The sequence below is a fragment of the Ramlibacter humi genome (genome assembly GCF_004681975.1).
In the GTDB taxonomy this organism is placed as follows: domain Bacteria; phylum Pseudomonadota; class Gammaproteobacteria; order Burkholderiales; family Burkholderiaceae_C; genus Ramlibacter; species Ramlibacter humi.
Map to the genome: position 1 here is coordinate 277926 of NZ_SMLK01000002.1, position 449139 is coordinate 727064.

At 68.8% G+C, this 449139-nt stretch carries 432 protein-coding genes, 3 tRNA genes and 2 pseudogenes (1 of these 437 cut by a window edge); 246 read left to right on the forward strand and 191 right to left on the reverse strand.

From position 1 onward, the window contains the following. The first annotated feature begins 95 nt into the window (after positions 1 to 95). Complete coding sequence (gene greB / locus EZ216_RS08725) at positions 96 to 668, forward strand: transcription elongation factor GreB (RefSeq protein ID WP_135249358.1); 573 nt, start codon at positions 96 to 98, stop codon at positions 666 to 668. Positions 669 to 672: 4 nt separating this feature from the next. Here the strand turns inward: greB and EZ216_RS08730 are convergent, their stop codons facing one another. The 4 genes from EZ216_RS08730 to EZ216_RS08745 all read right to left on the reverse strand — a co-directional run bounded on the left by EZ216_RS08730 (position 673) and on the right by EZ216_RS08745 (position 4961). Beyond that, complete coding sequence (locus EZ216_RS08730) at positions 673 to 2940, reverse strand: RelA/SpoT family protein (RefSeq protein ID WP_135249359.1); 2268 nt, start codon at positions 2938 to 2940, stop codon at positions 673 to 675. Positions 2941 to 3077: 137 nt separating this feature from the next. Then, complete coding sequence (gene rpoZ / locus EZ216_RS08735) at positions 3078 to 3281, reverse strand: DNA-directed RNA polymerase subunit omega (protein ID WP_061496933.1); 204 nt, start codon at positions 3279 to 3281, stop codon at positions 3078 to 3080. Between the two features lie 45 nt (positions 3282 to 3326). Then, the gene (gmk, locus tag EZ216_RS08740; protein ID WP_135249360.1) at positions 3327 to 3947 is read right to left on the reverse strand and encodes a guanylate kinase; all 621 of its coding nucleotides are present in this window, start codon (positions 3945 to 3947) and stop codon (positions 3327 to 3329) included. A 96-nt stretch (positions 3948 to 4043) separates the two neighbouring features. Further along, positions 4044 to 4961 carry a YicC/YloC family endoribonuclease gene (locus EZ216_RS08745; protein WP_135249361.1) on the reverse strand — a complete coding sequence of 306 codons (918 nt, stop codon included), beginning with the start codon at positions 4959 to 4961 and terminating at the stop codon, positions 4044 to 4046. Positions 4962 to 5027: 66 nt separating this feature from the next. Between EZ216_RS08745 and EZ216_RS08750 the strand changes: the two genes are divergently transcribed. The 5 genes and pseudogenes from EZ216_RS08750 to hemW all read left to right on the forward strand — a co-directional run bounded on the left by EZ216_RS08750 (position 5028) and on the right by hemW (position 9617). Then, positions 5028 to 6032 (forward strand): serine/threonine protein kinase, encoded by a 1005-nt coding sequence (locus EZ216_RS08750; protein ID WP_135249362.1) that lies wholly within the window; start codon positions 5028 to 5030, stop codon positions 6030 to 6032. 16 nt (positions 6033 to 6048) lie between these two features. Further along, positions 6049 to 6950 (forward strand): annotated as a pseudogene (locus EZ216_RS08755) (PP2C family protein-serine/threonine phosphatase). 101 nt (positions 6951 to 7051) lie between these two features. After that, positions 7052 to 7783, forward strand: coding sequence for a ribonuclease PH (gene rph / locus EZ216_RS08760; RefSeq protein WP_135249363.1), 732 nt, complete (start codon positions 7052 to 7054; stop codon positions 7781 to 7783). Positions 7784 to 7854: 71 nt separating this feature from the next. Continuing rightward, entirely contained in the window at positions 7855 to 8400 is a 546-nt protein-coding gene (locus EZ216_RS08765) for a non-canonical purine NTP pyrophosphatase (RefSeq protein WP_239024338.1), read from the forward strand. Next, positions 8397 to 9617, forward strand: a complete 1221-nt coding sequence (gene hemW, locus EZ216_RS08770) for a radical SAM family heme chaperone HemW (RefSeq protein ID WP_439126723.1) — start codon at positions 8397 to 8399, stop codon at positions 9615 to 9617. The genes EZ216_RS08765 and hemW overlap by 4 nt, the downstream gene beginning before the upstream one ends. Here hemW and EZ216_RS08775 read toward each other — a convergent pair. Next, positions 9583 to 9936 (reverse strand): hypothetical protein, encoded by a 354-nt coding sequence (locus EZ216_RS08775; RefSeq protein ID WP_135249366.1) that lies wholly within the window; start codon positions 9934 to 9936, stop codon positions 9583 to 9585. The genes hemW and EZ216_RS08775 overlap by 35 nt on opposite strands. 141 nt (positions 9937 to 10077) lie before the next feature. Here EZ216_RS08775 and EZ216_RS08780 point away from each other — a divergent pair, with 141 nt between their 5' ends. The 3 genes from EZ216_RS08780 to EZ216_RS08790 all read left to right on the forward strand — a co-directional run bounded on the left by EZ216_RS08780 (position 10078) and on the right by EZ216_RS08790 (position 11194). After that, positions 10078 to 10482: a hypothetical protein gene (locus EZ216_RS08780; protein WP_135249367.1), complete on the forward strand. Its 405-nt coding sequence runs from the start codon at positions 10078 to 10080 to the stop codon at positions 10480 to 10482. A 26-nt stretch (positions 10483 to 10508) separates the two neighbouring features. Continuing rightward, a tRNA-Ser gene (locus tag EZ216_RS08785) sits at positions 10509 to 10598 on the forward strand. Between the two features lie 17 nt (positions 10599 to 10615). After that, complete coding sequence (locus EZ216_RS08790; RefSeq protein ID WP_135249368.1) at positions 10616 to 11194, forward strand: hypothetical protein; 579 nt, start codon at positions 10616 to 10618, stop codon at positions 11192 to 11194. Positions 11195 to 11311: 117 nt separating this feature from the next. Here the strand turns inward: EZ216_RS08790 and EZ216_RS08795 are convergent, their stop codons facing one another. The 8 genes from EZ216_RS08795 to EZ216_RS08825 form a co-directional block, all read right to left on the reverse strand. After that, complete coding sequence (locus EZ216_RS08795) at positions 11312 to 11713, reverse strand: GreA/GreB family elongation factor (protein ID WP_135249369.1); 402 nt, start codon at positions 11711 to 11713, stop codon at positions 11312 to 11314. A 240-nt stretch (positions 11714 to 11953) separates the two neighbouring features. Next, the gene (gene ureG, locus EZ216_RS08800; RefSeq protein ID WP_135249370.1) at positions 11954 to 12604 is read right to left on the reverse strand and encodes an urease accessory protein UreG; all 651 of its coding nucleotides are present in this window, start codon (positions 12602 to 12604) and stop codon (positions 11954 to 11956) included. Beyond that, the gene (locus tag EZ216_RS08805; protein WP_135249371.1) at positions 12601 to 13275 is read right to left on the reverse strand and encodes an urease accessory protein UreF; all 675 of its coding nucleotides are present in this window, start codon (positions 13273 to 13275) and stop codon (positions 12601 to 12603) included. Before EZ216_RS08805 ends, ureG begins: the two co-directional genes overlap by 4 nt. Next, a complete protein-coding gene (gene ureE, locus EZ216_RS08810; RefSeq protein WP_135249372.1) occupies positions 13253 to 13813 on the reverse strand; it encodes an urease accessory protein UreE in 561 nt (186 codons plus the stop codon). Before ureE ends, EZ216_RS08805 begins: the two co-directional genes overlap by 23 nt. Further along, the gene (gene ureC / locus EZ216_RS08815; protein WP_135249373.1) at positions 13813 to 15591 is read right to left on the reverse strand and encodes an urease subunit alpha; all 1779 of its coding nucleotides are present in this window, start codon (positions 15589 to 15591) and stop codon (positions 13813 to 13815) included. Before ureC ends, ureE begins: the two co-directional genes overlap by 1 nt. Position 15592: 1 nt before the next feature. Continuing rightward, positions 15593 to 15898 carry an urease subunit beta gene (locus EZ216_RS08820; protein ID WP_135249782.1) on the reverse strand — a complete coding sequence of 102 codons (306 nt, stop codon included), beginning with the start codon at positions 15896 to 15898 and terminating at the stop codon, positions 15593 to 15595. Positions 15899 to 15905: 7 nt separating this feature from the next. Beyond that, entirely contained in the window at positions 15906 to 16073 is a 168-nt protein-coding gene (locus EZ216_RS21310; protein ID WP_167772861.1) for a hypothetical protein, read from the reverse strand. Positions 16074 to 16097: 24 nt separating this feature from the next. Beyond that, a complete protein-coding gene (locus tag EZ216_RS08825; RefSeq protein ID WP_135249374.1) occupies positions 16098 to 16400 on the reverse strand; it encodes an urease subunit gamma in 303 nt (100 codons plus the stop codon). Positions 16401 to 16443: 43 nt separating this feature from the next. On the opposite strand from EZ216_RS08825, the gene EZ216_RS08830 reads away from it, so the two are divergent. Together EZ216_RS08830 and EZ216_RS08835 are read left to right on the forward strand one after the other, a co-directional pair. Next, positions 16444 to 19887, forward strand: a complete 3444-nt coding sequence (locus EZ216_RS08830) for a hybrid sensor histidine kinase/response regulator (RefSeq protein ID WP_135249375.1) — start codon at positions 16444 to 16446, stop codon at positions 19885 to 19887. Then, positions 19884 to 20855, forward strand: coding sequence for a response regulator transcription factor (locus EZ216_RS08835; RefSeq protein WP_135249376.1), 972 nt, complete (start codon positions 19884 to 19886; stop codon positions 20853 to 20855). Before EZ216_RS08830 ends, EZ216_RS08835 begins: the two co-directional genes overlap by 4 nt. 109 nt (positions 20856 to 20964) lie before the next feature. Here EZ216_RS08835 and EZ216_RS08840 read toward each other — a convergent pair whose 3' ends face one another. Then, complete coding sequence (locus EZ216_RS08840; protein ID WP_239024319.1) at positions 20965 to 21588, reverse strand: hemerythrin domain-containing protein; 624 nt, start codon at positions 21586 to 21588, stop codon at positions 20965 to 20967. Positions 21589 to 21807: 219 nt separating this feature from the next. Here EZ216_RS08840 and urtA point away from each other — a divergent pair, with 219 nt between their 5' ends. The 5 genes from urtA (at position 21808) to urtE (ending at position 27773) form a co-directional block, all read left to right on the forward strand. Next, positions 21808 to 23088 (forward strand): urea ABC transporter substrate-binding protein, encoded by a 1281-nt coding sequence (gene urtA, locus EZ216_RS08845; protein WP_135249377.1) that lies wholly within the window; start codon positions 21808 to 21810, stop codon positions 23086 to 23088. A gap of 174 nt (positions 23089 to 23262) precedes the next feature. Further along, positions 23263 to 24831: an urea ABC transporter permease subunit UrtB gene (urtB, locus tag EZ216_RS08850; RefSeq protein ID WP_135249378.1), complete on the forward strand. Its 1569-nt coding sequence runs from the start codon at positions 23263 to 23265 to the stop codon at positions 24829 to 24831. A gap of 8 nt (positions 24832 to 24839) precedes the next feature. After that, positions 24840 to 26060 (forward strand): urea ABC transporter permease subunit UrtC, encoded by a 1221-nt coding sequence (gene urtC, locus EZ216_RS08855; RefSeq protein ID WP_135249379.1) that lies wholly within the window; start codon positions 24840 to 24842, stop codon positions 26058 to 26060. Continuing rightward, the gene (urtD, locus tag EZ216_RS08860; protein ID WP_135249380.1) at positions 26057 to 26938 is read left to right on the forward strand and encodes an urea ABC transporter ATP-binding protein UrtD; all 882 of its coding nucleotides are present in this window, start codon (positions 26057 to 26059) and stop codon (positions 26936 to 26938) included. The genes urtC and urtD overlap by 4 nt, the downstream gene beginning before the upstream one ends. A gap of 142 nt (positions 26939 to 27080) precedes the next feature. Next, the gene (urtE, locus tag EZ216_RS08865) at positions 27081 to 27773 is read left to right on the forward strand and encodes an urea ABC transporter ATP-binding subunit UrtE (protein ID WP_135249381.1); all 693 of its coding nucleotides are present in this window, start codon (positions 27081 to 27083) and stop codon (positions 27771 to 27773) included. A gap of 233 nt (positions 27774 to 28006) precedes the next feature. Here urtE and EZ216_RS08870 read toward each other — a convergent pair whose 3' ends face one another. The 6 genes from EZ216_RS08870 to EZ216_RS08895 form a co-directional block, all read right to left on the reverse strand. Next, complete coding sequence (locus tag EZ216_RS08870) at positions 28007 to 28282, reverse strand: hypothetical protein (protein ID WP_135249382.1); 276 nt, start codon at positions 28280 to 28282, stop codon at positions 28007 to 28009. Between the two features lie 175 nt (positions 28283 to 28457). Beyond that, a complete protein-coding gene (locus EZ216_RS08875; RefSeq protein ID WP_135249383.1) occupies positions 28458 to 28985 on the reverse strand; it encodes a hypothetical protein in 528 nt (175 codons plus the stop codon). A 139-nt stretch (positions 28986 to 29124) separates the two neighbouring features. Beyond that, positions 29125 to 29955: an urease accessory protein UreD gene (locus EZ216_RS08880; protein WP_135249384.1), complete on the reverse strand. Its 831-nt coding sequence runs from the start codon at positions 29953 to 29955 to the stop codon at positions 29125 to 29127. Between the two features lie 4 nt (positions 29956 to 29959). Further along, positions 29960 to 30730: an ABC transporter permease gene (locus EZ216_RS08885; RefSeq protein ID WP_135249385.1), complete on the reverse strand. Its 771-nt coding sequence runs from the start codon at positions 30728 to 30730 to the stop codon at positions 29960 to 29962. After that, the gene (locus EZ216_RS08890; RefSeq protein ID WP_239024320.1) at positions 30727 to 31545 is read right to left on the reverse strand and encodes an ABC transporter ATP-binding protein; all 819 of its coding nucleotides are present in this window, start codon (positions 31543 to 31545) and stop codon (positions 30727 to 30729) included. Before EZ216_RS08890 ends, EZ216_RS08885 begins: the two co-directional genes overlap by 4 nt. An 83-nt stretch (positions 31546 to 31628) precedes the next feature. Next, positions 31629 to 32663: an ABC transporter substrate-binding protein gene (locus EZ216_RS08895; RefSeq protein ID WP_135249387.1), complete on the reverse strand. Its 1035-nt coding sequence runs from the start codon at positions 32661 to 32663 to the stop codon at positions 31629 to 31631. A 333-nt stretch (positions 32664 to 32996) separates the two neighbouring features. On the opposite strand from EZ216_RS08895, the gene EZ216_RS08900 reads away from it, so the two are divergent. After that, positions 32997 to 33263 carry a GlsB/YeaQ/YmgE family stress response membrane protein gene (locus tag EZ216_RS08900; RefSeq protein WP_135249388.1) on the forward strand — a complete coding sequence of 89 codons (267 nt, stop codon included), beginning with the start codon at positions 32997 to 32999 and terminating at the stop codon, positions 33261 to 33263. Positions 33264 to 33475: 212 nt separating this feature from the next. Here the strand turns inward: EZ216_RS08900 and EZ216_RS08905 are convergent, their stop codons facing one another. The 4 genes from EZ216_RS08905 to EZ216_RS08920 are packed head-to-tail and all read right to left on the reverse strand — an operon-like array spanning position 33476 to position 38181. Next, the gene (locus EZ216_RS08905; RefSeq protein ID WP_135249389.1) at positions 33476 to 34723 is read right to left on the reverse strand and encodes a M20 family metallopeptidase; all 1248 of its coding nucleotides are present in this window, start codon (positions 34721 to 34723) and stop codon (positions 33476 to 33478) included. Position 34724: 1 nt separating this feature from the next. Continuing rightward, the gene (gene uraD / locus EZ216_RS08910) at positions 34725 to 36506 is read right to left on the reverse strand and encodes a 2-oxo-4-hydroxy-4-carboxy-5-ureidoimidazoline decarboxylase (RefSeq protein WP_135249390.1); all 1782 of its coding nucleotides are present in this window, start codon (positions 36504 to 36506) and stop codon (positions 34725 to 34727) included. A 5-nt stretch (positions 36507 to 36511) separates the two neighbouring features. Continuing rightward, positions 36512 to 37489 (reverse strand): allantoinase PuuE, encoded by a 978-nt coding sequence (gene puuE, locus EZ216_RS08915; RefSeq protein WP_135249391.1) that lies wholly within the window; start codon positions 37487 to 37489, stop codon positions 36512 to 36514. A gap of 20 nt (positions 37490 to 37509) precedes the next feature. Next, a complete protein-coding gene (locus EZ216_RS08920) occupies positions 37510 to 38181 on the reverse strand; it encodes a GntR family transcriptional regulator (RefSeq protein WP_439126725.1) in 672 nt (223 codons plus the stop codon). Between the two features lie 72 nt (positions 38182 to 38253). On the opposite strand from EZ216_RS08920, the gene uraH reads away from it, so the two are divergent. Then, positions 38254 to 38604 carry a hydroxyisourate hydrolase gene (gene uraH, locus EZ216_RS08925; protein ID WP_135249393.1) on the forward strand — a complete coding sequence of 117 codons (351 nt, stop codon included), beginning with the start codon at positions 38254 to 38256 and terminating at the stop codon, positions 38602 to 38604. 108 nt (positions 38605 to 38712) lie between these two features. Here uraH and EZ216_RS08930 read toward each other — a convergent pair whose 3' ends face one another. Beyond that, positions 38713 to 39222, reverse strand: a complete 510-nt coding sequence (locus tag EZ216_RS08930) for an energy transducer TonB (RefSeq protein WP_135249394.1) — start codon at positions 39220 to 39222, stop codon at positions 38713 to 38715. A gap of 155 nt (positions 39223 to 39377) precedes the next feature. On the opposite strand from EZ216_RS08930, the gene xdhC reads away from it, so the two are divergent. The 4 genes from xdhC to EZ216_RS08950 are packed head-to-tail and all read left to right on the forward strand — an operon-like array spanning position 39378 to position 42976. Continuing rightward, the gene (gene xdhC, locus EZ216_RS08935; RefSeq protein WP_135249395.1) at positions 39378 to 40187 is read left to right on the forward strand and encodes a xanthine dehydrogenase accessory protein XdhC; all 810 of its coding nucleotides are present in this window, start codon (positions 39378 to 39380) and stop codon (positions 40185 to 40187) included. Positions 40188 to 40204: 17 nt separating this feature from the next. Further along, positions 40205 to 41404: a urate hydroxylase PuuD gene (locus tag EZ216_RS08940; protein ID WP_135249396.1), complete on the forward strand. Its 1200-nt coding sequence runs from the start codon at positions 40205 to 40207 to the stop codon at positions 41402 to 41404. A 13-nt stretch (positions 41405 to 41417) separates the two neighbouring features. Continuing rightward, entirely contained in the window at positions 41418 to 41645 is a 228-nt protein-coding gene (locus EZ216_RS08945; protein WP_239024321.1) for a YjbQ family protein, read from the forward strand. A gap of 11 nt (positions 41646 to 41656) precedes the next feature. Then, positions 41657 to 42976, forward strand: coding sequence for a glycerate kinase type-2 family protein (locus EZ216_RS08950; RefSeq protein WP_135249398.1), 1320 nt, complete (start codon positions 41657 to 41659; stop codon positions 42974 to 42976). A gap of 11 nt (positions 42977 to 42987) precedes the next feature. On the opposite strand, the gene EZ216_RS08955 is transcribed toward EZ216_RS08950, so the two are convergent. Continuing rightward, positions 42988 to 43263: a YkvA family protein gene (locus EZ216_RS08955; RefSeq protein ID WP_135249784.1), complete on the reverse strand. Its 276-nt coding sequence runs from the start codon at positions 43261 to 43263 to the stop codon at positions 42988 to 42990. Between the two features lie 188 nt (positions 43264 to 43451). Here EZ216_RS08955 and EZ216_RS08960 point away from each other — a divergent pair, with 188 nt between their 5' ends. Beyond that, positions 43452 to 44591 carry a glycosyltransferase family 9 protein gene (locus EZ216_RS08960; protein ID WP_205959644.1) on the forward strand — a complete coding sequence of 380 codons (1140 nt, stop codon included), beginning with the start codon at positions 43452 to 43454 and terminating at the stop codon, positions 44589 to 44591. A gap of 30 nt (positions 44592 to 44621) precedes the next feature. Here EZ216_RS08960 and EZ216_RS08965 read toward each other — a convergent pair whose 3' ends face one another. The 6 genes from EZ216_RS08965 to EZ216_RS08990 all read right to left on the reverse strand — a co-directional run bounded on the left by EZ216_RS08965 (position 44622) and on the right by EZ216_RS08990 (position 51822). Continuing rightward, positions 44622 to 45035, reverse strand: coding sequence for an acyl-CoA thioesterase (locus EZ216_RS08965; RefSeq protein ID WP_135249400.1), 414 nt, complete (start codon positions 45033 to 45035; stop codon positions 44622 to 44624). Beyond that, on the reverse strand, positions 45035 to 46339 hold the full coding sequence (locus EZ216_RS08970; RefSeq protein WP_135249401.1) for a TRAP transporter large permease: 1305 nt from the start codon (positions 46337 to 46339) through the stop codon (positions 45035 to 45037). The genes EZ216_RS08965 and EZ216_RS08970 overlap by 1 nt, the downstream gene beginning before the upstream one ends. Beyond that, positions 46339 to 46860: a TRAP transporter small permease gene (locus tag EZ216_RS08975; RefSeq protein WP_239024322.1), complete on the reverse strand. Its 522-nt coding sequence runs from the start codon at positions 46858 to 46860 to the stop codon at positions 46339 to 46341. Before EZ216_RS08975 ends, EZ216_RS08970 begins: the two co-directional genes overlap by 1 nt. 73 nt (positions 46861 to 46933) lie before the next feature. Continuing rightward, entirely contained in the window at positions 46934 to 47953 is a 1020-nt protein-coding gene (locus EZ216_RS08980) for a TRAP transporter substrate-binding protein (protein WP_135249403.1), read from the reverse strand. A 43-nt stretch (positions 47954 to 47996) separates the two neighbouring features. Next, the gene (locus tag EZ216_RS08985; RefSeq protein WP_135249404.1) at positions 47997 to 49664 is read right to left on the reverse strand and encodes an indolepyruvate oxidoreductase subunit beta family protein; all 1668 of its coding nucleotides are present in this window, start codon (positions 49662 to 49664) and stop codon (positions 47997 to 47999) included. Between the two features lie 4 nt (positions 49665 to 49668). Next, a complete protein-coding gene (locus tag EZ216_RS08990; protein ID WP_135249405.1) occupies positions 49669 to 51822 on the reverse strand; it encodes a thiamine pyrophosphate-dependent enzyme in 2154 nt (717 codons plus the stop codon). A gap of 98 nt (positions 51823 to 51920) precedes the next feature. Between EZ216_RS08990 and EZ216_RS08995 the strand changes: the two genes are divergently transcribed. Next, complete coding sequence (locus EZ216_RS08995) at positions 51921 to 52874, forward strand: LysR family transcriptional regulator (protein WP_135249785.1); 954 nt, start codon at positions 51921 to 51923, stop codon at positions 52872 to 52874. Here EZ216_RS08995 and EZ216_RS09000 read toward each other — a convergent pair. Together EZ216_RS09000 and EZ216_RS09005 are read right to left on the reverse strand one after the other, a co-directional pair. After that, on the reverse strand, positions 52840 to 54201 hold the full coding sequence (locus tag EZ216_RS09000) for a DUF3999 family protein (RefSeq protein ID WP_135249406.1): 1362 nt from the start codon (positions 54199 to 54201) through the stop codon (positions 52840 to 52842). The genes EZ216_RS08995 and EZ216_RS09000 overlap by 35 nt on opposite strands. Continuing rightward, positions 54198 to 56993 (reverse strand): DUF2339 domain-containing protein, encoded by a 2796-nt coding sequence (locus EZ216_RS09005; RefSeq protein ID WP_135249407.1) that lies wholly within the window; start codon positions 56991 to 56993, stop codon positions 54198 to 54200. The genes EZ216_RS09000 and EZ216_RS09005 overlap by 4 nt, the downstream gene beginning before the upstream one ends. Before the next feature lie 129 nt (positions 56994 to 57122). Here EZ216_RS09005 and EZ216_RS09010 point away from each other — a divergent pair, with 129 nt between their 5' ends. Beyond that, positions 57123 to 58268, forward strand: a complete 1146-nt coding sequence (locus tag EZ216_RS09010) for an alpha/beta hydrolase (protein ID WP_135249408.1) — start codon at positions 57123 to 57125, stop codon at positions 58266 to 58268. Here the strand turns inward: EZ216_RS09010 and EZ216_RS09015 are convergent. Together EZ216_RS09015 and EZ216_RS09020 are read right to left on the reverse strand one after the other, a co-directional pair. Next, a complete protein-coding gene (locus EZ216_RS09015) occupies positions 58265 to 58636 on the reverse strand; it encodes a hypothetical protein (protein WP_135249409.1) in 372 nt (123 codons plus the stop codon). The two genes, EZ216_RS09010 and EZ216_RS09015, sit on opposite strands and share 4 nt — an antisense overlap. 4 nt (positions 58637 to 58640) lie before the next feature. Further along, complete coding sequence (locus tag EZ216_RS09020; protein ID WP_135249410.1) at positions 58641 to 58997, reverse strand: hypothetical protein; 357 nt, start codon at positions 58995 to 58997, stop codon at positions 58641 to 58643. A 218-nt stretch (positions 58998 to 59215) separates the two neighbouring features. Here EZ216_RS09020 and EZ216_RS09025 point away from each other — a divergent pair, with 218 nt between their 5' ends. Together EZ216_RS09025 and EZ216_RS09030 are read left to right on the forward strand one after the other, a co-directional pair. Beyond that, positions 59216 to 59476, forward strand: a complete 261-nt coding sequence (locus EZ216_RS09025) for a hypothetical protein (RefSeq protein WP_135249411.1) — start codon at positions 59216 to 59218, stop codon at positions 59474 to 59476. Between the two features lie 163 nt (positions 59477 to 59639). After that, positions 59640 to 59822 (forward strand): hypothetical protein, encoded by a 183-nt coding sequence (locus EZ216_RS09030; RefSeq protein ID WP_135249412.1) that lies wholly within the window; start codon positions 59640 to 59642, stop codon positions 59820 to 59822. Here EZ216_RS09030 and EZ216_RS09035 read toward each other — a convergent pair. The 3 genes from EZ216_RS09035 to xdhA are packed head-to-tail and all read right to left on the reverse strand — an operon-like array spanning position 59813 to position 64174. Next, on the reverse strand, positions 59813 to 60154 hold the full coding sequence (locus tag EZ216_RS09035) for a hypothetical protein (protein WP_135249413.1): 342 nt from the start codon (positions 60152 to 60154) through the stop codon (positions 59813 to 59815). The two genes, EZ216_RS09030 and EZ216_RS09035, sit on opposite strands and share 10 nt — an antisense overlap. A 58-nt stretch (positions 60155 to 60212) precedes the next feature. Continuing rightward, a complete protein-coding gene (xdhB, locus tag EZ216_RS09040; RefSeq protein ID WP_135249414.1) occupies positions 60213 to 62600 on the reverse strand; it encodes a xanthine dehydrogenase molybdopterin binding subunit in 2388 nt (795 codons plus the stop codon). Further along, complete coding sequence (xdhA, locus tag EZ216_RS09045; protein WP_135249415.1) at positions 62597 to 64174, reverse strand: xanthine dehydrogenase small subunit; 1578 nt, start codon at positions 64172 to 64174, stop codon at positions 62597 to 62599. Before xdhA ends, xdhB begins: the two co-directional genes overlap by 4 nt. 92 nt (positions 64175 to 64266) lie before the next feature. Here xdhA and EZ216_RS09050 point away from each other — a divergent pair, with 92 nt between their 5' ends. The 5 genes from EZ216_RS09050 to EZ216_RS09070 all read left to right on the forward strand — a co-directional run bounded on the left by EZ216_RS09050 (position 64267) and on the right by EZ216_RS09070 (position 70156). Then, the gene (locus tag EZ216_RS09050; RefSeq protein ID WP_135249417.1) at positions 64267 to 65205 is read left to right on the forward strand and encodes a LysR family transcriptional regulator; all 939 of its coding nucleotides are present in this window, start codon (positions 64267 to 64269) and stop codon (positions 65203 to 65205) included. Then, entirely contained in the window at positions 65202 to 66818 is a 1617-nt protein-coding gene (locus EZ216_RS09055) for an ABC transporter ATP-binding protein (RefSeq protein ID WP_135249418.1), read from the forward strand. Before EZ216_RS09050 ends, EZ216_RS09055 begins: the two co-directional genes overlap by 4 nt. Continuing rightward, a complete protein-coding gene (locus tag EZ216_RS09060) occupies positions 66811 to 67878 on the forward strand; it encodes an ABC transporter permease (RefSeq protein ID WP_135249419.1) in 1068 nt (355 codons plus the stop codon). Before EZ216_RS09055 ends, EZ216_RS09060 begins: the two co-directional genes overlap by 8 nt. A gap of 145 nt (positions 67879 to 68023) precedes the next feature. Continuing rightward, complete coding sequence (locus EZ216_RS09065; RefSeq protein ID WP_135249420.1) at positions 68024 to 68944, forward strand: ABC transporter permease; 921 nt, start codon at positions 68024 to 68026, stop codon at positions 68942 to 68944. Positions 68945 to 68983: 39 nt separating this feature from the next. Next, the gene (locus EZ216_RS09070) at positions 68984 to 70156 is read left to right on the forward strand and encodes a BMP family ABC transporter substrate-binding protein (RefSeq protein WP_135249421.1); all 1173 of its coding nucleotides are present in this window, start codon (positions 68984 to 68986) and stop codon (positions 70154 to 70156) included. A 63-nt stretch (positions 70157 to 70219) separates the two neighbouring features. On the opposite strand, the gene EZ216_RS09075 is transcribed toward EZ216_RS09070, so the two are convergent. Then, positions 70220 to 70597, reverse strand: coding sequence for a surface-adhesin E family protein (locus EZ216_RS09075; protein WP_135249422.1), 378 nt, complete (start codon positions 70595 to 70597; stop codon positions 70220 to 70222). A gap of 11 nt (positions 70598 to 70608) precedes the next feature. Beyond that, entirely contained in the window at positions 70609 to 72924 is a 2316-nt protein-coding gene (locus tag EZ216_RS09080) for a type IV pilus assembly protein FimV (RefSeq protein ID WP_135249423.1), read from the reverse strand. A 178-nt stretch (positions 72925 to 73102) separates the two neighbouring features. Between EZ216_RS09080 and EZ216_RS09085 the strand changes: the two genes are divergently transcribed. Further along, a complete protein-coding gene (locus EZ216_RS09085; protein WP_135249424.1) occupies positions 73103 to 74143 on the forward strand; it encodes an adenosine deaminase in 1041 nt (346 codons plus the stop codon). Between the two features lies 1 nt (position 74144). On the opposite strand, the gene EZ216_RS09090 is transcribed toward EZ216_RS09085, so the two are convergent. Continuing rightward, a complete protein-coding gene (locus tag EZ216_RS09090; protein ID WP_239024323.1) occupies positions 74145 to 75260 on the reverse strand; it encodes a M14 family metallopeptidase in 1116 nt (371 codons plus the stop codon). Next, complete coding sequence (locus EZ216_RS09095; RefSeq protein WP_135249425.1) at positions 75257 to 76453, reverse strand: M20 aminoacylase family protein; 1197 nt, start codon at positions 76451 to 76453, stop codon at positions 75257 to 75259. Before EZ216_RS09095 ends, EZ216_RS09090 begins: the two co-directional genes overlap by 4 nt. 106 nt (positions 76454 to 76559) lie before the next feature. Between EZ216_RS09095 and argE the strand changes: the two genes are divergently transcribed. Further along, a complete protein-coding gene (gene argE, locus EZ216_RS09100) occupies positions 76560 to 77726 on the forward strand; it encodes an acetylornithine deacetylase (RefSeq protein WP_135249426.1) in 1167 nt (388 codons plus the stop codon). A 128-nt stretch (positions 77727 to 77854) separates the two neighbouring features. On the opposite strand, the gene EZ216_RS09105 is transcribed toward argE, so the two are convergent. Then, on the reverse strand, positions 77855 to 78235 hold the full coding sequence (locus tag EZ216_RS09105) for a hypothetical protein (protein ID WP_135249427.1): 381 nt from the start codon (positions 78233 to 78235) through the stop codon (positions 77855 to 77857). Positions 78236 to 78358: 123 nt separating this feature from the next. Further along, complete coding sequence (locus EZ216_RS09110) at positions 78359 to 79456, reverse strand: ABC transporter substrate-binding protein (RefSeq protein ID WP_239024324.1); 1098 nt, start codon at positions 79454 to 79456, stop codon at positions 78359 to 78361. A gap of 63 nt (positions 79457 to 79519) precedes the next feature. Between EZ216_RS09110 and EZ216_RS09115 the strand changes: the two genes are divergently transcribed. Genes EZ216_RS09115 through EZ216_RS09130 form a run of 4 tightly spaced genes read left to right on the forward strand, consistent with a single transcriptional unit; the run spans position 79520 to position 84327 of the window. After that, a complete protein-coding gene (locus EZ216_RS09115) occupies positions 79520 to 81610 on the forward strand; it encodes a molybdopterin-containing oxidoreductase family protein (RefSeq protein ID WP_135249429.1) in 2091 nt (696 codons plus the stop codon). After that, positions 81607 to 82710 carry an aminopeptidase gene (locus EZ216_RS09120; RefSeq protein ID WP_439126726.1) on the forward strand — a complete coding sequence of 368 codons (1104 nt, stop codon included), beginning with the start codon at positions 81607 to 81609 and terminating at the stop codon, positions 82708 to 82710. Before EZ216_RS09115 ends, EZ216_RS09120 begins: the two co-directional genes overlap by 4 nt. Then, the gene (locus EZ216_RS09125; RefSeq protein ID WP_135249430.1) at positions 82703 to 83125 is read left to right on the forward strand and encodes a polyhydroxyalkanoic acid system family protein; all 423 of its coding nucleotides are present in this window, start codon (positions 82703 to 82705) and stop codon (positions 83123 to 83125) included. The genes EZ216_RS09120 and EZ216_RS09125 overlap by 8 nt, the downstream gene beginning before the upstream one ends. Further along, on the forward strand, positions 83122 to 84327 hold the full coding sequence (locus tag EZ216_RS09130; protein ID WP_135249431.1) for a CaiB/BaiF CoA transferase family protein: 1206 nt from the start codon (positions 83122 to 83124) through the stop codon (positions 84325 to 84327). The genes EZ216_RS09125 and EZ216_RS09130 overlap by 4 nt, the downstream gene beginning before the upstream one ends. A gap of 7 nt (positions 84328 to 84334) precedes the next feature. Here EZ216_RS09130 and EZ216_RS09135 read toward each other — a convergent pair whose 3' ends face one another. After that, entirely contained in the window at positions 84335 to 84589 is a 255-nt protein-coding gene (locus EZ216_RS09135) for an acyl-CoA-binding protein (RefSeq protein WP_135249432.1), read from the reverse strand. A gap of 92 nt (positions 84590 to 84681) precedes the next feature. On the opposite strand from EZ216_RS09135, the gene EZ216_RS09140 reads away from it, so the two are divergent. Continuing rightward, positions 84682 to 86208 (forward strand): wax ester/triacylglycerol synthase family O-acyltransferase, encoded by a 1527-nt coding sequence (locus tag EZ216_RS09140; protein ID WP_338050535.1) that lies wholly within the window; start codon positions 84682 to 84684, stop codon positions 86206 to 86208. A gap of 6 nt (positions 86209 to 86214) precedes the next feature. On the opposite strand, the gene EZ216_RS09145 is transcribed toward EZ216_RS09140, so the two are convergent. From EZ216_RS09145 to EZ216_RS09160, 4 genes are all read right to left on the reverse strand, one after another. Further along, positions 86215 to 86682: a hemerythrin domain-containing protein gene (locus tag EZ216_RS09145; protein ID WP_135249433.1), complete on the reverse strand. Its 468-nt coding sequence runs from the start codon at positions 86680 to 86682 to the stop codon at positions 86215 to 86217. Positions 86683 to 86753: 71 nt separating this feature from the next. Next, positions 86754 to 87527, reverse strand: a complete 774-nt coding sequence (locus tag EZ216_RS09150; RefSeq protein ID WP_135249434.1) for a tetratricopeptide repeat protein — start codon at positions 87525 to 87527, stop codon at positions 86754 to 86756. A 20-nt stretch (positions 87528 to 87547) separates the two neighbouring features. Then, positions 87548 to 88219 carry a TetR/AcrR family transcriptional regulator gene (locus tag EZ216_RS09155; protein WP_135249435.1) on the reverse strand — a complete coding sequence of 224 codons (672 nt, stop codon included), beginning with the start codon at positions 88217 to 88219 and terminating at the stop codon, positions 87548 to 87550. Between the two features lie 152 nt (positions 88220 to 88371). Beyond that, positions 88372 to 88875, reverse strand: a complete 504-nt coding sequence (locus EZ216_RS09160; RefSeq protein WP_135249436.1) for a phasin family protein — start codon at positions 88873 to 88875, stop codon at positions 88372 to 88374. 192 nt (positions 88876 to 89067) lie between these two features. On the opposite strand from EZ216_RS09160, the gene EZ216_RS09165 reads away from it, so the two are divergent. After that, positions 89068 to 91053, forward strand: coding sequence for an SDR family oxidoreductase (locus EZ216_RS09165; RefSeq protein WP_135249437.1), 1986 nt, complete (start codon positions 89068 to 89070; stop codon positions 91051 to 91053). An 18-nt stretch (positions 91054 to 91071) separates the two neighbouring features. Here the strand turns inward: EZ216_RS09165 and rffA are convergent, their stop codons facing one another. From rffA to EZ216_RS09225, 12 genes are read right to left on the reverse strand one after another with little or no spacing between them, the layout of a single operon-like run. After that, positions 91072 to 92214 carry a dTDP-4-amino-4,6-dideoxygalactose transaminase gene (gene rffA / locus EZ216_RS09170; protein ID WP_135249438.1) on the reverse strand — a complete coding sequence of 381 codons (1143 nt, stop codon included), beginning with the start codon at positions 92212 to 92214 and terminating at the stop codon, positions 91072 to 91074. Beyond that, complete coding sequence (locus EZ216_RS09175; protein WP_135249439.1) at positions 92204 to 93034, reverse strand: phytanoyl-CoA dioxygenase family protein; 831 nt, start codon at positions 93032 to 93034, stop codon at positions 92204 to 92206. Before EZ216_RS09175 ends, rffA begins: the two co-directional genes overlap by 11 nt. A 12-nt stretch (positions 93035 to 93046) precedes the next feature. Beyond that, positions 93047 to 94180, reverse strand: coding sequence for a class I SAM-dependent methyltransferase (locus EZ216_RS09180; protein ID WP_135249440.1), 1134 nt, complete (start codon positions 94178 to 94180; stop codon positions 93047 to 93049). Then, positions 94177 to 94797, reverse strand: a complete 621-nt coding sequence (locus tag EZ216_RS09185; RefSeq protein ID WP_135249441.1) for a class I SAM-dependent methyltransferase — start codon at positions 94795 to 94797, stop codon at positions 94177 to 94179. The genes EZ216_RS09180 and EZ216_RS09185 overlap by 4 nt, the downstream gene beginning before the upstream one ends. Positions 94798 to 94801: 4 nt before the next feature. Continuing rightward, positions 94802 to 95635: a class I SAM-dependent methyltransferase gene (locus tag EZ216_RS09190; protein WP_167772862.1), complete on the reverse strand. Its 834-nt coding sequence runs from the start codon at positions 95633 to 95635 to the stop codon at positions 94802 to 94804. Positions 95636 to 95681: 46 nt separating this feature from the next. Then, complete coding sequence (locus EZ216_RS09195) at positions 95682 to 96050, reverse strand: DMT family transporter (protein WP_135249443.1); 369 nt, start codon at positions 96048 to 96050, stop codon at positions 95682 to 95684. Continuing rightward, a complete protein-coding gene (locus EZ216_RS09200; RefSeq protein WP_135249444.1) occupies positions 96047 to 96955 on the reverse strand; it encodes a glycoside hydrolase family protein in 909 nt (302 codons plus the stop codon). Before EZ216_RS09200 ends, EZ216_RS09195 begins: the two co-directional genes overlap by 4 nt. 7 nt (positions 96956 to 96962) lie before the next feature. Beyond that, the gene (locus EZ216_RS09205; RefSeq protein WP_135249445.1) at positions 96963 to 97628 is read right to left on the reverse strand and encodes an acetyltransferase; all 666 of its coding nucleotides are present in this window, start codon (positions 97626 to 97628) and stop codon (positions 96963 to 96965) included. Further along, the gene (locus tag EZ216_RS09210) at positions 97625 to 98242 is read right to left on the reverse strand and encodes a class I SAM-dependent methyltransferase (protein WP_439126727.1); all 618 of its coding nucleotides are present in this window, start codon (positions 98240 to 98242) and stop codon (positions 97625 to 97627) included. The genes EZ216_RS09205 and EZ216_RS09210 overlap by 4 nt, the downstream gene beginning before the upstream one ends. Positions 98243 to 98253: 11 nt before the next feature. Next, on the reverse strand, positions 98254 to 99180 hold the full coding sequence (locus EZ216_RS09215; protein WP_135249447.1) for a glycosyltransferase family 2 protein: 927 nt from the start codon (positions 99178 to 99180) through the stop codon (positions 98254 to 98256). Next, positions 99177 to 99875 (reverse strand): WbqC family protein, encoded by a 699-nt coding sequence (locus tag EZ216_RS09220; protein WP_135249448.1) that lies wholly within the window; start codon positions 99873 to 99875, stop codon positions 99177 to 99179. The genes EZ216_RS09215 and EZ216_RS09220 overlap by 4 nt, the downstream gene beginning before the upstream one ends. Continuing rightward, positions 99872 to 101686: a hypothetical protein gene (locus EZ216_RS09225; RefSeq protein WP_135249449.1), complete on the reverse strand. Its 1815-nt coding sequence runs from the start codon at positions 101684 to 101686 to the stop codon at positions 99872 to 99874. The genes EZ216_RS09220 and EZ216_RS09225 overlap by 4 nt, the downstream gene beginning before the upstream one ends. 214 nt (positions 101687 to 101900) lie before the next feature. Here EZ216_RS09225 and EZ216_RS09230 point away from each other — a divergent pair, with 214 nt between their 5' ends. The 18 genes from EZ216_RS09230 to EZ216_RS09315 all read left to right on the forward strand — a co-directional run bounded on the left by EZ216_RS09230 (position 101901) and on the right by EZ216_RS09315 (position 125494). Further along, entirely contained in the window at positions 101901 to 103184 is a 1284-nt protein-coding gene (locus EZ216_RS09230; RefSeq protein ID WP_135249450.1) for a nucleotide sugar dehydrogenase, read from the forward strand. Between the two features lie 16 nt (positions 103185 to 103200). Then, entirely contained in the window at positions 103201 to 104256 is a 1056-nt protein-coding gene (locus EZ216_RS09235; RefSeq protein ID WP_135249451.1) for a Gfo/Idh/MocA family protein, read from the forward strand. Continuing rightward, positions 104256 to 104834: an acyltransferase gene (locus EZ216_RS09240; RefSeq protein ID WP_135249452.1), complete on the forward strand. Its 579-nt coding sequence runs from the start codon at positions 104256 to 104258 to the stop codon at positions 104832 to 104834. The genes EZ216_RS09235 and EZ216_RS09240 overlap by 1 nt, the downstream gene beginning before the upstream one ends. A 56-nt stretch (positions 104835 to 104890) precedes the next feature. Beyond that, positions 104891 to 105979 (forward strand): DegT/DnrJ/EryC1/StrS family aminotransferase, encoded by a 1089-nt coding sequence (locus EZ216_RS09245; RefSeq protein WP_135249789.1) that lies wholly within the window; start codon positions 104891 to 104893, stop codon positions 105977 to 105979. Positions 105980 to 106005: 26 nt separating this feature from the next. Then, complete coding sequence (locus tag EZ216_RS09250) at positions 106006 to 107004, forward strand: glycosyltransferase family 2 protein (protein WP_135249453.1); 999 nt, start codon at positions 106006 to 106008, stop codon at positions 107002 to 107004. A 3-nt stretch (positions 107005 to 107007) separates the two neighbouring features. Further along, a complete protein-coding gene (locus EZ216_RS09255) occupies positions 107008 to 108324 on the forward strand; it encodes an oligosaccharide flippase family protein (protein WP_135249454.1) in 1317 nt (438 codons plus the stop codon). Between the two features lie 2 nt (positions 108325 to 108326). After that, positions 108327 to 110279 (forward strand): hypothetical protein, encoded by a 1953-nt coding sequence (locus tag EZ216_RS09260; RefSeq protein ID WP_135249455.1) that lies wholly within the window; start codon positions 108327 to 108329, stop codon positions 110277 to 110279. Between the two features lie 4 nt (positions 110280 to 110283). Continuing rightward, a complete protein-coding gene (locus EZ216_RS09265; protein ID WP_135249456.1) occupies positions 110284 to 111042 on the forward strand; it encodes a hypothetical protein in 759 nt (252 codons plus the stop codon). A gap of 76 nt (positions 111043 to 111118) precedes the next feature. Then, a complete protein-coding gene (locus EZ216_RS09270) occupies positions 111119 to 112183 on the forward strand; it encodes an acyltransferase (RefSeq protein WP_135249457.1) in 1065 nt (354 codons plus the stop codon). Between the two features lie 31 nt (positions 112184 to 112214). Next, positions 112215 to 114734 (forward strand): ArnT family glycosyltransferase, encoded by a 2520-nt coding sequence (locus tag EZ216_RS09275; protein WP_135249458.1) that lies wholly within the window; start codon positions 112215 to 112217, stop codon positions 114732 to 114734. Further along, positions 114731 to 117271 (forward strand): glycosyltransferase family protein, encoded by a 2541-nt coding sequence (locus EZ216_RS09280; protein WP_135249459.1) that lies wholly within the window; start codon positions 114731 to 114733, stop codon positions 117269 to 117271. Before EZ216_RS09275 ends, EZ216_RS09280 begins: the two co-directional genes overlap by 4 nt. Beyond that, positions 117259 to 119127, forward strand: coding sequence for a hypothetical protein (locus EZ216_RS09285; RefSeq protein ID WP_135249460.1), 1869 nt, complete (start codon positions 117259 to 117261; stop codon positions 119125 to 119127). The genes EZ216_RS09280 and EZ216_RS09285 overlap by 13 nt, the downstream gene beginning before the upstream one ends. Continuing rightward, positions 119124 to 119786: a GNAT family N-acetyltransferase gene (locus EZ216_RS09290; protein WP_135249461.1), complete on the forward strand. Its 663-nt coding sequence runs from the start codon at positions 119124 to 119126 to the stop codon at positions 119784 to 119786. Before EZ216_RS09285 ends, EZ216_RS09290 begins: the two co-directional genes overlap by 4 nt. Before the next feature lie 23 nt (positions 119787 to 119809). After that, positions 119810 to 120970 carry a LegC family aminotransferase gene (locus EZ216_RS09295; protein ID WP_205959646.1) on the forward strand — a complete coding sequence of 387 codons (1161 nt, stop codon included), beginning with the start codon at positions 119810 to 119812 and terminating at the stop codon, positions 120968 to 120970. After that, positions 120970 to 122151, forward strand: a complete 1182-nt coding sequence (locus EZ216_RS09300; protein ID WP_135249462.1) for a UDP-N-acetylglucosamine 4,6-dehydratase — start codon at positions 120970 to 120972, stop codon at positions 122149 to 122151. Before EZ216_RS09295 ends, EZ216_RS09300 begins: the two co-directional genes overlap by 1 nt. 12 nt (positions 122152 to 122163) lie before the next feature. Continuing rightward, positions 122164 to 122814, forward strand: a complete 651-nt coding sequence (locus EZ216_RS09305; RefSeq protein ID WP_239024339.1) for a sugar transferase — start codon at positions 122164 to 122166, stop codon at positions 122812 to 122814. A gap of 9 nt (positions 122815 to 122823) precedes the next feature. Further along, positions 122824 to 123915 carry an MraY family glycosyltransferase gene (locus EZ216_RS09310; protein ID WP_135249464.1) on the forward strand — a complete coding sequence of 364 codons (1092 nt, stop codon included), beginning with the start codon at positions 122824 to 122826 and terminating at the stop codon, positions 123913 to 123915. A gap of 49 nt (positions 123916 to 123964) precedes the next feature. Next, positions 123965 to 125494 carry a methyltransferase regulatory domain-containing protein gene (locus EZ216_RS09315; protein ID WP_135249465.1) on the forward strand — a complete coding sequence of 510 codons (1530 nt, stop codon included), beginning with the start codon at positions 123965 to 123967 and terminating at the stop codon, positions 125492 to 125494. 3 nt (positions 125495 to 125497) lie between these two features. On the opposite strand, the gene EZ216_RS09320 is transcribed toward EZ216_RS09315, so the two are convergent. The 3 genes from EZ216_RS09320 to EZ216_RS09325 all read right to left on the reverse strand — a co-directional run bounded on the left by EZ216_RS09320 (position 125498) and on the right by EZ216_RS09325 (position 128888). Further along, positions 125498 to 127588 (reverse strand): hypothetical protein, encoded by a 2091-nt coding sequence (locus EZ216_RS09320; RefSeq protein ID WP_135249466.1) that lies wholly within the window; start codon positions 127586 to 127588, stop codon positions 125498 to 125500. Further along, positions 127585 to 127761, reverse strand: coding sequence for a hypothetical protein (locus EZ216_RS21315; RefSeq protein ID WP_167772863.1), 177 nt, complete (start codon positions 127759 to 127761; stop codon positions 127585 to 127587). The genes EZ216_RS09320 and EZ216_RS21315 overlap by 4 nt, the downstream gene beginning before the upstream one ends. Before the next feature lie 95 nt (positions 127762 to 127856). After that, positions 127857 to 128888, reverse strand: coding sequence for a S1C family serine protease (locus EZ216_RS09325; protein ID WP_135249467.1), 1032 nt, complete (start codon positions 128886 to 128888; stop codon positions 127857 to 127859). 163 nt (positions 128889 to 129051) lie between these two features. Between EZ216_RS09325 and EZ216_RS09330 the strand changes: the two genes are divergently transcribed. Together EZ216_RS09330 and EZ216_RS09335 are read left to right on the forward strand one after the other, a co-directional pair. Then, complete coding sequence (locus EZ216_RS09330; RefSeq protein WP_135249468.1) at positions 129052 to 129420, forward strand: H-NS histone family protein; 369 nt, start codon at positions 129052 to 129054, stop codon at positions 129418 to 129420. 237 nt (positions 129421 to 129657) lie between these two features. Then, positions 129658 to 129996 (forward strand): hypothetical protein, encoded by a 339-nt coding sequence (locus EZ216_RS09335; RefSeq protein WP_135249469.1) that lies wholly within the window; start codon positions 129658 to 129660, stop codon positions 129994 to 129996. A gap of 116 nt (positions 129997 to 130112) precedes the next feature. Here EZ216_RS09335 and EZ216_RS09340 read toward each other — a convergent pair. After that, a tRNA-Leu gene (locus EZ216_RS09340) sits at positions 130113 to 130199 on the reverse strand. 38 nt (positions 130200 to 130237) lie between these two features. On the opposite strand from EZ216_RS09340, the gene cysM reads away from it, so the two are divergent. Next, positions 130238 to 131149, forward strand: coding sequence for a cysteine synthase CysM (gene cysM, locus EZ216_RS09345; RefSeq protein ID WP_135249470.1), 912 nt, complete (start codon positions 130238 to 130240; stop codon positions 131147 to 131149). Then, a complete protein-coding gene (locus EZ216_RS09350; RefSeq protein WP_135249471.1) occupies positions 131146 to 131679 on the forward strand; it encodes an NUDIX hydrolase in 534 nt (177 codons plus the stop codon). The genes cysM and EZ216_RS09350 overlap by 4 nt, the downstream gene beginning before the upstream one ends. Before the next feature lie 13 nt (positions 131680 to 131692). Here EZ216_RS09350 and rfbC read toward each other — a convergent pair whose 3' ends face one another. Genes rfbC through rfbB form a run of 4 tightly spaced genes read right to left on the reverse strand, consistent with a single transcriptional unit; the run spans position 131693 to position 135119 of the window. After that, positions 131693 to 132244, reverse strand: coding sequence for a dTDP-4-dehydrorhamnose 3,5-epimerase (rfbC, locus tag EZ216_RS09355; RefSeq protein ID WP_135249472.1), 552 nt, complete (start codon positions 132242 to 132244; stop codon positions 131693 to 131695). Positions 132245 to 132251: 7 nt separating this feature from the next. After that, positions 132252 to 133139 (reverse strand): glucose-1-phosphate thymidylyltransferase RfbA, encoded by an 888-nt coding sequence (gene rfbA, locus EZ216_RS09360; protein ID WP_205959647.1) that lies wholly within the window; start codon positions 133137 to 133139, stop codon positions 132252 to 132254. A 1-nt stretch (position 133140) separates the two neighbouring features. Next, entirely contained in the window at positions 133141 to 134061 is a 921-nt protein-coding gene (rfbD, locus tag EZ216_RS09365) for a dTDP-4-dehydrorhamnose reductase (RefSeq protein WP_135249473.1), read from the reverse strand. Beyond that, complete coding sequence (rfbB, locus tag EZ216_RS09370; protein ID WP_135249474.1) at positions 134058 to 135119, reverse strand: dTDP-glucose 4,6-dehydratase; 1062 nt, start codon at positions 135117 to 135119, stop codon at positions 134058 to 134060. Before rfbB ends, rfbD begins: the two co-directional genes overlap by 4 nt. Positions 135120 to 135228: 109 nt before the next feature. Here rfbB and EZ216_RS09375 point away from each other — a divergent pair, with 109 nt between their 5' ends. After that, positions 135229 to 135456, forward strand: a complete 228-nt coding sequence (locus EZ216_RS09375) for a sulfurtransferase TusA family protein (RefSeq protein WP_135249475.1) — start codon at positions 135229 to 135231, stop codon at positions 135454 to 135456. 66 nt (positions 135457 to 135522) lie between these two features. On the opposite strand, the gene galU is transcribed toward EZ216_RS09375, so the two are convergent. Next, on the reverse strand, positions 135523 to 136410 hold the full coding sequence (gene galU, locus EZ216_RS09380; RefSeq protein WP_135249476.1) for a UTP--glucose-1-phosphate uridylyltransferase GalU: 888 nt from the start codon (positions 136408 to 136410) through the stop codon (positions 135523 to 135525). 106 nt (positions 136411 to 136516) lie between these two features. Between galU and EZ216_RS09385 the strand changes: the two genes are divergently transcribed. Next, complete coding sequence (locus EZ216_RS09385) at positions 136517 to 137530, forward strand: NAD(P)-dependent oxidoreductase (protein WP_135249477.1); 1014 nt, start codon at positions 136517 to 136519, stop codon at positions 137528 to 137530. A gap of 12 nt (positions 137531 to 137542) precedes the next feature. Here the strand turns inward: EZ216_RS09385 and EZ216_RS09390 are convergent, their stop codons facing one another. Then, entirely contained in the window at positions 137543 to 138604 is a 1062-nt protein-coding gene (locus tag EZ216_RS09390; protein ID WP_135249478.1) for a CDP-6-deoxy-delta-3,4-glucoseen reductase, read from the reverse strand. Positions 138605 to 138650: 46 nt separating this feature from the next. Between EZ216_RS09390 and EZ216_RS09395 the strand changes: the two genes are divergently transcribed. Both EZ216_RS09395 and argB read left to right on the forward strand, forming a co-directional pair. Then, positions 138651 to 139568, forward strand: coding sequence for an NAD-dependent epimerase/dehydratase family protein (locus EZ216_RS09395; RefSeq protein ID WP_135249479.1), 918 nt, complete (start codon positions 138651 to 138653; stop codon positions 139566 to 139568). Between the two features lie 16 nt (positions 139569 to 139584). Next, positions 139585 to 140472: an acetylglutamate kinase gene (gene argB / locus EZ216_RS09400; RefSeq protein ID WP_135249480.1), complete on the forward strand. Its 888-nt coding sequence runs from the start codon at positions 139585 to 139587 to the stop codon at positions 140470 to 140472. A 7-nt stretch (positions 140473 to 140479) separates the two neighbouring features. On the opposite strand, the gene EZ216_RS09405 is transcribed toward argB, so the two are convergent. Then, positions 140480 to 141352, reverse strand: a complete 873-nt coding sequence (locus EZ216_RS09405; RefSeq protein ID WP_167772865.1) for a phytanoyl-CoA dioxygenase family protein — start codon at positions 141350 to 141352, stop codon at positions 140480 to 140482. 88 nt (positions 141353 to 141440) lie between these two features. Here EZ216_RS09405 and EZ216_RS09410 point away from each other — a divergent pair, with 88 nt between their 5' ends. From EZ216_RS09410 to EZ216_RS09430, 5 genes are all read left to right on the forward strand, one after another. Continuing rightward, complete coding sequence (locus tag EZ216_RS09410; RefSeq protein WP_135249482.1) at positions 141441 to 142145, forward strand: response regulator transcription factor; 705 nt, start codon at positions 141441 to 141443, stop codon at positions 142143 to 142145. Between the two features lie 38 nt (positions 142146 to 142183). Beyond that, positions 142184 to 143554 (forward strand): sensor histidine kinase, encoded by a 1371-nt coding sequence (locus EZ216_RS09415; protein WP_135249483.1) that lies wholly within the window; start codon positions 142184 to 142186, stop codon positions 143552 to 143554. Positions 143555 to 143658: 104 nt separating this feature from the next. Then, positions 143659 to 144309 carry a nucleoid occlusion factor SlmA gene (gene slmA / locus EZ216_RS09420; protein ID WP_135249484.1) on the forward strand — a complete coding sequence of 217 codons (651 nt, stop codon included), beginning with the start codon at positions 143659 to 143661 and terminating at the stop codon, positions 144307 to 144309. 1 nt (position 144310) lies between these two features. Beyond that, positions 144311 to 144997: a ligase-associated DNA damage response endonuclease PdeM gene (pdeM, locus tag EZ216_RS09425; protein WP_135249485.1), complete on the forward strand. Its 687-nt coding sequence runs from the start codon at positions 144311 to 144313 to the stop codon at positions 144995 to 144997. Positions 144998 to 145094: 97 nt separating this feature from the next. Next, positions 145095 to 145913: a hypothetical protein gene (locus EZ216_RS09430; RefSeq protein WP_135249486.1), complete on the forward strand. Its 819-nt coding sequence runs from the start codon at positions 145095 to 145097 to the stop codon at positions 145911 to 145913. On the opposite strand, the gene EZ216_RS09435 is transcribed toward EZ216_RS09430, so the two are convergent. From EZ216_RS09435 to EZ216_RS09445, 3 genes are read right to left on the reverse strand one after another with little or no spacing between them, the layout of a single operon-like run. After that, entirely contained in the window at positions 145910 to 146968 is a 1059-nt protein-coding gene (locus EZ216_RS09435; RefSeq protein WP_135249792.1) for a malate/lactate/ureidoglycolate dehydrogenase, read from the reverse strand. The two genes, EZ216_RS09430 and EZ216_RS09435, sit on opposite strands and share 4 nt — an antisense overlap. Further along, positions 146968 to 148482 carry a UxaA family hydrolase gene (locus EZ216_RS09440; protein ID WP_135249487.1) on the reverse strand — a complete coding sequence of 505 codons (1515 nt, stop codon included), beginning with the start codon at positions 148480 to 148482 and terminating at the stop codon, positions 146968 to 146970. The genes EZ216_RS09435 and EZ216_RS09440 overlap by 1 nt, the downstream gene beginning before the upstream one ends. 6 nt (positions 148483 to 148488) lie before the next feature. Next, complete coding sequence (locus EZ216_RS09445; RefSeq protein ID WP_135249488.1) at positions 148489 to 149211, reverse strand: FadR/GntR family transcriptional regulator; 723 nt, start codon at positions 149209 to 149211, stop codon at positions 148489 to 148491. A gap of 123 nt (positions 149212 to 149334) precedes the next feature. On the opposite strand from EZ216_RS09445, the gene EZ216_RS09450 reads away from it, so the two are divergent. The 14 genes from EZ216_RS09450 to EZ216_RS09515 all read left to right on the forward strand — a co-directional run bounded on the left by EZ216_RS09450 (position 149335) and on the right by EZ216_RS09515 (position 162804). After that, on the forward strand, positions 149335 to 150069 hold the full coding sequence (locus EZ216_RS09450) for an SDR family oxidoreductase (RefSeq protein ID WP_135249489.1): 735 nt from the start codon (positions 149335 to 149337) through the stop codon (positions 150067 to 150069). After that, on the forward strand, positions 150066 to 150812 hold the full coding sequence (locus EZ216_RS09455) for an SDR family NAD(P)-dependent oxidoreductase (RefSeq protein WP_135249490.1): 747 nt from the start codon (positions 150066 to 150068) through the stop codon (positions 150810 to 150812). Before EZ216_RS09450 ends, EZ216_RS09455 begins: the two co-directional genes overlap by 4 nt. Before the next feature lie 30 nt (positions 150813 to 150842). Continuing rightward, positions 150843 to 151691 (forward strand): fumarylacetoacetate hydrolase family protein, encoded by an 849-nt coding sequence (locus EZ216_RS09460; protein ID WP_135249491.1) that lies wholly within the window; start codon positions 150843 to 150845, stop codon positions 151689 to 151691. Positions 151692 to 151707: 16 nt separating this feature from the next. Continuing rightward, complete coding sequence (locus EZ216_RS09465; protein WP_205959648.1) at positions 151708 to 151950, forward strand: RraA family protein; 243 nt, start codon at positions 151708 to 151710, stop codon at positions 151948 to 151950. A gap of 199 nt (positions 151951 to 152149) precedes the next feature. Then, entirely contained in the window at positions 152150 to 152851 is a 702-nt protein-coding gene (locus EZ216_RS09470; RefSeq protein WP_135249492.1) for a TetR/AcrR family transcriptional regulator, read from the forward strand. A gap of 2 nt (positions 152852 to 152853) precedes the next feature. Further along, on the forward strand, positions 152854 to 154650 hold the full coding sequence (locus EZ216_RS09475) for an acyl-CoA dehydrogenase C-terminal domain-containing protein (protein ID WP_135249493.1): 1797 nt from the start codon (positions 152854 to 152856) through the stop codon (positions 154648 to 154650). A 53-nt stretch (positions 154651 to 154703) separates the two neighbouring features. Next, entirely contained in the window at positions 154704 to 155078 is a 375-nt protein-coding gene (locus EZ216_RS09480; protein ID WP_135249793.1) for a DUF2147 domain-containing protein, read from the forward strand. A 79-nt stretch (positions 155079 to 155157) separates the two neighbouring features. After that, positions 155158 to 157557, forward strand: a complete 2400-nt coding sequence (locus tag EZ216_RS09485; RefSeq protein WP_135249494.1) for a 3-hydroxyacyl-CoA dehydrogenase/enoyl-CoA hydratase family protein — start codon at positions 155158 to 155160, stop codon at positions 157555 to 157557. 210 nt (positions 157558 to 157767) lie between these two features. Next, positions 157768 to 158973 carry an acetyl-CoA C-acyltransferase gene (locus EZ216_RS09490; RefSeq protein WP_135249495.1) on the forward strand — a complete coding sequence of 402 codons (1206 nt, stop codon included), beginning with the start codon at positions 157768 to 157770 and terminating at the stop codon, positions 158971 to 158973. Positions 158974 to 159051: 78 nt separating this feature from the next. Further along, positions 159052 to 159918, forward strand: coding sequence for an alpha/beta hydrolase family protein (locus EZ216_RS09495; protein WP_135249496.1), 867 nt, complete (start codon positions 159052 to 159054; stop codon positions 159916 to 159918). A gap of 1 nt (position 159919) precedes the next feature. After that, positions 159920 to 160720 (forward strand): acyl-CoA thioesterase, encoded by an 801-nt coding sequence (locus tag EZ216_RS09500; RefSeq protein ID WP_135249497.1) that lies wholly within the window; start codon positions 159920 to 159922, stop codon positions 160718 to 160720. A 4-nt stretch (positions 160721 to 160724) separates the two neighbouring features. Next, positions 160725 to 161450 (forward strand): SDR family oxidoreductase, encoded by a 726-nt coding sequence (locus tag EZ216_RS09505; protein WP_135249498.1) that lies wholly within the window; start codon positions 160725 to 160727, stop codon positions 161448 to 161450. After that, positions 161450 to 162043: a 2-hydroxychromene-2-carboxylate isomerase gene (locus tag EZ216_RS09510; protein ID WP_135249499.1), complete on the forward strand. Its 594-nt coding sequence runs from the start codon at positions 161450 to 161452 to the stop codon at positions 162041 to 162043. The genes EZ216_RS09505 and EZ216_RS09510 overlap by 1 nt, the downstream gene beginning before the upstream one ends. Next, positions 162040 to 162804 carry an enoyl-CoA hydratase gene (locus tag EZ216_RS09515; protein ID WP_135249500.1) on the forward strand — a complete coding sequence of 255 codons (765 nt, stop codon included), beginning with the start codon at positions 162040 to 162042 and terminating at the stop codon, positions 162802 to 162804. The genes EZ216_RS09510 and EZ216_RS09515 overlap by 4 nt, the downstream gene beginning before the upstream one ends. Before the next feature lie 29 nt (positions 162805 to 162833). On the opposite strand, the gene EZ216_RS09520 is transcribed toward EZ216_RS09515, so the two are convergent. Then, positions 162834 to 163322, reverse strand: coding sequence for a hypothetical protein (locus tag EZ216_RS09520; RefSeq protein ID WP_135249501.1), 489 nt, complete (start codon positions 163320 to 163322; stop codon positions 162834 to 162836). 113 nt (positions 163323 to 163435) lie between these two features. Between EZ216_RS09520 and EZ216_RS09525 the strand changes: the two genes are divergently transcribed. Continuing rightward, positions 163436 to 164545: a substrate-binding domain-containing protein gene (locus EZ216_RS09525; RefSeq protein WP_135249502.1), complete on the forward strand. Its 1110-nt coding sequence runs from the start codon at positions 163436 to 163438 to the stop codon at positions 164543 to 164545. Positions 164546 to 164554: 9 nt separating this feature from the next. On the opposite strand, the gene EZ216_RS09530 is transcribed toward EZ216_RS09525, so the two are convergent. Both EZ216_RS09530 and EZ216_RS09535 read right to left on the reverse strand, forming a co-directional pair. Further along, positions 164555 to 164794, reverse strand: coding sequence for a hypothetical protein (locus tag EZ216_RS09530; RefSeq protein ID WP_135249503.1), 240 nt, complete (start codon positions 164792 to 164794; stop codon positions 164555 to 164557). A 294-nt stretch (positions 164795 to 165088) separates the two neighbouring features. Then, positions 165089 to 166231, reverse strand: a complete 1143-nt coding sequence (locus tag EZ216_RS09535) for an IS4 family transposase (protein ID WP_135249504.1) — start codon at positions 166229 to 166231, stop codon at positions 165089 to 165091. 463 nt (positions 166232 to 166694) lie between these two features. Here EZ216_RS09535 and EZ216_RS09540 point away from each other — a divergent pair, with 463 nt between their 5' ends. The 7 genes from EZ216_RS09540 to EZ216_RS09570 all read left to right on the forward strand — a co-directional run bounded on the left by EZ216_RS09540 (position 166695) and on the right by EZ216_RS09570 (position 170667). Next, positions 166695 to 167051 carry a YciI family protein gene (locus tag EZ216_RS09540; RefSeq protein ID WP_135249505.1) on the forward strand — a complete coding sequence of 119 codons (357 nt, stop codon included), beginning with the start codon at positions 166695 to 166697 and terminating at the stop codon, positions 167049 to 167051. Between the two features lie 100 nt (positions 167052 to 167151). Beyond that, on the forward strand, positions 167152 to 167622 hold the full coding sequence (locus EZ216_RS09545; protein WP_135249506.1) for a VOC family protein: 471 nt from the start codon (positions 167152 to 167154) through the stop codon (positions 167620 to 167622). A 35-nt stretch (positions 167623 to 167657) separates the two neighbouring features. After that, positions 167658 to 168056 (forward strand): VOC family protein, encoded by a 399-nt coding sequence (locus EZ216_RS09550; protein WP_135249507.1) that lies wholly within the window; start codon positions 167658 to 167660, stop codon positions 168054 to 168056. Positions 168057 to 168066: 10 nt separating this feature from the next. Further along, the gene (locus EZ216_RS09555) at positions 168067 to 168486 is read left to right on the forward strand and encodes a YciI family protein (RefSeq protein ID WP_135249508.1); all 420 of its coding nucleotides are present in this window, start codon (positions 168067 to 168069) and stop codon (positions 168484 to 168486) included. Next, a complete protein-coding gene (locus tag EZ216_RS09560) occupies positions 168486 to 168917 on the forward strand; it encodes an SRPBCC domain-containing protein (RefSeq protein ID WP_135249509.1) in 432 nt (143 codons plus the stop codon). Before EZ216_RS09555 ends, EZ216_RS09560 begins: the two co-directional genes overlap by 1 nt. An 18-nt stretch (positions 168918 to 168935) precedes the next feature. After that, complete coding sequence (locus EZ216_RS09565; protein WP_135249510.1) at positions 168936 to 169346, forward strand: VOC family protein; 411 nt, start codon at positions 168936 to 168938, stop codon at positions 169344 to 169346. A gap of 49 nt (positions 169347 to 169395) precedes the next feature. Continuing rightward, positions 169396 to 170667, forward strand: coding sequence for an RNA polymerase sigma factor (locus tag EZ216_RS09570; RefSeq protein WP_135249511.1), 1272 nt, complete (start codon positions 169396 to 169398; stop codon positions 170665 to 170667). Here the strand turns inward: EZ216_RS09570 and EZ216_RS09575 are convergent. Further along, positions 170664 to 170933 carry an H-NS family nucleoid-associated regulatory protein gene (locus EZ216_RS09575; RefSeq protein ID WP_135249512.1) on the reverse strand — a complete coding sequence of 90 codons (270 nt, stop codon included), beginning with the start codon at positions 170931 to 170933 and terminating at the stop codon, positions 170664 to 170666. The genes EZ216_RS09570 and EZ216_RS09575 overlap by 4 nt on opposite strands. Before the next feature lie 114 nt (positions 170934 to 171047). Between EZ216_RS09575 and EZ216_RS09580 the strand changes: the two genes are divergently transcribed. Both EZ216_RS09580 and aroD read left to right on the forward strand, forming a co-directional pair. Then, positions 171048 to 171536 carry a thioesterase family protein gene (locus tag EZ216_RS09580; RefSeq protein WP_135249513.1) on the forward strand — a complete coding sequence of 163 codons (489 nt, stop codon included), beginning with the start codon at positions 171048 to 171050 and terminating at the stop codon, positions 171534 to 171536. Between the two features lie 2 nt (positions 171537 to 171538). Then, entirely contained in the window at positions 171539 to 172300 is a 762-nt protein-coding gene (gene aroD, locus EZ216_RS09585) for a type I 3-dehydroquinate dehydratase (protein WP_239024325.1), read from the forward strand. Here the strand turns inward: aroD and EZ216_RS09590 are convergent. Both EZ216_RS09590 and EZ216_RS09595 read right to left on the reverse strand, forming a co-directional pair. Continuing rightward, positions 172286 to 173383, reverse strand: coding sequence for an AI-2E family transporter (locus EZ216_RS09590; protein ID WP_135249514.1), 1098 nt, complete (start codon positions 173381 to 173383; stop codon positions 172286 to 172288). The two genes, aroD and EZ216_RS09590, sit on opposite strands and share 15 nt — an antisense overlap. 40 nt (positions 173384 to 173423) lie before the next feature. Beyond that, positions 173424 to 173852, reverse strand: coding sequence for an acyl-CoA thioesterase (locus tag EZ216_RS09595; RefSeq protein ID WP_239024326.1), 429 nt, complete (start codon positions 173850 to 173852; stop codon positions 173424 to 173426). Positions 173853 to 173889: 37 nt separating this feature from the next. On the opposite strand from EZ216_RS09595, the gene EZ216_RS09600 reads away from it, so the two are divergent. Next, complete coding sequence (locus EZ216_RS09600; RefSeq protein WP_135249796.1) at positions 173890 to 175758, forward strand: ABCB family ABC transporter ATP-binding protein/permease; 1869 nt, start codon at positions 173890 to 173892, stop codon at positions 175756 to 175758. Positions 175759 to 175862: 104 nt separating this feature from the next. On the opposite strand, the gene EZ216_RS09605 is transcribed toward EZ216_RS09600, so the two are convergent. The 6 genes from EZ216_RS09605 to EZ216_RS09630 all read right to left on the reverse strand — a co-directional run bounded on the left by EZ216_RS09605 (position 175863) and on the right by EZ216_RS09630 (position 183931). Beyond that, positions 175863 to 177137 carry a M20/M25/M40 family metallo-hydrolase gene (locus EZ216_RS09605; protein WP_135249515.1) on the reverse strand — a complete coding sequence of 425 codons (1275 nt, stop codon included), beginning with the start codon at positions 177135 to 177137 and terminating at the stop codon, positions 175863 to 175865. Positions 177138 to 177163: 26 nt separating this feature from the next. Beyond that, positions 177164 to 178129 carry a Bug family tripartite tricarboxylate transporter substrate binding protein gene (locus tag EZ216_RS09610; protein ID WP_135249516.1) on the reverse strand — a complete coding sequence of 322 codons (966 nt, stop codon included), beginning with the start codon at positions 178127 to 178129 and terminating at the stop codon, positions 177164 to 177166. Between the two features lie 191 nt (positions 178130 to 178320). Then, positions 178321 to 181188 (reverse strand): valine--tRNA ligase, encoded by a 2868-nt coding sequence (locus EZ216_RS09615; RefSeq protein WP_135249517.1) that lies wholly within the window; start codon positions 181186 to 181188, stop codon positions 178321 to 178323. A gap of 204 nt (positions 181189 to 181392) precedes the next feature. Next, a complete protein-coding gene (locus tag EZ216_RS09620) occupies positions 181393 to 181599 on the reverse strand; it encodes a DUF2783 domain-containing protein (protein WP_135249518.1) in 207 nt (68 codons plus the stop codon). After that, positions 181596 to 183317, reverse strand: coding sequence for an FAD-dependent monooxygenase (locus tag EZ216_RS09625; protein ID WP_135249519.1), 1722 nt, complete (start codon positions 183315 to 183317; stop codon positions 181596 to 181598). The genes EZ216_RS09620 and EZ216_RS09625 overlap by 4 nt, the downstream gene beginning before the upstream one ends. Beyond that, positions 183317 to 183931: a VOC family protein gene (locus EZ216_RS09630; RefSeq protein ID WP_135249520.1), complete on the reverse strand. Its 615-nt coding sequence runs from the start codon at positions 183929 to 183931 to the stop codon at positions 183317 to 183319. Before EZ216_RS09630 ends, EZ216_RS09625 begins: the two co-directional genes overlap by 1 nt. Before the next feature lie 327 nt (positions 183932 to 184258). Here EZ216_RS09630 and EZ216_RS09635 point away from each other — a divergent pair, with 327 nt between their 5' ends. From EZ216_RS09635 to EZ216_RS09645, 3 genes are all read left to right on the forward strand, one after another. Continuing rightward, positions 184259 to 184681: a rubrerythrin family protein gene (locus EZ216_RS09635; RefSeq protein ID WP_135249521.1), complete on the forward strand. Its 423-nt coding sequence runs from the start codon at positions 184259 to 184261 to the stop codon at positions 184679 to 184681. A 79-nt stretch (positions 184682 to 184760) separates the two neighbouring features. Beyond that, positions 184761 to 186110 (forward strand): (Fe-S)-binding protein, encoded by a 1350-nt coding sequence (locus tag EZ216_RS09640; RefSeq protein WP_135249522.1) that lies wholly within the window; start codon positions 184761 to 184763, stop codon positions 186108 to 186110. Between the two features lie 2 nt (positions 186111 to 186112). Continuing rightward, a complete protein-coding gene (locus EZ216_RS09645; RefSeq protein WP_135249797.1) occupies positions 186113 to 186703 on the forward strand; it encodes a DUF3501 family protein in 591 nt (196 codons plus the stop codon). On the opposite strand, the gene ugpQ is transcribed toward EZ216_RS09645, so the two are convergent. The 5 genes from ugpQ to ugpB all read right to left on the reverse strand — a co-directional run bounded on the left by ugpQ (position 186696) and on the right by ugpB (position 191596). Further along, entirely contained in the window at positions 186696 to 187427 is a 732-nt protein-coding gene (gene ugpQ, locus EZ216_RS09650) for a glycerophosphodiester phosphodiesterase (protein ID WP_135249523.1), read from the reverse strand. The genes EZ216_RS09645 and ugpQ overlap by 8 nt on opposite strands. Positions 187428 to 187429: 2 nt before the next feature. Further along, on the reverse strand, positions 187430 to 188437 hold the full coding sequence (locus EZ216_RS09655; RefSeq protein WP_135249524.1) for a sn-glycerol-3-phosphate import ATP-binding protein UgpC: 1008 nt from the start codon (positions 188435 to 188437) through the stop codon (positions 187430 to 187432). 13 nt (positions 188438 to 188450) lie between these two features. Beyond that, on the reverse strand, positions 188451 to 189305 hold the full coding sequence (gene ugpE, locus EZ216_RS09660; RefSeq protein ID WP_135249525.1) for a sn-glycerol-3-phosphate ABC transporter permease UgpE: 855 nt from the start codon (positions 189303 to 189305) through the stop codon (positions 188451 to 188453). Beyond that, complete coding sequence (gene ugpA / locus EZ216_RS09665) at positions 189305 to 190186, reverse strand: sn-glycerol-3-phosphate ABC transporter permease UgpA (protein ID WP_135249526.1); 882 nt, start codon at positions 190184 to 190186, stop codon at positions 189305 to 189307. Before ugpA ends, ugpE begins: the two co-directional genes overlap by 1 nt. 99 nt (positions 190187 to 190285) lie before the next feature. Next, positions 190286 to 191596: a sn-glycerol-3-phosphate ABC transporter substrate-binding protein UgpB gene (gene ugpB / locus EZ216_RS09670; protein ID WP_135249527.1), complete on the reverse strand. Its 1311-nt coding sequence runs from the start codon at positions 191594 to 191596 to the stop codon at positions 190286 to 190288. Between the two features lie 247 nt (positions 191597 to 191843). Between ugpB and EZ216_RS09675 the strand changes: the two genes are divergently transcribed. From EZ216_RS09675 to EZ216_RS21330, 24 genes are all read left to right on the forward strand, one after another. Then, positions 191844 to 195734 (forward strand): DUF3683 domain-containing protein, encoded by a 3891-nt coding sequence (locus EZ216_RS09675; protein ID WP_135249528.1) that lies wholly within the window; start codon positions 191844 to 191846, stop codon positions 195732 to 195734. Positions 195735 to 195902: 168 nt separating this feature from the next. Continuing rightward, complete coding sequence (locus EZ216_RS09680) at positions 195903 to 197225, forward strand: FecR family protein (RefSeq protein ID WP_167772866.1); 1323 nt, start codon at positions 195903 to 195905, stop codon at positions 197223 to 197225. A gap of 89 nt (positions 197226 to 197314) precedes the next feature. After that, positions 197315 to 198958 carry a ShlB/FhaC/HecB family hemolysin secretion/activation protein gene (locus tag EZ216_RS09685; RefSeq protein ID WP_135249530.1) on the forward strand — a complete coding sequence of 548 codons (1644 nt, stop codon included), beginning with the start codon at positions 197315 to 197317 and terminating at the stop codon, positions 198956 to 198958. 13 nt (positions 198959 to 198971) lie between these two features. Beyond that, positions 198972 to 199388 (forward strand): gamma-butyrobetaine hydroxylase family protein, encoded by a 417-nt coding sequence (locus tag EZ216_RS09690; RefSeq protein ID WP_135249531.1) that lies wholly within the window; start codon positions 198972 to 198974, stop codon positions 199386 to 199388. Positions 199389 to 199433: 45 nt separating this feature from the next. After that, positions 199434 to 200165 carry a bifunctional demethylmenaquinone methyltransferase/2-methoxy-6-polyprenyl-1,4-benzoquinol methylase UbiE gene (ubiE, locus tag EZ216_RS09695; RefSeq protein ID WP_135249532.1) on the forward strand — a complete coding sequence of 244 codons (732 nt, stop codon included), beginning with the start codon at positions 199434 to 199436 and terminating at the stop codon, positions 200163 to 200165. 46 nt (positions 200166 to 200211) lie between these two features. After that, entirely contained in the window at positions 200212 to 201219 is a 1008-nt protein-coding gene (locus tag EZ216_RS09700) for a TIM44-like domain-containing protein (protein ID WP_135249533.1), read from the forward strand. Between the two features lie 111 nt (positions 201220 to 201330). Then, positions 201331 to 201900, forward strand: a complete 570-nt coding sequence (locus EZ216_RS09705) for a hypothetical protein (protein ID WP_135249534.1) — start codon at positions 201331 to 201333, stop codon at positions 201898 to 201900. Then, a complete protein-coding gene (gene ubiB, locus EZ216_RS09710; protein ID WP_135249535.1) occupies positions 201897 to 203462 on the forward strand; it encodes a ubiquinone biosynthesis regulatory protein kinase UbiB in 1566 nt (521 codons plus the stop codon). The genes EZ216_RS09705 and ubiB overlap by 4 nt, the downstream gene beginning before the upstream one ends. Positions 203463 to 203525: 63 nt before the next feature. Further along, positions 203526 to 204983 (forward strand): high affinity choline transporter 1, encoded by a 1458-nt coding sequence (locus EZ216_RS09715; RefSeq protein WP_205959649.1) that lies wholly within the window; start codon positions 203526 to 203528, stop codon positions 204981 to 204983. A gap of 90 nt (positions 204984 to 205073) precedes the next feature. Continuing rightward, complete coding sequence (locus EZ216_RS09720; RefSeq protein ID WP_135249536.1) at positions 205074 to 205430, forward strand: FmdB family zinc ribbon protein; 357 nt, start codon at positions 205074 to 205076, stop codon at positions 205428 to 205430. A gap of 22 nt (positions 205431 to 205452) precedes the next feature. Further along, positions 205453 to 206109, forward strand: a complete 657-nt coding sequence (locus EZ216_RS09725; protein WP_135249537.1) for a DUF502 domain-containing protein — start codon at positions 205453 to 205455, stop codon at positions 206107 to 206109. A gap of 51 nt (positions 206110 to 206160) precedes the next feature. Then, entirely contained in the window at positions 206161 to 207966 is a 1806-nt protein-coding gene (gene aspS / locus EZ216_RS09730; protein ID WP_135249538.1) for an aspartate--tRNA ligase, read from the forward strand. Between the two features lie 75 nt (positions 207967 to 208041). Beyond that, positions 208042 to 208512 carry a dihydroneopterin triphosphate diphosphatase gene (gene nudB / locus EZ216_RS09735; RefSeq protein WP_135249539.1) on the forward strand — a complete coding sequence of 157 codons (471 nt, stop codon included), beginning with the start codon at positions 208042 to 208044 and terminating at the stop codon, positions 208510 to 208512. Further along, complete coding sequence (locus EZ216_RS09740) at positions 208509 to 209237, forward strand: endonuclease/exonuclease/phosphatase family protein (RefSeq protein WP_135249540.1); 729 nt, start codon at positions 208509 to 208511, stop codon at positions 209235 to 209237. The genes nudB and EZ216_RS09740 overlap by 4 nt, the downstream gene beginning before the upstream one ends. 5 nt (positions 209238 to 209242) lie before the next feature. Next, positions 209243 to 210442, forward strand: coding sequence for a cardiolipin synthase ClsB (gene clsB, locus EZ216_RS09745; protein WP_135249541.1), 1200 nt, complete (start codon positions 209243 to 209245; stop codon positions 210440 to 210442). Positions 210443 to 210446: 4 nt separating this feature from the next. Continuing rightward, positions 210447 to 211481, forward strand: coding sequence for a ligase-associated DNA damage response exonuclease (locus tag EZ216_RS09750; RefSeq protein ID WP_135249542.1), 1035 nt, complete (start codon positions 210447 to 210449; stop codon positions 211479 to 211481). Further along, the gene (locus EZ216_RS09755) at positions 211478 to 213223 is read left to right on the forward strand and encodes an ATP-dependent DNA ligase (RefSeq protein WP_135249543.1); all 1746 of its coding nucleotides are present in this window, start codon (positions 211478 to 211480) and stop codon (positions 213221 to 213223) included. Before EZ216_RS09750 ends, EZ216_RS09755 begins: the two co-directional genes overlap by 4 nt. 469 nt (positions 213224 to 213692) lie before the next feature. Beyond that, positions 213693 to 214424, forward strand: coding sequence for a GTP cyclohydrolase I (gene folE / locus EZ216_RS09760; protein WP_135249544.1), 732 nt, complete (start codon positions 213693 to 213695; stop codon positions 214422 to 214424). Between the two features lies 1 nt (position 214425). Then, positions 214426 to 214848, forward strand: a complete 423-nt coding sequence (locus EZ216_RS09765) for a BLUF domain-containing protein (RefSeq protein WP_135249545.1) — start codon at positions 214426 to 214428, stop codon at positions 214846 to 214848. Positions 214849 to 214852: 4 nt separating this feature from the next. Beyond that, a complete protein-coding gene (locus EZ216_RS09770; protein ID WP_135249546.1) occupies positions 214853 to 215734 on the forward strand; it encodes a DMT family transporter in 882 nt (293 codons plus the stop codon). Between the two features lie 2 nt (positions 215735 to 215736). Continuing rightward, the gene (locus EZ216_RS09775; protein WP_239024327.1) at positions 215737 to 216555 is read left to right on the forward strand and encodes a DUF429 domain-containing protein; all 819 of its coding nucleotides are present in this window, start codon (positions 215737 to 215739) and stop codon (positions 216553 to 216555) included. A 124-nt stretch (positions 216556 to 216679) separates the two neighbouring features. Beyond that, complete coding sequence (locus EZ216_RS09780) at positions 216680 to 217711, forward strand: glycosyltransferase family 2 protein (RefSeq protein WP_135249548.1); 1032 nt, start codon at positions 216680 to 216682, stop codon at positions 217709 to 217711. A gap of 13 nt (positions 217712 to 217724) precedes the next feature. Continuing rightward, positions 217725 to 219191 carry a hypothetical protein gene (locus EZ216_RS21325; RefSeq protein ID WP_167772867.1) on the forward strand — a complete coding sequence of 489 codons (1467 nt, stop codon included), beginning with the start codon at positions 217725 to 217727 and terminating at the stop codon, positions 219189 to 219191. Then, positions 219188 to 219598 (forward strand): GtrA family protein, encoded by a 411-nt coding sequence (locus EZ216_RS21330; protein WP_167772868.1) that lies wholly within the window; start codon positions 219188 to 219190, stop codon positions 219596 to 219598. Before EZ216_RS21325 ends, EZ216_RS21330 begins: the two co-directional genes overlap by 4 nt. Here the strand turns inward: EZ216_RS21330 and EZ216_RS09790 are convergent. The 5 genes from EZ216_RS09790 to EZ216_RS09810 all read right to left on the reverse strand — a co-directional run bounded on the left by EZ216_RS09790 (position 219588) and on the right by EZ216_RS09810 (position 225649). Continuing rightward, the gene (locus EZ216_RS09790; RefSeq protein WP_135249549.1) at positions 219588 to 221243 is read right to left on the reverse strand and encodes a SulP family inorganic anion transporter; all 1656 of its coding nucleotides are present in this window, start codon (positions 221241 to 221243) and stop codon (positions 219588 to 219590) included. The two genes, EZ216_RS21330 and EZ216_RS09790, sit on opposite strands and share 11 nt — an antisense overlap. A 129-nt stretch (positions 221244 to 221372) precedes the next feature. Beyond that, positions 221373 to 222701, reverse strand: coding sequence for a sulfatase family protein (locus EZ216_RS09795; protein ID WP_135249550.1), 1329 nt, complete (start codon positions 222699 to 222701; stop codon positions 221373 to 221375). Next, complete coding sequence (locus EZ216_RS09800) at positions 222698 to 223657, reverse strand: Bug family tripartite tricarboxylate transporter substrate binding protein (protein WP_135249551.1); 960 nt, start codon at positions 223655 to 223657, stop codon at positions 222698 to 222700. The genes EZ216_RS09795 and EZ216_RS09800 overlap by 4 nt, the downstream gene beginning before the upstream one ends. 11 nt (positions 223658 to 223668) lie before the next feature. After that, positions 223669 to 224676, reverse strand: a complete 1008-nt coding sequence (locus tag EZ216_RS09805; RefSeq protein ID WP_135249552.1) for a Bug family tripartite tricarboxylate transporter substrate binding protein — start codon at positions 224674 to 224676, stop codon at positions 223669 to 223671. Between the two features lie 16 nt (positions 224677 to 224692). Beyond that, positions 224693 to 225649 carry a Bug family tripartite tricarboxylate transporter substrate binding protein gene (locus tag EZ216_RS09810; protein ID WP_135249553.1) on the reverse strand — a complete coding sequence of 319 codons (957 nt, stop codon included), beginning with the start codon at positions 225647 to 225649 and terminating at the stop codon, positions 224693 to 224695. Positions 225650 to 225715: 66 nt separating this feature from the next. Between EZ216_RS09810 and EZ216_RS09815 the strand changes: the two genes are divergently transcribed. The 3 genes from EZ216_RS09815 (at position 225716) to EZ216_RS09825 (ending at position 229355) form a co-directional block, all read left to right on the forward strand. Then, positions 225716 to 226258, forward strand: coding sequence for a MarR family winged helix-turn-helix transcriptional regulator (locus EZ216_RS09815; RefSeq protein WP_135249554.1), 543 nt, complete (start codon positions 225716 to 225718; stop codon positions 226256 to 226258). Further along, complete coding sequence (locus tag EZ216_RS09820) at positions 226255 to 228705, forward strand: ligase-associated DNA damage response DEXH box helicase (protein WP_135249555.1); 2451 nt, start codon at positions 226255 to 226257, stop codon at positions 228703 to 228705. The genes EZ216_RS09815 and EZ216_RS09820 overlap by 4 nt, the downstream gene beginning before the upstream one ends. Before the next feature lie 125 nt (positions 228706 to 228830). Next, the gene (locus EZ216_RS09825) at positions 228831 to 229355 is read left to right on the forward strand and encodes a BON domain-containing protein (protein WP_205959650.1); all 525 of its coding nucleotides are present in this window, start codon (positions 228831 to 228833) and stop codon (positions 229353 to 229355) included. 9 nt (positions 229356 to 229364) lie between these two features. Here EZ216_RS09825 and EZ216_RS09830 read toward each other — a convergent pair whose 3' ends face one another. The 6 genes from EZ216_RS09830 to EZ216_RS09855 form a co-directional block, all read right to left on the reverse strand. Next, positions 229365 to 230519: a zinc-binding metallopeptidase family protein gene (locus tag EZ216_RS09830; protein WP_135249557.1), complete on the reverse strand. Its 1155-nt coding sequence runs from the start codon at positions 230517 to 230519 to the stop codon at positions 229365 to 229367. A gap of 60 nt (positions 230520 to 230579) precedes the next feature. Then, entirely contained in the window at positions 230580 to 230897 is a 318-nt protein-coding gene (locus tag EZ216_RS09835) for a BON domain-containing protein (RefSeq protein ID WP_135249558.1), read from the reverse strand. Between the two features lie 83 nt (positions 230898 to 230980). Then, complete coding sequence (locus tag EZ216_RS09840; RefSeq protein ID WP_135249559.1) at positions 230981 to 231436, reverse strand: hypothetical protein; 456 nt, start codon at positions 231434 to 231436, stop codon at positions 230981 to 230983. Continuing rightward, positions 231433 to 231813: a hypothetical protein gene (locus tag EZ216_RS09845; protein ID WP_239024328.1), complete on the reverse strand. Its 381-nt coding sequence runs from the start codon at positions 231811 to 231813 to the stop codon at positions 231433 to 231435. The genes EZ216_RS09840 and EZ216_RS09845 overlap by 4 nt, the downstream gene beginning before the upstream one ends. Positions 231814 to 231826: 13 nt before the next feature. After that, the gene (locus EZ216_RS09850; protein ID WP_135249560.1) at positions 231827 to 232126 is read right to left on the reverse strand and encodes a DUF883 family protein; all 300 of its coding nucleotides are present in this window, start codon (positions 232124 to 232126) and stop codon (positions 231827 to 231829) included. A gap of 192 nt (positions 232127 to 232318) precedes the next feature. Next, positions 232319 to 233680 carry a CHASE3 domain-containing protein gene (locus EZ216_RS09855; RefSeq protein WP_135249801.1) on the reverse strand — a complete coding sequence of 454 codons (1362 nt, stop codon included), beginning with the start codon at positions 233678 to 233680 and terminating at the stop codon, positions 232319 to 232321. A 119-nt stretch (positions 233681 to 233799) separates the two neighbouring features. Between EZ216_RS09855 and EZ216_RS09860 the strand changes: the two genes are divergently transcribed. After that, complete coding sequence (locus EZ216_RS09860; RefSeq protein ID WP_135249561.1) at positions 233800 to 234432, forward strand: response regulator; 633 nt, start codon at positions 233800 to 233802, stop codon at positions 234430 to 234432. A 175-nt stretch (positions 234433 to 234607) separates the two neighbouring features. Here EZ216_RS09860 and EZ216_RS09865 read toward each other — a convergent pair whose 3' ends face one another. Next, a complete protein-coding gene (locus EZ216_RS09865) occupies positions 234608 to 234994 on the reverse strand; it encodes a response regulator (RefSeq protein WP_135249562.1) in 387 nt (128 codons plus the stop codon). A 241-nt stretch (positions 234995 to 235235) separates the two neighbouring features. Between EZ216_RS09865 and EZ216_RS21975 the strand changes: the two genes are divergently transcribed. Both EZ216_RS21975 and EZ216_RS09870 read left to right on the forward strand, forming a co-directional pair. Then, entirely contained in the window at positions 235236 to 235358 is a 123-nt protein-coding gene (locus EZ216_RS21975; RefSeq protein WP_275405142.1) for a hypothetical protein, read from the forward strand. A 5-nt stretch (positions 235359 to 235363) separates the two neighbouring features. After that, positions 235364 to 237598, forward strand: coding sequence for an AsmA family protein (locus EZ216_RS09870; protein WP_135249563.1), 2235 nt, complete (start codon positions 235364 to 235366; stop codon positions 237596 to 237598). Here EZ216_RS09870 and EZ216_RS09875 read toward each other — a convergent pair. The 3 genes from EZ216_RS09875 to gpmA form a co-directional block, all read right to left on the reverse strand. Continuing rightward, complete coding sequence (locus EZ216_RS09875) at positions 237577 to 238353, reverse strand: HesA/MoeB/ThiF family protein (RefSeq protein WP_135249564.1); 777 nt, start codon at positions 238351 to 238353, stop codon at positions 237577 to 237579. The genes EZ216_RS09870 and EZ216_RS09875 overlap by 22 nt on opposite strands. A gap of 204 nt (positions 238354 to 238557) precedes the next feature. Next, on the reverse strand, positions 238558 to 240000 hold the full coding sequence (locus tag EZ216_RS09880; RefSeq protein WP_135249565.1) for a S41 family peptidase: 1443 nt from the start codon (positions 239998 to 240000) through the stop codon (positions 238558 to 238560). 154 nt (positions 240001 to 240154) lie between these two features. Further along, positions 240155 to 240898 carry a 2,3-diphosphoglycerate-dependent phosphoglycerate mutase gene (gene gpmA, locus EZ216_RS09885; RefSeq protein WP_135249566.1) on the reverse strand — a complete coding sequence of 248 codons (744 nt, stop codon included), beginning with the start codon at positions 240896 to 240898 and terminating at the stop codon, positions 240155 to 240157. Between the two features lie 82 nt (positions 240899 to 240980). Between gpmA and EZ216_RS09890 the strand changes: the two genes are divergently transcribed. The 5 genes from EZ216_RS09890 (at position 240981) to EZ216_RS09910 (ending at position 243986) form a co-directional block, all read left to right on the forward strand. Continuing rightward, positions 240981 to 241388 carry a rhodanese-like domain-containing protein gene (locus EZ216_RS09890; RefSeq protein ID WP_135249567.1) on the forward strand — a complete coding sequence of 136 codons (408 nt, stop codon included), beginning with the start codon at positions 240981 to 240983 and terminating at the stop codon, positions 241386 to 241388. Positions 241389 to 241406: 18 nt separating this feature from the next. Then, positions 241407 to 241667, forward strand: a complete 261-nt coding sequence (gene grxC, locus EZ216_RS09895; RefSeq protein WP_135249568.1) for a glutaredoxin 3 — start codon at positions 241407 to 241409, stop codon at positions 241665 to 241667. A gap of 105 nt (positions 241668 to 241772) precedes the next feature. Continuing rightward, positions 241773 to 242228 carry a protein-export chaperone SecB gene (secB, locus tag EZ216_RS09900; protein ID WP_135249569.1) on the forward strand — a complete coding sequence of 152 codons (456 nt, stop codon included), beginning with the start codon at positions 241773 to 241775 and terminating at the stop codon, positions 242226 to 242228. An 18-nt stretch (positions 242229 to 242246) separates the two neighbouring features. Next, on the forward strand, positions 242247 to 243239 hold the full coding sequence (locus EZ216_RS09905) for an NAD(P)H-dependent glycerol-3-phosphate dehydrogenase (RefSeq protein WP_135249570.1): 993 nt from the start codon (positions 242247 to 242249) through the stop codon (positions 243237 to 243239). A 72-nt stretch (positions 243240 to 243311) separates the two neighbouring features. Next, the gene (locus EZ216_RS09910) at positions 243312 to 243986 is read left to right on the forward strand and encodes a hypothetical protein (RefSeq protein WP_135249571.1); all 675 of its coding nucleotides are present in this window, start codon (positions 243312 to 243314) and stop codon (positions 243984 to 243986) included. 137 nt (positions 243987 to 244123) lie between these two features. Here EZ216_RS09910 and EZ216_RS09915 read toward each other — a convergent pair whose 3' ends face one another. Then, positions 244124 to 244447, reverse strand: a complete 324-nt coding sequence (locus EZ216_RS09915) for a thioredoxin family protein (RefSeq protein WP_135249572.1) — start codon at positions 244445 to 244447, stop codon at positions 244124 to 244126. Positions 244448 to 244531: 84 nt separating this feature from the next. On the opposite strand from EZ216_RS09915, the gene nadC reads away from it, so the two are divergent. Both nadC and nadA read left to right on the forward strand, forming a co-directional pair. After that, complete coding sequence (nadC, locus tag EZ216_RS09920; protein WP_135249573.1) at positions 244532 to 245392, forward strand: carboxylating nicotinate-nucleotide diphosphorylase; 861 nt, start codon at positions 244532 to 244534, stop codon at positions 245390 to 245392. Continuing rightward, positions 245392 to 246507 (forward strand): quinolinate synthase NadA, encoded by a 1116-nt coding sequence (nadA, locus tag EZ216_RS09925; RefSeq protein WP_135249574.1) that lies wholly within the window; start codon positions 245392 to 245394, stop codon positions 246505 to 246507. Before nadC ends, nadA begins: the two co-directional genes overlap by 1 nt. A 139-nt stretch (positions 246508 to 246646) precedes the next feature. Here nadA and nadB read toward each other — a convergent pair whose 3' ends face one another. The 3 genes from nadB to EZ216_RS09940 form a co-directional block, all read right to left on the reverse strand. Further along, positions 246647 to 248230 (reverse strand): L-aspartate oxidase, encoded by a 1584-nt coding sequence (nadB, locus tag EZ216_RS09930; RefSeq protein ID WP_135249575.1) that lies wholly within the window; start codon positions 248228 to 248230, stop codon positions 246647 to 246649. 100 nt (positions 248231 to 248330) lie between these two features. Beyond that, entirely contained in the window at positions 248331 to 249128 is a 798-nt protein-coding gene (locus EZ216_RS09935; protein WP_239024341.1) for a segregation and condensation protein A, read from the reverse strand. 58 nt (positions 249129 to 249186) lie between these two features. After that, on the reverse strand, positions 249187 to 249420 hold the full coding sequence (locus EZ216_RS09940) for a DUF3460 family protein (RefSeq protein ID WP_135249577.1): 234 nt from the start codon (positions 249418 to 249420) through the stop codon (positions 249187 to 249189). 42 nt (positions 249421 to 249462) lie between these two features. On the opposite strand from EZ216_RS09940, the gene EZ216_RS09945 reads away from it, so the two are divergent. Further along, a complete protein-coding gene (locus EZ216_RS09945; protein WP_135249578.1) occupies positions 249463 to 249939 on the forward strand; it encodes an outer membrane protein assembly factor BamE in 477 nt (158 codons plus the stop codon). A gap of 13 nt (positions 249940 to 249952) precedes the next feature. On the opposite strand, the gene EZ216_RS09950 is transcribed toward EZ216_RS09945, so the two are convergent. Then, positions 249953 to 251569: a SulP family inorganic anion transporter gene (locus EZ216_RS09950; RefSeq protein WP_135249579.1), complete on the reverse strand. Its 1617-nt coding sequence runs from the start codon at positions 251567 to 251569 to the stop codon at positions 249953 to 249955. 359 nt (positions 251570 to 251928) lie between these two features. Beyond that, complete coding sequence (gene metG, locus EZ216_RS09955; RefSeq protein ID WP_135249580.1) at positions 251929 to 253977, reverse strand: methionine--tRNA ligase; 2049 nt, start codon at positions 253975 to 253977, stop codon at positions 251929 to 251931. A gap of 68 nt (positions 253978 to 254045) precedes the next feature. Between metG and apbC the strand changes: the two genes are divergently transcribed. The 12 genes from apbC to EZ216_RS10015 all read left to right on the forward strand — a co-directional run bounded on the left by apbC (position 254046) and on the right by EZ216_RS10015 (position 265769). Then, the gene (apbC, locus tag EZ216_RS09960) at positions 254046 to 255134 is read left to right on the forward strand and encodes an iron-sulfur cluster carrier protein ApbC (protein WP_135249581.1); all 1089 of its coding nucleotides are present in this window, start codon (positions 254046 to 254048) and stop codon (positions 255132 to 255134) included. A 10-nt stretch (positions 255135 to 255144) separates the two neighbouring features. Further along, the gene (locus tag EZ216_RS21610; protein ID WP_135249582.1) at positions 255145 to 255690 is read left to right on the forward strand and encodes a DUF3305 domain-containing protein; all 546 of its coding nucleotides are present in this window, start codon (positions 255145 to 255147) and stop codon (positions 255688 to 255690) included. Beyond that, positions 255683 to 256303: a DUF3306 domain-containing protein gene (locus EZ216_RS09970; RefSeq protein ID WP_205959651.1), complete on the forward strand. Its 621-nt coding sequence runs from the start codon at positions 255683 to 255685 to the stop codon at positions 256301 to 256303. The genes EZ216_RS21610 and EZ216_RS09970 overlap by 8 nt, the downstream gene beginning before the upstream one ends. After that, entirely contained in the window at positions 256230 to 258326 is a 2097-nt protein-coding gene (locus tag EZ216_RS09975) for a 4Fe-4S dicluster domain-containing protein (protein ID WP_205959652.1), read from the forward strand. The genes EZ216_RS09970 and EZ216_RS09975 overlap by 74 nt, the downstream gene beginning before the upstream one ends. Further along, positions 258319 to 258936 carry a TorD/DmsD family molecular chaperone gene (locus tag EZ216_RS09980; RefSeq protein ID WP_135249584.1) on the forward strand — a complete coding sequence of 206 codons (618 nt, stop codon included), beginning with the start codon at positions 258319 to 258321 and terminating at the stop codon, positions 258934 to 258936. The genes EZ216_RS09975 and EZ216_RS09980 overlap by 8 nt, the downstream gene beginning before the upstream one ends. A 119-nt stretch (positions 258937 to 259055) precedes the next feature. After that, complete coding sequence (locus EZ216_RS09985; RefSeq protein WP_135249585.1) at positions 259056 to 259268, forward strand: formate dehydrogenase; 213 nt, start codon at positions 259056 to 259058, stop codon at positions 259266 to 259268. Between the two features lie 22 nt (positions 259269 to 259290). Next, positions 259291 to 262272 (forward strand): formate dehydrogenase subunit alpha, encoded by a 2982-nt coding sequence (locus EZ216_RS09990; protein WP_135249586.1) that lies wholly within the window; start codon positions 259291 to 259293, stop codon positions 262270 to 262272. Positions 262273 to 262287: 15 nt separating this feature from the next. Beyond that, positions 262288 to 262905, forward strand: a complete 618-nt coding sequence (fdh3B, locus tag EZ216_RS09995) for a formate dehydrogenase FDH3 subunit beta (RefSeq protein WP_135249587.1) — start codon at positions 262288 to 262290, stop codon at positions 262903 to 262905. After that, a complete protein-coding gene (locus EZ216_RS10000; protein ID WP_439126728.1) occupies positions 262905 to 263120 on the forward strand; it encodes a hypothetical protein in 216 nt (71 codons plus the stop codon). Before fdh3B ends, EZ216_RS10000 begins: the two co-directional genes overlap by 1 nt. Further along, complete coding sequence (locus EZ216_RS10005) at positions 263104 to 264339, forward strand: formate dehydrogenase subunit gamma (protein WP_135249589.1); 1236 nt, start codon at positions 263104 to 263106, stop codon at positions 264337 to 264339. The genes EZ216_RS10000 and EZ216_RS10005 overlap by 17 nt, the downstream gene beginning before the upstream one ends. Before the next feature lie 24 nt (positions 264340 to 264363). Next, positions 264364 to 264894 carry a hypothetical protein gene (locus tag EZ216_RS10010; protein WP_135249590.1) on the forward strand — a complete coding sequence of 177 codons (531 nt, stop codon included), beginning with the start codon at positions 264364 to 264366 and terminating at the stop codon, positions 264892 to 264894. 38 nt (positions 264895 to 264932) lie between these two features. Next, positions 264933 to 265769, forward strand: a complete 837-nt coding sequence (locus EZ216_RS10015) for a formate dehydrogenase accessory sulfurtransferase FdhD (RefSeq protein WP_135249591.1) — start codon at positions 264933 to 264935, stop codon at positions 265767 to 265769. On the opposite strand, the gene EZ216_RS21335 is transcribed toward EZ216_RS10015, so the two are convergent. After that, a complete protein-coding gene (locus EZ216_RS21335) occupies positions 265766 to 266590 on the reverse strand; it encodes a polysaccharide deacetylase family protein (protein ID WP_167772869.1) in 825 nt (274 codons plus the stop codon). The genes EZ216_RS10015 and EZ216_RS21335 overlap by 4 nt on opposite strands. Positions 266591 to 266786: 196 nt before the next feature. Here EZ216_RS21335 and EZ216_RS21340 point away from each other — a divergent pair, with 196 nt between their 5' ends. The 5 genes from EZ216_RS21340 to EZ216_RS10040 are packed head-to-tail and all read left to right on the forward strand — an operon-like array spanning position 266787 to position 281669. Next, the gene (locus EZ216_RS21340; RefSeq protein WP_167772870.1) at positions 266787 to 267548 is read left to right on the forward strand and encodes a 4'-phosphopantetheinyl transferase family protein; all 762 of its coding nucleotides are present in this window, start codon (positions 266787 to 266789) and stop codon (positions 267546 to 267548) included. Positions 267549 to 267564: 16 nt separating this feature from the next. Next, a complete protein-coding gene (locus tag EZ216_RS10025; RefSeq protein ID WP_167772871.1) occupies positions 267565 to 272145 on the forward strand; it encodes a MupA/Atu3671 family FMN-dependent luciferase-like monooxygenase in 4581 nt (1526 codons plus the stop codon). Positions 272146 to 272173: 28 nt separating this feature from the next. Further along, positions 272174 to 278473 (forward strand): type I polyketide synthase, encoded by a 6300-nt coding sequence (locus EZ216_RS10030; RefSeq protein ID WP_135249594.1) that lies wholly within the window; start codon positions 272174 to 272176, stop codon positions 278471 to 278473. A 47-nt stretch (positions 278474 to 278520) separates the two neighbouring features. Further along, on the forward strand, positions 278521 to 281040 hold the full coding sequence (locus EZ216_RS10035) for an ABC transporter permease (RefSeq protein WP_135249595.1): 2520 nt from the start codon (positions 278521 to 278523) through the stop codon (positions 281038 to 281040). Beyond that, positions 281037 to 281669 carry an HAD family hydrolase gene (locus tag EZ216_RS10040; protein WP_135249596.1) on the forward strand — a complete coding sequence of 211 codons (633 nt, stop codon included), beginning with the start codon at positions 281037 to 281039 and terminating at the stop codon, positions 281667 to 281669. The genes EZ216_RS10035 and EZ216_RS10040 overlap by 4 nt, the downstream gene beginning before the upstream one ends. Here the strand turns inward: EZ216_RS10040 and EZ216_RS10045 are convergent. Next, positions 281659 to 282507, reverse strand: a complete 849-nt coding sequence (locus tag EZ216_RS10045) for a class I SAM-dependent methyltransferase (RefSeq protein ID WP_135249597.1) — start codon at positions 282505 to 282507, stop codon at positions 281659 to 281661. The two genes, EZ216_RS10040 and EZ216_RS10045, sit on opposite strands and share 11 nt — an antisense overlap. A gap of 138 nt (positions 282508 to 282645) precedes the next feature. Between EZ216_RS10045 and EZ216_RS10050 the strand changes: the two genes are divergently transcribed. After that, the gene (locus EZ216_RS10050; protein ID WP_135249598.1) at positions 282646 to 283671 is read left to right on the forward strand and encodes an AraC family transcriptional regulator; all 1026 of its coding nucleotides are present in this window, start codon (positions 282646 to 282648) and stop codon (positions 283669 to 283671) included. Here EZ216_RS10050 and radC read toward each other — a convergent pair. Beyond that, positions 283668 to 284345, reverse strand: coding sequence for a RadC family protein (gene radC / locus EZ216_RS10055; protein WP_135249599.1), 678 nt, complete (start codon positions 284343 to 284345; stop codon positions 283668 to 283670). The genes EZ216_RS10050 and radC overlap by 4 nt on opposite strands. 78 nt (positions 284346 to 284423) lie before the next feature. Here radC and EZ216_RS10060 point away from each other — a divergent pair, with 78 nt between their 5' ends. From EZ216_RS10060 to EZ216_RS10070, 3 genes are read left to right on the forward strand one after another with little or no spacing between them, the layout of a single operon-like run. Further along, the gene (locus EZ216_RS10060; protein WP_135249600.1) at positions 284424 to 284891 is read left to right on the forward strand and encodes an FKBP-type peptidyl-prolyl cis-trans isomerase; all 468 of its coding nucleotides are present in this window, start codon (positions 284424 to 284426) and stop codon (positions 284889 to 284891) included. Next, positions 284888 to 285820 carry a 4-hydroxy-3-methylbut-2-enyl diphosphate reductase gene (gene ispH, locus EZ216_RS10065; protein WP_135249601.1) on the forward strand — a complete coding sequence of 311 codons (933 nt, stop codon included), beginning with the start codon at positions 284888 to 284890 and terminating at the stop codon, positions 285818 to 285820. Before EZ216_RS10060 ends, ispH begins: the two co-directional genes overlap by 4 nt. Continuing rightward, positions 285817 to 286758 carry a threonine/serine dehydratase gene (locus tag EZ216_RS10070; RefSeq protein WP_135249602.1) on the forward strand — a complete coding sequence of 314 codons (942 nt, stop codon included), beginning with the start codon at positions 285817 to 285819 and terminating at the stop codon, positions 286756 to 286758. The genes ispH and EZ216_RS10070 overlap by 4 nt, the downstream gene beginning before the upstream one ends. A 4-nt stretch (positions 286759 to 286762) precedes the next feature. Here EZ216_RS10070 and EZ216_RS10075 read toward each other — a convergent pair whose 3' ends face one another. Together EZ216_RS10075 and EZ216_RS10080 are read right to left on the reverse strand one after the other, a co-directional pair. Continuing rightward, positions 286763 to 287353 carry an outer membrane beta-barrel protein gene (locus EZ216_RS10075; protein WP_135249603.1) on the reverse strand — a complete coding sequence of 197 codons (591 nt, stop codon included), beginning with the start codon at positions 287351 to 287353 and terminating at the stop codon, positions 286763 to 286765. Positions 287354 to 287476: 123 nt separating this feature from the next. Beyond that, complete coding sequence (locus tag EZ216_RS10080) at positions 287477 to 287782, reverse strand: hypothetical protein (RefSeq protein ID WP_135249604.1); 306 nt, start codon at positions 287780 to 287782, stop codon at positions 287477 to 287479. A 62-nt stretch (positions 287783 to 287844) separates the two neighbouring features. On the opposite strand from EZ216_RS10080, the gene EZ216_RS10085 reads away from it, so the two are divergent. Both EZ216_RS10085 and EZ216_RS10090 read left to right on the forward strand, forming a co-directional pair. Further along, positions 287845 to 288246, forward strand: coding sequence for a group II truncated hemoglobin (locus EZ216_RS10085; RefSeq protein ID WP_135249605.1), 402 nt, complete (start codon positions 287845 to 287847; stop codon positions 288244 to 288246). Then, positions 288243 to 288884 carry a Smr/MutS family protein gene (locus EZ216_RS10090; RefSeq protein ID WP_135249606.1) on the forward strand — a complete coding sequence of 214 codons (642 nt, stop codon included), beginning with the start codon at positions 288243 to 288245 and terminating at the stop codon, positions 288882 to 288884. The genes EZ216_RS10085 and EZ216_RS10090 overlap by 4 nt, the downstream gene beginning before the upstream one ends. Positions 288885 to 288899: 15 nt before the next feature. On the opposite strand, the gene EZ216_RS10095 is transcribed toward EZ216_RS10090, so the two are convergent. The 9 genes from EZ216_RS10095 to EZ216_RS10135 all read right to left on the reverse strand — a co-directional run bounded on the left by EZ216_RS10095 (position 288900) and on the right by EZ216_RS10135 (position 301038). Next, positions 288900 to 289913 (reverse strand): branched-chain amino acid ABC transporter permease, encoded by a 1014-nt coding sequence (locus EZ216_RS10095; RefSeq protein ID WP_135249607.1) that lies wholly within the window; start codon positions 289911 to 289913, stop codon positions 288900 to 288902. Position 289914: 1 nt separating this feature from the next. Next, positions 289915 to 290799 (reverse strand): branched-chain amino acid ABC transporter permease, encoded by an 885-nt coding sequence (locus EZ216_RS10100; RefSeq protein ID WP_135249608.1) that lies wholly within the window; start codon positions 290797 to 290799, stop codon positions 289915 to 289917. A gap of 71 nt (positions 290800 to 290870) precedes the next feature. Continuing rightward, positions 290871 to 292073, reverse strand: coding sequence for an ABC transporter substrate-binding protein (locus EZ216_RS10105; protein ID WP_135249609.1), 1203 nt, complete (start codon positions 292071 to 292073; stop codon positions 290871 to 290873). Positions 292074 to 292109: 36 nt separating this feature from the next. Continuing rightward, positions 292110 to 292817: an ABC transporter ATP-binding protein gene (locus tag EZ216_RS10110; RefSeq protein ID WP_135249610.1), complete on the reverse strand. Its 708-nt coding sequence runs from the start codon at positions 292815 to 292817 to the stop codon at positions 292110 to 292112. A 1-nt stretch (position 292818) separates the two neighbouring features. Next, entirely contained in the window at positions 292819 to 293592 is a 774-nt protein-coding gene (locus EZ216_RS10115) for an ABC transporter ATP-binding protein (protein WP_135249611.1), read from the reverse strand. Between the two features lie 186 nt (positions 293593 to 293778). Next, entirely contained in the window at positions 293779 to 297072 is a 3294-nt protein-coding gene (icmF, locus tag EZ216_RS10120) for a fused isobutyryl-CoA mutase/GTPase IcmF (protein WP_135249612.1), read from the reverse strand. Positions 297073 to 297239: 167 nt separating this feature from the next. After that, positions 297240 to 299213 carry a TRAP transporter large permease gene (locus tag EZ216_RS10125; protein ID WP_135249613.1) on the reverse strand — a complete coding sequence of 658 codons (1974 nt, stop codon included), beginning with the start codon at positions 299211 to 299213 and terminating at the stop codon, positions 297240 to 297242. Further along, positions 299210 to 299830, reverse strand: coding sequence for a TRAP transporter small permease subunit (locus EZ216_RS10130; RefSeq protein WP_135249614.1), 621 nt, complete (start codon positions 299828 to 299830; stop codon positions 299210 to 299212). Before EZ216_RS10130 ends, EZ216_RS10125 begins: the two co-directional genes overlap by 4 nt. A gap of 92 nt (positions 299831 to 299922) precedes the next feature. Continuing rightward, the gene (locus EZ216_RS10135) at positions 299923 to 301038 is read right to left on the reverse strand and encodes a TRAP transporter substrate-binding protein (protein ID WP_135249615.1); all 1116 of its coding nucleotides are present in this window, start codon (positions 301036 to 301038) and stop codon (positions 299923 to 299925) included. Between the two features lie 142 nt (positions 301039 to 301180). Between EZ216_RS10135 and EZ216_RS10140 the strand changes: the two genes are divergently transcribed. From EZ216_RS10140 to EZ216_RS10160, 6 genes and pseudogenes are all read left to right on the forward strand, one after another. Further along, positions 301181 to 301972, forward strand: a complete 792-nt coding sequence (locus EZ216_RS10140; protein ID WP_135249616.1) for a fumarylacetoacetate hydrolase family protein — start codon at positions 301181 to 301183, stop codon at positions 301970 to 301972. 7 nt (positions 301973 to 301979) lie between these two features. After that, positions 301980 to 302480: pseudogene (locus tag EZ216_RS21770) on the forward strand (MBL fold metallo-hydrolase); the annotation flags it as partial. A 174-nt stretch (positions 302481 to 302654) separates the two neighbouring features. Beyond that, positions 302655 to 303083: a rhodanese-like domain-containing protein gene (locus EZ216_RS21775; RefSeq protein ID WP_239024342.1), complete on the forward strand. Its 429-nt coding sequence runs from the start codon at positions 302655 to 302657 to the stop codon at positions 303081 to 303083. 31 nt (positions 303084 to 303114) lie between these two features. Beyond that, positions 303115 to 304341: a bifunctional glutamate N-acetyltransferase/amino-acid acetyltransferase ArgJ gene (gene argJ, locus EZ216_RS10150; protein ID WP_135249618.1), complete on the forward strand. Its 1227-nt coding sequence runs from the start codon at positions 303115 to 303117 to the stop codon at positions 304339 to 304341. Continuing rightward, positions 304338 to 305210 (forward strand): ATP-binding protein, encoded by an 873-nt coding sequence (locus tag EZ216_RS10155; protein ID WP_135249619.1) that lies wholly within the window; start codon positions 304338 to 304340, stop codon positions 305208 to 305210. Before argJ ends, EZ216_RS10155 begins: the two co-directional genes overlap by 4 nt. Continuing rightward, positions 305207 to 305677: an NUDIX domain-containing protein gene (locus EZ216_RS10160; RefSeq protein WP_135249620.1), complete on the forward strand. Its 471-nt coding sequence runs from the start codon at positions 305207 to 305209 to the stop codon at positions 305675 to 305677. Before EZ216_RS10155 ends, EZ216_RS10160 begins: the two co-directional genes overlap by 4 nt. Positions 305678 to 305681: 4 nt before the next feature. Here the strand turns inward: EZ216_RS10160 and EZ216_RS10165 are convergent, their stop codons facing one another. The 9 genes from EZ216_RS10165 to EZ216_RS10205 form a co-directional block, all read right to left on the reverse strand. Next, positions 305682 to 305894 carry a DNA gyrase inhibitor YacG gene (locus EZ216_RS10165; protein ID WP_135249621.1) on the reverse strand — a complete coding sequence of 71 codons (213 nt, stop codon included), beginning with the start codon at positions 305892 to 305894 and terminating at the stop codon, positions 305682 to 305684. A gap of 5 nt (positions 305895 to 305899) precedes the next feature. Next, entirely contained in the window at positions 305900 to 306655 is a 756-nt protein-coding gene (zapD, locus tag EZ216_RS10170; RefSeq protein WP_135249622.1) for a cell division protein ZapD, read from the reverse strand. A 36-nt stretch (positions 306656 to 306691) separates the two neighbouring features. Continuing rightward, positions 306692 to 307288, reverse strand: coding sequence for a dephospho-CoA kinase (coaE, locus tag EZ216_RS10175; RefSeq protein ID WP_135249623.1), 597 nt, complete (start codon positions 307286 to 307288; stop codon positions 306692 to 306694). 8 nt (positions 307289 to 307296) lie between these two features. Continuing rightward, on the reverse strand, positions 307297 to 308253 hold the full coding sequence (locus EZ216_RS10180; protein WP_135249803.1) for a prepilin peptidase: 957 nt from the start codon (positions 308251 to 308253) through the stop codon (positions 307297 to 307299). Continuing rightward, on the reverse strand, positions 308250 to 309467 hold the full coding sequence (locus tag EZ216_RS10185; protein ID WP_135249624.1) for a type II secretion system F family protein: 1218 nt from the start codon (positions 309465 to 309467) through the stop codon (positions 308250 to 308252). Before EZ216_RS10185 ends, EZ216_RS10180 begins: the two co-directional genes overlap by 4 nt. 34 nt (positions 309468 to 309501) lie before the next feature. Then, positions 309502 to 311241, reverse strand: a complete 1740-nt coding sequence (gene pilB / locus EZ216_RS10190) for a type IV-A pilus assembly ATPase PilB (protein ID WP_135249625.1) — start codon at positions 311239 to 311241, stop codon at positions 309502 to 309504. Positions 311242 to 311452: 211 nt separating this feature from the next. After that, positions 311453 to 313186, reverse strand: coding sequence for a hypothetical protein (locus tag EZ216_RS10195; protein WP_135249626.1), 1734 nt, complete (start codon positions 313184 to 313186; stop codon positions 311453 to 311455). A 257-nt stretch (positions 313187 to 313443) separates the two neighbouring features. Beyond that, positions 313444 to 313520, reverse strand: a tRNA-Pro gene (locus tag EZ216_RS10200). 56 nt (positions 313521 to 313576) lie between these two features. Beyond that, on the reverse strand, positions 313577 to 314506 hold the full coding sequence (locus tag EZ216_RS10205) for a polyprenyl synthetase family protein (RefSeq protein WP_135249804.1): 930 nt from the start codon (positions 314504 to 314506) through the stop codon (positions 313577 to 313579). Positions 314507 to 314711: 205 nt separating this feature from the next. On the opposite strand from EZ216_RS10205, the gene rplU reads away from it, so the two are divergent. The 4 genes from rplU to proB all read left to right on the forward strand — a co-directional run bounded on the left by rplU (position 314712) and on the right by proB (position 317597). Continuing rightward, positions 314712 to 315023, forward strand: coding sequence for a 50S ribosomal protein L21 (rplU, locus tag EZ216_RS10210; RefSeq protein ID WP_135249627.1), 312 nt, complete (start codon positions 314712 to 314714; stop codon positions 315021 to 315023). A gap of 12 nt (positions 315024 to 315035) precedes the next feature. After that, positions 315036 to 315293 carry a 50S ribosomal protein L27 gene (rpmA, locus tag EZ216_RS10215; RefSeq protein WP_135249628.1) on the forward strand — a complete coding sequence of 86 codons (258 nt, stop codon included), beginning with the start codon at positions 315036 to 315038 and terminating at the stop codon, positions 315291 to 315293. A 79-nt stretch (positions 315294 to 315372) separates the two neighbouring features. Next, positions 315373 to 316446 (forward strand): Obg family GTPase CgtA, encoded by a 1074-nt coding sequence (cgtA, locus tag EZ216_RS10220; protein WP_135249629.1) that lies wholly within the window; start codon positions 315373 to 315375, stop codon positions 316444 to 316446. A gap of 11 nt (positions 316447 to 316457) precedes the next feature. Then, a complete protein-coding gene (gene proB / locus EZ216_RS10225; RefSeq protein WP_135249805.1) occupies positions 316458 to 317597 on the forward strand; it encodes a glutamate 5-kinase in 1140 nt (379 codons plus the stop codon). Positions 317598 to 317615: 18 nt separating this feature from the next. Here proB and EZ216_RS10230 read toward each other — a convergent pair whose 3' ends face one another. Both EZ216_RS10230 and EZ216_RS10235 read right to left on the reverse strand, forming a co-directional pair. Continuing rightward, on the reverse strand, positions 317616 to 318035 hold the full coding sequence (locus EZ216_RS10230) for a CNP1-like family protein (RefSeq protein WP_135249630.1): 420 nt from the start codon (positions 318033 to 318035) through the stop codon (positions 317616 to 317618). Positions 318036 to 318099: 64 nt separating this feature from the next. Then, entirely contained in the window at positions 318100 to 318756 is a 657-nt protein-coding gene (locus EZ216_RS10235) for an RNA pyrophosphohydrolase (protein ID WP_135249631.1), read from the reverse strand. A gap of 124 nt (positions 318757 to 318880) precedes the next feature. Between EZ216_RS10235 and EZ216_RS10240 the strand changes: the two genes are divergently transcribed. Further along, positions 318881 to 320626: a proline--tRNA ligase gene (locus tag EZ216_RS10240; RefSeq protein ID WP_135249632.1), complete on the forward strand. Its 1746-nt coding sequence runs from the start codon at positions 318881 to 318883 to the stop codon at positions 320624 to 320626. Beyond that, positions 320626 to 321267 carry a lytic transglycosylase domain-containing protein gene (locus EZ216_RS10245; RefSeq protein WP_135249633.1) on the forward strand — a complete coding sequence of 214 codons (642 nt, stop codon included), beginning with the start codon at positions 320626 to 320628 and terminating at the stop codon, positions 321265 to 321267. Before EZ216_RS10240 ends, EZ216_RS10245 begins: the two co-directional genes overlap by 1 nt. 13 nt (positions 321268 to 321280) lie before the next feature. Here the strand turns inward: EZ216_RS10245 and EZ216_RS10250 are convergent, their stop codons facing one another. The 5 genes from EZ216_RS10250 to hemA all read right to left on the reverse strand — a co-directional run bounded on the left by EZ216_RS10250 (position 321281) and on the right by hemA (position 326134). After that, positions 321281 to 322279, reverse strand: coding sequence for an AAA family ATPase (locus tag EZ216_RS10250; RefSeq protein WP_135249634.1), 999 nt, complete (start codon positions 322277 to 322279; stop codon positions 321281 to 321283). A 141-nt stretch (positions 322280 to 322420) separates the two neighbouring features. After that, positions 322421 to 322759 carry a Grx4 family monothiol glutaredoxin gene (gene grxD, locus EZ216_RS10255; protein ID WP_135249635.1) on the reverse strand — a complete coding sequence of 113 codons (339 nt, stop codon included), beginning with the start codon at positions 322757 to 322759 and terminating at the stop codon, positions 322421 to 322423. A gap of 51 nt (positions 322760 to 322810) precedes the next feature. Continuing rightward, positions 322811 to 323638, reverse strand: a complete 828-nt coding sequence (gene prmC, locus EZ216_RS10260) for a peptide chain release factor N(5)-glutamine methyltransferase (protein ID WP_135249636.1) — start codon at positions 323636 to 323638, stop codon at positions 322811 to 322813. After that, on the reverse strand, positions 323635 to 324732 hold the full coding sequence (prfA, locus tag EZ216_RS10265) for a peptide chain release factor 1 (RefSeq protein ID WP_135249637.1): 1098 nt from the start codon (positions 324730 to 324732) through the stop codon (positions 323635 to 323637). Before prfA ends, prmC begins: the two co-directional genes overlap by 4 nt. Before the next feature lie 130 nt (positions 324733 to 324862). Continuing rightward, positions 324863 to 326134: a glutamyl-tRNA reductase gene (hemA, locus tag EZ216_RS10270; RefSeq protein WP_135249638.1), complete on the reverse strand. Its 1272-nt coding sequence runs from the start codon at positions 326132 to 326134 to the stop codon at positions 324863 to 324865. Positions 326135 to 326195: 61 nt separating this feature from the next. Here hemA and EZ216_RS10275 point away from each other — a divergent pair, with 61 nt between their 5' ends. Genes EZ216_RS10275 through queF form a run of 5 tightly spaced genes read left to right on the forward strand, consistent with a single transcriptional unit; the run spans position 326196 to position 329859 of the window. Beyond that, entirely contained in the window at positions 326196 to 326468 is a 273-nt protein-coding gene (locus EZ216_RS10275) for a hypothetical protein (protein ID WP_135249639.1), read from the forward strand. An 8-nt stretch (positions 326469 to 326476) separates the two neighbouring features. Beyond that, positions 326477 to 327253, forward strand: a complete 777-nt coding sequence (gene yaaA, locus EZ216_RS10280) for a peroxide stress protein YaaA (RefSeq protein ID WP_135249640.1) — start codon at positions 326477 to 326479, stop codon at positions 327251 to 327253. Continuing rightward, a complete protein-coding gene (locus tag EZ216_RS10285; protein ID WP_135249641.1) occupies positions 327250 to 328110 on the forward strand; it encodes a 2OG-Fe(II) oxygenase in 861 nt (286 codons plus the stop codon). The genes yaaA and EZ216_RS10285 overlap by 4 nt, the downstream gene beginning before the upstream one ends. A gap of 13 nt (positions 328111 to 328123) precedes the next feature. Next, positions 328124 to 329011 (forward strand): alpha/beta fold hydrolase, encoded by an 888-nt coding sequence (locus EZ216_RS10290; RefSeq protein WP_135249642.1) that lies wholly within the window; start codon positions 328124 to 328126, stop codon positions 329009 to 329011. Continuing rightward, positions 329011 to 329859, forward strand: a complete 849-nt coding sequence (gene queF / locus EZ216_RS10295; protein WP_135249643.1) for an NADPH-dependent 7-cyano-7-deazaguanine reductase QueF — start codon at positions 329011 to 329013, stop codon at positions 329857 to 329859. Before EZ216_RS10290 ends, queF begins: the two co-directional genes overlap by 1 nt. Here queF and EZ216_RS10300 read toward each other — a convergent pair. Next, positions 329827 to 330120 (reverse strand): hypothetical protein, encoded by a 294-nt coding sequence (locus EZ216_RS10300; protein WP_135249644.1) that lies wholly within the window; start codon positions 330118 to 330120, stop codon positions 329827 to 329829. The two genes, queF and EZ216_RS10300, sit on opposite strands and share 33 nt — an antisense overlap. 34 nt (positions 330121 to 330154) lie before the next feature. Further along, on the reverse strand, positions 330155 to 331237 hold the full coding sequence (locus EZ216_RS10305) for a hypothetical protein (RefSeq protein ID WP_135249645.1): 1083 nt from the start codon (positions 331235 to 331237) through the stop codon (positions 330155 to 330157). Between the two features lie 196 nt (positions 331238 to 331433). On the opposite strand from EZ216_RS10305, the gene EZ216_RS10310 reads away from it, so the two are divergent. Further along, a complete protein-coding gene (locus EZ216_RS10310; RefSeq protein WP_239024330.1) occupies positions 331434 to 331889 on the forward strand; it encodes a DUF1569 domain-containing protein in 456 nt (151 codons plus the stop codon). Between the two features lie 12 nt (positions 331890 to 331901). Here the strand turns inward: EZ216_RS10310 and EZ216_RS10315 are convergent, their stop codons facing one another. Next, positions 331902 to 333083 carry a Y-family DNA polymerase gene (locus EZ216_RS10315; protein WP_239024344.1) on the reverse strand — a complete coding sequence of 394 codons (1182 nt, stop codon included), beginning with the start codon at positions 333081 to 333083 and terminating at the stop codon, positions 331902 to 331904. 108 nt (positions 333084 to 333191) lie between these two features. Between EZ216_RS10315 and EZ216_RS10320 the strand changes: the two genes are divergently transcribed. After that, positions 333192 to 333539, forward strand: coding sequence for a GFA family protein (locus EZ216_RS10320; RefSeq protein WP_135249648.1), 348 nt, complete (start codon positions 333192 to 333194; stop codon positions 333537 to 333539). A 9-nt stretch (positions 333540 to 333548) separates the two neighbouring features. On the opposite strand, the gene EZ216_RS10325 is transcribed toward EZ216_RS10320, so the two are convergent. The 3 genes from EZ216_RS10325 to argH form a co-directional block, all read right to left on the reverse strand. Continuing rightward, positions 333549 to 334370, reverse strand: a complete 822-nt coding sequence (locus tag EZ216_RS10325) for a 2-keto-4-pentenoate hydratase (RefSeq protein ID WP_135249649.1) — start codon at positions 334368 to 334370, stop codon at positions 333549 to 333551. Between the two features lie 2 nt (positions 334371 to 334372). Beyond that, positions 334373 to 335545, reverse strand: a complete 1173-nt coding sequence (locus EZ216_RS10330) for an alpha-hydroxy acid oxidase (RefSeq protein WP_135249650.1) — start codon at positions 335543 to 335545, stop codon at positions 334373 to 334375. A 100-nt stretch (positions 335546 to 335645) separates the two neighbouring features. Next, complete coding sequence (gene argH / locus EZ216_RS10335; protein ID WP_135249651.1) at positions 335646 to 337037, reverse strand: argininosuccinate lyase; 1392 nt, start codon at positions 337035 to 337037, stop codon at positions 335646 to 335648. A gap of 98 nt (positions 337038 to 337135) precedes the next feature. Here argH and EZ216_RS10340 point away from each other — a divergent pair, with 98 nt between their 5' ends. From EZ216_RS10340 to EZ216_RS10350, 3 genes are read left to right on the forward strand one after another with little or no spacing between them, the layout of a single operon-like run. Further along, entirely contained in the window at positions 337136 to 338179 is a 1044-nt protein-coding gene (locus EZ216_RS10340) for a sensor histidine kinase (RefSeq protein ID WP_135249652.1), read from the forward strand. Then, positions 338176 to 338919, forward strand: coding sequence for a LytR/AlgR family response regulator transcription factor (locus EZ216_RS10345; RefSeq protein WP_205959653.1), 744 nt, complete (start codon positions 338176 to 338178; stop codon positions 338917 to 338919). The genes EZ216_RS10340 and EZ216_RS10345 overlap by 4 nt, the downstream gene beginning before the upstream one ends. Before the next feature lie 40 nt (positions 338920 to 338959). Then, positions 338960 to 340147 (forward strand): AI-2E family transporter, encoded by a 1188-nt coding sequence (locus tag EZ216_RS10350; protein WP_135249653.1) that lies wholly within the window; start codon positions 338960 to 338962, stop codon positions 340145 to 340147. Here the strand turns inward: EZ216_RS10350 and ppc are convergent. Then, positions 340144 to 342999 (reverse strand): phosphoenolpyruvate carboxylase, encoded by a 2856-nt coding sequence (gene ppc, locus EZ216_RS10355; protein ID WP_135249654.1) that lies wholly within the window; start codon positions 342997 to 342999, stop codon positions 340144 to 340146. The genes EZ216_RS10350 and ppc overlap by 4 nt on opposite strands. 86 nt (positions 343000 to 343085) lie before the next feature. On the opposite strand from ppc, the gene hemC reads away from it, so the two are divergent. Genes hemC through EZ216_RS10375 form a run of 4 tightly spaced genes read left to right on the forward strand, consistent with a single transcriptional unit; the run spans position 343086 to position 347098 of the window. Continuing rightward, on the forward strand, positions 343086 to 343988 hold the full coding sequence (gene hemC, locus EZ216_RS10360; RefSeq protein WP_135249655.1) for a hydroxymethylbilane synthase: 903 nt from the start codon (positions 343086 to 343088) through the stop codon (positions 343986 to 343988). A 9-nt stretch (positions 343989 to 343997) separates the two neighbouring features. Next, the gene (locus tag EZ216_RS10365) at positions 343998 to 344756 is read left to right on the forward strand and encodes a uroporphyrinogen-III synthase (RefSeq protein WP_135249656.1); all 759 of its coding nucleotides are present in this window, start codon (positions 343998 to 344000) and stop codon (positions 344754 to 344756) included. After that, positions 344753 to 345841: a uroporphyrinogen-III C-methyltransferase gene (locus EZ216_RS10370; RefSeq protein WP_135249657.1), complete on the forward strand. Its 1089-nt coding sequence runs from the start codon at positions 344753 to 344755 to the stop codon at positions 345839 to 345841. Before EZ216_RS10365 ends, EZ216_RS10370 begins: the two co-directional genes overlap by 4 nt. Before the next feature lie 3 nt (positions 345842 to 345844). Continuing rightward, on the forward strand, positions 345845 to 347098 hold the full coding sequence (locus tag EZ216_RS10375; RefSeq protein ID WP_135249658.1) for a heme biosynthesis protein HemY: 1254 nt from the start codon (positions 345845 to 345847) through the stop codon (positions 347096 to 347098). Between the two features lie 81 nt (positions 347099 to 347179). Here the strand turns inward: EZ216_RS10375 and EZ216_RS10380 are convergent, their stop codons facing one another. From EZ216_RS10380 to EZ216_RS10390, 3 genes are all read right to left on the reverse strand, one after another. After that, positions 347180 to 348193: a hypothetical protein gene (locus tag EZ216_RS10380; RefSeq protein ID WP_135249659.1), complete on the reverse strand. Its 1014-nt coding sequence runs from the start codon at positions 348191 to 348193 to the stop codon at positions 347180 to 347182. Positions 348194 to 348363: 170 nt separating this feature from the next. Then, the gene (locus EZ216_RS10385; protein WP_135249660.1) at positions 348364 to 348726 is read right to left on the reverse strand and encodes a DUF805 domain-containing protein; all 363 of its coding nucleotides are present in this window, start codon (positions 348724 to 348726) and stop codon (positions 348364 to 348366) included. Between the two features lie 156 nt (positions 348727 to 348882). After that, complete coding sequence (locus EZ216_RS10390) at positions 348883 to 351822, reverse strand: Rne/Rng family ribonuclease (RefSeq protein WP_135249661.1); 2940 nt, start codon at positions 351820 to 351822, stop codon at positions 348883 to 348885. Between the two features lie 522 nt (positions 351823 to 352344). On the opposite strand from EZ216_RS10390, the gene EZ216_RS10395 reads away from it, so the two are divergent. From EZ216_RS10395 to EZ216_RS10410, 4 genes are read left to right on the forward strand one after another with little or no spacing between them, the layout of a single operon-like run. Next, entirely contained in the window at positions 352345 to 353352 is a 1008-nt protein-coding gene (locus tag EZ216_RS10395) for an RluA family pseudouridine synthase (RefSeq protein WP_135249662.1), read from the forward strand. Then, positions 353324 to 353992 carry an HAD family hydrolase gene (locus EZ216_RS10400; protein WP_135249663.1) on the forward strand — a complete coding sequence of 223 codons (669 nt, stop codon included), beginning with the start codon at positions 353324 to 353326 and terminating at the stop codon, positions 353990 to 353992. Before EZ216_RS10395 ends, EZ216_RS10400 begins: the two co-directional genes overlap by 29 nt. Beyond that, positions 353985 to 354356 (forward strand): Rieske (2Fe-2S) protein, encoded by a 372-nt coding sequence (locus EZ216_RS10405; protein ID WP_135249664.1) that lies wholly within the window; start codon positions 353985 to 353987, stop codon positions 354354 to 354356. Before EZ216_RS10400 ends, EZ216_RS10405 begins: the two co-directional genes overlap by 8 nt. Positions 354357 to 354367: 11 nt before the next feature. Beyond that, positions 354368 to 355366, forward strand: a complete 999-nt coding sequence (locus EZ216_RS10410; protein WP_135249665.1) for a S49 family peptidase — start codon at positions 354368 to 354370, stop codon at positions 355364 to 355366. On the opposite strand, the gene EZ216_RS10415 is transcribed toward EZ216_RS10410, so the two are convergent. Then, positions 355363 to 356118, reverse strand: a complete 756-nt coding sequence (locus EZ216_RS10415) for an SAM-dependent methyltransferase (RefSeq protein WP_135249666.1) — start codon at positions 356116 to 356118, stop codon at positions 355363 to 355365. The genes EZ216_RS10410 and EZ216_RS10415 overlap by 4 nt on opposite strands. Continuing rightward, positions 356118 to 356720: a Maf family nucleotide pyrophosphatase gene (locus EZ216_RS10420; protein WP_135249667.1), complete on the reverse strand. Its 603-nt coding sequence runs from the start codon at positions 356718 to 356720 to the stop codon at positions 356118 to 356120. Before EZ216_RS10420 ends, EZ216_RS10415 begins: the two co-directional genes overlap by 1 nt. Positions 356721 to 356746: 26 nt before the next feature. Here EZ216_RS10420 and EZ216_RS10425 point away from each other — a divergent pair, with 26 nt between their 5' ends. The 22 genes from EZ216_RS10425 to nagZ all read left to right on the forward strand — a co-directional run bounded on the left by EZ216_RS10425 (position 356747) and on the right by nagZ (position 375802). Next, positions 356747 to 357289, forward strand: coding sequence for a YceD family protein (locus EZ216_RS10425; protein ID WP_135249668.1), 543 nt, complete (start codon positions 356747 to 356749; stop codon positions 357287 to 357289). A 153-nt stretch (positions 357290 to 357442) separates the two neighbouring features. Then, positions 357443 to 357625: a 50S ribosomal protein L32 gene (gene rpmF / locus EZ216_RS10430; RefSeq protein WP_135249669.1), complete on the forward strand. Its 183-nt coding sequence runs from the start codon at positions 357443 to 357445 to the stop codon at positions 357623 to 357625. Between the two features lie 106 nt (positions 357626 to 357731). Next, positions 357732 to 358784, forward strand: a complete 1053-nt coding sequence (gene plsX / locus EZ216_RS10435) for a phosphate acyltransferase PlsX (protein WP_135249670.1) — start codon at positions 357732 to 357734, stop codon at positions 358782 to 358784. After that, a complete protein-coding gene (locus EZ216_RS10440; RefSeq protein WP_135249671.1) occupies positions 358781 to 359758 on the forward strand; it encodes a beta-ketoacyl-ACP synthase III in 978 nt (325 codons plus the stop codon). The genes plsX and EZ216_RS10440 overlap by 4 nt, the downstream gene beginning before the upstream one ends. A 16-nt stretch (positions 359759 to 359774) precedes the next feature. Next, on the forward strand, positions 359775 to 360725 hold the full coding sequence (fabD, locus tag EZ216_RS10445; RefSeq protein ID WP_135249672.1) for an ACP S-malonyltransferase: 951 nt from the start codon (positions 359775 to 359777) through the stop codon (positions 360723 to 360725). Beyond that, the gene (gene fabG / locus EZ216_RS10450) at positions 360722 to 361471 is read left to right on the forward strand and encodes a 3-oxoacyl-ACP reductase FabG (RefSeq protein ID WP_135249673.1); all 750 of its coding nucleotides are present in this window, start codon (positions 360722 to 360724) and stop codon (positions 361469 to 361471) included. The genes fabD and fabG overlap by 4 nt, the downstream gene beginning before the upstream one ends. Before the next feature lie 92 nt (positions 361472 to 361563). Continuing rightward, a complete protein-coding gene (acpP, locus tag EZ216_RS10455; RefSeq protein ID WP_055900628.1) occupies positions 361564 to 361803 on the forward strand; it encodes an acyl carrier protein in 240 nt (79 codons plus the stop codon). A 6-nt stretch (positions 361804 to 361809) separates the two neighbouring features. After that, the gene (gene fabF / locus EZ216_RS10460) at positions 361810 to 363057 is read left to right on the forward strand and encodes a beta-ketoacyl-ACP synthase II (protein ID WP_135249674.1); all 1248 of its coding nucleotides are present in this window, start codon (positions 361810 to 361812) and stop codon (positions 363055 to 363057) included. A gap of 34 nt (positions 363058 to 363091) precedes the next feature. Continuing rightward, complete coding sequence (locus tag EZ216_RS10465; RefSeq protein WP_135249675.1) at positions 363092 to 363535, forward strand: hypothetical protein; 444 nt, start codon at positions 363092 to 363094, stop codon at positions 363533 to 363535. Then, positions 363532 to 364167: an RNA polymerase sigma factor RpoE gene (gene rpoE / locus EZ216_RS10470; RefSeq protein WP_135249676.1), complete on the forward strand. Its 636-nt coding sequence runs from the start codon at positions 363532 to 363534 to the stop codon at positions 364165 to 364167. The genes EZ216_RS10465 and rpoE overlap by 4 nt, the downstream gene beginning before the upstream one ends. A 28-nt stretch (positions 364168 to 364195) precedes the next feature. After that, entirely contained in the window at positions 364196 to 364807 is a 612-nt protein-coding gene (locus tag EZ216_RS10475; protein WP_239024331.1) for a sigma-E factor negative regulatory protein, read from the forward strand. 2 nt (positions 364808 to 364809) lie between these two features. After that, positions 364810 to 365823 (forward strand): MucB/RseB C-terminal domain-containing protein, encoded by a 1014-nt coding sequence (locus EZ216_RS10480; RefSeq protein WP_135249678.1) that lies wholly within the window; start codon positions 364810 to 364812, stop codon positions 365821 to 365823. Positions 365824 to 365927: 104 nt separating this feature from the next. Beyond that, positions 365928 to 367421 carry a DegQ family serine endoprotease gene (locus tag EZ216_RS10485; protein WP_135249679.1) on the forward strand — a complete coding sequence of 498 codons (1494 nt, stop codon included), beginning with the start codon at positions 365928 to 365930 and terminating at the stop codon, positions 367419 to 367421. Positions 367422 to 367932: 511 nt separating this feature from the next. After that, positions 367933 to 369741 carry a translation elongation factor 4 gene (lepA, locus tag EZ216_RS10490; protein ID WP_135249680.1) on the forward strand — a complete coding sequence of 603 codons (1809 nt, stop codon included), beginning with the start codon at positions 367933 to 367935 and terminating at the stop codon, positions 369739 to 369741. After that, positions 369741 to 370709 (forward strand): signal peptidase I, encoded by a 969-nt coding sequence (lepB, locus tag EZ216_RS10495; RefSeq protein WP_135249681.1) that lies wholly within the window; start codon positions 369741 to 369743, stop codon positions 370707 to 370709. Before lepA ends, lepB begins: the two co-directional genes overlap by 1 nt. Before the next feature lie 30 nt (positions 370710 to 370739). After that, complete coding sequence (locus EZ216_RS10500; protein ID WP_135249682.1) at positions 370740 to 371093, forward strand: DUF4845 domain-containing protein; 354 nt, start codon at positions 370740 to 370742, stop codon at positions 371091 to 371093. A gap of 7 nt (positions 371094 to 371100) precedes the next feature. Beyond that, on the forward strand, positions 371101 to 371793 hold the full coding sequence (rnc, locus tag EZ216_RS10505; protein WP_135249683.1) for a ribonuclease III: 693 nt from the start codon (positions 371101 to 371103) through the stop codon (positions 371791 to 371793). Next, positions 371790 to 372743: a GTPase Era gene (gene era, locus EZ216_RS10510; RefSeq protein WP_135249684.1), complete on the forward strand. Its 954-nt coding sequence runs from the start codon at positions 371790 to 371792 to the stop codon at positions 372741 to 372743. Before rnc ends, era begins: the two co-directional genes overlap by 4 nt. Positions 372744 to 372806: 63 nt before the next feature. Then, positions 372807 to 373580 carry a DNA repair protein RecO gene (gene recO, locus EZ216_RS10515; RefSeq protein ID WP_135249685.1) on the forward strand — a complete coding sequence of 258 codons (774 nt, stop codon included), beginning with the start codon at positions 372807 to 372809 and terminating at the stop codon, positions 373578 to 373580. Continuing rightward, on the forward strand, positions 373577 to 374329 hold the full coding sequence (locus EZ216_RS10520) for a pyridoxine 5'-phosphate synthase (protein ID WP_135249686.1): 753 nt from the start codon (positions 373577 to 373579) through the stop codon (positions 374327 to 374329). The genes recO and EZ216_RS10520 overlap by 4 nt, the downstream gene beginning before the upstream one ends. A 13-nt stretch (positions 374330 to 374342) precedes the next feature. After that, on the forward strand, positions 374343 to 374744 hold the full coding sequence (gene acpS / locus EZ216_RS10525) for a holo-ACP synthase (protein ID WP_135249687.1): 402 nt from the start codon (positions 374343 to 374345) through the stop codon (positions 374742 to 374744). Further along, positions 374741 to 375802 carry a beta-N-acetylhexosaminidase gene (nagZ, locus tag EZ216_RS10530; protein WP_135249688.1) on the forward strand — a complete coding sequence of 354 codons (1062 nt, stop codon included), beginning with the start codon at positions 374741 to 374743 and terminating at the stop codon, positions 375800 to 375802. Before acpS ends, nagZ begins: the two co-directional genes overlap by 4 nt. Here nagZ and EZ216_RS10535 read toward each other — a convergent pair. Next, positions 375799 to 377067 (reverse strand): Hsp70 family protein, encoded by a 1269-nt coding sequence (locus tag EZ216_RS10535; RefSeq protein WP_135249689.1) that lies wholly within the window; start codon positions 377065 to 377067, stop codon positions 375799 to 375801. The genes nagZ and EZ216_RS10535 overlap by 4 nt on opposite strands. 4 nt (positions 377068 to 377071) lie before the next feature. After that, on the reverse strand, positions 377072 to 378652 hold the full coding sequence (gene lysS, locus EZ216_RS10540) for a lysine--tRNA ligase (RefSeq protein WP_135249690.1): 1581 nt from the start codon (positions 378650 to 378652) through the stop codon (positions 377072 to 377074). 87 nt (positions 378653 to 378739) lie between these two features. Between lysS and EZ216_RS10545 the strand changes: the two genes are divergently transcribed. From EZ216_RS10545 to EZ216_RS10600, 12 genes are read left to right on the forward strand one after another with little or no spacing between them, the layout of a single operon-like run. Next, positions 378740 to 380194, forward strand: coding sequence for a lipid II flippase MurJ (locus tag EZ216_RS10545; protein ID WP_135249691.1), 1455 nt, complete (start codon positions 378740 to 378742; stop codon positions 380192 to 380194). 13 nt (positions 380195 to 380207) lie between these two features. Further along, on the forward strand, positions 380208 to 381011 hold the full coding sequence (locus EZ216_RS10550) for an aldolase/citrate lyase family protein (RefSeq protein WP_135249692.1): 804 nt from the start codon (positions 380208 to 380210) through the stop codon (positions 381009 to 381011). Continuing rightward, positions 381008 to 381562, forward strand: coding sequence for a sugar transferase (locus EZ216_RS10555; RefSeq protein WP_135249693.1), 555 nt, complete (start codon positions 381008 to 381010; stop codon positions 381560 to 381562). Before EZ216_RS10550 ends, EZ216_RS10555 begins: the two co-directional genes overlap by 4 nt. Next, the gene (gene asnB, locus EZ216_RS10560; protein ID WP_135249694.1) at positions 381563 to 383365 is read left to right on the forward strand and encodes an asparagine synthase (glutamine-hydrolyzing); all 1803 of its coding nucleotides are present in this window, start codon (positions 381563 to 381565) and stop codon (positions 383363 to 383365) included. Next, positions 383362 to 384585, forward strand: coding sequence for a UDP-glycosyltransferase (locus EZ216_RS10565; RefSeq protein ID WP_135249695.1), 1224 nt, complete (start codon positions 383362 to 383364; stop codon positions 384583 to 384585). The genes asnB and EZ216_RS10565 overlap by 4 nt, the downstream gene beginning before the upstream one ends. Beyond that, positions 384575 to 385591, forward strand: a complete 1017-nt coding sequence (locus EZ216_RS10570) for a GNAT family N-acetyltransferase (RefSeq protein WP_135249696.1) — start codon at positions 384575 to 384577, stop codon at positions 385589 to 385591. The genes EZ216_RS10565 and EZ216_RS10570 overlap by 11 nt, the downstream gene beginning before the upstream one ends. A gap of 5 nt (positions 385592 to 385596) precedes the next feature. Next, positions 385597 to 386271, forward strand: a complete 675-nt coding sequence (locus EZ216_RS10575; RefSeq protein WP_167772872.1) for a class I SAM-dependent methyltransferase — start codon at positions 385597 to 385599, stop codon at positions 386269 to 386271. Then, complete coding sequence (locus EZ216_RS10580; protein WP_135249698.1) at positions 386268 to 386969, forward strand: acylneuraminate cytidylyltransferase family protein; 702 nt, start codon at positions 386268 to 386270, stop codon at positions 386967 to 386969. The genes EZ216_RS10575 and EZ216_RS10580 overlap by 4 nt, the downstream gene beginning before the upstream one ends. Beyond that, the gene (locus tag EZ216_RS10585; RefSeq protein ID WP_135249699.1) at positions 386966 to 388015 is read left to right on the forward strand and encodes an N-acetylneuraminate synthase family protein; all 1050 of its coding nucleotides are present in this window, start codon (positions 386966 to 386968) and stop codon (positions 388013 to 388015) included. Before EZ216_RS10580 ends, EZ216_RS10585 begins: the two co-directional genes overlap by 4 nt. Then, positions 388012 to 389154 (forward strand): UDP-N-acetylglucosamine 2-epimerase, encoded by a 1143-nt coding sequence (neuC, locus tag EZ216_RS10590; protein ID WP_135249700.1) that lies wholly within the window; start codon positions 388012 to 388014, stop codon positions 389152 to 389154. The genes EZ216_RS10585 and neuC overlap by 4 nt, the downstream gene beginning before the upstream one ends. Then, positions 389144 to 390643 carry a DegT/DnrJ/EryC1/StrS family aminotransferase gene (locus EZ216_RS10595; RefSeq protein WP_275405143.1) on the forward strand — a complete coding sequence of 500 codons (1500 nt, stop codon included), beginning with the start codon at positions 389144 to 389146 and terminating at the stop codon, positions 390641 to 390643. The genes neuC and EZ216_RS10595 overlap by 11 nt, the downstream gene beginning before the upstream one ends. Beyond that, the gene (locus tag EZ216_RS10600; protein WP_135249701.1) at positions 390630 to 392432 is read left to right on the forward strand and encodes a polysaccharide biosynthesis protein; all 1803 of its coding nucleotides are present in this window, start codon (positions 390630 to 390632) and stop codon (positions 392430 to 392432) included. The genes EZ216_RS10595 and EZ216_RS10600 overlap by 14 nt, the downstream gene beginning before the upstream one ends. Positions 392433 to 392439: 7 nt before the next feature. Here EZ216_RS10600 and EZ216_RS10605 read toward each other — a convergent pair whose 3' ends face one another. After that, positions 392440 to 393075, reverse strand: a complete 636-nt coding sequence (locus tag EZ216_RS10605; RefSeq protein WP_135249702.1) for an LON peptidase substrate-binding domain-containing protein — start codon at positions 393073 to 393075, stop codon at positions 392440 to 392442. 56 nt (positions 393076 to 393131) lie between these two features. On the opposite strand from EZ216_RS10605, the gene EZ216_RS10610 reads away from it, so the two are divergent. Continuing rightward, complete coding sequence (locus tag EZ216_RS10610; protein ID WP_135249703.1) at positions 393132 to 393677, forward strand: YggT family protein; 546 nt, start codon at positions 393132 to 393134, stop codon at positions 393675 to 393677. A 12-nt stretch (positions 393678 to 393689) separates the two neighbouring features. Here EZ216_RS10610 and EZ216_RS10615 read toward each other — a convergent pair whose 3' ends face one another. Beyond that, the gene (locus EZ216_RS10615) at positions 393690 to 396749 is read right to left on the reverse strand and encodes an ATP-binding protein (protein ID WP_135249704.1); all 3060 of its coding nucleotides are present in this window, start codon (positions 396747 to 396749) and stop codon (positions 393690 to 393692) included. Between the two features lie 166 nt (positions 396750 to 396915). On the opposite strand from EZ216_RS10615, the gene EZ216_RS10620 reads away from it, so the two are divergent. Further along, the gene (locus tag EZ216_RS10620) at positions 396916 to 397209 is read left to right on the forward strand and encodes a hypothetical protein (RefSeq protein WP_135249705.1); all 294 of its coding nucleotides are present in this window, start codon (positions 396916 to 396918) and stop codon (positions 397207 to 397209) included. Positions 397210 to 397310: 101 nt separating this feature from the next. Here the strand turns inward: EZ216_RS10620 and accD are convergent, their stop codons facing one another. The 11 genes from accD to EZ216_RS10675 all read right to left on the reverse strand — a co-directional run bounded on the left by accD (position 397311) and on the right by EZ216_RS10675 (position 410280). Further along, on the reverse strand, positions 397311 to 398183 hold the full coding sequence (gene accD / locus EZ216_RS10625) for an acetyl-CoA carboxylase, carboxyltransferase subunit beta (RefSeq protein WP_135249706.1): 873 nt from the start codon (positions 398181 to 398183) through the stop codon (positions 397311 to 397313). A 30-nt stretch (positions 398184 to 398213) separates the two neighbouring features. Next, entirely contained in the window at positions 398214 to 399023 is an 810-nt protein-coding gene (trpA, locus tag EZ216_RS10630; protein ID WP_135249707.1) for a tryptophan synthase subunit alpha, read from the reverse strand. Continuing rightward, on the reverse strand, positions 399023 to 400267 hold the full coding sequence (gene trpB, locus EZ216_RS10635; RefSeq protein WP_135249708.1) for a tryptophan synthase subunit beta: 1245 nt from the start codon (positions 400265 to 400267) through the stop codon (positions 399023 to 399025). The genes trpA and trpB overlap by 1 nt, the downstream gene beginning before the upstream one ends. Continuing rightward, a complete protein-coding gene (locus EZ216_RS10640) occupies positions 400245 to 400964 on the reverse strand; it encodes a phosphoribosylanthranilate isomerase (protein WP_135249709.1) in 720 nt (239 codons plus the stop codon). The genes trpB and EZ216_RS10640 overlap by 23 nt, the downstream gene beginning before the upstream one ends. Further along, a complete protein-coding gene (truA, locus tag EZ216_RS10645) occupies positions 400961 to 401743 on the reverse strand; it encodes a tRNA pseudouridine(38-40) synthase TruA (protein WP_135249710.1) in 783 nt (260 codons plus the stop codon). The genes EZ216_RS10640 and truA overlap by 4 nt, the downstream gene beginning before the upstream one ends. Positions 401744 to 401768: 25 nt before the next feature. Next, positions 401769 to 404573 carry a motility hub landmark protein FimV gene (locus tag EZ216_RS10650; RefSeq protein ID WP_338050536.1) on the reverse strand — a complete coding sequence of 935 codons (2805 nt, stop codon included), beginning with the start codon at positions 404571 to 404573 and terminating at the stop codon, positions 401769 to 401771. A 313-nt stretch (positions 404574 to 404886) separates the two neighbouring features. Further along, positions 404887 to 406035 (reverse strand): aspartate-semialdehyde dehydrogenase, encoded by a 1149-nt coding sequence (gene asd, locus EZ216_RS10655; RefSeq protein ID WP_135249712.1) that lies wholly within the window; start codon positions 406033 to 406035, stop codon positions 404887 to 404889. 79 nt (positions 406036 to 406114) lie between these two features. Then, positions 406115 to 407206 (reverse strand): 3-isopropylmalate dehydrogenase, encoded by a 1092-nt coding sequence (leuB, locus tag EZ216_RS10660; protein WP_135249713.1) that lies wholly within the window; start codon positions 407204 to 407206, stop codon positions 406115 to 406117. A 21-nt stretch (positions 407207 to 407227) separates the two neighbouring features. After that, on the reverse strand, positions 407228 to 407878 hold the full coding sequence (gene leuD, locus EZ216_RS10665; RefSeq protein ID WP_135249714.1) for a 3-isopropylmalate dehydratase small subunit: 651 nt from the start codon (positions 407876 to 407878) through the stop codon (positions 407228 to 407230). 8 nt (positions 407879 to 407886) lie between these two features. Further along, positions 407887 to 409308, reverse strand: coding sequence for a 3-isopropylmalate dehydratase large subunit (gene leuC, locus EZ216_RS10670; protein ID WP_135249715.1), 1422 nt, complete (start codon positions 409306 to 409308; stop codon positions 407887 to 407889). A gap of 27 nt (positions 409309 to 409335) precedes the next feature. Next, positions 409336 to 410280, reverse strand: coding sequence for a LysR family transcriptional regulator (locus tag EZ216_RS10675; protein WP_135249716.1), 945 nt, complete (start codon positions 410278 to 410280; stop codon positions 409336 to 409338). Between the two features lie 172 nt (positions 410281 to 410452). Here EZ216_RS10675 and EZ216_RS10680 point away from each other — a divergent pair, with 172 nt between their 5' ends. Further along, positions 410453 to 410935, forward strand: coding sequence for a BON domain-containing protein (locus tag EZ216_RS10680; RefSeq protein WP_135249717.1), 483 nt, complete (start codon positions 410453 to 410455; stop codon positions 410933 to 410935). 49 nt (positions 410936 to 410984) lie between these two features. Here EZ216_RS10680 and EZ216_RS10685 read toward each other — a convergent pair whose 3' ends face one another. The 7 genes from EZ216_RS10685 to EZ216_RS10715 all read right to left on the reverse strand — a co-directional run bounded on the left by EZ216_RS10685 (position 410985) and on the right by EZ216_RS10715 (position 416944). Continuing rightward, positions 410985 to 412295, reverse strand: coding sequence for a citrate synthase (locus EZ216_RS10685; RefSeq protein WP_135249718.1), 1311 nt, complete (start codon positions 412293 to 412295; stop codon positions 410985 to 410987). A gap of 26 nt (positions 412296 to 412321) precedes the next feature. Further along, positions 412322 to 412588, reverse strand: a complete 267-nt coding sequence (locus tag EZ216_RS10690) for an FAD assembly factor SdhE (RefSeq protein WP_135249719.1) — start codon at positions 412586 to 412588, stop codon at positions 412322 to 412324. A gap of 8 nt (positions 412589 to 412596) precedes the next feature. After that, positions 412597 to 413301, reverse strand: a complete 705-nt coding sequence (locus EZ216_RS10695; protein WP_135249720.1) for a succinate dehydrogenase iron-sulfur subunit — start codon at positions 413299 to 413301, stop codon at positions 412597 to 412599. Positions 413302 to 413366: 65 nt separating this feature from the next. After that, positions 413367 to 415175, reverse strand: coding sequence for a succinate dehydrogenase flavoprotein subunit (gene sdhA / locus EZ216_RS10700; RefSeq protein ID WP_135249721.1), 1809 nt, complete (start codon positions 415173 to 415175; stop codon positions 413367 to 413369). A 13-nt stretch (positions 415176 to 415188) separates the two neighbouring features. After that, entirely contained in the window at positions 415189 to 415575 is a 387-nt protein-coding gene (gene sdhD, locus EZ216_RS10705) for a succinate dehydrogenase, hydrophobic membrane anchor protein (protein WP_135249722.1), read from the reverse strand. A gap of 16 nt (positions 415576 to 415591) precedes the next feature. Continuing rightward, positions 415592 to 416026 carry a succinate dehydrogenase, cytochrome b556 subunit gene (gene sdhC, locus EZ216_RS10710; RefSeq protein WP_135249808.1) on the reverse strand — a complete coding sequence of 145 codons (435 nt, stop codon included), beginning with the start codon at positions 416024 to 416026 and terminating at the stop codon, positions 415592 to 415594. Positions 416027 to 416155: 129 nt separating this feature from the next. Then, positions 416156 to 416944, reverse strand: a complete 789-nt coding sequence (locus EZ216_RS10715) for a GntR family transcriptional regulator (RefSeq protein ID WP_135249723.1) — start codon at positions 416942 to 416944, stop codon at positions 416156 to 416158. Between the two features lie 185 nt (positions 416945 to 417129). On the opposite strand from EZ216_RS10715, the gene EZ216_RS10720 reads away from it, so the two are divergent. From EZ216_RS10720 to acnB, 5 genes are read left to right on the forward strand one after another with little or no spacing between them, the layout of a single operon-like run. Then, on the forward strand, positions 417130 to 418116 hold the full coding sequence (locus tag EZ216_RS10720; protein ID WP_135249724.1) for a malate dehydrogenase: 987 nt from the start codon (positions 417130 to 417132) through the stop codon (positions 418114 to 418116). Positions 418117 to 418139: 23 nt separating this feature from the next. Continuing rightward, entirely contained in the window at positions 418140 to 418916 is a 777-nt protein-coding gene (gene tam / locus EZ216_RS10725) for a trans-aconitate 2-methyltransferase (protein WP_135249725.1), read from the forward strand. Next, on the forward strand, positions 418913 to 419908 hold the full coding sequence (locus tag EZ216_RS10730; protein WP_239024333.1) for an HpcH/HpaI aldolase/citrate lyase family protein: 996 nt from the start codon (positions 418913 to 418915) through the stop codon (positions 419906 to 419908). Before tam ends, EZ216_RS10730 begins: the two co-directional genes overlap by 4 nt. Before the next feature lie 38 nt (positions 419909 to 419946). Beyond that, positions 419947 to 420639, forward strand: coding sequence for a hypothetical protein (locus tag EZ216_RS10735; RefSeq protein ID WP_239024334.1), 693 nt, complete (start codon positions 419947 to 419949; stop codon positions 420637 to 420639). Positions 420640 to 420659: 20 nt separating this feature from the next. Beyond that, a complete protein-coding gene (gene acnB, locus EZ216_RS10740; protein WP_135249726.1) occupies positions 420660 to 423245 on the forward strand; it encodes a bifunctional aconitate hydratase 2/2-methylisocitrate dehydratase in 2586 nt (861 codons plus the stop codon). Positions 423246 to 423404: 159 nt separating this feature from the next. Here acnB and EZ216_RS10745 read toward each other — a convergent pair whose 3' ends face one another. Then, complete coding sequence (locus EZ216_RS10745) at positions 423405 to 423902, reverse strand: pyridoxamine 5'-phosphate oxidase family protein (RefSeq protein WP_135249727.1); 498 nt, start codon at positions 423900 to 423902, stop codon at positions 423405 to 423407. Positions 423903 to 424061: 159 nt separating this feature from the next. Between EZ216_RS10745 and sbmA the strand changes: the two genes are divergently transcribed. Beyond that, positions 424062 to 425069, forward strand: a complete 1008-nt coding sequence (sbmA, locus tag EZ216_RS10750; protein WP_135249728.1) for a peptide antibiotic transporter SbmA — start codon at positions 424062 to 424064, stop codon at positions 425067 to 425069. Positions 425070 to 425075: 6 nt separating this feature from the next. Here sbmA and EZ216_RS10755 read toward each other — a convergent pair whose 3' ends face one another. After that, positions 425076 to 425900, reverse strand: coding sequence for a helix-turn-helix domain-containing protein (locus tag EZ216_RS10755; RefSeq protein ID WP_239024335.1), 825 nt, complete (start codon positions 425898 to 425900; stop codon positions 425076 to 425078). A 107-nt stretch (positions 425901 to 426007) separates the two neighbouring features. Here EZ216_RS10755 and EZ216_RS10760 point away from each other — a divergent pair, with 107 nt between their 5' ends. The 5 genes from EZ216_RS10760 (at position 426008) to EZ216_RS10780 (ending at position 433375) form a co-directional block, all read left to right on the forward strand. Further along, positions 426008 to 426415, forward strand: a complete 408-nt coding sequence (locus EZ216_RS10760; RefSeq protein ID WP_135249730.1) for a hypothetical protein — start codon at positions 426008 to 426010, stop codon at positions 426413 to 426415. Positions 426416 to 426791: 376 nt separating this feature from the next. Beyond that, positions 426792 to 427874 carry a 3-phosphoserine/phosphohydroxythreonine transaminase gene (gene serC / locus EZ216_RS10765; RefSeq protein WP_135249731.1) on the forward strand — a complete coding sequence of 361 codons (1083 nt, stop codon included), beginning with the start codon at positions 426792 to 426794 and terminating at the stop codon, positions 427872 to 427874. After that, positions 427867 to 429048 (forward strand): phosphoglycerate dehydrogenase, encoded by a 1182-nt coding sequence (locus tag EZ216_RS10770; RefSeq protein WP_135249732.1) that lies wholly within the window; start codon positions 427867 to 427869, stop codon positions 429046 to 429048. Before serC ends, EZ216_RS10770 begins: the two co-directional genes overlap by 8 nt. Before the next feature lie 223 nt (positions 429049 to 429271). Further along, positions 429272 to 432139, forward strand: coding sequence for an aconitate hydratase (locus tag EZ216_RS10775; protein ID WP_135249733.1), 2868 nt, complete (start codon positions 429272 to 429274; stop codon positions 432137 to 432139). Positions 432140 to 432202: 63 nt separating this feature from the next. Then, the gene (locus tag EZ216_RS10780; protein WP_135249734.1) at positions 432203 to 433375 is read left to right on the forward strand and encodes an FAD-dependent oxidoreductase; all 1173 of its coding nucleotides are present in this window, start codon (positions 432203 to 432205) and stop codon (positions 433373 to 433375) included. Here EZ216_RS10780 and kynA read toward each other — a convergent pair. The 4 genes from kynA to EZ216_RS10800 form a co-directional block, all read right to left on the reverse strand. Beyond that, positions 433372 to 434220, reverse strand: coding sequence for a tryptophan 2,3-dioxygenase (gene kynA / locus EZ216_RS10785; protein ID WP_205959654.1), 849 nt, complete (start codon positions 434218 to 434220; stop codon positions 433372 to 433374). The two genes, EZ216_RS10780 and kynA, sit on opposite strands and share 4 nt — an antisense overlap. Beyond that, positions 434217 to 435476, reverse strand: a complete 1260-nt coding sequence (gene kynU / locus EZ216_RS10790) for a kynureninase (protein ID WP_135249736.1) — start codon at positions 435474 to 435476, stop codon at positions 434217 to 434219. Before kynU ends, kynA begins: the two co-directional genes overlap by 4 nt. Beyond that, positions 435473 to 436099 carry an arylformamidase gene (kynB, locus tag EZ216_RS10795; protein ID WP_135249737.1) on the reverse strand — a complete coding sequence of 209 codons (627 nt, stop codon included), beginning with the start codon at positions 436097 to 436099 and terminating at the stop codon, positions 435473 to 435475. Before kynB ends, kynU begins: the two co-directional genes overlap by 4 nt. An 88-nt stretch (positions 436100 to 436187) precedes the next feature. After that, entirely contained in the window at positions 436188 to 436511 is a 324-nt protein-coding gene (locus EZ216_RS10800; protein ID WP_135249738.1) for a YkgJ family cysteine cluster protein, read from the reverse strand. Between the two features lie 79 nt (positions 436512 to 436590). Here EZ216_RS10800 and EZ216_RS10805 point away from each other — a divergent pair, with 79 nt between their 5' ends. Beyond that, positions 436591 to 436980: a hypothetical protein gene (locus EZ216_RS10805; RefSeq protein ID WP_135249739.1), complete on the forward strand. Its 390-nt coding sequence runs from the start codon at positions 436591 to 436593 to the stop codon at positions 436978 to 436980. Between the two features lie 24 nt (positions 436981 to 437004). Here the strand turns inward: EZ216_RS10805 and argF are convergent, their stop codons facing one another. After that, entirely contained in the window at positions 437005 to 437928 is a 924-nt protein-coding gene (argF, locus tag EZ216_RS10810) for an ornithine carbamoyltransferase (protein WP_135249740.1), read from the reverse strand. Between the two features lie 4 nt (positions 437929 to 437932). Next, entirely contained in the window at positions 437933 to 439126 is a 1194-nt protein-coding gene (locus tag EZ216_RS10815) for an aspartate aminotransferase family protein (protein WP_135249741.1), read from the reverse strand. Positions 439127 to 439353: 227 nt separating this feature from the next. Between EZ216_RS10815 and EZ216_RS10820 the strand changes: the two genes are divergently transcribed. Beyond that, positions 439354 to 439653, forward strand: coding sequence for a DUF3579 domain-containing protein (locus EZ216_RS10820; RefSeq protein ID WP_135249742.1), 300 nt, complete (start codon positions 439354 to 439356; stop codon positions 439651 to 439653). A gap of 220 nt (positions 439654 to 439873) precedes the next feature. On the opposite strand, the gene rpsT is transcribed toward EZ216_RS10820, so the two are convergent. After that, entirely contained in the window at positions 439874 to 440176 is a 303-nt protein-coding gene (rpsT, locus tag EZ216_RS10825; protein ID WP_135249743.1) for a 30S ribosomal protein S20, read from the reverse strand. 110 nt (positions 440177 to 440286) lie between these two features. Here rpsT and murJ point away from each other — a divergent pair, with 110 nt between their 5' ends. Next, positions 440287 to 441840, forward strand: a complete 1554-nt coding sequence (murJ, locus tag EZ216_RS10830; RefSeq protein WP_135249744.1) for a murein biosynthesis integral membrane protein MurJ — start codon at positions 440287 to 440289, stop codon at positions 441838 to 441840. 70 nt (positions 441841 to 441910) lie between these two features. Further along, positions 441911 to 442762 (forward strand): SirB1 family protein, encoded by an 852-nt coding sequence (locus EZ216_RS10835; RefSeq protein WP_135249745.1) that lies wholly within the window; start codon positions 441911 to 441913, stop codon positions 442760 to 442762. On the opposite strand, the gene EZ216_RS10840 is transcribed toward EZ216_RS10835, so the two are convergent. The 4 genes from EZ216_RS10840 to purM all read right to left on the reverse strand — a co-directional run bounded on the left by EZ216_RS10840 (position 442759) and on the right by purM (position 446107). Next, entirely contained in the window at positions 442759 to 443733 is a 975-nt protein-coding gene (locus EZ216_RS10840) for a GlxA family transcriptional regulator (RefSeq protein ID WP_135249746.1), read from the reverse strand. The genes EZ216_RS10835 and EZ216_RS10840 overlap by 4 nt on opposite strands. Before the next feature lie 2 nt (positions 443734 to 443735). After that, positions 443736 to 444296, reverse strand: coding sequence for a cysteine hydrolase family protein (locus EZ216_RS10845; protein WP_135249747.1), 561 nt, complete (start codon positions 444294 to 444296; stop codon positions 443736 to 443738). Positions 444297 to 444395: 99 nt separating this feature from the next. Then, on the reverse strand, positions 444396 to 445070 hold the full coding sequence (locus tag EZ216_RS21615) for a GNAT family N-acetyltransferase (RefSeq protein WP_205959655.1): 675 nt from the start codon (positions 445068 to 445070) through the stop codon (positions 444396 to 444398). 5 nt (positions 445071 to 445075) lie between these two features. Next, entirely contained in the window at positions 445076 to 446107 is a 1032-nt protein-coding gene (gene purM, locus EZ216_RS10855; protein ID WP_135249748.1) for a phosphoribosylformylglycinamidine cyclo-ligase, read from the reverse strand. A gap of 100 nt (positions 446108 to 446207) precedes the next feature. Between purM and EZ216_RS10860 the strand changes: the two genes are divergently transcribed. The 4 genes in view from EZ216_RS10860 to pcnB are tightly spaced (each overlapping or abutting the next) and all read left to right on the forward strand, a layout consistent with a single transcriptional unit that may run on beyond the window. After that, positions 446208 to 447278: an AI-2E family transporter gene (locus EZ216_RS10860; RefSeq protein ID WP_135249749.1), complete on the forward strand. Its 1071-nt coding sequence runs from the start codon at positions 446208 to 446210 to the stop codon at positions 447276 to 447278. Next, complete coding sequence (gene hda / locus EZ216_RS10865) at positions 447275 to 447949, forward strand: DnaA regulatory inactivator Hda (RefSeq protein WP_135249750.1); 675 nt, start codon at positions 447275 to 447277, stop codon at positions 447947 to 447949. The genes EZ216_RS10860 and hda overlap by 4 nt, the downstream gene beginning before the upstream one ends. Further along, a complete protein-coding gene (locus EZ216_RS10870; RefSeq protein ID WP_135249751.1) occupies positions 447946 to 448632 on the forward strand; it encodes an HAD family hydrolase in 687 nt (228 codons plus the stop codon). Before hda ends, EZ216_RS10870 begins: the two co-directional genes overlap by 4 nt. After that, a protein-coding gene (gene pcnB / locus EZ216_RS10875) for a polynucleotide adenylyltransferase PcnB (protein WP_135249752.1) crosses the window boundary here: on the forward strand, positions 448629 to 449139 show its 5' end (the start). 1079 nt of this gene lie beyond the right edge of the window; 511 of the gene's 1590 nt are visible here — the first part of the coding sequence; its start codon is at positions 448629 to 448631; its stop codon lies off the right edge, out of view. The genes EZ216_RS10870 and pcnB overlap by 4 nt, the downstream gene beginning before the upstream one ends.

Here is a 449139-nt window from a genome sequence, read left to right on the forward strand (position 1 = left end):
GCGAACACAGCGGGGGTTGTAGGACGTGTCTCTCGGTGTGCTATCGGCCCGCTCCCACAGCGGCCCGGCTGCCGGGCGCGGGCTATGCTTGCGGCATGAGCAAGGCTTTCACGCGCGAGAGCGAAACCGAAGAGGACGATGACGAAGCCCTCCCTTCGCTGCCCGCGGGCGGGCGCAACTACATCACGCCGCAAGGCTATGCGCGCCTGCGGTCCGAGCTGCTGCAGCTGATCGACGACGAGCGGCCCAAGGTGGTGGAGGTCGTGCACTGGGCGGCGAGCAACGGCGACCGGTCCGAGAACGGCGACTACCTGTATGGCAAGAAGCGCCTGCGCGAGATCGACCGGCGCATCCGCTTCCTCACCAAGCGGCTGGAGATCGCCGAAGTGGCCGATCCTTCGCTGCACCACGGGCACACGCAGGTGTTCTTCGGCGCGACGGTGACCTACGCGGAGGAATCCGGCGCCGAGCGCACCATCACCATCGTCGGCATCGACGAAGCCGACAGCCTGAAGGGGCAGGTGAGCTGGATCTCGCCGATCGCGCGTTCGCTGCTCAAGTCGCAGGAAGGCGACGTGGTGAAGCTGGCCACGCCGGCGGGCGTGCAGGAGATCGAGGTGCTGGCGGTGAAGTACCCGGCGCCCGGCGATGCGGCCGTCCCGGGCTGAAGGCTCAGGCCGGCTGGCCCGCGCGCAGACGCTGCGCCTTCATCACCGAAGGCGTGCGCTTCAAGGTGCGCATCACGGTGTCCAGGTGGGCGCGGTCGCGCACCGCGATCAGGAAGCGCAGGTCGGTGGCGTCCTGCGCGCGCTCGTCGTCCATGTCCACGTGCGTGATGTCCGCTTCCACGCTGGCCAGGGCCGAAGCCACGCGGGCCAGCACGCCCTTGGTGTTGGCCACGGTCACCAGCACCGTGGTCTCGAACGGCCGCACGGGCTCGTCGGACCATTCCACGCCGATGAAGCGTTCCGCGTCCTTGTGCAGCAGGCGCCGCGCCACCGCGCAATCTTCCTGGTGCACCACCAGGCCTTCGCCGCGGCCCAGGTAACCCACGATGGAATCGCCCGGCACCGGCCGGCAGCAGGCCGCGAACTGCACCGATGCGTTTTCGCTGCCGTCCAGAACCACGGCGCCCTGTGACACGTTCTCGTGGGCGGTGTAGCGCTCGCGCGTGATGAGCAGCGCGTTGGGTTTCTCGCCGCGCTCGGTCATCAGCAGCATCAGGCGTTTGGCCACGATGCTGGCGATGCGCTTGCCCAGGCCCAGGTCGGTCAGCAGCTCGGCCCGGCTCTTGTTGCCGGTGAAGCGCAGCAGCTTTTCCCAGATGGCACGGTGGTCCTCGTCCTCGGCGGGCAGCCTCTCGATGCCCTCGGCGCGCAGTGCCTGCGTCAGCAGCTTCTCGCCCAGTTCCTGCGACTCGGCCTGCGCCAGCGACTTCAAATGGTGGCGGATCTTGGAGCGCGCGCGGCCGGTGCGCACGAAGCCCAGCCAGGCCGGGTTGGGCGTGGACACGGCCGCCGTGACCACCTCGATCACGTCGCCGTTCTTCAGCTCGGTGCGAAGCGGCACCTGCACGCCGTTGATCTTGGCAGCCACGGTGCGGTCGCCGACGTTGCTGTGGATGGAATACGCGAAATCGACCACCGTCGCGCCGCGCGGCATGGCCAGGATCTGGCTCTTGGGCGTGAACACGTACACCGCGTCGGGGAAGAGGTCGATCTTGACGTGGTCCCAGAACTCCGCCGCGTCGCGCGTCTCGTGCTGGATGTCCAGCAGCGACTGCAGCCACTTGGTGCCCAGGCGCTCGGCGCTGTCGGTGTCCGGGTGGCTGGCCTTGTAAAGCCAGTGCGCCGCCACGCCCGATTCGGCCACCACGTGCATGGCCTCGGTGCGCATCTGGAATTCGACGTTCACGCCCGAAGGGCCCACCAGCGTGGTGTGCAGCGACTGGTAGCCGTTGACCTTCGGGATGGCGATGTGGTCCTTGAAGCGGCCCGGCACCGGCTTGTACATCTGGTGCAGGATGCCCAGCGCGGTGTAGCAGTCGGTGACCGTCGGCACGATGACGCGGAAGCCGTAGATGTCCGTCACCTGCGCGAACGACAGGTGCTTCTCGTCCATCTTCTTGTAGATGGAGTACAGCGTCTTCTCGCGCCCCGCGATGCGCACCTTCATGCCGGCCTGCTCGAAGGCCGCCTCCACTTCCTTCTGCACCTTCTGGATCAGGTCGCGCCGGCGGCTGCGCGCCTTGGCCACGGCCTTGTCCAGTATCTTGTGCCGCCACGGCATGAGGTAGCGGAAGGCCAGCTCCTGCAGCTCGCGGTAAGTCTGGTTCAGGCCCAGGCGGTGCGCGATGGGCGCGTAGATGTCCAGCGTCTCGCGGGAGATGCGGCCCCACTTCTCGCGCGGCACGTCTTCCAGCGTGCGCATGTTGTGCGAGCGGTCGGCCAGCTTCACCAGGATGACGCGCACGTCGCGCGCCATCGCCAGCAGCATCTTGCGGAACGACTCGGCCTGGCTTTCCTCGCGCGTGTTGAACTGCAGCTTGTCCAGCTTGGTCAGGCCGTCCACCAGCTCGGCCACCGCGGCGCCGAAGCGCTCGATCAGCTCCGGCTTGGTGACGCCGCAGTCCTCGATGGCGTCGTGCAGCAGCGCGGCCATCAGGGCCTGCGCGTCCAGCTTCCATTCGGCGCATTGCGCCGCGACGGCGATCGGGTGGGTGATGTAGGGCTCGCCGCTGGCGCGGATCTGGCCCAGGTGCGCCTCGTCGGCGAAGCGGTAGGCCAGGCGGACCTGCTCGACGTCGGCCGGGTCCAGGTAGTCCAGCCGTGCCGTGAGCGCGGCAAAACTCGCGGCCGCCGCGTTGGCGGCCGCCGGGCTGGGCAGCGCCGCGGTGGGGCGCTTGGCCTGGCCGGCAGCGTTGGGGAGCACGGCACTCATGCCCTCAAATGTAGCGTGAGCGTGCGCTCGCTGCGACGGGCAAGAAAAAAGCACCGGCCTGCGGTGCTTGTTTTCGTGTGGGATCGTGGATCCCGGCGTTCGCCGGGATGCCCGGCAAACGCATCGCAGGGCGATGCTTAACCGGGCACTTTCTTCAGCATCTCCAGGCCCACCTTGCCGTCGGCGATTTCGCGCAGGGCGGTGACGCCCGGCTTGTTCTTGCTCTCGATCTTGGGCGCGTGGCCCTGGCTGAGCATGCGGGCGCGGTAGGTCGCGGCCAGCACCAGCTGGAAGCGGTTGGGGATCTTTTCGAGGCAGTCTTCGACGGTGATGCGGGCCATGGTGAACTCTCTCGCGGTGGGATTCAGGGGCGAATCGCGGGTGATTCAGGGAATATGCAAGGCCTGGAAGGTGTCGGCCCGGGCCCGGCGCTGGGCGGAATACTTCAGCCGCTGGGCGTGAACGATGGCTTTCAGGTCGAAAAGCGCTCGCTCGAATAACTCGTTGATTATAACGAAATCGAACTGCGGAGCCTGGGCCAGCTCCTCGCGGGCGTTTTCCAGCCGCATCTCGATGATGTCGGGCGAGTCCTCGCCGCGGCGTTCCAGCCGCGAGCGCAACTCCTCCCAGCTGGGCGGCAGGATGAACACCAGCACCGCGTTGGCGAACACCCGCTTGATCTGCAGCGCGCCCTGGTAGTCGATCTCCAGGATGACGTCGGCGCCGCGGGCGATGCGGTCCTCGATCATCTTCTTGGACGTGCCGTAGCGGCGGCTGTGCACGTGCGCCCATTCCACGAAGGCGTCGGCCAGCACCATGCGGTCGAATTCCTCGTCCGACACGAAGAAGTACTCGCGCCCGTGCTTTTCCTGCCCGCGCGGCGGGCGGGTGGTGTGCGACACCGAAGGCAGCACCTGCGAGTCGAGTTCCAGCAGCGCCTTCACCAGGCTGGACTTGCCGGCGCCGCTGGGGGCCGCGACGACGAAGAGATTGCCGGGGTAGTCCATGGGCAGGTCAGGCCTCCGACGAGCCGCCTCTGGGAGGCCGGGGCCCCCTTGGGGGACAGCGAGTGACACGAAGTGAAGGAGCGTGGGGGCTCATGTTCATTCGATGTTCTGGACCTGCTCGCGCATCTGCTCGATCAGGACCTTCATGTCGACGGAGATCTTGGTCAGCTCCAGCGCCGCCGACTTCGAGCCCAGGGTGTTGGCTTCGCGGTGCAGCTCCTGGATGAGGAAGTCCAGCCGCTTGCCGGCTTCGCCGCCCTTCTTCACCAGGCGCTCGATCTCGTCCAGGTGGGCCGCCAGCCGCGTGAGTTCCTCGGCCACGTCGATGCGGATGGCGAAGGCCGTGGCTTCGGTCAGGGCGCGGTCCTGCGCGGCTTCGGGCGACGCGGTGCCTTCGGCCAGGCCCATCGCTTCCTTCCAGCGCTCCAGGAACCGGGTGCGCTGCTGTTCCACCAGCTGGGGCACCAGCGGCCGGGCCTGCTCGGCCAGCGCGCGCAGCTGCTTCAGGTGGCCGAGCAGCATCTGCGCCAGCCGGGCGCCTTCGCGTTCGCGCGAGGCGACCAGTTCGTCCAGCGCCTGCTTGGCCAGGGCCTGCAGCGGCTCGGCGAAGTCGGCCGTGGGCGCTTCCTCGGCCGCGCCCAGGCGCAGGATGTCGGCCACGCTCAGCGGCCGCGCGTCCGGCAGCCAGCCGCGCACCGTGTCCTGCACGGCCGACAGGCGCTGCAGCAGCCGCGCATGCGGCTCGCGCACGGCATCCGAGGGGCCGGATTCCAGTCCGGCGCGGATTTCGACCTTGCCGCGGCGCAGGCGGGCCTGCACCATCTCGCGCAGCGCGGGCTCGTGCTGGCGAAGTTCCTCGGAAAGCCGGAACGAGAGGTCCAGGAAGCGGCTGTTGACCGAGCGGATCTCAAGACCGATGCGGCCGGGCGAGGAGGGCCGGGCGTCCTGACCGGGCGCGGCCTGCGGCACGCTCAGTTGGCCGCTCGCGTAACCGGTCATGCTGTAAACTGGCATCGACTCAGGGGGTAGTGCGGATTAGCGAGGATACCGGGCCACGTAGGCGGCCCCAGACTTGAAATTATGTCAAAGGTCAAGCCGGCGCCCTTGCCCCCGGACACCGTCATCGGTGGCTACCGGGTGGTGCGCAAGCTCTCCGCCGGCGGCTTTGGCGTGGTGTACCTGGCGGTCGACAACGAAGGCCAGCAGGTCGCCATCAAGGAATACCTCCCCGCCTCCCTGGCCACCCGCGCCCCCGGCGAGCTGCTGCCGCAGGTGCAGCCGGAAAAACTCTCCCTCTACCGCCTGGGCCTCAAGAGCTTCTTCGAGGAAGGCCGCTCGCTCGCGCAAATCTCGCACGCTTCCGTGGTCAGCGTGCTCAACTTCTTCCGCGAGAACGAAACCGTCTACATGGTGATGAACTACCTGGAGGGCGCCACGCTCCAGGACTTCATCATCACCGCGCGCGAACTGAAGAAGCAGAAGGTGTTCCGCGAGTCCACCATCCGCTCGCTGTTCGACGAGATCCTGCGCGGCCTGCGCATCGTGCACCAGCACAAGATGCTGCACCTGGACATCAAGCCGGCCAACATCTTCATCACCGACGACAACAAGGCGGTGATGATCGACTTCGGCGCCGCGCGCGAAGTGCTGTCCAAGGAAGGCAACTTCATCCGGCCCATGTACACGCCCGGCTTCGCCGCGCCCGAGATGTACCGCCGCGATTCGTCGATGGGCCCGTGGACCGACATCTACGCCATCGGCTCCTGCATCTACGCCTGCATGCAGGGCTACCCGCCCAACGACGCGCCGCAGCGGCTGGAAAAGGACCGCCTCGCGCTGGCCCTCTCGCGCTTGCGCGGCGTCTACTCCGACAACCTGATCGAGGTGGTGGAGTGGTGCATGTCGCTCGACCCCCTGTCGCGCCCGCAGTCGGTCTTCGCCCTGCAGAAGGAGCTCAGCCGCGAAGGCGAGCGCCGCTACACCAAGCTCACCGTGGGCGAGAAGATGCGCCTGCAGTTCGACAACATGGTGTCCGATTCGCGCAAGGGCCTGCGCCGCGCCACGGGCGGCGCCAAGCTGAAGTAGCCCGCCGGGATCTCCGATGAAGTTCTCCGTCTTCCAGATCAGCCGCAAGGGCTCGCGCGAGAAGAACGAAGACCGCATGGGCTACTGCTACACGCGGGAGTCCGGCCTTTTCGTGCTGGCCGACGGCATGGGCGGCCACCCCGAAGGCGAGGTCGCCGCGCAGCTGGCGCTGCAGACCATCTCCGCGCTGTACCAGAAGGAAGCGCGCCCCACGGTGCGCGACCCGTCCGAATTCCTGACCATGGCGTTGATGGCGGCGCACCACCAGATCATCCGCTACGCCAGCGAGAAGGGCATGCTGGACACGCCGCGCACCACGCTGGTGGCGGCCATCCTGCAGGGCACCTCGGCCACCTGGGTGCACTGCGGCGCTCGCGCCTGTACGTCGTGCGCAACAACGAGCTGCTCACGCGCACGCGCGACCACTCGTACCTGGAACAGCACAGCTCGGGCGTCATCAAGCTCGAGCGCATCAACCGCAACATCCTCTTCACCTGCCTGGGCTCGCCCACCAAGCCGGTGTTCGACGTCACCGGCCCGGTGGTGCTGCAGCAGGGCGACAAGATCCTGCTGTGCTCCGACGGCCTGTGGGGGTCGCTGGACGAATCGGAAATCGTGCAGTACCTGGCCGCGCAGCCGGTGTCCGAAGCCGCTCCCGACCTGGTGGAGCTGGCGCTGCGCAAGGGCGGCCCTACCTGCGACAACGTCACCGTCATCGCGCTGGAGTGGGAAACGCCCGACGCCTTCGAGTCCACGCACGGCGTGTCCACCGACAGCATCTCCGACGGCGTGTTCGCCTCCACCATCCAGGCCGGCGTGATGGACACGCTGATCGACGACCTGGACGACGCCGCCATCGAGCGCTCCATCGCCGAGATCAACGAGGCCATCAAGCGCTCCGCCGCCCGCAAGGGGTGAATGACGAATGACCGCGCCACTGCGCGGCGGCGATGACGGATGACAAAATCCCGCCTTTGTCATTGAAGCGAAGCGACGTCATTCGTCATTTGTCATTTGCCATGAGTTTCCAGAGACCCAACGGCCGCGCCGCCGACCAGCTTCGCTCCGTGCGCATCACGCGCGGCTTCACCATCCACGCCGAAGGCTCGGTGCTCATCGAGTTCGGCCAGACGCGCGTGCTGTGCACCGCGTCGGTGGAAGACAAGGTGCCGCCGCACAAGCGCGGCAGCGGCGAAGGCTGGGTGACGGCCGAGTACGGCATGCTGCCGCGCGCCACGCACACGCGCGGCGACCGCGAGGCCGCGCGCGGCAAGCAGAGCGGCCGCACGCAGGAAATCCAGCGCCTCATCGGCCGCTCGCTGCGCGCGGTGTTCGACCTGAAGGCGCTGGGCGAGCGCACCATCCACCTCGACTGCGACGTGCTGCAGGCCGACGGCGGCACGCGCACCGCCGCCATCACCGGCGCCTTCGTCGCCGCGCAGGACGCGGTGACCAAGCTCATGGCCACCGGCAAGCTCGCCGCGTCGCCCATCACCGGCCCCGTGGCCGCCATCTCCGTCGGCATCGTGGAAGGCACGCCGCTGCTGGACCTGGAATACGTGGAAGACGTGGCCTGCGACACTGACATGAACGTGGTGATGACCGGCGCCGGCCACTACGTGGAAGTGCAGGGCACGGCCGAAGGCGTGGCCTTCACCCGCGCCGAGATGGACCAGCTGCTGCGGCTGGCCGAGAAAGGCATCGCCGAACTGGTGGCGCACCAGGCGGCGGCGCTGAAGCTGGCCCTTTGAGGAGCGGCGCGGTGGTCTCGCGCATCGTCCTGGCGTCCAACAACCGCGGCAAGCTCGCGGAGCTGCAGGCCATGCTCGTGCCGCTGGGCATGGAGCTGGTGCGCCAGGCCGACCTGGGCATCCCTGAAGCCGCAGAGCCTTTCCGCACCTTCGTCGAGAACGCGCTGGCCAAGGCGCGGCACGCGGCCGCGCACAGCAAGCTGCCCGCGCTGGCCGACGACGCGGGCTTGTGCGTCGATGCGTTCGGCGGCCTGCCCGGTGTGGACACCGCGTACTACGCCACCCAGTTCGGCTACGAGAAGGGCGACGACCACAACGTGCGCGCGCTGCTGGAGCAGATGCGCGACGTCGACCATCGCCGCGCCGCGCTGGTGAGCACGCTGGTCGCGGTCCGCTCGCCCGAAGACCCGGAGCCCTTGATCGCGGTGGGCCGCGCCGTCGGCGAGATCGCCCGTGAGCCGGCCGGCGAGCACGGCTTCGGCTTCGACCCGGTGATGTACATCCCTTCGTTCGGCGCCACCTTCGCGCAGCTGCCGCCCGAGGTGAAGAACGCCAACAGCCACCGCGGCCAGGCCGCGCGGCAGATGGTGCAGCTGATGCGGGAGCGCTGGCTGTGAAGATCATCCCCGTGGGCGAGCCCGCCCCGGCGCCCCGGGACGTCTCGCACTACCTGCGCCCCGGGCTCATCCAGCTGCCCGCGCTGCCGCCGCTGTCGGTGTACGTGCACCTGCCGTGGTGCCTGCGCAAGTGCCCCTACTGCGATTTCAACTCGCACGAAGCCAAAGGCGATGTGCCGGAGCAGCGCTACCTGGATGCCGTGTTCGCCGACCTGGACGCCGCGCTGCCCCTGGTCTGGGGCCGCACGGTGCACACGGTGTTCATCGGCGGCGGCACGCCCAGCCTGTTCTCGCCCGCCGCGATCGACTCGCTGGTAGCAGGCCTGCGCGCGCGGCTGAAGCTGGAGCCCGGCTGCGAGGTCACGCTGGAAGCCAACCCCGGCACCTTCGAGAAGGAACGCTTCCGCTCGTACCGCGATGCCGGCGTCACGCGCCTTTCGATCGGCGTACAAAGTTTCGACGACACCCACCTGAAGGCGCTGGGCCGCGTGCACGATCGCGCGCAGGCCATCGCCGCCGCCGAAGAAGCCGCGCTGGCCTTCGAGACGTTCAACCTCGACCTGATGTACGCGCTGCCCGGGCAGGACCTCGCCGGCCTGGAGCGCGACCTGACGCAGACGCTGGCGCTGCTGCCGCCGCACCTGTCGGTCTATCACCTCACGCTGGAGCCGAACACCGTCTTCGCCAAGTACCCGCCGGTGGTGCCCGACGAAGACATGGCTTACGCGATGCTCGACCGGATCACCGAAATGACGTCGGCGTCCGGCCTGGACCGCTACGAAGTCTCGGCGTACGCCAAGCCCGGCCACGCTTGCCGGCACAACCTGAACTACTGGGAGTTCGGCGACTACCTCGGGCTGGGCGCGGGCGCGCACGGCAAGCTGAGCTTCCCGCACCGCGTGGTGCGGCAGGTCCGGTATCGCGACCCGAAGCTGTACATGGACAACGCGCTCGCCGGCCGCGCCATCGCGCAGGAAGAGGAAGTCGGGCGCAAGCAGCTGCCATTCGAGTTCATGCTGAACGCGCTGCGCCTGCGCGGCGGCTTCCCGCTCGCCAACTTCTTCGAGCGCACCGGCCTGCCGCTGTCCGCCATCGAGCCGCAAGTGGCCGAAGGCGAGCGCAAAGGCCTGCTCGCGCGCGAGGACGGCTGGTTGCGGCCCACCGATCGCGGCTTCGATTTCCTCAGCGACTTGCAGGAACTGTTTCTCGCGGCGTGACGGCAGCACCTTGCGCCTGCGCCTGGCGCACCAGGTGCGGCAGCACGCTGGAAGCACCGTGGCCCGACCGGCCGTGCTGGCCGATCGCGCCGTACCACTCGCGATGCGCGGGCGCGGGCAGTACGCCGGAGCGCGGGCCTTTCCAGGCGCGCGATTCGGCGACGATTTCGCGCGCCCGTGCCGCATCGACGCCGATGGCCAGCTGCACGGCCTGCGCGGCTTCCGCCGGCGAGGCGCCGCTGCCGCGCAGGAACTCCAGCGCCTTGCCGACAGGCAGGCCCTGGTCGAGCGATTGGCGCAGCAGCTGCAGGTAGGTCACGGCGCGGATTCTGCACCCAGCGCCACTGGCGCACCAGCTCATCCGTAGCCAGGACGCGGTCTCAGGCCGCCGCGCCGGCCCTCATCGCGCCCTGGCGTGTGGAGGCTAAGATGCGCATGAACTCATCCACAGGTCTTTCCCATGCCGCTCATCCCGAAAACCCTGGCAGTGCTCCTGGCCGCCGGCTTCGCCGCTTTCGCCGCCCCGGCGCAAGCGGCCAACAACACCGGCCGCAGCGCCATGCAGTGCGTCGATGCGCGGCGCGAAGGCGGCGACGTCGCCTTCACCAACCGCTGCAACGTGCAGGTCTTCGTGGTGTGGTGCGGCGACATGAAGTATTCGAAGAAGCGCTGCGGCGACGGCCCCCAGGGCAACAGCTACTACACCCACTCGACCAACGTGAAGCCCGGCGAGAAGTCTTACGCGCGCGCCATCGGCGAGTACCGCTACGCGGCCTGCGAAGGCGGCATCGCGTTCGGCAAGGACGAGATCCGCGACCGTCCCGACGGCAGCTTCACCTGCGTGCCTTCGCGCGGCCACAACTGAGCCCGCCGTCCTAGAATTCCGCACCCGGAGACTTGGGGGAGTGGTTTAACCCAGCGGTCTTGAAAACCGCCGGCGCCTCGCGGCGCCCGTGAGTTCGAATCTCACAGTCTCCGCCAACCTGGAGGGGCGCGCAATGGCATCGAAATGGGCGGGCCGGGTGTTCGCGATGGTGTGCGTGGCGGCTTCCGCCCAGGGCGGCTTCAAGCCCGGCGACAAGGTGAAGGTCTGGGTCTCGGCCGACTACTACGACGGCACCGTCGTCCAGGCCGGCAGCGGTGACCACGCCGGCCAGTACCTCATCCACTTCGACAAGTTCAGCAACGACCAGTGGGCGCTGGCGCGCAACGTCGCGGCGCGCGCCGGTGGTGGCGGCACAACCACCGCTGCGGCGCCTGCAACCGCGGGGCCCGATGCGGCCCCACGCGCAGGCGACTACGCGTGCGTGCTCGGCGGCGGTTCCGCGGGCTCGCAGGCCTGGCGGCTGGAGCTGCAGCCGGGCAAGTACCAGCAGCACAAGCCCGATCTCGCCTCTGGCCAATGGAAGTACGACGCGGCGGGCAAGCGGCTGGAATTCACGAGCGGACCTTATGCGGGCCGCTGGATCGGCCTGTTCTCGGCCGCGGGTCACCGGCACAAGGTGCTGCTGCGGCCGGCGGACCGGCCCGCCAACGCCAAGCCGGGCTACGCCGACGTGCTGTGCGGCAACGGCTGAAGCCGCGCGCTACGCGGCTTGCAGCAGGCCCTTGCTCGCAGTCTCCGCCATCCCGCTCGGTGCCCGACCGCGACCTTTGGTGGCTTGCTGCGCGTCCGCAGCGAAATCCCGCGCAGCTCAGGTCACGTAATCGCCGCTCGCCTCGGGCTGGAACAGCACGGCGGCGATGAACCCGCGACGCGGGCCGGCCGGCGTGTCCCATTGCACCTGCGCGCCGGCGCGGCGGCCGATGAGGCTGCTGCCCAAGGGCGACAGCACCGAAATGAATCCGGTGGACGGCTCCGCGTCCTGCGGGTAGCAGACCGCCAGGACCCGGCGCTTTCGCGTGCCGTCTTCCTCGAACTCGAACTGGCTGTACATCGTGACCACGTCGGGGTCGATGCGCGGGCTGGGGACGATTTCGGCGAGATCCAGCACGTCGGCGAAGAGGCCGGGGTCGCGGCCGTCCACCAGCTTGCGCAGGCGGACGAAGTCCAGTTCTGTGAGTTGCCGGTCGAAGACCTGCGGGGTTGCTTGCATGTTGCGCTCCAGTGATGCGCCGGATGGGCCCGGCGGATCAGGATGGCGCGTCAATGAAAAGCAAGTGGCCGCCGGGCCGGGAAAAGTGCGGCTGCACGCCGCCAGCCGCGCGAAGGCGCGGACACGAAGCGGCAAGGGGTGAATGGCGACGGCATGGCCGCCAGTATGCGGCCGCTGCGACCGGCGCGTTGCATTCTGGCAAGGATCACAGGGGCATTGCGCGTCCCCGCGGCGGCAGCGTCAGGCGGCGAGCAGCCCCTTGCGCTCGATGAAGCGCACCACGTCCTGCAGCCCGCTGTTCGTCTTCAGGTTGGTCATGACGTAGGGTTTGTCCTTGCGCATGCGCCTGGTGTCCGCTTCCATCACCGCCAGGTCGGCGCCCACGTGCGGCGCCAGGTCGGTCTTGTTGATCACGAACAGGTCGCTCTTGGTGATGCCGGGGCCGCCCTTGCGTGGAATCTTCTCGCCGGCCGCGACGTCGATGACGTAGATCGTCAGGTCGCTCAGCTCCGGGCTGAAGGTGGCGGCCAGGTTGTCGCCGCCGCTTTCCACGAACACGATGTCCGCTTCCGGGAACTGCCCCAGCATGCGGTCGATCGCTTCCAGGTTGATCGACGCGTCTTCGCGGATGGCGGTGTGCGGGCAGCCGCCGGTTTCCACGCCCAGGATGCGCTCGGCCGGCAGCGCGCCGCTGACGGTGAGCAGCCGCTGGTCTTCCTTGGTGTAGATGTCGTTGGTGATGGCCACCAGGTCCCAGCGCTCGCGCATGGCCTTGCACAGCATCTCCAGCAGGGTGGTCTTGCCCGAGCCGACGGGCCCGCCGATGCCCACGCGCAGGGGCGGCAGTTTCTTGGTGCGATTCGGGACGTGGTGCAGGGCGGTGGCGGTCATGATCGGAACAGGCGCGAGTACTGGGTTTCGTGGCGGGCCGAGAGGATGGCCAGCATCGGGGTGAAGGCTTGCCGCTGCCCGTCATCGAGAGCGCATGCGTGGTCGGCGGCGGCGGGGATGTCGTTCGCCAATCGAAGCAGGATGCGCTGGCCCGCGCCCTGCCCGAGCGGCACGGCCTTGATCGCGGCCTGCATCATGTTCTCGGCCCAGCCGAACGCGTACGCCATCGCGACATCGCGCGGCGCGGCTTCCGTCGGTGCGGCGGCGTGCGCGAAAGCCACGGGGTAGGTCCAGGCTGCGCGCTCGTCCGGCGCGGGCGCCAGCGAGCGCTCCCACTCGCCCATCGAGCGGCCCATCTGCTCCGACTGCAGCCGCAGTTCCGCCGTCTCGCGCGTGCGGCGCACCCAGGCGTCGAGTTCGCGCACGCGCGCCAGGTCGTCGGTGCGCCAGGCCTGCACGGCGGCGGGCACGATGGAGAGATCGGCTTCGGCTTGCGCCAGGTGCAGCTGCTCGACGAGCCAGTCGCCCGCCGTGGCTTCGTCGCGCACCAGGCCCGCATCCACCGCCGCTTCCAGTCCTTCGGAGTACGAGAACCCGCCGACCGGCAGCGCGGGCGAAGCCAGCCAGATCAGCCGCAGCAGCGCCGCGTCAGTGCGAGTGGCCGTGGTCATGGCCGTGATCGTGATCGTGCGAGTGGTCGTGCGAGTGGTCGTGCGAGTGGTCGTGGCCATGCGCATGCCCGTGCGAAGCGCCCTGCGAACCGTACGCGCCACCTTCCGGCTCGAACGGTTCGCTCACCTCGTTCACGATCAGGTGCATGTTGCGCAGCATGTCCGCCAGCACGTGGTCCGGCTCCAGCTTCAGGTGGTCCGGCTTGAGCTCCAGCGCCACATGGCGGTTGCCCAGGTGATACGCCGCGCGCAGCAGGTCGAACGGCGTGCCGTGTTCGCCGCAGTGCGTGACCTTCAGCACCGGTTGCGGCGCGGCCACCACGCGGACGAGCGATCCATCTTCGGCCACCAGCACGTCGCCGCCGCGCACGGCCGTGCCGCGCGGCAGGAACACGCCGAGCTGCCGGCCCTGCGAATCGGTGGCCTCGAAGCGGCTCTTCTGGCGCACGTCCCAATCGAGCTCGACGGTGGCGGCGCGGCGCACCAGCGCGGGTGCCAGTCCCTGCCCGGCGGGCAGGCATTTGGATACGGTGATCATCAGAAGAGGAAGTATCGCTGCGCCATCGGCAGCACGCGCGCCGGCTCGCAGGTCAGCAGCTGGCCATCGGCGCGCACCGCATAGGTCTGCGGGTCGATCTCCATCTTCGGCACGTGGTCGTTGTGCACGAGGTGGTGCTTGCGCACCTGGCGAATCGACTGCACGGCCGACAGCTGCTTGGCCAAGCCGTACTTGCGGCCCACGTCGTTCTGCCGCGCGGCCCTGCTGACGAACGTGAGCGAGCCTTTGGCGATGGCGCCACCGAACGAACCGAACATCGGCCGGTAGTGCACCGGCTGAGGCGTGGGGATGGAAGCGTTGGGGTCGCCCATCGCCGCCATCGCGATGCTGCCGCCCTTGAGGATGAGGAAGGGCTTGATGCCGAAGAACTGCGGCTTCCAGATCACCAGGTCGGCCCACTTGCCCGGTTCGATGCTGCCCACCTCGTGGCTGATGCCGTGCGCGATGGCGGGGTTGATCGTGTACTTGGCGATGTAGCGCTTCGCCCGATAGTTGTCATTCCTGCTGCTTTCCTGCGCAGCAGGACCGTGCGCTCCCCTCTCCCTCTGGGAGAGGGGTTGGGGGTGAGGGCCGGGAGCCAGCCACCCCCGCTGCACCTTCATCTTGTGCGCCGTCTGCCACGTGCGCAGGATCACCTCGCCCACGCGTCCCATCGCCTGCGAGTCGCTGGACATCATGCTGATGGCGCCCAGGTCGTGCAGGATGTCCTCGGCCGCGATGGTTTCCTTGCGGATGCGGCTCTCGGCGAAAGCCAGGTCTTCGGCGATGGCCGGGTCGAGATGGTGGCAAACCATCAGCATGTCCACGTGTTCGTCCAGCGTGTTCACCGTGTACGGCATCGTCGGGTTGGTCGACGACGGCAGGAAGTTGGCCTCGCCCACCACGCGCAGGATGTCCGGCGCGTGGCCGCCGCCCGCGCCTTCGGTGTGGAAGGCGCACAGGCTGCGGCCCCTGGTCGCCGCGATGGTGTTCTCCACGAAGCCCGACTCGTTGAGCGTGTCGCTGTGGATGGCCACTTGCGTGTCGGTCTCGTCCGCCACGTCCAGGCAGGTGTCGATGGCGCTGGGCGTGGTGCCCCAGTCTTCGTGCAGCTTCAGGCCGATGACGCCGGCGTCGATCTGCTCGCGCAGCGGCGCGTGCTGGCTGGCGTTGCCTTTGCCCAGGAAGCCCAGGTTCATCGGGAAGGCGTCGGCCGCCTGCAGCATGCGCTGGATGTTCCAGGGCCCCGGCGTGCAGGTGGTGGCGAAGGTGCCGGTGGCCGGCCCGGTGCCGCCGCCCAGCATGGTGGTGATGCCCGAGGCCAGCGCTTCCTCGATCTGCTGCGGGCAGATGAAGTGGATGTGGCTGTCGATGCCGCCCGCGGTGACGATGGCGCCTTCGCAGCTGATCACTTCGGTGCCCGGGCCGATGACGATGTCCACGCCCGGTTGCGTGTCGGGGTTGCCGGCCTTGCCGATGGCGGCGATGCGGCCGTCCTTCAGGCCGATGTCGGCCTTGACGATGCCCCAGTGGTCGACGATCAGCGCGTTGGTCAGCACGCAGTCGACGGCGCCTTGCGCATTGGTGCGCTGCGACTGCGCCATGCCGTCGCGGATGGTCTTGCCGCCGCCGAACTTCACTTCCTCGCCGTAGCCGCCGGCGCGCAGCGTGTGGTCGTCCTCGACCTCGATCACCAGGTCGGTGTCGGCCAGGCGCACCCGGTCGCCCGTGGTGGGGCCGAACATCTCCGCGTAGGCCCGGCGGCCGATGGTTGCCATGTCAGAGCTTTCCTTGAACCTGCGCGCGGAAGCCGTACACGGCCCGCTCGCCGGCGAAATCCACCAGTTCCACCGTGCGCTGCTGCCCCGGCTCGAAACGCACCGCGGTGCCCGAAGCGATGTTCAGCCGCATGCCGTGCGCGGCCGCGCGGTCGAAGTCGAGCGCGCCGTTGGTTTCCGCGAAGTGGTAGTGCGATCCCACCTGGATCGGCCGGTCGGCGGTGTTCTTCACCACCACCGTGAGCGTGCGCCGGCCCGGGTTGAGGACATGATCGCCCTCGCCGGTGATCAGTTCGCCGGGCACCAGCGCCATCTCACTCGCCTCCGCGCGAGAACCACACCACCAGCGCGGCCAGGCCCCCGACCAGCAGCAGGCCGAAGGTGTCGGTGGCGTGCCAGTGCGGACCCATCAGGCCGTGCCCTTCGTGGGCCAGGGCGGGCAGGGCGGCCAGCGTGGCGGCCGCGGCGATGACTTTGCGCATGTCGGTCTCCTTGGTGGTGGTCGTTCAGACGATGGGCTGGTGCACGGTCACGAGCTTGGTGCCGTCGGGAAAGGTGGCTTCCACCTGGATGTCGGGCAGCATCTCGGGCACGCCTTCCATCACGTCTTCGCGCGTGAGCACCGCGCGGCCTTCGGACATCAGCTGCGCCACGGTCCTGCCGTCGCGCGCGCCTTCCATCACGGCCGCGGTGATCAGCGCCACCGCCTCGGGGTAGTTGAGCTTCAGCCCGCGGGCCTTGCGGCGCTCGGCCAGCAGGGCAGCGGTGAAGACCAGCAGCTTGTCCTTCTCGCGGGGTGTCAGTTCCATGGTGCGGACCATGTTAGTGCAAGGGCCGTGCCCGGCACGGAAGATGCACTGGTCCGGTGTGAGCGAGGTCATCCCCATCCTGCCGGCCGATCCGCCCCAGCGGGTGGTGAAGGTGCGCCGCGACTACAACGCCTGGGTCGCGCGCGAAACCATGGAAGACTACGCGCTGCGCTACACGCCGCAGCGCTTTCGCAAGTGGTCGCCTTTCCGCGTCGCCAACACCGCTTTCGGCGCGGCCTCGTTCCTGATCCTGGAAGCGGTGGGGGCCACGCTGCTGGTGCAGTACGGCTTCCTCAACGCGTTCTGGGCCATCGTCGCCACCGGCCTGGTCATCTTCCTGGCCGGCCTGCCCGTCAGCATCTACGCGGCGCGCCACGGCGTGGACATGGACCTGCTCACGCGCGGCGCCGGCTTCGGCTACATCGGCTCCACCATCACCTCGCTGATCTACGCGTCGTTCACCTTCATCTTCTTCGCGCTGGAAGCGGCGGTGATGGCGTACGCGCTGGAACTGGCGCTGAACATCCCGCCCACCTGGGGTTACCTGATCTGCGCGCTGGTGGTCATTCCGCTGGTCACGCACGGCGTGTCCGCCATCAGCCGGCTGCAGGCGTGGACGCAACCGGTGTGGCTGGTGATGCTGGTCGTGCCCTTCGTTTACGTGCTCGCGCGCGATCCTGGTGCGTTCTCCGGTGTCGTGCACTACGCGGGTGAAAAGAGCGGCACCGCAGGGTTCGACCTGCACGGTTTCGGTGCGGCGTTGACCGTGGGCGTGGCGCTCATCACGCAGATGGGCGAGCAGGCCGACTACCTGCGCTTCATGCCGCCGCCGCAACCTGGCCGCCGCGCGGTGTGGTGGGTGGGCGTGCTGGCCGGCGGTCCGGGGTGGGTGGGGCTGGGCGTGGTGAAGATGCTGGGCGGCGCGCTGCTCGCTTGGCTGGCCATCAGCCACATGGTGCCGGCCGACCGCGCGGTGGACCCGAACCAGATGTACCTGGCGGCCTACGAGTACGTGTTCCCGAAGTTCGGCTGGGCGGTGGCGGCCACCGCGGTGTTCGTCGTCATCTCGCAGCTGAAGATCAACGTCACCAACGCGTACGCGGGTTCGCTGGCGTGGTCCAACTTCTTCTCGCGCGTCACCCACAGCCACCCGGGCCGCGTGGTGTGGGTGGTGTTCAACACGCTCATCGCCTTCATGCTGATGGAGATGAACGTGTTCCAGGCGCTGGGCGACGTGCTGGGGCTGTACTCCAACATCGCCATCGCCTGGATCATGGCGGTGGTGGCCGACCTGGTGGTGAACAAGCCCCTGGGCCTGTCGCCCAGGGGCATCGAGTTCAAGCGCGCCTACCTGTACGACGTGAACCCGGTGGGCGTGGGTTCGATGGCGCTGGCATCCGTGCTATCCATCGCCGCTTACCTGGGCGCTTTCGGCGCGACGGCGCAGGCGTTTTCCGCGCTGGTGGCGATGGGTGTCGCGTTCATCGCCACGCCGGCCATCGCGTGGCTCACCAAAGGCCGCTACTACCTCGCGCGGCCGCAGGAGCCGGGGCCGGAAGCGTCCGGCGCGCTGCGCCGCTGCGTGGTGTGCGAGCAGGAGTACGAAGCGCCCGACATGGCGCACTGCCCCGCGTACCAAGGCCACATCTGTTCGCTGTGCTGCACGCTGGACGCGCGCTGCGGCGATGCGTGCAAGCCGCAGGCGCGCCTGGCCACGCAGTGGTCATCCGCGCTGCGCGCCGTGCTGCCCCAACGCATCTGGCCTTACCTGGACACGGGCCTCGGCCACTTCCTGCTGCTGATGTCGGTGGTGGTGCCGCTGCTCGCCGCGGTGTTCGCACTGCTGTACCACCAGGAACTGCGCGCGCTGGATGCGATGGCGGATGCGCCCGCACGCATCGCGCGGGACGCGTTGCGCGCGGGTTTCCTGAAGGCCTACTTCGCGCTGCTGGTGGTGGCCGGCATCGTCTGCTGGTGGCTGGTGCTGGCGCACAAGAGCCGGCAGGTGGCGCAGGAAGAATCCAACCGCCAGACCCACCTGCTGATGCACGAGATCGAGTCGCACCGGCAGACCGACCAGGCGCTGCAGGAAGCCAAGCGGTCCGCCGAACAGGCCAACCAGGCCAAGAGCCGCTACATCAGCGCCATCAGCCACGAGCTGCGCACGCCGCTGAACTCCATCCTGGGCTACGCGCAACTGATGGGCGAAGACGCCACGCTGCCGCCGCACCGCAAGCAGGCCGTCAACGTCATCCGGCGCGGCGGCGAGCACCTGCTGTCGCTGATCGAAGGCACGCTGGACATCGCGCGCATCGAGGCGGGCAAGCTCACGCTCAACCTGAAACCCATGCAGTTCGCCGACTGCGTGCACGAGATGGCCGGCCTGTTCGAGCTGCAGGCCGCGGGCAAGGGCCTGGGCTTCCGCTTCGACGTGGAAGGCATCATCCCCGACACCGTGCGCGCGGACGAAAAGCGCGTGCGGCAGATCCTGATCAACCTGCTGGGCAACGCCGTGAAGTTCACCGCGGAAGGCCGCGTGACGCTGCGGGTGCGCTACGCGCGCGAGATGGCGCACCTGGAAGTGGCGGACACCGGGCCCGGCATGTCGCCGCAGGAGATCGCGCAGGTGTTCGAGCCGTTCGCGCGCGGCGAAGGCGCCACGCAAGCCGCGCCCGGCGCCGGCCTGGGCCTGACCATCGCCAAGATGCTCACCAACCTGATGGGCGGTGAGCTGTCCGTGCGGAGCGAACCGGGCGCGGGCTCTGCTTTCCGCGTGCGCCTGTTCCTGCCGCAGGTGCACGCGCCGCGCGCCGCGGCGCAACCGCTGCGCCCGCGCGGCTACGCAGGCGCGCGCCGCCGCCTGCTGGTGGTGGACAACGAAGAGCCCGACCGCGAACTGCTGGTGCAGCTGTTGCAGCCGCTGGGCTTCGAGCTGCGCACCGCCGCCAGCGGCCACGACGCGCTCGACCTGCTGGCCGCCGGCTGCGACCCCGACGCGATGCTGGTGGACCTGGCCATGCCCGGCATCGACGGCTGGGAAACGCTGCGCCGCGCACAGCGCCTGCCGGGGTTCCGTGCGCGCGCGGCCATCGTGTCCGCCAACGCCTTCGACAAGGGCCTGGACAACGGCGTCGGCGTGCGGCCGGAAGACTTCATCGTCAAGCCGGTGCGGCATGCGGAGCTGCTGGATTGGCTGCAGCGGGCATTGGGACTCACGTGGACTTTCGGGGATCAGCCCATGCCGGCACCAGCGCCGGCACCCGCCGCTGCTCCGCTCTCCCGACCGGACGACGCTTCGCTCGCCGCGCTGGCGCAGCTGGTGCAGCTGGGCTACCCGCGCGGCGTGCTGAACAAGCTGGACGAGATCGAGGCGGCGCAGCCGCAGGCCGCCGCTTTCTGCCAGGCTGCGCGCCAGCTGGCGCAGGCCTTCCAGTTCGAGGCACTGGGCCGCCAGCTCGCCGCGGCGGGCGGGGAGGCGCTGCCATGACCGCGGCGCTGCATCCCGCGCTCGACCGCGCCAACAGCGACGTGGTGCTGGTCGTGGACGACGTCCCGGACAACCTGGCCGTGCTGCACGACGCGCTGGACGAGTCGGGCTACACGGTGCTGGTGGCCACCAGCGGCGCCGCCGCGATCGCGCGCGCCGAGCAGGCGCTGCCCGACATCGTGCTGCTCGACGCGATGATGCCCGGCATGGACGGCTTCGAAGTCGCGCGACGGCTGAAAGCCGCGCCGCGCACGGCACACATCCCGATCATCTTCATGACCGGCCTCACCGAGACCGAGCATCTGGTGGCCGCGCTGGACGCGGGCGGCGTGGACTACGTCACCAAGCCCATCAAGCCCAAGGAAGTGCTGGCGCGCATGAACGTGCACATGCAGGGCGCGCGGCAGGCGCGGCAGACCCGCAATGCGCTGGACGCTTTCGGCTACGCCAGCATCGCGGTGCGGGTGGGCGACGGGCGCCTGCTGTGGCAGACGCCGCTGGCGAGGGAGCTGCTGGCGGCGTACTACGGCACCGTGGGCTCGATGGCGCCTGCGTCCATCGTGGAGTGGCTGCGGCGCCACCAGGCCGACGCGATGCAGCGCGTGGAGCCGCCGCGCCTGACCGCGGAACTTGGTGCGCGCCGCCTGTCGTTCCGGCTGCACCAGCAGATCGGGCAGGACGAGGAGGGCGGCGACTGGCTGATCGTGATGCGCGAGGTGTCGGACGCCGCGGTGATCGAATCGATGAGCCTGGCTTTCAAGCTCACCGCGCGCGAAGCCGAGGTGCTCTACTGGGTGGTGAAGGGGAAGATCAACCGCGACATCGCGGACATCCTGGGGGCGAGCCCGGCGACGGTGAAGAAGCACTTGGAGCGCATCCTGGCGAAGCTGGGGGTGGAGACGAGGACGGCGGCCGCCGGCATGGCGATGAACCGGATCCGGCAGTTGCATCCGAGCTTTGGGGAATAGTCCCGCGGCGACCGGCAGCGTCATCCCCGCGCAGGCGGGGATGCAGTGCGACGCACAGGCGACGCGAAAGCGGAAGCCATGGATTCCCGCCTCCGCGGGGATGACGGAATCAGTGCCCCCACTTCGCTGGGTTCACCCACCGCCCGCGTGCATTCGGATGCGACCTGCTCGCCAGCAACAACCCACCCGCCGCCGCCAGCGCACCCGCCGCCGCCAGCACCGTGCCCGTGCTCATCGCGCGCGCCATGCCGCCGGCCAGTTCGCCCGTGCGCGGGCCCACCAGCTGCATGCGGCGCCTGGTCATGTGCGCGCCCATTTCCGACAGCTGGCCGGAGAGCAGCCGCTCCGCCTTCGGCAGCAGCTGCGTCTCTTCGTCGGCCACGTGGTGCAGCACGGCCTGCATCAGCTCGAACAGCGTGTTGTCGAAAGCCGGGTCGGTGGACTGCAGCGCGCGCAGCTGCGCGATGAGCTCGCGCATGCGGTCGTGCTCGGGCTGCGCCTTCTCGGTGAACTCGTCGGGCGACACCTCGCGCAGCGCGGGGTAGAAGATTTCCTCTTCCAGCTGCGCGTGCACTTCCAGCGCCAGGCAGATGTTGTCGGCCAGGCCCTTCTTCACGCGCGGCGGCGTGTCCACCTGGTACTGGTGGAAGGCCGCGACCACGTGCGTGTGGTCCATGCGGATCATGTTGGTGATGCTGGGCGACATCCGGCTGAACATGCTGCTGCGTTCCATGGGTCCTTCCTTCGTTGGGCTGTGCCGATCTTGGCCGGCACGCCCCGCGCGCGCTGTAGGAACAGGGCGGTTTCCCGCCCCGGCCGTACGCCATGCGGCGTATTCACGCTGCCTCGGCCGCTGCCCAGAATGAACTCGTCCATCGGAATCCACCGCGCAGCGGCCCCGGCGGCAACCGTTTCCTTCGTGGTTCTTCCCAATCCTTTTCGGAGCGCAGCAATGCAAAGACGATTCACCCTCAAGGCGCTGACCGCCGCCGTGGCCCTGGCCGGCGCGGCCTCTTCATTCCCCGTGCTGGCGCAGTCCGGCGACACCATCAAGGTGGGCGTACTGCACAGCCTGTCGGGCACGATGGCCATTTCCGAGACCGTGCTGAAGGACACCGTCCTGATGGCCATCGAGGAGATCAACGCCAAGGGCGGCGTGATGGGCAAGAAGCTGGAGCCCGTGGTGGTGGACCCGGCGTCCAACTGGCCGCTGTTCGCCGAGAAGACCAAGCAGCTGCTGACCCAGGACAAGGTCGCGGTCATCTTCGGCTGCTGGACCAGCGTGTCGCGCAAGTCGGTGCTGCCGGTGGTGGAGGAACTCAACGGCCTGCTGTTCTACCCGGTGCAGTACGAAGGCGAGGAGCTGTCCAAGAACGTGTTCTACACGGGCGCCGCGCCCAACCAGCAGGCCATCCCCGCCGTCGAATACCTGATGTCCAAGGAAGGCGGCGGCGCCAAGCGCTTCGTGCTGCTGGGCACCGACTACGTGTACCCCCGCACCACCAACAAGATCCTGCGCGCCTTCCTGAAATCCAAGGGCGTGAAGGACAGCGACATCGACGAGAAGTACACCCCCTTCGGCCACAGCGACTACCAGACCATCGTCGCCGACATCAAGAAGTTCTCGGCCGGCGGCAAGACCGCGGTCATCTCCACCATCAACGGCGACTCCAACGTGCCGTTCTACAAGGAACTGGGCAACGCCGGCCTGAAGGCCAAGGACGTGCCGGTGGTCGCCTTCTCCGTCGGTGAAGAGGAGCTGCGCGGCGTCGATACCAAGCCGCTGGTGGGCCACCTGGCCGCCTGGAACTACTTCATGTCGCTGAAGAACCCGGCCAACGACGAGTTCACCAAGAAGTGGGCCGCGTACGCCAAGGCCAGGAACATCGCCGGCCACAAGGACAAGCCGCTGACCAACGACCCGATGGAAGCCACCTACATCGGCATCCACATGTGGAAGCAGGCGGTCGAGAAGGCCAAGTCCACCGACGTGGACAAGGTCATCGCCGCGATGGGCGGCCAGACCTTCAAGGCGCCGTCCGGCTTCACGGCCAAGATGGACGAGAAGAACCACCACCTGCACAAGCCCGTGTTCATCGGCGAAGTGAAGGCGGATGGCCAGTTCAACGTGGTGTGGAAGACGCCGGGCCCGGTGAAGGCCAAGCCGTGGTCGCCCTACATCGAAGGCAACGACAAGAAGAAGGACGAGCCGGACGGCAAGTCGAAGGTCTGACGCCGCCCCGTTCCTGGCGTCATTCCCGCGAAGGCGGGAATCCATGGCTTCCGTGTTCAACAGTCCGCGAAGGCGGACGCCATGGATCCCCGCCTCCGCGGGGATGACGCTCGGTGACGACACCAGAGGTGTCTGCGCAATGAGCGGCGTGCCGCTCATCCCACAGGTTCCTGCATGAAGAGACTTCTATTCCTCCTGGCCGCGGCGGCCTGCGTCCACGCGCATGCCTTGACCGCCGATGAAGCCAAGGCCATCGCCCTCGGCGAGACCGATGCCCGCATCGAGGCGCTGAACAAGGCGGTGACCACCGCCGACGACAAGACCGCCGCGTTTCTCCAGGCGCTTGGCGACGACGCGGTGAAGGCCGGCGGCGGCAAGGTGTTCATCGTCCAGGACGGCAAGGGCATCGACCCCGTCACCGGCCAGGCCGCCGAACTGCCTACTGATGCAGAAGACGTGGTCACCAACAACCGCATGCGCGGCGAGATCGACAGCGCGCTCGCCTCACTGAAGCTGTTCTCCACCGACGCGAAATTGCGCCGCGAAGCCGTGGCGGCGCTGCAGAAAGAGCCCGATGAGTCCAGGCTGCCGATGATCGAGAAGGCTTTCGCCGGGGAGCAGAACGCCGGCATCAAGGAGCAGCTGGGCCTGGTGCGCGCCGCGGCGCTGCTGGGCAGCAGCGACAAGGCCCGGCGGCTGGAAGCGGCGCAGCTGCTGGCCGGCAGCCGCAACGCCGCCACCAAGACGCTGCTGATCGACCGCCTGGGCAGCGAGCCGGAAGCCGACGTGAAGGCCGCGCTGCAGCTGTCGCTGCGGCAGGTGGAATCGCGCCTGGCCTGGGGCGATCGCCTCGGCGCCATCTTCTCCGGCGTGAGCCTGGGGTCCATCCTGCTGCTCGTGGCGCTGGGCCTGGCCATCACCTACGGGCTGATGGGTGTGATCAACATGGCGCACGGCGAGCTGATGATGATCGGCGCCTACGCCACGTACGTCGTGCAGGGCGTCTTCCGCAAGTACCTGCCCGGCGCGTTCGACTGGTACCTGGTGGCGGCGGTGCCGGTGGCTTTCGCGGCTTCGGCTTTCGTGGGCGCGGTGCTGGAGCGCGGCATCATCCGCTTCCTCTACGGCCGTCCGCTGGAGACGCTGCTGGCCACCTGGGGCATTTCGCTGGCACTGATGCAACTGGTGCGCACGATCTTCGGCGCGCAGAACGTCGGCGTGGAGAACCCCAGCTGGATGAGCGGCGGCGTGGCCGTGCTGGACAACCTGCAACTGCCCTGGAACCGCATCGTCATCGTCGGCTTCGCGTTCGCGGTGCTGGGCGGCATGGCCTTCCTGATCGCGAAGACCCGACTGGGCCTGTTCGTGCGCGGCGTCACGCAGAACCGGCCCATCGCTTCCTGCATGGGCGTGAACACGGCGCGCGTGGACACGTATGCGTTCGCACTCGGTTCCGGCATCGCGGGGCTGGCCGGTTGCGCGCTCAGCCAGATCGGCAACGTCGGGCCCGACCTGGGACAGGCCTACATCGTCGACGCGTTCATGGTGGTGGTGCTGGGCGGCGTGGGCCAGCTGGCCGGCACCGTCTACGCGGCACTGGGGCTGGGCATTCTCAACAAGTTCATCGAAGGCTGGGCCGGCGCCGTGCTGGCCAAGATCGCCGTGCTGGTGCTGATCGTGGTGTTCATCCAGAAAAGGCCGCAAGGGCTGTTCGCGGTCAAGGGAAGGAGTGCGGAGGCATGAGCGCGGTGATGGAAAGTGGCACTGCCGCGGATGGCGCCCTCTCCCGCGAGCGGGAGAAGGCGGGGGGTGAGGGTGGGGCGGGCGCGCAGAGCCCTCACCCCAACCCTCTCCCGCAAGCGGGAGAGGGAGTTCAGCTCCCGGCTTCCAAGCCGCTGCTCACGCTGAAAGGCTGGACCGCCTTCCTCGTCGCCCTGGCCCTCGTCTGCGCCGTCGCGCCGCTGCTCAACCTCGTCGTCCCCGAAGGCAGCGCGCTGCACATAGGCGACTACGCCGTCGCGCTGACGGCGCGCATCATGTGCTACGCCATCTGCGCGCTGGCGATGGACCTGATCTGGGGCTACACCGGCATCCTGTCGCTGGGCCACGGGCTGTTCTTCGCGCTGGGCGGCTACGCGATGGGCATGTACCTCATGCGCCAGATCGGCCGCGACGGCAACTACAAGAGCGACCTGCCGGACTTCATGGTGTTCCTGGACTGGAAGACGCTGCCCTGGCACTGGACCTTCTCGGACAGTTTCGTCGCCACCTGTCTGTTCATCGTCGCGGTGCCGGGCGTGGTCGCTTTCGTTTTTGGCTACTTCGCTTTTCGCTCGCGCATCAAGGGCGTGTACTTCTCCATCATCACCCAGGCCCTGACCTACGCGGCGATGCTGCTGTTCTTCCGCAACGAGACCGGTTTCGGCGGCAACAACGGCTTCACCGACTTCAAGCGCATCCTGGGCATCCCGCTGCAGACGCCGGGCATGCGCATGACGCTGTTCGTCATCACGGGCTGCACGCTGCTGGCGTTCTTCCTGCTGGCGCGCTGGCTGGTGAGCGCCAAGTTCGGCCGCGTGCTGCAGGCCATCCGCGACGCGGAATCGCGCGTGATGTTTTCCGGCTACAACCCCGTGGGCTTCAAGCTCGCGATCTGGACGCTGTCGGCCGTGATGTGCGGCGTGGCGGGCGCGCTGTACGTGCCGCAGGTGGGCATCATCAACCCGGGCGAGATGAGCCCGGCCAATTCCATCGAGATCGCGGTGTGGGCGGCGGTGGGCGGCCGCGGCACGCTGGTCGGTCCCATCGCCGGCGCCTTCCTCGTCAACGGCGCCAAGAGCTGGCTGACGGTGAGCGCGCCGGAGGTCTGGCTGTACTTCCTGGGCGCGCTGTTCATCGTGGTGACGCTGTTCCTGCCCGACGGCATCGCCGGGCTGGCGAAGAGGGTGTGGCAACGGAGGGCCGCGCGATGACGCCCGACCTGATGGAGGCGGGGGCGCGGCGCGCTGAGACCGCTAAGGCGGCAGCGGCCTCCGGCAAGACCGAATCCGGCGGGCGCGCCGCCGGTTTCGCCCGCCCGGTGCACGCGGGCGACGTGGACACCAGCCACGGCCGCATCCTGTACCTGGAAGACGTCAGCGTCAGCTTCGACGGCTTCAGAGCGATCAACCGGCTGTCGCTGGACATCGCACCGGGCGAGCTGCGCTGCGTCATCGGCCCCAACGGCGCCGGCAAGACGACGATGATGGACATCATCACCGGCAAGACGCGGCCCGACAGCGGCACCGTGTTCTTCGGCAGCACCATCGACCTGCTGCGCTACAAGGAGGCGCAGATCGCGCAGCTGGGCATCGGGCGCAAGTTCCAGAAGCCCACGGTGTTCGAGCAGCTCACCGTGTTCGAGAACCTGGAGCTGGCGCTCAAGACCGACAAGGGCGTGGGCGCGTCGGTGTTCCACAAGCTGGACTCCGCGCAATCCGACCGGCTGGCGCACGTGCTGCGCACCATCCACCTGCAAGCCGCCGTCAACCGCCTGGCCGGCACGCTGAGCCACGGCCAGAAGCAGTGGCTGGAGATCGGCATGCTGCTGATGCAGGACCCCAAGCTGCTGCTGCTGGACGAACCGGTGGCCGGCATGACCGACGACGAAACCGAACGCACCGCCGAACTGTTCCTGTCGCTGAAGGACCAGCACTCGCTGATGGTGGTGGAACACGACATGGGCTTCATCAAGACCATCTCAGACGGCACCAAGGTCACCGTGCTGCACGAAGGCTCCGTGCTCGCCGAAGGGCCGCTGGACGCCGTGCAGAACGACGAGCGGGTGATCGAGGTGTATCTGGGGCGATGAATGCGGACTCCCTTACGCAGAGGACGCGGAGGTTTCGCAGAGATCGCAGAGGAAATCCGATGATTCCCTTTCTTCTTTTGTCTCCGCGTCCTCTGCGAAACCTCTGCGATCTCTGCGTAAGGGAGTCCGCTCCCGCTTCCAAATGCTGACCGTCAAGAACATCAACCAGTACTACGGCGGCTCGCACATCCTGCGGGACGTCAGCCTCGAAGCTACGGCCGGACAGGTCACTGTGGTCCTGGGCCGCAACGGCGTGGGCAAGACCACGCTGCTGAAGTCGCTGATGGGGCTGGTGCCCGTCAAGTCCGGCAGCATCGAACTGGCCGGCCAGCCGATCCAGTCGTGGACGCCGTACCAGCGCGCGCGCGCCGGCATCGGCTTCGTGCCGCAGGGGCGCGAAATCTTCGCGCGGCTGACGGTGGAAGAGAACCTGCGCATGGGCCTGGCCTACCGGTCCGCCGGCACGGCCATTCCACCGGAGCTGTTCGAGCTGTTCCCGGTGCTCAAGCAGATGCTGAACCGCCGCGGCGGCGACCTTTCCGGCGGCCAGCAGCAACAACTGGCCATCGCGCGCGCGCTGGCGGCCGGCCCGAAGCTGCTGGTGCTGGACGAGCCCACCGAAGGCATTCAGCCCAGCATCATCAAGGACATCGGGCGGGTCATTCGCATGCTGGCCGACCGCGGCGACATGGCCATCGTGCTGGTGGAGCAGTACTACGACTTCGCGCGCGAACTGGCCGACCGCTACGTGGTGATGGAGCGCGGCGAAGTCATCGCGCGCGGTGAAGGCAAGGCCATGGAAGCCGACGGCGTCCGGCAGCTGGTCGCCATCTGACGACAGCCGCGTCGTCCGCCGCTGACCTCGTCTTACGCGCCCGCCCGACCGTGCTGCCCGCGGCAGCGCGTTACCTTGGGGGCATCGAACAACTCTCCAAGGAGATTCAAATGCCTGTCATCCTCTGGCTTCTGGGCGTCCCGCTGACGGTCATCGTTCTGCTGCTGCTCTTTCACGTGATCTGACGCGCAGGCCGCGGTTCGCCGCGGATGAAGCGAAGACCCGGTCCCGGCTCAGGGCCGGGTCTTCGCTTTTTCCAGCTGTTCCAGCGAGTTGCCGGACTGCTCGCCGCGGTTGCCTTCGGGCACTTCGCCGGCCGAGGCGGTGCCGGGCGTTTCCTTCGAGCCCTGGTTGGAATAGGGCTGCCGGCCCGTGACGCGGGCGTGGCCCATCGGCGGCTCGGCCTGCCGGCCGGAGCCGCCTTCCCAGTTCACTTCGTTGCGGTAGCCGTGCCGCGCCTTCGGCTCTTCCTTGTTGCCCGGTTCCGGTACGGGCGCCTGGTCCTTCATGCGAAATCTCCGTGCAGGCCTCTGGGGGCCGCGCACGCGGCAGAAGTGCCGCGCGCAAACGCTCCAAGGCTAGCGAAGGGAGGAGGGGCCGCTGTAGGACGTCGCCTCGACTCGCGCCGTTGCGCGGATCGAGGCGAGCGCGGATGAACTTTCGTTCCCGCCTGGAGCCGTTGCGCTATTGCGCCGGCCGCATCGGCTGCATGGGCTGCAGCTGCGAGGGTTGCGACGGCGACGGCACCAGCAGCACCGGGTCGGACGTCTTGGGCTCGATCGTGACTTCGCTCTGGCCGGGCGGCATGACCACCGTCTCGACCTCGCGCAGCACACCGCCCGAAGCGACGCTGCCGCTCACGGTGCCGTAGCCCATCACGCGGGCCTCGCACGCGGCCTTGTCCTCGCCCGACAGCGGCTGGCAGCGGGCGCGGGCGTTGGCCTGGTACTGCGTGCCGTCCTTGTCGAGGGTGCCGCGCTGCTTGTCGGCGCGGGCGTTGCGCGCCTCGCGCAGGCAGGTGTCGATGCTCTCCTGGGTCTGGCCGCTGCGGCAGGCCTGGACTTCGGACTGGTAGTTGCCGGTGGCATCGATGCCGGTGGAGCCCGGCGAGCCGGTGGCCACCTGGGCAGTGGCGGCGGTCACGGCCAGCAGGGACGCGGCAGCGAAAGACACCAGGCTCCGGCTTTGGCGCGGGGACAGTTTGGCTTTCATGCGGATCTCCTTGCGTTTCTGCAATGCCGTCACTCTAGGTTCCGGCTCGCCCGGGGCCTGCCGGAGGAAGCACCCGATGCGCGGCAGAACGCTGCCGCGCAGGCCGTAGGAGCGCGCTGGCAAGCAGGTGCCTGCGGGCTTACATGGACCACAGCCGGGGCCGCGTGGGGGCCAAGCGCCACAGCAGCGGCCGCCAGGCGGCACGGATGGCTTGCAGCAGGCCCATTGCAGGCTCGACGAGGGGCGCCAGCACGCGCACCACCACCATCTCATCGCAGGGGCAGGTGGCGCCTGACTGTGCCGCGAGCGGATGGGCTTCGATGATCTCTCGTGCGATGGACAAGGCCTGCTCACGCCTGTCGCGCGTCAATGCCGAGCCGGCGGCGAAGAACAGCGTCGCCAGGCAGCGGTGGCCGGCAAGGCCGAGCGGGCCGTCCATCAGGCGCCGGTTCGCGGCCTCGATCAGGCCGCGGTCCAGCCAGCGGTCGTTCAGCGAAAGCTGCTGCAGCAGGCTGCCGCTCGCGAAAGGCTGGCCCGCCGCGGGCAGGCCGAGCGCCGCGACGTCCCATCCCAGGCACTCCGCGCCGGCCGTGAGTTGGAGGTGAAGCCCGTTGCGCGCGTTCGCGCCGCTGTAGCAGATGGCTTCCAGCGGCAGCCATTCGAATCGCGCGCCTTCCGCCAGTTCGATGCGCGTGCGCTGCGTGGCCGCAGGCCCTTCGGAGCGGTAGAAGCGAGATGCGCCCGGCGTGGTGAGCAACCCGTGCGCACCGGCGCCCACGTTCACCTGCACGTCCAGTTCGTCGCCGGCCACCAGCCCGCTGGGCGGATGCACCAGCACGTTGTGGCAGATCGTGTCGCCCTCGGGGTAGAGCGTCTGCAGGATGCGCAGCGGGCCTTCGTGCTCGAAGCGCGCGACGCTGCGCGCGCCTTCGCGGCGCACGTCCAGCCGCAGCCGCGCTTGCCATGCCATCGCCTCAGTGTCCCTGCGAGCCGCGGTGCGCCCATGCGGTGGTGTGGCGCTCGATCCAGCTGAAAGCCTCGTACATCGCCATCGCCATCACGCTGATGGCCACCAGCCCGGCGAAAGCCAGCGGCATGCGCTGCTGGCTGCCCGCGGTCTGGATCAGGTTGCCGATGCCCGAGTCGCCCGCCGTCATCTCGGCCAGCACCGTGCCGACGAAAGCCAGCGTGATGGCGATCTTCAGCGAGCCGTAGAAGTAGGGCATGGCGCGCGGCAGGCCCACCTTCACCAGCACGTCCCAGCGCCTGGCGCCCAGCACGCGCAGCACGTCTTCCAGTTCCGGTTCCAGCGTGGCCAGGCCGGTAGCGATGTTCACCATGATCGGGAAGAACGAGATCAGGAAGGCGGTGAGGATGCCGGGGCCGATGCCGATGCCGAACCACACCACCAGGATCGGCACGATGGCCGCCTTGGGCACGGCGTTGAAGCCCACCATCAGCGGATACACCGCCGCGTACGCCAGGCGCGACGACCCGATCAGGAAACCGAGCAGCACGCCGGCGGCGATGGACAGGGCGAAGCCCACCATCGTCATCCAGAACGTGCTCCACGCCGCCGTGAGCAACGGGCCCTTGAACTCGGCGAACTGCTGCGCGATCTGCCACGGGCTGGGGAAGATGAAGTCCGGCACCTGGAAGGCCGTCACGCCGGCCTGCCAGACGACGACGAACACCGCGGCCAGCAGCACGGGCGCCCAGCGCTCGAAATGCTTGTCCGGTTTCACTGCGCGATCTCCGAACCGGATTTGCGCATGGCGCCGATGTGACCGCGCAGTTCCAGCACGATGTCGGTGAACGCCTTGGTGTAGGTAATCTCCAGCTCGCGCGGGCGCGGCAGGTCGATGTGCTTCTTCACCACGAAGCGGCCGGGGCTGCGGCTCATGACGTACACCGTGTCGGCCAGGAACACCGACTCGCGCAGGTCGTGCGTGACCAGGATGACGTTGAACCGCTGCTCGGTCCACAGGTCGCGCAGGATGCACCACAGCTCTTCGCGCGTGAACGCGTCCAGCGCGCCGAACGGCTCGTCCAGCAGCAGCATCTTGGGTTCGTGGATCAGCGCGCGGCAGATGCTGGCGCGCTGCTGCATGCCGCCCGACAGCTGCCATGGGAACTTGTCTTCGTAGCCCGCCAGGCCCACCTTGCGCAGCAGCGCGCGGGCGCGCTCCTCGAACTCGGCGCGCTTCGCCTTGAACTGGCCGCGGTACGGCTCGACGATCTCCAGCGGCAGCAGAACGTTGTCCACCGTCGTGCGCCAGGGCAGCAGCGAAGGCGCCTGGAAAGCCATGCCCGAGATCTTCAGCGGACCGGTGACCGGCTGGCCGTCGATGCGGATGCGTCCGCGCGAAGGCGGGCGAAGGCCGGTGGCCAGCTTCATGAAGGTGGACTTGCCGCAGCCCGAAGGCCCGACGATGGCGATGAACTCGCCCGTGCCCACCTGCAGGTTGATGGCCTCGACCGCGAACTGCCCGGCGGCGTGCAGTTCATCGTTGTAGGCCAGCCAGACGTCGCTGAAGTCGATGAAGGGTTGGGGTGACATGGCAATGACGGATGACTTCGCCGCTGGCGCGGCGTCAATGACAGATGACGAATGGCCCGGGGTCATCCGTCACTCGTCATTCGTCATTTCTTCGGCGGCAGCACGTTCAGCTCCGCCTTCGCAGGCAGGAAGCTGCCGTTCCACACCGTGTCGGGATTCACGCGCGTCTTGGTCGCGAAAGCGTCGGACACCTGCGACGCCATCAGCGACAGGCGGCCCGGGTTGACGGTGCCGAAGCCTTCGGCGCGCGCGTCGGGGCTGGCGATGACGGCGTCGATGGCCATGCGCAGGCGGCGCTTCTCCAGCGCGGTGTCGATGATGCCGTCGCGCTGCTTGACGTAGTCGATGGCGGCGTCGGGGTTGGCCATCACCTCCTTCGCGCCCTTGGCGAAGGCGGAGAGGAAGGCTTTCACCGCCGCCGGGTTGTCCTTGATCAGCTTGGGCGACGCGATGATGACGTTGCCGTACAGCTTCACGCCGAAGTCGGCGTACGGCAGCGTGACCACGTCCTGCAGCTTCACGCCGCGCGCTTCCAGGTTGAGCAGCGAGGTGAACGAGAAGCCGGTGATGGCGTCCAGGTCGCCGCGCGCCAGCATGGTTTCGCGCAGCGGCGGGTCCATCGACACCCAGGTGACGTTGGCGATGCCGTTGGCTTTCTGGAAGATGGGGAAGCCGCGGCGGCCGGCGTCGAACACGGGCGCGCCCAGCTTCTTGCCGTTGAGGTCGGCCGGCGACTTGATGCCCGACTTCTTCAGCGCCATCACCGCGGCCGGCGTGTTGTTGTAGACCATCATCACCGCCACCGGCTTGTTGGGCGCGTCGGGGTTGTTGGCGTGGAACTCCATCAGCGCCGCCATGTCGGCGAAGCCCATGTCGTACGCGCCGGAAGCCACGCGCTGCACCGCGGCACCGGAGCCGGTGCCGGCGTCCACCGTGACGTCCAGTTTCGCGTCCTTGAAGTAGCCCTTGGCCACCGGCTGCAGGAACAGCGCCGCGGGGCCCTCGAAGCGCCAATCGAGCTGGAACTTGATCGGGGTCACCGGCTGCGCGGCAGCGTGGGGCAGGGCGCCTGCCAGCGAGGCGGCGGCGAGGGCTTGCAGGAACAGTCGTTTCGTCATGGTCGCTTTGTGTCTTCGTGATGCTGTGGAGCAGGGGAAGCAAGAAGGGTGCCGATGAGCATTTCACCGCGTGCATGCGGGTCCGTGGCACCGGGATTTCCCCCGCCTGCGCGGCCGCCCGCAAAGGCCGGGAAGAGGTAGGGGTTGTCTGACGTCCCGTGGCGAAGGGTGCGCACGGTGAGGCTGTGTGCCCGACTACGCCTGCGCTACACAGCCAGAACCATATTGGCTTCTACCCGCTGCCGGTCAGGGTGGCAGGGGGTCGGGAAGCCCACCCGGGCCTCTCCGGCCGGCTATCAACAAAAGGCCGTTCGCGGCCTCAAGGAGTGCATCATGGGCTTTCTCATCTGGTTGATCGTGGGTGGTATCGTGGGCTGGCTGGCCAGCCTGATCATGCGGACCGACGGCCAGCAGGGCATCCTGCTGAACGTCATCGTGGGCATCATCGGCGCCTTCATCGGCGGGTGGGTGATCTCCCCGATGGTGGGCGTCGGCACCATCAACGAGGGCATCAGCATCGGTTCGGTCCTGGTGTCGCTGGTCGGCGCCGTCATCCTGCTGGCCATCGTCAACCTGTTCCGCCGCGGCCGGGTGCGCTAAGGCTCGCGGAGAAATCGCCGCGCGATTTCTCCGTGTTTCATGGCCAGTTGAAAAAGGCCGGGCAAAGCCCGGCCTTTTTCAATGGGTGGTCGCGCTGCATGTTATTCCGCGCGACCGGAGTGCCGCCTGCGGCGGCAAGGTGAAGAGTCGTGACGTCCACGCTCCGCCGTTCCCTGTCATGGCGGGCTTGACCCGCCATCCACCTCCGGGACTCAATCTTTCGCCAGCAGCTCGAACAGCGTGCGCGCGATGACCTTGGTGGCCCTGCGCAGGTCTTCCAGGTCCAGGCGCTCGTCGGCGCGCTTGGCATTCGACTCCAGCACCGTGCGCGGACCCGCTCCGTAGATCACTCCCGGGATGCCCGCTTCGGTGTACAGGCGCACGTCGGTGTACAGCGGCGTGCCGACGGCCGGGATGGCTTCGCCGAACACGGCCTGCCCATGCTTGCGCAGCGCCTGCACCAGCGGCTGGTTGCCGGCCAGCGGCACCATGGCGCGGGCGAGCAGCAGGCGGCGCACGTCGACGCGGATGCCGCTGCCGCCGCGCGGCGGGCGGAAAGTCTTTGCGGCCTCGCCGATCGCCGCGCGGATGGAAGCTTCCACCTGCGCCGGGTCTTCTTCCGGGATCATGCGGCGGTCGAGCTTGAACACCACCTTGCCGGGCACGACGTTGGTGTTGGTGCCGCCGGCGATCCAGCCGACGTTCAGGTAGGGGTGCGTGATGCCCTCGACCTTCGACGTCACCTGCTTGTACTTTTCGTTCAGCGCGTAAAGCGACTGCAGGATGTGAGTGGCGCCCTGCAGCGCGTCGGTGCCACTGTCGGGAATGGCGGCGTGGCTCATGTCGCCGTGCACCGTCACTTCCATCTGCAGGCAGCCGTTGTGCGCCACCACCACCTGGTAGCTGAAGCCGGCGGCGATCAGCAGGTCGGGCCGGGTGATGCCCTGCTTCAGCAGCCAGCCCGGGCCGAGCTCGCCGCCGAACTCCTCGTCGTAGGTGAAGTGCAGTTCCACCGTGCCGGCCAGCGGGGCGCCCAGCGATTCCAGCGCGCGCGTGGCGAAGGTGAAGGTCGCGAAGTCGCTTTTACTGACGGCGGACGCGCGGCCGTAGAGGAAGCCCCCGTCCACTTCGCCGCCGTAGGGGTCGTGCTGCCAGCCTTCCCCGGGCGGCACCACGTCCCCGTGCGCGTTCAGGGCCACGGTGCGGCCCGCACCGAACTTGCGCCGCACCACCAGGTTGGTGATGGATTGCAGGCCCGCCGCCTGCACCTGTGCGGCGGGCACGGCATGTTTCTCCGCTTCATAGCCGAAGGCCTGAAGCAGTTCGGCCGTGCGCTCCGCGTGCGGTGCGTTGTTGCCGGGCGGCGTGTCGGTGGGCACGCGCACCAGCGCCTGCAGGAAGCGCACTTCCTCGTCGAAGTGGGCGTCGATCCAGGCGTCGAGTTTCTCGAAGTCGTTCATGTCAATGCCGCTCCGCGGCCAGTTGGTCCAGCAGCGCGCGGAAAGCGCGCACCGCCAGGTCGATGTCGTCGGCCGCCGTGCTTTCCAGCGGGTTGTGGCTGATGCCCGAGTTCTGCCCGCGAACGAACAGCATGGCCTGCGGCATCACTTCGTGCAGCTTCATCGCGTCGTGGCCGGCGCCGCTGGGCATGCGGTACAGCGGCACGCCGAGAGACTCGACCGCGCGCTCCCAGCGCGCCTGCCATTGCGGGTGGCTGGGCGCGGCCGCGGCCTTCATCGTCAGCTCGGTCGTGAAGCGGAGCCCGCGCCGGTCGCAGATCTCCTTCAGCTTCGCCAGCACGTCGTCGACCATGCGGTCGCGCTGCGGGTCGTTGGGCGCGCGCAGGTCCAGCGTGAACTGGCAGCGGCCGGGGATGACGTTGGTGGAGCCGCCCGGCACGTTCAGGATGCCGATGGTGCCGACCGAGTCACCGTCCTTCGCCGCGCGCTGCTCGACATGGAGCGCCAGCTCGGCCACCGCCACGGCCGCGTCGCGGCGTCGGTCCATCGGCGTGGTGCCCGCATGGCTGGCCATGCCCATCACTTCGCAGGCGTAGCGCACGCCGCCGTTGATGGAGGTGACGATGCCCAGCGGCAGGTGCGATTCGGTGAGCACCGGGCCTTGCTCGATGTGCACCTCGACGAAGCCAAGGTAGCGGGAGGGGTCGCGACGCAGCGCGGCGATGGCTTCCACGGTGCCCGGCAGGCCCGCGTGGTGCATGGCTTCGCGCATGGTGATGCCGTCCGCATCCTTCTGGTCCAGCCACGCGGCGTTGAACTGGCCGATGAGCGCGCCGGAGCCGAGGAAGGTGGCCTTGTAGCGCTGGCCTTCCTCTTCGGAGAAGGCCACGACTTCCAGCGCGAATGGCAACCGCTTGCCGGCGCGGGAGAGTGAGCGCACCGCGGCCATGGGCACGTAGATGCCCAGACGGCCGTCGTACTTGCCGCCGTTGCGCACCGTGTCGTAGTGCGATCCGGTCAGCAGTGCCTTGCCCGCCGCATCGCTGCCGCGGTAGAGGCCGACCACGTTGCCGACGGCGTCGATCGCCACCTCGTCGAAGCCCGCGTCCTTCATGTCCTGCCGGATGCGCGCGGCCGCGCCGCGGTGCGCATCGGTGAGGTAGGTGACGGTGAGCTGGCCTTTTTCCTTGAAGCCCGGGTCGCTGAATTCGGCGAGCTTTTCGAGCTGGTCCCAGACCTGCTCGCCTTCGGACGGCGCCACGGCGAACTTGTCGTTCAGCCGCATCTCGGCGATGCGGTGCACGTTGCGCAGGCACTCGCCGCGCTCGAAGTCCAGCGGGTTGCCCAGGCGCCGCTCGAAGGTGTCGATGATCTCGGCGCGCGACAGCCCCGTGCCGCGCGGCCCGCGCACGGCCAGGATGAAGGGGAAGCCGAACTTGGCGTTGTAGTCCGCGTTCAGCCGCTGGATCTTCTCGAACTCCTGCGGCGTGCAGTCGGTGAGGCCGGCCTTGCCTTGCTCGTGGGTCGATTCGGCGGTGAGCGCATTGCTCACCATCGCCTTGCCCGCCAGTTCCGGGTGGGCGCGCAGCAGCTGCACCTGGTTGTCGACGGCGCTGTCCTCCACGATGCGCGCCATCGCGTGCTTCAGGTGCGCCAGCGAGCGGAAAGGCCGCTGCGCCAGCGCGGCCTGCGCGATCCACGGCGAGTTTTCGTACAGGCCGTCCAGCAGCCGTGCAGCTTCGCCGGGCGGCGCGGTGTTGAGCTGTTCCAGGGTGAGGGGCATGGCTTTCATCCCGAGTAGGGGTGGATCAGTTTCCAGTGGCGGGCCAGGTCGATGCGCCGGCACACCCACACGTGGTCGTGGCGCTCGACGTGGTCCAGGAATTTCTGCAGGGCGACGATGCGCCCGGGCCGGCCGAGCAGGCGGCAATGCATGCCGATGCTCATCATGCGGGGCTGGTCCAGGCCGTTCGGGTCGCCTTCGGCATACAGCGCGTCGAAGGTGTCGCGCAGGTAGATGAAGAAGTCTTCGGCCTGCGAGAAGCCCTGCGGCAGCGAGAAGCGCATGTCGTTGGTGTCCAGCGTGTAGGGCACCACCAGGTGCGGCACCACCAGGCCGTCGCTGCGCTTGACCTTCATCCAGAACGGCAGGTCGTCGCCGTAGTAGTCGCTGTCGTATTCGAAGCCGCCGTGGTCCGCCACCAGGCGGCGCGTGTTGGGGCTGTCGCGGCCGGTGTACCAGCCGGCGCCGTGCACGAAGCCGGGCGTGCCGTGCTTCTGGCCGGTGAGCTGCTCGATGGCGCGCACGGCCAGGCGCATGTGCTCGCGTTCCACCTTGGGTTCCACGCCCTGGTAGTGGATCCAGCGCCAGCCGTGGCTGGCGATCTCGTGGCCGAGTTCGACGAAAGCTGCCGTCACTTCGGGGTGCCGCTGCAGCGCCATGCCGACGCCGAACACGGTGAGCGGCAGCCGTCGCTTCTCGAACTCGCGCAGGATGCGCCACACGCCCACGCGCGAGCCGTATTCGTAGATGCCCTCCATGCTCAGGTGCCGGGCCGGGTAGGCGGCGGGGTTGAACATCTCGGACAGGAACTGCTCGGATGCCGGGTCGCCGTGCAGCACCGCGTTCTCGCCGCCTTCCTCGTAGTTCAGGACGAACTGCACCGCGATGCGGGCCTGGCCCGGCCACCGGGGGTGCGGCGGCAAGCGGCCGTAGCCCACCAGGTCACGCGGGTAGCCGGCGGTGCTGTCGTAGTTGGTGGGCAAGTGAAATCCTCGGTCGGTGTTCAGGCGGCGGCCAGCGCCTGCGCGATGTCGTGCGTGGGCGGCGGCCGGTCGAAAGCCAGGCTGGCCTCGACATGGTCCAGGTGATCCTGCATCAGTTTCACCGCCTTGGCGGCGTCGCGGGCCGCCAGCGCGCGCACGATCTCCACGTGCTCTTCCTGCGAGTGGCGCGCGGCGCCGGCGCGCTGGTACATCAGCGTGATGAGCGAGCTGCGGGAGATCAGGTCGCGCAGAATCTGCGCCAGCACCTCGTTGCCCATCAGCTCGGCCATGCGCACGTGGAAGTCGCCCAGCAGCGCGATGCCTTCGGCGGTGTCCTGCGCGTCGACCGCCGCCTTTTCGCGCGCGACGTGATCGCGCAGCGCCTTGATGCGCGCCGGCGTGGCTTCGCGCGCGAAGCCGCGGGTCATCTCCGCTTCCAGCATGCGGCGCACGGCGAACACCTGGCGCGCTTCTTCCACCGTTGGCGCGGCGACGAAAGCGCCGCGCGCGGGCTCCAGCGTCACCAGCCGGTTCTGCGCCAGCTGGTGCAGCGCCTGGCGCACGATGGTGCGCGAGACGCCGAAGTGGTCGGCCAGCCGCTGCTCCGCCAGCTTGGTCCCCGGCTGCAGCCGGTGGCCGGCGATGGCCTGGGTCAGCTCGCGGACGATGACGGCGGTGGCGGTGGGCTGCACGGTCGGCATGATAGGCGTTGGCGACAAAAGTGTATACACTTCTGTGGACACAACCGCCGCGAGGAGCCGAACATGGGCCTGAGCACCCACGTGCTGGACACGATGCATGGAACGCCCGCCGCCGGCATGGCGGTGGCGCTGTACACGACGCAAGGCGGCCAGGCCACGCTGGTGCGGCGTTTCGAGCTGAACGCCGACGGCCGCGCCGGCGCGGCCTTGTATGGCGACGGTGAGCTGAAGGCCGGCACCTACCGGCTGGTGTTCGACGTGGCGGCGTATTTCAGGAAGCGCGGCGTGGAACTGCCCGACCCGCCCTTTCTGGACCAGGTGGCGCTGGACTTCGGCATCGCAGCGCCCGGGCAGCACTACCACGTGCCGCTGCTGTGCAGCCCGTGGAGCTATTCCACGTACCGCGGGTCATGAATGACGAATGACTTCGTTGCTGTCGCAACTCCATGACGAATGACTTGGCCTGACCGTCATCCGTCATCGAGCCGCGCAGCGGCGGCGTCATCCGTCATGGGCAAGACGTCAGTCCTGCCCCTCCGTCAGCGTGTCCAGCTGGAACTGGCCGCTCTTGTGCCACAGCCAGGTGTCCGTGTAGACCACCTTGCCCATGCGCGCGGGCACGGGGAAGGGCGCCGCGGCGCGCACGGTGCGCTCGATCTCCGCCATGACTTCGGGCGCGTGCTTGGGCGCGCGCATCCACGAAACGTTGCGGACCTGGCCGTCGCGGTCGACCTCGACCTGCAGCACGCCGACGGCGTACAGCAACGGCGGCATGCGGCCCTTCCAGATGCGCTCCTTGTTCAGCCCGTACAGGTGGCTGGCGGCGTCCTGCCGGTAGGCGCGCGGGTTGCTGGCGGACGAAACACGCGTGATGACGACCGGTGCTTCGGCCACGGGCGGTGCGGCCGGGGGCTCCGGCATGGCCACGGGGGGCGCCGGTTCGGCCGGCGGTGGTGTGGAACCGCAGGCGGCCAGCAGGGCGGCAACGGCCGCGGCCAGCCAGCCGGCGGCGCGCGCGGGGAACTTCTTCATCTTCTCGTCTCCTCGGGCGCGGAACGGCCGCCCTGGTCCTGCGGGCGATCATGGCCGCGCGCGCGTGCAACGGCCAGCGTGAAACCCCGGATGACATCGCTTACGGCTGAGTTCGCATGTTGCCGCCCGACACAGACGGTGCGGAGGCTTTCGTGATGGATTGGGCCGCCGGGTTGTCGCGCGCCGCGCGCGGCGTGCTGGTGACCGTCGCCTCGGTGGAAGGCTCGGGGCCGCGCGAGCCGGGCGCGTGGATGCTGGTGCTGCCCGGCGAGGTGCTGGGCACCATCGGCGGCGGGCGGCTGGAACATGACGCGCTGGCCATCGCGAGTGAAATGCTCTCGCAGGCCGGCGCGAAACCCGAACGGCGCCGCTTCGCGCTCGGCCCCAGCCTGGGCCAGTGCTGTGGCGGCGTGGTGCACCTTTCGTTCGAGCCGGTCACGGCCGCCGACGTTCCCGGGCTGCGTGACAGACTGGCGGAGGCGCTCACGCCGGTGGCGCTGTTCGGCGGCGGCCACGTCGGCACGGCCATCGCGCGGCTGTGCGCGGCCTTGCCGTTCGATCTGACATGGATCGACAGCCGCGACGGCATCTTTCCCGCGGACCTCGCGCCGAACATCCATTGCGAGCATTCCGATCCGGTGCAAGGCGCCGTGCCGCAGCTCGCGCCGGGCAGCCTGGTGCTGATCATGAGCTTCAGCCACGCCGAAGACCTGGACGTGCTGGCGGCCTGCCTGCGGCGCCGCCGCGACCGGCACGACCTGCCGTTCGTGGGCCTGATCGGCAGCAAGACCAAGTGGGCCACCTTCCGCCACCGGCTGGAGCACCGCGGCTTCGCGGCGGAAGAACTCGATGCCGTCACCTGCCCCATCGGCGTGCCGGGCATCACCGGCAAGCAGCCCGCGGTGATCGCGGTGGCGGCCGTGGCCCAACTCCTGCAAGCCGCTTGCGCGAACATCACGACCTGAGGGAAGAACGGGACGACATGGAAAGCTACCTCCTCGACTGGGCCAACCTGCTGCTGCGCTGGCTGCACGTGATCACCGCCATCGCGTGGGTGGGCTCGTCGTTCTATTTCGTGTTCCTGGACTCCAGCCTCACGCCGCCGGTGGACGAAGACCTGAAGCGCCAGGGCGTCAGCGGCGAACTGTGGGCCGTGCATGGCGGCGGCTTCTACCACCCGGTGAAGTTCGCAGTCGCGCCCCCGAAGTTGCCGGAGCACCTGCACTGGTTCTACTGGGAGAGCTACACGACCTGGATGTCGGGCTTCGCGCTCTTCGCGGTCACCTACCTTTGGAACGCGAGCACCTGGCTGGTCGATCCTTCGCGCACCAACTGGTCGGGCGGCGTCGCGGGCGCCGTGGCGATCGGCTTCATCGTGGTGTTCTGGTACGGCTACGACATCGTGTGCCGGCTGTTCGGGCAGCGCAAGAACGGCGACGCCATCGTCGGCGCGCTGGTCGCTGTGCTGGTGGCCATCGCCGCTTGGCTGGCCTGCCACTGGTTCCCTGGCCGCGCCGCCTTCCTGCTGGTGGGCGCGATGATCGCCAGCACCATGACGGCCAACGTCGGGTTCTGGATCATCCCGGGCCAGCGCAAGATGGTCGCGGCCATCCGCGAAGGCAAGCCGGTGGATCCCATCCACGGCTGGCGCGGCAAGCAGCGCAGCGTGCACAACACCTACTTCACGCTGCCGGTGCTGCTGGCCATGCTGTCCAACCACTACGGCTTCCTGTGGAACCACCCGCGCAACTGGCTGGTGCTGCTGCTCATGATGTTCGCGGGCGCGGCGATCCGGCAGTTCTTCGTTCTGCGCCATGGCTGGAAGCTGGGCCGCAACAAGCATCCGCTGCCCTACGCACTGGCGGGCATCGTCGCGATCGTCGTCACCGTGGTCTGGCTGGCGCCCGCACCTCAACTGGCGCCAGCCGCGGCGCCCGCGCAGGTGGGCTACGCGCAGGTCCAGCCCATCCTGGAGCAGCGCTGCTACCTGTGCCACGGCGCGCAGGTGCAGATGAAGAACGTGCGGCTGGACAGCGCGCAGTCCCTGAAGGAACACGCCGCCGCCGTCTACCAGCAGGCCGTGGTGCAGAAGACCATGCCGCTGAACAACGCGACGAACATCACGGATGGGGAGCGCGCCGTGCTGGGGCAGTGGTTCCAGCAAGGGGCGAAGGTGGACTGACACAATCGCGCCTGTGCACCACCAGGCCACGCTCACCTTCGGCGACCCCGCCTACCGCCCCGGCACCGAAGGGCCCGACGACATGGCCGCCCACGCGCGCACCGTGCCCACGGGCGGATCGCTCACGGTGCCCGTCGGCAACGGCCGGCTGATGCAGGGCACCTGGCAGGGCCTGTTTCTCTGGGAGCACCGCACCGGGCCGCAGCGGCGGCACCTGGTGGTGACGGTGCTCGGCGAATGATCGGAACTCCCATGAACTCCACGCCCGACGCCCGCAAAGATCCTCGCGGCTTCCTCGAACACCTGTACCGCGTGGCCGTGCAGCGCGCATTGCCCCTGCACACGACGAAAGCATTCCTGCCTTCCCCGCCGAAGGGCCGCACCGTCGTGCTGGGCGCGGGCAAGGCGGGCGGCGCGATGGCGCAGGCGGTGGAAGCGCTGTGGCCGCAGGACGCGCCGCTGTCCGGGCTGGTCGTCACGCGCTACCACCACGTGCCGCCGCGGCCGCAGGGGTTGAAGCAGCGAATCGAGGTGGTCGAGGCCGCGCACCCCGTGCCCGATGCCGCCGGCCTGGCCGCCGCGCAGCGCATCCTGCAGATGGCGCAGGGCCTGACCAAAGACGACCTGGTGCTGTTCCTGATTTCCGGTGGCGGCTCGGCGCTGCTCACGCTGCCCGCCGAAGGCCTGACACTGGAAGACAAGCAGCGCGTCAACCGCGGCCTGCTGGAGAGCGGCGCCAACATCGGCGAGATGAACTGCGTGCGCAAGCACCTGTCGCGCATCAAGGGCGGCCGATTGGCCGCGGCGTGCGCGCCCGCGCGCGTGGTGACGCTGACCATCAGCGACGTGCCCGGCGACGACCCTTCCGTCATTGCCAGCGGCCCCACGGTGCCGGACGTGACGACCTGCGCCGACGCGGTGGCCATCCTGGAGCGCTATGGCATCGAGGTGCCCGGCGCGATCATGAGCCTGCTGGAGCAGGGCGCGCTGGAAACGCCCAAGCCCGGCGACCCGGCGTTCGACGGCCACGAAGTGCACATGATCGCCACGCCGCAGCAGTCGCTGGAAGCGGCCGCGCAGGCGGCGCGCGCGGCGGGCCTTCATGCCTACATCCTCAGCGACGAAATGGAAGGCGAGTCGCGCGAGGTCGGCAAGGTGCAGGCCGCGCTGGCCCGCGCGTCGGCGCGGCGCGGCGAGCCTTTCGAGCGGCCTTGCGTCATCCTGTCGGGCGGCGAGACCACGGTGACGGTGCGCAAGCAGCCCGAGGGCACGCCGCGGGGCCGCGGCGGGCGCGCCGGCGAGTTCTGCCTGGGTCTGGCGCAGGCGCTGCAGGGGCAGCCCGACGTGTGGGGCCTGGCCGCGGACACCGACGGCATCGACGGCGTGGAAGACAATGCGGGCGCCTTCGTCGCGCCCGACACGCTGCAGCGCGCGGCGGCGCAAGGCCTGAAGGTGGACCGCCATCTGGATCGCAACGACGCCTACGGTTACTTCAGCGCCCTGGGCGACCTGGTGGTCACCGGGCCCACGCACACCAACGTCAACGACTTCCGCGCGCTGCTGGTGTTGTGACGCCCTGGCGGTCAGCGCGCTGCACGCGCGGCCGCGGCTTGCGCCACTTCGGGCGGCAGCCGCTGCAGCAGCCAGCGAAGCGCCAGCGGCACCAGTACCAGGTCGTCCACCACCCCGAAGAACGGAATGAAATCGGGCACGAAGTCGAACGGTGAGATCAGGTAAAGCACCGCCAGCGCCACGCCCAGCTTGAACCAGCCGGGCGCCAGCGGGTGGCGCAGGGCGAACCACAGCCGGCGCGCGTCGCCGCGCATCACGGTCCACAAGAGGCTCAGGCGCTTGAACAGCATTGCGACTCCACGCGGGCTCGCTGCCCGCGGTGGACAGTTTGGGATGCCCACGCGCCAGCGCAAGGGCTGGAACGCGGCGTTACACCGGCGGGCGGCACGTGGTGCTGCCCGATTCCTGTGGATGAGGTAGCGCTAGACTTGCCGGCTTCTCGCGCCACCGTTATGCCATGCCGACACAAGGTTCGATGACACCCCTTTCGCCCTCCGCCGGGTCACTGCCCGGCCGCTGGCTCGGGTCGGTGATCTCCAGGTGCACGAAAGCACACTATCCCGAAGTGGCCTGCGACGGGCAGAGCTACCGCCGGCAGGTGTCGTCCTTCAAGATCGTCAAGAAATACCTGCACAAGCGGCTGGCCTTGGCGCTTGGCGGGCAAGGCGCGCTGGTGCGCCAGCACGTGCCGCCCGGCTCCCGCGTCCTCTGGCTGTTCACCGGCAAAAGGAATTTCGGCGATGCGAACCTGGAGCTGTCGGGCCGCGCGCTGCTGAAGGGGCGGGGCGTCCGCATCGATTTGCTGACCTTGCCCAATCTCCATGCCTTGTTCAAGGAAGACGACGTCTTCGAGAACGTCTTCCAGGATGTCCGCGAGGTCCGGCCGGGCGACTACGACTTCATCCTGCTGTCGGAGTACAACCATCGCAGCATCCGGCTGAAGCGGCGGTTCTTCCGCTGCCTGCCCTTTGCGTGCCTGTTCGGCTATTTCGACGGACCCGCCCGGAACCAGAGCTGCTTCAGCCACGCGGCCATCAATGACATCTTCCGCTTGCAGCTCACGTCCGAGCAGGTGCTCGCCGCGGCCAAGCCGTATCTCTGCACCAGCGAAGCCACGAAAGCCTCGGTGGCATCACTGATCCCGCAGGAGCCCTACGTCACGGTCTCCATCGGCGGCATCGATCCCTTCCGCTCCTATCGGCACTGGCCGGAGTTCCTGCGCCTGCTCGACGAGTGCGATTCGGCCGGCGTGCCGAAAACCGTGGTGCTCGTGGGTTCGGACAATGGGCTGGACATGCTGGAGAAAATCCAGGCGGAGCACTACCCGCGCTTGCGGGTCCGGTCGCTCATCGGGCAGCTGTCCATCCTGCAGACGCGCGAAGTCATCGCGCAGGCCAGGGCCTTCGTCGGCTGCGACGGGGGGTTGATGCACGTGGCACATTCCACCGGCACGCGCAGCGTTTCACTGTTTGCCGTCACCGAACCTTGGCAATACTGGCTGACCGAGCGTTGCGGCTCCTTGCCGATCCAGAGCGGCAGCGACGTCAGTGCCATCGAGCCGGTGCGCATCCTGGAATCGCTGCAGGAGATCGGCTCGGCTGCCGTGCCTGCCTGAGCCGGTGGCGACGGGCGCGGACAGCGCTCGTTACTCGCAGAGCGCGCGGATGCCTTCGGGGATGGGCTGCGCGAAGATGCTGCCGTCGTCGCGCCGGCCCGCGAAGATGCGCACTTCCTCGCACTCCAGCAGCAGGTCTTCGCCCTTCATGACGCGGTAACGCTGCGTGAAACTCTTGCCGCGCCATTCGCCGATGCTGGTGACGATGTCCAGCCGGTCGCCGTAGGTGGCGGTCTTGAGGAACCGCGCCTTGGTGTCCACCAGTGGCGTGCCGATGACACCCAGCGTCTTCTCCGTCTCGGCCCACGGCGGCACGCCGCACTCGATGAAGAAGTGCCGCGATGCCGCGTCGATCCAGCGGAAGAAGTTGGGGAACCAGACGATGCGCGCGGGGTCGCAGTCGCCGAACTCGACGCGGACGGTGTACGTGACCTCTTTGGACATCAGCCCATTTTCCCCGGCAGCCACAGCGCGATGACGGGGAACGCGATGAGGATGACGAGCCGGATGATGTCGGTGGCCACGAACGGCAGCACGCCCTTGAAGATGGTGGTGAAGCTGACGTCGTGCACCACGCTCTTGATCACGAACACGTTCATGCCCACGGGCGGGTGGATGAGGCCCAGCTCCACCGTCATCACGATGATGATGCCGAACCAGATGGGGTCGAAGCCCAGCTGCGTGATCACCGGGAAGATGATGGGCACGGTGAGGATGATCATCGCCATCGCGTCCATCAGGCAGCCCAGCACCAGGTACATGACCATGATGAGGGCCAGCACGCCGTAGCTGCCGACGCCCAGGCCGGTGAGGAAGGCGGTGAGCTTCTGCGGCGTCTGCGTGATGGTGAGGAAGTAGCCGAACATCAGCGCGCCGATCAGCACGGTGAACACCGCGGCCGCCGTGCGCGTGGCCGACAGCAGCGCCTGCTTGATCTTGTCGCGGTCGAGCTTGCCCCGGATCAGGCCGAGCAGGAAGGCGCCGCTGGCGCCGACACCCCCTGCTTCCGTCGGCGTGAAGAAGCCGCCGTACAGGCCGCCGACGACGAACAGGAACAGCACCAGCGGCGCCCACACGTTCTTCAGGTCGGCGACGCGCTCGGGCCAGGGCTTGGCCTGCCCGCCGGGCAGCCACTCGGGCTTGACCTTCACGATGATCATGATGGTGATCACGTACAGCAGCATCGCGAACAGGCCGGGGATGATGCCGGCCATGAACAGCTTGCCGATGTCCTGCTGCGTCAGGATGGCGTAGACCGCCAGCACGGTGGAAGGCGGCAGCATCGCGCCCAGCGTGCCGCCCGCGGCGATGACGCCGGTGGAGAACGACTGCGGGTAGCCGAAGCGGCGCATCTCCGGGTAGGCCACGCTGGAGAACGTGGCCGCGGTGGCGACGGACGAACCGCAGATGGCCGCGAAGCCGCCGCACGCCAGCACGGTGGCCACGCCCAGGCCGCCGCGCAGGTGGCCGATCATGGAGTTGGCGGCCTTGAACAGTTCGCGGCTGACGCCCGACACCGACACGAACGCGCCCATCAGCATGAACATGGGGATGACGCCGAACGTGTAGTCGGTCACCGTGCGCATCGAGGTCTGGCCCACGAGCTTGAGCGCCGGGCCGGCGCCGGCGATCCACGCGTAGCCGGAGATGCCCACCAGCCCCATGGCCATGCCCACGGGCACGCGCAGGAGCATGAGGGCGAAGAGGGAGAGGAAGCCGATCAGGGCAACGAGATCTGTTTCAGCCATCACTCGACCGCTTTCTTTTCGAAGTGTTCGTCGTGGAGTGCTTCCGGCTTGAACACGAGGCGCCAGGTGCGGATGGCGATCAGCACCACCGCGCAGACGTCGCCGATCCAGGCCACCGCGTAGAACGGCCAGGTGGGCAGGTTGAGGTCGTACGTGAGCACGTGGTCGACGTAGGTGAGCTTGACCTTGTCGAACAGCATGGCGGTCTGCACGATCACCACGAACAGCAGCACCAGCGTGGCGAAGACGTCGATGGCGCGCTTGGCGCGCTTGCCCACGGCCGTCCACACCAGGTCCACCGTGATGTGGCCGCCGCGGTAGCTGGTGGCGGCGATGCCCCAGAAGATGAGGATGCCCAGCAGCATGCGGCCGAAGTCGTAGTAGTCGGGGATGGACGTGCTGAAGAACTTGCGCAGCAGCACGTTGACGAAGATGTTGAGCGCGACGATCCCCACGAAGATGGCGGCCAGCCACTCGATGGTGTTGATGAACCGGTCGGCGAAGTTCTGTTTCTGCGGCAAGAAGCGGCCCCCTCTTCGAAAATCGGCCCGGCGCGCCTTCCGGCGGGCCGGGCCCATTGCCCTCGGCGCGGGATCAGAGCGCCGACTTGTACTTGCCCAGCGTCTGCTTGAACGAGTCCAGCACCTGCTTGGGATCGCCGCCGGCCTTCTTCACGCCGTCGGCCCACTGGTTCTCCACCGGCGCCACGGCGTCGCGCCAGGCCTTCAGCTGCTCGGGCGTGAGCTTGTAGACCTCGTGGCCCGCTTCGGCGGCGATCTTGGCGCGGCCGGCGATCTCGAAGTCGGCCCAGGCGGAGCCGATCTTCTCGGCCCACTCGCTGGTGCAGTGGTCGTCGATGACCTTCTTCTGGGCGGCCGACATCGCGTTGTACTTGTCGTTGTTCATCACCCAGACGAACGGCGTGACATACAGCGGCACGTCCATGTGGTACTTCACCACCTTGTCGATGCCGAACAGGATGAGCGAGCCCCACGGGAAGGTGATGGCCTCGGCGACGCCGCGCTCCAGCATGTCGCGCGCTTCGGGCGCGGACGACTGCACGTTGGTGCCGCCCAGCGTGGTGACCATCTGGCCGATGGTGCTGGTGGCCGGGCGGATCTTCATGCCCTTGATCTCGGTGGGCAGCACCACCTTCTTGCGCGAATGCAGCGCGCCGGGGTCGTGCGCGAAGGCGAAGCAGAAATGCACGTCCTTCATTTCCTTCGCGGCGTACTGGCGGTACCAGGCGTCGATGGCGGCGGAGCCGGCCTTGGCGTTGCTGACCATGAACGGCAGCGACGACGCGGCGAAGACGGGGAAGCGGCCCGGCTGGTAGCCCGGGTTCACGTACGAGAAGTCGGAGATGCCGTCCCGCGCCATGTCGTAGTGGTCGAACGCCTTGCCCAGCTGCTCGCCCGGGAACAGCGTGTAGCTGATGGTGCCGTTGGACGCCTTCTTGATGCTCTCGGCCCAGGCCTGCAGCGCGGGGTTGAGCGCGTGCTGCGCCGGCACCCAGCTGGACAGCTTCATGGCGACGGGCTTGTCCTGGGCGGCGGCGGTACCGGCAACGAGGGCGAGGGCGGCCAGGGCCGCGGCGGCGAGGGGCTTGCGCATGGGTGTCTCCTGTGGGTCGTTTCTGGTTACGTTATATAAGTGTTCAGGCCCGCCGCTCATCCATGCTTTCCCTCGGAACGGGCCTTCTCATGAAGCGGATCGGCTGCGGCTTGGGCTCGCGTTTGGGCGCGCCATGGCGCACCAGCGTGGCGTCCAGCGCCTGGCCGGCGTCGTCGGCCAGTGCGGCGGCGCGGGCTTCGGCGATGGCGTGCGTCGCGGCTTCCGTCTCCGGCAGCACGGCCAGGTGGTCCAGCACGTGCAGCAGGTTGTCCTTGCCGCGTTCGTTGGTGGCGCCGTAGCCCTTGATGAGCCGGCCGCAGTGCGCGACTTCGTGGCCCAGCGCCCAGCCGCGCTTGGTTCCTTGCACCACGCCGTCGAGCCAGCGCTCGATCATCTTCTGCTCGAATGCGAAGCGGCTGCCGCGGGGGCGCAGCGCCTTCATCGCGGCCAGCGTGCGCAGCGCCAGCATGCCGGCGGCGGTGTGGGTTCCGATCTTCAGCGGCATCGCCCACGGTTCCTTGCCGGCCGCGATGCGCCTGCGGTCCCAGGCCACCAGCTTCTGCGCCAGCGACGACGGCAGCAGCGCCGCGAACTCGGGCACGCCGGGCTTGAAGTGGTCGAAGACCTTCACCAGGTCGTCTTCACCCGCCTTCACTTCGCGCAGCACGCGGTCGTGGCGCGAGGCGCGGCTCTTGAGGTCGGCCACGCGCACGATGTCGTCGAAGGCCATCCACAGCGCCAGCCAGCGCGCGGTCTCGCGGGTGATGGCGTGGCCGTTCGCGGCTTGCGGGTCGGCGGCGGTTTCGGCGTCCAGGACTTGCCGCAGCCGGCGCGTGTAGAGGTCGGCGTAGCTGCGGCCCTGGTAGTCGGCGAGGCGGACGTAGCCCAGCGAAGCGAATTCGCGGACGGGGGGAGGGAAGCCGTGGATTCCCGCCTCCGCGGGAATGACGGAGAGGGCGGTGGCGCGCCCATCATTCCCGTCCGCCCCCGCGTCATTCCCGCGGAGGCGGGAATCCATGGCTTGCGCTTTCAGGACCTGCGAGACGAAGTCCGCTTGCGTCTGTCGCTGCGACACGATCTCGAACGCCTTCGCAAACCCCCGCAGGCTGGCCTGCGCCGACGCGTTCGCCTTCTCGTGCGGCACGCCGCCGCGCACCGCCTCTTCGTAGAAGCGCCGCTCGATCGGGAACAGCCCGCTGCCGGCGATGGCGCCCAGCAGCACGGCGCTGACCACGGTGCCGCACTCGCGCGCCACCGCGTTCATGTCGAACACCTGGTGTTCGCGGCTGAACGCCCGCACCAGCTTTAGCAGTTCCGCCGGGTCGCGCCGGCCGTCCGACATCTGCATGCGCTCCTGCGTGGTGAGCAGGCGCGCGCTGGACGTCAGCACGCGGGTGCGCTCCGGCGACGTCATGCCGTTGCCGATCTGGCGCGCGGTCTCCAGCAGCTCGGACGAGACCAGCGCATCGAGCGCACCGGGCACGGGGCTGAGGCTGAACACGGGCTGGCGGCCACAGAGCTGCGATTGCAGGACGGGGAACAGCTCGATGTAGTAGGTGGTGGCGCCCGTGCGCTGCGCCACGCCGGGGATGGAGGTGGCTTGCGCCGGAAAGCCGGCGAGGCGCGCCGCCTCGACCAGCCATTCGGTGAGAACGCCGCCACCTTCGCCGCCTAGGGCGCACACGAGCAGGGTGATGGGAGTGGCTTTCATGCGGTCAGGCCGGTTGAAGCGCACGCATCACCGCTCCGCGCAGCGAGTGCAGCAGGCGTTCGTGCCACTTCGGGTTCTGCACGACTTCCGCGCGGTAGAAGCTGGGGCACAACGTGGCGGCATGCGCGTTGGCGCCGCACAGGCCGCAGCCCACGCAGCCGTCCACCACCGTGGCGACCGGGTCTACTTTCAGCGGGTCGGGGTTGTCCTTCAGCGTCAGCGTCGGGCAGCCCGACAGGCGGATGCAGGCGTGGTCGCCGGTGCAGACGTCCTCGTCCACGCCGTACTTCACGCGCATCACGCGCTGGCCCTTCTTCAGCAGCGAGGCGATCCACGGCTTGATGCGGCGCTGGCGTTCCAGCTGGCACTCGCCTTCGGCGACGATCACCTTCAGGCCGTTGAAGTCGCTGGTGAAAGCGTCGAGGATGGTGCGGCGCATCTCGTCCACGTGGTACGTGTGCACCGTGCGCATCCATTTCACGCCCAGGCCCTGCAGGGTCGATTCGATGGTGCGGTTGGTGTGCACCACGCTCTGCGACTTGTCGCCGGCGCCGAACTTCGCGTCTTCCGCCGGTGTGGAGATGATCTCCTGCGTGCCGGTGGCCGAGGTGTAGCCGTTCTTGAAGATCAGCAGCACCGCGTCGTCGCCGTTGAACACCGCGCTCTGCACGCCGGTGAGCAGGCCGTTGTGCCAGAAGCCACCGTCGCCCATGATGGCCAGCGTGCGCCGCTGCATCATCGGCGACACGCCCGCGCGGCTGGCCAGGCTCATGCCGTAGCCCAGGATGGAATGACCCATCGAGAAGGGTTCGAAAGTGCCGAAAGCGTGGCAGCCGATGTCGGCCGCCACGTGCACCGGCCCCATCTTTTCCTGCGCCAGCTTCAGCGCCGCGAACACCGGCCTTTCCGGGCAGCCGACGCAGAAGCTCGGCGGACGCGCGGGCAGCGGCTGGTCCAGCAGCGCGGCTGCCGACTGGCGGCGCTGCTGGTTGCCGGCCAGCCAGCGCTTGGCCTCTTCCGGTCCTTCGCCGGGCAGGTAGCTGCTGGCGAAGTGTGCCAGGCCCTGCGACAGCACCTCCACCGTGTACTCGCCGCCCAGCGGCAGCAGGTCCTTGCCGTGCAGCTTCGTCTGCAGGTCGCGCCGGCGCAGGTGGGCGGCGATCTCCTGCTCGATGTAGTCGGGCTGGCCTTCTTCCACCACCAGCACGGCGCGCTTGCCGGCGCAGAACTGCGCCACTTGCTCGGGCACCAGCGGGTAGGTGACGTTCAGCACCAGCAGCGGGATCTTCGATTCGCCGAAGGCGTTGGCCAGGCCGCACTGCTGCAGGCTGCGGATGAGGGCGTTGTACAGGCCGCCCTGAACGATGATGCCCAGGTCGTCGTGCTCGCCCGGCATCAGTTCGTTGAGGCCGTTGTCCACGATGTACTGGCGCGCGGCCGGGATGCGCTCTTCCGACTTCAGCTTCTCGTGGCGGAAGGTCACCGGCGGGTGTGCCAGGCGCATGTAATCGAACTTGGCCGGGTCTTCCATCAGCTGGCGCGTGGACACCGGCGGCGGCCGGTTGTCGGCGGCGACGAAACTGCCGCGCACGTGGCACGCGCGGATGCGCAGCTCCAGGATGGCCGGCATGTTGGAAGCCTCGGACAGCCGGAAGCCGTGCTCGACCATCTTCACCATCTGCGGCAGGTGCGGCCGCGGGTCCAGCAGGCACATCGTCGACTTCAGCGCGTACGCGTGCGTGCGCTCCTGGATGACCGATGCGCCTTCGCCGTAGTCCTCGCCCACGACGATGAGCGCGCCGCCCTTGACACCGGGCGACGACAGGTTGGACAACGCGTCGGAAGCCACGTTGGTGCCGACGATGGACTTCCAGGTGACGGCGCCGCGCAGCGGGTAGTGGATGGAAGCGCCCAGCATGGCGGCGGCAGAAGCCTCGTTGGAGCACGCTTCCACGTGCACGCCCAGCTCATCGAGGTAGGGGCGTGCCTGCACCATGACGTCGAGCAGGTGCGACACCGGCGCGCCCTGGTAGCCGCCGACGTACGCCACGCCGGACTGCAGCAGAGCCTTCGTGATCGCGAGGATGCCCTCGCCGTGGAACACCTCGCCTTCCTTCAGGCGAAGCTGTCCGATCTCCTTGCTGAACGAAACTTCCAAGCCATGTCTCCCGCGGAACGCGGCAGTGTCGTGGAGCGGGCGACATACGGCAATAAAATGAACCGACTAAGCATCATTCGGTGAATGCATATCGTCCCGTGCAGCTGAACGACATCGACCTGAACCTGCTGCGCCTGTTCGACGCGGTCTACCGCGCGCGCAGCGTCAGCCGCGCGGCCGAGCGGCTCGGCCTCACGCAGCCCGCCGCCAGCCAAGGGCTGACGCGGTTGCGCACCCTGATCCACGACCCGCTGTTCATGCGCGCGCCCGGCGGCGTGAAGCCGACGCCGAAGGCCGACCGGCTGGCGCCCGCGGTCGCCAGCGCATTGGGCACGCTGGAACTGGCGCTGGGCGAGACCTCGTCGTTCGAGCCCGCCACCTCGCGCCGCAGCTTCCGCATCCACATGAGCGACATCGGCGAGGGCCGCTTCCTGCCCGACCTGATGGCCGCGCTGCGCGAGCAGGCGCCCGGCGTGCGCATCGAAACGCTGCCGCTGCCGCGCGCGGAGATCATCGACGCGCTGGACACCGGCCGCATCGACTTCGCCTTCGGCTTCCTGCCGATGGTGCGCGACAGCCAGCGCACCGAGCTGCTGCGCGACCGTTATGTGGTGCTGCTGCGCGCGGGCCACCCGTTCACGCGCAAGCGGCGCGCCGGCGCCGCGCTGCTGCAAGGCCTGCGTGAACTGGAGTTCGTCAACGTGCGCACGCACGCCGACACGCTGCGCATCCTGCAGCGGCTGCGTGTGGAGGACCGGCTGCGGCTGACGGCCGAACACTTCATGGCACTGCCCTCCATCGTGCGCGCCACCGACCTGGCGGTGGTGATGCCGCGCAATATCGCGGAAGGGTTCGCGCAGGAGGGCGGCTACGCCATCGTCGAGCCGCCCGTGGCGGGCCGCGACTTCGCCGTGTCGCTGCATTGGAGCCGGCGCTTCGAGGCCGACCCGGGCCACGCCTGGCTGCGGGCGCTGGTGGAATCGCTTTTCCGCGAACCGCGCGGCGGCGTGCGCGCGGTCAGCCCTCGCCGGACGGCGGTGCCGCCGCCTTGAGCTGGCGCATCAGGCGCGCCGCCACCACCGCCAGCACCAGCACGCCCAGCAGCAGCACCGACCACAGCGCGGCCGTCGCCGGCGTGACGCCGCGCGGCAACCAGGAGGGCGCGGCGGCCTCGCCGGCACGCTGTTCGATGCGGCCCAGGCGGGCCAGCGGCAGCGCGTCCGGGCCACCGCCAGGCAGCGCCGCCGCGAACGTGGCCAGCGGCACGTCGGCGGGCGGCGCATCGGCGCGGCCGATCGCCAGCCGCGATGGGCCGGAAGCCAGGTACACCACCTCGACCGGTTCGAACTCCACGCCGGCCGACAGTTCGCCCAGTGGCAGGCCGCGCAGCGCTTCCACCCGCAACCACCGGGGCGTCGCGCCGGCCAGCGTCAGCGGCGGGTTGGTGTTTTCCGCGCCCGCGGGGCCGAGACGGAACACAGTGGCTCGCGCGATGGGCGTCCAGGGCAGCGCCGGGTCGCGGCGGCCGAGCACCTGGACGGGGACCAGCGTGCCGGGTTTCGTGCTGGCCAGCGACAGCGCGGCGATCGGCACCGTGGTGGGCAGCTGCCATTCCAGCCCGCCGTTCACCGGTGTGGGCGCCGGCAGTGCCGCCGCGACGCGCTCGCGCGGCACCTCGCCTGCGGCCAGCACGATGGCTGAATCCACGCGCACGCCAGCCGTTTCCCAGTCCAGGCGCAGGTAGCGGCCCTGCAGCATCTGTGGCGAAGCCAGCGCCAGCGTGCGGTTGTCCAGCTCGGGCGCGCCCTCGAAGCGGAACAGGCTGCCCCGCAGCGGCAGCGGCTGCCAATCGGCCAGGTCGGTGCTGGTGAACGCGGACAGCCGCACGGGCGTGTTCGCCGGCAGTTCCGCCTGCAGCCGCAGCGCGGTGACGGCGCGCTTTTCCTGCCGCACGTCGAAGAGCACGGATTGCAGCGGCTCGCCCGCCGTCGTGCCGCCGCCACCGAATTGCACCCAGGCCGATTCGCCTTGCGCGCCCTTCACCCGCACCTGGATGGATCGGCCGCCGGCGCCGGACGGACCGCGCGTGCGCGTGAGCACGTGCGCCGGCAGCTCGGGGCCGGCCACCGGCGCCGCGGCCGCGGCGCCGGGGCGGCGCATGGCGAAGGGCAGCGGCTCGCCGCGCGTGTCGAACACGCGCAGGTCCGCGAGGCCGGCGCTGCGCGCCTGCATCAGCGCTTCGGCGGGCAGCGGGACGCGGGCGAGCCCGCCGCCGGACGGTGCCTCGATGTCCGCGCGCCAGGCGAAATCGCCGGCGGAGAGCGCGGCGGCCAGCGCGGCGGCGGGCGCGAGCAACAGGATCAGCAATGGGCGGGTCATGCCGTGGCCTCCAGGTTGCGGGGCCGGGCCGGCGGCAAGGGCGCGAACCAGCCCAGCACCAGCATCAGCACGCCCACCGCGATGAACACCACGATGCGCTCGGAGCCGCCGCGGTTGGACAGGTCGATCAGGAACAGCTTGGCGACCGTGACGGCGAGCAGCACCGCGCCGGCCGTCCACGCACCGCGCGAACCGCGCCGGAACGCGGCGACCATCACGCCCAGCGCCAGCACGGTCCAGAGGATGGAATAGCCGGCCTGCACCAGGAAGGAATCGAACAGCCGGCCGGCCGACCAAGGCACATCGGCGTAGTGGTGCGCGACGCGCAGCCAGACCGTGTTGATGCCGACGAACGCAATGGCCGCCAGCACCAGCAGCACGCGCGGGCCTTTCATTTCGGCCGGCACCGCCAGCGTTCCGCGGCGCAGCTGCAGCAGCCACGCGGCACAGGCCGAGAGCGCCAGGGCCACGGCCAGGTCGGTCGGGTTGATGAGCGGGATGTAGGGCAGCGGCCGGGCATTGCCGTCCGAACGCACCGCGACGACCAGCGCGCCGATGGCCAGCGCCGCCGCCAGCGGCGCGGCAGCCACCCAGCCGTACGAGCGCGCGAAACGGTCCAGCGGCCAGCGGGCGGCGGTGCCGCGGTGGAAGGCCGGGTGCGCCAGCACCATCACCGCGGCGGTGGAAGCCACCAGCAGCACCACGGACGCCCAGGCCGTGCGCCACAGCTGCGCCTGTCCGACCGCGAACACCAGCACGTTGCCGGCCAGCAGCACCAGCAGCCACACGCCCGCGGCGTGCACGGCGCGCCACCAGCCTGCAGGTGTGCCGCGGTCCAGCCGGCGCAGCATCCACGCGTGCAGCGCCAGCAGCACGGGCCAGGCCAGCCAGCCTCCGGCGACGAACAGGTGGTCCAGGTTCGCCGCGCCGTAGAGCGCGCCCGCCAGCAGCACGGGCAGCACGGTCATCGCCGGCCATGCGGCTTGCGGCCACGGCCGCGAGCGCGAGGGACCGGCCAGCCACTGCAACGCGAACGCGCTGCCCACCCACGCCAGCAGCGAAAGATTCAGCCGCGCGCCTTCGCCGAAGAGTGCCGCGGGCAGCCCTTGTGGGTCCAGCGGCGCCCGCGTGATTTCCGAATGCAGGGCGAAGTACCACCACAAGAAGCCGGCCCACAGCAGGACCGGCGACAGCACGGCTTCGGCGTCGTGCACGACGGCGTGCAACCCTTGGCCGCCGGTGCGGCGCTCTCGCGTCCACCAGGCGAGCATCAGCGCGGAGGCGGCCAGCATCAGCGCGCCGAGGAAAGCGGGATTGGCGAACGGCCACGGCGATGCGGCGGTGCCGGTGTCCGTGAGGTAGGCGATGGCGGCGAACGCCTGCAGCGCCAGGCCGGCGGCGCATGGCAGCCAGCGGCCTTGCCGGCGTCCCAGCCAGTACACCGCGGCGCCTTCCACGGCCCAGGTGGCGGAAGTCCAGCGCGCGTCCAGCGCCAGCGGCACGGCCAGCGTGACGAAGCCCAGGCCCAGCGCCACGAAACATTCGCCCAGCCAGCGCGCCGCTTCGTCGCCCCGGCGGGCGCGTGCCGCCATCGCGGCGGTCAGGCCCAGGTAGAACGCGCCGGCCGCCAGCGCCGACAGCGCGCTGCCCAGCGGCAGTTCGCGCACCAGCGCGGCCTGCAGCCCGAACGCCACCAGCGGAACGCCGAACACCAGCGTGCCGTCGACCGCGCGTTGCGGCGACAGCGAGTGGCGCGTGGCGTAGAGCACCGCCGCCGCGACGTACAGCAGGAAGAAGGCCACCAGGAAGGGCTCGGTGCTGGCGAAGTCTTCGGCCCGGTAGCGCAGCACGCCCCACGCGGTGGCCACGCCGAAGGTCGCGAAGAAGCCGAGCAGGTTGAGCGGCCGCCAGGCGCGCGCCCAGGCGATGCCCGTGATCGCGAGGCCCAGCACCAGGTAGTAGCTGAACAGCCCGACGTGGCTGCCTTGCCCGGTGGAAACGAGCAGCGGCGCCGCGAACCCGCCCGCGAAGCCGATGACGGCCATCGCCTGCGCGTTCTGCGCGATGGCGATCACCGCGGAGAACGCGCACACCAGCGCCAGCGCGGCGAACGCGGCGCCCGCCGGCAGGAACTGGTACATGCGGAACGACGCGAACACGGTGAGGTACAGCACGCCGACGCCCGCGCCCTGCAGGCTGAGCGCGTAGCCGCGGCGGTCGGCGCGGCCGAGCATGCGCCAGCCGGCGGCGAAGAGGCCGATGCCCGCGGCGCCGATGGCGGCCAGCCGCACCTGCGGCGGCAGCAGCGCGTTCTCCACCGCGTACTTGGCCAGGAAGGCAAGGCCGACGAACAGCACCAGCAGACCCAGCCGGACGATGGTGTTGCCGCCCAGCAGCCAGTCGCGCGCGCGCCCGACCAGCACTTCGGGCAGGCTGGGGGCGGCAGGTGCTCGAGGCGCTGCGGGCGTGCTGGCGGCCGATGGCGGCGGTGCCGGCGACGTGTCGGCGAAGTCGGCTTGCGCAATTGCCGCAGCGGCTGCACTCACCGGCGCCTCCGGCTCCACGACCGGCACGGGCGCCACCGGCGGCGCGGCGGCTTCGCGCGGCATCGCCGCCGCCGGCGCCGTCGCAACCAGCGCGGCCTGCCGCCGGATCTCCGACCGCACGGCGCCGCGCAGCGTCACTCCCCCGATCGCGCCGAGGACCGCGCCGAGCATCCAGCGCCACTCGTCGCCGTAGCCGGGCCACAGCAGGCCCAGCACCGCACCCCAGACTGCTCCCCACAGCACCATGCCACTCTCCTTCGGATGGCGCGCACTGTGCGCGCCGCGGGCCTCGAGCGGGCCCTGATGCCGCCGCAGTATAGGAACCTGCTACCGGCGGGCTCGCGACGCCGCCCGGGACACCGGACAATGCGCCCCATGGCCACCCCGCCCCTGCAACTCGCCGCCATCGACGTCAAGCCCGGCGCCGCGCTGGAAAGCCAGTCCGGCCTGCAGCTGCTGCGCCCGCGCATCTACGGCGCCTGGCGCCAGCCCGCGGGCGCGAAGAAGGCCGCGGCCATCGTGATGCACCCGACCAGCAATTTCATGGGGCACTACCTCATCGAACCGCTGGCCGCGCGCGGCGTGGCGTGCATGGGGCTGAACTCGCGCTACGCCGGCAACGACACGCTGCTGCTGATGGAGCGCGTGATCCAGGACCTGGGCGCGGGCGTGCAGTTCCTGCGCGCGCAGGGGTACGACAAGGTGGTGCTGGTCGGCAACTCGGGCGGCGCTTCGCTCGCGGCGTTCTACCAGGCGCAGGCGGAGGAACTCACCATCGAACGCATGGTCGACGGCGACCCCGCGGGCATGTCGCCGCAGGACCTGCCGCCGGTGCAGGGCCTGGCGCTGTGCGCGGCGCACGAGGGCCGTTCGTTCCTGATGAAGCATTGGCTCGATCCGTCGGTGTTCGACGAGGACGACCCGTTGTCGGCCAACCCCGACCTGGACATGTACGACGCCGCCAACCGGCCGCCGTATGCGCCCGACTTCCTGAAGCGGTTCCGTGCGGCGCAGGCCGCTCGGCTGGCGCGCATCGACCGCTGGGTGGACCAGCGGCTCACCAGGTTGCGCGCGCTGAAGGCGCCCGGCAGCCCGCGCGACCAGGTGTTTGTGGTCCACCGCACCCACGCCGATCCTCGTTTCCTGGATCTGTCGCTGGACACCAACGACCGCGACGTGGGCAGCGTGTGGGGCGCGGGCGCGGAAGGCGCGCGTTCGGTCAACTACGCGGCCAGCCAGATGGGCCGCATCACTTCGCTCACCGGCTTTCTTTCGCAATGGTCACCGCGCAGCCGCGCCGACGGGCCTTCCAACCTGGCGCGCACCAGCGTGCCGGTGCTGCTGCACACGTACACGGCGGACCGCTCGACGTTCCCCAGCACGCGCGAAGCGTGGCTGGCCGCGGCGCCGGGCCGCATCCGCAACGTCGACGTGAAAGGCGGCAACCACTATCTCGCGGGCCAACCCGCGCTGGTCGAGCAGGTGGCGGACGAAATGGCGCAGTGGATGCTGGCGCTCTAGGCGGTGCGCATGCGCGCCCAGCCGCCATGCCGCAGCACGTGGCGCTCCAGGAAGTTCAGTGGCCTGCCCTCGCGCCATGCGTCCAGCGACTGCGCGCCCGGCAGGTTGCCGACCGCGAGCTGGGCGAGGTTGTCGGCCTCGCGCAGCGCGTCCCACGCGTTCGCGCAGGCTCCCGTCCCGCCCTTGAGCACGCACGCCGCTTCCCAGTAGCTGCTGGGCGGTCCGGCGCAAACCTTGTAGTAACCGACCCATCCGCCGGCGGCCGCCGAGGGATAGGCGCAGAGCGCGAGGTAATAACCCTTCACGGGCCCGACGGAGCGCTCCAGCGATTCCCAGTCCGTCCTCACCTCCAGGTTCGTTGCAGGCATCGCGTCACCCCACCACGATGACGCGCGCCTGCGGCAATGGCGCATACGGGTCGTAGCCCATCATCCCGGCGCGGACCATGGCGTCCGCTTCGGCGGCCATGACGTGGCGCCGCGTGATGCTGCATTCGCTGACGGCCTTGACGAAGTCGTGCTCGAAACGCAGCACGACCGCGGTGGACTGGCGCGGGTGGTCCGGCTCGCCGGTCGGCCAGGTGATCGCGAGGGCGTCACCGCGCACGCGGCAGACCACGGCCTGCGGAGGGAACAGCCGCCGCACCCGCATCCACACCAGCTGTTGCACGAGGTACAGGCTGAAATCGCGGCCCATCGCCGGTGGGGATTGCAACTGCGCGTGGCTCATGGCGGCCTCCCTGATGCGGCGCATGGTGCGCCCGCGCACTCAGGGTCAGCTGTAGGACGCCCGGACGAAGCCTCAGCCGTGAAACGCTGACGAGGGCGTCAGCTTGGCACTGTCTCATCCGTGCATCGATGCTGCGGCCCGCGCACGGTTGAGCGCGTTCGTTCGCGCGCCGCCGCGGACAAACGCAAGGACCGGCCCGGGCGCCGCGATGATGAGCCATGCTCGAATCGAACCTCGATCGCGCCGCCCTGCGCCGGCGCGTGCAAGCCGGCCTGTGGGCTTTCTTTGCCGGCACCGTGGCGCTGCTGGCCAGCCTGGTGGGCCTGTTCTTCGATGCGCCCGAACTGATCGACGGTTTTCCCGCGTGGACCACGGCGTGGGTGCCGCAGTCGCCGGCCGGCTACACGGCCGCCACGCTGCTGGTGGCCTGGGGCGTCTGGACGCTCGGCGCCGGGCTGGAGAAAGCGCGCGACCGCTGAGGGTCGGCGCGCGTTGCGGCGCGCGACCCAGTACGTGGCGCCCGCGGGAACCCGTGCGCGGATGTGTTCGAAGCGCGGAAATCGGCGGCCAACACCCGCCTGATTCCTACATGGCCGTCCCGGCGTGCGCCGGAGCATGTGCCCACGCACAGGGAGACCTGACATGGACCGTGACCCCTTCGCCCACCTGATGCCCGCGCCCGCCAGCGGCTGGGGCTCGTGGGCGCCAGAGCTCGCGGAGGCGCCGGACACGCCGTCCGACGAAGCGCCCGTCACCTGGTGGAGCGCCGCCGTACCGCTGCTGATGTGGGGCTGCGCCAGCCTCCTCGCGCTCTCTTACCTCTGAACCTCACCGCGCAGCAGGCGCTGCGCCTGTGCTTCGCTGATGCCCAGGAGATAGCCACGGGCGATGGCGCGCGCGAAATGGCGCAGCCCGGCCGGCTGGTACTTCAGCGAGACGCGGTACGCCTCCACCTCGGCCCACAGCCGGAACGGCCGGCAGGTGAAGTAAAACCACCAGAAGCGCAGCAGCCCGACTTCGCGCATCTGCCGCTCGTGCACGGCTTCGTGCGCCAGCAGGCCGGGGTCCTTGCGCACGCGCGGGTGCACGACCACCAGGCCGGGCGCCACGGTCATGCCGTCGGCCCAGAACAGGAGCGGAGTGGAAACGATGCGCATCGCGGCCATTCTGCCGCTGCCGCGCCACACGTGCGGCGCGGCGACGGCAAACCGCAACTCATCCGAGGGCTTTGAGCACGTTCTCCGCCGTCGCGGGGGCGACGAGCGGCGCTCTTCCGTCGCCGCGCGCCTGCGCCACCGCGTCGCGCAGCGCTTCCCAGGCGCTGATGGCCAGCATGAACGGCGGCTCGCCCACGGCCTTGCTGCCGCCGACGTTGTCTTCGCGGTTGCCTTCGTGCCAGAAGCGCACGTTGAAGTGCTCGGGCACGTCGCCGGTGGCCGGGATCTTGTACGTGCTGGGCGCGTGCGTGGCCAGCCGGCCGTCGGCGTTCCACACCAGCTGCTCGGTGGTGAGCCAGCCCACCCCCTGGATGTAGCCGCCTTCGATCTGGCCGATGTCGATGGCCGGGTTCAGCGACGTGCCCACGTCGTGCAGGATGTCCACCTTCAGCACGCGGCTCTCGCCGGTGAGGGTGTCGATGGCCACCTCGCTGCAGGCCGCGCCGTAGGCGAAGTAGTAGAACGGCCGGCCGGTCAGCGTGACCTTGTCGTAATGGATCTTGGGCGTGCGGTAGAAGCCGTCGCTCCACAGCTGGATGCGGTTGGCGTACGCGGCCTTGACCGCTTCGTCGAAGCCGCGCGTCGACTTGGGCGTGATGACCTGGCCCAGGCGGAAAGTCACCGCCCCGGCACCGCAGCTGTCCAGCCCCGCGACGAACGCGGCGAGGTTGTCGCGCACGTTGCGCGCGGCGAACTGCGCGGCGCGGCCGTTGAGGTCGGTGCCGCTCGAGGCCGCGGTGGCCGAAGCGTTGGGCACCTTGCCGGTTTCCGTCGCGGTGCACTTCACGCGCTCGAACGGCACGCCCAGCTCGTCGGCCACCACCTGCATGATCTTGGTGTTCAGGCCCTGGCCCATCTCGGTGCCGCCGTGGTTGACCTGCACGCTGCCGTCGGTGAACACGTGGACGAGCGCGCCCGCCTGGTTGAACAGCGTGGCGGTGAAGCTGATGCCGAACTTCACCGGCGTGATGGCGATGCCGCGCTTGATGATCGGGCTGGTAGCGTTCCACGCCGCGATGCGCTCGCGCCGCTGCCGGTAGCCGCAATCCCGCGCCAGCTGCGACACCAGCGGCTGCAGGATGTTGTCCTCCACCTTCATGCGGTAGTGGGTCTCGTCCCGTTCCCCAACGCCGTAGAAATTGGCTTGCCGCACCGCCAGCGGATCCAGCTTCAGGTGCCGCGCGATGTCGCCCAGGATCGCCTCGATGAGGATCACGCCCTGCGGGCCACCGAAGCCGCGGAAAGCCGTGTGGCTCTGCACGTTGGTGCGGCAGCGGTACGAGGCGATCTCCACGTCGGAGAGGTAGTAGGCGTTGTCGGTGTGGAAGATCGCGCGGTCGGCCACCGGGCCCGACAGGTCGGCCGAGAAGCCGCAGTTGACCAGCATCGTGACCTTCAGCGCCGTCAGGCGGCCGTCGCCGCCGAAGCCCGCTTCCCAGTCGTAGGCGAACGGGTGGCGCTTGCCGGTCACCATGAAGTCGTCGTCGCGGTCCAGCCGCAGCTTCACCGGCCGGCGCAGCTTGCGCGCGGCCAGCGCGGCCCACACCGCCAGGTGGCCGGCCTGCGTTTCCTTGCCGCCGAAGCCGCCGCCCATGCGCCGGCATTCCACCGTCACCGCGTTGTTCTCCAGCCCCAGCGCGTGCGCCACCCAGTGCTGCACCTCGCCGGGATGCTGGGTGCTGGAGTAGATCCACCACTGGTCCTGTTCCAGCGGCATGGCGTACGCCACCTGGCCTTCCAGGTAGAAGTGTTCCTGGCCGCCGACTTCCAGCTGGCCCGAGAGGCGGTGCTTCGACGAAGCCAGTGCCTTCTCCGGCTCGCCGCGGCGCACGGTGACCGGCGGCAGCACATAGCTTTGCTTCGCATGCGCCTCGCGCACGTCCAGCACCGCGGGCAGGGGCTCGATGTCCAGCTTCACCTGGCGCGCGGCGCGGCGCGCTTCCATCACGGTGTCGGCAACCACCAGGCCGATCACTTGGCCGACGTGGTGGACCGTGGCCCCCGCGAAGATCGGCTCGTCGTGCACGAAGGTCGCCAGCAGCGGGTCACCCGGGATGTCACGCGCCAGCACGACGCCGCGCACGCCCGGCATCGCCTGCGCGGCCGCGGTGTCCACGCCGCGCAGCTTGCCGTGCGCGGCGGTGGACAGGATGGGCGCGGCGTGCAGCGTGCCTTTGACTTCGGGGATGTCGTCGATGTAGGTCGCGCTGCCGGCCACCTGCGCGCGGGCGCTTTCGTGCGGGCGCGGGCGGCCCATGGCGGGCTCAGGCGCGGTGGGCGCGTGCGGTGAATCCGTGCCCGGCGCCAGGTTGCGTTCGCCGGCGGCCGCGCGGCCGGTGGGTCCGCCACCGGTGGCGGTGCCGTAATCGTCGTCGCGTGCGTTCATGCGGACACCTCCTGCAGCCGGAACTGCTCGAGGTTGATGCCGCGCCGGCCCTGGCTTTCCAGCCAGAAGCGGCGCAGCAGGTTGCCCAGCACCTGGCGGCGGTAGGCCGCCGAGGCGCGCATGTCGGAGATGGGCTCGAACTCTTCGCGCAGCAGCTCGCCGGCTTCGAGCGCGGCGGCTTCGGTCCATTCGCGGCCGAGCAGGAAGGCTTCCGTGCGCGCGGCGCGCACCGGCGTGGCTGCGACACCGCCCGCGCCGATGCCGATGTTCGCCACGCGGCCGCCCTGCAGTTCCAGCCGGATGGCCAGGCAGACGGCGGAGATGTCGTCGTCGAACCGCTTGGAGACTTTGTAGGCGCGCAGGAATTCGTTCTGGCGCGGGCGCGGCACCAGGATCCAGGCGACCAGTTCGTCCGGCGCCAGCACGTTGCGGCGGTAGCCCGTGTAGAAGGCGTCGAGCGGCACGTGCCGGTGGCCGCGCTCGTTCATCAGCACCAGCTGCGCGTCCAGCGCGATCAGCAGCGGCATGGAATCGCCGATGGGCGAGCCGTTGGCCACGTTGCCGCCCAGCGTGCCGGCGTTGCGCACCGGCAGGCCGGCGAAGCGGTTGGCGAAAGTCTTCAGCTGCGGGCGCTGGTCGATGAGGGCAGCGTAGGCGTCGGTCAGCGTGGCGGCTGCGCCGATGGCGATGTGGTTGTCGTAGTCCTCGACCTGGCGGATCTCGGCGGCGCGGGTGACGTCCAGCACCTTGGCGAAGCGGCGGTGCTGCTTGGTGACCCACAGGCCGACGTCGGTGCAGCCGGCGACGACTTGCGCATCGGGGTGGCGGGCGCGAGCGGCGAGCAGTCCGGACAAGGTCTCCGGCGCGATGTACTCCGCACCCTCCGGCGTCATTCCCGCCCCCTCCGTCATTCCCGCGAAGGCGGGAATCCATGGCTCCCGCATTTCGGCGGCCACAGAAGGAAGCCATGGCTCCCCGCCTTCGCGGGGATGACGAGGTTGTGGGCGGTGATGACGAAGCTGTTGAAGCTTCCGTGCGATGAGGGCTTCATCCACCTTCACCGCCGGCAATCCGCCCATCTTCTGTGCCGCATCCAATATCGGCCGGTACCCCGTGCACCGGCAAAGATTCCCCGACAGCTCCTCCTGCGCAAGTTCCCGCGTGACGGCCTCACCCTTGCACACGTGGTTCTGGTACATGCCGAACAGGCTCATGACGAACCCCGGCGTGCAGAAGCCGCATTGCGAGCCGTGGCACTGCACCATCGCTTCCTGCGCCGGATGCAACGTGCCGTCTTCGGCGGCCAAATCTTCGACGGTCCACAGCGCGCGGCCGTCCACCGAGTGCGCCAGCTGGATGCAGCTGTTGACGGCGCGGTACTTCAGCCCGCCGCGCTCGTCGGCTTCGGCCAGGACCACGGTGCAGGCGCCGCAGTCGCCTTCGCCGCAACCTTCCTTGGTGCCGGTGGCGCCCAGGTCCTCGCGCAGCACCTCGAGAAGGGTGCGGTCGGGTGGTACATTGCCCAGCGCCACGGGCTCGCCGCGGCGCAGGAATCGGATCGTCTTGGGAGTCATGCGCAAGGTGAGGGGAAACCCGGGTTGGAGCGTAGAGCGGCAGGGTGCCTTTGGCATAAGCCCTGCCATATGAAAACCATGCCGTGGTGGGTATGAGAGATCAAGGCCTTTTCGACAAGATCGACCTCCACCTCATCCGAGTGTTGCACACGGTGCTGACTGAACGCAGTGTCTCCCGCGCCGCCCTGAAGCTGGGCATGTACCAGCCGCAGGTGTCGGCGGCCCTGAAGCGCCTGCGCGAACTGGCCGGCGACCCGCTGCTGGTGCGTTCGGGCGCCACCATGGTGCCCACCGACGCCGCGCTGCGCATGATCGATCCCAGCGCCAGCATCCTGCGCGCCGCCGAGGTGCTGTTCAGCGACGCCCGCGGCTTCGACCCGCGCACCGCCGAGCAGACGTTTCGCGTCGCCGCCAGCGACTACCTGGACCCGCACTTCCTGCCCGGCCTGGTGGCCGATCTCAAGCGCGAAGCGCCGCGCACCCGCGTCGAGATCCACCCGCTGTCTTCCGACGGCCACTATGCCGACCGCCTGGCGCAAGGCGAGCTGGACGTGGTGGTCGGCAACTGGCTGCAGCCGCCCGGCGACCTGCACCGCGGCGAACTGTTCACCGACGAAGTCGTGTGCCTGGTGGCCGCGGATCATCCGGCGGCGCGCCGCGGCTGGAACGCCGACGAATGGCTGGCGGCCGAGCACGTCGCGCCCACGCCGCTGCATCCCGGCGCGCGCGGCGTGATCGACGAGCACCTGGAAAGCCAGGGCCTGGCGCGCAACATCACCGCGCGCTGCGCCCACTTTTCGCTGATCCCGGCGATGGTCGCGTCCACGCTGCTGGTGCTGACCACCGGCCGCTTGTTCTGCGAGCGCTACGCCGCGCACCTGCGGGTGGCGATCCTGAAGCCGCCGGTGGACTTCCCGCCGCTCACCTATTACCAGCTCTGGCACGAGCGCAGCCACGGCTCGGCCGCGGCGCGCTGGCTGCGCGGCCGCGTGAAGGCCGCCGCCGGGGCGCTGAGGACTTCGCAAGCATGACCGCGCCGCCGCGCCTGCAGCTGCAGGGCATCACCAAGCGCTACCCTGCCGTGGTGGCCAACGATGGCGTGGCGCTCACCGTGCTGCCCGGCCAGACGCACGCGGTGCTGGGCGAGAACGGCGCCGGCAAGTCCACGCTGATGAAGATCATCTACGGCTCGGTCAAGCCCGACGCCGGCCAGGTGCTGTGGAACGGCCACCCGGTGAACGTGCGCAATCCGCAGGAAGCGCGCGCGCTGGGCATCAGCATGGTGTTCCAGCACTTCAGCCTGTTCGACACGCTGACCGTGGCCGAGAACGTGTGGCTGGGCCTGGACAAGCGCCTGAAGCTGGCCGAGGTGTCGCGCCGCATCGAAGCCAAGGCGGCCGAGTACGGCCTGCACGTCGATCCGTCGCGGCCGGTGCACACACTGTCGGTCGGCGAGATGCAACGGGTGGAGATCATCCGCGCACTGCTGACCGATCCGCAGCTGCTGATCCTGGACGAACCCACCTCGGTACTGACGCCGCAGGCGGTGGAGAAGCTGTTCATCGTGCTGCGCCAGCTGGCTGCGCAAGGCTGCAGCATCCTGTACATCAGCCACAAGCTGCACGAGATCCGCGAGCTGTGCGACGCGTGCACGGTGTTGCGCGGCGGCAAGGTCACCGGCGAATGCGATCCGCGCAACGAGAGCAACGCGTCGCTCAGCCGCCTGATGATCGGCGCCGAGCCGCCGCAGCTGGAACACCACGACCGCCAGCCGGGAGAACCCGTGCTGCAGGTGCGGCAGCTGTCGCTGGAGCGCGATTCGCCGTTCGGCGTGGACCTGGGCGGCGTGTCGTTCGAGGTGCGCGCGGGCGAAGTCGTCGGCATCGCGGGCGTCTCGGGCAACGGCCAGCGCGAGCTGCTGTACGCGCTGTCGGGCGAGGACACGCGCGCGCCGGCCGATTCGGTGCGCGTCGCCGGCCAGTCCGCCGGCCGCATGGGCCCCGCGCAACGCCGCAAGCTGGGACTGCACTTCGTCCCGGAGGAAAGACTGGGCCGTGGCGCGGTGCCGTCGCTCGGATTGGCGCACAACCTGATGCTCACGCGCGGCGACGCAGTGGGCCGCGCCGGCTGGATCGACGTCAAGGCGCTGCAGTCGCAGGCGTCGCAGATCATCCGCCGCTTCAACGTCAAGGCCGGTGGCCCGGCCGCGGCGGCGCGTTCGCTGTCCGGCGGCAACCTGCAGAAATTCATCGTCGGCCGCGAGATCGACGCCAGGCCGAAGCTGCTGGTGATCTCGCAGCCGACGTGGGGCGTGGACGTGGGCGCCGCGGCGCAGATCCGCGGCGAGATCCTCGCGCTGCGCGACGCGGGCTGCGCGGTGCTGGTGGTGAGCGAGGAACTGGATGAACTGTTCGAAGTGAGCGATCGGCTGCACGTCATCGCGAAGGGCCACCTGTCGCCTTCGCTGCCGCGGCGCGAAGCCACGGTGGAGAAGATCGGGGAGTGGATGAGCGGGCTGTGGGACGCGCCCGCCTCCGTTCGGCCTGAGCCCTTCGACGCTGCTCAGGGCAGGCTTGTCGAAGGCTCGGCCTCGGCTTCGACCGGCTCAGCCCGAACGGGAAGTGGAGGGCACGCAAATGCTTAGGCTCGAAGCGCGTCCCGAATATTCGCGCGTGTGGAGCATCGCCTCGCCGCTGCTGGCGCTGGTGCTCACCGTCGTCATCGGCGTGCTGCTGTTCGCGGCCCTGGGCAAGGACCCGGTGCGCGGCCTGCAGGTGTTCTTCTGGGAGCCGGTCAAGTCGGCCTACGCGATCGGCGAGCTGACCGTGAAGGCCACGCCGCTGCTGCTGATCGCGCTGGGGCTGGCCGTGTGTTTCCGCTCGAACGTCTGGAACATCGGCGCCGAAGGCCAGTTCGTGCTGGGCGCCATCCTGGCGGGCGGCGTGGCGCTGATGGCGGACAAGGGCACCGGCCGCTGGATCGTGCTCGTCATCCTGCTGGCGGGCGTGGCCGGTGGCATGCTGTGGGCGTCGATCACGGCTTTCCTGCGCGACCGCTTCAACGCCAACGAGATCCTGGTCAGCCTGATGCTGGTGTACGTCGCCGAGCAGTTGCTGTTCTGGCTGGTGTTCGGCCCGTGGAAAGACCCGGCCGGCTACAACTTCCCGCAGACCAAGAACTTCGACGCGGTGACGCAGATCCCGCGGCTGATGCAGGGCTCGCGCGTGAGCATCGGCATCGTCATCGCGCTGGTGGGCGCCGTGCTGTTGTGGGTGTTCCTGTTCCGCACGCGCGCGGGCTTCGCGCAGCAGGTGGGCGGACTGGCGCCGGCGGCCGCGCGCTACGCCGGTTTTTCTTCGCGCCGCGCGCTATGGACGGCGCTGCTGGTGTCGGGCGGCTGCGCGGGCCTGGCCGGCGCGCTGGAAGTGGCCGGCCCCATCGGCCAGCTGACGCCTTATGTGCCGGCGGGCTACGGCTTCGCCGCGATCATCGTGGCCTTCGTCGGGCGGCTGCACCCGCTGGGCATGGTGTTCTCGGCCGTCCTCATGAGCATGTTCTACATCGGCGGCGAACTCGCGCAATCGCGCCTGGGCCTGCCCAAGTCGCTGACCGGCGTGTTCCAGGGCCTGTTGCTGTTCACGCTGCTGGCGTGCGACACGCTGATCGCTTATCGCGTGAGGTTCACCCGGAAGGCCGCCGCATGAAGCGCGCACCGGAACTCCCTTACGCGAAGGACGCGAAAGATCCGCAAAAGTCGCGAAAGGCAACCTTGCAGGCCGATCCTTCCTTGACGCTTTCGCGTCCTTCGCGAATCTTTCGCGCCTTCCGCGTACGGGAGTTCTGAGGGCCATGGAAAGCTACGCGCTTCTTTTCGCCGCCACGCTGAATGCCGGCACCGTGCTCGCCATCGCGGCGCTGGGCCTGCTGGTCAACGAGAAAGCCGGCGTGGTCAACCTGGGCGCCGAAGGCATGATGCTGTGCGCCGCGCTGGCCGCCTTCGTCACGGTCGTGCACACGGGCAGCGATGTGCTCGGCTTCATCGCCGGCATCGGCGCGGCCGCGCTGCTGGCCGCCATCTTCGGCGTGCTGGTGATCTGGCTCAACACCAACCAGTACGCCACCGGCCTGGCGCTCAGCCTTTTCGGCGCGGGCTTCTCGGCTTTCGCGGGCATCAGGTACGTGCAGGAAAAGCTGCCCGAACGGCCGCAATTCGCCATTCCCGGCCTGGCCGACATCCCGCTGCTGGGGCCGGCGCTGTTCCGCCACCACCCGATGGTCTACATCACGATGGGCCTGGCCATCGCGCTCATCTGGTTCTTCTACCGCTCGCGCAGCGGCCTGGTGCTGCGCTCCATCGGCGAGTCGCCGGAGTCGGCGCACGCGCTGGGCTATCCGGTGCGGTGGATCCGGCTGGGCGCCGTGGTGGCCGGCGGCGCGCTGTGCGGGCTGGCGGGGGCTTTCCTGATCATCGTCTACACGCCGCTGTGGGTGGAAGGCATGGTGGCGGGCCGCGGCTGGATCGCGCTGGCGCTGACCACTTTCGCCACCTGGCGGCCGGCGCGCGTGCTGCTCGGCGCCTACCTGTTCGGCGGCGTGACCATGCTGCAGTTCCACCTGCAGGGCGCTGGTGTCGAGGTGCCCAGCCAGTTCCTGACCATGCTGCCGTACCTGGCCACGGTGCTGGTGCTGGCGCTGATCTCCCGCAACCCGGCCTGGATCCGGGTGAACATGCCGGCATCGCTTGGGAAACCCTTCCATCCCGGCTCATAATTTGCTCTTCCGGATTTCACCACCCCCTCAGAGGATCCCATGACCGACCTGAAGAAACGTTCGCTGCTGCACGTCGCGGCGCTGGCGGCCGCGGCCGCCACGCTGGCCGGCTGCGGCAAGAAGGAAGAAGCGCCCGCGCCGGCTCCCGTCGCCGCCGCGCCCGCCTCGGAGCCCGCTGCCGCGCCCAAGCCCGCGCCGCTGAAGATCGCGTTCGCCTACGTCGGCCCGGTGGGCGACGGCGGCTGGACCTTCGCCCACGACAACGGCCGCAAGGCGGTGGAGAAGGAATTCGGCGACAAGGTCGTCACCACCTTCGTCGAGAACGTTCCCGAGTCGGCCGACGCCGAGCGCGTGATCCGCGACATGGCGGCCAACGGCAACAAGCTGATTTTCGGCACCACGTTCGGCTACATGGAGCCGATGCTGAAGGTGGCCGGCGAGTTCAAGGACGTGAAGTTCGAGCACGCCACCGGCTACAAGACGGCCGACAACCTGAACGCCTACGACAGCCGCACCTACGAAGGCGCCTACATGGCCGGCGTCGTGGCGGGCAAGATGACCAAGACCAACACGCTGGGCGTGGTGGGCTCGGTGCCCATCCCCGAAGTCGTGCGCAACATCAACAGCTTCACGCTGGGCGCGCAGTCGGTGAACCCGAAGATCAAGACCAAGGTGGTCTGGGTGGGCAAGTGGTTCGATCCGCCCAACGAGACGGCCGCGGCCACCTCGCTGATCAACGGCGGCGCCGACATCCTGATGCAGAACACGGACTCGTCGGCCGTGCTGCAGACCGCCGAGAAGATGAACAAGCGCGCGTTCGGCTGGGACAGCGACATGACGTCGTACGGCCCGAAGGCGCACCTGGGCTCGGCGGTGATCAACTGGGCGCCGTACTACATCAAGACCACGCGCGACGTGCTGGAAGGCAAGTGGAAGGCCAGCCCGGACAAGATCTGGTGGGGCGTGAAGGAAGGCGCCATCGACTTCGTGTCCGTCGCGGCCGACGTGCCGGAAGACGCGAAGAAGAAGCTGGACGAAGTGAAGGCCGGCCTGAAGGATGGCAGCTTCGTGATCTGGAAGGGCCCGATCAAGGACAACGCTGGCAAGGAAGTCCTGGCCAAGGACGCCACCGCCGACGACAAGTTCCTGGGCGGCATCAACTTCTACGTGCAGGGCGTCGAGGGCAAGGTCCCGGGCGGCGACAAGAAGTAAGGTGAGGGGCGCGCTTGGCGCGCCTTTCCCCCAAGAAGAAACGCGGCCTTCGGGCCGCGTTTTTCATTTGCTCTCCGGGCAGACCTTTTGCGAGAGCAGCGCCACCATGCTGCCGGGCCCGATCGGCTCCGTCGATTGCTCGCGGGCGCCGCCGACCACCTTGCCCTGGCCCATCGTCCCCGAGTAATACAGCGTGCGCAGGTAGCGGTAGCTGGCGGCCTTGCAGTCGATCTCCAGCAAGGCTTTGCCCGACTTCACGCCTTCCTTCGCTTCCTTCAGCTCGAACAGGCGCCACACCTTGCGCCCGCTGCCTTCGCTGCGCACGGTGGCGGGATCGAAGTAGTAGGTGCCGGACTCGCTCTCGCCATAGCTCACCCAGTCCGCATGCGCGTGGGCGGCGGCGAGCGACAGGCAGGCAAGGACGCGCGGCAGGCGGCTCATGGCGGGCGTGATCAGGCGGACGGCGGACGGCCCTGGCCGGCATCGCGATCCAGATCGAAGTCCAGGGCGAGCTCGCCGCTGGTGGTGGTGGGCGGCTCCTGCGGCGCGGGCGCGTCGGCCAGTTTCAGTTCATCCAGCTGCAGTGCGTCGAGCAGCGGTGCCTGCTCCGTCGAAGCGGCGTCGGGTTCGGCCCTGGCGGTGGACAGGCCGCCGAGGTCCAGCTCCGGCAGCATGGGGTCGTCCTGCGCGGGCGCGGGCACTTCGGCCGCGGCGGTGGCAGGCGCCGCGGCTTCGGGTTCGGCGGCCGGCGCAGGCTGGGGTGCCGGCGGGGTGGAATCCAGCATGCTGAAGTCCAGGTCGAGGTCGACGGCGGGTTCCGGCACTTCGTCCTTGACGTCCAGCGCCATCAGCGGCACCGGCTGCGTGGTGAGCGCCGGCTCGCCATCTTCGTCCAGCGCGGCCATCGCCGTCCGGTCGTAGGGCGAGCCGTCCTCGCGCGTGGTCTCCACTTCCAGCGCGATGCTGTACAGCAGCAGCAGGTCGCGCGAGGCTTCCAGGTCGAACATGATCGAGCCCGGCTTCGGGTCCTCGAACAGCGACTTCTCGATCTCCTTGAGCACCTTGGACGAAGGCCACAGCAGCTCGATGCGCGACAGCGCCTTGGGGTAACCCTCCAGGCCCGCGGTGTTCAGCTCGGCGTCCTCGAAGCGCGGCAGGCGCGCCGCGAACGCGCGCTGGAACTCCTTGCGCACGCGCTCGTAGTCTTCGCGGCGATCGAGCTTGCGGCACAGGTCCAGCAGGTCCATCCACAGGAACGGGCTGGCGCCCAGGTGCTCGATCAGGCGCGACTCCAGCAGCTCGATCGCCTTTTCCGGCTGGCCGACGGCGAGGAAGAAGTTCGCGTTCTCCTGCACGTCCAGCAGTTCCTCGGCACTGGGCAGGCGGCCGCGGCCGAGCACGCTGTCGCCGAAGTGGGCCTTGCCGGACGCGTTGGCGCCGACCACGGCGGTGCCGGCGGGGCGCAGCGGCGCGGGCGTGGACCATTCGCTGTCCGGCTCGGGCGCCACGCGCACCGGCGCGTCTTCCTCTTCGGGGAAGCTGCTGTCCACCACGCTGTCGGGGCCCGGCGATGCATGCACGGACGCAGGCTGCGTGCGCGACCGCTGCCACCACGGGCCGCCCGCGCCTTCGCGCGAGCGGCGCCACAGCAGCAGGCTGAGCGCCACCGCGATGGCGCCTGCGATGCCCGCGAGGACGTCGCGCATCAGGTCGCGCTCGGAGTTGAGTTTCTGCAACTGCTCGGCCTGCTTCCTCGACTGCTCGCGCAGCGCCTTGATCTCGGCCACCAGTTCCGGCGAGGGCGCGGCTAAGCGCTGCTCCGGCGTGGCGTTGACCTGCTGCCAGGCGGCGCCGGCTTCCTGCCGCGAGAGCACCGGCGCACCGTCGGCGGTGCCGGCCGGTGTCGAAGCGGCGCCGGCAGTCTGCGAGGCTGATCCAGCCGGCGTGCTGCCGCCTGGCGCATTGCCCACCGGCCCGGAAGCCAGCTGGCCGGACATCTTCAGCGCCGGCGCCTGATCGATGGCGAAGTCCAGCAGGTCGACCTGCAGCCGCGGGCGGCCTTCGCCCGTGGGCGCGCGTTCGGTGCGCGGCGTCGGCGCGGGCGCGCGCGCCGATTCCTGGCTGCGTGCGCGGGATGCCGGTGCAGCCGCCGCGGATGGGGCGCGGGGTTGGGGCCGGCTGATGCTCGTGTCCAGCCGCATGCCGCCGGGAGAAGGCGCCGTTGCGGGGGCTCGGCTTTCGCGGCGAGCCGGGGCGGGAGCGGGCGCTGCGGCAGGGGGCGAACTCTCCGCGATGCGCACCGGCGGCAGGTCGCCGCCGCGGTCCAGCACCAGCGGCACCGGCAGGCCTTCGCGCGCCGGCGTGGGCGGCTCGGCCAGCAGCACGAAGCCTTGCGTCAGCTGGTCGGCGCAGCCGACGGCCACGCGCACGGCGACGATGGGTTCCTGCACCAGCTGGTTGGACGACAGCCGCACCAGCACCTGGTCGCCGGCGATGGGCTCGGAGCGCCAGGACAGCGGGATGGGCGGGGTCTCCGGCTGCAGCAGCTCGGCCCGCAGGCACAGCTCCTCGCCGGGGTTGACGGTGACGGGAAGGGAAACCTGGAGCGTGCGGCCTATCAGCGCCGTGCCCTGGATGCGGCCGAGCGAGAGGGCGGCCGCCTGCGTGCCGCACAGCAGCAACACCGCCGCGGACACGGTGGTGCGCCAGCCACCGGCGTGGCGCCGGCCGGCCGATGCGGTGGCCTGTTGCTTGTCCTTTTGGTTCACTGCTGCTTCAAACGGCCCGGAAACCCGCGCGCCTGCTGCCCGCCGGTGCGCTTCGACTGCTTTCCTTGCTGTCCCGACCAGGGGCGATGGTCCGTTCAAATTGCAATATTTGCAAGTAAACGTGTCCGATTGCGCCCACAAGGCCAAAGGAATGAGGGTTGCTACCATGCCCGTCGCCATGGAACGACTGCCCCCCATCCCCGCCGAACGCCTGCCCGAACTGCTGCGCCGCATGCCCAAGGCCGAACTGCACATCCACATCGAAGGCTCGCTGGAGCCCGAGCTGATGTTCGAGATGGCCCAGCGCAACCGGGTGGCGCTGCCCTACGCCAGCGTGGACGACCTGCGCCGCGCCTACGACTTCAGCAACCTCCAGAGCTTCCTGGACATCTACTACGCCGGGGCTGGCGTGCTGATCACGGAGCGCGACTTCTTCGACATGGCCTGGGCCTACCTGCAGAAGGCCAGGGCCGACCACGTGCTGCACACGGAAATCTTCTTCGACCCGCAGACGCACACCGCGCGCGGCGTTTCGATGGAGACCGTGGTGAACGGCCTGCACCGGGCCTGCGAGCAGGCGCGCGCCCAGCTGGGCGTGAACGCTTCGCTGATCCTGTGCTTCCTTCGCCACCTGAGCGAGGAAGACGCGTTCCAGACGCTGGAGCAGGCGATGCCGTTTCGCGACAGGTTCATCGGCGTCGGCCTGGATTCCAGCGAAGTGGGCCACCCGCCGGAGAAGTTCGCCAAGGTGTTCGCCCGCTGCCGCGAGCTGGGCCTGCACCTGGTGGCGCACGCGGGCGAGGAAGGCCCGCCCGCCTACGTGTGGACCGCGCTGGACGTGCTGAAGGTGGAGCGCATCGACCACGGCGTGCAGTCCAGCAAGGATCCGGCGCTGATGAAGCGGCTGGCGCAGGACCGCATCCCGCTGACGGTGTGCCCGCTGTCCAACCTGAAGCTGTGCGTGTTTCCGCGCCTGCAGGACCACAACCTGGGCCAGCTGCTGGACGCCGGCCTGGTGGCCACGGTCAATTCCGACGACCCGGCCTACTTCGGCGGCTACATGAACGACAACTTCCTGCGCACTTTCGAGGCCACCGGCCTGACCGCCGCGCACGCGCACCGGCTGGCGGTGAACAGCTTCGAGGCCAGCTTCATCGGCGCGGCGGAGAAGCGGAAGTACCGCGACCAGGTCGACGCGGTGTTCGCCGAGTTCGCCTGAATCAGGTGGCGGTGAGCCCGTCCACCGCCTGGAACATCGCCTCGCGCGCCTGTTCGACGATGCGCCGGCGCCATTCCGGCGTGTCCGTGTAGAACGCCTCCAGCATCTGCCGCTTGATCTGCGCGGCCAGTTCCTTCGGCGCTTCGGGATGCTGGTCCAGCCAGTGGTCGGCGCGCAGCGCTTCCAGCACCTGCAGCAGCGGCTGCGTGCCGTACTCCATCGCGATGCCGGTGTACTCGGCCCGCGGGCATTCGTCGGCGATGGACGCCCACATCATCCCGGTGAGCTTGGCCGAGGTGGACGAGCCGTCGTAGATCGACGTGACGGGCGTCTTGCCGCCGCCGTCCCACCACCGGCGAGCGCGCGCCACTTTCGCCGCATCGTCCGGGCCCGCGAAGATGCGCTCGCCCTTGCCGCTGGGGCCCAGCCCGGTGTGGAAGTCGATCCAGGCGGCCCGCCCGGCGCGGCGGCCGTGCGCGCGCAGCACTTCGCGCAGCGTGCGGTTGCTCCAGGTGGGGCTGTGCCCGCCGAAGTACATGCCGCGCGGAAAGTCGTACTGCCCCGCGCTGATGGCGGTCTGGTAGGCCATCTGGCCGTTCTTCTCCACCCAGCGCGCCAGCGTGTCGTCGTTCTCTTTCGACGGCGGCCACGTCTGCGGGAACAGCAGGTCGTGCAGTTCGCCGTAGGCCGCGTTCTCCGGCAGCGGCTTGCCGAAGTCGTGGAAGTTGCGGTTCAGGTCCACGTTCTCCTGCGTCGTGCGCCGGATGTGCGAGAACCCGTACGGGTTGAGCGCGTGGATGTACAGCACCGCCACGTTGCGGTCGGCCGCGTACTTGCGCCATTCGCCGTCGTGCAGCGCGCCGACCTGCACGCCGCTGCCGCAGAAGCCCTCCACGCCATGGCAGGCGCTGGACAGGATCAGCAGCGCGGGCGCGTCGGGGTCGCCTTCGCGCGCAACGTCCATGGCGAGTTCCTCGCCATCGCGCCCCGTCTCCGGATGGAGTTTCGACTCCACGGGCAGGCCGGCGCCTTGGGCGCTGTCGATGAACTTGCGGCGCGCTTCGGCGTACGAATGCGAGAAGGAATCTTCCAGGTTCATGGCGGGCCCCGTGGTCATGCGCGGTCCTGGGCGAACCAGGCCTCGGCCAGCCGCACCCAGTACGTGGCGCCCAGCGGGATGAGTTCGTCGTTGAAGTCGTAGCTGGGGTTGTGCAGCATGCAGGGGCCGCCGCCGTGGCCCATCTCGCGGTGCGCGCCGTCGCCGTTGGCGATGAAGCAGTAGGCGCCCGGCTTGGCCTGCAGCATGTACGCGAAGTCCTCGCCGCCCATGGTGGGCTCCTGCACCTTGACGTTCGCCTCGCCGACGATGGACACCATCACCTGGCGGCAGAACTCGGCTTCGGCCGCCGAGTTGACGGTCGGCGGGTAGTTGCGCACGAACTCGAATTCGCACTGCGCCTCATGCGCCGCGCACACGTGCTCGGCCACCTGCTTCATGCGCTTTTCGACCAGGTCCAGCACCTCCATCGTGAAGGTGCGCACCGTGCCCTGCAGTTCGCAGCTGTCGGGAATGACGTTGGTGGCCTCGCCGGCGTGGATCATGGTGACCGAGATCACGCCCGCATCCACCGGCTTCTTGTTGCGGCTGATGATGGACTGGAAGGCCTGCACCATCTGGCAGGCCACCGGCACCGGGTCGACGCTGTTGTGCGGCAGGGCGGCGTGGCCGCCCTTGCCGCGGATGGTGATCTTGAATTCGCTGGTGGATGCCATCACCGGGCCGGCCGAAACGGCGAAGCGCCCGACCTGGTCGCCCGGCCAGTTGTGCATGCCGAACACGGCGTCCATCGGGAACTTCTCGAACAGGCCGTCCTTCATCATCTCGCGCGCGCCGCCGCCGCCTTCCTCGGCCGGCTGGAAGATCAGGTAGACGGTGCCGTCGAAGTTGCGGTTCTTCGCGAAGTGCTGCGCCGCGGCCAGCAGCATGGCGGTGTGGCCGTCGTGGCCGCAGGCATGCATGCGGCCCGCGTGCTTGCTGGCGTGCGCGAAGGTGTTGAATTCCTGCATGGGCAGCGCGTCCATGTCGGCCCGCAGGCCGATGGCGCGGTCGCTGGTGCCATTCTTCACGATGCCCACCACGCCGGTGGTGCCCATGCCGCGGTGGATGGGGATGCCCCAGTCGGTCAGGGCCTTGGCCACCACGTCGGCGGTGCGTTTTTCCTCGAAGCACAGTTCGGGGTGGGCATGCAGGTCGCGGCGGATGGCGCTGATGGCCGCGGCCTGGGTGACGATGGAATCGAGGACTTTCATGGTGGGCGGTCTCGCAAGGTCGAGCCGGCCAGTCTAGCCGGGCGGCACGCGGGGCGCATGAGGGTGACCACCCAAGGGCCGGCCGGGCTCAGGTGAGAATCGCGCCATGCCGCAAGATCTTTCTTCCCGCGCGCTCGAGCTGGCGCGTACTTTGGTGCGCATGAATACCGTGAGCGCCAATTCCAACCTGGCGCTCATCCATTTCGTGCGCGACGAGCTGGCCAAGCTCGGCGTGAAGTCGCGCCTGACCTACGACGGTGGCAAGACCAAAGCCAACCTGTTCGCCACGCTGGGCGAAGGCAAGCCGGCCGGCGTCATCCTCAGCGGCCACACCGACACGGTGCCGTGGGATGGCCAGGCCTGGACTGTCGATCCGTTGTCGGCCGAAGTGAAGGACGGCAAGCTGTACGGCCGCGGCTCGGCCGACATGAAGAGCTTCATCGCCATCGCGCTGTCGCACGCGCAGGCCTTCCTGGCGGAGGACACGCCTTTCGCCGTGCATTTCGCCTTCAGCTACGACGAGGAGGTGGGCTGCTTCGGCGTGCGCGAGCTGATCGCCGACATGCGCGAAGCGGGCGTCAAGCCGGTCGCCTGCATCGTCGGCGAGCCCACCAGCATGGTGCCGGCCATCGCGCACAAGGGCGTGTACCGCTACAAGTGCTGCGTGCGCGGCAAGGAGGCGCATTCGTCCCTCACGCCGCAATCGGTCAACGCCATCGAGATGGCCGCCAGGGTGGTCGGCCACGTGCGCGGCATGGCCGAGCGCTTCGAGCGCGAGGAGACGCGTTACGAAGGCTTCGACGTGCCGTTCTCCACCGCCAGCGTGGGCCAGTTCCACGGCGGCATCGCCGACAACGTGGTGCCGCGCGACGCCGAGTTCCGATACGAGTTCCGCGACCTGCCGACGGCCGACGCGCGCGCGATGCAGCAGGAGGTGCTGGCTTACGCCCGCTCGCTGGAGCCGGCGATGAAAAAGGTGGCGCCGGACGCGGGCTTCCGCTTCGAGACCATCTGCGAAACCCCCAGCTTCCTCGGCAGCGAAGCCGACGCGGTGACGCGGCTGGCGCAGCGCCTGGCGGGCGAGCAGCGTGTCACGCAGGTGGCTTTCGGTACCGAAGCGGGCCTGTTCAAGCAGTCGGGCATCCCGACGGTGGTGTGCGGTCCCGGCAGCATCGTGCAGGCGCACCAGCCGGATGAGTATGTGAGCCTGGAACAGCTGGCGCGCTGCGAGGCGTTCATGAGCGGGCTCGCAGCGACGCGCGAACTCGCTTAGTGTCATGGCGGGCCTGGCCCGCCATCCATCCCCAGAAGGTCATCACCGGACGGGCTTGGCGTTCCGGGGATGGATCCTGGCTTTCGCCAGGATGACGCCTGTACGCCGGGCGTTGCCCGGCTCAAGCGTCACTTCCTGGTGTCGGTCTTCACGTCGGTGCCGGCGTTGCCGCTGATGGACGTGTTGTTCTGCGTCTGGGGCAGCTTGCTGTTGATGGTTTCGCCCAGGTGGCGGGTGGCGTTGGCGCCCTTCTTGGCGGTGTTCGACACGGCGTGGCCGGCGTCGCTGGCGACGTTCTTGGTGGCCTGCACCGGACGGCTTTTTTCCACCTTCTTCACGGTCTCGGGTTTGCCCTTGTCCTGGCCGGCCGTCCTGTCGTTCGGGAACGCCTCGCCGGCTTGCTGGTTGCTCGCCTTTACCGAAGCGTTGGCATTGGCGCCCTGCGCGTGGGCGGGCAGGGTGGCGGTGAAGGCCAGCGCGACGGCGGCGCCGATGATCGAAGCTTTCATTCGTGTGACTCCAAGTCGGTTGGTATGCCGGAAGTATCGCCGGGCTGCCCGCGGCGTTCCTGTCGGAGCACCGCCTTTCCACCCGTCCGACTGCGGCGCACGCGCAACTCGACAGTGGGGCGGCTATTCGCGGACGCGGCCCTGTGAATCGATGAGGCTGAGCTCGACGAGCTTGGAGCCCACGCGTTCGTTGGCGAAGTGCACCCGGAAGCCGCCCAGGCTGAGGTCGTCGAGCCCATCCACGGCCTTGCGCAGCTTGGCGCGCGTGGGGTCCTTGGGGATGCGGCGCACGGCCTCGGCGAACACGCGCGCGGCGATGTAGCCCTCGAGCATGTACACGTTGGGTTTGGACGCCTTGGCGGCCTGCGCGTCGGCCATGAGTTCGCGCACCACGGCCACCTTGGCGCTGTCGCTCTTGGGCACCACGCGCACCACCACCACGCCGGCGCCTTCCGGACCGAGCTCTTCGGCCAGCAGGCTCTCGCCCGTGTTGGAGAAGCCATAGATCGGTCCGCGGAAGCCCTTGGCGCGCAGGTCGCGCACCGCGCTGGCGGCGCCGCTGGCGTCGCCCAGCACCAGCACCGACTCGGGCTTCTTCTCCAGCGACTTGTCCACGCTGGCGGCCACGGCGCCGCTGTTGACGACGTTCTTGGCCAGCAGGTTGGCGCCCATGGCGGCCATGGTGCGCTCGGCCGAATCGAGCGCCGCCTTCGATTCGCTGTCGCCGCCGTAGAGGATGGCGAACTTGCGCGCGCCCAGCATCTCGGCGTGGCGCGTGATGGCGGCGGCTTCCTCGGAATAACCGGGCCGGATGGAATAGACGTTGGGATACAGCGCGCCGCGCAGCTCGTCGGCAGCCGCCATGGGCGCGAACATCAGGACGTCGCTGTCCTTGATGAGCGAATAGGCCGCGGTGACCTCGGGTGAGCCGTAGTAGCCGAACAGCGCGAGCACGCCCTGTCCCAGCAGCTTCTTCGTGTTCTCCACGGTGGTGGCGGGGCTGCCGTGGTCGTCCAGCGTCACCAGTTCGATCTTCCGGCCGTTGATGCCGCCCGTGGCGTTGAGGCGGTCGAAGTAGAGCTTGGCGCCGGCGCGGAACGGCTCCGCCAGCGACGAGCCGGGCCCGGTGAGCGCCAGCGATTGCCCGATGACGATGCGGTCCTTGCCCACGCCGTCGTCCGCCGCGGCGGCCATGCCTGCCGCCGCGAGGACCGCTACCATGGCGGCTCGCGCCCACGTCCCGAACTTGTCCATTTTTGTCTTCTCCCCGGCTGCCTCTGCCGGATGGCGCGCACTATAGGAACGAACTTGAGCGCCGCCATCGGCATTCCCCCTAGCGTCATCGGCCCGCAACGAATCCTTGGTGCGTGCCCCCACGACTGCCCGGACACCTGTGCGCTCGTCACCACCGTCGTCGACGGCGTGGCCACTCGCGTGCAGGGAAACCCTGACCACCAGCCGACCGACGGCGTGCTGTGCGCGAAGGTCTCGCGCTATCCCGAACGCACCTACCACCCCGACCGCCTGCTGCACCCGCTGCGCCGCGTGGGGCCCAAAGGCTCGGGCCGCTTCGAGCGGGTGAGCTGGGACGAGGCCCTCGACGACATCGCGGACCGCCTGAAGCCCATCGCCGCGCGCGACCCGCAAGGCATCCTGCCTTACAGCTACTGCGGCACCATGGGCCTGGTGCAGGGCGAAGGCATGGCCATGCGTTTCTTCCACCGGCTGGGCGCCACGCTCCTGGACCGCACCATCTGCGCCAGCGCGGGTGCCGCGGGCCTGGTGCACACGCTGGGCGCGAAGGTCGGCATGAAGGTGGAGTTCTTCGCCGAAGCGAAGCTGATCCTGATCTGGGGCAGCAACTCCATCACGAGCAACCTGCATTTCTGGCGGCTGGCGCAGGAAGCCAAGCGGCAGGGCGCGAAACTGGTGTGCATCGACCCGCGCCGCACCGAGACCGCGGAGAAGTGCCACGAGCACCTGCAGATCCTGCCCGGCACCGACGCCGCGCTTGCCTTTGCGCTGATGCACGAGCTGGTAGCCAACGACTGGCTGGACCACGACTACCTGGCGCGGCACACGCTGGGGTGGGACGCGCTGCGCGAACGCGCGCTGCGCTGGACCCCCGAGCGCGCGGCGGCCGTTTGCGGCATCGACGCGCAGCGCATCCGCGACCTGGCGCGCGACTACGGCACCATCCGGCCGGCGGCCATCCGCCTCAACTACGGCGTGCAGCGCGTGCGCGGCGGCGGCAACGCCACGCGTGCCGTCGCCAGCCTTCCCGCGCTGGTGGGTGCGTGGCGGCATCGTGCCGGCGGCGTGCTGCTTTCCAGCTCGGGCTGGTCCACCGCCGACCGTGCCGCGACGCAGCGTCCCGACCTACTGGCCGGCCGCTCGCCGCGCGTCATCAACATGAGCACCATCGGCGACGACCTGCTGCGCGAGGCTTCGCCTTCGTTCGGGCCGAAGGTCGAAGCGGTCGTCGTCTACAACAGCAACCCAGTGGCGGTGGCGCCGGACTCGTCGAAAGTCGTGCGCGGCTTCGCGCGCGAAGACCTGTTCACCGTGGTGCTGGAGCAGTTCCACACCGACACCGTGGACTACGCCGACTACGTGCTGCCCGCCACCACGCAGCTGGAACACTGGGACCTGCACACGGCCTATGGCCATACCGACGTGCTGCTCAACCGCCCGGCCATCGCACCAGTGGGCGAGGCGCGCACGAACACGCAGGTGTTCCGCGAGCTGGCCACGCGCATGGGGTTCACCGATCCTTGCTTCGGCGACAGCGACGAAGCGATGTGCCGCCAGGCCTGCGGCGACCGCATCGATTTCCAGCAACTGCTGGACCGCGGCTACACCGCGCTGCCCGTGCCGGACGCGCCTTTCGCGGAAGGACGATTCCCCACCGCTTCGGGCAAGTGCGAGTTCTTCAGCGCCACGCTGGCGAAGCAGGGGCTGGACGGCCTGCCGGACCATCTGCCCAACTACGAGAGCCTGGGCTCGTCGCCGCAATACCCGCTGGCGATGATCTCCCCGCCGGCGCGCAACTTCCTCAATTCCACCTTTGTCAACCTGCAAAGCCTGCGCGACATCGAGCGCGAGCCGGTGCTGGAGATTCACCCCGACGACGCGGCGCCGCGCGGCATCGCCACGGGCGCGGTGGTGCGCGTGTTCAACGAGCGTGGCGAATACCACTGCAAGGCCGAGGTCAGCGCCCGCGCGCGGCCCGGCGTGGTCAACGGGCTGGGCATCTGGTGGCGCAAGTTCGGCCTGGCCGGCACCAACGTCAACGAGCTCACCAGCCAGCGTCTGACGGACATGGGCAACGGCCCGGTGTTCTACGACTGTCTGGTGGACGTGCGGGCGGCGTGAAGAAAGGCGGGTGGGTGGTGGCATCGGGGCTGGGAGCGATCGCGCTGGCGTTGTCGCTCCTGTGCCTGACCGGATGCTCGAACCTGGGCTACTACTGGCAATCGGCCACGGGGCACCTGCGCGTGATGCAGGCCAGCAAGCCGGTGGACGAATGGCTGCAGGACCAGGCCGCGTCGCCCAAGTTGAAGGAAAGGCTGGCGCTCAGCCAGCGCATCCGCGCGTTCGCGTCCAGCGAACTGCACCTGCCCGACAACCCCAGCTACCGCCGCTACGCCGACCTGCACCGCAACGCGGTGATCTGGAACGTGGTGGCCGCGCCCGAGTTCTCGCTCAAGCTCAAGACCTGGTGCTTCCCCGTCACCGGTTGCGTGGGGTACCGCGGCTACTACGACGAGAGCGATGCCAAGGCCGAAGCCGCGGAACTGCGCCAGGAAGGCTACGAAGCCGCCACCTACCCGGTGCCCGCGTACTCCACGCTCGGCTGGATGAACTGGGCCGGCGGCGACCCGCTGCTGAACACCTTCATCGGCTACCCCGAAGGCGAACTCGCGCGCCTGATCTTCCACGAGCTGGCGCACCAGGTGGTGTACGCCAAGGACGACACCGTGTTCAACGAGTCGTTCGCCACCGCGGTGGAAAGGCTGGGCGTGCAGCGCTGGCTGCTCACGCGCGCCAGCGAGGAGGCGCGCATCGACTATGCCAGCTACGACGCGCGGCGCAACCAGTTCCGCGCGCTCACGCGCGGCACGCGCGACCGCCTGCAGGCGGTCTACGAAGACAAGTCGCTCACCGGTGCGCAGCGCCGCGAGCGCAAGGAGCAGGTGCTGGCGCAGTTCCGCGCCGACTACGTGAAGCTGCGCGACAGCTGGGGCATCGACCCGGCGCGCCTGCGCGGCTACAACGAGTGGGTGGCCGGCGCGAACAACGCCTCGTTCGGCGCGCAGGCCGCGTACGACGACCTGGTGCCGGGCTTCGAGGGGCTGTTCGCCTCGCTCGGCGGCGACTGGGTGCGCTTCTATGATGAGGCGAAGCGCCTGGCGAAGCTGCCCAAGGAAGAACGCCACCAGTACCTGAAAGACAAGGAGAAAGCCCGTGCCTGACATCCACATCGAACGTGAGCACCAGCTGGGCCTGCCCAAGGCGCGCGAACTCGCCTTCCGCTGGGCGGAGACCGCCGAACAAAAGCTGGACATGGAGTGCACGTACGAGGAAGGCAAGGCGGAAGACCTGGTCAGCTTCACCCGTTCGGGCGTGAACGGCGAGCTGCGCGTCACCAAGGACCGCTTCGAGCTGCACGCCCGCCTGGGCTTCCTGCTGGGGGCGTTCAAGGACCGCATCGAGACCGAGATCACGAACAACCTGGACGAGCTGCTGGGCCACGGCGACCCGCTGCAGGCTTTCGACGACGGCGTGGCGAAGCACTCGAAGAAGGCGGCGCACAAGCCGGCGAAGGCGCCCGCCAGAGGCGCGGCCAAGGCGCCGGCCAAATCGGCGGCGAAAGCGAAGAAGGCGTGAGCGGGCCTGCCGCGTCCGGGCCGCTGGCCGGCCTGAAGGTCCTGGAACTGGGCCAGCTGATCGCCGGCCCGTTCGCCGCCAAGACGCTGGCCGACTTCGGCGCCGACGTGGTGAAGGTCGAGCCTCCCGGCGTGGGCGACCCGCTGCGCCGCTGGCGGCTGCTGAAGGACGGCACCTCGGTGTGGTGGCAGGTGCAGTCGCGCAACAAGCGTTCCATCGCGCTGGACCTGCGCCAGCCGCAGGCGCAGGACATCGTGCGCAAACTGGCGGCCGAAGCCGACGTGCTGATCGAGAACTTCCGCCCCGGCGCCCTGGAGGGCTGGGGCCTGGGCCCAAAGCAACTGCTGGGATCGAACCCGCGCCTGGTGATGCTGCGCATCAGCGGCTACGGCCAGACCGGCCCCTACCGCGACCGCCCGGGCTTTGGCGTGGTGGCCGAAGCGATGGGCGGCCTGCGCCACCTGACGGCGGAGCCGGGCCGAGTGCCGGTGCGCGTGGGCGTGTCCATCGGCGACACGCTGGCTTCGCTGCACGGCGTCATCGGCATCCTGATGGCGCTCCACGAACGCCAGCGCAGCGGCCAGGGGCAGGTGATCGACGTCGCGCTGTACGAAGCGGTGTTCAACTGCATGGAAAGCCTGCTGCCCGAGTACAGCGCGTTCGGCGCCGTGCGCGAAGCGGCCGGCAGTGCGCTGCCCGGCATCGCGCCGACCAACGCTTACCGCTGCAGCGACGGCGGCTACGTGCTGGTGGCCGGCAACGGCGACAGCATCTTCAAGCGGCTGATGGCCGCCATCGGGCGCGCGGACCTGGCCAACGATCCGGCGCTGGCCTCGAACGAAGGCCGCGTGAAGCGCGTGCAGGAACTGGACGCCGCCATCGGCGGCTGGGCCGCGCAGCGCGCCGTCACCGAAGCTCTCGCCGTGCTGGACACCGCCGAAGTGCCGGCGGGGCGCATCTACACCGTGGCCGACATCGCGGCCGACCCGCACTACCGCGCGCGCGGCATGCTGCAGGAAGTGGCGATGGACGACGGCAGCAGGATCGCCGTGCCGGGCATCGTGCCCAAGCTGTCGCGCACGCCGGGCGGCCAGCACCGCAACGCGCCGGCGCTGGGGCAGGACACGGATGCGGTGCTGAAGGAGATCGGCCTCACGCCGCGGCAGATCGCGGCGCTGAGGGAGAAAGGCGTGATCGCCTAGCGGCGGCTCAACTCAGGGACTTGATCAGGTCCACGTACTGCTGCATGGCGTCGTCGGACGAAGTGCCCTTCATGCCGTTCCACGCGTCCCACTTGGCGCGGCCCACCATGTCGCCGAAGCCGGGTTTCTTCTCGGTGTTGTCACCCGTGGTGGCCTGCTTGTACAGCGCGTAGATCTTCAGCAAGGTGGTGTTGTCCGGGCGCTCGCTCAGTTTCTTGGAGTTGGCGACGGCGGCTTCGAAATCGGCTTTGAGGTCGGACACGGGTGGGCTCCTTGCGGGAAAGTTCGCGGTATCTTAAGCGCGGGCCCGCGCCCACAATAGGGACCTTCGTCCAACCACGGGACTCCCAACGCATGGTCACCCGAATCGTCCGCCAGCTCGATCCCCAGGCCGCCACCGCTGCCGCGAAGCGCGCCACCGGCCGCGTGGTGCGCGACGCCTCGCGCGTGGCCAGCGGCGTGCTGGGCCTGGCCGGCGAGCGCATGACCAAGGTGGACACGGCCTGGCTGCGCATGGACTCCGACGTCAACCAGATGATGATCATCGGCGTCTGGACCCTGCGGCCCCGCGTGTCGTACGAGCAGCTGTGCAAGCGCGTGGACGAAAGGCTCCTGAAGTACCCGCGCTTCCGCCAGCGCGTGTTCGAAGACGCCGCGGGCGCCAACTGGGTGGACGTGCCGGGCCTCGACGTGCACCAGATGGTGGTGCGCGAGACGCTCAAGTCGCGCAAGGGCGGCGAACAGGCCGCGCTGCAGGACCGCGTGGGCGAACTGGCGATGGAACCGCTGGACCGCAAGCGGCCGCTGTGGCAGATCCACCTGGTCGAGGACTACGACGGCGGCAGCGCGCTCATCTTCCGCATCCACCACTGCATCGCCGACGGCATCGCGCTGATCTCGGTGACCATGTCGCTGGTGGACGGCGGCAACCCGCCGCCCGAGCGCAAGCGCCGCGCGGCGCCGCAGGGCGCGGAAGACTGGATCGCCGAGACCTTGGTCAAGCCGCTGACCGACATCACCGTGAAGGCGCTCGACGCCGCTGGTGGCGGCGCCGTGAAGTCGCTGCAGATGCTGCGCGACCCGCAGGCCGGCATGAGCGGCTCGATGGAGATCGCGCGCCTGGCCTACCAGGTGCTCAGCGACGGCGCGGCGATGGCGCTGATGCCGGACGATTCGAAGACCCGGCTGAAAGGCCGGCCGGGTGGCAAGAAGCGAGTGGCCTGGTGCGAGCCGCTGCCGCTGGAGGAAGTGAAGGCGGTGGGCAAGGCGCTCAACTGCTCGGTCAACGACGTGCTGCTGTCCTGCGTGGCGGGCGCCATCGGCGAGTACCTGCGCGCGCAGGGCGACGACGTGAAAGGGCAGGAGATCCGCGCCATGGTGCCGGTGAACCTGCGGCCGCTGGACCAGGCCTGGAAACTGGGCAACCGTTTCGGCCTGGTGCCGCTGGTGCTGCCCATCGGCATCGAAAACCCGATCGAGCGAGTGTACGAAGTGCGCCGGCGCATGGGCCAGCTGAAAGGCAGCACGCAGCCCATCCTGGCCTTCGGCGTGCTCACGCTGGCGGGCCTGCTGGTGAAGCCGGCGCAGGACGCCATCATGGCCATGTTCGGCAACAAGACCACGGCGGTGATGACCAACGTGCCGGGCCCGCGCGAGAAGCTGAAGCTGCTGGGGGCGACGCTGGAGCAGTCGATGTTCTGGGTGCCGCAGTCCGGCAACATCGGCCTGGGCGTGTCCATCCTCAGTTACGGCGGCGGCGTGCAGTTCGGCGTCATCACCGACACCGCGCTGTGCCCGCAACCGCAGGCCATCATCGACGAGTTCGAGCCCGAATTCGCCAAGCTGTCGCTGGTGACGCTGATGCTGCCGTGGGGCGACTGACGAGCTTCAGCCTTCGGCCGAGTTGACCGGCATGTCCCCCAGCCGGAAGTTGGCGAATTCTTCCTCGTAGGCGATCGCCAGCTCGTCCTTCTTCTTTGCCCCGAGCACCTTGCCGGCCAGCTGGAAGATGGCGTGTTCCTCGTCCTCGAGGTGGTGGAACACCTTGTGGTGCAGCTTCCTGAAGTGCGCCAGCCAGCCGGGCGACGACATTTCCAGCTTGGTCAGCTCGTCCACCATCTCGTCCATCTCGTGGTGCTCGGCCATGCCGTGCCGGGCCTGGGCCATCGATTCGTCGTGCTCGATCAGCGGCAGGTAGAAGCAGCGCTCCTCGGCCGCCGCGTGCGCAGCCAGTTCGTGCTTGAGCTGGTTGAAGAGGTTGCGGCGCTCGGTGGATGCGCCCTCGGTCTGCAGGATTTGCGTGGCCAGGGCGCGCTGGGTGTCGTGCGACAGGCGCAGGGCTTCGAAGATGTTCATGCGCGGCAGTCTGGGCGAGCCGCCTCGCGAAAGCTGTAGGCGCAGGCCCCGCCCGCAAGCCCAGCGGTGGCCTACTCCTGCAGTTCCGCCTGGGCCAGCGCCACGTCCAGCCGCTCGGAAGCATCCATCGGCTCGACGGCCGCGGCGCGCTCGTACAGTTCGGTGGCATCGGCGAGCTTGGCCTCGCCTTCCAGCATCACCAGCCCGTTGGCGTACTCGATCAGGCCGATGGCCGACTGCGGGTGCAGCTTCAGCGCTTCCTGGAACAGCTTCAGGCCGGTCTGCTTCCTCGCGCCGTAGGTCATGCCGCCGATCAGCGCGCCGACCTTGTCGATGACCTCGGCATGAAACGAGGCCAGCGCGATGTGCGCATCGGCATGGCGCGGATTGAGCTTGATCGCCTTTTCCAGCGAATCCTTCACCTTGCCGCCCAGCCCCTGCGCCAGCGCCTTGGCCACGCTGATGGCCTGGCTGTAGCGCCCCAGCGCGTAGCCGTGCAGGTGCCAGGCCGCGGCGTTCTGCGGGTCGCGCAGCGCATGGGCTTCCGCCCGCCGGGCGACTTCGACGAACAGCTCCTGCCGCGCCTTTTCCTTCTTCTCGAGGTAGGTGGCGTAGATGCAGACCGCCTTGTTGGCGGCGTTCAGGCCCGCGCCGCCGGCCTGCAGCCCGGCTTCCATCGCCTGCTGGAACTCGCCGCGGTGGAAGTGCGTCCAGGCTTGCAACACCGCCGGATCCTTCGGCAGCGGCTCGGCGTCGCCCGCATGCAGCCGCGCCCAGCGCGCCTGCACGTCGGCCGGCGAGTAGTCGAACTCGCCGGCGTGCGGGAACGGTGCCCACTTGGCCACGTTGTCTTGTCTCCTGTGCTCTACGGCTCTTGCGGTCCCGGCGATGAGTACGCGCTCACCAGTCCGAGCAGGTGCATGCGCTGGCCGTGTTCGAGATAGGGTACCAGCAGATTGAGCACGTGGTGGGCTCCGCGCAGCAAAGCGGCCTGCGCGCTTTCGGGTTCCAGCGCACGCCGCGGGTCGCGCACGTACTCGTAGCTCAACCAATAGGTCAGCACCACCACCATGCTGGTGGCGGTGGGCTCCAGTTCGCGCGAATCGATGCTGACCGAGCCGGCGCGGCTCATGCCATCGAGCAGCGCGCGCACCGCGCGGGTCTTGTTCTTCAACACCCACTGGAAGTGCGTTTCCAGCCGGCGGTTCTTCGACAGCAGGTCGTTCAGGTCGCGGTACAGGAAGCGGTACTGCCAGATCAGCTCGAACAGCGTGTGCATGAAGAACCAGGCGTCCTCCACGTCGCGCACGCCGTCGGCGGCATTCAGCAGTTCGGACAGCGCGCGCTCGTAGCGGTCGAACAGCGCGTTGATCAGTTCGTCCTTGGCCGGGTAGTGGTAATACAGGTTCCCCGGGCTGATGCCCAATTCCGCCGAAATGAGCGTGGTGGACACGTTCGGCTCGCCGAACCGGTTGAACAGGTCCAGCGTGACTTCCAGGATGCGTTCGGCTGTGCGCCGCGGAGCCTTCTTCGCCATGGTGTCAGGCCGCGCGCGGCGGCTCGTTCTTCTTGCTCGTCCTCATGGTGGGCAGTGTAGGTTCGCGCGCGGGGCGCGGCTGCTGCGTTGCAGCAAGGACGCCCATGAAAAAGCCGCCCGAAGGCGGCCCGTTGCGCGGAAGCGCCGCGGCTTCAGCCGGCCGACTTCTTCGCCGGCGCGCGCTTGCGCGCCGGCTTGGGCTGGCCGCCGGCGGGGCTGGCCTTCTTCGCGGGCGCCGCGCGGCCGGCCGCCTTCACCTGCCGCTCCAGTTCGTCGATGCGGGCGACCAGAGCGTCCACGTCGCGGGCCGACGGCACGCCCAGCTTCTTCAGCGCGCGCGAGACGCGTTCCTCGAAGATGCTTTCCAGCTTGTCCCATTGGCCCGATGCGCGCGACGAGACGTCGGCGGCCATGCTGGCCATGCGGTTGGTGGCCTCGGAGAGCTTCTCTTCCGCGGCGGCCTGGGTCTTGCGCTGGATGGTCATGCCTTCCTTGACCAGCGCGTCGAACACCTTGGTGCCTTCCTCCTGCGCCTTGGCGAAGGCGCCCAGGCCCGCCAGCCAGATCTGGCTGGCCGATTCCTTGACCGTGCCGCCCAGGGGAGCGGACGACTTGCTGCCGGCGGCGCTGCCGGTGGACTTCATTTTCGTGACCATGGAAGGCTCCGTGGGTTGCGTGAGTGGCGACGCGCCAAATGTACGTCGCGGGCGTCCCGCGTGTTAGGTGGCGATTCCTAACCTTCTCGATGGGCCTGCCCAGGCCCGCGCGGGTTTTCGCGGGATCATCTCGCCACCGCCCGGGCCCAGAATCGCCGGGCCAACTTCGAACAATCTCCCCGGAGGAATTCCATGCACTACTTCGTCACCGGCGCCACCGGCTTCATCGGCAAGCGGCTGGTCCGCAAGCTCCTGGAGCGCAAAGGCTCGGTCGTGCACTTCCTGATCCGCCGCGAAAGCGAGGGCAAAGTGGCGGCGCTGCGCGAGTACTGGGGCGTGCCGGCCTCGCGCGCGGTGCCCGTGTTCGGCGACCTGACGGCGAAGAAGCTGGGCGTGGCGGCGGACGAACTGAAGGCGCTGAAAGGCCAGGTCGACCACGTCTACCACCTGGCCGCGGTGTACGACCTGGAAGCCGACGAGGAAAGCCAGGTGGCGGTGAACATCGACGGCACGCGCCACGCGGTGGAATTCGCCAAGGCGGTGGACGCCGGGCACTTCCACCACGTGTCTTCCATCGCCGCGGCCGGCCTGTACGAAGGCGTGTTCCGCGAGGACATGTTCGACGAGGCCGAGAACTACGAGCACCCGTACTTCATGACCAAGCACGAGAGCGAGAAGGTCGTTCGCACGGAATGCAAGGTGCCGTGGACCGTGTACCGGCCCGCGATGGTGGTGGGCGACAGCCAGTCGGGCGAGATGGACAAGATCGACGGCCCGTACTACTTCTTCAAGCTGATCCAGCGCATGCGCCAGCTGCTGCCGCCGTGGATGCCCGCGGTGGGCCTGGAAGGCGGCCGCGTGAACATCGTGCCGGTGGACTTCGTGGTCGACGCGCTCGACCACATCAGCCACCTGGAAGGCACGAAGGGCCGCTGCTACCACCTGGTGGACCCGGTGGGCTACCGCGTGGGCGACGTGCTGGACATCTTCTCGCGCGCCGCGCACGCGCCGCGCATGAACCTGTTCATCAACGCGGCGCTGCTGGGGTTCATTCCCAAGAGCGTGAAGAAGGGCCTGATGGCCGTGGCGCCCGTGCGGCGCATCCGCAACGCGGTGATGAAGGACCTGGGCCTGCCCGAGGACATGCTCACCTTCGTCAACTACCCCACGCGCTTCGACTGCCGCGAGACGCTGGCCGCGCTGAAGGGCGCGGGCATAGCATGCCCCAACCTGAAGGACTACGCCTGGCGCCTGTGGGACTACTGGGAGCGCCACCTCGACCCCGACCTGCACATCGACCGCAGCCTGAAGGGCACGGTGGGCGGCAAGGTGGTGCTGGTGACCGGCGGCTCTTCGGGCATCGGCCTGGCGGCGGCACACAAGTTCGCCGAAGCCGGCGCGGTCACCATCATCTGCGGCCGCGACCAGGACAAGCTGGACGAAGCCTGCGCCGAAGCCAAGTCACGCGGCTACGCGTTCGTCGCCTACCCGGCCGACCTGTCGGACATGAACGACGTCGACCGCTTCGTGAAGCTGCTGGAGCAGAACCACGGCGGCGTCGATTTCCTGGTCAACAACGCCGGCCGCTCCATCCGCCGCGCCATCGAGTCCAGCTACGACCGCTTCCACGACTACGAGCGCACCATGCAGCTCAATTACTTCGGCTGCCTGCGCATCACCATGGGCCTGATGCCGGGCATGGTGGCCAAGCGCAAGGGCCACGTGGTGAACATCAGCTCCATCGGCGTGCTGACCAACGCGCCGCGCTTCTCGGCTTACGTGGCCAGCAAGGCCGCGCTCGACGCCTGGACCCGCTGCGCCGCCAGCGAATTCCAGGACCAGGGCATCACTTTCACCACCATCAACATGCCGCTGGTGCGCACGCCCATGATCGCGCCCACCAAGATCTACAACAACGTGCCCACGTTGTCGCCCGAGCAGGCCGCCGACATGATCGCGGAAGCGTGCATCTACAAGCCCGTGCGCGTCGCCACCCGCCTGGGCATCACCGGCCAAGTGCTGCACGCCCTGGTGCCCAAGGTGGCGCAGATCGTCATGAACACCAGCTTCCGCATGTTTCCGGATTCGTCGGCCGCTAAGGGGGACAAGGGGGCGAAGCCGCAGCTGTCGCCGGAGGCGATCGCGATGCAGCAGATGATGCGGGGGATTCACTTCTGAGGCGCAGAGCCGCCTCGGTCAGGCGGCGCCGATCGCGTCCCGCAACGTTTGCACCACGGTCTCCTGCTGTTCCGGCGTCAGGCCGAGCCAGAGGGGCAGACGGACCAGCCGAGATGCGATGGAGTCTGTGACGGCGAGGTCGCCGGCCGTGCGCCCGTATTTGCGCCCGGCAGGCGAGCTGTGCAGCGGGACGTAGTGGAACAATCCGTAGATGCCGGCGTCCTTCATGGCGGCCAGCACACGCGAGCGGTCGATGCGCTCGTCGAGCAGCACGTAGTACATGTGCGCGTTGTGCTGGCAATGCGACGGGACGACCGGGCGCCGAAGCAGTCCTTGCGCCTCCAGCGGCGCGCAGGCGGCGTGGTAACGGTCCCAGGCCTGCAGCCTGGCCCTGGTGATGGATCCGGACTCCTGCAGCTGCGCCCACAGGAAGGCCGCGACCAGCTCACTCGGCAGGTAGGACGACCCGACGTCCTGCCAGGTGTACTTGTCGACTTGCCCGCGGTAGAAGCGGCTGCGGTCGGTGCCCTTCTCGCGGATGATTTCCGCGCGCTCGACCAGCCGGTCGTCGTTCACCAGCAAGGCTCCGCCTTCGCCCGAGATGACGTTCTTGGTCTCATGGAAGCTCAGGGTGCCCAGGGCGCCGATGGTCCCCAGCGGCCGCCCCCGGTAGGACGATTCGCTGCCCTGTGCCGCGTCTTCCACGACCGCCAGGCCGTACCGGCTCGCGATGGCCATCAGTTCATCCATCTCGCAGGACACGCCGGCGTAGTGGACCGGCGCGATGGCTTTGGTCCGGGGGGTGATGGCGGCTTCGACCAGCCGCTCGTCCAGGTTGAGCGTGTCGGGCCGGACGTCCACGAACACCGGCACACCCCCGCGCAGCACGAAGGCGTTTGCCGTCGACACGAAGGTATAGCTGGGCATGATGACTTCGTCGCCCGGACGGATGTCCAGCAGCAGCGCCGCCATCTCGAGCGCGGCTGTGCACGAATGCGTGAGCAGCGCCCGGCGCGTGCCCGTGTGCTGCTCCAGCCATGCGCTGCACTGGCGGGTGAAGGGGCCGTCACCGGCCAGGTGGGCGTTCTGGTGCGCCTGCTGGATGTACTCCAGCTCCCGGCCGGTCATGTAGGGACGGTTGAATCCGATCTTATTGGCCATCTTTCGCCTTTCCCAGACGCGCCTGGCGCCGCGCGCGGTAGTCGTCCGCCGAGTCGGCGGGCCTGTAGGTGGAGCCGCTGCGGCGCACGGCCAGCGGACTCGCGCCTGCCGGAGCATCGAGCGTGACCTGCTGGGCCAGCAAGGGAATGCCGAACAGCGTGTTCACCGCGCGCCGCGGCGCATTGCTGCGGTTGGTGCCGCCGCGATGGAAGGTCATCGCGTCGAACACGACGAGCGAGCCGGCCGGCGCGTCCACCCCGTGCTCCCAGCCGCGGATGAAGGCGTCGCTGGGCAGGTGCGGGAAGCGATGGGACGCCGGCAGGAAGGTGGTGCCGCCGCTCTCGCCATTGAACGGATCCAGAGTGCAGAGGAAACCCAGAGCGATCGGCGCGCTGTTCACCCAGCTCTGGTAGGGCAGGTCGCGGTGCCACCTTTGCTGCTGGTGGCGCTGGCCGGCCGCCGGCATGACCACACCGTTTTGCTGCAGCACGATGGCGGCCGGGCCGAGCAGGCGTTCGACGATGCAGTCCACCACCGGATGCTCGATCAGGCTCCAGAACAGCGAGTCTTCGCAACAAGGCGCGCGCACCTGGCCCGATTCGCCGATGGCCTGCAAGGCGTCGTCGCCGCCCGCGCGGGCGGTTTGTTCCTGCAGCAAGCGATCCAACGCGGAGCCGAGCTGCGTCACCAGGGACGGTTCCAGCGCATCTGGAAGCACCGCGAACCCGACCCGCTCCAGGCTCTCGAGAGCTTCCGAAAGCCACCCGGGGTCGCCGGGGTTCTGCGCTGCGCGCGTGGCGCCATAACTTTGTTCGACCATCAGGTCCTCCTCTCAGGCCGCAACGAGATCATCCCAGGAGAGGCAACGGATGCCCGCGGCCTCGAAGCGCGCGCGCAGCCGAGCCTGCCATCGGGGGTGCGTGGCCAGCAGCAACTGGTGCCGATCCGGCTCGAGCTGGGCGGGGTCGATGACGGGCAAGCCCCAGTCGTCGCCCACCGGGACGTCGGCGCTGATCGCGTGGACACGCGACCACGCCCGCGGGGCGTAAGCCCTGAGCGTCTGTGCCGCCTCGCCGTTGCCGAAGGCCACCAGGTGCTTCTCCGGGAGCGTGCGCTCCAGCAGGTTGGCATCCAGCGCGGCCCAGCGGCCCAGGTAGCCGCCGCGCTGCCTTGCCAGGGCCAGGCTGGGCAGGCGCTGTGTCCGCAAGGAGGTGAGCGCTCCGATCGGGAAGCGTCCGTGTGCCAGTCGCAGTCCCTGGAAGCCCGCCGGCGCGCGGAGAGCCGACTTGGCCTCCAGCCCGCTGCACGCGGCCAGTGTCCGCACGGTCTCCGTGGAAAGGGTGTGCAGGTGGTCGTTGAGCAGGAGCTCGGACGAAGGCGTCCTGTCGTCGGGCCAGACGAGCACGCAGATACCACCCGGCCGCAATGCCCTCGCGATCCCGGAGAGGAACGCCGCGGGCGCCGTTGTGTGCTCCAGGACGTTGATGCTCACCACAAGGTCGGCCACGAGGCCGGGGCCGAGCGTCGGCGCGGTGTCAATACCGCGCTGGGCGGCCTGGGCGCGCGGCAGCGCCGCGGGTTCCACGCCCATCCTGCGCGCAGCCGGCCAGCGGCGACCCAGCAGCGTCAGCAGCGCCCCGTTGCCGCAACCGACGTCGAGGATGGCCGCAGGCGCACTGGGGATGGCGTCGGCGACGACGTCGGCGTAGCCCGAGTGCCGTTGCAGGTCGAAGGCGTTGTCGGCCTTGGCATTCAGCACGTAGGCCGGTTCGGCCGAGCGGGCCTTGTGGAAGGTCCTTTCCGCCGCGCGGAACACCGATGCGCAGGCCACGCAGTGCCACTTGGACAAGGGCTGGCCCACCACCAGGCCGTCGCTGCGCATGGATCGCGTGCCGGGCGAGGGCAGGGCGATGGTGTCCGCGCTGCCGCAGACGGAACAGGGGCGGGCCCGGGTGCGCAGCCTCATGGCGTCGCGGTCGCCTCCATGATGCAATGGGTGTAGGGGATCCAGCGGCGGTGCCGCACCAGCACGCGCACATCGTCGAAACGCCTGCGCATCAGCTGCTCGTAACCCTCCTTCGTCCTTACGTTCTGCCCACGGTCGTTCTCGATCAGGAGCCTGGCGATGCGGCTCTGGCCGTCGGCAAAGACGGGGTCGATCGTGACGAGCCGGCCGCCCGGCTTGAGCGCGGCCCGCGCGGTGCTCAGCAGGCCGGTGGCCACTGCGTCGTCCATGTGGTGGAGCACACCCGTCGCGAGCACGATGTCGAACGGCTCCAGGCCGGCGACGTCGGCTGGCGAGAGTTCCTTGCAGGTGAAGGTGCCGTTCTCGCCGAACCTCCGGCGAGCGCTGTCGATGTAGCCCGGATCGATGTCAAAGCCCCAATACTTCACGGGCGGCAGGTAGCCGAGGATGTCGGCAGGCCCGCAGCCGATGTCCAGGATCGCGTCGCCGGGGCGGGCGCGGATGTGCGTGCGGGCCAGGTAGGTCCAGCCGGAGCGCGCTCCCATCGCGTACTGGAAGGCCGTGTACAGGGCCGGGAGGTTCAGGCACGCGCGGATGCCGGTAGTGATCTGGCTCATGGTGTCAGGCGCCCGCCTTGGTTAGGGTGCATTTCATGACCGGTTGCAGTGCCGCCGGCAGGAAGCGCAGCGCGCGCGACAGGCCGCTGCGCACGATGGCCGAAGCCACCCAGGCGATGGCTTCGCCGCGTCGCGCGGCGAAGCCGGGATCGTGCGCCGCACGTTCGAAGAAGGTCGCCAGCAGCGTGCGGTCGAAGCTGCAGGCGAGGTCGGTGTGCTTGCGGCAAACACGACCCACCTGGAGTACGTTGATCCAGTTGAGCGAATGCCAGGTGCCCTGCGGGTCGGGAACCGCCTTGGACGCCAGGATGCGGCGTCCGAGGACCTTTTCGGTCAGCCGTTTGGAGCCCAGGGTGGGCATGTTGAAGTGAGGCTCGTACGGGAAGAGATAGTTCGGGCAGATGAACAGGTAGCTGGCGCCGGGCCGCAGCGCGCGGCCGACGCAGGCGATCGCCTCCGGCACGCTACCCACATGCTCCATCACGTTCAACGAAAACGCGAAATCGTAGCGCGAGACTTCCTGCAGATCCTCGACGGGGATGGGCAGGACCCGGGGGCCAACGCCGCGGCTGCGAGCAAACGCGAGGACCACGTCCTGCAACTCGGCGAAGCCGGAAAAGCCGTGCCCGATCGGCTCCAGCGCATGGACCTCGTAGCCCAGCGCCCGCAGGTGGCAGCTCATGAGCATCAGCCCGGCGCCGACTTCCAGGATGGCCGCGCCGGGCGGAAGTTCACGCAAGCGGGCGTCGATGGACTGGCGCGCGAACTTCGCTTCTTGCACGAAGACGTCCAGCAGTGGCGTCAACGCGGGCCGGTGCTGCGCGACGTGGTCCGCCACCTCCGCCAGGAAGGCGACGAGGCCGCCGTCGGCGCTATCGGACGCCTCAGGCGCGGCTGACAAGGACGACTCCCAGGATGATGAGAAAGATGCCTGCCAGCTTCATCGCCGGGAGCGGGTCATGAAACAGCAGCGCACTGGCGAGCGTGACGATGGCGATGATCAGCCCGATGTAGAGGGGAAACGCCAGCGAGACATCGAACCTCTCCACTACGAACATCCACGCGACCGCGCCGACCAGCGCCGCGATGTAGGCCGACGCGATCCACGGGTCGGTGAGGTAGAACCAAGCCCGGGTTAGCTTGTCGGGGGGCAAGGTGGCATGGGCCGCCAGGTGGCGGAGCCGCCAGGCGCTCATGAGCTGGCTGTAGGCCACGAGGAGGATCGTGGGCAGCGCATGGAGGATGACGCTCAAGCCGGTGCCTCCCATTCGGCGAGGCCGAACCCCGTGGCCCCGTAACCGTTGCCGTTGTACAGCAGCAGCAGGCGGTCGTCGTGCCGCCAAGCATAGGGGTACTCGATCATCTCGCTGTCCCAGCCTTCCGCTGACGGCTCGATATCCCGCGGCAGCAGGCGCCAGTTCATCAGGTCGTCGCTCGCGGCGGCGCCGATCCAATAAGCCTCGCCGGCGCCGGAGCGGCACGAGAACCACATGCGCCAGGCGCCGTCATCCAGTCGTGCAACGCTTGGTCGCGAGAATGCCTGCGCCTGGCCGATGGCGTAAGGGACGGCTGGTCCCTCCAGGGACCAGCCGTGGCCGTCCTTCGACACGGCGCCGTGCAGGGCGTGGAGCATCTCGCCATTGCCCGCGTCCCATGAGTGCGTCGAGCCGTACCACATCCGGTAACCGCCCTGCGCATCCCGCATGACCCAGGGATAGGAGACGCTGATCGGGTCGGTTGCGCTCAGGCCCAGCCACACGCCGGCGGGATCGAGGTGCAGCATCAGATCGTCGGCAACTCGGAAGCGGCCCAGTTCGCCCCACCAATGCTGGCCGGACGGAGCACGCCAGCCCATGAAGGGCAGGAACATCCCTTCGGGAGTGTCGTAGAGGTTGCCGATGCTGATGCCGTCCGCGTAAAAGCTCCCGTCGGGGCCGTGGACGAATGCGGGTTCATCGCAAGTGCGCAGGATGGCGCCGCTGCCGATGTCCAGGTCGACCCAGCCGACTGATGAGCGATTGCGGTGGTCGCGGCCGTTGAACAGCACCCTGTACCGGTCTCCGCCGAGAGGCACCGGAACCGGATTTGCCGCATGGGTCAGCAACTTGTCGTGAAGCGGCCGAGGCTCGTAGAGCCGGCCGAGTTTGCGCCAGGCCATCTGGGGGTCAGAGACGTCGCAGGCGGGTGCTGGGCACCCGGGAACGCTCGGTGGCCAGGGGGGAGTAGACCCCTTCCGGTTCGCAGTCCGCGAGCACCAATGCGCCTGCACCGAGCACGCATCGTGCCCCGACCTTCACATGGTCGCGGATCGTCACGTTCACGCCGATGAAGGACGATTCGCCGACCTCGACGCCGCCCGACACGACGATGTGCGACGCGAGGAAGCAATGGTCGGAAATGCGGCTGTGGTGGCCGATGTGATTGCCGCTCCACAGCGTCACGTTGTCGCCGATGCTGCAGAACGGCTGGAGGGTGTTGTCCTCGAGGATGAAGGCGTGCTCGCCGATGCGGTGGTCGTTGAGGACCGTCGCACGCGAGCTGACGTAGCTGGCGACTCGATAGCCGAGAGCCTTGCCGGCCAGGTACTTCGTCTTGCGAACCTCGTTCAACTTGCTGTATGACAGCGCCGCGAAGAAGGCGTGCTGCTCCGGAGCGAAAGTGCGTGCAGCCTCCTCGAAGGCGACCACCGGTCTGCCCTGGAAGTTCGGCTCCTTCACATACTCGCCGTCGACGGTGAATGCCGCCACTTCGTACGGCGAATCACGGTCGAAGTAGAAGCTGGCGAGTTCCGCTATGTCGCCCGTTCCAAAAATGACCAGGGGCTGCTTCATCTATGGACATCCTGCCTGACGATGACCGTGAATTCGTACAGGCCGTAGTCATGCAGCAGCGCGACCTGGTGCGAGTACCTTCTCTTGCAATGGTCGAACACGCGCATCGGGTCGGCGTAATAGAGATGCGGCTTCATCAGGGGCCGGTCGGAGTAGGAGGTCAGGCAGTTGAACGCGAACCCACGGAGGCTCGTCGCATGAAGGGAGTCCAGTGCGCCGACGATGACTTCCCACCACGACTCGTCGGACGAATCCAGCCGCACGTTGAAGATGCCACTGGCGACGCCGTAGTCTGCCGGCGCGTCCGGCGCCGCCCCGACGGCGAACCGCGTGCGGGGCCGCGCTCCATGCCGCGCGGTGGCTTCCTGCACCATGGCCGGGACGAGATCGAATCCGGCGTAGGCCTGGCCGGGCGCAATGCGATCGAACTCGTCCAGCAGGGCGCCGTAGCCGCAGCCCAGATCGTTGATGGAGCCGGGACCGTCGCGCTCAAGAACCTTCAGCAGCTGTCGAAAGCGGGTGAACTGGCTCTCGGCACCGTTCCAGTCGACGCCCTGGGGCGTCGCACCGTGTTCCCGCAGCCTGCCGCCGTAGTAGCCGGCGACTTCGTCCAATGGGGATCCGTTCATGCGGACCGCCTGAAGACATCGCGCACGATGCTGTACGGCCTGCGCTTGGCCTCCACGAACACTTTTGAAAGATAGATGCCGATCACACCCATGAAAGAAACCATCAGGCCGCCAAGCAGCCACACCGAAGCGATCAGGGAGGTGTAGCCGCTGACCGGCGTGGCCGCGGTCAGCCGCACGTACACGGCGTAGGCGATGTATGCCAGCGCGAACACCAGGATCGTGACGCCCACATAGAAGATGCCGACCAGCGGCGCACTGCTGAACGAAGTGATCGAATTGACGAGCAGCGACACTTTGTGTCCCAAGGTGTACGTGGTCTCGCTGTGCGACAGCTTCTCCACCGGTTCCGCGCGTTGGTCGAATCCGGTGAGGTGCCACAGTCCGGCGATGAAGAACTCGCGCTCGTCGTGCAGCACCAGGGACTTCATGTAACGGCGCGACATCAGGCGGGCCGTCACGACGTTCCTTGGAAGGGCCACGCCCGTGACGAGCCGGAACAGCCCGTAGAACCACGTGCCCGTGACTTGCTCGAAACGCCCGCCCTTGCGTTCGACCTGCACGCCATAAACCACGTCGCACTTTTCCTCGTGCATGCGCCGCGCGAAAGACTCCAGCCACTCCGGCAGCTCTTCCAGGTCGCTGTCGATCAGGAACACGTACTCGCCCTCGGCATGGGCCAGGCCCGTCATCATGGCCTTGTGGTGCCCGAAATTGCGCGACAGATCGACGATGACCACGTGCGGATCGGCCAGGTGCTCCGAGATGGCCAGCTGCAGGCTGTCATCCGGCGAGCCGTCGTTCACCAGGATGATTTCGTAGTCGTCTCCTGCGAACGCACGCGCCTGCGCCGATACCCGGGCACAGAAATCACGGATGTACGGCGCGGAACGGTAAAGGGTCGAAACGACGGACAGCTTCATTTGCGCGCAAATTTTAGGTGCCGCGCCGCATCCTGGCCGCAATTGAACAAAAGGTCCACGACGCTCACGTTGGGCACGAACTCGCCCCACAGCTGCGGATAGGGCGAGTAGCCGGAATAGTCGAACCACTCGACCGCGATGCCGAGCGCCGCGAAAACGGATTCGTCCAGGTAGCCCTTCGCCGCCGGACCGGAGACGTAGACGTTGGCGCCGGCTTGCTGCGCTATGCGTGCAAGCCGCTCCGACTTGTCTCCCGCCAGTTCGTAGGAACCGCTGTCGCTCAGTCGCGTGGAGATGTGCAGGCGAGCCGCGACCGCCCCCAGGAAGCGGCGGTTCAGCGCCGAAAGCATGTCCGGAGGCGCCTCGTACAGCGTCCGCAGCCATTCCATGGTCTGCCCGAAAAAAGGCGCCCGGCGGTAGTTGAGCGAAAGCGCCTTCACGTGGTCTGCCGCCCAGTCGGCCGACGCTTCGATCTCGGTTTCTCGGATGGCCTGGGAATACTTGCCCTTCACGCGCACCGGGACCGTCAGCCACTGCAGTCCTTGGGGCGTCTTGATCTGGTTGCGATTGCGCCAGTCCCGGCGCGTGTACTGGACGTCGTCGTACAGGACGAATTCGTCGACGGACGCCATGAGGTCGAAATAGCCTCGCCACGGGATGTAGTTGGACTGGACGATTGCAACGCGGCGGCTCATGGCATTCCTGTTCGGGCCCGTTCGCAGGCGGCGAGGGCCTGATCGAGGGGACGGGTGGGACGGAAGAACACCACTTCAGAGGCTTCGGACTGGTGGTTGGGCGGCAGCAAGGCGTGTACCGCCGGGTGGTAGTCGCGAGCAAGGTCAGAACCGCCGGCCGACAACAGGGATGGATCGAGGCGCCTCGATCCTGCCGGTTCGGTGATCACCCAGGCGCGCGCAAACTCGTCGCAGCCGACGCGCTGCAGCGCACGCCTTGCGCTCCGCTCGCTGCCCGGATACCCGCCGATCAGCCAGGCCTGGCCCAGGCTCGTGGCGCCGAGGGCGGCGAGGACGCCCGGCAAACGCCCCGTCAGATCCACGACACGTGTTCCTTGGCCAAGGCCGGCTGCGCGCGCCGCGGGGAGCAGGGAGTTCAGAAAGCCGGCTGTCGCAGCATCCGTTCTCAGCTCGCCCCGGCCCCCGATCTGGACGGGGTCGTTCTGCTTGGCCAGCGCGGCCGATTGGCGATACGGATGTGCCATCGAATAGGCCAAAAAGACCGTGATCAGAGCCAGCCCGAGCGAGGCGACGGCCACACCCCCGGAATCAGGCCGCCCGCCGTCATGTGAATGGCTGCCGCCCGTGGATATGGCACTGGCGAAAGCCGCCATCAGCCAGAAACAGCCGGCGAGGGCTGAAGTCGCCCAGAGATCGCTGCTGGTTCCGAACGCAAACCCGAAGGGGGCGAGCAGCAGCCAGCCAAAGCGTGCGAGGTGTTCGGGCCAGCTGCGGCGGGTATCCGGCTGCGCGCGTATGAAGAGCCAGGCTTGGACGACGGCTCCGCCGCCTGCGACGCCCAACAGCCACAGCCCGCGATAGCCGATGTTGGGGATGCCACGGACGATGCCGGTGAGCGCGCCAAGCGCGTAAACGGGACCCGCGATTGCCAGCAGCACGCCAGCCGCGCGCACGAGCCTTTTCTGGCTCCGCAGAAGGAGGAGAAGGACGGCGGTGAGCGCGAAGACCGCCGCGAGGCCCCTGATTTCGTTGCGGGCCATCTCGGGCCACACGAGCTGGAGCAGGCGCGACGAGCTGTACGCCGGCGAAAGTACCTGCGCGTCTTCGAGCCCCAACGCCACGCGCTGCACGAAGGCCTGCACGGATCCTGCAATCAGCCAGCAGGAAGTGATGGCGAGGCCGGCCAGCCAGGCCGAGAGCCAGGCGATGCGCCGGAGCGTCAGCAGACCGGCTACGGCAAGGTAGGTGGCGGTCAGGAGGAACAGGACGGCCGCGGTGGTCGGTTTCGCCAGGAAGGTCACCCAGCCGCCCGCAGCGACGAGCAGCAAGTTGGCCGCGTCCGCGCGTCCCTCCGTTTTCCGCAGTCCGAATTGCCCCACGCCCGCGAGCAGCAGCCCCTGCAGCGCCAAGGAGTTGTAGCTGGGGGTGGGCAGCCACAGCAGCAGTAGGCAAAGGGAAGACGCCGCGAGGATGAAGGCCCCCCCGTGCCGCAAGGCGGGGTCGGTACGCACTTCGCGTGGGCCCGCCGCCAGTCGGAGGCCGAGCCCCCAAGCCAGCAGTGCGGTGAGCAGCAGGTTCGCACGCCTCAGGCCGGCCAGGTCGCCGTTCAGGATGTCGTGGAGCGGGTGGTAAGCAAATCCGAACTGGGTCACCGACGCCGGGTAAACCCCGGGATGCGCCAACCACTGCAGGTAGAGACCCTCATCACTGAAGTCCAGGCCAACGCCGCAGAGCCATAGCGCCCGCACCAGCAGAACCAGCGCCAGCACGCAACCGGTACCGGATACAAGAAAAAAGCGGGGGGCCGTCATGGATCGGTGTGGATGGGCGAGCGGCCCGGACATCGGGAAGATCTGGGGGCCGTCGCGACCGTCGATTGCGCGCGTGGGTTCGGCGAGCGCGAGATGGTAACAAGTCTGTCTGGATGGACATGTCTCGCACGGTTACCGGGCAAGGTGCGCCGCATCTGGATGCGATAATGATGGGTTGCCAGTAATTGAGCCGCCGATGCGGCATCACCGAGGTATGGATAGAAAAATCGCAGTGGTGGGCCTCGGCTACGTGGGGTTGCCGGTGGCTGTGGCCTTCGGCCAGACTCACCCGGTCGTCGGCTTCGACATCAAGGCCCAGCGCATCGCCGAACTCCAGTCAGGCAAGGACAGCACCGACGAGGTGGCTGAGGCCGAACTGGCCCGGGCGCGAATCCGCTACACCCGGGAGATCGAGGACCTGAAGGCCTGCGATTTCTTCATCGTCGCCGTGCCTACGCCGGTGGACACCGGCAACAAGCCGGACCTTTCCCCGCTGATCAGCGCTTCCCGCTCGGTCGGGCAGGCGTTGAAAAAGGGCGACATCGTGGTGTACGAATCCACGGTTTACCCTGGTGCGACGGAAGAAGACTGCATCCCCGTGCTGGAGCAGGTGTCGGGCCTGAAATACGGTACCGATTTCACCGTGGGCTACAGCCCCGAGCGAATCAACCCGGGCGATCGCGAGCACACCTTTACCAAGATCCGCAAAATTGTCTCGGGTTCCGATGAACGCACGCTGGACGTCGTGGCCGAGGTGTACGGCTCGGTGGTTACCGCCGGCGTGCACCGCGCCAGCAGCCTGAAGGTGGCCGAAGCCGCCAAGGTGATCGAGAACACCCAGCGCGACCTGAACATCGCGCTGATGAACGAGCTGGCCGTGGTGTTCGAGCGCATGGGCATCGACACCCAGGAAGTGCTGGAAGCCGCCGGCAGCAAGTGGAACTTCCTGCCTTTCCGCCCGGGCCTGGTGGGCGGGCACTGCATCGGCGTGGACCCTTACTACCTGACGCACCAGGCCGAAAAGCTGGGGTACATCCCGCAGGTGATCCTGGCCGGCCGGCGCATCAACGACAACATGGGCCGCTACGTGGCACGCAGCGCCGTCAAGCAGATGACGCTGTGCAAGCACGACGTCTCCAAGGCAAAGGTCGGCGTGCTGGGCGTCACGTTCAAGGAAAACTGCCCCGACACCCGCAATTCCAAGGTCGTCGACATCGTGCGGGAACTGCGCAGCTGGGGTATCGAAGTGGTCGTCTGCGACCCGCACGCCGACCCCCACGAGGTGGAGGAGGAATACGGCCTGAAGCTCGGCAAGGTGGACGCCGACCACAAGGTGGACGCGCTGGTGGTGGCCGTGTCGCACAAGGAATTCAAGGCCCTGACCTCGGCCCAGCTGCGCGCCATGGTGCGTCACGAGAAACCGGTGCTGGTCGACGTCAAGTCCATCTTCAAGCGCGCCGACCTGGAAGCCGCCGGCTTCACGGTCTGGCGCCTGTAACCGGAAAGCCAGCCAAATGAGCCAGCCGATCCAGGGCCGCAAGGTCCGCTTCGCCCTTGTGGGCTGCGGCCGCATCTCGAAGAACCACGTCGGGTCCATCCGCCAGCACGGCGACGACGCCGAACTCGTCTCGGTGTGCGACATCGACCCCGCTGCGCTGCAGGCCGCGGTGAAGGAAACGGGCGCCAAGGGCTACGCCGACATCGATTCGATGCTGGCCGAAACCAATGCCGACGTCGTCATCCTCACCACGCCCAGTGGCGTGCACCCGTCGCACGCGGTGAAGTGCGCCAAGGCCGGCTTCCACGTGCTGACCGAGAAGCCCATGGCCACCAAGTGGGAAGACGGCCTGCGCATGGTGCGCGCCTGCGATGAAGCCGGCGTGCGCCTGTTCGTCGTCAAGCAGAACCGTCGCAACGCCACGCTGCAGCTGCTGAAGAAGGCCATGGAGCAGAAGCGCTTCGGCCGCATCTACATGGTGACGCTCAACGTCTTCTGGCAGCGGCCCCAGCAGGGCTACTACGACCAGGCCAAGTGGCGCGGCACCTGGGAGCTGGATGGCGGCGCCTTCATGAACCAGGCCAGCCACTATGTGGATCTGCTGGAATGGCTGATCGGCCCCATCGAAAGCCTGCACGCCTACGCCGGCACGCTGGCGCGCGACATCGAAGCCGAAGACACCGGCGTGCTGTCGGTCAAGTGGCGCAGCGGCGCGCTGGGCTCGCTGAACGTCACCATGCTGACGTACCCGAAGAACCTGGAAGGCAGCATCACCATCCTCGGAGAAAAGGGTACCGTGCGCGTGGGCGGCGTGGCCGTCAACGAGATCCAGCACTGGGAATTCGAGGACCAGCAGCCCGAGGACGAACAGGTCAAGGCGGCCAGCTACGAGACCACCAGCGTTTACGGCTTCGGCCACCCGCTGTACTACCGCAACGTCATCGACGTCATGCGCGGCCAGGCCCAACCCGAAGTGGACGGCCGCGAAGGCCTGAAGTCGCTGGAAGTGCTGGTGGCGGCCTACCGTAGCGCGCGCGACGGCGTGCGCGTCAGCCTGCCGCTGGAGCTTTGATGGGCTACACCGTCCATCCGTCCGCCATCGTCGACGAAGGCGCGCAGATCGGCGAAGACAGCCGCGTGTGGCACTTCGTGCATGTCAGCCCCAAGGCTCGCATCGGCCAGCGCTGCTCGCTGGGCCAGGGCGTGTATGTGGGCAACGACGTGGTCATCGGCGACAACGTGAAGATCCAGAACAACGTGTCGGTCTACGACGCGGTGACGCTAGAAGACGACGTGTTCTGCGGCCCCAGCATGGTGTTCACCAACGTGTACAACCCCCGCTCGGCCGTGGTGCGCAAGGACGAATATCGCCGCACCCTGGTGAAGAAGGGCGCCACGCTGGGCGCCAACTGCACCATCGTGTGCGGCACCACCGTCGGCGAATACGCTTTCGTGGGCGCCGGCGCGGTGATCAACCGTGATGTGCCCGCGTTCGCGCTGATGGTGGGCGTGCCGGCCCGCCAGGCCGGCTGGATGAGCCGTTTCGGCGAACGCCTGCAGCTGCCGCTGCAAGGCGACGGCGAAGCCACCTGCCCGCACACGGGCGACAAGTACCGCCTGCGCGAAGGCAAGGTCACGCTGCTGGCCTGAACCACGAACGAGGGAACGACATGAACGCCATGCTCAAGGAAACGGCGCCGGAAAAGATCCAGTTCATCGACCTGAAGTCGCAGTACCGCGCGCTGAAGGAATCGATCGACGCCCGCATCCAGAAAGTGCTGGACCACGGCCAGTACATCCTGGGCCCCGAGGTCGCCGAGATGGAAGGCCAGCTGGCCGCCTATACCGGTTCCAAGCACGCCATCAGCTGCGCTTCGGGCACGGAGGCGCTGCTCATGTCGCTGATGGCGCTGGGCATCGGCCCTGGCGACGAGGTGATCACCACGCCGTTCACCTTCGCCGCCACGGCCGAGATGATCGTGCTGGCCGGCGCCAAGCCGGTGTACGTCGACATCGACCGCGACACCTGCCTGATCGACGTCACCAAGATCGAAGCCAAGATCACGCCGCGCACCAAGGCCATCATGCCGGTGTCGCTGTACGGCCAGGTGGCCGACATGGACGCCATCAACGCCATCGCCGAAAAGCACAAGCTGGCGGTCATCGAGGACGCGGCCCAGAGCTTCGGCGCCACCTACAAGGGCCGCAAGAGCTGCAACGTGTCCACCCTCGGCTGCACCAGCTTCTTTCCGAGCAAGCCGCTGGGCTGCTATGGCGACGGCGGGGCCATCTTCACGAACGATGATTTGCTGGCCAAGGCCCTGAAGGAAATCCGCACCCACGGCCAGGAGCGCCGCTACTACCACACGCGCATCGGCGTGGGCGGCCGCATGGACACGATCCAGTGCGCCGTGGTGCTGGGCAAGCTGGAGCGCTTCGGCTGGGAAATCGAGCGGCGCCTGGCGCTGGGCGACCTGTACGCGAAGAAGCTGGCCGGGCTGAAGAACGTCAAGCTGCTCACCGTGCGCGGCGACCGCGATTGCGTGTGGGCGCAGTACACGGTGTTCGTCGAGAATCGCGAAGCCGTCGTCAAGGCGCTGGCCGAGCAGGGTGTGCCGACCGCGGTGCACTACCCGTTGTCGCTGAATCGCCAGCCGGCTTACCGCGACGACGCTTCGGCCGCCGAGACCGTGAACAGCCACTGGGCTGCGGATCGGGTGATGAGCCTCCCGATGAGCGCGGATCTGACCGAAGCACAGATGGACCGCGTGGTCGCGGCGCTGGCCGCCTGCTGACCTCACCACTAGGAAACAAGCCTTCCATGTACAGGAATCACAAGGTCAGCGTCGTCGTCCCGGCGTACAACGAGGAAACCCAGATCGCGCGCGTGATCGAGACCATGCCGGCATTCGTCGACATGATCGTGATCATCAACGACTGCAGCCGGGACCGCACGTCCGAGGTGGTTCGCGCCCACCCCGGCCACGCCGCCGGCAAGGTGACGTTGCTGGAGCACGAGATCAACCAAGGCGTGGGTGGTGCGATCGCCACCGGCTACAAGTGGTCGCGCGACAACGGCTACGACATCTCGGTGGTGATGGCCGGCGACGGCCAGATGGACCCGCTGGACCTGCCCGCGATCCTCGACCCGGTGGTGGACGGCGAAGCCGACTACACCAAGGGCAATCGTCTGGTCACCGGCGAGGCGTTCCGCAAGATCCCGAAGGTCCGTTTCTTCGGCAACTCCGCGCTGTCGCTGCTGACCAAGATCGCCTCCGGTTACTGGCACGTGGCCGACTCCCAGACCGGTTATACGGCCATCAATCAGGCGGCGTTGCGCGCCATCGACTGGGACAACATGTACAAGCGCTATGGGCAGCCCAATGACCTGCTGGTCAAGCTGAACGTGGCGAACATGCGGGTTGTCGACGTGCCCATCGAGCCGGTCTACAACGTCGGCGAGAAGTCGGGCATCAAGATTCGCAAGGTGGTGTTCACCATCGGGTCGCTGCTCGTGCGCCTGTTCTTCTGGCGGCTGAAGGAGAAGTACATCATCAGGAACTTCCATCCGCTGGTGTTCTTCTACGCCTTCGGGTTCATGGGCCTGGCGATCAGTGCCTTGTTGTTCGTCCGCCTCATCGCCCTCTGGATCACCCAGGGAAGCGTGCCTGAAATCACCCTCTTCGGCTGCATGTTCTCGTTTTCGCTCAGCTTCAACTCGCTGTTCTTTGCGATGTGGTTCGACTACGACGAGAACAAGCACCTGAACCCGCCGCTGAAGCATCGCGACGTCCGCCAGCGATCCCTCAAGGCGGATTGACGGATGAAGTCCCTGATAGAGCGCGCGGTGCACAGCTTGCGGCACCAGAAGCTGTCGCGTGATATTGCCTTCACGCTGGGCAGCTTCGTGGTGCTGGCGGTCAGCGGCATCGTCATCAACATTGTTGTGACCGCGTTGCGTGACGCGGCGGCGTTGGGCGTCTTCAACCTCGCATACGCCGTCTACATCGTTGCATCGCAATTCGCAGTCTGGGGGTTGCACTACTCGGTGCTGCGCCATGCCGCGTTCTACGAGAAGGATGCGGTCGAGCGCGGTCACATGCTGGTGACGGCTTCAGCCTGCGCGCTGGGCATGGGTGTAGTGGCTGCGGTCGCCGTCGCGCTGGCCGAGCCGCTGTTCCAGCGCGCCTTCTCTAGTGAAGCAACGGGTGCGGCCATCCGCAACGCGTCGATCGGCTTGCTGCTTTTTCCGCTGAACAAGGTACTGCTCGCTTATCTGAATGGCTTGCGGCTGATGAAAGCTTTCTCAGTTCTGCAGGGCCTTCGCTACCTGATCGTGATGATCGCCGTGGCCGCAATCGCGGCCTCGTCGCTGCCGATCGAGATGACGACCTTCTGCTTCGTCGTCGCCGAGCTCGTCACCGCATTGGCGGCGGTCGCTTACCTCGGCGCGCGGGGCTTGCTGCATCACCTGCGGGTGACGCGGGCCTGGGTCAGGCGCCACTATGTATTCGGCACCAAGGGTCTGGCCGCTGGCATGTTCGCCGAGGTGAACTCGCGCGTCGACGTATTGATGATCGGCTTCTTCCTGTCGGACCGCGCGACGGGCATCTACAGCTTCGCCGCGATGCTGGTCGACGGCCTGTATCACGTGCTTGCCATGGTGCGTATCAATTTCAATCCCATGCTCGTGGGCGCGCTCCGCGACCGCGATTGGGCAGCGGCGCTCAAACTCCGGGAGCAATCCCGCGTATTCGTCCTTCCGGTTACGCTGGTGCTGGGTATAGGGCTCCTCGTGGCGTATTGGGTCTTGGCCGGCCTGATCATGCCGGCCGAGAAGGGGTTGATGGAGGGCATGCCTTCGCTGGCGATTCTCCTGGCTGGCCTGATCTGCGTTTCCTTTCTGGTGCCGTTCGACAATCTATTGATGGTCACGGGCCATCCGGGGTACCAGACCGGACAGCAGGTAGCCGCCGTGCTGGCAAACGTAGTAGTCGCATGGTGTCTGCTGCCCATCATGGGAATCGAGGGTGCGGCGCTTGGCACCGCGGCGAGCTACCTCGTGAGCACCGGCCTGCTGGTCTACTTGGCGCGGCGGGTCGTCGGCTGGAACCTGGTCGCAAACACTTTCAAGGGTTAGATATGTGCGGCATCTTCGGCTTGGTGGCAGGCGACGCAGCGGGTTTGGATCGCAACGCGTTCGACCGCATGCTCACCCGGCTATTCCTGCAGTCGGAATCGCGCGGCAAGGAAGCTGCGGGCGCGGCTTTCTGCACCGATGGCGCCATTGAGGTCATCCGGAAGGCGCTTCCAGCATCGGAACTGCTCGTGCAGGACGAATACGGTCGGTTCCGCGATCGGGCGCTGGCAGCGCTCGACGCGTCCCCGCGACGTCCACTGGCCGTCGTGGGCCACGCGCGTCTTGTGACGAACGGCTTGCAGGGCATCGATGCGAACAACCAGCCCGTGGTGAAGGGCGACGTCGTTTGCGTGCACAACGGCATCATCGTCAACGAGCCTCAGCTGTGGGCCGGTAACCCGGACTTGAGGAAGGCCAGCGACGTCGATACCGAGGTCGTGGCTGCGATGCTTGACCGCGAGATCGGTCGCGGCGCCAGCGCTGCCGACGCGGCACGCCGTGTCTTCGACCAGGTCTACGGCGAAGCGTCGCTGGCGGTGCTGTTCGCCGGCGGCGACGCCCTTCTCTTGTTGACCAACACCGGCTCACTGTTCGTGGTGCATAACCCGAGGCTGAAGGCGACCTTCTACTGTTCGGAGCTTGCAATCGCGCAACGCATCGTCAAGGATGCCGGTGAGGCTTGGGTGGGATGTGAGGTCATCCAGTTGCATGCCGGTACGGCCATGCTGGTGGACTTGAAGACTGCCGTGCTGGGCACCGCCTTTCGCGTTGTCGGTCAAACGGGCCCCGAGTCAGGTGACGCTGCGAAGCGGCCTGACGAAAGCCGCGCACCCCGCTCAATCACAACGAGTACGGACCTTACGTACAAGCGTTGGCTGAACCTGCGCCGATGCACTCGCTGCATCCTTCCGGAGACGATGCCGTACATTCGCTTCGACGAGCAAGGCGTATGCAACTACTGCCGCAACCATGCCAGGCACGTGCTCGCCGGTGAGGAGAAGTTGCTGCGATTGCTGGACGGCTATCGGAGCAAGGATGGCAGTGCCGATTGCCTGGTCGGCTTCAGTGGCGGCCGTGACAGCAGCTATGGGTTGCATCTGCTGAAGGCGAAGTACGGCATGAAACCGATCGCCTACACGTATGACTGGGGCATGGTCACCGACTTGGCGCGGCGAAACCAGGCACGGCTTTGCGGGAAGCTGGGCGTCGAGCACATCTGGGTTTCCGCAGACATCAAGGCCAAGCGCAAGAACGTCCGGCGCAACGTGGAGGCGTGGTTTCGCAAGCCTGAGCTCGGCATGGTCCCGCTCTTCATGGCCGGCGACAAACAGTTCATGTGGCACGCGAACCGGCTGATGAACGAGACCGGCCTAAAGCTGATGGTTTACTCGACCAACCACTTCGAGCGCACCGACTTCAAGACTGGCTTTTGTGGCGTAGCGCCGGCGTCTTCCGGGGTACGACTGAACCGGATGTCGGGCGCCGCCAAGGCGAAGCTGCTGGCGTACTACGTGCGCAACTATCTGACCAATCCGGGGTACCTGAACGGGTCGTTCAGCGACACGTTCACGGCGTTCCTGTCGTACTACTTCGTCAAGCAAGACTTCCTTTACTTGTTCGACTATGTGCGCTGGGACGAGCAGGAGATCAACCGGACGCTGGTCGAAGAGTACGACTGGGAACTCGCCAAGGACACGACGACGAGCTGGCGCATCGGGGACGGGACGGCGCCGTTCTACAACTACATCTATCAGACGGTAGCCGGTTTCAGCGAGTACGAGACCTTCCGCAGCAACCAGGTGCGCGAAGGCGTGATGACCCGTGAGGAAGCCATGCACCTTGTACGCGTCGAAAACCGACCTCGCATCGATTCGATCCGCGAGTATTGCGGGCTGATCGGTGTGGACTTCGACATCGCCATGCGTGTCATCGACAACGTCCCGAAGTTGTACTGAACTCATGCGCGACTTCACTCTCGAGCAGTACGCCGTTCTGGTTGACTTCCTGCGCGGCCAGGTCGGTCCGCTCTGCTCGGTGCTCCAGTGGAACCGCAACCGACCCGAGTGCGGCGTGCTCGTGCGCCACGATGTGGACCGGAAACCGGCGAATGCGCTAGCCATGGCGCGCCTCGAGGCCGCCCGTGGCATGTTCACGACCTACTACTTCCGCGTCGTGGGGAGCGCATGGGACGAAGATGTGATTCGCAAGGTGGCCGCGCTTGGCCATGAGGTGGGTTACCACTATGAGGATCTCACGCTTGCCCGTGGCGATTTTGGGCGTGCGCACGAGCTGTTCTCCGGCCATCTCGCGCGTCTGCGACGGCTGGCTCCGGTCTTGACCGTGACGATGCACGGCAGTCCGCTCTCGCCCCACAACAATATCGACATGTGGAATCAGGGTCACCGGGCCGACTACGGCCTTGAGGCGGATGCTTTCCTCGATGTCGACTATGCGGGTATGCCGTACTTCACCGATACCGGCCGCAGCTGGGGCGGCGGAGCGGCGAACCTGCGGGACAAGCCAGCGTCCGCAGGCGCTCCGCCGCAGATACGCACAAGCGCTGAACTGATGGCGTATGTCACTGGCGCCCGTCCGGTGCGGTTGGCGCTCTCCGCCCACCCGGAACGCTGGGCGAACGACCCGATCGACTGGTGTGCGCAGCTTGCCAAGGACACCGGCATCAATGCGGTGAAGCGGGTGCTGCGCGCTGTCCGGTGAGGTGTCGTCGAAGGGCGACTGACTGTGACCTTACGGCGCACACGCATTGAGTTCAGCCAAGGCAAGGAGGCAATTGATGGGAATTCCGTTCGTCCAGATGGTTTTGATCGGCCTACTTCCTTCTTTCCTGAAGGTCGGTTGGTACCGCTTGCGCGGCGCGCGCATCGGCAAGGGCGTCCGCATCGCCCCGCTTGCCGTCCTCGTTTCGGACGATATCGAGATCGGCGACGGGTGCCGCATCGGAATGGTGAGCTTCATCCGTGCTCGCAAGATCCGGCTAGGCAATCGCGTGCGCATCGGCACCATGGTCGCGATCGACACCGGCGAAGTGCATATTGGGCACGACAGTCAGGTCATGGAACAGTGCGTCGTCGGCGGCATGCTCACGCCCCGATCCACGTTGTTCATCGGTAGCCGGGTAAAAGTGTTCCCGTACTGTTTCCTCAATCCCACGGAGCCCATCGTGATCGAGGATGACGTGGGTGTCGGAGGCGACACTTACCTGTTCACGCATGGCTCGTGGCAGTCCGTGCTTGACGGGTTTCCGATCGGCTTTGGTCCCATCACGATCCGCAAGGGCGTATGGCTGCCGTGGCGCGTATTCATCCTGCCGAAGGTCGAGATTGGCGAATACGCCACGATCGGGGCCGGCGCAGTCATCAACCGCTCTGTGCCGCCGCGCGCGCTGGCAGCCGGGACGCCTGCGAAGGTGATCAGTGAAGATGGCAAGCACTTGCGGCTGCTCACGGAGGAACAGCGATGGGACAAGCTCGTTTCGATCATGAGCGAGCTCGCTGAATTCCTGACCTACCTCGGGCAACCTGCGAACGTCTCGGGATCGGGCAATGCGTACCTGCTCGATGCCGCCGCGGGAAACGGTGCTCCTCCAGCGCGGGTTGCCATCGTCAGCGGCGATGTGGCGATGCCTGCACGCGTCGATGTCCTTGTTTCGCTGACGGCACTCGACACCGACCGGAGTGCCGGTCTGGACGCGTTGGGCGTGGCTTGGTTCGATCTGGCCTCCGGCCGCACCAGTTTCGGCGCCAGCCCGATGGTGGAGCACGTCCGCAATTACCTGTCGCGGTACGGCGTTCGCTTCTCGGTTGTCACCGATCCGCCGTTCCTCGTCGCACAGGCTTGAGTCTTCGCCCAGATGATGCTGGTGCGTGCCCATGACTAAAGCGGACCTCGGCCACTGGTTGCAGTGGTTTGCCTTGGCCGCCGTTGCCACTTGCGCCGGCGTCGTGCTGGCTTCGCGCTTGCCCTGGATGGACGACGCACGGCGCGCTCACGTTCCGACCGCCTTCGGAGTCGCGCTCGCTCCGTTCCTGTTCGGGCTGGCCGGCGTGCTGGTCCTTGGGCTTCTGCCCGGCGCTTCAACCACGGTGCACGTGTATGCCGTGGTCGTGCTGCTCTTCGCCGTGGTGATCGGCGCGAGCGTGTTGTCCCGCGTGCCGCAGTCCCTTCCCGATGAGCGCCGGCGCGGTGGTGGCATGGCCTGGACACTGGCCAATATGCTTGTCATCGTATGGGTGCTGTACGTGCTGGTGGAGGCGCTGCTGCTGCCGCTGGTTGCGAACGATGCATTGGAATACGCGACCGTCGGCCGTCTCCTGTTCGAAACGCGTGACCTGCTCGACTACCCAGCGATCGATCCGACGCGGGGTTCGTCGGGGTTATACGCTCCGTGGACCCATCCACCGCTGTACACGGCGTCTATCTACCTGTCTTACGCTGTGCAAGGGCATGCGGAGATGCCCGGCCTTATGAGGGCTATCGCGCCCTGGTACTTTCTGAGCGGTGCGCTGCTGCTGCGCAGCCTCGGTAATACGGTGAGCCCATGGATAGGGCTCCTGGCAATGCTGGTGTACGTGTCCACGCCCTTGGCCGCCTCGGGGGCGGGAACCTCTCTGATCGATGCATTGCCGATGAGTGGGCTCGCGCTAGTGATTGCCGCTGTCGCACTGCTTCGAAGCGAATCGCGAGCCACCGCCGTTGTTCGCGGGGCGACAGTTGGCCTGGCGATGTGGACCCATTCTCAGGCGGTCCTATTCCTTCCGCTGACCCTTGCCGCGCTCGGCGCGGTGGATGGCTGGAAGCCGGCACGTGACCGGATGCGCAATTTGGCCATCGTTTCGGCTACGGCCTGCGCGGTGGCGGCGTGGCCGTATCTTCGCAATCTCGTGCTCTTTGGGTCGATTGTGAGCGACAACCCGGTTGTCTTTGCAATGCCGCAGCTCGCTTGGGACGAGTACTTCGCGCAGGGTCGGGGATTGCAGGGCTGGCCCACGCGAATCCAGTACGGGATTCTCAAGGGCTGGTTCGCGATCGAATCCTTCGGCCCTACGTTCTGGTTCATGCTCGCGGGAATCTGGGTCATGAGGCCGATCAGGCCCTCAGCTGATTGGTTGCGCCCTGGCGCCGTGGGGAGCGATGTGGCGCAAGACCGCCTGTGGAGGACCGCGGTAACGCTCGTCTTCGGCTACCTGGCCGGCGTCCTGCTGTCCACGGTGCTGGGCATGGACCTCATGATCAAGAACGATCGCTACCTGCTGGCCGTCTTGCCAGGCTGTGCGCTGATCTCCGGTCTTGGGTTGGCCCGGATGGTATCCAGTGTTTCGTGGGTCGATGAGTCGGCTCCCAGGTGGCGCGACCGTGGAAGGGAAGTCCTGGTCGTCCTCTTGGCTGGCGTGCTGACTTTGCAGTGCGGCATGGGGGCGATCTACCTGCACCTCAAGCGCACAACCTTGGACCTGAGCTTCGCGCAGCTATTCCAGCAGTCGCAGGATGAGAAGCTGCGGAATTGGCCTGGCTTCCGCGTTGCCCGTTTCATGACGGAGCACCTCCCGGGTGACGCCTTGGTCCTGTCCGAGCGACCGGCCGAGATGTACTACACCCGGCGGCGGATGATGAGCTTTCTCGATCCGCGGTTGGTGCCTGTCTATGGAGAGCGCGATCCGGCTTCAGCGGTCCGTCGCTTGAAAGAGCTGGGCATTACGCACGTGCAGCTGCCCGGTTATTCGCATCCCGCCATCTACAACACGGCTCTGCAGGCCATTGCCACCCGCCCGGACCTGAGCACCCTGGTCTTTTCCGCAGGTATGGAGCAGTTGTATGCGCTCCAGCCCTCTGCGGGCCACCTCGGCTTACCGACTGAGATCGGCCCCAGTGCCCGGCCCTGGGTGCGTTTGCATCGTTATTCATTACCAGGCGTGGGGCTCACCCTCGAAGATGGGGAGCTTCCCGGCAATGCTCGCAGCAACAGTGGTTTTCCGCTTCCCGTGCTGCAACGCGGTGTGTCGGCCATGCTGATGTCCGGCCGCGATGGCTCTGTCCAGAAAGACCAGTTCCCGGACAGCCTTTTGCAGGTGCACGGGGGGCACGAATACCTAGTCGAGATTGAACTCGAGGGCGACGCGTATGCTTACGCGTATGTGTTCCAGTACGACGCGGCCGGCCGGTATCTGGGGCGCGGCAAGCCCAGCTCCGAGTTGATCGCCGAGGTTCCCGTGAGCGCCTCGGGCGGACGCCGGATCATTGCGCGACGCATCACTCCCGGCGGCAGCACCAGCAACATGCGCATCGCGATCGAACATCGCGGCGACACATGGCTGCGCGTCCTGTCTGTGCGCCTCACGCCGATCGAAGCTGGCACTGGCCCGTCGATGCCCAGCCAAGCCCCGCGCCCATGATCGAGACCTCGCCCCTCGCCTGGACTTTGATGGCGCTTCTGTTGATCCTGGCCACCGGCGCTGGCTTGGCACTGTCATCTGCCATGCCATGGAGCAACAGGGCACGCGATTGCGGCCTGCCCCTTGCAGCCGGCGCCGCGGTAGGGCCCTTCCTTACGGGGCTGCTGGCAGTTGCGGCACTCGGGCTGCTCCCCGGCCGCAGCAGCGCATTGCATGCCGGATTGGTCATGGGTGTGCTGGCCGTGATTGCCGTGTGGCGTTCCAGCCCGATCCTGCAGATGCTGCGCCATCCGCGAGGGGCTGCCGCCGGACTGTCTTGGGCCGCGTGGCTCCTTCGGTTGCTCCTCTTCACCTGGATCGGCATGCTGCTGGTGGACAGCATCTTCATGCCACTCACACAGAACGACGCGCTGGAATACACCACGGTCGGGCGGTTGTTGTTCCAGACGCGGGACTTGTCCTCCTATCCGGCCATCGATCCGTCAATCGGCTCCGGGTTTTATGGCCCGTGGACGCACCCGCCGTTGTATGTGGCCATGATCTACCTGTCGCATGCAGTGCAGGCGCATGCCCTCGAGCCGGGTTTGGCTCGACTGGTCGCTCCCTGGTTCCTGCTCACCGCGCTGACGCTGGTGGCCGCGGTGGGACGCATGCATTCGCGTGCGTCGGGCATCGGGGCGGCCCTCGTCTTCATCGGAGCGCCGCTGCTGTACCTAGGCGCCGGATCGGCTCTCATCGACGCCTTGCCGGTTGCCGGATTCGCGCTGGTGCTGGCGGCCATCGTCGGCTTTGCGGGCATCGGCGCGCGGCCTGGCGTGTTCCAGGGCTTACTGCTAGGCGCGGCGCTATGGACGCATTCCCAGGCCATCCTGTTCATCCCCCTGGCGCTGGCTGCGCTTGCCGCGCACCAAGGTCTGCGGATGGACCGCAAGCTACTGGCCAACGCGGCTGTCCTGCTCGCCACCGCGACCGCCGTCGCGGCATGGCCGTATGCCCGCAACGTCGCCATGTTCGGCTCCGCCGTGAGCGACAACCCGGCGGTGTTCGCCATGCCCCAATTGCAGTGGCCGATCTACTTCCAGATGGCGCGCGGTTACGAGAGCTGGGGCGAGAAGCTGCAATACGGCGTGTTCAAGGGCTGGACCATGGTGGAAGCTTACGCCGCTTCGTTCTGGTTGGCCTTGCCGGGACTCTGGCTCTTCGTGCGGCGTGCACGTCCGCTGCGCAGTCTGCTGTGCGCGCAGCCGGGGACGCACGCGCCTGAGGTGCTCTGGCTGCGCGGCGTTGCGGGCGTCTTCGGTTGCTACCTTGCAGGCGTGTTGCTCTCCGTGTTGCTGGGGATCGATTTGATGATCCGCAATGAGCGCTACCAGCTGGTGCTGCTCCCATGCGTCTCTTGGCTGGCCGGGATCTTCATCGCGGAGGCGGCGAACGCTGCCGCGCGCAGCCAGCCGAGGGCCGTCGCGCGCGCCGTAGCCATCCCGTTCTGCGTGTTGCTGGCAGGCACGTTCGGGCAGCAAATCATTGTCGTCGGCGGGCACAAGGCAAGGACGTATGGCGTCCATGTGTCGACGTTCTTCGAACCGCTGTCGCAGAAGATGCGCGACTACCCAGCATACGAGGCTGTCCGCTATCTCGCGCAGGAGACCCCGGCCGACGCGCTCGTGCTTTCGCTCAAGCCCGCCGACATGTACTACGCGGAGCGACGCATGGTCAGCTACCTCGATCCGCGCCTGCTCCCGGTGTATGCCGAAACGGATGCAGCGCGCATGCGCGAGGCGCTGCTCGGCTTAGGCATCCGCTACTTGCATGTACCGGACTACGCGTTGCCCCCACTGTATCGGACACCCCTGGAGCAGCTTATGGCGCGGCCGGATTTGAGCGCGCTGGTGTATTCGGTCGGCGGGCACCAGGTTTATGACCTGAAAGAACCTGGAAACTCCGTTGAGACTCCGGCGACGGACCTGTCACCGGGCGCTCGCGCGTGGACCAGCCGCCAGGCTGCAGTCCTGGGTGGACGCGTCGGCCTCATCCGATTACCGATGCGGCAGCGTGTACTAGCTCCCGGCCAGTGGTCGCGCCCGGAGCACGACTGGCCTCTGTTCCGACGCGAGCTCACTACACTGCTAGCAACCGGTACTGTGGATGGCCGCGCTGCGGTGCCCCCCATCCGAGTGGAAGGTGGCCACGAATACCGGCTGGACCTCGATCTCGAGGGCCATGCATTCGCCGCTGTGTACCTGGTCCAGTATGACGAGGATGGCCGTGCGCTCGACCTGCCACACGGTGGTCGCGTCCAGCTCGCCGACGATCCTGCCGGATGGAGCTTCTTGGCAAAGCAGCGTGTCGGCGAGGCCGCGCTGGTGGACGGTGAGCCGCCCAGACGGTTCGCTCGCCGATTCGTCACCTATGAACAGACACGCTCCGTCGGCATCATTGTGGAGCACCGGGGTGCGACCTCCCTGCGTCTGCTTGGCGCGAGGTTGCGCGCGATCCGGGATCGTTCCGAGAAAGCGGTTGCGCAGTGGACGAACTGAACCTGCCCTTCCGGCTCGAGCCGCTCGCATGGAGCAGCTACGCAGTCGCCAATCTGGCGTTCCTCGCAGTGGCGAGCGGCTGGATCGTCGGGCTGGTTTGGCGTGACCGCCGCAGTGCCGCGCGGCCTGCCTTCATGGTCGCCGGCCTTCTCTCACTGCTGTTTCAGTGGCCAGTGTGGATTTACTCGGGGGTTCTGGAGCGCTCGCTGGCGACGCATTGGCTGTTTGCGTTGCACTTGCATGCGATGACTCTCGGCCTTTTGGCGTGGACGACCTTCACGCCAGCCTTCACTGGCCGGCTCCGTTTGGAGCGCGATGCGCACGGGGAGGGGCTATTCAGCATCGTTGCTACGGTTTGCGTGTTGGTCCTGGGCGGGGTCCTTGTCTTCCTGTACTTGCAACGTGTGGGCATTAGCTGTACCGGCCTCGCTGCTACGGTGCTCGACCCGGAGGTCGCGCTGCTCGCGCGCGAATTGTCGATCAAGATGGCAGGCGGCGGCTGGCCTACTTTCGCACATGCGCTCGTCGTGAGCGTGGTGAGCCCGGTGGCCGTCTTTTTGGCGCTGCAGCACGCCATTGCGGCAATGGAGCAGCGCCGGCTCTGGCCGGTGCTCGGCAATGCAGCTCTCATCACCTTCTTTTTTTTCGCGGTTCTGTTGCCCGGCGCCAAAGGCAACCTGATGCCGACGCTCGTAGCGAGCGCGCTCGGCTTGTGCTTCCATGCTAAAGGCTGGCTCCGTCGCGGCTTGCACGTGGCGCTGGTCGCGGCAGTGGGGATGACGGCCCTCGTGGCCGTGGAACTTGTCAAGGAGAAGCGCTACTTCCAGGACGAGTCGCAGTACCCGTTCGCTCAGTGCGTGGAACGACTTGACATCTGCGTTCCGATGCGTGGGCTGCTGAACTCGATGTCCAGCCGTGACTATGCGCTGGGCATCTCGGCGGCAACCATTGACTGGTTCCAATCCGAACTGGAGCAGCGCTGCATGGGCGCGCTGCCGCCACGCGTGCCATTTTCATTCGAAGTGGCGCCTGAGCAGCAGCGCCTGATCCGACAGCGTCGGCGGATACTGGAGGAGAAGTACGCCGTGGCGATCAGGCATGGCAGGGAGATGGCGCAGGCGCATGCTGGCGCGAGTCGCGCGGGGGCGCCTGCGAGCGCTCCTGCCGCCACAGAAACGCCCGCAGCCTCGGTTCCTGGGCAAGCTCAACCTGTCGCGCGCGCGCAAGCGATCGTTGACGGCACGGATGCAGGTCGTGTAGTCGCCCAGCCCCAGCCGATCGGCGAGACGCTCCCGCAGCGTGCCTGGGCATACGTGGAAGCGATCGCCTACCGCGCCTGGGTCGTGCCGCTGCAGGTCGCCGCCTGGCACTACGACTACGTGACACGGGTCGAAAGACCCGGAGCCGCCGTGCTGCCAACGGCGAGATGGACGCATTCCAAGCGCGTCACCGACATGCCCACGCGAATCCATGATCACTACGCGCCGGGTTATTCCGCAGGCGCGAAAGTGACAACCGGCACGGCGCCCTCGAGCTTTCTGGTGTCCTACTCCGCGCCCATGGGAACGAGGGGCATGTTGCTGGCGCTTGTGTGCGTTATCGCATTCGATGCGCTGGTTTCGTGGGTGATCGGGAGAGCCTTCGCGCCGCTCAAGCCGTTGGGCATCGCGCTGATGGCGGTGGCGGCGTTGAATTTGATGCTGACAGACTTTGAGACAACGATGCTCTCGCACGGCGCGATCGCATCGTTGATGCTCCTGTTCGGCTTGGATGTGGCCTATCGGTTGACGCGTCGCTATCTGGAGGTCCGGCGTGGTGGGCTGCCAGACAGGCGCGGAGCGCAGGCCAACGGATGAAGCCGGCCGACCGATATGAGCAGGTGGCGCGGCTTCATGCCAGGGGGATCGATCAAGGCTTCCTGTCAACGCTCGGAACGCGGTTTCTGTCGCTCCTTTACGAAGCCATCGACGGCAGTTCGCAGAGCGTTTTGCTGACGCACGAAGAGGACGGGCGGATCGTCGGGTTCGTAAGCGGATCGCTGGGACTGGGGACGGTTTATCGATCCCTGCTCAGGCGACCGCTTCGGCTTGCCGCCAGTCTGGCGCCAGTCTTGCTCTCGCCCCGGCGCCTGTGGCGGGTGATTGAAATCCTGCTGCACAGCCGGAAGTCCGGGCGGATAGACCAGAGAGATTTGCCAACGGCCGAACTCCTGAGCATCGTGGTCGAGCCGCAGTGGCGCGGATGCGGTATCGCCGAAAGCCTCTATGGTCGCCTGAAATCTCATTTCCGGCGCACGGGCCAGCTGTCGTTCCAGATCGTCGTTGGCGAAGCACTGGGCCCTGCGCATCGTTTCTACAGGCGGATGGGCGCTGAACCTGCCGGTGGCCTCACTGTGCATGGGCATGCACGCTCCATCGTGTACGTGCAGCGGGTGGCGGCAGCGGATGGGGCGGCAGTCGGAAGCCCTCAATCGAAAGATAATCCCGGCTGCACATCCGGCCGCGTCGGGCAGTAGCGTTTTCTCATCAGGGGACTGAATTGAACCACCTGGCCCAACGAGTGGCGGCCTTCGTCAAGGACACGTTCCAGGAGGACCAAGTCCTGCTGCACCGTCCGGTCTTCGCCGGCCACGAGAAGCAGTACCTCGCCGAGTGCATCGACTCCAACTTCGTGTCGTCGGTCGGCGCGCGCGTCACCGAATTCGAAGAGCGGCTGGCCACCTTCGTCGGCGCACGGTACGCCATCGCGACCATGAACGGCACGGCGGCGCTGCACATCGCGCTGGAACTCGCCGGTGCGAAACCCGGCACCGAGATCATCGGCCAGTCGCTGACCTTCATCGCCACCTGCAATGCGGCGTCCTATACGGGCGCCACGCCGGTGTTCGTGGACGTGGACCGCGATACCCTGGGGATGAGCCCGCAGGCGCTGCGCGCATTTCTCGAAGCCAACGCGCAGCGCCGCGACGGCGGCGCATGGAACCGCGGCACCGGCCGCCAGATCGTCGCCTGCGTGCCGATGCACACCTTCGGACACCCCTGCCGCATCGACGAGATCGCCGCGATCTGCGACGAATGGGGCATCGTCCTGGTGGAGGACGCCGCCGAATCCCTGGGCAGCTGGTACAAGGGCCGCCACACCGGCACCTTCGGCAGGCTGGGCACCTTCAGCTTCAACGGCAACAAGATCATCACCACAGGCGGTGGCGGCATGGTGGTGACGGACGACGAAGCGTTGGCACGCCGCTGCAAGCACCTGACCACCACGGCCAAGATCCCGCACCCGTACGAGTACGTGCACGACGAGGTGGGCTACAACTACCGGTTGCCCAACCTCAATGCCGCGCTGGGCTGTGCGCAGATGGAGCAGCTCGAAGGCTTCCTCGTGCACAAGCGCGCGCTGGCCGCGAGGTACATCGACTTCTTCAAGGACGCCGGCGTCACCTTCGTCCAGGAGCCGGCGAACAGCCGGGCCAACTACTGGCTCAATGCCATCGTGCTGGACTCGCTTGCCGAGCGCGATGAATTCCTGAAAGCGACCAACGAGGCCGGCGTGATGACCCGTCCCATCTGGCGGCTGATGACGCACCTGAAGATGTTCAGCGGCTGCCAGCATGGCGGCCTGGAGAATGCCAACTGGCTGGAAGAACGCGTGGTGAACATCCCCTCCAGCGTGCCGACACCGTGGGTAGGCCGCTGATGGACTACCTCGACCTGATCGGCCGCACCCAACCGCTCTTCGAAGCGGACGTGGCGGCGCATGACGAGGAGCTGCGCTCGCTCGTGGCCGGCGCTCGCTTCCTGGTCATCGGCGCGGCCGGCTCCATCGGCCAGGCCGTCACCCGGGAGATCTTCCGCCGCGGACCACGCGTGCTGCACGCGGTGGACCTGAGCGAGAACAACATGGTGGAGCTGGTGCGCGACCTGCGCAGCACGCTTGGCTACATCGAAGGCGATTTCGCCACGTTCGCCATCGACTGCGGCAGCCTGGAGTACGAGGCGCTGGTGCGTGGGCACGGCCCCTACGACTACGTGCTGAACCTCTCGGCGCTGAAGCACGTGCGCAGCGAAAAGGATCCGTTCACGCTCATGCGGATGGTGGAAGTGAACGTCTTCAACACCATGAAGACGCTGCGCATGGCAGGTGGCGCGCGCAAGTACTTCTGCGTGTCCACGGACAAGGCGGCCAATCCGGTGAACATGATGGGCGCCAGCAAGCGCATCATGGAGATGTTCCTGATGCGCGAGAGCCTTCGGCAGCCGGTCTCCACCGCGCGCTTCGCCAACGTGGCGTTTTCCGACGGCAGCCTGCTGCATGGCTTCAATCAGCGCTTCGCCAAGCGGCAGCCCATCTCGGCGCCCCGCGACGTGCGCCGCTACTTCGTCACACCGCAGGAATCGGGCGAACTGTGCCTCATGTCCTGCCTGCTCGGCGGCAACCGCGACATCTTCTTTCCGAAGCTGTCCGAGCACCTGCACCTCATCACTTTCGCCGACATCGCGCGCAAGTACCTGCACCGCCTCGGCTTCGAGCCCCATGAGTGCGCCAGCGAGGACGAGGCGCGCGACCGCGCGGCCGAGCTCATCGCCTCGCGCCGCTGGCCCTGCTACTTCTTCGACAGCGACACCACGGGCGAGAAGGACTTCGAGGAGTTCTTCACCGACGCGGAGGACGTCGACATGTCCCGCTTCGGCTGCCTGGGCGTCATCCGCAACCAGGCGGCGTTCGACGAGGCGGCCCTGGAGAACTTCTCGCAGGCCATCGCGCGGATGAAGCAGGCCGGCCACTGGAGCCGCGCCGATCTGGTGGACCTGTTCCACGCCACCATTCCCGGGTTCGGCCACAAGGACACCGGCAAGTTCCTCGACGCAAGGATGTAGGCCGTGCAGCGGATGTTCGACATTGTGTTCTCGGTGCTGGCGCTCCTCGTGCTCGCGCCGCTGCTGGTGCCCGTGGTGGTGGTGCTGCGCCTGACGGGTGAAGGCGAGGTGTTCTACCGGCAGCAGCGCGTGGGGCAGGGTGGCCGGCATTTCGGCTTGCTGAAGTTCGCGACCATGCTCAAGAACAGCCCGAGCATCGGGACCGGCACGGTCACCGTCGCCGAAGACCCCCGCATCCTCCCGGTCGGACACTTCCTTCGCAAGACCAAGATCAACGAGTTGCCGCAGCTGCTCAACATCCTGGCGGGGGACATGAGCGTGGTGGGGCCGCGTCCACTCACGCCGAATGAATTTGGGGCCTACAGCCCGGAAGTACAGGCGGCCGTGGCGCGGGTGCCCCCAGGGTTGACGGGCATCGGTTCCGTGGTGTTCCGCGACGAGGAGAACCTGCTGCGCGGCCAGCGGCGGGTGGAGTTCTACGAGCGGGTGATCGCGCCGTACAAGGGGGCGCTGGAGCAGTGGTACGTTGCCCGGCGCAGCCTGGCCGTGTATTTCCAGCTGATCTGCATCACCGCATGGGTGGTGCTGTTCCCGCGCAGCCGTGTGGTGTGGCGAGCGTTTCCAGACCTGCCGCCGCCGCCGCCCGAGCTCGGGCTGGCTTGAACGACCGCCGTGTTCGCCTTCATCGTCGCCCTGTTGATATCGGTGATCACCACCACGGTGGTGCTGCGCTACAACCACGTCCACGAGCGGTGGTCCTCCGACCATTCCGAGGGCGTGCAGAAGTTCCACAAGGACAGCATCCCGCGCATCGGCGGCCTGGGCCTCGGTGTCGCGCTCGTGGGCGTCTCGCTGGTACAGGGAGTGCTCGGTGATCCTTACTCCCAGCCGTTTGTGCTGCTGCTCCTATGCGCATCGCCTGCCTTTCTGGGCGGACTGGCGGAGGACCTCACCAAGAAAGTCGGCGTGCTGCCGCGGCTGTTCCTCACCATGCTGGCGGCGGTCCTGGGCTTCTTCGTGCTGGATGCGCAGCTGACGTCGGTGGACGTCGGCTTCATCGACCGGGCGCTGCGGTGGTGGCCGCTGGCGCTTCTGGTGACCGCCATCGCCGTGGGCGGGGTGGCCAACGCCATCAACATCATCGACGGCTACAACGGCCTCTCCGGCGTGGTCAGCTGCGTGATCCTCGCGGGCCTGGGCTACATCGCATTCCAGATCGGCGACATCCTCGTTTTCCGCGCCTGTCTCGCGATGATCGGCGCCATCATCGGCTTCCTGTTCTGGAACTGGCCCTGGGGCCGCATCTTCCTGGGCGACGGCGGTGCCTACCTGATCGGATTCTGGATCGGCGAGCTGTCGTTGCTGCTCCTGGCGCGCAACCCGCAGGTGTCGCCCTGGTTCCCGCTGCTGCTGGTCGCCTACCCCGTGGTCGAGACGCTGTTCTCCATCTACCGCCGGATGGTCGTGCGGCGCGGGCACCCCGGCCTGCCCGATGCGGTGCACTTGCACCAACTCATCTTCCGCCGGCTGGTGCGCTGGTCGGTGGGGAGCGAACAGGCCCGCCATCTGACGGTCCGCAACTCGATGACGGCGCCATACCTCTGGCTGATCTCATCCCTGTCCGTGTTCCCGGCCGTGCTGCTTTGGCGCAGCACCTTCTGGCTGCAGGTCGTGTTCGTTTGCTTCGCCGCCCTCTACGTCTGGTTCTACGCTTCACTCGTGCGCTTCAAGTCGATGAAGTGGTGGATCACCCGGCGGCACTGACCCCCCCCCTGCTTAGAATGCCCCAGGGCTTCCCCTGGAGGACAGGCAAATGCAGGAATGGAGCGACGGCTACGTGGCCGACCTGGAGTACACGTACGGCTACTACACCGAACTGAACCCGCGCCGCGTGGCGCTTGCCTTCCTCAACGCCGGCCTGGCCGTCCCCGCGCTGGGCACCGCCTGCGAGCTGGGGTTCGGGCAGGGCCTGAGCGTCAACATCCACGCCGCGGCCGGTGGCGGCGCCTGGTGGGGCACCGACTTCAATCCCTCGCAGACCGCCTTCGCGCGGGAGCTGGGCGCCCGCGGCGGCGATCCCAAGCTGTTCGACCAGGCTTTCGACGAGTTCTGCCACCGGCCCGACCTGCCCGAGTTCGACTACATCGGCCTGCACGGCATCTGGAGCTGGGTGTCCGACGAGAGCCGCCGCGTGATCGTCGACTTCATCCGCCGCAAGCTGAAGGTGGGTGGCGTGGTTTACGTCAGCTACAACACCATGCCGGGCTGGGCCGCGATGGCGCCGATGCGCGGCCTGCTCACGGCGCACAGCGAGCTGCTCGGCGCGCCCGGGCAGGGGCGGCTGCCACGCGTCGAGGCGGCGCTGGCCTTCGCCGACAAGCTGATGGCGGCGAACCCCGCCTATGCGCGCGCCAATCCGCAAGTCAGCGAACGCCTGGCGCAGCTGCGGCAGCAGAACGCCAACTACCTCGCGCACGAGTACTTCACCCGGGACTGGGTGCCGATGTCGTTCGAGCAGATGACGCGCTGGATGGAGCCCGCCAAGCTGGGCTTCGCCAGTTCCGCCCACTACCTGGACCTGGTGGACCAGATCAACCTCACGCCGCAGCAGCAGGCGCTGCTGCGCGAGATTCCCGACCCGGGCTTCCGCCAGACGGTGCGCGACTTCTGCGTGAACCAGCAGTTCCGCAAGGACTACTGGGTGCGCGGCGGCCGGCGCCTGAGCCCCGGCGAGCAGGCCGACCAGCTGCGCGCGCAGCGTTTCGTGCTGACGCAGCTGCGCGCCGACGTGCCGCTGAAGGTGGCCGGCGCGCTGGGGTCCGCGCAGATGCAGGAGGCCATCTACGCCCCCGTGCTGGACGCTTTCGGCGACCAGGCGCCGCACACGCTGGGCGAGGTCGAGGCTTCGCTCAAGGGCCGCGGCCTGACGCTGGCGCAGGTCGTGGAAGCGGCCACGCTGCTGGTGGGCAATGGCTCGCTGCAGCCGGTGCAGGACGATGCCACTGCGGCTCGCGCGCGGCCTCAGGCCGAGCGCCTGAACGCCTACCTGTGCGACCGCGCGCGCAACTCACCCGAGGTGCAGTTCCTGGCCAGTCCGGTCACCGGGGGCGGCGTGCTGATGCCGCGCTTCTCGCAGCTGTTCCTGGCGGCCCACCGGCAGGCGCCCGCCAAGCCGGAAAAGCTGGCGCAGCAGGTGTGGACGGTGCTGTCGGCGCAGAACCAGCGCATCGTCAAGGAAGGCAAGACCCTGGAGACGCCCGAGCAGAACCTGGCCGAACTCACCGGGCAGGCCAAGGCGTTCACCGCGCAGTTGCCGGTGCTGAAGTCGCTGGGCCTGGCCTGAGCGTCAGTTGCCGGTGGAAGCGACCGGCGGCTCGGTGCGCAGCTGGTTGCAGCGCAACGCCAGCGCGTTGTGCATGCGCGTGAGGCGCTGCGCGATCTCGTCGTCGTGCCGCGGCGGCAGGCGCGTCATCAGCAGCTCGGCGCAGTTCTCGCGCCGCAGCGGCGGTCCCATCGCCAGCAGGTAACGCTCCATCGCGAGCATGCTGCTGTCGGGCAGGTGGGCCCGCCAGCGGTCCGTTTCGGCCGCCAGCTTCTGCCAGGTTTGCACGTCCGCATCCGCCGACAGCTGGGTGTCGGCGGCGGCGAGGTATTGCGAGGCTTGCCGCGCCAGCGCCTCCACGCGCGCGAACTGCTGCGTCAGCAGCGCCTGCATCGCGGGCTCGTCCGCCGTGCCGAAGGCGCGCATCAGCGGAGCGGGTTCGCCGCGCCACCAGCCGAAGTCGGAAGCGCGCGGCGTGAACAGCGCCAGCGTGCGCAACTCCTGGGTCGAGCGCGCCAGCCGCGCGCCCAGTTCCGCCGCCGGCTGCGATGCCAGGCGCTGCGCCAGGTCCGGCGCGCCCAGCGCCACCAGCAGCGATTGCGCTTGCGCCAGCGGCTGGCGAAGGCCCTGGAAAGCGGCCGGATCGAAAGACCCGTTCGGGTCCGACGGCAGCGCGGCGCGCAGGGCCTGCGCCGCCCCGTCGTGCACCAGCAGCGCCAGCCGGTCGTCCACCACGCGCGCCATGGGTGCGCGCGCGAATTCGGGCAACTGGGGGATCACCTCGCGGCGCACGCGCCGGCGCACGTCGGCCAAGGCCAGCACTTCGTTGAAGGTGGCCGGCGGCGGTTCCGCGGAGCCGTCGGCGCGCAACTGCATGAATGGTTCCTGCAGCAGCCGGCCCAGGCCTTCGCGCAGCGCGACGCGCTCGGGCGAGAGCCGGTAGCCGGGCTGCACGTCGTCCCATACCAGGCCCGCGCGCCCGCGGCCCAGCACGGCATCGAACTGGCGGCGGAACTGCGCGAACGCGGCCTCCGAATGCACGCGGGCCTGCTGCGCCGCGTCCGGGCCCAGCAACCCGAGCTCGCGCGAGCGCGCCAGCAGGTCTTCCCACGCGGGCTGGAAGGGCAGGGCGCCGCCGCGCAGCCAGGCGGTGTTGCCGCGCGCGAGCAGCGCTTCTTCCTGCAGCAGCGTTTCGTGCACCGCGCGCAGCCGCTTCACCGTGGGCACGAAGGGCTCGGGCCGGCGGTTGTCGAACAGGCCCCTGGCGCGTTCCTGCAGCGACTGCTCCAGCGCCAGCAATTCGTTCTGCGACAGCACCCTCTCGTGCAATGCGTCCACGCCGCGCAGGAAAGCGCAGCGGGCGGCAGCCTGCCACTGCGGAACGGCTTCGGCCGCGCCCGGCGCGCGGCTGGCCTGGAACAGCGCCACGGCGTGGGCCGCGCCCGGCGGCAGGTCGGCGTCGAGCGTGTAGCGCACCAGCCCGCGCAGCGCTTGTGTCGCTTCGGGACCGGGCGATTGCTGCAGCGCCATCCACGCGCGCACCGCATCGTCCAGCTCCCGCAGCGAGCCGACGTACGCCTTCAGCGCCGCGAGTTCGGGCAGCTCGCCCGGTGGCGTGCCCGCCGGCAGGCGCGGCGGCGTGCACGCCACCGGCGAGCGGAATTCGCCCGCGGGCGGCGCCACCGGCACGCCGGTCAATTGCGCGGTGCGCAGGAACAGCTCGCGCCGCACGGTCTCCACCACGATGTCGCCGAACTCGCGCTCCATGCGCGCGGCGACGCGTTCTTCCAGGTCGTCGAACGGCCGCCAGGAGCCGGGGATGAAGACGGTCCACCACGCCTCGCGGCGCACCTTGTCCAGTGCCGCGAGCAGCGCGCCGGCCTTGCGCCGGTACCACTGCGGATCGACCTGGTCGCGCTGCGTGACGCGCGCGCGGAACTGCGCATCGGCGTTCAGCTGCAGCAGCGTTCGCGAGAGGTCGGCCTGCCAGCGCTCCAGCTGCACGGCCGCGAACACGAGGCCGACGAACCAGGCCGCGAGCAGCGCCAGCACGATGCTGTGGGGCGCGAAAGCCGCGCGCCAGCGCCTTGGATCGCGCCAGGCCGCGGGGATCATCGCCCGGCCTCCAGCAGCTGGCGCACCGGCCAGGTTTCCCACCACCAGAGGGCCTGCGACAGCGCCAGCAGCGCGAGGGCCGCGACCACCAGCCCGCCCCAGCGCCACAGCAGCATGCGGCGGCGCTCGCGGGATGCGGCCGTCCCGGCGGGATCGTCGTCGTCTTCGCTCACCGTCCGCTCCCCTGATGGACCCGCGCGGGGCCGAACCCCGAGGCTAAAGACGGATGGGCCAGCGCCTGTCGGACAAGATGCCGTGGGGCCGTCGGCTAGATGCCCGCCGGCTTGGCCATGGTGCTCATCCGGTCCACCGGCTTGATCGTGAGGGTGCGCGTGTCCGCGCCTTGCAGCACGGTGAGGCGCACCTCGGTGTCCGGGGCGGCGCGGTCCCAGAGCTTCTTGTAGAACTCTTCCAGCGAGGCCACCCGCACGCCGTCGACCGACAGCACGACGTCGCCGGGTTGCAGCCCCGCGGCTTCCGCGGGGCTGTCGCGGTTCACGCGGACGATCTGCACCTGGCCGCCGCGCTCGCTGGAGGTCAGGCCCAGCCAGGGCCGCCGGCTCTGGCGCGAGCTGCCGGACTTCAGCAGCTCCGGCAGGATGGGCTTGAGCAGGTCGACGGGGACGAACATGTTGCCCGGCAGGGGCCGGCCCAGCCCCGTGGCGTCGGCGACGATGAGGCTGCCGATGCCCACCAGCTCGCCGCGCTGGTTGAACACCGGCGCACCGCTGTGGTTGGCGATGGGCGGGCTGGTGAAGAGCGCGCTGTCGATGTGGTATTCCCAGTAGCCGGAGAACGGCCGCTTGCCCACCACCTGCGTGAGCAGGACGTCGCTGTCCTCGCCGCCGGTGGCGGCCATCAGCGCGTCGCCGGGCTGCAGGTCGGCGATGGAGCCCAGCGTGACGGGCGTGATGCCGCGCAGCGGCAGCAGCGTGCGCACGAGCCCGAAGCCGGTGGCCAGGTCGTAGGCCACGGCGCGGGCCGGCAGCGTGCGCTGGTCCTGCGTGACGACCTGGATGTTCTCGGCTTCCAGCATCAGGTAGCCGATGGTGAGCACGAGCCCGTCCGGGCCGATCACCACGCCGGAGCCGCTGCGTTCGCGGCCCAGCGTGTCCGCCGATCGCGCGCCTTCTGTGGCGTTGACGCTGATGCCGACGACGGCCGCATGCGCGCGTGTCAGGGCCTCCACTGAAGCCTGCTGCGAGCCGCCGGTGGCGCCCCACGCGCAGGCCGCGCACCAGGCGAACAGCAGTGCCCACGCGCGAGACCATGAAAGGATTGGTGCGGCGGGCGTGGCCATGGCGGCTCCTTCGCTTCGAAAGGGGGCGACAAGGATGCGCCTTCGCGATGGCCTTCGCAAGCAAGGGGACGCGGCCGCGTGAAGAGCCCATCCGCGCGCCTAGAATGCCGCGCACGCACGCGGTGCACGACGCGCCGCCACCCTCGCGCAAGGAGCCTTGACGATGACCACCTACCTGGAACTGAAGCAGCAGGCCGAGAAGCTGATGGCCGAGGCCGAGCAGCTGCGGCGCCAGGAGATCGAGCAGGTCATCGCCGAGCTCAAGGCCAAGATCAAGGCTTATGGCCTGACCGCACGCGACCTGGGCCTGGCGCAAGCTGCTTCGCCCAGGGCCGCCGCGCCCGCGCGCAAGAAGGCCGCGGCTTCCGCCAAGCCGGCAACCAAGGGCCGCGGCCGCGCCAAGTCCACCGCGCCGGCGAAGTACCGCGGTCCCAACGGGGAAACCTGGTCGGGCGGCCGCGGGCGCAAGCCGCGCTGGGTGGTGCAGGCGCTGGCCGAAGGCCGCAAGCTCGAAGAGTTCGCGGTGGCCTAGCTCGGCTGGGACATCGGCCTACACCGTCATGCGAAACCGCCGAGCTGCTTCACGCGGCTGAGCCTGACGCAGCCGGCCGGGCTGCCCGGCGATCATTCTTTCCGGGATCGAAGCCTTGGTTGCGATCCCAGCCATGGAGGTTCTTCGCCCGGCCGCGTGCCGGGCGTCTTTCTTTTTTCCTCGGAAGCTGACGTGGACGTCAGCATGGCAACCGCTTCCGGCCTTAGGATGAGCTGGATGGGCACCCTGGGATTCGTCGACACCCTACCGAGCCAGCCGGGCAAGGACAGCCTGGAAGAGGTGTTGGGCCCGATCTGCGGCTACTACCTGGCCTGCTACAGCGTGGAGTCGCTCGAAGGCTTCTACGGTTACGCCAAGGTGTGCGGTCAGCGTCCCGAATCGGTGTGGGGCGCATCGGCCCAGGCCAAGGTCGTCGCCGGCCCGCTGGGCAGCCCGGAAGCCGCCATCACAGCGGTGGTGGACGCCGCCACCCTCAAGCTCGCGCGCCGCATCGAGGAGCGCGAGACGCTGCTCTACTCCTGGCGTTCCACCGAGCCCGGCGCGGCCAGCGCCTGATCCACGCCTGATTCGTGCGGGCGTGCCGGTTGGCGCGCGGCCACGAAATAGAGCACCGCCCCGAAGGCGGCCAGCGGGGCCGCGTTGACGAGGACGGCCAACAGGGAATGCATGGGTGGTGCCGGAGGCCGGAATCGAACCGGCACGTTGTTGCCAACGGCAGATTTTGAGTCTGCTGCGTCTACCGATTTCGCCACTCCGGCAGCGGAAAGGGAGAAAAAAATTATGGCACAGTGCCGCGATGGACCCGCGCACCTACCCGACCATCGAGGACGCCGTCGGCAAAACGCCGCTCGTCGCGCTGCAGCGCATCGGCGCTGAAGACAACCGAAAGCGCGGCAATGTCATCCTCGGCAAGCTCGAGGGCAACAACCCGGCCGGCTCGGTGAAGGACCGGCCGGCGCTGTCGATGATCCGGCGCGCGGAGGAGCGCGGCGAGATCAAGCCCGGCGACACGCTGATCGAGGCCACCTCCGGCAACACCGGCATCGCGCTGGCCATGGCGGCGGCCATCCGGGGCTACCGCATGGTGCTGATCATGCCGGAGGACCTGTCCATCGAGCGCGCGCAGACGATGAAGGCTTTCGGCGCCGAGCTGCTGCTCACGCCCAAGAGCGGCGGCATGGAATACGCGCGCGACCTGGCCGAGAACATGCAGCGCGAAGGCAAGGGCCGCGTGCTGGACCAGTTCGCCAACCCCGACAACCCGCGCATCCACTACGAGACCACGGGCCCCGAGCTGTGGGAGCAGACCGGCGGGCGCATCACGCACTTCGTCAGCGCGATGGGCACCACCGGCACCATCACCGGCGTGTCGCGTTTCCTGAAGGAGAAGAATCCGAAGGTGCGCATCGTCGGCGCGCAGCCCAACGAAGGCTCGCGCATCCCCGGCATCCGCAAGTGGCCGCAGGAGTACCTGCCCAAGATCTACGACCCGTCCAACGTCGACGAGACGGTCAACGTGGGCCAGGACGACGCCGAGGAGATGTGCCGGCGCCTCGCGCGCGAGGAAGGCATCTTCGCCGGCATCTCCGCGGCGGGCGCGCTGTGGGCCGCACTGCAAGTTTCGGCCCAGGTGGAGAACGCCACCATCGTGTTCGTGGTCTGCGACCGCGGCGACCGCTACCTGTCCACCGGCGTGTTCCCCGCGTGAGCGCGGCATTCAAGTTCTGCCCGCAGTGCGCCACCGCGCTGCAGCCCATCACGCTGATGGAAGACGGCGGCGCGAAGGAGCGCCTGCGCTGCCCGGCTTGCGGCTGGACGCACTGGAACAACCCGACGCCGGTGCTGGCCGCGGTGGTGCAGTACCAGGACCGCATCCTGCTGGCGCGCAACGCGGCCTGGCCGGCGAAGATGTACGCGCTGATCACCGGCTTCATGGAAGCGGGCGAGACGCCGCAGGAAGGCATCCGGCGCGAGGTGAAGGAAGAGACCAACCTCGACGCGCTGGAAGTCAACCTGATCGGCGTCTACGACTTCCAGCGCATGAACCAGGTGATCATCGCTTACCACGTGCCGGCCGAAGGCGAGGTGAAGCTCTCGCCCGAGCTGGTGGACTGGCGCCTGTACGAGTACGGCCAGGTGAAGTGCTGGCCCGCGGGCACGGGCTATGCGCTGGCCGACTGGCTGCGCACCAAGGGCTACGACCCGGAATTCGTGGAGTGGTCGCGGCGCGCCGAATGAGGCGCGCGCCGCTTCAGTCGTAGAACGCGGCCTCGTCCCAGCGCGGCGCGGCCTGGTCCTTGGCCGAAAGCGCGGGCGTTCCGATCTCTTCTAGCGGCCACTGCACGCCCACGTGCGGGTCGTTCCATGCCAGCGCCTTCTCGTCAGCCGGCTGGTAGAAGTCGGTGGTCTTGTAGAGGAAGTCGGCGCGTTCGGACAGCACGACGAAACCGTGCGCGAAGCCGGGCGGCACCCAGAGCTGGCGATGGTTCTCGGCCGAGAGCTCCACGCCCTCCCACTGCCCGAAGCGCGGCGATGACTTGCGCATGTCCACCGCGACGTCGAACACCCGCCCGCTGGTCACGCGCACCAGCTTGCCCTGCGGCTGGGTCAGCTGGTAGTGCAGGCCGCGCAGCACGCCACGCGCCGAGCGCGAATGGTTGTCCTGCACGAAGGCGACCGGCCGGCCCACCGCTTCGTCGAACGCGCGCTGGTTCCAGCTTTCCAGGAAGAAGCCGCGCTCGTCGCCGAACACGCGCGGCTCGATGACCAGCACCTCGGGAAGACGGGTGGGCGTGACCTTCATGGCGCGCTCAGCCTTTCAGCAGGCCGTGCAAGTAGTTGCCGTAGCTGCTCTTGCCCAGCGGCTCGGCCAGCGTCACCAGCTGCGAGTCGCTGATCCAGCCGCTGCGCCAGGCGATCTCCTCGGGGCAGGCGACCTTCAGGCCCTGGCGCTGCTCCAGCGTGTGGATGAACTGCGTCGCTTCCAGCAGCGATTCGTGCGTGCCGGTGTCCAGCCAGGCGAAGCCGCGGCCCATGGTCTGCACGTGCAGCCGGCCTTGCGCCAGGTAGTGCTGGTTGACGCTGGTGATCTCCAGTTCGCCGCGCGCGGAAGGTTTCACGGCGGCGGCGACGTCGCACACGTCGGCGTCGTAAAAGTACAGGCCCGTGACCGCGCAGCTGCTCTTGGGCTGCGCGGGCTTCTCCTCGATGGAGGTGGCGCGGCCTTGCGCATCGAAGGCGACCACGCCGTAGCGTTCCGGATCACGCACGTGGTAGGCGAACACGGTGGCGCCTTCGGGCTCGTCGTTCGCGTCCCTCAGCAGCTTCACCAGGTCGTGGCCGTAGAAGATGTTGTCGCCCAGCACCAGCGCGCTGGGGGCGCCGCCGATGAACTGCCGGCCGATGATGAACGCCTGCGCCAGGCCTTCGGGGCGAGGCTGCACGGCATACGACAGGTTCATGCCCCACTGCGAGCCGTCGCCCAGCAGCTGCTCGAACCGCGGCGTGTCCTGCGGCGTGCTGATCACCAGCACATCGCGGATGCCCGCCAGCATCAGCGTGGCCAGCGGGTAATAGATCATCGGTTTGTCGAACACCGGCAGCAGCTGCTTGCTGATGGCCAGCGTGGCCGGGTGCAAGCGCGTGCCGGCGCCGCCGGCCAGGATGATGCCCTTGCGGGCGGGGGGGGTCACGGGCATGTCAGGCGGTTGCGGGGAATTGGCGGGCCAGCTCGGCGACGACGGCGCGAACGCCATCCTGCCACGGCGGCAGGGCCAGCTGGAAGGTCTCGCGCAGGCGTTCGGTGTCCAGCCGCGAGTTCTTGGGCCGCGTGGCGCGGACCGGGTAGGCGGAAGAGGGGATGGGCCGCACGTTCTCCGGCGTGCAGCGCAGCGCCAGGCCTTGCGCGCGCGCTTCGCGCACGACGAGCTGCGCGTACTCGTGCCAGTTGGTGAATCCGGTGGGCGCGACGTGGTACAGGCCCGCGAACGCCTGCGGCTCGCCGGCGGAACGGACCGTGCGCAGTGCATGCGCGGTGACGTCAGCCAGCAGCGCGGCGCGCGTGGGCGCGCCCCACTGGTCGGCGACGACGGTGAGCTCGTCGCGCGCCATCGCGGCCTTCAGGATGCTGCGTGCGAAGTTGTTGCCCCAGCTGTCGAACACCCAGCTGGTGCGGAACACCAGGTGCCGCGGATTGCCGTGCTGCACGGCCTGGTCGCCGGCCAGCTTGCTGCGGCCGTACGCGCCGAGCGGGCCGGTGGCATCGGATTCGCGCCAGGGACGCTCGCCCTGGCCGTCGTACACGTAGTCGCTGGAGAAATGCACCAGCCAGGCGCCGTTGCGCGCGCTGGCCGCGGCGAGCGCTTCGCAGGCATGCGCGTTCACCGCGAAGGCGCCGGCTTCGTCGTCCTCGGCCTTGTCGACGGCCGTGTAGGCGGCGGCATTGACCACGGCGTCCGGCGCCACCGCATCGACCGTGGCCTGCAAGCCCCTCGCGTCGCGCAGGTCACCGCAGAGCGCGCCGCCCGCTTTCGCCGGCGCGACGACTTCGCCCAGCAGCGACAGGCTGCGGCGCAACTGCCAGCCGACCTGGCCGTCGCCGCCGAACAGCAGGATCTTCATGCCGCGTGCGCCGTGCCGTACTGCTGCGCCACCCAGTGGCGGTAGGCGCCGCTGGTGACCGATTCCACCCACTCGTCGTTGGCCAGGTACCACTGCACGGTTTCGCGCATCCCTTGCTCGAAACCCATGGCCGGCTTCCAGCCGAGCTGCGTGGCGATCTTCGTGTCGTCGATGGCGTACCGCCGGTCGTGCCCGGGGCGGTCCTTGACGTGCTGGATGAGATCGGCGTGGCGCGTGCCCGGCTGCGCCTCGTCCAGCACGCGGCACAGGGTGTGCACCACCTCCAGGTTGGCTTTCTCGGAGCGTCCGCCGATGTTGTACGTCTCACCCGGCTGGCCGCGATCGAGCACCGCGCGCAGCGCCGAGCAATGGTCGCTCACGTGCAGCCAGTCGCGCACCTGCTGCCCGTCGCCGTACACGGGCAGGGGCTTGCCCGCTCGGGCGTTGTGGATCATCAGGGGGATCAGCTTCTCCGGGAACTGCCGCGGCCCGTAGTTGTTGGAGCAGTTGGTCGTGATGACCGGCAGCTTGAACGTGTGGTGCCAGGCGCGGGCGAAATGGTCGGCCGCCGCCTTCGACGCCGAGTACGGGCTGTTCGGCTGGTACTGGTGCTGCTCGGTGAACGCCGGCTCGCCGGGGGCGAGCGAGCCGAAGACCTCGTCCGTGGAGACGTTCACGAACCGGAAGGCCGCCGCTTCGCCGGGCGGCAGCTGCCGCCAGTATTCATGGGCCGCCTCCAGCAGGCGGGTGGTGCCCACGACGTTGGTCTGGATGAAAGCCTGAGGACCGGCGATGGATCGGTCGACGTGGCTCTCCGCCGCGAAGTGCACGATGGCGCGCGGGCGGTGCGTGCGCAGCAACCCGGCCACCAGCGCACCGTCCCCGATGTCGCCGCGGACGAACACGTAGTGCGGGTTGGATTCCAGTGACCGCAGGTTGCCCGGATGACCGGCATAGGTCAGCAGGTCCAGGTTGACCACGGGGCCGAGGCCAAGCCCCAGCCAATCGAGGATGAAGGCGGATCCGATGAACCCGCAGCCGCCGGTGACGAGAATCATGGCAAGAAGCGCTTTGAGAAAAGTCCCCAACAATAGCAAACCGGCTTGCCCGGCCCGCGTGACATCGTTCCGCCCGGCCTAGAATCGCCCGGACCTTCCGGGACACCCCATGAACATCGACAAGGAAATCGATACCCGCGGCCTGAACTGCCCGCTGCCCATCCTGCGCGCCAAGAAGGCGCTGACGGACATGCAGTCCGGGCAGTTGCTGAAGGTGGTGGCGACCGACCCCGGGTCGGTGCGCGATTTCCAGGCGTTCTCGCGCCAGACCGGCAATGAGCTGGTCGACCAGTCCGAGCAGGGCGAGGAGTTCATCCACGTGCTGCGCCGCCGCTGAACGCCGGCCGCGCGGAAAGACGAAGGCGCCCCGCGGGGCGCCTTTTTCGTGCCGGAACGGCCGGCCTCAGAGCTTCAGGCCCTTGATGTATTCGCGCAGGCCCGGCCCCAGCTGCGGGTGCTTGAGCGCGAAGTCCACGGTGGCTTCCAGGAAGCCGTCCTTGGCGCCGCAGTCGTAGCGGCGGCCTTCGTACAGGAAGGCGTGCACGCCTTCGGCGTCCATCAGCCGCGCGATGCCGTCGGTCAGCTGGATCTCGCCGCCCGCACCCTTGGGGTTGGTGCGGATCATGTCGAACACCCCGGGCGTCAGGATGTAGCGGCCGGCCACGCCCATGCGCGAGGGCGCGGCGTCGGGATCGGGCTTCTCCACCATGCGGTCCACCCTGGTGAGCCGCTCGCCGGCCGGCTGGCCGGCCACGATGCCGTAGCGCTTGACGTGTTCGCGCGGCACTTCCTGCACCGCCAGGATGCAGGTGGGCGTCTTCTCGAACTGCCGCACCATCTGCGTCAGCACGTTCGGCCCGCCGGGGTTGCCGATCATCAGGTCGTCGGGCAGCAGCACGGCGAACGGTTCGTCGCCCACGATGGGCGCGGCGCAGAGCACCGCGTGGCCCAGGCCCAGCGCCCTGGGCTGGCGCACGAACGAGAAGGACATGTCGGCCGGGGTGATCGAGCGCACGACCTGCAGCAGCTCGGTCTTCCTGCCGGCTTCCAGCTCGGTTTCCAGGTCGGGCGACAGGTCGAAGTGGTCCTCGATGGCGCGCTTGGTGCGGCCGGTGACGAACACCATGTGCCGGATGCCGGCCTCGTACGCTTCCTCGACCGCGTACTGGATCAGGGGGCGGTCCACCACCGGCAGCATCTCTTTCGGGATCGCCTTGGTGGCCGGCAGGAAGCGCGTCCCCAGCCCTGCTACGGGGAAGACGGCCTTGTTGATCCTCGTGACATTTTTCATCGACTGGAAAGAGGTTCTTGGTTAAAGTCCGCGAAGTTTTTCACGAGGCAGCCGTACCTCATCTTCCCGCCGGCTGATCTCCCTGTCGGACAAGGGCGCAAATCGGGTGGACATCTTACTGGTCGAACGGCTCGTCCCCGAAGCGCTTTCGTGGCTGCAGGAGCGCCACAGCATCGAGCTGCGGCCCGACTTGGCGGCCGACCCCAGCTCCCTGCGCAAGGCGGTCTACAAGGCCGAGGCCGTCGTGCTGCCGCGCAAGGTGGTGGTCACCCGGGAATTCCTCGACTTCGCGCCGCGCCTGCGGGCCGTCGCCCGCATGCACGTGGGCACCGACAACACCGACCTGGAAGCCTGCCGCGAGCGCGACGTGCGCGTCATCCACGCCAGCACCGCCAACGTCCGCTCCAACGCCGAGTACCTGCTCGCGTCCATCCTGGCGCTGTACCGCCGCGGCATCGGCTCGGCGCTGGCCGGCGACCGCCACGCGGAAGTGCGGCTCGGCCGCGAACTGCACAACAGCGTCGTCGGCATCCTGGGGCTGGCGCCCACCGCGCACACGCTGGCGCTGATGCTGCATGCGCTGGGCGTCCGCCTCATCGGCTACGACCCCGCGGTGCACCACACGGCGCCCATCTGGTCGCGCCTGAACATCCAGCCGGTCGGGCTGCAGGAGCTGATGGCGCAGTCGGACGCGGTGACGGTGCAGGTGATGTACGCGTCGCGCTACCAGAACTTCATCAACGACAAGCTGCTGGCGTATTGCAAGCCCGGGCAGGTGTGGGTGGGCATCAGCCGTTCGCAGCTGTTCGACGTCAATGCCTTCGCGCGTGCGCTGAACGACGGCCGCATCGAGGCCGCCATGCTCGATGGCGCCGAGTCCGGCTTCGCGTCGAAGGGCTCGCCGCTGCACGAGTGCCAGAACCTCTTCCTCACGCCGCGCCTGGGTTCGCACACGCGCGAAGCGCGGCTGCGCGCCAGCTGGTACGTGGTGCACCGCCTGCACGAAACGCTGTCGGCGCCCAGGTCAGGGCACTACGAACAGGTGCCCACGGGGCTGATGGACCTGGAAGGCGGCGGGTCGCCGCGTGCGTCCGCGGACCCCGTCTTCATCATCCGGTGAAGACGCCGGGGCTCAGGTCCCCGGGTCCTTGTGCTTGTCCGCTTCGGTGGTGAACGAGTCGGCGTAGAACTCCTCAGGCGGCAGCTTCGCGTTCGCGCTGTATTCCGACCGCGCCGAGTCCACCACGATGGGCGCGCCGCAGGCGTAGACCTGGTGGCCCGAGAGGTCGGGGAAGTCTTCCATCACGGACTTGTGGACGAAGCCGGTGCGGCCGGTCCAGTTGTCCTCGGGCAGCGCGTTGGAGATCACGGGCACGTACTTCAGGTTGCCCATCTCCGCGCACTTGGCCTTCACCCAATCGTCCATGTACAGGTCCACCGGCCGGCGGCCGCCCCAGTACAGCGTGGCCGGGCGCGTGATGCCCTTGTATTGCAGGTGCTCGATCAACGCCTTGATGGGCGCGAAGCCGGTGCCCGAAGCCAGCAGCACCATGGGCTTGTCCGAGTCCTCGCGCAGGAAGAAGCTGCCATACGGGCCTTCGACGCGCAGGATTTCCTTTTCCTTCATCGCGCCGAACACGTGGTCGGTGAACTTGCCGCCGAGCATGTGGCGCACGTGCAGCTCGATGCCGGGACCGTTGTGCGGCGCGTTGGCCATCGAGTAGCTGCGGCGCGCGCCGTCGCGCAGGATGAATTCGACGTACTGGCCCGCGTGGTAGCGCATCACGTCGTTGGCCGGCAGCTGCAGCTTGAGCACCATCACGTCGTGCGACTTCTTCTCCAGCGTCAGCACGCGCGAAGGCATCTTCCTGATCGGGAAGGCGCTCTCGTCGGTGACCTGGCGCGATTCCAGCACCACGTCGCTCTGCGCCACCGCGCTGCAGGTGAGGATGTAGCCGGCGGCTTCCTCGTCGCCGCTCAGCGCCTTGCTCTGGTGGGCCCGGTGCACGACGTCGCCGGACACCTTCCTGCACTTGCAGGAACCGCAGGCGCCGTCCTTGCAGCCGTAGGGCAGGCCGATGCCCTGGCGGATGGCCGCGGCCAGCAGGGCTTCGTCGGGATTGGCGGAGAAGGTGCGGCCGCTGGGCTGCACGGTGACCTGGAAAGGGCCGGCGGCGGCCTCGGGCGCAGTCATGTTTGTCGGTATCCTCGGGCCGTTTTTCCACTCGGCGTGCCCTATTTTGCCCTCGATCCAAAGCCCGCTCGGCGCGCTGCCCTCGCGCTTCCGCCGCGAGCGCGTCCTCATCGTGGGCTGCGGCGACGTGGGGCTGCGGGTGGCGCGGCAGCTCGGCAGTCGCGTCCGGTTGCTGGCGCTGACTTCGTCGCCGGCGCGTGTCGAAGAGCTGCGCGCCCTGGGCATCGTGCCGTTGGGCGGCAACCTGGACGACGCGCGCACGCTGGCCAAGCTGGCCGGCCTGGCGACGCGCGTGGTGCAGATGGCCCCGCCGCCCGGCGACGGTTGGGGCGATCCGCGCACTCGCGCGCTGCTGGCCGCATTGCAGAGGCGGTCTGCGCCGGCGGCGCTCGTCTACGGCTCCACCACTGGCGTGTACGGCGATTGCGGCGGTGAACGCATCGATGAGACCCGCGGCCTGCGTGCCCGCACCCCGCGCGCGCTGCGCCGCGTGGATGCCGAGAACGCCGTGCGCCACTACGAGCGGCAGTCCGGCGCACGCACGGCCATCCTGCGCATCCCCGGCATCTACGCGCCGGACCGGGCCGGCGGCACGCCGCGCGAGCGCTTGCTGAAGGGCCTGCCGGTGCTGCAGGCGAACGACGACGCGTACACCAACCACATCCACGCCGACGACCTGGCCCGTGCCACGGTGGCGGCGCTGTGGCGCGCGCGGCCGCTGCGCGCGCTGAACGTGGTGGACGACAGCGAACTGAAAATGGGCGACTACTACGACCTGGCCGCGGACCTCTACGGCCTGCCGCGCCCGCGGCGCGTGTCGCGCGAGGAAGCGGCCGCCACCTTGCCCGCTGCCACGCTCAGTTTCATGGGCGAGTCGCGCCGGTTGTCCAACACGCGCCTGAAGCGCGAGCTGCGCGTGCGGCTGCGCTATCCCACGGTCCGCGAAGGACTGGCCGGGTCCTGATGCAGAATTCCGCCCCATGAACGCCCCCCAGATCGAACCGCGCGACAAGGCCGAGATCCTGGCCCAGGCGCTGCCGTACATCCGCAAGTTCCATGGCAAGACCATGGTGATCAAGTACGGCGGCAACGCGATGACTGACCCCGAGCTGCAGGCCGACTTCGCCGAGGACGTGGTGCTGCTCAAGCTGGTGGGCATCAACCCGGTGGTGGTGCACGGCGGCGGCCCGCAGATCGAGAACGCGCTCAACCGACTGGGCAAGAAGGGTGAGTTCATCCAGGGCATGCGCGTGACCGACGCCGAGACGATGGAAGTCGTCGAGTGGGTGCTGGCGGGCGAGGTGCAGCAGGACATCGTGGGCCTGATCAACCAGGCCGGCGGCAAGGCCGTGGGCCTGACCGGCCGCGACGGCGGCCTGATGCGCGCGCGCAAGCTGAAGATGGTGGACGCCAAGGACCCGAACAAGGAACACGACGTGGGCCAGGTCGGCGACATCATCGCCATCGATCCCTCGGTGGTGAAGGCGCTGCAGGACGACCAGTTCATCCCCGTCATCAGCCCCATCGGCTTCGGCGAGCAGAACGAGAGCTACAACATCAACGCCGACGTCGTGGCCGGCAAGCTGGCCACCGTGCTGCAGGCCGAGAAGCTGGTGCTGCTGACCAACACGCCGGGCGTGCTGGACAAGAACGGCAAGCTGCTCACCGAGCTGTCGGCGCGAGAGATCGACGAACTGTTCGAGGATGGCACCATCTCGGGCGGCATGCTGCCCAAGATCTCTGGCGCGCTGGACGCCGCCCGCAGCGGCGTGAACGCGGTGCACATCATCGACGGCCGCGTGCCGCACGCCATGCTGCTGGAGATCCTCACGGACCAGGCCTACGGCACCATGATCCGCTCGAAGTAGCGGACGCTCAGCCCAGCAGCCGCTTCGCCAGCGCCTCCACCTCCGGCGCCAGCGGGTACATGTGGCGGTACTGCAGGATCTGCTGGGACACCAGCTTCAGCCGCAAGGCCAGGTCGGGCACCTCGGTCGGCTGCGTCAGCGGCTGGTTGTAGGGCGGCACGTCGCCGGCCTGGAACTCGAAAGCCACGGAGATGCGCGGCGCCTCGCCGCGCGGGCTGGTGCGCGAGCCCCAGTGCAGCAGCGCCTGCGTCCAGCAGAACACGCTGCCCGCTTCGGCCGGCAACGCGCGGATGTCGGCGGGCTCATGCCGCCAGTCCTTGTCGTCGGGCGTGCCGTAGGTCGGGTCGCGGTGCGCGGGCACCAGGTACATGCAGCCGTTCAGCGGCGTGGTGCGCGTCAGCGGCAGCCAGATGGTGATCGACTTCGGCGAGCGGTCCTCGCGCAGTGACTGCCAGCCTTTGTCCCGGTGGGGCTTCCAGCCCGATTCGTGCCGCTGAGGGTCCACCAGCCAGGTCCAGAAATCCGGCAGCCGCAGGTAGCCGGGCCCGAGCAGGCCCTGGATCATCCCGTGCAGGCGGTAATAGAGGATCCAGAACTCGTCGTACATGAAGCTGAAAGGCAGCGGGATGCCGCGTTCGTCCAGCATGCGGACCAGCTGCGCCATCGCATCGATCGGCAGGTCCCAGGGCTGCGGCGGCAGCTGGAAGTAGCCTTCCTCGCGCAAGAGACCGCGCAAGGATTCGATCAGTTCGGACGGGATGGCCAGCGGGCGCTGCCGCTGCAGCCACTCCTCGTCGTGCAGGTGAAGGCCGGGGGCCAGCGAGCGCCAGAGCGCCGCATCGCCCAGGCCGGCGGCCGCCACTTGCTCCATCGCGCCCATCGCACTCTCCAGCTGCCGGGGAAAGAGGCCACTGTAGCGTGGTGCATACTTGGCCGCGAAGAGAGACGACCCGATCCTGGAAGAAGGCATGCGACTGTTGTTGGTCGAGGACGACGTGATGGTGGCCAGCGGCATCAAGCTGGGACTGTCGGACGCGGGTTACGCGGTGGACTGGGTGGGCAGCGCCGAACGCGCCGAGGAAGTGCTGCGCGGCGAGCTGTTCGACGCCGCCATCGTCGACATCGGCCTGCCGCACATGGACGGCCTGGAACTCACGCGCCGCCTGCGCCGGCCCGAGATGGCCAACCCCAAGATGCCGGTGCTGATCCTTACCGCGCGCGACGCGCTGCAGGACCGCGTGCAGGGCCTGGACCTGGGCGCCGACGACTACATGATCAAGCCGTTCGAGCTGCCCGAGCTGCTGGCGCGCCTGCGCGCGCTGCTGCGGCGCTCGCAGGCGGCCACCAGCGCGGTGCTGAGCTTCGGCCCCATCGAGCTGGACACCGCCAACCGGCGCGCCAGCGCCCGCCGCGGCGGCGGGCCGGGCGCCACCATCGACCTGGGCCCGCGCGAGTGGACGGTGCTGGAGTACCTGATGCTCAACGCGCCCAAGCCGGCCAGCAAGGAAAAGCTGCTGCAGGCGCTGACCGGCTGGGACAAGGAGATCACGCCCAACGCGGTGGAGGTCTACATCTCGCGCCTGCGCGGCAAGCTGGAACCGCACGGCGTGGCGCTGCGGTCCATCCGCGGCTTCGGCTACCGGCTGGAGCTGCAGGGCGAGCCGGCATCGTGATGCGGTTTCGCGCGCCTGCGGCGGCGCGCGGCGAGCGCATGCTCACCGGCCTGCGGCGGCGGCTGCTGGTCATGCTCATCGTGCCGCTGGTGCTGCTGGCGCTGGCCAACGCGTGGTTCGACTACCGCTCCGCCGACAACGTCGCGCTGCAGCAGGACGAGCGCCTGGCAGCGCTGTTGCCGCTGGTGGCCGATTCCGTCATCGGCTCGGGCGTGAAGCCCAGCGACCCGCCGTTGCTGCTGCTGGCGCCGCAGGTCGAAGAGTTCATCCGCCAGGGCAATGCCACCTTCGGCATCAGCGACCCCGACGGCACCGTGCTGCTGGGCGAGCCATGGCTCAACGGCCTGCCACCCACCGACCAGGGCCTGGAGTTCCACAGCGAGGAGCACGCCGGCGTCACCTGGCGCATCGCGCGGCAGCGGCAGCAGACGGCGGTCGGCGAGATCGTCGTCGCGCTGGCCGACGGCACCGACCCGCGGCAGCAGTGGGCGCGCTCCATCTTCTTCCGCGTGCTGCTGCCCAACCTGGTGCTGGTCGCCGCCGCCGCCTTCGCCGTCGGCTGGGCGGTGGAACGGGCGCTGCGGCCGCTGCTGGAATTGAAGAACGCGGTGGAGCGCCGCTCGCCGCGCGACCTCAGCGCGCTGGACGAAGGCGAATCGCCGGAGGAGGTGCGGCCGCTGGTGACGTCGCTCAACCGGCTGTTCGGTCTGGTGAATGCGCAGGCCGAAAGCCAGCGCCGGTTCGTCGCCGATGCCGCCCACCAGCTGCGCACGCCGCTCGCGGGCTTGCAGGCGCAGGTGGAAGCCTGGGCGCAGGCCGCGGAGGCGTCCGGACGGGGAGGGGCGGTCACCTTGCCGGCCGAGCAGGTAAGCAAGCTGCGCGGCGCCACCCGCCGCACCTCGCAGCTGGCGAACCAGCTGCTCGCGCTGTCGCGCGCCGACGCGCGCACGATGGAAGCGCAGCCCATGCAGCGCGTTGACCTGAAGGCCTTGTGCGAGGACTTGCTGCAGGCGCACCTGGACGCCGCCACCGCCAGGCACATCGACCTGGGACTGGACGCGCAGCCGGTGCACGTGATGGGCCACGACTGGCTGCTGCGAGAGCTGGTGGGCAACGTGCTGGACAACGCGGTCAAGTACACGCCAGAGGGCGGCACGGTGACGCTGCGGTGCGGCATGCGTGGCGGCCAGGCTTTCCTGGAAGTGGAAGACGACGGTCCCGGCGTGCCGGAAGCCGAGCGCGCCAAGGTGCTCGAACGCTTCTACCGCGTGCAGGGCACGGGCGGCGAGGGCAACGGGCTGGGGCTGGCCATCGCGCAGGAGATCGCGCGGGTCCACCACGGCCAGCTGGAGCTGCATCCGGGCTTCGGCGGGCGCGGCCTGCGGGTGTCGCTGGCACTGGTGTTGTAAGCGCGCACTTGGCCGCAGAACCGCAAGCGGCCAAGGCGCGCATCGGGGCAGACCCTGCCCATCGGTGTGCGAGAATGCCCCGCAACCCATCCATAGCCAGACCGATGTCCGACGCCGAGCTCAGCCCGCCCGCCAACCCCGCCGCCGAAGCGGCGGCCCCCGCGCGCAAGCGACCGAAACCGGGCGAACGGCGGGTGCAGATCCTGCAGGCGCTGGCGATGATGCTGGAGCAGCCCGGCGCCGAGCGCATCACCACCGCCGCGCTGGCGGCGCGCCTGGAAGTCAGCGAAGCGGCGCTGTACCGCCACTTCGCCAGCAAGGCGCAGATGTTCGAAGGCCTGATCGAGTTCATCGAGCAGAGCGTCTTCACCCTGGTCAACCAGATCCAGGAACGCGACCAGGGCGCCGAAGGCGGCGAGCCCGGCGCCCGCCAGGCGGCCCGCATCGTCACCATGTTGGTCCAGTTCGCCGAGAAGAACCCGGGCATGACCCGCGTGATGGTCGGCGACGCGCTGGTCTTCGAGAACGAGCGCCTGCAGCAGCGCATGAACCAGTTCTTCGACAAGATCGAGTCCACCCTCAAGCAGTGCCTGCGCGGCGCCGAGGACGGCTCGGCCACGCCGACGCTGGACGCGCAGGTGCGCGCCGCCATGCTCACGGCCTTCGTCGTCGGGCGGCTGCAGCGCTTCGCGCGCTCGGGCTTCCGCCGCAGCCCGTCGGAGCACCTCGAGGCCAGCCTCGCCCTGATGCTCTGAATTGCTGAGGATCTCCCTCGCGGGCCAGGATGCGGTCCTGCATCCGGGCGGCTCGCTCTTCCTGCCGGCTTTCCGCGCGCTCCTCGTCGCCGACGCGCATTTCGGCAAGGCCGTCAGCTACCGCAAGCTCGGCGTGCCGGTTCCCGAAGCCACCACGGCGGGCACGCTCGATGCGCTGGACCACGCGCTGGCCGACACCGGCGCGCAGGAGATCGTCTTCCTCGGCGACTTCCTGCATTCGGCGCGCTCGCATGCGAAGGAGCCGCTCGATGCGTTGCACGCCTGGCGCGAGAAGCGCGCCGACCTGCGTTTGACGCTGGTGCGCGGCAACCACGACGCCCGCGCCGGCGACCCGCCGGGCACCTTGCTGGTCCGCGTCGTGGATGAACCCTTCCGGGTCGGACCCTTTGCGCTCTGCCACCACCCCGACCCGGTGCCCGGCGCGTACGTGCTGGCGGGCCACTGGCATCCCTGCGTGCGCGTGAGCGGCCGCGCGTTCGAGCGGCTGCGCCTGCCTTGCTTCTGGCTGGGCGACGACAGCGGCGCGTTGCCGCAGCGCGCGGTCGGCGTGCTGCCGGCTTTCGGCAGCTTCACCGGCATGCACCCCATCGACCCGCAGGCGGGCGACCGAATCTTTCCGGTTGCGGATGGGGTCGTGCGAGCTCTTCCGCCGCTGCCCATCGCCTGAACCGCCGCCGCGTCCATGGTCCGGTCGGGCCATGCGGATGCCCAACGGGGCGGCGCCTTTGCTGTAATGGCGGCAAGGCAAATCAGGGAGAGCAGCCATGAGGTCTTGGCCCACGCGGATCGCAGTCCTCGCGGCGGCGGCCGCCATCGCCGGCTGCGGTGGTGGCGGTGGTAGCGGCGGCGGCCGGCCCGTGGGTTTCTCGTCCGGCACGTCGCAGGATGCGGACACCCTGGCGGTGCTGCTGGTGGTGGAGCTGTTCGACAGCCTGGCCGGCCTGCAACGCATGCTCCTGCTCGAACCGGCGACGGCGCAACTGGTTGCGGGTCCCGCGGGCCTGCCCTCGCAGCACGCCTGCCCGGCGGGCGGCACCATCACGCTGCAGAAGATCAGCAACAACACGGCGAACTTCACCGCCGCCAACTGCCAGCTCAACGCGGCCGATGGGCTGATCTACAGCGGCACCTGGGTGCTGACGCAGACGGCCAGCACCTACCAGGCCAACGGCAGCTGCCCCGTGGCTTTCGCCTGCGCCTGGCAGGGCACGGTGGATGTGTCGGGCGCGCGATTCGGGTATGGCGCCGCTGCGACGCGGCAGGCCATCGGCCGCAACATCGCCGTGACCACGGACGCCATCGGCACGGTGAGCGTGCAGGTCACCGCCAGCGCCGAATCGCTGGTGACGGATGGCGGCACCGGACTGGTGAGCGGCACGCCCGCGCAGGCGTCGCTGGACCTGGGCGCGATCCGCTACACCGTCGGCGGGGTGCCCGCCACGGCGCGCACGGCGCTGGGCGTCACGTCGCCCTTCAGCGCGACCATCACGCTGGACCAGAACGTCACGGCCGCCATCGACCACAGTTTCGACGGCACCGTGGACAAGACGCTGACCCTGCCCTGGTCGGCGTTCCAGAACTAGGCCGCGACGCCCACCTTCGCGCCGGCGGCGCGAATCTCGGCCCAGGTGGTTTCGTCCACGGCCACGCCCGCGCGGCGGCGTGCTTCGCGCGCGGCGCGCTCGGGCTCGCCGGCGATCAGCACGCCTTCCGTCCCCGGCGCGGGCGGGCTGCGCCGCAGCCAGTCGACGAAAGCCAGCGCTTCCTGCTCGAAGGCTTGCGCGGTGCCCAGCTTCGAAGGATCGATCACGACCGCCAGCATGCCGTTGACCACCGTGCGCGCCGCGTCGGGCGTGCGGTGCCAGGTGCCGCTGCCGGTGAGCGCGCCGCCCAGCAGCTCGCACGCGATGGCCATGCCGAAACCCTTGTGCTCGCCGAAAGGCAGCAAAGCGCCGTAGCCGCCCCTGGGCTGCGGCACCACCACCACGCCAGGGTCGGTGGTGGGCGCGCCGTTCTCGTCGATCAGCAGGCCGGGCTCCGCGCTCTTGCCTTCGTTGTGCGCTACGCGCATCTTTCCTTGCGCCACGCGGCTGGTGGCGAAGTCCAGCACGAACGGTTCGCGGCCCGCCAGCGGGATGCCGATGCAGCACGGGTTGGTGCCGAAACGCCCGTCGCCGCCGTGCCAGGGCGCGACCACCGGCCGCGACAGCACGTTGACGAAGTGCATGGACACCAGGCCCTGCGCCACCGCCATCTCGGCGAAGTGGCCGATGCGGCCCAGGTGGTGCGACTGCGACAGCGCCAGCACGCAGGTGCCGAACTGCTTCGCGCGCGCCAGCGCCATCTCCATCGCCTGCTCGCCCACCACCTGGCCGTAGCCGCGGCCGCCGTCGATGGTGAGCAGCGCGCCGCCGTCCATCACCACGTTGATCGACGTGTTGGGCTTGAGCCCGCCCTCCAGCACCGCGTCGACGTAGCGAGGCACCATGCCCACGCCGTGCGAGTCGTGGCCCGACAGGTTGGCCAGCACGAGGTTGGCCGCGACCTTGGCCGCTTCGGTTTCGCTGCTGCCCGCCCCGCGCAGGATGGCGGCGACGCGAGCCTCGAGTTCTTTCGCCTGGATCGTCACGCCGCCCATCACATCACCGCCCCGACCTGCCACGGCACGAACTCGTTCTGCCCGTAGCCGTGTTGCTCGCTCTTGCTGCGCTCGCCCGACGCGGTGGCCAGCACCAGCCGGAAGATGCGCTCGCCCATCTCCTGGATCGACGCCTTGCCGTCGATGATCTCGCCGCAATTGATGTCCATGTCCTCTTCCTGCCGCTGCCAGAGCGCGGTGTTGGTGGCCAGCTTCAGCGAAGGCGAGGGCGCGCAGCCGTAGGCCGAGCCCCGGCCCGTGGTGAAGCAGATCATGTTGGCGCCGCCCGCCACCTGGCCGGTGGCGCTGACCGGGTCGTAGCCCGGCGTGTCCATGTAGACGAAGCCGTGCGCGGTGACGGGTTCGGCGTACTCGTACACCGCCTGCAGGTTGGTGGTGCCGCCCTTGGCCACCGCGCCCAGCGACTTTTCCAGGATGGTGGTGAGGCCGCCCGCCTTGTTGCCCGGCGACGGGTTGTTGTTCATCTCGCCTTCGTTGACTCTGGTGTAGTGCTCCCACCAGCGAATGCGCTCGATGAGCTTCTCGCCCACTTCGCGCTTCACCGCGCGGCGCGTGAGCAGGTGCTCGGCGCCGTAGATCTCGGGCGTCTCCGACAGGATGGCCGTGCCGCCATGCGCCACCAGCAGGTCCACCGCCGCACCCAGCGCGGGGTTGGCGCTGATGCCAGAGTAGCCGTCGGAGCCGCCGCACTGCAGGCCGATGGTGATGTGCTCGGCGCCGCAAGGTTCGCGCTTCACGCGGTTGGCCTGCGGCAGCATCTCCTTGACCAGCGCGATGCCGCGCTCCACCGTCTTGCGCGTGCCGCCGGTGTCCTGGATGTTGAACACGCGCAGCGTCTCGCCTTCGCGCAGGCTGCTGTGCGCCAGCCACGCGTTGATCTGGTTGGCTTCGCAGCCCAGGCCGACGACCAGCACGCCCCAGAAATTGGCGTGCGTGGCGTAGCCGGCCAGCGTGCGTTCCAGGATGCGCATGCCCAGGCCTTCGGTGTCCATGCCGCAGCCGGTGCCGTGCGTGAGGGCGACGACACCGTCCACGTTCGGAAAGTCGGCCAGCGCGCCCGGGTTGGTCTGGCGAGAGAAGTGGTCGGCGATGGCACGCGCTGCCGTCGCGGAGCAATTCACGCTGGAGAGGATGCCGATGTAGTTGCGCGTGGCCACGCGGCCATCGGCGCGGCGGATGCCCTGGAAGGTGGCTTGCCGGCGCGCGGCTTCGGGCTTCGCGTCGGCGCCGAAGGCGTAGTCGCGCTCGAAATCGCCCATCACCAGGTTGTGCGTGTGCACGTGCTCGCCGGGCGCGATGGGCTGGCTGGCGAAGCCGATGATCTGGTTGTAGCGGCGCACCGGCTGGCCGGCGGCGATGGCGCGCGTGGCGACCTTGTGGCCGGGCGGGATGAGGCCGCGTACCTGCACGTTCTCGACGGCGGTGCCGCCCACCAGCTGGGCGCGGGCGATCAGCACGTCGTCTTGCGGATGGAGACGGATGAAGGGCGTCATGGGGCCTCAGGAGGATTGCGCGCGGCGCCAGCTGGCGCTGTAGCGGTTGTAGGCGCGCTTCAGGTGGCGGTGCATGGCTTCGCGCGCGGCGGCGGGGTCGTGCGCGCGGATGGCTTCCAGCACCTGTTCGTGCTCGGCGAGCGCGGCGTTCCAGGAAGCGGGTGTTTCGAAGTGGTCACTCATGCGGTTGAACACGGGACCGGTGCGCGCCTGGTGCCAGTAGCCGACGACCGTGTCGCGCAGCACTTCGTTGCCGCAGGCGTCGGCGATGGCGGCGTGGAAAGCTTCGTCGCCCGCGCGCGGCACCACGCCCGAAGCCGCATCGTCCTGCATGTGGGCCAGCGCCGAAGCGATGGACGCCACCTGCGCCTTGCGCGCGTGCTTCGCGGCCAGCGCGGCGACTTCGCCTTCCACCAGTTCGCGCGCACGCATGAGTTCCAGCGGGCCCCACTCGCCGCCCGCGTTGCCGTGGCCATTGAGGGGGCGCGCGGCGGCAGTTTGAGCCTTCACGTAGATGCCCGAGCCCACGCGCACTTCCACCCAGCCTTCGACTTCCAGCGCGATCAGCGCCTCTCGCACCGAAGGCCGGCTGACCTTCAGCTGCTGCGCCAGGTCGCGCTCCGCCGGCAGGCGGCTGCCGGGCGCGAATTCGCCGCCCGTGATGAGCGCGCGCAACTGGTCGGCGATCTGCCGGTACAGGCGCTGGGACTCGACGGCTTGCAGGGGCATCGGGGCTAGGGGTTACGAGGATTGGCCAAGTGGTCAGGCCAATTATGATGCCTTCGCCGAGCGCGGCCGGACCGGGGCAAACCCGCAATCCGCCGGAGGACGGCGCAACCCGAGGAGCATCCCTTGCGACTGAAGAACAAGACCGCCCTGGTCACCGCCGCCGGCCAGGGCATCGGGTACGCGAGCGCGCTGGCGCTGGCCGCCGAAGGCGCGCAGGTGTGGGCCACCGACGTCAACGCTTCGCTGCTGGAGAAATTCAGGGGCGTCGAGCGCGTGCAGGCCGTGCAGCTGGACGTGCTGGACAAGGACGCCATCCAGAAGGTGGTCGCCGGCATGCCGGCCATCGACGTGCTGTTCAACTGCGCGGGCTACGTGCACAACGGCACCATCCTGCAGGCCACCGACGAAGAATGGAACTTCGCGCTCAACCTGAACGTGCGCGCGCAGTTCTGGGCCATCCAGGCCGCGCTGCCGCGCATGTTGAAGCAGGGCGGCGGCAGCGTCATCAACATGGCCAGCGTGTGCAGCAGCATCAAGGGCCTGCCCAACCGCTTCATCTACGGCACCAGCAAGGCGGCCGTCATCGGACTGACCAAGAGCGTGGCGGCCGACTACGTGGCGGACGGCATCCGCTGCAATGCCATCTGCCCCGGCACGGTGGACACGCCTTCGCTGGCCGATCGCATCAACGCCAACGCCGACCCGCAGGCCGCGCGCAAGGCCTTCATCGCGCGCCAGCCGATGGGACGCCTGGCGCAGGCGCACGAGATCGCGCCCTTGGTGGTGTTCCTCGCCAGCGACGAGTCGGTGTTCGTCACGGGCCAGGCTTACGCGGCCGACGGAGGCATCACGATATGAACCAGCTCGACTTCAACGACCGCCACGCGGTCATCACCGGCGGCGCCACGGGCTTGGGCTATGCCATCGCGGAGCGGCTGATCCAGTCCGGCGGCACCGTGAGCCTGTGGGACCGCGACGAAGCCGGCGCGCGCAAGGCGGCGCAGGCGCTGGGCATGAAGGCGAGCGCGGTCGCGTGCGACGTCGCGGACTTCGCGTCGGTGCAACAGGCGGTGAAGAGCACGCTGCCTTCGTCGCCGCGCATCGACGCGCTGGTGAACTGCGCGGGCATCACCGGCCCCAACACCAAGCTGTGGGACTACCCCGTGGACGCCTGGGCGCAGGTCTTCGCCGTCAACGTCCACGGCACCTTCCATTGCGCGCGCGAGATCGCCACGGTGATGCGCACGCAGGGTTACGGCCGCATCGTCAACATCGCTTCCGTCGCGGGCAAGGATGGCAATCCCAACGCCAGTGCCTACAGCGCCAGCAAGGCTGCGGTGATCGGCCTGACCAAGTCGCTGGGCAAGGAACTCGCGGACGTGGACGTTCGCGTGAACTGCGTGACGCCCGCCGCGGTGAAGACGGCCATCTTCGACCAGATGACGCCCGAGCACATCCAGTTCATGCTGTCCAAGATCCCCATGGGCCGTTTCGGCCTGCCTTCGGAAGTGGCCGCCCTGGTGGCGTGGCTGTGCACCGAGGACTGCTCGTTCTCCACCGGCGCGACGTTCGACCTCTCCGGCGGACGCGCGACGTACTGATCGCTTCGAAACACAAGAAAGGAAAGCACCATGAAACTTGTCCGCTACGGCAATCCCGGAAAAGAAAAGCCCGGCCTTATCGACGCCGAAGGCAAGCTGCGCGACCTGAGCGCCGTGGTCGGCGACATCGGTCCCGCGCAACTGTCGGAAGCCGTGCTGGCCAAGTTGCGCAAGCAGAACCCGGCCAAGCTGCCGCTGGTGCGCGGCAAGCCGCGCATGGGCTGCCCCGTCGCCAACATCGGCAAGTTCATCGCCATCGGCCTGAACTACGCCGACCACGCGGCCGAATCCGGCGTGCCGATCCCCAAGGAGCCGGTGGTGTTCATGAAAGCCACCAGCTGCATCCAGGGGCCGAACGACGACGTCATGCTGCCCAAGGGTTCGGTTAAGACCGATTGGGAAGTGGAACTGGGTGTGGTCATCGGCACCCGCGCGCGCTACGTGTCGAAGAAGGAAGCGCTGAACCACGTCGCCGGCTACGCGGTGGTCAACGACGTCAGCGAGCGCGAGTTCCAGCTGGAGCGCGGCCCGCAGTGGGACAAGGGCAAGGGCTGCGACACCTTCGGCCCCATCGGCCCCTGGCTGGTGACGCGCGACGAGATCGAGAACGTGCAGAAGCTGGAGATGTGGCTGGACGTCAACGGCAAGCGCATGCAGAAGGGCAGCACCAAGACCATGATCTTCGGCGTGGCGCACCTGGTCAGCTACGTCAGCCAGTTCATGACGCTGATGCCCGGCGACGTCATCACCACCGGCACACCGCCCGGCGTGGGCCTGGGCATGAAGCCGCCCCTCTACCTGAAGAAGGGCGACGTCATGGCGCTGGGCATCCAGGGCCTGGGCGAGCAGCAGCAGCGCGTGGTGGCCTTCAAGGCCTGAGCGGAAAGAAAGCCCCATGGACGCCATCAGCCAGCAGCTGGCCCAGTGCTACACCGGCGTCGTGCACGACGTCATGCGCGCCATGGGGCTGCGCGACTTCACCTTCCCCGCGGAGATGCGGCCGCTGATGCCACTGATGCCGGAGAAGCGCCTCGCGGGCCCGGCCTTCACCATCGACGGCAAGGTCGAAGTTTTGAAAGCGGACTCCCTTACGCAGAGGGCGCAGAGGTTGCGCAGAGGACGCGGAGAACTCATTTGATGTCTCTTCTCTGCGCTCTCCGCGAAACCTCTGCGCCCTCTGCGTAAGGGAGTCCGTGTTCTGCTGTGCCATGCCCGCCCGCGGGTTATCCCTGAGCTTACGTTAGACCGCGGCCTCTAAACCCCGGCCGGTCACCTGCCGGGCATCGAATTCCTGCAAAATAGAACGACCGTTCGTTTTGTTTTTGCCGGAATCCTCCATGTCCGTCTCCGAACTCCCCCTCAAGCCGGCCCGGCCTGGCCGGGAGGGCCGCGCCATGCAGAAAGGCCAGCAGACCAAGGCGGCCATCGTCGATGCCGCGCTGGGCCTGGCCACGCAGATCGGGCTGGAAGGCCTGTCGATCGGCGCGCTGGCCGAGGTCACGCAGATGAGCAAGTCGGGCGTCTTCGCCCACTTCGGCTCGCGCGAGGAACTGCAGATCTCGGTCATCCGCGAGTACCACACGCGCTTCGAGGAAGAAGTGTTCTACCCGGCGCTGCGTGCGGAGCGCGGCCTGCCGCGCCTTCGCGCGCTGTTCGCCAACTGGATGAAGCGCACGTCGGTGGAGATCGATTCCGGCTGCATCTACATCAGCGGCGCCGTCGAGTTCGACGACCGGCCCGGCCCCGTGCGCGACGCGCTGGCCAGCTCGGTCATGACCTGGCATGCCGCGATGAAGCGAGCCATCGCCGGCGCGCGCGAGGCAGGCCACCTGCGCGCCGACGTGGACGAGGAGCAGATGCTGTTCGAGATCCACGGCCTGATCCTGGCCCTGCACTACGAAGCCCGTTTCCTGAAGACGCCCGGCGCCATGGACCGCGCCAACGCCGGCTTCGAGAACGTGCTGCGCCGATACGGCGCGGATGGCGCCGTGCGCGCCGTCCGCCCCACCCGAATCACCAAGACCGTCCCCAAGGAGTAACGATGCCCACCTACACCCCGCCGCTGCGCGACATGCAGTTCGTGATGCACGAAGTGCTGAAGGTCACGGACGACTTCAAGCTGATGAAGCAGCACGCCGAGACGGACGTCGACACGATCAATGCGGTGCTCCAGGAAGGCGGCAAGTTTGCCAGCGAGGTGACCTTCCCGCTCAACCGGGTGGGCGACCAGGAAGGCTGCAAGCTCGACACCGCCACGCACGAGGTGAAGACGCCCACCGGCTTCAAGGAGGCCTACCACCAGTACGTGGAAGGCGGCTGGCCCGCTCTGTCGTGCGACCCCGAGTACGGCGGCCAGGGCCTGCCCATCGTGGTGAACCAGGCCTTCTACGAGATGCTGAACTCGGCCAACCAGGCCTGGACCATGTACCCCGGCCTGACGCACGGCGCGTACGAAGCGCTGCATGCGCACGGCACGCCCGAGCAGAAGCGGATGTACCTGCCCAAGCTGACCAGCGGCGAGTGGACCGGCACCATGTGCCTGACCGAGCCGCACTGCGGCACCGACCTGGGCATGCTGCGCACCAAGGCCGAGCCGCAGGCCGACGGCAGCTACAAGCTGACCGGCAACAAGATCTTCATCTCCGCCGGCGAGCACGACTTCGTCTCGAACATCGTGCACCTGGTGCTGGCGCGCCTGCCGGACGCGCCGCAGGGCAGCAAGGGCATCAGCCTGTTCGTGGTGCCCAAGTTCAACGTGAACAAGGACGGCTCCCTGGGCTCGCGCAACGGCATCTGGTGTGGCGGCCTGGAGCACAAGATGGGCATCCACGGCAACGCCACCGCGCAGATCGTGCTGGACGGCGCTATCGGCACCCTGGTGGGCGAACCCAACAAGGGCCTGCAGGCGATGTTCGTGATGATGAACGCCGCGCGCATCGGCGTGGGCATGCAGTCGCTGGGCCTGACCGAAGTGGCCTTCCAGAACGCGCTGGCTTACGCGAAGGACCGCATCCAGATGCGCAGCCTGTCCGGCCCCAAGGCCAAGGACAAGCCGGCCGATCCCATCATTGTGCACCCCGACGTGCGCAAGATGCTGCTGACGGCCAAGGCCTATGCCGAAGGCGGCCGCGCGCTGTCGATGTACTGCGCGTTCCTCATCGACCGTGAGCTGCACCACCCCGACGAGAAGGTGCGCAAGGACTCGGCCGAGATGGTGGCGCTGCTCACGCCCATCGTGAAGGCTTTCATCACGGACAACGGCCACATCGCGACCAACGCCTGCATGCAGGTGTTCGGCGGCCACGGCTTCATCAGCGAATGGGGCATGGAGCAGTTCGTGCGCGACAACCGCATCAACATGATCTACGAAGGCACGAACACCGTGCAGTCGCTGGACCTGCTGGGCCGCAAGGTGCTGGGCAACCAGGGCGCCACGCTGAAGAAGTTCGGCAAGCTGGTCGCGCAGCTGGTGGAAGAAGAGGGCGTGAACGAGAAGATGGCCGAGTTCATCAACCCGATCGCGATGCTGGGCGACCAGATGACCAAGTTCACCACCGAGCTGGGCTTCAAGGCTTTCCAGAACCCCGACGAAGTGGGCGGCGCCTCGGTGGACTACCTGCGCGTGGCGGGCCACCTGGTGTTCGGCTACTTCTGGGCCCGCATGGCGCAAGTCGCCCTGCGCGAGATCGAAGCCGGCAACACCGACCCGTTCTACCAGGCCAAGCTGCAGACGGCGCGCTTCTATTTCGCGCGCCTATTCCCCGAAACGCTGTCGCTGATGCGCACCGCTCGCGCCGGGGTGAAGAACCTGCTGGACACCAACGAGGCGCTGGCGTGAAGCGCGCGATCGCCTTCTGTGCGGCGCTGACGGCCGCAACCGCTTTCGCCCAGATGACTCCCGTCGGCACCTGGCGCAACGTGGACGACAAGACCGGCGAAGCCAAGGCCGAGATCCGCATCACCGAAACGGCCGGGGTGGTGAACGGCAACATCGTCAAGCGCCTGGTGAAGGGCGCCAAGGCCGACGCCGTTTGCGAAGAGTGCAACGACGACCGCAAGGGCAAGCCCATGGAAGGGCTGGAGATCATCCGCGGCGCGAAGAAGGCCGCGGGCAAGGACGTGTGGGAAGACGGGAAGATCCTCGACCCCGAGAGCGGGCGTGAATACACGCTGCGGATGACGCCCATCGAAGGCGGCAAGCGCCTCGAGGTGCGCGGCGCCATCGGCCCGTTCGGCCGCACCCAGACCTGGGTGCGGGTGCAGTGACCAGATTCCAGGAGTGACGGTGTACCAGGACCACGATGCGCGCGCCGCGGGCGCCGCGAACGCAGAAGGGCGCGAAGCCATGAGCCGATTCCAGGTGAAGAAGGTGGCCGTTCTTGGCGCCGGCGTGATGGGCGCGCAGATCGCCGCCCACCTCGTGAACGTGAAGGTGCCGGTCGTGCTGTTCGACCTTCCCGCGAAGGAAGGCCCGAAGAGCGGCATCGTCACCAAGGCGATCGACGGGCTGAAGAAGCTGAAGCCTTCCCCGCTCGGCGTGGCCGACGACGCCGCGCTGATCCAGGCCGCCAACTACGAAGAGCACATGGCGCTGCTGGGCGAATGCGACCTGGTCATCGAGGCCATCGCCGAGCGCATGGACTGGAAGCTCGATCTCTACAAGAAGATCGCGCCTTTCGTGGCGCCGCACGCGATCGTCGCGTCGAACACCTCGGGGCTGTCGATCACCAAGCTGTCGGAAGCGCTGCCGCAGGCCATCAAGCCGCGCTTCTGCGGCATCCACTTCTTCAACCCGCCGCGGTACATGTACCTGGTGGAGCTGATCGCCACGCCGGCGACGCAGCCGCACATCCTGGACGACCTGGAAGCCTTCGTCACCACCGGCCTGGGCAAGGGCGTGGTGCGCGCCAAGGACACGCCCAACTTCATCGCCAACCGCGTGGGCATCGCCGGCATGCTGGCCACCATGCGCGAGGTGGAGAAGTTCGGCCTGACGTACGACGTGGTGGACGACCTCACCGGCAAGAAGCTGGGCCGCGCGTCCAGCGGCACCTTCCGCACCGCGGACGTCGTGGGCCTGGACACGATGGCGCACGTCATCAAGACGCTGCAGGACAACCTCAACGCGGACACCGACCCGTTCTACGGCAGCTTCGGCACGCCCGACGTGCTGAAGAAGCTGCTGGACATGGGCAACCTGGGCCAGAAGACCAAGGCGGGCTTCTACAAGAAGGCGGGCCGCGACGTGCTGCGCTTCGACGCGGCGCGCGGCGACTACGTGCCCGGCGGCGAGAAGGCCGACGAGGTGTACGGCCGCATGCTGAAGAAGCCGGCCGGCGAGCGCCTGAAATTGCTGCGCGACAGCCAGGGGCCGCAGGGCCAGTTCCTGTGGGCGATCCTGCGCAACAGCTTCCACTACGCGGCGGTGCATCTGGCGTCCATCGCGGAGACGGCGCGTGACGTGGACTTCGCCATGCGCTGGGGCTTCGGCATGAAGCAGGGCCCGTTCGAGCTGTGGCAGGAAGCGGGCTGGCTGCAGGTGGCGCAGTGGATCCAGGAAGACATCGATGCCGGCAAGGCGCTGTCGAAGGCGCCGCTGCCCGATTGGGTGTTCAAGGGCCCGGTGGCCGAAGCCGGCGGCGTGCACACGCCCGAAGGTTCGTGGAACCCGGCGGCGAAGAAGTTCGAGCCGCGCCGCCTGCTGCCCGTGCACCGGCGCCAGTACTTCCCCGAGAACGTGCTGGGCAGCGGCGCGCAAGCCTGGGAAACCGCCGGCCGCACGCTGCACGAGGACGCGAACATCCGCCTGTGGACGCTGGACGAGGAAGTGCTCATCGCCAGCATCAAGACCAAGATGCATGCCATCAGCCCCGAGCTGTGCGAAGGCCTGCAGCAGGCGGTGGAAACGGCGGAGAAGCAGTTCCAGGGCCTGGTGGTCTGGTCGGGCGACGAGCCGTTCTCGGTCGGCGCCGACCTGCAGGCGCTGCTGCCCGCGTTCATCGCGGTCGGCGTGGTGGCGGTGGAAGACGCCGAGGCCTTCATGCAGCAGACCATGCTGCGCCTGCGCCATGCGTCGGTGCCGGTGGTCTCCGCCATCCGCGGCATGGCGCTGGGCGGCGGCTGCGAGCTGGCCGTGTATTCGCAGCGCCGCGTGGTGGCGGTGGAAAGCTACATCGGCCTGGTGGAAGTGGGCGTGGGCCTGGTGCCCGGCGCCGGCGGCCTGACCTACATCGCGCGCCGCGCCGCGGAAGCGATGGAAAAGAGCACGCACAAGGACCTGCTGCCTTTCCTCACCGAAGGCTTCACCGCCGCGGCGATGGCGAAGGTGGGCACCAGCGCGCTGGAATCGCGCAAGCTGGGCTACCTGCTGGACAGCGACGTCATCGTGCCGAACAAGGACGAGCTGCTGTACGTGGCCGTCGCCGAAGCGAAGGCGATGGCGAACTCGGGCTGGCGCGCGCCGCTCAAGCGCCAGTTCCCGGTGGCCGGCCGCAGCGGCAAGGCGACCATCCAGGGGCAGCTGGTGAACATGCGCGACGGCGGATTCATCAGCGCGTACGACTTCCACATCGCGAGTCTGATCGCCAATGTCGTTTGCGGCGGTGATGTCGACCCGGGCACGCTGGTGACCGAGGAGTACCTGATGACGCTGGAGCGGCAGGCCTTCTGCGAACTGGTGCAGCACCCGAAGACGCAGGAGCGGATTCTGGGGATGCTGGGGACGGGGAAGCCGGTCCGCAACTGACCTTCCCTGCTCCCTCCCCCTCTGGGGGAGGGCTGGGGTGGGGGCGAGATGCAACACCAATCCACATCAGCGGCACAACGCAACTCCCGCGTCCTCCGGCGCGAGAAGGCGTGCTGACCGTGATCTCGGACCACATCCAAAGGGCGGGGCGTGCCCCCACCCCAACCCTCCCCCAAAGGGGGAGGGAGTAAGAGAAAGACAGGAGTCACCATGAAACAAATCCAGGACGCCTACGTCGTCGCCGCCACCCGCACGCCCATCGGGCGGTCCCACCGCGGCTATTTCCGCCACACGCGCCCCGACGACCTTCTCGCCACCGCGCTGCGGGCCGCGCTCGCGCAAGTCCCGGGGCTGGACCCCAAAGCCATCGAGGACGTCATTTGCGGCTGCGCCATCCCCGAGGCGCAGCAAGGCCTGAACGTCGCGCGCATCGGCGCGGTGCTGGCGGGCCTGCCCAAGAGCGTGGGCGGCGTCACGGTCAACCGCTTCTGCGCTTCCGGCCTGTCCGCCGTGCAGATGGCCGCCGACCGCATCCGCGTGGGCGAAGCCGACGTGATGATCGCCGCCGGTACCGAGAGCATGAGCATGGTGCCGATGATGGGCAACTCGCCCTCGCTGTCGCCCACCATCTTCTCCAACCCGGACGACATCGAAAGCTACGGCATCGCCTACGGAATGGGCCTGACGGCCGAGAAGGTGGCGCAGCAGTGGAAGGTCTCGCGCGAAGCGCAGGACCAGTTCGCCTATCAGTCGCACATGAAGGCCATCGCCGCGATGAAGGCGGGCGAGTTCGCGAGCGAGATCACGCCGGTGGAAGTGGCCGACCGCTCGGTGGACCTGGACTCGGCCGAGGTCAGCATCGCGAAGCGCACGGTGAGCCTGGACGAAGGCGCGCGGCCCGACACCACACCCGAAGGCCTGGCCAAGCTGCGCACCGTGTTCGCCGCGCGCGGCTCGGTGACGGCGGGCAACAGCTCGCAGACGTCCGACGGCGCTGGCGCGCTCATCCTGGTGAGCGAAGCCGCGCTCAAGCGCTACAACCTCACGCCGCTGGCGCGCTTCGTCAGCTACGCCAGCCGCGGCGTGCCGCCGCACATCATGGGCATCGGCCCGGTGGAAGCCATCCCCGCCGCGCTGAAGTCGGCCGGGCTGAAGCACGAAGACATCGGCTGGATCGAGCTCAACGAGGCGTTCGCCGCGCAATCGCTGGCGGTGATCAGCACGCTGGGCCTGAACCCCGCGAAGGTCAACCCCATGGGCGGCGCCATCGCGCTGGGCCACCCGCTGGGCGCCACCGGCGCTATCCGATCGGCGACAGTCGTGCACGCGCTGCGGCGCAAGAATCTGAAGTACGGCATGGTGACCATGTGCGTCGGCATGGGCCAGGGGGCCGCCGGCATCTTCGAGCGCGTCTGACGCGCTTCGCGACACAAGGCCACGAAAGCGTGGCCTTTTTCTTTGGCACACCGGCCACCACGACGAGGAGCACGAGCGATGCGACAGCAAACCCTGCGGACGCCCGGCGGCGCGGACGTCGTCCTGCGCTGCTGGGAGCCCGAGCGTGTCATCCACGGCAACGTGGTCATCGGCGGCGCGATGGGCGTGCGCCAGGACTACTACGCGCCTTTCGCGCAGTGGCTGTCGCGGCAAGGCTGGCGCGTCACGACCTTCGACTACCGCGGCAGCGGTGCGTCGATGCCCGCCGGCCGCAGCCTGCGCGAAGTGGACGCCGACCTCTTCGACTGGGCGCGCGATTACGAAGCCGTCATCGACCACGCGCACGCCGCGCTGCCCGACGCGCCGCTGCACCTGGTGGGCCACAGCCTGGGCGCGCAGCTGCCTGGCCTGCTGGGCAACCAGGAGAAGGTCGCCGGCATGCTGAGCGTGGCCGCAGGCAGCGGCTACTGGCGCGAGAACGCGCCGCGCCTGAAGCGCACCATCTGGTACTTCTGGTGGGTGCTGGTGCCGCTGGCCACGCGGCTGTGGGGCTACTTTCCCGGCCGCAAGCTGCGCAAGGTGGGCGACCTGCCCAAGGGCGTGATCCTGCAGTGGCGCAAGTGGTGCCTGAACCCGGAGTACAGCGTCGGCGCGGAAGGCGAAGCCGTGCGCAGGCAATACGCCAGCGTTCGTTTCCCGGTGCTGGCCCTGTCCATCACCGACGACGAACTGATGACGCTGCGCGGCACGCACAGCCTGGTGAACCTGTACGAGAACGCGCAGCGCCACATCGAACGCGTGGCGCCGGCCGACCTGGCGGTGCGCCGCATCGGCCACTTCGGCCCTTTCCGCGCCGAGCATGAAACGCGCATGTGGCCGCGCATGGCCGGCTGGCTGGCTGGCCTCACGCCGGAGGCGGCCTGACATGCACGTGCTCGACGAAGCCATCGCGCTGCAGCCCGCGGGCGAGAACCTGTTGAGCGGCCGCACGCATCCCGAGTACGCCAACTTCATCGGCCCGTACGGCGGCGTCACGGCGGCGCAGATGGTGCAGGCGGTGATGGTGCATCCGCAGCGCCTGGGCGACCCGGTGGCTTTCACGGTGAACTTCGCCGCCGCCGTGGCGGATGGCGAGTTCACCATCGAAGCCATCCCGGCGCGCACCAACCGGTCCACGCAGCACTGGATGCTGCGCATGCTGCAGGGCGGCCAGGCCGTGAGCACCGCCACGGCGATGACGGCCCTGCGACGCCCGACGTGGGGCACCACCGAAGCGGCGATGCCCGCCGTGCCGCGTCCGCACGAGCTGCCCGCCGAACCGATGCGCCCGGTGCGCTGGATCCGCCACTACGACCGCCGCATCGTCGAGGGCGACGCGCCGCACGAGTGGAAGGGCCAGGACGCCGGCGCCAGCCGCACGCGGCTGTGGCTGCGCGACCAGCCCGGGCGCACGCTGGACTTCCCTTCGCTCACCGCCATCGCCGACACCTTCTTCCCGCGCCTCTGGCTGCGCCGCGCGCAGCAAACCCCGCTGGGCACGGTGAGCATGACGGTCTACTACCATGCGGACAGCGCGGTGCTGGCGGCCACGGGTACTGGCTACGTGCTGGCGCAGGCGCAAGGCCAGGGCTTTCGCGACGGCTACCTCGACCACACCGGGCTGCTGTGGAACGAGGCCGGCGAGCTGCTGGCCACGACCCACCAGCTCATGTACTACAAGGAATGATGCGATGAGTGAGAAGGTTGCGCTCGTCATCGGCGCCGGCGACGCCACCGGCGGCGCCATCGCACGCCGCTTCGCGCGCGAAGGCTTCACCGCCTGCGTGGTGCGCCGCAGCGCCGACAAGCTGCAGCCGCTGGTGGATGCCATCACCGCCGCGGGCGGCAAGGCGCGCGGCTTCGGCGTCGACGCGCGCAAGGAAGAGGAAGTCGTTGCGCTGGTCGAGCAGGTGGAAGCCGAGGTGGGACCCATCGACGTGCTGGTGTTCAACATCGGCGCCAACGTGCCCAGCTCCATCCTGGACGAGTCCGCGCGCAGGTACTTCAAGGTCTGGGAGATGGCCTGCTTCAGCGGCTTCCTGTGCGGCCGTGAGGTCGCGAAGCGCATGGTGCAGCGCGGCCGCGGCACGGTCATCTTCACCGGCGCGACGGCCTCGATGCGCGGCGGCGCGAACTTCGCCGCCTTCGCCGGCGCCAAGCATGCGCTGCGCGCGCTGGCGCAAAGCATGGCCCGCGAACTGGGGCCGCGCGGCATTCACGTTGCTCATGTCGTGATCGACGGCGCCATCGATACTGCGTTCATTCGCGACAACTTTCCCGAGCGCCATGCGCTGAAAGACCAGGACGGCATCCTGAACCCAGACCACATCGCCGACCAGTACTGGATGCTGCACACGCAGCCGCGCGACGCCTGGACCCACGAGCTCGACCTGCGCCCCTGGATGGAGAAATTCTGATGGCGAACAAGGAAGTCGATTTCTATTTCGACGTCGGCAGCCCGGCCGCGTACCTGGCGTGGACGCAGGTGCCGCAACTGGCCCGCGACACCGGCGCCAAGGTGAACTACAAGCCCATGCTGCTGGGCGGCGTGTTCCAGGCCACGGGCAACCGCTCGCCGATGGAAGTGCCGGCCAAGAGCGCGTGGATGAACGAAGACCTGTCGCGGTTCGCGCGCCGCTACGGCGTGGCGTACCGCCACAACCCGCACTTCCCGATCAACACGTTGATGCTGATGCGCGGCGCTCTCGGCCTGCACATGCGCCAGCCGGACAAGCTGGTGCCGTACGCCGATGCCATGTTCCGCGCCATCTGGGTGGAAGGCCGCAACATGAATGACCCGGCCGAAGTGGGCAAGGCGCTGCACGAAGCGGGGTTCGACCCGCAGGCGCTGCTGGCGCTGGCGCAGGACCCCGAGGTCAAGGACAACCTGAAGGCCGTCACCCAGGCGGCCGTGGCGCGCGGCGTGTTCGGCGCGCCCACCTTCTTCGTCGGGCAACAGATGTTCTGGGGCCAGGACCGCCTCGATTTCGTCAAGGAAGCACTGCAATGAGCGACATCCTCACCCACACCGAAGGCGGTGTGACCACCATCACCCTCAACCGCGTGGCGCGCAAGAACTCCATCACGTCCGCCATGTACGGCGCGATGGCCGACGCCCTGGCGTCGGCGAAAGACGATGCCGCCGTACGCGTCGTGGTGCTGCAGGGCGACGACGCCATCTTCTCGGCTGGCAACGACATCGACGAGTTCCTCAACGCGCCGCCCGCGGGCGCCGATTCGCCGGTGTTCCGCTTCCTGCGCGGCATCGCGGAATTCCCCAAGCCGCTGATCGCGGCCGTGTGCGGCCCGGCCGTCGGCGTGGGCACCACGCTGCTCTTCCACTGCGACCTGGTGTTCGCCGGCGACAACGCGGCGTTCTCCATGCCTTTCGTCAACCTGGGCCTGTGCCCGGAAGCGGCGTCCAGCCTGCTGGTGCCGCAGATGTTCGGCTACCACCGCGCGGCCGAAGCCCTGCTGCTGGGCGAGCCCTTCATGGCCGAGGCGGCGCTGGAAGCCGGCCTGGTCAACCGCGTGCTGCCGCCCACCGAGACGCGCGGCTACGCGCAGGCGCAGGCGAAGAAGCTGGCGTCCAAGCCGCTGTCCAGCCTGATCGAGACCAAGCGCCTGATGAAGAAGGGCATCACCGGCGCGGTGATGCAGCAGATGCAGGAAGAGGGTGCGAGCTTCGGCCGCATGCTGCGCGAGCCGGCCGCGCGCGAGGCGTTCACCGCCTTCCTGGAAAAGCGCAAACCCGATTTCAGCAAGGTCTGATCGCGCGGGGGACGGCGCCTCGCGGGCGCTCAGAGCACCGTCCGCCGGTGCGCACCCCTGCGCGGGATGCCACGGATCGCCGCGCCGATGTGGCGACCGTCGATGATGCGGAACGCGTCGCCGGTCTCCCACGCCAGGCGCGCAGCCACCTCCTCTTCCCAGTCGCGGTCGTGGTTCCACGCGCGGTCGTGCGCGCAGGTATAGAGCACGACGAAGCGCTGCAGCGGCTCGTCATCGCGCAGATTCCGGACGTCGGCGAAATCCGCGACGTGGCGCAGCATTCCGTTGCGGTGGTGGCGGATGTTGCAGCCCTCGATCTCGAACGCGGCCGCGAGCTTCCAGTAGTCGGGATTCGACGCGTCCTGCACCGGCCCGCGGCGGCGCGGGGTGGCCCACACCAAGTCGATCTTCTTCAGCCGGCCGTCCGGAAGACGGACGTGGAACTCCGGGATGGTGCAGTACCCCCGGCGGACGCCCTCGCAGGTGAGATAGGCGTAAAGGTCGTTCTTCGTCACCATGAAACTCCTCCTGCGCGATTGTCTTCGTGCCCAGCCGGAAATCGGGCGATTCGATTCTTGAGGCCATCATGGCGACTTCCCGGCACCGCCCGGTCGTCGGTCATACTCCGCGCATGCGCAAGGTGGAGCTCTCGTATTCATTCGGCGCCGCGGTGTCGGAGGTGCCGCGCATCCGCAATCCGCTGATGGACCTGCTGGAAGCCGTGCGCTCGGCCGGTTCCATCACCGGCGCCGCCGAGGCGCTGGGCATGTCCTACCGCCACGTCTGGGGCGAGCTCAAGCGCTGGGAAGCCGAGCTGGGCCGCGACCTCATCGTCTGGTGCAAGGGGCAGCGCGCGCAGCTCACGCCTTTCGCCGACCGCCTGCTGTGGGCCGAGCGGCTGGCGCAGGCCCGATTGGCGCCGCAGCTCGAATCGATGCATGCCGAGCTGGAACGTGCGCTGGCCATCGCTTTCGACGATCACGCCCAAGTGCAGACGCTGTTCGCCAGTCATGACGACGCGCTGTCGCTGCTGCGCGGCCACGCGGCCGCCACATCGCGGCTGCACCTGGACATCCAGTTCTGCGGCAGCGTGGACGCCATCTCCGCGCTGAACGAAGGCCGCTGCACGGTCGCCGGTTTCCACGCGCGCGGCCGCGCACCGGCGGGTTCGCCCACGCAGAAGGCTTACCAGCCGCTGCTGACGCCCGGCGAGCACAAGCTCATCGGGTTCGCCGAGCGCACGCAAGGATTGATGGTGCGCGCGGGCAATCCGCTGCGACTGGATTCGCTGGGCGCGCTGGTCGCGCGCGAGGCCCGCTTCGTCAATCGTCCGCTGGGTGCAGGCACGCGCTTGCTGCTGGACGACCTGCTGCTGGAATCCGGCATTCCCGCGGCGGCGATCACCGGCTACCGCAACGAGCAGCCCTCGCACTCGGCGGTGGCCCAGGCCATCGCCTCGGGCGAAGCGGATGCGGGCATGGGCATCGAAGCCGCCGCGCGCCGCCATGGACTGGATTTCGTCCCGCTGGCCAGCGAGCACTACTACCTGGTGTGCCTGCGTTCCGCGCTGGACGAGCGGCCTACGCAGCTGCTGCGCCAGGTGCTGCAGGACGAGAGCTGGCGCGCCATGCTTTCGGCCATCCCGGGCTACAAGCCCTGGCGCAGCGGCGAGGTGCTCAGCCTCAAGCAGTGCCTGCCCTGGTGGAACCTGCCGCCCAAGCGCGCCACGCGCGCCGCCTGAGCGAGCCGTTCAACCGACCATCACGCCCCAGGTGCCTCGCCGACGCTGACGTCGCGCAGTTTCGACATGGCCTTCGTAGTCGATCACCGATACCGAGTTGGAGCGGCCGTTCGTCACGTATGGCTTCGCGCCGTCGAACTGCTGCGGCAACGGACTCTCGAGGAGCATGAAGCGTCGTGCGGCGCGCCAGGCGGTGCCCGGCCTGGGCTCATTCTCCGGCGATGCTTGAGCGCTGACGCGCTCAAGCACTTCGCGTTGGCTGCGGCGGCCCGGGCTCTCGCGGCCGAACTCACAGAGAGACCGCCTGCGGCGCTCTCTCTGTTCAGACAATCGGACCGCGAGTCAGTGGTTCACAACGGACTACGCGGCTCAGCTTGCGCGTAGCCGCTCGCGTCGCCCGGGCCGCCTCGCCCCCGCCGCCTCCGGAAATCGCCCAGGCCGGGCACCGCCTGGCGCGCGGAACCAATGTGCGGGTCCGAAGAGAACACCAACGCCCCCTCCGGCGTCATTCCCGCGGAGGCGCACTGCTGTCCGGGATCGCTGTCATAGCAAGGAGCCCTGAACGCAGGCGATGTGCTCGCGCAGGAGCTGCCGTCGTCGCCAGTAGGAGTTGTCGGTTTGGGGTCGCTGGAACAGCCCGCTCCTGAGCTGGGCCAGCAGCATCCACAGCGTGCCGGTGAAGCCGCTTCGCACCTTGAGCAGCAGCACCAGCATGTAGGCGATCAGGGCCGTGAGCACCTGGATGCGGGCGGCGTTGTCGCCGCGGCCGAGGAAGCGGCGGATCTGCAGGTGCTGCTTGATCCACTTGAACAGCAATTCGATCTGCCAGCGCTGCTTGTACAGCTCGGCGATCTGCTGGGCCGGGCTGCTCAGGTCATTGGTGATCAGTACCAGCTCGGCCGCATCGGGGCGACTGACCCGGATGCGCCGCAGCGGCGTACTGTATGAGTTGCAGTGCCCGCCGCGCGGCTTTCGTAGCGCGAACGCCACGATGCTGTCGCCCACGATGGCGGGCCCGGTGGGCACCAGCTCCTGCAGGGTGGTGACCGCCGCATTGCGGCGCAGCCGCGTGACGAAGCGGGCCTGCCGATCGTGCAGGCTCGCCCACCAGTTGTAATCGCAGTAGCCACGGTCAAACACGTACGTCGCCCCGGCTTGCACAGGCAGCTTGCGCGCCTCGGTCTTGTCATCCACGCGCGAGCCCGTCAGGCGCGCGTGCGCCAAGCCAGCGCTGGCCGCATCCAGCACCACATGCAGTTTCAGCCCCGGCTGGATTCGCGCGTTCACGCGCTCACCCCGGTAGGCCAGCGGCACATTGGTGGCGTCCAGCAGGTAGCGCAGCTCCTCGCGCTGGCTGCGCACGCTGCGCCCGGCCTGGGCCATCAGCAGCTCCAGCAGCTGGGCGAACACCTGCGGCTCGCGCCGCGCGTTCGCATCGGCCAGCGTGGAGCGGCGAACTGCCTTGGCGTGCAGGTGGTAGTGCTGGCCGGGCAACGCGTTGAAGCTCGCCTCCAGCTGGCGCAGGCTGCTGGCACCGCTCACCTGCGCGTACACCATCGCCACCAGGTGCTGCCAGCTGCCGAAGCCTTTGCCATAGCGGTCGGCGCCATGCTGCTGGACGATTCGATCGAACGCCCCGCGCGGGATCGCTTGGAGCACCTGGTGAATCCGGCTTATGCTGAACATGTTGCGGCGATGGTTGTTGAAAGAGTTGGCGCTCGGGGTTTAACCCCCCTCAACCATCTCCGCAACACCTTTTCGCCCCCGCGGCCCCATACACACTGTATGAACCGGCCGAATTCAAGTCTCCCAGCGCCTTCCCCCCATCTCCTCCCAGCGCCAGCCTTCAAACCCGCTTCCCGATTCCGGACAGCAGTGCGCGGAGGCGGGAATCCGTGGTTCCCGTATTTCCTCTCCGAACCCGCACACGCGTGCCAGCGCGGTGGGTGGCGCCTGGCGCGGCCGATTCGGCGGGAAGCCTGTGCGAGCCGAAGGCGAAGCACGGCCGCTGGAGCATGAGGCCGCGCCAGGCGCCACCCGCCGCGCCCGCACTGACTCCAGCACCTGCGACGACGGCGCGTCCACGGATCAACTCCGAAAAAACAAAGAATACGAACTTCCCACCGACATCGCGCTACCATCCGCCGCCATGGCCTACCTGCTGCTGATCATGGAAGAGCCCGGCCAGCGGGCGACGCGCTCCGGTGCCGAAGGGCGCGAGGTGTTCGACCGCATGGCGAAGTGGGGCACGGACCTCAAGCGCCAGGGCAAGCTCAAGGCGATGGAGTCGCTGGCTTCCCCGAACCAGGACTCGGTCCGCGTGCAAGTGCGCGCCGGCAAGCCCAGCCTCGTGGATGGCCCGTTCGCCGAAGCCAAGGAAATGGTCGGCGGCTTCTTCCTGCTCGACGGCGTCACCCGCGAAGAAGCGGTCGCGCTCGCCAAGGAATGCCCGGCTGCTCAGTGGGCCACGGTCGAGGTCCGCCAGCTCGGCCCCTGTTACACGTAGCGCGGGTTCTTCCGGGGGCTGGCGTTGTCGATTCCGGCCCGGCCCGTTCGTCGTGGGAGGACAGGCGCGAAAACGCGCGCATGAAGAAAGGACCCACGACATGCCCAAGACCAGCACCTGCCTCTGGTTCGACCGCGACCCGCTGGAAGCCGCCGAGCTCTACGTCTCCGTCTTCCCCAACTCGCGCATCACGGCCGTCACGCATTACGAGAAGAACTCGCCGATGCCCGAAGGCGCCGTGCTCACGGTCACCTTCGAGATCGACGGCCGCAGCTACACGCTGCTGCACGGCGGGCCGGTCTTCAAGCTGAGCCCCGCGGCTTCCATCGTCGTGCACTGCAAAGACCAGGCCGAGGTCGACCGCTACTGGCAGGCGCTGTCGGCCGTGCCGCAGGCCGAGCAGTGCGGCTGGTTGCAGGACCGCTTCGGCGTGTCGTGGCAGATCGTCCCCGAGCGCCTGTTCGAGATGCTGCTCGACCCCGATGCCGGCAAGCGCCGGCGCACCACCGACGCCTTCATGAAGATGAAGAAGTTCGACCTCGCCGCGCTGGAACGCGCCTACGCGGGCTGAGCCCGCATCATTCCCTTTCGCCCAAGGAGAACGCCATGGATCCTGTCGTCCACTTCGAACTGCCCTGCAAGGACCGCGAGCGCCTCGCCCGCTTCTTCGAGACCGTCTTCGGCTGGAAATGCCAGATGCTCGGCCCCGAGATGGGCGAGTACACCGTCGTCACCACCGCCGAACAGGACGTCAACCCCAAAGGCCTGCGCGGCGCCATCGGGGGCGGCTTCTTCCTGCAGCGCCCCGACATGCCGGCGCAGTTTCCCGGCATCGTGATCTCCGTGGAGAACCTTTCGGCATCGATGGAGAAAGTGACCGACGCCGGCGGCCAGGTGCTGGGCACTGAGCCCTGGGACATCCCCGGCGTGGGGCTGTACATCGCTTTCCTCGACACCGAAGGCAACCGCTCCAGCATGCTGCAGCCCCACCCGGCGATGGCCTGAGGCGGCGGCGATGCGCTACATGATCATGGTCCGCGCCAACGCGGACACCGAAGCCGGGCGCTTCCCGCCCGACGCGGACAGGCTGATGGCCGACATGGCCGCCTACCACGAGGAACTGGCGCGGGCCGGCGTGCTGCTGGACGGCAGCGGCCTCAAGCCTTCCAGCACGGGCTTTCGCGTGCGCTGGGAAGGCGGCAGGCAGCATGTCGTCGACGGCCCCTACGCCGAAAGCAAGGAGCTGGTGGCGGGCTACACGCTGATCCAGGTGCGCAGCCACGAAGAGGCACTGCAATGGGCGCGCCGCTACCCCAACCCGATGGGCGGGGGCCGCGACGCCGAGATCGAAGTGCGGCCGCTGTACGAACTGGAAGACTTCGAGCAGCGCGGCATGAGCGGCACCGCGCGTTTCCGTGAGCTGGGGATGGGCTGATGAACGACGAAGCCGACCGCACGCTGGCCACGGGCCGCCGCATCGATGCGCCGCGTGAACGCATCTGGGAAGCCTTCCGCGACGGCGCCAGCCTGGCGAGATGGTGGGGGCCGGCGGGCTTCACCAGCACCTTCGACGTGTTCGAGTTCCGCCCCGGCGGCCGCTGGCTGTTCACGCTGCACGGACCCGACGGAACGGACTACCCGAACACGTCCGCGTTCACCGAGCTGGCGGAACCTTCGCGCGTGGTGATCGAAGCCATGCACTTCAGGCTGGTGGTGAACCTGCGCGAAGCCGGCGGCGCGACGGACCTGGAGTGGCGCCAGACCTTCCCGACGGTGGAACACCGCCGGCAGGTGGAATCGGTCTGCATCCCTTCCAACGAACAGAATCTCGACCGCCTCGAGGCCGAGCTCGCAAGACATCCCTGAAAGCAAAAGGACAACGCCATGGCCCGCAAGATCTTCGTCAACCTGCCGATCGAGAACATGGCGCAATCGCGCAAGTTCTTCGAATCGCTGGGCTTCGGCTTCAACCCCGCGTTCACCAACGAGCAGGGCGCCTGCATGGTGATCAGCGAGGACATCTACGCGATGCTGCTGGTCAAGCCGTTCTTCCAGACCTTCACGTCCAAGCGCATCGCCGACGCGAAGGAATCGGCCGAGGTGCTGGTCTGCCTGTCGTGCGACAGCCGCGCGGAGGTGGACGACCTGGTGGGCAAGGCTCTGCAGGCGGGCGGCCGCGAGCCGCGCGCGCCGCAGGACCACGGCTTCATGTACGGCCGGTCCTTCGAAGACCTGGACGGGCACGTGTGGGAGCTGATGTGGATGGACCCCGCCGCGGTGCCGCCGCAGGCTTGAACCTCCGCCCTCGACGCCGGGTGCCGGTTGCAGGCACACTGCGGCCCGCATGCACTCGCCCGTCCACGAAACGCTCGCCACCGTGTGGCGCATGGAATCGGCCAAGGTCGTCGCGACCGTGGCGAGGATGGTGCGGGACGTGCCCATCGCCGAGGAACTGGCGCAGGAGGTGCTGGTCACCGCGCTGGAACGCTGGCCGGCCGATGGCCTGCCGGACAAGCCCGCGGCCTGGCTCATGGCCGCGGCGAAGAACCGCGCGCTGGACCACCTGCGCCACCTGCAGATGCAGGCGCGCAAGCACGAGGAGCTGGGCCGCGACCTGGAGGCGCAGGAGGCGCTGATCGTGCCGGACTTCACCGACGCCCTGGACGAAGCCCGGCAGGACGAGATCGGCGACGACCTGCTGCGCCTGGTCTTCACTTCGTGCCACCCGGTGCTGCCCACCGATTCGCGCGTGGCGCTGACGCTGAAGCTGCTGGGCGGCCTGACCACGCACGAGATCGCGCGCGCCTTCCTCGTGCCCGAGCCCACCATCGCGCAGCGCATCGTGCGTGCCAAGCAGAAGTTGCGCGACGCCAAGGTGCCGTTCGAGTCGCCGCGCGGCGAAGACCTGCAGCAGCGCGTGGCTTCGGTGCTGGAAGTGGTGTACCTGGTGTTCAACGAGGGCTACACGGCCACCGCGGGCGACGATTGGATGCGCCCCGCGCTGACGGACGAAGCGCTGCGGCTGGGCCGCATGCTGGCCGGCATCGCGCCGGGCGAGCCCGAGGTGCATGGCCTGGGCGCGCTGATGGAGCTGCAGGCTTCGCGCACCAAGGCGCGTACCGACGCCGAAGGCAAGCCCATCCTGCTGGCCGACCAGGACCGTTCGCGCTGGGACCCGCTGCTGATCCGCCGCGGGCTGGCGGCGCTGGAACGCGCGGAGACTCTGTCGACGCAACGCGGGCCCTATACGCTGCAGGCGGCCATCGCCGCTTGTCACGCACGCGCCAAGCGCGCCGATGCCACCGACTGGAAGCGCATCGCGGCGCTGTACGGCGAACTCGCGCGCGTGGCGCCGTCGCCGGTGGTCGAGCTCAATCGCGCCGTCGCGGTCGGTATGGCCGAAGGTCCGGCCGCCGGGCTGGCGCTGGTCGAGAAGCTGCTGGAAGACAAGGCTTTGCGCCAGTACCACTGGCTGCCCAGCGTGCAGGGCGATCTGCTGGAGAAGCTGGGCCGGCGCGAAGAAGCGCGTGCGGCGTTCGAGCGTGCCGCCGGGCTGGCGGGCAATGCGCGCGAGAAGACGTTCCTGCTCGAGCGCGCGAAGAAGCTGAGCGTTTAGCCCTTCGGCCCGGCCAGCGGGCGCTCGGTGTAGCGCGACTTGCGCTTCTTCTTGGCCGGCGCGGGCGCCGGAACCGCCGCCGGCGTGGCGGACTTCTCGGGACGCCTGCGGAACCCCAGGTCTTCCTCGGTGATGCCCCAGAACTGCATCGCCTCGCGGATGCGGGCGATGACGATCTCCACGTCCTTGCGGCGCTGTGCTTCGGCCTGCTTCTGCAGCAGCTGGATGTCTTCCAGCATCTGGGGATAGCTCTTGCGGGTGGCCATGGAGGCTGTCCTTTCGCTCGGCGGTGTGCGGGCCGAAGTATGGCGCCGCGGCCCGGCCGCGGGCGTCGGACGGGTTCGACGCCCGCGCTGGGCGGGTGCGGGACAATGGCGGCCATGACACGCCAACCCCTGTCGGGCGCGCCGGTGGAATTCGAGCCCGAGTTCGTCGCCGCGCTCAAGGCCATCTTCGAGGACCGCATCACGTTCAACCGGATGCTGGGGCTGAAGGTCACCAGCCTTCGCCCGGACCGCGTGACCGGCCGCATCGAGATGAAGCCCGACTTGGTGGGCCACTATGTGCACAACCGCATGCACGGCGGGGCGGTGGCTTCGGTGCTGGACGCGCTGGGCGGCCTGGCCTGCCTGGCGGCCGTCGGCGCGCGCCACCTGGACGAGCCGCCGGCCGAGCGGCTGCACCGCTTCGGCAAGCTGGGCACCATCGACCTGCGCATCGACTACCTGCGTCCGGCGGTGGGCGACTGGTTCGAGGCGCGCGCGGAAGTGCTGCGGCTGGGCTCGCGTGTCGCCTCCACCCGAATGGAATTCCTCGACCCGCAAGGCAAGCTGCTGTGCACCGGCGCGGCGGCGTACATCGTCTCGTGAGCATGAAGCCGATCGCCTTGCACGGAAAAGCGTTGCCGATGCCGGCGGTGTGCGTCCCGTTTGTGGGCCGCACGGCCGGGGCGCTGCGTGCGGAGGCGGCGCGCGCGGCGCGGCTCAAGCCGGACCTCGTCGAATGGCGGGTCGACTTCTTCGAAGGCATCGCCCGCACGGCGGACGTGGTGGCGCTGGCGCAGGAACTGCGCAACGCCGCCGGCGTGCCGCTGCTGTTCACGCGCCGCTCTTCGCGCGAGGGCGGTCAACCGATCGCTCTCGGCGAACCCGAGGTTGTCGCGCTGTACGAAGCCGTGTGCGCCGCGCGTGCCGCGGACATCGTGGATGCTGAAATGGCGGGCGATCGCGCGCACGTGCAGGCGGTGCGCGAAGCTGCGCGTGCGGCCGGCATCGCGCTGCTGCTGTCGTTCCATGACTTCGCGGGCACCCCGCCCGCCGGCGAACTGCTGGCGCGGTTCCGCCAGGCACAGGACCTGGGCGCGGACATCGGCAAGCTGGCCGTCATGCCGCAATCGAAAGCCGACGTGCTGGCGCTGCTGCAAGCCACGCTGCAGGCCAGCGAGACGCTGGACATCCCGGTGGCCGGCATGGCGATGGGCGCGCTGGGCGCCGCCAGCCGGTTGTGCGGCGGCGAATTCGGCTCCGCGCTGACTTTCGGGATGGGCGAAGCGGCTTCGGCGCCGGGCCAGATGCCGGTGGACGCGCTGCGCGCGGGGCTGGCGGTGCTGCGCGAAGCTTCAGCGCGGCGCTGAGCCGTCCGATTGCCGCCGCACCTCGGTCAGCAGGTTCCAGCTGACCAGGAACATCGCGGCGATTACCGGCCCGATGACGAAGCCGTTCAGCCCGAACAGGCTGATGCCGCCGACCGTGGCCACCAGCACCAGGTAGTCGGGCATGCGCGTGTCGCGGCCCACCAGCACCGGACGCAACACGTTGTCCACCACGCCGATCACGACCGTGCCCCAGACGATCAGGCCGACGCCTTCCCACAGCTGGCCGGCGAACATCATCCACAGCGCGACCGGTCCCCAGACCAGGGCGGCGCCCACCGCGGGCAGCAGCGACAGCAGCGCCATCAGCGCGCCCCACAGCACGGGGCCCGGCACGTCCAGGTACCAGAAGGCGAGCCCGCCCAGCAGGCCCTGCACGAGGGCGATGACCACGTTGCCCTTGACCGTGGCGCGCACCACGGCGACGAACTGCGCCAGCAGCTTGCGCGTCTGGTGCGGCTGCAGCGGCACGGCCTGCTCGATGCGCGCGGCCAGCGCCGCGCCGTCGCGCAGCAGGAAGAACAGCACGTACAGCATCACGAAGAACGAGACCACGAAGTCCAGCGTGACCTTGCCGGCGCCGACCAGGCTGGACGTGATGGCCTGGCTGCTCCTGGACACCATCTCGCCGGCCCGCTGCAGGACGGCCGGCAGGTCCCACAGGTCCAGGCGGTGCAGGATGGATTGCGCCCAGGCCGGCAGCGTGTCCATCGCGTGCTGCAGCGACAGGGCGGGCTGGAACTCGCCGGTCTTGACCTTCTGGTAGAGCACCGAAGCCTGCTGCGCCACCGAGGCGCTCACGAGCGCCAGCGGCACGATGACGATGAGCACGATGGTCAGCAGCGTGAGGAAGGCGGCCAGCGAAGGACGCTTCTTCACCAGCCGCCGCACGCGCAGGTGCATGGGCCAGAACACGAGCGCGAGGAACAGCGCCCACAGCACCGCGCCCGCCAGCGGAGCCAGCACGCCCAGGAAGGCGGCGGTGAAGCCCACCACCAGCCACAGCAGCGTCTTGTGCTCCAGGGCCGGAGAGCGTAGCGGGTCGTTGGGCCGGCGGTCGGTCATGCGGTTGAGGTTAACACCCGATGTGCCGCCGGCTTGTCGGTCAATCGCGCTTCTCGATCGGCCGTGGACGGCCCTGGTCGTCGATCGCCACGTAGGTCAGCGAGGCTTCCGTCACCTTCACGAACCGCCCCTGCGCACGGAAGCGCTCGGCGAACACCTCCACCTGCACGGTGATGGACGTGCGCCCGATGCGCGTGACGCTGCCGTAGAACGACAGGATGTCACCCACCCGCACCGGCTGCTTGAAGATGAACTCGTTGACCGCCACCGTCGCCATGCGGCCGTTGACGTAGCGGGCCGGGATCACCGAGCCGGCCAGGTCCACCTGCGCCATGACCCAGCCGCCGAAGATGTCGCCGTTGCCGTTGGTGTCCGCCGGCATCGGGATGACCTTGAGCACCAGCTCCTTGTCGCTGGGCGGCGTGGCCGGCGCCAGCTGCTGGACGCTTGAATTCGCGGACGTGGGCACAATCTCTCTCCTCGCAGGTACCTTCCGATTGTCCCCGATGCGCCGCCACGGCGAAGCCGCCGCCCCCCTTCCTTCCGCCCCCTCCAGCCCCGCCGCGCAGCCCCGCGACTGGGCCACGCTGCGCCGCCTGCTGCCTTACCTGCTGCAGTACAAGTGGCGTGCCGCCGCCGCGCTGGCGTTCATGATCGGCGCCAAGCTGGCCAACGTGGGCGTGCCCGTGCTGCTCAAGCGGCTGGTCGACACCATGAGCCTGAAGCCCGGCGACGCCGCGGCGGTGCTGGTGGTGCCCATCGGGCTGCTGCTGGCCTACGGGTTGCTGCGGCTGTCGACCTCGCTCTTCACCGAGCTGCGCGAACTGGTGTTCTCCAAGGCCACGCAGGGCGCCACCCGCGCCATCGCGCTGCAGACTTTCGAGCACCTGCATTCGCTGTCGCTGCGCTTCCACCTGGAACGCCAGACCGGCGGCATGACGCGCGACATCGAGCGCGGCGTGCGCGGCATCGAGTCGCTGATCTCGTATTCCCTCTACAGCATCGTGCCCACGCTGGTGGAACTGGTGCTGGTGCTGGGCATCCTGGCGGTCAAGTTCGACGTCTGGTTCGCCTGGATCACCATCGCGGCGCTGGCGGTCTACATCGTCTTCACGGTCACCGTCACCGAGTGGCGCACCAAGTTCCGCAAGGAAGCCAACGAGTTCGATTCCGCGGCCCACACCCGCGCGGTGGATTCGCTGCTGAACTACGAGACCGTCAAGTACTTCAACAACGAGCGGTTCGAGGCGAACCGCTACGACGAGAGCCTGGACCGCTACCGGCGCTCGCGCATCAAGGCGCAGACCACGCTGTCGATGCTGAACACGGGCCAGCAGCTGATCATCGCCGCCAGCCTGGTGGCCATGCTGTGGCGCGCCACCCAGGGCGTGGTGGCCGGGCACATGACGCTGGGCGACCTGGTGATGATCAACGCCTTCATGATCCAGCTGTACATCCCGCTCAACTTCCTGGGCGTGCTGTACCGCGAGATCAAGCAGAGCCTCACCGACCTGGAGAAGATGTTCGTGCTGATGGACCGCGAGCGCGAAGTGGCCGACGCGCCCGGCGCCACCTCGCTGTTGCCGCTGCCCGGCGGCGACGCCACGGTGCGGTTCGAGCACGTCACCTTCGCCTACGAACCGGCGCGCGTGATCCTGCACGACGTCAGCTTCGAGATCCCTTCGGGCAAGACGGTGGCGGTGGTCGGGCCTTCGGGCTCGGGCAAGTCCACGCTGGCGCGGCTGCTGTACCGCTTCTACGACGTGCAGCAAGGGCACATCACCATCGGCGGGCGCGACGTGCGCCAGGTGCAGCAGGCCAGCGTGCGGCGCGCCATCGGCATCGTGCCGCAGGACACGGTGCTGTTCAACGACACGGTGGAATACAACATCGCCTACGGCCGGCCGGGCACCACGCGGGCCGAGGTGGAAGAGGCGGCACGCGCGGCGCGCATCCACGACTTCATCCAGGGCACGCCCAAGGGCTACCAGACCATGGTGGGCGAGCGCGGTCTGAAGCTGTCGGGCGGCGAGAAGCAGCGCGTGGCCATCGCGCGCACGCTGCTGAAGGACCCGCCCATCCTGATCTTCGACGAAGCCACCTCGGCGCTGGACTCGGCCAACGAGCGCGCCATCCAGGCTGAACTGCGCAGCGCGGCGCAGGGCAAGACGACCTTGGTGATCGCGCACCGGCTGTCGACGGTGATCGACGCGCACGAGATCCTGGTGATGGACGCGGGCCGCGTCATCGAGCGCGGCACGCACGCGCAGCTGCTGGCGCGCGGCGGCCGCTATGCGCAGATGTGGCGTCTGCAGCAGGAAAGCGGCGAGGGTGCCGTGGAGGCGCCCTCGGGTGAACTCGCGATGACGAAATGACTTCGCCGCTTCGCAGCGTCAATGGCGAATGACTTGAGCCGCCGCGCCGCCGTCGTCATTCGTCATCGATGCCGAAGGCGAGGTCACGCGAGCGCGGCAAACGGTCATCGCGCCTTCGACAGCTCCTGCACCATCCGCGTCGCCAAATACAGCCGCGGCTGGATGGAATCCACCAGCACGTACTCGGCGTTGTTCGAGTGCGCACCGAAGCCCTGCAGGCCGAAGCGTTCCACCACCGGCGACTTGGTCTCCAGCGCGGCGAAAGCGGCATCGGTGCCGCCGCCTTCCGGCTCCGGGTCGACCATCAGGTCCTTGCCGATCTCCTTGTAGATCTTCTGCCCCAGGGCGCCCATGGCGCGCGAGGCGTCGGTGGCTTCCAGCGGCGGGCGGCGGTTCTCGAACTTCACCTCCACCACCGACTCGGGCAGCAGCTTCTTCTTGATGCGTTCCTGCACCTTGGCTTCGACCGAAGCGAGGTCGCTCACCTTGATCAGGCGGATGTCGGCCCAGGCCTGCGCGCCGGGCGGGATCATGTTGCGCACCACGCCGGCCTTGGCCACGGTCCAGTTCACCTTCAGGCCGCGCTCGGGCACCGACAGGTCGCGCAGTTGCAGCAGCTGGTGCGACAGCTCGTACAGCGCGTTGACGCCGCGCTCGGGCGCGCTGCCCGCGTGCGAGGCGCGGCCGCGCACCGTCATCGCGGCCAGCGCGATGCCGCTGGTGGCCAGCGCCAGCTTGTCCTGGTCGACGCGCGAGCCTTCGAACGACATCACGGCGTCGTGCTCGGCGCCCATCTTCGCGAACAGCTTGCGCGAAGCGGGCGAGCTGATCTCCTCGTCGCCGTTGATGAACACGGTGAGCGTGCCGTAGTCCTTGATGTTCAGCTGCTGCAGCAGGGCCACCGCGTGCAGGATGACGGCCACGCCCTGCTTGTCGTCGGCGATGCCCAGGCCGTAGGCCTTGTTGCCGTCGACGCGGAAAGGCTGGTCCTTGGCCATGCCTTCCGGGTACACCGTGTCCATGTGCGCCATCAGCATGATCTTCTTCGTGCCCGTTCCCTTGAACGTGGCACGCACCATGCGGCCGATGCCCGAAGCTTTCTCCGGCGTGTCTTCCATGCGGTAGACGTCGGCGTCGTTCGGCTCGATGTACTCCACCTGGCCGCCCATGGCCTTCAGGCGGTCGTGGATCAGGGTGGACAGCTTGTCCAGCCCGGCGCGGTTGGTACTGCCGGTCTCGATCTCCACCAGCGACTTCAGCGTGGCCAGCAGCTTGGGCTGCTCGCTGGCGGCCGCCTGCCAGACGTTCTGCACGGGCTGCTGCGCGTAGGCCGAGGCGGCCAGGGCCAGCGAGGAAAGGGTGATCGCAAGTTTTTTCATCTTGGTCTTGTCGTCGTCGTGTTGTCTCAGTCCACCTTGGCGCCGGAGGCCTTGACCACCTTTTCGTATTTGGCGAGTTCGGCGTGCATGAACTTGTCGAACTCTTCCGGCGTGGTGGGCACGGGTTCTGCCATCAGGTTGGCGAAGCGCGCCTTGGTGTCGGGCAGGTTCAGCGCCGCGACGAAGGCGTGGTTCAGGCGGTTGATCGTGTCGCGCGGCGTGCCGGCCGGCGCGACCAGGCCCCACCACGTGTCGATGGCGAAGCCCTTGAGCGTGTCGGCCACGGGCGGCACGTCCGGCAGGCTGGGCGAGCGGTTCAGGGTGGTGACGGCCAGTGGCTTGAGCTTGCCGGCCTTGATGTTGGGCGCGGCGGTGGCCAGGTTGTCGAAGTTGAAGTCGACCTGTCCCGACAGCAGCGCCAGCTGCGCGGGGTTGCCGCCGTTGTAGGGGATGTGCACGGCGTAGATGCCGGCGTCGCGCTTGAACATCTCGCCGGCCAGGTGGCCCGCGCTGCCGTTGCCGCCACTGCCGTAGTTCAGCTTGCCCGGGTTGGCCTTGCCGTAGGCGATGAGGTCGCGCAGCGTGTTGATCTTCAGGCGCGATGCGGTTTCCGCGTTCATCACCAGCACGTTGGGCACGCGCACCATCTGCGTGATGCCGGCGAAGTCCTTGGCCGCGTCGTACGGCATCTTCGCGAACAGCCACGGGTTGATGGCGTGCGTGGCCGTGGCCGAGATGCCGATGGTGTAGCCGTCGGGGGCGGCCTTGGCGACGAGGTCCGCGCCGATGTTGCCGCCGCCGCCCGGCTTGTTGTCGATGATGACCGTGCCGAGGCTGTCCTTCACGCGCTCGGCCAGCAGGCGCGCGGTGGCGTCGATGGGGCCGCCGGCCGCGTAGGGCACCACCAGGCGGATGACGCGCTGCTGCTGCGCGAAGGAAGGGAGCGCCGCGAAGGCGGCGGCGCCGGAGAGGAGGAGGGCTCTGCGTTTCATGGGCGCTATTTTGCAGCGCCCATGGCGGGCCGCCTCGCTGCTTACCCGGACGCGATGAAGAAGCGGACTCCCTTGCGCAGAGTGCGCAGAGGTTTCGCCGAGGACGCAGAGAAACCCCTTGTTGAATGCTCCTCCGCGATCTCTGCGAAACCTCTGCGCACTCTGCGTAAGGGAGTCCGCCTCCGCATTTCCTACCCCAGCCGCTTAAGCTGGTCCTTGATCTTCGCGAGCGTCGCCGAGAAGTCGGCGATGCGCTTCTTCTCCTGCTCGATCACCGCCGGCGGCGCCTTGGCGACGAAGGCCTCGTTCGACAGCTTGCCGTTGGCCTTGGCCAGTTCGCCTTCCAGCCGCGCGGCTTCCTTCGACAGGCGCGCCTTCTCGGCCGCGACGTCGATCTCCATGTACAGGCACAGGTGCGAATCGCCCACCACGGCCACGGGCGCGGCCTTGGCCGCGGCGGCCCAGGAGGCTTCGTCGTCGAACACCTTCACTTCGGACAGGCGGGCCAGCGCCTGCAGCACCGGCGCGGCTTCGCGCAGGAACTCGGCGTCGCCCACGGCGTACATGGGCAGCCTGGTGCCCGGCGACACGTTCATCTCGCCGCGCAGCTGGCGGCTGGCGTCCACCATCGCCTTCAGGCGATCGACGTACGCGATGGCCTTCTCGTCGATCTTCTCGGGCTGCGCCTGCGGGTAGCGGGCGACGCTGACCGATTCACCTTGCAGGCCGGCCACCGGCGCGACCTTCTGCCACAGCTCCTCGGTGATGAACGGGATGACCGGATGCGCCAGGCGCAGGATGGCTTCCAGCGTGCGGATCAGGGTGCGTCGGGTGGCGCGTTGCTGGCTTTCGTCGCCGTTGCGCAGCTGCACCTTGGCGATCTCCAGGTACCAGTCGCAGTACTCGTTCCACACGAAGTCGTAGATCGCGTTGGCGACGTTGTCCAGTCGGTAGTCGGCGAAGCCCTGGGCCACGGCGGCCTCGGTCTTCTGCAGCAGCGAGCTGATCCAGCGGTCGGCCTGCGAGAACGCCATGTAGCCGTGCGCGGGGCCGCCCGGCTGGCACTCTTCCTTGGTGTGCTCCTTCAGCCCGCAATCCTGGCCTTCGCAGTTCATCAGCACGAACAGCGACGCGTTCCAGAGCTTGTTGCAGAAGTTGCGGTAGCCCTCGCAACGCTTGGAATCGAAGTTGATGTTGCGGCCCAGCGTGGCCAGCGCGGCGAAGGTGAAGCGCAGCGCGTCGGCGCCGTAAGCGGGGATGCCTTCGGGAAATTCCTTTTCGGTGTTCTTGCGCACCTGCGGCGCGATCTCGGGCTTGCGCAGGCCCGTGGTGCGCTTTTCCAGCAGCGGCGGCAGCGCGATGCCGTCGATCAGGTCCACCGGGTCCAGCACGTTGCCTTCGGACTTGCTCATCTTCTTGCCGTGCGAGTCGCGCACCAGGCCGTGGATGTACACGTCCCTGAACGGCACCTGGCCGGTGAAGTGGGTGGTCATCATGATCATCCGGGCGACCCAGAAGAAGATGATGTCGTAGCCGGTCACCAGCACCGACGAGGGCAGGTACAGCTGCAGATCCTTCGTCTTGTCGGGCCAGCCCAGCGTGGAGAAGGGCACCAGCGCCGACGAGTACCAGGTGTCCAGCACGTCCTCGTCGCGGCGCAGCCGCTTGCCTGGCGCCTGCTTCTGCGCCTCGGCTTCGTCGCGGGCGACGTACACGTTGCCCTGCTCGTCGTACCAGGCCGGGATCTGGTGGCCCCACCACAGCTGGCGCGAGATGCACCAGTCCTGGATGTTGTCCATCCACTGGTTGTACGTGTTGACCCAGTTCTCCGGCACGAAGCGCACCTGGCCGGAAGTCACCGCGTCGATGGCCTTCTGCGCGATGGACTTGCCGGTGGGGTCCTTCTCGCTGACCTTGGTCATCGCCACGAACCACTGGTCGGTGAGCATGGGCTCCACCACCTGGCCCGTGCGGGCGCAGCGCGGCACCATCAGGCGGTGCTTCTTTGTTTCCACCAGGAAGCCTTGCGCTTCCAGGTCGGCCACCACGCGCTTGCGCGCGTCGAAGCGGTCCAAGCCCTGGTACTTCGCGGGCGCGTTCTCGTTGATCTTCGCGTCCAGCGTCAGCACACCGATCATCGGCAGGCCGTGGCGCTGGCCGACGGCGTAGTCGTTGGGGTCGTGCGCGGGCGTGACCTTCACCACGCCGGTGCCGAATTCACGGTCGACGTATTCGTCGGCGATGACGGGGATGTCGCGGTCGCACAGCGGCAGCTTCACTTGCTTGCCGACCAGGTGCTTGTAGCGCTCGTCCTCGGGGTGGACCATGACGGCGGTGTCGCCCAGCATGGTCTCCGGCCGCGTGGTGGCGACCACCACTTCGCCGCTGCCGTCCGCCAGCGGGTAGCGGATGTGCCAGAGGAAGCCGTCTTCCTCTTCGCTTTCCACTTCCAGGTCGCTGACCGCGGTCTTGAGTTCGGGGTCCCAGTTCACCAGCCGCTTGCCGCGGTAGATGAGGCCCTGCTCGTACAGGCGCACGAAGGTGTCGGTCACGATCTTCGACAGCCTGTCGTCCATCGTGAAGTACTCGTGGTCCCAGCCCACGCTGTCGCCCATGCGGCGCATCTGCATGGTGATGGTGTTGCCCGACTGCTGCTTCCATTCCCACACCTTCTTCACGAAGTCGGGGCGGCCCAGGTCGTGGCGCGACTGGCCCTGCTGCTGCAGCTGGCGTTCCACCACGATCTGGGTGGCGATGCCCGCATGGTCGGTGCCCGGCACCCACAGCGTGTTGAAGCCCCGCATGCGGTGGTAGCGGGTGAGGCTGTCCATGATCGTCTGGTTGAACGCATGGCCCATGTGCAGCGTGCCCGTGACGTTGGGCGGCGGCAGCTGGATGGCGAAGGCCGGCTCGCCGTCCTGCGGCTGGCCCGTGCCGCGGAAGCCGGCCCGGCCGTAGCCGCGCTGCTCCCACAGGGGACCCCAGCGCGCTTCGATGTCGGCGGGCTGGAACGATTTGGACAGGCTGTTCAGCCCGGGCTGGTCGGGGGTGTCGCTCATGGCTTGAAAGCGAAAACGGCACCCGGGGTGCCGTTGAAGGGGGGATGGGGCGATTTTATCGGCCGCAGGAATGCGGGAGCGGACACCCTTACGCAGAGGCCGCAGAGCGAGCGCAGAGTTCGCAGAGAAAATACAAACTGAAGGTTTTCTCCGCGTCCTCTGCGGGCCCTCTGCGTACTCTGCGCAAGGGTGTCCGATCCCGTTTCAAGCAGGCAGCTTCGCTGCCGCATCCACGCACCCGCGAAGGATTTCCGCGTCGCCGACCTGGTTGGCCAGCAGCAGGATGAGCCGGGCGTTGAGGAGTTCGGACTGGTCGCGGTTCAGGCCCTGGTGGGCGTCCAGCAGCTGCTCGTAGAACGCGTCGGCGTCCTGGAAGTTCAGGGTGGTCTTCAGGCTTCCGGGCAGCTTCATGCTTCCTCCTCCGCGGCGCCCAGGGCCTGAGCGACCGCGTGAACGATGTGCGAATCGATGCTTTCGCCGGTGCAGGCCACGTAGGCGTCGGGCCGCACCAGCGCCCAGGCGTGCCCGAACACGTGGCAGGCGCCCTGCAGGTGGCCTTCGGGGTCGCGCACGTGTTCCAGCGCGCCGGGCTTCTGGCCCGCGCCCAGCACCTGCACGCAGCGCAGCGGCGCGGCCTGCACCAGTTGGCGCACGCGCGCCAGGCCCTCGCGCCCCGGATCGCCGAACACCAGCAGCAGCAGGCGGCCGTCGGCCCAGTCCAGCAGGTCGTTCACCACGCCGGGCGTGCCGTCCGACCACTGGAACGACACGTTCTGCACCGACTGCCCGCCGGTGCGGTCGCACACGCTGGACCGCGTGTACGGGTTGGCGATGGCCATTCGGCCGGTGTTGACCAGCTGGCGCGCAAACGGATGCTGCCGCGCCAGGCTGAGCGCGGCGGTGCGGAACAGGCGCTCGGCGCCGTCGGCGGGACGGAGGAAGCGTGCGGTGCGGTTGGTCACCAGCACGTTCTGCACGGCGGCTTCGTGGCGTTCCTCGTGGAAGCTGTCCAGCAGCTTGGCGGGCGCGCGTCCCTTGAGCACCGCGGCCAGCTTCCAGCCCAGGTTGTCGGCGTCGGCGATGCCGGTGTTGCCGCCGCGCGCGCCGAAGGGGCTGACCACCTTGGCCGCGTCGCCGATGAAGAACAGGCGGCCGTGGCGCATGGCGTCCACGCATTCGCTGCGGTACGCGTAAGGGCCCACCCAGACGATCTCGACTTCGCAGTCGGCGCCGAACTGCCGCGCCAGGCGCTCGCGCACCACTTCCTCGCGGCTGACTTCGTGCGGGTCGCAGTCGGGCGCCATCTGGTAGTCGATGCGCCAGACGTCGTCGCCCATCAGGTGCTGCCAGACCGCGCGGTTCTCGTTGAACGGCGCCTCTATCCAGGTGTGGCGCTCCACCGGCGGGTGCTTGGAGAAGCGCACGTCGGCGATGCACCAGCGGTCGTCGCCCTTCTTGGCGGTGACCGCCGCGCCGCACCATTCGCGGAACGGGCTGCGCGAGCCGCTGGCGTCCACCACGTGGTCGGCCCGCAGCGTGTAATCGCCGGCGGGCGTGGTGATCTCCAGCACGGCGCCGTCGTCCTGCTGGCGGAACGACTTCACGCGGTTCTGCCAGCGCAGCTCGACTCCCCCGAGTTCCTGGATGCGCTCGACCAGGTAGCCCTCGATGTAGAACTGCTGGATGTTGATGAAGGGCGGCTGGGTGGACAGGTTGTAGGCGCTCTGCTGTTTCAGGTCGAACGAATACACCTCGTCCGCGCCGGCGAAGGTGCGGCCCACGCTCCACTGGATGCCCTTGCGCGCGATGCGCTCGTAGACGCCCAGCCGGTGGAAGATCTCCAGCGACTTCTGCGTGTAGCAGATGCCGCGCGACGATGCGCCCTTGACGCCGACCGTGTTGTCCTCGTCGAGCACGACCGCGGGCACGCCGTACTTGGCCAGCGCGCAGGCCAGCGTCAGCCCGGCCAGGCCGGCGCCGACGATGACGATGGGATGATGGCCTTCGCCGGTGCGCAGCTCGGCCGGTTCGACGAAGGGGTACTCGGGCAGCTGGTAGCCCGTGCCCTGCGTGAACTCGTAACCGTTGCTGAAGCTCGTGTCGGCGTAGCCGGTGCGCGACTCGTCCATCACTTGCTGAATTCGGGGCGGTCGTTCTGCTGGGGCTTGAGCGGCTGCGCGGCCTTGCCGGCGGCGCGGTCGCGGCGCCACTGTTCCTTGCGCGCGGTCCACTCTTTCAGCCGCTCGTGGGCAGTCTTGCTCTCCTGCAGCATCTGGAACTCGTCGGCCAGCTGGGCGGTGAGCTCCAGCCGCACGCCGTTGGGGTCGAAGAAGTAGATGCTGTGGAAGATGTGGTGGTCGGTGATGCCCAGCACTTCCACACCGTGCGCTTCCAGCCGCTCCTTCATCCGTTTCAGGTCATCGATGGTGTCGACCCGGAAGGAGATGTGGTTGACCCACTTGGGCGTGTTGGGCGAGGGCTCGCACACCTGGTCGTCGCCCAGGTCGAAGAAGGCGATGAACGAGCCGTCCTGCAAGCGGAAGAAGAAGTGCGTGTAGGGGCAGTACTCGCCCGTGCTGGGCACGTGGTCGCTCTGGATGATGTGGTAGAGCGGCAGGCCCAGGATGTCCTCGTAGAAGTGGCGCGTTTCCTCGGCGTCCTTCGCACGGTAGGCGTAATGGTGCAGCTGCTGGATCTTGGCGGGCGCGGGCAGGGCGCCCATGTCCTTCAGAACGGCGGCCATGTGGGTCTCCTGAATTCAACTATGCGTAACGCGTTTACTATAACGTAATCACATGCGGAGCAGACCACCAATGGTGCCCTCGTCAAAGTGTCGTCGTGGCCGGGACATGGAGGCAGGAGGGCTTCCTCATCCTGGCCCGGCAAGACCGCTCCCAAAAAGAGCCTCAGCTCATCCGATGCAACGGCTATCGTGGCATTAGGCAACTTCAATGCCGCGCCCGGGCCACCCCCATGGACGCAGTCACGGACGAGACGTAAATTGCCCTGTCGCCCGCCTGGCCGCACGGCACGGGCGCCACCATCGATCAACCCACCCAGGAGAAGCTCCATGGCCACCCTCAAAGGCAGCAAGACGGAAGAGAACCTGAAGGCGGCGTTCGCCGGCGAATCGCAGGCCAACCGCCGGTACCTGTACTTCGCGAACAAGGCCGACGTGGAAGGCCAGAACGACGTGGCGGCGCTGTTCCGCTCCACGGCCGAAGGCGAGACCGGCCACGCGCACGGCCACCTGGAATGGCTGGAGCAGTGCGGCGACCCGGCCACGGGCCTGCCGATCGGCGCCACGCGCGACAACCTGAAGGCCGCGGTGGCCGGCGAGACGCACGAGTACACCGACATGTACCCGGGCATGGCCAAGACCGCGCGCGACGAAGGCTTCGACGAAGTGGCCGACTGGTTCGAGACGCTGGCCAAGGCCGAGCGCTCGCACGCCAACCGCTACCAGAAGGCGCTGAACGAACTGACTGACTGAGGTTCGGCGTTGAGCGTTGGGCGTTCAGCGTGCTGAGCGCCCCTCGCTGAACGCTCGACCCTCAACGCTCGACCTCCCCATGCCCCCACGCGAAGGCAGCCTGGAAGCGCCCACCCGGCACCCCATCGACTGGCGCAACCCGCAGTTCCACGACGAGGAAGCCGCGTTCCAGGAACTCGAGCGCATCTTCGGCATCTGCCACGGCTGCCGCCGCTGCGTCAGCCTGTGCGGAGCATTCCCCACGCTGTTCGACCTGGTGGACGAAGGCAAGACGGGCGAGGTGGACGCCGTCGACAAGCAGGACTACTGGAAGGTCGTCGAGCAGTGCTACCTGTGCGACCTCTGCTACATGACCAAGTGCCCCTACGTGCCGCCGCACGAGTGGAACCTGGACTTCCCGCACACCATGCTGCGGGCCAAGGCGATCAAGTACCGCAAGGGCATCCCGGCGGGCGAGAAGTTCCTCGCGTCCACCGACGTGCACGGCTCGTTCGCGGGCATCCCCATCGTCGTGCAGGTGGCCAACGCGCTGAACCACACCGATGCCGCGCGCGGCGTGATGGAGAAGGTGCTGAACGTGGACCGCAAGGCCTGGCTGCCCGACCTGGCCACGCGCAAGTTCCGCAGCGGCGCGCCCAAGTCGGCGCAGCACGAGGTGAAGGACGGCGCCAAGACGCCCGGCAAGGTCGCCATCTACGCCACCTGCTACGTCAACTACAACGAACCGGGCATCGGCCATGACCTGCTGAAGGTGCTGGCGCACAACGAGGTGCCGTACGAGCTGGTCGCCAAGGAAAAGTGCTGCGGCATGCCCAAGCTGGAACTGGGCGACCTGGAAGGCGTGGACAAGCTCAAGCAGGTCAACATCCCGGTGCTGGCCCGCTATGCGCGCGAGGGCTACGCCATCCTCAGCGCCGTGCCCAGCTGCACCCTGATGTACAAGCAGGAACTGCCGCTGATGTACCCGGACGACGCCGACGTGCAAGCGGTGAAGCAGGCGATGTGGGACCCGTTCGAGTACCTCTCGGCGCGCAAGCGAGATGGCCTGTTGAAGACCGAGTTCACCCAGCCGCTGGGCAAGATCAGCTACCACACGCCCTGCCACGGCCGCGTGCAGAACATCGGCAAGCGCACCGAGGAGATCCTGAAGATGATCCCGGGCACGCAGGTCGCCACCAACGAGCGCTGCTCCGGCCACGCCGGCACCTACGGCGTGAAGAAGGGCTACCACGACATGGCGATGAAGATCGGCAAGCCGCTGTTCAAGCGCATGGCCGAACACCCCGCGGGCGGCGCGCCGGACTACATCAGTTCCGATTGCCCGCTGGGCGGCCACCACATCGCGCAGGGGTTCGAGGTCAACCAGCTCGGCGAGCCGAAGCTCGCGCACCCGCTCACGCTGGTGCGGCAGGCCTACGGGATCGAATGACCATGCAGCTCACCGGCCAGGTCACCGCCGACAGCCTGATGTCGCTGGAGGCGTATTCGAAGTGGCGCAAGGCGCACCAGGGCGAGGTCATCGCTCACCGCAAGCTGCGCACCGTGCACCTGGGCGAGCACCTGACGGTGCAGTTCGAAAGCGAGCTGTCCATCCGCTACCAGGTGCAGGAGATGCTGCGCATCGAGAAGATCTTCGAGGAAGAGGGCATTGCGCAGGAAGTGGAGGCGTACGCGCCGCTGGTGCCCGATGGCCGCAACTGGAAGGCCACGATGCTGCTGGAGTACCCCGACATCAGCGAACGCAAGCGCGAGCTGGGCCGGCTGATCGGCGTGGAAGACCGCATGTTCGTCGAGGTGGAAGGGCACGAGCGCGTGCACGCGGTGGCCGACGAGGACCTGGACCGCGAGAACGACGAGAAGACGTCAGCCGTGCATTTCCTGCGCTTCGAATTCACGCCGGGCATGGCGCAGGCGGTGAAGGCGGGCGCCGCGGTGAAGCTGGGCTGCGACCACCGCAACTACCCGGCGCACGTGGCCATCGCGCCGGAGACGCTGGCCTCGCTGGCGGGCGACCTCAGGTAGGCGCGAACAGGTCGACGCGGTCGGTGATGATGCCGTCGGTGCCCAGGTCGATGAGGCGCTGCGCGGCCCACTCATCGTTCACCGTATAGCTCAGGCATTTCAGGCCCGCGCTTTTTGCCTGGGTGACGCTGCTCTGGTCCCACAGCGCGTGATTGCACACCACGGCCTGGCATTCCAGCGACAGCGCGGTTTCCAGCCAGCCCTTCCACAAGGTGTCCAGCAGCAGGCCGCGCGGCAGGTGCGGCGCGGTGTCCATCGCCGCCTGCAGCGATTCCGGCTTGAACGAGGTGAGCAGCGGCGGCGTGTGCCCGGCCCACCATTGCGCCGCCTGGCGCGCGACCACTTCGCCGGTGAGCTTCTCGGCGCCCGGTGTGGGCTTGATCTCGATGTTGAAGAAATGGCCGTTGGCGATGCACCAGCGCGCCAGCCCTTGCAGGGTGGCGAGCGGCTCGCCGGCATAGCGGCGCGAATGCCAGCCGCCGGCATCCAGCTGCGCCAGTTCGCCCCAGGGGCGCTCGCCGCCCACGCCGCTGCCGTTGGTGGTGCGGTCCAGCGTGGCGTCGTGCATCAGGAACACCACGCCGTCGGACGACAGCTTGGCGTCGCACTCGAACATGCGGTAACCGTGTTCCGCACCCAGGCGGAACGCCGCCAGGGTGTTCTCCGGCGCGAGCTTGCCGGCGCCGCGATGCGCCACCCAGCGCGGGTACGGCCAGTCGGTCATGCTCAGATTCTCTTGCCGCTGCCCGAGTCGAACCAGTGCAGGCGGTCTTCGCGCGGCTTCACCTGGACGGTGTCGCCGGCCTTCGGCGCGGGCGCGTTCTCTTCGATGCGCACCACCAGCTGCTCGTTGCCGAGGCGGCCGTAGACCAGCCGCTCGGCGCCCAGCAGTTCCACCGTGTCGACGGCGATCTGCCAGCCGCCGGAGGCCACCACGTCCAGGTGCTCCGGGCGGATGCCCGTGATGGCGCCGGCGCGGCCGCCGGGCGCTTCCTTCAGCAGGTTCATCGGCGGCGAGCCGATGAAGCTGGCGACGAAGGTGGAAGCGGGCCGGTGGTATACCTCTTCGGGCGTGCCGAACTGCTCCATGTTGCCGGCGTTCATCACGATCATGCGCTGCGCCAGCGTCATGGCTTCCACCTGGTCGTGCGTGACGAAGAGGGATGTGATGCCCAGTTCGCGGTGCAGCTTCTGGATCTCGATGCGGGTTTGCGCGCGCAGCTTGGCGTCCAGGTTCGAGAGCGGTTCGTCGAACAGGAAGACCTGCGGCTGGCGCACGATGGCGCGGCCCATGGCCACGCGCTGGCGCTGGCCGCCGGACAGCTGGCGCGGCTTGCGCTCCAGCAGGTGGCCCAGCTCCAGGATCTTCGCGGCCTTGTCGACGCGCGCCTTGATCTCGGCTTCCGGCATCTTGCGGATCTTCAGGCCGTACGCCATGTTCTCGAACACGGACATGTGCGGGTACAGCGCGTAGTTCTGGAACACCATCGCGATGTCGCGCTGGGCCGGTTCCAGTTCGTTGACGACGCGGTCGCCGATGGCGATGTCGCCGCCGGAGATTTCTTCCAGCCCGGCCACCATGCGCAGCAGCGTGGACTTGCCGCAGCCCGACGGGCCTACGATCACCACGAACTCGCCCGCGCCGATCTCGGCGTTGACGCCGTGGATGACCTGAACTTCCTGTTTGCCCTTGCCGTAGCGCTTGACGACGTTGCGCAGTGCGATGCCAGACATCACTGACCCCTCTTCATTTTTCGGTATCCACCAGGCCCTTGACGAACCACTTCTGCATCAGCGTGACCACCAGTGCCGGCGGCAGCATCGCCAGGATGGCCGTGGCCATCACCACGTTCCATTCCACTTGCGCATCGCCGCCGGTGGGCATCATCTGCTTGATGCCCAGCACCACCGGGTACATGCTTTCGTTGGTGGTGATGAGCAGCGGCCACAGGTACTGGTTCCAGCCGTAGATGAACTGGATGACGAACAGCGCCGCGGTGCTGGTGGCCGACAGCGGCAGCAGCACGTCCTTGAAGAAGCGCATGGGCCCGGCGCCGTCCATGCGCGCGGCCTCCGCCAGTTCGTCGGGCACCGTCAGGAAGAACTGGCGGTACAGGAACGTGGCGGTGGCCGACGCGATGAGCGGGATGGTGAGGCCGGCATACGAGTTGAGCAGGCCCAGGTCGGACACGACCTTGTAGGTGGGCAGGATGCGCACCTCCACCGGCAGCATCAGCGTGACGAAGATCGCCCAGAAGAACGCCATGCGCATCGGGAAGCGGAAGTACACGATGGCGAACGCCGACAGCAGCGAGATGGCGATCTTGCCGATGGCGATGGACAGCGCCATGACCAGGCTGACGGTCATCATGCGTGCCACCGGCGCGTGCGAGCCGCCGCCGGAGCGCTCGCCCGACAGCGCGGCCTTGTAGTTGTCCAGCAGGTGCGAGCCGGGCGACAGCGGCATGGGCACCTGCACGACTTCCTGCGTCGTGTGCGTGGACGCGACGAAGGTGAGGTACACGGGAAAGGCCACCACCAGCACGCCGAGGATCAGCACGACGTGCGTGAGGATGGAGAGGAAGCGGTTGCGCTCGACCATCAGTAATTGACTTTCTTCTCGACGAAGCGGAACTGCACGACGGTGAGCGCGATGACGATCGCCATCAGCACCGCCGACTGCGCGGCGGAGCCGCCCAGGTCCAGCGCCTTGAAGCCGTCGAAGTAGACCTTGTAGACCAGGATGGACGTGTCCTTGCCCGGGCCGCCGTGGGTGGCGGCGTCGATGATGCCGAAGGTGTCGAAGAACGCGTAGACGACGTTGATCACCAGCAGGAAGAACGTGGTGGGCGACAGCAGCGGGAACTGGATGGTCCAGAACCGGCGCCACGCGCCCGCGCCGTCGATGGCCGCGGCTTCGATCAGCGATTTCGGCACGCTCTGCAGCCCGGCGACGAAGAACAGGAAGTTGTACGACAGCTGCTTCCAAACGGCGGCCATGACCACCAGGGCCATGGCGTGCTTGCCATTGAGCAGCGGGTCCCAGGGCAGGTTCCAGCTGTGCAGCCAGTAGGCGACCACGCCGATGCTGCCCGAGAACAGGAACAGCCAGACCACGCCCGCCACGGCGGGCGCGACGGCGTAGGGCCAGATGAGGAGGGTGCGGTATGCGAGCGCGGTGCGGACGGCGCGGTCGGCGAAGTAGGCCAGCACCAGCGACAGCACGATGCCCAGCACCGCGACCATCAGCGAGAAGTACGCCGTGGTCTGGAACGATTCCAGGTAGCTGTCGTCGTTGAACAGGTTGCGGAAGTTCTCCAGCCCGACCCATTCCACCGAGGTGCCGAAGGCGTCCTGCTGCTGGAACGATTGCACCAGCGCCTGGCCCGCGGGCCAGAAGAAGAACACCGCGATGATGGCGACCTGCGGTGCCAGCAGCAGCCATGGCAACCACGTCGACCTGAATGTGACCTTCTTCTCCATCCTCGTATTCTCCTCGAAGCTCGACAGCACCCTCGAAAAAAAGCCCCGCGTCGCGGGGCTGGACTCGCGCTCCCCAAAAGGGGAGCGGCGAGGCGCGGGTCAGGAGCGCTGCTTGACCTGCTTCTCGAAGCGCTCGAGCAGTTCGTTGCCGCGCTTGACGATGGCGTCCAGGGCGTCCTTCGGCTCCTTCTTGCCGGCCCACACCTGCTCGAGTTCCTCGTCCTCGATGGTGCGGATCTGCACGTAGTTGCCCAGGCGGATGCCGCGCGACTTGTCGGTGGTCTTGCGGATCATCTGGTTGACCGCCGTGTCCGTGCCGGGGTTCTGCTTGTAGAAGCCCGAGTCCTCGGTCAGCTTGAACGAGGCCAGGGTCACCGGCAGGTAGCCGGTGCGCTTGTGGCTGGCCGACTGCACTTCGGGGTTGGACAGGTAGTCGAAGAACGCGGCGATGCCCTTGTACTCCTCGGGCTTCTTGCCGGCCATGACCCACAGGCTGGCGCCGCCGATCACGGTGTTCTGCGGCGCGCCGGGCACGTCGGGGTAGTAGGGCAGGGGCGCGACGGCGTACTTGAACTTGGCGTTCTTGGCCACGTTGCCGTAGAAGCCCGACGACGTGGTGATCATCGCGCACTCGCCGGAGACGAACGTGCCTTCGGCGGTGTTGTTGCGGCCCTTGTAGACGAACAGGCCGGTCTTGGCCATGTTGGCCAGGTTCTCGATGTGGCGCACGTGCAGCGGCGAGTTCACGACCAGGCGCGCGTCGGGGCCGTCCAGGCCGTTGCGCTTGGTGGCCAGCAGCGTGTTGTGCCAGGTGGAGAAGCTCTCCAGCTGGGTCCAGCCCTGCCAGCCCAGGGTCAGCGGGCACTTGTGGCCGCTGGCCTTGAGCTTGGCGGCGGCCAGCGCCACTTCCGGCCAGGTGGACGGCAGCTTGTTGGTGTCCAGGCCGGCCTTCTCGAAGGCGTCCTTGTTGATGTAGAAGACCGTCGTCGAGCTGTTGAACGGGAAGCTCATCATCTGGCCGTTGGGCGCCGTGTAGTAGCTGGCGACGGCCGGGATGTAGGCGGCGGGATCGAACTTCTTGCCGGCGTCCTGCATCACCTTGGTGACCGGCACGATGGCGTTCTTGCTGGCCATCATGGTGGCCGTGCCCACTTCGAACACCTGCAGGATGTGCGGCGCGTTGCCGGCGCGGAACGCGGCGATGGCGGCGGTCATGGACTCGTCGTAGCTGCCCTTGTAGACGGGCACGACCTTGTAGTCCTTCTGCTTGGCGTTGAAATCCTTGGCGAGGTCGTTGACCCACTCGTTGTTCACGGCGGTCATCGAGTGCCACCACTGGATTTCGGTCTGCGCGTGCGCCGCCAGCGAACAGGTCGCGGCGAGAACGAGCGCGGAAAGCTTCATCTTCATTGGATCTCCTGGGGGATGGGAATGCGGTCCCGGGGGCGGGACTCTACAGTCGATTTGTGACAAGCGATTAGACAGGACTGCGGCAGGCCCAACCACGGTGCTTTCCATGATTTCGCGCGCCGGGCCATCTTCTCGCGTCCCCGGCGCCGCAGGGGCTTGTTGCACTGCGGTAACATCCCCCGTCAGCCGCCCTGCAATCGTTCGGCTGACGCCGCGCCCCGGCCGCGCCGGGGCGGAAACCGCAACGATGAACGCACCGACCAAGATCGACCAGCTGCTGGTGGCCGCTTCCGGCGAAGCGCCGCGGCTGCGCGAGATCCCCTACAACTACACCTCGTTCTCCGACCGGGAGATCGTCATCCGCCTGCTGGGCCCGCGCGCCTGGGAACTGCTGGGGCGGCTGCGCGACGAGCGCCACACCGGCCGGTCCGCCCGCATGCTGTACGAGGTGCTGGGCGACATCTGGGTCGTGCAGCGCAACCCGTACCTGCAGGACGACCTGCTGGACAACCCGGGCCGCCGCAAGCTGCTGGTGGAAGCGCTGCACCACCGCCTGACCGAGATCGAGAAGCGCCGCACGCCGCAGGACGACCCCGAGCGCGACGCGCTGGTGGGCGACCTGCTGTCCGACGCGCGCCGCGCCGTCGCCGCCTTCGACCAGGGCTTCCGCGACACGGCCGACCTGCGCAAGCGGGCGCAGCGCGTTCTGCGTCGGCATACCGCGAAAGACAACATCAAGTTCGACGGGCTGTCGCGTGTGTCGCACGTCACCGATGCTACCGACTGGCGCGTGGAATACCCGTTTGTCGTACTAACGCCGGACACGGAGGCCGAGATGGCCGCCCTGGTCCGGGCCTGCATCGAACTGGAACTGACCATCATCCCGCGCGGCGGCGGCACCGGCTACACCGGCGGCGCGATCCCGCTCACCTGGAAGAGCGTGGTCATCAACACCGAGAAGCTCGAGGCGATGAGCGAGGTGGAGCAGGTGGTCATCCCCGGCCACGACGGCCCCATTCCCACGGTGTGGACCGAAGCCGGCGTGGTCACCCAGCGCGTGGCCGACGCGGCCGAGCGCTCGGGTTTCGTGTTCGCGGTCGACCCGACTTCGGCCGAGGCGTCATGCATCGGCGGGAACATCGCGATGAACGCAGGCGGCAAGAAGGCCGTGCTGTGGGGCACCGCGCTGGACAACCTGGTGTCCTGGCGCATGGTCACGCCGCAGGCCGAGTGGCTGGAAGTCACCCGCCTGGACCACAACCTGGGCAAGATCCACGACGCCGAGGTCGCCACCTTCGAGCTGCGCTGGTTCGCCGCCGACGGCCGCACCGAACTGCGCAAGGAAAAGCTCGCCATCCCCGGCCCGGCTTTCCGCAAGGAAGGCCTGGGCAAGGACGTCACCGACAAGTTCCTCTCGGGCCTGCCGGGCATCCAGAAGGAAGGCTGCGACGGCCTGATCACCAGCGCGCGCTGGGTGGTGCACCGCATGCCCAGCCACACGCGCACCGTGTGCCTGGAATTCTTCGGCAACGCCAGGGACGCGGTGCCCAGCATCGTGGAGATCAAGGACTTCATGTTCGCCGAGAAGGAGCGCAGCGGCGTCCTTCTCGCCGGCCTGGAGCACCTGGACGACCGCTACCTGCGCGCGGTGGGCTACACCACCAAGTCGCGCCGCGGCGGCCTGCCCAAGATGGTGCTGGTCGGCGACATCGTCGGCGACGACCCCGACGCGGTGGCGCGCGCCACCTCGGAAGTGGTGCGCATCGCCAACTCGCGCAGTGGCGAGGGCTTCATCGCCATCAGCCCCGAGGCGCGCAAGAAGTTCTGGCTGGACCGCAAGCGCACCGCCGCCATCAGCAAGCACACCAACGCCTTCAAGATCAACGAGGACGTGGTGATCCCGCTGCCGCGGATGGCCGAATACACCGACGGCATCGAGCGCATCAACATCGAGCTGTCGCTGGTCAACAAGATCAAGTTGGCCAACGAACTGGAAGCTTTCTTCCAGCGCGGCAACCTGCCGCTGGGCAAGCTGGACGACGCCAACGAGATCCCGTCGGCGGAGCTGCTGGAAGACCGCGTGCAGCAGGCGCTGGCGCTGATCCGCGACGTGCGCGGCCAGTGGCAGTCGTGGCTGGACGGCGTCGAGACAATGTTCCCGCAACTGCAGGACCATTCGCTGCGCGCCAGCTGGAAGACGCAGATCCGCGCGCCACTGCAGCAGGTCTTCTCGGGCTCGGCGTTCGGGCCGCTGCTGGCGGAAGTGCAGGCCATCCACAAGCGCGTGCTCAAGGGCCGCGTGTGGGTCGCGCTGCACATGCATGCCGGCGACGGCAACGTGCACACCAACATCCCGGTCAACAGCGACGACTACGAGATGCTGCAGGCCGCGCACGGCGCGGTGAAGCGCATCATGGCGCTGGCCCGCTCGCTGGACGGCGTGATCTCGGGCGAGCACGGCATCGGCATCACCAAGCTGGAGTTCCTCACCGACGAGGAGCTCGGCCCGTTCGCCGACTACAAGGCCAGGGTCGATCCCGAAGGGCGTTTCAACCACGGCAAGCTGCTGCGGCCTTCGACCCAGCAGGGCCCGATGTCGCTGTACGCGGACCTGACCAACGCCTACACGCCCAGCTTCGGCCTGATGGGGCACGAGTCGCTGATCATGCAGCAGTCGGACATCGGCGCCATCGCCGATTCCATCAAGGACTGCCTGCGCTGCGGCAAGTGCAAGCCGGTGTGCGCCACGCACGTGCCGCGCGCCAACCTGCTGTACAGCCCGCGCAACAAGATCCTGGCCACCTCGCTGCTGGTGGAGGCTTTCCTGTACGAGGAGCAGACGCGCCGCGGCGTGTCCATCAAGCACTGGCAGGAGTTCGAGGACGTGTCGGACCACTGCACGGTCTGCCACAAGTGCGCGAACCCGTGCCCGGTGAAGATCGACTTCGGCGACGTGTCGATGAACATGCGCAACCTGCTGCGCAAGATGGGGCAGAAGACGTTCCGCCCCGCGCAGGCGGCGGGCATGTTCATGCTCAACGCGACCAACCCGGACACCATCAAGCTGGCCCGCACGGCGCTGGTGGACATCGGCTTCAAGGCGCAGCGGCTGGGCAACGACCTGCTGCGCGGCTTCGCCCGCAAGCAGGTGACGCTGCCGCCGTCGACGCACGAGCGGCCGGCGGTGAAAGAGCAGGTCATCCACTTCATCAACAAGAAGCTGCCGGGCGGGCTGCCGAAGAAGACGGCGCGGGCGCTGCTGGACATCGAGGACAAGGACTACGTCCCCATCATCCGCGACCCCAGGGCCACCACGTCGGAGACGGAGGCGGTGTTCTATTTCCCCGGCTGCGGCTCGGAGCGCCTGTTCTCGCAGGTGGGCCTGGCCACGCAGGCGATGCTGTGGCACGCCGGCGTGCAGACCGTGCTGCCGCCCGGCTACCTGTGCTGCGGCTACCCGCAGCGCGGCGCGGGCCAGTTCGACAAGGCCGAGAAGATCATCACGGACAACCGGGTGCTGTTCCACCGCGTGGCCAACACGCTGAACTACCTGGACATCAAGACCGTGGTGGTCAGCTGCGGCACCTGCTACGACCAGCTGCAGGGCTACGAGTTCGACAAGATCTTTCCCGGCTGCCGCATCGTGGACATCCACGAGTACCTGCTGGAGAAGGGCATCAAGCTCGACCCTTCGGCGGGCTCGGGGGGAACGGCTTATCTGTACCACGACCCCTGCCACACGCCGATGAAGCTGCAGGAGCCGATGAAGACCGTGAAGGCGCTGGTGGGCGACGCGGTGCGCAAGACCGAGCGCTGCTGCGGCGAATCGGGCACCTTCGGCATCACGCGGCCGGACATCTCCACCCAGGTGCGTTTCCGCAAGGAAGAGCAGCTGCGCATGGACGAAGCCGCGCTGCGCGAAGCCGGCGCCGTCGGCCCCAAGGACAACATCAAGGTCCTCACCAGCTGCCCCAGCTGCCTGCAGGGCCTGTCCCGTTACAGCCACGACCTGCAGAACGGCCTGCTGGAAGCCGACTACATCGTGGTGGAGATGGCCAACCGCATCCTGGGCGAGAACTGGATGCCGGAATACGTGCACGCCGCCAACGCGGGCGGCATCGAACGCGTCCTCGTCTGAACGCCGGTGGCTTCCCTCGCGGGAGCCACCGGGCCGTGAATTCCTCACACTCGCGCAGGCCGCCCCGGGCGGCCCGTCACCAGGTCCGAGCTCGACAGCGTGTATAACCCAAGGCTGTAAGTAGGGGTAACTGAGGCCGGAGGGTTCATGGGCGCGCGGACGAATGCGATGAGACGGGCTGGCTGGGCACTGGCGGCGGTGTTGGCCGCCAGTGCCGGCACGGCCTGGGCCCAGGTGGGCGAAGTGGAATTCGCCCGCGGCGTGGGCTTCGCCCAGACGCCGGGGCAGGCGCCGCGCACTTTGGGCAAGGGCCTGCCGCTGAAGGAAGGCGACCGCCTGACCACCGCCGACGGCGCTTCGGCGATCGTGAAGCTGGAGGACGGCACGCGCATGACGGTGCGCCCGAACTCCGAGCTCGTCATCTCCCAGTACCAGTTCAAGGAGAACTCGCCGGACAACAGCATGCTGCTGCAGATGGTCCGCGGGGGCTTCCGCGCCGTCACCGGCCTGATCTCCAAGGCTTCGCCCAACGCCGCCAAGGTGCAGACCAGCACCGCCACCATCGGCATCCGCGGCACCGACTTCGACGCGCGCATCTGCAACCGCGACTGCGCCGCCGAATCACAGAAGGTGGCCGAGGCCGCGCGGCCCAACGCCGTGCTGGCCAGCGCCAAGGTGGTGCAGGCCACGGGCGAGATGTACGCGGTGGACGCGAACAACCAGCGCCGCCGCCTGGTGGAAGGCGGCAGCGTCTACCCCGGCGACGTGATCGAGACCGCGGCCGGCACGCGCGCGGTCATCGCCTTCCGCGACGACACCCGGCTGACGCTGGGCCCGAGCACGCGGTTCCGCGTCGACAACTTCGTCTACGACGAACAGAACGCCGGCGAGGGCCGCTTCTTCGCTTCGCTGCTGCGCGGCTCCGTGCGCGCGCTGACGGGCCTGATCGCCAAGGCCAACAACCGCAACGTCGGCTTTTCCACCGCGACGGCCACCATCGGCATCCGCGGCACCGGCTTCGACATGACCTGCGGCGACACCTGCACGCTGTACACGTGGCTGGGGTCGATCGTGGTCACGCCGCAAGGCCAGACCGCGCTGCAGGTGCTGCAGTCCGGCCAGGGCCTGGCGATCTCGCCCACCGGCGGCATCACCGCGATCTCCGCGCCGCCGGCCATGGACGGCCCGCGACCGGACACCGTCACCGTGCCGCCCAAGCTGTTCTCCAAGGACAGCGTGCCCGAAGGCCAGGACGGCCTGTACGTCTTCGTGCGCGACGGCCACATCGAGGTGGACACCGTCACCGGCGAGAAGCTGCACATGGGCAGGGGCGAAGCGGGCTTCGCCAGCAACAGCGGCGAAGTGGGCCGGCCATCGACCATCCCGCGGTTCCTCTCGGGCGACAGGACGCCAATGCCGGACAGCAGGAACCTGAACCTCAAGACCGTGCTGGACGACATCAACTTCAAGGAAAAGAAGACCTGCAGCTGAAGCCCGTGAGCGGGGCGGCGGCTAACAGTGACAAGACGTAACGCGGCTGAGACAATGCCGCGCACACTGGCATAGAGGGGCGAGAGGACATGGACAAGGGCAATCGCGCGCGCCCGGCGCCGCTGCGAAGCGGGCGTGCTGCGCCCACCGTGCTGGCGTTGGCGCTGGCGGCCGGATTCGGGCCCGCGCTGGCCCAGCAGGCACCCGCGGCTGCGGCGCCGCTGGCGTCCGCACCCGAGCCGAAGTTCGGCATCAAGGGCTTCCAGGTCACCGGCGACAACCCGCTCGACGCGGCCGAGACCGCGCGCATCCTGGCGCCTTTCGTGCGCCCGGACGCCACCATGACCAGCCTGCAGCAGGCCACCGCGGCGCTGGAGAACGCGCTGAAGGCGCGCGGCTACGGGCTGCACCGCGTGTCGCTGCCGCCGCAGGAAGTGGGCGACACCGTGCGCCTGGAGATCGTGCATTTCGCCGTCAGCAAGGTCGGCATTGAAGGCGCGAAGATCTACGGCGCCGACAACATCCGCCGCAGCGTGCCCGAGCTGCAGGAAGGCCGCGCGCCCAACTTCAAGCGCCTGGCCGTCCAGACGGCCATCGCCAACGAGAACCCGAACAAGCAGGTGCAGGTGGGCATCAAGGAAGGCGACGAGCCCGACAAGATCGACGCCACCATCACGGTCAAGGAAGAGAAGCCCTGGAACGTCGGCCTGAGCGCGTCCAACACCGGCTCGCCTTCCACCGGCCGCGACCGCTTCACCGTCGCCGGCACGCACACCAACCTGTTCGACCGCGACCACCAGTTCACGGGCGCGTACACCACGTCGCTGGACCGCATGTCCGACGTCAGGCAGCTGGGCCTGGCCTACCGCGTGCCGCTGTACGAGCTGGGCGGCGTCATCGGCGCCAGCTACACGCGCTCGGACGTGGTCGGCAGCTTCGGCGCCTTCACCAGCACCGGCGCGGGCCACACTTTCGGCGTCAGCTACACGCACTACCTGCCGCCCGAAGGCGGCCGCCGCTCGTACGTGGCCGTGAGCTACGACGACAAGGTCTTCAAGGCGGCGCGCATCAACGACGTCGTCATCCCCGGCGCGCTGGACCGCCGCAGCTCGCCGCTGGCCATCGGCTACACCGCGCGCACCGAGTCCGACAAGGCGGTCTGGGGCTACGACGTCACGCTGGCGATGAACACCGGATCCGGCCGCGCCAACGACCTGCTCAGCTACCAGAGCGAAGACCCGCGCGTCGAGACTGTGCACTGGAAGGCGCTGCGCGGCGGCTTCAACTGGGCCGCGCCGCTGGCCGACAAGTGGCTGGTTTCGTTTCGCGGCAACTGGCAGTACAGCCCCGACGTGCTGATCTCGGGCGAGCAGTTCGGCCTGGGCGGCACCGGCTCCGTGCGCGGGACGGCCATCGAGCGGCCGCTGTCCGCCGACAAGGGCCTGTTCGGCTCGCTGGAAGTGAGCACGCCCGAACTGGCGCCCGGCCTGCGCGCGGTCGGCTTCCTGGATGCCGGCTTCCTCTGGAACAACAACCCCAACGGCCTGACCAAGCCGGGCAGCGACCAGCTCACCAGCATCGGCGCCGGCCTTCGCTACGCGTCGGGCCCGTGGGTGGCATCGATCGAATACGGCCGCCTGCTGAACTCCAGCAAGGTGCCGCTGGCGCTGAACGCCGCCTCGCCCCAGCGCGGCGACGACAAGCTGTACGTGAACGTCGGCGTCCGGTTCTGATCCAATCCTGCTCATGGCAGGACTGAAACCCGGCGCGCCCGCGCCCCAGGCAATCACCGTGCACGGCCAGTCGCGCGTGCTGGAAATCGCGTTCAGCGACGGCGCGGTGTTCCGCATCCCGTTCGAACTCATGCGCGTGTACTCGCCCTCGGCCGAGGTGAAGGGGCACGGCCCCGGCCAGGAGGTGCTGCAGACCGGCAAACGCGAAGTGGGGCTGCTGGGCCTGGACCCGGTCGGCAACTACGCCGTGCAGCCGCGCTTTTCCGACGGCCACGACAGCGGCATCTTTTCCTGGGACTACCTCTACCACCTGGGCTCGCAGCAGGCGCGGCTGTGGGCCGACTACGAACGCCGCCTGGCCGAAGCCGGCGTGGACCGCGACGCGCCGATGGCGGCCGCGGGCGGCGGCGCCTGCGGCCACCACCACTGACGGGTCTCTTGTCCGGCAGCCGGTGAATGCCCCTACCATCGGGGCATGAGCAGCACGCATTTCGGCTACGAAACCGTCGACGAGCGCGACAAGGCGCGGCGCGTGCGCGGTGTGTTCGATTCCGTGGCGCCGCGCTACGACGTGATGAACGATCTGATGTCGTTCGGCCTGCACCGCGCGTGGAAGGCGTACACGGTGCTGGTGGCCAACCCCAAGCCTGGCTGGCAGGTGCTGGACATCGCCGGCGGCACGGGCGACCTGGCCCGTGCTTTCGCGCGCAAGGTCGGCCCCACCGGCCGCGTGGTCCACACCGACATCAACGAAGCCATGCTGCGCACCGGCCGCGACCGGCTGCTGGACGAAGGCGTGGTGCTGCCCACGCTGGTGTGCGACGCCGAGAAGCTGCCGTTCCCCGACAAGCATTTCGACCTGGTCACGGTGGCCTTCGGCTTGCGCAACATGACGCGCAAGGAGGAGGCGCTGGCCGAGATGCACCGCGTGCTCAAGCCCGGCGGCAAACTGCTGGTGCTGGAATTTTCCAAGGTCGCCAAGCCGCTCACGTCCGCCTACGACTGGTACTCGTTCCGCGTGCTGCCGCGGCTGGGCCAGGCGGTGGCCGGCGACTCGGCCAGCTATCGCTACCTGGCCGAGTCCATCCGCATGCACCCGGACCAGGAAACGCTCAAGACCCTGATGCACAAAGCGGGTTTCGGACACGTGGATTACCACAACCTCACCGGTGGGGTGGTGGCGCTCCATGTTGGAATCCGCTGCTGAACCCCCACCTGCGTAGCTGTACGACAACCAAGCCCGGAGACGATCGATGAAGCTGTGGACTGCCTTTCTCGTGGCCGCGATGGCCCTGGCCAGCGTGGATGCCGACGCCGCGCGCCGCCTTGGCGGCGGCAAGTCCATCGGCCGCCAGTCCGGCAACGTCACGCAGCGCGAGCAGGCGCAGCGTCCGCCCGCCACGCCGAACAACGCTGGCGCGCAGAACGAGGCGCAGCAATCGGCCAATCGGCCGGCCACGCCCGCCACGCAACCGGCACAGCCCGCGCCCCGGCGTCCGTGGGGCGCGATGCTCGGCGGCCTGGCCGCCGGCCTGGGCCTCGCGTGGCTGGCCAACTCGCTGGGCTTCGGACCGGCGCTGGCCAACATGATGCTGTTCGGCTTGCTGGCCCTGCTGGTGCTGATGGTGGTCGGCTTCGTCATGCGCTCGCGCCGCCCCGCGGGCGCCGGCGGCATGGCTTACTCCGGCGGCCCCGCGCCGGCCGACGTGGCGCGCGAGCCGCGCCAGTACAGCCCCGACAAGGTGGGCAACGACGCTTCCGCGCGCCCCTGGGAGCGCAGCAGCATGGCATTCGAAGCCGGCAAGTTCGGCCAGCAGGCCGCCGCGCCCCGCGTGCAGATCGGTTCCGCGCTGGCGGGCCCGCAGAACTGGGGCGTGCCCGAAGGCTTCGACATGGCCGGCTTCGTCGCCGCCGCCAAGCGCAACTTCCTGACGCTGCAGGACGCCTGGGACCGCTCGGACATCCCGACGCTGCGCTCGATGATGACCGACGAGATGGTGTCCGAGATCCGGTCCCAGCTGGCCGAACGCGAGCAGCACCTGGACGGCCAGCCGAACAAGACCGACGTCGTGATGCTCGACGCGCAGTTGCTGGGCATCGAGGACCTGGGCGACGCCTACATGGCCAGCGTGGAGTTCTCCGGGATGATCCGCGAGCAGCCCTCGGCCGGCCCCAGCCCCTTCCGCGAAGTCTGGAACATGACCAAGCCGAAGAGCGGCGCCAGCGGTTGGCTGGTGGCGGGCGTGCAGGCGCTCCAATGACGAATGACCGCGGCTGCGCCGCCGATGACAGATGACGGGGGGCCCACGCGGCCCCTTTGTCATTCGTCATCCGCCGCGAAGCGGCACTCGTTTGTCATCAATAATCCGCGGATGGCCACCGGATCCCCCTTTCCCTTCGTGGGCAGCCTGTTCGAAGCCGCCGCGCAGCGGCTGCAGCCGCCGCCGTGGGCGGTGCACGAGGCGCAGCGGCGGCTGGTGCTGCTGCTCAACCACATCCTGCAGCAGGAACCGCAGGCGATGGACCGGCTGCGCCGCCAGGCCGGCCGCGTGGTGGAAGGCCGCTGGCGCATCTTCAACGTGCGGCTGCTCGCCACGCCCGCCGGCCTGCTGGACCTGGCCAGTCCCGCCGCCGCGCCCGATTTGACGCTCACCATCACCGACGAGTCGCCCTGGACGCTGACTCAGGCCGCGCTGCGCGGCGAGAAGCCGCCCGTGCGCGTCGAAGGCGACGTGCAGTTCGCCGCCGAGGTCAACTGGCTGGTCGACCACGTGCGCTGGGACCTGGAAGAAGACGTGGCGCGCATCGTGGGCGACGCGCCCGCGCACGCCATCGGGCAGGCCGCGCGCGCCATGGCCGAGGCGCTGCGCCGCTTCCTGCCCGCGCGCCCGCCCGGCGAGGAAACGCCGTCCGCGCCGCCCGGCCCCGGCGGACACGCATGACGCGGTACCTGCGCGGCGCCTTCATCGTCTGGGTGTTCCTGCGCTACGGGCTCGACGAGCTCGTCCTCAACAGCTTCCAGCGCCCCTGGCTGCACAGCCTGGCGCGCATCCTGTCGTTCGGCCGCCGCCTCGACGCGCCGCGCGGCCAGCGCCTGCGCGAGGCGCTGGAGCGGCTGGGCCCCATCTTCGTCAAGTTCGGCCAGGTGATGTCCACCCGGCGCGACCTGCTGCCGGCCGACGTCGCCGACGAGCTGGCGAAACTGCAGGACCGCGTGCCGCCGTTCGACTCGAAGATCGCCGTGGCCACCATCGAGCGCGCGTTCCGCCGCCCGCTGGACGCCATCTTCGCCAGCTTCGAGCGCGAACCGGTGGCCAGCGCGTCCATCGCCCAGGTGCACTTCGCCACGCTGCGCGACCGGCAGGGCGCCACGCGCGAGGTGGCGGTGAAGGTGCTGCGCCCGGGCATGCTGGGCGTCATCGAGAACGACCTGGCGCTGATGCGCATGATGGCCGGCTGGATGGAGGCCCTGTCGTACGACGCCAAGCGCCTGAAGCCGCGCGAGGTGGTGGCCGAGTTCGACAAGTACCTGCACGACGAGCTGGACCTGCTGCGCGAAGCGTCCAACGCCGCGCAGCTGCGCCGCAACATGACCGGCCTGGACCTGGTGCTGATCCCCGAGATGTTCTGGGACTGGTGTCATCCGGAGGTGATCGTGATGGAGCGCATGTACGGCGTGCCCATCAGCCAGTCCGAGCGCCTGGTGCAGGCCGGCGTCGACCTGCGGCAGCTGGCGCGCGACGGCGTCACCATCTTCTTCACCCAGGTGTTCCGCGACGGCTTCTTCCACGCCGACATGCACCCCGGCAACATCCAGGTGAGCCTGGACCCGGCCACCTTCGGGCGCTACATCTCGCTGGACTTCGGGATCATCGGAACGCTGACCGAGTTCGACAAGGAATACCTGGCGCAGAACTTCAACGCCTTCTTCCGCCGCGACTACAAAAGGGTGGCCGAACTGCACATCGAATCGGGCTGGGTGCCGCCGCACACGCGCGTCGACGAGCTGGAATCGGCCATCCGCGCGGTGTGCGAACCGTACTTCGACCGGCCGCTGAAGGAAATCTCCCTGGGCATGGTGCTGATGCGCCTGTTCCAGACCTCGCGCCGCTTCCACGTGGAGATCCAGCCCCAGCTGGTGCTGCTGCAGAAGACGCTGCTGAACATCGAAGGCCTGGGCCGCGAGCTGGACCCGGACCTGGACCTGTGGGCCACGGCCAAGCCCTTCCTGGAGCGCTGGATGCTGGAGCAGGTGGGCCCGCAGCGGCTGCTGGACGAACTGCGTGACCAGGCGCCGCGCTACGCCAAGCTGCTGCCCGACCTGCCGCGCCTGCTGCACGACTACCTGCGCCGCAAGCCGGACCACGACCGCGGCGAGCTGCAGCAGCTGATCGAGGAACAGCGCCGCACCAACCGGCTTTTGCAAGCTTTTCTCTACGGTGGCGTGGGCTTTGCTCTGGGGCTGCTGGCGATGCAGGTGCTGGTGCGAATCCGACTGTTCTAGCGCGGCCTGCTTCGCTATCATGCGCCCGCGCCGGAGGGGCGCGTCTGCTCAGAGGGGCCGCTGGTGAATTACACGCTGATCACGTTCGTCGTCCTGTACCTGGTCGGCACGCTGGCCATTGGGGCCTGGGCCGGCACCCGCATCAGGAACACTTCCGACTTCGCCGTGGCCGGCCGCAGCCTGCCGCTCATCATGGTGGTGACCACCACCTTCGCCACCTGGTTCGGCGCCGAGACCGTGATGGGCATCCCGGCCAAGTTCGTGCAGGGCGGCCTCAACGCCATCATCGAAGACCCGTTCGGGGCCGGCACCTGCCTGGTGCTGGTGGGCGCGTTCTTCGCCGCCAAGCTTTACAAGCAGAACCTGCTGACCATCGGCGACTTCTACCGCCAGCGCTACGGCAAGGGCGTGGAAGTGTTCTGCTCGGTCGCCATCATCCTCAGCTACCTGGGCTGGGTGGCGGCGCAGATCACCGCGCTGGGCCTGGTGTTCTCCGTGCTTACCAACGGTGCGCTGTCCGAAACCGCCGGCATGATCATCGGCACCCTGGCGGTGCTGGTCTACGTGGTGATCGGCGGCTTCCTGGCCGTGGCCTGGACCGACTTCATCCAGATGATCGTGCTGGTGGTGGGCCTGTCCATCATCGCGGTGTTCTCGGCCGAACTGGCCGGCGGCGCCGGCCACGTCATCGAGCTGGCCAGCAGCAAGGAGCTGTGGAACTTCCTGCCGCCGCCCACCTTCACCGACATCGCCATGTTCGTCGGCGCGGGCCTCACCATGATGCTGGGCAGCATCCCGCAGCAGGACGTGTTCCAGCGCGTGATGTCGGCCAAGGACGCCGCCACCGCCCGCAACGGCGCCATGATCGGCGGCTTCAGCTACATCCTGTTCGCCTTCGTGCCCATGTTCATCGTCACCAGCGCGGTGGTGGTGATGGGCGACCAGGCGGTGGAACTGGTCAAGGGCGAGTACCAGCGCCTCTTGCCCACCTTCGTGCTGACCAAGATGCCGCTGGTGATGCAGATCCTGTTCTTCGGCGCGCTGCTCTCGGCCATCAAGAGCACGTCGTCGGCCACGCTGCTGGCGCCTTCCACCAGCTTCGTCGAGAACATCCTGAAGAACCTGCGCCCGCACATGAGCGACCGCGAGCAGCTGCTGGCCATGCGCGTCACCATCGTCGCCTTCGCCGCCATCGTGCTGGCCTATGCCATCGCGATGAAGGGCACGCCGATCTACGACCTGGTCTCCGCCGCGTACCAGGTGACGCTGGTGGGGGCGTTCGTGCCGCTGGTGTTCGGGCTGTACTGGAAGCGGTCGACCACCCAGGGCGCCATCACGTCCATCGTGGCCGGCATCGCCGTCTGGGTGATCTTTTTCCCGCAGATCAACGAAGAGCTCAGCAAGGCGTTCCCCGGCCAGCTGGCCGGCCTGATCGCCGCCCTGGCGGGCATGGTGGCCGGCTCGCTGATGCCGCAGGTGCTGCGCAATCGCCACGAGCCCCGCGCAGCCCTTCACGCCTGAGGCTGGCCAAGGTGCGGGCCGCCGGGGTTGGTATCCGGCCCGCCGCCTATAATTGAGGGCTTTGCCAACCCGCATCCGCGCTTTCCAGCCATGCCCATCTACGCCTACAAATGCAGCGCCTGCGGCCACGCCAAGGACGTCCTGCAGAAAGTGTCCGATGCGCCGCTGACCACGTGCCCTTCGTGCGGCGCCGAATCGTTCTCCAAGCAGATCACCGCCGCCGGCTTCCAGCTGAAGGGATCCGGCTGGTACGTCACCGATTTCCGCAACGGCGGCGGCGGCAGCGGCAGTTCCACCACCCCCGCCAAGTCGGGCGAGGCTTCTTCGGGCGAAACCAAGTCCGACAAGCCCGCCGACGGCAAGCCGGCCGAGTCTTCGCCCGCCACCAAGACCGACACGCCTTCGGCGTCGGCGGGTGGCTGCGGCGGCTCCTGTGCCTGCCACTGACCGGGACGGCACGAGAAAACCGATGGCCGCCCTGCGCCGATGGCTCTTCGCCGGCCTGCTGGTCATCGCGCCGCTGGCAATCACGCTGTGGGTGCTGCAGTGGATCGTCAACACGCTTGACCAGACGCTGCTGATCCTGCCGGGCGCCTGGCAGCCGGAACACCTGTTCGGCTTCCGCATCCCGGGCCTGGGCGTGCTGCTGGCGCTGGCCATCCTGCTGTTCGTCGGCGCCGTCACCAGCAACTTCATCGGCCGCAAGATCGTGGCGTGGGGCGACGCGGTGCTGAACCGCATCCCCGTGGTGCGGTCCATCTACTCCAGCGTCAAGCAGGTCTCCGACACGCTGTTCTCGCCATCGGGCAACGCCTTCCGCACCGCGGTGCTGGTGGAATGGCCGCGCCCGGGCATGTGGACCATCGCGCTGATCACCGGCTCGCCCGGCGGCGACGTGGTCAACCACCTGCCCGGCGACTTCGTCAGCGTCTACGTGCCGACGACCCCCAACCCCACCGGCGGCTACTTCGTCATCGTGCCCCGCAAGGACTGCGTCGAGCTGCGCATGAGCGTGGACGAAGCGCTGCGCTACGTCATCTCCATGGGCGTGGTCGTTCCGGCCGCGCCCGCGGCGCCCGGCGCCGCGCCGTCGCCGGCGCTGCCCGATCCCGCCGCCATCCGCTGAACCCCGGCGCGCCATGCAGGGCGCGCCCCAAGAACACCTCCGAGGTCCCACATGTCTTCTTCCATCCAGATGCGCACCACGTACAGCGGACTCGTCGACGAGTCGCTGCTTGGCCAGACCGTCCGGCTGTGCGGCTGGGTGAACCGCCGCCGCGACCACGGCGGCGTGATCTTCGTCGACCTGCGCGACCGCGAAGGCTACGTGCAGGTGGTGTGCGACCCCGACCGCCCGGAGATGTTCAAGACCGCCGAAGGCCTGCGCAACGAGTTCTGCATCCAGGTCACGGGCGTGGTGCGCGCGCGCCCGGAAGGCACCACCAACGACGGCCTCAAGAGCGGCAAGATCGAAGTGCTGTGCCATGAGCTGGCGGTGCTCAACGCGTCCGTCACGCCGCCTTTCCAGCTGGACGACGAGAACCTGTCGGAGACCACCCGCCTGATGCACCGCGTGCTGGACCTGCGCCGGCCGTACATGCAGAAGAACATCATGCTGCGCTACAAGGTGGCGATGGAGGTCCGCAAGTTCCTGGACGCCAACGGCTTCATCGACATCGAGACGCCGATGCTGACCAAGTCCACCCCCGAAGGCGCGCGCGACTACCTGGTGCCCAGCCGCGTGCACGACGGCATGTTCTTCGCGCTGCCGCAGTCGCCGCAGCTGTTCAAGCAGCTGCTGATGGTGTCGGGCTTCGACCGTTATTACCAGATCACCAAGTGCTTCCGCGACGAGGACCTGCGCGCCGACCGCCAGCCCGAGTTCACCCAGATCGACGTGGAAACCTCCTTCATGAAGGAGGAAGAGATCCGCACCATGTTCGAAGGCATGATCCGCAGCACCTTCCAGAACGTGCTGGGCATCGACATCGGCGCCTTCCCGGTGATGAAGCACGCCGACGCCATGCGCCTGTACGGCAGCGACAAGCCCGACCTGCGCGTGAAGATGGAATTCACCGAGCTCACCGATGTGATGAAGGACGTGGACTTCAAGGTGTTCTCCGGCCCGGCCAACGCCGAAGACGGCCGCGTGGTGGGCCTGCGCGTTCCCGGCGGCAGCGAGATGCCGCGCAGCGAGATCGACGCGTACACCGAGTTCGTGAAGATCTACGGCGCCAAGGGCCTGGCCTACATCAAGGTCAACGAGAAGGCCAAGGGCCGTGACGGCCTGCAGTCGCCCATCGTGAAGAACCTGCACGACGCCGCCATCAACGCGGTGCTGGAGCGCACCGGCGCGCAGGACGGCGACCTCGTGTTCTTCGGCGCCGACAAGGCCAAGGTCGTGAACGACGCCATCGGCGCGCTGCGCGTGAAGATCGGCCACAGCGAACTGGGCAAGAAGAACGGCCTGCTCGAAGGCGAATGGCGGCCGCTGTGGGTGGTGGACTTCCCGATGTTCGAGTTCGACGAGGAAGGCCAGCGCTGGAACGCCGTGCACCACCCGTTCACCAGCCCCAAGGACGGCCACGAAGACTGGCTGGAAACCGATCCCGGCCGCTGCCTGGCCAAGGCCTATGACGCCGTGCTCAACGGCATCGAACTGGGTGGCGGCTCGGTGCGTATCCACCGCGAGGACGTGCAGAGCAAGGTGTTCCGCGCGCTGAAGATCGGCGCCGAGGAAGCCAAGCTCAAGTTCGGCTTCCTGCTGGACGCGCTGCAGTACGGCGCGCCCCCGCACGGCGGCATCGCCATCGGCCTGGACCGCTTCGTCATGCTGATGACCGGCGCCGAGAGCCTGCGCGACGTCATCGCCTTCCCGAAGACCCAGCGCGCGCAGGACCTGCTGACGCAGGCCCCGGGCCCGGTGGACGAGAAGCAGCTGCGCGAACTGCACATCCGCCTGCGGAATCCGACGCCGGCCTGAGGCGGTTGGCCGACACCCGCCTGGAGCTTCAGCGCGGCAGAATGAAGGGGCACCCTGGTGCCCCTTTTTCATTGCATGGAGCAACCGCGTCCCCACAAGATTCCCCAGTCGGTGCTGGTCGTGATCCACACGCCGGCGCTGGATGTGCTGCTCATCAACAGGGTCGAGCCGGCGCTGTACTGGCAGTCGGTGACGGGCGCGAAGGATTCGGAGGACGAAAGCTTCGAGCAGACGGCGATCCGTGAAGTCTTCGAAGAGACGGGCATCAACTGCGGCGGTGGCACCGCGCTGCATGCCGACCTCATCGACTGGGGCCTGGAGAACGTCTACGAGATCTACCCGCGCTGGCGCTCGCGCTACGCCCCCGGCGTGACGCACAACACCGAACACGTGTTCGGCCTGCGGGTGCCCGAAGGCACGCCGGTCACGCTGAACCCGCGCGAGCACACGGCGTGGCAATGGCTGCCCTGGCGCGCCGCGGCCGATGCCTGCTTCTCGCCTTCCAACGCCGAAGCGATCCTGTTGCTGCCAGAATTCTCGCGATGACGGTGCTCAGGGTCGCCACGTACAACATCCACAAGGGCGTGCAGGGGTTCGGGCCGGCGCGGCGGCTGGAGATCCACAACCTCGGCCATGCGGTTGAGACGCTGGATGCCGACGTCGTGTGCCTGCAGGAAGTGCGCAAGCTGCACCGTCGCGAGGAACGCTACTTCACCCGCTGGCCCGAGCTGCCCCAGGCCGAGTTCCTGTGCCCCGAAGGCTACGCCGCGGTGTACCAGACCAACGCGACCACGCGCCACGGCGAGCACGGCAACGCGCTGCTGTCGCGCTGGCCCATCGTGTCGCACGGGCACGAGGACATGTCGGACCACCGCTTCGAGCAGCGCGGGCTGCTGCACGTGCAGGTGCAGGTGGACGGCCGCGAGATCCACGTGATCGTGCTGCATCTGGGCCTGATCGCGGCCAGCCGCGTGCGGCAGGTGGAGCAGCTGGGGCGCTACGTCACGCGCGAGATCCCGCGCCGCGCGCCGCTGGTGGTGGCGGGCGACCTGAACGACTGGGGCGGCAAGCTGCGTCCCCACATGCACGCGCTGGGCCTGAAAGACCTGGTGGACGAGAGGGCGCGCACCTACCCGTCGCGCCTGCCGCTGACGCAGCTGGACTACGTCTACGCGCGCGGGCTGAAGCCCGTGTCCATCGAGATCCCGCGCGGGCGCGTGTGGGGGCAGATGTCGGACCACCTGCCCCTGATCGCCAAGTTCCGGATCTAGGCGGCATGGCCCACCGAAGCATCCCGCTGCGCGCCGGCCACACGCTGCACCTGCTGGAAGGCAGCCGCGAGTACTTTCCCGCGCTGATCGCCGCCATCGATGCCGCGCGGCAGGAAGTCTGGCTGGAGACCTACATCTTCGACTTCACCGCCAGTGGCGCGGACGTGGCCTACGCGCTGGAGCGCGCGGCGCGCCGCGGCGTGAACGTGCGCGTGGTGGTCGACGGCTTCGGCACCGCCGAGCTGCCGCCCGCGTGGAAGCTGCGCCTCACCGCGGCGGGCGTGGACTGGCGCGTGTTCGCGCCGCCGGGCCGGCTGGGCGTGCTGTGGCCCGGCAACTGGCGGCGGCTGCACCGCAAGCTGGTGCTCATCGACGCGCAGCTGGCGTTCTGCGGCGGCATCAACATCGTCGACGACCTGCACGACCCCAACCACGGCGCGCTGGACGCGCCGCGGCTGGACTTCTCGGTGCAGGTGACGGGCCCGCTGGTGCGCGACGTGCGCGACACCATGCTGCGGCTGTGGCAGCGCCGCACCTTCCGCGAGCTGCGCCACGACATGCTGGCCGGCTCGCTGGTGACGGTGCGCCGCAGGGCGGCGCCGCCGCCCGAAGAACCGGCCTCGGAATCGGCCCGCGCCGCGCTGGTACTGCGCGACAACTTCCGCTTCCGCGCCGACATCGAGCGGGCCTACCTGCGCGCCATCGGCCGCGCGCGCGAAGAGGTGATCATCGGCAACGCCTACTTCGTGCCGGGCCACCGCATGCGGCGCGCGCTGGAGCTGGCGGCGCGCCGCGGCGTAAAGGTGGTGCTGCTGCTGCAGGGCCGGTACGAATACTTCATGCAGTTCTACGCCACGCGGCCGGTGTACGGCTCGCTGCTGCGCGCGGGCGTGAGCATCCACGAGTACGCGCCCAGCTTCCTGCACGCCAAAGTGGCGGTGATCGACGGCCGCTGGGCCACCGTAGGCTCGTCCAACCTCGACCCGCTGAGCCTGCTGCTGGCACGCGAAGCCAACGTGGTGATCGAAGACGAGGCATTCGCGCAGGCCCTGCGCGCGCGCCTGCTGCAGGCCGTGCAGGAAGGGCAGGGCATGGCGGCCGACCAGTACGCGCAGCGACCCTTGCGCCAGCGCGTTCTGGAACGCATCGCCCAGGCGCTGATGCGGCTGGCGCTGGCGGTGCAGGGCAAGCGCACCTACTGGTGAGCGCATGGCGCAGCCCGGCGACCTCGTCATCCAGCGGCCCGAAGGGCTGTACTGCCCGCCGGGTGATTTCTACATCGATCCCTGGCGGCCGGTGGCGCGCGCCGTCATCACGCACGCGCACGCCGACCACGCACGGTACGGCCACGGGCATTACTTGGCCGCCGCGCCTGCCGAAGGCGTTCTGCGCTCGCGGCTTGGTGACATCCACCTGCAGACGCTGCCGTATGGCGAGGCGATCGAGCACCACGGCGTGCGCCTGTCGCTGCACCCGGCGGGCCACGTGCTGGGCTCGGCGCAAGTGCGGCTGGAGCACGCCGGCCGCGTGTGGGTGGCCAGCGGCGACTACAAGGTGGCGCCGGACCGCACGTGCGCGCCGTTCGAGCCGGTGCGCTGCGACGTCTTCATCACCGAATCGACCTTCGGCCTGCCCATCTACCGCTGGCGTCCCGACGACGAGATCTTCGCGGACATCAACGCGTGGTGGTCCGCCAACGTGCTTGCGGGCCGCGCCAGCGTGCTGGCCTGCTACAGCTTCGGCAAGGCGCAGCGCATCCTGAGCGGCGTGGACCCGAGCATCGGGCCCATCGTCGTGCACGGCGCGGTGCGGCCGTTGAACGACGCGTACCGTGCCGCGGGCGTGCCGCTGCCCGAAACGCAGATGGTCACCGAGGTGATGGACCGCGCCGACCTGCGCCGCGCGCTGGTGCTGTGCCCGCCGAGTGCCGTCGCCAGCACCTGGCTGCGCCGCTTCGGCGACACCAGCACCGCCTTCGCCAGTGGCTGGATGCAGCTGCGCGGCGCGCGCCGCCGCGGCGGCTACGACCGCGGCTTCATCCTCTCCGACCACGCCGACTGGCCCGGCCTGCTGGGCGCCATCGGCGCAACTGGTGCGCAGCGCGTGATCGTCACGCACGGCAGCGTGCCGGTGATGGTTCGCTACCTGCAGGAACAGGGGCTGGAGGCGGAAGGGTTCGAGACGGAGTACGGCGACGACGTGGTGGAGGCGGACGCGGCGGCAGCACAGGAACCGGCCGCATGAAGCAGTTCTCCCGCCTCTTCGCCGAACTGGACGCCACCACGTCCACCAACGCCAAGGTGGATGCGCTGCAGCGCTACTTCGCCGCGGCCGCGCCGGCGGATGCGGCGTGGGCGGTGTATTTCCTGGCGGGCGGCAAGCCACGGCAGGTGATGAACATGACCCTCCTCGCGCAGCTGGCGTGCGAGGAAGCGGGCATCGAGCCCTGGCTGTTCGACGAGTGCTACCAGGCCGTGGGCGACTTGGCCGAGACCATCGCCCACGTGCTTCCGCAGGCGGCCGAGACTTCCAACGTGGGCCTGGCCGAGTGGGTGGAGCAACGCCTGCTGCCGCTGCGCGGCCTGCCGCCCGAGGAGATCTCGCAGCGTGTGCGCGCATGGTGGCGCGAGCTGGATGACCAGGGCCGCTTCCTGCTCACCAAGCTGATCGGCGGCGGCTTCCGGGTCGGCGTGAGCAAGCTGCTGGTGCAGCGCGCGCTGGCCGCCCACACCGGCATCGACGCCAAGCGGCTGGCGCAACGCATGATGGGCTACACCGATGGCAAGGTGGTGCCTTCGGCTGAACGCTTCGCCGCGCTGGTGGCGCAGGAAGAAGAGGGCATGGACAGCCTGGTGGACCCGGGCCAGCCGTACCCGTTCTTCCTCGCGCACCAGCTCGATGGCACGCCCGAGACTTTCGCACCGCGCCTCGGTCCGGTGGCGGACTGGCAGGTGGAGTGGAAGTACGACGGCATCCGCGGCCAGGTGGTGAAGCGCCAGGGCCAGGTGTGGGTGTGGTCGCGCGGCGAGGAACTGGTGACGGAGCGCTTCCCCGAGATCGTGGCGCTGGCGCAAGGCCTGCCCGATGGCACGGTGCTGGATGGCGAGATCCTGGTGTGGCAAGAGCCCGCGCCCGACGATCCGGCGCCGTTCCACTCGACGCTGGCCGGCCGTCCTGCGCCGTTCGCGCTGCTGCAGCAACGCATCGGCCGCAAGACGCTGACGAAGAAGGTGCTGGCGGATGCGCCGGTGACGTTCATGGCGTACGACCTGCTGGAGGAAGGCGGCGTGGACTTGCGGGATCGTCCGCAACGCGAGCGGCGCGGGCGTCTCGAATCGCTGCTGGCCGGCACGCGCATCATGCTGTCGCCGGTGGAGTCCGCCGGCAGCTGGCTGGACTTCGCCTGCCTGCGCGCCCGCTCACGCGAACTGGGCGTCGAAGGCTTCATGCTCAAGCGCCTGGACGCCGCCTACGGCACGGGCCGCACCAAGGCCGACGGCCTGTGGTGGAAGTGGAAGATCGATCCCATGACCGTGGACTGCGTGCTGATCTACGCGCAGGCCGGCCACGGCCGCCGCGCCTCGGTCTACACCGACTACACCTTCGCCGTCTGGAACCGCGCGCCGGCCGACGCGGCGGAAGCCGAAGCCGTCCTCGAAGCCATCGCCCGCAAGGAGCCGCCGCAGCCCGGCGCGCTGCAGCTGGTGCCGTTCGCGAAGGCGTACTCCGGTCTCACCGACGAGGAGTTCCGGCAGGTCGACGCCATCATCCGCCGCAGCACCATCGAGAAGTTCGGGCCGGTGCGCAGCGTGAAACCATCGCTCGTGTTCGAGCTGGGGTTCGAAGGGATCAACCGCAGCTCGCGCCATCGCAGCGGGATCGCGGTGCGGTTTCCTCGCATGCTGCGGATCCGGAGCGACAAGCCGGTCCATGAGGCGGATACGTTGCAGTCTCTTGAGGTGCTGCTCGGGTCGTCCTTCTCTTGATGGTCCGTGTCGTGGCCGGGCCAGGGGGTGGCAGGCCTCCTGCCTCCATGTCCCCCGCGCCGCTAATACGCGGCAGCTCCTCCTTGACTTACGGCAGGAGGCCTGCCACCCCCTGACCCTACCGTGCACGGAACTGGAAAGCCGCCACAGCGCTTGGAGGTGCGTGGCCGCTCGGGCGGCCCCAGGCGATCGCGTGACACCCAAAGAATGGGGAATCGCGCGAGCGCCAAGGCCGCCCGAGCGGCCCGGCACCTCCGCCGCTCAAGAGTGCCTTCCAGCATCGCGCGTTGTAGGGACAGGGTGGGGAGGGTCTCCTGCCGTAAGTCAAGGAGGAGCTACGCCGTTCAGGCGGCGGGGGACATGGAGGCAGGAGACCCTCCCCACCCTGTCCCGGTCACGACGGCGCCTCAAACAAGGCAACAAGGCGGAACACAGGGGAAATAGGCCATTTGTTACCATGCCAGTTCCCATGAAAGCCGACCCGACCCACCAGCTGCAGCCGGCCGCCGACGAAGGCACGCCCGTCTCGGTGAAGATCCGCGAACGGCTGCTGGCCGCGCGCAAGCGCTTCCATTCCAACGACAACATCTCCGAGTTCATCCAGCCGGGCGAACTCGAGGCGCTGCTGGACGAAGTGGAAGTGAAGATGCAGGGCGTGCTGGACAGCCTGGTCATCGACACGCAAAGCGACCACAACACCGGCGACACCGCCCGGCGCGTGGCCAAGATGTACCTGAACGAGGTGTTCCGCGGCCGTTATTCCCGCGCGCCCAGCATCACGGAATTCCCCAACGCCGAGCACCTGAACGAGCTGATGATCGTCGGCCCGATCACCGTGCGCTCGGCCTGCAGCCACCACTTCTGCCCCGTCATCGGCAAGCTGTGGATCGGCGTCATGCCCAACGAGCACACCAACGTCATCGGCCTGTCCAAGTACGCGCGGCTGGCCGAGTGGGTGATGGGCCGGCCGCAGATCCAGGAGGAAGCCGTCGTGCAGCTGGCCGACCTCATCATGGAGAAGACCCAGCCGGACGGCCTGGCCATCGTGATGGAAGCCAGCCACTACTGCATGGCCTGGCGCGGCGTGAAGGACATGGACAGCAAGATGATCAATTCGGTCATGCGCGGCGTGTTCCTGAAGGACGCCACGCTGCGGCGCGAATTCCTGGCGCTGATCCCCAAGCGCAACGGGGGCAACTGACATGCTGGTCCGCCTGCTTTACTGCTCGCGCGCCGTGGACGCCGGCCCGGCGGCCATCGAGTCCATCCTGGCGCAGTCGCGCCAGCACAACCCGGTGAGCGGCATCACCGGCATCCTCTGCTACGGCGACGGCATCTTCCTGCAGTGCATCGAAGGCGGCCGCCTGCAGGTGTCCGACCTGTTCGGCACCATCCAGAAGGACGCGCGCCACAAGGACGTGGCGCTGCTGCATTTCGAGGAAATCTCCGAGCGGCGCTTCGGCGGCTGGTCCATGGGCCAGGTCAACCTGGGCAAGCTCAACCACGCCACGCTGCTGAAGTATTCCGAGAAGCCCGAGCTCGACCCCTACGCCGTCTCCGGCAAGGTGTCGTTCGCGCTGCTGGAAGACCTGGCCGCCACCGCCGCCATCTGCGGGCGGAACTGAGCGCGTGCCGCCCGGCGCGCTTGCGCTCGTCGTCCTCGCCGGACTGATCCACGCCAGCTGGAACATCGCCGCCAAGAAGGCGGGCGGCGACGTGCGCTTCGCCACGCTCACCAGCGTCGTGCTCACCATCGGCTGGGCGCCCGTCGGCGTGTGGCTGGTGGTCAAGCACGTGCCGTCGTTCGGCTGGCGGGAGTGGGCGGTCATCGCCGCCAGTGCCGTGCTGCACCTCGTCTACTACCTCACGCTGCTGCGGGGCTACCGCCGCGCCGATCTCACGGTCGTGTACCCGCTCGCGCGCGGCTCCGGCCCGCTGCTGTCTTCGGCGTGCGCCATCGCGCTGTTCGGCGAACACCTCAGCGCCGCGGGCGCCTTCGGCATCGTGGGCGTGGTGACCGGCGTGTTCCTCATCGCGGGCGGGCCGCGGCTGTGGCGCGGGCCGCATGACCGCGAAGCGCGCGCGCGGCTGCGCAAGGGCATCTCGTACGGCCTCGTCACGGGCGCCTTCATCGCTTCGTACACCGTGGTGGACGGCTACGCGGTGAAGGTGATGCTGATGTCGCCGCTGCTGCTGGAGTACGTGGTCAACGCGCTGCGCCTGCTCATCGTCGTGCCGATGACGGCGCACGACCTGCCCGGGCTGGCGGCGGCGTGGCGCAGCCAGCGCAAGTACATCCTGTTCGTCGGCATGGTCAGCCCGGTGTCGTACGTGCTGGTGCTGTATGCGATGCAGTCGGCGCCGCTGTCGCACGTCGCGCCGGCGCGCGAGGTGTCCATGCTGTTCGCGGCCCTCATCGGCGGGCAGCTGCTGGGCGAGGGCGACCGCTGGTTGCGCCTGGCGGGCGCCGCGCTCATCGCGGCTGGCGTGATGGCATTGGCGATGGGATGAACATGGAGCAAGCCACCCTGGTCGGCTGCGACTTCTCCAGCAGCCCGACCCAACGCAAGCCCATCGTGCTGGCTTTCGGGCAGCTCGCGGGCGATCGCATCGTGTTGCAGCGGCTCACGCCGCTGGACGCGCTCGCCAAGTTCGGCCACTGGCTGGGTGAGCCCGGTTGCTGGGTCGGTGGTTTCGATGTCCCTTTTGGCTTGCCACGCGAACTGGTGGAGCACTTGCGGTGGCCGCTCACCTGGCGCGAATGCATCGAGCACTACGCGAAGCTCAGCCGTGCCGAAATCCGCGAGACGTTCGCGGCCTTCACCGCGGCGCGCCCGGCAGGCGGCAAGTTCGCGCACCGCGCTTTCGACAAACTCGCCGGGTCGAGCCCATCGATGAAGTGGGTCAACCCGCCTGTGGCGTACATGCTGCACGCGGCCGTGCCGTTGCTGCTGGCGGCGGGCGTGGACCTGCCGGGACTGCACGCGGGCGATCCGCAACGCGTCGCCCTCGAGGCTTATCCCGGCTTGCTGGCGCGCGAGCTCATCGGCCGGCGCAGCTACAAGAGCGACGACGTTGCCAAGCAGACGCCCGAGAGGCTGATCGCGCGCAAGGACTTGCTCGACGCGCTGGAAGCCGGCCGCACACGGTTGGGCTTGCGGCTGAAGCTCACGCACGCGCAACGCGATGCCCTGGTGGCGGACGCGAGCGGCGATTCACTCGATGCCGTGCTCTGCATGGTGCAAGCCGGCTGGGCCCAGCGCGAAGGCCCGCCGCGCTGGGGACTGCCGCAGACGCTGGACCCGCTGGAAGGCTGGATCGTCTCCGCCTGAGGCTGGGCAAAAGTCCCATCGAGCCCTGGCCCGAAAGGGCTGTGCCATCCGCTGCCCGGCCGTAGCCTCCCTAGCATGGTTTCCGAAGCGGCAGCCCTGCGCGCCGCGAAGGGAGCTTTTGCACATGCTGAACGAACTCGACAGCGCCGACATCGCCGTCATCATCCCTTGCTACAACGAGGAAGTGGCGATCGGCCGCGTGGTCACCGATTTCCGCCGGGCGCTGCCGAACGCGCGCGTCTACGTCTACGACAACGCGTCCACGGACCGCACGGCCGAGGTGGCGGAGCGCGCGGGCGCCATCGTCGGCCACGAGCCGTTCAAGGGCAAGGGCAACGTGATGCGCCGCATGTTCAGCGACGTCGAAGCCGACGTTTACGTGCTCGTGGACGGCGACGACACGTACGACGCCTCGGCCGCGCCGATGCTGGTGCGCGCGCTGCTGGACCAGCAGCTGGACATGGTGAACGGCGCGCGGGTCACGCAGGTCAAGGAGGCCTATCGCTTCGGCCATCGCTTCGGCAACCGGCTGCTCACCGGCCTGGTGCAGAAGATCTTCGGCAACCGCTTCGGCGACATGCTCTCGGGCTACCGCGTGTTCTCGCGCCGCTTCGTCAAGTCGTTCCCCGCGACCTCGGCCGGTTTCGAGATCGAGACCGAGCTCACGGTGCACGCGCTGGAACTGCGCATGAAGACGGCCGAGCTGCCCACCCGTTACAAGGACCGCCCGGAAGGCTCGACCTCCAAGCTGAACACCATCCGCGACGGCCTGCGCATCCTGCGCATGATCGGGCTGCTGGTGAAGGAAGAGCGGCCGCTGATGTTCTTCAGCTGCGCGGCCGTTTTGCTGGCCTTGCTGTCGGTGGGCCTCGCGGGCCCGATCCTCACCGAATTCTTCTTCACCGGGCTCGTGACGAGGCTGCCGACCGCGGTGTTGTCGGTGGGCATCATGCTGGTGGCGGTGCTGTCGATGATGTCCGGCCTGGTGCTGGACACGGTGACGCACTCGCGCCGCGAGATGAAGCGCCTGGCTTACCTGGACATCCCCGCGCCGAGCTGGCGCACGGCCCGCGCCAAGCCCGCCGCGCAACTGCAACGCTACGCGGCGAACCACGACGACGTCACCTTACCCGGCGTGCCGCTGGTCCTGTCCTGACGAACGCATCGCGATGCAGACCGATTCCGATTTCCTGTTCGCCTGGCGCCGCCCCGCGCGGCCGTTCGCCGGCAGCCTGGTACTGAGCGGCTGGCTGCTCGCCGCGCTGATGGGCGCGCTGTTCGCCGCCAACGCCGCGCTGCATTTCCCGGGCGTGATGAACAACGACTCGGTGGCGCAGTACCGGCAGGCGGTGAACGGCCACTACGGCGACTGGCATCCGCCCATCATGGCGTGGCTGTGGTCGTGGCTGCGCTACCTGCACGACGGGCCGGGGCCGTTCCTGCTGCTGCACCTGGCGCTGTACTGGACCGGCTTCGGGCTCTTCGCCGACGGCCTGCGCCGCATCGGCTGGCCCAAACTGGCCTTCGCGGTTGCGCTCGCCGGCGCCTTCCCGCCTTTCCTCTACGTGAACGCGCAGGTGGTGAAGGACGTCGGCATGGCGGTGAGCTGGCTCGCGGCCGCCGGCGCGCTGTACTGGTTCCGAGTGCAGCGGCGCCGCATCCCGGTGGCAGCCGCCATCTGCATGGCCGTGCTGCTGTTCTACGGGACGATGGTGCGGACCAACGCGGTGTTCGGCCTGGGCCCGCTGCTGCTGTTCGCGCTGGCGCCGCGCTCGTGGCTGCACAGCGCGCGCCTGATGGTCGCGGCCGTGGTCGTCGCCGTCATGGCGCTGCCCGCGGGCATGCTCGCCAACCGCGTGCTGTTCCAGCCCAAGCAGGAGAACGCGGTCCAGTCGCTGTTCCTGTTCGACCTGATGGGCATCGCGGTGCACTCGGGCGATCCTTCGCTGATGGAGCCGCGCGCCACTTTTCGCGCGGACGAACTGCGCGCCTGCTACTCGCCCTACTGGTGGGACAGCATCAGCCAATGGGGACGCTGCGCGGCCAAGGTGCACCGGCCCGATGCCGACACGCCCACGCTGCCGGAGGGCCTGGCTGCGCAATGGCTCACGACGATCGCGCACCATCCGCTCGCGTACGCGGAGCATCGCCTGAAGCACTTCAATTCCGCGCTGCTGTTCCTGGTGCCGTCCAAGCACGTGCGCCTGACGCCCGAATACCGCACCGACGATCCCGCGGTCAAGCCGCTGGAAGTGGTGACCGAGCGCGACGTGAAGCTGGACATCGTGCGCAAGAATTTCGCCATCTGGCCGGTCACCTGGCTGGCGTGGGCGGCCTGCCTGCTGTTCCTGCTGCGCCACGAAGCCGCGGTGACCGGCGTCGTGGCGGCGCGCACGCTGGCGGTGTCGGCCCTGGGCTACTCCGGCGCGTACCTGCTGATCGGCGTGGCGACGGACATGCGCTACCACTACTGGTCGCTGCTCGCGGTGCTGGTGGCCAGCACCGTGGTGCTGCCCGCGCTGCTGCGCCAGTGGCGCGAGCGCCGCGGCCCGCTGCTCGCGTGCGCAGCCATCGTCGGTGCCGTGGTGCTTCTGGGCACGCTCGCGCGGCTGGCCGACTTCCGGGGCTTCGTATGACGACGCTGGCACATCGACTGCAAGTGTTGCCGCCGGTGCTGCGCTTCGGCCTGGTGGGCGGCGCCGGCTTCCTGGTGGACGGCGGCCTGCTGCAACTGCTGGTGTGGGCGGGCTGGGGACCGATCACCGCGCGGCTGGTGTCTTTCCCGGCCGCTGTGCTGGCGACCTGGTGGCTCAATCGCGAGATCACTTTCCGCGGCCAGGACCACGGGAGCCTGCTGGGCAGCCTGGCGCGCTACGTGGCCGTGAGCCTGGTGGGCACCAGCATCAACTTCGGCATCTACACCAGTTGCGTGCTGGCTTCATCGGCGATGGCGACGCAGCCGCTGGTGCCCTTCGCCATCGCTTCCATCGTGGCGATGGCGTTCAACTACCTGGGCAGCAAGCACTTCGCCTTCAGGGCATGACCTGCGCCAGCGCCGCCAGCGCTTCCTGGTCGGTGCGGTACATGCGCAGCAGCGGCCCTTCCTGCAGTTCGCCCGCCTTGCGCAGCACGCGTTCCACCGGCAGCTTGATGCCGCTGACGTGCAGCGTGATGCCGCGTGCCTGCAGCATGCGGCGGATGGCGCCGAACACTTCCACGCCGGTGGCGTCCACGCGGTTGATCGGGTGCGTGAACAGGCAGACGTGCTGCGTATCCGGGTGAGCGGCCAGGTGCTCGACGACGGCGCGCTCGAACGAGGTGGCCGAAGCGAAATCCAGCTCCGCGTCCATGCGCAGCGCGTAGGTGTGCGGCGCCAGCGGCGCCAGGGTCCACAGGTGGCGGTCGCGCAGGCTGCCGTCCGGGTGCAGGCCCACCTCGATGATGCGCGGGTGCAGCCGCAGGTACAGGAAGTGCGCCAGGCCCGCCACCACGCCCGCCAGCACGCCCCAGTAGATGCGCGGCGTGGCCACGATGGTGATGATGGACGTGAGGCCCGCCGTCGCGGCTTCGACGCGATCGACCTGCCACAGCGCCGCGAACACGCGCGGCTTCAGCAGGCCCGCCACCGCCGTGACCACCACCGCGGACAGCGCCGACAGCGGTACGTAATACAGCGCGGGCGTGAGGAACAGCAGCACCACCATCACGATCACCGTCGCGGACACCGTCGCCCAGCCGGTCTTCGCGCCCGCGTACAGCGTGATGGCCGAGCGCGAGAACGACGTGCTGGTGGGGAAAGCGCCGCTCAGCGCCGAGGCGAGCTTGCCCACGCCCTGGCCCACCAGGTCCTGGTTGGCGTCCCAGCGCTTGCCGTCCTTCTGGCTCTCGATCTTGGCGCTGGACGCCATCTCCAGCGAACTCACCAGCGCGATGACCACGGCGGGCGCGATCAGGGCGCTGAAGTTCTCCCAGCCGGGGAAGCCCGGCCAGTACGGCATCGGCAGGCCCGCCGGCAGTTCGCCGACCACGCGGCCGCGCGACGCGTAGCCGGTCAGCCAGCTGATGACGCCCGCGCCGATCAGCGCCAGCAGCACGATGGGTACTTTCGGGAACAGCCGCTTGCCCATCTCGAACAGCACCACGCACGCGAAGCCGTACGCCAGCGCTTCCAGGTCGAAGCTGGGGCCGTGCAGCAGCGAAGAAAGCGGGCCTTTCAGCCCGATCAGTGCCGGCAACTGCGAAGCGATGATCAGCACCGCCGCGGCCTGGCTGAAGCCGGTGAGGATGGGCGAGCTCACCAGGTTCAGCACCCACGCGGAACCACTCGCGCCCACCGCGATCTGCATCGCGCCGGCCAGCAGCGCCAGCCACACGGCCATCGCCACCCACTCCGGCGAGCCCTGCGCCGCGCCATGGCCCAACAGGGATGCGCCCACCAGCACGCTGGTCAGCGCCGAGGGACCGACGGAAAGGCGCGTGGAGCTGCTGAACAGCACTGCCGCGAGCATCGGCAGGAAGGTGGCATAGAGGCCCGTCACGAGGGGCATGCCCGCGAGGCTCGAGTACGCGACCGATTGCGGGATCATCACCACCGCCACCGTGAGGGCGGCGACGACCTCGCCGTGCAACAGGGCCGTCGTGGGGCGCGGCCAGCGAAGGAAAGGGAACCGGCGGGAGAAGTCGCGCATGGGCTGAGCTTACGCGAGGAGCAACAATGCGCGGATCCGGCCTTCCGGTGGTGGATGGCGGGTCAAGCCCGCCATGACAAGAGCCATGTCATCCCGGCGAAAGCCGGTATCCGCCTCCTGGACCTTGTCTCACCGCTGCGGCATGTCCTTCGCGCCGTACCCCAGGCTCACCGTCGCGTCTTCCGGGATCGCCGGCATGGTGGTGTTCCACGCCTCCCAGTCGTCACGCATGCGCGCCAGCCGCGCCGGGTCGCGCCCCGCGTGGTTGGCCCGCTCGCGCTCGTCGGCGGGCAGGTTGAACAGGTAGTCGTGGCCGTCCACGCGCAGGTACTTCCAGTCGCCGTCGCGCATGGCGCGCTGGCCGCGGTGGTTCATGCGCCAGTACAACGCCCGCTTGAACGTGCGCGAGGGCTGCTTCAGCACGTCGAGCAGCGACACGCCGTCCAGCGGGTACGCGGGATTCGCGGCCACGCCGGCCGCTTCCAGCATGGTGGCCGACCAGTCCATGGTCATGCACTGCTGGCCGGTCACGCCGCCCGGCGCGATGGCCGCGGGCCAGTGCGCGATCCAGGGCACGCGGATGCCGCCTTCGGTCAAGTCCATCTTGCCGCCCACCAGCGGCCAGTTGTCGGAGAAGCGCTCGCCGCCGTTGTCGCTGGTGAAGACGACGAGCGTGTCGCGGTCCATCCCGTGCTTCTTCAGCGCCGCCATCAGCCAGCCGATGCCTTCGTCCATGTGGTGGATCATGCGGCGGTAGGTGTGGATGTTGCCGCCGTGCAGGTGGAACAGGTTGTCCTTCACCTCCGCGGCCAGGTGCGCGTCGTCGCGCGTTTCCCAGGGCCAGTGCGGCGCGGTGTAGTGCAGGCTCAGGAAGAACGGTGCGTCGCCCTTGGCCATGCGCCCGACGTAGTCCACGGCGCGGTGGGAGATCAGGTCGGTGAGGTAGCCCTCTTCGTGCTTCTCCTCGTCGCCGAAGTACAGGTCGTGCGTGCCGTTGTTGCTGCAGTGGCTGAAGTAGTCCACCCCGCCCGACATGGGGCCGAAGAACTCTTCGTAGCCGGACTTCAGCGGGCTGAACGCCGGCGGGTAGCCCAGGTGCCACTTGCCGATCAGCGCCGTGCGGTAGCCCGCGCCGCGCAGCAGCGAAGGCAGGGTGGGGTGTTCGGGCGGCAGGCCCAGCGTGGTGCTGCCCTTGCTCTTGCTGTTGATCGGCTCTTCCGCCGCGCCGCGCAGGCGGTACTGGTAGCGCGCCGTCATCAGCGCGAATCGCGTGGGCGAGCACACCGGCGAGTTGGAATAGCCTTGCGTGAACTTCAGGCCATCGGCGGCCAGCGAGTCGAGCACCGGCGACACCGGGCCGAAGTCCGCGTCGCGGCCGCCGTAGCAGCCCAGGTCGGCGAAGCCCAGGTCGTCGGCGACGATGAAGATGATGTTGGGTCGTTTCGAGGTCACGGTCATTCCACTTTCATGCCGGTGGCACGGATCACTTTTCCGTAGCGGTCCGACAGGTCCGCCAGCCGCCTGGCCGCCGCGGCACCCGCGTCGCCTTCGTAGTGCATGTCCAGGTTGTCCAGCTGGTTGCGGACCTCGGGCCGCGCCACCGCGGCGGCCACGGCCTTCTGGATGGACTGCGCCAGCGGCTCCGGCGTGGACGCGGGCAGCATGGCGAGGTACAGCACCTCCTGCTCCAGCTGCGGCAAGCCGGCTTCGCGCACGGTGGGCACGTCCGGCGCCAGCTTGGACCGCTGGCGGCTGGTGACGGCCAGTGCCGTGACCTTGCCCGCCTTCACGTGCGGCAGCATGCCGGGCGTGGCCAGCACGCCGCCCGTCACTTCGCCCGACAGCACCGCCGTGACGGCGGGCGCGTTGCCCTTGTAAGGCACATGCGTGACTTTCATGCCGGTGGCTTCGGTGGCCATCTCGGCGGCCAGGTGGCCGGGGCTGCCGCTGCCGGCGCTGCTGAACGTCACGCCCTTGGCCTTGCCGGCCGTGACGAGATCGTTCAGGGTCTTGAACCCGTTCGACGGGTTGACGCCGATCAGCAGGCCCGACGAACTGGCGATGACCAGCGGCCGCAATTCCGGCGGCTTGAAGCCGGCGGCCTTGTAGATGTGCGGGTTGACGCTGACCGTCGAGTCGATGGTCCACAGCACCGTGTAGCCGTCGCCCGGCGCCTTGGCCACGGCGTCGGCGCCGATGTTGCCGCCGGCACCGGCCTTGTTCTCCACCACGAACGGCTGCTTCAGCTCCTTCTGCAGGGCGTCGGCCACCGAGCGGGCCAGCACGTCCAGCGGTCCGCCGGCGGGAAAGTTGACGACGAATTTCACCGGGCGCGAGGGCCAGGCGTCCTGCGCGAACGCGGACCCGGCGGCGACGGCCAGGGCGCAGGCAAGGAGAAGCGGTCGGCGTTGCATGGCGCGGTTCCTCAGTCGGCTTTCAGGCCCAGCCGCTTCACCAGCGGTTCCCAGCGCGCGATCTCGCCGCCCATCACCTTCTGCGCCTGCGCCGAGGTGCTGCCGATGCCCACGAGGTCGTAGGTCTGCAGCTTCGCCTTCACGTCGGGGTCCTGCATGATGGCCGCCGAGAGCTTCTCGATCTGCGCCACCACGGCGGGCGGCGTGCCGGCGGCCGTCTGCAGCACCAGCCGGAAGCTGGCGTCGAGGTCGGGCTGGTTCAGCGCCTTCGCCAGCGTGGGCACGTCGGGCGCCAACGGTGACGGTGTGGAAGACGACACGGCCAGCGCCTTCAGCTTGCCGGCCTTCACGTGCGGCACCACGGTCGGGGTCGCGAGGAAGCCGCAGGCCACTTCCCCGGCCAGCACGGCTTGCGTGGCGGGCGCGGGACCGCGGTAAGGCACGTGCTGCATCTTCGCGCCCGAAGCCTGCAGGAACATCTCCGCGGCCAGGTGGCCCGGCACGCCGGGGCCGCCCGACGCGTAGTTCATCTGCGCCGTCTTCGCCTTGGCGACCAGCTCCGCCGCCGTCGAGACACCTACCGACGGATGGCACACCAGCATCTGCGAGAAGCTGGCGAGCACGGAGATGGACAGCAGGTCCTTGCGCGCGTCGAAGCCTTGCGTGCCGTACACCAGCGGGTTGACGGTGAGCACCGTGTCGGGACTGAGCACCAGCGTGTAGCCGTCGGGGTCGGCCTTGGCGGCCACGCCTGCGGCGAGGTTGTTGCCGGCGCCCGGCCGGTTCTCCACCACCACGGGTTGCCCGGTGCGCTTGGTGATCTGGTCGCCGAAAGTGCGGGCCGTGATGTCGGAGGGGCCGCCCGGGGGCGAACCGACCAGCAGCCTGACGGGCTTCGCCGGCCAGGCCTGTCCTGAGCCCGTCGAAGTGGCCTGTCCTGAGCTTGTCGAAGCAGTGGTCGTCTGTGCGATCGCGGCGGACGCGGCGATGGCGAGGGCGGTGGCGAGGATTCGCTTCATGGTCACTCCGTCGGGTTCAGGGCTGGTAGCCGGACTGGCGGACGATCGGCGTCCATTGCGCGCGGTAGGCCTTCAGCAGCGCTTCGCTCTGGACGCGCGTGCTCACCACGGGCGTGAGCTTGCCGTCCGTGAACTTGCGCTGCGTGTCGGGGTCGCGCATGGCGGCCTGGATGGCTTGCGAGATCTTCTCGATGCGGTCGGCCGGCATCGTGGCGGGCGCGAAGAACGCGTTCCAGCCGGTGGCCACCAGGTCCAGGCCCGACTCCTTGAACGTCGGCACGCCGGGCGACCAGGGGGAGCGCTTCGCGCCCGAGCTGGCCAGCACGCGCAGCTTGCCCGCGTCGTGGTGCGGCAGCTGCGTCTCCAGCGTGTCGAAGGCCACGGGCACCTGCCCGCCGATGAGGTCGCTCACCAGCGGCGCCGAGCCGCGGTAGCCCACCACCTGCGCCTTCACGCCGGCCTTCTCGCCCGTCATCAGCGCGAAGAAGTGCGGCAGGCTGCCCGTGGCCGGCACGCCGAAGTTGGCCTTCTCGGGATTCGCGCGCAGCCACGCGATGAGGTGGTTGAGCTCGCGCACCGGCACGGCCGAAGCGACCGCCAGGCCGAACTCGTAGTCGTTCACCACCGACAGCGGCACGAAGTCCTTCTCCGGGTCGTAGCCCGCGTCCCTGAACACCAGCGGCGCGACGAACATCACGGCCGGGTTGGCGATGAGGATGGCGTTCTGGTTCGCGGGCGAGCCCTTCAACTGCTGCGCTGCCAGGCGGCCGCCGGCGCCGGTGCGGTTGTCCACCACCACCGGCACGCCCAGGCTGGACTGCAGCTTGTCGCCGACGATGCGGGCCACCTTGTCGGTGGCGCCGCCCGGCGGGTACGGCACCACGATGCGCAGCGGTCCGTCCAGGGCCTGCGCGGCGGCGAGGCGAGCGAGGGGCAGGGCGCCGAACCCGAGCGCCAGCGTTCTTCTTTTCATGGACCTGTCTCCGAGGGCCGAAACAGGCCATTCTGGTGGGGCGACAATCGATTGATCAAATCAACCATGCCCCGCGTTAACCCTAGGCCGCCCGCCCGCCTTCGCGCACCGCGGCGGCTGGACGACCTGCTGCTCTACCGGCTGAGCCGGCTGCTGGCCACCGGCGGCCACGCGGTCATCCGCCTGTGCGAAGGCCGCTACGGCATCACGCGGCGCGAATGGCGCGTGCTGTCGCTGCTGGCCGAACAGCCGGGCATGCTGTCGTCGTCCGAACTCGCGCTGCGCGCGCAGTTGGACCGCGCGCGCACCTCGCGCGCCATCACGTCGCTGGTCGCCAAGCGGCTGGTGCGGCGCGAAGCGGGGCCCGGCGATCGCCGGCAGGTGCGCCTGTCGCTCACGCCGGCGGGCCAGTCCCTGCACGACGAACTGTTCCCGCAAGTGGCCGCGGTCAACCGCGACCTGCTGGCCGTCCTGGACGAGGGCGAGGCGGCGGCGCTGCAGGCCGCGCTCGATCGCCTGCAGTCGCGTGCCGATGAATTGCACCAGGCCGCGGCGGCGTTGCCCAAGGCGGATCGCAGGCGGGGGCGCACGCGCCGGGCGCTCGGATGAAGACGGCCCGCGAGTGGTTCGACAGCCGGGGCTGGAAAGCCTTCGCGTTCCAGCGCGAAGTGTGGAAGTCGGTGGCGCAAGGCCGCAGCGGCCTGCTGCACGCCACCACCGGTGCGGGCAAGACGTACGCGGTGTGGCTCGGCATGCTGCAGGCGCTGGTCAAGCGGCACCCGCCCGGGCGCACGGCCGAGCCGCTTCGCGTGCTGTGGCTCACCCCGATGCGCGCGCTGGCGTCGGACACCACGCGCGCGCTCACGTTGCCGCTCACCGCACTGGCGCCCGCGTGGACCATCGGCCAGCGCACCGGCGATACCGGCAGCGCGGAGCGCGCGCGGCAGGACCGGCGCTTTCCCACCGTGCTGGTCACCACGCCCGAGTCCCTCAGCCTGATGCTCACGCGCGAGAACAGCCGCGAAGAGCTGGCCGGCATCGAGTACGTGGTCGTCGATGAATGGCACGAGCTGATCGGCAGCAAGCGCGGCGTGCAGGCGCAGCTGGCGCTGGCGCGGCTGCGGCGGCTGAACCCGGGCCTCGTCACCTGGGGCTTGTCCGCGACGCTGGGCAACCTCGAGGAAGCGATGCACGTGCTGTGCGGCGAAGGCCTGCAGCCCGAGCCCGCGCTGGTGCGCGGCCGCATCGACAAGAAGCTGGTCATCGACACGCTGATCCCCAAGGACCCGGGCCGCTACTCGTGGGCGGGCCACCTGGGCCGGCAGATGCAGCTGCCCGTCGTGGAGGAGATCGACAGGTCGGGCACGACGCTGGTCTTCACCAACGTGCGCTCGCAGGCGGAGATCTGGTACCAGCTGCTGCTGGAAGAGCGGCCCGAGTGGGCGGGCACCATCGCGCTGCACCACGGCTCGCTGGACCGCGGCACGCGCGACTGGGTGGAGCGCGGCCTGAAGGAAGGCACGCTGCGCGCGGTGGTGGCGACCTCTTCGCTGGACCTGGGCGTGGACTTCCTGCCGGTGGAGCGCGTGCTGCAGATCGGCTCGGCCAAGGCGGTCGCGCGCATGCTGCAGCGCGCGGGCCGCAGCGGGCATGCGCCGGGGCGCGACAGCCGCATCACGCTGGTGCCGACCAACACGATGGAACTCATCGAATCGGCGGCTGCGCGCGCCGCCGCGAAAGAGGGCCGGGTCGAGAAGCGCGATCCGCCATCCAAGCCGCTCGACGTGCTGGTGCAGCACCTGGTGACCGTCGCGCTGGGCGGCGGCTTCTTCGCCGACAGCCTGTTCGAAGAAGTGCGCACCGCCTGGTCGTACCGTCAGCTCACCCGCGCCGAGTTCGACTGGTGCGTGGCGTTCTGCGAGCGTGGCGGCGAAAGCCTCTCGGCCTATCCCGACTACCACCGCATCAAGCAGGATGAAGACGGTGCGTGGCGCGTGCCGGACCGCGGCATCGCGCGGCGCCACCGCATGTCGGTGGGCACCATCGTCAGCGACGCGGCGATGCAGGTGAAGTGGATGAGCGGCGGCACGCTGGGCACCATCGAGGAAGGCTTCATCGCGCGGCTGCGCAAGGGCGACTGCTTCTACTTCGCCGGCCGGCTGCTGGAGTTCGTGCGGGTGCAGGAGATGGCCGCGTACGTGCGCAAGGCGGCGAAGAGCAAGGGCATCGTCACCACCTGGGGCGGCAGCAAGATGGCGCTGTCCACCGAGATGGGCGACGCGGTGCTGGAAATGATGCAGGCCGCCGCCGCGGGCCGCTACACGCAGCCCGAGCTGAAGGCCGCGCGGCCGATGCTGGAGACGCAGGCGCGGCTGTCGCGGATTCCCACGCCGGACACGGTGCTGGTGGAGACTTTCCGCTCGCGCGAAGGCTTCCACCTGTACGTGCACCCGTTCGCGGGCCGCCACGTGCACCTGGGGCTGGCCAGCCTGCTGGCGTGGCGGCTGGCGCGCGAGAAGCCGAACACCTTCAGCCTGTCGGTGAACGACTACGGCTTCGAGCTGGTGAGCGCGGACGAGTTCGACCTGGCGTCCGTGCTGGACCTCGGTGTGTTCACCACCGGGAACCTGCTGCACGACGTGCTGGAGTCGCTCAACTCCTCGGAACTGGCGCAGCGGCGTTTCCGCGAAATCGCGCGCGTGGCCGGGCTGGTGTTCACCGGCTACCCCGGCCAGCCCAAGAGCCTGCGGCAGCTGCAGGCGTCCAGCGGGCTGTTCTTCGAGGTGTTCCGCAAGTACGACCGCGGCAACCTGCTGCTGTCGCAGGCCGAACAGGAGGTGCTGAACCAGGAGCTGGAGCTGTCGCGCCTGCGCGCCACGCTGGAGCGCATCAACTCGCGGGAGCTGGTGCACGTGCCGCTGCGTCACCCCAGCCCGATGAGCCTGCCGCTGATGGTGGAGCGCTTCCGCGAGAAGCTGTCGACCGAGCAGCTGTCGCAACGGCTGGATCGCATCCTGCGCGACATGGAGAAGGACGAGCAGCGCGCCGCCCGCTGAGCCGCTGCCCGAGCGGTCCTACAGGCGCTCGCGGCCATGCCGCAGCGCGGTGGCGGGTGCGCTTCCGTAGAGTGGCCCTCATCGGGCCGCGCACGCCGCGAGCCTTCGGAGGACTTGCGATGAAGATGTTCCGGCTCTCCCTGCTGGCCTTGGCCGTCACGGCCGCGCTTGCCGCGTGCGGCGACAACCTGGACCAGCGCACCGAGCGCGTCGAAGACGGCGTGGCGCGTGCCAAGGGCGCCACCGCCGGAGCCCGGCAGGAAGCGCGCGAGGCCACGGCCGCGACCGGCGCCACGCCGGGCGACAGCACGGCCGTCGCCGACGCCAACCCGGGCGGGGCGGCGCCGTCCACTTCCACATCCGAGCCCGCGACGTCGGCGATGGGCTCCGGTCCCGACACGCGCGGCGCGGGCACGCCGGCCGCATCCAGCCGCGCGGCCGATGCGCAGATCACGGCGCGGGTCAACCAGGCTTTGGCGGCCGAGAACGACCTGCGCGGCGTGCGCATCGACGTCGATACCCAGGATGGCGTGGTCACGCTCAGCGGCGCGGTGGCGACAGCCGCCACGCGCGCGCGCATCACCGAAGTGGCCAAGACGGTGAAGGACGTGCGGTCGGTGAACGACCAGCTGACGCTCACCACTGGCTGAGCCGGCGGATCAGGCCGCCGGTGGGCCCTGAGGCCGTGCCGCGGGTTCCGGCTGTTCCATCGCGGACGCCGCCGGCGCTGCCGGGTGCTGCTTGCCCCCGGGGCTGTGGATCACGTCGTGCACGAAGCGCAGCTTCTGCAGCGACTCGCTGGTCAGCGCGAACGGGTAGGCGTCTTCCTGGCCGAGGCTGCGGTTGAGGCTGTTCACCAGCAGCGTGACCGGCACCCACTGGTCCACCAGCCGGTCGAAGTCCACCTCGCTGTGCTCGAACGGGTCTTCCACCTCGTCGCCTTCCTCGCCCGGCACTTCGACGCGGGTGTTGTACGAGGCGGCGGTCTCCAGCAGATCGACCATGTGCAGGTAGTGCGCCCAGGTTTCGGCCCAGTCTTCCCACGGATGCGAGGTCGCATAGGCGCTGACGAAGCGCTGCTGCCAGTCCGCGGGCGCGCCGCCGGCGTAGTGCCGCTGCAGCGACTGCGCGTAGTCGATGGACTCGTCGCCGAAGACCCTGCGGAATTCGTCCACGCGGCCTTCCTCGTCCACCAGCCGGTCCCAGTAGTAGTGGCCCGACTCGTGACGCAGGTGGCCGAGCAGGGTGCGGTAGGGCTCGCGCATCTCCACGCGGCGCTTCACGCGCTCGGCGTCGTCGGCTTCGGCGACGTTCAGCGTGATGAGCCCGTTGGCGTGGCCGGTCGTCACCATCTGGCCCGGCATGTCGGCCAGGAACTCGAAGACGGGGCCGTCCTGCACGCCCGGCGGCGGGCACACGTTCACCAGGCCCAGGCGCGCGAGCGTGTAGAACAGCCGCCGCTTGGCGATCTCGATCCTGTACCAGCGGTCCACGTTGCCCGGCACCGACAGGTCGGGCAGCACGCGCGTCTGCCGGCACGAAGCGCAGTACGGATTCGGGTCGTCCACCGGCACGGCGAAGTTGCAGGCCTGATGGTCGGTGTGGTTGTGGCAGAGGCGGTAGAAGTGCCTGGCTGGCCGGCGCCGCCTGGGCCGCTTTCGCTGCCACGTGCCCCCGGGCTGGCCGGGCGCGGGCTCGATCGCGCACAGCGCCAGGCGGTCCGGCAGGAACGCCAGCGCGCTGCCGCAGCGCAGGCATTGCACGTTCTCGAAAAAGAGCGGCTGCCCGCAGTGGTCGCAGCGGAAGGTTTGCATGGCTCGCCTGGATCTGGAGGCGGACCCGCCGGCGCGAGCGGCGGCGGGTCCCCAGGGGTCTTACGGGCGGACCGCGATGTCGTTCTTCACCGCGCGCACGCCCTTGGTGTTGCGTGCGAGGTATTCGGCCTGGGCCTTCTCCGCGTTCGACTTGGCGAAGCCGGACAGCTGCACCGTGCCGTTCAGGGTCTCGACCTTGATGGAGGCGGCGTCCACCGTCTTGTCTTCCACGAACTTGGTCTTCACCGCGGTGGTGGTGGCCGTGTCGTCGACGTAGGCGCCCGCCGTTTCCTGGCCGCGCATCACGGCGCAGCCCGTGCCGGCCAGCGTGGCGGCGGCCAGGGCGGCGATTGCGAGGGCTCGTGCGTACTTGTTCATCTCTCTGCTCCCGATTCGGTTTCCAGTGCGGGCTCCCTTCGCTCGCCGGCGGGCCGCACCACCCCGCCAGTCCGCGTCTTTTTTCAGTCCAGCGGCGGGTCGTCGCGCGGGTTCTGCGAGGCCGACATCGCCTGCATCACCAGGGCCGCGACCTGCGGCGATTTCAGCAGCGCCACCAGCACGCCGGTGACGGAGATCAGCTTCCACGGCCGGAGCATGAACAACCCCGCGCCGGCCAGCGCCGCGAAGCCCACGTACTGCGCGGGCTGGCGGCGCGCGTACGAGGACAGCAGCGGCCGGGCGACGTCCACGGCCATGTGCGCCGGGTGGTAGCGCCACCAGTCGCTCAGCACGTGCCGCGCGGTTTCCAGCCAGCCGCCCGCCCCGGGGCGGTGCTGGCGCCGGTGCGCGCGCCACGTGCTTTCGCCTTCGTCCGCATGCACGTGGGCGTCGCCGCCGTGGCGGTGCCGCTCCTTGCGGTGGACGTGCTCCAGGATCGCCAGGCGGCTGCGCTCGAGCCGGTCGCCGCCCGCGCTCACGGGCGCCCTCCCAGGGTGCGCAGCACCTGCGCGTCGGCATCCAGTTGCGCGCGCAGTTCGGCGAAAGCCCGGGCCGGCAGCTTCTGCCGCGCGATGCCGAAGGCCGCCAGCGCGGCGGCCAGCGGCACGGCGGGCACCACGACGAGCGTCCAATGGAACGCCTCGTGCACCGCGCCCAGCATCACCGCCATACCGGCGAAGATCAGGAACACCAGCGCGCAGAGCGCGCAGGCGGCCCACGCGATCGCCCGCTTCGCCACCTCGGCGCCGACGGAGGAAGCTTCCTCCTGCGCGAGCGCGGCGTAGCCGGCCACGTGCTCCATGACCAGTTCGGGCCGGCTCACCAGCACCGAGAAGATCGGATGGACGATCGCCATGACGGGCCGGGGATCAGTAGTAGTAGCGGTCGCGGCGGCTGCGCGCCACCATGACGATGGCCGCGATGGCGGCGCCGACGGCGGCGGCGATCAGGGCGGTCTTCACCGGTTCTTCGGTGACGTAGCGGCCGGTGGCGTTGGCGTAGCGGCCGAGGCGGTCGCGCGCGACCTGGGCGCCGTCGCCGACGGCGCTCATGCCGCGGTTGGCGTAGTCCTGCGCGCTGGAGCGCAGATCGCGCACGCGGTCCATCGCGTCGTCGGCAAGGGAGTGGGCGGCCGCGCCTGCGCGCGCCGTGAGGGTGTCTTGGGCCATGTTTGTCCTCTGGTTCGTTTGTGGTGCGCGCGGCGCGCGCGGGCGTTTTTCGAGGCGCGCGGGCAAGCGCGTTTCGAGAAGGCCAGCGTACGCGGCGGCGCGCCGCCTGGCTGATCAGCCGCAGGCGTGACCGCATGTCGGTTGCGGCGGGGCTGGTTTGTAGGAAGCCGCCGACAGCGGCGCGCGGCCTTGTCAGGCGTGGGGCGAGCGCATCGGCAGGATGGCGGCCACCTCGGTGCCGCCGCCGGGACGGGTGCTGATCGAGAACCGCCCGCCCGCCGCCTCGACTCTGTGCCGCATGCCGGCCAGTCCATGGGTGGAGGGCTTCACGCGCGCGGCGTCGAATCCCTGGCCGTCGTCGCGCACGCTGACGGCGACGTCGGCGCCCTGGGGCTGCACGCGGATGCGGGCCTGCCGGGCCTTCGCGTACTTGGCCACGTTGGTCAGCGATTCCTGCACCAGGCGGTAGACGGTGAGCTGGTGCGCTTCGTCCAGCTGCACCGCTTCCAGCTCGGTGGCCACGTGCACGCCGGAGCGTTCGGAGAACTCGCGCGCCAGGATCTCCAGCGAGGCGGTGAGGCCCAGGTTGGCCAGCGAGGAGGGCCGCAGGTCTTCGATGATGCGGCGCTTCAGCGCGATGCCGCTGTTGAGGGTGTCCACCAGGTGCTGCAGGCGCTGGGCGGCTTCCGGCGGCGGCTGCGTGCCCAGGCGCGACTTCAGCCGCGCCACGTCCAGCTTGGCCGCGGTGAGCAGGGCGCCCAGTTCGTCGTGCAGTTCGCGGGCCAGGTGGCCGCGTTCGTCCTCGCGCACTTGCTGCAGGTGGGTGGCCAGTTCCGACAGCGCCGCGGTGCGGTCACGCACCTGGTGTTCCAGCAGGTCCCTTTCCTGCTGCAAGGCGAGCTGCTGCTGCTGGTCGATGGCCTTCAGCGCGGTGGTCTGGCGCAGGTACAGCGCGAACGCCACCAGCGCCGCGACCGCGACGAAAGCGATGCCGGCACGGGCATACGCCAGCGAGCGGCGGACCTGCGCCTGGCCGGCTTCGATGCGTGCCGCCGACGCGGCGATCATGCCGTCCACCTCGGCGCGGACGGCGTCCATGCGCTGCTTGCCCTCGTCGGACATCAGCACGAAACGCCAGGCATCCTCCTTGCCCTCACGGCGCATGCGCACCAGGGACTCCATCTCGGCCAGCTTGGCCTGCACGTCATGGTCGAGCTCGGCCAGTTCCTTGGCGTCCGCCCCCGTGCCGGCATGCGCGTCGTGCAGCCGCGCCAGGGTCGGGCCGATGCGCCGCACGGATGCGTTGTACGGTTCCAGGTACCGGGCGTCGGCGGTCAGCAGGAAGCCGCGCGAACCGCTTTCGGCGTCCAGCACCTGCTGCAGCAGCCTGTTGAGTTCGCCGCGGATGCGCACTTCGCGGCCCATGCCGTCCAGTTCGGCGCTGGCGCGGCCGAATCCCGTCTCGTTGATGCCGATGAGCACGCAGGCTGCCACCAGGGCCAGCAGGAGGCTGATTGCCGAGGTTGGTAGTGCTTTCGAGTGGTTGACTTGCACCGGCAAGCTCACCCAATGTCCGCGAAAACCGGAATAATCATGACTGAAGGGTAGGCCATTTCAGCTGTGGGTTGGGTCACAATGGCCCGTCGGCCATCTACTGGAAGAAGAGAACACACATGATCAAAGTCGGCATTGTGGATGACCATGCCATCGTCCGGTCGGGACTGAAGCAGTTCTTCTCGGAGCAGGTGGACCTGCGCGTCGTCGGCGAAGCCGCCAGCGGACGCGAGGCCATCGACCTGGTACGCACCACCGAGCTGGACGTGCTGGTGATGGACCTGTCCATGCCCGGGCAAAGCGGCATCGACGCGCTGGGCATGATCCGTGCCAAGGCGCCGGACGTGGGCATCCTCATCCTCTCCGGTTATCCGGAAGAGCACTACGCGATGAACCTCATCCGCCAGGGCGCCAGCGGCTACCTGAACAAGGAATGCGAGCCGATGGAGATCGTCAACGCCATCCGCACCATCGCCCTGGGCCGCCGCTATATCTCTCCCGCCGTGGCGGAGCTGCTGGCTTCGCAACTCAACCGCAAGGAAGGCGGCGCGCCGCACGAGCAACTGTCCGAGCGCGAATTCCAGGTGTTCCTGAAGCTCGCCAAGGGCGAAACCGCCGGCGACATCGCCAAGGCGCTGTCGCTGTCGGTGAAGACCGTGAGCACGTACCGCACGCGCCTGATGGAGAAGATGAACCTCGCCTCCAACAGCGACCTGACGTACTACGCGCTGAAGAACAAGCTGATCGACTGATCGCTGCGCGCTCATCGAAACGCCGGGCTTGTCCCGGCGTTTTCAATTCGGACTCCCTTACGCCGAGTACGCAGAGGAACCGCGGAGCTCGCAGAGAAAACCTTGAAGTGATCTTCTTTGCATTCTCTGCGAGCTCTGCGTTTTCTCCGCGTACTCCGCGTAAGGGTGTCCGCTTTCAAGCCCGCGTACCGGTCTGCGCCTGCTGCATGCAGTAGTCGATCAGCGCGTCGATCTCGTTGGACTTGTCGAACACCGCGTCGGCGCCCAGTTGCGAGCAGCGCTTGCGCATGTCGGTCGTCGCGTAGTTGGAGAGCACCACCACGCGTTGCCGCGGCCGGCGGGTGCGGCAGGCTTCCAGCACGCCCAGGCCGCTGCCTTGCTTGAGGAACAGGTCCACGATCACCAGGTCCCAGCCGTCGGCGTGCGCCGAGAGCCACTCGCGCGCCGCGGGCTCGCCGTCGGCCCAGCCCTCGGCGCGGATGCACGCCAACTCCTCGAGGGTCCCGATCAGGTTCTCGCGGATGGTGGCGTTGTCTTCGACGATGAAGGTTCTCAGTTCCACGGCGTGTGTGTGATGCCTGCGTCGTTTGCCACGCGTGCCGCGGCCTCGGCCCATTGTGAGGCTCCCGCGGAAGCTGTGCCGTAGGAGCCCTCCTACCGTCTCCGACACGCGCACCAACCAGTGCGCGATGCGAGCGCGCCTGCTGAAGGAAATTGACGACAGCACGTGAGGCCCGTCACTGACCGGGACGCCCAGTCTCAACAACCACACTGGCCGCAAGCCGCCGCGGTGGGTTGCGCCCATGAAGTTCGTCCTCCTCACCCTCATCATCTTTTTCGGCACGCTCGCCGTCGCCGCTCTCGTGGCGCTGGGCGAGCCGGGCGACTTCCCCGACCTCCTGCCCGTGACGGGCAGCACGCGCTAGACCCGATGAACACCGCCGTTGCCGCACCCCTGAGATCGCGTATCTGGTTCAAGGTGCTGCTGGGCATCGCCATCGTGCTGGCCGTGCTGGTGCTGATGGTCGCGTTCTTTCCCTGGGACCTGCTGCGCGGCCCGGTGAACCGCTACGTGAGCGAGAAGACCGGCCGCCACTTCGAGATCACGCGCCGCCTGGACGTGAAGCTCGGCCGCACGACCCGCGTGCTGATGGACGGCATCCAGTTCGCCAACCCGGACTGGGCGCAGGACCGCGACCTAGTGCGGGCGGAGCGCGCCGAAGTGGAGGTGCGCCTGGTGCCGCTGCTCAAGCGGCAGATCGTGCTGCCGTCCATCTACCTGCTCAAACCCCAGCTGGGCCTGCAGCAGGAGCCGGACGGCCGCCGCACCTGGGCGCTGGGCGGCGACACCAAGGACGAGCGCAACGTGCCTTCCATCGGCGCGCTGGTGATCGACGACGGCACCGTGCACTACGTCGCGCGCGGAAACGGCGCCGACATCACCGCGCACCTCGCGCTGGACGACCGCGCGAGCCGTGGTGCCGCGACCCGCATCGCCAACGCGAACGCGAACGGCAACGCCGCCAACGACATGCCCTTGCGCTTCCGCGCGGAGGGCAAGTGGCAGGACCAGGCCTTCACCGCCAATGGCCGCACCGGCGACGTGCTGTACCTGAGCGCGCCGCTGCAGAAGCCTTTCCCGGCCGAAGTGCAGGCGCGCACCGGCGGCACCAGCCTGCAGGCGCGCGGCGCCGTGGCCAGCCTGGCCACGCTGGACGGCGCGGACGTGCGTTTCCAGCTGCAGGGGCCCAACCTCGCGCAGCTGTACCACCTGGTGGGCGTGGCGTTGCCCGACACGCCGCAGTACTCCGTCGCGGGGCAGTTGTCCAAGAAGGGCGACGTCTTCCACGTGCAGGGCATCAAGGCCACCGTGGGCCACACCGACATGGCGGGTGACCTGTCGTTCGACCGCTCCGGCCAGCGCCCGCTGCTGGCGGGCAAGCTGCAGTCGCGCACGCTGGACTTCGTGGACCTGGCGGCGGTGATCGGCCTGAACGACGACCGCCGCGGCCTGGAAGGCCAGTCGAAGTCGAGGCAGGAAGCGGCCGCGCCGCCGCCCGATGCCAGGGGCAAGAAGCCCAAGGACCCGAACCGCAAGGTGCTGCCCGCGGCGCCGCTGGACGTGAGCAAGCTCAAGAGCATGGATGCCGACGTGCGCATCGACGCCGCGAAGATCGTCAACGCCAAGGGCCTGCCGCTGGACCGCGCCAGCGCCCGCGTGAACCTGAAGAACGGCGTGCTGGTGCTGGACCCGCTGGACATGGGCGTGGCGGGCGGCCAGCTGGCGGGCGTGATGCGCATCGACGCCAATCCCAATCCCGCGATGTTCCAGACGCGGCTGGACGGCCGCGGTCTGGAGCTGAGCAAGCTGGTGCCGAGGTCGAAATTGGCCGCCAACAGCGTGGGCAAGCTGCAGGCGCAGGTGGACCTCAGCGCCCGCGGCAAGACCGTGGCGGAGGTGCTGGCCCACTCCAACGGCAATCTCGCGCTGCTGATGGGCAAGGGCGAGATCAGCAACATCCTGCTGGAGTTCGCGGGGCTGGACGCCGGCGAGATCGTCAAGTTCCTGGTGAAGGGCGACGACCGCGTGAAGCTGCGCTGCGCCGCCACCGCGTTCGAGGTGAAGGACGGCCTGATGACCTCGCGCGCGCTGCTGCTGGACACGGTGGACACCGTCTTCTACGGGGGCGGCACGGTGAACCTGGCCAAGGAAAACATGGACATCGTCGTGCGGCCGTACCCGAAGGACAAGAGCATCCTCGCCCTGCGCGCGCCGCTGCACGTGGCGGGCACGTTCGGTGCGCCGGACATCGGGGTGGAGAAGGGCCCGCTGGCGGGCCGGGCCATCGCCGCGCTGGCGTTGGGTGCCGTGAACCCGCTGCTGGCGCTGGCGGCGACGGTGGAGACCGGCCCGGGCCACGACGCCGATTGCGCGGGCGCGATCCAGCAGGCCGGCGCGCCGCGGGCCGAATCGCGGGTGGCCCGCACGGCGCCGCCTGAAGCCGGGTCGAACGTGGTCAAGGAGAACCCGGCGCAGCGCATGGGCGCCGCGGGTGCGCACCAGCCGCCCGCTGCCCCCAATGCGCCGCCGAACGAGCCGGACCGGCCGGTGAACCGCCCAGCCCCCGCCAAGACGGAGTCGCCCTACAGCTCGGTCGGACCCTGAACCTTCGCGCGGTCGCCGCACACGGGACATGAAGCGCGCCGCGGCGTGCGCAGGGTGGTCCAGTCCATCTCGCGCGCATCCAGCATCAGCAGCTTGCCCGTGGCCGGCCGCCCCGCTTGCGCCAGCAGCTTCAGCGCTTCGGCCGCCTGCATCGAACCGATGATGCCCACGAGTGGCGCGAACACGCCCAGGGTGGCGCAGCGCGTCTCCTCCGGCACGCGGTCGGCGGGGAAGACGCAGGCGTAGCAGGGCGAGGCGGCATCGCGCACGTCGAACACCGCCAGCTGGCCGTCGAAGCGGATGGCCGCGCCGGACACCAGCGGCCTGCCATGACGCACGCAAGCCGCGTTCACCGCCTGCCGGGTGGCGAAGTTGTCGCAGCAGTCCACCACCACGCCGGCTTGCGGCACCAGCCGATCGAGCAGTGAGGCGTCGGCGCGCGCGACCACGGCCTCGACGTGGACGTGCGGATTGAGCGCCGCGATGCCGGTGCGCGCGGACTCCGCCTTCGGCTGCCCCACGCGGTCCATCGCATGCGCCAGCTGTCGCTGCAGGTTGGTGACATCCACGTGGTCCGCGTCCACCAGCGTGATGTGCCCGACGCCGGCGGTGCCCAGGTACAGCGCCACCGGCGAACCCAGCCCGCCGGCGCCGATGACCAGCGCGCGGCCGCGCGCGATGCGCTCCTGGCCTTCCACGCCCACTTCCTCCAGCAGGATGTGGCGCGAGTAGCGAAGCAGCTCTTCGTCGGTCATGGGCAAGATTGTGGAGGAAGCGGAAAAAAGAACCCCCTTGCGCCGAGTTCGCGGAGGCAGCGCAGGGGCCGCGGAGGAAGATCACCTGCCTGTCTTTTCTTCCGCGTTCTCTGCGTTTCCTCTGCGTACTCCGCGTAAGGGTGTTCGCGTCCAGCCAACAAAAAAGCCGGCGGTGCCGGCTTTTTGCATCGGCGCCGAAGCGCGTCAGTTCTCTTTCTTCTCGTTCTTGCTCTCGATGACCTGGGTCTTGCTCACCAGCACCGGGCGGCCCTTCAGCTGGTTGAGCGCCTGCACGAGCTGGAAGTCCTTGTCCGTCACGCCGTACTCGGGCAGCTTGCGCTCGGAAGCGGGCTTCTTGGCTTCTTCCTCGGCGCGCTTGCGGGCTTCCTCGCGCAGCTTGTCGCGGGCGGCATCCTTGACCTCCGGGCCCTGGCCGCTGGAGAGGTGCTTTTCCAGGTCGGCTTCACGCGTGCGCAGCAGCGAGAACAGGTTGCCTTCCTCGCTCTCGTCCACCAGCACGTCGGGCACGATGCCCTTGGCCTGGATGGACTTGCCGCTGGGCGTGTAGTAGCGCGCGGTGGTCAGCTTCAGGCCGGTGTCGGGGCCGAGCGGGCGCACGGTCTGCACCGAGCCCTTGCCGAAGGTCTGGCTGCCCAGGATGGTGGCGCGGTGGTGGTCCTGCAGCGCGCCGGCGACGATCTCGCTGGCGGAGGCGGAACCTTCGTTGACCAGCACCACCAGCGGCACGTTCTTCAGCGCGGCGGGAAGGCGGCGCAGCGGGTCGCTGCCCGAGCGGCGCATGTAGAACTCCGGCGCCGCCTTGTAGACGAACTTGCTCTCGGCCAGCTGGCCGTTGGTGGAGACCACCGTCACGTTCTCCGGCAGGAAGGCCGACGAGATGGCCACCGCGGAGTCCAGCAGGCCGCCGGGGTCGTTGCGCAGGTCCAGCACCATGCCCTTGAGGTTGGGCTCCTGCTTGTAGATCTCCTCGACCTTGCGCACGAAGTCGTCGACCGTGCGTTCCTGGAACTGCGACAGGCGGATCCAGCCGTAGCCCGGCTCCACCACCTTGCCCTTGACCGACTGGGTCTTGATTTCCTCGCGGGTGATCGTGACCGGGAAGCTGCGGTTCTCGTCCTTGCGGAAGATGGTGAGCGTGACCTTGGTGCTGGGTTCGCCGCGCATCTTCTTCACCGCGTCGGACAGCGACAGGCCCTTGACCACGGTGTCATCGATCTTGGTGATCAGGTCGTTGGGCTTCAGGCCGGCGCGGTAGGCGGGCGAGCCTTCGATGGGCGACACCACCTTGACCAGGCCGTCTTCCTGCGAGATTTCGATGCCCACGCCGACGAAGCGGCCGGACGTGCCTTCGCGGAATTCCTTGAACGACTTCTTGTCGAAGTACTGCGAGTGCGGGTCGAGGCTGGACACCATGCCGGAGATGGCGTCGGTGATGAGCTTGTGCTCGTCGACCGGCTCGACGTAGTCGCTCTTCACCATGCCGAACACGGCGGCCAGCTGCTGAAGTTCTTCCAGCGGAAGGGGAGCGAGCGAGCCACGGGCGACGGTCGTCAGCGAAACCGTGGTCAGGGCGCCGGCCAGCGCGCCCACCGAAATCCAGCCGGCGATCTTCAGTTTCTGGCTCATGGGGAAGGGTCCAAGTCCTCTCGAGAACAGCAATTTATACACCTGAGAAGACACTATGACGCCCTCGTTACCCCCGGGTTCCGGAAGAGCGGGGGCGGGCGTGCAAAAAGACCGCGGCTTTACCTGGCGTTTGCAGCCGTGCAGGCGCCCTGGCTCAGCCTTTTCCCTGGCTGGCGACCGCAGCCGCGGCTTTGGCAGCCGCCTCGGCGTCGCCCAGGTAGTAATGGCGGATGGGGCGCAGCTCGGTATCGAGCTCGTACACCAGCGGAATGCCGTTCGGGATGTTCAGCCCGACGATGTCCTGGTCGGAGATGCCGTCGAGGTACTTCACCAGCGCGCGGATGGAATTGCCGTGCGCCGCCACCAGGATGCGCTTGCCCGAGCGGATGGCCGGCGCCATGGCTTCGTTCCAGAACGGCAGCACGCGCGCCACGGTGTCCTTCAGGCACTCGGTCAGCGGCACCTCGCCGGGCGACAGCCGGGCATAGCGCGCATCGCCGCGCTCGCTGCGCGGGTCCGACGATTCCAGCGCCGGCGGCGGGATGTCGTAGCTGCGCCGCCAGACCAGCACCTGGTCGTCGCCGAATTTCTTGGCGGTCTCGGCCTTGTTCAGGCCCTGCAACGCACCATAGTGGCGCTCGTTCAGCCGCCACGACTTCATCACCGGCAGCCACGTGCGGTCCATCTCGTCCAGGCAGTGCCACAGCGTGTGGATGGCGCGCTTGAGCACGCTGGTGTGGCAGACGTCGAACTCGTAGCCGTCGGCGCGCAGCAGCCGGCCCGCTTCCTTGGCCTGCGCGACGCCGGTGGGCGTGAGGTCCACGTCGGTCCAGCCGGTGAAGCGGTTTTCCAGGTTCCAGGTCGATTCGCCGTGGCGGACGAGGACTAGCTTGTGCATGGCTGAGGCGGGTGCGTGGGGCAAAGCCCCGGATTCTAGAATGGCGGGTTTGCGCCTGGGCGCGCACCTGCATCGGAATTCAATGGACTTCGTCATCAACAACTGGATGCTCATCGCCGTGGCCGCGGTCTCGGGTGGATTGCTGCTGTGGCCGGTGATCCGCGGCAGCGCGGCCAGCGGCCTCACGCCCGCCGCGGCCGTGCTGCTCATCAACCGCGAGAAGGCGGTCGTGGTCGACGTCGGCGAGGCGGACGAGTTCGCCGCCGGCCACGTGGGCGGCGCGCGCCACGTGCCGCTGGGCCAGCTGGAAGAGCAACTGCCGCTGACGGTGAAGAACAAGGCGCTGCCGGTGGTGTTCGTGTGCGCCAGCGGCGGCCGCGCTTCGCGCGCCGTGGCCATTGCCAAGAAACTGGGCTACGAGCAGGCCCAAGCCCTGGCCGGCGGGCTGAAGGCGTGGAAAGAGGCTAACCTTCCGGTCGAGAAAGCCTGAAAGCGAAAGTCACGATCCATGCAAGCCGTCACGATGTACACCACCGCCGTCTGTCCCTACTGCATCCGCGCTAAGCAGATCCTGAAGGCCAGGGGCGTGGGGGCCATCAACGAGATCCGCGTGGACATGCAGCCCGACGAGCGCATGAAGATGATGGAGATCACCGGCCGGCGCACCGTGCCGCAGATCTTCATCGGCGACACCCACGTCGGCGGCTGCGACGACCTGATGGCGCTGGACAGCCGCGGCGGGCTGGAGCCTCTGCTCAAGGGCGCCTGATACGGGCCCGCCACGCGGGCCTGAGATAATTCCGGCCGACCCGAATCCGGCCCGCTTCGGTTGACCCAGGCGGGCCGTTCCATTTCACCCAAGCACAGCACCACCATGGCCGAGAACCAGGACCCCGTCTTCCAGATCCAGCGCGTCTACCTCAAGGAGGCTTCGCTGGAGCAGCCCAATTCGCCCGCCATCCTGCTCGAGCAGGAGCAGCCGACGGTGGACATCCAGCTGGGCGTGGAAGCCGGCCAGGTCGCCGAAGGCATCTACGAAGTGGCCGTCACCGCCACCGTCACCACCAAGATCAAGGACCGCACCGTGTTCCTGGTGGAAGCCAAGCAGGCCGGCATCTTCGAGATCCGCAACGTGCCCGAAGACCAGATGAGCCCCATCATGGGCATCGCCTGCCCGCAGATCGTCTACCCGTACCTGCGCGGCAACGTCTCCGACATCGTCACCCGCGCCGGCTTCCCGCCCGTGCACCTGGCCGAGATCAACTTCCAGGCCATGTACGAGCAGCAGCAGGCCGCGCCCCAGCCCTCGCAGATCATCACCACGGCCTGACGGCCGGCGGGGCCGCGCATGAAGCTGCTCGTGCTCGGCGCCGGCGCGTGGGGCACGGCGCTGGCCGCCGCGGCTTCGGCGCGGCACGACACGGCGCTCTGGTCCCGCGACCTGGCTTTCGCGCGGCAACTGCGCGACGAGCGGTCCAATGCCCGCTACCTGGCGGGCGTCGCGCTCCCCGAATCCCTCTCCATCGTTTCCGGCGATCCGGCCGCGCTCGCGGCCGGCTGCGACCTGCTCGTCATCGCGACGCCCATGGCCGGGCTGCGGCCGATGCTCGCTTCGCTGCGCGAAGCGAAGGTGCCCGTGGCCTGGGCCTGCAAGGGCCTGGAAGCGGCGGGCACGGAAGGCCTGCTCGGCCACGAGATCCAGCAGGCGGTCGCGCCTTCCATCTCTGGTGGCGTGCTCACCGGCCCGAGCTTCGCGCTGGAGGTCGCACGCGGCCAGCCCACGGCGCTGGTGGCGGCCAGCGCGCATGCAGCAGTGCGGCAGGCGCTGGTGCAGGCTTTCCACACGCCGCAGCTGCGCGTGTACGAAAACGAGGACTTGCCCGGCGCCGAAGTGGGTGGCGCGGTGAAGAACGTGCTGGCCATCGCCACCGGCCTGTGCGACGGGTTGGGCCTGGGCCTGAACGCACGCGCGGCGCTGGTCACGCGCGGGCTGGCGGAGATGACGCGCTTCGGCGTCGCGCTGGGCGGCCACGCGGAAACGTTCATGGGCCTGTCGGGCCTGGGCGACCTGGTGCTGACGGCCACCGGCGATCTCAGCCGCAACCGGCGCGTCGGCCTGCTGCTGGCGCAGGGCCAGGCGCTGAAGCAGGCACTGGCCTCTCTCGGGCATGTGGCCGAAGGCGTGCCGTGCGCCCGCGCGGTGGCGGCGCGCGCCGCGAGGCTCGGCGTGGAGATGCCCATCACCGAAGCCGTGGTGGCGCTGCTCGACGGTCGCGTGCGACCTGATGAGGCGGTGCGCGGCTTGATGTCGCGCGATCCGGTTTCCGAGAAAAGTTCCTAGGGGTTTGCCAACGGGCGCCGCCCCGGATGCGGCATTAGTCTGCCCGCCTCCCCATCCCTGCAAGGAGCCGACATGTCCCCTTCGATGATGTCTGCGGGCGCAGCCGTGTCTGCCGTCGCCCTGTTGTCCGCGTGCGCCGCCTGGTCGGGCGGCAGTGGCAGCAGCAATCCGATGAGCTACTTCGTTACCAGCGCGAACCCTGGCAAGGGCGGCGACCTCGGGGGACTGGCCGGCGCCGACCAGTATTGCAAGGCGCTGGCCACGTCCGTCGGCGCGGGCAACAAGACCTGGCGCGCCTACCTGAGCGCCGCGCCCGCCGCCGGCGCACCCGCGGTGAACGCGCGCGACCGCATCGGACGCGGTCCGTGGCGCAACGCCAAGGGCGAGGTGGTGGCCACCAGCGTCGACGACCTGCACAGCGCCAACAACAAGCTGTCGAAGGAAACCTCGCTGACCGAGAAGGGCGGGATGGTCAGCGGCGTCGGCGACCCGGTGAACATGCACGACATTCTGACCGGCAGCACGGCCGATGGGCGGCTGGATACCAGCGCGCCGGACACCACGTGCAGGAACTGGACGTCCAGCACGACGGGTTCCGCCATCGTGGGCCATGTCGACCGCAAGGGCTTGCGCGACGACGCGCCTTCGCATTCCTGGAACGCGTCGCATGCCACGCGCGGCTGCGACATGGACTCGCTGAAGGCCACGGGCGGCGCGGGGCTGCTGTACTGTTTCGCGGCGGATTGAGGGGAACGCGGACACCCTTACGCAGAGCACGCCGAGATTTCGCAGAGGACGCAGAGAAGGCAAGAACCAGTTTCAGGTTTTCTCTGCGATTTCCGCGTTGCTCCGCGTCCTCTGCGTAAGGGAGTCCGCTCCCGTATTCAACTGGGGTCGATCTGGCCGAGCGCCTGCGCGATCGCGCTCGTTTCCTGCGGCCGCACCAGCTTCGCCACCTCCTGCCCGTCGCGCAGGAACACCAGCGTGGGCCACAGCTTGACCGCGAAGCTGCGGCCCAGCCGGCGGCCGCTGCCGTCTTCCACCTTCACGTGCCGCACGCCGGGATGCGGGGCCAGCGCCTGCTCGATCTTCGGCTGCGCGCCGCGGCACCAGCCGCACCAGCCGGTGCCGAACTCCAGCAGCGTGGGGCCGGCCCAGGCGTCCACTTCGGCACGGGCGGGCTCCTGGGCGAGGTACTCGGTTTCCATGGCGCCATTGTCGGCCAGCGCCGGGCGTGCCCGCGTCAGCCGCGGCGCCGATGCGGCCTTGGCGATGCCGCTATGCTCGACGGGATGCAAGCATTCGACTTCAGTCCGGCCGCCGTGGCGGGGCTGGCACAACAGGACGCCGCGCGCGCGTTGGCCGAGGACGTGGGCGCCGGCGACCTCACCGCCGCGCTGGTGCCCGAAGGCCGCACCGCCCAGGCGCTGATCGTCGCGCGCGAATCCGCCATCGTCTGCGGCGGCCCGTGGCTCGTCGCCGCCGTGCGCCAGCTGGACCCGGCGGCCACCATCAACTGGGCCGTGGCGGAGGGCCGCCGTTCTGTCCCCAACCAGCCGGTGGTGGAGATCCGCGGCTCGGCCCGCGCGTTGCTCACCGCCGAGCGCACCGCGCTGAACTTCCTGCAACTGCTGAGCGCTGTGGCCACCAAGACCGCGACCTACGTCGAAGCGGTGAAGGGCACCCGCGCGCAGATCGTCGACACGCGCAAGACCGTGCCCGGGCTGCGCCTGGCGCAGAAGTACGCGGTGCGCACCGGCGGCGGCACCAACCACCGCATCGGCCTGTACGACGCGGTGCTGATCAAGGAAAACCACATCGCGGCGGCGGGCGGCGTGACACCCGTGTTGCGCGCCGCGGAGAAGGCGGCCGCCAACGCCACCTTCGTCGAGATCGAGGTCGAGACGCTGGCCCAGCTGGAAGAAGCCCTGGGCGCCGGCGCGCGCATGGTCCTGCTCGACAACATGGACATGCCCACGCTGCGCGAGGCCGTGCGCATCAACGCGGGACGTGCCATCCTCGAAATCTCCGGCGGCGTGACGCTGGACCGCGTGCGCGAACTGGCGGAAACGGGCGTGGACCGCATCTCCATCGGCGCGCTGACCAAGGACGTGCAGGCCACCGACTATTCGATGCGCTTCAAGGAGCTGTGATGGCCGCCGTCATCCCTATCAAGGACGTCGAGTACGAGCAGCCGCAAGGCGATGTCTGCAGCACCAGGCATGCATGGGCACGCGTGCCGGCGGAGCCTTCGCAGGCCGAGCGCGCCGAGCTGAAGGCGCGCATCAGGCGCCTGCTGAAGGAGCGCAACGCGGTGATGGTGTCGCACTACTACGTGCACCCGGACCTGCAGGACCTGGCCGAGGAAACCGGCGGCATCGTCAGCGACTCGCTGGAGATGGCGCGCTTCGGCCGCGACCACCCCGCGCAGACGCTGGTGGTGTCGGGCGTGCGCTTCATGGGCGAGAGCGCCAAGATCCTGTCGCCGGAAAAGCGCGTGCTGATGCCCGACCTGGACGCCACCTGCTCGCTGGACCTGGGCTGCCCCATCGACGAGTTCAGCGCGTTCTGCGACCAGCACCCGGACCGCACCGTGGTCGTGTACGCCAACACCAGCGCCGCGGTGAAGGCGCGCTCGGACTGGCTGGTGACGTCCAGCTGCGCGCTGGACATCGTGCGCGCGCTGAAGGACAAGGGCCACAAGATCCTGTGGGCGCCCGACCGCCACCTGGGCGGCTACATCCAGCGCGAGACCGGCGCCGACATGGTGTTCTGGAGCGGCTCGTGCATCGTGCACGACGAGTTCAAGGCCTTCGAGCTGGAAGACCTGAAGAAGGCGCACCCGCAGGCCAAGGTGCTGGTGCACCCGGAATCACCCGCCGAAGTGGTGGCGCTGGCCGACGCGGTCGGTTCGACGTCCGCCATCCTGAAGGCCGCGAAGGAACTCGACGCGCGCGAGTTCATCGTCGCCACCGACAACGGCATGATGCACAAGCTGCGCACGCTGAACCCGGGCAAGGTGTTCTACGAAGCGCCCACGGCGGGCAACAGCGCCACCTGCAAGAGCTGCGCTCACTGCCCCTGGATGGCGATGAACGGCCTGGCGGGGCTGGCGCACGTGCTGGAGACCGGCGCCAACGAAGTGTTCGTGGACTCCGCCATCCTCGACCGCGCGCGCCTGCCCATCGACCGCATGCTGGCCTTCACCGCCGCGCTGAAGAACGGCCAGCCGGCCGGCGCGCTGGTGCCGAACATCGGCGCGGCGTAGTTGCGCCATCTGACGTTGTCATGGCGGGCTTGACCCGCCATCCACCCCTGCCTCGTCCCGCTGCACGATGCGCTGTTCCAGGCACGCGCGGAGGGTGGATGCCGGGTCAAGCCCGGCATGACGGTGGTCAGCGAAGCGCTCAGCGCGCGGGTGACAGCGTCGTGGGCCGCGGATTCGGCGCGGCTTCGGGGTAGTCGCGGCTGAAATGCAATCCGCGGCTTTCGTGCCGCGACTGCGCCGACCGCACGATGAGGCCGGCCACGGTCACCAGGTTGCGCAGTTCCAGCAGGTCGCGGCTGACGTGGAAGTTGGCGTAGAACTCGTGGATCTCGCCTTGCAGCAGGTTGATGCGGTGCATCGCCCGTTCCAGCCGCTTGTTGGTGCGCACTATCCCCACGTAGTCCCACATGAAGCGGCGCAGCTCGTCCCAGTTGTGCGAGATGACGACCGATTCGTCGGCATCCGTGACGCGGCTTTCGTCCCACGCGGGCAGCGCCGGCACCGCGGGCAGCGGCATGGCCAGGATGTCCTGCGTGGCCGAGCGCGCGAACACCATGCATTCCACCAGCGAGTTGCTGGCCAGGCGGTTGGCGCCATGCAGGCCGGTGTACGCGGTCTCGCCGATGGCATGCAGGCCGGCCAGGTCGGTGCGGCCCGACAGGTCGGTGTGGATGCCGCCGCAGGTGTAGTGCGCCGCCGGCACCACGGGGATGGGCTGCTTCGTGATGTCGATGCCCAGTTCCAGGCAGCGCGCGTGGATGTTGGGGAAGTGCTCGCGAATGAAGTCGGCCGGCTGGTGCGAGATGTCCAGGTACACGCAGTCCAGGCCGTGCTTCTTCATCTCGAAGTCGATGGCGCGCGCCACGATGTCGCGCGGCGCCAGTTCGGCACGCGGGTCGTGCTCCGGCATGAAGCGAGTGCCCCCTGCCGATTGCGGCAGCAGCAGCCGGCCGCCTTCGCCGCGCACCGCCTCGGTGATGAGGAAGCTCTTGACCAGCGGGTGGTACAGGCAGGTCGGGTGGAACTGGATGAACTCCATGTTCGTCACCCGGCAACCCGCGCGCCAGGCGGCTGCGATGCCGTCGCCGGTGGCCGTGTCGGGGTTGGTGGTGTACAGGTACACCTTGCCCGCGCCGCCGGTGGCCAGGATGGTGTGCGGCGCGCGGAAGGTGACCACCTCGTCGGCCAGCTCGTCCAGCGCGTACAGGCCCAGGCAGCGCTCGGGCACTTCGCCGACGCGGCGGCTGGTGACCAGGTCCACCAGCATGTGGTGCTCGAACAGCGTGATGTTGGGCGTGCGTCGCACGTGCTCGATCAGCGTCTTCTGCACCGCCGCGCCGGTGGCGTCGGTGACGTGCACGATGCGCCGCGCGCTGTGGCCGCCTTCGCGCGTGAGGTGCAGCTGGCCGTGCTCCTGCGAGAACGGCACGCCCAGCCGGCGCAGCCACTCGATGCTCTCGGGCGCGTGCTCGACGACGAAGCGCGTGGCCGTCGGGTCGGACAGGCCGGCGCCCGCCACCAGCGTGTCGTCCACGTGCGAGTCGAAGCTGTCGCCGCGGTCCATCACGGCCGCGATGCCGCCCTGCGCCCAGTTGCTGGAGCCATCGGACAGGTCGCGCTTGGTGATGACGGCCACGCGGTGCGTGGGCGCCAGGTGCATCGCCGCCGACAGGCCCGCCAGGCCGCTGCCGACGATGACGACGTCGAAGTCGAGGGAAGTCATGGATCCTGGATGACGAATGACTCGTCCGCTACGCGGACGGAATGACAGATGACTTCAGGCCCGGAGTCATTCGTCATCGAGCCGAAGGCGAGGTCATCCGTCATGCCGGCTGGTACGCCAGCCGGACGTAGATGGGCGCGTAGGCCTCGGCCTGCGTCACCTCGATCAGCGTTTCCTTGGCCAGTTCCAGCATGGCGATGAAGGTGACGATGAGCACCGGCATGCCGCGCGTGGTGTCGAACAGGTGCTCGAATTCCACGAAGCGGCGGCCCTGCAGCTTGCGCAGCACGATGCTCATGTGTTCGCGCACGGACAGTTCCTCGCGGCTGATCTTGTGGTGCTGCACCAGCTTGGCACGGCGCAGGATGTCGCGCCACGCTTCCTGCAGGTCGACCACGTTCACGTCGGGAAAACGCGGCTGCAGCGACTGCTCGATGTACACCTGCGCGCGAAGCACGTCGCGGCCCAGCTGCGGCACCTCGTTCAGGCGCGCGGCCGCCATCTTCATCTGCTCGTATTCGAGCAGGCGGCGCACCAGTTCGGCCCGCGGGTCTTCCGGCTCCTGGCCTTCCGCCGTCTTCTTCGGCGGCAGCAGCATGCGCGACTTGATCTCGATCAGCATGGCCGCCATCAGCAGGTACTCGGCGGCGAGCTCGAGGTTGCGCTCGCGGATCTCGTCGACGTACTGCAGGTACTGGCGGGTGACCGCCGCCATCGGGATGTCGAGGATGTTGAAGTTCTGCTTGCGGATCAGGTACAGCAGCAGGTCCAGCGGGCCTTCGAAGGCCTCGAGGAAGATCTCCAGCGCGTCGGGCGGGATGTACAGGTCCTGCGGCAGCGCGAACAGCGGCTCGCCATACAGGCGCGCCAGCGCCACCTGGTCGACGACGTCCGGCATGCCGGGCACTTGTGCCTCGTCCGGCTCCGGCAGGGTGGTGTCGTCGTGGTCCGCCACGTCAGCGGGTTTCGGTCTCGTCGCCGTAGCTGCCGTACACGTACGGCTTCTGCGCCACGCGGGCCTGCTTGAACTCGCCCAGCGCGTCGCGGTCCAGGTTCTTGTCCCACCAGATGGCGCGGCCGGCGCGCTGCTGCGCCTCGATCTCGGGCCGTTGCTGCTTGAGCCCGTCGATGAACTGGGTCACGTCCGATCGGTAGTCGGGGCGGCGGAAGATGCGAAGCAGGAAGGACATAGACTCGCTCGGGTGAACGGACGATTTTACCCGGGGTGGCGCATGCGGTTCGTCAGTGGCGTGTTGGCGGCGCTGGCCGCCCTGGTCGGCTGTGACCAGCACCGGATCGACAAGCTGGAGGAAGGGGTTTCCACCGAAGCCGACGTGCGCGCGGCCTTCGGCGCGCCGGAGGCGGTCTGGGACGAGCCCAACGGCGGCCGCACCTTCGAATACAACCGCAACCCCGCCGGCCGGCAGAACTACATGATCACCGTCGGGCCGGACGGCAAGATGAGCGCGCTGCGGCAGGTGCTGAACCCGACCACCTTCGCGAAGATCAGGCCCGGCATGCCGATGGAGCAGGTGCGCCGCATGCTGGGCAAGCCCGCCAGGCGCACGCCTTACCCGCTGAAGGGCGAGGAGGAATGGGAGTGGCGCTGGCTGAATGGCCAGGAGGCGATGGTGTTCACCGTGTATTTCGACCGCGACCTGCACGTGCTGCGAAGCGCATCGGCGTCGGATGCCGCGGGTCCGTCGTAGCGCCCGTCACCCGTCAGCCCAGGGCATCGGCCAGTCCCGCCCGTTCGAGCACCGCGCGCGGCTGGGGCTGCAGCCGCTCCAGCCGCAGCGATCCGCCCATGGCGCGCACGGTGTCGGCCAGCTGGCGCAGCGCGTCCAGCCCGGAGGTGTCCAGGTGCACCAGCTGCAGGGCGTCGAGCACCACGTCCTGTCCGGCCGGCCCCGACCGGATGTCCTGCACCAGCGCATCCACCTTGCCGACCGCCCCGAAGAACAGCGAACCGTGCAGGCGGTAGCGCCGGGCGCCGGCTTCGTCCGGCAGCGGTTCGATGCTGAACACGCCGCTCATCTGCTGGATGAAGAAGATGCACGCGGCCAGCAGGCCGGCCTGCATCGCCACCGTGAGGTCGAACACCACCGTCAGCGCGAAAGTGCCCAGCATCAGGACGCGGTAGTGCGGCTTGTACTGCCGCAGGTGCGCGAACGAGCGCCACTCGCCCATGTTCCACGCGACGAACAGCAGGATGCCCGCCAGCACGGCCAGCGGCACGTGCAGCGCGAGCGGCGCCGCGGCCAGGACGATCGCGGCGAGCGTCAACGCATGCACGATGCCCGCAACGGGCGTCGTCGCGCCCGAGCGGACGTTGGTCACTGTGCGCGCGATGGTCCCGGTGGCGGGCATGCCGCCGAAGAACGGCGCCGCGATGTTGGCGAGTCCCTGCGCCATCAGCTCCTGGTTGGGGTCGTGCCGCGGCAGGCCGCTCACCTGGTCGGCGACTCGCGCGCACAGCAGCGATTCCACCGCGCCCAGCAGCGCGATGGTGAGGGTGGGTGTCGCCAGTTCGCGCACGGCCTGCCAGGAGAACGCCGGCAGTGCGAAGGCCGGCAGGCCCTGCGGGATGCCGCCGAAGCGCGTGCCGATGGTTTCCACGGGCAGCCGCAGCCAGGCCGCCAGCGAGGTCAGCGTGACCAGCGCCACCACCGGGCCCGGGACACGCGCCGCCAACGCCGCGGCCCCGCCCAGGAAAGTTCCGCGGGCGCGGATGGGCGAGCGCGGACCCCAGAGCCGGGGCCACGCGGCCAGGCCCAGCAGGCAGGCGGTTCCCAGGGCGAATGCCGCCGGGTTGAAGGAGCCCAGGTGCGACGAGAGCACCTGGAGCTGGCCGAAGAAGTCGGCGGGCATGCGTTCGACGCGCAGCCCGAGCCAGTCCTTCACCTGCGACAGCGCGATCAGCACCGCGATGCCGTTGGTGAACCCGGCCACGATGCTCACCGGCACGTAACGCACCAGCGTGCCCAGCCGCAGCAGGCCCAGCACGAACAGCAGCACGCCGGCGCAGGCGGTGGCGACGAGCAGGTTGGCGACGCCGTGGCGCTCGACGATGCCGTAGACGATGACGATGAAAGCGCCGGCGGGCCCGCCGATCTGCACGTTCGAGCCGCCCAGCAGCGCGATCAGCAGGCCGGCGAGGATGGCCGTCCACAGGCCCGCGCCGGGCGGCAGGCCGGACGCGATGGCGAACGCCATCGCCAGGGGCAGGGCGACGACGCCCACCGTCAGGCCGGCGCCGGCGTCGCGCAGGAAATGGCCGCGGCCGTAGCCGCGAAGCGCTTCCAGCAGGCGGGGCCGGAAGGAGAGGGAAGGGTTCAATCGGTTCTCCGGCAGTGGATCGACCAGGAAGGGGTCAGTCCAGTGCCGGAGGGCCGCAGTGGTGCAGCCGGGTGATGAAGCGCCGCCGCCGCGACAGCGGCAGGATGGGGACGGCGCCGGGGCAGGCCATGCGAAAAGTGTAAGGCCGGTGCGAGCGTCAGAACTCGCGCGGCGCGCGGCGCGGCCGGCCGCGGTGGCTGCCGCTGCAGCGTGAACGCAGCCTTCCGGCGAAGCAGCGGACGGCGCGGGCGGACACTCGATGGCGGCGGGGCAGCATGGCGGGCACTCACGGATGAGTGCCGCCGATTCTATGGATGAGTTGTTACCGCGGCGTAGCGGCTGGTGAGCAACTGTTGGGTCTAGCGCACGCGCATGCCGGGTTGCGCGCCCGCCGTGGGCTCCAGCACGAAGATGCCCGGGTTCGATTTCTCGTCGGCGTGGCTGGCGGCCAGCACCATGCCTTCGCTCACGCCGAACTTCATCTTGCGCGGCGCCAGGTTGGCGACCAGCACGGTGAGCTTGCCCACCAGCTGCTCCGGCTTGTACGCCGAAGCGATGCCGGAGAACACGTTGCGCATGCGGCCTTCGCCCACGTCCAGCGTCAGGCGCAGCAGCTTGGTGGAGCCTTCGACCGCTTCGCAGTTGACGATCTTCGCGATGCGGAGGTCCACCTTCGTGAAGTCGTCGATCTTGATCTCGGGCGCCAGTTCTTCGCCGCCAGGCACGGTGGCCGGCGCTGCGGCTTCGGCCGCCGGCTCGAACAGCGCGTCCATCTGCTTCGGGTCCACGCGCTGCATCAGGTGCTGGTACGCGCCGATGGCGTGGCCGCCGGGCAGCGGCTGCGCCGCGTTGGTCCAGTCCAGCGGCTCGCACTTCAGGAAGGCTTCGGCCTGCGCGGCGAGTTCGGGCAGGATGGGCTTCAGGCACGCGGTCATCACCTTGAAGCCTTGCAGGCATTCGGAGCACACCAGCGCGGCTTCCTCCGCCTTGCCTTCCTTCACCAGCTTCCACGGCGCGGCGCCGTCGAAGCGCAGGTTGATCTCGTCGGCCAGCGCCATGATCTCGCGCACCGCCTTGCCGTACTCGCGGCCTTCGTAGAGGTTGCGCACTTCGTCGCACAGGCGCTCGGCGCGCGACTGCAGCGCCGGGAAGTCGCCCACCAGCTTGCCGCCCGGAATGAACTTGGCCGCGCGGCTGGCGATGTTGACGTACTTGCCGATCAGGTCGGCGTTGACGCGCGCGATGAAGTCGTCGGGGTTGAAGTCGACGTCTTCCACCTTGCCGTTGAGCTTGGCGGCGATGTAGTAGCGCAGCCACTCGGGGTTGAGGCCCAGCGCCAGGTAGCGCAGCGGGTCGATGCCGGTGCCGCGGCTCTTGCTCATCTTCTCGCCGCTGACGGTGATGAAGCCGTGCACGTTCACCTGCGAAGGCGTCTTGCGGCCGCTGAACCGCAGCATCGCGGGCCAGAACAGCGTGTGGAAGTACACGATGTCCTTGCCGATGAAGTGCACCTGCTCCACCGACGGGTCGGCCAGGAACTGGTCGAACGTGGCGTCGGTGCGCGAAGGCGGGTGCCAGTGGTTGCGTGCCTGGCCCTTGTCGAAGTGGTTCTTCAGGCTGGCCAGGTAGCCGATGGGCGCGTCCAGCCAGACGTAGAAGTACTTGCCCGGCGCGCCGGGGATCTCGATGCCGAAGTAGGGCGAGTCGCGGCTGATGTCCCAGTCAACCATGCCGGCCTCGAACCATTCGCTGGCCTTCTTCGCGACTTCGCTCTGCAGCTTGCCGTCCTGCGTCCAGGCCTTGAGGAAGTCGACCACCTGCCCGTCGGACAGCTTGAAGAAGTAGTGGTCCGAGCTGCGCAGCTCGGGCTTGGCGCCGGTGAGGACCGAGTACGGCTCGATCAGCTCGGTGGGCGCGTACACGCTGCTGCACACCTCGCAGCTGTCGCCGTACTGGTCCTTGGCATGGCACACCGGGCACTCGCCCTTGATGTAGCGGTCGGGCAGGAACATGCCCTTCACCGGGTCGTAGAACTGCTCGATGGTCTTGGTCGAGATCAGCTGGCGCGCCTTCAGCGCCTTGTAGATGCCCTGCGCCAGCTCGGTGTTCTCCGGGCTGTCGGTGGAATGCCAGTTGTCGAAGCGGACGTGGAAGCCGTCCAGGTATTCCTTGCGGCCCGCGGCGATGCCGGCCACGAACTGCTGCGGCGTGACGCCGGCCTTCTCGGCCGCGATCATGATGGGCGCGCCGTGCGCGTCGTCCGCGCCCACGAACTGCACCATGTGGCCGCCCATGCGCTGGTGGCGCACCCAGGTGTCGGCCTGGATGTATTCCATGATGTGGCCGATGTGGAACTTGCCGTTGGCGTACGGCAGGGCGGTGGTGACGAATAGCTTGCGCTGGGGCATGGTGGTTTTCCGCGGGGAACCGGCAATTTTAGTTGGCTGGGTACACTGGCCGCTCGCATCCCAAGACCATGGCCACCAACGACCAAGTACTCGCCGCCATCGCGGCCGTGAAGGACCCGAACACGGGCCAGGATTTCGCCTCGACCAAGGCGGTGAAGAACCTGCAGGTGAACGGGGGCGACGTCGTGTTCGACGTCGAGCTGGGGTATCCCGCCAAAAGCCAGGTGCCCGCGCTGCGTCAGGCGCTGATCGCGGCGGTGCGCGCGGTGCCGGGCGTCACCAACGTTTCGGTGAACTTCGCCACCAAGGTCATCGCCCATGCCGTGCAGCGCGGGGTGCAGCTGATGCCCAACGTGAAGAACATCATCGCGGTCGCGTCCGGCAAGGGCGGCGTCGGCAAGAGCACCACGGCCGTCAACCTGGCGCTGGCGCTGGCCGCCGAAGGCGCCACCGTCGGCGTGCTGGATGCCGACATCTACGGCCCCAGCCAGCCCATGATGATGGGCATCGCCCGCCGCCCCGAGAGCGAGGACGGCAAGACCATGGAGCCGCTGGAGAACTACGGCGTGCAGGTCATGTCCATCGGCTTCCTGGTGAACCAGGACGAAGCCATGATCTGGCGCGGCCCCATGGCCACGCAGGCGCTGGAGCAGCTGCTGCGCCAGACCAACTGGAAGGACCTCGATTACCTGGTGGTGGACCTGCCGCCCGGCACCGGCGACATCCAGCTCACGCTGTCGCAGCGCACGCCCATGACCGGCGCCGTGATCGTCACCACGCCGCAGGACATCGCGCTGCTCGATGCGCGCAAGGCCGTCGCCATGTTCGAGAAGGTGGGCGTGCCCATCCTGGGCCTGGTGGAGAACATGGCGGTGCACGTGTGCACGAACTGCGGCCATGCCGAGCACATCTTCGGCGAAGGCGGCGGCAAGCGCTACGCGGCCGAACGCGGCATCCACTACCTGGGCGCGCTGCCGCTGGACATGCAGATCCGCGTGCAGGCCGACGGCGGCAAGCCCACCGTGGTGGCCGATCCGGAAGGCCAGGTCGCCGGCATCTACAAGGACGTCGCGCGGCAGGTGGCGGTGGGCATCGCCGCCAAGGCCAAGGACTTCTCCGCGAAGTTCCCGACCATCACCGTCTCCAAGGACACCTGAGGGGCCAGCCGTGGCGCCGCGTCCCAGCCTCGAGGTCGCCGTCGTGATGCGGCGCGAGCGGCTGGACAACCGCTGGCAGCCGTTCCGCTGGGTGCTGCACGACGTGGTGCCGCAGCAGGCGGCGTTCGGCAGCGAGCCGCGCCGCATCTTCACGGACGAGCGCGAGGAACGCTGGCTGCACCCGGGCTTCACCGTCGAGCTGTTCCGCGACGAGGCCGAGGGCTACTACCTCAACGTCACCACGCCGGCGCCCGCGTGGTTCGTGCTGTGGCGCATGGAAGAGGAAGCCACCGTCGCGCCCGAGCCGATCGCGCGGCCTTTCCTGCTGACACTCAGCTACAACGAGGCGGCACGCTGGCTCGATGCGCAGGAGACGGTGGAGCAGGTGCCCGCGCCGGCCGATGTGGTGGACTGGATGCGGTCCTTCGCCGACGCGCACTACGTGCCCGAGCCGCGCCGGCGCAAGCGCCCGGAGAGCTTCAAGGCGCTGCAGGACCGTTTCGGGAATCCTGCGTCGGTGTCCACGGGGAAGACGCGTGGAGGCGAAGGTGGCTGACGGGTTCCTGGGGCGCTGGTCGAAGCGCAAGCTGGACGTGAAGGAGGGGCGGGCGGTCGAGGCAGAACCTCCACCCTCACCCCAACCCTCTCCCGCCGGCGGGAGAGGGGGCGAAGACGGGCGTGCACCCCCCCAGCGGGGAGAGGGTGGGGATGAGGAGGCTCCGGCCCAGGATCCCCCGCCTACGCTCGAAGATGTGAAGTCGCTCACCCCCGATTCCGACTTCACCCGCTTCACCCGCGCCGGTGTCGCGCCCCAGGTCAAGAACGCCGCGCTGAAGAAGCTCTTCGCCGACCCGCGCTTCAATCTGCAGGACGGGCTGGACGTCTACATCGACGACTACAACAAGCCCGACCCGCTGCCGGAAGCCATGCTGAGGCAGCTCGCGGGCGCGAAGTTCCTGAAGCTCTTCGGTGAAGAGGCGACTGAGCAGGAACAGGGCGCCGGCACAAGGGATGGTGCGGACGCGCAGCCCGGCGCATCCGTGGCACAGTCCTATGCACCGGCGGACATACCACCGCCGACCGCCTTGCCCGACGATGCCCACCCTGATCTGCGACTGCAACAAGACGATGCCGCTGAAGGCGGCGAGCCTGGGCGCGGCGCTGGGTGAAACGCTGCCGCTGCACAGCAGCCTGTGCCGCCGCGAAGCGGCTTCGTTCCAGCAGGCGGTGAAGGGCAGCGAGCCCGTCGTCGTCGCCTGCACCCAGGAAAAGAGGCTCTTCGCCGAGATCGGCACGCAGACCGAAGGCGCCGTCGCGCCTGTCCGCTTCGTCAACATCCGCGAGACCGGCGGCTGGAGCCGCGATGCGGCGCAGGCCATGCCGAAGATCGCGGCGCTGCTCGCGGCGGCGAAGCTGCCTGAACCCGAGCCCGTGCCCACCGTCGGCTACGCCAGCCAGGGGCGCCTGCTGGTGATCGGCCCGCTGCAGCAGGCCGAGCGCGCCGCCGCCCTCGTGCAGGACACGCTGGACGTCACGCTGTTCACCACGGGCGGGCCGGGCGCGCAGGACCGCCGGCAGCTCGTGCTGGGCGGCCGCATCGACGGGCTCACCGGCTGGCTCGGCGCGTTCCGCTTCGACTGGACACCGGTCAACCCCATCGACCTGGACCTGTGCACGCGCTGCAATGCGTGCGTGGCCGCCTGCCCCGAGCAGGCGATCGGGCTGGACTACCAGATCGACCTGGCTCGCTGCACCGGCCACCGCCAGTGCGTGAAGGTGTGCGAAGCCGCGGGCGCCATCGACTTCGACCGGCAGGCGCAGGCGCAGTCGGACACTTTCGACCTGGTGCTGGACCTGCGCGCGCAGCCGGCCTTCGCGCAGCACGCGCCGCCGCAAGGCTATTTCCACCTGCCGGCGGCCGGCGAGGGCGCCTGGGGCGAAGCGGCGCTGCTCACCGTGCTGAAGCTGCGCGAGATGGTGGGCGAGTTCGAGAAGCCGCGCTTCTTCCAATACAAGCAGAAGCTGTGCGCGCACACGCGCAACGGCCAGGTCGGCTGCGACGCGTGCATCGCCATCTGCTCGGCGGCCGCCATCAGCAGCGAGCCTTCGCGCCAGCAAGTCAAGGTCAATCCCAACCTTTGCGTGGGCTGCGGTGCCTGCACCACCGTGTGCCCCACCGGCGCGCTGACGTATGCGTACCCCCGCGCGCCGGAACAAGGCCTGCACCTGCGCACGCTGCTCTCCACCTACGCGCAAGCCGGCGGCCGCGATGCGGTGCTGCTGCTCCACAGCCAGGAAGCCGGCCGCGTGCTGGTGGAAGACCTGGGCCGCGCGGCCCGCCTGGGCCAGGCGCAGGGCATTCCCGCCAACGTCATCCCGGTCGGCCTGTGGCACACGGCCAGCACCGGGCTGGACCTGTGGCTGTCGGCGGTCGCGTTCGGCGCTTCGCAGGTCGTGGTGCTCGTCACCGGCGAGGAAGCGCCGCAATACCTCGACGGCTTGAAGGAGCAGATGGCGGTGGCACAAGCCATCCTGCACGGGCTGGGTTACGCGGGCACGCATTTCGAACTGCTGCAGGCCACGTCGACGCCTACGCTCGACGCCGCCTTGCAATCGCTGCGCAACACGCGACAGCAGGTGCCGCGCGAAGCCGCGAAGTTCGCCGTCGCCGCGGAAAAGCGCGCCACGCTGGAGCTGGCACTCGATCACCTCGCCGCGCACGCGCCGCAGCGGCCGGAAGCCATCGAACTGCCGGCAGCCGGTTCGCCGTTCGGCTCCGTCGCCGTGGACAAGGATCGCTGCACGCTGTGCATGAGCTGCGTCGGCGCGTGCCCCGCCAGCGCGCTGCAGGACAACCCGCAGTCGCCGCAGCTGAAGTTCATCGAGATGAACTGCGTGCAGTGCGGCCTGTGCGCCACCACCTGCCCGGAAGACGCCATCACGCTGCAGCCGCGCCTGCTGCTCACGCCGCAGCGGCGCGAAGCGCGCGTGCTCAACGAAACCCAGCCTTTTGCCTGCGTGCGCTGCGGCAAGCCCTTCGGCACGCTCAAGGCGATCGAGGCCATGCTGGGCAAGCTGTCCGGCCACGCCATGTTCCAGGGTGCCGCGCTGGAGCGGCTGAAGATGTGCGGCGACTGCCGCGTGATCGACCTCTACTCCGCCACCGACGAGGCGAAGATCACCGATGCCTGAACCCATCCCTGCTTCTTCCGCCCTGGACGAGGAGACCGCGCGCGCCGAGGTCTACGGCCTGCTGGCGCTGCTGTACTACGCGCCGCCTTCGGAAGACGTGCTCAGCGCGCTGCAGGTGGCGGTGACCGACGCGCCGGCCGACGGCGCCTTCCTGGAGGAGCCGTGGCGCGCCTTCGTCGGCGTGGCGCGCGAAATGTCGGCGCGGCAGGTGGCCGTCGAATACGACACGCTCTTCGGCGGGGTCGGCAAGCCCGACGTCTACCTCTTCGGTTCGCATTACCTGAGCGGCTTCCTCAACGAGCGCCCGCTGGCCAAGCTGCGCGACGACCTGCGCGCGCTGGGTCTCACGCGCGACGAGGCCATGCCGGAAACCGAGGACCACATCGCCTACCTGTCGGAAGTGATGCGCTACCTGATCGCGGGCGACGACGCGGCGGTGGCCAACCTCAGCCGCCAGCGCGAGTTCTTCGGCGCGCACCTGCAGCCTTGGGCCGGCGAACTTGGCGAAGCCATCCGCGCGCACCCCGCCGCGCGGTTCTACGCCGCGCTGGCCGGCTTCACCCAGGCCTTCTTCCAGGTGGAGCAGCAGGGCTTCGACCTGCTCGCCTGATCGCGCTTCGGGGTTTACCCGGATGATCGGCGTGCACCGATTTGTCCCCCTTTGGTGGCTTCATTTCGCTATGCTCTTGTGTGCATAAGCCAACGATGCGCCCACGAAGGAGCCAGCCCATGGGATCTCCCGCCAGCAAACTCTCGCGCCGCACGCTGTTCGCCGGTGCCGCCGCCACCGGCGCCGTGGCCGCGGCGGCGGGCCTCGCGGCCGCTTCGCGCGAAGCGGCCCCGCAGCAGGCCACCGACCTGCCCAAGCCCCCGCCCGAACGCGGCGGCGGCTACGAGCTCTCCGAGCACGTCCAACGCTACTACCAGACCACCCGGGTGTGACCCGCGGCCGAAGGGAGCTTCCATGTTGCTGACCAAGAAGAGCGGCGCGGCCCCTGCGGGCCGGCGCGAGGATGCCGCGCGTTCGCCATTCATCCACAGCCTGCAGCGCGGCCTCTCGCGCGCGCTGCCCACCATGGACCGGCGCGCGTTCCTGCGCCGCTCGGGCCTGGGCGTCGGCGTGGGCATCGCGGCCGGCAGCCTCACGCTGGTGAAGAGGGCCAAGGCCGCGGGCGGCGATTCCGCCATCACCGGCGCCGGCAAGATCGAAGTCAAGCGCACCGTCTGCTCGCACTGCTCGGTGGGCTGCGCCATCGACGCCGTGGTGGAAAACGGCGTGTGGGTGCGGCAGGAACCGGTGTTCGATTCGCCCATCAACCTGGGCGCGCACTGCGCCAAGGGCGCTTCCATCCGCGAGCACGGCCACGGCGAGTACCGCCTGCGCTACCCGATGAAGCTGGTGGACGGCAAGTACCAGCGCATCTCGTGGGACCAGGCACTCAACGAGATCAGCGCGAAGGTGCTGGAGCTGCGCAAGGCCAGCGGCCCCGAAGCCGTGTACTGGATCGGCTCCTCGAAGCACTCGAACGAGCAGTCGTACCTGATGCGCAAGTTCGTCAGCCTCTGGGGCAGCAACAACTGCGACCACCAGGCGCGCATCTGCCACAGCACCACGGTCGCCGGCGTCGCCAACACCTGGGGCTACGGCGCGATGACCAACTCGTACAACGACATGCAGAACAGCAAGTGCGCGTTGTACATCGGCTCCAACGCCGCCGAGGCGCACCCGGTCAGCCTGCTGCACATGCTGCACTCCAAGGAGAACGGCTGCAGGATGATCGTGGTGGACCCGCGCTTCACGCGCACCGCCGCCAAGGCCGACGACTACGTGCGCATCCGCTCCGGCTCGGACATCCCGTTCCTCTTCGGCGTGCTGTACCACGTGTTCAAGAACGGGTGGGACGACAAGAAGTACGTCAACGACCGCGTCTACGGCATGGACAAGGTGCGCGAGGACGTGATGGCCAAGTGGACGCCCGACAAGGTGGAGGAAGCCTGCGGCGTGCCCGAGGCGACGGTCTACAAGGTCGCCGAGGCGATGGCCAGGAACCGGCCTTCGACCATCGTGTGGTGCATGGGCCAGACGCAGCACACCACCGGCAACGCCATCGTGCGGGCCTCGTGCATCCTGCAGCTGGCGCTGGGCAACATCGGCGTGTCGGGCGGCGGCGCCAACATCTTCCGCGGCCACGACAACGTGCAGGGCGCGACGGACGTCGGCCCCAACCCCGATTCGCTGCCCGGCTACTACGGCATCGTGGAAGGCTCGTGGCGCCACTACGCCAAGGTCTGGGGCGTCGACTACGACTGGCTCAAGGGCCGGTTCGCCAGCCCCACGATGATGACCAAGCCCGGCATCACCGTCTCGCGCTGGATCGACGGCGTGCTGGAGAAGAACGAGCTGATCGACCAGGACCCGAACCTGCGGGCGGTTTTCTACTGGGGGCATGCGCCGAACTCGCAGACGCGCGGGGTCGAGATGAAGCGGGCCATGGACAAGCTGGACCTGCTGGTGGTGGTGGACCCGTACCCGTCGGCGACGGCGGCGATGGCCGCCATGCCGGGCGACCCCAAGGACCTGAACCCGAACCGCGCCGTGTACCTGCTGCCGGCGTCCACGCAGTTCGAGACCAGCGGATCGGTGACCGCTTCCAACCGCTCGCTGCAGTGGCGCGAGAAGGTGATCGAGCCGCTGTGGGAGAGCCGCACCGACCACATGATCATGTACCAGCTGGCCGACAAGCTGGGCTTCGGCAAGGAGCTGGTCAAGAACTACCAGCTGCAGAAGGTCAAGGGCATGGACGAACCCGTGCCCGAGGACATCCTGCGCGAGATCAACAAGTCCAACTGGTCCATCGGCTACACCGGGCAGAGCCCGGAGCGCCTGAAGGCGCACATGAAGCTGATGGCCAGCTTCGACGTCAAGACGCTGCGCGCCAAGGGCAGCGTGAAGGACCCGGCGACGGGCTACGACATCGAGGGCGACTACTTCGGCCTTCCGTGGCCCTGCTTCGGCACGCCCGAACTCAAGCACCCCGGCACGCACGTGCTCTACAACCCTTCGCTGCACGTCATGGACGGCGGCGGCAACTTCCGCGCCAACTTCGGCGTCGAGAAGGACGGCGTCAACCTGCTGGCCGAGGACGGGTCCGCTTCCAAGGGCGCGGACATCCAGACCGGCTACCCCGAGTTCGACCACGTGCTGCTCAAGAAGCTGGGCTGGTGGGACGAGCTCACCGACGCCGAGAAGGCGCTGGCCGAGGGCAAGAACTGGAAGACCGACCTGTCGGGCGGGATCATCCGCGTCGTGATGAAGAACCACGGCTGCCACCCGTTCGGCAACGCCAAGGCGCGGGCGGTGGTGTGGAACTTCCCCGACCCGATCCCGCAGCACCGCGAGCCTCTGTACAGCACTCGGCCCGACCTGGTGGCCAAGTACCCGTCCCACGACGACAAGAAGGCCTTCTGGCGCCTGCCCACGCTGTTCAAGACCGTGCAGCAGAAGAACCTGGAGGACAAGGTCGCGCAGAAATTCCCGCTCATCCTCACCTCGGGCCGGCTGGTGGAGTACGAAGGCGGCGGCGAGGAGACGCGGTCCAACCCGTGGCTGGCGGAACTGCAGCAGGAAGCCTTCGTCGAGATCAACCCCAAGACCGCGGCCGAGCGGCAGATCAGGAACGGCGACCGCGTGTGGCTGAAGTCGCCCACCGGCGCGCGGCTGAACGTGCAGGCGCTGGTGACCGAGCGCGTGGGCCCCGACACGGTGTGGATGCCGTTCCACTTCTCCGGCCGATGGCAGGGCGCGGACCTGCTGGCGTACTACCCGAACGGCGCGGCGCCCATCGTTCGCGGCGAGGCGGTGAACACCGCCACCACGTACGGCTACGACAGCGTCACGATGATGCAGGAAACAAAAACGACCATCTGCCAGGTCGAAAGAGCCTGACGAGAGGAGACCGCCATGGCCCGCATGAAATTCATCTGCGACTCGGAACGCTGCATCGAGTGCAACGGCTGCGTCACCGCGTGCAAGAACGAGCACGAGATCCCCTGGGGCGTGAACCGCCGGCGCGTGGTGACGCTCAACGACGGCGTGCCCGGCGAGAAGTCCATCTCGGTGGCGTGCATGCACTGCTCCGATGCGCCCTGCATGGCGGTGTGCCCGGTCAGCTGCTTCTACCGCACCGAGGACGGCGTGGTGCTGCACGACAAGGACGCCTGCATCGGCTGCGGCTACTGCAGCTATGCGTGCCCGTTCGGTGCGCCGCAATTCCCCGCCGCCGGCAACTTCGGCGTGCGCGGCAAGATGGACAAGTGCACCTTCTGCGCCGGCGGCCCGGAGGAGCACGGCTCGCAGGCCGAGTTCGAGAAATACGGCCGCAACCGCCTGGCCGAAGGCAAGCTGCCCGCGTGCGCCGAGATGTGCTCCACCAAGGCGCTGCTGGCGGGCGACGGCGACGTGGTGGCCGACATCTTCCGCAACCGCGTGGTCAAGCGCGGCAAGGGCGCCGAAGTCTGGGGCTGGGGCACGGCGTACGGTTCGAAGCAGGCCGGCCAACCGAACGGGCAGAAGTCATGATGCGCGCCGCTCTCATCGCCATCGCCGCGTTCGCGCTCGCCGCCTGCGGCGAGAAGCCGCAGACCAACCGCGCCGACCACGACACCGCGCTGTACAAGGGCACCGGCACGCCTTTCGTCGCGCCCGGCTGGAAGCAGGGTGACCGCAACAGCTGGGAGCAGCAGCTCAAGACGCGCGCCCAGATGGGGCAGAACGACTATGTCAAGGTCAACTGAGCTGATCGCGCGGTCGCTGATCGCGCTGGCGGCGCTGGTGGCGGGCCCGGCGATGGCGCAGGCCACGCAACCCGGCCAGTCGCAAGGCAGCGGACAGGCCGCGGCCGCCCAACCCGCCGCGTCGCAACCCACGGCGGCGGTTGGCATCCAGGGCCAGAACATCTTCCAGGTGAAGCCCGAGACGCGGCCGGACGCGTCCAGCGAGCCCGGCTACGCCGAGCAGACCAACGGCCAGCGCAACCGCGTGCAGCCGGGCAACAACGCGCCGATGTGGCGGCAGGTGCAGAACGGCATGGAGGGCTACAGCAGCCTGCCGAAGTCGGAAGCGCCCGAAGCGGGCGTGCTGATCCAGGCGCCGGTGCAATACCCGGGCTCGCGCTTCACCACCGCCGGCGAAGCCTGGCGCCAGGTGCGCAACCGCTGGCTCATCCCGTACGGCGGCTCGCTGATCCTCATCACGCTGGGCGCGCTGGCCATCTTCTATTTCGCCAAGGGGCCGGTCGGCCAGCATGACCCGGACACGGGCCGCAAGATCGAGCGCTTCACGCCTTTCGAGCGCGCCGCGCACTGGGCCAACGCCATCGCGTTCGTCGCGCTGATGATCACGGGCATCGTCATGGCGTTCGGCAAGTTCTTCCTGCTGCCCATCCTCGGCGGCACGCTGTTCGGCTGGCTCACGTGGCTGCTGAAGACGCTGCACAACTTCGCCGGCCCGCTGTTCGCGGTGTCGCTGGTCATCGTGTTCTTCACCTTCCTGCGCGACAACTGGCCGCAGAAGGGCGACCTCCACTGGCTGGCGCGCGCCGGCGGCATGCTCGGCAAGCCCGGGCAAGAGCCGCCTTCGCACCGCTTCAACGCGGGCGAGAAGATCGTGTTCTGGGGCGGCGTGCTGTTCCTCGGTGCCATCGTGGTGGCCTCGGGCCTGGTGCTGGACAAGCTGATCCCGAACCTGGCCTACACGCGCGCCACCATGCAGGTCGCGCACATGGTGCACGCGGTGGCTACCGTGCTGATGATGTGCCTGTTCCTCGGCCACATCTACCTGGGCACCATCGGCATGCGCGGCGCGTACTCCGCCATGCGCAACGGCTACGTCGACGAGGAGTGGGCGCGCGAGCACCACGCCTACTGGTACGAAGACATCCGGGCCGGCCGCATCCCGGCGCAGCGCAGCACGCCGCGCGAAGGCGGCGCGCCCGACCAGGTCCGCCCCGCCTGAACGAACGAGAAAAGGCCTCGCACCATGAACCTGCGCCTCCTCACCGCCCTCGTGCTGGCCGCCTTCGGCCTGGCAGCGCAGGCCAAGCTGCCTCCTCCCGATGACGCCGCCAAGGCCAAGGCTGCGGAAGCCACCGCCAAGGCCGCGTGGCAGGCCAAGGTGGACGCGTTCCAGCTGTGCAAGGCGCAGGACAAGGTCGTGGCCAGGTACAAGGCCGGTGGCGGCAAGAACGGGAAGGCGGCGCCCGCCGCGGCCGCTGCCGCGAAGCCGGCTTCGTCGCCGGTTGCCGCGGCATCGTCGCCCGTCGCTGCCGCATCGGCGCCGGCCGCGGGCGCTTCCGCGCCCGGAACGCCGGTGGCTTACGCGCCGCCCACGCCGTGCGCCGACCCCGGCCCCTTCGCGTACAACCCGCCGGAGCAGAAGCCGCTGGAAACGTCCGGCGCGCATTCGCCCCCGGGCACCGCCGCCAGCCCGCCCAGCGTGCGCAACGAGTCGGCCACCATGACGCCGGCCAAGCCTTCGACGGCGCCCGCCGAAGGCGCGAAGAAGCCCTGACCACCGGGCCCGCGCGCCCCTCGTCTTACACTGCCGCGATGCTGCCGCGGTTGACTCAGGCGCGCGCGCCGCTCACGCGCGAAGTGGCTGTGCTCGACGAGCACGGCCAGCCCCAGCGCATCTCCATCCCCGCGGAACGCGACCTCACCGTCTACGTCGACCGCCGCGAGCTGGTCACGCTGATGACGCTGGGCGCCCATCCGGAATGGCTGGTGCTGGGCTACCTGCGCAACCAGCGCCTGGTGCGCTCGGCCGGCGAGATCGAATCCGTCACCGTGGATTGGGAAGTGTCCAGCGCGGCGGTGAAGACCCGCGCGGGCATCGACCGCATCGAGGAACGCACCGCGAAGCGCGTCGTCACCACGGGCTGCGGCCAGGGCAGCGTGTTCGGCGCGCTGATGGACGAGGTGGAAGCCATCGCGCTGCCCGATGCCGTGCTGGCGCAGGAGACGCTGTACGCCATCCTCGAAGCCATCCGCCAACAGGAGAGCACGTACAAGTCGGCCGGCTCGGTGCACGGCTGCGCGCTCTTCCGCGGCGGCGAGATGCTGCTCTTCGTCGAGGACGTCGGCCGCCACAACGCGATCGACACCATCGCGGGCTGGATGTGGATGCAGGGCCTGGACGCGCGCGCGTCGGCCGGCGATGAACCGTTCGTCTTCTACACGACGGGGCGCCTCACGAGCGAGATGGTGATCAAGTCGGCGCAGATGGGCGTGGCCATCGTGGTGTCGCGCAGCGGCATGACGCAGATGGGGCACGAGGTCGCGCAGCGGCTGGACATGTGCACCCTGGGCCGCGCGCTGAACCGCCGCTTCCTCTGCTACACCGGCGCGCAGCGGCTGCGCTGGCAACCGGAAACGGTGACGCGCTAGGCGCTGGCGCCGGTCGTCCCGGGCGGCTGGTACCAGCGCGAGAGCGGGCTGGTGCGCCGGTTCGGGCGCTGCATGCGCCAGTCCTCGAAGTCGGTGGTCACCTGCGCCAGCTGCAGCGGCAGCTTGTCGTACAGGTGCACCGAGATGCGCGGCAGGCGCATGGGGTCGTCCTCGCCCGGCCGGGCGCGCGAGCTGACGATGGTGGTGCCGTTCGCGTAGCCGGACCGGCGCACCATCTCCGCATGTTCGGCGCGATGCTCGCCGTACGGGTAGCAGAAGCTGCGCACCTCGATGCCCAGCGCCTGTTCCAGGTCGCGCTTGCTGCCCTCGATCTCGGCCTGCGCCGTTTGCGCATCGCACTCGCACAGGTTCACGTGGTTGCGCGTGTGGGCGCCGACCTCCATGCCGGCATCCATCCAGTCCCGCAAGTGCTCCAGGCCCATCAGCGGCACCGTCGGGACGCCCTTGCCATGGTCCCAGGCGTTGCTGCCGCCGATCTGCGCGGTGACGATGTACGCGGTGGCGGTGAAGCCCATCCTGCGCAGGATGGGCAGCGCGTGCTGGTGGTTGTTCAGGTACCCGTCGTCCATGGTGATGCCGAAGACCTTGCCCGCCTTCTCGCCCTGCAGGTAGGGCTCGAGGTCGCGCATGGACAAGCCTTGCCAGCCCAGCAGCTTCAACGCGTGCATCTGGAGAGCGAACCGCCAAGGCGGCAGCACCAGCGCCCGGACCGGCGTTCCGCGCTTGGGCGGCCGCGCGGTCTGGTGATAGGAGAGGATGGCAATCGGTTTGCGGCTGGCTTGTCTCTGTTCGTCGCGCATGTCCTGCCCTGGAAAGTTTGTTCTTAAGTACGTATCGATAATGTGCATACGCCAGAGCCTCCCTGTAGGAGCCGCGCGACTCGGCCTGTAGTCCGGTAGAGCGGTAGTCCGGAAGGGCCACCGGCTCCCCTGAGTAACAGGGGTGCATGCAACCATGATGTGACAGGGCGCCGCACGCGCCCGGCAAGGACACGTCATGCAGTCAGCAGGGGTTGAAGTTTGGACCGCGCGGCCGGCGATGCTGGGATGCGACGCGTGCGCGGCGTTCTCGCGCCTGCTCGATGAGACGGAGCTGGAGCGATCGCAGCGACTGCGCTTCGACGCGGACCGGCGCGCGTTCATCGTCGCGCATGCGATGCGCCGCATGGCGCTGGCGATGGCACTCGCGCTCGACCCGCAGGACCTTCGCTTCGGCACCGGTTCGCACGGCCAGCCGGTGCTGCTGGGCACCGGCGTCATGCGCGCGCCTTCGTTCTCGCTCTCGCGCACACGCGACTTCGTGGCTTGCGCGGTGAGCCGCGACGGCCCCGTCGGCATCGACGTCGAAACCATCCGCGATGGCGTCGATGCTTCGCTGCTCGCGCGGTACATGCAGCCGTGGGACGCGCAGGGCGACGAAGCCTTCTACGTGCAGTGGACCGCGCTGGAAGCGTACTGGAAGGCGCAGGGCCTGGGCCTGTCCGCCTCGCACCCGCACATCGCGCTGCGGGAGTACGGAGAAGACTGTTGGAGCGTGGCGTTCGCGGAACACAACCGTCAGACCGGACTGGTCGCGCTGCGCCTGCCCGCGCCGCCCACGCATGTGCTCAGCCTGGCGTGCACGGAACGAGACAGCGTGCGCATCGTCGAGCTCGACGCGCTGGCGAACGCGCCTCATGCGGCGCCGTCCGACGCCCTTTCAACTTGTAAGGACGGAAACTGCGGCGTCGCAGCGGCTCCCAGGATTTTCAGCGCGTAACCAAAAGGCAAGACAAATGGTGACGACGACGGCGGTACTCGTTGGTGACGGCAGCCTCCTGGTGCAGTGCGCCGAAGCCTGGCGCAAGGCGGGCCACGCGATCGTGGCGGTGGTGTCCGGCAGCGGCGCCAACCTGCAGTGGGCGGAGGCCGAAGGCTTCAGGACCGTGCGCATGGAAGGCGAATGGGCACCGGCGCTCGACGGCCTGGCCTTCGACTACCTTTTCAGCGTGGCGAACCTGCGAATGCTGCCCGAGGCGGTGCTCGCGCGCGCGGGCAAGCTGGCGGTCAATTTCCACGATGCGCCGCTGCCCCGCTATGCGGGCCTGAACGCCACCTGCTGGGCACTGATGGCGCGAGAACCGCGGCACGGCATCACGTGGCATGAGATGACGCCGCGCGCCGACGCGGGCCGCATCGTGCGTCAATCGAGCTTTGACGTGACGCCGCAGGAGACGGCGCTCAGCCTCAACGCCAAGTGCTACGAAGCGGGCCTGGCCGGCTTCATGCAGATCGCCGAAGACCTGGCGCGCGGCGAACTGGCGCTGACCCCGCAAGAGGGCGAGCGCACCTACTTCGGCCGCCATCGCCGTCCCGCGCTGCTGGCCACCCTGGACTTCACGCGCCCGGCCGGGGAAGTGGAAGCGCTGGTGCGTGCGCTGGACTTCGGCCAGTACGCCAATCCGCTCGGCCGCGCCAAGGTGCTGGCTGGCGACCGCGTGCTGCTGGTGCGCGGCGCCAGCGCCATCGCCGCGCCCGCGGGCGCAGGCGCGGCGCCCGGCACGGTGCTGGCCATCGAAGGCGACGTGCTGCGCGTGGCGACCGGCGAAGGCCAGGTCACGCTGACCGGCTGCACCTGTGTGCAAGGCTTCCCGGGCACGCCTGGCGTTCGCGAAGGCGACGTGCTCACCGTGCCTTCCCCCGCCGTGGCCGCGCTGCAGGCAAAGGGCGACGCCATCGCGCGCGGCGAGCAGCACTGGACCGATGCGCTGCATGCACTGGCGCCGGTGGAGCTGCCGTATCCGCGGCGCAACGCGACGGGCGAGTCCACGCAGCCGCTGCGTTTCCCGCTCAACGCGGCGCCGCAGGGCGCCACCACGGCCGCCGCGTTCCACGCTTGGCTGTCGTCACTCACGGGCCAGGAGCGTGTCTCCGTGCTCTACACCGATGCGGCGCTGGGCGAGCAGGCCGCCGGCCTGCAACCCTGGCTGGATGCGTGGGTGCCGCTGACGATCGCCAGCGCGCCTTCGCAGACGACGCTGAACGCGGTGGGCCAGGCGGAATCCGAACTTTCGCGCGCGCGCGCCGCCGGCCCGATGACGCGTGACCTGCCGCTGCGCATGGGCGAGCGGCATGGCGCGCTGCCCGCGGTCGCCAAGGTGGCGCTCGCGCTCACGCCCATCGTGCGGCCCGCGGGTTGCGAACTGCTGGTGACGGTGGACGACACCGGCCGCCAGCTCGAACTGCTGGCCGACCCGCAGGTGTTCAGCGCGGACACCGCGCTGGCGATGGCGGCGCAACTGGCCGCCTGGCTGCAGTCGTTCGCTTCGCAGGACCGTCCGCTGGCCGAGGTGCCGCTGCTGGCGGCCGGCGAGCAGCAGCAGCTGGACACGCTGAATGCCACCCACGTCGCGTTCAACGAAGCGGGCGCCGTGCACCAGGCCATCGTTTCGCAGCTCGCGCGCACACCCGAGGAAGTGGTCGTCACCGGCGGCGCCGAAAGCCTGACCGGCCGCGAGCTGGACGAGCAGTCCACCGCGCTGGCGCGCCGCCTGGCCGCGCGCGGCGTGCGCGCCGGGGACATCGTCGGCCTGTGCCTGCCGCGCACGCCGCAGCTCCTGGTCGCGGTGCTGGGCGTGATGAAGGCCGGTGCCGCCTACCTGCCGCTGGATCCCGAATACCCGCGCGACCGCCTGGAGTTCATGGTCGAAGACTCGCGCGCCCCCGTGGTGCTGGTGAGCGCCGCGACGGCTTCGACGCTGTCGCTGCCCGCGGACAAGGTGATGCGCCTGGACGAAGCCGGCGAAGCCTCCGCCCCCTCCGGCGCGGCGCTGCCCGCCGCGGACCCGCGCCGTGCCGCCTACGTGATCTACACGTCCGGCTCCACCGGCAAGCCCAAGGGCGTGGTGGTCACGCACCGCAACGTGATGAACTTCTTCGCGGGCATGGACGAGCGCGTGCTCCGCGAGGAAGGTTCTCGCTGGCTGGCCGTCACCAGCCTGTCGTTCGACATCTCGGTGCTGGAGCTGTACTGGACGCTGGCGCGCGGCGTCACCGTCGTGCTGCATTCGGACCAGCAGGCCGGCGCGGGCAACGGCCCCGAGTTCAGCCTGTTCTATTTCGCCAGCGACGACTCGCGCGACCCGCGCCGCCACTACGAGCTGCTGATGGAAGGCGCGAAGTTCGCCGACCGCGAGGGCTTCACCGCGGTGTGGACGCCCGAGCGCCACTTCCACGCCTTCGGCGGCCTGTACCCCAACCCGGTGGTGACCAGCGCGGCCATCGCCACCGCCACCACGCGCGTGCAGATCCGCGCGGGCAGCTGCGTGCTGCCGCTGCACCACCCGGTGCGCGTGGCCGAGGACTGGGCTTTCGTCGACAACATCTCCAACGGCCGCGTGGGCATCTCGTTCGCGTCTGGCTGGCAGCCGAACGATTTCATCCTGATGCCCGACGCGTTCGCGAAGCGGCAGGACGAGATGATCGCCCGCATGGACGTCGTGCGGCGCCTGTGGCGCGGCGAAGCCATTCCCTTCCCCGGCCCCAACGGCAACCTGGTGGAGACGCGCACGCTGCCGCGCCCGGTGCAGAAAGACATCCCGGTGTGGATCACCGCGGCCGGCAACCCCAAGACCTTCGAGCAGGCCGGCGCCATGGGCTGCCGCCTGCTGACCCACCTGCTGGGCCAGAAGGTGGAAGACGTCGCCGAGAAGATCGCCATCTACCGCGCCGCCTGGTTGAAGGCCGGGCACGCCGGCACCGGCCACGTCACGCTGATGCTGCACACTTTCATCGGCGCGGATGAGGAGGCCACGCGCGAAACCGCGCGCGAGCCGATGAAGAAGTACCTGCGCAGCTCGGTCGACCTGATCAAGAAGGCGGCGTGGTCGTTCCCCACCTTCGTCGAGCGCGGCGCGGCCAGCGGCAAGACGCCGCAGGAAGTGATGGAGTCGGCGCCGCTCTCCGACGCCGAGATGGACGCGCTGCTGGACCACGCGTTCAACCGCTACTACGGCACCAGCGCGCTGATCGGCACGCCTGCGCGCTGCCTGGAACTGGTGGAAAAGGTGCAGGCCGCGGGCGTGGACGAGATCGCCTGCCTGATCGACTTCGGCATCGAGCCGGACACGGTGGTCGAACACCTGCGCGACCTCAAGGCGCTGATGGAAGCCACGCGCGTGCCACGCGCCAGCGGCCGCAAGGCTTCCGTGGCCGAGCAGGTGCTGCAGCACCAGGTGACGCACCTGCAGTGCACGCCCTCGATGGCCGCGATGCTGCTGGCCGACGCGCCCGGCCGCACGGCGCTGTCGCAGCTGAAAGCCTTGATGGTCGGCGGCGAGGCGTTGCCGCTGGAGATGGCGACGCAGCTGCGCGCGCTGGTGTCCGGCGCGCTGCTCAACATGTACGGGCCGACCGAGACGACGGTGTGGTCCACCACCTGCAACCTGGAACGCGTCGACGGCATGGTGCCGCTGGGCCAGCCCATCGCCAACACGCAGCTGTCGGTGCGCACGCCCTGGGGCGCGGAATGCCCGGCCCTCGTGCCCGGTGAGCTGTGCATCGGCGGCGACGGCGTGACCGACGGCTACCTGCACCGGCCCGAGCTGAACGCCGACCGCTTCGTGCCGGATGCGAAAGGCCATCGCTGGTACCGCACCGGCGACCTGGTGCGCCGGCTGGACGGCGGCACGATCGAGTTCCTGGGCCGCATCGACCACCAGGTGAAGATCCGCGGCCACCGCATCGAGCTGGGCGAGATCGAAAGCGTGCTGATGCGCCAGGACGGCGTCAAGCAGGCCGTCGTCGTCGCGCGCACCGACACTGCGGGCCAGAAGTTCCTGGCCGGCTACGTCACCGGCAAGCCCGGTGCGGTGTTGAACGCCACGAAGCTGCGCGAAGCCGTCGGCGAGGCGCTGCCCGAGATCATGGTGCCGCAGGCCATCCTGGTGCTGCCCGCGCTGCCGATGACGCCCAACGGCAAGGTCGACCGCAAGGTGCTGCCTGACCCGCGCCCTTCGACGGAGCTCAGGACAGGCTTGTCGTCCGCGCCGAAGACCGTCGCCGTACCGGAGAACGCGATGGAGAAGACCATCGCCGGCATCTGGCAGGAGGTGCTGGGGCTGGAATCGGTGGGCACCAGCGAGAACTTCTTCGACCTGGGCGGCCACTCGCTGCTGGTGATTCAGGTGCAGCGCCGGCTGCGCGAAGCCACCGGCCAGGAGGTCGCCATCACCGACATGTTCCGGCTGCCGACCATCTCGGCGCTGGCCGCCCACCTCGGCGGTGGCGCGGCTTCCACCGCCGTGTCGCAGGGTCAGAGCAGGGCCCAGGCACGCCGAATGCTGAGGAACCGTCAGCTGGCCCAGCCCACCGCGTGAAGCCATTGGAGTGCAACAAGAACAGCCCATGAGCGACATGAACATCGAGCCCGGGTGCATCGCCATCGTCGGCATGGCAGGGCGCTTCCCGGCCGCGCGCACCCCGGCCGAGTTGTGGAAGCTGCTGGCGGCGGGCCGCGAGGCGACCCAGTGGCTGACCGACGAGGAGCTGCGCGCCGCCGGCGTGGGCGAAGAGGAACTGCAGGACCCGAACTACGTGAAGGCCAGCCTGGTGCTGCCCGACATGGAGATGTTCGACGCCGAGTTCTTCGGCTTCTCGCGCCGCGACGCCGCCATCCTGGACCCGCAGCACCGCCACTTCATCGAAAGCGCCTGGGAGGCGCTGGAAGACGCGGGCCATCCGCCGGAAAAGTTCGAAGGCGCCATCGGCGTGTTCGCCGGCTGCGGCATGCAGGCCTACCTGCCCTACAACCTGCTCACCAATCCCGAGCTGAAGAAGTCGGTCGGACTGTTCCTGCTGCGGCACACGGGCAACGACAAGGACTTCCTGTCCACGCGCGTGTCGTACCTGCTGGACCTGAAGGGCCCCAGCCTGGGCATCCAGACCGCCTGCTCCACTTCGCTGGTGGCGGTGCACGTCGCCGCGCAAAGCCTGCTGGCGGGCGAGTGCGACATGGCGCTGGCCGGCGCTTCGAGCATCGAGTTGCCGCACCGCCACGGCTACCGCTTCGCCGAAGGCGAGATCCTGTCCCCCGACGGCCACTGCCGCGCGTTCGACGAGAACGCCAGCGGCACGCTGTTCGGCAGCGGCGCGGGCGTGGTCGTGCTGCGCCGCCTGGAAGACGCGGTGCGCGACCGCGACAACATCTACGCCATCATCCGCGGCTCGGCGGTGAACAACGACGGCTCGCAGAAGGCCGGCTACCTGGCGCCCAGCGTGGACGGCCAGGCGCGCGCGGCGGTGGAAGCGCTGGGCATCGCCAACGTCGATCCGGGCACCGTGCAGTACATCGAGGCGCACGGCACCGGCACGCCGGTGGGCGACCCGATCGAGATCGCCGCGCTGACGCAGGCCTACGGCGAAGGCGGCAAGGGCTTCTGCGGCATCGGTTCGGTGAAGACCAACATCGGCCACCTGGACACCGCGGCGGGCGTGGCCTCGCTGATGAAGGTGTCGCTGGCGATGAGGAACGAGCTCATCCCGCCGACGCTGAACTTCACGCGCGCGAACAGCCGCTTCGACCTGGACAAGACGCCGTTCCGCGTCGTCAGCCAGGCCAGGCCCTGGCCGCGCGCTTCGCAGCCGCGCCGCGCCGCCGTCAATTCGCTGGGCGTGGGCGGCACCAACGCGCACGTCATCGTGGAAGAGGCGCCGCGCCTGGTGTCGCAGGCGCCGGCCGGCCAGCCGTGGCAGGTGCTCACGCTGTCGGCGCGCACGCCCGCTTCGCTGGAGCGGCTGAAAGCCAAGTGGAGCGATTTCCTCGCGCAGCGGCCGGCGGACTTCAGCCTGTTCGACGCCGCGTTCACCACGCAGGAAGGCCGCCGCGGCTTCCAGCACCGCTGCGCCGTCGTGGCGAAGGATGTGGAAGGCCTCGCCGCCGCGCTGGAAACGCGCCAGCATCCGCGCGTGGCCGGCGGCAAGGCCGGCAACAGCGCGCCGGGCGTCGTGATGATGTTCCCCGGCGGCGGCGCCAGCTATCCCGGCGCGGGCCGCGAGCTGCTGTCGCAACCCGCTTTCCGCGAAGCCGTGGACGAGTGCTTCCGCCGCATGCCGGCCGATGCGCCGGCCGACCTGCGCGCGCTGATGTTCGAGCGCGAGCCCGGCGATGCGCTGGCCGCGAAGACGCTGGAGCGGCCGCGCTACAACATCCCGGCGCTGTTCGTCATCGAGTACGCCGTCGCGAAGCTGTGGCAGAGCTGGGGCGTGCAGCCCGCCGCCGTCATCGGCCACAGCGCGGGCGAGTATGCCGCCGCGGTGATCGCGGGCGTGATGCCGCTGGCCGATGCGCTGAACGTCGTCGTGCTGCGCGGCCAGCTGTTCGAACAGGTGCCCGCGGGCGCGATGCTGTCGGTGGACGCGACGGAAGAAGAACTGCGCGAGCTGATGCAGGACCTTCAGCTCGACGTGGCGGTGATCAACGCGCCCGACCTGTGCATCGCTTCCGGCCCCGCCGCCGCCATCGACGAGCTGCAATCGCGCCTGGCCGCACAAGGCCGCGAAGGCCGCCGGTTGCACATCAGCGTGGCCGCGCACTCGCGGCTGCTGGATGGCATCCTCGACCGCTTCCGCCAGGGCGTGTCGCGCATCCACCTGTCGGCGCCGTCGGTGCCTTTCATCTCCAACCTGAGCGGCGACTGGGCCGACGACGCGCTGCTGTCCGATCCCGAATACTGGGTGCGCCACCTGCGCAACCCGGTGCGCTACGCCGACGGCCTGGCCAAGGTGCTGGCGATGGGCGACGCGGTGCTGCTGGAAGTGGGCCCGGGCCAGGGCATGTGCGCGCTGGCGCGGCAGAACCTGCGTGGCGAACAGCGCACGGTGCTGCCGTCCACCGGCAAGGCGTCGGAGCCGAACGCCGACCTGCCGCTGATGCTGACGTCGCTGGGCGCGCTGTGGGCCCGCGGCATCACGCCCGGCTGGAACGAGGTGCGCGGCGGCGGCTCGCCGCGCCGCATCTCGCTGCCGACCTACGCCTTTGACCACCAGCGTCACTGGATCGAGCCCGGCCAGGTCACCCATTCGGCGTCGGCCGCGCAGGACGCGCTGCCCGTGCCCGGCGTGCGCCGCCTGCCGCAGGTGGACGACTGGTTCGGCGTGCCGCAGTGGAGCCCCGCGCCGCTGCCGCATGCGCCCGCGCCGGCAGCCGGCACGCAGTGGCTGGTGTTCGGCGACCTGGGCGCCGGCACCACCGGCGTGATGCGGCGCATCGCCGAGGAAGGCGGGCGCGCGACGCTGGCGCGGCCCGGGCAGGCTTTCGCCGCCCACGGCGACGGCAGCTTCACGCTGGACCCGCGCGACGAAGCGCAGTTCGGCCAGCTGTTCGACGCGCTGGAACAAGCCAACCGTTTGCCGGCGCAGATCGTGCACCTGTGGGGCCTGTCCTCGCCGGCCGATGCGGCCGGTGACGGCGCGATGCAGGCGCAGGGGCTGGTGTTCGACAGCCTGGTCAACATCGCCAAAGTGCTGCAGACCGCCGACGTCAGCCAGCCGGTGAAGCTGACGGTGGCGACCGCGGGCAGCCAGGCGGTGGATGGCAGCGGCGTGCCGCATCCGCTGCGTAGCCTGGCGCTGGGACCGGTGCGCGTGATCCCGCGCGAGGTGCCGAACGTGGCGACGGTGCTGGTCGACCTGGATCCGGCCGATGCCGCTTCGACGGTGGCGTGCCGCGCGGTCGTGAGCGAAGCGCTGGCACCCGCCGGCGCCGACCTGGTGGCGTGGCGCAACGGCTCGCGCTGGGTCGCGCAGCTGGTCAAGCCTTCCGCGCCGGCCGCCCCGAAGCCGCTGGCGCGCGAAGGCGGCGTGTATCTCATCAGCGGCGGGCTGGGCGACATCGCGCTCGAACTCGCCTCGTTCCTTGCCAGCCGCTACCACGCCAGGCTGGCGCTGGTCGGCCGCCGTGCGATGCCCCCGCGTGAACAGTGGGCCGCGCTGGCCGCGGGCAAGGACGAAACCGCGCGCCTGTTGCGCCGCTTGGTGGAGATCGAAGCCACGGGCGGCCAGGTCGCCACCTTCAGCGCCGACGTCGCGGATGCCGCGGCGATGGCCTCCGTGGTGCAAGCGGTGCGCGAGCGCTTCGGCGCGATCCATGGCGTGTTCCACGCCGCGGGTTCGCTGCAGGACGCGCCCATCGCCGCCAAGAACGCGCAGGCCATCGAACGAGTGCTGTCGCCCAAGGTGGCCGGCGCGCAGGTGCTGCACGGGCTGCTGCCGCCCGGACAGCTGGACGTCTTCGCGGTGTTCTCTTCCACCAGCGTCTACCTGGGCCCGCCCGGGCAGGTGGACTACGTGGCGGCCAACGCCTTCCTCGACGCCATCGCGGCCGCGCGGCCGGACGGCCTGGCCATCCACTGGGGCATCTGGGGCGACCGCGGCATGGCCGCGCGCGCCTATGGCGGCGCGACCGCCGCGCCCGCGCCGCAGGACGCGCACCCGTTGCTGGGCGTGCGCGCTGACGGCGACGACGGCCCGGCTTTCGAGGCGCGCTATTCGGCGAATGACCTGTGGGTGCTGCGCGAGCACGCGGTCGCCGGTCGTCCCGTGTTGCCGGGCACTGCGTACATCGAGATCGCGCGCGCGGCGATGGCGCAGCTGCATCCCGGCGCCGGCGTGGAGATCCGTTCGCTGTCGTTCGAGGAGGCCATGGTCTTCGACGAGCACGGCAAGCGCGACGTGCGCATCGAACTGCACGGCGGCGGCGACAGCTACGAGTTCCTGGTGCGCAGCCGCGCCGATTCGCGCGAGCCCTGGCTGGAGCACGCGCGCGCCAAGGTCGGCCGCTTCAAGGGCACGCTGGCGCCCAATGCGCAGCGTCCCACGGGCGAGTGGCGCGAAGGCGCGCTGCCACAGGGCGGCGTGGCTTTCGGCCCGCGCTGGCACAACATCACGCGCATGCGGCTGGAAGGCCGGCACGGCATCGCCGAGATGGCGCTGCCCGAGCGCTATGCCGCCGATCTGCAGCCGTACGCGCTGCATCCCGCGGTGACCGACATCGCCGCGACGTTCGGCCTGCAGCTGCTGGACGGATCGCAGCGCCAAGGCTCGCTCTTCGTGCCGCTGTCCGTGGACCGTATCCGCATCGTGGCGCCGCTGCCGCTGCGCAGCTTCAGCCGCGTGGAACTGAAGGGCCCGGCGAAGGAGCGCTTCGCCGCCTTCGACATCGCCCTGCATACGCCGGAAGGCGCACCCATCGCCACCTTCGAAGGCTTCAGCCTGCGCGGCGTGGACCCGCAAGCCATGTCGCGCCATGCCGCCACGCATGCGCGCCGCGAGCCCAGCCTGGCCGAAGCCATGCTGGCCTGCGGCCTGCGCACCGAGGAAGCGCCGCAGCTGTTCGAGCGCGTGCTCTCCGGCGTCGCGCGCGACGTGATGGTGTCGTCGATCCCGCTGTCGGCGATCAAGCGCGCGATGAACGATGCCGCGCCGAAGCCGCGCACGCCGTCGGCGGCATCGCGCGCGCCAGCCGCCTCGGCTGTGCAGCTGAACCCGGTCGAATCGGTCATCGCCGACATCTGGCGCGAGCTGCTGGGCGTGGACGAGGTCGGCCGCGACGACGACTTCTTCGCGCTGGGTGGCCACTCGCTGGCAGCGGTGCGGCTGTTCGCGCGCATCCGCAAGCAGTGGCACGTGGACCTGCCGCTGGCGACGCTGTTCCAGGGCTCCACGCTCGCCGGGCTGTCCGCGCTGGTGGCCGAAGCGGGCCACCTGGACACCACCATGCCCGGTGCGCCGGCGCCCGCTGCCACGCCGCCTTCCAACGTGATCCAGCTGCCGCGCGCCTGGTCGCCGCTGGTGCAGATCTGCCGCGGCGCGGCGGGCAAGCGCCCGGTGTTCTGCGTGCACGGCGCGGGCGGCAACGTGCTGAACTTCAAGGTGATCTCCGACCGCCTGGGGCCGCAGCAGCCGTTCTACGGCCTGCAGGCGCAAGGCGTGGACGGCCGCCTGCCGCCGCTGACCAGCATCGACGCGATGGCCGCGCAATACGTCGAGGCCATCCGCGGCGTCGATGCCGACGGGCCGTACCGCCTGGCCGGCTACTCCGGCGGCGGCGTCATCGCGTACGAGATCGCGCAGCAGCTGCGCCGCGCCGGCGCGCAGGTCGAAACGATCCTGATGATCGACACGCTGGCGCCCGCCGCGGCGATGCGCAAGATCCCGCTGCTGCAGAAGATCTGGCTCAAGCGCCACTGGACGCTGGACTTCGCGCTGGACTGGCCCACGCGCCGCAAGCGGTCGCGCGACATGCAGCACAGCTACCAGCTGGCGCTGGAGAAGCTGGCGCGCGGCGAGCCGCTGCCGCCCGAGCTGGTGGACTTCCACCTGTTCCGCAACTTCACCGACGCGCAGACGCAGTACAAGCCGGAGCCCTACGACGGCGAAGTGGTGCTGTTCAAGGCCGCGCTGGCCGAGACGCTGTACCTGTACGCCGGCGAAACGCTGGGTTGGAACGAAGTGGTGAGCGGGCCGATCCGCGTGACCGAGATCGGCGGCTCGCACTTCAGCATGATGGCCGAGCCGGGCGTCAGCGAGGTGATCGAGGCGTTCCGCAAGGAGCTGGCGCGGCTGGATGGCGAAGAGCCCGAAGCGGGGAAATCCCCTGCCGACGGCGCCGGGCTGCGCGGCGTGCGCGGGCTCAGCCCCGTCGCCTGAAGGCCTCGTCCGTTCCGGCCTAAGCGGTTCCTGCTAACGTCCGGCGGATGCAAACCTCCGCCTGGCGCCACGGCTGGCGTACCCTCTGGCGCGACCTGCGCGCCGGCGAACTGCGCCTGCTGCTGGTCGCGGTGACGCTGGCCGTCGCCGCGCTGACGGCCGTGGGCTTCTTCGCCGATCGCCTGAAAGGCGGCCTCGCGCGCGACGCGCGGCAACTGCTGGGCGGCGACGCGGTGGTGGCCAGCGACAACCCGACGCTGCCGGCCTTCACCGATCGCGCGAAGGCGCTGGGGCTGCAGTCGGTCACGACCATCCTCTTTCCCACCATGGCGCGCGCGCCCGACGACAAGGGCGGCGCGGCCAGGCTCGTCGCGCTGAAATCGGTGGAGCCTGGCTACCCGCTGCGCGGCGGCCTGACGACCGCCGGCACGGCGGAAGGCGAGGGTGCCCCCACGCGCGACGTGCCGCGGCGTGGCGAAGCGTGGGTGGATCGCTCGCTGCTGGAGGCACTGGCCCTCGCGCCGGGCGACTCGCTGCTGCTGGGCGATGCCAGTTTCCGCATCGCGCGCGTGCTGGTGCTGGAACCGGACCGCGGCACGGGCTTCTCCGCCTTCGCGCCGCGCGTGATGATCCCCGCGGCCGACCTGCCCGCCACGCACCTGGTGCAGCCGGCCAGCCGCCTGACGTACCGCTTCGCGGTCGCGGGGAACGACCGCGCGGTGAAAGACTTCACGGCGTTCGCGCAGGCGCAGGCCAAGGATCCGCAGGTGCGCGGCGTGCGCGTCGAATCGCTGGAAAGCGGCCGGCCCGAGATGCGGCAGACGCTGGACCGTGCCGAGAAATTCCTCAACCTGGTCGCGTTGCTGTCCGCGCTGCTCAGCGCCGTCGCTGTTGCCTTGGCGGCCCGCGGCTTCGCGTCGTCGCACCTGGACGACTGCGCGATGCTGCGCGTGCTGGGGCGGTCGCAGAAATCCATCGCGCTGGGCTACACGGTGGAATTCGGCCTGGTGGGCCTGGCGGCCAGCGCGCTGGGCGTGCTGCTGGGCTACGCGGTGCACTTCATCTTCGTGGTGCTGCTGTCGGGGCTGGTGGAAGCGTCGCTGCCCGCGCCCAGCTTGTGGCCGGTGGCTTTCGGCATGGGCATGGGCCTGACGCTGCTGTTCGCCTTCGGCCTGCCGCCGGTGCTGCAGCTGGCGCAGGTGCCGCCGCTGCGCGTGATCCGCCGCGACGTGGGCAACCTGAAGCCGGCGTCGCTGCTGGTGCTGGGCGTGGGCATCGTGGGCTTCGCCGCGTTGCTGCTGGCGGCCAGCAGCGACCTGCTGCTTGGCGCGATTGCCGTCGGTGGTTTCGCCGGCGCGGTGCTGGTGTTCGCGGTGCTCAGCTGGGCCGCGCTGCGGCTGTTGCGCGCATCGGTCAACGAAGCGACCGCGCCGCGCTGGCTGGTGCTGGCCACGCGGCAGTTTTCGGCGCGGCCCGTGTATGCGGTGGTGCAGGTGAGCTCGCTCGCCGTGGGCCTGCTCGCGCTGGTGCTGCTGGTGCTGCTGCGCACGGATCTCGTCGCCAGCTGGCGTCAGGCGACGCCGCCCGACGCGCCCAATCGCTTCGTCATCAACGTCATGCCCGAGCAGGGCGACGCCTTCCAGAAGGCGCTGCGCGACGCGGGCGTGCAGCGCTACGACTGGTTCCCCATGATCCGCGGCCGGCTGGTGGCGGTGAACGGCCGCGCGGTCGGGCCCGACGACTACACCGAAGACCGCGCCAAGCGCCTGGTGGACCGCGAGTTCAACCTCTCGCACGCTGCGCAGGCGCCCGCGCACAACGAGGTGGTTGCAGGCCGCTGGACGCCGGAAGAGAAGGGCGCCGTGAGTGTGGAGGAGGGCATCGCCAAGACGCTGGGGCTGAAGCTGGGCGACACGCTGCGCTTCGACATCGGCGGCATCGAGAACGAGGCGCGCATCACCTCGCTGCGCAAGGTGGACTGGGGCTCGATGCGGGCCAACTTCTTCGTCATGTACCCGGTCAGCCGCATGCCCGACGTGCCGGCCACCTACATGAGCGCCTTCCGCGCACCCGACAGGCGCGGCTTCGACAGCGCGCTGGTGCGCCAGTTTCCCAACGTCACCAACGTCGACATGACGACGACGCTGAACCAGGTGCAGGCCGTGCTGGACAAGGTGGTGCGCGCGGTGGAGTTCCTGTTCGGCTTCACGCTGGCTGCGGGCGTGGTCGTGCTGTTCGCCGCGGTGACCGCGACGCGTGAAGAGCGCGCGAGGGAGTTCGCGATCATGCGGGCCGTGGGCGCGCGTGCTTCGCTGCTGCGGCAGGTGCAGCGGGCGGAACTGGCGGGCGTGGGTTTGCTCGCGGGCTTTCTTGCCGGAGCAGTCGCGGCCATCGTCGGCTGGGGACTCGCCCGATTCGTGTTCGAGTTCCAGTGGACGGCGTCGCCCGGCGTGCCCATCGCCGGCGCGCTGGCCGGCGCGGCACTCGCGCTGGCCGCGGGGTGGTGGGGCCTGCGCGAGGTGCTGCAGCGGCCGGTGGTGGAGACGCTGCGGCGCGCGGCGGAATGAGCGCCATCGCCTGCGTCTTCTTCGACTACGACGGAGTCCTGACGACGGACCGCACGGGCTCCCTTACGACGTGCCGGTACCTCAGCCGCGCCGCGGGCATTCCGCTGGATCGGGTGCGCGCGGCTTTCGCTGTCCACAACGAAGCGCTGACCCTCGGCCACATCACGCACGATCAGGTCTGGCCGGACATCTGCGCGGCCCTGGGGCGCGCCATTCCCATCGGCACGCTCGAGGAAGCGTTCGACAGCACGCCTGCGAACGGCGCGATGTTCGAGCTGGCCCGTGCACTGCAATGCCGGGTCGGCATCCTCACCGACAACAAGGCGGACCGGATGCGGCGCTTGCGGGCCACGCAGGGCCTCGACCGGACGTTCGATCCCATCGTGGTGTCCGCGGAGGCCGGCATGTCGAAGTCATCGCCAGGGTTCTTCGAACATGCGCTGAGGCTGGCGGCTGCGGCCGCGCACGAAACCGTCTTCATCGACAACGACCGCGGGAATGTCGACACGGCGGCGGGGCTGGGCATCCACGCGGTCCACTTCGACGACGCAGTGAATGACATCCAAGGCCTTGTCCGGCGGTTGCAGGAAGACTTCGGCCTGGGCCCTGCCCGGTTGCTCAGACGCTGATCACCACCTCGGCGTATTCCGCGGGCACCACCAGGCCGCGGCCGCCGCCGATGTCCAGCTCGTTCAGCAGCGCGGTGATGTCACGGTCCAGCGCGGCCTGGCCTTCGGGCGGCAGCGCGGCGAAGGCCTTGTGCGTGGGGCCGTACAGGTCGCGGAACACTTGCACGAAGTGCGCAGCCGAGAGGTAGCGGAACATGAAGTTCCTGCGCTCGACGTGGATGTCGCGCGCCTGCGGGCCGAACAGCGCCACCAGGTGCGGCTCGCTGCCCCACAGCGCGGGCGAGCGGATGCCGGCGGGCGGCGGCACGTGCGCACCGATGACCTTGAACAGCCGGCCGATGAAGCCTTCGGGCGTCCAGTTGGCCAGGCCGATGCGGCCGCCCGGGCGCACCACGCGCAGCATCTCGCGCGCGGCCGTGGCCTGGTCGGGCGCGAACATCACGCCGTAGGTCGACAGTACCGCGTCGAAGCTGGCGGCGGGGAAGGGCAGCGCTTCGGCGTCGGCCACTTCGAACCGCACCTCCAGGCCCTCGGCTTCGGCGCGGCGGCGGCCTTTCTCCAGCAGGGCGGGCACGTAGTCGGTGGACGTCACGCGGGCGAAGCGGCGCGCCGCGGCCAGCGTCGCGTTGCCGTTGCCCGCGGCAACGTCGAGCACGTTTTCGCCGGCGCGGATGTCGGCGGCTTCGGCCAGCATTTCACCGACAATCTGCAGCGTCGTGCCGATGACGGCGAAGTCGCCGCTGGCCCAGGTGGCCTGCTGGCGCTGCTTGATGGCCGTGTAGTCGGGCGTGGTGGCTGCTTGCGCGGCCGGCGGTTCGATGGCGATCGAGGAGCTCATGATGGATTCCTTTCGGAAGCTCGTTGTGGATCCGCACGCTGGATGGCGGGCGCTGAATGGTCGGCGGCGGCGCATGCGGCCGCTTCACCTTGCGTCTGGCGTTCTTGCCCGAAAGTCCGCCGCCGCGCGGGCGCACGCATGAGCCAGCTCGACCCCCTGTCCGACGTGCTGCGCAGCGTGCGGCTGCGCGGCTCGGTGTTCTTCCACGTCAACTGCCGCGACCAGTGGGCCGCCTACGCGCCGGCCGCGAAGGACCTGGCGCCCGCGGTAATGCCGGGCGCCGAGCACGTCATCGAGTACCACCTGTTCGTCAAGGGCGAAGGCTGGGTGGCCGTCGAAGGCGAGGCGCCGCTGAAGGTGCGCGCCGGCGACATCGTGATGCTGGCGCACGGCGACGCGCACGTGGTGTCCAGCGCGCCCGGCGTGCCGCCCGCGCCGAGCGACGATCCCGAGTGGCTGTTCAAGGTGCGCAACGATCCCAAGCCCATCCCCGTGACCTACCGGGGCGGCATGTTCGAGCAGGGCCTGCTGCCCGACGGCGACGCCAGCACCGAGCTGGTCTGCGGCTTCATCGCCTGCGACCTGAATCCCTTCAACCCGCTGATCGCCGCGCTGCCGCGCATGCTGCACCTGCCGGCCGAAGGCGTAGGCGCGTGGGTGGCGCCCATGCTGGTGCACGCGGCCGCGGAATCCAGCGGGCAGCGCGCGGGCGCCGAAGCCCTGCTGCAGCGCGTGAGCGAGATGGTGTTCGTCGACGGCGCGCGCCGTTACCTGGATTCGCTGCCTGCGGAAACGCGAGGCTGGCTGGGCGCGCTGCGTGACCGCCAGGTGGGCCGCGCGATCTCGCTGATGCACGAGAAGCCGGGCTCGCCGTGGACGCTGGAGGACCTGGGCCACCGCATCGGCCTGTCGCGGTCGGCGCTGCACGACCGTTTCGTCGCGATGACCGGCCTGGCGCCCATGCAGTACCTGGCCAACTGGCGCATGCAGTGCGGCGCGCGGCTGCTGCGCGAGGGGCGCGCCAGCGTCGCTTCGGTGGCGCTGGAGGTGGGCTACGACTCGGAGGCGGCGTTTTCGCGCGCGTTCAAGCGCGCGACGGGCATGCCGCCGGCGGCCTGGCGGCGGGCGCAGATGCAACCGCAGCCGGCGGTGCACCAGGCCTAAAGCAAGCCCCGCTCCGCCATCGACAGCGAATCGCCCGGCGCCACGATGACGTGATCGAGCACGCGGATGTCCACCAGCGCGAGGGCGGACTGCAGCGTGCGCGTCAGCGCTTCGTCGGCGCGCGAAGGCTGCACCGTGCCGCTGGGGTGGTTGTGCGCGAGCACGACGGAAGCGGCCTCGTGGTGCAGCGCGCGGACGACCACTTCGCGCGGGTACACCGACGTCTGCGTCAAGGTGCCACGGAACAGCGTCTCCAGTTCGATGAGGCGGTTCTGCGCGTCCAGGAACATGACGGCGAACACTTCGTGCGGCTGGCGCGCCAGGTGCAGCTGCAGGAAGTGCTTCACGGTGCCGGGTGAGTCGAAGCCCTGCCGCGTGCGAAGCTGCTGGCCCATGGCGCGGCGCGCCAGTTCCAGCACGGCCAGCAGCTCGGCCCGCTTGGCCGGCCCGCCGAGCCCCTTCACGCGGGCCAGTTCGTCCGGCGCCGCCAGCAGCAGGCCGGCCAGGCCGCCGAAGCGGGTGAACAGTTCCTGCGCCAGTGCGTACACGTCCTTGCCCGGCATGCCGGTGCGCAGCAGCAGGGCCAGCAGTTCCGTGTCGGACAGCGCGCCGGGGCCGCGGGTGAGCAGCTTTTCACGCGGACGCGCGTCCAGCGGCAGCGCGAGCAACGTCACGCCGCGCAAGGCCATCCCCAGCCCAGCCGCGGGCCGGGCACGGCCCACCTAAAATCACGGCTGATCTCTCCGCAAACCATGGTTTCCTCCTCGCCCCGCGTGCAGCCGGGCTCATTCCTGACGCTGCACTACCGCCTGGCCGGGCCCGGCGGCGACATCATCAACACCTTCCGCGACAAGCCCGCCACTCTGACACTGGGAACGGGCGAGCTCTCGCCGGCGGTGGAGCAGCGCCTCCTCGGGCTGGAGGAGGGCGCGCGCGCCACGTTCCAGATCCCGGCCGGCGAAGCTTTCGGCGAGCGCAACCCGGACATGCTGCAGTGGGTGGCGCGCAAGCTGCTGCGCGAGCTGGGCGACCCGCACGAGCAGTACCACGTCGGCGATGTGGTGCAGTTCCCCACGCCCGACGGGCTGGGCAGCTACGCCGGCGCCGTGCAGCAGGTGGGGCGCGAAGGGGGTGGCGAGGACGCCGTGCTGTTCGACTTCAACCATCCGCTGGCCGGCCAGCCGGTGACTTTCGAAGTCCACCTGATCGGGGTGCTATGACCGCCAAGCAAGTGCTGCTGGCCGAACCGCGCGGCTTCTGCGCGGGCGTGGACCGCGCCATCGAGATCGTGGAGCGCGCGCTGACCAAGTTCGGCGCGCCCATCTACGTGCGCCACGAGATCGTGCACAACACCTACGTGGTGAACGACCTGAAGTCCAAGGGCGCCATCTTCATCGAAGACCTGGCCGAGGTGCCGCCCGGCGCCACGCTGGTGTTCAGCGCCCACGGCGTGAGCAAGGCGGTGCAGGAAGAAGCCGCGCAGCGCGGCTTCCAGGTGTTCGACGCCACCTGCCCGCTGGTGACCAAGGTGCACGTGGAGGTGGCCAAGCTGGCCAAGGAAGGCTACGAGTTCATCATGATCGGCCACAAGGGTCACCCCGAGGTGGAAGGCACGATGGGCCAGCTGACGTCCGGCATCCACCTCGTCGAGGACATCGACGACGTGCAGAACGTGCACCCTTCGCAGACCGAGAAGCTGGCCGTGGTGACGCAGACCACGCTGTCGGTGGACGACGCGGCCGACATCGCGGCCGCGGTGCGCTGGCGCTTCCCCAACGTGCGCGAACCCAAGCAGCAGGACATCTGCTACGCCACGCAGAACCGGCAAGATGCCATCAAGGTCATGTCGCGTCAGGTCGACGTGGTCATCGTGGTGGGCAGCCCCACCAGCAGCAACAGCAACCGCCTGGCGGAACTGGCGCGCAAGCTGGGCGTGCCCGCGTACATGGTGGACACCGCTTTGGACCTGAAGCCGGAATGGCTTGACCACAAGCTGCGCGTGGGCCTGACCGCGGGCGCGTCGGCGCCCGAGGTGCTGGTCACCGAGGTGATCGACCGCATCCGTGAACTGGGCGCCGTGGCCGTGCAGCGCATGGACGGCGTGGAGGAAACCATGAAGTTCCCGCTGCCCAAGGGGCTGAAGCTTTGAACCGCGCCGCCGTCGAAACCGCGGCGCGGCGCTTTCGCGAAGAGCACGCTTCGTTCATCCGCCGCACGCCGCTGTGGAAGGTGCCCGGCGCCATGCTGGGTGTGCAGGCGGCGCAGGTGTGGCTGAAGCTGGAGCACCTGCAGGTGGGCGGCAGCTTCAAGGCGCGCGGCATGCTCAACCGGCTGCTGTCCAACACCATCCCGGAAACGGGCGTCATCGTCGCCTCCGGCGGCAACGCCGGCATCGCCACCGCCGCGGCCGCGCGCCAGCTGGGCGTGCGCTGCGAAGTGTTCGTGCCCACCGTCAGCAGCCCCGCCAAGCAGGCGAAGCTGCGCGAACTGGGCGCGCAGGTGGTGGTCACCGGCGCGGTGTACGCCGAAGCGCTGGAAGCCTGCCTGGCACGCCAGCGCGAAACGGGCGCGCTGCTCACGCACGCCTACGACCAGCCGGAAGTGGTCACGGGCGCCGGCACGCTGGCGCTGGAGATCGAGGAGCAGGGCGGCGGCGTGCCCGATTCGGTGCTGGTCAGCGTCGGCGGCGGCGGCCTCATCGCCGGCGTGGCCGCGTGGTTCGAGGACCGCAGCCGCGTGATCGCGCTCGAACCCGAACTCGCGCCGACGCTGTATCGCGCGCGTGCCGCGGGCGAGCCGGTGGACGTGCAGGTGAGCGGCATCGCGGCCGATTCGCTGGGCGCCCGCCGCATCGGCGCGTTGGCCTGGGACCTTACGGGGAAGTGGGTGCGCGAAGCCCTGTTGCTGCCCGAGGAAGCCATCCGCGAAACCCAGCTGTGGCTGTGGCGCGAGATGAAGCTGGCGGTGGAACCGGCGGCCGCGCTGCCGCTGGCGGCCCTGCGCGCGGGCCTCTACAAGCCGGCCGCGGATGAGCGGGTGGCGCTGGTGATCTGCGGCGCCAACCTCGATCCGGCCAGCCTGGCCTGAAGCGTCAGTAGCGGTACTGCAGCCCCAGGCTGGTGGCGCGCAGCGACTCGCGTCCGCTGGCGCCGCCGCGCAGGTCGTAGCTGTCCCAGCCGAAGGTGGCCGACAGGCGCGGAGAGAAGTCCCAGCTGACGCCGGCGCCGAACGACATGCCGGCGCCGCTGTCCATGCCGCCAGCCAGCACCGGGCCCGTCGAGAGATCCGCCGTCGTGTAGGTGGTCCCCAGCTTGCCGTACACCGAGAAGCCGGCGCCGACGGGGCGCTGGCCCAGCAGGCTGAGGCTCAGCCCTTGCCGGTTGGGGCCGGCTGAAATTCGGCTGGCGGGACCGAAGGTGGGTTGCGCCACCTCCACGCTCCAGCGCAAACTGGAAGGGTTCTGGCGCGCGGCCAGGGTGGCGGACTCGTCCGCGCAGGGCAGCAGCGAGGCGCCGCAGCCGATGTTCACTTGCGCTTTCGCGGGGGCCAGACCCGGGGCGGACGTGGGGGCCTTGGCCCACGGGTCCGTGCGGTTCACCAGCTGCGCGTGGGCCATGCCCGCGAGCGCCAGGGTCAGTGCCGCGCCGGTGGCGGCGGAACGCAGGAAGCGGGTCTGGGCCATGGGTCGCTCCTTCGAGGGCGTGTTCGCTTTTGGAACAATCTAAGCCGGATGTAGCTCAGCCGGTGTAAGCGAAATCGCACAGCTGTGGTAGGACGTTACGGGGCGCCCCTCCCCGCGCCAGGGTCAGCGCCGGGCCGCTTCGATGGCCGCGCGCGCCGCCTTTTCGGCCTGCACGGAGGCCTCCAGCGGCGAGCGGCACAGCCCGGCCGCTTCGTAGTTGAGGTTCTCGTAGAGTTCGGCCAGCTCGGGCACGGCGGCCAGCAGCATCTCCAGCGAGGCGTCGCGCGGGTGCTGCGCCAGCTCGGCCGTGATCTGGGCGACCAGGGTGCGGTACTGCTCCGGGTCCACGGGCACGCGGCTCTTTTCCAGGCGGCGGAGCACCTGCGCCAGCGTGACCAGGTTGCGATGGGTGGTCAACGGGGTGGTCATGCACCACAGCTGGGGTCTCCCCACGGGGATGCAAGAAGCGGGCCGCTGCGACAATGGCATGGATGCAAATCCAGGAAAAGCCCCCGTACGACACGCCGTTCGAATGGATCGGGGGAGAGCAGAAGGTCCGCGCCCTGGTGGACCGTTTCTATGACCTGATGGACCTGGAGCCCGGCTACGCGCAGCTGCGCGCCACGCACGGCAGCACGCTGGACAACGCGCGCGAGCGGCTGTTCTGGTTCCTGTGCGGCTGGCTGGGCGGCCCGTCCTACTACACCGACCGCTTCGGCCACCCGATGCTGCGCGCGCGGCACCTGCCTTTCGCCATCGGCATCCAGGAGCGCGACCAGTGGCTGGCGTGCATGGACCAGGCGATAGGCGAGACGGGCGTCGACGGGAAGCTGCGTGCGCGCCTGAAGCAGTCGTTCTTCCAGACCGCGGACTGGATGCGCAACACGCCATGAAAGGCAAGTCGCTGCAGGACCTGCAGCAGCTGAAGGCCAAGCTCGCCCACGACCGCGAGCGCGCCGCCGCCGAAGCCGCGGCGCGCCAGGCGGCCGAGAAGAAGGCCGCCGCCGAGCGCGACCTGTTCAAGCGCGCGGCGGGTCCCGTGGCGCCGCTGCGGCATCCGGTGCGCGTCCGGCTGGCGGGCGATCCGCCGCCGCCCATTCCCGTGCAGCACCAGCTGGACGAGCAGCGCGTGCTGCTCGAATCCATCAGCGACGATTTCGACGCCACCACGCTGCTGGACGTGGACGACGCGATGAGCTTCCGCCGGCCCGGCGTGGGACTGGACGTCACGCGCAAGCTGCGCAAGGGGCACTGGAGCATCCAGCGCGAGCTGGACCTGCATGGGCTGCGGCGCGAGGACGCGCGCGAGGCGCTGGCCGAATTCATCCGCGAGACGCACCGCCAGGGCATCCGCTGCGTGCGCGTGGTGCACGGCAAGGGCCTGGGGTCGCCCGGCAAGACGCCCGTGCTCAAGGGCAAGGTGCAGGGCTGGCTGGTGCAGAAGAAGGAAGTGCTGGCCTTCGTGCAGGCCCGCGGCGACGAGGGCGGCGCGGGCGCCCTCGTCGTGCTGCTCAAGCCGCTGGGCGGCTAGGGGATCGGTCGCGGATCACGCGCCCTTGCGGGCGCGGCGGCGTTCCAGGAGGGCGAGCAGCTCGCCCACGATGCCCTTGCGGAACGCGAGGACGCACACCACGAAGATGGCGCCGATGATGACGGTGACCCACTCGCCGACCTTGTCGGCCAGGATGTCCTGCAGCGAGATCACCACGCCGGCGCCGAGCACCGGGCCGAAGAAGGTGCCCACGCCGCCCAGCAGCGACATCAGGATGACCTCGCCCGACATGGACCAATGCACGTCGGACAGGGTGGCGAACTTCATCACCAGCGTTTTCAGCGAACCGGCCAGGCCGGCCAGCGAGGCGGACAGCACGAACGCCAGCAGCTTGTAGCGGTCGACCTGGTAGCCCAGCGAGATGGCGCGCGGCTCGTTCTCGCGGATCATCTTCAGCACCTGGCCGAACGGCGAGGTGACGATGCGCAGGATGCCCAGGAAGCAGGCCAGGAAGATGGCCAGCACCACGTAGTACATGACACGGTCGTCTTCCAGCGGCAGCAGCCGGAACAGCGCGCCGCGCGGTACGCCCTGGAGGCCGTCTTCGCCGCCGGTGAACTTCGCCTGCAGGCAGACGAAGAACACCATCTGCGACAGCGCGAGCGTGATCATCGCGAAGTAGATGCCCTGGCGGCGGATGGCGACCAGGCCGAACACCAGGCCGAGCAGCGCGGACGTGACGATGCCGGCGGCGAGGCCGAGTTCGGGCGTCCAGCCCTGTGCCTTGATCACCCAGCCGGTGACGTAGGCCGAAAAGCCGAAGAAGGCCGCGTGGCCGAACGACAGCAGGCCTGTGAAGCCCAGCAGCAGGTTGAACGCGCAGGCGAAGAGGGCGAAGCACAGCAGCTTCATCATGAAGACCGGGTACAGCCCGATGGCCGGCGCGGCCAGGGCCACGGCCAGCAGGGCCAGGTACGTGTAGCGGGCGGTCTTGCCGATGCCTTGGGCAGGCTGGGCGGATGGCGATGCGGGCACGTCGGCGGCGAGGGTGGGGGACTGCGTGGTCATCTCAGGCTTCCTTGCCGAACAGGCCGGCGGGCCGCAGCACGAGGACGATGGCCATGATCACGAAAACGACGATCGCGGATGCCTCGGGGTAGAACACGCGCGTGAACCCTTCGATCACGCCGAGCAGCAGGCCGGTGATGACGGAGCCCAGGATGGAGCCCATGCCGCCGATCACCACGACCGCGAACACCACGATGATCAGGTTGGAGCCCATCAGCGGCGTGACCTGGATCACCGGCGCGGCCAGCACGCCGGCCAGGCCCGCGAGCGCGGCGCCGGCGCCGTAGGTGAGCGTGACCATCACGGGAACGTTGACACCGAAGGCTTGCACGAGCTTCGCGTTCTCGGTGCCGGCGCGCAGGTAGGCGCCCAGCCGCGTGCGCTCGATCACGAACCACGTCAGCAAGCACACGGTGATGGAGGCCACCACCACCCAGGCGCGATAGTTGGGCAGGATCATGAAGCCCAGGTTGGTGGCGCCCGCGAGCTGTTCGGGAACGCTGTAGGCCTGGCCCGAGACGCCGTATTCCGTGCGGAACACGCCTTCGAGGATGAGGGACAGGCCGAATGTCAGGAGCAGGCCGTACAGCGGGTCCAGCCCGTACAGCCGCTTGAGGAACAACCGTTCGATGAGCGCGCCCAGCACGCCCACCGCGAGGGGCGCGAGGACCAGCGCCCACCAGTAGTTCACGCCCCACTTGTCCAGCATGATCCAGGCCGCGAAGGCGCCGACCATGTACAGCGCCCCGTGCGCGAAATTGACGATGTCCAGCAGGCCGAAGATGACGGCCAGGCCGAGGCTGAGCATCGCGTAGAAGGCGCCGTTGACCAGGCCCAGCATCAGCTGGCCGAGGAAGGCCTGGTGGGGTATGCCGAAGATTTCCATGAGGCGTGAGGACTTGTTGTGGCAAGGGGCAGGCGCGCGGCCTGCCCCTTGGCTTTCGGGTCAGGCCCTGCTTACTTCTTCAGCAGCGAGCACTTGGACTCGGCGACCGTGGTGAACGCCTGGTCGGCGGGCACTTTGGCCATGAGCTTGTAGTAGTCCCACGGCGTGGTGGACTCCTTCGGGCTCTTGACCTGGAACAGGTACATGTCGTGCATCATGCGGCCGTCGGCGCGGACGCTGCCGTTCTTCTGGTAGAAGTCGTTGTACTTCATCGACTTCAGCTCGGCCATCACCTTGTCGGCGTCGGTCGTGCCGACCTTCTGCACCGCCTTCAGGTAGTTCATGGTCGCCGAGTAGTCGGCGGCCTGCAGGCTGGAAGGCATGCGCTTGAACTTGTCGAAGAAGCGCTTGGCGAACTTGCGCGACTCGTCGTCCTGGTTCCAGTACCAGCTGTCGGCCAGCTGCAGGCCTTCGGTGCTGTTCAGGCCGATCGAGTGCACGTCGTTGATGAACACCAGCAGGCCGGCCACCTTCATCTGCTTGGTGATGCCGAATTCCTTGGCCGCCTTCATCGCGTTGACGAAGTCGCCGCCGGCGTTGGCCATGGCCAGGATGTCGGCCTTGGAGCCCTGGGCCTGCAGCAGGAAGGACGAGAAGTCCGAGGCGTTCAGCGGGTGCTTGACCGAGCCGACCACCGTGCCGCCGTTTTCCTTGATCACCTTGGTGGCGTCGGCTTCCAGCGACTGGCCGAACGCGTAGTCCGCGGTGAGGAAGAACCACTTCTTGGCGCCGGCCTTGATCAGCGCGCTGCCGGCCACCTTGGCCAGGGCCACCGTGTCATAGGCGTAGTGCACCGTGTAGGGCGAGCAGTCCTCGTTCGTCAGGCGGGCCGAGCCGGCGCCGATGGAAATGAAGGGGCGCTTCTTTTCCTTGGTCACGCCGGCCATCGCCAGGTTGGTGCCCGAGCTGGTGCCGCCGACCAGCATGGCCAGGTTCTGGCTGTCGATCCACTCGCGCGCCTTGGAAGCGGCGACGTCGGCCTTGTTCTGGTGGTCCGCGGACAGCACCTCGATCGGGCGGTTGAGCACCTTGCCGCCGAAGTCTTCCACCGCCCACTTCACCATTTCCACGCCGGCCGGGCCGTCGATGTCGGCGTACAGGCTGGCCATGTCGGTGATCATGCCGATGCGCACGGGGCCGGACTGGGACTGTGCGAGCGCGCCGAAACTGCCGAGGCCGACGGCCAGGGCGGCCACGAGGGTCTTGATCTTCATGGAATGTCTCCTTGGGTCAAAAAGGGAAAGCCGGGGTCAGACCCCCAGGTACTCCTGCAGCATGGACATGTTGTCCTGCAACTGGGATTGCTCGAACTCGCGCACGATCTTGCCGTGCTCCATCACGTAGAAGCGGTCGGCCAGCGGCGCGGCGAAGCGGAAGTTCTGTTCCACCAGCACGATGGTGTAGCCCTTGGCCTTGAGCGCGCGGATCATGTCCGCCAGCTTCTGCACGATGACGGGCGCCAGGCCTTCGGAGATTTCGTCCAGCAGCAGCAGGCGCGCGCCGGTGCGCAGGATGCGCGCGACCGCCAGCATCTGTTGCTCGCCGCCCGAAAGGCGCGTGCCGGGGCTGGATGCGCGTTCCTTCAGGTTCGGGAACATGTCGTAGATCTCGGCGATGCCCATGCCGCCGGGGCCCACCGTGGGCGGCAGCATCAGGTTCTCTTCGGCCGAGAGGCTGGCGAAGATGCCGCGCTCTTCTGGGCAGTAGCCCACGCCGAGGCGCGCCACCTTGTGCGGCGGCAGCTTGATGGCTTCGGTGCCGCGGATGCGGATGGAGCCGGTGCGGCGGCCGGTGAGGCCGACGATGGCACGCATCGTGGTGGTGCGGCCGGCGCCGTTGCGGCCGAGCAGCGAGACCACTTCGCCTTCGTTGACGGTGAGGTTGACGCCGTGCAGCACGTGCGACTCGCCGTACCAGGCGTTGAGGTTCTCGATGCGCAGGAACTCGTTGGCCGGCATGTCAGTGCGCCCCTTGCAGTTCGTTGTCGGCGCTGCCCATGTAGGCCTCGATCACCTGAGGGTTCTTCGACACTTCCGAATAGGGGCCGTCGGCGATGACGGCGCCGCGCTGCAGCACCGTGATGCGGTCGGCGATGGAGGACACGACGTTCATGTTGTGCTCGACCATCAGGATGGTGCGGCCGGCCGACACCTTCTTGATGAGCTGCGTGACGCGGCTGACGTCTTCGTGGCCCATGCCCTGCGTGGGCTCGTCCAGCAGCATCAGGTCGGGTTCCAGCGCCATGGTGGTGGCCAGTTCCAGCGCGCGCTTGCGGCCGTAGGGCAGGTTGACGGTGAGCTCTTCGGCGAAGTCCTGCAGGTCGACCTGCGCCAGCAGTTCGCGCGCCCGCTCGTGCAGGTGGTAGAGCGACTTCTCCGGCTTCCAGAAGTGGAACGAGGTGCCCAGGTTGCGCTGCAGCGCGGCGCGCACGTTCTCCAGCACGGTCATGTGCGGGAACACGGCGGAGATCTGGAACGAGCGCACGATGCCGCGGCGCGCGGTCTGCGCGGGCTTCTCGTGGGTGATGTCCTGGCCAGCGTAAGTGATCGTGCCGCGCGTGGGCGGCAGGAACTTGGTCAGCAGGTTGAAGAAGGTGGTCTTGCCCGCGCCGTTCGGCCCGATGAGGGCATGGATGTCGCCGCGGCGGACCTGAAGGTCGACGTTGTTGACCGCGACGAAGCCCTTGAACTCCTTCGTCAGCCCCTTCGTCTCGAGAATGATCTCACCGGCCAATGCACGTTCCTCCTCTCGCGGACGGGACGTCCCGGACGCGACAAGAGGCGAATGCTAGGCAGCCGTGTTGCACTGCGATAGCGGGGAAAACCTTAAGTAGTTTTGCGTCCGGGGCGACCCGCCGCAAGGCGTGCTAGGAAAAAGCCGGGCTGTCCGCAGGTTGACGGCCGTCCGCCCGGCGTTCCCTCACATGTTGCGGCGGTACTGGCCGCCGACCTCGAACAGCGCGCCGGTGATCTGGCCGAGCGAACACACCCGCACCGCGTCCATCAGCACCTCGAACACGTTGCCGTCGTCGATCACCGCCTGCTGCAGGCGGCGCAGCATGGCGGGCGCTTCGGCCGCGTTGCGCTGGTGGAAGTCGCCCAGGCGCTTCAGCTGGCTCTGCTTCTCTTCTTCCGTGGAGCGGGCCAGTTCCAGCTTCTCGGGGATGGGGTCGCCGTGCGGGTTGCGGAAGGTGTTGACGCCGATGATGGGCAGCTCGCCGGTGTGCTTGAGCATCTCGTAGTGCAGGCTCTCGTCCTGGATGCGGCCGCGCTGGTAGCCGGTCTCCATGGCGCCCAGCACGCCGCCGCGTTCGGCGATGCGCTCGAACTCGGCCAGCACGGCTTCTTCCACCAGCTCGGTCAGCTCCTCGATGATGAAGCTGCCCTGGCTGGGGTTCTCGTTCTTCGCCAGGCCCCACTCGCGGTTGATGATGAGCTGGATGGCCATGGCGCGCCGCACGCTTTCCTCGGTGGGCGTGGTGATGGCCTCGTCGTACGCGTTGGTGTGCAGCGAGTTGCAGTTGTCGTAGATGGCGATCAGCGCCTGCAGCGTGGTGCGGATGTCGTTGAACGCGATCTCCTGCGCGTGCAGCGAGCGGCCCGAAGTCTGGATGTGGTACTTCAACTTCTGGCTGCGCTCGTTGGCGCCGTACTTCTCCTTCATGGCCACTGCCCAGATGCGGCGAGCCACGCGCCCCAGCACCGTGTACTCGGGGTCCATGCCGTTGGAGAAGAAGAACGACAGGTTGGGCGCGAAGTCGTCGATGTGCATGCCGCGCGCGAGGTACGCCTCGACGAACGTGAAGCCGTTCGACAGCGTGAAGGCCAGCTGCGAGATCGGGTTGGCCCCGGCCTCGGCGATGTGGTAGCCCGAGATCGACACCGAATAGAAGTTGCGCACGTTGTGGTGCACGAAGTACTGGGCGATGTCGCCCATCACCTTCAGGCTGAACTCGGTGGAGAAGATGCAGGTGTTCTGGCCCTGGTCTTCCTTCAGGATGTCGGCCTGCACCGTGCCGCGCACGTTGGCCAGCACCCATTCGCGGATCTTGGCCGCCTCCGTCGCGGTGGGTTCGCGCCCGTTCTCCGACTTGAACTTGTCCAGCTGCTGGTCGATGGCGGTGTTCATGAACATCGCCAGGATGCTGGGCGCCGGGCCGTTGATGGTCATCGACACGCTGGTGCCGGGGTTGCACAGGTCGAAGCCCGAGTACAGCACCTTCATGTCGTCCAGCGTCGCGATGCTGACGCCGGAGTTGCCCACTTTGCCGTAGATGTCCGGCCGCAGGTCGGGGTCGTTGCCATACAGCGTGACCGAGTCGAACGCCGTCGACAGGCGCTTGGCCGGCATGCCCTCGGACAGCAGCTTGAAGCGGCGGTTGGTGCGGAAGGCGTCGCCTTCGCCCGCGAACATGCGCGTGGGGTCCTCGTTCTCGCGCTTGAACGCGAAGGTGCCGGCGGTGTACGGGTAGCTGCCGGGCACGTTCTCCAGCATCAGCCACTTCAGGATCTCGCCATGGTCCTCGTACTGCGGCAGCGCCACCTTGCGGATGCTGGTGCCCGACAGCGACTTCGTCGTGAGCGCGGTGCGGATTTCCTTGTCGCGGATCTTCACCACGTACTCCTCGCCGGAGTACGCCTGCACCATGTCGGGCCACTGCTGCAGCAGGTGCAGCGCGTCGCGGTCCATCTTCGACTTGCGCTTGCCGGCCAGGTCCAGCGCGGCTTCGGCCGCCGGCGCACGATCGGGCTTGTCGACCTTGAGCATGCGCGCCGCTTCCTGCAGCTGCTGGATCTCGCGCGCCAGCTTCGCCTGCCCGCGCGAATGCTTCTTGTACGCGCGCACCGTGTCGCCGATCTCGGCCAGGTAGCGCGTGCGCGCCGCGGGCACCACCGGCGTCTGGTTGGTGCTGTGGCGCACCTCGGTCTTCGGCAGGCGGCCTTCCTGCAGCGCAAGGCCCAGCTCCTGCAGGCGCGGCTTCATCGCCTGGTACAGCGCCGTCACGCCGTCGTCGTTGAAGCGCGCGGCCATGGTGCCGAACACCGGCATCTCGTCCGGGCGCTTGCCGAAAGCTTCGCGGTTGCGCTGCACCTGCTTGGCCACGTCGCGCAGCGCGTCCTGCGCGCCCTTGCGGTCGAACTTGTTGATCGCCACGAACTCGGCGAAGTCCAGCATGTCGATCTTCTCGAGCTGGCTGGCGGCGCCGAACTCCGGCGTCATCACGTACATCGGCACGTCGACGAGCGGCACGATGGCCGCGTCGCCCTGGCCGATGCCGGACGTTTCCACGACGACGAGATCGAACCCCGCCGCCTTGCATGCCGCCACCACGTCGGGGAGCGCCGCGGAAATCTCGCTGCCGAAGTCGCGGGTGGCCAGGGAGCGCATGAAGACGCGCGGGCCTTGCTGCCAGGGCCCGATGGCGTTCATGCGGATGCGGTCGCCCAGCAGCGCGCCGCCGCTCTTGCGGCGCGAGGGGTCGATGGAGATGACGGCGATGCGGGCGCGGTCATCCTGGTCCAGGCGCAGCCGGCGGATGAGTTCGTCGGTGAGCGAGGACTTGCCCGCGCCGCCGGTGCCGGTGATGCCGATGACCGGCACGTGCTTCCGGGCGGCCTGCTCGCGCACGGCCTTCACCAGCGCGGCGTCGGCCACGCCGTTTTCCAGCGCGGTGACCAGCTGCGCGAGCGCCCGCCAGCTGGCGTCGGCGTGGCCCTGGATGGCTTTCGCGTCCTTGGGCGCGTACGAGGCGAGGTCCTTGTCGCAGCGCATCACCATCTCGCCGATCATTCCCTGCAGGCCCATGCGCTGGCCGTCCTCGGGGCTGTAGATGCGGGTGACGCCGTAGTCCTGCAGCTCGCGGATCTCGGCCGGCACGATGACGCCGCCGCCGCCGCCGAACACCTGCACGTGCTCGCCGCCGCGCGACTTGAGCAGGTCGACCATGTACTTGAAGTACTCGACGTGGCCGCCCTGGTAGGAGCTGATGGCGATGCCCTGCACGTCTTCCTGCAGGGCGGCGGTGACCACGTCGTCCACGCTGCGGTTGTGGCCGAGGTGGATGACCTCCGCGCCCATGCCCTGCAGGATGCGCCGCATGATGTTGATGGCGGCGTCGTGGCCGTCGAACAGGCTGGCGGCGGTGACGAAGCGCACCTTGTTCGTCGGGCGGTAGTTCGCGAGCGCCTTGAATTCGGCGGACAGGTCGGTCATGGGGTCGTGTCTTTCGAAACGCGGGCCGCGCGCGAAACGCCGGCGGCCCCGAAGTCTGCTCCCGGCAGCTTAATTGACGTTTACGTAAACGTCAAACGAAGAGCCGCCCTGCCCAGGCGAAGAAGGCGCCCGAAGGCGCCTTTCCGGTCGTGGAACCGCGGTGCGGATCAGTTGCCGCCGTACAGGTAGTTCGGCAGCCAGAGCGTCAGGCCCGGCCAGGCGTACATCAGCACCATGCAGACGATGACGATGAGCATGTACGGCATCATCCCCGCGAAGATCTGGTTGATGGTCACGTGCGGCGGCGACACGCCCTTCAGGTAGAAGGCCGACATCGCGACGGGCGGCGAGAGGAAGGCCGCCTGCAGGTTCACGAACACCAGCACGCCCCACAGCATGGGGTCGATCTGGAAGTGCTGCAGCAGCGGCAGGAAGATGGGCACGAAGATCACGATGATCTCGGTCCACTCCAGCGGCCAGCCCAGCACGAAGATGATGGCCTGCGACAGCAGCAGGAACTGCACCGGCGTCAGGTTCATGCCCAGCACCCACTGCTCCACCAGGCTCTGGCCGCCCAGGATGGCGAACACGGCCGAGAAGATGGCCGAGCCGATGAACAGCCAGCACACCATCGCGGTGGTCTTGGCGGTGAGGAACACCGCTTCCTTGGTGCGCTGCCAGTTGAGCGTCTTCGCCTGCCAGGCCATCAGGAACGCGCCCGCCGCGCCGACGGCCGCCGATTCGGTGGCCGTCGTGATGCCGAACAGGATGACCGCCAGCACCACGAACGTCAGGATGCCCAGCGGCATGACCGACGCGACCAGCATGCTGAGGATCTCGTACTGCTCGGCGTCGAAACGCAGGTAGTACCAGATCAGCAGCGCCAAGGCGATGACGCACGTGATGGCGAAGCCGATGTAGAACTCCTGCGGCACGGCGACCGGGGCCGACGATGCCTGCGGCCCGCTGAGGCTTTGCAGCTGGTCGCCGGTATCGGCGGCCGGCTTGGCCGGTTCCGTGCCTGGCGGCTCCTGCAGCGCGCCGCCGGAAGCCGCGGGTTCGGACGGCGGCTCCTTCAGGCCCACTTGCTCGGCCGGCGGTTCCTTCAATGCGCCGCCGTCCGCGGGCGGCTCTTTCAGGCCGGTGCCCGGACTGGCGCCCGGAGGTTCGGCCAGCCCGCCGCCGGCGGGCGCCGCCTTCTGCGTGGCGGCGGGTGCCGCCGGCGCGACGGGTTCGTCGGATTCCTGCGAGTGGATCACCACGTACCACCACACCGTGCCCAGCGTGACGATGGTGGCGGCCGCCGGCACGAGCGCCATGCCCAGCGCGCGCACCAGCTTCGACCAGCGGATGCCCGCTTCCCGGCCGGCGCCGGCCAGCGCGCGGGCCGGCGACAGCGTGGCGGCGAACAGGGCCGGCAGCATGCGGTGCGAATACGAGGCCGAGAGGTGCTGCAGCCACGGCGAGATCGGGACCTTCAGCGCATCGGGCGGCAGCCTGGGCGCGATCTTCGGGTTGATCAACGCCCAGCCGATGATGTAGATCAGGTACAGCAGCGACAGGAAGAAGCCCGGGAACATGGCGGCCGCGTAGAGCTTCACCACCGACTGGCCCGCCACCGCCGCGTACACGATGATCATCACCGACGGCGGGATCAGGATGCCCAGCGTGCCCCCGGCCGTGATCACGCCCGAGGCCAGGCGCACGTCGTAGCCGGCGTTGAGCATGGGCCGCATGGCGATCACGCCCATCAGCACCACCACCGCGCCCACCAGGCCCGAGGCGATGCCCCAGAACGTGCAGATCACGAGCGTGGTGACCGCCAGCGAGGCGGGCATGCCGCGGAAGGCGAACTGCACGCTGCGGAACATCTTGTCCACCAGCGCTCCGCGTTCCATGACGTATCCCATGAGCACGAAGAGCGGGATGGACAGCAGCGTGTCGTTGTTCATCGCGCCGAAGGCGCGCTGCACCATCAGCTCGAAGATCCTGTTGTCCCAGAAGTGGACGGCGGGGTCGTAGAACGCCACGAACCCGAACATGATGCCCAGCCCCATGAGCGTGAACGCCGTGGGGAACCCCAGCATGATCACGACCACGATCAGGCCGAGCATCGAAAGGCCAAGTGCTGCGTCGCTCATCCCTTGAGCCCTTTCGATTTTTCGATGGCGAGTTCGCGCGCTTCGGCGTCGACCGCTTCGCTGCCTTCCAGCTGCTGCGCGACCACGTCGGCTTCCTGCGCGTCGGCCAGGCGCGGCGTCCATTCGCCGGTGCGCAGGCACTCGACGCAGCGGATCATTTCCGAGATGCCCTGGATCAGCACCGTGAGGCCGGCCAGCGGGATGATGAACTTGAACGGCGAGATCGGCAGCGGCGTGGCGTTGAAGGTCGTCTCGTGCATGCGCCACGAGTCGCCGAAGTAGCGCCAGCCCGCCCAGGTGAGGGCGACGATGCCGGGGAGGAAGAACGCCACGAACAGCACCAGGTCCAGGCCGGCCTGCAGGCGGGGCTTCATGCTGCCGTAGAGGAAATCGCCGCGGACGTGGCCGTCCTGCGCCAGCGCGTACGCGCCGCACATCATGAACAGGGTGCCGTACATCATGTTGCTGACGTCGAACACCCAGGCCGTGGGCATGTTGAGGATGTAGCGCTTGAAGACCTCGACCACGACCATGACCATCAGCGCGATGATCAGCCAGGCGAAGGCCTTGCCTATCCAGGTGCTTAGGGCGTCGACCCCGTGCAACAGTTTCTGCATCGATCCGTCTTTCACTGCTTGCTGCGCTCCCGCGCAAAAAACCGGCCAGGCCCGGTTCCCCGTGCCTGGCCGGCGCTACCGCATGGACGGCCTCAGGCCTTCTTGGCGAAGTAACGGTTGTAGGCCATGCCGAAGTCCACCATGTAGTCGCGCTGCCACTGGCCGGCGCGCTGGGCGAATTCCTTCTGCGAGTCCAGCACCTTCCTGAACAGCGGGTTCTCGGACGATTTCTTGGCGATGACCTTGTCCCACGAATCCAGCTGGGCGCGCAGGATGGCGTCGGGCGTCTTGTAGAAGTTGACCTTGTCCTTGGTCTTCAGGTCGATGTAGTCCTTGGAGTTGCGGTCGATGGCCTTCCAGCTGAAGTCGGCCGACGAGGCCTGCACGGCGTAGTCGATGATGGACTTCAGGTCCTGCGGCAGCGCGCTGTACTTGGACCTGTTGAACAGGATCTCGAACTGCTCGCCGCTCTGGTGGAAGCTCTGCAGCATGCAGTTCTTGGCCACGTCGGGGAAGCCCAGCGCCCTGTCGGAGGAGGCGTTGTTGAATTCCGCCGCGTCGATCAGGCCGCGGTCCAGCGCCGGCACGATCTCGCCGCCGGGCAGCGGGTTGACGGCCGCGCCCAGGTCGGCGAACAGGTCCACCGCCAGGCCCACGGTGCGGTACTTCAGGCCCTTCATCTGCGAGATGTTGGACACCGGCTTCTTGAACCAGCCCAGGGGCTGCGTCGGCATGGGGCCGTACAGGTACGACACCACGTCCATGTTGATCGACTTGTAGATCTCTTCGAGCAGCGCCTTGCCGCCGCCGTAGTAGTGCCAGGACAGGACCATGTTGGGGTCCATGCCGTACGCGGGGCCCGAGCCCCACAGGGCGAGCGCGGAGTTCTTGCCGTAGTGGTAGGCGACCACGCCGTGGCCGCCGTCGAGCGTGCCCTTGTTCACCGCTTCGAGCAGCTGGAACGCGGGGACCACCGCGCCGGAAGGCAGCACGTCGATCTTCAGGCGGCCGCCGGCCATGTCGTTCACCTTCTTGGCGAAGTCCAGCGCGAACTCGTGGAAGATGTCCTTCGCGGGCCAGGTGCTCTGGAAGCGGAAGGTGGTGGGCGCGGCTTGCGCCATGACCATCGGCGCGCTCAGGCTCGCGCCTGCGGCGACGGCCGCACCCTTGAGCAGGCTGCGGCGGCGGGGGGTGGTGGGTTGCGTCATGTGCTTGTCTCCTTGTTGCTGTCGGGTTGCTGACAGATCGTTAGCAAGCTATCTTTGGAGGCGGCCCACCGTCGCGGTAAGAGGGTTTTCCCCCACCGCTTCATACTTCCGGGCTAAAGGACTTTCGACAAGGAGACAGGCCATGGATCGACGTCATTTCTTCGGGGGCACGGCCGCTCTCGCCGGCGCCGCCGCCACGGGCTGCGCGGGCGTGAACGGCAACGCGGGCACCGCTTCGGGGCGCACGCCGTTCAGCGTGGCGGGCACGTCGATCCCCATCGTCGGCAGCGACGAGGTGTTCCCCGTTCGCCGCATCTATTGCATCGGCCGCAACTACGCGGCGCATTCGCGCGAGATGGGTTCGGACCCGAACCGCGAACCGCCGTTCTTCTTCCAGAAGCCGACCGACGCCGTCCAATACGTGCCGGCAGGCACGGTTGCCGAGCATCCCTATCCCTCGCTGACGAAGAACTACCACTACGAAGCCGAACTCGTGGCCGCGCTGGGCAAGGGCGGCCGCAACATCCCGGTGGACCGCGCGCTGGAGCTGGTGTACGGCTACACGCTGGGCCTGGACATGACGCGCCGCGACCTGCAGCGCGCGATGGGCGACGAGAAGAAACCCTGGGAGATCGGCAAGAGCTTCGACCGCTCCGCGCCGATCGGCGCCATCCACCGCGTGGCGCAGACCGGGCACTTCAGGCAGGGCGCCATCTGGCTGAAGGTGAACGGGCAGACCAAGCAGAACGCCAACCTGAACCAGATGATCTGGTCGGTGGCCGAGCAGATCAGCAAGCTGTCCGAGGCCAACGAGCTGTTCCCCGGCGACATCATCTATTCCGGCACGCCCGAGAACGTGGGCCCGGTGGTCAAGGGCGACGTGATCGAGATGCACGTCGACGGACTGCCCAACCTCAGTGTGCGCATCGTCTGAGGGCCGCATGCAGCCGATCCAGCTGTTCGACCCCGCGTCCAGCACGTACACCTACGTGCTGGCCGATGCGGGGACGCGCCAGGCGCTGATCATCGACCCGGTCGACGAGCAGCTGGAGCGCGATCTCGCCGTCCTGCGAGAGCACGGCCTCACGCTGGAGTGGACGGTCGAGACGCACGCGCACGCCGACCACATCACCAGCGCGGGCCTGCTGGCCGAGCACGCCGGCGCGCGCACGGCCGCGCCGCAAGGTTGCGGCATTGGCACGGCGGGCACGCAGCTGAGGCACGGCGACCAGCTGCAGTTCGGCGGTGAACACGTCACCGCGCTGCACACGCCCGGGCATACCGCGGGCAGCATGTGCTTCACCTGGCGCGGCCACGTGTTCACCGGCGACACCTTGCTGATCGGCGGCTGCGGGCGCACCGACTTCCAGTCCGGCAGCGCCGAGGACCTGTACCACAGCATCACCCGGGTGCTGTTCGCCTTGCCCGATGAAACCGTGGTGTGGCCAGGCCACGATTACCGCGGCCGCAGCCACACCACCATCGGCGAGGAAAAGCGCACCAACGCCCGGGTGGCCGGGAAGACGCTGGCAGAATTCAAGGCGATCATGGACGACCTGAACCTGCCCAAGCCGCGCCGGCTCGACGAGGCCGTGCCGGCCAACCTCATCTCGGGCCTGCGGCATGACGCCGGCGGCGAAGGACCGCGTCCCGCGCAAGGCTACGCCGGCGACGTGCCGCCGCAGCTGGCGCTGCAGTGGTGGCAGGCCGGCGATGCCGTGCTCATCGACGTGCGTACCGACGCGGAGCGCGAGTGGGTCGGCTTCGTGCCGGGCGCCGTGCCGCTCGCATGGAAGCAGTGGCCCGGCATGGCGATGAACCCCGCTTTCGACGAAGGCCTGAAGGCCGCGGTGCCGGCGGGCAAGAAAGCCGTGCTGCTGTGCCGCAGTGGCGTGCGTTCCATCGCGGCGGCCAAGCGTGCCACCGAACTGGGCATCGAAGCCTGGAACATCCTCGAAGGCTTCGAAGGCGACCCCGACGAGAGCGGCCACCGCGGCCGCAAGGGCGGCTGGCGTCAGCGCGGGCTGCCGTGGCGCCAGAACTGATTTTTTCTTCCTCTCTTCCTCTCCCTCAGACATGGCCGTGAACCTCTCCGCCCCGAACGCGGGCGACCTTCGTCCCGTGCGCGGGCTGACCATCGGCGTGGCCGAAGCCGGCGTGCGCAAAACCGGGCGCAAGGACCTGACGGTGTTCCTGCTCGAGCCGGGTGCCAGCGTGGGCGGCGTGTTCACGAAGAACCGCTTCTGCGCCGCGCCGGTGCAGGTGTGCCGCGAGCACCTCGAAGCGGGCGACATCCGCGCGCTGGTCGTCAACACCGGCAACGCGAACGCGGGCACGGGCGAGGAAGGCCTGGTCCGCGCGCGCGCCACCTGCATCGCGCTGGCGCGCAAGCTGTCCATCGCGCCGCAGCAGGTGCTGCCGTTCTCCACCGGCGTGATCATGGAGCCGCTGCCGGCCGACCGCATCGAGGCGGGGTTGCCCGCGGCGCTGGCCGACGCGAAGCCGGACCATTGGCTGCGCGCCGCCGAGGGCATCATGACCACCGACACGCTGCCCAAGGCGTTCAGCGCGTCGGTGCGCATCGCCGGCAAGGACGTGAACGTCACCGGCATCAGCAAGGGCGCCGGCATGATCCGCCCGAACATGGCCACCATGCTGGGCTTCCTGGCCACCGACGCCTGCGTGGCGCAGCCGCTGATGAAGCAGCTGGCGCTGGAACTGGCGGAAGGCTCGTTCAACCGCGTCACGGTGGACGGCGACACCTCCACCAACGATTCGTTCATCGTCATCGCGACCAACCAGGCCGGGCATGCGCCCATCACGTCGCTCGACAGCGCCGAAGGCCGGGCGCTGAAGGCCGCGATGGTGGAAGTCGCGCGCCAGCTGGCGCAAGCCATCGTGCGCGACGGCGAGGGCGCCACCAAGTTCATCACCGTGCGAGTGGAAGGCGGCAAGACCGCGGCGGAGTGCCGGCAGGTGGCGTACGCCATCGCGCATTCGCCGCTCGTGAAGACCGCGTTCTTCGCCAGCGACCCGAACCTGGGCCGCATCCTCGCGGCAGTCGGCTATGCGGGCATCGACGACCTGGACCAGACCGGCATCGACCTGTGGCTGGACGACGTGCACGTCGCGCTGAAGGGCGGCCGCAACCCGGCGTACCGCGAGGAAGACGGCCAGCGCGTGATGAAGCAGCAGGAGATCACCGTGCGCGTGGGCCTGGGCCGCGGCGCCGCGCAGGACACCGTGTGGACCTGCGACTTCAGCCACGAATACGTGAGCATCAACGCGGACTACCGGTCATGAGCGATCGCCTGGAGCAGGTGCTGGCGCGCGCCCTGCAGGTGCTGGACCGGCTGGAAGCGGTGCTGCCGCAGCCGCTGTCGGCGCCGGACTGGAAAGCATCGGTGGCCTGGCGTTACCGCAAGCGCTCGTCGGGCCACGGCACGCTGGACCCCGTGCGGCATGTCGCGGGCATCACGCTCGGCGACCTGAGGGAGATCGATCCGCAGAAGGAGAAGATCCAGCGCAACACCGAGCAGTTCGTCTCGGGGCAGCCTGCCAACAACGTGCTGCTGACCGGCGCGCGCGGCACGGGCAAATCGTCGCTGATCAAGGCTTGCCTGAACGAGTATTCGCCGCGCGGCCTGCGCCTGATCGAGGTGGACAAGGCCGACCTCAACGACCTGCCCGATATCGTGGAAGTGGTGGCGGGCCGGCCGGAGAAGTTCATGGTGTACTGCGACGACCTGAGCTTCGAGGAAGGCGAGTCGGGCTACAAGGCGCTGAAGTCCATCCTCGATGGCTCGGTGGCCGCGTCCACGCCCAATGTGCTGGTGTACGCCACCAGCAACCGCCGCCACCTGCTGCCCGAGTACATGAAGGAGAACCTCACGTACACGCACACGGAAGACGGCGAAGTGCATCCGGGCGAGGTGGTGGAAGAGAAGATCTCCCTGTCCGAGCGCTTCGGGCTGTGGGTCAGTTTCTATCCCTTCACCCAGGACGAGTACCTGGCCATCTGCGCGCAGTGGCTGTCGTCGCTGGGCGTGTCCGCCGCCGCCATCGAGGCGGCGCGGCCCGAAGCGCTGGTGTGGGCGCTGGAGCGCGGCTCGCGCAGCGGCCGCGTGGCCTACCAGTTCGCGCGCGATTTCGCCGGCCGCCACGCCGCATGACGGGCGTGCTCGTCGCCGACGGCGACCGGCCGCGCGAAGGCGGCCCCGGCCGCAAGGAAGTGGAAGTGGCCGTCGGCGTGCTGGTGCGCGGCGACGGCGCCTTCCTGCTCACCAGCCGGCCCGAAGGCAAGGTGTACGCGGGCTACTGGGAGTTCCCGGGCGGCAAGGTCGAAGCCGGCGAGACGGTGGAGCAGGCGCTGCGGCGCGAGCTGATCGAGGAGATCGGCGTGGAGATCGGCGCCGTGCACCCGTGGCGCGTGGAACGCGTCGACTACCCGCATGCACTGGTGCGCCTGAACTTCTGCAAGGTCTACGAGTGGACCGGCGAGCTGCACATGCACGAAGGGCAGCAGTGTTCGTGGGAAACGCTGCCGGTGAAGGTGCAGCCGGTGCTGCCGGGGACGGTGCCCGTGCTGAAGTGGTTTGCGGAAGAACGCGGGTTCGCCGGCGCCACGCACGCCGGCTGACGATTCACTGGATCTTGGGATCCCCGAAAGGCTGGTCGTCCGGCGGCGTTTCGTCGGGCACGCGGAAGCTTTCGCTGGCCCAGGCGCCCAGGTCGATGTTCTTGCAGCGCTCGCCGCAGAACGGCCGGTACGGATTCGAAGACGCGTAGACGCTTTCGCCGCCGCACTGCGGGCACGTGACGAGGCGGGGCTTGCCCTTTGCTTCCTGCGTGGCCATGGCTTTCAGGCGCAGAGGGTCAGGTCGAACGAAGCGCTTTCGTTGCTGGAATGCAGGCGGTCGCTGCCGTCCTGGCGCATCAGGCGCACCGACACCATCAGCCGGTTGCCGCTGATCTCGGGCACCAGGCCCAGCGAAGGATCGATGCGCAGGCGCAGCAGCTGGAAGGTGCGGCCCTGCGGCAGCGTCTGCTGGAAGTGGCCGTCCACCGCCATCACCTTCTGCGGCGTGCCGGAGTCGCGCAGCAGCTTGACCAGGTGATGGATGGACTCGGCGAACGGGCCCAGCGGCCGCGCCCACCGCGCGAGGTCGGCCTGGCGCGTGGCGGCATCCAGTTGCTGCCACGCGTAGTAGCCGGGCAGGTCGAACTCGCAGGTGCCGCCGGGGATGCCGATGCGGCTGCGGATGCCCATCAGCCACTCGTTGTCGGTGAGCGACTGGCCGGCCTTGCCGGGCAGGTTGTTGAGCGCGGTGAAGCAGGCGTCCAGCTGGCCGATGACTTCGTCGAGCACGCCCTCGGCCACGCCGGGATTGCCGCGGTAGCCGTTGAGGATGGACTTCTGCTTCTCCAGGTCCTTCATCACGTCGGACTTGAGGTCCGCCCGCGCGGCGACGTCCATCACTTCGAAGATGGTGGCCAACGCATAGTGGTGGTCGAGCGGATGCTCGCGGGGGACCAGTTCACCGAGCCGCCGGAACAGGTGCTCCAGGCGCAGGTAGGTGCGGATGCGTTCGTTGAACGGGTATTCGTAGAGGATCACGCCGGACGCTGGATCGTGGGCTGGGCGACCGCGCCATCATAGCCCGAAGGTCCGCGCCGCCTCCCGCACTTCGCGGCTCAGCTGCTCGATCGTCAGGGTGTCGTTGAAGACGACGAGGTCGGCGGCCGCCAGGCGCAGCGGCCGTTGCGCCTGCGCGGCGATGATGGCTTCCACTTCGGCCGCCGTGAGGCCGCTGCGCGCCATCACGCGCGCCACCTGCGTCGCCGGCGTGCAGTCGACCACCATCACGCGGTCCACCTGCTGGCGCCAGCGGCCGGACTCGACCAGCAGCGGAATGTCGAAGACGATGCAACGCGCGCCCGCGTCGAGCGCGGCCTGCACCTGGCGCGCGCTTTCCTGCCCGACCAGCGGGTGGACGATGGCTTCCAGCTCGCGGCGCGCGGCGGGCTGAGCGTAGGCGTGCGCGCGCATGCGTTCGCGGTCGAGCGCGCCTTCCGGCGTGATGAACGCGGGGCCGAACTTCTGCGCGATGGCCGCGATGGCCGCGCCGCCGGCGGCCGTGGTGGCGCGCGAGATGGCATCGGCGTCGATGACCGCCGCGCCCCGCTGGGCGAGCATCGCCAGCACCGTGCTCTTGCCGCTGCCGATGCCGCCGGTGAGGCCGATGCGCACGGCGGTTCCTAGAACGGAAAGGCGAACGAGAAGGCTTCCTGGAACCGCAGCGGCCCCAGCAGGAAAGCGACCAGCCCGGCGCCCGCGAGGAAGGGGCCGAAGGCGATCGGGATGTTCCGGTCAGCCAGGCGGCCGACGATGAGCATCGTCGCTCCGAGCACGGCACCGACCACCGCGGACAGCAGGATGACGGGCAGCAGGTAGGTGGCGCCGAGCCAGGCGCCCAAGGCGGCCAGCAACTTGAAGTCGCCATGGCCCATGCCGTGCTTGCCGGTGGCGAGGCGATAGCCGTGGTAGACCAGCCAGAGGCTCAGGTAGCCAAAGATGGCGCCCCAGACCGCCGACGTCAGCGGGACGCCCGTGACCTTCAGCGCTGCGCCTGCCAGCCCGCCCCAGAGAAGGAGGTAATTCAGGTCGTCGGGCAACAACTGCGTGTCCAGGTCGATGAGGAACTGGCAAACCAGTATCGCGCAGAAGAACGCCCAGAACGCGGCTTGCAGGCTCAGGCCGAAGCGGTGGCCGCACAGCGCGAACAGGCCTGCGGTGACGAGTTCGACGATGGGGTAGCGCGGGCTGATGGCGGCCTTGCAGTTGGCGCAGCGGCCGCGCAGCGCGAGATAGCTCAGCACCGGGATGTTCTGGTACCAGCGGATGGCCGCGCCGCAGTGAGGGCAGCGCGATCGCGGCGTGGCGATGCCCAGCGGGGCGAGCGCCTCGACCTTCTTCAGTGCGGAAGCGCAAGACGCCTCGAGGTCCTTCGGCAGCTCAGCCTTGTCGCCGAAGACCCATTGCCACAAGCCGCGGCCATAGGCCGGCGGCACCGGCTGCAGGTTGTCCAGCGACTCGGCCAGCCAGCCGCGGTGCAGCATGGCCGGCACTCGGTGGATGACGACGTTGAGGAAGCTGCCGACCAGCAGCCCCAGCACGCCCGCGACCGCGGCGGCCAGCGCCTGCGGCAGCATCAGACGACCGCGCCGAGCTTGAAGATGGGCAGGTACATCGAGACCACGATGCCGCCGATCAGGCCGCCCAGGAACACGATGATGATCGGCTCCATCAGGCTGGACAGGCCGGCCACCATGTCGTCGACTTCGGCTTCGTAGAAGTCGGCCGCCTTGCCCAGCATGTGGTCGATGGAACCCGACTCCTCGCCGATGGCGCACATCTGCAGCACCATGGTCGGGAACACGTTCGCGTTGGTCATGGCCGCCGTGAGGCTGGTGCCGGTGGAGACTTCCTGCTGGATCTTCTCGGTGGCGGCCGAGTACACGGAGTTGCCCGAGGCGCCGCCCACGGAGTCCAGCGCTTCCACCAGCGGCACGCCGGCCGCGAACATGGTGGCGAGCGTGCGGGTCCACCGCGCGATGACCGACTTGTAGACCAGGTCGCCGAACACGGGCAACTTGAGCATGACGCGGTCCATGGCCATCTGGACCTTCTCGTTGCGTTTCCACGCCTGCATGAAGAAGTAGATGCCGCCGCCGATGGTGCCGAAGATCAGGTACCAGTACTTCACGAAGTACTCGCTGACGCTCATGACGAACAGCGTAGGGGCGGGCAGGTCGGCGCCGAAGGACGTGAACACCTGCTTGAACGCGGGGATCACGAAGATCATGATCACCGTCACCACGATGAAGGCGACCACCACCACCGAGATGGGGTACATCAGGGCCGACTTGATCTTGGACTTGATGCCCTCGGTCTTCTCCATGTAGACCGCCAGGCGGTCCAGCAGCGCTTCCAGGATACCGGCCGCTTCGCCGGCTTCCACCAGGTTGCAGTACAGGTTGTCGAAGTACAGCGGGAATTTGCGGAAGGCCGCCGACAGCGAGGTGCCGGTTTCGACGTCCATGCGGATGTCGTTGAGCAGCTTGGTGACGCTGGGGTTGGAGTTGCCGCGGCCGACGATGTCGAATGCCTGCAGCAGCGGCACGCCGGCCTTCATCATCGTCGCCAGCTGGCGCGTGAAGATGGCGATGTCCTTGGGCTTGATCTTGGCGCCCGCGCGCATGCGGCGCTTGCGGACCTTGACCGGGGTGACGCCTTGGCGGCGCAGCGCGGCCAGCACCTGGTGCTCGCCGCCCGCGCGGGTCTCGCCGCGCACCGGCTTGCCGTTGCGGTCGCGCCCTTCCCACTCGAAGACGTACTCGGTGACCTTGTTTGCTGTTGCCGTGGCCATGAAGGGCTACTCCTCTTGTCCTGCGACCTGTCTTTTATTCGTTCGTGCAGCCGAGCACCTCTTCCAGCGAGGTGACGCCCAGCTTGACCTTGTGCAGGCCGGATTTGCGCAGGCTCTTCACGCCTTCGCTCTCGGCCTGGGCGGCGATTTCCATCGAGCTGCCGTCGCGCAGGATGATGCGCTGGATCTCATCGCTGACCGGCATCACCTGGTAGATGCCGACGCGGCCTTTGTAACCGTTGTTGCACATGTTGCAGCCCACCGGCCGGTAAGGCGTCCAGCTGCCGTCGACTTCCTCTTCCTTGAAGCCCGCTTCCAGCAGCGTTTCGTGCGGGATGTCCGCCGGCTGCTTGCAGGCCGCGCACAGCCGGCGCGCCAGGCGCTGCGCGGTGATCAGGATCACGCTGGAGGCGATGTTGAACGGCGCGATACCCATGTTGCGCATGCGCGTGAGCGTGGTCGGCGCGTCGTTCGTGTGCAGGGTGGACAGCACCATGTGGCCGGTCTGCGCGGCCTTGATGGCGATGTCGGCCGTTTCCAGGTCGCGGATTTCGCCGACCATGATGACGTCAGGATCCTGGCGCAGGAACGACTTGAGCGCGGCCGCGAAGGTGAGGCCCGCCTTGTCGTTGACGTTCACCTGGTTCACGCCCGGCAGGTTGATTTCCGACGGATCCTCGGCGGTGGAGATGTTCACGCCAGGCTTGTTCAGGATGTTCAGGCAGGTGTACAGCGACACCGTCTTGCCCGAGCCCGTGGGGCCGGTGACAAGCACCATGCCGTAGGGGCGACCCACCGCGTTGAGCAGCCGCTCCTTCTCTTCCGCTTCGTAGCCCAGCGCGTCGATGCCGAGTTTGGCGCTGCTGGGGTCCAGGATACGGATCACGATCTTCTCGCCGAACAGCGTGGGCAGCGTGCTGACGCGGAAGTCGATCACGCGGTCGGGGCCCACCTTCAGCTTCATGCGGCCGTCCTGCGGCACGCGCTTCTCGGAGATGTCCATCCGCGAGATGACCTTGATGCGCGAGGCCAGCTTGTCCTTGATGGCCACCGGCGGCGAGGCGATCTCGCGCAGTTCGCCGTCGATGCGGAAGCGCACGCGGTAGGTGTGCTCGTACGGCTCGAAGTGCAGGTCGGAAGCGCGCTGGCTGAAGGCGTCCAGCAGCATCTTGTGCAGGAACTTGACGACCGGCGCGTCGTCGACGTCGGAGGTCGCGCCGGCGCCCTGGTCCTCGTCGATGACCGAGTCGTCCATCGTCGACTCGTCGAACTCGAAGTCGTCGCCGATGATGCTGTCCATCGCCTGGTTGGCGCTGGCGGAGCTGGCCTCCACCATCTTGGACAGCTTGTCCCATTCGGCGATGACCCAGTCCACGCCCATCTGCGTGGCGAACTTGACCTTGTCGGCGGCGGTCTGGTCGGACGGGTCGGCGGTGGCGACGATCAGGCGGTTGTTCCGCTTGGACAGCACCAGCACCCGGTAGGCCGAGCACAGTTTGGGATCGAGCAGGCCCTTGGGCAGGCGCTGGATGTCCACCGCCTCCAGGTCCAGCAGCGGCGCGCCGAACGCGGTGGACATGGTGTGCGCCAGGTCCGATGCGGAGACGGCGCCCGAGCCGGTCAGCTCGGCGATGAAGCTGTTCTTGTTGGCCTGGGCCTTCTTGTAGATCTCTTCTGCGGACTTCTGTCCCAGCTTGCCGGCGGACACCAGCGCGCGGGCAAGGCCGGGCAGCGCCATCGACGGGGCATCGGAAACGGGATCTACGGCGGCCATGGATGAAGCGAAAGTGTCTGGGACTCCCCTTGCGTGAAGGCAGGGAAGAGCCAGCTGATCATCGCCGAAAGCCCAACCGGTGTAAATCTGCGCTGTGGTATGACACGCGAAGGCCGGGCCTCGCGTCCGCGCAGGAAGTCACGGGCCTGGGGAAATCGGGCCCAGGAAGGAAAAAAGGCCCCGGAGAGGGGCCCTTTTCATCGCGTCATCCTCAGGGCCGGGTGACGGTATAGGACATGAACTGTGCGTTGGCGCGCATGTCCAGGGCGACGGAGATGCCGACGCCCGGAAGCTGCCGGATGATCACGGCGCTATAGGAAATCGCGGTGCCCGTGCTGGTGTCCGTGCCCTGGGGGCGCGACCGCAGGCCGGGGATCGGGCTGTTCAGCGTCAGCGTGTCGACCCGGCCGTTGTCGGTGCCGGCGCTGGTCAGCTTGCGGGTGATCGCGGCATCGGTGCTGGCGGTCACCGTGGTCGAGTTGCGGGCCGGGACGGCCACGCTCAGAACCGGGCTGCCGCTGACCAGCACGGCGTTGCCGCTGCTGTCGATCTGCACGTTCTGGACGACGTCCCAGAACTTCGACACGGTGCCGACCGGCGAGGGCTTGGCCACCTGCGGGCGCGTGAGCACGAAGTTGGTCTTCAACACTTCGGCGTCGAAGCTGCCTACCGGGTTGTTGGTGCCGAACAGCGTCAGGTCGCCGCTGGGTGCCCGGAAGCCGTAGACCTGGCCGCCGACCTGGCCGTACTGCAGCCGGAAGCTGCCGTCGGCCTGGGCCGTGAACGCCGTGGATTCGTGCGTGTCGATGATGCAGCTGCCGAAGCTGGCGCCCATCACGTCGTAGTCGCAGACGCCGGTGCCGCCGTCCGCGGCGATGGTCATCTCGCCGACCCAGTGCCGCGCCCGGTTGGAGAAGGAGGCTTCCTCGATGCCGCTCTCCAGGTAGTCCCACTTGCCCTGCAGCGAGGCGAGCGTGTGCGCCTGCACCGGGAAGATGAAGCCCGCGCGCTCCGCATCTCGCGTGACGCCCGCGCCGGACGGGCTGATCATCACCGTGGTCGGGAACGAGCCCGCCACGTCGAATTCGCAAGCCTGGGAGCCGGCGGTGATGGCATGGTCGCCGTCGGGCGCATGCAGTACGCCGGCACCAAAGTCGATGTTGACCACGTCGGTCGCGCCCACGTAGTCGACGATCCGGTACTTGCCGCTGAGCGCCTGGGGGCAGCCGGCCAGCGTGCCCTTCGACACGTTGGCCACCACCTCGTTCAACGTCACCGGCGCGCTGCCGCCGCCCGCCGTGCTGGCGATCTGGCTCGTCACCTGGGGCAGGGCGGCGGTGTTGACCACGGCACCCAGCCGATCCAGCAGCTTGTCGTAGGTGTTGCCGCCGCTGGGATTGGCGGCGGTTGCCGGCACCAGGGCGGTCTTGAACGGGTCGATGGTGGTCAGGTCCACGCCCGCGGCCGTGCTCAGCGCGGCCAGGACGTCCGTGGTGGCCTGCGTGAGCGAAGCACCCGTCACGGCCCCGCCCGAACCGAAGTTGTTGAACAGGTCGGACGGCAGCGTGCCGGCGGCGCGGGCCAGGATCAATTCGGTCAGCGGCGTGACGTTGGCCGTGGCGGACGTGCCGCTGCCCTGGGCCAGGGAGTGCAGCGTGACTTCCGTGCCGTTGACCGTGCCGGTCACTTTCACGATGCAGGGCAGGGCGCCGTTCGCCACCGTGACGGTGTAGCCGCCGGAATCATTCGTGGTGGCCGTGCCCGTGCCGGATGCGCACTTCACGTCCACCGCGCCGCCCGCCATTGCCAGGCCCGTGGCCGCGACGCCGGAGAGCTGCAGGCTGGATCCGGCGGCGCTGCTGCTCCCGTCACCGCCACCGCAGGCGGCCACCAGCGCCGCAACCGAGACGGTCGCGGCCGTCAAACCCGGAACTTTCAACTTCATCTTGATCCTCGCATTGGTCTTGCACCTGCCGCGCGCGGCAGGTTTGGTTCGGCGGCACGCACGTGCGCCGGGGCGCGAGGATCATGAAAAGCGCGCGTTTGATCCATCACCCGTTTGGGGGTGGGAGCGGCAGGAGGCGCAACGAAGTTGGCGCGCGACAGCCGTCAGCTCTTGTGTGATGGGGCACGGGCGTGTGCCGAGATGGATCCCGTTGAACGGATCCGGTGCCTGAACACTTTGGTCCGCAAGGAAGTTCCTGGTCGGGGTGAGAGGATTCGAACCTCCGGCCTCTACGTCCCGAACGTAGCGCTCTACCAGGCTAAGCTACACCCCGATGGCCGCTCGACGACGACAAGTCTGGCGGGCATCCACGCCGGTCCGCGGGGGACTTCAGTGGCGCCGCTCGAGCAGCTGAGCCGCCAATTGTACCAAACCCTCGGACCATTCATTGCTCGGCAGCAGCTTCGCGCATTCGATCGCGCGCCGAGCCTCGGCTGCCGCGGCCGTGCGGGTGACTTCCAGCGCGCCGGTCTGTCGCACGATGGCCACCACTTCGTCGAGTTCGTCGACCGCGCCGTTCTCGATCGCATGCCGCACCAGCGCGCGCTGCGCCTCGGTGCCGCGCTGCATGGCGGCAATGAGAGGCAGCGTGGCCTTGCCTTCGCGCAGGTCGTCGCCGATGTTCTTGCCCATCTCGTGCGCGTCGCCGTCGTAGTCCAGCACGTCGTCGATCACCTGGAACGCGGTGCCCAGGGCCTGCCCGTAGCCGGCGCAGGCTTCCTCGATCTCGCGCGGTGCCTTGGCCAGCACCGCGCCCAGGCGCGCGCTGGCTTCGAACAGCTTGGCGGTCTTGGAGCGGATGACGCGCAGGTAGCCCGCTTCGTCCAGCGACGCGTCGTGCATGTTCATCAGCTGCAGCACCTCGCCCTCGGCGATGACGTTGGTGGCGTCGGCCAGGATCTCCATCACGCGCATGTCGTTGGCGCCCAGCATCATCTGGAAAGCGCGCGAGTAGAGGAAGTCGCCCACCAGCACGCTGGCGGGATTGCCGAAGCTTTCGTTGGCGGTGGCGCGGCCGCGGCGCAGCGTGGACTCGTCGACCACGTCGTCGTGCAGCAGTGTCGCGGTGTGGATGAATTCCACCACCGCCGCCAGCACGTGGCGTTGCTCGCCGCGGCAGCCCAGCGCGCCGCTCACCAGCAGGAGCAGGGCGGGCCGCAGGCGCTTGCCGCCGGCGGAGATGATGTAGCGGGAGACTTCGCCGACCAGCGGTACGCCGGAATCGAGGCGGCGCGCGATCACCACGTCGACCTCGCGCATGTCTTCGGCGATCAGGGAGAGCACCGAAGTGCTGGCAGGCGAGGCGGTCAAAGGCGGTACGGCAGTTGGGCTTGAAATTATAGGAAGCGTGTCAGGGCCTCAGGGGCGCCCGGCCGGCCTGGTTGGTTAGTGCCCGCAAACTATGCTATAGTCGCGGGCTCTCCGGGAAATCCGTCCCGGGGTACTCCCACTCGAGAGGTCTCACATGTACGCGGTCATAAAAACCGGCGGCAAGCAGTATCGCGTTGCTTCCGGCGAAAAGATCAAGGTAGAACAGATTGCTGCGGACGTAGGCCAGGAAATCGTGCTGGATCAGGTGCTCGCCCTCGGTAGCGGCGACAACCTGAAGCTCGGCACCCCCCTGGTGTCCGGCGCCACCGTCAAGGCCACGGTCGTGGCCCATGGCAAGCACGACAAGGTGCGCATCTTCAAGCTGCGCCGCCGCAAGCACTACGCCAAGCACCAAGGGCATCGCCAGCAATACACCGAGCTGCAGATCGGTGCCATCGCCGGCTAAGGAGCAGTTGAAATGGCACAGAAAAAAGGCGGCGGCTCTACGCGCAACGGGCGGGATTCCCAGCCCAAGATGCTGGGCGTGAAGGCGTTCGGCGGCGAGCTGGTCAGCGCCGGCTCCATCATCGTGCGCCAGCGCGGCACCCGTTTCCACCCCGGCACCAACGTCGGCGTGGGCAAGGACCACACGCTGTTCGCGCTGGTGGACGGCCACGTGTCCTTCGCGGTGAAGGGCTCGCTGAACAGGCACACCGTGAGCATCACCCCGGCTTGAGCCCAGGCTTTCCGGCAAGAAGGCCCTGCGTCCCCGCGCAGGGCTTTTTTGTTTCTACCTTCCTAGAATCCGAGGCACCATGAAGTTCGTCGACGAAGCCTTCATCGACATCGCCGCCGGCGACGGCGGCAACGGCTGCGTGTCGTTCCGCCACGAGAAGTACAAGGAGTTCGGCGGCCCGAACGGCGGCGACGGCGGCCGCGGCGGCCACGTCTACGCGGTGGCCGACGTCAGCCTGAACACGCTGGTGGACTACCGCTTCTCGCGCCGGCACGAGGCCAAGCGCGGCGAGCACGGCATGGGCTCGGACATGTTCGGCGCCGCGGGCGGCGACATCACGCTGAAGATGCCGGTGGGCACCATCATCAGCGACGCCGAAACCGGCGACGTGCTCCACGAGCTGCTGGCGCCGGGCGAAACCATCGTGCTGGCCAAGGGCGGCGACGGCGGCTTCGGCAACATGCGCTTCAAGAGCTCGATCAACCGGGCGCCGCGGCAGAAGACGCCCGGCTGGCCGGGCGAGAAGAAGAGCCTGAAGCTGGAACTCAAGGTGCTGGCCGACGTCGGCCTGCTGGGCATGCCCAACGCCGGCAAGTCCACGCTCATCGCGGCCGTTTCGAACGCGCGGCCGAAGATCGCCGACTACCCTTTCACCACGCTGCATCCCAATCTGGGCGTTGTGCGCGTCGGTCCCGAGCAGAGCTTCGTCGTCGCCGACGTGCCGGGACTCATCGAAGGCGCCGCCGAGGGCGCGGGCCTGGGCCATCAGTTCCTGCGCCACCTGCAGCGCACGCGGCTGCTGCTGCATCTCGTCGACCTGGCGCCGTTCGACGAGAACGTCGATCCCGTCGCGCAGGCCAAGGCCATCGTGCAGGAGCTGAAGAAATACGACCAGGCGCTGTACGAGAAACCGCGCTGGCTGGTGCTGAACAAGATCGACATGATTCCCGCCGAGGAGCGGGAAGCGCGCGTGAAGGACTTCATCAAGCGCATGCGCTACAAGGGTCCGGTGTTTCGCATCTCCGCGCTCACGCGCGAGGGCTGCGAAGAACTCGTGAAGTCCGTGTACCAGCACGTGCGCGCGCGCCAGGAAAGCGAGCAGCCGCCGGTGGAAGTCGATCCCCGCTTCGCCGGTGAAGGAGGGGGCCAGTGAGCGCAGTGCTCATGTCCGCCGGTCCCGAGCACCACGACCTGCTGCGCGGGGCGCGCCGCATCGTGGTGAAGGTGGGGTCCAGCCTGGTCACCAACGAAGGCCGCGGCCTGGACGAGGGCGCCATCGGCGAGTGGTGCCGCCAGCTCGCCGCGCTGGCGCGCGACGGCCGCGAGGTAATCATGGTGTCCAGCGGCGCCATCGCCGAAGGCATGAAGCGCCTCGGCTGGTCCACGCGCCCGCACGAGCTGAACGAGCTGCAGGCCGCAGCCGCAGTAGGGCAGATGGGCCTGGCGCAGATGTACGAAACCAAGCTGCGCGAAAACGGCCTGGGTTCCGCGCAGGTGCTGCTGACGCACGCCGACCTGGCCGACCGCGAGCGTTACCTCAACGCGCGGTCCACGCTGCTGACGCTGCTGGCACTGGGCGTGCTGCCCGTGATCAACGAGAACGACACGGTCGTCAACGACGAGATCAAGTTCGGCGACAACGACACGCTGGGCGCGCTGGTGGCCAACCTGGTGGAAGCCGACGTGCTGGTCATCCTCACCGACCAGCGCGGCCTGTTCACCGCCGACCCGCGCAAGGACCCGCAGGCGAAGTTCGTCGAAGTCGGCCGGGCCGGCGATGCCGGGCTGGAAGCGATGGCGGGTGGCGCCGGCTCCAGCATCGGCAAGGGCGGGATGATCACCAAGATCCTGGCCGCCAAGCGCGCGGCCCGTTCCGGCGCTTCCACGGTCATCGCCTGGGGCCGCGAGCGCGACGCGCTGCTGCGCCTGGCGCAAGGCGAAGTCATCGGCACGCTGCTGGCCGCGCCCACGCAGAAGAGCCAGGCGCGCAAGCGCTGGATGGCCGACCACCTGCAGCTGCGCGGCGCGGTGACCATCGACGAAGGCGCGGTGGTGAAGCTGGCGCGCGAAGGCAAGAGCCTGCTGCCCATCGGCATGACCGGTGTCGATGGCGAGTTCTCGCGCGGCGACGTCATCGCCGTGCGCGATGCGGCCGGGGTGGAGATCGCCCGCGGCTTGGCCAACTACGCCAGCGCGGAAGCACGGCTGCTGTGCCGCAAGGCTTCGTCCGAGATCGAGAAGCTGCTCGGCTACATGGCCGAGCCGGAGATGATCCACCGCACCAACCTGGTCCTCACGCGCTGAGGCGTGCGGGGGGCCGCCTCAGCGCAGTTGTGCGCGCAGGTTGCGTGCGACCTGCTCGGGCGTGCGCGTCCCGCCGCCGATGCAGGCGCCGGAGCGCGCGATCACAAGGCTGTGGATGCGGGCCCTGCTGCTGTCCAGCGGTTTCCAGTCCGCATCCTGCGCTGCCACCCATTTGTCGCCCCCGCTGCGGGCGTACTGCTTGACCTGCCAGGCGGTGCAGCGGATGCCTTCGTAGAACGCATTGACCGCGCCCGTGTCGCTGCGGGCCACGACGACGTAGCGTACGACGTCGTCGGTGTCGATCTGGATCGAGGCCGGGTCTACGCCCCAACGCAGCGTGGACGGCGGAGGCAGCTCCAGCGGCACGAGCTGTTCCGTTCGCAGCGCCGGCGGCGGCGGAGCGGTCGATTCCTTCCAGTCCGGGTCGGCCGTACCCATGCCTCCCCATTGCGCCTGTGCGGCGACGGAGCAAGCGAGCAGCAGGGCTGCGCAGAAAAGGTGCCTACGCTGCACGGTCGCTCCCGGGGGGATGTGCCGGCTTCAAAGCCGATTGCGGGTCGGGCTCGAACGTCGCGCCCGGCGGCAATTCGAACCCGGCCGCCGGCTGCTCGGCCGGGGCATGGTCGTGATGGGGCGCGCCGTCGCGCGAACGCATGCCGCTGCGCAGGTAGCGGTTGCGATGGTCGTGGCGCGGCACGAAGCGCGCCAGCTCGGTCAGCGCCATCTCGTACACGCCGCGCTTGAATTCCACCACCACGTCCAGCGGCACCCAGTAGTCGTTCCAGCGCCAGGCGTCGAACTCCGGGTGGTTGGTGGCGCGCAGGTTCAGGTTGTGGTCCTGCGCCGTCAGCTGCAGCAGGTACCAGATCTGCTTCTGGCCCTTGTAGTGGCCGCGGGCGTCGCGGCGGATGTAACGGTCGGGCACCTCGTAGCGCAACCAGTCGCGCGTGCGGGCGAGGATGCGCACGTGGTCGGGCATGAGCCCGACTTCTTCGTGCAACTCGCGGTACATCGCCTGTTCCGGCGTCTCACCACGATCGATCCCGCCTTGCGGAAACTGCCAGCTGTGGGTGCGGATTCGCTTGCCCCAGAACACCTGGTTTTTCTGGTTGAGCAGGATGATGCCGACGTTGGGCCGGAAGCCGTCCCGGTCAAGCATAATCAGACCCCAAATTTTGAACTGAGACCATTATGCACGCCGCCTTGCGCGTGCGCCAAGAGCTCAGCAGTCCGCGCTCCGCGCCTTCCCGTTTTCCCCGTCTTCCCGCGTTGATTCCCGCCGAATGAAAGCCTCCCAGTTCCTCATTTCCACGCTCAAGGAAGCGCCCGCCGACGCCGAGGTGGTCAGCCACCAGCTCATGATGCGCGCGGGCATGGTCAAGAAGCTGGGCGCCGGCATCTACACCTGGATGCCCATGGGCCTGCGCGTGGTGCGCAAGGTCGAGCAGATCGTGCGCGAAGAGATGAACCGCGCCGGCGCCGTCGAACTGCTGATGCCCGTCGTGCAGCCCGCCGAGTACTGGCAGGAGACGGGCCGCTGGTCGAAGATGGGTCCCGAGCTGATGCGCGTGAAGGACCGGCACGACCGCGACTTCATCATCCAGCCCACCAGCGAGGAAGTGGTCACCGACGTCGCGAGGCAGGAACTGCGCAGCTACAAGCAGCTGCCCAGGAACCTGTACCACATCCAGACCAAGTTCCGTGACGAACGCCGCCCGCGCTTCGGCGTCATGCGCAGCCGCGAATTCATCATGAAGGACGCGTACAGCTTCGACCGCGACGCGGCGTCGGCCAAGGCCAGCTACGAAGTCATGGCCAAGGCGTACCGCGCGGCGTTCGACCGCTTCGGCCTGCGCTACCGCGCCGTGGCCGCGGACAGCGGCGCCATCGGCGGCGACCTGTCGGAGGAATTCCAGGTCATCGCCGCGACGGGCGAGGACGCCGTGGTCTACTGCCCCGACAGCCAGTACGCCGCCAACATCGAGAAGGCCGAAGCGCTGGCGCCCGCGGGCCCGCGTCCCGCCGCCGCGCAGAAGATGGAGAAGACGCCGACGCCGGGCAAGAGCACCTGCGCCGACGTCGCGCAATTCCTCTCGCTGCCGCTGCAGCGCACGGTGAAGTCGCTGGTGCTGGCCACCGACCAGGTGGACGACGAAGGCAACCCGAAGGGCACGCAGGTGTGGCTGCTGCTGCTGCGCGGCGACCACGACATGAACGAGATCAAGGTCGGCAAGGTGCCCGGCCTGGACGTGGGCTTCCGCTTCGCCACCGTCGCCGAGATCGTCGATCACTTCGGCACGCCTCCCGGTTACCTGGGCCCCATCGGCCTGAAGAAGCCGGTGAAGGTCGTCGCCGACCGCGAAGTCGCCGCCATGGCCGACTGGGTGTGCGGCGCCAACGACGAAGGCTTCCACCTCACCGGCGTCAACTGGGGCCGCGACCTGCCCGAGCCCGACGCGGTGGCCGACCTGCGCAACGTCGTCGAAGGCGACCTGTCGCCCGACGGCAAAGGCAGGCTCGCCATCGAGCGCGGCATCGAGATCGGCCACATCTTCTACCTGGGCACCAAGTACAGCGCGCCCATGCAGGCCACGTTCCTCGACGAGACCGGCAAGCCGCAGCTGATGGAGATGGGCTGCTACGGCATCGGCATCACGCGCCTGCCCGCGGCCGCCATCGAGCAGAACAACGATGCGCGCGGCATCATCTGGCCCGACGCCATCGCGCCGTTCACCGTGGTGCTGTGCCCCATCGGCATGGACCGCAGCGAGGAAGTGAAGGCCGCCGCGCAGAAGCTGCACGACGACCTGGCCGCCGCCGGCGTCGACGTGATGCTGGACGACCGCGGCGAGCGCCCAGGCGCGATGTTCGCCGACTGGGAATTGATCGGCGTGCCGCACCGCGTGGTCATCTCCGACCGCGGCCTGAAGGAAGGCCAGCTGGAATACCAGCACCGGCGCGACGCAGCCGCCACCAAGGTGCCCGCGGGCGAGGTGTTCGCCTTCCTGCGCGGGCGCCTGCAGGCGTGATGCGCCGGCGCGCGGCGCTCGCCGGCGCCGCCGCCTGCCTGCTGCCTTTCGCGCCTTCGTTGTCGCGCGCGGGCGCGCAGGTCGAGGAACCGCTCGCCGATTCCGTTCGCACTGCGCTCAGTTCGGCCATCGCCAATTCGGCGCCGCCGGTTCCCGAGTTCGCCAGCACCGATGCGCGCCTGGCCTACCTGCGATGGCTGGGCGAGATGAGCCCGCGCCTCGCGCGCCGCAAGGTCGACTGGCAGGAGCGCAAGGAATTCCTGCAGACGGTCTGGTACGAAGCGCGGCGCGCCGGCCTGGCCCCCGGCCTGGTGCTGGGCCTGATCCAGGTGGAGAGCAACTTCCGCAAGTTCGCGGTCAGCCGCGTGGGCGCGCGCGGCTACATGCAGGTGATGCCGTTCTGGAGCCGCCTGATCGGCGACGGCGATCCCGGCAAGCTGTTCCACATGCAGACCAACCTGCGCTTCGGCTGCGTGATCCTGCGCCACTATGTCGACCGCGAGCGCGGCGACCTGTTCATGTCGCTGGGCCGCTACAACGGCAGCCGCGGGCAGGCGCCGTACCCCAACGCCGTGCTCGGCGCGGGCAGGCAGTGGGAGTTCAAGGACCCCAGTCCGCCGAAGCTCGGCGAGCGCAGCTAGAACGCGGCCACTGCTACTGCAGGAAGCCGATGCGGCCCTTGGCCGTGCCGGCCTTGGGCAGGTCTTCGACCGAGATGGCTTCGCGCTGGTCCAGGCGCGCGTTGCCGAAACCCGTCATCAGCGCGCGCCGCATCTCGCGCGGCGCCAGTTCGGCCAGCACGTCCAGCAGGTCGTCCGCCGGTTCCGGCGAGAAGCGCCCACCCCAGCCGTGATCGCCGCGGATCGAGCGGTACAGGTTGCGCGCGATCTGCCGCGCGGCCTCGAACGAGGGCGGCTCGATCTCGAACACGTTCATGCGGTTGAGGATGGGCTCGGGGATGCAGCGCTCGTCGTTGGCCGTCATGATCCAGATCACCTGGCTGGCGTCGATGGCCACCTCGGCGAACTCGTCCATGAACGAACCCGCGGTGTCGTGTTCCAGCAGGCCATACAGCGCGCCCAGCGGGTCGTACTGCGCATCGGCCGAAGCCTTGTCGATCTCGTCCACCACGATCACCGGGTTGGCGTACTGGCCGTCCACGATGGCTTCGAACACCTTGCCGGGCTTGGCGCCTTTCCACTGCGACGACGCGCCCGACAGCAGCCAGCCCGCCGTCATGGAACTCATGGGCACCAGGCTCATGCCCGTGCCCAGCAGGTCGGCCAGGTGGCGCGCGAAGTGCGTCTTGCCGATGCCCGGCGGGCCCAGCAACAGCATGGGCGTGACCTCCAGCCCGTCGCGGCTGTCCTGCGACAGCGCGACGTGGCGCTTCACGTCGTCAAGGGCTTCGGTGAAATTGGGCAGCGCTTCGTAGAGCGCGGCCATGTCGGGGATGCCGCTGGGCTTGACCTGAAAACGCTCGGGCCCGCGTTCGAGCATGCGCTCGTACGTGGCGCGCAGGTTCTCGTGGTCTTTCTGGGGAAGCTTCGCGAGCTTTCGCTCCACGTCATGAGGGCGGAAGACGTTCCGCCAGTGGGCGATGGGAAGCTTGAACTCGGATGGCTGATGGGGAACCAGACTTCGGTTGTCCATTCACGCAACTCCTTGCACGACTGCTGGGGTTCATTCCAGCATAGGCCGTGCCAGAGTTCAACGGGACGGACCGCCATCGCGACCGGCTGTCAGCCAAACGCGACTGGTCCTGGCAGCCGCGCGGCGCGGCTGCTAGCGGCTTCAGCCCTGCGCCGCGCCGGCGTTGGAGCCCAGCACCTGCTGCAGCTCGCCCGACTGGTACATCTCCATCATGATGTCCGAGCCGCCGATGAACTCGCCGCGCACGTACAGCTGCGGGATGGTGGGCCAGTTGCTGTATTCCTTGATGCCCTGGCGGACCTCGTCGTCCTCCAGCACGTTCACGGTGGCGACGGCCTTCGGGTCGACGCCGCAGGCCTTCAGGATCTGGATCGCGCGGCCGGAAAAGCCGCACATGGGAAAGCTGGCGCTGCCCTTCATGAACAGCAGCACGTCGTTGTTCTTCACCAGCTGGTCGATGCGTTGCTGGACGTCGCTCATCTCGGATCTCCTGTGCGGTGCGGGGCGCTCTGCCCCGCAGATGGGTGCCGATTATCCCGGTTCAAGCCATTTCCCGCCGGAGCAGCGCTCGATGCCCGCCAGGTCGCGGCGGCTTCCGACATCGCGGAATCCGGCCGCCTGCAGCAGGCCGCGCACGGCGGCTGCCTGGTCCCAGCCGTGCTCGAGCAGCAGCCACCCGCCGGCTCGCAGGTGCCCCGGTGCGGTGCGCACGATCTCGCGCAGGTCGTCCAGGCCATCCGCGCCCGCCACCAGCGCGGAAGAAGGCTCATGCGACAGCGCGGGCAAATGCGGGTCGCCGGTGGCGATGTAGGGCGGGTTGCTCACCACCAGGTCGAAGCCGCCGGGCAGGCCGTCGAGCCACCGGGCGGCCCGGAACGCAACGGCCAGGCCCAGCCGCTGCGCATTCGCCGCCGCCACCTGCAGCGCGCCTTCGCTGGCGTCCGTCGCGGTCACGGGCGCATCTCGGCGCGCATGGGCGATCGCCAGGGCGATGGCGCCGCTGCCGGTTCCCAAGTCGACCACCTGGGGCGCTGCACGGTCTTGCAGGACTTCCAGCGACCACTCCACCAGCAGTTCCGTTTCGGGCCGCGGCACGAGCACGCGTGCATCGACGCGCAACGGCAATCCGAAGAATTCGCGCTCCTCGACGAGATAAGCCACCGGCTCACCGGCGATGCGGCGCGAACAAAGCGAGCGGAAGCTCTCCAGCACCGTGCCATCCAGCGGCGCATCGTCGTTCGCCAGCAGCCACGCTCTTTCGCCAGAGCCACGACCCAGCACATGCAGCATCAGCAACTGCGCATCCAGCCGCTGCACGCCCGCAACGGCCGCTTCGCGCAGCGCTTCGTCGATCCTCATGCCGCCGGCGCGCCCAGGCCGATCTCCAGCTCTTCCAGCTGCTCGGCCTTGCGCGCGAGCAGCAGGCCTTCGATCAGTTCGTCCAGTTCGCCTTCCATCACGAACGTCAGCTTGTAGAGGGTGAGGTTGATGCGGTGGTCGGTGACCCGCCCTTGCGGGAAGTTGTAGGTGCGGATGCGGTCGCTGCGGTCGCCGCTGCCGATCAGCCCCTTGCGGGTGGCGGCTTCCTTCGCGGCGCGCTCGCTGCGCTCCTTCTCGCGGATGCGCGCGGCCAGCACCTGCAGCGCCTTGGCCTTGTTGCGGTGCTGCGAGCGGTCGTCCTGGCACTCGGCCACGATGCCGGTCGGGATGTGCGTGATGCGCACCGCCGAATCGGTCTTGTTGATGTGCTGGCCTCCCGCGCCGCTGGCGCGGAAGGTGTCGATGCGCAGGTCGGCCGGGTTGATCTGCACCGCCTGCGCCTCGTCGGGCTCGGGCAGCGCGGCCACCGTGCACGCGCTGGTGTGGATGCGGCCTTGCGCTTCGGTCGTGGGCACGCGCTGCACGCGGTGGCCGCCCGACTCGAACTTCAGCTTGCCGTACACGCCGTCGCCCACCACGCGCAGCACCACTTCCTTGTAGCCGCCGACTTCGCCTTCGCTCTCGCTGACGATCTCCACGCGCCAGCGTTGCCGCTCGGCGTACTTCGTGTACATGCGCAGCAGGTCGCCGGCGAACAGCGCCGATTCGTCGCCGCCTGTGCCCGCGCGGATTTCCAGGAACGTGTTGCGCACGTCGTCCGGGTCCTTGGGCAGCAGCAGTTTCTGCAGATCGTCTTCCAGTCCCGGCAGCTCGCTTTCGAGCGCGGCCACTTCCTCGCGCGCCATCTCCGCCATGTCGGCGTCGTCCAGCAGCTCGCGCGCCTGCGCGAGATCCGCTTCGCGCTGCTTGAACTGCTGGAACGCGCCCGCGACTTCGCTCACTTCCGCGTGCTCGCGCGTGAGCGCGCGGAAGCGCTCCATGTCGTTCACCACTTCCGGCTGCTGCAGGAAGAAGTCGAGCTCCTGCAGCCGCACGGGGTAGCGTTCGAGTTGCTGGCGTAGAAATGGCTTCATGACGGATGGACGGATGACGGATGACTTCGCTTCGCTCAATGACGGCGCTGCGCGCCATGACCGCCGCCTTGATTCGTCATTTGTCATCGACGCGAAGCGAGGTCATGCGCCCGCAGGGCGCGCCGCGTCGCTAACGCTCTTTGCGCAGGAAAAAGTGCTCGATCGCGCTGCTGGCGCGCTCGCGCGATTGCGCGTCGCCGCCGTGCAGCTCGGCCATTGCGCCGTGCAGCATCTTCTGCGTGAGGCCGCGCGACAGGGCTTCCAGCACCGCGTCCACGTCCTCGCCGCGGGCCAGCAGCTTGCGGGCGCGGGCGATCTCCGCGCTGCGCCACTCGTCGGCCTGGGCGTTCAGCTGCTGGATCAGCGGCACCGCGCGGCGCTGGTCCACCCAGTGCAGGAAGCTTTGCACGCCGGCATCGATGATGGCCTCGGCCTGCGCCACCGCCGCCTGGCGCTGTTCCCTGCCGGCCTGCACCACGTGGGCCAGGTCGTCCACCGTGTACAGGTACACGTCTTCCAGCGCCTTGACCTCGGGCTCGATGTCGCGCGGCACGGCCAGGTCGACCATGAACATCGGGCGGTGCTTGCGCGCCTTGATGGCGCGTTCCACCGCGCCCAGCCCGATGATGGGCAGCTGGCTGGCGGTGGAACTGATGACGGCGTCGAACTCGTGCAGCCGCGCGGGCAGGTCGGCCAGACGCATCACCTCGCCGCCGAAGCGCGTGGCCAGCTTCTCGCCGCGTTCCAGCGTGCGGTTGGCGATGGCGATGCGCGCCGGGTTCTTCGCGGCGAAGTGCGTCGCGGCCAGCTCGATCATCTCGCCGGCGCCGACGAACAGCACCTTGATCTTGCCCAGGTCCTCGAACAGCTGGCCGGCCAGGCGCACGGCGGCGGCGGCCATGCTGATGGAATGCGCGCCGATCTCGGTGGCGGTGCGCACTTCCTTGGCCACCGCGAACGAGCGCTGGAACAACTGGTTGAGCGTGGTGCCCAGCGCGCCGGCTTCGTCGGCCACGCGCACCGCGTCTTTCAGCTGGCCCAGGATCTGCGCTTCGCCCAGCACCATGGAATCCAGGCCGCTGGCGACGCGGAAAGCATGCCGTGCGGCCATGCCGTCGCTCAAGGTGTACGCGTGCGAGCGCAAGAGGCCCGGCGGCACGCCGCCGGAATGCGCCAACCACTCGATGGTCGGCTCCAGCCCGTGCTCGGGGCCAGCGCAATAGATCTCGGTGCGATTGCAGGTGGACAGGATGGCCGCCTCGGGCTGGCGGGCCAGCCGGCCCTGCAGGCTTTGCCGCAGGGACCCCAGCGTCGGGGCGATCTGGTCGATGGCGAACGCGAACCGCCCGCGCAGGTCCAGCGGGGCGGTCGTATGGTTGATGCCCAATGCCCAGACTGCCATGGCGGGGATTATAAAATTCCTCGCTATTTCAAGCACTTGGCTTGAATCAAGACCCTGCCGCATGGGCCCCCTCGACCTGCTCGTCCACGTTTGCGGCTTTCTTGCCCCCGCCGCCTTCCTCGCCCTGGTGTTGCCGCCCATGGCGCGCCTGATGCTGCGCCGCCTGAAAGGACCGGCCTGGCCGTGGCAGATGCTGGTGGTGTTCGCGGCCGCCGCACTGGTGCTGGGCGCGGGCCTGTGGTTCTTCAGCCGCGACGGCAAGATGGCCACGTACGCCGCCATGGTGGTGGTGTCGGCCGCGGCGCAGTGGCTGCTGCTGCGCGCCTGGAAATAAGACTCCCGATGCTGTTCCTGATCTCGCCGGCCAAGACGCTGGACTACGAGTCGCCGCTGCCCGCGGACGTCCCGGCCACGATGCCGGACTTCGTCGACCGCTCGGAAAAGCTGATCGCCGTGCTGCGACGCAAGTCGGCCCGGCAGGTTTCGCAGCTGATGGACCTGAGCCCCGCGCTGTCCGAGCTCAACGTGGGGCGTTACCGCGATTGGGCGCCCGACTTCACGGACGGGCAGTCGCGCCAGGCCGTGCTGGCCTTCAACGGCGACGTCTACGACGGGCTGGAGGCGCGCAAGCTGTCCGCCGGCGACCTCGGCTGGGCGCAGCAGCACCTGCGCATCCTCTCGGGCCTGCACGGCGTGCTGCGCCCGCTCGACCGTATCCGCCCCTACCGCCTGGAGATGGGCACCGCGCTGAAAGTCGGCCGCGCCGACAACCTCTACCGTTTCTGGGGTCCCGGCATTGCCGAGCGGCTGAACGAAGACCTGGCGGCCGACGCGTCGCCGGTGATCGTGAACCTGGCCTCCCAGGAGTATTTCCGCGCGGTGGACCTGAAAGCGCTGAAAGCCCGGGTGGTCGAGTGCGTGTTCGAGGACTGGAAAGACGGCTGGAAGGTCATCAGTTTCTTCGCCAAGAAGGCGCGCGGGCGCATGGCCCGGTTCGCCATCACCCGCCGGGTCGGCACGCCGCAGGGCCTGGAAGCTTTCGACCTCGACGGTTACCGTTTCGACGCAACGGCCTCTTCCCCCGGCAAACTGGTGTTCCGAAGGAAAATGCAGCCATGAGCACCCAGACGCACCAGCAGATCACCCCTCAGCTGCGCCAGTGGATCGTGGAACAGGCGCAGGCCGGCCACAGCGCCGAGTCGGTGCTGCAGTCCATGCTGGCGTCGGGCTGGCAGGAGGAAGTCGCCATCGAAGCGATGGAAAGCACGCTGCGCGACCACCTGGAAACCAAGGCGGCGGCGGAAGGCCTGCCGCCTTCGGTGCCGGTGCCGGATCCCAAGCTGGACGACTCGCCCCTGTACGTCGACACGGGCGACCGGCGCGTGCACGTGCTGCAGAACATGTACAACCCGCGCGTCGTCGTGTTCGGCAACCTGCTGTCCGACGAGGAATGCGACGAGCTCATCGCGCTGGCCCGTCCCCGCATGGCGCGCTCGCTCACCGTGGCCACCAAGACCGGCGGCGAGGAAGTGAACGAGGACCGCACCAGCAACGGCATGTTCTTCCAGCGCGGCGAGAACGACCTGGTGCGCCGCATCGAAGCGCGCCTGGCCAGGCTCGTGCACTGGCCCGAGGAAAACGGCGAAGGCCTGCAGGTGCTGCATTACAGGCCGGGCGCCGAGTACAAGCCGCACTACGACTACTTCGACCCGAAGGAGCCGGGTACGCCCACCATCCTCAAGCGCGGCGGCCAGCGCGTGGGCACGCTGATCATGTACCTGGGCGAGCCCGAGAAGGGCGGCGGCACGACGTTCCCCGACGTGCACCTGGAAGTGTTCCCCAAGCGCGGGCACGGCGTGTTCTTCAGCTACGACCGCGCCCACCCGTCCACCAAGACGCTGCACGGCGGCGCGCCCGTCGTGGTGGGCGAGAAGTGGATCGCCACCAAGTGGCTGCGCGAACGGCGCTTCGAGTGAGCGCCGCGCGCCTATGAGGGTCCAGGCCAACGGCCATCCGATCGAAGTCGAGGACACCGGCGAGGCCGGCCGCCCGGCGGTGCTGCTCGTCATGGGCCTGGGCATGCAGCTGGTCGCGTGGCCGGCGCCCTTCGTGGCGGCGCTGCAGGAAGACGGGTTCCGCGTGGTCCGCTTCGACAACCGCGACGTCGGCCTGTCGCAGCACTTCCGCCACCTGGGCGTGCCGAACCTCTTCGTGGAATCGATGCGCCACCGCTTCGGCATGCGCGTGCGCGCGCCCTACACCCTGGCCGACATGGCGGCCGATGCCATCGGCGTGCTGGACGCGCTGGCCATAGCAAAGGCTCACGTGGTCGGCGTCAGCATGGGCGGCATGATCGCGCAGCGCATCGCCATCGCGGCGCCAGAGCGCGTGCTGTCGCTCACCAGCATCATGAGTTCCAGCGGCGCGCGTGGCCTGCCGGGGCCGCAGCCGCACGTGCTCAAGGCCTTGCTCGCGCGGCCGGGCGGCAGGAGCGAGGACGCCATCGTGGACCACACGATGCGCCTGCTGCGTGCCATCGCCAGCCCCGGCTTCCCGCTCGACGAGGCGCAATTGCGCGATCGCGTGCGGCTGGCGCACCGCCGCGCCTACGACCCCGGCGGCACGCTGCGCCAGATGACGGCGGTCGCCGCCGACGACGCGCGCGCCGCGCTGCTGGCCCGCATCCAGGCGCCGACGCTCGTGGTGCATGGCCAGGACGACCCGCTGGTGCCTTTCGCCTGCGGCCACGACACGGCGCGGCGCATCCCGGGCGCGAAGCTGGTGCCGGTACCCGGCATGGGCCATGACCTTCCGCCGGGCGTGGTCGATCGCCTGCTCGAATCCGTGCGGCCGCACCTGCGGCAGACTGCCCCGTGATGGACAACGTCCCCGAAGACTCGCTGCTCGGCAAGCCCGCGCCTTACCGCGACGAGTACGCGCCCGACCTGCTGTACCCCATCCCGCGCGCGCCCAAGCGGCACGAGATCGGCGTCGCCGGCCAGCCGCCGTTCTTCGGCGCCGACCTGTGGACCGCGTACGAGTTGAGCTGGCTCACGCCGCGCGGCAAGCCCGCGGTGGCCATCGCGCATTTCACGGTGCCTTGCGAGACGCCCAACATCGTCGAGAGCAAGTCGTTCAAGCTGTACCTCAACAGCTTCACCAACACGCGCTTCGCCGGCGCCGAAGAGGTGTCGGCCCGGCTGCGCGCCGACGTTTCGGAAGCGGTGTGGCGCGGCGGCGCGGGTTCGGCCTCGGTCGGCGTGCGGCTGGTGTCGCCGGATGCGTTCGACCAGCAGCAGGTGCACGAGATGGATGGTTTGAACGTGGACCGCCTGGACATCGAGTGCACCGAGTACACGCCCAACCCGGAGTTGCTGACGGCCGCCCTCGACGAGAAGCCCGTGGACGAAACGCTGGTCAGCCACCTGCTCAAGAGCAACTGCCTGGTGACGGGCCAGCCCGACTGGGGCTCGGTGCAGGTGCGCTACTCCGGCCCGCAGATCGACCAGGGTGGGCTGCTGCGGTACCTGGTGAGCTTTCGCAACCACCACGAATTCCACGAGCAGTGCGTGGAGCGCATCTTCATGGACATCCGCCGGCGCTGCCGGCCCACCAAGCTGGCCGTGTACGCGCGCTACACGCGCCGCGGCGGGCTGGACATCAACCCGCTGCGCACCAGCCACCCGTTGCCGCTACCCGCGAACGTGCGGACGGCGCGGCAATGAAGCCGCGGGCAGCCAGTCGCAGCGCAGTCGGTTGAGGCGGTGCCAGCGGGCGCGCCACGCCACGTACAGGTCGGGACCGAGCATCGCCACCAGGCACAGCGGAAGCGCCCACAGCGCGTCCAGCGCGTACGCCGGCAGCCAGCCGATCCAGCCCATCACCCACACCGTGAGCAGCACGTCCCACGCGCGGGATTCCAGCGAATGCGTGCGCCGGTGGCGCACCTGCCATTCCTTGATGCAGTGGATCCGCGTCAGGTCCATGGGGGATTCGGGGAGCGCGCGACCGAAGAGGAGATCAGCTTCGCTGGAACAGCACGATCCGCTGCTCGGGCGTGGACTGCGCGCCCTGCGCGGCGGAGAGGTTGACCTCGAACCGCGTGCCGGGCTGCGCGCGCACCGGCCCGAAGTTGAAGCTGAAGTTGCCGTTGGCGTCGGCCTGCACCGTCTGCGGCGGCAGCGTCTGCGCCACGGCGGAACGGCCGACGGCCACGGGTGCGATGGCGTCCACGCGCACGTGCACGCTGGCCCCCGGCGCCGTGCGGCCCTGCACCACGACCTGGCTCGCATCGATGGCGGCGTTGGGCCCGGGGCTGATCACCTGCAGCGGCAGCACTGACATCGGCGCAGCACCCATGGTGTTGCCCGGCACCGCCACGACCAGCGGCCGCGCCAGTTGCGCCGTGACGGTGCGCTCGCCCGCGCGCAGCGTCGCGATCACGGGGCCGTCGCCCACCGCGTCCTGCTGGCGCAGCACGTACTGGCCGGCGTAGTGCCCGGGGCGTTGCTCGCGCAGTTGCACCGGCGTCGGGAGGCCCGGCACTTGCACGGTCGCGTAGGCGCCGGGCGTTCCTTCGATCGCGAAGCGCAATTCAGTACCGGGCACCAGGCGGTCCACCGACGGTGCGCTGAAGCGGTCCAGGTGCAGCGTGGGCACCTGCGTCGTGGGCACCGGCATCAGCGCCGGTTCGGCCGGCGCCTGTGCGAATGAAGGCGGCAGGCGGAAGTCGGAGTTCCGGGTACGCCCGGCGACGGTCAGTTCGCCGCGCACCAGGCTGGTGGGCTTCAGGCGGTCGGTGCGGCGGACGGTGTACTGGCCGGTGTAGATGCCGGGCCGGGTCTCGCGCAGGGCGACGGACACGCCGGCGTCGCGCACTTCGGCGCGCGCGATGCCGTTGGGCGTGCCGCGCATGCTGAATTCCAGCACGGAGCCTGGCTGCAGGCCGGCGTCGGCGTTCACTTCGAGCGCGTCGATGGCGGGGGCGGCGGCAAGGCGCACGGCAGGCGCGGTCTGCGCGGTGGCGGGCAGGGCGCCGAAGGCCGAGGCCACTGCCAGCAGAAAGGCCGCGGCGCCGGCGCGGCGTTGGGGCTTCACGTTCATTTTGTTCTTCCGTAGGACTCGCCTTCCAAGGTAAGCCGTGGTCCCCGCCCGGGCTGTAGGCAACGCGCGGCGACTTTAGTAGGAGCGCTCTCGGCGACTCCCTTGTCCGGCTGAGCCGGCGCGCCTACCATCGCCGCCGATGCGCCGCCGTGATTTCCTTGTTGTGTCCGCCTTCGCCTTCCCGGGAGCTACCGCCATGGCCGATGAACCCCGCGTGCAGTCCCTGGACGGCGCCTTGCGCTGGCTCGACGGCCTGGAGCGGGCACCGGCCGTTCGCGCCACGGGCGCGTGGCCGTTGTCGGCTGTGCTGGACCACCTGGCGCAAAGCGTCGAGATGAGCCTGGACGGCTTCCCGCAACCGAAGAGCGAGCTGTTCCAGCACACCGCGGGGAGTGCCGCCTTCGCGGTGTTCAAGTGGCGCGGCCGGATGAGCCACGGCCTGGCCGAGCCCATCCCGGGCGCGCCAGCGCTGAGCGCCGGCGCGGACTGGAGGCTTTCAGCGCTGCGGTTGCGCCACGCGATCGGCCGCTTCCAGGCCAACCAGGGCGCGCTGAAGCCGCATTTCGCGTACGGCGCGCTGTCCAAAGGCGACTACTCGCTGGCGCACGCCTTCCACATCGCCAACCACCAGGACGAAATCGTCGCCGGCTGAGCTGGCGCGGGTTCAGCCCTGCGTGAACAGGTCGGGGATGGGCTCAGCCACGCAAGGCGCCGCGGCCGCTATCGCCGCCACCTCTTCCGTGCGCGCGAGCTTGCCCACGCGCACGCCCAGCAGGCGCAGCCGCTGGTCCAGCGGCACGCGTTTCAGGCATTGGCCCGCGATGCGGCGGATCTCGCGCGGGTCGTCGGTGAAGTGGCCGATGGTCTGGTCGCGCGTGGCGATGCGGAAATCGTCGTAGCGCAGCTTGATGCCGATGGTCTTGCCGACGTAGCCCTTGCGCCGCAGGTCTTCGGCCACGTGCTCGCAGAGCTGGGTGAAGATGGCGCCCAGCTCCGCGCGGTCGCGCACCGCATGCAGGTCGCGGTCGAACGTGGTCTCGCGGCTCATGGACACCGGTTCGCTCTCGGTGACCACGGGGCGGTCGTCGCGGCCCCAGGCGGCGTGGTGCATCCAGTGGCCGGTGCTGCGGCCGAAGTTCTCCACCAGCCAGGCCACGTCCTTGGCCGCGATCTCGCCGATGGTCTGCACGCCCAGCTTGTGCAGCCTGGCTTCGGCCTTGGGCCCGATGCCGTTGATCTTGCGCACCGCCAGCGGCCACATCTTCGCCTGCACGTCTTCCTCGAAGACGATGGAGATGCCGTTGGGCTTGTTGAACTCGCTGGCCATCTTGGCGATCAGCTTGTTGGGCGCCACGCCGATGCTGCAGGTGAGCCGGGTCGCTTCGAAGATGCCCTTCTGGATCAGGCGCGCCAGCACGCGGCCGCCTTCGCGCTGGCCGCCGGGCACGTCGGTGAAGTCGATGTAGACCTCGTCGATGCCGCGGTCCTCCACCAGCGGCGCGATGTCGCGGATCACCGCCTTGAAGGCGCGCGACACGCGCCGCACCTCGTCGAAGTCGGCGGGCAGCACGATGGCGTCGGGCGCCAGCTTCGCCGCCTTCATCATGCCCATCGCGGAACCCACGCCGAACACGCGCGCGGGGTAAGTCGCGGTGGTGATGACGCCCCGGCCGACGTAGTCCTTCAGCAGCGGAAACGCCTCGGGCGGGATCTCGGACAGCGGCCGCTCCGCGTAGCGCTCGCGGATGATCTCGTCGACCCTGCGCCGGCCGCCGCCGATGACCACCGGCAGCCCCCTGAGCTGCGGATACCGCAGCAGCTCCACGGACGCGAAGAACGCGTCCATGTCCAGGTGGGCGATGCGGCGCAGCTTCTCGGTCACGGCGTCCGGGATTTTCGCCGAGCGCGCGGCGCCGGCCGCACAATGGCCCGGTAACCGGAACCAGGAGACGAGATGAAATACCGGGGAAGCTGCCATTGCGGCAACGTGGCCTACGAAGCCGAAGGCGAGATCAAGAGCGCGATGGCGTGCAACTGCTCGATCTGCCAGCGGAAAGGCTCGCTCCTGTGGTTCATCCCGCGCCCGCAGCTGAAGCTGCAGACGCCGGACGAGAACGCCGCGACCTACGAATTCAACAAGCACCTGATCAAGCACCGCTTCTGCAAGGTCTGCGGCATCCATCCATACGCGGAAGCGGTGGGGCCGGACGGGCAGCCGATGGCGGCCGTGAACGTGCGCTGCCTGGAAGGCATCGACCTGGAGAAGGTGCCCGTCACTCACTACGACGGGCGGTCGCGCTGAAGAAGCGCGTCAGCCGGTGAGCGCCAGCCGCAGCGGTTGCAGCGGCACGCCGGCCGGCACCATGGCCCACGACTGGCCGGGCGACACCGCATAGGCGGCAGTGACGGTGCCCGTGGTCACCACTTCGCCCGGGCGCAGCGCGGCTTCGGCGCCTTGTCCCGTGAGCACCGCGACCAGGTGCCCCAGCGCCGCGAGCGGACTGCCCAGCACGTTGCTGCCTCGGCCCGTCTCCACGTGCTGGCCGTCGCGATGCAGGCCCACCGTCAACGCCGCCAGCACCGCGGCCGGATCGTCGCCCAGCGACGAAAGCGGTACACGCGTGCCGAGTACCAGTCTTCCATGCAGGCCGCTGGCCGCCGTTGTGTCCGCGACCTGGAACTTCCAGCCCGGGAAATGCGACTGCACGATCTCGAACGCGGGCGCGACCCACTCGATGCAATCCAGCAGCGCCTGCACGTCCGCGCCGGCCGGTGGCGTGGCGCGCAGGCCGAACGCGACCTCGGGTTCGATCTTCGGCTCCGCCAGGCCGGCGAGGCTCAATGCCGCTTCGCCGTCCTTCGCGTCGGCCAGCGTGTGCTCGTAGACGTAGCCCCAGATCGGCTGGTGCACGCCGTACTCGGGCCAGATGTTGGCGTTGGTGAAGCCGATCTTGCGGCCGCGCGGGCTGGCGCCCGCCGCCAGGCGCGATTGATGGATGCGCGCCGCGACCGCATAGCCGTCGTCGACGCTGAAATCCGTGTACCGCGAAGTGACCGTGGGGAGGGATTGGCAAGCGTCCTGCGCGGCCCGCATTTCCGCCGCGATGGCGTCCAGCTTGCCTGCCGCCCGCATCGTCAAAGCCCCGCCGGCTTGCCGGTGGGGTAGCTGCCCGGCAGCAGGATGCCGGTGTCCACGGCGTTGATGTCGGTGCGGCCGCAGAAGGCCATCGACAGGTCGAGCTCGTTGCGGATGATCTCCAGCGCCTTCTCCACGCCTTCCTGGCCCATCGCGCCCAGGCCGTACAGCATGGCGCGGCCGATGTAGACGCCGCGCGCGCCCAGCGCCACCGCCTTGAGCACGTGCTGGCCGGAGCGGATGCCGCCGTCCATGTGCACCTCGATGCGCGAGCCCACGGCCTGCGCGATCTCCGGCAGCGCCGAGATGGACGAGGGCGCGCCGTCGAGCTGGCGGCCGCCGTGGTTGGAGACGATCAGCGCATCGGCGCCGCTGTCCACGGCGTGCTGCGCGTCCTCGGCGTCCTGGATGCCCTTGAGGATGAGCTTGCCGCCCCAGCGCTTCTTGATCCACGCCACGTCGTCCCACGACAGGCGCGGGTCGAACTGCTTGGCGGTCCACTCGGACAGCGAGCCCATGTTCTCCACGCCCTTGACGTGGCCGACGATGTTGCCGAACTGCCGCCGCTGCGTGCCCAGCATGGCCATGCACCAGCGCGGCTTGGTCATGAGGTTGAGCATGTTCGGGATCGTGAGCTTGGGCGGCGCCGACAGGCCGTTCTTGATGTCCTTGTGGCGCTGGCCCAGGATCTGCAGGTCCAGCGTCAGCACCAGCGCGGAGCAGTTGGCCGCCTTGGCGCGGTCGATCAGCCTTTCGATGAAGGCGCGGTCGCGCATCACGTACAGCTGGAACCAGAACGGGTGGTTGTCCGTGCCCTGGGCCACGTCCTCGATGGAGCAGATGCTCATGGTCGACAGCGTGAACGGGATGCCGAACTTCTTGGCCGCGCGCGCCGCCAGGATCTCGCCGTCGGCATGCTGCATGCCGGTCAGGCCCGTGGGCGCGATAGCGACCGGCATCGCCACCGGCTGGCCGATCATGGTGGTCCTGGTGCTGCGGCCTTCCATGTTCACCGCCACGCGCTGGCGGAACAGGATGCGGTTGAAGTCGTCCTCGTTGGCGCGGTAGGTGCTCTCGGTCCACGAGCCGGAGTCGGCGTAGTCGTAGAACATGCGCGGCACGCGGCGCTGCGCGAGCACGCGCAGGTCTTCGATGTTGGTGATCTTGGGCAAGGGCGTCTCCTCCAGCGCGCAGCTTAAGCGCGGCCGCGCGCGCCGGTTTGAATCTTCTTGGGCCGGGTTGCAATTTTGCTCACGGCCGCGCCCGGGGCGCTCAGCCCAGGCGCTGGCGGTGGCGCGCGACCTGCGCGCGCACCTGCGCGGGAGCGGTGCCGCCCACCACGTTGCGAGCGTCCAGCGAGCCGCGCAGCGACAGCACCTGGAACACGTCCTGCCCAATGGAGGCATTGAACTCCTGCAGCTTGGCCAGCGGCAGTTCCGACAGGTCCACGCCCATGGCCTGCGCGGTCTTCACCGCGTGGGCGACCACCTCGTGCGCGTCGCGGAAGGGCAGGCCCTTCTTCACCAGGTAGTCGGCCAGGTCGGTGGCGGTGGCGAAGCCCTTGCGCGCGGCGGCTTCCATCGCTTCCTTGTTCACGGTGATGCCGCCCATCATCTCGATGAAGATGCGCAGCGTGTCGCGCAGCGTGTCCACCGTGTCGAAGAGCGGTTCCTTGTCTTCCTGGTTGTCCTTGTTGTAGGCCAGCGGCTGGCCCTTCATCAGGGTGACCAGCGCGACCAGGTGGCCGGCCACGCGGCCGGTCTTGCCGCGCGCGAGTTCCGGCACGTCCGGGTTCTTCTTCTGCGGCATGATCGACGAGCCGGTGGTGAAGCGGTCGGCGATGCGGATGAAGCCGAAGTTCTGGCTCATCCACAGCACCAGCTCTTCGGACAGGCGCGAGACGTGCACCATGGCCAGCGTGGCCGCGGCGGTGAATTCGATGGCGAAGTCGCGGTCGCTCACCGCGTCCAGCGAGTTCTGGCAGACGCCTTCCATGCCCAGCGCCTTTGCCACGGCTTCGCGGTCCAGCGGGTAGCTGGTGCCGGCCAGCGCGGCGGCGCCCAGCGGCAGGCGGTTGACGCGCTTGCGCACGTCGGCCAGGCGCTCGGCGTCGCGCGAGAACATCTCCACGTAGGCCAGCATGTGGTGGCCGAAGCTCACGGGCTGCGCCACCTGCAGGTGCGTGAAGCCGGGCAGGATGACGTCGGCGTTCTGTTCCGCCAGCGCCAGCAGCGACTTCTGCAGCTCGGTGAGCAGGCCGGACAGCACGTCGATCTCGCCGCGCAACCACAGGCGCACGTCGGTGGCGACTTGGTCGTTGCGGCTGCGGCCGGTGTGCAGGCGCTTGCCGGCATCGCCCACCAGCTGCGTCAGGCGAGCCTCGATGTTGAGGTGCACGTCCTCCAGGTCCAGCTTCCATTCGAAGGCGCCGGACTCGATCTCCTGCTTCACCTGCGCCATCCCGCGCTGGATCTCGGCCAGGTCGCCGGCGGGGATGATCCCCTGCGCGGCTAGCATGCCGGCATGGGCCAGCGAGCCCTGGATGTCGGCCTGCCAGAGGCGCTTGTCGAAGTCCACGCTGGCCGTGTAGCGCTTGACCAGGTCGCTCATGGGTTCGGAGAACAGGGCCGACCAGGCCTGGGACTTGTGATCGAGTTGCGACATGACGGAGGGCGGCGGGCGCGGTTGGTGCCGCTTTGGGGTTGGCCCGTGATGGGCTGGCGGAGGATTCACCAATAATTTGGGCCAATCCCGCCTCATCGATGAACGACTCGCAAATTTTATCGGCCTTCCAGGACCTCGCCGGCCGGCCCGAGCCGCCGCCCCCGCCCGAGCGCCAGGTGCTGCTGTTCGACGCCTGCCAGGTGGGCGTGGTGCTGCGCGCCGTGCTGTTCGTCGAGACCGTGATGGCGGTGGGCGCGATGTTCGGCCCCGGCGGGGCGCCCGGCTGGCTGGCGCGGGTGGCCGCCCTCAGCGGCGCCGCACTGCCGGGCACCCTGGCCTGGCTGGTGGTGGGCTGCGCCTTCAAGCGGCTGCTGGCGCGCCTGCCGGCCTGGGTCCAGCAGGGCGTGGGCGTGGCGATGGGAGCGCTGGCCGGCCTGTACGGCTGCGGGCTGCTGGTGCTGATGTCCCTGCCGGCCGACGCGCCCTGGCTGGCCTCGGCCTGCGCCGGCGCGCTGCTGGCCGCCGCGCTGGTGGTGGGCCTGGTGCTGCGCGCCAAGTCCCGCATGCCGGCCGCGACCGCCGCTCGCCTGTCGGAGCTGCAGGCGCGCATCCAGCCGCATTTCCTGTTCAACACCCTCAATTCCGCCATCGCGCTGGTGCGCGAGGACCCGGCCCTCGCCGAGACCGTGCTGGAGGACCTGAGCGACCTGTTCCGCCACGCGCTCACCGAGCGGGGCGAAGCCGTGACGCTGGACGAGGAGGTGGCGTTGGCGCGCCGCTACCTCGCCATCGAGCAGGTGCGCTTCGGCGACCGGCTCCGGGTGGAGTGGGCGATCGACCCGCGGGCCGGCGCGGCCAAGGTGCCGCCGCTGCTGCTGCAGCCGCTGGTGGAGAACGCCGTCAAGCACGGGGTGGAGCCCAGTCCCACCGGGGCGGAAGTGCGCATCAGCACCCAGCTTCGCGGCGGCAGCGTGGTCATCAAGGTCACCAACACCGTTCCCGCGGGCCAGGGGCTTCCCGGCAATGGCGTGGCACAAGACAATGTGCGCGACCGTCTCCGGTTGCTGCACGACGTGCAGGCGCAGTTCCGCACCGTCCTGAAGGACGGCATCTACCAGGTGAGGATGGAGGTCCCGGCATGAACGAGAGCCTGCAGGTTCTGGTGGTGGACGACGAATCCCTGGCGCGATCCCGCCTGCGCTCCTTGCTGGGCGATTGCCGCGCGCCCGCCGCGGTGGCCGCGGGCGAGGCGGCCAATGCGACCGAGGCGATGGAGGCGCTGCGCCGCGGCATCTACGACGCGGTGCTGCTGGACGTGCGCATGCCCGGCGCGGATGGGCTGGCGCTGGCGCATGCCTTGCGCGGCATGCTGCGGCCGCCGGCGGTGGTGTTCGTCACCGCGCACGCGGAACACGCGGTGGCCGCCTTCGACCTGGAAGCCGCCGACTACCTGACCAAGCCGGTGCGGCTGGAACGCCTGCAGATCGCGCTGCAGAAAGTCGAAAGACTGCTTGCCGGCCGGCGTCCCGCGGCCGGCGACACGCCGGACACGCTCGTCATCCAGGACCGGGGTAGGACGGAGCGGGTTCCGCTGTCGGAGGTTCTCTATTTCAAGGCCGAACTCAAATACATCACGGTCCGTACCGCATCCAGAAGCTATATATTGGACGCGTCGCTCAGCGAACTGGAAGAGCGCCACGCCGCGCAGTTCCTGCGCGTCCACCGCAACGCGCTGGTGGCGCGCCGGGCGGTGAGGGCGCTGGAAAAGCACGACGACCCCGAAGAGGGCGAGGGCTGGGCGGTGCGGCTCAACGGCATCGATGAGCTGCTGCAGGTTTCACGGCGGCAGCTGACGGCGGTGCGCGAGGCGCTGGCAAGGTAGGGAGGGCATGGGGGCTCGGTAAAGGTGCCTGGACGTCCCCATGAACGAGGAACAGCAAGTACAGCAGGTCCTGGCGGCGGTGCCCCCGCCGCAGGACATCGATCCCACGGAGCCGCCGCACGTCCTGCTGCACGTGCACGAAAACCCGCGCAGCGTCGCCCTCGTCGTGCTGTGCACGCTGGCCGTGCTGGCGGTGCTGAAGTGGGCCAGCGCTTTCTTCATCCCGCTGATGCTCGGATTCGTCTTCTACTACGCGCTGTCGCCCGTGGTCGAAGCCATGGCCCGCGTGCGCATCCCGCGCGCGGTGGGCGCGGCGGTGCTGATCACCGCCATCCTGGCGGGCGGCGCCGTCGCGATGTATTCGCTGGTGGACGACGCCAACGAGCTGATCGACTCGCTGCCCGCCGCCGCCCAGCGCGTGCGCGACAGGATCGAGCAGCGCACGAGCAAGCGCACGCCGCTGGACCAGGTGCAGCGTGCGGCGGCCGAACTGGAGAAGGCCACCGAGTCGGCCAACACCACCATGCCGGCGCCGGGCGCGCCGCGCGGCGTGCAGCGCGTCGTCGTCGAGAAGAGCCGCTTCGACATCCGCGAGCACCTGTGGACGGGCGGCATCGGCCTGGCCACCGTCGTCGGCCAGGTGACGCTCGTCACCTTCCTCACGTACTTCCTGCTGATGTCGGGCGACACCTTCCGGCGCAAGCTGGTGAAGATCACCGGGCCGAGCCTCACCGAGAAGAAGCTGACCGTGCAGGCGCTCGACGAGATCAACGTGCAGATCCAGCGCTACCTGCTGGTGCAGCTGCTGGCCAGCGTGGGCGTGGGCATCGCCAGCGGCGTGGCCTTCGGCATGCTGGGCCTGAAGCACGCGGCCGTGTGGGGCGTGGTGGCGGGCATCCTGAACCTGGTGCCTTACGTGGGCTCCATCCTCATCACCCTCGCGGCGGGCTTCGCGGCCTTCGTGCAGTCGGGCGACATCGAGCTGCCGATGTGGGTGGTGGGCGTCTCGCTGCTGATCCACACCGTGGAAGGCAACCTGCTGGTGCCGTGGCTCACCAGCAAGGCCAGCCGCATGAACGCCGTGTCCGTGTTCATCGGCGTGCTGTTCTGGGGCTGGCTGTGGGGCGTGTGGGGCCTGCTGCTGGGCATCCCGATCATGATGGTGATCAAGGCAGTCTGCGACCGCGTGGAGCAGCTCAAGCCCGTGGGCGAGCTGCTCGGAACCTAGCCGGTATTGCGCAGCCCCGCCGCGATGCCGTTGATCGAGATGTGGATGCCGCGGCGCACGCGTTCGTCCGCCTGTCCGGCGCGGTAGCGCCGCACCAGTTCCACCTGCAGGTGGTGCAGCGGGTCGATGTACGGAAAGCGGTGCCGGATCGACCGCTGCAGGGCCGCGTTGCCCGCCAGCCGCTGCTTCTCGCCCGTGATCAATGCCAGCGCGTCGACCGTGCGATGCCACTCGGCCTCGATCAGGCCGAACACCTTCTTGCGCAGGCGCGTGTCGCTCACCAGGTCGGCGTAGCGCGAAGCCAGCGCCAGGTCGCTCTTGGCCAGCACCATGTCCATGTTCGACAGCAGCGCGCGGAAGAACGGCCATTGGCGGTACATCTTCTGCAGCAGCGCGACGCGCTCGCGATAGGCCGTTCGGGCCGAGCTTGCCGAAGCCTTGCCCTGGCCTTCGACAGGCTCAGGCCGAACGGCGTGGAGGAACGCCTCCACCGCGGTACCGAAGCCGTACCAGCCATTCAGCGTGGCGCGGCACTGGCCCCAGCTGAAGCTCCAGGGAATGGCGCGCAAGTCCTCGATGCGCTGGCTGGCTTTGCGTGATGCCGGCCGCGAGCCGATGTTCAGTTCGGCGATCTCGCGGATGGGCGTGGCGGCGAAGAAGTAGTCGGTGAAGCCGGGCGTCTCGTACACCAGCGAGCGGTAGGCGCGCATGCCGGCTTGCGACAGCGTCTCGGCGGCTTCGAGGAAAGCCTTGGGCGCGGCCTTGCCGGGCTGCAGCAGCGTGGCTTCCAGCGTGGCGGCCACCAGCGTCTCCAGGTTGCGGCGGCCGATCTCGGGGTTGGCGTACTTGGAGCCGATGACCTCCCCCTGTTCCGTGAGGCGGATCTGGCCGCGCACCGTGCCCGGCGGCTGCGACAGGATGGCCTGGTAGCTGGGGCCGCCGCCGCGGCCGACGGTGCCGCCGCGCCCGTGGAACATGCGCAGGCGGATCGGGTGCGTGGCCGAGAGCTCGTCGAACAGCGCCACCAGCGCGGTGCCGGCGCGGTACAGCTCCCAGTTGCTGGTGAAGATGCCGCCGTCCTTGTTGCTGTCGCTGTAGCCCAGCATGATGTCCTGCTCGGCGCCGGAGCGCTGCACCAGGCGCGCGATGCCGGACAGCGAATAGAACTCGCGCATGATGGGCGCGGCGTTGCGCAGGTCTTCGATGGTTTCGAAGAGCGGCACCACGATCAGGTCCGCGGTGCCGTGGTCGTCCAGCGTGCCGCGCAGCAGGCCCGCTTCCTTCTGCAGCAGCAGCACCTCCAGCAGGTCGCTCACGGCCTCGGTGTGGCTGATGATGTAGTGGCGGATCGCATCGCGGCCGTAGCGCGCGCGCATGCGCAGCGCGGTCTCGAAGATGGCGAGCTCGTGCCGCGCCCATTCGGAGTATTCGGCGCCGACCACGCGCAGCGGGCGCGCGTCGTTCAGCAGGCGCAGCAGCAGCTCGCGGCGCGCCGGCTCTGCCAGTTTCGCGTAGTGCGGCTCGATGCGCGCGGTGGCCAGCAGCTCGGCCACCACCAGTTCGTGCTGGTCGGAGCTCTGGCGCAGGTCCATGGTGGCCAGGTGGAATCCGAACACTTCCACCGCGCGGATCAGCGGCTGCAGGCGGTGCGCGGTGAGCGCGCCGGAGTGGCCGGCCTTCAGCGAGTCGCGGATGGTGCACAGGTCGGCGTGGAACTCCTCCGCCGTGCGGTACGGGTTCTGCGGCGGCAGCAGGTGGCGCGCGGCGTCGCCGCCGGTCAGCTCCTTCAGCGTGGCCGCCAGCCGCGAGTACATGCCGGCCAGTGCGCGGCGGTACGGCTCGTCCTCGCGATGCTCGCTGCGGTCGGGCGAGCGCTCGGCCAGCTTGCGCATCTCCGGCGTGACGTCCACCAGCAGCGCAGAGATCGACAGCTCGCGCCCGAGGAAGTGCACCTCCGTCAGGTAGTGGCGCAGCGCGACTTCGCACTGGCGGCTCAGCGCCTGCTCCAGCGTCTGCGCCGACACGTTGGGGTTGCCGTCGCGGTCGCCGCCGATCCACATGCCCATGCGCAGGAAGCTGGCCACGGGTTGCGAGCCCAGCTCGCGCTCCAGTCCGGCATACAGCTTGGGGATCTCGCGCAGGAAGGTGGCCTCGTAGTACGACAGCGCGTTCTCGATCTCGTCGGCCACGGTGAGCTTGGAGAAGCGCAGCAGCCGCGTCTGCCACAGCTGCATCACGCGGGCGCGGATCTGCGCTTCGTTCGCGGACAGCTCGCGCGGCGCCAGGGCGTCTCGCGGCAGCGCTCGTGCCTTGATCTCGTCGCGCTCGGCCAGCAGGTGCGCGATCTCGCGCTCGGCGTCCAGGATGCTCTGGCGCTGCACTTCGGTCGGGTGCGCGGTGAGCACCGGCGACACGTAGCTGGTGGCCAGCGTCTGCGAAATGGCGCGCGGCTGGATGCCGGCCCAGCGCAGCCGCGCCAGCGCCACATCGATGCTGCCTTCCTGCGTGTCGCCGGCGCGCTCGTGCACGGCGCGGCGGCGGATGTGGTGGCGGTCCTCGGCCAGGTTGGCCAGGTGGCTGAAGTAGGTGAACGCACGGATCACGCTGACGGCCTGGTCGCCGCTGAGCGTCTTCAGCAGCGTCTTCAGCGCCTTGTCGGCGTCGTGATCGGCGTCGCGGCGGAAGGCGACGGAGAGCTTGCGGATGCGCTCGACCAGCTCGTACGCATCGACGCCTTCCTGCTCGCGGATGACGTCGCCCAGGATGCGGCCCAGCAGGCGGATGTCCTCGACCAGCGGCCGCTCGTTGTCCCGTGCGCGGCGCGCCGGCGTGTCCTGCGGGGGTGGGGGCATAGGGGGCTCTCTCCGCCTGCTGAAATTTTGGGCAGCGCAGATGCTAGCATCGGCACCCCCCGAAGGATGACAGGCAGGTTACGGCATTGGGCACGTTCACCATCGCCACCCGCGAAAGCCGCTTGGCGCTCTGGCAGGCCGAGCACGTGAAGGCGCGGCTGGCCGCGCATGGGCACGAGGTGTCGCTGCTGGGCATGACCACCCGCGGCGACCAGATCCTGGACCGCAGCCTCAGCAAGGTCGGCGGCAAGGGCCTGTTCGTCAAGGAACTGGAAGTCGCCCTCGAGGAAGGCCGCGCCGACCTGGCCGTGCACTCGCTCAAGGACGTGCCGATGGACCTGCCCGAGGGCTTCGCGCTCGCTTGCGTGATGGAGCGCGAGGACCCGCGCGACGCCTTCGTCTCGAACCGATACCAGCAGCTGCAGGACCTGCCGCAGGGCGCGCTGGTCGGCACGTCCAGCCTGCGCCGCGTGGTGCTGCTGCAGGCGCTGCGGCCGGACCTGCGCATCGAGCCGCTGCGCGGCAACCTGGACACGCGCCTGCGCAAGCTGGACGAAGGCGGCTACGACGCCATCGTGCTGGCGGCGGCGGGGCTGAAGCGGCTGGGGCTGGAGAGCCGCATCCGCGCAGTGTTCGAACCGTCGGAGATGCTGCCCGCGGCGGGGCAGGGTGCCTTGGGCATCGAAGTGCGCGCCGATCACGCGGCGGTGGCGCAAGCCCTTTCGCCGCTGGCGCACCAGGTGACCTGGCTCGCGGTGGCGGCCGAGCGCGCGGTCAGCCGCGCCATGGGCGGCAGCTGCTCCATGCCGCTGGCCGCGCATGCCACGCTGCGGGGCGAAGTGCTGCAACTGCGCGGCGCATGGGGCGATCCGGACCAGCCGGGCCGGCTGGTGCGCGCCGAAGCCAGCGGTGCGGTGGGCAGCCTGGAAGAAGCCGCCGCGTTGGGCACTCGCCTGGCCGAAGAGCTGCGCGCCGGCGGCGCGCGCTGAAGGCGCCGCATGCGCGTGGTGCTCACCCGGCCGGCGCAGGACGCTGCGGGTTGGGCGCGCGACCTGCGCGCCGCGGGCCATGAGGTCGTTTCGCTGCCGCTGATCGAGATCGGGCCGCCGCCGGATGCGGATGCGTTGGCGCGTGCCCGGCAGGCGCTGGGCGATTTCAACGCAGCGATGTTCGTCAGCGCCAACGCAGTGCGCGGGCTGCTCGGTGAGCGCTGCTCCTGGCCGGCACGCATGCGCGCCTGGGCGACGGGCCCCGGCACTCGCGATGCGTTGCTCGCAGCCGGCATCCCGGCACAAGCGATCGACTCGCCGGACGAGGCCGCTGCGCAATTCGATTCGGAAGCGTTGTGGGCGCTGGTCGAAGGCCAGGCGGTGGCCGGCGCGCGTGTCCTGCTCCTGCGCGGTGCCGACGCCACCGGTGAACCGGCGGGCCGCGACTGGCTGAGGTCGCGCCTGGCGTCCGCCGGCGTGCAGGTTGAAACCGTCGCCACGTACTCGCGCCGCGCGCCGTCGTGGTCGGCGATGCAAGCGGATGAAGCGGCCCGCGCGGCAGGCGGTGGCGCCGTCTGGCTCTTCAGCAGCAGCGAAGCCATCCGCAATCTCGCGCACTTGCTGCCAGCCCAGGACTGGTCGCGCGCCCGTGCCGTGGCGACCCATGAGCGCATCGCGCAGGCCGCGCGGGAAGCGGGCTTCGGTGTTGTTTGCCCGTCACGACCCGGCCGGGCGGCCGTGGCCGCCGCCCTAGAATCATTCGGATGAGTGCCGAGCCCGAACGCGAGCCAGCCGCTCCGAGCTCTCCTTCCACCGACCACCTCCCCGCGACTGCTCCCGCCGCCGATCCGGCCGGGTCCGGCCGCGGAGCGCCGGCGCGCCGGGCCATGGGCCTGCTCGCCGTCCTGGCGCTGGTGTCGCTCGCGCTGAGTGGATTGCTCTGGCAGAAGCTGTCGACCATCCAGGAACAGCTGGCGCGCCAGAGCGCCGACGCCGGCAGCCAGTCCGTGGAGGCGCGCGCCATCGCGAAACAGGCGCAGGAACTCGCGCGCGACGTGGCGGCGCGCCAGGCCGTCGCCGAGACGCGCCTGAACGAGGTGGCGATGCAGCGCGGCCAGCTCGAGGACCTGATGCAGAGCCTGTCGCGCTCGCGTGACGAGAACCTGGTGGTGGACATCGAAGCCGGCCTGCGCCTGGCGCAACAGCAGGCCCAGCTGACGCTCAGCGCCGAGCCGCTGCTGGCCGCGCTGCGTACCGCCGACCAGCGCCTGGCCCGCTCGGGCGAGCCGCGGCTGGCACGCATCCGCGCCGCCATCACGCGCGACATGGACCGCATCAAGACCGCGGCCGTGGCCGACGTGCCCGGCATCCTGCTGCGCATCGACGACATCGCGCGGCAGGTCGACGAACTGCCGCTGGCCAACGCCGTCGGCGCGGCGGCAGGCCGCGCGCCGGCCAAGCCCGCCAGCGCGCCGGCGTCGCGGCCTGCTCCGTGGTGGGAACCTGCCATCGCCGCCGTGCGCGACGAAGCGCGCAGCCTGGTGCGCGTGAGCCGCATCGACCAGCCTGAAGCCGCGCTCGTTGCGCCCGACCAGGCTTTCTTCCTGCGCGAGAACCTGAAGTTGCGGCTGATGAACGCGCGGCTGGCGCTGCTGTCGCGGCAGATCGACGCGGCGCGCGCCGACGTGTCCGCGGCTTCCGTCGCGCTGCAGAAGTACTTCGATCCCGCCGCGCGCCGCACCCAGGCGATGGTCGCGCTGCTGCAGCAGACGCAGCAGCAATTGCGCGTGGTCGACGTGCCGCGCATTGACGAAACGCTGGCCACGCTGGCCACCACGGCGGCGGGGAGATAAGGCGTGCGCGCCGCGCTGTGGCTTCTCGCACTGTTCGGCATCGCGGCCGCGGTGGCGCTGTTCGCGGGCAACAACCAGGGCACGGTGACGGTGTTCTGGCCGCCGTACCGCGTGGACCTGTCGCTCAACCTGGTGCTGCTGCTCCTGCTGGGCGCTTTCCTGTTCCTGCACGCCGCGCTCCGCGCGCTGGCGGCGCTGTTCGACCTGCCGCGGCAGGCGCTGCGCTGGCGCGTGCAACAGCGCGAGCGGGGCATGCACGCTTCGCTGCTCGACGCCGCGTCGCACCTGCTGGCGGGCCGCTTCATTCGCGCGCGCAAGTCGGCGGAGTCGGCGCTGGCGCAGGAAGCATCGCTTTCCGCCGGCGGCGCCGCGCCCGCCAACGGCTCGCAACTGCGCACCATCGCCCACCTGCTGGCCGCCGAAAGCGCGCAGGCGCTGCAGGACCGCCCGGCGCGCGAGGAGCACCTGCGGCAGGCGCTGGAGCAGACCGGCGCGCGCGACGCGCAGGAAACGCACGAAGGCGCCCTGCTGCGCGCGGCACGCTGGTCGCTCGACGACCGCGAGCCGCACGCCGCCATCGGCTGGCTGCGCGAACTGCCGACGGGCGCCGGCCGCCGCACGCTCGCACTGCGGATGAAGCTCAAGGCCGCGCGCCTGGCACGCCACACCGGCGAAGCGCTGGAGACCGCGCGGCTGCTGGCCAAGCACCGCGCGTTCTCTTCGTCCGCGGCGGAAAGCCTGGTGCGCGGATTGGCGACCGACCTGCTGAACACCGCGCACGAGCCCGCGCAACTGCAGCGCGCCTGGCTGTCGCTGGAACCGCAGGAGCGCGCGATGCCCGAGCTGGCGGTCCATGCTGCCACGCGGCTCGTGATGCTGGGCGGCGACGCGGGCCTCGCGCGCGAATGGCTGCTGCCGGTTTGGGAGCGCCTGCCCCAGCTGAGCGACTCGCTGAAGGTGAAGCTGGTGGCCGCGCTGGAGCAGGGCCTGGACAGCCTCGATGGCGTCTGGCTGGCCCACATCGAAGGCGCCCAGCGCGCCAACCCGCGCGACGCCACGCTGCAATACCTGGCTGGCATGGCGTGCATGAAGCGCCAGCTTTGGGGCAAGGCGCAGCAGCTGCTGCGTCAGGCTTCGCTGGGGCTGCAGGATGCGCGGCTGCATCGTGACGCTTGCCGCGCGTTGGCGGTGCTGGCGGAAGAGCGCGGAGATGCGGAGGCGGCCGCTTCGGCGTGGAAAGAGGCGGCGCGGAAGTAGGAGAACCGCCGGCTTACCCAAAAGAAAGCGCGCCTCAAGGGCGCGCTTTCCGTCTGCAAGGGCGAGTAGGCGCCCCGCCGATCAGCGTTTGCCGATTTCGACGTACCCGGGGTGCACGAGGTTGTCGAGCCCGGCGAACACGAAGACCATGTCAGCAGAGCGCATGGCAAAGAAGAGTCCATCGGCGGCCGTGTTGATGCCCAACAAACCCGGCACCAGCGTCGCGACCGCAGGGCCATTGCGTGCCGTCTGGACATTGGTTTCCGTGCGCTGAGTCGAGGTGAGCGCGGCCGTGGTCACATTGGTCGTGGTGCCCTGCGACTCGCTATTGACCCCTGCACCGGCGACGTCGCTGAAAGTGGCCGACTGATTCAAGCCGATCCAGAAGCGGCGAGACGTGCCGGCGGATTGGCTCGCGCGCAGGAAGATCTTCTCGGTGCCCACCTTGGCGATTCGGAAGGTGATCTTCCCGATCGCACCGAAGTCCGCGGTGAAGTCCGGGCCGTCATTGGTCACGACAGCCGTCCTGACGGAGGCTGCGGGACAGGTCGCGATGGTATAGATGGTGAGGTCGTTGCACTGCCTGAATGTGCCCGCGACGATTTCACCGGTGAAGATGTTGTTGTTCGCTGGAGCAGCCGTGTCGACGATGGTCGTCAGGAACTTGTACTGCCCCTCTGCTTCGCCCATGGTGGTGACGAATGACCGAGAAGCAATGAAGGGAACCACCTTGGCCCCGATGCGCAAGCCGCCGGCGACGGTGTCCCCGAACTGGCTGAAGGTCGCGTTGTTCACGGCGGGGGCCGTGCCTGCCGGCGTGAACTGGAAGTTGCTTCCCGAAGCGGAGAAGCTGCCCGTGTCGTCCGTCCCGGCCCCTTTGAGGTGATAGGTCTTCGCGTCGAAGTCGAGGGACAGGGCGTACTGCTGCGTATTGGCCGCGAACACGGTGTAGTCGCCATTTCGGGCGTCCGCGACAGCGGGCGCTGTTCCGCTTTCGCCGCCACCGCCGCCGCATCCGCTGACGGCGGCGGCCAATGCGAGGACGCCCAGCCAAGCCATCGCGCGGCCCGGAAGCTGGTTGATTCGAGTTTTCAAGTATTCCTCCTCTGTGTTTGAGAGGGGTAATACTTTCTGGGACCGAAAGGTGCGAGTAATCCTTCTTATGAAGTATTCGGGGCGACGCCGTCGTCAAGCGCACGGGTTCGTGAAACCATTCCCAATAAAAAAGGAGCCTCTACGGCTCCTTTTTTGGCGAGGTGCTCAACTCACTGCTGGCCCGGCACCAAGTCGCCGGTGGGCGTGGCGGCAGGGCCGTACTGGTTGTCGCCGGCCTGGCTGGGCTGCGCCAGGAACCAGAGGATCACCAGGCCGATGATCGGGATCAGGCCGATCAGCAGCAGCCAGGCGGTCTTGCCGGTGTCGTGCAGGCGGCGCGCACCGGCGGCCAGGGAGGGCACCAGCAGCGCCAAGGCCGCGATGATCGACACCCAGTCGTTGATCATGCCGGTGACCAGGCAGACCACCAGCTGGAACAAGAAGAACCACCAGAACTCCGGCCGGCCGGCGCGGCCGCTGAAGTCGGCGTATTTGCTGAAGCACGTCTTGACGGCTTGTTGGAAATCTTCCACTGGAACCCCTCCGGTATGCGGGCATCTGCCCAGCGCGCGATCCTATCGGCATGCATGAGCTGGACCGCGTGAAGGATTCACGCCAGCGGCACTTTCGAAGCCCGGCCAATGAAAAAGGGAGCCCTCGGGCTCCCTTTCGGTCGACGGCCGTGCGGCTTATTGCAGCGGCTGCGTCTCGAACGGCAGCTTCAGGTCGCGCAGGTCGCGGCGGGTTTCCACCAGCACCAGCGGGCCTTCGTCGAGCACTACGACCGGGGGACGCTCGCGCGGCACGCGGATCGGCTTGGGTTCGGCGGCGATGGCGGCCTGGACGGCGGCGATCTTTTCGGCGTTCGAGTTGACCCACTCGAGGCCGGACTCGGACGCCACGCGGACCAGCTGGTCCACCGGCAGCTCGAACCGCTGCACCTTGGGCAGCCCGGCGGGCGCGGCCGGCGCGGGGGTGGGTGCCGCAGCAGGCGGCTGCACCGCGATGGGCGCGGCGGACGGCGCGGGAGCGGCCTGCTCGCCGGCGGGCGCCTCGTCGGAGACGAAGCCGGTGGGGTAGCGCGGGCGGCGCTCTTCGGCGAACGGCGCTGCTTCACCCGTTTGCTCGGCGGCGGCAGCGGGAGCGCCTTCTTCGCGCTCTTCGCGGCCGTTGCGTTCGCGGCGGTCACGGCCATAGCGGTCGCGTGAGCGGCGCGGCTCGCGGCGGCCTTCGCCTTCCGGCTGCCCGCCTTGCGGCGCGGCGCCGTTCATGGCCGCGAGATCGGCGGCTTCGGCGCTGGCGCCTTCGACCACCGCGTCTTCGCTCAGCGCTTGCGCGCCTTCACGCGGACGGCGGTCGCCACGCTCGCCACGGTCGCGGCGGCCTTCGCCACGCTCACCGCGCTCACCACGCGGGGGGCGATCGCCGCGAGCTTCCGGCACGGCGCTGTTCGGTGCACCGGCTTCCTGGCCCTGGCGCTGCTCGTCGCCACGGCGCTCGTCGCGGCGGTCACGGCGATCGCGTTCGCCGCGGCCTTCGCGTTGCTCGCGCGGTTCCCGCTGTTCACGCGGTTCGCGGTCGGCACGCTGCTCGCCACGTTCACCGCGTTCACCGCGTTCACCGCGCGGGGGGCGGTCACGGCGCTGCTCGCCTTCGGCGCGCTGCTGCTGTGCCTCGCCGCCTTCGGCCGCGACGCGTTCGCGCCGCTGTTCACCGTCGCGGCGCTGCTCGTGATCGCGGCCTCCGCGGCCACCACGGTCGCCCCGGCCCCGGCCACCACGGCGGCCATCGCCACGTTCGCCGCGGCCTCCTTCGCGCCTGGCTTCACCACCGGCCGCGGCAGGTGCGGCTGCGGCGGGCGCCGGCGCAGCGGCCGGTTGCGGGCTGAACAGGTTGCGGATCCAGGAGAAGAAGCTGGGCTCGGGCGTTGCGGCCACAGGCGCGGGCGCCGCGGCGGGCGCGCGTGCAGCGGCTTGCGGTGCGGGCTCGGCCACCTTCTCGGGCTTGGGCGGCGCGACGGGCGCCGGCGCGTCGGGCAGCACGCCCTTGATGACGGGTTCCTGCCGGTTGGTGCGTTCCTGCGAGCGGCGGGTGACGGTGGTCTCCTCGTCGAACTCCTCGGCCATGTGGTAGCTGGCCTTCAGGTTGTCCAGGCGCGGGTCGTCGTGCTTCAGGCGTTCCAGCTTGTAGTGCGGCGTGTCCAGCGACTTGTTGGGCACCAGCAGCACGTTCAGGCGCTGCTTCAGCTCGATCTTGGTGATCTCGGTGCGCTTCTCGTTCAGCAGGAACGAGGCGACTTCCACCGGCACCTGCACGTGCACCGCGGCGGTGGAGTCTTTCATCGACTCTTCCTGGATGATGCGCAGGATCTGCAGCGCGGAGCTTTCCGTGTCGCGGATGTGGCCGTGGCCGCCGCAGCGCGGGCAGGGGATGGAAGCGCCTTCGGACAGCGCCGGGCGCAGGCGCTGGCGGCTCATCTCCATCAGGCCGAACTTGCTGATGGTGCCGAACTGCACGCGCGCGCGGTCCTGGCGCAGCGCATCGCGCAGGCGGTTCTCCACCTCGCGGCGGTTCTTCGACTCCTCCATGTCGATGAAGTCGATGACGATCAGGCCGCCCAGGTCGCGCAGGCGCATCTGGCGCGCCACTTCGTCGGCGGCCTCCAGGTTGGTGCGGGTGGCGGTCTCCTCGATGTCGCCGCCCTTGATCGCGCGCGCCGAGTTGACGTCGATGGAGACCAGCGCTTCGGTGTGGTCGATGACGATGACGCCGCCGGACGGCAGCTTCACCTCGCGGGCGTACGCCGACTCGATCTGGTGCTCGATCTGGAAGCGCGAGAAGAGCGGCGCGTCGTCGCGGTAGCGCTTCACCCGGGCGGCGTGCTCGGGCATGACGTGCGACATGAACTGCTGCGCCTGCTCGTAGATGTCGTCCGTGTCGATCAGGATGTCGCCGATGTCGTTGTTGAAGTAGTCGCGGATCGCACGGATGACCAGCGACGACTCCTGGTAGATCAGGAACGCGCCCTTGCCGCCCTTGGCGGCGCCGTCGATGGCGTTCCACAGCTTGAGCAGGTAGTTCAGGTCCCACTGCAGCTCGGGCGCGCTGCGGCCGATGCCGGCGGTGCGCGCGATGATGGACATGCCGTTGGGGTACTCCAACTGGTCCATGTTCTCCTTGAGTTCCTGCCGGTCCTCGCCCTCGATGCGCCGGCTGACGCCGCCGCCGCGCGGGTTGTTGGGCATCAGCACCACGTAGCGGCCGGCCAGCGAGATGAAGGTGGTGAGCGCCGCCCCCTTGTTGCCGCGCTCTTCCTTCTCCACCTGGACCAGCAGCTCCTGGCCTTCGCGGATCGCCTCGTTGATGCGCGCCTGCGAGGGCGACACGCCCTGCGCGAAGTACTGCTTGGAGATTTCCTTGAACGGCAGGAAGCCGTGGCGGTCCTCGCCGTAGTCGACGAAACAGGCTTCCAGCGAAGGCTCGACGCGCGTGACGACGGCCTTGTAGATGTTGCCCTTGCGCTGCTCGCGCCCTTCGATCTCGATTTCGTAGTCGAGGAGCTTCTGCCCGTCGACGATGGCCAGCCGGCGCTCTTCGGCCTGCGTGGCATTGATCAGCATCCGCTTCATAGCGTCACCTTCTTGTTCTCGTTCACATGCGGCCCGGGGACGGGCCCACGATGCCGGCGCGGACGCGGGGCGAGACGGGAAGCGGAAGGCGCGCGGGGTGCGCGTCGACGTGCCGGGGGCTACGTCAACAATCGCAGGGGTGGCGCGTGGATGGGGGCGAGGAGGGGAGCAGCCCGGCGGCGGGCCGCAGGAACTGCCGCCTGCGGCGATTGCCAGGCCAGCACCGATGGCCCATGGCCGGCGGCGGGCGGCATCAGCCACCGCCAGCAAGCCAGGAAAAGCACCATCAGCACGGGGAGTCTCGCTTATCCGCCGCCAGCTTCGGTCGCTGGCGGCTCGTATTCCGGTTCGGGTTTCGCAAATCGCGTCGGCGGCTCCGGCGCCCGGGCCGCGCGCGGAAGGTGGGACGGGTGGTCCGGTTCCGGGAAGGGCCAGGGCGACGTCGGCATCGACCTGCCAGCGTCGGCCAGTGCAGCGGCGGACTAAACTCCAGCCAAATCAAACACTTACGGCAAAACGCTAGTGAAAGGCATTATACGGGCCGCCGGCCCCGCCGCCAAAGCGGCGGTGAAAACCGTCCAGGTGGGCGAGGAATCGGCGGGGCAGCGGCTGGACAACTTCCTGCTGCGCGAGCTGAAGGGCGTCCCCAAGACCCACGTCTACCGCATCATCCGCAGCGGCGAGGTGCGGGTGAACAAGGGCCGGGCGGCGGCCGACACCCGCGTGGAAGCGGGCGACGTCGTGCGGGTTCCGCCCGTCCGGCTGCCCGAGCGGGTGGCCGAAGGCGAAGCCAAGCCCGCGCCGGCGCGCGAATTCCCGGTGCTGTTCGAGGACGACCACCTGATCGCCATCGACAAGCCCGCCGGCGTGGCCGTGCACGGCGGCAGCGGCGTGAGCTTCGGCGTGATCGAACAGCTGCGGCAATCGCGGCCCACCGCGAAATTCCTGGAACTGGTGCACCGGCTGGACCGCGAAACCAGCGGCGTGCTGCTGATCGCCAAGCGCCGCTCGGCATTGACGAAGCTGCAGGACCAGTTCCGCGGCCGCGAGACCGGCAAGACCTATCTCGCGCTGGCCGTCGGCGCCTGGCCGGCGAACAAGAAAGTCATCGACCTGCCGCTGCACAAGTACCTGGTGGCAGGCGGCGAAGAGGCCGCGGGCGAGCGGCGCGTGCGCGTGGTCGGCAAGGACGACCCCGACGGCATGCGCTCCATCACCCTGGTGAAAGTGGCGCGCCGGCTGGGCGCTTTCACGTTGCTGGAAGTGACCATCAAGACCGGCCGCACGCACCAGATCCGCGTGCACCTGGCGTCGCAGGGCCACCCCATCGCGGGCGACGACAAGTACGGCGACTTCGAGCTGAACAAGGCGCTGCAGCGGCAGGGGCTCAAGCGCATGTTCCTTCACGCGTGGCGATTACAGTTCGCCCATCCCGCCACCGGCGAGGCGCTCGCCTTCGAAGCGCCGCTGCCCCCCGATCTTTCCCAGTTCGCCGATCGCCATGCCCAGCCCACGGCCGCGCCAGTTTGACCTCATCGCCTTCGATTGGGACGGCACCCTCTACGACTCCACCAAGGTCATCGTGCGCTGCATCCAGCGCGCGGTGGTCGACGTGGGCGGCGCCCTGCCCACCGAGCAGGCAGCGGCCTATGTCATCGGCATGAGCCTGGGCCAGGCGCTGGCGCGCGCCGCGCCTGACGTCCCGCCGGAGAAGTATCAGGAGCTGGGGCAGCGCTATCGCCACCACTACGACCAGCACCAGAACGATCTCAGCCTGTTCGACGGCGTGCTGCCGCTGCTTCAAGAGCTGAGGGCGCGCCACCATTGGCTGGCGGTGGCGACGGGCAAGTCGCGCCGCGGGCTGGACGAGGTGCTGCGCACGGAGGAACTGCACGGCGTCTTCGATGGATCGCGCACGGCCGATGAGACCGCCGGCAAGCCGCACCCGCTGATGCTGCAGGAACTGATGCGCGAGTTCGGCGCCGAGCCGGGCCGCACGCTGATGGTCGGGGACACCACGCACGACCTGGAGATGGCGCGCAACGCCGGCTGCGCGAGCGTGGGCGTGACCTACGGCGCGCACGAGCCCGACAGCTTCCACGAACTGGGCCCGCGCCACATCGCGCATTCCGTGCGCGACCTGCGCGACTGGCTGCTGGAACATGCCTGACCAGCAGCTGATCGCGCTGTGCGACAGCCGCGACCTGGTGGACGGCGGCGACGCGGTGCCGTTCGACGTGGTCCATGCCGGCCAGACCTGCCGCGCATTCGCGGTGAGATGGCAGGGCAAGGTTCACGCGTACCTGAACCGGTGCGCGCACGTCGCGATGGAGATGGACTGGCAGCCCAACCGCTTCTTCGACGACAGCGGCCAGTGGCTGCTCTGCTCCACCCACGGCGCCGTCTATCGGCCCGACACGGGCGAGTGCGGCGGCGGACCGTGCCGCGGCGGGCTGGTGCGCATTGACCTCACCGAGCGCGACGGGGTGGTGCACTGGCATACTGCCTGGAACCTGCAACCTGTTGCCTTCTGAGAAGCGAACGCATGTCCGATCCGCTCGATCCCGGTTCCCCGCGGGAACCGTCCGTCCCTCCGCCATCCGCCGCGGGCCTGCCGCCCGGGTGGGAGCGCCAGACCATGGAGCGATTGGTGTTCGCCACGCTCAACGAGCAGCGCGCCGCGCGCCGCTGGCGCATGTTCCGCAGCCTGGCATGGCTGCTGTTCCTGCTGTTCGCCGTCTGGGCACTCGGCTTCCGGGGCCCCGGCAAGGCGAGCGACAAGACCAGCCCGCACACGGCGGTGATCGAGATCAAGGGTGAGATCGCGGCCGGCTCCGACGCCAGCGCGGAAACCGTGGTGGCCGCCATGCGCGCCGCTTTCGAGGACGCCGGCGCGCAAGGCATCGTGCTGCTGATCAACTCTCCCGGGGGAAGCCCCGTGCAGGCCGGCATCATCAACGACGAGATCAAGCGCCTGAAGGCCAAGTACAACAAGCCGGTGTACGCGGTGGTCGAGGAGTCGTGCGCTTCGGCCGCGTACTACATCGCCGCCGGCACCGACAAGATCTTCGTCGACAAGGCCAGCATCGTCGGCAGCATCGGCGTGCTGATGGACGGCTTCGGCTTCGTCGGCCTGATGGACAAGCTGGGCATCGAAAGGCGCCTGATGACCGCCGGCGAGAACAAGGGCTTCCTCGACCCGTTCAGCCCGCAGACCGAGAAGCACCGCCAGCACGCGCAGCAGATGCTGGACCAGATCCACCAGCAGTTCATCTCGGTGGTGAAGGCCGGCCGTGGCAAGCGGCTGAAGGAAACGCCGGAGCTGTTCACCGGCCTGTTCTGGACCGGCCAGCAGGCGGTGGACATGGGCCTGGCCGACCAGATGGCCAACCTGGACTACGTGGCGCGCGAGGTGATCAAGGCCGAGGACCTGGTCGACTACACGCAGCGCGAGAACGTGGCCGAGCGGCTGGCCAAGAAGTTCGGCGCGTCCATCGGCGCAGGCATGGTGCATGCGATGCACGTGATGCCGTCGCTGCGCTAGACACCCATCAGGAAGACCGCAGGAGCGTCGCCGGGCCCCGTGCCCGGCGACGTTTTCCATTGGGCCGCCGTGCGGCTGGCGATGGCGGCGGTGGGCAGCGTCAGGCCGCTGGCGAATGCCAGGCGCGTGTCGCCTTTCAGCGTTTCCAGCAGCGATTGCCACAGCGCCGCGTTGCGGTACGGCGTCTCGATGAACAGCTGCGTCTGGCCGGTGCGCCGTGCCAGTGCTTCCAGCTCGCGGATCGCCTGGGCGCGCGGCGCGGGCTGCTGCGGCAGGTAGCCGACGAAGGCGAAGTTCTGCCCGTTCAATCCGCTGGCGGCCAGCGCGAGCAACAGCGAAACGGGGCCCGTCAGCGGAACGACCGCCATGCCCGCGTCATGCGCGGCACGCACGACGGAGGAACCGGGGTCGGCCACCGCCGGCATGCCGGCTTCGCTGAGCAGGCCGAGGTCGTGGCCCTGCAGCGCGGGCGCGATCAGCGGGCGCGCGTCGAACCCGCCGGCGTGGTCGCCTTTCTTGTGCACCTCGCGTGGCAGCTCGGTCAGCTGCATCTGCTGGATGGGCACCGCGAGCGGTTGCACTTCGTTCACGCGCTTGAGGAAGGCGCGTGCGGACTTGGCGTTCTCGACGACCCAGTGCGTCAGCTTGGCGGCCGTGGCGATGGTGGCGGCGGGCAGCACGTCGGCCAGCGGCGCCTGGGGTTCGCAGCCGAAATCCAGCGGCGCGGGAACGAGGTACAGCTTCCCGGGCATCAGGGCACCTGCAGGCCCGCCATGCGCAGCAGCCGGCAGGTGCGGATCAGTGGCAAGCCGATGAGCGCGGTGGGATCGTCGCTGCGGATCGCATCGAGCAGCGAGATACCCAGCCCTTCGCTCTTCGCGCTGCCCGCGCAGTCGTACGGCTGTTCCTTGCGCAGGTAGTCCTCGATCTCGGCGTCGGTGAGCGAGCGGAACACCACTTCGACCGGCGCGAGGTCCTGGCCTTCGAATCCGCTGTCGAGGCACACCACGGCCAGCGCGGTCTGGAAGACCACCGTGTGGCCTCGCATGCTGCGCAACTGCGCCGTGGCGCGCGCATGGTCGCCGGGCTTTCCCAGCGGCTGCCCGTCGAGGTCCGCGACCTGGTCGGAGCCGATCACGATGGCGCCGGGGTGCTTGCGCGCGACGGCCTGCGCCTTGGCGAGCGCCAGGCGGCGCGCGAGGGCGGCCGGCGTTTCGCCCGGCTCGGGCGCCTCATCGACGTCCGGCGCGACCACGTCGAACGGCAGGCCCAGGCGCCCCATCAGCTCGCGCCGATAGCGCGAAGTCGAGCCGAGGATGAGGGGCCGCGAAGCGTGTGCGCTGACAGGAGGCATCGGGCGATTCTCTTACACTGAACCGCATGACTCGCGTGTTCCAGCCGCAGCGCCTCGACGTCCGCGCATTCGCGGAAGAGGGCGCCGAACTCACCGGTGACGCCCGCATCGCCGACCTCCCGCGCCTGGCGCAGGAAGCGCGCGGCCAGGGCGCCGACCGTCCCGTGCACTGGCACGCCGAAGGTGAGCTGGTGAACCCCAAGCACGTGCAGCCGGAGATCTGGCTGCACCTCGACGCCGATACCGTGCTGCCCATGACCTGCCAGCGCTGCCTGGAACCGCTGGACGTGCCGCTGCGGGTGGAGCGGTCGTTCCGCTTCGTCGCCGACGAGGAAACCGCCGCCGCGCAGGACGACGAGGCCGAGGAAGACCTGCTGGCGCTCAGCCGCGCGTTCGACTTGCCGGCCCTGGTGGAGGACGAACTGCTGATGGAAGTGCCGGTGGTGCCGCGCCACGAGGTCTGCCCGGTCCAGGTGCAGCTGTCGGCCGCCGACGCGGAGTTCGAGGAAGAAGGCCCGGCGGAGAACCCTTTCGCCGTGCTGAAGGGCCTGAAAAACGGCCCGCACTGACCAGCTGGGCACGGCCGGTGGATGCCGTATATAATGGCAGGCTTCGCGCCGGAAGGTCCAAGGAACCCTGCATTGGACCCCGCGCCACTCCACCCACCTTATTGACCCGCTCCCGCGCCTTCGCGGGGGCCAGACCGAAGTCAGGAGCCCGCCATGGCCGTCCAGCAAAACAAGAAGTCGCCCTCCAAGCGGGGCATGCACCGTTCGCACAACGCGCTGACGGTGCCCGGTATCGCCGTCGAGCCCACCACGGGCGAGACGCACCTGCGCCACCACATCAGCCCGAACGGCTTCTACCGTGGCCGCAAGGTGCTCAAGACCAAGAACGACGCCTGACCTCCTCTGGTCGCGCCGTCCCGAAGAGGGCCCGCCGCTGCCTGCGCAGCCCGGGCCTTTTTCTTGCCCGCTGGGCCGCGGCGCATCAAGCCCTACAGTTGAGGACATGACGACGATCCTGGCCGTCGATGCCATGGGCGGCGACCACGGCCCGCGGGTGACGCTGCCTGCCTGCCGCCGGTTCCTCGAGACTCACCCCGAAGCGCGCCTGCTGCTCGTGGGCGGCGACGAAGTCCGCGCTTTCCACCACCCGCGCGCCGAGCACGTGCCCGCGACTGAGGTCGTGGCGATGGACGACCCGGTGGAAGTCGCGCTGCGCCGCAAGAAGGATTCGTCCATGCGGGTGGCCATCCAGCAGGTCAAGGACGGCCGCGCGCAAGCCGCGGTGTCGGCCGGCAACACCGGTGCGCTGATGGCGCTGGCCCGCTACCTTTTGAAGACGGTCGACGGCATCGACCGTCCTGCCATCGCCTCGCCGCTGCCCAACGCCAAGGGCGGCGCCACCACCGTGCTGGACCTGGGCGCCAACGTCGACTGCACCGAGCAGCACCTGCTGCAGTTCGCCGTGCTGGGTTCGGCGCTGGTTTCCGCGCTGAAGGACCAGGACAACCCCAGCGTGGGCCTGCTGAACATCGGCGAAGAGATGATCAAGGGCAACGAAGTGATCAAGCGCGCCGGCGAACTGCTGCGCGCCGCCGCCGCCGCCGGCGACCTGAACTTCCACGGCAACGTGGAAGGCAACGACATCTTCAAGGGCACCACCGACATCGTCGTGTGCGACGGCTTCGTCGGCAACGTGGCGCTCAAGACCAGCGAAGGCCTGGCCAGCATGATCGGCGGCTTCCTGCGCGAGGAGTTCTCGCGCAACCCGCTCACCAAGCTGGCCGCGCTGGTCGGCCTGCCGGTGCTGAACGCCTTCAAGAACCGCGTCGACTACCGCCGCTACAACGGCGCCGCGCTGCTGGGCCTGCGCGGCCTGGTGTTCAAGAGCCACGGCTCGGCGGACGACTTCGCGTTCGGCCAGGCACTGGCCCGCGCGTATGATGCGGCCCGCAACAACTTGCTCGATCGTGTCCAGGCGCGCATCGCCCATGCCAGGCCGTTGCTGACTGGCTCGCCGGCCGATGCGCCGCCCGCCGAGGCGGTCGCTTCCGAATGACGCTTTACTCGCGCATCGCCGGCACCGGCAGCTACCTGCCCCCGCGCCGAGTGACCAACGCCGACCTCGCCGCCGAACTGGCCACCCGCGGGGTCGAAACTTCCGACCAGTGGATCATCGAACGCACGGGCATCCGCTCGCGCCACTTCGCCGGTCCCGACGTCACCTCCAGCGACCTGGCCGCTCCCGCGTGCCGCCAGGCGATGGATGCGGCCGGCTGCACCGCACAGGACATCGACCTGATCGTCTTCGCCACGTCCACGCCGGACATGGTGTTCCCTTCCGCCGCGTGCATCCTGCAGAACAAGCTGGGCATCGCTGGCTGTCCCGCCTTCGACGTGCAGGCCGTGTGCAGCGGCTTCGTCTATGCGCTGACGGTGGCCGACGCGATGATCCGCACCGGCAGCGCGAGGAGGGCGCTGGTGGTCGGCGCGGAAGTGTTCTCGCGCATCCTCGACTTCAACGACCGCACCACCTGCGTGCTGTTCGGCGACGGCGCCGGCGCGGTGGTGCTCGAAGCATCGGAGACGCCCGGCATCCTGGCCACCGACCTGCATGCCGACGGCAAGCACGCGGGCATCCTGTGCGTGCCGGGCAACGTGTCGGGCAACCAGGTGCTCGGCGACGCCTTCCTGAAGATGGACGGCCAGGCCGTCTTTAAGCTCGCCGTCGGCGTGCTGGAAGACGCCGCGCGCGCCACGCTGGCGAAGGCGGGCCGCACCGATGTCGACATCGACTGGCTGGTCCCGCACCAGGCCAACATCCGCATCATGCAGAGCACCGCGAAGAAGCTGAAACTGCCGCTGGAAAAGCTCATCGTCACGGTGGACCAGCACGGCAACACCTCGGCGGCGTCCATCCCCCTGGCGCTCGACACCGCGGTGCGCGAAGGCCGCATCCGCAAGGGCGACACGCTGATGCTGGAAGGCGTCGGCGGCGGCTTCACCTGGGGCGCGGTGCTGGTGGACTTCTGAAGGCGCAGCAACAACCATGAAACCGTTCGCATTCGTCTTTCCCGGCCAGGGCTCGCAGGCCGTCGGCATGCTCGACGGCTGGGGCGGCCACCCGGCCGTCCGCGATGCCGTTGCCGAAGCGTCGCAAGCCCTCGGCGAGGACATCGGCAAGCTGATCAAGGAAGGCCCGAAGGAAGCGCTGGCGCTGACTACCAACACGCAGCCGGTGATGCTGGTGGCGGGCGTGGCCGCGTACCGAGCGTGGGTAGCTGAAGGCGGCGCGCAGCCGTCCGTGGTCGCGGGCCACTCGCTGGGCGAGTACTCGGCGCTGGTCGCCGCGGGCGCGCTGAGCCTGGCCGACGCCGCGCCGCTGGTGCGTTTCCGCGCACAAGCGATGCAGGACGCCGTGCCCGTGGGCACCGGCGCCATGGCCGCCATCCTGGGCCTGGATTCGCAGAAGGTCGTCGAAGGCTGTGCCGAAGCGCAGCGCTCGTTCGGCACCAACACCGACGAGGTGGTCGAGGCCGTCAACTTCAACGATCCCGCGCAGACCGTCATCGCCGGCAGCAAGGCCGCCGTCGACAAGGCCTGCGAAGTGCTCAAGGGCATGGGCGCCAAGCGCGCGCTGCCGCTGCCCGTGTCGGCGCCTTTCCACTCCAGCCTGATGAAGCCGGCCGCCGAACGGCTGCGCGAGAAGCTGGCGCAGGTGAAGATCGCCGTGCCCGCCATTCCGGTGGTCAACAACATCGAAGCCAAGGTCGAGAGCGAGCCGGATCGCATCCGCGCCGCGCTGTACGAGCAGGCCTTCGGCCCCGTGCGCTGGGTGGATTGCATCAAGGCCATCCAGGGCCGTGGTGTCGGCATCGTCATCGAGTGCGGTCCGGGCAAGGTGCTGGCCGGCCTGTGCAAGCGCATCGATCCCGCGATCGTGAGCGGCGCGGTGTACGACCCCGCGACGCTGGCCGAAGCGAAGGGGCTGCTGGCATGAGCACCAACGAATCGATCCAGGGCCAGGTGGCGCTGGTTACCGGTGCGTCGCGCGGCATCGGCGCGTCCATCGCGCAGGAACTGGCCCGCATCGGCATGGTCGTGGTCGGCACCGCCACCACCGACGATGGTGCGCAGAAGGTCAATCAGGCGCTGTCGGCGCAAGGCGGCCGTGGCATCAAGCTGGACGTCAACGACGCGGCCGCGGTGGATGCCGCCATCGACGGCATCGTCAAGCAACATGGCGGCCTGCAGGTGCTGGTGAACAACGCCGGCATCACGCGCGACACGCTGGCCATGCGCATGAAGGACGACGACTGGGACGCGGTGCTGGACACCAACCTGAAGGCCGTGTTCCGGCTCAGCCGCGCGGTGATGCGCACGATGATGAAGCAGCGCTACGGCCGCATCGTCAACATCACGTCCGTGGTCGGTGCGTCCGGCAACCCGGGCCAGGCCAACTACGCCGCCGCCAAGGCCGGCGTTGCGGGCATGACCCGCGCGCTGGCGCGCGAGCTCGGCAGCCGCGGCATCACCGTCAACTGCGTGGCGCCGGGCTTCATCGAAACCGACATGACGTCGGCGCTTCCCGAAGAGCAGCAGAAGGCGCTGCTGGGCCAGATCCCGCTGGGGCACCTGGGCCGGCCGGCCGACGTGGCCCACGCCGTCGCTTTCCTGGCCTCGCCGCAGGCTGGCTACGTGACGGGGCAGGAACTGCACGTCAACGGCGGCATGTTCATGGCCTGAAGCGCTCCCGCCGCCCGCCCGGCGGCAACCCGTCCGGAGGGGGCGTGGACGCTAAAATGCCCGATTCATTCACAAACCCCTAGAGGGAACCCATGAGCGATATCGAAGCCCGCGTCAAGAAGATCATCGCCGAGCAACTCGGCGTGGAGGAGTCCCAGGTGACCAACGAGAAGGCTTTCGTGGCCGACCTGGGCGCTGACTCCCTTGACACGGTCGAGCTGGTGATGGCGCTGGAAGACGAATTCGGCATCGAGATCCCGGACGAGGACGCCGAGAAGATCACCACGGTCCAGAACGCGATCGACTACGCGAACGCGAACCAGAAGGCCTGATAGCGGATGTCGTCCCGTCGCCGAGTCGTCGTCACCGGCCTGGGCTGCGTCAGCCCGGTCGGCAACACGGTTGAAGAATCGTGGGCCAACCTGCTCGCGGGCCGGTCGGGCATCGCCAACATCACGCGGTTCGACGCGTCGGCGTTCGCCTGCAAGTTCGCCGGGGAGGTCAAGGGCTTCAACATCGCCGACTACATCCCGGAGAAGGAAGCGCGCCACATGGACCGCTTCATCCACCTGGGGCTGGCGGCGGCGTGCCAGGCGGTGGCCGACAGCGGCCTGCCCAGCGGTGAAGCGCTGCAGCCGGAGCTGGCCGAACGCATCGGCGTGAACATCGGCGCCGGCATCGGCGGCCTGCCGATGATCGAGGAAACCCATTCGGAGCTGGTCAATCGCGGGCCGCGGCGCGTGTCGCCGTTCTTTGTGCCTGCGTCGATCATCAACATGATCTCGGGCCACGTCTCCATCAAGTACGGCTTCAAGGGCCCGAACATCGCGGTGGTCACGGCCTGCACGACGGGCCTGCACGCGGTGGGCCTGTCGGCGCGCATGATCGAATGCGGCGACGCCGACGTGATGGTCTGCGGCGGCGCCGAGTCGTCCGTGTCACCGCTGGGCATCGGCGGCTTCGCTTCCGCCCGCGCGCTGTCCACCCGCAACGACGATCCGGCCACGGCTTCCCGCCCCTGGGACAAGGACCGCGACGGCTTCGTGCTGGGCGAAGGCGGCGGCGTGCTGGTGCTCGAGGAATACGAGCACGCGAAGGCGCGCGGCGCGAAGATCTACGCCGAGGTGGCGGGCTTCGGCATGTCGGCCGACGCGTACCACATGACCGCGCCCGACGTGGACGGTCCCCGCCGTGCCATGGCCGGCGCGCTGCGCAACGCGGGCGTCAATGCCGACCAGGTGGACTACCTGAACGCGCACGGCACCTCCACGCCGCTGGGCGACCTGAACGAAACCAACGCCATCAAGCTGGCGCTGGGCGATCACGCGAAGAAGGTGGTGGTCAACTCCACCAAGTCCATGACCGGCCACCTGCTGGGCGGCGCGGGCGGTATCGAATCGGTGTTCACCGTGCTGGCGGTGCACCACCAGAAGAGCCCGCCGACCATCAACATCTTCAACCAGGACCCCGAGTGCGACCTGGACTACTGCGCCAACCAGGCGCGGGACCTGAAGATCGACGTCGCGGTCAAGAACAACTTCGGCTTCGGCGGCACCAACGGCACGCTGGTGTTCAAGCGGGTCTGAAGCAGCAGCGCACTCCATGCACGGCGCCCCATCGGTGAGCTATCCGGTGGGGCGTTCGCCTTTTCTGGGCCGGCTCCTGGCCGGGCTGGTCGCGGCGGGTGCGGCCGCCTGCGCGGCTTGGGCGCTGCTCGGCGCTGGGCCCGGCGCGCGGTGGCTCGGCGCAGCGGCATGCGCTGTCAGCGCGGCCTTGGCGTTGGGCTGGTGGTGGCGCGCCCCGGCCGGCCTGCTCGACTGGGACGGCAACGCGTGGCGCTGGTCGCCGCAAAGCGGCATCCAGGCCGACGGCGGCACGGTCGACGTGACGCTCGACTGTCAGCGTGCATTGCTGCTGCGCTGGCGGGGCGAGGGCCGTGCGCACTGGTTCTGGCTCGACCGTTCGCGAGCGCCGGCGCGCTGGGACGCGCTGCGCCGTGCGGTATATTCGCCCGCCCCTCCGGGCGAGCATCCCCGCGCCGGCACGCCGCCGGCCAGACCATGACCCAGAGCCCGCCCGCCCCCGCGCCGTCGCCCCAGGACACCGACCAGGTGCTGGTGGCCCGCGCCGCCGCCGGCGACCAGCGCGCCTACGAACTCCTGGTACTGAAGTACCAGCGCCGCATCGAGCGCCTGATCGGCCGCATGGTGCGCGACCAGGACCTGGTGCAGGACATCGCCCAGGAAACCTTCATCCGTGCCTACCGGGCGCTGGCCCAGTTCCGGGGCGAAGCGCAGTTCTACACGTGGCTGTACCGCATTGCCGTCAACACCGCCAAGAAGGCACTGGTCGATCTGCGGCGCGACCCGGTAGTTTCGGAAAGCGCCCTGCGCGGCGCTGACGACGACGATGAAACTTCCGGGGTGGAGAACGAACTAACCAGCGCGGAAACGCCGGAGACGGTGCTGGCCGCCAAGGAAATCGCCGCCACGGTCAACTCGGCCATGGAAGCCCTGCCCGACGAATTGCGCCAGGCCGTCACGCTGCGCGAGATCGAGGGGCTCACTTACGAGGAGATCGCGGAGGTGATGAACTGCCCGATCGGAACCGTGCGCTCGCGCATCTTCCGGGCGCGCGAGGCGATTTCGGCCAAGGTAAAGCCGTTGCTGGAGAATCAGTCCGGCAAGCGCTGGTAGCCCGCGAGGTGACGCGATGGACAAGGACATGGATACGAACGAAGTGATCTCCGCGCTGGCGGACGGCCAGCTGCGGGACGACGAGCTCGCGCACGCGCTGGAAACCGTGTGCGCGGAACGCTCGGCGCTGCGGACGTGGCACGCGTACCACCTGATCGGCGACGTGCTGCGCTCGCGCGAGCTGGCCGGCGGCTGCGCGCCGCAGGACTTCCTCGCCAAGCTGGCGCCGCGCCTGGCGCAGGAACCGGCGCGTCCGGTTCCCGCCATGTTGCCGCCGCTGGTGCCGCAGGCCGGCCGGCCTGCGGCCAACGATTTCCGCTGGAAGGTGGTGGCCGGGGTGGCTTCGGTGGCCGCTTTCGCCGCCGTGGGTTGGACCATCGTCTCTCCCGGCACCAATGGCGCCGGCATGGGCGGCCAGCCGCAGATCGCGGTGCTGCCGCCGGCGCAGCCGCAGCTGGCCAGCGCCCCGCAGGAAGCCGCGCCCGCCACCGTGCTGGCAGGCGGCGCCGCGGGCCCGATGATCCGCGACCCCAAGCTCGACGAACTGCTCGCCGCCCACCGGCAACTGGGCAGTGCTTCCGCGCTGCAGACGCCCGCGGGTTTCCTGCGCAACGCCACGTTCGAAGGGCCTTCGCGCTGACCATGGGGACCCGGGCCGGCCTCCTTCCCCTTCGCGCCGCCGTCGGCGGTTGCGCGCTGGCGCTGTGGGCGCTGGGCGCGGTCGCGCAGCAGGCGCCCGCGCCGGCCGGCGGGGACCGCGGGGTGAACGAGTGGCTGATGCGCATGCAGGAAGCCTCGCGCGTGCGCAGCTACATCGGCACGTTCGTGGTGACGGCCGGCGGCGGCGCGATGTCCAGCGCGCGCATCTGGCACTCGGGCGACGCCACGCAGCAGGTGGAACGGGTGGAAGTGCTCTCCGGCGCGCCCCGGTCCACGTTCCGCAAGAACGACGAAGTCATCACCTTCCTGCCCGAGCACCGGCTGGTGCGCGCCGAGAAGCGCGAATCCATCGGCCTCTTCCCCAGCCTGCTCAAGTCCAGCGACACCTCCATCCCCGAGTTCTACACGGCGCGCCGCATGGGCGCCGACCGCGTGGCGGGCTTCGACGCCGACGTCGTGCAGCTCGCGCCCAAGGACGGCCTGCGCTACGGCTACCGCGTGTGGAGCGAGAAGCGCTCGGGCCTCGTCATCAAGCTGCAGACGCTGGACGCCGAAGGCAACGTGCTGGAGCAGGCCGCGTTCTCCGAACTGCAGCTCGATGCGCCCGTGCGCGCCGAGAAGTTGTCGCAGATGATGCAGCCGCCGCCAGGCTGGCGCGTGGAGCGCGCGGACGCCATCAAGACCAATCCTGCCAGCGAAGGCTGGGCGTTGAAAGCGGCCGTCGCCGGCTTCAAGCCGATGAGCTGCTACAAGCGGCCCATGCCCCCCGGCGCGCCCGAAGGCAGCATGCATTGGGTCTTCTCCGACGGCCTGGCCGCGGTGTCGCTGTTCGTCGAGCCCTACGACCGGCAGCGCCACGCGCAGGAAGGCCTGTTCGCATCGGGCGCGACCCAGACGCTGACCCGGCGCATCGACGAATGGTGGCTCACGGTGGTGGGCGAGGTGCCTCCGCAGACGCTGCGCGCTTTCGCGCAAAGCCTCGAGCGGCGGCGCTGAGGCGCACACTTCGGCCGTGGCGCCGGCCAGCCGTTGAACCAAACGGCCGGCCGGGATTCCCAGTTTCCAGTTCAGCCAACGATCTCTCGAAAGCAGAGGCACACATGTTCCTTATCGATTGGAAGAAACCGCGCGCGTTCGCCCTGGCCGGCCTGCTGGCCGCGGCCGGCCCGATGGCCCTGATGCCGGCGAGCCCCGCGCTGGCGCAGTCGGCGCCGCAGCCGCGTACCGGCCTGCCCGACTTCACCGACCTGGTGGAGCAGGTCGGCCCGGCGGTGGTCAACATCCGCACCATGGAGCGCGTGCGCGCCAACCCGCAGGGGCAGGGTCCCATGGACGAGGAGATGCAGGAGTTCTTCCGGCGCTTCTTCGGCCAGCCCATGCCCAACGTGCCGCGCTCGCCTTCGCCGCGCGGCGGCCCGCAGCGCCCCGACGGCGGCGAGGAGCAGCCGCGCGGCGTGGGCTCCGGCTTCATCCTCAGCCAGGACGGCTTCGTGATGACCAACGCCCACGTGGTGGAAGGCGCCGACGAAGTGCTGGTCACGCTGCCCGACAAGCGCGAATTCAAGGCCAAGATCATCGGCTCGGACAAGCGCACCGACGTGGCGGTCGTGAAGATCGAGGCCAGCGGCCTGCCGTTCGTGAAGGTGGGCGACGTCAGCAAGCTCAAGGTGGGCGAGTGGGTGATGGCCATCGGCTCGCCGTTCGGGCTGGAAAACACCGTGACGGCCGGCATCGTCAGCGCCAAGGCGCGCGACACCGGCGACTACCTGCCGTTCATCCAGACCGACGTGGCGATCAACCCCGGCAACTCCGGCGGCCCGCTGGTCAACCTGCGCGGCGAGGTGATCGGCATCAACAGCCAGATCTACTCGCGCTCGGGCGGATTCATGGGCATCTCGTTCGCCATCCCGATGGACGAGGCGATGCGCGTGGCCGAGCAGCTGCGTGCCACCGGCCGCGTCTCGCGCGGGCGCATCGGCGTGCAGATCGACCAGGTGACCAAGGACGTGGCCGAGTCCATCGGCCTGGGCAAGCCGCAAGGCGCGCTGGTGCGCAGCGTCGAAGCGGGCTCGCCGGCCGACAAGGCGGGCGTCGAGGCCGGCGACATCATCACGAAGTTCAACGGCCAGCAGATCGACAAGGCGACCGACCTGCCGCGCCTGGTGGGCAACACCAAGCCGGGCAGCAAGGCCAACCTCACCGTGTTCCGCCGGGGCGGGTCCAAGGACCTGGGCGTGCAGGTGGCGGAGTTCGAGGCCGACAAGCCGGCCAAGCGCGCTGAAGCGCCCGCGGAGAAGCCGAAGAACGCATCGCCGGCCGCGCAGTCGCTCGGCCTGGCGGTGAGCGACCTCACCGACGCGCAGAAGAAGGAGCTGAAGGTCAAGGGCGGCGTGAAGGTCGACTCGGTGGCCGAACTGGCGGCGCGCGCGGGCATCCGCGAAGGCGACGTCATCCTGCAGATCGGCAACACCGAGGTCGCGAACGTCAAGGAGTTCGAGGCTGCCGTGACCAAGGCCGACAAGAACAAGCCGATCCCGGTGCTGCTGCGCCGCGGCGAGCTGGCCACCTACCTGCTGATCCGCCCGCAACGCTGACCGGCGGGGTGGTCCAGGAATGCCCCTGAATCCGTACCGCGGTTCAGGGGCATTTCCGCCTTTTTGGGGGTCCTGTGGCGGCGCCGCCAACTTTTTTTGAGACTGCTCCAGGCTGGTTTGGTGTTGGTGCTCGCTAACTTTCGAGGGCTCGTTGCCTAGCTTTGGATAGAATCACGCAGGTGACCCGCCGGTTTCCGGCATAAAGACGGGCCGCCAAACCACCATGCGGGATGCTCCCCAGCCATCCCCTGCTGATCCACAGATCGCCCACAAGTTGTCCGAAACTTTCCCCTCCAAAATTGTGGATAAGCTGTTGATGAATTCCATGTTGCGGTACGGCAACGAGGCTTCGCGGGCAGGGCGCCGTCTGTACTCGGGGGGCTTTTTGCCTACAATGAAGCTCCAACTATCGCAGTTGCCATAGATTGTTGGTTCAGGGCGCGTCGCCACTCGACGCGCCCTTTTTTCTTGGCTACGCCCAGATGAATCAATCACTTAAGCGCTCCTCTGGATGAATCACATCAGAAACTTCTCGATCATTGCCCACATCGATCACGGCAAGTCGACGCTCGCCGACCGCTTGATCCAGCGTTGCGGCGGACTCTCCGATCGGGAGATGGAAGAGCAGGTCCTCGATTCGATGGACCTCGAAAAGGAGCGTGGGATAACCATCAAGGCGCAGACCGCCGCGCTGCAATACACGGCGCGCGATGGACGCGTCTACAACCTCAATCTGATCGACACGCCGGGCCACGTCGACTTCTCGTATGAAGTGAGCCGCTCGCTGTCCGCATGCGAAGGCGCGCTGCTCGTGGTGGACGCCAGCCAGGGCGTCGAAGCGCAGACGGTGGCCAACTGCTACACCGCGCTGGACCTCGGCGTCGAGGTGCTGCCGGTGCTGAACAAGATGGACCTGCCGCAGGCGGATCCGGAAAACGCGAAGGCGGAAGTGGAAGACGTGATCGGCATCGATGCGTCCGACGCCATCCCGTGCTCGGCCAAGACCGGCATGGGCATCGACGACATCCTGGAAGCCGTCGTCGCCAAGGTGCCGGCGCCGCGCGGCAACGCCGACGCGCCGCTGCGCGCGATGATCATCGACAGCTGGTTCGACAGCTACGTTGGCGTCGTGATGCTGGTGCGCGTGGTCGACGGCCGGCTGCTGAAGAACGAGCGCATCAAGCTGATGGCCACCGATGCGGCGTACGAAGCCACGCAGCTGGGCGTGTTCACGCCGGCCAACGAGCCGCGTGCGTCCCTGGAAGCGGGCGAGGTGGGCTACGTCATCGCCGGCATCAAGGAACTGCACGCCGCCAAGGTGGGCGACACCGTCACGCTGGAAAAGAAGCTGCCCAACAACCTGGGCAGCGCCACCGAGCCGCTGCCGGGCTTCAAGGAGATCCAGCCGCAGGTGTTCGCGGGCCTGTACCCGACCGAGGCCAATCAGTACGACGCGCTGCGCGACGCGCTGGAAAAGCTGCAGCTGAACGACTCGTCGCTGCGGTACGAGCCCGAGGTCAGCCAGGCGCTGGGCTTCGGCTTCCGCTGCGGCTTCCTCGGCCTGCTGCACATGGAGATCGTGCAGGAACGCCTGGAGCGCGAGTTCGACCAGGACCTGATCACCACGGCGCCCAGCGTGGTGTACCAGGTGATGAGGGGCGACGGCGAAATCGTCACCGTCGACAACCCGTCCAAGATGCCCGACGTCGCCCGCATCCAGGAGATCCGCGAGCCCATCGTCACCGTGCACCTGTACATGCCGCAGGAATACGTGGGCCCGGTGATGACGCTGGCCAACCAGAAGCGCGGCGTGCAGATGAACATGGCCTACCACGGCCGCCAGGTGATGCTGACGTACGAGCTGCCGCTGGGCGAGATCGTGCTGGACTTCTTCGACAAGCTGAAGTCGGTGTCGCGCGGCTACGCGTCGATGGACTACGAGTTCAAGGAGTACCGCGCCTCCGACGTGGTGAAGGTCGACATCCTGCTCAACGGCGACAAGGTGGACGCGCTGTCCATCATCGTGCACCGCACGCAGGCGCAGTACCGCGGCCGCGCGGTGGTGGCCAAGATGCGCGAGATCATCAGCCGGCAGATGTTCGACGTCGCCATCCAGGCGGCCATCGGCGCCAACATCATCGCCCGCGAGACCGTCAAGGCGCTGCGCAAGAACGTGCTGGCAAAATGCTACGGCGGCGACATCACGCGCAAGCGCAAGCTCCTGGAAAAACAGAAGGCAGGCAAGAAGAGAATGAAGCAGATCGGCTCGGTTGAAGTCCCGCAGGAAGCTTTCCTCGCCATCCTGCAGGTCGAGGAATGATGCCGGCCCTCACTGCCGCCATCCTCGCGGCTTTCGCCGGCTACGCCGGCGCCTGGTACCTCGGCATCGTCGAGGGCAACTTCGCGCTGCTGCTGTTCCTGGCCACGGTGGTCACCGGCGTCTACTGGGTGGCCGAGCGCCTGTACTTCCTGCCGCGCCGCCGTGCCGCGGCCGACGGCATCGCCACCCAGGCCGAGGAGCGCCGCACCCAGCTGGCCGCTCAGGGCATCACGCAGGTGGACACCCCCGACGTCGGCGCCGCGCGCCAGAAGCTGCTGATGCAGCCCTGGTGGCTGGATTGGACCGCCGGCCTCTTCCCCGTGATCATCACGGTGTTCGTGCTGCGCTCGTTCCTGTTCGAGCCGTTCAAGATTCCGTCCGGTTCCATGATGCCCACGCTGCTGGTGGGCGACCTGATCCTGGTGAACAAGTTCACCTACGGCCTGCGCCTGCCGGTGCTGAACACCAAGATCACGGAAGGCACGCCGCCCGCGCGCGGCGACGTCATGGTGTTCCGCTACCCGCCCAAGCCGAGCCTGGACTACATCAAGCGCGTGGTCGGCGTGCCGGGCGACGAGGTCGCCTACCTGAACAAGCGCCTGACCATCAACGGCCAGCTGCTGTCGAAGGACCCGCTGCCCGACTTCCTGGACGAGGACACCATGGGGTACTCGCGCCAGTTCCGCGAAGTCCTGAACGGCCGCACGCACCGCATCCTGAACGACGACCGGCAGCCGGCCTTCATTCCCGGGGCCGACGACTTTCAATTCAAGGAGAATTGCCGCTACAGTGTGGAGGGGGTGGTGTGCAAGGTGCCGCCCGGACACTATTTCATGATGGGGGACAACCGGGATAATTCGCTCGATTCGCGCTACTGGGGCTTCGTCCCGGACCGCAACATCGTGGGCAAGGCCTTTTTCATCTGGATGAATTTTGGCAATCTCGGTCGGGTCGGCTCCTTCGAATAAAGAGTTATCAGAGAAGGTGCGAGGGTGAACATGATGCGCAGTTCCAGTGGCCGCCAGGCCGGCATTTCTTTCATTGGCCTGATCTTCGTCATCGCGGTGCTGGCGAGCGTTGGCGTGCTGGTGGCGCAGGCCATCCCGACGATGCTGGAATACCAGGCCATCGTGAAGGCGATGGAAAACTCCAAGAACGGAAACACGGCGGCGGAGATCCGCACGTCGTTCGAGAAGGCATCCGCGGTGGACGACATCAAGTCCGTCGGCCCGAAGGACCTGGAGATCACCAAGGTCAACGACAGGAACGTGGTGAAGGTCGCCTACAACAAGGAGATCCACATGTTCGGGCCGGCCTTCCTGCTGCTCAAGTACCAGTACCAGACCAAGTGACGTCCGCGTGACTGCCGATGCGTCCACCCTGGCCGCCCTGCAGTCGCGTCTGCAGCACCGTTTCGCGCAGCCGGCCCTGCTGGCCCGCGCGCTGACGCACCGCAGCTTCTCCTCCGAGCACAACGAGCGCCTGGAATTCCTGGGCGACTCCGTCCTCAGCCTCGCCGTCTCCGCCCTGCTGTACGACCGCCTGGGCGCGCAGGACGAAGGCGACCTCTCCCGCATCCGCGCCAACCTCGTCAAGCAGGACACGCTGTACCAGCTGGCGCTGGGGCTGGGCCTGCCCGACCTGCTGCGGCTGGGCGAAGGCGAGGCCAAGTCCGGCGGCCAGCGCCGCCCCTCCATCCTGGCCGATGCGCTGGAAGCGGTGGTCGGCGCGGTCCACCTCGATGCCGGCTATGCCGCGGCCGAGCAGCTGGTGCACCGGCTCTACCGTGACGTGGAGATCAACCCCGGCATGCGGGCGGCGGCCAAGGACCCGAAGACCGAACTGCAGGAATGGCTGCAGGGACGCAAAATGAAGCTGCCCGTCTACCGAGTGGCAGGCACCGTGGGCGCCGCCCACAAGCAGACCTTCGACGTGGAATGCGAGATCCCCGAGCTGGGCGTCAGCGAGCGCGGCATCGGTTCCTCGCGCCGCGCAGGCGAGCAGGCGGCGGCCGCGGCCATGCTGCTCACGCTCAAGTCACGCCAGAAATGAACCCCGAGGAAGAAGTGCAAGACCCCGCCGCCGGCGACGGGGCGCAACCCGAAGCCGCGCAGCACTGCGGCCTGATCGCCATCGTCGGCAAGCCCAACGTGGGCAAGTCCACGCTGCTCAACGCGCTGGTCGGCCAGAAGATCAGCATCACCTCGCGCAAGGCGCAGACCACGCGCCACCGCATCACCGGCATCCGCACGGAAGGGCCCAACCAGTTCGTGTTCGCCGACACGCCGGGCTTCCAGACCCGGCATGGCACGGCGCTGAACCGCTCGCTGAACAAGGCGGTCACCGGCGCCATCAGCGACGTCGACGTGGTTCTCTTCGTGGTGGAAGCGGGTCGCTTCCAGCCTGCCGATGCGCAAGTGCTCAAGTTGCTCAAGCCCGGCATCCCGGTGCTGCTGGTCGCCAACAAGCTCGACACCGTGCACCGCCGCGCCGACATCGCGCCCTGGCTGCAGGAAATGCAGCAGCGCCACCCGTTCGCCGAGATCGTGCCGGTGTCGGCCAAGCAGCCCAAGGACGTGAAGCGGCTGATGGACGTCTGCGCGCGCTATCTGCCGCGGCAGCCGTGGTGGTACGGCGAGGACGAGCTCACCGACCGCAGCGAGAAATTCCTTGCCGGCGAAGTCGTGCGCGAGAAGCTGTTCCGCCTGACCGGCGAAGAACTGCCCTACACGTCCACCGTCGTGATCGACAAGTTCGAGGAAGAGCCCAGCCCGAAGCACGACCGCTTCGTGCGCATCGCGGCCACCATCGTCGTCGAGCGCGACGGCCACAAGGCCATCGTCATCGGCGACAAGGGCGAAAGGCTCAAGCGCATCGGCACCGAGGCCCGCCAGGAACTGGAAAAGCTGATGGGCGCGAAGGTGTTCATCGAGCTCTGGGTGAAGGTGCGCGGTGGCTGGGCCGACGACGAGGCCCGGGTCAAGAGCTTTGGCTACGAGTGAATCAGTGTCCCCACGCTCCCCCACTTCGTGTAGCTCGCTGCCCCCCGAGGGGGCCAAGCCTCCTTGGGGCGGCCCGGCGGAGGCTTAGCGGTGGCCCGTAGGACCTCTGACGAGCCGTCCTTCGTCCTGCACCGCTACGACTGGAGCGAATCCAGCCTCATCCTGGAAGTGTTCAGCCGCCACCACGGGCGCGTGGCGCTGGTGGCCAAGGGGGCCAAGCGCCCCAGTTCCAATTTCCGCCCGGTGCTGCTGCCCCTGCAGCCGCTGCGACTGGCTTTCGGCGGCGACGCCGAGATCCGCACGCTGAAGTCGGCCGAGTGGGTCGGCGGCCAGGTCATGCCCACCGGCGACGCGCTGCTGGCCGGCTACCACCTGAACGAGCTGCTGCTGCGCCTGCTGCCGCGCGACGACCCGCACCCGCGGCTGTTCGACGCGTATGCCACCGCGGTGCAGGTGCTGGCGTCGGAACACGGCGAGGCGCTGGAGCCGGCGCTGCGCGCCTTCGAGCTGCTCCTGCTGCGCGAAGCGGGGCACCTGCCGTCGCTGGACGTGCAGACGCTGGCCATGGCGCCCTTGCAAGCGCAGGAGCGCTACTCGCTCGTGCCGGAAGCCGGACTGGTCGCCGCCGCCCCCGACGCCGAACGCGCCAGCCTGGAAGGCGCGCAGTGGCTGGCGCTGCAGGCCGCGCTGGACGACTCCGCGCCGTTCACAGCCACGCTGCGCGCCGCCGCCGGGCTGCAGGAGCTGAAGCCGCAGCTGCGCCACCTGCTGCACTACCATTGCGGCGTCTCCACCCTGCGCACGCGCCAGCTGATGCTGGACCTGCAAGCCCTATGAACCCGACGAAGACGGCGCTGTCCGTCAACCTCAACAAGGTCGCGCTGGTGCGCAACACGCGCCACCTGGGCATCCCCAGCGTCGTGCGCGCCGCTCAGCTGTGCCTGGAGGCCGGCGCGCAAGGCGTGACCGTGCACCCGCGCCCCGACGCGCGCCACATCCGCGGCGACGACGTGCCCGCGCTGAGCGAACTCGTCGCCCACCACGGCGGCGCCGAGTACAACATCGAAGGCAACCCCTTCCACAACCTCATGGACTTCGTGCGGCGCCTTCGGCCGCACCAGTGCACTTTCGTGCCGGACAGCGAAGACCAGTTCACCAGCGACCACGGCTGGGACTTCCCGAAGGATGCCGGTCGCCTGCGTCCCGTGATCGAGGAGGCGCGCTCGCTGGGCGTGCGCGTCAGCCTCTTCATGGACCCGCGGCCGGAGCTGATGGCCGCCGTCCGCGCGGTGGGCGCCGACCGCATCGAGCTGTACACCGAGAGCTACGCGCGCGCGTGGGGCACGGTGCGGCAGGCCGAAGTGCTGGCGCAATTCGCCGAGGCCGCGCGCGCCGCGCGCGCGGCCGGCCTGGGCATCAACGCCGGCCACGATCTCAACCGCGACAACCTCACCGACTTCCTGCGCGCCGTGCCTGGCGTGCAGGAAGTGTCCATCGGCCACGCTTTCATCGCCGACGCGCTGGAGCTCGGCTACACGGGTGCCGTGCGCGAGTACCTCGCGTGCATAGCCCGCGCATTCCCCTGAAAGCGGAGCGCGCTTGATCTTCGGCATCGGCACCGACGTGTGCGACGTGCGCCGCATCCGCGAATCGCTGGAAAAGCACGGCGACCGCTTCGCGCGCCGCATCCTGGCCGAAGGCGAATTCGCCACCTGGCAGGCGCGCAGCCAGCGCTGGCCCGAACGCGGCGTGCGTTACCTGGCCACGCGCTTCTCGGCCAAGGAAGCCTTCAGCAAGGCGGTGGGCATGGGCATGCGCATGCCCATGACCTGGCGCAATTGCGAAGTGGGCAAGCTGCCCAGCGGCCAGCCCGTGATCGTGCTGCACGGCGAACTCAAGGCCTGGTTCGAAGCCAGGCGCCTGAAGGCGCACGTCAGCGTCACCGACGAAACCGACTACGCGGCCAGCTTCGTGGTCGTCGAACACCTGGATCCAACATGAGCGAACACGCCCCCATCGTCCTGGACATCGCAGGCACCGAACTCACCGGCACCGACCGCCGCCGCCTGGAACATCCGCTGACCGGTGGCCTGATCCTGTTCGGGCGCAACTGGCAGAACCGCGCCCAGCTCTCGCAGCTGTGCGCCGACATCAAGTCGGTGCGGCCCGACGTGCTGATCTGCGTGGACCACGAAGGCGGCCGCGTGCAGCGTTTCCGCACCGACGGTTTCACCCACCTGCCACCCATGCGCGCGCTGGGTGAGATGTGGATGCGCGACGCGCTGGCCGCCACCAACGCCGCCACCGCCGCGGGGTACGTGCTCGGCGCCGAGCTGCGCGCCTGCGGGGTGGACTTCAGCTTCACGCCGGTGCTGGACCTCGACTGGGGCGAGAGCGGCGTGATCGGCGACCGCGCTTTCCACCGTGACGCGCGCGTCGTTGCGATGCTGGCCAAGAGCCTGATGCACGGCCTGCTGCAGGCCGGCGTGGCCAACTGCGGCAAGCATTTCCCCGGCCACGGCTTCGTCAAGGCCGACTCGCACACCGACATCCCGGTCGACAACCGCAGCCTCAAGGCCATCCTGGCCGACGACGCCGCCCCCTACGGTTGGCTGAGCACCACGCTCACCAGCCTGATGCCCGCGCACGTGGTCTATCCCAAGGTCGACCCGCGCCCCGCCGGCTTCTCCAGCCGGTGGCTGCAAGCCATCCTGCGCGGCCGCCTGGGCTTCGCCGGCGCCATCTTCAGCGACGACCTCAGCATGGAAGGCGCGCGGCAGATCGAGGGCCGCACGGTCAGCTACACCGAAGCCGCGGTGGTGGCGCTGCAGGCCGGCTGCGACATGGTGCTGCTGTGCAACCAGTCGGTCGGCGAAGGCCGCGCGGTGGACGAATTGCTCGAGGGCCTGGCCGCTGCGATGAAAAAGGGCCAGTGGCGGCCCGACGCCGCCGCCGAACAGCGCCGCCTGGCGCTGCTGCCCGTCGCGCCCGCGCTGGGCTGGGACGAGCTGATGACCAGCCCGCACTACATGCAGTCGCTGCGGCTGCTGCCGGTCTAACGCGCCAGCGCGCCGGCGTAGGCGAGGCCCGAGGCGACGCCGCCGAACAGGTCGCCTTCCACGATGCGTGTCTGTGGGAAGCTTTCGCGCAGCGCGGCCTGGAAAGGCCGCAACGCCGAGGAGCCGCCGGTCAGGTAGACGGCATCGACGGCGGATTCGGCCACACCACCCAGCTTCACGCACTCGTGCGCGCTGCCCAGCACCTGCTGCAGCAAGGCATCGAGGTGCTGTGCCATTCCGGCAGGCGTGAGTTGCGCCGCCAGCCCCTGCTCGATTTCATCCAGCGCGATCGCCGTGGGCGCGTCGTCGACCGACGCGCGGATCTTGGCGGTTTCCGCCTCGGCGGCGATGCGGTGCCCCAGCCGCTCCGCGAGGACGGTCATCAGGCGCGTGTGCAGGTGCGGGTCGCTGTAGTTCGTGCGCAGGTCCTGCGCCTGCCGCATCGCCTTGGCCGAATACAGCCAGTTGATCAGGTGCCACGTCGACAGGTCGAAGAACACCGGGCTGGGCACCTCACGCCCCTGCGGCCCGAGATGGCGGAAGCCGAGCAGCGGCATCACTTCTTCCAGGCTCAGGCGCCGGTCGTAGTCCGTACCGCCAATGTGCACGCCGGTCGTGGCCAGGATGTCGCCGCGGCGGTCCGCGTGCTTCACGCGCTGCGGCCCCAGCCGCACCAGCGTGAAGTCCGACGTGCCGCCGCCGATGTCCACGATCAGCACCAGCTGCTCGCGGTCGATGCGGCGCTCGTAGTCGAAGGCAGCGGCGATGGGTTCCAGCTCGAAGCCGACTTCGGCGAAGCCTGCCGCCAGCGCGGCCTCCGTCAGACTGGCCTGTGCCTGCCGGTCGCGCTCGGGCGCGTCGTCGACGAAATGCACCGGCCTGCCAATGGTCACGCGCGGCGGCAGCCCGCCCAGCTCCTGCGCGGCCCGCGCACCCAGCTCCCTCAGGAAGCGCGAGATCACGTCCTGGAAGCTGATCACGCCTTCGGGCACGGCGGTCCTCTCCTGCAGCAGGCTGCTGCCCAGCAGGCTCTTGAGCGAGCGCATCAGCCGCCCGTCCACGCCCTGCAGGTACAGCCGCACCGCCTCGCGGCCGAAGTGGATGCTGCGGCTTTCGGCGTTGAAGAACACCGCGGTGGGCAGGTGCGTGGCTTCGCCTTCCAGCCGCACGAGGCGCGCGGCGCCATTGGCGTCCAGCGCGGCAACGGCGGAGTTCGAGGTGCCGAAATCGATGCCGATGCCGCGCCCTGCGGCAGCGGACTTCATCGCGTCACTCCCGGCGCAGGGCGGGGAAGAGGATCACGTCGCGGATGCTGGGGCTGTCGGTCAGCAGCATCATCAGCCGGTCGATGCCGATGCCGCAGCCGCCGGTGGGCGGCATGCCGTATTCCAGCGCGCGCACGAAGTCGTGGTCGAAGTACATCGCCTCGTCGTCGCCGGCGTCCTTGCTGGCCACCTGGGCGTTGAAGCGAGCGGCCTGGTCCTCGGCGTCGTTCAGCTCGGAGAAGCCGTTGCCGAACTCGCGGCCGGTGATGTACAGCTCGAAGCGTTCCGTCACCTCGGGCCTTTCGTCGTTGGCGCGCGCCAGCGGCGAGATCTCGGTCGGGTGCTCCATGATGAAGGTGGGCTCCCAGAGCTTTTCCTCCACCATCTCCTCGAAGTACATGACTTGCAAGCCCGCCAAGCTGCGCTTCTCCAAGTCGGCCCTGGATTTCGCGATCTGCTTGTTGGTTTCGGCATTGGCGTGGACAAGTCGCGCGCCTACCGCGATGGCGATAAGCTGTTCAATGAGCCAGTCGCGGTTGCCGACGTTGTCGCCCGCCTCGGTGTGCTTCACGATGGCTTCGGGAATGGTCAGCCGCGCGAACGGCTGGGCCAGGTCCACCGGCTTGCCGCCGTACGACAGCTGCAGCGTGCCCACGGCCTTTTGCGCGGCGTCGCGCACCAGCGCCTCGGTGAAGTCCATCAGGTCGCGGTAGTTCCAGTACGCCGCGTAGAACTCCATCATCGTGAACTCGGGGTTGTGCCGGACCGAGATGCCTTCGTTGCGGAAGTTGCGGTTGATCTCGAACACGCGCTCGAAGCCGCCGACCACCAGGCGCTTGAGGTACAGCTCCGGCGCGATGCGCAGGAACATCTCCTGGTCCAGCGCGTTGTGGTGCGTGACGAAGGGCTTGGCATTGGCGCCGCCGGGGATGGGGTGGAGCATGGGCGTCTCCACCTCCAGGAAGCCGTGGTCCACCATGAACTGGCGGATGCCGCTGACGGCCTTGCTGCGCGCGACGAAACGCTTGCGCGCTTCCTCGTCGGTCATCAGGTCGACGTAGCGCTGGCGGTACTTCACCTCCTGGTCGGCCACGCCGTGGAACTTGTCCGGCATGGGCCGCAGGCTCTTGGTCAGCAGGCGGATGCCGGTGGCGTGCAGCGACAGCTCGCCGGTACGCGTCTTGAACAGCTTGCCTTCGACGCCGACGATGTCGCCCAGGTCCCAGTGCTTGAACGCGGCGTAGGTCTCTTCGCCAACCGCGTCGCGGGTGACGTAGGCCTGGATGCGGCCGGTCTGGTCCTGCAGGGTGGCGAAGCTGGCCTTGCCCATCACCCGCTTGAGCATCATGCGGCCGGCCACCTTGGCGACGGTGCCTTCGGCTTCCAGCGCCTCGGCGGCTTTCTCCCCGTGCGCCGAGTGCAGCGCCGCCGCATGGTCGGCGGGCTTGAAGTCGTTCGGGAAGGCGATGGGGCCGCCGTTCTTCTGCGCTTCGCGCAGCGCCTTGAGCTTCTCGCGGCGCTCGGCGATCAGCTGGTTCTCGTCGGCGGCGGGGGCCGGCTGGGCGGGCGTGTTCGGCTGGGACATGAAGGAGGGCGGGTCAGGCGCGGGGCAAACCGCCGATTCTAGTTTTTCGGCGGGGCGGCTCCCGTCGTGCTACGGATAATCCGGGGCATGTTCCTCCGCGCCGGTGCCCTGTCCCTGGCCCTGCTGCTGGCCAGCCGGCTGTTGGGCGTCGTGCGCGAATCGACGCTGGCCGCCGCTTTCGGCAACAGCGGGCTGGCCGACCTGGCCGTGCTGGCCATCGCGCTGCCCGATTGGGTGGCCTCGGTGCTGGCCAGCGGGGCGCTGGCTTATGTGCTGTTGCCGGCCTGGGCGGCGGCCACTCCCCAGGCGATTGCAGGGCTGCAGCGCCGGGTGGCGGCCTGGCTGGTCGGCGGCGGGTTGTTGCTGGCCGTGGCGCTGGTGGTCGCGCGCGAGCCGGCCACGCGCTGGCTGGTGGCCGGCGTGCCCGAGACCCTGCGGCCGGTGGCTTCGCACGCGATGGTGTGGAGCGCGCTGGCCGTGCCCGCCGCGCTGCTCGCTTCGCTGTGGGCCACCCGGCTGCAGCACGAGCGCGACTTCGCCGGGCTCTACGGTGCCAACCTGGTCGTCAACGCGGTCCTGATCTGCGGCCTGGCCTGGGCCGGCAGCCACACCGGGGCTTCCGGCGCGGTGACTGCGCTCGGCATCGCGCTGCTGGCCGCCATGCTGCTGCGCCTGGTCTGGCTGTTCTGGCGGCACCCGGCGGGCGAGAGAGGCGCGGCCGAAACCTCCGCGACGCCGCCGTTTCCCGTCTGGCTGTGGGCTTTGCTGGGGGCCGGCCTGCCGCTGGCGCTGCCGTTCGCCGCCCGCTCGGCTGCCTCGCTGGCGGGCGAGGGCGCGCTGGCCACCTTCAACTACGCCTGGAAGCTGGTGGAGCTGCCGCTGGTGCTGGCGATCCAGCTGGTCGCTTCGCTGGCTTTCCCGGCGATCGCGCGTGCGTTCGCGGAGTCGCCGCCGCGGCCCGAAGCGGCGATGCGGCAGGCGTTCGCGCTGGCGTGGTGCCTGGCTTGCGCCGCCATCGCCGGCCTGGTGTTCGGCAGCGACGCCGTCGCCCGCCTGCTGTTCGGATGGGGCCGCATGCCCGCGGAAGCGGTGACGCGGGTGGCGCATTGGGGCCTGGCGGGCAGTTGGGGCCTGCTGCCGCAGGCGGTGACGGCAGTGGCGCTCACCGCGCTGGCAGCGCAACGCCGGATGCGATCCGCCGCCGCGGCGTATGCCGTGGCGCTGCTGCTGGTGCTGGCGGCCGCTTCGGTGGGCGTCACCGACGGCCTGTGGCTGATGCAGGTGCTCAACGCGGGGTACACCCTGGTGGCCGCCGTGTGCCTCTGGTCGCTGGGCCGCGCGGTGGCGGGCTGGCTGCCGTGGGCCGCCATGGCGTGGCCGCTGGCGGGGTTGGTGCTGGTGGGCGCGGCGTCGTGGTCCTGGCCCGCGCTGCGGCCCGAGTCGCCCGTCTTCGGCCTGCTCGCGGCCGCCGCGGCCGGCTCGGCCGTGCTGTTGCTTTCCCTCTGGCGCAGCCCCGAGCTGCGGCACGCCCTGCGGCGATAATTTCGGGTTCCCCATGCTCGACCTGCTGCAGATCACGAACGACCCCGCGTTCGCGCGCCGCTGCGATGCCATCGAAGGCATCCGGCTGTTCGTGGACCTGGAAAGGCTGGGCAAGGCCGAGCGCCAGGCCGGCCGCGACACCTTCATCAGCCGCCACGCGCTGGAAGACGTCGGCCGCGTGCGCGATGCGGCGCGCCGCAGCCGGCTGATGGTGCGCGTGAACCCGCTGAACCCCGGCACGCCGGATGAACTGCAGGCGGTGCTGGCGCAAGGGCCCGACCTGGTGATGCTGCCGATGTTCCGCCAAGCCGCCGAGGTGCGCGAGTTCGCGGCGCTGGTGAACGGCCTCGTGCCCATCGTCGCGCTGCTGGAAACCGGCGAAGCGCTTGACACGCTGCCGCAATGGGTGGACACGCCCGGCCTGCGGGAAGTGTTCGTCGGCCTGAACGACCTGCACCTCTCGCTGGGCCTGCGCTTCATGTTCGAGCCGCTGGCGCGTGGGCTGGTCGAGCGCGCGGCGACGGCCGTCAAGGCGCAGGGCCTGCGTTTCGGTTTCGGCGGCGTCGCGCGGCTGGACGAAGGCCTGCTGCCGGGCCGCGACGTGCTCGCCGAACATGCGCGCCTGGGCTCGCAGGCGGTGATCCTCTCGCGCACCTTCCACCGCGAAGGCGAGGGTGTCTTCGAACGCGAGGTGCAGGCGTTGCGCGAGACCGAAGCGCAACTCGCGCGTCGCACGCCCGCCGAAATGGCGGCCGACCAGCGCCGCATCGCCGCGGCCATCGAAGCCATCGCCGGCTCGCTGCCGCGGCGCGCATGAAGCGGCTGTTCGACATCGTGGTGGCGGCCGTCGCGCTCGTGGTGCTTTCGCCGGTGCTGCTGGCGGCGGCGGTTGCCGTCGCGGCCGACAGCGGCTTGCCGGTGCTGTTCCGGCAAATGCGCGTGGGCCGCGGCGGACAGCCGTTCCGCATGCTCAAGTTCCGCAGCATGGTGGCCGACGCGCCGCAGCGCGGCCCGGCGTGGACGAGCAGCGGCGACCCGCGCATCACGCGCGTGGGCCGGTTCCTGCGCCGCAGCAGCATCGACGAACTGCCGCAACTGGTGAATGTGTTGCGCGGCGACATGAGCCTGGTGGGCCCTCGGCCTGACCTGCCTTCGCAAGAGGCCGACTACCGGCCCGAAGACTGGCAGCAGCGCTGCGCCGTTCGCCCCGGCATCACGGGTCTCGCACAGGCCACGTTGCGCTCCCAGGCCACGCCCGAGCAGCGCTTGGCCGCGGACCTCGCATATGCGCGCGCGCCCGGCTTCATCGCCGACCTGCGCATCCTCTGGATGACGCTGCGCCGCCTGGGCGGCGCGGGAGCCAACTGAATGTGCGGCATCTTCGGCCAGTGGCATCGCGCGCGGCAGGCGCTCGCGCCGGCGCAGGTGGCGGCCATGGCGGCTTCGCTGCGCCATCGCGGGCCTGACGACGAAGGCGTCTGGCAACCGCAAGGCCGCGGCGTGGTGCTGGGCAACCGGCGTCTTTCGATCATCGACATCGCGGGCGGCCACCAGCCTTTCGTCTCCGACGACGGCCGGGTGGCGCTGGTGCAGAACGGCGAGATCTTCAACTACGTCGAGCTCGCCGAAGAACTGCGGCGCGAAGGCGTGCAGCTGCGCACCGGATCGGACACCGAGGTGCTGTTGCGCCTGTACGAGCGCGAAGGCATCGCCTTCCTGCGGCGGCTGAACGGCATGTTCGCCATCGCCATCGACGACGCGCGCGAGGACGCGATGTACCTCGTGCGCGACCGCATCGGCGTCAAGCCGCTGTACTGGTGCGACGACGGCCGGCAGGTGCTGTTCGCTTCCGAGATCAAGGCCATGCTGCCGGTGCTGCGCGAGCAGGGTGTCGCGCCGAAGCTGGACCTGGAGGCGGTGCACCATTACCTGACCTTCAACTACGTGCCGCCGCCGTGGACCGTGTGGCAGGGCGTCCGCCACGTCATGCCGGGCACCTGGATGAAGTTCACCCGCGGCGCCGGCGTGCAGGTGCAGCGCTGGTGGGACCTGTCGGCGCAGCGGGAGCAGGACCATCGCTTCGAGGACTGGTCGGCCGAATTCATGGCGCTGCTGGACGACGCCACGCGCATCCGCCTGCGCGCCGACGTGCCGTGGGGCGCGTTTCTTTCCGGCGGCGTGGACTCGGCCACCATCGTGGGCCTGATGGCGCGCCATGTGCGCGAGCCGGTGAAGACGTTCTGCATCGGTTTCGCCGACCCGCGCTTTGACGAGTCGGTGTTCGCGGCGCAGGCCGCGCAACGCTTCGGCTGCGACCACACCAGCGAAGTCGCCGAACTGAACATGCTGGATCGCTGGCCTTTCGTGCTGCGGCACCTGGACCAGCCGCATGGCGACGCGTCTTTCATGCCCACGCTGCGCGTGAGCGAACTCGCGGCGAAGCATGTCAAGGTGGTGCTCACCGGCGACGGCGGCGACGAACTGTTCGCGGGCTATGAGAAGTACGCCGACTTCTTCGCGCAGCCCGGCGTCGCCGCCTTGCCCGGCGAAGAATTCCGCCGCCGCTATTTCGATTCCATTTCGCTGTTCACCCCGGCGGACAAGACGGCGCTGTACCAGCCGGCGGTGGCGCGCGAACTGGCGTCCATCGACAGCTACGAAGTGGCGGCGCGGCCCTGGTTCGAGCAGGCCGGGCACTACGACCGCGTGAACCAGGCGCTGTATTTGGACATGCAGCTGCTGCTGTCGGGCAACAACCTGGTCAAGCCCGACCGCATGGGCATGGCGGTGTCGATCGAGGCGCGCACGCCCTTCCTGGATTGGCGGGTGATGGAGTTTGCGTTCCGCTCGCGCGGCGCGACCAAGCTCTCCGCTGGCGGCGACAAGAAGCACTGGTACAAGCGCGCCGCCGAGCCGCTGATCGGCCATGACCTGGCGTACCGCAAGAAGCAGATGTTCACCGTGCCGGTGGGCGAATGGTTCCGCCACGAGCTGCACGGCTGGCTGGCGCAGACGCTGCGCGGCAGCGGCCTGCTGCAGCGGCTGTTCCGCCCGGAGATGGTGGAGCACATGCTGCAAGAGCACCGCGACGGCCGTGCCAACCGCACGCGCGAGCTGCGCGCGCTCGCCGCGCTGGCGCTGTGGGAAGGCACCGCGGGAGATTCCGCGTGACGGCGCTGCCCACCTGGCTGTTCGTTTCCTACGGCGGCGGACACGTCAATGCGCTGCTGCCGGTGGCGCAGCGCGTGCGCGCGCTGGGGCTCGCGCGGCCCGTGTATCTGGCGCTGACCACAGCGGCGCCTGCAGTGCGCCAGGCCGGCATCGACATGCTGGGGTTCCGCGACCTGCTGCAGCCCGGCGACGTCCGCGCCCGCGGGCACGGTGAGCGGATGGCCGCGCAGCTGCAGGTGCCCGCGGCGGACCACGAGGAATCGGTGGCCTACCTCGGCTTGTCCTATGCGGACCTGGAGGACCGGTTGGGCGCCGAGCCGGCTGCGCGGGCTTACGCGCAATACGGGCGCCAGGCCTTCCTGCCTCTCTCGGCAATCGAGCGCGTGTTCGATCGCGTGCAACCCGCGCTGGTGGTCGCGACGAATTCACCGCGCGCCGAAGAAGCGGCCATCCTCACGGCCCGCCGCCGCGGCGTGCCATCGGCCTGCCTGCTCGACTTGTTCGGCCAGCACGAGCGCGAGCGATTGGCACGGCCCGATTTCGCCGATGCGCTGTGCGTGCTCAACGAGCCGATTCGGCAAACCTTCATTGCAGCGGGACGGCCGGCGGCGCAGGTGCACGTCACCGGCAATCCCGCTTTCGACACGGTCAATGATCCGGCGATGCGCGAGCAAGGCCGTGCGCTGCGGCACGAAGCAGGCTGGGACCGCTTGCACGTGCTGCTGTATGCCTCGTCACCCGAGCCGGTGCACATCCCGGACATCGCCGGGACGGGCGATCCCGAGCTGCCGCGGCGGCTGGAGCGCGCGCTGATCGATGCGGTGGAACGCGATCCCGGCCTGGCCTTGTGGGTGCGCCGCCATCCCAGCGAGCCCGTGATGGACGATCCCGGCCACGCGCGCATCCGCGTAAGCACGCGGGCCATGCCCTTGCATGCCTGCCTGCACGCCAGCGACGAAGTGTTCGTCACGGTGTCCACGGTGGGTGTCGAAGCTTCGCTGGCCGGCAAGCCCGTCACGCAGTTGCGCGGCTCCATCCTCGATCACCTCAGTCCCTACGCCGCGATGGGCATCGCGCAACGTGAATCGGGCGAGCGGGACATCGCGCAAGCGTTGAAGACGCGACCCGTCGCGGTGGCTGCGCCGCAGGCGCCCGGTGCCGCCACCCAGCGCGTCACCGACGTCCTGCGCCAGCTGCAGGAGGCCACGCGTGGGCATTGAGCGCGTCAGCGCGTCCGAAGCCGAGGCGCTGCTGGGCGGCCTGCCGCTGCCCCTGCTGCCCGCGACCTTGCAGCCGGGGTACATCGAGGCCGAGGCGCGTCGCGTGCCGGACGTGGAAACCGCCTATCTCGTGTTCCGGGACGGTGGCGCCACATGGTTGCATGCCCCGCACCTCGGCCGGGTGCCCGGCACCGAGTGGCGCGACGCGAGCTCGCCCTATGGCTACGGCGGCCCGTTGAGCAGCAGCGACGATGGGGAATTCCTGCGCGCTGCCTGGCAGGCCTACGCCGAGTGGATGCGCGGTCACGGCGTGGTGGTGGAGTACATCCGCTTCCACCCGGTGCTGCGCAACGAGCGCCACTACGGCGGCCACGTCGAGGACAACCGGGAGGTGGTGATGGTGGACCTGTCCACCGACTTTCCGGCCGGCTATGCGCCTCGCGTCCGGCAGGTCCTGAAGAAGGCGGACCGCGCGCCCATCGCCTACCGGGAAGTACCGCTCGCCGATGCCGTTCCCCGTTTCGGGGCCTTCTATCGCGCGGCGATGATCGCGCTGCAAGCCGATCCGTCGTTCCTTTTCGAAGACAGCTACTTCCGGCACCTCGCCGCCATTCCCGGCGCACGGCTGGCGCTGTGCACGGCCGCCGGCCAACCGGACGACTGGCTCGCGGCGGCCCTCGTGCTGGACGGCCGCGGTGTGCGCGAATACCACCTCGCCGGCAGCACGGCCGCGGGAAGACAATGCGGGGCGGCCACTTTCGTGCTGCACCAGGCGGCCTTGTCCGCGCGGGCGTCGGGCCTGCAGTGCCTCTACCTGGGCGGGGGCAGCGACCGGCGGCCCGACAATTCGCTGCTGTACTTCAAAGGGGGCTTCGGCGCCGGCCGTTGGCTCTACCGCACGGGCTGGTGGGTCTTCGACGAGGAGCGCTACTCGCAAGTGAAGAAGCTCTTTCCCGCCGAACTGGCCGCGCACCCGGATCGGCCGATCTTTCACAGGAGGGTCTAGTCGCCATGGCTTGGGATCCCGTCTGGGAACAGGTGTACCGCGAACGCGCCTGGGGACGCTACCCCGGCGAGGACGTGGTCCGCTTCGCCATGGGCCACTACGGCCGCGCGGCGCCGCGCGCCGGCGTGCGAATGCTGGAAGTGGGCTGCGGCACCGGCGCCAACCTGTGGTTCCTGGCGCGCGAAGGCTTTTCCGTCACCGGGCTGGATCGCTCCGACACAGCCGTTCGGCTGTGCGGCGAAAGGCTGGATGCCGAGTGTCCCGGCTGGCGGCAGGCTGGCGGCGAGGTGCGCACCGGCGATCTGCTGCGCTTGCCTGACCCCGATGCCAGCTTCGACGCCGTCATCGACGTGGTCGCCATCTGCTACAGCGGTTTCGACGAAGCGGCGCAGGCTTACCGTGAACTCGCGCGCGTCACCAAGCCTGGCGGCCGCCTCTTCAGCCGCACGTTCGCGCGCGGTTGCTGGGGCGAGGGCACGGGCGAGCCCGCCGGCCGCGGCATGTGGGCGTGCGGCGAGGGGCCGCTGAAAGGCTACGGTGCCACGCGCTTCACGGCGCGCGAAGAAGTCCCCGCGCTCATCGACGGCTGGGACGTGGAACGCATCGAGGAGTCCGCGCACACGGAAGCCGATGGCGCGCACTGGATCCGGCACCTTCTGATCCATGGAGTGAAGCGATGAAGACCATCGCCACCGTCTGCGCGCGCGGCGGCAGCAAGGGACTGCCGCGCAAGAACGTCCTGCCGTTCGACGGCAAGCCGCTGATCGCGCACACCATCGAGCAGGCCCTGGCGTGTCCGCGCATCGAGGCGGTCTACGTTTCCACCGACGACGACGAGACCGCACGGGTGGCCGAACAAGCGGGCGCCATCGTGCCGTACCGCCGTCCGGCCGAACTGGCGAGCGATGCCGCCGGCAAGCTGCCCGTCATCGAGCATCTGTTGCAGCATCTCGAAGCGGGTGGCCTGCGGATCGGCACCGTCGTCGACCTGCAGCCGACGTCGCCGCTGCGCCTGCCCGCCGACATCGAGGCGGCGCTCGACCTGGCGGGCCGCGCGGACCTCGTCGTCTCCGTGTGCGAGCCTTCGCACAACCCGTACTACTCGCTGGCGGAAGCCGGCCCGGACGGCCTGCTGCACCTGAGCAAAGGCGAGGGCGCCGCGCGCCGGCAGGACGTGCCTGCCGTGTGGGGCCTCAATGGCGCCGTGTACGTGTGGCAACGTGCCGCCTTGCCGCGCGCCGTGCGCGATGGGTTCTGGCGCGTTTCCATCCTGCCCAGCGTGATGCCGCGCGAGCGCTCCATCGACATCGACGACGCGCAGGACTTCGCCCTCGCGCAGTGGTTGTTCCAGCAACGCAAGCTACAGTCCCGGCCATGAAAGCGCAGCGTGTCTTCGTCATCGCCGAGGCGGGCGTCAACCACAACGGCGATCCCCAACTGGCCATCGCGCTCGCCGACGCGGCGCGCGCCGCCGGCGCCGACGCGGTGAAGTTCCAGACTTTCCGCGCCGAAGACGTGGTGACGGCGTCCGCGCCCACCGCCGACTACCAGCGCACCAACACCGGCGCCACCAGCCAGTTCGAGATGGTCAAGGCGCTGGAGCTCAGCGACGAAGGCCACCGCCAGGTGGCGGCGCATTGCGCGCGCATCGGCATCGAGTTCTTCTCCACGCCGTTCTCGGTGCACGCGGTCGACCAGCTCGTGGCGCTCGGCGTGCGGCGCATCAAGCTGCCGTCGGGCGAGCTGACGCATCGCCAGCTGCTGGAGAAAGCCGCGTCCACGGGGCTGCCGCTGCTGCTGTCCAGCGGCATGGCCACGCTGGACGAAGTGCGCACCGCGGTCGGCTGGATCCAGGGCGTCTGGGCACGCAGCGGCGCGCCGAAGGCGCAGCCGGCCCTGGCGCTGCTGCATTGCACGTCCGCCTATCCCGCGCCCGCCGAGGCACTGAACCTGCGCGCGATCGGCGCGCTGGCGGCGGCGTTTCCGGGGACGCCCGTCGGCTACTCGGACCACAGCCAGGGCCCGGAGGCCGCGCTGGCTTCCATCGCGCTCGGCGCGACGGTGATCGAGAAGCACCTGACGGTGGACAAGTCGCTGCCGGGCCCCGACCACGTCGCTTCCGCCGATCCCGGGGAGTTCGCGGTGATGGTGCGCGCCATCCGAACGCTGGAGCCCATGCTGGGCGACGGCATCAAGCGCCCGCACCCGGTGGAAGAGAACACGCGCGCCGTCGCGCGCCGCAGCGTGGTGAGCACGCGCGACCTGCCGGCGGGCCACGTGCTGCAGGCGGCCGACCTGGCCTTGCGCCGCCCCGGCACCGGCATCGCGCCCGACGCGCTGGAGCAGTTGCAGGGCCGCAAGCTGCGCGAAGCCGTGCCGGCCGACATGCCGCTGCAATGGCCGATGCTGGAAGGCGGCGCATGAGCGCACCTCGCCGCATCGCCTACGTCAGCGGCACGCGTGCCGACTTCGGCTTGATGGCATCCACGCTGCAGCGCCTGAACGCGACGGCGGGTGTGCAGGTCGGCGTGCTCGTCACCGGCATGCACCTGAGCGCGGCGTTCGGCGGCACGGTGAAGGAAATCGAAGCCTCCGGCCTGCCCGTGTGGGCCCGGGTGCCGGTGGACATCGACGACCGTTCGCCCGCCGCCATGTCGCGCGCCATCGGGCAGGCGCTGCTCGGCTTCACTTCGGCGTTGCAGGAGCAGCGGCCGGACATGGTGCTGCTGTTGGGCGACCGCGGCGAGATGCTGGCCGGCGCCATCGCGGCGTTGCACCTGGGCATCCCGATCGCGCACCTGCACGGCGGCGAGCGCTCGGGCACCGTGGACGAGCCCGTGCGGCACGCCATCACCAAGCTGGCCCACCTGCACCTGGTGGGTACCGAGGAATCGCGCGACCGCGTGGTGCGCATGGGCGAAGTCCCGGCCAACGTGCACGTGGTCGGCGCGCCCAGCCTGGACGACATCGCGTCGCGGCCGGACCGCGCGCGCGCCGACGTCCTCGCAAAACTTGGATTGCCCGCGGACGCCCGCTACGTGCTGGTGCTGTTCCACCCTGTCGTGCAGGAAGCCGCGCAGGCGGGAGAGCAGGCCGATGCGCTGCTGCAAGCCTTGCGCGAAACCGCGGGCGACCGCCATATCGTGTGGCTGGCGCCGAACGCGGATGCGGGGTCCGGCGCCATCCTCGCGAAAGCGGAGGCCGCCGCGGGCGGCAAGCTGCATCTCATCACCCATCTGCCGCGCAACGACTATCTCGATGCGCTCGCGCAAGCCGATGTTCTGGCGGGCAACTCGTCGTCCGGCATCATCGAAGCCGCGTCGTCGGGCACGCCGGTGGTGAACATCGGTTCGCGCCAGCGGCTGCGGCAGCGCAACGCGAACACTCTCGAGTGCGAAGCGGATCGCGCTTCGATCGCCGGCGCGTTGCGCCGGGCGCTGGACCGCGGCCGTTTCGCGCCGGCCAACGTCTATGGCGACGGCCACGCCGGCGAGCGTATCGCGAAGCTGCTGGCCGGCGTGCCGCTGCCGCCCGAACTGCTGGACAAAGCCAATGCCTACTGAACCCGCCATCGCCCGCCTGCTGGTGTCGCTGGCCTTGCGCTGGCGCGACGCCGTGGACCGCATGGACCGCGAAGGCGAGGGCATCCTGCTGGCCGTGGACGAAGCCGGCGTGCTGCGCCGCACGGTCACCGACGGCGACCTGCGCCGCGCGGTGCTGGCCTCGCTCGGCGAGCAGGCCACGCTGGCGCAACTGCCCGCGCGCGAGCCGCTCACGGTGCACGCCAGCGCCGACGCCGCGCAGGCGCGGCAGCTGATGGAGCAGCACCGCATCTCGCACGTGCCGGTGGTGGACGACGCAGGCCGCCCCGTGGACCTGATCCACAGCCGCGAGCTGGCCGCACGCATCTGGCTGTCGTCGCCGCACCTGGGCGAAGAGGAAACCGCCTTTGTCGAGGAGGCGTTCCGAACCAACTGGATCGCGCCGCTGGGTCCGCACGTCGATGCGTTCGAGCAGGAAGTCGCGGCCGCCACCGGCATGGGCCACGCGGCCGCGCTGAGCTCCGGCACCGCGGCCATCCACCTGGGCCTGCTGCTGCTGGGCGTGCAGCCGGGCGATACGGTGTTCTGCTCCGCGCTGACGTTCGTCGGCAGCTGCAACCCCATCCTGTATTGCGGCGCGAAGCCGGTGTTCATCGACTCGGAGCCCGGCAGCTGGAACATGTCGCCCGCGGCCCTGGAGCGCGCGTTCGAATGGGCGAAGCGCGAGAACCGCATGCCGCGCTGCGTGGTGCTGGTGAACCTGTACGGCCAGAGCGCGGACATGGACGCGCTGCTGCCCATCTGCCGGCGGCACGGCGTGAAGGTGCTGGAGGACGCGGCGGAATCGCTCGGTGCCAGCTGGCGCGGGCGGCCCAGCGGGAGCTTCGGCGACGCCGCCATCCTGTCCTTCAACGGCAACAAGATCATCACCACCTCCGGCGGCGGCATGCTGCTGTCGAACGATGCCGCGCTGGTGGCGCGCGCGCGCAAGCTGTCCACGCAGGCGCGCGAGCCGGCGCCGCACTACGAGCACCGCGAGGTCGGCTTCAACTACCGCATGAGCAACGTGCTGGCGGGCATCGGCCGCGGCCAGCTGAAGGTGCTGCCCGATCGCGTGCAGCGGCGGCGCGAGATTTTCGAGGCGTACCGCGATGCGTTGGCGGACCTGCCGGACATCGGATGGATGCCCGAGCCGCAGGGTTCGCATTCGACGCGATGGCTCACCTGCCTGGTACTGCGCGGCGAGGCTGCCGCGCGCCGGCGCGACGAAGTGCTGCGCCGGCTGGAACGCCACGCCATCGAGGCGCGTCCCGTGTGGAAGCCGATGCAGCTGCAGCCGCTCTACGCGGATGCGCCGTTCTTCCCGCATGCGCAAGGCCACGACGTGTCCGCCGCGCTGTTCGACGCGGGCCTGTGCCTGCCTTCCGGTTCCAACATGACGCCCGCGCAGCTCGAACGCGTGATCGTCCACCTGCGCGAAGCCTTGCGCGCCAGCCGTGCGATCGCCTAGGCGCGCGGCGTCCGCCGCGGCCGATCTGGCGCTGGTGCTCCTGGCGCTGGGCATCGCTTTCTGGCTGCGCTTCAACCTCGATGTGCCGGACGAATACCTGCCGCTGCTGTGGCAGTCGGTGCCGTGGTGCGTGGCCGCCTACGCCGCGGCTTTCCTGGTCACCGGCGTCTGGCGGCACGTGTGGATGTACACGGGACTGCCCGAACTGCGCCAGCTCGGGCTGAGCATCGCCCTGGGCGCGGCGGCCACCGCCGCGATCGTGCTCGCGCTGCGGCTGCCGTACTTCCCGCGCTCGGTGCTGCTGATGCAGCCGCTGGTGGCGCTGGTGCTGCTGGGCGGCGCGCGCGCGGTGTGGCGCACGCTGGTCGAGCGGCGCATCGGCGAGGGCACCGGGCGCCGGCTGGTCGTGGTCGGCTCGCTGCAGGACGCGTCGGATGCCCTACGGGCGCTCAAGGGGTCGCAGCAATGGCAGCCGGTCGGCATCGTCAGCCCGCTGCCGAACGAGGCGGGGCGTGCCATCCAGAACGTGCCGGTGCTCGGCGGCCTGGACTCGCTGGCGGACGCGTGCGCCGAAGCCGAGGCGCAGGTGGCGCTGGTCGCCAGCCCTCCCGGTTCGCCCGCGCGGCGCGAAGCGCTGCTCGCCGCCACCGAAGCGGGCATCACGCTGCTCACCATGCCGCGGCCCGACGAATGGCTGAAAGCCGAAGGCACGGGCCCGCGCAAGGTGGAACTGGAGGACCTGCTGGGCCGCGCGCCGGTGCAGCTGGACGTGGCGGGCCTGTCGGACCTGATGTCGGGGCAGACCGTGCTGGTGACCGGTGCGGGCGGCTCCATCGGCTCCGAACTGTGCCGCCAGGTGGCGCGCTTCGGCGCGGCGCGGCTGGTCTGCGTGGACGTCTCGGAGTACGCGGTGTACCAGCTGGAGCAGGAACTGCGCGCCAGCCATCCGCAGATGGAAGCGCTGTACTACACCGCCAACGTGCGCGAACCCGAGCGCCTCTCCGCCATCGCGCGCAAGCACCGCCCCGCGGTGGTGTTCCACGCGGCGGCGTACAAGCACGTGCCGCTGATGGAGCGGCTGAACGAGGTGGAGGCGCTGCGCACCAACGTCGTCGGCACGCTGCACGCGGCGCGCGCGGCCGGCGAGTGCGGCGCCAGGCGATTCGTGATGATCTCCACCGACAAGGCGGTGAACCCGACCAACGTCATGGGCGCGAGCAAGCGCCTGGCGGAACTGGTGGTGCAGGCCACGGCGGCCCGGTACCCGGCGACGCATTTCGTCTCGGTGCGCTTCGGCAACGTGCTGGGCTCCAGCGGTTCGGTCGTGCCGCTGTTCACGACGCAGATCGCGCGCGGCGGGCCGGTGACCGTCACGCACCCGGAGATCGTGCGCTACTTCATGACCATCCCGGAAGCGGCCCAGCTGGTGCTGCAGGCCGGGCTGATGGGAAGCTCGGGCGAGATCTTCGTGCTGGACATGGGCGAACCAGTGCGCATCGTCGAGCTGGCGCGCATGCTCATCCGCCTGTCGGGCCACACCGAGCAGGAAATCCCGATCAGCTACACGGGCCTGCGTCCCGGCGAGAAGCTGTACGAAGAACTGCTCGCCGACGACGAGACCACGGTGCCCACGCCGCATCCCAAGCTGCGCGTGGCCAAGGCGGGCAGCACCTTGCCGGATGTGGCGGTCATCGTGCGCTGGATTGATGCAGCCGGCGCGCTGCCCGAAGACGGGGTGCTGCGCGAGTGGCTTCGCGCGCAGGTGCCGGAGTACCAGCCGCGCGGCTAGCGCATCCTCAGGAAGCGATGCCCGTGCGGTGCAGCACGTCGGCCACGAGCTCCAGCCGCACCAGCGGGTTGTCCAGCTCCATCAGCCGCTGCTTCAGCGCCACCGGCATAGGCAGCAGCTCGCACCAGCGGTTGGCCACCCAGCCGCAATCGTCCAGCTTCATCGGCTCGGCGACGGGCAGCTGCTCGTCGCTGGCGCCCTTCTCGCGCAGGGATTGCACGAGGTTGGCCAGCGCCTGGGCGGTGGGCCGCAGGTCTTCGGGCACGGGCACCGCATGGTCGGGCTCGACCTGTTCCACGTCGGCCACCCACAGCCCGTGCTTGAGCTGGTCGCTGGACTGGATGCGGAAGCGCTGTCCGCCGTGCGCGCGGATCATCATCAAGCCGGCTTGCGGCTGTTCCAGTGAGGCGATGGTGGCCAGGGTGCCGACCTGCGCGAAAGCTTCCGGCCCGGCGCCCGGCTTGCGCACTTCCTGGCCCTGGGTGAGCGCGACAACGCCAAACGGCGCGCCCGCGCGGTGGCAGCGCCCGATCATGTCGAGGTAGCGCACCTCGAAGACGCGCAGCGGCAGCAGGCCGCCGGGGTACAGGACGGTACCCAGCGGGAACAGCGGAAGGGATTGCAGCGTGAGGGCGGCGGCCAAGCAGAGGTACCGGGGATGACGCCGCTATCATCCCACGCGATTCCTCCGGTGGGGCGATGGCCTATCAAATCCTTTCTTTCCTGTTGGACGTGACCGCGGGCCTGCTGGGCGGCGCGTGCCTGCTGCGGCTGTACATGCAGTACCAGCGCGTGCCTTTCGGCAACCCCGTCGGGCGCTTCGTCTTCGCGCTGACCGACTGGCTGGTGCTGCCGCTGCGCAAGGTGCTGCCCCCTGTGGGCAAGACCGATACGGCCAGCCTCGTGGGCGCGTACTTCATCGAGCTGGCGCAGTACCTCATCCTGTGGGCGACGTTCTACCGCGTGACGCCGCTGGGGGCGGTGTTCGTGCTGGCGGTGTTCGGGCTGGCGCGGCTGGCGCTGTCGGCCATGACGGCGCTGGTGATCGCCTACGCCATCCTGTCGTGGGTGCAGGCGGATTCGCCGCTGGTGGACATCATCGACCGGCTGTGCGCGCCGCTGCTGCGGCCCTTCCGCCGCGTGATCCCGCTGGTGGGCGGCATTGACCTGTCGCCGCTGGCGCTGCTGGTCGTGCTGCAGGTGGCGTCGATGGTGCTCGGCGCCGCGATGTCCCAGTTGCTGTAGGGAGCCGCCGCGTTACGCCGCGGGCCGTGAGCGCGGGGCGACTGCGGCATCGGCGAAGATCCGCGCGCACACCGCTTCAATGTCCAGGGCGCATGCTGCTGCGATGCCCTGGTCGATTTCCTCCTGCGTGAAGCCGGCAGCCCGGAGTTCCCTGTCGATGATGGTGTCGTCCGGCGGGCGCAGGGCCTCGTGGCCGCGGGCGAAGACGGTGAACAGGAGCGCGTTGGCCCGATCGTGGGGGATCGACAGCAGCCCGATCAGCCAGATGCAGCGGACCATGTTGGAGACGTTGCGATCCCGGCGGCTCATCTCGAGCACCTGCAGGTACGTTTCCCGTGCCTGCGCCACCTCACCCACGGACTGCTGCGCAAAGCCGATCGAGACGAGGCTGGGGCCGAGCTCATGGTAGTACCCCGCGGACCGGAAGGTGGCCATGGCGCTCTCGGCAGCGGCGGTCTGCGCTTCGAACTCGCCTGCCAGGCCATAGGCGTAACTGAGGCACCGCAGCGCAAACCCCTGGTCGTACGCCGCTTCGGGACGCTGGAAGTGGTCCAGTGACTGCAGCAGGTACCGAACCGCTTGCGCCGGCGATCCGGACGCGGAACACAGGACGCCCAGCGCACACAGCGCACGGCCTTGCCAGGCCTGGTCACGTTGCGCGCGCGCGAGCTGCAGGCTCTCCATCGCCTCCGCGCGCCCCTGCTCGAACTGCCGCAGCGCGTAGCGGGTCATGGCCATGTCCTGCAGCACCATCAGCTTCATGTCGGGGTGGTTTTCCTCGGCCGTTTCGAGCGCGGATTTGGCATGCGCGAAGCTTTGCCGGTAGTCGCCGGCGATCCAGTCCAGGCGACTGAGGCAGATCTCGAGCCAGACTTTCGCCCGCCCCTGCGCCCCCTGCGCCAGCGCGCCCTGCGCGATGCGGCGGGCCTGTTCCAGGCGGCCCAGCGAGAGCAAGGTCATCGCATGCAGCGTGGCCAGGCCGGCGCCGATCGGCACGAACGGCACGCGGCCTTGCGCATGCTGGCAAAGCGCCAGGGCTTCCTCGCGCCGGGATCCGGTGTGCAGCAGCACGGAGAGATTCGCCAGGGCCGGGCCCATCAGGTCGATGCGCTGGGTGTCGACGGCGTGCCGCCATGCCTTCACCAGGTCCTCGGCCTGGACCAGGATTTCCCTCGCGGCTTCCGGCATGTCCCAGCTGGGCCGCAGCGGCGGCATCGACGACAGCCTGCCGAGGAAGTGACTGCAATGGCTTTCCATGCCTTGCGAAATGGCATCCGCAGGCGCGGTGATCCTCACGAATTCGCGCAGCAGGGGATGGAGCCGGAAGCTCGAGCCGTCGATGCGTTGCAGCACGGATTTCTGCACCAGGCGCAGGAGCGTCGCGAGTTCCGTTCCGGCGACTTCGCGCGCTTGCCCCAGCCCGATCGCGCCTTCGAATACGGCCAACCTGCCAAGGGCCTGTTGCTCCTGGGGTACCAGCCGGCGCCAGGCGGTGGCCAGCACCGGGCGCATGGTGTGGCCGCTGCCCACGGGTTCGACGGTCTCGTCCAGGAAGGAAGGATTGTCCTGAAGCTCCCGCAATACCGTGTCCGGCCCGAAGAGAGGCAGCCAGCCGGCGGCCAGTTCGATCGCGAGCGGCAGTCCCTCCAGGAAACCCACCAGGCGGACGACATCGCGCTCGTGCGCAGCGTCCAGCTGGAAGCCCACCCTTTCGGCGTGCAGCGCGAACAGGCGCGCCGCCGGCGAGCGCGGACCATTGAAGTCGAGGCCCGTGACGTGGAAGGAGTACTCCTCGGGCAAATGGAGAACTTCCCTCGACGTGGCCACGATGCGCAGTGCGGGCGCGGCCCGCAGAAGCCGGCTGAGCACCGCGGCGTGCAAGGCGAGCTGCTCGACGTTGTCGAGGAACAGGACCACGCTGCGTTCCGACAACCAGAGCGCCAGGTGGCCTTCGACCGACTGCTCGAGTTTCGAAAGGCCGGCTTCCTGGGCGATGGCGTTCAGCATGGCCTGCTGCGTCTCCGCCGCCGCGAGGTCGACCCAGATGCAGCTGCCGCCCGACTCCCTGGAAAGCCAGGTGAAGAGCGATCTCGCCAGAACGGTCTTGCCCACACCGCCGAAACCGCTGACGGTGATCATTCGCACGCCGTCGCGGCGGACAAGGTCCACCAGCTTCCGGAAGTCGTCCGCCCGGCCCAGGGGGATCGCGTCCCGCACATCGGCTTCGGGCGCCGGCGCGGCCGGCGGGCCGGCCTTCCACACCGCCTCGGTGCCGGCGGGTTCGCCTGCCGGCCTGGCCGCCTCCCGCCGGCGGTCCGCGCGATGAAGCATTTCCTCGTAGAGCCGGACCGTCGATGCGAGCGGTTCCTCTCCGGCGTCCGCCGCGAGACCTCGCTGAAGCGCGCGGAACGCAGTGGCAGCCAGCTGGCGCTCGACCGAGTTGCGCGCCTGGCTGAGGACGAACTGGACGGCATCTTCGTCCAGCGGATCGTCGCCGATCAGGCGGCGCATCAAGTCGTCCGCGCCGCCGCCGGCAGCCTGTCGCTGCAGGATCAAGGCCAGAAGAGATCGGCGCAGCGCCGATCGAAGGTGAACGCGCTCGCGCTCGATCCATTCGTCCAGGAACGGGATGCCCACCGACCCCATGCGGTCGAGCAGTGGCAGCGGCTGCAGGTTGACCGCACGCTGCCAATCCGAACGGGAAACGGCTTGGCGGAATTCGATCACGTCGCTGGTGCCCGCCCACCGGATCCTGCCTTCCTCGATCCTCAGGGCTTCCAGCCCCGGAAGCGCTTGCCGAAGCTTGTGGATGATGCCGCGCAGGTAGTTGCGCGCCGTCGCCGCTTCGGTGTCCGGACGCAAAACCATGGCGAGCTGCTCGCGAGCATGCCAGCCCTGCTCGCAGGCCACATAGGTGAGCAACGCAAGCCCGCGGCTCCATTCGAGGCCTTGCAGTGTGCCGGCAGGCTGGCGAAGCGCGGGTGCCCCAAACAGGCGCAATGCCTCCAGGTCCTCGGGCGCGCCCGGTTGCCCTGTCGAGAAATCCGGTACTTGCGCTTGGTCTTTACCCACTGCTCATTCGATCCTGGCCTTGGGCCATTGTTCCGCCAGAACGGCGGCTGCCTGATTTCCGATCGCACCTTCAGCTCGGAGACAGTCTAGGCGGCCGGAGGATGCGTCGATCGCGCAAAATGACCCAAAAATCCGGTGGTAGCAGGGAGGCAAGATGAGCAGGGAAGTGTACGAATGGCTGGTGGAAGCCGAGGAGCTGCGCAGAAGACTTCAGTCGCTCACCATCCGCGGGAGATCGGTACTCGAGCAAGCCGAGCAAAAGACCGCGGAAGTCCTCGCCGAGAAGTGGGTGCTGCGCAAGGAATTGGCACGCTATGCGCCGGACCACCCGCTGGTGAGGAACCATGGCCTGCAAGAAGCCCGGGCGTACGGCGCGTTCGCGTACACCGTCACCCGCAATCGCGATGACGCCCTCGATGTCCCGCGCGACCTCCTTCCGCCGGCCGCGCCGCCGAACTGAATTGCAGGAGTGCCTGGCCGACCGTCAGGGCAACGGCAGATCGCCAAACCCGGCGCGGTTGCCGATGCTTGCCACGCATCGGGGCAACGTGCGCGCTTCGTTCAGATCACCGCGTCGGCCGGCTGGCGCTGCAGCATGGCCAGCACGTTGGCCATGGTCTTGCGCAGCTCGCGGCGGTCGCAGATGAAGTCGACCGCGCCCTTTTGCTGCAGGAACTCGGCGCGCTGGAAGCCTTCCGGCAGCGTGACGCGCACGGTGGACTCGATGACGCGCGGGCCGGCGAAGCCGATCAGCGCCTTGGGCTCGGCGATCACCACGTCGCCCACGAACGCGAAGCCGGCGCTCACGCCGCCCATCGTCGGGTCGGTCAGCACGCTGACGTAAGGCAGGCCCTTGCGCGCCAGGCGCGTGAGCGCGGCGTTGGTCTTGGCCATCTGCATGAGGGACAGCAGGCCTTCCTGCATGCGTGCGCCGCCGGTGGCGGTGAAGCACACGAACGGCACTTTCTGCTCGATGGCGCTCTCGACGCCGCGCACGAAGCGCTCGCCGACCACGCTGCCCATGCTGCCGCCCATGAAGTCGAATTCGAAGCAGGCGGCCACCAGGCTGATGCCGTGCACCGCGCCGCCCATGACCACCAGGGCGTCGGTCTCGCCGGTGTTTTCCAGCGCTTCCTTCAGGCGCTGCGGGTACTTGCGGCTGTCCTGGAACTTCAGCGCGTCGACCGGCAGCACTTCCTGGCCGATCTCCCAGCGGCCTTCCGCGTCGAGGAAGGCGTTCAGGCGCGGGCGCGCGTTGATGCGGTGGTGGTGCCCGCAGTTGGGGCACACGTTGACGTTCTGCTCCAGGTCGGTCTTGTACAGCACCGTCTCGCAGCTGGGGCACTTCACCCACAGGCCTTCGGGCACGCCGCGGCGTTCCGTCGGGTCGGTCGGTTGGATCTTGGGGGGCAGCAGTTTCTCGAGCCAGCTCATGGGGGGTCGTGCTCCAGGGATGCGCGGATTTTATTCGTCGAGCGCGCGGCGGACGCCGCGCAGGAAAGTGCCCACCTCGGCGGCCACGCGCTCGCGCGGCTGGGCTTCGGCGACCTGGATGACCTTGGTGCCGATGACCACCGCGTCGGCCACGCGGCCGATGGCCTTGGCCGTGGCTGCGTCGCGGATGCCGAAGCCCACGCCGACCGGGATCTTCACGTGCTCGCGGATGCGTGGCAGGGCTTGTTCCACCGCGGCCGTGTCCAGGTGGCCGGCGCCGGTGACGCCCTTGAGCGACACGTAGTAGACGTAGCCGCTGGCGATGCGCGCGACCTGGGCCATGCGCTTCGCGGTGGAAGTGGGTGCCAGCAGGAAGATGAGGTCCATGCCGGCCGCCTTCAGCTCGGCCGCGAACTGCTCGCACTCTTCCGGCGGGTAGTCGACGATGAGCACGCCGTCGACGCCCGCTTGCGATGCATCGCGCACGAAGGCGCCCTTGCCATGCGCCAGGTCGTAGCGCTCCACCGGGTTGGCATAGCCCATCAGCACGACGGGCGTGCGGCTGTCGCATTCGCGGAAGGTGCGCACCATGGCCAGCACCTGCGCCGTGCCGATGCCCAGCGCCAAGGCGCGTTCGCCGGCCTTCTGGATGACGGGGCCGTCGGCCATCGGGTCGGAGAAGGGCACGCCGAGTTCGATGACGTCGGAGCCCGCTTCCACCATGGCGTGCATCAGCTCGGGCGTGACGTCGGCGAAGGGGAAGCCGGCGGTGACGTAGGGGATGAGCGCCTTGCGCTTGTCCTGGGCCAGGCGGTTGAAGGTGTCGGCGATGCGTCCCATCACTTGCCGCCTTTCAGCTTGAGGCCGCGCATGGACGGGCGGTCGTAGAAGTCGACGCCCGCGAGGTCGGCCACCGTGCCGATGTCCTTGTCGCCGCGGCCGGACAGGTTCACCAGGATGTGCTGGTCGGGCTTCATCGTCTTCGCGAGCTTCATCGCGTACGCGACCGCGTGGCTGGATTCCAGCGCGGGGATGATGCCCTCGGTGCGGCACAGGTAGTGGAAGGCTTCCAGCGCTTCGCCGTCGGTGATGCCGACGTATTCGGCGCGGCCGATGTCCTTCAGCCATGCGTGCTCGGGGCCCACGCCCGGATAGTCCAGGCCCGCGCTGACGCTGTGCGTCTCGGTGATCTGGCCGTTGGCGTCCTGCAGGATGTAGGTGCGGTTGCCGTGCAGCACGCCGGGGCTGCCTTTCTGCAGCGACGCGGAATGCTTGCCGGTGTCGAGCCCTTCACCGGCCGCTTCCACGCCGATCAGGCGCGTCTTCTCTTGCGGGATGTAGGGATGGAAGATGCCCATCGCGTTGCTGCCGCCGCCCACGCAAGCGATCACCGCGTCGGGCTGGCGGCCGGCCATCTTCGGCATCTGCTCCAGGCACTCGTTGCCGATGACGCTCTGGAAGTCGCGCACCATCATCGGGTAGGGGTGCGGGCCGGCGACGGTGCCGATGATGTAGAACGTGTTCTCGACGTTGGTGACCCAGTCGCGCATGGCTTCGTTCAGCGCGTCCTTCAGCGTCCTGCTGCCGGATTCCACCGGCACCACGCGCGCGCCCAGCAGGTTCATGCGGTACACGTTGGGGCTCTGGCGCTTGACGTCCTCGCTGCCCATGTACACCACGCACTCCAGGCCGTAGCGCGCGCAGATGGTGGCGGTGGCCACGCCGTGCTGGCCGGCGCCGGTTTCGGCGATGACGCGCGGCTTGCCCATGCGGCGCGCCAGCATCGCCTGCCCGATCACGTTGTTGATCTTGTGCGCGCCGGTGTGGTTCAGGTCCTCGCGCTTCAGGTAGATCTGCGCGCCGCCCATCTCGCGGCTCATGCGCTGCGCGTGGTAGATGGGCGAGGGCCGGCCGACGAAGTGCGCCAGTTCGTAGCGGAATTCGGCCAGGAAGTCCGCGTCGTTCTGGTAGCGCGCGTAGGCTTCGCGCAGTTCTTCGATCGCGTGGGTCAGCGTTTCGCTGACGAAGCTGCCGCCGTACGGGCCGAAGTGGCCGGCGGCATCAGGTTGCTGATAGGAGGGCATTGGGGGACCTTGCAAGAAGCGCGTCGGCGGCACGCACGGCCGCGACGAACCGATGGATCTTCTCCGGGTCCTTGACGCCTTTGGCGGCTTCGACCCCGGAACTCACATCAACGGCCAGCGACTTGCATCGCGGCCGCACTTGCACGATGCCTTCGGTCACGTTTGCAGGCGTCAGTCCACCAGACAAGACGAGGTGAGCGTTGACGCTTGTTGGAAGCCGTGACCAATTGAATGCCTTGCCGCCACCGCCGTAGCCCTCGACGTGGGCGTCGAGGAGCAGGGCCCGGGCCTGTTCGTGGAGGTTGGCGAATTTTACCAAGTCGAAGGCTTGCGACTCGTCCAGCGGGATGCGCGCGGCGCGCATCCACGGGCGCGCGCCGGCCGCCTGCGCGCACTGCTCAGGCGTCTCGTCGCCATGGAATTGCAGCCAGGCGGCAGGGACCAGATCGCAGGCCGCGCGGATGCCTTCGCTGCTCTCGTTGACGAACAGCAGCACCGGCGAGACGAAGGGCGGCAGGCGACGGGCCAGCTCGGCCGCGCGCGTGGCGCTGACGAAGCGCGGGCTCTTGGGGTACAGCACGAAGCCGACCGCATCGGCGCCTGCCTCGACCGCGGCGTCCACGTCCTGCTCGCGCGTCAGCCCGCAGATCTTGATCCGCGTGCGGTGGCTCATCGGGTTGCTGCTGGTGCCGCTCATGGCAGCCAATCATAGGCAGGCGTGCGATCGGGCAAGCCCCAGTGGGTTTCGTACACCGGGCCGAGGAAGTACAGGCCGTCCGGCGAAAAGGTTCGGCCCGCGGCATCGCGGTCGCGCGCGGCCAGCACCTGGTCCATCCAGTCCGGCGATTGCAGCCCCTGGCCGACCTGCACGAGGCAATCCATGATGTTGCGGATCATGTGGTGCAGGAAGGCGTTGGCTTCGAACTCGAAGCGCCAGTAGGTGCCGCGGCGCGCGATGTCGATGCGGTTCATCGTCTTCACCGGCGACTTCGCCTGGCAACCCGAGGCGCGGAACGACGTGAAGTTGTGCTCGCCCAGCAGGCGCGCGGCGGCATCGCGCATCGCGTCGCCATCCAGCGGCCGGAACACCCAGCCCACGCGGCCGGCGTCGACGCTGGGGCGCACTGGCGATTCGAGGAGTACGTACGCGTAGCGGCGCGCGATGGCGCTGGCGCGCGAGTGGAACTCGTCCGGCACGGCCTGCGCCCACTGCACCGCGATGTCGGGCGGCAGGAAGGTGTTGGTGCCGCGCACCCACGAAAACGGCTCGCGCTCGATCGCGGTGTCGAAATGCACGACCTGGTTGAGGCCATGCACGCCCGCATCGGTGCGGCCGGCGCAGATGGTGTTCACCGGCTGCGCGGCGAAACGGGAGAGGGCGGCTTCCAGCTGGTCCTGCACGGTGCGGCCCGAAGGCTGGCTTTGCCAGCCTTCGTAGCCTTGCCCGTTGTAGCTGATGCCGAGGGCCCACCTCACGGCCGGGCTCCTGGGGGACGCGGGATCAGCCGATCTCCGCGAGGAACTTCTGCGCCTTGCTCTTGAGGGCGCCGGACGCTTCGGCGATCACTTCCTGCGCCAGGCTGCGGGCGCCGTCGGCGTCGCCGATGGCGTTGAACTCCTGGGCCAGGGCCAGCTTGGTGGCGAGCGGGTCTTCACCGTCGCCGCTGCCCAGTTCCAGGCCGGCGGTGCTCATGCCGGAATCGCCGGTTTCCGCTGCTGCGGCGGCGGGCGCGGGCGCAGCGGAGCCGGGCAGGTCCAGCGACAGGCCGCCGAGGTCGAATTCCAGCATGCCGTCGGCGGCCGCCGCAGGCGCGGGCGCCGGAGCGGGCGGAGGCGAGTCGAGCTGGATGGGCTCGGTGCTGAAGTTCAGGCTGTTTTCATTCAGCGTGAGATCGGGCGCGTCCAGGCGCACCGGCTCGGGTTCGCCAGCCGACGCCTTGCCAGGATTGAAGTCCATGTCCAGCGATGCGGACGGCGCGGACGCGGCGGCCGGGAAGGCCAGCGTGGCGTTGGGGTCCTGCATGGCTGCCAGGCTGCCGGGCAGCAGGGTGGCGTCCGGGTCCATGCTGGCCGCGGCAGGGGCGTGGGCCGCGCCGGGCTCGTCGTCGCCAATGGAGAAGTCCAGGTCCAGGTCGACGTCCGAAGCGTCGTCCACGCTGGCGGGTTCGGGCGAATGCGAACGCACCGGCTGCGTGGCCATCGCGGCAGCCATCGCGCCACCGGCGGCGACTGCAGCAGGCGCGGCGGAGCCGGCCGAAGGCTGGCCGCCCGGCTGGTACATCGGGTTGGACGGGTCGAGCTCCAGGCCCAGTTCGCAGATATGCGCCCACTCGGGGCCTTCGCCATGCGTCAGCGAATAAGCCTCGCTGGCGAGCTGCTCGAAGCCCTTGGTGTCGCGGCGCTTGGCGTAGATCTCCAGCAGCTTGGTGTGGATGGCCACACGGCTGGGGTTGATGCGCAGCGCTTCCTTGAGGATTTCCTCGGCCTGCAGGTCGCGGCCGTAAGCCAGGTAAACGTCGGCTTCGGCAACGGGGTCAACGTCACCGGCCGCGTCCAGCTGGCTGGGCGAATAGACCATGGACGAGCCGGTGGGCGCCGCATCGGCGGTGTCCACGCGCTGGCCGCCGCTGGCGCCGAAGAACGAGTCGGGCTGCAGGCGGCTTTCAAGGAACGAGCTGTCCACCTGCGTGGCCTTGCGGCGCTGGCGAACCTTCCAGATGCCCAGGCCGACCAGCAGCGCGAGCACACCGCCGGCGGCGGCGGGGATGATCGGGTTGTCGACCAATTGGTCGACCAGGCTGGGTTCCGGCGGCGGGGGCGGCGGAACGCTGGGGCGCTTGGGTTTCGCCGGAGCGGAAGCGGTGGCCGCGGCGATGGGTGCCGGGGCGGACGCGCCAGCGGACGGAGCGGAAGCACCGGCCGAAGGAACGGATGCGGCGGCTGCCACCGGTGTCGAAGCAGCGCTGGCGGCGGCAGGAGCCGAAGCGGGCGCTTGCGCGGCGGCAACCGCGGGCGCACTGGCCGGTGCGGCGGCCACGGGAGTGGAAGCAGCAGCGACGACGGCAGGGCGCGAAGCGGCGGTGGCGGCCGGCGTGGATGCCGGGGCGGCGGCCGCGGCCACCGGCACCGAGATGGCGGGCGTGGACGCGGGCCTGGCGGCAGTGGTGGCGGCAGCCGCGGGCGCCGAAGCGCCGGCCTTGGGCGCGCTGGCACTCCCCGCGGGCAGCGAGCCGTTGATCTTGTTCAGCTCGCTCAGGTTGCGATTGAGCTCGGCGACGCGCGTATTGGCGTCCTGCTTCTCGCGCGCGGAGGCGACCTGGTCGGCATTGGACTTGCCCTGCACCGCACCCTTGGACAGCTGCAACTTGTCTTGCGCGGACGCGGTGGGACGCTTGTCCTCGACCTGCGCCTGCACCTGGCCGCGCGACTCGCGGCCCGTGCCGCTGGCGGGCGCCGTGGGCACGCCACCTTCGGCGAGACGGCGGCGGAATTCGTTGAAGTCGCGGCTTTGCGCGACCAGCGTCTGCGTGGCTTCGGACGGCGTGACGGCCGAGGCTTGCTCGGCGGTCGGCACGTTCAGCACCGCGCCGGCGCGCAGCCGGTTGACGTTGCCGCCGGCGAACGCATCCGGGTTGGAGCGCAGCAGCGCGACCAGCATCTGGTCGAGCGAAATGGCTTCGGGCTTGTTGGCGGCCGCGATCTTGCCGGCGGTGTCACCCGCCTGGACCGTGACCTGCTTGCCGTCGCCGGCAGGCGCGGGAGCCGGCGAAGGAGCGGCTGCGCGCGGCGCCGCAGGAGCAGCTGCCGTGGCCGGAGCGCCGGCGCGAGGCGCGGCACCGCCACGCTGGCCGCGCGGGGGCACCGGCGTGCCCGTGACCGAGCTGGAAGGTGTCGGCGAGGTGGAAGGCGAAGCCTGTGCCTGCAGCGGCTGCTGCGGCTGGCGCATGGCCGGCGGGTCGAACAGCATCGTGAAGTCGCGCACGATGCGGCCCGAGGACCAGTTGGTTTCCAGGATGAGGTCGACGAACGGGTCGGTCACCGGCCTGTCGCTGGCCAGCCGCAGGAAGTAGCGGCCGTCGCCGCGGCGCTGCAGCGTGATGTTCACGCTCTGGAGCGCGGAGCTGTACTCCATGCCGGCAGCGCGGAAAGCGTCCGGCGCGGCGACGTTGGCGCGCAGGCTGGCCACCTCGTCGGCGGTGATCTCGGGCAGATCGACTTCCGCGCGCAGCGGTTCGCCCAGTGCGGAAAGCACCGTGACACGGCCGAGCGCCAAGGCTTGGGCCGGGGTGGAGGGAAGGCTCAGCAAGGCCGCAGCGGCCAGCGCTACCGCGGTGGCTTGCCACTGCCGTTTCGTCGTCCTTGTCGGGGTCCCCACTGCTCGGTCTACAGGCAGTTCAGTTGTCTTCATGCGGGCATTCGCCTCGAGACGCAATTTGCTAAAAGGACCATAACATCAATGTCTTAGGGTGACAAGCTGAGACAAGGCTTAACGTATGACGCCGTTCTCGGGGGCCCTTGAAGCTGAGTCATCTTGTGGTCCCGCGACAACGAGGTGTAGCGGGGCGTTACAGCGGCTCGCGGGCTCGGCCGCAAGCGCACCGCAACTCAGGTGTCGGACGTCAAGCGTCGAGCAGGATGCGCAGCATGCGGCGGAGCGGCTCGGCCGCGCCCCACAGCAGCTGGTCGCCGATGGTGTACGCGCCAACATATTCCGGGCCCATCGCCATCTTGCGGACGCGGCCGACCGGGATGCCCAGCGTGCCGGTCACGGCCACGGGCGTCAGGTCCTTCATGGTGGCTTCGCGGGTGTTGGGCACCACACGCACCCACTCGTTGTCGGCGGCGATCATGGCTTCGAGGTCCGCCACCGGCACGTCCTTCTTCAGCTTGAAGGTCAGCGCCTGGCTGTGGCAGCGCATCGCGCCCACGCGCACGCAGAAGCCGTCCACCGGCACGGCCGGGGCGCTGAAGCCGGGACCCTGGCCCAGGATCTTGTTGGTCTCGGCGCCGGCCTTCCATTCCTCGCGCGACACGCCGCCGCCCAGGTCCTTGTCGATCCAGGGGATGAGCGAGCCGCCCAGCGGCACGCCGAAGTTCTCGGTCTCGGCGGCGGACATGGCCTGCTGGCGTGCCAGCACCTTGCGGTCGATTTCCAGGATGGCCGACTTCGGATCGTCCAGCAGCGCCTTCACTTCGCTGTTGAGCGTGCCGAACTGGGTGAGCAGCTCGCGCATGTGCTGCGCGCCGCCGCCGGAGGCGGCCTGGTAGGTCATGCTGCTCATCCACTCGACCAGGCCCGCCTTGTAGAGCGCGCCCACGCCCATCAGCATGCAGCTGACCGTGCAGTTGCCGCCGATCCAGTTGCGGCCGCCCTTGGCCAGCGCGTTCTTGATCACCGGCAGGTTGACGGGGTCCAGGACGATGATCGCGTCGTCCTTCATGCGCAGGGTGGACGCGGCGTCGATCCAGTGGCCGTTCCAGCCCGCGGCGCGCAGCTTGGGGAACACCTCGGTGGTGTAGTCGCCGCCCTGCGCCGTGATGACGATGTCGCACTTCTTCAGCGCCTCGATGTCGAACGCGTCCTTCAGAGCGGACTCGTTCTTCGCCATGGCGGGCGCCTTGCCGCCGGCGTTGGAGGTGGAGAAGAAGACCGGCTCGATCAGGCCGAAGTCGCCTTCGGCCTGCATGCGGTCCATCAGGACCGAGCCGACCATGCCGCGCCAGCCGACCAGGCCGACCAGCGGTTGTTGTGCCTTGGAGAGTGCCATCGTCATACGCCTTTCAGAAGAATCCTGGTTCCCCCGGCTCGTCTGAGCCCGGGGGAGGCGCGCGACGAACCGGAGCTTGCTAGCCCTTGGTGGTTTTCTTGGTGGTGATCGCGGCCACGACGGCATCACCCATCTCGCGGGTGCCGACCTTGGTCGTGCCTTCGGACCAGATGTCCGCCGTGCGCAGGCCCTGCGCCAGCACGTGCTGGACCGCGGACTCGATACGGTCAGCGGCCTGGGGCTGGTTGAGGGAGAAGCGGAGCATCATGGCGGAAGACAGGATTGTAGCCAAAGGATTAGCTACCCCCTTGCCCGCGATGTCGGGCGCGCTGCCGTGGCTGGGCTCGTACAGCCCCTGGCTGCTGGCGTTCATGCTGCCCGAGGGCAGCATGCCGATGCTGCCGGTGAGCATCGCGGCTTCGTCCGAGAGGATGTCACCGAACATGTTGCCGGTGACCACCACGTCGAAGAACTTGGGCTGCTTCACCAGCTGCATCGCGGCGTTGTCCACGTACATGTGGTCCAGCTTGACGTCGGGGTAGTCCTTCGCGACCTCGGTGACCACGTCCTTCCACAGCTGGAAGGTTTCCAGCACGTTGGCCTTGTCCACGCTGGTCACGTGCTTGTTGCGCTTGCGCGCGGCCTCGAACGCGACGCGCGCGATGCGCTCGATCTCCGGGCGCGAGTAGCGCATGGTGTCGAAAGCTTCCTCGGCGCCGGGGAAGTGCCCATCCGGCGCGGTGCGGCGGCCGCGCGGCGCGCCGAAGTAGATGTCGCCGGTCAGCTCGCGGATGATGAGGATGTCCAGGCCCGCCACCAGTTCCGGCTTCAGGCTGGAAGCATGGGTCAGCTGCTCATAGCAGATGGCCGGGCGGAAGTTGGCGAACAGGCCCAGGTGCTTGCGCAGGCCCAGGATGGCCTGCTCGGGGCGCAATGCGCGCTCCAGCTTGTCGTACTTCCAGTCGCCCACGGCGCCGAACAGGATGGCGTCGGCGGCCTTGGCCAGCTTCAGCGTCGATTCGGGCAGCGGGTGGCCCGCGGCTTCGTATGCCGCGCCGCCGACGGGCGCGGTTTCCATCTCGAACTTCAGGTCGAGGACGTTCAGGACCTTGAGGGCCTCGGCGACGATTTCCGTGCCGATGCCATCGCCCGGCAGCACTGCGATCTTCATAGTCGTGTTCTTCGTTGAGCGTTAAGCGTTGAGCGTGTGCGCGAGCCAGGGCTTGGTGGCCAGGCGCTGGGCTTCGTAAGCCTTGATCTTGTCGGACTGGCGCAGCGTCAGGCCGATGTCGTCCAGGCCGTTCAGCAGGCAGTAGCGGCGGAACGGCTGCACCTCGAACGGAATGCGCTCGCCCTGCGGCGTGGTGACCACCTGCCGGTCCAGGTCGATGGTGAGCTCGTAGCCGGGGAACGCGTTCACCTCGTCGAACAGCTTTGCGATGGTGGCCTCGGGCAGCACGATGGGCAGCAGGCCGTTCTTGAAGCTGTTGTTGAAGAAGATGTCGGCGAAGCTGGGCGCCAGGATGGCGCGGAACCCGTACTGGTCCAGCGCCCACGGCGCGTGCTCGCGCGAGGACCCGCAGCCGAAGTTCTTGCGCGCCAGCAGGATCGACGCGCCCTGGAAGCGCGGCTGGTTCAGCACGAAGTCGGGGTTGGGTTTGCGGCTGTCCGGGTCCTGGCCGGGATAGCCGGGATCGAGGTAGCGCCACTCGTCGAACAGGTTGGGCCCGAAGCCCGTCTTGCGGATCGACTTGAGGAACTGCTTGGGGATGATCGCGTCGGTGTCGACGTTCTCGCGGTCCATCGGGGCGACCAGGCCCTTGTGCACGGTGAACTTCTTCATGGCGGTCCTCAGGCGAACTGGCGGATGTCGACGAAATGGCCGTGGATGGCCGCGGCGGCGGCCATCGCGGGGCTGACCAGGTGCGTGCGGCCGCCCGCGCCCTGCCGGCCCTCGAAGTTGCGGTTGCTGGTGGAAGCGCAGCGCTCGCCCGGCTCCAGCCGGTCGGCGTTCATCGCCAGGCACATGGAGCAGCCCGGCTCGCGCCATTCGAAGCCCGCGGCCTTGAAGATGTCGTGCAGGCCTTCGCGCTCGGCCTGCGCCTTCACCTGGCCCGAGCCCGGCACCACCATCGCCACCTTGATGTTCCTCGCGACCTTCCGGCCCAGGCGCTTGACCACGGCGGCGGCTTCGCGCATGTCCTCGATGCGGCTGTTGGTGCACGAGCCGATGAACACCTTGTCCACGAAGATGTCGTTCATCGGCTTGCCCGGCTCCAGCGCCATGTAGGTCAGCGCGCGTTCGATGGCGCCGCGCTTGCTGGCGTCCTTTTCCTTGTCCGGATCGGGCACGCGGCCGTCGACGCCCAGCACCATCTCGGGCGACGTGCCCCAGGTGACCTGCGGCACGATCTTCGTCGCGTCGAGTTCCACCACCGTGTCGAACTTCGCGTCCGGGTCGGAGTGCAGCGTGCGCCAGTAAGCCACCGCCTGGTCCCACTCCACGCCTTGCGGCGACAGCGGACGGCCCTGAAGGTACTCGATCGTCTTGTCGTCCACGCCCACCATGCCCGCGCGCGCACCGGCTTCGATGGCCATGTTGCACACCGTCATGCGGCCTTCCATGGTCAGCGCGCGGATCGCCGAGCCGACGAACTCGATGGTGTAGCCGGTGCCGCCCGCGGTGCCGATGCGCCCGATGATGGCCAGCACGATGTCCTTGGCGGTGACGCCGGGGGCGAGCTGGCCCTCGACCTTCACCAGCATGTTCTTCGCCTTCTTGGCCAGCAGCGTCTGCGTGGCCAGCACGTGTTCCACCTCGCTGGTGCCGATGCCGTGCGCCAGCGCGCCGAACGCGCCGTGCGTGGACGTGTGCGAGTCGCCGCACACCACCGTCATGCCCGGCAGCGTGGCGCCGTTCTCCGGCCCGATGACGTGCACGATGCCCTGGCGCTTCGAAAGGAACGGGAAGTAGGCCGCGGCGCCGAACTCCTCGATGTTCCTGTCCAGCGTGGTGATCTGCTCCTTGCTGATCGGGTCCTCGATGCCGTCGTAGCCGCGCTCCCAGCCGGTGGTGGGCGTGTTGTGGTCGGCGGTCGCGACGACCGAGCTGATGCGCCAGACCTTGCGGCCCGCTTCGCGCAGGCCCTCGAACGCCTGCGGGCTGGTGACTTCGTGCACCAGGTGACGGTCGATGTAGAGGATGGCGGTGCCGTCTTCCTCGGTGTGGACGACGTGCTCGTCCCAGATCTTGTCGTAGAGGGTGCGTCCCATGGCGTGCTTCCGGTGAAGGATGAAATTTTATCGGCGGGGTGTTTCCGCAGCCGCCGGCGGGGCCGCTGCGCAAAGGTGGTCCACGAGCAGGCGCGCCGTCACCGGCAGCGCCGCGAAATCGCGTGCCAGCACCTGCAACTCGCGCACGGCCCAGTCGTCCAGCAGCGGCACGGCACGCAGGTCGCCCATGTGGCGCAGCAGTTCGAAAGCGCGGTCCGGCGCCAGGCCCACGCCCAGGCCGTTGTGCACCATGCGGCACATCGCATCCAGGCCCGTGACGCGGAAGCGCAGGCGGATCGACTGCCCGGCTTCGGCGGAGGCGCGCCGCATCGCCAGGTAGATGGCGCTGGTGCCGTGCAGGCCCACGTGGTCCTCGTCCAGCGTCTCGGCGAAGCGGATGCCCTCGCGGCCGGCGAAGCGGTGCGACGCGGGCACCACCAGCACCAGCCGGTCCTGCCGGTAGGCGCGCGCCTGCAGGCCGCGCGCATTCAGTTGCGGATGGCAGATGCCGACATCGGCTTCGCCTTCCTGCACCGCGCGGATCACCTCGGTGCTGACGCGCTCTTCCAGGTCCAGCTTCACCTGGCCGTGGCGCGCCAGGAAGCTGGCCAGGTCCTCGGGCAGGAACTGCACGATGGCCGAGATGTTGGCGTGCACGCGCACGTGGCCCCGCACGCCCTGGGCGTACTCGCTCAGCTCGCCCTGCATCTTGTCCAGGCCAAACAGCATGGCGCGCGCGTGGTGCAGCAGCGTCTCGCCCGCGGGCGTCAGGTCCACGCCGCGCGCGTGGCGGTAGAGCAGGGGCGTTTCCAGCACGCCTTCCAGGTCCGACAGGCGCTTGCTCACGGCGGACGCGGCGATGCCTTCGCGCTCGGCGGCGCGGCCGATGGACCCGGTTTCGCAGACGGCGACGAACAGCTGCAGCGAAGTGAGGTCCAACCGGCGGGCAAGGCTTCGGTCGGCGGCGGACATGAGGGAGAGGCTTCGTATTCGGCGAAGAAGTCTTGGATTATCGAGCCCATGGACGGCGCAGCCATCGTGGATGGCGACGGCTGGGCGCCAAGTCCGCGAGGCCGGAGACCGTCCGTTTCCGCCATTGACGCCGCCGCTGCCGGCGGCAAGATGCGGCCCGCAAGGAGATTCCATGGTCAAGAAGAGCACCGCCGCGCTGCTGGCCGCCCTGGCCCTCGCCGCCGGCGCGCAGGAAAAGCGCAACTGGTTCGACGACCCCTTCGTCCAGGTGACCTCGGCGATGCCGGGCTGCCCCGTGCCCGCGCCGCCGGGCATGACCGAGGAGCAGATGCGCAAGGAAGCGCACGTGCGGGCGCAGCACGGCACCAGTTGCTACCGCGTGGGCCGTTGCCGCCTGCCCAACTCGTACCTGTACGACAAGGAACTGATCCCGCGCGTGGCGCAGTACATCCGCATGGACGGCCGCTTCGACGACAGCAGTGTGTGGGTGCTGGGCGAGCGGCGCCTGGTCACGCTGATGGGGTGCGTGCGGACCCAGGAAGAAGCCGACGCGATGGAGAAGACGGTGCTGCTGGTGGACGACGTGATGGGCGTCATCAACTACCTCAGCGTCGGCACGGCGGCCAAGCCGCGCTACGAAGTCGCGAAGCCCTGAATGAGAAAGGCCCGCCGAAGCGGGCCTTTGTTCGCGGGCAGCGAGCCGATCAGCGCTGGGCGATGGGCTTGACGTCGCGCTTGGTGGCGCCGGTGAACAGCTGGCGCGGACGGCCGATCTTGTACTCGGGGTCGCCCAGCATCTCGTTGAGCTGCGCGATCCAGCCCACGGTGCGGGCCAGCGCGAAGATGCCGGTGAACAGGCTCACCGGGATGCCGATGGCGCGCTGCACGATGCCCGAGTAGAAGTCCACGTTCGGGTACAGCTTGCGCGAGACGAAGTATTCGTCTTCCAGCGCGATCTTCTCCAGCGACATGGCCAGCTTGAACAGCGGGTCGTTCTGCAGGCCCAGTTCCTGCAGCACTTCGTGGCAGGTCTCGCGCATCAGCTTGGCGCGCGGGTCGTAGTTCTTGTACACGCGGTGGCCGAAACCCATCAGCTTGATGCCGGAGTTCTTGTCCTTCACCTGCTTGATGAACTCGCCGATCTTCTCTACGCCGCCGGCCTTCTGGATGTCTTCCAGCATGTTCAGCGCCGCCTCGTTGGCGCCGCCGTGCGCGGGGCCCCACAGGCACGCCACACCGGCCGCGATGGCCGCGAACGGGTTGGTGCCCGAGCTGCCGCACAGGCGCACGGTGGAGGTGGACGCGTTCTGCTCGTGGTCGGCGTGAAGGATGAAGATGCGGTCCATCGCGCGCACCAGCACGTCGTTGGGCTGGTAGTCCTCGCACGGCGTGGCGAACATCATGCGCATGAAGTTCGCCGTGTACGACAGGTCGTTCTTCGGGTACATGTACGGCTGGCCGACGCCGTACTTGTAGGCCATGGCCACCAGCGTGGGCATCTTGGCGATCAGGCGGATCGCCGCGATCTCGCGGTGCTCGGGGTTATTGATGTCGGTGCTGTCGTGATAGAAGGCCGACAGGGCGCCCACCAGGCCGGTCATCACCGCCATCGGGTGCGCGTCGCGGCGGAAGCCCCGCAGGAAGAACTGCATCTGCTCGTTCACCATCGTGTGCATGGTGACGGTGCGCGTGAACTTCTCCTTCTGCTGGGCGTTGGGCAGCTCGCCGTACAGCAGCAGGTGGCAGGTTTCCAGGAAGTCGCACTGGGTGGCCAGCTGCTCGATGGGGTAGCCGCGGTACAGCAGCTCGCCCTTGTCGCCGTCGATGTACGTGATGGTCGACTGGCACGACGCCGTGGACATGAAGCCCGGGTCGTACGTGAACATGCCGGTCTGCGCGTACAGCTTGCGGATGTCGATGACGTCCGGGCCGATGGTGCCCTTGTAGACGGGCAGCTCGACGTTGGGGCTGCCGTTGCTGAACGACAGGGTGGCTTTGTTGTCGGCGAGTTTCATTTCGGGATTTCCTTCACGTCAATCGTTCAGCGCTCGCGCAGGCGGGACAGCAGGTCCTTCACCTCGGGGCGGTCGAGCTCGCCGGCCGGTTCGCGGCGGCGCAGCAGCAGGTCCATCAGGTCGTTGTCCGGCAGCTGCATCATTTCCTCGAGCACCACGCCCTGGCGGGGCGTGATGGCGCCGCCGTGGCGGGCGAAGAAGCGCTCGAGGAACAGGTCGTTCTCCAGCAGGCCGCGGCGGCAGCGCCAGCGCAGCTTGCCCAGCGCATGTTCGTCCAGCACCGCCTCGGCCATGTGCGCGCTCAGACGGCCCGGCGGACCATCAGCTCCTTGATCTTGCCGATGGCCGCCGTGGGGTTCAGGCCCTTGGGACAGACGTCGGTGCAGTTCATGATGGTGTGGCAGCGGAACAGGCGGTACGGGTCCTCGAGGTTGTCGAGGCGCTCGGCGGTCGCCTGGTCGCGGCTGTCGGCGATGAAGCGGTAGGCCTGAAGCAGGCCGGCGGGGCCGACGAACTTGTCCGGGTTCCACCAGAAGCTGGGGCAGCTGGTGGAGCAGCTGGCGCACAGGATGCACTCGTACAGGCCGTTGAGCTCCTCGCGCTCCTCGGGCGACTGCAGCCGCTCCTTCTCGGGCGGGATGGAGTCGTTGACCAGGTACGGCTTGATCGAGTGGTACTGCTTGAAGAAGTCGGTCATGTCCACGATCAGGTCACGGACCACCGGCAGGCCGGGCAGCGGCTTCAGGACGATGGGGTCCTTCAGCGTGCGCATGTTCGTCAGGCAGGCCAGGCCGTTCTTGCCGTTGATGTTCATGGCGTCGGAGCCGCACACGCCTTCGCGGCAGGAGCGCCGGAAGGACAGGCTGGGATCCACGGCCTTGAGTTTCATCAGGGCGTCCAGCAGCATGCGCTCGTTGCCCTCGAGCTCGATCTCCACCGTCTGCATGTACGGCTTCGCGTCCTTGTCGGGGTCGTAGCGGTAGATCTGGAAAGTGCGCTTCTGCATATGTCGGTTCGATCTAATTTAGATGTTCGCGTGCCAGCGTGGAAGTACGTAGGAGAACCTAGTTCTCAGAACGTGCGGACCTTGGGCGGGACAGACTCGACCGTGAGCGGCTGCAGCTTCACCGGCTTGTACGTCAGGCTGTTGCCGGCGCTGTGCCAAAGCGTGTGCTTCATCCAGTTGGCGTCGTCGCGGCCGAGCGGCGCCACCGGGTCGTCCGCGGGCCGCTCGTAGTCGCTGACGGTGTGCGCGCCGCGGCATTCCTTGCGCGCGGCGGCCGACACCATGGTGGCCTGCGCGCATTCGATCAGGTTCTCCACCTCCAGCGCCTCGACGCGGGCGGTGTTGAACACCATCGACTTGTCCTTCAGCGCGATGGACTTCACGCGCTCGCGGATGGCATTGATCTTGGCCACGCCTTCGTCCATGCCGGCCTGCGTGCGGAATACGCCGGCGTGCTTCTGCATGGAAGCGCGGATGTCGTTGGCCACGTCCTGCGCGTACTCGCCGCCGCTGGCGTTGTCCAGGCGGTTCAGGCGTTCCAGCGTCAGGTCGGCCGCGCCCGAGGGCAGGGGCTTGTGCGACTTGGTCTTCGAAGCGAACTCGACGATGTGGTTGCCCGCCGCGCGGCCGAACACCAGCAGGTCCAGCAGCGAGTTGGTGCCCAGGCGGTTGGCGCCGTGCACGCTGACGCAGGAGCATTCGCCCACCGCGTACAGGCCGTTGACCACCGCGTTGTTCTCGGCGCCCTTCTGCACCACGACCTGGCCGTGGATGTTGGTCGGGATGCCGCCCATCTGGTAGTGGATGGTCGGCACCACGGGGATGGGTTCCTTGGTGATGTCGACGTTGGCGAAGTTGATGCCGATCTCGTACACCGAGGGCAGGCGCTTGTGGATGGTGTCGGCGCCCAGGTGGTCCAGCTTCAGCAGGACGTAGTCCTTGTTGGGCCCGCAGCCGCGGCCTTCCTTGATCTCCTGGTCCATGGAGCGCGAGACGAAGTCGCGCGGCGCCAGGTCCTTCAGCGTGGGCGCATAGCGTTCCATGAAGCGCTCGCCGTTGCTGTTGAGCAGGATGGCGCCTTCGCCGCGGCAGCCTTCGGTCAGCAACACGCCCGCGCCGGCCACGCCGGTGGGGTGGAACTGCCAGAACTCCATGTCTTCCAGCGGGATGCCCGCGCGCGCGGCCATGCCCAGGCCGTCGCCGGTGTTGATGAACGCGTTGGTGCTGGCGGCGAAGATGCGGCCGGCGCCGCCGGTGGCCAGCAGCGTGGTCTTGGCTTCCAGGATGTGCAGGTCGCCGGTTTCCATCTCCAGCGCGGTGACGCCCACCACGTCGCCTTCGGCGTCGCGGATCAGGTCCAGCGCCATCCACTCGACGAAGAAGCTGGTCTTGGCGCGCACGTTCTGCTGGTACAGCGTGTGCAGCATGGCGTGGCCGGTGCGGTCGGCCGCGGCGCACGCGCGTTGCACGGGCTTCTCGCCGTAGTTGGCCGTGTGGCCGCCGAACGGGCGCTGGTAGATGGTGCCGTCGGGGTTGCGGTCGAACGGCATGCCCATGTGCTCGAGGTCGTACACGACCTTGGGCGCTTCACGGCACATGTATTCGATGGCGTCCTGGTCGCCGAGCCAGTCGGAGCCCTTGACGGTGTCGTAGAAGTGGTAGTGCCAGTTGTCCTCGGACATGTTGCCCAGCGACGCGCCGATGCCGCCTTGCGCGGCCACCGTGTGCGAGCGGGTGGGGAACACCTTGGACAGCACGGCCACGTTCAGGCCGGCGCGCGCCAGCTGCAGGGATGCGCGCATGCCGGAGCCGCCCGCGCCGACGATGACGACGTCGAAGCGGCGGCGGGTGATGTTCTTGCTGCTGTATGCCATTGCGGTCGGGCCCTCAGATGCGCCAGAGCACTTGAACGGCCCAGCCGGCGCAGCCGGTGAGCCAGACGATCACGAACACCTGCAGCGCGAGCCGCAGGAACACGGGCTTGATGTAGTCCATCAGCACGTCGCGCATGCCCACCCACACGTGCCACAGCAGCGCCGCGATCACGGAGAAGGTGAGCACCTTCATCCACTGGGCGGCGAAGATGCCGGCCCACTTGTCGTAGCCGATCGGGCCGCGCGTGAGCAGCAGCTGGGCCAGCACGATGACGGTGAAGAGGGCCATCAGCACGGCGGTGACGCGCTGGCTGAGCCAGTCGCGCATGCCGTAGTGGGCGCCGACGACGGTGCGGCGCGAGCCGTAGTTCACCGGGCCTTGTGTCTTGGAAACGCTCATCTTGTTGTCCCGGTTCTCAGTACACGCCGAACAGCTTCAGGCCCAGCAGCACGGTGAGCACCAGGCTGATGGCCAGCGTGGCCTTGGCCGACGTGCCGCCGAACTCCTTGCTTACCGCCTTGTGGCTGACGTCCATCCACAGGTGGCGGATGCCGGCGGTGAAGTGGTGCAGGTAGGCCCAGATCAGCGCCAGCACCACCAGCTTGGTGAACCAGCCCGGCACGAAGCCGATGCCCGCGTTGAACGCGGAGCGGAACCGCGCGTAGGAGATCTCGGAGGAGAGGGAGGTGTCGAACATCCAGAGGATGAACGGCAGCAGCGCGAACATGAGCACGCCGCTGACGCGGTGGAGGATCGAGACCCAGCCGGCCGCCGGCAGGCGGTAGGTGGGGAGATCGCGCAGGGCGTTGATGTTCCGGAATTCCGGCCGCTGCTTCTGGGCAACTGTCATGAAGGTGGCTTTCTGGCGTGGTGCGGGATCGCCGTCCTGTTCGACGGACAACCAGAAATTCTATTGCAACGCAACAACCTGACACGGAGGTTGCAAGGTACCTGACAGTGGCGCTGCGCGATGCGCGCGTCAGCTGAGTTCGTTGCGGTAGTGCCGGTCGCCGGTCAGGTACAGACCACGCCGCAGTTCCATGGGCACGTCGTTGTATGTGAACGCGATACGTTCGACTGACAGCAGGGGCGTTCCCGGCGCGACCTTGAGGAGTTTCGCCTGCGTGTCGTCGGCCGCGACGGCGCGCAGCCTTTCTTCCGCGCGCACCATGCGCACGCCGAACTCGAGCTCGAACATCGCGTACGTCGGGCCCTGGTAGTCCGCCATCTGCTCGGCGGTCAGGCCCTTGAACGCGACGCCGGGCAGCCACAGGTCTTCCAGGATGGTGGGCACGCCGTTGAATGCGAGCACGCGGCGCACCTGCACCACCGGATCGGCCGTGCGCAGCCCGAGCGCGCGCGCCACCTCGGCGCTGGCGCGGGTGCGGCGGCACTCCAGGATGCTGCGGTCGGCCGGCGCTTCGGAGCCGCGCTCGCCGGCATCGGGCACCAGCCGCAGGAAGCGGTACTGCACGTGCTGTTCGGCATGCGTGGCGACGAAAGTGCCCTTGCCCTGGCGGCGCACCAGCAGGTTTTCCGAGGCCAGCTCGTCGATGGCCTTGCGCACGGTGCCCTGGCTGACGCGGAAGCGCGCCGCCAGGTCCATCTCGCTGGGGATGGCCTCGCCCGGCTTCCACTCGCCCGCTTCCAGGCTCTGCAGGATCAGGGCCTTGATCTGCTGGTAGAGCGGGCTGAACGACGGCGCGGCCGGGGCCGCCGCGGTTTCCGCGGCGTCGTCCAGGGGGTTGGAGGCGGGCATGAGGCTCATGATATCTTATATAAGACATAAGACAAATTGACCCTGGGGCATGCGAAGGGGTACACTCGCGCCCGTTCCGCCAGGGCTGCAGCCCACCGGTCCCGCCGGCCAACCAGGCGCCCCGCGCGCCACCGCCGCCGGCCCGCGCCGCGGCGCCACGATTTCCGCATCAACCACTTACCGGAGAACTTCCCATGAGCAAGAAGCCCGTCCGCGTCGCCGTCACCGGCGCCGCCGGCCAGATCGGTTACGCCCTCCTGTTCCGCATCGCCTCGGGCGAGATGCTGGGCAAGGACCAGCCGGTGATCCTGCAACTGCTGGAAATCCCGGACGAGAAGGCGCAGAAGGCCCTCAAGGGCGTGATGATGGAACTGGAAGACTGCGCGTTCCCGCTGCTGGCCGGCATGGAAGCGCACAGCGACCCGATGACCGCCTTCAAGGACACCGACTACGCCCTGCTGGTCGGCGCCCGTCCCCGCGGCCCCGGCATGGAGCGCGCCGACCTGCTGGCCGCCAACGCCCAGATCTTCACCGCGCAAGGCAAGGCGCTGGACAAGGTCGCCAGCCGCAACGTCAAGGTGCTGGTGGTCGGCAACCCCGCCAACACCAACGCCTACATCGCGATGAAGAGCGCGCCTTCGCTGCCGCGCGAGAACTTCACCGCCATGCTGCGCCTGGACCACAACCGCGCGCTGTCGCAGCTGGCCGCCAAGGCCGGCGTGAAGGTCGCCGACATCGAGAAGCTGACGGTGTGGGGCAACCACTCGCCCACCATGTACGCCGACTACCGCTTCGCCACCGCCAACGGCAAGGGCCTGAAGGACGTGGTCAACGACCAGGACTGGAACGCCAACGTGTTCCTGCCGACGGTCGGCAAGCGCGGCGCCGCCATCATCGAAGCGCGCGGCCTGTCGTCCGCCGCGTCCGCGGCCAACGCCGCCATCGATCACATGCGCGACTGGGCGCTGGGCACCAACGGCAAGTGGGTGACCATGGGCATCCCGTCCAACGGCGACTACGGCATCCCCAAGGACGTGATGTTCGGCTTCCCCGTCACCACCAAGGACGGCAAGTACGAAGTGGTCAAGGGCCTGGACATCGACGCCTTCAGCCAGGAACGCATCAACAAGACGCTGGGCGAGCTGCAGGAAGAGCAGAAGGGCGTCGCTCACCTCCTGTGACGCACCTGCAGTAAGCGCCCGGCATGAGCGACTGGAACCCCGCCCTGTATGGCCGCTACGAGGACGAGCGCACGCGCCCGGCCCGCGAGCTGCTGGCGCGGGTTCCGCTCGAACAGGCCGCCCGCGTGGCCGACCTGGGCTGCGGCCCGGGCAATTCCACCGAGCTGCTGCTGAACCGCTTCGGCGGCGCGCAGGTCGTCGGCATCGACAACTCGCCGGCCATGCTGGACAGCGCGCGCCAGCGCCTGCCCGGCACGCCGTTCGAGCTGGCCGACATCGGCACTTGGTCGCCGGCCGAGCCATTCGGCCTTCTCTATTCCAACGCCACGCTGCAGTGGGTGCGTGGTCACGAGACGCTGTTCCCGCGCCTGTACTCGCTGCTGGCGCCCGGCGGCGTGCTGGCCGTGCAGATGCCCGACAACCTCGGTGAGCCTTCGCACCGCGCCATGCGCGAAGTGGCCGCGCTGCCTTCCTACACGGCGCACATCGGCGATCCGGAAGCGCTTCGCGCGCCGGTACTGTCCGTCGGCCAGTACTACGACCTGCTGGCCGCGCAGGGCGCGAAGGTGGACGTTTGGCACACCGTCTACCAGCATCCGCTGGCTTCGGCCGCGGCCATCGTCGAATGGGTGCGCGCCACCGGCCTGCGCCCCTTCGTCGACCGCCTGCCGGCCGCCTTGCAGGTCGGTTACCTGGCCGAATACGAGAAGCGCATCGACGAACGTTACCCCGCGCGCGCCGACGGCCAGCGCCTGCTGGCGTTCCCGCGGCTGTTCATCGTCGCGAGGAAGCCGGCGTGAGCGCCACCCATCCGCGCGACATCCTCCTCGGCGCCCAGGCGCGCACCGGCACGCTGCCGGTCTGCGACCACTACAGCGGCGTGGAAGCGCGCATGCGCAAGAGCCTGCAGCTGCAGGCCGAGATGGCGCGCGAGTTCGGCGCCTGCGTGTTCGACGTCACGCTCGATTGCGAGGACGGTGCGCCCGTGGGCGGCGAGAAGCAGCACGCGCAGCTGGTCACCGAGCTCGCGATGGATGCCGCGCCCGAGGCGCGCGTCGCGGTGCGCGTGCATCCGGTCGATCACCCGAGCTTCCATGACGACGTGCGCGCCATCGTCGGCCGCGCCGGCGCGCGGCTGGCGCACGTGATGATCCCCAAGGTGGAGACGCCGCAGGACGTCGCGACCGCCGCCGCCGCGTTCGATGCGGCCGGCGCGCCGCAGTTGCCGTTGCAGGCGCTGATCGAATCGCCCGCCGCGGTGCACCGCGCGTTCGACATCGCGGCGCACCCGCGCATCCAGTCGCTCAGCTTCGGGCTGATGGACTTCGTGTCGGCCCACGGCGGCGCCATTCCCGAGGAAGGCATGGGCGTCGAAGGCCAGTTCACGCACCCGCTGGTGGTGCGCGCCAAGCTGGAGATCGCGTCGGCCTGCCATGCGCACGGCAAGGTGCCGTCGCACTGCGTGGTCACCGAGTTCAAGGACCGCGATGCGATGCGCACGGCCGCCCGCCGTGCCTCGCGCGAGTTCGGCTTCACGCGCATGTGGAGCATCCACCCCGACCAGATCCGGCCCATCCTCGAAGCCCTGCAGCCCAGCGAGGGCGAAGTGGCGCAGGCGGCCGAGATCCTGGGCGCGGCGGAACAAGCCGGCTGGGCGCCGATCAGCTTCCAGGGGAAGCTGCACGACCGCGCCAGCTACCGCTTCCATTGGCAGGTGCTCGAGAGGGCGCACAGCACCGGAAGCACCTTGCCGCAGAAGGCCCGGGGCTGGTTCGCCCCGGCCGGCGGCTGACGATGCAACAGAGGAGATTCATGAGCATTCGAGCACCCTTGACGATCGCACTGATGGCCGCCTTCGCGGCCTTCGCTTTGCCCGCCGCCGCGCAGACCGCGGCCAAGCCGGCCGCCGACAAGAAGCCGGCGACGGCCAAGGCCGCCGGGCGCAACCCCAAGCTGGCGCGCGGCGCGCAGAAGGCGGTGGAAGAGAACACGCCGATCGACGACGACCCGTCCATCCAGATCGGCGAGAAGGAACTGGCCGTCGCGCGCGAAGTGCAGACCGGCGACATGCCTTGCGAGCTGGGCGCCAGCGTGAAGGTCACGCCGTCGAAGCGCGAAGGCCTGTTCCTCGTCACCACCAAGGGCTACCGCTTCCTGATGCACCCGGTGGACAGCCGCACCGGCGCCATCCGCCTGGAAGACGCCAAGCGCGGCGCCATGTGGCTGCAGCTGGGCAACAAGTCCATGCTGATGTCGCAGAAGCTGGGCCAGCGCCTGGCCGACGAGTGCCAGAGCCCCAGGCAGGCCGCCTTCGCGGAAGAACTCAAGCGCAATCCGCGCCCCAGCATCCTCGACGCACCGGCGCCGGCCGCTTCCGCCCCGGTTGCGGCGGCTTCGGCCGCGGCCGCGGCGGCGTCCGCATCCGCCGCGCCGGCCAGCGCGCCCGCCGCTGGCATGGCCCCTGCATCGAATCCCGCGATCCCCGCTGCGGCCGCTGCGGCGTCCGCACCGCGCGCCAACTGAAGACCGTACGGAGAACAACCATGCTGCAAGCCTATGTCACCCACGTCGCCGAACGCGCGGCGCTCGGCATCCCGCCGTTGCCGCTGTCGGCGCAGCAGACCGCCGACCTGGTGGAGCTGCTGAAGAACCCCTCGAAGGCCGAGGCCGACTTCCTGCTGGACCTGATCACGAACCGCGTGCCCGCCGGCGTGGACGACGCCGCCAAGGTGAAGGCCAGCTACCTGGCCGCCGTGGCGCACGGCACCGAGAAGTGCATGATCATCAGCCGCGCCAAGGCCACCGAGCTGCTGGGCACCATGCTGGGCGGCTACAACATCAGCCCGCTGATCGACCTGCTGGACGACGCCGAAGTGGGCGCCGTCGCGGCCGGTGCGCTGAAGAAGACGCTGCTGATGTTCGACCAGTTCCACGACGTCAAGGAAAAGGCCGACAAGGGCAACGCCAACGCCAAGGCCGTGCTGCAAAGCTGGGCCGACGCCGAGTGGTTCACCTCGCGCCCCGAAGTGCCGCAAAGCATCAAGGTCACCGTGTTCAAGGTGGCCGGCGAGATCAACACCGACGACCTGTCGCCCGCACCTGACGCGTGGAGCCGCCCCGACATCCCGCTGCACGCGCTGGCGATGCACAAGAATCCGCGCCCCGGCATCACGCCGGAAGAAGAGGGCAAGCGCGGCCCGGTGAAGTTCATCGAGGAGCTGCGCGCGCGCGGCAACACGGTGGCCTACGTCGGCGACGTGGTGGGCACCGGCTCCAGCCGCAAGTCGGCCACCAACAGCGTGCTGTGGTTCACCGGCCAGGACATCCCGTTCGTGCCGAACAAGCGGTTCGGCGGCGTGTGCCTGGGCGGCAAGATCGCGCCGATCTTCTACAACACGATGGAAGACGCGGGCGCGCTGCCGATCGAGCTGGACGTCAGCAAGATGGAGATGGGCGACGAGATCGAACTGCGTCCCTACGAAGGCAAGGCGCTGAAGAACGGCGAGGTCATCGCCACGTTCGAAGTGAAGAGCGAAGTGCTGTTCGACGAGGTGCGCGCCGGCGGCCGCATCCCGCTGATCGTCGGCCGCGGCCTGACGGCCAAGGCGCGCGAGGCGCTGGGCCTTGCGCCTTCCACCCTATTCCGCCTGCCCAAGGCGCCCAAGGACACGGGCAAGGGCTTCTCGCTGGCGCAGAAGATGGTCGGGCGCGCCTGCGGCCTGCCGGAAGGCCGGGGCATCCGCCCCGGCACGTACTGCGAGCCGAAGATGACCTCGGTGGGTTCGCAGGACACCACCGGCCCGATGACCCGCGACGAGCTGAAGGACCTGGCCTGCCTGGGCTTCAGCGCCGACCTGGTGATGCAGTCGTTCTGCCACACGGCCGCCTACCCGAAGCCGGTGGACGTGAAGATGCACCACGAGCTGCCCGACTTCATCTCCACGCGCGGCGGCGTGGCGCTGCGCCCGGGCGATGGCGTCATCCACAGCTGGCTGAACCGCTTCCTGCTGCCCGACACGGTGGGCACGGGCGGCGATTCGCACACGCGCTTCCCGATCGGCATCTCGTTCCCCGCCGGCTCGGGCCTGGTGGCCTTCGCCGCTGCCACCGGCGTCATGCCGCTGGACATGCCTGAATCGGTGCTGGTGCGCTTCAAGGGCCAGATGCAGCCGGGCGTCACGCTGCGCGACCTGGTCAACGCCATCCCGCTGTACGCCATCAAGCAGGGCCTGCTGACGGTGGAGAAGAAGGGCAAGAAGAACGTCTTCTCCGGCCGCATCCTGGAGATCGAGGGCCTGCCCGACCTGAAGGTGGAACAGGCTTTCGAGCTGTCCGACGCTTCCGCCGAGCGCTCGGCCGCCGGCTGCACGGTTCACCTGAACAAGGAACCGATCATGGAGTACATCCAGAGCAACATCACCCTGATGCGCTGGATGATCGCCAACGGCTACGCCGACGCCCGCACACTGGCCCGCCGCATCGCCGCTCAGGAAGCGTGGCTGAAGGATCCCAAGCTGCTCAAGGGCGATGCCGACGCCGAGTACGCGGCGGTCATCGAGATCGACCTGGCCGACATCCACGAACCCATCGTGGCGTGCCCGAACGACCCGGACGACGTGAAGACGCTGTCCGACGTGGCCGGCGCCAAGATCGACGAGGTGTTCATCGGCTCGTGCATGACCAACATCGGCCACTTCCGCGCGGCTTCCAAGCTGCTGGAAGGCAAGCGCGACATCCCGGTGAAGCTGTGGGTGGCGCCGCCGACCAAGATGGACCAGCAGCAGCTGACCGAGGAAGGCCACTACGGCGTGCTGGGCGTGGCCGGCGCGCGCATGGAGATGCCCGGCTGCTCGCTGTGCATGGGCAACCAGGCGCAGGTGCGCGAAGGCGCGACGGTGATGTCCACCAGCACCCGCAACTTCCCCAACCGCCTGGGCAAGAACACCAACGTGTACCTGGGTTCCGCCGAACTGGCGGCCATCTGCTCGCGCCTCGGGAAGATCCCGAGCAAGGAGGAGTACATGGCCGACATCGGCGTGATCAACGCCAACGGCGACAAGATCTACAAGTACATGAACTTCGACCAGATCGCCGACTTCAGGAAGGTGGCGGACACGGTGCCGGCGTAAGCGGCGCACCGCGAACGAAACGGCCCTGCGGGGCCGTTTTTTCTTTGTCATCCCGGCGAACGCCGGGATTCACCTCCCGCGCGGAGCCAAGCCACCGGAGCTGGATGCCGGGTCAAGCCCGGCATGACAAGGTTGGAGCCCGGTCCCCGGGTGTGATCCTCAGACGGACACTTCCTTGTGCTCCCCCATCTTCGGCCGCTCGCCGGACACCGCCGCGGCCGCCATCTTGAACAGCTGCGTCGGCTTGCTCTCCTTCACGCTCCAGTACTCGGCGTGCACCACGTGCACCTCGATCAGCTCCAGGTCCGGGTCGTCCACGCCGCCGGGGAACCAGGCCTTGGTCATGGGGTTGAACAGGCGCTCCTTGGCGGAGCGGTCGTTACTGACCACCGCGCGGCCGGTGATGGAGACGTACACGTCCTTGTGCGTGTCCGAGTAGGAGACGTTCACGTTGCCGTCGGCCTGCAGGCGCTGGCCCAGCTCCGTGGCTTTGGAGACGAAGAAGTACAGGATGCCCTGCTCACCCAGCGCCTGGTTCTGCGTGGTGAGCGGGTGGGCGTGCAGGCCGCCGTCGGCATGGCGGTGGGTCAGCATGCCGAAACGGATGTCCTTGATCATGTCCCACAGCTTCTCGTGGGGCGTCTTGTCCTTGCTCATGAAGGTTCCTCGCTGTGTCGGTTGGCGATGACCCATCTTGGTGGGGGCTGGCCGGCGGCACCGTAGTCGCGGTGCGCCGGGGGCTGTGCGCCTGCGCTGACAGCCCGGGGCGGGCGCCGCGCGGTTAGCATGCGCCGGAACGAGAAAGGCCCTCCCGCAATGTTCAAGTCCTTCTTCCTGTCGCGCCGCTGGTTCGCGTGGTCCATCCTGGGCACCGCCGTGATCCTGTTCGCCACCTGGTACCGGGTGCAGCTGGACGTGCGGATCAACGAGTGGTTCGGCTCCTTCTACGACGTGGTGCAGAAGGCGCTGGCCAAGCCCGGCAGCATTTCGCTGGACGAATACTGGAAGCAGCTGGGCACCTTCCTGCATATCGCGATGATCTACGTGCTGGTGGCGGTGGTGCTGGACTTCTTCGTCAAGCACTACATCTTCCGCTGGCGCCAGGCCATGAACGACTACTACATGTCGCACTGGGACCGGCTGCGCCACATCGAAGGCGCGGCGCAGCGCGTGCAGGAAGACACCATGCGCTTCGCCTCCATCATGGAGGGCCTGGGCATCGAGTTCATGCGCAGCCTGATGGTGCTGGCCGCCTTCCTTCCGATCCTGGCGGGCCTGTCGGCCAAGGTCACCGAACTGCCTTACTTCGGGGCGGTGTCGTATTCGCTGGTGTGGGTGGCCATCGCGTTCGCGCTGGGCGGGACGCTGCTGCTCGCGGTCGTCGGCGTGAAGCTGCCGGGCCTGCAGTTCCAGAACCAGCGGGTGGAGGCGGCCTACCGCAAGGAGCTCGTCTACGGCGAGGACGACCCCGCGCGTGCGCAACCGCCGCAAGTGCAGACGCTGTTCGGGGCGGTGCGCCGCAACTACTTCACCCTGTTCTTCCACTACCTGTACTTCGACGTGGCGAAGTGGTCGTACCTGCAGGTGGGCGTGCTGGTGCCGTACGCCGCGCTCGGTCCGACGCTGGTGGGCGGCGTGGTGACGCTGGGCGTGATGCAGCAGATCGTGCGCGCGTTCGGCCGCGTGGAAAGCGCTTTCCAGTTCCTGGTGCTCAGCTGGAGCACCATCGTCGAACTGATGTCGGTCTACAAGCGGCTTCGCGCTTTCGAGCACCAGATCGAAGCCGGCCCGCCACCGGAAGGCGTGCAGCCGGCCTCGGCCTGACGCGCGTCAAGCGGCGGCCATGGCCTGCAGGGCCTGCGCCGTCGCCGCGTCCAGCGGGAAGAACGTCTCCAGCGTCAGTTCCTGCACCGTGACGTCCACCGCGGTGCCGAACACGGTGGTCGTACTGATGAAGTTCAGCAGCGCGCCAGCGGGCGTGCGGAACTGCAGCGGCAGCGCCACGCCGACGTGCTCGCCGTCCAGCACCGTGTCGTGCGCGCCATCCGGCACCGGGTAGCCGCGCAGTTCCTCCAGCAGCGTCGCCAGCACCGCGTCACCGGTCGCGTGGATCTGCTGGCGCAGGCGTTCGAACAGGTGCTCGCGCCACTGCCCCAGGTTGGCGATGCGCGAGGCGATGCCCTTCGGGTGCAGGCTCAGGCGCAGCACGTTCACCTGTCCCTGCACCAGCTCCGCGTCGGCGCCCGCCATCAGGTGCGGGATCATGCGGTTGGCCGCCACCAGGTTCCAGTGGCGATCCACCGCCAGCGCGGGATTCGGCTCGTGCGCTTTCAGGATCAGGTCCACCGCCGCGCGCGCGGGCGCCAGCTGCGGATCGTCCAGCGGCCGCTCGCGGTACATGGGCGCGAAGCCGGCAGCCACCAGCATCGCATTGCGCTCGCGCAGCGGTACGTCCAGCCGCTCGGCCAGGCGCAGCACCATCTCGCGGCTGGGTGACGACTTGCCGGTCTCGACGAAGCTGAGGTGCCGGGTGGAGATGTCCGCCTCGCCCGCCAGGTCCTGCTGCGACAGGCGGCGGCGCGTGCGCCAGTGGCGCAGGTGCTCGCCGAACGGCGTCGGCGCGGCGCGAAGGGGGAGGGCGGCGGTCGAACTCATGCGCGGATGGTAGACGCGGCCCCGCCGCGATCCCATGACCTGCGACGTCATGGACCCCACGCGCGCCGGCCGGGACCATGGGCGCCTCGACAACCAAGGAGCACACCATGTCCCTCTTCGCTTCTCCCCGTTTCCTGCGCGGCGTCCTGTGGGCCGACGCCGTCTCCTGCGTGGCCAGCGGCGCGCTGCAGCTGGCCGCCCTCGATGCGCTGCCGCGGCTGCTGGGGTTGCCGCAGGCGCTGCTGGTTGATACGGGCATCTTCCTGGTCGCGTACGGACTGGTCGTCGCGTGGCTGGCGTCGCGGCGCGAGGTCATTCGCCCGCTGGTGGCGTTGTTTGCCATCGGCAACGTGGGCTGGGCGATCGGCTGCGGGTTCGCGGTCTACGCGCTGCAGCCTACGACGCTGGGCATCGCGTGGATCTCGATGCAGGCTGCGACGGTGCTGGTGCTGGCCGACTTGCAGTGGATGGGGCTGCGTGCGGCGCGTCGCACTGCGGGTGTTGTTACGGCCTGAGTTTGGAGCAGTCGTGCCGCCCCCTGTCCCTACCGCGCGCGGGAGGAACGGCCGCCCTAACGTGCGGAGGTGCGTGGCCGCTCGGGCGGCCTTTGACATCGCGCCGAATCCCCATGGAGAAATTCGCACGACGTTCCCAGGCCGCCCGAGCGGCCCCGCACCTCCGCCGCCGAAGACTGCCTTCCAGCATCGCACGCTGCAGGGACAGGGTAGGGAGGGTCTTCTGCCGTAAGTCAAGGGGGAGCTGCGCCGTACCAGGCGCGCGGAGGACATGGAGGCAGAAGACCCTCCCTGCCCTGTCCCGGCCCCGACGACCTCAAGGGCAGGGCTCATTCTTGTATGCTGTCCCACCCCCATCCCGACAGCAGAACGAGCAATGCCCCGCGTCTTCAATTTCAGCCCCGGTCCCGCCACCCTGCCCGAAGCCGTCCTGCGGCAGGCCGCCGACGAGATGATGGATTGGCACGGCAGCGGCATGTCGGTGATGGAGATGAGCCACCGCGGCAAGGAGTTCATCGCCATCCACGCCGAAGCGGAAGCCACGCTGCGCGAGCTGATGGGCATCCCGTCCGGCTACAAGGTGCTGTTCATGCAGGGCGGCGCCATCGGCGAGAACGCCATCGTCCCGATGAACCTGATCGGCACCAACGGCAAGGCCGATTACGTGGTCACGGGCGACTGGTCGAAGAAGTCCGCGAAGGAAGCGAAGACGTACGGAACCGTGAACATCGCCGCGAACGGCGAGCCTTCGAAATTCACCGCCATCCCCAAGCAATCGGAATGGAAGCTGGATCCCGCCGCTTCGTACGTGCACATCTGCTCCAACGAAACCATCGGCGGCGTGGAATTCCACTGGACGCCCGACACCGGCAGCGTGCCCCTGGTGGCCGACATGTCGTCCAACATCCTGTCGCGCCCCATCGACGTCGGCAAGTACGGCCTGATCTACGCCGGCGCGCAGAAGAACATGGGCCCTTCGGGCGTCACCGTGGTGATCGTGCGCGACGACTTGCTCGGCCACGCGCTGCCGGTCACGCCTTCGGCGTTCAACTACCAGACGCAGGCCGAAGCCGACTCCATGTACAACACGCCGCCGACGTACTCGATCTACATCGCCGGTCTCGTCTACAAGCATGTGAAGGCCAACGGCGGCCTCGCGGCGATGGAGGAGCACAACCAGGCCAAGGCCAGGGTGCTGTACGACTACCTGGACGCCAGCAGCTTCTACAGCAACCCGGTCGCGAAGGAAGACCGCTCGCTGATGAACGTGCCGTTCAAGCTGAAGGACGATTCGCTCGACGAGGCCTTCCTGAAGGGCGCGCAGGCGAAGGGGATGATCCAGCTGAAAGGCCACCGCTCGGTCGGTGGGATGCGAGCTTCCATCTACAACGCGATGTCGATGGAGGGGGTCAAAGCCCTCGTGGCCTACATGCAGGAATTCGAGAAACAACATGCCTAGCAAGCAATTCCAGGTCCTGATCCTCAACCAGATCTCGGACCTGGGATTGCAGCGGCTGCCTGCCGGCCGCTACGAAGTGGGCAAGTCGGTCGCATCGCCCGACGCCATCCTGGTGCGGTCCGCGGACATGCACTCGATGCAGGTCCCCGCCAGCGTGCAGGCCATAGCCCGCGCGGGCGCGGGCACCAACAACATCCCCGTCAAGGCCATGAGCGCGCGCGGCGTGCCGGTGTTCAACGCGCCCGGCGCCAACGCCAACGCGGTGAAGGAGCTGGTGCTGGCCGGCATGCTGATGGCCGCGCGCAACCTGCCCGCCGCGCAGCGGTTCGTCGACGGGCTGGACCCGGCGGCGCACGACCTGGACGAACACGTCGAGAGCGGCAAGAAGCAGTTCGCCGGCTTCGAGCTGGCGGGCCAGACGCTGGGCGTCATCGGCCTGGGCAAGGTGGGCTGCCTGGTGGCGCACGCGGCCATCCAGCTGGGCATGAACGTGCTGGGCTTCGACCCCGAGATCACCATCGACGCCGCGTGGAGCCTGCCCTCGCAGGTGAAGCGCGCGGGCAGCGTGTCCGAGGTGCTGAAGCGTTCGCAGCTGGTCACGCTGCACGTGCCGCTGCTCGATGCCACGCGCCACCTGGTGAACGCCGACAACCTGCCGACGATGAAGCCGGGCGCGGTGCTGCTGAACTTTTCGCGCGAAGGCGTGGTGGACGATGCGGCGGTGCTGCGCGCGCTGGAAGCGGGTCCGCTGGCGCGCTACGTCTGCGATTTCCCGCACGGCCACATCCTTCGTCACCCCAAGGTGATCGCGCTGCCGCACCTGGGCGCTTCGACGCGCGAGGCGGAAGACAACTGCGCCGTGATGGTGGCCGAGCAGCTGCGCGATTTCCTGGAGCACGGGCACATCGCCAACGCGGTGAACTTCCCCAGCGTGGCGATGGCGCGCGAGTCGGCTTTCCGCGTGGCGATCGCCAACGCCAACGTGCCGAACATGGTGGGCCAGATCTCCACCACCATGGCGCAGGCCGGCCTCAACATCCACAACATGGTCAACAAGTCTCGCGGCGAGATGGCCTACACGCTCGTGGATGTGGACAGCGCTGTCGGGGAATCCGTGCTTGCCGCCCTTCGCGACATCGAAGGCGTGCTGGCGGTTCGGTACCTGCCGGTTTGAATTGAGCCGTCGTGGCCGGGCCAGGGGGTGGCAGAAAACCCTCCCCACCCTGACCCGGTGACGACGATCGCGGCGCAGGCAAGGGCAGACAAGAACATCCCTGTCCAGTCACAGGCAACACACATTGCCGTCGCATGCCCGTCACGATCGGCGGCACAATGTTTGCCCGGTGCAGCACGGCTGCACACGCGTCCAGAAGAACTCATCCTGAGAGGACTGTCCCATGCCCCACGCCTTCGCCAACACGCTGAAGAGTTTCAGGTTCGGCCGCAAGACCGGCAGCTTCTACTCGCTGCCGGTGCTGGCCGAACAGTTCCCCAACGTCCGCCGCATGCCGGTGTCCATGCGCGTCGTACTCGAGTCGGTGCTGCGCAACTGCGACGGCCTGAAGGTGACGGCCGAGCACGTCCGCGAAGTGGCCAACTGGCAGGCCAACGCGCCCCGCACGGAAGAGATCCCGTTCGTGGTCGCGCGCGTGGTGCTGCAGGACTTCACCGGCGTGCCGCTGCTGGCCGACCTGGCCGCGATGCGAAGCGCCGCCGCTCGGCTGGGCCGCGAGCCGGGCCGCATCGAGCCGCTGGTGCCGGTGGACCTGGTGGTGGACCACTCGGTGATGGTGGACCACTACGGCACCAAGGACGCGCTCGACCTCAACATGAAGCTCGAATTCCAGCGCAACCGCGAGCGCTACGAGTTCATGAAATGGGGCATGCAGGCGTTCCACACGTTCGGCGTGGTGCCGCCCGGCTTCGGCATCGTGCACCAGGTGAACCTGGAGTACCTGGCGCGGGGCGTGCACAGCACGCCCCAGGGCGTGTACTACCCCGACTCGCTGGTGGGCACGGACAGCCACACGACCATGATCAACGGCGTGGGCGTGGTGGGTTGGGGCGTGGGCGGCATCGAAGCCGAAGCCGCCATGCTGGGCCAGCCGGTGTACATGCTCACGCCCGACGTGGTGGGGTTCGAGCTCACCGGCCGCCTGCGCGAAGGTTGTACCGCCACCGACCTGGTGCTCACCGTCACCGAGCTGCTGCGAAAGCACAAGGTGGTGGGCAAGTTCGTCGAGTTCTTCGGCGAAGGCACGCGCACGCTGTCGGTGCCCGACCGCGCCACCATCGGCAACATGGCGCCCGAGTACGGCGCCACCATGGGCTTCTTCCCGGTGGACGACAAGACCATCGACTACATGCGCGGCACGGGCCGCAGCAAGGAGGAGCTCGATGCGCTCGAGGCGTATTTCCGCGCCCAGGGCCTGTTCGGCATCCCGGCGGCCGGCGACATCGACTACTCGCAGGTCGTGAAGCTGGACCTGGGCGAGGTGACGCCCAGCCTGTCCGGCCCCAAGCGGCCGCAGGACCGCATCGACATCGGCAAGGTCGCCAGCACCTTCACCGAGCTGTTCAGCAAGTCCGCGGCGGAGAACGGCTTCAACAAGCCCAGCGAAACGCTGCTGTCGCGACACCTGCTGCATGCGGGCGGTGAAACGCCTGACCCCAAGGTGCCGGCCAACCCGCCGGTGAAGCCCGCGGCGATGGTGTCCGAAACCGAGATGGAGGCGAACAAGCCGACGCTGGCCGCCGCGCAGTCGGAAGCGCCGTCCGCTCCGGCCGCGCCGCAGCACGTGACCATCGGCAACGGCGACGTGCTGATCGCCGCCATCACCAGCTGCACCAACACGTCCAACCCGGGCGTGATGCTCGCGGCGGGCCTGCTCGCCAAGAAGGCGGTGGAAGCGGGCCTGAAGGTGCAGGCGCACATCAAGACGTCGCTGGCGCCCGGCTCGCGCATGGTGACCGAGTACCTGAAGAAGGCCGGCCTGCTGCCTTACCTGGAGCAGCTGGGCTTCACCGTCGCCGGCTACGGCTGCACCACCTGCATCGGCAACTCGGGCGACCTGGCGCCCGAGATCAACGAGGCCATCACCAAGAGCGACCTGGTGTGCGCGGCGGTGCTCTCGGGCAACCGCAACTTCGAGGCGCGCATCCATCCGAACCTGAAAGCCAACTTCCTGGCCAGCCCGCCGCTGGTGGTGGCTTACGCCATCGCCGGCACGGTGCTGAAGGACCTGATGACGCAGCCCGTGGGCAAGGGCAAGGACGGCCAGGACGTGTGGCTGGGCGACATCTGGCCCTCCAGCGACGAGGTGCACCGCCTGATGAAGTTCGCCATGAACGGTGAGCGCTACGAGGCCAACTACGCGAAGGTGCGCGAGGAACCGGGCGAGCTGTGGAAGGGCATTCGCGGGGTGTCGGGCGAGACGTACGCCTGGCCGCACAGCACCTACATCGCCGAGCCGCCGCTGTTCCCGAACTTCGATCCCAAGCCGCCGGCCAACGATCCGCAGCAGGACGTGTCGGTGCGCGGCGCGCGCATCATGGCGCTGTTCGGCGACTCGATCACCACCGACCACATCTCGCCGGCCGGCTCCATCAAGGAAAGCTCGCCCGCGGGGCAGTGGCTGCTGGCCAACGGCGTGATGAAGCCCGACTTCAACAGCTACGGCGCGCGGCGCGGCAACCACGACGTGATGATGCGCGGCACCTTCGCCAACGTGCGAATCAAGAACCTGATGATCCCGGCGCTGGCCGACGGCTCGCGCGTCGAAGGCGGCCTGACGATCTACCGCGGCGCCAAGGGCAACGCGGAGCAGATGTTCATCTTCGACGCGGCGATGAAGTACATGGCCGAGAACCGGCCCACGGTCATCTTCGCGGGCGAGGAATACGGTACGGGCTCTTCGCGCGACTGGGCGGCCAAGGGCACGCAGCTGCTGGGCATCAAGGCCGTGGTGGCGCGCAGCTTCGAGCGCATCCACCGCAGCAACCTGGTGGGCATGGGCGTGCTGCCGCTGCAGTTCCAGGACACCGACACCTGGCAGTCGCTGCGGCTGGACGGCTCGGAGTTCATCGACGTCGTCCCCGATCCGGAACTGCGCCCGCAAAGCGACGCGAAGGTCATCGTGCACCGCGCCGACGGCAGCACGCAGGAGATCACCGTCACGCTGCGCATCGACACCGCGATCGAGGTGCAGTACTACCGCCACGGCGGCATCCTGCCGTTCGTGCTCAGGCAACTGCTGGCTGCCTGAACTCTCGGCGCAGCCGTCCTGACGAAACGCCGCGGTGCCGCGCACGCGGCACAATCCGGCGCGATGGCACAAGACCTCCTCGTCGCCGGCGGCGGCATCGCGGGCCTGGCGGCCGCGATCGGCGCACGGCGCGCAGGCTGGGAAGCGCGCCTGTTCGAACAGGCGACGGCGTTTTCGGAAGCCGGCGCGGGCCTGCAACTGGGCCCGAACGCCACGCGCGTGCTGCGCGAATGGGGCGTGCTGCAGCGCCCGGAACTGCGGCCGTTCCAGCCCGCGCGGCTGTCCGTGCGCGATGCGGTCGATGGCCGTGAGATCGGCACGCTGCGGCTCGGAGAGACCGCCGCCTCACGCTACGGCGCGCCTTACTTCACCGTGCACCGTGCCGACCTGCAAGCCGCGCTGCTGGCGCAAGCGGCGGAGGACGGCGTCTTCCTGCACGAGGGCACGCGCGTCGAGTCGCTCGAGGTGCGCGGCGACATGGCGCGCGCGCGGCTGCAAGAAGGCGGCTGGGTCGAAGCCGACGCGGCGGCCGTCGCCGACGGCGTGTGGAGCCGCCTGCGCGCGCAGCTGCTCGATGGGTCGCCCGCGCCGGCGACCGGCCACGTCGCCTATCGGGCGTTGCTGCAGAGCGATGCATTGCCCGTGACCATGCAAGGCGACCACGTCGAAGCCTGGCTGGGCCCGCGCATGCACCTGGTGCGCTACCCGGTGCGGGGTGGCGAGGCGATGAACATCGTCGGCTTCATCGAAGGGCGTGCGGGTGAAGACTGGGACCAGGCTGCATCTGTCGCGGCGTTGCGCGAAGCGGCGAAAGGCCTGTGCGCGCCGCTGCGCACCATCGTCGAAGCGGTGCCGGAGTGGCGGCTGTGGCCGGTGCACGATCGCGCGCCGGTGGCGGGCGACCACGAGATGGCCGAAGGCCGCGCGGCGCTGCTGGGCGATGCGGCGCATCCCATGCGCCCATACCTGGCGCAAGGCGCGGGCATGGCGCTGGAAGATGCGGCCGCACTTGAGAGGGTGCTGCGCACCTGCGATGGACGCGTCATCGACGTGCCCACGGCCCTGCGCCGCTACGCGCTCGACCGCTGGCAGCGCTGCGCGCGGGTGCAGGCCAGGTCGCTTCGCAACGGCCGCATCTTCCACGCGGACGGCGCGCTGCGCGTGGCGCGCAACCTGGCGATGAAGACGGTGGGGGAGCCGCTGCTCGACCTGCCGTGGTTGTACGGCGGCCCTTAAAGGTCGGTGCGCAGGCGCCAGATCTCGGGGAAGAGAACGACGTCCAGCATCTTGCGCAGGTAAGAGACGCCGCCCGTGCCGCCGGTGCCGCGCTTGAACCCAATCACGCGTTCGACCGTGGTGACGTGGCGGAAGCGCCAGAGCCGGAAAGCATCTTCCAGGTCGGTGAGCTCCTCGCCCAGCTGGTACAGGTCCCAGTAGTGCTCGGGGTCGCGGTAGACCCGCAGCCAGGCCTGTTCAACCTCGGTGCTCTCGCGGTAAGGCTGGGTCCAGTCGCGGTCCGTGTGCGAGTCCGGCACCGCCAGGCCGCGGCGGGCCAGCAGGCGCAGCGACTCGTCGTACAGCGAAGGCGCTTCGTAGGCGGCCGTCACCTGTGCGAGAAGGTCGGGCCGATGCACGTGCGGCTTGAGCATCGCCGCGTTCTTGTTGCCCAGCGCGAACTCGATGCAACGATACTGCGCGCTCTGGAAGCCGCTGGACTTCGCGAGGTAGGGGCGGATGGCGCTGTACTCCGGCGGCGTCATCGTCGCCAGCACGTCCCAGGCGTGCACCAGCTGTTCCATGATGCGCGAGACGCGCGCCAGCATCTTGAACGCGCTGCCCAGCTGATCCCGCGCCACGCAATCGATGGCCGCGTGCAGCTCGTGCAGCATCAGCTTCATCCACAGCTCGCTGGTCTGGTGCTGGATGATGAACAGCATCTCGTTGTGGTCGGGCGACAGCGGCTTCTGCGCGCCGAGGATGCGGTCCAGCTGCAGGTAGTCGCCATAGCTCATCTCGCGGCTGAAATCCAGCCGCGCGCCTTCCTCGCGCACGATGTCTTCGGGGCGGATCGTCTCGTTCATGTCACGGCGTGCTGGCGGTTGAACTCGGGCCGGCGCCATTCGCCGTCCTGCAGCACTTCGCGCAGATGCTCGGCCGCGTTCCACACGTCCTCGAAGCGCAGGTACAGCGGCGTGAAGCCGAAGCGCAGGATGTCCGGCGCGCGGAAGTCGCCGATCACGCCGCGCGCGATCAGCGCCTGCACGATGGCATACGCACCTTCCGTGCGCGACAGGCAGACTTGCGAGCCGCGGCGCGCGTGATCGCGCGGCGTCACCAGCGACAGGCCATGGCCCGCGCAACGCTCTTCGGCCAGCGCGATGAACAGGTCGGTGAGCGCCAGCGACTTGCGCCGAAGCGCCGCCATGCCGCCGGCTGCGCGCGACGTGTCGATGGCGTCCAGGCCGCAGTCCAGCGCGGTGAGGCTCAGCACCGGCTGCGTGCCGCACAGGTAGCGCACGATGCCCGGCGCGGGCCGGTACTCCGGCGTGAACTCGAAAGGCGCGGCATGGCCCCACCAGCCTGCCAGCGGCTGGCGGAAGCGGTCGGCGTGGCGCGAGTTCACCCACGCGAAGGCCGGCGCGCCCGGGCCGCCGTTCAGGTACTTGTAGCCGCAGCCCACGGCGAAGTCGGCCTGCGCGCCGCGCAGGTCCACGGGCACGGCGCCCACGCTGTGCGCGAGGTCCCACACCGCGAGAGCGCCGTGCCGATGCGCCAGCGCCGTGAGCGCGGCCATGTCGTGCATGGCACCGGTGCGGTAGTTCACGTGCGTGAGCATCAGCACGGCCGCTTCGCCTTTCGCGAGCTCGCCTTCGATCTGCTCCGGCTCCAGCAGCTTCAGCGTGAAGCCGCGGTCTTCGCACAGCGCCTGCGCGATGTACAGGTCGGTGGGGAAGTTGCTGCGCTCGCTGAGCACCACGCGCTTGCCCGGCGCGTCTTCCGCCTGGATGGACAGCGCGGCGCTGAGCACCTTGTACAGGTTGATCGACGTGGTGTCGGTGGCCACCACCTCGCCTTCACCGGCGCCGATCCACGCGGCGATGCGGTCGCCCACGCGGCGCGGCAGCTCGAACCAGCCGGCGCTGTTCCACGAGCGGATCAGGCCTTCGCCCCACTCCGATTCGATGGCCTTGGCCACGCGCGCGGCCGTGGCTCTGGGCAGCGGGCCCAGCGAATTGCCGTCGAGGTAGGTCACGCCTTCGGGCAGCGTGAAAAGATCGCGCAGTTGGCGCAGCGGGTCGTCCGCGTCCATCGCGCGGCAATCGTTCAGGGTCGTCATAAGGTCCGCAGCACGGCGCGCACGGGCGACGCGTCGGCTGTCATCAGCTTCAGGGGCAGGGCGATCAACTCGTAGTCGCCTTCGGGGACTTCGTCCAGCACCAGGTTTTCCAGCACGCGCAGGCCGCGCCTGCGAATCACCTGGTGGCTGTCCAGCGTCTTGCTGTCGGCCGGGTCGATGCTGGCGGTGTCGATGCCGACCAGCTTCACGCCCAGCGAGGCCAGGCGCTCGATGGTGTCGGGCGCGAAGGCCGCGAGTTCACCGTCCCAGCGGTCCACCGGCGCGCGCTGGTAGGTGCGCACGAGCACGCGCGGCGGCAAGTCGTTCGCCGCATGCTCCACGTGTTCCCACCGCACCAGCGGATGCACGCCGATGGCGTGGATGACGCGGCACGCGCCGAGGTAGGGATCGAGGTCCAGCGCGCCGGCGGGCGGGCCTTCGGGGTCGTAGTGCAGCGGCGCATCCGCGTGCGCGCCCACGTGCGGCGAGAGCGTCAGGCTGCTGACGTTGACCGGGCAGCCGGGCGCGATGGCCGCTGCCCATTGCTGCGAGTAAGGCGTGTCGCCGGGGAACACCGGCGAGCCTTCGCGCACGGGCGGCGAGATGTCCCAGAGCTGTCGCATGCGGCGGAGTGTGTGCCGCGTGGAAATCGCGTGGTGTCGGTTAATGCCAACACGACGGCAAAAAAACCGGAGCCGCTCGTCGTGCGTTTCAGGCCGGCGGCTGCAGAGGCGGCAGCCCGTGACGCGCACGCGCGCGATCGCAGCCCTGGCTGCCGGGTTCCAGTTCGCGGCAGGGGTTGGGCCGCCACTCGTAGATGCCGCAGCCGGCGCGCTCGCCGATCTTCCCGGTGAGCGCCGCGCAGCGCACCGGCATGTGGTCGGTGCCGCGCATGCGCCACGTGTTGCCGGTCACTTCGACGGCCAGGCCCACGGGCACGGTGCCGCCGTTCTCGTCGAGTTCATCCGCCGCGAAGTCGACGCGGAACGCGGCGCAGCAGGCGCCACATGCAAGGCAAGGATGGAGATCGGACATGCTGTCAACGGCGCGCGGCGCCGGGGCGTTGCGGCGGTACTGTATGTGGATACAGTGAGTTCACGAAGGGAGAGAAACCATGGAACTGCAAACCGCGCGCGAGATTATCGACACCCTCGCGCAAGGCATCCACCCGGTCACGGGCGAAGTGATGCCGGAAGAAAGCCCGTACAACGCGCCGCCGGTCATCCGCGCGCTGTTCGCGGTGTCGCAGGCGCTGCAGGGCGCCGCGGGGGCCGTCGCGCCGGCCCGCGCGAAGCGCGCCCGCGCCGAGCTTCCGCCCAACACGGGCAAGCCGTGGTCGGCGGAAGACGACGAACAGCTGCGGCTGGGCTTCTCCGCCGGCACGCCGACGAAAGACCTGGCCGCGGCCCTGGGCCGCACGCGCTGGGCGATCGAGTCGCGGCTGGTGAAGCTGGGGCTGATGACGCTGGGCACTGCGCCGGCGGCGCAATCCGCGGCGCATTGAAGCTTGCGAGGGGAGGCGGGCGCGTCAGCCCTTGACGCGCCCGAGCAGCAGGTACTCCATGAGCGCCTTCTGCACGTGCATGCGGTTCTCGGCCTCGTCCCACACCACCGACTGCGGGCCGTCGATGACTTCGGCCTGCACTTCCTCGCCGCGGTGCGCGGGCAGGCAGTGCATGAACAGCGCGTCGGGCTTGGCCACGCGCATCATGTCCTCGTCCACGCACCACTCGGCGAAAGCCTTGCGGCGCTCCTCGTTCTCGGCCTCGAAGCCCATGCTGGTCCACACGTCGGTGGTCACCAGGTCGGCGCCACGGCACGCGTCCATGGGGTCGCGGAAAACGCGGTAGCTGTCGGCGCTGCGCACGCCGGCCACGTCCTGGTCGACCTCGTAACCGCTGGGCGTGGAGACGTGCACCTTGAATCCCAGCAGGTCGGCCGCCTGCAGCCAGGTGTTGGCCATGTTGTTGCCGTCGCCCACCCAGGCCACGGTCTTGCCCTGGATGGAACCGCGGTGCTCGATGTACGTGAAGATGTCCGCCAGGATCTGGCAGGGGTGGAACTCGTTGGTCAGGCCGTTGATCACCGGCACGCGCGAATGCGCGGCGAAGCTTTCGATCTTGTCCTGGCCGAAGGTGCGGATCATCACCAGGTCCACCATGCGGCTGATGACGCGCGCGCTGTCCTCGATGGGCTCGGCGCGGCCCAGCTGGCTGTCGCCGGTGGTCAGGTGCACCACGCTGCCGCCCAGCTGGTACATGCCGGCCTCGAAGCTCACGCGCGTGCGCGTGGAAGCCTTCTCGAAGATCATCGCCAGCGTGCGGTCGGCCAGCGGGTGGTACTTCTCGTACGCCTTGAACTTGCGCTTGATCACCGCCGCGCGCTCGAACAGCCAGGCGTAGTCGTCCGCGGTGAGGTCGGTGAACTGCAGGTAATGCTGGATCTGCGTCATGGGCTCACTCGGCCAGGAAGGCCTTCACCAGCGGCGCGAGGATGCCCACGCATTCGTCGGCGTCCGCCTTCGTGTAGATCAGCGGCGGCAAGAGGCGTACCACGCTGTCGGCGGTGACGCTGATCAGCAGGCCGGCTTCCGCGGCGCGGTTCACCAGCACGCCGCATGGGCGGTCCAGCTCCATGCCCAGCATCAGGCCCTGGCCGCGAATGTCCTTCACCTGCGGCAGGCCGCCCAGCTCGCGCGCCAGCGCGCCCTTCAGGTACGCGCCGACTTCCGCCGCGTTGTCCAGCAGGCGATCCTCTTCCATGATGCGGATGGTCTCCACGCCCGCGCGCATGGCCAGCGGGTTGCCGCCGAAGGTGGTGCCGTGGTTGCCCGGCTGGAAGATGTTGGCCGCCTTGGGGCCGGCGACGACGGCGCCGATGGGCACGCCCGAGCCCAGGCCCTTGGCCAGCGGCATCACGTCCGGCACGATGCCCGCCCACTGATGCGCGAACCACTTGCCGGTGCGGCCCATGCCGCACTGCACCTCGTCGATCATCAGCAGCCAGCCGCGCTGGTCGCACAGCTCGCGCACCTGCTGCAGGTACTCGATGCGCATCGGGTTGATGCCGCCTTCGCCCTGGATGGTCTCGAAGAACACGGCCACCACGTCCTTGTCGCCCTCGGTGGCGGCCTTCAGCGCGGCGATGTCGTTCATCGGCACGCGCACGAAGCCTTCCACCAGCGGGCCGAAGCCCTTCTGCACCTTCTCGTTGCCGGTGGCCGACAGCGTGGCGATGCTGCGGCCATGGAATGCCTTCTCGTACACCACGATCTTCGGGCGCTCGATGCCCTTGTCGTGGCCGTACTTGCGCGCCAGCTTGAGGGCCGCCTCGTTGGCTTCCAGGCCCGTGCAGCAGAAGAACACGTTGGTCATGCCGGACAGCTGCGTCAGCTTGGCCGCCAGCTTCTCCTGGTTGGGCACGTGGTAGTAGTTGCTGCTGTGGATCAGCTTGGCCACCTGGTCCTGGATGGCCGGCACGAACTTGGGGTGGTTGTGGCCCAGCGTGTTGACGGCGATGCCGGCCAGCGCGTCCAGGTATTCCTTGCCGTTGACGTCCCACACTCGCGCGCCCTGCCCATGCGACAGCGCGATCGGCACTCGGCCGTAAGTGTTCATCGTGTGGGGCGAAGCCGCCTCGATCCGGGCCATCGGCACTCTCCAGAAATGAAAATCGGCTCAAGGAGTGAGCCGTTGAGGCCTGATTCTAGGCACATCGCCAGGGCGGCTTGCTTGACGATTGCGCATCACAGTCATGCGGTGCGAAGCTGGCGCGCCGCCCTGCCCCGATCCGTCGCAACTCTTATATAAGATAAAATTCTTGTGCGTTGCAGCATGGGCGATCCCCGTCTGCGCACGCCCCTCCCGCCAGCACCCGAATGGTCCCCAGCACCGCCAAAGTCGTCTTCATCCAGGGCATCACCCGGGATGGGCGCACCTTCAGGCCGAGCGACTGGGCCGAGCGGCTCGCGGGCGTCATGAGCTCCTTCCGCCCGGGCGGCGCCACGCCCGGCAGCCACCTCAGCTATTCGCCCTGGTGCGTGCCGCGCGTCATCGACGGCGTGAAGACCATCGTCGTGCACAGCGACCTGCGCGCGCACGACCCCATGGCCTGGGACTTCGTGATGAACTTCGCGCGCGACAACGACCTGCGCGTGGCGGAACAGCCGGCTGGCTGAACGGCCGCCCGCCCCAGCGCGTCATGCCGGGCTTGACCCGGCATCCATCACCGGACCTCGTCGTCGCGCGGGCAATTCCTCCCGGAGGTGGATCCCGGCGTTCGCCGGGATGACAGCCGGAAACGACAAAACCGCCCGAAGGCGGTTTTGCGTTTGCTGGCAGCGCACCCGTTTCAAACGGCGGGCTTCATGGAAGCCCGGGCTGGTTGCCTGGTGAACCTCAGGCGGCGGCTTGTGCCAGGCCCTTGACCTTGGCAGCCAGGCGGCTCTTGTCGCGAGCGGCCTTGTTCTTGTGGAAGATGCCCTTGTCGGCGACGGTGTCGACGATGCTCTGGGCCTTGGCGAACAGTTCCGTGGCCTTGGCCTTGTCGCCGGCGGCGACGGCCTTTTCCACGTTCTTGACGGCGGTGCGGTAACGCGAACGCAGCGAGGTGTTGGCGGCGTTCAGCTTGACGTCCTGGCGGGCGCGCTTGCGGCCCGACGCCAGGCGCGGGTTCTTCTTCTTGGGTTTGGCGGATGCCATGTGTGTGATTCCTTTACGTGTCTGAGGATGTTGCCAGCAAAGCCCTCCATTGTAAGCGAAGTGCCAACTCTGTCCCAACCCCCTGAAAACAGGCCGGTACACTCGAGCTGGTGAGCCTGTTCAAAGCCGCTTCCACGGTCTCCCTCCTCACGCTGGCGTCGCGGGTCACCGGGCTGGTGCGCGACATGCTGATGGTCTCGGTCTTCGGCGTCAGCGCGCTCACCGACGCCTTCTACGTCGCCTTCCGCATCCCCAACCTGTTCCGCCGCGTGTTCGGCGAAGGCGCCTTCAGCCAGGCTTTCGTCCCGGTGCTCGCCGCTTCCCGGGCCACCGAAGGCGATGGCGGCGCCAAGGCGCTGGTGGACCACGTGTCCACCGTGCTGCTGTGGACGCTGGTGCTGCTGTGCGTGGCGGGCGTGGTGGGGGCACCGCTGCTGGTGTGGGCGCTGGCCAGCGGGCTGCAGGCGCACGACGCCGCGGTGGTGATGACGCGCTGGATGTTCCCCTACATCGGCTTCATGTCGCTGGTGGCGCTGGCGGGCGGCATCCTCAACACCTGGAAGAAGTTCGCGGTGCCGGCGGCGTCGCCCGTGCTGCTGAACGTGACGCTGATCTTCTCCATCGTCGCCATCGTGCCGGTGTTCCAGCGCCTGGGCATCGAGCCGATCTATTCGCAATGCGTGGGCGTCATGCTGGGCGGCGTGCTGCAGCTGCTGATCCAGCTGCCCGCGCTGCGGCGCATCGGCATGCTGCCGCGCATCGGCGTCGCGGTCTCCAGCTTGCGCGCGTCACTGAGCGATCCCGCCACCCGCCGCATCCTCGGGCTGATGCTGCCGGCGATGCTGGGCGTCAGCGTCGCGCAGATCTCGCTGCTGATCAACACGCAGATCGCTTCGCACCTGGCGGCGGGCAGCGTCAGCTGGCTCAACTCGGCCGACCGGCTGATGGAGTTCCCCACCGCGCTGCTCGGCGTCGCGCTGGGCGTGGTGTTGATGCCGCAGCTGGCCGCCGCGCGCGCCAGCGGCGAGGCTGAGAGGTATTCCTCGATGCTGGACTGGGGCCTGCGCGCCGTCGTGCTGCTCGCCATTCCGTGTTCGGTGGCGTTGCTGGTGTTCGCGCGGCCGCTGGTCGCCACGCTGTTCCACTACGGCGCGTTCAAGGCCAGCGACGTCGACCAGGTCGCGATCGCGCTCGCGGGCTACGGCTCCGGCCTGCTCGGGCTGGTGGCCATCAAGGTGCTGGCGCCCGGCTACTACGCCAGCCACGACATGAAGACGCCGATGCGCATCGCCATCGTGGCGCTGGTGGCGACGCAGGCGCTGAACGTCGCGCTGGTGCCGCTGCTCAAGCACGCGGGGCTGGCGCTGTCCATCGGCCTGGGCGCGCTGCTCAACGCGGGCTGGCTGCTCGCCGGCCTGCGGCGCCGCGGCAGCTGGACGCCCGCGCCGGGCTGGCTGCGCTTCCTCGCGCAGGTGATCGCGGGCACGGTGCTGCTGTCGCTGTTCCTGCTGTGGGGCGCGGCGCATTTCGACTGGGTCGCATTGCGTGCGCAGCCGCTGCAGCGCGCGGCGCTGCTGGGCGGCATGGTCGCCGCGTCGGCCGCCATCTACTTCGGCGCGCTCTGGGCCGCCGGATTGAACCTGAGGCAATTTGTCACGCGCTGAACCGCGCGCCTGATGCGGCCCCCGGCCCGCCTTGACGCTGCCGGGCCACTCCATTACAACGAGCGCCACGATGGCGCCTCAATTCGAAGTTCCCACCCCGCTGGAGTACTTCCGTTCGCTGGTCGCCGACGACGACCACTTCCCCCTGCTGGAAGCCGCCGCCAGCATCGCCCAGGACGAATACCCCGACCTCGACGTGCAGCAGGTCCTCGGCGACGTCGACCAGCTGCTCGCGCGCCTGAGGCGCCGGCTGCCCGCCGACGCCGCGCCGCTGCAGCGCCTGCGCGCGCTCAACCAGTTCTTCTTTCGCGACCTCTCGTTCGGCGGCAACGTCAACGACTACTGCGACCCGGACAACAGCTACCTCAACGTCGTGCTGCGCACGCGCCGCGGCATCCAGATCTCGCTGGCCGTGCTGTGGATGGAACTGGCGCAAGGCCTGGGCCTGCACGCGCGCGGCGTGTGCTTCCCCGGCCATTTCATGGTGAAGGTGAACCTGCCCAAGGGGCAGGTGGTGATCGACCCGTTCACCGGCCAGTCGCTGTCACGCGAGGAATTGTCCGAAAGGCTGGAACCGTACAAGCGCCGCAGCGGCCTGGTGGACGAATTCGAAGTGCCGCTGGGCCTGTACCTGCAGGCCGCGCCGCCGCGCGACATCATCGCGCGCATGCTGCGCAACCTGAAGGAGATCCACCGCGCGCAGGAAGACTGGCAGCGGCTCATCGCCGTGCAGGACCGCCTGCTGGTGCTGTTGCCCGACGCGTGGGCCGAGTACCGCGACCGCGGCCTCGCGCACGCGGAGCAGGGCCACGCCGCGCTGGCGGTGCTGGACCTGGAGACCTACCTCATCCACGCCCAGGACTCGCTGGACATCGACGCCATCGCCGACCGCGTGGCCGACCTGCGCCGCGCCAAGTCCTAGGCGATCTCGCGCGCGGCGCCCGAGGGCGTTCCCGGCATCTCGAACACGCGCCACGCGCGGCGCAGCTGCGTGTCGGAGCTGAACCCCGCCAGCTCCGCCGCCTGCGTCACCGTGCGGCCCGATTGCAGCGCGGCCTGCGCCACCGCCAGCCGGATGCGCCGCAGGTAGTCCAGCGGCGGCAGGCCCGCGTGCTGCACGAACAGCCGCGTGAGATGCCGCGTCGACGTGTGCCCCGCGTGCGCCATGCTGGCCACGTCCCAGTCGCGCTGCGGCTCGCTGCTCACCGCGTCCTGCACAAGGTGCAGCGCGGCGTGCATGTGGTTGCGGTGAGAGAGGAAGGGCGACAACTCCGGGTCCTGCGGCCCGCGGCGCAGCGCCACCACCATGGTCTGCGCGACGCGCGCGGCCAGCGGCGCGCCGCACTGTTGCGCGACGAGGTGCAGTGCCAGGTCGATGCCCGTGGTGATGCCCGCGCTGGAAGCCACCGGCCCGTCGAGCACGAACACGCGGTTGTCCACCACCTGGCAGCCCGGCGCGATGGCGCGCAGTTCGTCCAGGTGCTGGTGGTGCGTGGTGGCGCGGCGGCCGTGCAGCAGGCCCGCGTGGCCCGCGAGCAGCGCGCCCGCGCAGATGGTCACCAGCCGCGGCGGCGCGGCCTGCAGCGTGCGCAGCCAGTCCACCGCGGCGCGCACGCCGGGCTTGCGCAGGGCCAGCCGCGGGCCGGGCATGCCGACCAGCACCAGCAGCGCTTCGGGCGGCAGCGATGGCGGCAGCGGCGCGAGTCCGTGCACGTGGACGCCGACCGACGTCGCGGCGTCTTGAGAAGGCCCCGTGAAGCGCAGCTCGTACGCCGGCGGCAGCCCGCCCGCGATGCGCAGCTGGTTGGCGATGCGCAAAGCCTCGGCCGGCCCCGCCCAGTCCAGCAGCAGGCTGTCTTCCAGCAGCAGGAACCAGACGGGCGTCGGCCGCATGCTCAGGCCGCGAGGCGCTGCAGCGCCTGCGGCACCGTGCAGATCGTGGCGAAGCGGTCCTTCAGCACGGTGGCGGTGCGCTGCTTGATGTCGGCCGCGGCGAGCGTGCTGCCATCCTCGTTCTGCATGTCCCACGTCAGCGTGGCGTCGGTGACGTAGTCCACCGCCCAGCCCAGGTCCGAGGCGTGGCGCGTGGTCGCTTCGCAGCACTGTTCGGTGCGGATGCCGCTGACGATCAGGCGGCTGACGCCCTGCTGCGTCAGCCACACGTCCAGGCCGGTGCCCACCAGCGAGCTGTGGCGCGACTTGTGGAAGGTGGCGGCGGGCTGGAAATCGGCCAGCCCCTGCAGCGGCCGCACCTGGCCGGATTCGACGGCGAAAGGATTGGATGCGTCCTTCGGCCCGCCCGCATGCAGCACGCGCACGACCGGCACGCCTTGCGCCTGGCAGCCTTCGATCAGCGCGTTCTGCGCGGCGAGGTAGGGCCCCAGGTCGCGCTCCGTGTAGAACGGGCGGTGGCGAAAGGATTCCTGGACGTCGATGACGAGGAGGGCGGTTTTCATGGCGAGGTTCTCCGTGGCTAGGCGCTCATCTTCCGCCGTCGCCGCGCGCCTGCGCCAGCCGGCCGCGGACGGCGGCCGGTCATTTTGCGCCATGGCGGATCAGGTGCGGGCGACCACGCGCACGGGCACCGTGCGCACGACTTCGAAGCCCAGCTTGCGATAGAGCGCGATCGCGCCGGTGTTGGACGCCATCACGTGCAGGAAGGGCGTCTCGCCGCGCGCGAGCTGCTCGCGCACGATCGCGTTGACCATCTCGCCACCCAGGCCGCGCCCTTGATGCGCGGGATCGGTGCAGACAGCGCTCACTTCGCGCCAGCGTCCGGTGTGCAGGCGTTCGCCCGCCATCGCGACGAGGCGGCCCTCTTCGAACCGGCCCAGGTAGAGGCCCAGGTCCAGGTTGCCGGGACCGAAGGGACCGGGCTTGGTGCGAGCCACCAGGTCGAGGATCGCGGGCATGTGCCCGGTGCCCAGTACGACCACTCCCGGCGAAGTCGCCGCCGGCGCCGCACCACCCGCCCAGGCCATCAGCGTGAGCGGCGCCTCGGCGCGGATCTCCCACCCTGGCGGCGTGGCGCCCGGCCACACCGGGCCATAGAAAGGCTCGCCGGCATCGCAGAACGGCACCAGGTCTTCGAAGGCCGGGTGCTCGTTGTCGTCGAAGGCGATCAGCCCCGCGATGCCCGGCCGGTAGCGCCGCGCACGCGCGGTGCCGACGCTGAGCGCGCGCTGCGGGCCGGAAAAGGCGGCCCAGAAGACGTTGTCCGGGACGCCCACGCCGTTCAGGCGACGACGACCGGCGCGCCGCTGCCGCGCTCGGCGATGACGCCGATCTCGTGCACCTGCTCGCCTTGCGCGCGCAGGGTGGCGGCCGTGGCGGCGGCTTCCGATGCAGCCACCACCACCACCATGCCGATGCCGTTGTTGAAGGTGCGGTTCATCTCGAAGTCGGAGATGCCCGCCGTCGACTGCAGCCAGGCGAACAGCTCGGTGCGCGGCCAGCTGCCGGCCTTCAGGTGCGCCGCCGTGCCATCGGGCAGCACGCGCGGGATGTTCTCCAGCAGGCCGCCGCCGGTGATGTGGGCCAGGGCCTTCACAGGATGCTTCGCCAGCGCGGCGAGCACCGGCTTGACGTACAGCCGCGTCGGTTCCATCACCGCTTCACGGAACGGCTTGCCGTCCAGCTTCGCCGGCAGCGAAGCGCCCGCGCGCTCGATGCACTTGCGCACCAGCGAGAAGCCGTTCGAATGCACGCCGCTGGACGCGAGGCCCAGCACCACGTCGCCCGGCTTCACGTCCCGGCCGGTGAGGATCTTCGACTTCTCGACCGCGCCGACCGCGAAGCCCGCCAGGTCGTACTCGCCCGCCGGGTACATGCCCGGCATTTCGGCCGTCTCGCCGCCGATCAGGGCGCAACCCGACAGCTCGCAGCCTTTGGCGATGCCGGCGACCACGCGGGCCGCCGTGTCCACATCCAGCTTGCCGCAGGCGAAGTAGTCCAGGAAGAAGAGCGGCTCGGCGCCCTGCACCAGCACGTCATTGACGCTCATGGCCACCAGGTCGATGCCCACGCCGTCGTGCATGCCCCATTCGAAGGCCAGCTTCAGCTTGGTGCCCACGCCGTCGGTGCCGGAGACCAGCACCGGTTCCTTGTAGCGCTTGGGCACCTCGAACAGGGCGCCGAAGCCGCCGATGCCGGCCAGCACGCCTTCGCGCATGGTTTTCCTGGCAAAAGGCTTGATGCGCTCGACCAGCGCGTCGCCCGCGTCGATGTCCACGCCGGCGTCTTTGTACGAGAGGGGAGTCTGGCTCATGGGGGGCGGGGCGGCACCGCGAGGGGCGCCCGATAGAATTTGCAGGATTTTACCGGCGGCACCCGCGCCGCACTACGCTTCCGCAGCGCCCCTCCACCCGATGCAATTCACGCCCACGCAGAAACGCGCCGCCGTCTGGACGGCCATCGCGCTGCTGGTGTTGCTGGCCTTGCGCGCCCTGGGGCCCGTGGTCACGCCCTTCGTGGTGGGGGCCGTCCTCGCCTATGCGCTCACGCCGCTGGTCGACCGGCTGGACGAAGCCGGCAGGGGCCGCGTGCCGCGCGTGCTGGCCGTGGTGGTGGTCGAGCTGCTGTTCATCGTGGCCCTGGTGGGCCTGTTCCTGCTGGTGGTGCCCATCCTGGCCAAGGAGATGCCGCTGATGCGCACCCAGGTGCCCAGCCTGTTCGACTGGCTGGACGCCACCGTGCGCCCCTGGCTGGCGCAGTTCGGCATCCACGTGGCGCTGGACATCGAAAGCCTGAAGGCCCAGCTGCTGCGTTACCTGAACACCAACTACGAGGAAGCGATGAGCCAGGTGCTGTCGTCGCTGAAGGTCGGCGGCAGCGTGGTGTTCACGCTGGTGTTCAACGCGGTGCTGATCCCGGTGGCGCTGTTCTACCTGCTGCTGGACTGGGACCGCTTCGTGCACCGCGTGCTGGAACTGGTGCCCCCGCGCATGCGTCCGGCGGTGGACTCGTTCACGCACGAAGCCGACCAGGTGCTGGGCCAGTACTTGCGCGGCCAGCTGCTGGTGATGCTGATCATGGCCACGTTCTATTCGTGCGGGCTGGCCTTGTTCGGGCTGGACCTCGCGCTGCCCATCGGCCTGTTCACCGGGCTGGCGATGTTCGTGCCTTACCTCGGGTTCGGCATCGGCCTGGCGCTGGCCACGCTCGCGGGCCTGCTGCAGTTCGCGTCGGCCAAGGCGCTGGTGATGGTGGCCGTGGTGTACGGCGCCGGCCAGGTGATCGAAGGCTTCTACGTCACCCCGCGCTTCGTCGGCGAACGCATCGGCCTGCACCCGCTGGCGGTGATCTTCGCGCTGCTCGCTTTCGCCCAGCTGTTCGGCTTCGTCGGCGTGCTGGTGGCGCTGCCCGCCAGCGCGGTGCTGCTGGTCGCCATCCGCCGCGTGCGCAGCGGCTACCTGTCCAGCCGGCTGTACCAGGGATGAAGCAGCTCACCCTTCCCATCGCCATGGCGCGCGCGCCGACGCTCGAAGCGTTCTGTGCCGGCGCCAACGAGCCGGCGCTCGCGCACCTGAAGCTGTGGTCCGGCAGCCCCACGCGCTCGCCGGTGCCCACCTACCTGTGGGGCCCCGCCGCCAGCGGCAAGACGCACCTGCTGAAAGCGGTGCAGGAAGTGCTGCGCGGGCAGGGTGCCACCGTGGGCTGGCTGGATGCTTCCGTCACCGAGCCGCCCGAGTTCGACGAGCGCTGGGCCATCGTGCTGATGGACGACGTGCACCTGTACACCGCCGTGCAGCAGCACGCGGCCTTCGCCTGGTTCGTTTCTTCGCAATCGCTGCAGCGCGGCGTGCTGGCCGCCGGTGCGTTGCCGCCCGCCGACCTGAAGCTGCGCGAGGATCTGCGCACGCGCCTGGGTTGGGGCCACGTGTTCCACCTGCAGCCGCTGTCCGAGAGCGAGCGCCGCGCGGTGCTGCGCCAGTCCGCCGACGCCCGCGGCGTGTTCCTGTCCGACGACGTGATGGACTTCATGCTCACGCGCTTCTCGCGCGACCTGGGCAGCCTGATGCTGCTGCTGGAGCAACTGGACGCCTACGCGCTGCAGACCAAGCGCGCCATCACCATCCCGCTGATCAAGTCCATGCTGGAGAACGAGTGAGCGCGCGACGCAAGCTGGCCCTGTTCGACCTCGACCACACGCTGCTGCCGATCGATTCGGACTACAGCTGGGGCGTGTTCACCCAGGCCATCGGCTGGGCCGACCCGGTGGAGTTCAAGCGCCGCAACGAAGAGTTCTTCGAGCAGTACAGGGCCGGCACGCTGGACGTGCATGCCTACGTGCGCTTCGCCACCGACGCCGTCCGCGTCAAGGGACGCGATGCTTCGTTGAAGGCGCGCGAGCGCTTCATGCGCGAAGTCATCGCGCCGGCCATCCGGCCGCAGGCGCTGCAACTCGTGGCTTCCCACCGCGACGCCGGCGACCAGGTCGCCATCGTCACAGCCACCAACGAATTCGTCACCGAACCCATCGCGCGCGCCTTCGGCGTCGAAGAGCTCATCGCGGTGAAGCTGGCGCTGGGCGCCGACGGCTGGCTCACCGGCGAGATCGACGGCATTCCCTCCACGCGCGAAGGCAAGGTCGAACGAGTGGCCCAATGGCTGACCGCGCGCGGCCTGGGCTGGGACGACGTGGAGACCACCTTCTATTCCGACTCGATGAACGACATCGCGCTGCTGGAACGCAGCGACCACCCGGTGGCGGCCAACCCCGACGCGAAGCTGCGGGGCGTCGCCGCGGCGCGCGGCTGGCGCATACTGGACCTGTTCGAACCCCATCCATGATCAAGAAATTCATCGACCGCCTGCTGGGCGGCGGCGGCACGGGCAAGTCCCGCTTCGGCAAGCGCCAGGAGATCGGCCCGCAGGAACACCAGATCGACCCCTCGCTCGTCGACGAGCGCGCGCTGAACGTGGTGCACACGCTGAAGGAAGCGGGCTTCGAGGCCTACATCGTGGGCGGCGCGGTGCGCGACCTGCTGCTGGGCCTGCGTCCCAAGGACTTCGACGTCGCCACCAACGCCACGCCCGAACAGGTCAAGGGCCTGTTCCGCCGCGCCTTCATCATCGGCCGGCGCTTCCGCATCGTGCACGTGGTGTACGGCCGCGGGCGCGAGCACGAGGTGATCGAGGTTTCCACGTTCCGCGCCTACATGGACAACGCGGCGGCGGAAGCCGTGGCGGGCAACGAGAAGACCAGCAAGAACGAGCTCTCGGGCATGAAGCACGCCGTGGACGCCAGCGGCCGCGTGCTGCGCGACAACGTGTGGGGACCGCAGGACGAAGATGCCA

Coding starts and splice junctions, on each gene's coding strand:
- greB (WP_135249358.1), top strand. CDS start 96: ATGAGCAAGGCTTTCACGCGCGAGAGCGAAACCGAAGAGGACGATGAC.
- EZ216_RS08730 (WP_135249359.1), bottom strand. CDS start 2,940: ATGAGTGCCGTGCTCCCCAACGCTGCCGGCCAGGCCAAGCGCCCCACC.
- rpoZ (WP_061496933.1), bottom strand. CDS start 3,281: ATGGCCCGCATCACCGTCGAAGACTGCCTCGAAAAGATCCCCAACCGC.
- gmk (WP_135249360.1), bottom strand. CDS start 3,947: ATGGACTACCCCGGCAATCTCTTCGTCGTCGCGGCCCCCAGCGGCGCC.
- EZ216_RS08745 (WP_135249361.1), bottom strand. CDS start 4,961: ATGCCAGTTTACAGCATGACCGGTTACGCGAGCGGCCAACTGAGCGTG.
- EZ216_RS08750 (WP_135249362.1), top strand. CDS start 5,028: ATGTCAAAGGTCAAGCCGGCGCCCTTGCCCCCGGACACCGTCATCGGT.
- rph (WP_135249363.1), top strand. CDS start 7,052: ATGAGTTTCCAGAGACCCAACGGCCGCGCCGCCGACCAGCTTCGCTCC.
- EZ216_RS08765 (WP_239024338.1), top strand. CDS start 7,855: ATGCTCGTGCCGCTGGGCATGGAGCTGGTGCGCCAGGCCGACCTGGGC.
- EZ216_RS08780 (WP_135249367.1), top strand. CDS start 10,078: ATGCCGCTCATCCCGAAAACCCTGGCAGTGCTCCTGGCCGCCGGCTTC.
- EZ216_RS08790 (WP_135249368.1), top strand. CDS start 10,616: ATGGCATCGAAATGGGCGGGCCGGGTGTTCGCGATGGTGTGCGTGGCG.
- EZ216_RS08795 (WP_135249369.1), bottom strand. CDS start 11,713: ATGCAAGCAACCCCGCAGGTCTTCGACCGGCAACTCACAGAACTGGAC.
- ureG (WP_135249370.1), bottom strand. CDS start 12,604: ATGACCGCCACCGCCCTGCACCACGTCCCGAATCGCACCAAGAAACTG.
- EZ216_RS08805 (WP_135249371.1), bottom strand. CDS start 13,275: ATGACCACGGCCACTCGCACTGACGCGGCGCTGCTGCGGCTGATCTGG.
- ureE (WP_135249372.1), bottom strand. CDS start 13,813: ATGATCACCGTATCCAAATGCCTGCCCGCCGGGCAGGGACTGGCACCC.
- ureC (WP_135249373.1), bottom strand. CDS start 15,591: ATGGCAACCATCGGCCGCCGGGCCTACGCGGAGATGTTCGGCCCCACC.
- EZ216_RS21310 (WP_167772861.1), bottom strand. CDS start 16,073: ATGCGCAAAGTCATCGCCGCGGCCGCCACGCTGGCCGCCCTGCCCGCC.
- EZ216_RS08825 (WP_135249374.1), bottom strand. CDS start 16,400: ATGGAACTGACACCCCGCGAGAAGGACAAGCTGCTGGTCTTCACCGCT.
- EZ216_RS08830 (WP_135249375.1), top strand. CDS start 16,444: ATGCACTGGTCCGGTGTGAGCGAGGTCATCCCCATCCTGCCGGCCGAT.
- EZ216_RS08835 (WP_135249376.1), top strand. CDS start 19,884: ATGACCGCGGCGCTGCATCCCGCGCTCGACCGCGCCAACAGCGACGTG.
- EZ216_RS08840 (WP_239024319.1), bottom strand. CDS start 21,588: ATGGAACGCAGCAGCATGTTCAGCCGGATGTCGCCCAGCATCACCAAC.
- urtA (WP_135249377.1), top strand. CDS start 21,808: ATGCAAAGACGATTCACCCTCAAGGCGCTGACCGCCGCCGTGGCCCTG.
- urtB (WP_135249378.1), top strand. CDS start 23,263: ATGAAGAGACTTCTATTCCTCCTGGCCGCGGCGGCCTGCGTCCACGCG.
- urtC (WP_135249379.1), top strand. CDS start 24,840: ATGGAAAGTGGCACTGCCGCGGATGGCGCCCTCTCCCGCGAGCGGGAG.
- urtD (WP_135249380.1), top strand. CDS start 26,057: ATGACGCCCGACCTGATGGAGGCGGGGGCGCGGCGCGCTGAGACCGCT.
- urtE (WP_135249381.1), top strand. CDS start 27,081: ATGCTGACCGTCAAGAACATCAACCAGTACTACGGCGGCTCGCACATC.
- EZ216_RS08870 (WP_135249382.1), bottom strand. CDS start 28,282: ATGAAGGACCAGGCGCCCGTACCGGAACCGGGCAACAAGGAAGAGCCG.
- EZ216_RS08875 (WP_135249383.1), bottom strand. CDS start 28,985: ATGAAAGCCAAACTGTCCCCGCGCCAAAGCCGGAGCCTGGTGTCTTTC.
- EZ216_RS08880 (WP_135249384.1), bottom strand. CDS start 29,955: ATGGCATGGCAAGCGCGGCTGCGGCTGGACGTGCGCCGCGAAGGCGCG.
- EZ216_RS08890 (WP_239024320.1), bottom strand. CDS start 31,545: ATGTCACCCCAACCCTTCATCGACTTCAGCGACGTCTGGCTGGCCTAC.
- EZ216_RS08895 (WP_135249387.1), bottom strand. CDS start 32,663: ATGACGAAACGACTGTTCCTGCAAGCCCTCGCCGCCGCCTCGCTGGCA.
- EZ216_RS08900 (WP_135249388.1), top strand. CDS start 32,997: ATGGGCTTTCTCATCTGGTTGATCGTGGGTGGTATCGTGGGCTGGCTG.
- EZ216_RS08905 (WP_135249389.1), bottom strand. CDS start 34,723: ATGAACGACTTCGAGAAACTCGACGCCTGGATCGACGCCCACTTCGAC.
- uraD (WP_135249390.1), bottom strand. CDS start 36,506: ATGCCCCTCACCCTGGAACAGCTCAACACCGCGCCGCCCGGCGAAGCT.
- uraH (WP_135249393.1), top strand. CDS start 38,254: ATGGGCCTGAGCACCCACGTGCTGGACACGATGCATGGAACGCCCGCC.
- EZ216_RS08930 (WP_135249394.1), bottom strand. CDS start 39,222: ATGAAGAAGTTCCCCGCGCGCGCCGCCGGCTGGCTGGCCGCGGCCGTT.
- xdhC (WP_135249395.1), top strand. CDS start 39,378: ATGGATTGGGCCGCCGGGTTGTCGCGCGCCGCGCGCGGCGTGCTGGTG.
- EZ216_RS08940 (WP_135249396.1), top strand. CDS start 40,205: ATGGAAAGCTACCTCCTCGACTGGGCCAACCTGCTGCTGCGCTGGCTG.
- EZ216_RS08950 (WP_135249398.1), top strand. CDS start 41,657: ATGAACTCCACGCCCGACGCCCGCAAAGATCCTCGCGGCTTCCTCGAA.
- EZ216_RS08960 (WP_205959644.1), top strand. CDS start 43,452: ATGACACCCCTTTCGCCCTCCGCCGGGTCACTGCCCGGCCGCTGGCTC.
- EZ216_RS08965 (WP_135249400.1), bottom strand. CDS start 45,035: ATGTCCAAAGAGGTCACGTACACCGTCCGCGTCGAGTTCGGCGACTGC.
- EZ216_RS08970 (WP_135249401.1), bottom strand. CDS start 46,339: ATGGCTGAAACAGATCTCGTTGCCCTGATCGGCTTCCTCTCCCTCTTC.
- EZ216_RS08980 (WP_135249403.1), bottom strand. CDS start 47,953: ATGCGCAAGCCCCTCGCCGCCGCGGCCCTGGCCGCCCTCGCCCTCGTT.
- EZ216_RS08985 (WP_135249404.1), bottom strand. CDS start 49,664: ATGAAAGCCACTCCCATCACCCTGCTCGTGTGCGCCCTAGGCGGCGAA.
- EZ216_RS09000 (WP_135249406.1), bottom strand. CDS start 54,201: ATGACCCGCCCATTGCTGATCCTGTTGCTCGCGCCCGCCGCCGCGCTG.
- EZ216_RS09005 (WP_135249407.1), bottom strand. CDS start 56,993: ATGGTGCTGTGGGGAGCAGTCTGGGGTGCGGTGCTGGGCCTGCTGTGG.
- EZ216_RS09010 (WP_135249408.1), top strand. CDS start 57,123: ATGGCCACCCCGCCCCTGCAACTCGCCGCCATCGACGTCAAGCCCGGC.
- EZ216_RS09015 (WP_135249409.1), bottom strand. CDS start 58,636: ATGCCTGCAACGAACCTGGAGGTGAGGACGGACTGGGAATCGCTGGAG.
- EZ216_RS09020 (WP_135249410.1), bottom strand. CDS start 58,997: ATGAGCCACGCGCAGTTGCAATCCCCACCGGCGATGGGCCGCGATTTC.
- EZ216_RS09025 (WP_135249411.1), top strand. CDS start 59,216: ATGCTCGAATCGAACCTCGATCGCGCCGCCCTGCGCCGGCGCGTGCAA.
- EZ216_RS09030 (WP_135249412.1), top strand. CDS start 59,640: ATGGACCGTGACCCCTTCGCCCACCTGATGCCCGCGCCCGCCAGCGGC.
- EZ216_RS09035 (WP_135249413.1), bottom strand. CDS start 60,154: ATGCGCATCGTTTCCACTCCGCTCCTGTTCTGGGCCGACGGCATGACC.
- xdhB (WP_135249414.1), bottom strand. CDS start 62,600: ATGAACGCACGCGACGACGATTACGGCACCGCCACCGGTGGCGGACCC.
- xdhA (WP_135249415.1), bottom strand. CDS start 64,174: ATGACTCCCAAGACGATCCGATTCCTGCGCCGCGGCGAGCCCGTGGCG.
- EZ216_RS09050 (WP_135249417.1), top strand. CDS start 64,267: ATGAGAGATCAAGGCCTTTTCGACAAGATCGACCTCCACCTCATCCGA.
- EZ216_RS09055 (WP_135249418.1), top strand. CDS start 65,202: ATGACCGCGCCGCCGCGCCTGCAGCTGCAGGGCATCACCAAGCGCTAC.
- EZ216_RS09060 (WP_135249419.1), top strand. CDS start 66,811: ATGCTTAGGCTCGAAGCGCGTCCCGAATATTCGCGCGTGTGGAGCATC.
- EZ216_RS09065 (WP_135249420.1), top strand. CDS start 68,024: ATGGAAAGCTACGCGCTTCTTTTCGCCGCCACGCTGAATGCCGGCACC.
- EZ216_RS09070 (WP_135249421.1), top strand. CDS start 68,984: ATGACCGACCTGAAGAAACGTTCGCTGCTGCACGTCGCGGCGCTGGCG.
- EZ216_RS09075 (WP_135249422.1), bottom strand. CDS start 70,597: ATGAGCCGCCTGCCGCGCGTCCTTGCCTGCCTGTCGCTCGCCGCCGCC.
- EZ216_RS09085 (WP_135249424.1), top strand. CDS start 73,103: ATGGAACGACTGCCCCCCATCCCCGCCGAACGCCTGCCCGAACTGCTG.
- EZ216_RS09090 (WP_239024323.1), bottom strand. CDS start 75,260: ATGACCACGGGGCCCGCCATGAACCTGGAAGATTCCTTCTCGCATTCG.
- EZ216_RS09095 (WP_135249425.1), bottom strand. CDS start 76,453: ATGAAAGTCCTCGATTCCATCGTCACCCAGGCCGCGGCCATCAGCGCC.
- argE (WP_135249426.1), top strand. CDS start 76,560: ATGCCGCAAGATCTTTCTTCCCGCGCGCTCGAGCTGGCGCGTACTTTG.
- EZ216_RS09105 (WP_135249427.1), bottom strand. CDS start 78,235: ATGAAAGCTTCGATCATCGGCGCCGCCGTCGCGCTGGCCTTCACCGCC.
- EZ216_RS09110 (WP_239024324.1), bottom strand. CDS start 79,456: ATGGTAGCGGTCCTCGCGGCGGCAGGCATGGCCGCCGCGGCGGACGAC.
- EZ216_RS09115 (WP_135249429.1), top strand. CDS start 79,520: ATGGCGCGCACTATAGGAACGAACTTGAGCGCCGCCATCGGCATTCCC.
- EZ216_RS09140 (WP_338050535.1), top strand. CDS start 84,682: ATGGTCACCCGAATCGTCCGCCAGCTCGATCCCCAGGCCGCCACCGCT.
- EZ216_RS09145 (WP_135249433.1), bottom strand. CDS start 86,682: ATGAACATCTTCGAAGCCCTGCGCCTGTCGCACGACACCCAGCGCGCC.
- EZ216_RS09155 (WP_135249435.1), bottom strand. CDS start 88,219: ATGGCGAAGAAGGCTCCGCGGCGCACAGCCGAACGCATCCTGGAAGTC.
- EZ216_RS09160 (WP_135249436.1), bottom strand. CDS start 88,875: ATGGTCACGAAAATGAAGTCCACCGGCAGCGCCGCCGGCAGCAAGTCG.
- EZ216_RS09165 (WP_135249437.1), top strand. CDS start 89,068: ATGCACTACTTCGTCACCGGCGCCACCGGCTTCATCGGCAAGCGGCTG.
- rffA (WP_135249438.1), bottom strand. CDS start 92,214: ATGGCCAATAAGATCGGATTCAACCGTCCCTACATGACCGGCCGGGAG.
- EZ216_RS09175 (WP_135249439.1), bottom strand. CDS start 93,034: ATGGTCGAACAAAGTTATGGCGCCACGCGCGCAGCGCAGAACCCCGGC.
- EZ216_RS09180 (WP_135249440.1), bottom strand. CDS start 94,180: ATGAGGCTGCGCACCCGGGCCCGCCCCTGTTCCGTCTGCGGCAGCGCG.
- EZ216_RS09185 (WP_135249441.1), bottom strand. CDS start 94,797: ATGAGCCAGATCACTACCGGCATCCGCGCGTGCCTGAACCTCCCGGCC.
- EZ216_RS09200 (WP_135249444.1), bottom strand. CDS start 96,955: ATGGCCTGGCGCAAACTCGGCCGGCTCTACGAGCCTCGGCCGCTTCAC.
- EZ216_RS09205 (WP_135249445.1), bottom strand. CDS start 97,628: ATGAAGCAGCCCCTGGTCATTTTTGGAACGGGCGACATAGCGGAACTC.
- EZ216_RS09215 (WP_135249447.1), bottom strand. CDS start 99,180: ATGAAGCTGTCCGTCGTTTCGACCCTTTACCGTTCCGCGCCGTACATC.
- EZ216_RS09220 (WP_135249448.1), bottom strand. CDS start 99,875: ATGAGCCGCCGCGTTGCAATCGTCCAGTCCAACTACATCCCGTGGCGA.
- EZ216_RS09225 (WP_135249449.1), bottom strand. CDS start 101,686: ATGACGGCCCCCCGCTTTTTTCTTGTATCCGGTACCGGTTGCGTGCTG.
- EZ216_RS09230 (WP_135249450.1), top strand. CDS start 101,901: ATGGATAGAAAAATCGCAGTGGTGGGCCTCGGCTACGTGGGGTTGCCG.
- EZ216_RS09235 (WP_135249451.1), top strand. CDS start 103,201: ATGAGCCAGCCGATCCAGGGCCGCAAGGTCCGCTTCGCCCTTGTGGGC.
- EZ216_RS09240 (WP_135249452.1), top strand. CDS start 104,256: ATGGGCTACACCGTCCATCCGTCCGCCATCGTCGACGAAGGCGCGCAG.
- EZ216_RS09250 (WP_135249453.1), top strand. CDS start 106,006: ATGTACAGGAATCACAAGGTCAGCGTCGTCGTCCCGGCGTACAACGAG.
- EZ216_RS09255 (WP_135249454.1), top strand. CDS start 107,008: ATGAAGTCCCTGATAGAGCGCGCGGTGCACAGCTTGCGGCACCAGAAG.
- EZ216_RS09260 (WP_135249455.1), top strand. CDS start 108,327: ATGTGCGGCATCTTCGGCTTGGTGGCAGGCGACGCAGCGGGTTTGGAT.
- EZ216_RS09265 (WP_135249456.1), top strand. CDS start 110,284: ATGCGCGACTTCACTCTCGAGCAGTACGCCGTTCTGGTTGACTTCCTG.
- EZ216_RS09270 (WP_135249457.1), top strand. CDS start 111,119: ATGGGAATTCCGTTCGTCCAGATGGTTTTGATCGGCCTACTTCCTTCT.
- EZ216_RS09275 (WP_135249458.1), top strand. CDS start 112,215: ATGACTAAAGCGGACCTCGGCCACTGGTTGCAGTGGTTTGCCTTGGCC.
- EZ216_RS09280 (WP_135249459.1), top strand. CDS start 114,731: ATGATCGAGACCTCGCCCCTCGCCTGGACTTTGATGGCGCTTCTGTTG.
- EZ216_RS09290 (WP_135249461.1), top strand. CDS start 119,124: ATGAAGCCGGCCGACCGATATGAGCAGGTGGCGCGGCTTCATGCCAGG.
- EZ216_RS09300 (WP_135249462.1), top strand. CDS start 120,970: ATGGACTACCTCGACCTGATCGGCCGCACCCAACCGCTCTTCGAAGCG.
- EZ216_RS09305 (WP_239024339.1), top strand. CDS start 122,164: ATGTTCGACATTGTGTTCTCGGTGCTGGCGCTCCTCGTGCTCGCGCCG.
- EZ216_RS09315 (WP_135249465.1), top strand. CDS start 123,965: ATGCAGGAATGGAGCGACGGCTACGTGGCCGACCTGGAGTACACGTAC.
- EZ216_RS09320 (WP_135249466.1), bottom strand. CDS start 127,588: ATGATCCCCGCGGCCTGGCGCGATCCAAGGCGCTGGCGCGCGGCTTTC.
- EZ216_RS09325 (WP_135249467.1), bottom strand. CDS start 128,888: ATGGCCACGCCCGCCGCACCAATCCTTTCATGGTCTCGCGCGTGGGCA.
- EZ216_RS09330 (WP_135249468.1), top strand. CDS start 129,052: ATGACCACCTACCTGGAACTGAAGCAGCAGGCCGAGAAGCTGATGGCC.
- EZ216_RS09335 (WP_135249469.1), top strand. CDS start 129,658: ATGGGCACCCTGGGATTCGTCGACACCCTACCGAGCCAGCCGGGCAAG.
- cysM (WP_135249470.1), top strand. CDS start 130,238: ATGGACCCGCGCACCTACCCGACCATCGAGGACGCCGTCGGCAAAACG.
- rfbC (WP_135249472.1), bottom strand. CDS start 132,244: ATGAAGGTCACGCCCACCCGTCTTCCCGAGGTGCTGGTCATCGAGCCG.
- rfbA (WP_205959647.1), bottom strand. CDS start 133,139: ATGCCCGTGACCCCCCCCGCCCGCAAGGGCATCATCCTGGCCGGCGGC.
- rfbD (WP_135249473.1), bottom strand. CDS start 134,061: ATGAAGATCCTGCTGTTCGGCGGCGACGGCCAGGTCGGCTGGCAGTTG.
- rfbB (WP_135249474.1), bottom strand. CDS start 135,119: ATGATTCTCGTCACCGGCGGCTGCGGGTTCATCGGATCCGCCTTCATC.
- EZ216_RS09375 (WP_135249475.1), top strand. CDS start 135,229: ATGAACATCGACAAGGAAATCGATACCCGCGGCCTGAACTGCCCGCTG.
- galU (WP_135249476.1), bottom strand. CDS start 136,410: ATGAAAAATGTCACGAGGATCAACAAGGCCGTCTTCCCCGTAGCAGGG.
- EZ216_RS09390 (WP_135249478.1), bottom strand. CDS start 138,604: ATGACTGCGCCCGAGGCCGCCGCCGGCCCTTTCCAGGTCACCGTGCAG.
- argB (WP_135249480.1), top strand. CDS start 139,585: ATGAACGCCCCCCAGATCGAACCGCGCGACAAGGCCGAGATCCTGGCC.
- EZ216_RS09405 (WP_167772865.1), bottom strand. CDS start 141,352: ATGGGCGCGATGGAGCAAGTGGCGGCCGCCGGCCTGGGCGATGCGGCG.
- EZ216_RS09410 (WP_135249482.1), top strand. CDS start 141,441: ATGCGACTGTTGTTGGTCGAGGACGACGTGATGGTGGCCAGCGGCATC.
- EZ216_RS09415 (WP_135249483.1), top strand. CDS start 142,184: ATGCTCACCGGCCTGCGGCGGCGGCTGCTGGTCATGCTCATCGTGCCG.
- slmA (WP_135249484.1), top strand. CDS start 143,659: ATGTCCGACGCCGAGCTCAGCCCGCCCGCCAACCCCGCCGCCGAAGCG.
- EZ216_RS09430 (WP_135249486.1), top strand. CDS start 145,095: ATGAGGTCTTGGCCCACGCGGATCGCAGTCCTCGCGGCGGCGGCCGCC.
- EZ216_RS09435 (WP_135249792.1), bottom strand. CDS start 146,968: ATGGGCGGCGTGACGATCCAGGCGAAAGAACTCGAGGCTCGCGTCGCC.
- EZ216_RS09440 (WP_135249487.1), bottom strand. CDS start 148,482: ATGACGCCCTTCATCCGTCTCCATCCGCAAGACGACGTGCTGATCGCC.
- EZ216_RS09445 (WP_135249488.1), bottom strand. CDS start 149,211: ATGCCCCTGCAAGCCGTCGAGTCCCAGCGCCTGTACCGGCAGATCGCC.
- EZ216_RS09455 (WP_135249490.1), top strand. CDS start 150,066: ATGAACCAGCTCGACTTCAACGACCGCCACGCGGTCATCACCGGCGGC.
- EZ216_RS09460 (WP_135249491.1), top strand. CDS start 150,843: ATGAAACTTGTCCGCTACGGCAATCCCGGAAAAGAAAAGCCCGGCCTT.
- EZ216_RS09465 (WP_205959648.1), top strand. CDS start 151,708: ATGGACGCCATCAGCCAGCAGCTGGCCCAGTGCTACACCGGCGTCGTG.
- EZ216_RS09470 (WP_135249492.1), top strand. CDS start 152,150: ATGTCCGTCTCCGAACTCCCCCTCAAGCCGGCCCGGCCTGGCCGGGAG.
- EZ216_RS09475 (WP_135249493.1), top strand. CDS start 152,854: ATGCCCACCTACACCCCGCCGCTGCGCGACATGCAGTTCGTGATGCAC.
- EZ216_RS09480 (WP_135249793.1), top strand. CDS start 154,704: ATGACTCCCGTCGGCACCTGGCGCAACGTGGACGACAAGACCGGCGAA.
- EZ216_RS09485 (WP_135249494.1), top strand. CDS start 155,158: ATGAGCCGATTCCAGGTGAAGAAGGTGGCCGTTCTTGGCGCCGGCGTG.
- EZ216_RS09490 (WP_135249495.1), top strand. CDS start 157,768: ATGAAACAAATCCAGGACGCCTACGTCGTCGCCGCCACCCGCACGCCC.
- EZ216_RS09495 (WP_135249496.1), top strand. CDS start 159,052: ATGCGACAGCAAACCCTGCGGACGCCCGGCGGCGCGGACGTCGTCCTG.
- EZ216_RS09500 (WP_135249497.1), top strand. CDS start 159,920: ATGCACGTGCTCGACGAAGCCATCGCGCTGCAGCCCGCGGGCGAGAAC.
- EZ216_RS09505 (WP_135249498.1), top strand. CDS start 160,725: ATGAGTGAGAAGGTTGCGCTCGTCATCGGCGCCGGCGACGCCACCGGC.
- EZ216_RS09510 (WP_135249499.1), top strand. CDS start 161,450: ATGGCGAACAAGGAAGTCGATTTCTATTTCGACGTCGGCAGCCCGGCC.
- EZ216_RS09515 (WP_135249500.1), top strand. CDS start 162,040: ATGAGCGACATCCTCACCCACACCGAAGGCGGTGTGACCACCATCACC.
- EZ216_RS09520 (WP_135249501.1), bottom strand. CDS start 163,322: ATGGTGACGAAGAACGACCTTTACGCCTATCTCACCTGCGAGGGCGTC.
- EZ216_RS09525 (WP_135249502.1), top strand. CDS start 163,436: ATGCGCAAGGTGGAGCTCTCGTATTCATTCGGCGCCGCGGTGTCGGAG.
- EZ216_RS09535 (WP_135249504.1), bottom strand. CDS start 166,231: ATGTTCAGCATAAGCCGGATTCACCAGGTGCTCCAAGCGATCCCGCGC.
- EZ216_RS09540 (WP_135249505.1), top strand. CDS start 166,695: ATGGCCTACCTGCTGCTGATCATGGAAGAGCCCGGCCAGCGGGCGACG.
- EZ216_RS09545 (WP_135249506.1), top strand. CDS start 167,152: ATGCCCAAGACCAGCACCTGCCTCTGGTTCGACCGCGACCCGCTGGAA.
- EZ216_RS09550 (WP_135249507.1), top strand. CDS start 167,658: ATGGATCCTGTCGTCCACTTCGAACTGCCCTGCAAGGACCGCGAGCGC.
- EZ216_RS09555 (WP_135249508.1), top strand. CDS start 168,067: ATGCGCTACATGATCATGGTCCGCGCCAACGCGGACACCGAAGCCGGG.
- EZ216_RS09560 (WP_135249509.1), top strand. CDS start 168,486: ATGAACGACGAAGCCGACCGCACGCTGGCCACGGGCCGCCGCATCGAT.
- EZ216_RS09565 (WP_135249510.1), top strand. CDS start 168,936: ATGGCCCGCAAGATCTTCGTCAACCTGCCGATCGAGAACATGGCGCAA.
- EZ216_RS09570 (WP_135249511.1), top strand. CDS start 169,396: ATGCACTCGCCCGTCCACGAAACGCTCGCCACCGTGTGGCGCATGGAA.
- EZ216_RS09575 (WP_135249512.1), bottom strand. CDS start 170,933: ATGGCCACCCGCAAGAGCTATCCCCAGATGCTGGAAGACATCCAGCTG.
- EZ216_RS09580 (WP_135249513.1), top strand. CDS start 171,048: ATGACACGCCAACCCCTGTCGGGCGCGCCGGTGGAATTCGAGCCCGAG.
- aroD (WP_239024325.1), top strand. CDS start 171,539: ATGAAGCCGATCGCCTTGCACGGAAAAGCGTTGCCGATGCCGGCGGTG.
- EZ216_RS09590 (WP_135249514.1), bottom strand. CDS start 173,383: ATGACCGACCGCCGGCCCAACGACCCGCTACGCTCTCCGGCCCTGGAG.
- EZ216_RS09600 (WP_135249796.1), top strand. CDS start 173,890: ATGCGCCGCCACGGCGAAGCCGCCGCCCCCCTTCCTTCCGCCCCCTCC.
- EZ216_RS09605 (WP_135249515.1), bottom strand. CDS start 177,137: ATGAAAAAACTTGCGATCACCCTTTCCTCGCTGGCCCTGGCCGCCTCG.
- EZ216_RS09610 (WP_135249516.1), bottom strand. CDS start 178,129: ATGAAACGCAGAGCCCTCCTCCTCTCCGGCGCCGCCGCCTTCGCGGCG.
- EZ216_RS09615 (WP_135249517.1), bottom strand. CDS start 181,188: ATGAGCGACACCCCCGACCAGCCCGGGCTGAACAGCCTGTCCAAATCG.
- EZ216_RS09620 (WP_135249518.1), bottom strand. CDS start 181,599: ATGAAGCTGCCCGGAAGCCTGAAGACCACCCTGAACTTCCAGGACGCC.
- EZ216_RS09625 (WP_135249519.1), bottom strand. CDS start 183,317: ATGGACGAGTCGCGCACCGGCTACGCCGACACGAGCTTCAGCAACGGT.
- EZ216_RS09630 (WP_135249520.1), bottom strand. CDS start 183,931: ATGGCCGCCGTTCTGAAGGACATGGGCGCCCTGCCCGCGCCCGCCAAG.
- EZ216_RS09635 (WP_135249521.1), top strand. CDS start 184,259: ATGGCCACCCTCAAAGGCAGCAAGACGGAAGAGAACCTGAAGGCGGCG.
- EZ216_RS09640 (WP_135249522.1), top strand. CDS start 184,761: ATGCCCCCACGCGAAGGCAGCCTGGAAGCGCCCACCCGGCACCCCATC.
- EZ216_RS09645 (WP_135249797.1), top strand. CDS start 186,113: ATGCAGCTCACCGGCCAGGTCACCGCCGACAGCCTGATGTCGCTGGAG.
- ugpQ (WP_135249523.1), bottom strand. CDS start 187,427: ATGACCGACTGGCCGTACCCGCGCTGGGTGGCGCATCGCGGCGCCGGC.
- EZ216_RS09655 (WP_135249524.1), bottom strand. CDS start 188,437: ATGTCTGGCATCGCACTGCGCAACGTCGTCAAGCGCTACGGCAAGGGC.
- ugpE (WP_135249525.1), bottom strand. CDS start 189,305: ATGGTCGAGCGCAACCGCTTCCTCTCCATCCTCACGCACGTCGTGCTG.
- ugpA (WP_135249526.1), bottom strand. CDS start 190,186: ATGGAGAAGAAGGTCACATTCAGGTCGACGTGGTTGCCATGGCTGCTG.
- ugpB (WP_135249527.1), bottom strand. CDS start 191,596: ATGAAGATGAAGCTTTCCGCGCTCGTTCTCGCCGCGACCTGTTCGCTG.
- EZ216_RS09675 (WP_135249528.1), top strand. CDS start 191,844: ATGAACGCACCGACCAAGATCGACCAGCTGCTGGTGGCCGCTTCCGGC.
- EZ216_RS09680 (WP_167772866.1), top strand. CDS start 195,903: ATGAGACGGGCTGGCTGGGCACTGGCGGCGGTGTTGGCCGCCAGTGCC.
- EZ216_RS09685 (WP_135249530.1), top strand. CDS start 197,315: ATGGACAAGGGCAATCGCGCGCGCCCGGCGCCGCTGCGAAGCGGGCGT.
- EZ216_RS09690 (WP_135249531.1), top strand. CDS start 198,972: ATGGCAGGACTGAAACCCGGCGCGCCCGCGCCCCAGGCAATCACCGTG.
- ubiE (WP_135249532.1), top strand. CDS start 199,434: ATGAGCAGCACGCATTTCGGCTACGAAACCGTCGACGAGCGCGACAAG.
- EZ216_RS09700 (WP_135249533.1), top strand. CDS start 200,212: ATGAAGCTGTGGACTGCCTTTCTCGTGGCCGCGATGGCCCTGGCCAGC.
- EZ216_RS09705 (WP_135249534.1), top strand. CDS start 201,331: ATGGCCACCGGATCCCCCTTTCCCTTCGTGGGCAGCCTGTTCGAAGCC.
- ubiB (WP_135249535.1), top strand. CDS start 201,897: ATGACGCGGTACCTGCGCGGCGCCTTCATCGTCTGGGTGTTCCTGCGC.
- EZ216_RS09720 (WP_135249536.1), top strand. CDS start 205,074: ATGCCCATCTACGCCTACAAATGCAGCGCCTGCGGCCACGCCAAGGAC.
- EZ216_RS09725 (WP_135249537.1), top strand. CDS start 205,453: ATGGCCGCCCTGCGCCGATGGCTCTTCGCCGGCCTGCTGGTCATCGCG.
- aspS (WP_135249538.1), top strand. CDS start 206,161: ATGTCTTCTTCCATCCAGATGCGCACCACGTACAGCGGACTCGTCGAC.
- nudB (WP_135249539.1), top strand. CDS start 208,042: ATGGAGCAACCGCGTCCCCACAAGATTCCCCAGTCGGTGCTGGTCGTG.
- EZ216_RS09740 (WP_135249540.1), top strand. CDS start 208,509: ATGACGGTGCTCAGGGTCGCCACGTACAACATCCACAAGGGCGTGCAG.
- clsB (WP_135249541.1), top strand. CDS start 209,243: ATGGCCCACCGAAGCATCCCGCTGCGCGCCGGCCACACGCTGCACCTG.
- EZ216_RS09750 (WP_135249542.1), top strand. CDS start 210,447: ATGGCGCAGCCCGGCGACCTCGTCATCCAGCGGCCCGAAGGGCTGTAC.
- EZ216_RS09755 (WP_135249543.1), top strand. CDS start 211,478: ATGAAGCAGTTCTCCCGCCTCTTCGCCGAACTGGACGCCACCACGTCC.
- folE (WP_135249544.1), top strand. CDS start 213,693: ATGAAAGCCGACCCGACCCACCAGCTGCAGCCGGCCGCCGACGAAGGC.
- EZ216_RS09765 (WP_135249545.1), top strand. CDS start 214,426: ATGCTGGTCCGCCTGCTTTACTGCTCGCGCGCCGTGGACGCCGGCCCG.
- EZ216_RS09775 (WP_239024327.1), top strand. CDS start 215,737: ATGGAGCAAGCCACCCTGGTCGGCTGCGACTTCTCCAGCAGCCCGACC.
- EZ216_RS09780 (WP_135249548.1), top strand. CDS start 216,680: ATGCTGAACGAACTCGACAGCGCCGACATCGCCGTCATCATCCCTTGC.
- EZ216_RS21325 (WP_167772867.1), top strand. CDS start 217,725: ATGCAGACCGATTCCGATTTCCTGTTCGCCTGGCGCCGCCCCGCGCGG.
- EZ216_RS21330 (WP_167772868.1), top strand. CDS start 219,188: ATGACGACGCTGGCACATCGACTGCAAGTGTTGCCGCCGGTGCTGCGC.
- EZ216_RS09790 (WP_135249549.1), bottom strand. CDS start 221,243: ATGCGCGACTTCTCCCGCCGGTTCCCTTTCCTTCGCTGGCCGCGCCCC.
- EZ216_RS09795 (WP_135249550.1), bottom strand. CDS start 222,701: ATGACCGTGACCTCGAAACGACCCAACATCATCTTCATCGTCGCCGAC.
- EZ216_RS09800 (WP_135249551.1), bottom strand. CDS start 223,657: ATGCAACGCCGACCGCTTCTCCTTGCCTGCGCCCTGGCCGTCGCCGCC.
- EZ216_RS09805 (WP_135249552.1), bottom strand. CDS start 224,676: ATGAAGCGAATCCTCGCCACCGCCCTCGCCATCGCCGCGTCCGCCGCG.
- EZ216_RS09810 (WP_135249553.1), bottom strand. CDS start 225,649: ATGAAAAGAAGAACGCTGGCGCTCGGGTTCGGCGCCCTGCCCCTCGCT.
- EZ216_RS09815 (WP_135249554.1), top strand. CDS start 225,716: ATGCCCCGCGTTAACCCTAGGCCGCCCGCCCGCCTTCGCGCACCGCGG.
- EZ216_RS09820 (WP_135249555.1), top strand. CDS start 226,255: ATGAAGACGGCCCGCGAGTGGTTCGACAGCCGGGGCTGGAAAGCCTTC.
- EZ216_RS09825 (WP_205959650.1), top strand. CDS start 228,831: ATGTTCCGGCTCTCCCTGCTGGCCTTGGCCGTCACGGCCGCGCTTGCC.
- EZ216_RS09830 (WP_135249557.1), bottom strand. CDS start 230,519: ATGCAAACCTTCCGCTGCGACCACTGCGGGCAGCCGCTCTTTTTCGAG.
- EZ216_RS09835 (WP_135249558.1), bottom strand. CDS start 230,897: ATGAACAAGTACGCACGAGCCCTCGCAATCGCCGCCCTGGCCGCCGCC.
- EZ216_RS09845 (WP_239024328.1), bottom strand. CDS start 231,813: ATGGCGATCGTCCATCCGATCTTCTCGGTGCTGGTGAGCCGGCCCGAA.
- EZ216_RS09850 (WP_135249560.1), bottom strand. CDS start 232,126: ATGGCCCAAGACACCCTCACGGCGCGCGCAGGCGCGGCCGCCCACTCC.
- EZ216_RS09860 (WP_135249561.1), top strand. CDS start 233,800: ATGATCAAAGTCGGCATTGTGGATGACCATGCCATCGTCCGGTCGGGA.
- EZ216_RS21975 (WP_275405142.1), top strand. CDS start 235,236: ATGAAGTTCGTCCTCCTCACCCTCATCATCTTTTTCGGCACGCTCGCC.
- EZ216_RS09870 (WP_135249563.1), top strand. CDS start 235,364: ATGAACACCGCCGTTGCCGCACCCCTGAGATCGCGTATCTGGTTCAAG.
- EZ216_RS09875 (WP_135249564.1), bottom strand. CDS start 238,353: ATGACCGACGAAGAGCTGCTTCGCTACTCGCGCCACATCCTGCTGGAG.
- EZ216_RS09880 (WP_135249565.1), bottom strand. CDS start 240,000: ATGAGCCAGAAACTGAAGATCGCCGGCTGGATTTCGGTGGGCGCGCTG.
- gpmA (WP_135249566.1), bottom strand. CDS start 240,898: ATGCACAAGCTAGTCCTCGTCCGCCACGGCGAATCGACCTGGAACCTG.
- EZ216_RS09890 (WP_135249567.1), top strand. CDS start 240,981: ATGGACTTCGTCATCAACAACTGGATGCTCATCGCCGTGGCCGCGGTC.
- grxC (WP_135249568.1), top strand. CDS start 241,407: ATGCAAGCCGTCACGATGTACACCACCGCCGTCTGTCCCTACTGCATC.
- secB (WP_135249569.1), top strand. CDS start 241,773: ATGGCCGAGAACCAGGACCCCGTCTTCCAGATCCAGCGCGTCTACCTC.
- EZ216_RS09905 (WP_135249570.1), top strand. CDS start 242,247: ATGAAGCTGCTCGTGCTCGGCGCCGGCGCGTGGGGCACGGCGCTGGCC.
- EZ216_RS09910 (WP_135249571.1), top strand. CDS start 243,312: ATGTCCCCTTCGATGATGTCTGCGGGCGCAGCCGTGTCTGCCGTCGCC.
- EZ216_RS09915 (WP_135249572.1), bottom strand. CDS start 244,447: ATGGAAACCGAGTACCTCGCCCAGGAGCCCGCCCGTGCCGAAGTGGAC.
- nadC (WP_135249573.1), top strand. CDS start 244,532: ATGCAAGCATTCGACTTCAGTCCGGCCGCCGTGGCGGGGCTGGCACAA.
- nadA (WP_135249574.1), top strand. CDS start 245,392: ATGGCCGCCGTCATCCCTATCAAGGACGTCGAGTACGAGCAGCCGCAA.
- nadB (WP_135249575.1), bottom strand. CDS start 248,230: ATGACTTCCCTCGACTTCGACGTCGTCATCGTCGGCAGCGGCCTGGCG.
- EZ216_RS09935 (WP_239024341.1), bottom strand. CDS start 249,128: ATGCCGGACGTCGTCGACCAGGTGGCGCTGGCGCGCCTGTATGGCGAG.
- EZ216_RS09940 (WP_135249577.1), bottom strand. CDS start 249,420: ATGTCCTTCCTGCTTCGCATCTTCCGCCGCCCCGACTACCGATCGGAC.
- EZ216_RS09945 (WP_135249578.1), top strand. CDS start 249,463: ATGCGGTTCGTCAGTGGCGTGTTGGCGGCGCTGGCCGCCCTGGTCGGC.
- metG (WP_135249580.1), bottom strand. CDS start 253,977: ATGCCCCAGCGCAAGCTATTCGTCACCACCGCCCTGCCGTACGCCAAC.
- apbC (WP_135249581.1), top strand. CDS start 254,046: ATGGCCACCAACGACCAAGTACTCGCCGCCATCGCGGCCGTGAAGGAC.
- EZ216_RS09975 (WP_205959652.1), top strand. CDS start 256,230: ATGCCCACCCTGATCTGCGACTGCAACAAGACGATGCCGCTGAAGGCG.
- EZ216_RS09980 (WP_135249584.1), top strand. CDS start 258,319: ATGCCTGAACCCATCCCTGCTTCTTCCGCCCTGGACGAGGAGACCGCG.
- EZ216_RS09985 (WP_135249585.1), top strand. CDS start 259,056: ATGGGATCTCCCGCCAGCAAACTCTCGCGCCGCACGCTGTTCGCCGGT.
- EZ216_RS09990 (WP_135249586.1), top strand. CDS start 259,291: ATGTTGCTGACCAAGAAGAGCGGCGCGGCCCCTGCGGGCCGGCGCGAG.
- fdh3B (WP_135249587.1), top strand. CDS start 262,288: ATGGCCCGCATGAAATTCATCTGCGACTCGGAACGCTGCATCGAGTGC.
- EZ216_RS10000 (WP_439126728.1), top strand. CDS start 262,905: ATGCGCGCCGCTCTCATCGCCATCGCCGCGTTCGCGCTCGCCGCCTGC.
- EZ216_RS10005 (WP_135249589.1), top strand. CDS start 263,104: ATGTCAAGGTCAACTGAGCTGATCGCGCGGTCGCTGATCGCGCTGGCG.
- EZ216_RS10010 (WP_135249590.1), top strand. CDS start 264,364: ATGAACCTGCGCCTCCTCACCGCCCTCGTGCTGGCCGCCTTCGGCCTG.
- EZ216_RS10015 (WP_135249591.1), top strand. CDS start 264,933: ATGCTGCCGCGGTTGACTCAGGCGCGCGCGCCGCTCACGCGCGAAGTG.
- EZ216_RS21335 (WP_167772869.1), bottom strand. CDS start 266,590: ATGCGCGACGAACAGAGACAAGCCAGCCGCAAACCGATTGCCATCCTC.
- EZ216_RS21340 (WP_167772870.1), top strand. CDS start 266,787: ATGCAGTCAGCAGGGGTTGAAGTTTGGACCGCGCGGCCGGCGATGCTG.
- EZ216_RS10025 (WP_167772871.1), top strand. CDS start 267,565: ATGGTGACGACGACGGCGGTACTCGTTGGTGACGGCAGCCTCCTGGTG.
- EZ216_RS10030 (WP_135249594.1), top strand. CDS start 272,174: ATGAGCGACATGAACATCGAGCCCGGGTGCATCGCCATCGTCGGCATG.
- EZ216_RS10035 (WP_135249595.1), top strand. CDS start 278,521: ATGCAAACCTCCGCCTGGCGCCACGGCTGGCGTACCCTCTGGCGCGAC.
- EZ216_RS10040 (WP_135249596.1), top strand. CDS start 281,037: ATGAGCGCCATCGCCTGCGTCTTCTTCGACTACGACGGAGTCCTGACG.
- EZ216_RS10045 (WP_135249597.1), bottom strand. CDS start 282,507: ATGAGCTCCTCGATCGCCATCGAACCGCCGGCCGCGCAAGCAGCCACC.
- EZ216_RS10050 (WP_135249598.1), top strand. CDS start 282,646: ATGAGCCAGCTCGACCCCCTGTCCGACGTGCTGCGCAGCGTGCGGCTG.
- EZ216_RS10060 (WP_135249600.1), top strand. CDS start 284,424: ATGGTTTCCTCCTCGCCCCGCGTGCAGCCGGGCTCATTCCTGACGCTG.
- ispH (WP_135249601.1), top strand. CDS start 284,888: ATGACCGCCAAGCAAGTGCTGCTGGCCGAACCGCGCGGCTTCTGCGCG.
- EZ216_RS10075 (WP_135249603.1), bottom strand. CDS start 287,353: ATGGCCCAGACCCGCTTCCTGCGTTCCGCCGCCACCGGCGCGGCACTG.
- EZ216_RS10080 (WP_135249604.1), bottom strand. CDS start 287,782: ATGACCACCCCGTTGACCACCCATCGCAACCTGGTCACGCTGGCGCAG.
- EZ216_RS10085 (WP_135249605.1), top strand. CDS start 287,845: ATGCAAATCCAGGAAAAGCCCCCGTACGACACGCCGTTCGAATGGATC.
- EZ216_RS10090 (WP_135249606.1), top strand. CDS start 288,243: ATGAAAGGCAAGTCGCTGCAGGACCTGCAGCAGCTGAAGGCCAAGCTC.
- EZ216_RS10095 (WP_135249607.1), bottom strand. CDS start 289,913: ATGACCACGCAGTCCCCCACCCTCGCCGCCGACGTGCCCGCATCGCCA.
- EZ216_RS10100 (WP_135249608.1), bottom strand. CDS start 290,799: ATGGAAATCTTCGGCATACCCCACCAGGCCTTCCTCGGCCAGCTGATG.
- EZ216_RS10105 (WP_135249609.1), bottom strand. CDS start 292,073: ATGAAGATCAAGACCCTCGTGGCCGCCCTGGCCGTCGGCCTCGGCAGT.
- EZ216_RS10110 (WP_135249610.1), bottom strand. CDS start 292,817: ATGCCGGCCAACGAGTTCCTGCGCATCGAGAACCTCAACGCCTGGTAC.
- icmF (WP_135249612.1), bottom strand. CDS start 297,072: ATGACCGACCTGTCCGCCGAATTCAAGGCGCTCGCGAACTACCGCCCG.
- EZ216_RS10125 (WP_135249613.1), bottom strand. CDS start 299,213: ATGAGCGACGCAGCACTTGGCCTTTCGATGCTCGGCCTGATCGTGGTC.
- EZ216_RS10130 (WP_135249614.1), bottom strand. CDS start 299,830: ATGCAGAAACTGTTGCACGGGGTCGACGCCCTAAGCACCTGGATAGGC.
- EZ216_RS10135 (WP_135249615.1), bottom strand. CDS start 301,038: ATGACGCAACCCACCACCCCCCGCCGCCGCAGCCTGCTCAAGGGTGCG.
- EZ216_RS10140 (WP_135249616.1), top strand. CDS start 301,181: ATGGATCGACGTCATTTCTTCGGGGGCACGGCCGCTCTCGCCGGCGCC.
- argJ (WP_135249618.1), top strand. CDS start 303,115: ATGGCCGTGAACCTCTCCGCCCCGAACGCGGGCGACCTTCGTCCCGTG.
- EZ216_RS10155 (WP_135249619.1), top strand. CDS start 304,338: ATGAGCGATCGCCTGGAGCAGGTGCTGGCGCGCGCCCTGCAGGTGCTG.
- EZ216_RS10160 (WP_135249620.1), top strand. CDS start 305,207: ATGACGGGCGTGCTCGTCGCCGACGGCGACCGGCCGCGCGAAGGCGGC.
- EZ216_RS10165 (WP_135249621.1), bottom strand. CDS start 305,894: ATGGCCACGCAGGAAGCAAAGGGCAAGCCCCGCCTCGTCACGTGCCCG.
- EZ216_RS10185 (WP_135249624.1), bottom strand. CDS start 309,467: ATGGCCACGGCAACAGCAAACAAGGTCACCGAGTACGTCTTCGAGTGG.
- pilB (WP_135249625.1), bottom strand. CDS start 311,241: ATGGCCGCCGTAGATCCCGTTTCCGATGCCCCGTCGATGGCGCTGCCC.
- EZ216_RS10195 (WP_135249626.1), bottom strand. CDS start 313,186: ATGAAGTTGAAAGTTCCGGGTTTGACGGCCGCGACCGTCTCGGTTGCG.
- EZ216_RS10205 (WP_135249804.1), bottom strand. CDS start 314,506: ATGCGCGAGGTCGACGTGGTGATCGCGCGCCGCCTCGATTCCGGCGTA.
- rplU (WP_135249627.1), top strand. CDS start 314,712: ATGTACGCGGTCATAAAAACCGGCGGCAAGCAGTATCGCGTTGCTTCC.
- rpmA (WP_135249628.1), top strand. CDS start 315,036: ATGGCACAGAAAAAAGGCGGCGGCTCTACGCGCAACGGGCGGGATTCC.
- cgtA (WP_135249629.1), top strand. CDS start 315,373: ATGAAGTTCGTCGACGAAGCCTTCATCGACATCGCCGCCGGCGACGGC.
- proB (WP_135249805.1), top strand. CDS start 316,458: ATGTCCGCCGGTCCCGAGCACCACGACCTGCTGCGCGGGGCGCGCCGC.
- EZ216_RS10230 (WP_135249630.1), bottom strand. CDS start 318,035: ATGGGTACGGCCGACCCGGACTGGAAGGAATCGACCGCTCCGCCGCCG.
- EZ216_RS10235 (WP_135249631.1), bottom strand. CDS start 318,756: ATGCTTGACCGGGACGGCTTCCGGCCCAACGTCGGCATCATCCTGCTC.
- EZ216_RS10240 (WP_135249632.1), top strand. CDS start 318,881: ATGAAAGCCTCCCAGTTCCTCATTTCCACGCTCAAGGAAGCGCCCGCC.
- EZ216_RS10245 (WP_135249633.1), top strand. CDS start 320,626: ATGCGCCGGCGCGCGGCGCTCGCCGGCGCCGCCGCCTGCCTGCTGCCT.
- EZ216_RS10250 (WP_135249634.1), bottom strand. CDS start 322,279: ATGGACAACCGAAGTCTGGTTCCCCATCAGCCATCCGAGTTCAAGCTT.
- grxD (WP_135249635.1), bottom strand. CDS start 322,759: ATGAGCGACGTCCAGCAACGCATCGACCAGCTGGTGAAGAACAACGAC.
- prmC (WP_135249636.1), bottom strand. CDS start 323,638: ATGAGGATCGACGAAGCGCTGCGCGAAGCGGCCGTTGCGGGCGTGCAG.
- prfA (WP_135249637.1), bottom strand. CDS start 324,732: ATGAAGCCATTTCTACGCCAGCAACTCGAACGCTACCCCGTGCGGCTG.
- hemA (WP_135249638.1), bottom strand. CDS start 326,134: ATGGCAGTCTGGGCATTGGGCATCAACCATACGACCGCCCCGCTGGAC.
- EZ216_RS10275 (WP_135249639.1), top strand. CDS start 326,196: ATGGGCCCCCTCGACCTGCTCGTCCACGTTTGCGGCTTTCTTGCCCCC.
- yaaA (WP_135249640.1), top strand. CDS start 326,477: ATGCTGTTCCTGATCTCGCCGGCCAAGACGCTGGACTACGAGTCGCCG.
- EZ216_RS10285 (WP_135249641.1), top strand. CDS start 327,250: ATGAGCACCCAGACGCACCAGCAGATCACCCCTCAGCTGCGCCAGTGG.
- EZ216_RS10290 (WP_135249642.1), top strand. CDS start 328,124: ATGAGGGTCCAGGCCAACGGCCATCCGATCGAAGTCGAGGACACCGGC.
- queF (WP_135249643.1), top strand. CDS start 329,011: ATGGACAACGTCCCCGAAGACTCGCTGCTCGGCAAGCCCGCGCCTTAC.
- EZ216_RS10300 (WP_135249644.1), bottom strand. CDS start 330,120: ATGGACCTGACGCGGATCCACTGCATCAAGGAATGGCAGGTGCGCCAC.
- EZ216_RS10305 (WP_135249645.1), bottom strand. CDS start 331,237: ATGAACGTGAAGCCCCAACGCCGCGCCGGCGCCGCGGCCTTTCTGCTG.
- EZ216_RS10310 (WP_239024330.1), top strand. CDS start 331,434: ATGGCCGATGAACCCCGCGTGCAGTCCCTGGACGGCGCCTTGCGCTGG.
- EZ216_RS10315 (WP_239024344.1), bottom strand. CDS start 333,083: ATGGACGCGTTCTTCGCGTCCGTGGAGCTGCTGCGGTATCCGCAGCTC.
- EZ216_RS10320 (WP_135249648.1), top strand. CDS start 333,192: ATGAAATACCGGGGAAGCTGCCATTGCGGCAACGTGGCCTACGAAGCC.
- EZ216_RS10325 (WP_135249649.1), bottom strand. CDS start 334,370: ATGCGGGCGGCAGGCAAGCTGGACGCCATCGCGGCGGAAATGCGGGCC.
- argH (WP_135249651.1), bottom strand. CDS start 337,037: ATGTCGCAACTCGATCACAAGTCCCAGGCCTGGTCGGCCCTGTTCTCC.
- EZ216_RS10340 (WP_135249652.1), top strand. CDS start 337,136: ATGAACGACTCGCAAATTTTATCGGCCTTCCAGGACCTCGCCGGCCGG.
- EZ216_RS10345 (WP_205959653.1), top strand. CDS start 338,176: ATGAACGAGAGCCTGCAGGTTCTGGTGGTGGACGACGAATCCCTGGCG.
- EZ216_RS10350 (WP_135249653.1), top strand. CDS start 338,960: ATGAACGAGGAACAGCAAGTACAGCAGGTCCTGGCGGCGGTGCCCCCG.
- ppc (WP_135249654.1), bottom strand. CDS start 342,999: ATGCCCCCACCCCCGCAGGACACGCCGGCGCGCCGCGCACGGGACAAC.
- EZ216_RS10365 (WP_135249656.1), top strand. CDS start 343,998: ATGCGCGTGGTGCTCACCCGGCCGGCGCAGGACGCTGCGGGTTGGGCG.
- EZ216_RS10370 (WP_135249657.1), top strand. CDS start 344,753: ATGAGTGCCGAGCCCGAACGCGAGCCAGCCGCTCCGAGCTCTCCTTCC.
- EZ216_RS10390 (WP_135249661.1), bottom strand. CDS start 351,822: ATGAAGCGGATGCTGATCAATGCCACGCAGGCCGAAGAGCGCCGGCTG.
- EZ216_RS10400 (WP_135249663.1), top strand. CDS start 353,324: ATGCCCAGCCCACGGCCGCGCCAGTTTGACCTCATCGCCTTCGATTGG.
- EZ216_RS10405 (WP_135249664.1), top strand. CDS start 353,985: ATGCCTGACCAGCAGCTGATCGCGCTGTGCGACAGCCGCGACCTGGTG.
- EZ216_RS10410 (WP_135249665.1), top strand. CDS start 354,368: ATGTCCGATCCGCTCGATCCCGGTTCCCCGCGGGAACCGTCCGTCCCT.
- EZ216_RS10415 (WP_135249666.1), bottom strand. CDS start 356,118: ATGCCCGGGAAGCTGTACCTCGTTCCCGCGCCGCTGGATTTCGGCTGC.
- EZ216_RS10420 (WP_135249667.1), bottom strand. CDS start 356,720: ATGCCTCCTGTCAGCGCACACGCTTCGCGGCCCCTCATCCTCGGCTCG.
- EZ216_RS10425 (WP_135249668.1), top strand. CDS start 356,747: ATGACTCGCGTGTTCCAGCCGCAGCGCCTCGACGTCCGCGCATTCGCG.
- rpmF (WP_135249669.1), top strand. CDS start 357,443: ATGGCCGTCCAGCAAAACAAGAAGTCGCCCTCCAAGCGGGGCATGCAC.
- plsX (WP_135249670.1), top strand. CDS start 357,732: ATGACGACGATCCTGGCCGTCGATGCCATGGGCGGCGACCACGGCCCG.
- EZ216_RS10440 (WP_135249671.1), top strand. CDS start 358,781: ATGACGCTTTACTCGCGCATCGCCGGCACCGGCAGCTACCTGCCCCCG.
- fabD (WP_135249672.1), top strand. CDS start 359,775: ATGAAACCGTTCGCATTCGTCTTTCCCGGCCAGGGCTCGCAGGCCGTC.
- fabG (WP_135249673.1), top strand. CDS start 360,722: ATGAGCACCAACGAATCGATCCAGGGCCAGGTGGCGCTGGTTACCGGT.
- acpP (WP_055900628.1), top strand. CDS start 361,564: ATGAGCGATATCGAAGCCCGCGTCAAGAAGATCATCGCCGAGCAACTC.
- fabF (WP_135249674.1), top strand. CDS start 361,810: ATGTCGTCCCGTCGCCGAGTCGTCGTCACCGGCCTGGGCTGCGTCAGC.
- rpoE (WP_135249676.1), top strand. CDS start 363,532: ATGACCCAGAGCCCGCCCGCCCCCGCGCCGTCGCCCCAGGACACCGAC.
- EZ216_RS10475 (WP_239024331.1), top strand. CDS start 364,196: ATGGATACGAACGAAGTGATCTCCGCGCTGGCGGACGGCCAGCTGCGG.
- EZ216_RS10480 (WP_135249678.1), top strand. CDS start 364,810: ATGGGGACCCGGGCCGGCCTCCTTCCCCTTCGCGCCGCCGTCGGCGGT.
- EZ216_RS10485 (WP_135249679.1), top strand. CDS start 365,928: ATGTTCCTTATCGATTGGAAGAAACCGCGCGCGTTCGCCCTGGCCGGC.
- lepA (WP_135249680.1), top strand. CDS start 367,933: ATGAATCACATCAGAAACTTCTCGATCATTGCCCACATCGATCACGGC.
- lepB (WP_135249681.1), top strand. CDS start 369,741: ATGCCGGCCCTCACTGCCGCCATCCTCGCGGCTTTCGCCGGCTACGCC.
- EZ216_RS10500 (WP_135249682.1), top strand. CDS start 370,740: ATGATGCGCAGTTCCAGTGGCCGCCAGGCCGGCATTTCTTTCATTGGC.
- era (WP_135249684.1), top strand. CDS start 371,790: ATGAACCCCGAGGAAGAAGTGCAAGACCCCGCCGCCGGCGACGGGGCG.
- EZ216_RS10520 (WP_135249686.1), top strand. CDS start 373,577: ATGAACCCGACGAAGACGGCGCTGTCCGTCAACCTCAACAAGGTCGCG.
- nagZ (WP_135249688.1), top strand. CDS start 374,741: ATGAGCGAACACGCCCCCATCGTCCTGGACATCGCAGGCACCGAACTC.
- EZ216_RS10535 (WP_135249689.1), bottom strand. CDS start 377,067: ATGAAGTCCGCTGCCGCAGGGCGCGGCATCGGCATCGATTTCGGCACC.
- lysS (WP_135249690.1), bottom strand. CDS start 378,652: ATGTCCCAGCCGAACACGCCCGCCCAGCCGGCCCCCGCCGCCGACGAG.
- EZ216_RS10545 (WP_135249691.1), top strand. CDS start 378,740: ATGTTCCTCCGCGCCGGTGCCCTGTCCCTGGCCCTGCTGCTGGCCAGC.
- EZ216_RS10550 (WP_135249692.1), top strand. CDS start 380,208: ATGCTCGACCTGCTGCAGATCACGAACGACCCCGCGTTCGCGCGCCGC.
- EZ216_RS10555 (WP_135249693.1), top strand. CDS start 381,008: ATGAAGCGGCTGTTCGACATCGTGGTGGCGGCCGTCGCGCTCGTGGTG.
- asnB (WP_135249694.1), top strand. CDS start 381,563: ATGTGCGGCATCTTCGGCCAGTGGCATCGCGCGCGGCAGGCGCTCGCG.
- EZ216_RS10575 (WP_167772872.1), top strand. CDS start 385,597: ATGGCTTGGGATCCCGTCTGGGAACAGGTGTACCGCGAACGCGCCTGG.
- EZ216_RS10580 (WP_135249698.1), top strand. CDS start 386,268: ATGAAGACCATCGCCACCGTCTGCGCGCGCGGCGGCAGCAAGGGACTG.
- EZ216_RS10585 (WP_135249699.1), top strand. CDS start 386,966: ATGAAAGCGCAGCGTGTCTTCGTCATCGCCGAGGCGGGCGTCAACCAC.
- neuC (WP_135249700.1), top strand. CDS start 388,012: ATGAGCGCACCTCGCCGCATCGCCTACGTCAGCGGCACGCGTGCCGAC.
- EZ216_RS10595 (WP_275405143.1), top strand. CDS start 389,144: ATGCCTACTGAACCCGCCATCGCCCGCCTGCTGGTGTCGCTGGCCTTG.
- EZ216_RS10610 (WP_135249703.1), top strand. CDS start 393,132: ATGGCCTATCAAATCCTTTCTTTCCTGTTGGACGTGACCGCGGGCCTG.
- accD (WP_135249706.1), bottom strand. CDS start 398,183: ATGAGCTGGCTCGAGAAACTGCTGCCCCCCAAGATCCAACCGACCGAC.
- trpA (WP_135249707.1), bottom strand. CDS start 399,023: ATGGGACGCATCGCCGACACCTTCAACCGCCTGGCCCAGGACAAGCGC.
- trpB (WP_135249708.1), bottom strand. CDS start 400,267: ATGCCCTCCTATCAGCAACCTGATGCCGCCGGCCACTTCGGCCCGTAC.
- EZ216_RS10640 (WP_135249709.1), bottom strand. CDS start 400,964: ATGAGCGGCACCAGCAGCAACCCGATGAGCCACCGCACGCGGATCAAG.
- asd (WP_135249712.1), bottom strand. CDS start 406,035: ATGGCACTCTCCAAGGCACAACAACCGCTGGTCGGCCTGGTCGGCTGG.
- leuB (WP_135249713.1), bottom strand. CDS start 407,206: ATGAAGATCGCAGTGCTGCCGGGCGATGGCATCGGCACGGAAATCGTC.
- leuD (WP_135249714.1), bottom strand. CDS start 407,878: ATGAAGAAGTTCACCGTGCACAAGGGCCTGGTCGCCCCGATGGACCGC.
- leuC (WP_135249715.1), bottom strand. CDS start 409,308: ATGGGACGCACCCTCTACGACAAGATCTGGGACGAGCACGTCGTCCAC.
- EZ216_RS10675 (WP_135249716.1), bottom strand. CDS start 410,280: ATGTCCGCCGCCGACCGAAGCCTTGCCCGCCGGTTGGACCTCACTTCG.
- EZ216_RS10680 (WP_135249717.1), top strand. CDS start 410,453: ATGGTCAAGAAGAGCACCGCCGCGCTGCTGGCCGCCCTGGCCCTCGCC.
- EZ216_RS10685 (WP_135249718.1), bottom strand. CDS start 412,295: ATGAAACTCGCCGACAACAAAGCCACCCTGTCGTTCAGCAACGGCAGC.
- EZ216_RS10690 (WP_135249719.1), bottom strand. CDS start 412,588: ATGGCCGAGGCGGTGCTGGACGAACATGCGCTGGGCAAGCTGCGCTGG.
- EZ216_RS10695 (WP_135249720.1), bottom strand. CDS start 413,301: ATGCAGAAGCGCACTTTCCAGATCTACCGCTACGACCCCGACAAGGAC.
- sdhA (WP_135249721.1), bottom strand. CDS start 415,175: ATGGCATACAGCAGCAAGAACATCACCCGCCGCCGCTTCGACGTCGTC.
- sdhD (WP_135249722.1), bottom strand. CDS start 415,575: ATGAGCGTTTCCAAGACACAAGGCCCGGTGAACTACGGCTCGCGCCGC.
- sdhC (WP_135249808.1), bottom strand. CDS start 416,026: ATGACAGTTGCCCAGAAGCAGCGGCCGGAATTCCGGAACATCAACGCC.
- EZ216_RS10715 (WP_135249723.1), bottom strand. CDS start 416,944: ATGAGCCTCATGCCCGCCTCCAACCCCCTGGACGACGCCGCGGAAACC.
- EZ216_RS10720 (WP_135249724.1), top strand. CDS start 417,130: ATGAGCAAGAAGCCCGTCCGCGTCGCCGTCACCGGCGCCGCCGGCCAG.
- tam (WP_135249725.1), top strand. CDS start 418,140: ATGAGCGACTGGAACCCCGCCCTGTATGGCCGCTACGAGGACGAGCGC.
- acnB (WP_135249726.1), top strand. CDS start 420,660: ATGCTGCAAGCCTATGTCACCCACGTCGCCGAACGCGCGGCGCTCGGC.
- EZ216_RS10745 (WP_135249727.1), bottom strand. CDS start 423,902: ATGAGCAAGGACAAGACGCCCCACGAGAAGCTGTGGGACATGATCAAG.
- sbmA (WP_135249728.1), top strand. CDS start 424,062: ATGTTCAAGTCCTTCTTCCTGTCGCGCCGCTGGTTCGCGTGGTCCATC.
- EZ216_RS10755 (WP_239024335.1), bottom strand. CDS start 425,900: ATGAGTTCGACCGCCGCCCTCCCCCTTCGCGCCGCGCCGACGCCGTTC.
- EZ216_RS10760 (WP_135249730.1), top strand. CDS start 426,008: ATGTCCCTCTTCGCTTCTCCCCGTTTCCTGCGCGGCGTCCTGTGGGCC.
- serC (WP_135249731.1), top strand. CDS start 426,792: ATGCCCCGCGTCTTCAATTTCAGCCCCGGTCCCGCCACCCTGCCCGAA.
- EZ216_RS10770 (WP_135249732.1), top strand. CDS start 427,867: ATGCCTAGCAAGCAATTCCAGGTCCTGATCCTCAACCAGATCTCGGAC.
- EZ216_RS10775 (WP_135249733.1), top strand. CDS start 429,272: ATGCCCCACGCCTTCGCCAACACGCTGAAGAGTTTCAGGTTCGGCCGC.
- EZ216_RS10780 (WP_135249734.1), top strand. CDS start 432,203: ATGGCACAAGACCTCCTCGTCGCCGGCGGCGGCATCGCGGGCCTGGCG.
- kynA (WP_205959654.1), bottom strand. CDS start 434,220: ATGAACGAGACGATCCGCCCCGAAGACATCGTGCGCGAGGAAGGCGCG.
- kynU (WP_135249736.1), bottom strand. CDS start 435,476: ATGACGACCCTGAACGATTGCCGCGCGATGGACGCGGACGACCCGCTG.
- kynB (WP_135249737.1), bottom strand. CDS start 436,099: ATGCGACAGCTCTGGGACATCTCGCCGCCCGTGCGCGAAGGCTCGCCG.
- EZ216_RS10800 (WP_135249738.1), bottom strand. CDS start 436,511: ATGTCCGATCTCCATCCTTGCCTTGCATGTGGCGCCTGCTGCGCCGCG.
- EZ216_RS10805 (WP_135249739.1), top strand. CDS start 436,591: ATGGAACTGCAAACCGCGCGCGAGATTATCGACACCCTCGCGCAAGGC.
- argF (WP_135249740.1), bottom strand. CDS start 437,928: ATGACGCAGATCCAGCATTACCTGCAGTTCACCGACCTCACCGCGGAC.
- EZ216_RS10815 (WP_135249741.1), bottom strand. CDS start 439,126: ATGGCCCGGATCGAGGCGGCTTCGCCCCACACGATGAACACTTACGGC.
- EZ216_RS10820 (WP_135249742.1), top strand. CDS start 439,354: ATGGTCCCCAGCACCGCCAAAGTCGTCTTCATCCAGGGCATCACCCGG.
- rpsT (WP_135249743.1), bottom strand. CDS start 440,176: ATGGCATCCGCCAAACCCAAGAAGAAGAACCCGCGCCTGGCGTCGGGC.
- EZ216_RS10835 (WP_135249745.1), top strand. CDS start 441,911: ATGGCGCCTCAATTCGAAGTTCCCACCCCGCTGGAGTACTTCCGTTCG.
- EZ216_RS10840 (WP_135249746.1), bottom strand. CDS start 443,733: ATGCGGCCGACGCCCGTCTGGTTCCTGCTGCTGGAAGACAGCCTGCTG.
- EZ216_RS10845 (WP_135249747.1), bottom strand. CDS start 444,296: ATGAAAACCGCCCTCCTCGTCATCGACGTCCAGGAATCCTTTCGCCAC.
- purM (WP_135249748.1), bottom strand. CDS start 446,107: ATGAGCCAGACTCCCCTCTCGTACAAAGACGCCGGCGTGGACATCGAC.
- EZ216_RS10860 (WP_135249749.1), top strand. CDS start 446,208: ATGCAATTCACGCCCACGCAGAAACGCGCCGCCGTCTGGACGGCCATC.
- hda (WP_135249750.1), top strand. CDS start 447,275: ATGAAGCAGCTCACCCTTCCCATCGCCATGGCGCGCGCGCCGACGCTC.